The organism is Cribrihabitans neustonicus, assembly GCF_048820895.1.
GTDB classification, from domain to species: domain Bacteria; phylum Pseudomonadota; class Alphaproteobacteria; order Rhodobacterales; family Rhodobacteraceae; genus Cribrihabitans_A; species Cribrihabitans_A neustonicus.
Map to the genome: position 1 here is coordinate 1 of NZ_JBMERQ010000001.1, position 446760 is coordinate 446760.

Here is a 446760-nt window from a genome sequence, read left to right on the forward strand (position 1 = left end):
AGTGGCGCAGGCGCAGCAGTCGGTCTCGGAACTGACCAAGCGGCTGCGCGCGAAAGGCAAGGAGGTGCGTTTTGCCATCCACCCGGTGGCGGGCCGCCTGCCCGGGCACATGAACGTGCTGCTGGCCGAGGCGAAAGTTCCTTATGACATCGTGCTGGAGATGGACGAGATCAACGGCGACTTCGGCGGCACCGACGTGGCCATCGTGATCGGCTCCAACGACATCGTGAACCCGGCCGCCCAGGAGGACCCCAACTCCCCGATCGCGGGCATGCCGGTGCTGGAATGCTGGAAGGCGAAACAGGTCTTCGTCTCCAAACGCGGCCAGGGCACAGGGTATTCGGGCATCGAGAACCCGCTGTTCTTCAAGGAAAACACCCGCATGTTCTACGGCGACGCAAAACAGTCGCTGGATACGCTGCTGGGGCTGATCCAGTAAATTGAACTGTCAAGGCAATAGAAAGGCGCCCCCAGGGGCGCCTTTTTGGTGTTCGCCTTCCTCTTGCCAGCAAATATCCCGGGGGAGGCCGAAGGCCGGGGGCAGAGCCCCATCAACGGTGGGACTGTATACCGTCGCATTCCTCTAACTCACTGAAATGAAACGCTTCTGTACATGCCCGGCTGAGGCGGCTATCGTCGCCAGCATTGCCGACCGGAGACCGAAATGCCGCCGATCCACGACCATCCGCTGCGTTATCCCCTAACCAACGAGCTGCATGCGCGCCCGTTTCCCACCATGAACTGCCCCTGTTCGGTGGCGTATCTGGCAGTGAAACAGCCGAAAGAGGCCGTCCATAGGGACCGGCAGCAGGATCTGAAGCACCTGATTGCGCTGCTGGACCGCCACGGCGCACCGCATCCGCAGCCGGGCGCCACTCATCACGCGGCGGCAATCGGGCGGCATATGCTGAAGTGGGAGCAGCACACCGAATTCGTGAGCTACACAGTCTATTGCGACGGGGCCGGGGTGCGCGCGTTCGATCCGGCGGAATTCGATGTCTTTCCGGAAGAATGGCTGGCCGCGGCGCCAGGGCAGCGGATCACCTCGGCCTTGATCCGGGTGGTGCCGCGGCCGGAGGAGGACGCGCTGAAGCCTATGCTGCAGGATTGGTTCGTGCCCGAAAGCCTGGCTGTGTCGCGGGTGCTGGACGACAGCGCTCTGGTGGCCGGGGATTTCCGGATCGACCCGGCGGGCCACATGCGTTTTGCCGTCTTCCCGGACGCCGACACCGGCAGCCAGCGTATTGGCCGGGTGGTGCAGCGGCTCTGCGAGATCGAGACCTACCGGGCAATGGCGATGCTGGGGTTCTCCCGCGCGCGCGGGCTGGCGCCCGCGATTGGTGCACTGGACAGCCATCTGAGCGGTATCATGCAGGAGATGACCGGAGGGCGGCAGCCTGCCGACCAGATTCTGTCGCAGCTTCTGACCGTGGCGGCGGAGCTGGAAGCGATGGCTGCGCAATCCGCGTTCCGCTTCGGGGCGACCGGCGCCTACGATGCGCTGGTCAATCAGCGTATCGCGCTGCTGCGGGAGCAGCGCATTCAAGGCTTCCAGTCTCTGGCGGAGTTCATGCTGCGCCGCTTCGAGCCCGCAATGCGAACCGTGACCTCGACCGAGAAGCGCGTGGAGACGCTGGCGGACCGGGCGCGCAGGGCAGGGGAGCTGTTGCGGACGCGGGTGGATGTGGAGCGTTCGGCGCAGAACCAGGAGCTGCTGGCCAGCATGGACCGCCGTGCCGATTTGGCGCTGAGGCTGCAGCACACTGTCGAGGGGCTTTCTGTCGTGGCGATCAGCTATTATGCGGTGTCGCTGGCGGGTTATGCGCTCTATCCGCTCGCATCTCTCATGCACCTCAGCAAGGGGAATCTGATCGCTCTGATTACCCTGCCTGTTGTGGCTCTGGTTTGGCTGGGCGTGCGGCGGATCCGGAAGAAGCTGCATTGAGGGCCGCCCGCGCCGCTACGCCGCCGAGGGCGATGAAGCCAAGGGCAAGAAGCGCGGCCAGGCTCAGCGTGGGAATACCGGCCAGACCGGCGCCGACGGTGCAGCCGCCGGCCAGCACTCCGCCCACACCCATGAGTGCCGCTCCGGCAAGGTAGCGGCCGGTTTGCCGGGGGCTTTCGAAGCTTTGCCAGCGGAAGCCGCCGTTCAGCAGGGCTGCTGCGAGAGCGCCGAGCATCACGCCGCCCACCAGCCCCGTGCCAAAGCCGGCCGGAATAGAACTGGAGGCTACGGCGAAAAACAGTGTTTCGGCCGCGGGGGCGGTGAAGGAGAGGCTCTCCATCGCGATCGGGTCGAAGTCGTCGAATAACAGAAAGCCGGTTCCGGCCCAGGCCGCGGGCACCAAGAGGCCGATAAGGGCAGCTGCGCCCAGGATGGAGCCCCGGTTTCCGGAGCGCAGAGCGGCCAGAGCCGCGGTCACTGCGATCAGCGCACTCCATGCCGCCGGGCCGCCCGGCAGCGCTGCCAGCGAGGCATACTCGCCGGCGGGTAGGGTGAAGGAACCAAGCGTGGTCCTTACCGGTGCCAAAACGCCCTTGAGCGTGGCGTGGGCAGTGATGGCGAAGACGGTGACGACCAAAAGCGCCCGCAGGTTGCCGCTGCCTGCCAGCACGAAGAGCCGGGATGCGCAGCCTCGGGTCAGAATCATCCCGCCTCCGAACATCAGCCCGCCGGTGGCAATGGCCAGCACCGGCAGGTCAGCGGCCAGCAGTCGGTGATCCGCGAAGCCGATCCAGCCGGCCGCAACTGCCGCCTGGGTGCCGATGACGGCTGCTGCCAGCGCCATCGCCCAGACGCCCGCAGCCTGACGGCGGTCTTCGCCCGCGAGTGCGCGGCGGAAGCAGAAACGGGTGACTTGCGCCAGAGCGCCGAACAGAATGCCGATACCAAGGGCAAACAGCACCGAAGCCTCCCAGGCGGAAGTCTCTTCAAAGCCAAGTGTTTCGAACATCACGGTCTCCAGAAGAAGGCGGAATTTTTTCCCGGAATGGCCGGAAAACAGCGGCCCGGCAAGTCTTTGCGCCGGCCTGTATCGGACTGTTCCAGGGAACATGTCCCTACCGGTCTTCGCGCACCGCGCGGTTTTTCTGTGGTTCCGGTGTGCCGGAAAACAAACTGGCCGCCCGGAAGGGGCAGCCAGAAAGTATATTCTTATTCGAATGTGTCGGCGTGCTGGTCCTCAGCGGCCACGGATGCGCGGGTCCAGAGCGTCGCGCAAGCCATCGCCGAGGTAGTTCACGCTCAGCACCGTCAGCGAAATCGCCAAACCGGGCCAGAACACCCGCTCGGGGTATTGCTGCAGGTAGTCGGTGGCATCGAACAGGAGCCGCCCCCAGGTCGGGAAGTCCGGCGGGAAGCCGAGGCCGAGGAAAGAGAGCGAGGACTCTGTGATGATCGCCGTGGCGATGCCCAGCGTGGCCGAGACCATGATCGGCGACAGCACGTTGGGCAGGATGTGCCGGGTGATCAGCTTGCGGTTCGTGGTGCCGATCGAACGTGCTGCCATCACGAACTCGCGCTCCTTCAGTGCCAGCACGTCGCCGCGAACGATCCGCGCGGTTGGCATCCAGCTGGTGATGCCGATGGAAGCCACGATCAGGATGAAGATCCCCTGTTCCGGCCCGAAGGCGGCGTTCAGCGGCTCGCGGAACAAGAGCATCATCACCAGCAGCAGCGGCAAGAGCGGCAGCGCCAGGAACAGGTCAGTGAGGCGCATCAGCGGCCCGTCGAGCTTTTTGAAGAAGCCCGCGAGCACGCCGATCAGCGAGCCGAGCAGCAGCGCAAGCAGCATTGCGGTCAGGCCGACCGACACCGAGGTCGCGCCGCCGGCCATCATCCGGGCCAGCATGTCGCGGCCAAGCTGGTCGGTGCCGAAGGGATGCGCCCAGCTCGGGCCCTGGTTGCGGGCGCGGATGTCGATCTGGGTGGCGTCGATGTCCCAGAAGAACGGCCCCAGATAGACCGCGAGGATGATGAAGAGAAACAGCGCCCCGCCCATCATCGCGCCGCGGTGCGACTTGAACTGGTCCCAGACGTTCAGCCACTGGCTGCGCGGCGGGCGGTGGAGCTCCTCCAGCGGACCGGCGCCGGGCACCGCGGTCGAGGCGGGCGCCATGCCTTCGTCGGGCACGAAGCGTTCCTTGTCAGTCATAGCGGATCCTCGGGTCAAGAATGCCGTACAGAACGTCGGCGATCAGGTTGAACAGCACGATCAGCACCGCGAAGATGAAGGTCAGCGTCTGCACCATCGGCAGGTCGTTGGCCTGGATTGCGCCGATCAGGAGCTGGCCGATGCCGTTCACCTTGAACACCTGCTCGGTGATGATGGCACCGCCGAAGATCGCCGGAATCCCCAGCGCGATCACGGTGACCACCGGGATCATGGAGTTTCTGAGCACGTGCACCATCACCACGACGTATTCGCTCAGCCCCTTGGCGCGGGCGGTGCGGACGTAGTCCTGGTTGAGGTTGTCGAGCATCGAGGCCCGCATGAAGCGGCTAAGCTGCGCGGTGATCTGCAGCGCCAGCACCATCACCGGCATGATCATCTGCTTCAGCTGGTAGACGAAACTGTCCCAGCTGTCGACGACATGGGTCGTGTCATAGATCGAGGGGAACCAGCCCAGCTGCACCGAGAAGATCACGATAACCAGCACGCCCGAAAAGAACGGCGGCACCGAGAAGCCCACCATCGAAATGAAGGTGCCGAGCTGGTCGAACCAGCTGTACTGGCGGTAGGCAGAGTAGATCCCGATCGGCAGCGCGATAACGATGGCCACCAGATAAGCGGTGCCCACGACCCAGAGGGTCTGCGGCAGACGCTGGATCACAATGTCCATCACCGGCGAGCGGGTCTGCCAGGAAATCACCCGCAGGTCCCCGGCCGAGAAGGAGGTGCCGAAGTAGTGGTCGATCAGAACCTGCGGTTCGATCCAGAAGAATTGCACCAGCCACTTCCAGAAGCGGATGTGCATGGGCTGGCCCAGGCCGAGCGCCTCGCGCATCTTTTCTTTGACTTCGGGAGGGACGGTGAGGGGGACCTGCGCCATCGGGTCGCCGGGGGCGAGCTCCAGCAGCAGGAAGATCACGAGGCTGATGAACAGCAGTGTGGGCACTGCCAGGATCAGCCGCCGGATTGTAAAAGTCAGCATCAGCTAAGCGCCTTTACAACGGGGTTTTGAGTTTGGAAGCAAGGCGGGCTCTGCCTGGCGTCCGTTTTGTGCGCAGGCCGTAAAGCGTAACCACCCGAAAATGGCAAGAGGCCCCGGTGTAACACCGGGGCCCCCGCTGAGCCTGACGCGGCTTACTTAATGCGATGCCAGTCTGCCACGTTCCACAGTTCGCTGTCCCAGACGTTCAGATCGACGCCGCCCAGGGTGTTGGAATGTGCCGACAGGCGGCCGCGGTGCACCAGCGGGATCATCCCGCCCTTTTCGATGATGATATCGTTCAGGCGCTTGGCGATCTCGGCGCGGGCTTCCAGACCGGCGGTCTTGGTCAGCTCGGCGTGCAGCTTGTCGTATTCCTCGTCGCAGAAGCGCGAGATGTTCTCGCCCTGCCACTGGGTCGCCGGGGCCGGTGCCTTGTCGCACAGGCCGTTGCCCAGATAGGACTGCGGGTCGGTGCCGTTGAAGGTGTTGGCGTACATCTCCACATCGGCATAGAACTTCTGGAAGGTGTCGGGCGAGCCCGGGTCACCGCCGAAGAATACGCTGGCGTTGATGTTGCGCAGCTCGGACTCGATGCCGATCTGGCTCCACCACTCCTTGATCAGCGCCTGGAAATCCTGACGGACGGCGTTGGTCGATGTCTGGTACAGGATCTTCATCGGCTTGCCGTCCGGGGTCTCCCGCACACCGTCGCCGTTGGTGTCCTTGTAGCCGGCTTCCTCCAGCATCGCTTTGGCGCCCTCGATGTCCTGGGTGGAGCAGTCGAAGGTGTCGGAAGCGAAGGCCTCGGGCGCGGGCACCCAGTTGCAGCCGATCTTGCCGGCCTTGCCGTAGCCGATTTCCACCAGCAGCGGGCGGTCGATGGCCATCGACATTGCCTTGTAGACCGCCGGATCACCCAGGAACGGGTGCGGGCGGACCACCGAACGCTCGTCCGGGCCAAGCGCCGGGTCGGGGTTGGTGTTGTTGAGCATGATGCGCTCGACCAGCGGGCCGAAGCCTGCCACCGGCTTGCCCTTGCCGCCGGCTTCCATCTGGGCGATCACTTCAGGCGCCAGCTGCAGGTTCCAGGCGTAGTCAAACTCGCCGGTCTCCATCACGGCACGGCCTGCCGCGGTGGCGTCGCCGCCGCCCTTGAACAGCACCTTGGCAAAGGCGGGTTTGTTCGGGTCACGGTAGTTGTCATTGGCCGACAGCGTGATCACGTCATTGGGCTTGAACTCGTCCACAACGAAGGGGCCGGTGCCGATCGGGGCGAAGTTCGCCTCGGTGCACTCGGGGGCCTTGGCGCCCATGCAGTTCTCGAACTGGGCTTTCTGGATGATCGGGCTCTCGCCGCCAACGAAGGGGCCGTAGGGGAAGGGGGTGGGTTCCGCGAAGGTCACCTTCACGGTCAGATCGTCCACCGCCTCCACGTTGGTTACGCCTTCGAACTTGGTTACCTGGGCGCAGCCGCCTTCAGGGTCCATGCAGTAGTTGGCGGTGAACACCACGTCATGCGCGGTGAAGTCGCTGCCGTCCGACCACTTGATGCCGGGCGCGATTTTCCAGGTGATCGTCTTCAGGTCTTCGCTGACGCCGCCATTGTCCACGGTCGGGATCTCGGCCGCCAGGAAGGGCACCATGTTGCCCTTGGTGTCGTAGCGGGCCAGCGGCTCGATCACCAGCGAGGCGGCTTCGACGTCCTTGGTGCCGCCCGACAGGAACGGGTTCATGATCGACGGCGCCTGCCAGTAGATAATGTTGACCTGGCCATCCGATCCCCGTTCGGCATATGCCGCGGAAGCCACGGAGGCTGCGGCAGCAGCCCCCATCAAAAGGGATTTGATTTTCATCACACTCTCCTTGCCGGACACGTTATGTGTCTTTTTTATTTTAAGCGGGCCTCGGGGCCCGGAGTTTTGCCGCATCACTGCGGAGTTGCAGCAGCTTTGCCTGCTGTCGCCCGTGAAACCCATCAGCAATCTACAGCCGGCCGGCAGCGGACTGGCGGCAAAACCGGGCGCGGGCGGGCCGCGCAAAGCGCGCAGCAGGCGGCGGCTGCCGTCATCGAAACAGAGTTTGGGAAAATTGCAAGCCTTGGCGTCGGGTAATTCCCGGCCCGGGTTTGACGCGCCCGGCGCGATCGGCTTACATCGCGGCAACAATGAGCGGCCGATGCCGCCGGGAATATCTTGTGGCCAAGGCCTGCGGGCCGCCTGGCCGGGTAGAAGGGGATCAAGGGTGCTGGATCAGCCAATCGCACAGATCAAGGGCTTGCGCGTCGAGTTTCAGACCAAGGACGGGTCGGTGGTGGGCGTCGAAAACGTCTCTTTCGATGTCAATCCGGGCGAAACCGTCTGCATCGTGGGCGAATCCGGGTCCGGCAAGTCGGTCTCCTCGCTGTCGCTGATGCGTCTGGTGGAATTCGGCGGCGGCGAGATTGCCGGCGGCGAATTGATGTTCGACCGGCGCAAGGGCGGCCGGACCGATCTCGCCAAGGCCGAGCAGGACATGATGAAGCAGATCCGCGGCAATGAGATCGGGATGATCTTCCAGGAGCCGATGACCGCGCTGAACCCGGTGTTCACCGTCGGCCGCCAGCTCACGGAGGGGCTGCGCATCCACAAGAACATGTCCAAGGCAAAAGCCGAGGAACGCGCGCTGGAGCTTCTGCGTCAGGTTCGCATCCCCGAGCCGGAGCGGCGCCTGCGGCAGTACCCGCACGAGCTGTCGGGCGGCATGCGGCAGCGGGTGGTGATCGCGATGGCGATGGCCTGCGAGCCGCGCCTGCTGATCGCGGACGAGCCCACAACCGCGCTGGATGTTACCATCCAGGCCGAGATCCTCGCTCTGATGGACCGCTTGAAGCGCGAGACCGGCACCGCGGTGATGTTTATCACCCACGACATGGCGGTGGTGGCGCAGATGGCCGACCGCGTGGTGGTGATGTATCGCGGCAACAAGGTCGAGGAAGGACCGGTCGCGCAGATCTTCGAGAACCCGCAGCACGAATACACCAAGGCGCTCCTCGCCGCGGTGCCTAAGCTGGGGGAGATGCGCGGCAAGCAGTACCCCGAGCCAATGAAGCTGATGGGGGTTGCGGATCAGAAGATCGAGCCGATCGTGGGCACTGACGAGGTGCTTCTTGACGTGCAGAACCTGACCACCCGTTTCCCGGTCAAGGGCGGCATCCTGCGCCGCACCGTGGCCAATGTGCACGCGGTGGAGGATGTGTCCTTCAAGGTGTTCAAAGGCCAGACGCTGTCGCTGGTGGGCGAATCCGGCTGCGGCAAGTCCTCTGCGGGCCGCTCTATCCTGCGGCTGGTGGAGCCGCTGTCCGGCAAGGTGAATTTCGAGGGCCGCGACGTTCTGCAATTCAGCTCCTCCCAGATGCACAAGGCGCGCCAGGACATGCAGATGATCTTCCAGGATCCCTTTGCATCCCTGAACCCGCAGATGCAGCTTCTGGACCAGGTGGCGGAGCCGCTGCGCAACTATGGCCTCGCGTCAGGTTCCGAGTTGCAAGACCGCGTCGCCAGCCTGTTCGACCGCGTCCACCTGCCGCGCAGCTTCATGCGCCGCTACCCGCACGAGATGTCGGGCGGCCAGCGCCAGCGGATTGCGATTGCCCGCGCTCTGGCCCTGAACCCCAAGCTGATCGTCGCGGACGAGGCGGTCTCGGCGCTCGACGTGTCGGTGCAGGCGCAGGTCTTGAACCTGATGATGGAGCTGCAAGCGGAACTCGGCCTGTCGTTCCTCTTTATCAGCCACGACATGGCGGTGGTGGAGCGGGTCTCCCACCAGGTCGGCGTGATGTATTTGGGCCGCATCGTGGAGCTCGGTCCCCGCGAGCGCGTCTTTGAGAATCCGCAGCACCCCTATACCCAGGCGCTGATGAAGGCGGTTCCGGTGGCCGACCCGCACCGCCGCAAGTCCGAGCATGAGCTGAACTTCAAGCCGATCCCCTCGCCGATCCACGGGCTCGACTACGAGCCTGCGCCGTCGCAATACAACGAGGTCGAGCCGGGCCACTTCGTGCTCACCACCGACAGCGGCTACTGAAGATGGCGTCCCGGCTCACCCCGCTGGAGATCATGACCAAACTGATCTCCTTCCCGACGGTCAGCCGCGACAGCAACCTGCCGCTGGTGGACTGGGTGCAGGATTACCTCTCCGAGCAGGGCATCGAAAGCCACCGCTGGGTTGATCCTGACCAGCCGCACAAGGCTGCCGTCTTTGCCCATGTGGGGCCTTGGGAAGAGGGCGCGGTGGTGCTTTCGGGCCATACCGATGTGGTGCCGGTCGATGGTCAGGCCTGGGACAGCGACCCGTTCACGGTGGTGGAGCGGGACGGCAGGTATTACGGCCGTGGCACCTGCGACATGAAGGGCTTCGACGCGCTTGCCATCTGGGCGCTGGTGGAGGCGCATGCGCGGGGTGTCAGGCGCCCCTTGCAGCTCGCGCTCAGCTTTGACGAGGAAATCGGCTGCACCGGCGCGCCGCCGATGATTGCGGCGATGCAGGAAAAGCTGCCCAAGGGGGCTGCCGTGCTGGTGGGGGAGCCCTCGATGATGCAGGTGGTGACTGGCCACAAGGGCGGTTACGGCTATTCCACTCATCTTCACGGCTTCGAAGTGCACAGCTCGCTCGTCCACACCGGCGTCAGTGCGATCATGCATGCGGCACCCCTGATCGAGTGGGTGAACTCCATGAATACAGAAAACCAGGCGGCCCAGCCCGATGCCGCCGCCAGCCTGTTCGAGCCGCCTTTCACCACACTGCATGTCGGCGTGATCCAGGGCGGCACCGCCCAGAACATCACCGCCAAGGACTGCACCTTCAGCCTCGACATGCGCATCCTGCCGCAGGAAAGCGCGGCGGAGTGGCGGGAGCGCTACATGGGACAGGTGCGCAGCGTCGAGGCGCGGATGCAGGCGACCCAGCCGGACACCCGAATCGAGGTCACCCAGACCTTCGATGTGCCCTCCCTGGCACCGGAACAGGACGGCGCTGCCGAAACCCTGGCCCGCGCGCTTACCGGCGACAACGGCAGCCATGTGGTGAGCTACGGCACCGAGGCCGGGCAGTTCCAGGCCGCGGGCTACTCCGCCGTGGTCTGCGGGCCCGGAGACATCGCCCAGGCGCATCAGCCCAACGAATACATTACCGTGGCGCAGTTCGAGGCCGGCCACGGCTTCATGCAGCGGCTGGTGGATCGGCTGGCCGCATGAGCCTGCACATCCGGACGGGGGTGCCGCGATGAGCCGGCCGGGCGGGGAGATTCCGGGCGGCGTCTATGAAGACGTGGATTTCGCCGTGCTCCTGCAGATCGCAGGGCGGATGATCGCCCAGTATGTGGAGGCGATCGGCAAGGAAACCGGCCTCGCGGCGGGCCACCTGAGCCTCCTCGGCATGATCCACCGCAAACCGGGATTGGTGCAGAACGCCTATGGCGGTATTCTGGCGATCAACACCGCGACGCTTGCGCGCTATGTCGACAAGCTGGCCAAGCGCGGGCTGCTGGAACGCGAACGTTCGGAAACCGACCGCCGCACCGTGCATCTGCGCCTGACGCCCGAAGGCCGGGAGTATATCGAGGACGTGGCCGAACGGCTTTCCGGTGTGCGTGAGGAGATGCGCGCCCGCTTGCCGGCCGCGCAGATCGAAGAGCTGCAGGCCAGCCTGGTTGCCTTCCTGACCGCCGAAGGCCCGGGTGCGGAATAGGCCTGCGCCTGTTGGCGAAAGGGGACGGCGCGGCCCGCTGCCCCTACGCCGGGGGGGCATGGACAAGAGCGGGTGAGTTTTGTACCAATCGTCTCAGATGAGAGGAGTTAGCGCGATGCCGGCCAAGAACAGATTTGCCGAGATGCATGGTGAGATCACCGCCTGGCGCCGGCACCTGCATGAGCACCCCGAGCTGATGTATGAGGTCCACGAGACCGCCGCCTTTGTTGCCGCGCGGCTCCGGGAGTTCGGCATCACCGACATCGCCGAAGGCGTTGGCCGCACCGGCGTGGTGGCGGTGATCGAGGGCAAGACCAATACCTCCGGCCGCACCATAGGCCTGCGCGCCGATATGGACGCGCTGCCGATCCCCGAGGCCTCCGGGGTGGACTATGCCTCCAAAACGCCGGGCGTGATGCATGCCTGCGGCCATGACGGCCACACGGCGATTCTGCTGGGGGCAGCGAAATATCTGGCCGAAACCCGCAACTTCGACGGCAAGGCGGTGCTGATCTTCCAGCCAGCCGAGGAGGGCGGCGCCGGCGGCAAGGCGATGTGCGATGACGGGCTGATGGAGCGCTGGGGCATCCAGGAGGTCTACGGCCTGCACAACATGCCGGGCCTGCCGGTGGGCGAGTTCGCCACCCGGCCCGGCGCGCTGATGGCGTCCTCGGACGAGTTCGAGATCGTCGTGACCGGCAAGGGCGGCCACGCAGCGACCCCGCATGAGGCGATCGACACCACGCTGGTGGCCTCGCAGATCGTGGTCTCGCTGCATTCCATCGTGTCGCGCAACATCGACCCGCTGAAACGCGTGGTGCTGACCGTCGGCACTTTCGAGACCGACAGCACCGCCTCGAACGTGATCGCCCATACCGCGCGCCTGCAGGGCACCGTGCGCACACTCGATCCGGAATGCCGCGGATTGGCCGAGGCGCGCGTGCGCCGGGTGGCCGAAGATACCGCCTCGGCCTATGGTGCCAGCGCGGAAGTCACCTGGACACCGGGCTACCCGGTCACCATCAATTCCGAAGAACAGACCGCCTTTGCGGTGGAATCAGCGCGCGCCGTTGCCGCCAAGGTCGACGACAACACGCCGCCGATCACCCCGTCCGAGGATTTCTCCTACATGCTGGAGGAACGCCCGGGCGCCTACATGTTCCTTGGCAACGGCGATACTGCGATGTGCCATCACCCGGCCTATGTGTTTGACGACGAGGCCATCCCGCTCGGCTGCAGCTGGTTTGCCGAGCTGGTCGAACGGCGTATGCCAGCAGCCTGAGGAGGACCCGAATGCCCGTCAAGAACCGCTTTGCCGAACTCAGCGATGAAGTGGCCGCCTGGCGGCGGGACATCCACCGGCATCCGGAAATTCTCTATGAGACCCACCGCACCAGCGCGCTGGTGGCGGAGAAGCTGGCGGAGTTCGGCTGCGACGAGGTGGTGACCGGCATTGGCCGCACTGGCGTGGTCGGCGTGATCCGGGGCAGGGCGGATACCGCGGGCCGCGTGATTGGCCTGCGCGCTGACATGGATGCGCTGCCGATGCAGGAGCAGGGCAAGCGCCCGCACGCCTCCGCCATCCCCGGCGCCATGCACGCCTGCGGCCATGACGGCCACACCGCGATGCTCCTGGGCGCAGCCAAGTACCTCGCCGAGACCCGCAACTTCGACGGTTGTGCAGTGGTGATCTTCCAGCCCGCCGAGGAGGGTGGCAACGGCGCGGAGGCGATGTGCAAGGACGGGCTGATGGAGCGTTTCGGCATCCAGGAGGTCTACGCCATCCACAACGCTCCGGGGCTGGAGGCGGGCGCGTTTGCAATCCGCTCCGGGCCGATCCTCGCTTCGGTCGACGAGTTCACTGTCAAGCTTCAGGGCCGCGGCGGCCATGCTGCCAAGCCGCACGAAACGGTGGATACCATACTGGTGATGGCGCATCTGATCTGCGCGCTGCAGACCGTTGTGGCCCGCAACGTCGACCCGGTGCGCGAAGGCGTGCTCTCCATCACCTCGGCCGAGACGTCCTCCAAGGCGTTCAACGTGATCCCCGACCAGGCCGAGCTGCGCGGCACCATCCGCACTCATTCGCCGGAGGTGCGTTCGCAGATCCTCCAGCGGGTGGAGGAGATCGCCCTTAGCGCGGCGGCGGTCTTCGGCGGCAGCGCGGAGGTGGCCTTCACCCTCGGCGTGCCGGTCACCATCAACGACGCGGACGCCGCCGCCCACGCCCGCGACGCCGCCGAAGCGGTGGCTGGCCAGACAGTGGAGCCGCCGCTGGGCATGGGGGGCGAGGATTTCTCCTTCATGCTGGAAGAGCGTCCCGGCGCGATGATCCGCCTGGGCAACGGTTTCGGCCCCGGGCTGCATCACCCGGAGTACGACTTCAACGATACGATTATCCCGCAAGGCTGCAGCTGGTTCGCCGAGATCGTCGAACGCCGCATGCCCGCGGCTTGAGCTAACCCGAACACCCCGGGCAGGCCGCCGGCCTGCCGGGCAGATCTGACAAAAGGAGTGCATATCATGCCGGTCAAGAACCGCTTTGCCGAACTTCAGGACGAAATCACATCTTGGCGCCGCGACATCCACGAGAACCCTGAAATCCTCTTCGACACCCACCGCACCAGCGCGCTGGTCGCGGAGAAACTGAAGGAATTCGGCTGTGACGAGGTGGTAACCGGCATCGGCCGCACCGGCGTTGTCGGCGTGATCAAGGGCAAGTCGGACACCGCGGGCAAAGTGATCGGCCTGCGTGCCGACATGGATGCGCTGCCGATTCACGAGCAGACCGGGGTTGAGTACGCGTCGAAAACCCCCGGTGCCATGCACGCCTGCGGTCATGACGGCCACACCGCGATGCTTCTGGGTGCCGCGAAGTACCTTTCCGAGACCCGCAATTTCGACGGCACCGTGGTGGTGATCTTCCAGCCGGCCGAAGAAGGCGGCGGCGGCGGCAAGGAAATGTGCGACGACGGCATGATGGCGCGCTGGAACATCCAGGAGGTCTACGGCATGCACAACTGGCCGGGCCGCCCCGTGGGCAGCTTCTCGATCCGCCCGGGCGCCTTCTTTGCCGCGACCGACCAGTTCGACATCACCTTCGAGGGCCGCGGCGGCCACGCAGCCAAGCCGCAGGAGACCATCGACACTACGGTGATGGCCGCGCAGGCGGTGCTGGCGCTGCAGACCATCGCGTCGCGCAATGCCGACCCGGTGCACCAGATCGTGGTCTCGGTGACGTCGTTCGAGACTTCCTCGAAGGCGTTCAACGTGATCCCGCAGAAGGTGCAGCTCAAGGGCACCGTGCGCACCATGTCTGGCGAGATGCGCGACCTCGCGGAAAAGCGCATCAAGGAGATCTGCGCAGGCATCGCCGCCACCTTCGGCGGCACTGCCGATGTCACCTACCACCGCGGCTATCCGGTGATGGTGAACCACGAGGAGCAGACTGAGTTCGCCGCCAAGGTCGCGGCCGACATCTCCGGCAACTGCGACGAGGCACCGCTGGTCATGGGCGGCGAGGACTTCGCCTTCATGCTGGAGGAACGTCCGGGCGCCTACATCCTGGTCGGCAACGGCGACACCGCCGCGGTGCACCACCCGGAGTACAACTTCAACGACGAGGCCATTCCGGCCGGCTGCAGCTGGTGGGCGGAGATCGTCGAGCAGCGGATGCCGGCGGCCTGATCTGCGCGGGGGAGGGGGCTGGCTGCCCCCTCTTGCCCCAGGCGGACCCGGGGCGATTCACCCCCGAGGATATTTCTGGCAGGAAGAAGAGGCCGGGCGGCGCAGAGCGCCGGCCCGGCTTTTTGCGCCGCGGCCCAGGAGGCGCGGCGCAAGGGGAACGTGCAGCCCTAGTGCTCGAGCATCTCGCGGTAGATCGATACCAGCGTGTCCGCTTCTTTCTCGAGCGCGAAATTGGTGACCGTGTGTTTGCGGGCGGCTCTTGACCAGGCCTCCAGCCGGCCTTCGGTGGAGAGTACCTTGCTGATAGCCTCTACCATCTGCCCGGTCTCGCCCGGGTCGATCAGCAGGCCGGTCTCATTCGGCGCGATCAGCTCCTCGAAGGCGCCGGCGCGGGTGGCGACCACCGGCACACCGCAGGCCATGGCTTCGAGCGGGGTGAGGCCGAAGCCTTCCCAGCGCTGCGGCGCCACGTAAAGATCAAGCGCCTGATACCAGCGAGCAACTTCCCAAACGGGCACCTCAGGCGGGAACAGCAGGCGGTCCTGCATTCCGGCCGCCTTCACCTTCGCGCGCAGGTCCTGTTCGAATTGCGCGTGTTTCTCGGTTGCGCGGCCCATCACCACGCCCGCCGCTTCCGGGTGCTCTTTCAGCACTTCGAGCATGGCATCGACAAAGACATCCGTGCCCTTCTGCGCCCGGATGCGGCCGTAGCAGCCGATCAGGAGGGCGTCTTCGGGCAGGCCCAGCTCGCGGCGCAGCGCCGCTTTGTCCGCGGGTGGTGCAAAGGTGGCGGTGTCGATTCCGTGGTGCACCACCTGGGCAGGCTTTTCCAGGTAGGCTGCGCCCTTGGCCGAGGTGGCGATGACCCGGTCCATCTGCGAGATCAGCCACTTGGTATAGTCCGAATGGTTCCGCTGCGAGGCGGAGGTGAACAGAAGCTTCAGCCGCTTGCCCAAGAGGTACTTCAGCGCCAGCCCGGCCAGCATTTCAGTATTGCGCCGGGCGTGCCAGACGCGGGCGCCCGCCGGGCCGTTGCGCGGCATCAGGAGGAGCTCACCGGCCTCCAGATGCGGCAGGTCGTCCGGCAGGCCCGCGCCTGCGGTGGCAATGGCAATCTGCTTGCGCTGAAGGGGCACCAGCCGCACGATGGTGGAGGTAACGCCCGACAGGCGGCGCTTGAAGTTCGGCGCAATAACTTCGACCGTGCGCGGATCAACCTTGGTCATCTGCGCCTCCCTTCGCGCTGGCGGGCAGCAGCGTGAGCAGCGCCTCCACCGTCTTGTTCAATTGATCCGTCTGGCGCGATATGAAGGCGGCGGCCGCGCGGCGCGCGGCGCCAAGCGCCTGCGGCTCCGCCAGCCAGCGGCCGATTGCACGCGCAAGCCCCTCGGCATCCTCCACCTCTACCGCGGCGCCCTCACGGGTCAGCTCGGCGTAGGTCTCGGCAAAATTGTAGTGCCCCGGCCCGGTGATCACGGCGGCCCCGGCCTGCATTACCTCGAACGGGTTGTGGCCGCCGATCTCGCGCAGCGAGCCGCCGAGGAAGACAAGCGGCGCCAGCGCATACCAGGTACCGACTTCGCCCAGCGTGTCAGCGAGGTAGACATGCGCATCCGGCGTCAGAGGCTCGCCCTTGCTGCGGCGGGCCCATGTGAGGCCTGCCTCGGCAATCAGCGTTTCCACCTCGCTGCCGCGTTCCGGGTGGCGGGGGGCGAGCAGCAGGCAGAGGTCCGGGTGTTCTTCCAGCAGCGCCTTGTGGGCAGCGAGCACCACCTCCTCTTCGCCCGCGTGGGTGGAGGAGGCGACCCACACCGGCCGCGCCGCCAGCGCGCCCCGGATTCCCGCCAGTGCATCCCTGTCCACCGGCAGCGGGGCCGAGACCGCCTTGAGGTTGCTGCCCGGGCGGATGCGGTCCTTGGCGGCGCCCATCTTGCGCAGGTTGCCTGCAGTCTTGCGGTTCTGGGTGAGAAACAGGTCGAACTGGTCGAGGATGAAGCGCGCGGTGGCCGGACGTTTCTGCCAGCCAGCAACCGAGCGGTCCGAAAGGCGCGCGTTCAGCAGCGCCAGCGGGCAGCCTGCCTTGCGTGCGCGCACCAGCATCTGCGGCCAAAGCTCGCTTTCGACGAACACGCCGAGATCGGGCTGCCAATGCGCAAGGAAGCGCTCCACCGCGGCGGCGGTGTCGAGCGGCGGGAACTGGTGGCGGCTGCGCGGCGGCATCCGCTTGGCGACCAGCTCGGCCGAGGTAGGCGTGCCGGAGGTGATGAGGAATTCCGCATCCGGCGCCAGCTCGCCCATCCGGCGGATCAGGGTGAGCACGGAGAGGCTTTCGCCGACCGAGGCCGCATGGAACCAGATCAGCCGCCCGGCGGGGCGGGGCAGGGAAGCATGGCCGAGGCGTTCGCGCACCCGCGCTTCGGGCAGGCCATAGGCACGCAGGCGGCCCGACACCTTGCGCCAGGCAAGGGGTGCGATCAATGCGCTGGCACCACGGTAAAGGGAGTAGAGCAGCGTCGGCTGCGCGCCACCGGGCCGGGTCATGTCAGCCGCCTGTGTGGCTCATGTGGCGGCTCATCTGGCCGCCGACCTGCTGCCGCGAGTAGTCAAAATCATGGCCCTTGGGCTTGAGCGTGATCGCCTTGCGGATGGCCTCTTCCAGAGGCGTTTCGCTGTCCGGATGGTCACGCAGGGGCGCGCGCAGGTCAGCCATGTCCTCCTGGCCCAGGCACATGTACAGCTCGCCGGTGCAGGTCAGCCGCACCCGGTTGCAGCTTTCGCAGAAATTGTGGCTGAGCGGCGTGATGAAGCCGATCTTCTGGCCGGTCTCCTCCAGCCGCACGTAGCGGGCCGGTCCGCCGCTGCGCTCGGCCAGGTCGGTGACGGTGTAGTGGTTCTCGTACTCGCGCCGCACGTCTTTCAGCGACCAGTACTGGTCCAGCCGGTCCTCATTGCCGAGATCGCCCATCGGCATCACCTCGATCCAGGTGAGGTCCATGCCGCGTTCGGCGCACCAGCGGGTGATGGCAGGCAGCTCGGGTTCGTTGAAGCCCTTGAGCGCCACAGCATTGATCTTGACCCTGAGTCCCGCTTTTTGCGCCGCGTCGATGCCGCGCAGCACTTGAGGCAGGCGGCCCCAGCGGGTCACATCTGCGAACTTTTGCTCGTCCAGCGTGTCGAGCGAGACATTCACGCGCCGCACGCCCGCGTCAAACAGCGCCTGAGCGTGTTTCTCCAATTGCGAACCATTGGTCGTCAGCGTCAGTTCCTTGAGCGCGCCGCTGTCCAGGTGCCGGGTCATCGAACGGAAGAACGTCAGGATATCGCGGCGCACCAGCGGTTCGCCCCCGGTGATGCGCAGCTTCTCCACCCCCAGCCGGATGAAGGTCGAACACATCCGGTCCAGCTCCTCCAGCGTCAGCAGGTCCTTCTTGGGCAGGAAGGTCATGTTTTCCGACATGCAATAGACGCAGCGGAAGTCGCAGCGGTCGGTGACCGAGACGCGCAGGTAGGTAATCGCGCGGGCGAAGGGATCGATGAGCGGAGCTGTCATGCTTCCTAGGTAAAGCGGCCCACCGCCGGCGGCAAGAGGTGATGGCTTTTGCGTCTGGCAAACAGTTTCGCGCAGAGCTAGGGTCACCGCATGCGTATGACACTCATAGCCCTTTCTGCGGCATCGCTGCTGGCAGCCTGTAACGGCATCCAGCTCAACTCCTCGGTCCTGAGCGGCGGGTCTTCCGCCCCAAAGGCCCGGCCGCAGCCGCAGGCGGCCGCGCAGGAGGCAGGAAAGGAGGACGGCGCAGACAGTTCCGCGCCTTCCTTTAGTGGTTCGGCCAGCACGGTGGCCTCGCTTGGCGACCCTTCGGCGCCGGGCATGTGGATGGAGACACCGCTGGTCAAGACCGAACAGCAGGCCCGTGTGCGCTCTGCCCGCGGCAGTGAGGCGGTGGTGACGCTGAAGCCCGCCGAGGGCGCGGTAACGGCCGGCAGCCGCCTTTCGATCGAGGCGATGCGGGCGCTTGGCTTGCCGCTGACCGAGCTGGCGAAGGTTCAGGTGATACCAATCGGCTGAAGCCGCTGAAAACAGACCACCCCGCCCCTTGTCCGCAAGGGGCGGGCGTTTTGAAAGCGCCGTCAGGAGTCCTTGAGGTATCTCGCCGCATCCTTGCGGGCAAAACCCTTCATCGCCGCGCCGTGCTCGGCCAGGAAGGTGCTTGTGCGGGCGGCGTCATGCTTGCTCAGATCGCGCAGCCACCAGGCGACGGCTTTCTGGATGAACCAGTCCCGGTCCGGCACGTAGGCCGCGGCCCATCCGAGGATGCGCTCGCGCCGGGCCTGATCGGCGGGTTTGAGATTGTTCATTTTGGCCCAGGGCAGAGTGGCAACCAGCGCCGCGCGTCGGGTCCACATGTGCGGCGCCTGCGTCCATTCCTCGGCTGTATCAAGCCTTTCCGGGTCTGCCAGCAGGCGCTTCTGCAACGCCGTAGCGGCGTGATCGGCAATCGCCCAGCCGTCGAACTGCGGCACCCAGGAGCACAGCAGGTTCCAGACCGCCGCATCGTCCTTAATTCTCGCCTGGGTCAGCAGCTTGGCAGCGGCAATGCGGGCTTCGAAAATGTCTGTCTCCCACAACTGCTGGGCCAGAGCGCAGCGTGCGCCCGTGTCCAGCGCCTGCCGCCACTCTTTTGCCAATTCGTTCAGCGCCGGGTTGGGGGTGCCCAGCACTTCGCGTTCCTGCTTGTGATAAGCCGCCATTTGTTCAGCGCGGCCGGGCTCCGCCCGGGCGCGGAGCGCAGCCAGCGCGTCTTCCAGCGTGATCCGGCTCACTCCACCGTCACCGATTTGGCAAGATTGCGCGGCTGGTCGACGTCGGTGCCCTTCGCGACGGCAGTGTGATAGGCCAGCAGCTGCGCGGGAATGGCATAGAGGATTGGCGTCAGTGCCGCCTTCAGCCGCGGCATCTCCACCGTGCACCAGACGTCATCGCCCGCATCGGTGATACCATCGCGGTCCGAGATCATCAGCACTTTGCCCTTGCGCGCCAGCACCTCCTGCATGTTGGAAACCGACTTGTCAAAAAGCGCGTCCTTTGGTGCCATCACCACCACGGGCATGTTCTTGTCGATCAGAGCGATGGGGCCGTGCTTCAACTCGCCGGAGGCATAGGCTTCGGCGTGGATGTAGCTGATTTCCTTCAGCTTGAGCGCGCCCTCCAGTGCCAGCGGGAACATCAGTCCGCGGCCCAGGAACAACACATCACGCGCCTCGCTCACCTTCAGTGCGGCCTGGCGGATCGCCTCATTCTGCTCCAGCGCCGACGACATCACGTTCGGAAGGCCCCGGATCGCGGTGGCGTAGTCCGCCATCTCCTGCGGCTCCAGCAACCCGCGGTCCGACGCCGCCTTCAGTGCGAGCAGCAGGAGCACGGTGAGCTGGCAGGTGAAGGCTTTGGTGGAAGCCACGCCGATTTCGGGACCGGCAAAGATCGGCAGCGCCAGGTCGCTTTCCCGCGCAATTGAGCTTTCCGGCACGTTCACCACCGACAGGATCCGGTCAGCCTTCTCCCGGCAGTAGCGCAGTGCTGCCAGCGTGTCGGCGGTCTCCCCCGACTGCGACACGAAAAGGGCCATCGTGTTGGCGGGCACCGGCGGCTCGCGGTAGCGGAACTCGGAGGCGATATCGACCTCCACCGGCAGGCGGGCGATCTGCTCGAACCAGTACTTCGCGGTGAGACAGGCGTAATAAGCCGTCCCGCAGGCTACCATCGTCAGCCGCTCAACCGCGGAGAAGTCGGCACCCTCGCCGGGCAGGCGGACAACGTCCTCTTCCACCGGCAGGTAAGAGCGGATCGCTTCGGCGATGACAAAGGGCTGTTCGGCGATTTCCTTCGCCATGAAGTGTTTGTGGCCGCCCTTGTCGACCTGGGCCGCGTCGATCTGGATGGTCTTGGTCTCACGGTTGACAAGGGCGCCGTCCGGGCTGCGCAGTTCCACGCCCGCGCGGGTCACTACGGCGCGGTCGCCTTCCTCGAGATACGTGACGCGGTCGGTAAGCGGCGCGAGTGCGATGGCGTCCGAGCCCACGAACATTTCGCCATCACCGTGGCCGATGGCCAGCGGCGAGCCCTTGCGGGCGGCCACGATCAGATCTTCCTCGCCGTCGAACAGGAAGGCCAGCGCAAAGGCGCCCTCCAGCCGGTCCAGCGTCTTGAAGGCGGCCGCGGCGGGCGACAGCCCTTCCTGCAGGTAGCGCTCGGCCATCAGGGCGACGGTTTCGGTATCGGTCTCGGTGCGGAATTCCATGCCGCAGTCCAGAAGCTCCGCGCGCAGGTCCTTATAGTTCTCGATGATGCCATTGTGCACCACCGCCACTGCGCCCGCCCTGTGCGGGTGCGCATTGCTCACCGTGGGCGCGCCATGGGTGGCCCAGCGGGTGTGGCCAATCCCCGCCTTGCCGCGCAACGGCTCGTGCACCAGGAGGTCGGAAAGATTCACCAGTTTGCCTACCGCGCGGCGGCGTTCCAGTTTGCCGCCGTGGACGGTGGCGATGCCGGCGCTGTCATAGCCCCGGTATTCCAGCCGCTTCAGCGCCTCCACCAGAATCGGGGCCGCCTCGTGATTTCCCAGAACGCCTACAATGCCGCACATCACTCACTTCCCTTCGCCAGGCGGGCCTTCCTTGCGTGCAGCATCTCCATCAGCTTGCGCGCGCGGCCCGGTTTGTTGGTTTGTTCGGCACGGCCGATTGCCAGGTCGCCGTCTGCCACATCCTTGGTGATCACCGCACCGGTGGCCGTCATTGCCTCGTTCCCCACCTTCACCGGCGCCACCAGCATGGTATTGGAGCCGATGAAGCTGCGGGCGCCGATCTCGGTGCGGTGCTTCATCACCCCGTCATAGTTGCAGGTAATCGTTCCTGCGCCAATATTGCTCGCCTTACCGACAGTGGCATCGCCGATGTAGCTCAGATGGTTCACCTTGGCGCCTTCGGCAATCTCGGCGTTCTTGATTTCGACAAAATTGCCGATGTGGGTGTCTTCGGCCAGTTCGGCACCCGGGCGCAGCCGGGCGTAGGGGCCAACCTTGGCACCGCGGCTCACGTGGCAGCCTTCCAGATGCGAGAACGCCCGGATCAGCGCGCCGCTTTCCACTGTCACGCCGGGGCCGAAGACGACGTTGGGTTCGATCACCGTGTCGCGGCCGATCACCGTGTCAAAGGCGAGGTAGACGGTCTCCGGCGCCATCAGCGTAACGCCAATGTCCAAAAGCTCCGCCCGCGCGCGGGCCTGGAACACCGCATCCGCGCGGGCAAGGTCTGCGCGCGAGTTGATGCCCAGCGTTTCGCTTTCGTCGCAGGCAACTGCGGTCACGCTGCGGCCTTCCCGGCGGGCCAGCGCCACCAGGTCGGTGAGGTAGTATTCGCCCGAAGCGTTGCCGTTGCCGACCTCGGCGATCAGGTCGAACATCATCTTGGCATCGCAGGCCATCAGACCCGAGTTGCAGAAGGAGATCGCGCGTTCTTCCTCGTTGGCGTCCTTGAACTCGACAATGCGCTCCAGGCTTCCGCCCTGCATCACCAGGCGGCCATAGCGGCCGGGGTCGGCGGCCTCGAAGCCAAGGATCACCAGATCGGCCTGGCGGCGTGCCTCTGCCAGACGCTCGAGCGTCCCGGGGCTGACAAAGGGCGTGTCTCCGAACAGCACCACTACGTCGCCGTCAAAGCCCTCCAGTGCAGCGCGTGCCTGTTCCACCGCGTGGGCGGTGCCGAGCTGCTCCTCCTGGATTACCACCTCGGCGGTCTCGTCGATTTCAGCTACCGCTGCGCGCACCGCCTCTGCGCCATGGCCAGCCACCACGATGGTGCGTTCGGGCTCCAGGGCGCGGCCTGCCGCCATCGCATGCGCCAGCATCGGCGCCTGGGCAACCGGGTGCAGGACTTTGGGCAAATCGGAGTGCATCCGGGTGCCTTTCCCGGCCGCGAGAATGACGAGGGCAATGCTCATAATGGCTTTTCTCTTTGTCTTTTTGATGCTTCCGTTTTATCCGCTGGGGGGCGGGGCGCAAGGCATGGCGCCATCACACAAGGTTGCGGGTTGCAATACGGCATGGCGGAAACACGCCGAAATGGGAGCGGAACATGCGCACGGTCATCTTCGATCTGGACGGCACCCTGGCGGATACGTCGGGCGATCTTCTGGCCGCAGCGAATACCTGCTTCCGGCAGATGGGGCTTGGCGATGTGCTGTGCCACCCGGACGATGCGGGCGTCGCGCTGCGCGGCGGCCGGATGATGCTGGACCATGGGCTGAAGCGGGCGGGCCGCCATGACCCGCGCATCGTGGACGAGTTCTACCCGGTGCTCCTGGAGGCCTACCGCGCGGACATCCACCGCCACACCACGCTTTACCCCGGCGCGATGGCAGCGGTGGAGGCGCTCAGGGCAGCCGGGTTTGCCGTCGGCATCTGCACCAACAAGCCGGAGGCGCTGGCCCATCAGCTGCTGCGCAGTCTCGGCGTGCGCGATGCCTTTGCGTCGCTCGTGGGCGCCGACACGCTGCCGGTGCGCAAGCCCGACCCGGAGCCGCTGCGCGAGGCGGCGCGCCGGGCGGGCGGCGATCCGGCGCGGACGATCCTGGTCGGCGACAGCGACACCGACCGCAAGACCTCGGCTGCGGCCAACGTGCCTTCGGTCCTGGTTACCTTCGGGCCTTCGGGCGAGGATATGGCGGCGCTCAAGCCCGAGGCGCTCTTGCACCGCTACGAGGACCTGCCGGAGGTCGCCGCACGGCTGATTGCCTGATTTCGCAAACTTGTTCCGGAAATTTTGCGAACCCCGCTTGTCTCTTGACCCGGCCCTCGGCGCGGCTCAGAAATGCGCCATGAGCGAGATTTTCACCGGGTCCTTCACCCAGCAGGAAGCCATTCCCGAAGACGCAATCGAGGCGGCCCTCGCGGTGCTGCGCCACGGGCGGCTGCACCGTTACAACGTCGCGGGCGATGAGGCGGGGGAGACCGCGCTTCTTGAGCAGGAGTTTGCTGCTCGGATGGGGGCAAAATACTGTCTCGCCGTGGCCTCGGGCGGCTACGCGCTGGCAACCGCCCTGCGCGCGGTTGGGGTGAAGCCCGGCGACAGGGTTCTCACCAACGCTTTCACCCTCGCGCCAGTGCCGGGGTCCATCGCCTCGGTTGGGGCGGAGCCGGTATACGTGGAGGTGAACGAGGCGCTCACCATCGACCTCGGCGACTTGGCCGCAAAGGCCGACGAGGCCCGGGTGCTGCTGCTGTCCCACATGCGCGGGCATCTCTGCGACATGGACCGGCTGATGGAAATCTGTGATGCGGCCGGAATCACCGTGATCGAGGATTGCGCCCACACCATGGGCGCGGCCTGGAACGGGGTGCCCTCAGGCCGGCATGGCGCGGTGGGCTGCTATTCCTGCCAGACCTACAAGCACGTGAACGCGGGCGAGGGCGGGCTGCTGGTCACCGATGACGAGGAGCTCGCGGCGCGGGCTATCATGCTGTCGGGCTCCTACATGCTCTATGGCCGCCACCTTGCGGCGCCGGGGCCGGAGGTCTTCGAGCGGGTGAAATACGACACCCCCAACGTCTCCGGCCGCATGGATAACCTGCGCGCCGCCATCCTGCGCCCCCAGCTGCGCGATCTGGATACACAGGTGGCGCGGTGGAACGAACGCTACCGCACGGTGGAGGAGGGCTTGCGCGGCACGCCGGGCCTCACTGTGGTGGAACGGCCTGCCGAGGAATTTTTCGTGGGCTCCTCAATCCAGTTCCTGCTGCTCGGCTGGAGCGCCGATGCGGTACAGGAGGTCTTGCGCCGCTGTGCCGCCCGAGGGGTTGAGCTGAAGTGGTTCGGCACCCCGGAGCCGGTTGCCTTCACCTCCCGCTACGACAGCTGGCGCTATGCGGACACGCCGCGCCTGCCCCGGAGCGACCGCATCCTTGCAGGCATAATCGACATGCGGGTGCCGCTGACCTTCAGTGTTGAGGACTGCGCCCTGATCGCCCGCATCATCCGGGCCGAGGTCGCGGCCGTCCATCAGTCAGAACGATAAAGCGGCACGGTCGAGATCGACACCTTGGCGGAGCCGTCCGTCAGCTCGGCCGCGTGGGCGACATAGATCAGGGTCCGGTTGGCTTCGTCGAACAGGCGTTTCACCCGCAGCGACTTGAGGATGATGGACCGGGATTCGCGGAACACGTCCTCGCCGTCCCTGCTCCGGTCGATGTCACCGAGCGTGATCGGGCCGGTCTGCCGGCACGCCAGCGACGCGTTGGAGGGGTCTTCGAACCAGTTGCCCTTGGACAGCCGGTCGATCAGGCCGCGCTCGAAATAGGCGATATGGCAGGTGACGCCTGCCACTTTGGGATCGGCGATGGCCTCGATGATAATGTCGTTGCCCACCCAGTCGACGCCGATCTCTCCGATTTCCTCGGCGGCGGCGGGCAGGCCCGCAAGGCAGATGGCCGCGGCCAAGGCGCATTTCAGTTGTCTCATCAGCATCTCCTGTTTTCCGTTCGGAACGGGGTCTGTCCCCGTTTATGCAGCATTGCGCGCCGCAGCGGAACTTGCGTTCCGGGAACATTCCCGCCGGGGAAGGGGGCAGTCCTTCCCGCCGCTCATCGCAATTGACGCGAATCGTGCGGTCGTCTATTGAATTGAACAAGTGTTCATATAACCATCCGTATTCGGGAGGACCCGCGAGATGTTCAACGCAAGCATGACCTTCGACCTGGGCGAGGACGTGAACGCCCTGCGCGACATGGTGCACCGCTGGGCGCAGGACCGTATCAAGCCGATGGCGCAGGAGATCGACCAGAAAAACGAGTTCCCGGCCGAGCTGTGGCAGGAGATGGGCGAGCTGGGCCTGCTGGGAATTACGGTTCCGGAGGAGTTCGGCGGCGCTGGAATGTCCTACCTCGCCCATACCGTCGCGGTGGAAGAGATCGCCCGCGCCAGTGCCTCGGTCGCGCTGTCCTACGGCGCGCATTCCAACCTCTGCGTCAATCAGATCAAGCTGAACGGCAACGCCGAGCAGAAGGCAAAATACCTGCCGCGGCTGATTTCCGGCGAGCATGTCGGTGCGCTGGCAATGTCCGAGGCGGGCGCGGGCTCCGACGTGGTCTCGATGAGCTTGCGCGCCGAGAAGCGCAACGACCACTTCCGCCTGAACGGCAACAAGTACTGGATCACCAACGGCCCCGACGCCGACACGCTGGTGGTCTATGCCAAGACCGATCCGGAGGCGGGCTCCAAGGGCATCACCGCCTTCCTGATCGAGAAGGAGATGAAGGGGTTCTCCACCTCCAAGCACTTCGACAAGCTGGGCATGCGCGGCTCCAACACTGCCGAGCTGGTGTTCGAGGACGTGGAAGTGCCCTTCGAGAACATCCTCGGCGAAGAGGGCAAGGGCGTGCGCGTGCTGATGTCCGGTCTCGACTACGAGCGCGTGGTGCTCGCGGGCATCGGCACCGGCATTATGGCCTCCTGCATGGACGAGATGATGCCCTACATGAAAGAGCGCAAGCAGTTCGGCCAGCCGATCGGGAACTTCCAGCTGATGCAGGGCAAGATCGCCGACATGTATACCGCGATGAACTCGGCGCGGGCCTATGTCTACGAGGTCGCCAAGGCCTGCGACAAGGGCACGGTAACGCGCCAGGACGCGGCGGCCTGCTGCCTTTATGCCTCCGAAGTGGCGATGACCCAGGCGCATCAGGCGGTGCAGGCCTTTGGCGGGGCGGGCTACCTGTCCGACAACCCGGTGGGCCGGATCTTCCGCGACGCCAAGCTGATGGAGATCGGCGCCGGCACTTCGGAAATCCGCCGCATGCTGATCGGCCGCGAGCTGATGGGCACCATGTAAACCGAGTCAGGCCCGCGCAATCCCGGAAAGGGACGCGGGCCTGGTGTTCTTGAGACGCAGCGGGCCTTTGGCGGCCCGGCTGCAATCGGACCAGGGGGATCAGAAACGGTGCACGTAAGCGAGGTTCACCACGACCGGATCTATTTCGGCGGTGCCGATGTCCGCGCCGTTGAGCGTCGCATCGGTATCGATGTCCATGTAGCGGAGGTTGAACCGCAGCGCGCCCGTACCGGTGATCTGGTAGTCGGCGCCGGCGTTCAGCGCGAGGCCGAAGCTGTCGTCCAGCTCCAAGGTGCCAAGCGCGGTCTCCTCCTCGAAGAAGGTGGTGTAGTTCACGCCAAGGCCGAGGAACGGCTTCACCTTGCCTGCGGCGGGGAAGTGGTAGTTCACCGACAGCGTCGGCGGCAGCTGCTTGGCCGAGGCGGCAAAGGCGCCGTTCAGCTTGACATCATGCTCGAACGGCGAGGCCACCAGCAGCTCGACGCCCCAGTTGTCGCGGAAGAAGTACTCGGCGGTCAGCGACAGCGCAGTGCCGTCGTCAATATCGGCCGCAGCGCCGGCAAGCGTGCCGTTGCCGGACTTGGGGTTCACGTTGGCAATGCCGGCGCCGAGGGTCCAGTCGCCCTGCGACTGCGCCTGCGCGGGAATGGCCAGGGCGGTGAGGGCGGAGGCCAGTGCCAGTGCGGAAACCATGCGTTTCATGGGGTGCGTCCCTTTTATTATGTTTGCCCCGCCGTGGTGCACTCTGATACCGCGCAGCACTCTGATCTGGATCAAGCGGGGGTGCTGGTTTCCCTTGAAAACGCAAAGAAAAAGCGCATGTCTGCCATGCGCTGCGGGAATAGCCGATGATGCAGGATACGCATGTAATTCCCGGGCTCCGGCCGGATGGCAGCTGGGACCTGCCGGAGCGGCTGAACATGGCCGCGCAATGCCTGATGCATCCCGAAGGCGGCACCGCACTCATCGACATGACCGGAGCGGCGCGCCGCGACATCTCCTATGGCGAACTTGGCGCGATGGTGGACGGGCTGGCCCGTTACTTGCTGACGCGAATCCGGCCGGGCGACCGGGTCGGGGTGCTGCTCAGCCAGTCGCCCTGGTGTGCCGCGGCGCATCTGGCGGTCTGGAAGGCGGGCGGCATCTCGGTGCCGCTGTTCAAGCTGTTCAAGCGCGACGCGCTGGCTTCCCGCGCGGGTGATGCCGGGGTGAGTTTTGTCTTCACCGACGCCGAGGGCGCCAAGCTGCTCGGGGATCTGGCCGAGGCGGTGATGGTGGATGATGCCGGGCTCGAAGGCGCGCCCGTGCCTTTCGCGGAGACCACGCCTGAAACGCCCGCGGTGCTGATCTACACCTCCGGCACCACCGGCAGTCCCAAGGGCGCGCTGCATAGCCACCGGGTGCTGACCGGGCATCTGCCGGGCGTTGCGATGAGCCACGACCACCTCGGCCAGACGGGCGATGTCCTCTGGACGCCTGCGGACTGGGCCTGGATCGGCGGGCTGTTCGACGTGCTGATGCCGGGCCTCGCGCTGGGCGTGCCGGTGGTGGCCGCCCGGCTCGACAAGTTCACCCCGGAAGCCTGCGCCGATCTGATCGCGGGGGCCGGTGTGCGCAACATCTTCTTCCCGCCCACCGCGCTTAGGATGCTGAAGGCAGCGGGGCAGGGGCTCGGCGGCCTGCGCTCGGTTGCCTCTGGCGGAGAGCCCCTGGGCGCGGAGATGCTCGCTTGGGGCCGGCGGCGCCTGGGCGTGACCATCAACGAATTTTACGGCCAGACCGAGTGCAATATGGTGGCTTCCTCCTGCGCCGCGGATTTCGAGCCGCGCCCGGGCTGCATCGGCAAATCGGTGCCGGGGCATGAGCTTGCGGTGATCGATGAGGGCGGTATCCCGACGGACGGCGAAGGCGACGTCGCGATCCGGCGCGGCTCGGCCTCGATGCTGCTGGAATACTGGAACCGGCCGGAGGAAACTGCCGCTAAGTTCCGCGGGGACTGGCTCGTTACCGGCGACCGTGGCGTTTGGGAAGGCGGCTACCTGCGCTTTGTCGGCCGCGAGGACGACGTGATCACCTCGGCCGGCTACCGCATCGGCCCGGCCGAGATCGAGGACTGCCTGCTCACTCACCCCGCGGTGGCAACCGTGGGCGTGGTCGGCAAGCCCGATCCGCTCAGGACCGAGATCGTCAAGGCCTACGTGGTGCTGAAGGCAGGGGCCGCGGCCTCGCAGAAAGAGCTGCAGGACTACGTGAAGGAGCGCCTCGCCCATTATTCCTACCCGCGCGAGGTCGAATTCCTCGACGCGCTGCCGATGACGGTGACCGGCAAGGTGATCCGCAAGGAGCTTAAGGCGCGGGCTGCGGGGGAGGCCTCCGCATGATCCGGTTCACCGAAAGACCGGCACAGGCCGCAAGTTATGAAATGACAGACCTCAACCCTCGAACGGGAGAGTGGACATGAAACTCAATTCCAAGGCGATGCCCTCCTCGGACGGCTTCAAGCAGAACCGCGAGGCGCATCTCGCGGCACTCGCGCAGATCAGCGAGGCGGCGGAGGCCGCACGTATGGGCGGCGGCGAGAAATCCCGCGCCCGGCATGAAAGCCGCGGCAAGATGCTGCCGCGCCGCCGGGTGGCGAACCTTTTGGACCCGGGCTCCCCGTTCCTGGAAATCGGCGCCACCGCGGCGCATGGCATGTACGGCGGCGATGCGCCTTGCGCAGGCGTGATCGCGGGTATCGGCCGGGTGCACGGGCAGGAGGTCATGGTGGTCTGCAACGACGCCACCGTGAAGGGCGGCACCTACTACCCGATGACGGTGAAGAAACACCTGCGCGCGCAGGAGATTGCCGAGGAAAACCGCCTCCCCTGCATCTACCTGGTGGACTCGGGCGGCGCCAACCTGCCGAACCAGGACGAGGTCTTCCCCGACCGCGACCATTTCGGCCGCATCTTCTACAATCAGGCACGGATGTCAGCCAAGGGCATCCCGCAGATCGCGGTGGTGATGGGGTCCTGCACCGCGGGCGGCGCCTATGTGCCCGCGATGTCGGACGTCACCATCATCGTGAAGGAGCAGGGCACCATCTTCCTTGCAGGACCGCCGCTGGTGAAGGCCGCTACGGGCGAGGTCGTCAGCGCCGAGGACCTGGGCGGCGGCGATGTGCACACGCGCCTGTCCGGCGTGGCCGACTACCTGGCCGAGGATGATGCCCACGCGCTGGCACTGGCCCGCCGCGCGGTGCAGTCGCTGAACATCACCAAGCCGCTCACCGTGAACTGGGCCAGCCCCGAGGAGCCCGCCTATGACCCGGAGGAAATCCTCGGCGTCGTGCCGGGCGACCTGCGCACGCCCTACGACATCCGCGAGGTGATCGCGCGGCTGGTCGACGGCTCGCGCTTCGACGAGTTCAAGCCGCGCTTCGGGGAGACGCTGGTCACCGGCTTTGCCCACCTCAAGGGCTGCCCCATCGGCATCATCGCCAACAACGGCGTGCTGTTCTCGGAAGCCGCCCAGAAAGGCGCGCATTTCGTCGAGTTGTGCTCGCAGCGCAAGATCCCGCTGGTGTTCCTGCAGAACATCACCGGTTTCATGGTCGGCCGCAAATACGAGAACGAGGGCATCGCCCGCCACGGCGCCAAGATGGTGACTGCGGTGGCCACCACCAACGTGCCCAAGATCACCATGCTGGTCGGCGGCTCCTTTGGTGCCGGCAACTACGGCATGTCGGGCCGCGCCTACCAGCCGCGGTTCCTCTGGACCTGGCCGAACTCCCGCATCTCGGTGATGGGCGGCGAGCAGGCGGCGGGCGTGCTGGCCACCGTCAAACGCGACGCCATCGAACGTCAGGGCGGCAGCTGGAGCGCCGAGGAAGAAGCCGAGTTCAAGCGCCCCACCATCGAGATGTTCGAGGAGCAGAGCCACCCGCTTTACGCCTCGGCGCGCCTCTGGGATGACGGCATCATTGACCCGCGCAAGAGCCGGGACGTGCTGGCGCTGTCGCTCAGCGCAGCCCTCAACGCTCCGATTGAAGAGACCAAGTTCGGCGTCTTCCGGATGTAAGCCCCGCCGCTTTCATCTTTCGCAAATACTCCGGGGGTCCGGGGGCAGCGCCCCCGGTCCGGCGATCCAGACAAAGGACCAACCCCATGTTTGACAAAATCCTGATTGCCAACCGCGGCGAAATCGCCTGCCGCGTGATGGAGACCGCCCGCGCCATGGGCGTGCGTACGGTGGCGGTCTATTCCGATGCCGATGCGGCGGCGAAACACGTGGCGCTGGCGGACGAGGCGGTGCACATCGGCGGCCCCGCGCCCAAGGACAGCTACCTGAAAGGCGACGAGATCATCCGTGCCGCCCAGGCCACCGGCGCCCAGGCGATCCACCCGGGCTACGGCTTCCTGTCGGAAAACCCCGGTTTCGTGGACGCGGTGGAGGCGGCGGGGCTCGTCTTCATCGGCCCCTCGGCGGATGCGATCCGCAAGATGGGCCTGAAGGATGCCGCCAAGGCGCTAATGGAGGAAGCGGGCGTGCCGGTGGTGCCGGGCTACCATGGCGCCGAGCAGGATGCGGCATTCCTTGCGGAAAGGGCCGCGGAGATCGGCTACCCGGTGCTGATCAAGGCGGTTGCCGGCGGCGGCGGCAAGGGCATGCGGCTGGTGGAGAAGGCAGGTGATTTCGCGGCAGCACTCGAAAGCGCGCAGGGCGAGGCGGCCACCGCCTTTGGCAACCCCGATGTCCTGATCGAGAAATACATCCAGCAGCCCCGCCACATCGAGGTGCAGGTCTTCGGCGACGGCACCCATGCGGTGCACCTCTTCGAGCGCGATTGCTCGCTGCAGCGCCGCCACCAGAAAGTGATCGAGGAAGCCCCCGCGCCGGGCATGACGGACGAGATGCGCGCTGCCATGGGCGAGGCGGGCGTGCGCGCGGCCGAGGCGATCGGCTACAAGGGCGCGGGCACGGTGGAATTCATCGTCGACGGGTCGAACGGGCTGCGTCCCGATGGCTTCTGGTTCATGGAGATGAACACCCGCCTGCAGGTGGAGCACCCGGTCACCGAGCTGATCACCGGCGTCGATCTGGTCGAATGGCAGCTGCGCGTCGCCGCGGGCGAAAGCCTTCCCGCGCGGCAGGAGGACCTGACCATCACCGGCCACGCGTTTGAGGCGCGGCTTTATGCCGAGGACGTGCCCGCGGGCTTCCTGCCCGCAACCGGCACGCTCACCCACCTGGCCTTTCCGTGCGAATGCCGCGCCGACAGCGGCGTGCGTGCGGGCGATACCATCAGCCCCTGGTACGATCCGATGATCTCCAAGGTGATCGTGCATGGCTCCACCCGCAAGGTGGCTCTGTCGCGGCTGGCCCGGGCGCTGGAGGACACGCAAGTCGGCGGCACCGTCACCAACCTCGCTTTCCTTGGCGCGCTGGCGGCGCATGAGGGCTTTGCCGCGGGCGAGGTCGACACCGGGCTGATTGCCCGCGATCTGGACGCGCTGACCGCGGCGCCGGAGGTGGAGCTGCGCCACAGGGCAGCCGCCGGCATGGTGGCGCTGGACCTCGTGGAAGCCGCGCCTGAAACCGGTTTCACTCTCTGGGCGCCGCTGCACCGGGCCGTGACCCTCAGCCACCGCGGCGAGGTCTTCGAGGCCGATGTTCAGGTGGACGGGCCGGACCGGCAGCTCTGGACCGTGGATGGCAAAACCGTAGTGGCCGAGCGCAGTCAGGGCCAGTGGCGTATCGGAGAACGGCGGATGCCCGCGGTTTCGCAGTCTGGCGCGCTCATCACCGTGCATGACGCCTATGGCCTGGAGTTCACAGTGATCGACCCGCTGGAGCGTGATGCGGCCGCCGGGGGCGATTTGAACGTGATCGAGGCACCGATGCCCGGCCTGGTGAAAGCAGTCTTCACCGAGGCGGGGCAATCCGTGAAGGAAGGCGACCGGCTGGCGGTTCTGGAAGCGATGAAGATGGAGCATTCGCTGCTGGCCGCGCGCGATGGTGTGGTGGCCGAGGTGCTCGCCAGCGCGGGTGATCAGGTCGAAGCCGGGGCGGCACTCGTGCGGCTCGAAGAGGAGATGGGCTGACCGCGCACCTGCGGTCAGCTTCGGGTTATCGGGTAATTGAGGTCAGAAAGTGACAGGAGGCATGGCGATGGCTGAACACGTCGAGATATTCGAGGTGGGCCCGCGCGACGGGCTGCAGAACGAGAAACGCGCCATTCCGGTGGCCGAGAAGGTGGCGCTGACCGATTGCCTCAGCCGCGCCGGGTTCCGCCGGATCGAGGTGGCGAGCTTTGTCTCTCCCAAGTGGGTGCCGCAGATGGCGGGGTCAGCCGAGGTGCTGGCGGGTATCCGCCGCGCACCCGGCGTGCGCTACGCCGCGCTCACCCCGAACATGCGCGGCTACGAGGATGCAGTGGCGGCCAATGCCGATGAGATTGCGGTGTTTGCCTCCGCCTCGGAAGGGTTTTCCAAGGCCAATATCAACGCCACGATCGAAGAAAGCATCACCCGCTTCCTGCCGATCCTGGAAGCGGCGCGCGAAATCGGCCTGCCAGTGCGCGGCTATGTCTCCTGCGTGACCGATTGCCCCTTTGACGGGCCGACCGCGCCGGAGCAGGCGGCGGCAGTGGCGGCGCGGCTGTTCGAGCTGGGCTGCTACGAGATTTCGCTTGGCGATACCGTGGGGCAGGGCACGCCGGAGAGCATCAGCACGATGCTGAAGGCGGTGACGGCACAGGTGCCGGCGGAGAAGCTGGCAGGCCACTATCATGACACCTCGGGACGTGCGCTTGATAATATCGACGCGTCGCTTGCCCAGGGCGTGCGGGTGTTCGATGCCGCCGTCGGCGGACTCGGCGGTTGTCCATATGCGCCGGGCGCTGCGGGCAACGTCGCGACCGAGGCGGTCAATGCGCATCTGGTGGCAAAGGGCTATGAAACCGGGCTCGATGCGGCGGTGCTGGACGAGGCGGCAGAGATGGCGCGCGCCATGCGCCGCGGCCCGGCCCAGAGCAAAAACGGAGAGTGAGCGATGTTCGAGACTATCACCCTGGAAACTGACGCTCGGGGCGTCTGCACCCTGACGCTGAACCGGGCGGAGAAGCACAACGCCCTGTCCGGGCAGATGCTGCAGGAACTGACGCTGGCCGCCAAGCGCCTGGCGGAGGACGAAACCGTGCGGGTGGTGGTGCTGACCGGCGCGGGCAAGAGCTTCTGTGCGGGCGGAGACCTCAACTGGATGCGCCAGCAGATGGACGCCGACGCGGAAACCCGCGGCCGTGAAGCGCGGGTGCTGGCGGAAATGCTGATGGCGCTCAACACGCTGCCCAAGCCGCTGATCGGGGCGGTCCAGGGCAATGCCTTTGGCGGCGGGGTCGGCATGGCCTCGGTCTGCGATGTGGCCATTGGTGCCGATCATCTGAAGATGGGGCTGACAGAGACCAAATTGGGGCTGATCCCCGCCACCATTGGCCCCTACGTCGTTGCGCGAATGGGCGAGGCCAAGGCGCGCCGCGTTTTCATGTCCGCCCGCCTGTTCGGCGCCGCGGAGGCGGTGGAGCTGGGGCTCCTGGCCAAGGCGGTGCCCGCGGAGCAGCTCGCCGAGGCGGTGGAGGCGGAGGTGACCCCTTACCTCAACTGTGCGCCCGGCGCGGTTGCCGCAGCCAAGCAGCTCGCCCGCGACCTCGGCCCGCGGCTCGATGATGCGGTGATCGACCATACCATCGCGGCCCTGGTCGAGCGCTGGGAAGGGGCCGAGGCCAAGGAGGGCATCAGCGCCTTTTTCGACAAGCGCCGGCCTACCTGGCAGGGCTGAGATACCGGCATTTCAGATGTTGAATCAGGACAGCGGCGGGCGGGTTACCCTCCTGCCGCTTTTCCTATGTAAACAGTAAGATATACCGCGCCTCAAAGCGCCGTTTTTCCCCCATAAAGCGGCCGTGTTTAACCTTGCCTTAGTTGACGCTTACCGGGCGGGGGAGTAGACACGGTCAAAATCAACACGCCAATTGACGTCGCGCGGGAAACCGCCGGGGAAAGGAGCTGCTCTTGGAAGAGATGTTGAGGGAATATCTGCCGATCCTGGTCTTCTTGGCAGTTGCCGCGGGCCTCGGCATCGTGCTGATCCTGGCCGCCGTCGTCCTCGCCGTGCGCAATCCGGATCCCGAGAAGGTGAGCGCCTACGAATGCGGTTTCAACGCCTTTGACGATGCGCGGATGAAATTCGACGTGCGCTTCTATCTGGTGTCTATCCTGTTCATCATCTTCGACCTGGAAATCGCCTTCCTGTTTCCCTGGGCGGTCGGTTTCAAAGAGATGAGCGACCTCGGCTTCTGGTCAATGATGGTGTTCCTCGGCGTGCTGACGATTGGCTTTGCCTACGAGTGGAAGAAGGGGGCTCTGGAATGGGAGTGATGACCGGAGCCAATACCGCGGGGGCTGACCGCGAAACCGCGACCCAGGCGCTGAATGCGGAACTGCAGGACAAGGGCTTCCTGCTCACTTCGGCCGAGGACATCATCAACTGGGCCCGCACCGGCTCGCTGCACTGGATGACCTTCGGGCTCGCCTGCTGCGCAGTTGAGATGATGCACACCTCGATGCCGCGCTACGACGCCGAGCGGTTCGGCATCGCGCCGCGCGCCTCCCCGCGCCAGTCGGACGTGATGATCGTGGCGGGCACGCTCACCAACAAGATGGCACCGGCGCTGCGCAAGGTCTACGACCAGATGCCCGAGCCGCGCTATGTGATCTCCATGGGGTCCTGCGCCAACGGCGGCGGCTATTACCATTATTCCTATTCCGTGGTGCGCGGCTGTGACCGCATCGTGCCGGTGGACATCTACGTGCCGGGCTGCCCGCCGACGGCGGAGGCGCTGCTCTACGGCCTCTTGCAGCTGCAGCGCAAGATCCGCCGCACCGGCACCCTGGTGCGCTGAGGAGAGCGGCAGAGATGAGCACGATTGAAGCATTGAAAGAGCTGGGCGCCCAGATCGAGGCACGCCGCCCGGAATGCGTGCTGTCCTGGGACGTGACCCATGGCGAGCTGAACATGGACGTAGCACCCGCCAACATCACAGGGCTGGCTGACTTCCTGAAGGGCGATGCGAACTGCAAGTTCTCCACCCTCGTCGACATTACCGCGGTGGACTATCCCGACCGGCCCAAGCGGTTCGACGTGGTCTACCACTTCCTGTCGATGTACCGGAACCAGCGCATCCGTCTGCGCGCCGCGGTGCGCGAGGATGAGATGGTACCCTCGATTGTCAAAGTCCACCCCTCGGCCAACTGGTTTGAGCGGGAGGTCTTCGACATGTTCGGCATCCTCTTCACCGGCCACCCGGACTTGCGCCGCCTGCTCACCGACTACGGCTTCCGCGGCTACCCGCTTCGCAAGGATTTCCCGACCACTGGCTACACCGAGGTCCGCTATGACGAGGCGCAGAAGCGCGTGGTCTACGAGCCGGTGAAGCTTGTGCAGGAATACCGCCAGTTCGACTTCATGAGCCCGTGGGAAGGGGCCGAGTACATCCTGCCCGGCGACGAGAAGGAGGGCGCGAAATGATGGACGGTTCCAAATTTGACGCCAAGTATGACGACGGCAGCGTTGACGCGTTGAGCGGCGAGCAGAAGATCCGCAACTTCAACATCAACTTCGGCCCGCAGCATCCCGCGGCGCACGGCGTGCTGCGCCTGGTGCTGGAACTCGACGGCGAGATCGTGGAGCGCTGCGACCCGCATATCGGCCTCTTGCACCGCGGCACCGAGAAGCTGATGGAGAGCCGCACCTACCTGCAGAACCTGCCCTATTTCGACCGGCTCGACTACGTGGCGCCGATGAACCAGGAACACGCCTGGTGCCTCGCTATCGAGAAGCTCACCGGCGTAGAGGTTCCGCGCCGCGCACAGCTGATCCGGGTGCTCTATTCGGAAATCGGCCGGGTGCTGAACCACCTCCTCAACGTGACCACGCAGGCAATGGACGTGGGCGCGCTGACCCCGCCGCTGTGGGGCTTCGAAGAGCGCGAGAAGCTGATGGTCTTCTACGAGCGGGCCTGCGGCGCCCGCCTGCACGCGGCCTATTTCCGCCCCGGCGGCGTGCACCAGGACCTGCCGGACGAGCTCCTGGACGATATCGAGGAATGGGCAATCGAATTCCCCAAGGTGCTCGACGACATCGACGGCCTGCTCACCGAGAACCGCATCTTCAAGCAGCGCAACTGCGACATCGGCGTGGTGACCGAGGATGATATCCAGAAATACGGCTTCTCCGGCGTCATGGTGCGCGGCTCGGGCCTTGCCTGGGACCTGCGCCGCGCGCAGCCCTACGAGTGCTACGACGAGTTCGAGTTCCAGGTGCCGATCGGCAAGAACGGCGACTGCTACGACCGCTACCTCTGCCGGATGGAGGAAATGCGCCAGTCCACCTCGATCATCCGCCAGGCAATCCACAAGCTGCGCGAGGCCACCGGCGACATTCTGGCCCGCGGCAAGATCACCCCGCCCAGCCGCGCCGACATGAAGACCTCGATGGAGAGCCTGATCCACCACTTCAAGCTCTACACCGAAGGCTTCCACGTCCCCGCGGGCGAGGTCTACGCCGCAGTGGAGGCGCCCAAGGGCGAATTCGGTGTCTACCTGGTGGCGGATGGCACCAACAAACCCTACCGCGCCAAGCTGCGCGCGCCTGGCTTCCTGCATCTGCAGGCGATGGATCACGTCGCCAAGGGCCACCAGCTCGCCGACGTCGCCGCCATCATCGGCACCATGGACGTTGTGTTCGGGGAGATCGACCGTTGATTCTGACCGCCCCGTTTCATCTTTCCAGAAATACTCCCGCCGGAGGCATCCGCCCGGGCAATACGCGCCAGGAGGCGATCTGATGCTGCGCCGTCTGCACCACGAACAACCCGCGAGCTTTGCCTTTACCCCGGCCAACCAGGCCTGGGCCGAGGCCCAGATCACCAAGTACCCCGAAGGCCGCCAGGCCTCGGCCATCATCCCGCTGCTGTGGCGCGCCCAGGAGCAGGAGGGCTGGCTGACCAAGCCGGCAATCGAATATGTCGCCGACATGCTGGGCATGGCCTATATCCGGGCGCTGGAGGTTGCGACTTTCTACTTCATGTTCCAGCTGCAGCCCACCGGGTCGGTTGCGCATGTCCAGATCTGCGGCACCACGTCCTGCATGATTTGCGGGGCGGAGGACCTGATTGCGGTCTGCCGGGAAAAGATCGCCAACAAGCCGCACACCCTGTCGGCGGATGGCAAATTCTCCTGGGAAGAAGTCGAATGCCTCGGCGCCTGCACCAACGCCCCGATGGCGCAGATCGGCAAGGACTACTACGAGGATCTGACCGCGGAAGGCTTTGCCAAGCTGCTGGATGATCTGGCTGTAGGCAAGGCGGTTGCGCCCGGGCCGCAGAACGGCCGCTATGCCGCGGAGCCGAAGCCCGGCCTCACCTCGCTGACCGAGTTCGACAGCGGCAAGCAGCAGTACAACGCCTCGGTGCAGCTGGCAGTGGACCTCAGCGATGGCGTGAAGCGCATCCAGGGTGACGAGGTGCCGCTGCTGACGCCGTGGATCGGCAAGGATGGCGAGGTCGCAGGCCGCGCCGCCGCCGAGCGCCCGCCGGAGCCGCCCAAGGATCCGGTTCCTGCCGCCCGCCAAGCCGAGGCAGTGAAGGAAGCGCCGCCCAAGAAGTCGGACGTGTCCGAGCCGTCCTCCCCCGAAGGCGGCGCTGCCGAAGCGACCGAGGAAACCGGGAACGGCGGGACGGCTGGTTCGGCCGGGGAAAGCGCGCCGGAAACCCTGAAGGAAGCCCGCGGCGGCCAGGCCGACGATCTGAAGCAGCTAAAGGGTGTCGGCCCCAAGCTGGAAGCGCAGCTCAACGAGCTGGGCATCTACCACTTCGGCCAGATCGCCGAATGGGGCGAGGCTGAAGCGGCCTGGATTGATGCGCGCCTGTCCTTCAAAGGCCGGATCGAACGGGACGGCTGGATTGAACAGGCCAAGCGCCTGGCCGCGGGTGACGGCACCAAAGACGACGACTGAATCCGCCGCGGCACCCCCCGCCGCGGCCCGGAGAATTGGAACGGATGCGTAAAGAGCAGGAACAGGCCATCGCAGCGAAGGGCCGGCATATCGCCTTGGTGATTGCCGGGACGATCACGCTGTGGGTGCTGCTGTCGCTGTTCGTGGGCCCGGTGCTGGGCCTGCCGGGGCGCTATGCGCTCTTGTTCGATTTCCTGGCGCTGGCGGGCATGATCTATGCCCTGGTCAACATCTATCAACTCTGGCGCATGCGCCAGGACAGCCAAAGGTAGGCACACATGCTGAAGGATCAGGACCGGATCTTTACCAACCTGTACGGGATGCACGAGCGCACGCTGGCTGGCGCCAAGGCGCGCGGCCATTGGGACGGGACCGCCGGGCTCATCGAAAAGGGCCGCGACTGGATCATCCAGACAATGAAGGATTCCGGTCTGCGCGGCCGCGGCGGCGCGGGCTTCCCCACGGGTCTGAAATGGTCCTTCATGCCCAAGGAAAGCGACGGCCGCCCGGCGTATCTGGTGGTGAATGCGGATGAATCCGAGCCCGGCACCTGCAAGGACCGGGAGATCATGCGCCACGATCCGCACACGCTGATCGAAGGCTGCCTGATCGCCTCCTTCGCGATGAATGCGCATACCTGCTACATTTATCTCCGCGGCGAATACATCCGCGAGCGCGAGGCGCTGCAGGCGGCGATCGACGAAGCCTATGACCAGGGCCTTCTGGGCAGGAACGCCGCCGGCTCTGGGTGGGATTTCGACGTCTTCCTGCACCACGGGGCAGGGGCCTATATCTGCGGCGAGGAAACCGCCCTGATCGAAAGCCTCGAAGGCAAGAAGGGCATGCCCCGGATGAAGCCGCCGTTCCCGGCAGGCGCGGGGCTTTATGGCTGCCCGACCACGGTGAACAACGTGGAATCCATCGCCGTCGTGCCGACCATCCTGCGCCGCGGCGCCGACTGGTTTGCAGGCTTCGGCCGCCAGAACAATGCGGGCACCAAGCTGTTCGCCATATCTGGCCACGTCAACAACCCGTGTGTCGTCGAAGAGGCAATGTCGATCTCCTTCGAGGAGCTGATCGAGAAGCACTGCGGCGGCATCCGCGGCGGCTGGGACAACCTCCTTGCGGTGATCCCCGGCGGCTCTTCGGTGCCGTGCGTGCGCGGTGAGAACATGCGCGACGCGATCATGGATTTCGACTACCTGCGCGGCGAGCTGGGCTCCGGCCTTGGCACCGCCGCGGTGATCGTGATGAACAAGCAGACCGACATCATCAAGGCGATCTGGCGGCTGTCCAAGTTCTACAAGCACGAAAGCTGCGGCCAGTGCACACCCTGCCGCGAAGGCACCGGCTGGATGATGCGGGTAATGGAGCGCTTTGTCAGGGGCGAGGCCGAGCTTGAAGAGATCGACATGCTGTGGGACGTGACCAAGCAGGTCGAGGGCCACACCATCTGCGCGCTGGGGGATGCGGCGGCGTGGCCGATCCAGGGCCTGATCCGCAATTTCCGTGAGGAGATTGAGGATCGTATCAAGGCACAGAAGTCGGGCCGCATGGGCGCGATGGCAGCGGAGTGAGCAAGATGGAAGCCTTTACCGCATATTCCCACGCGCTGGCCTCGCTGATCGGCTTTGCCCTGGTTGTGCTGGCATTGTCGCCGTTTTCGGCGCTGGCCAAGCAGAAACGCGGCATGGCCCCGGGAGCCACACCAGCCGAGGATTATTCCGACCGCGCCTACCGTCTGAACCGCGCCTATCTCAACGGCTGCGAGACGCTGCCCGCCTTCCTGGCCGTCACCGTGGCGGCGATGCTGGCGGGCGCCGCGCCGTTCTGGGTGAACCTGCTGGCCGCGCTGGTGCTGCTGACGCGGCTGGCAATGCTCGCGGTGCATCTGAGCGGCGCGGGCAAGCCGCACAATGGGATGCGCACGATGTTCTACGTGGCGGGCTGGGGCTGCATGGTCGTGCTGGCCGTCCTGGCCCTTGTGGCGGTGTTTTGACCATGCGCCGCGCATTCTCCCCTCTGAGCCCGGCCTGCGCGCGGCGGCTTTTGCCCGCGTTCTGTCTGGCTGCCGCGGCGGCTCTCACCGCCTGCGGCGCCGCCACCGAGGGGCGGGCCACCTATGACGGCGTCGCTTTCCGTGCCAAGGCCAAGCCGGTGGACAAGAAGGTATCGCGCGCGGCGTTCCAGGTGACCATCAAGAACGCTGGCCGCTCGCTCAAGGGCGCGCGGCTGGCGGCGGCCCATGCGGGCACGAGCTACTGCGTGATGAACTACGGCTCTTCCCGCATCGACTGGCAGGCCGACCCCTGGGATGAGGGCGCGCCGCTGGCGCTCAGCGGCAGCGATGCCATCTTCTGGGGCACCTGCGACCCGTGATCCGGATTTCGGCATATCCTTGCCGTCCGGCGCAGCCGCTATTGCATAGCGGTGCGGGGGCTGCGCGCTATCGGGACTTCTTTCAGAAGGAGACCCCGATAATGCGTACGCTGATTGCTGCCGCCGTGACCGCCATTCTGGCGCTGCCTGCCGCTGCCTCCGATGCCAAGGCAGCGGCGCCTGCCGGCAAGCCGTCCCTGCGCGACGTGCAGGAGATCGAGGACCCGCTGTTCGCTGTGGCCGTTGCCAAGGAGGTTGCGGACCATTGCGGCAGCCTGGCACCGCGCTACTTCCGCGGGCTGGTCGAACTGCGCCGCCTGCGGGCGCGCGCTAACGAGCTTGGCTACACCGACGCGGAAATCCGCGCCTACATCGAATCCGATGCCGAAAAGGCCCGCATGCGCGCCAAGGGCGAAAAGCTTCTGGCCCAGAACGGGGTCTCTTACGGCGAGCCGGAAACCTTCTGCGCCTATGGCCGCGCGGAGATTGAGAAAAACAGCGCGATCGGCGTTTTACTGAGGGCGAAGTAGACCATGTCTGACCTCCGCAAGATCAACATTGACGGAACCGAGATCGAAGTGGACGGGGCGATGACCCTGATCCAGGCCTGTGAGGAGGCCGGCGTCGAGATCCCGCGCTTCTGCTACCATGAGCGTTTGTCCATCGCGGGCAACTGCCGCATGTGCCTGGTCGAAGTGGTCGGCGGCCCGCCGAAACCCGCCGCCTCTTGCGCCATGCAGGTGCGCGACCTGCGCCCGGGCCCCGAAGGCCAGGCGCCGCAGGTGCGCACCAACTCGCCGATGGTCAAGAAGGCCCGCGAAGGGGTGATGGAGTTCCTGCTCATCAACCACCCGCTCGACTGTCCGATCTGCGACCAGGGCGGCGAATGCGACCTGCAGGACCAGGCGATGGCCTATGGCGTGGACTTCTCCCGCTTCCGCGAGCCCAAGCGTGCGGTGGAGGATCTGGACCTCGGCCCGCTCGTTGATACCGCAATGACCCGCTGCATCTCCTGCACCCGCTGCGTGCGCTTCACCACCGAGGTCGCGGGCATCACCCAGATGGGCCAGACCGGCCGCGGCGAGGATGCGGAGATCACCACCTACCTGAACCAGACGCTGCAATCGAACCTGCAGGGCAATATCATCGACCTGTGCCCGGTGGGGGCGCTGACCTCAAAGCCCTATGCTTTCACCGCACGGCCCTGGGAGCTGACCAAGACGGAAACCATCGACGTGATGGATGCGCTTGGCTCCAACATCCGGGTCGACACCAAGGGCCGCGAAGTGATGCGCATCCTGCCGCGCAACCATGACGGCGTGAACGAGGAATGGATATCCGACAAGACCCGCTTTGTCTGGGATGGCCTGCGCCGCCAGCGCCTCGACCGGCCCTACGTGCGCGTCGACGGCAAGCTGGAGCCCGCCACCTGGGGCGAGGCGCTGTCGGTTGCCGCAAGTGCGATGAAGGGCCGGAAGGTCGCGGGCCTGATCGGCGATCTGGTCCCGGTCGAGGCTGCCTTTGCGCTCAAGCAGCTGGTCGAGGGGCTGGGCGGCACGGTCGAGTGCCGCACCGACAACGCCCGCCTGCCGATCGGCAACCGTGCGGGCTATGCCGGCACCGCCACGATCGAAGATATCGACAGTGCCAAGTTCATCCAGCTGATCGGCACTAACCCGCGCGACGAAGCGCCGGTGCTGAACGCCCGGATCCGAAAAGCCTGGCTGAACGGTGCCCAAGTGGGGCTGGTCGGCCAGCCCGCCGATCTGACCTATGACTACGCCCACGCGGGCACCGGGCGCGACGCGCTGCAAAGCCTGCTGGACAAGGACTACGGTGCCGTCAAGGATGCGCCTTCCGTGGTCATTGTGGGGCAAGGCGCCCTGCGCGAAGCCGACGGGCTGGCGGTGCTGGCCGCGGCTCAGAAGCTGGCCGCAGATACCAATTCTAAATTGCTGGTACTGCACTTGGCTGCCTCCCGCGTTGGGGCGATGGACATCGGTGCCGTGACCGAAGGCGGTATGGACGCGGCACTCGACGGGGCGGAGGTGATCTACAATCTCGGCGCCGACGAGGTGGTAATCACGCCCGGCGCCTTTGTGATCTACCAGGGCAGCCACGGCGACCGAGGCGCGCATCGCGCCGACGTGATCTTGCCCGGCGCCGCCTATACCGAGGAAAACGGCTTGTTCGTCAACACCGAGGGCCGGCCGCAGCTCGCCCTGCGCGCCGCTTTTGCACCCGGGGAGGCCAAAGAAAACTGGGCCATCCTGCGCGCTCTCAGCGCCGAGGTGGACGCCAAGCTGCCCTACGACTCGCTCGCCCAGCTGCGCACAGCGCTGGTGGCGGAAGCCCCCTATCTGGCCCGCATTGACGAGATCACTGCGAAGGACGGCGAGCCGCTTGAGCAGGGCCCCCTGGGCAGTGCCGGGTTCCTGACTGCGGTCCGCGACTTCTACCTGACCAACCCGATCGCCCGCGCCTCCGAGCTGATGGCCGAGCTGTCGGCGGGGGCAAAGGCGCGCGCAAACGGGAAGCTTGCCGCCGAATGATCCGTTTCGCCCTCATAACGCCCCTGCTGCTGGCAGCCTGCGCGATGGCGCCGGGCACCGGCACAGGTTCAGGCGGCGAGCGGCCCGCCCCCGTCTACGAGGGGGTGGAGACCAGCCTGCTTGAGGGCGATCTGGTGCAGTTCCGCGTCTTCATGCGCGGGCCGGAGGCGCCGGGCGATCTGGACGATTATGCCCAATGCGCTGCTGCCCAGTATGCGCTGATCCGGGGCTACGGCTTTGCGCGCCACGTGCGCACAACAACCAAACAGTCGGGGGGCAGCCGCAGCGCAGATGCGGTCTATCTGATTTCGCCCTCCCTGCCGCGCGGGCTGCGCACCATCGACGCCGAAGTCGTGGTCGCCGACTGCGAGGCCAACGGAATACCTACGGTGTGAGGACCCATGGCTGAATTCTTTGTAACTCCGGGCGGCATCGCTGTTCTGATCCTGGCGCAGGTGCTGGCCGTTGTCGCGTTCGTGATGATCTCGCTCCTGTTCCTCGTCTACGGCGACCGCAAGATCTGGGCCGCCGTCCAGATGCGCCGCGGCCCCAATGTGGTGGGCGTCTTCGGCCTGCTCCAATCGGTGGCGGATGCGCTGAAATACGTGGTGAAGGAGGTGGTAATCCCCGCGGGCGCCGACCGTACCGTCTTTATTCTCGCGCCGATGACCTCCTTCGTGCTGGCGATGATCGCCTGGGCGGTGATCCCTTTCAACGACGGCTGGGTGCTCTCGGACATCAACGTCGCCATCCTCTACGTCTTCGCGGTCTCCTCGCTCGAGGTTTACGGCGTGATCATGGGCGGCTGGGCGTCGAACTCGAAATACCCGTTCCTTGGCTCGCTGCGCTCCGCAGCACAGATGATCTCCTACGAGGTCTCTCTGGGCCTCATCATCATCGGCATCATCATCTCCACCGGATCGATGAATTTCGGCGATATCGTGCGGGCGCAGGACGGCGACTTGGGCCTGCTGAACTGGTACTGGATCCCGCATTTCCCGATGGTTTTCCTGTTCTTCATCTCGGCGCTGGCGGAAACCAACCGCCCGCCCTTCGACCTGCCGGAAGCGGAATCGGAACTGGTGGCAGGCTACCAGGTGGAATACTCGGCAACGCCGTTCCTCTTGTTCATGGCTGGTGAATACATCGCCATCTTCCTGATGTGCGCGCTCACTTCGCTCCTGTTCTTCGGCGGCTGGCTGTCGCCGATTCCGGGGCTGCCGGATGGCGTGTTCTGGATGGTGCTGAAGATGGCGTTCTTCTTCTTCCTCTTCGCGATGGTGAAGGCGATCACCCCGCGCTACCGCTATGACCAGCTGATGCGGCTGGGCTGGAAAGTGTTCCTGCCGTTCTCTCTGGTCTGGGTGGTCTTCGTGTCCTTTGCCGCAAAATTTGATTGGTTCTGGGGCATCTTCGCCCGCTGGACCGTGGGAGGCTGACCGTTGTCTGACAGTAAGTCGAAAGCGTTTGCCGAACTCGTCCTCTCGATGACTGAAGGGCAACGAACGGCAATGGCAGCAGATCTTCTGTCTGCCATCAGCGAAGACAAGGATGTTCGTGGGATGTTGGTTTCAATGTCCGAAGCAATCCGGGTTGGTACTGCGCTTAGGGACTTTGCTCACGAAATCGAAACCTATCATCCTGGGGGGCATAACTGGTGACCCAAATCGACTACACCCGCGCCGCCAAATACTTCCTGCTGCAGGATTTCTGGGTCGGCTTCAAATTGGGGCTGAAGTATTTCTTCGCCCCCAAGGCGACCCTGAACTACCCGCATGAGAAGGGCCCGCTGAGCCCCCGCTTCCGCGGCGAGCACGCGCTGCGCCGCTATCCGAACGGCGAGGAGCGCTGCATTGCGTGCAAGCTCTGCGAGGCGATCTGCCCGGCGCAGGCGATCACCATCGACGCCGAACCGCGCGAGGACGGCAGCCGCCGCACCACGCGTTATGACATCGACATGACCAAATGCATCTACTGCGGCTTCTGCCAGGAAGCCTGCCCGGTGGATGCCATCGTCGAGGGCCCCAACTTCGAGTTCGCGACTGAGACCCGCGAGGAGCTGTTCTACAACAAGGAGAAACTCCTGGAGAACGGCGAACGCTGGGAAGCCGAGATCGCCCGCAACCTCGAAATCGACGCGCCGTACCGATGAGCGCCACCCGCAAAACTTTTGCCAAGACTTCAAGAAAGAGTCTTGGCCGGAGGACATGACGTGACCAAGACGCCGCCCAACCCCTTCGAGGCCATGATGGCCCAGGCCCAGCAGATGGCCAAGGCAATGAACCCGAACCTGGAGAGCTTTTCGCCCGCGGAAGCCTTCAAGGGGTTCGAGGCGCTCTGGCCCACCATGCCGAAAGAGGTCATGGAGATGATGTTCGGCAATACCGTCAACAAGGACGGGCTGGATGCCAAGACCCGGCTGCTGCTCACGCTGGCCGGGCTCACGATGCACGGCGCCCAGGCCGAGACCGCGGTGCGCCAGACGGTGCGCCACGCCCTCGAAGCGGGCGCCAGAAAACAAGAGATTGTCGAGACGATCGGACAGATGTCGGTCTTCGCCGGCATTCCGGCCATGACCCGGGCGCTGGAGCTGGCGCAGGAGGTCCTGGACGACAAAAAGGACGACGAGACATGAGCGTATTTGCTTTCTACCTCTTCGCCATCAGCGCCATCACCGGCGGGCTGTTCACGGTGGTCAGCCGCCAGCCGGTGCATTCGGTGCTGTGGCTGATCCTGGCCTTTCTTTCCTCGGCCGGGCTGTTTGTGCTTCTGGGGGCGGAATTTGTCGCGATGCTGCTGGTCATCGTCTACGTGGGGGCGGTCGCAGTGCTGTTCCTCTTCGTGGTGATGATGCTGGACGTGGATTTTGCCGAGCTGAAGGCGGAGATGGCGAAATACATGCCGCTGGCGCTGCTCATCGGGCTGGTGATCCTGATGCAGTTCGTGATGGCTTTCGGGGTCTGGGAAAGCGCACCAATGGCATCGGACCTGCTGGCCCAGCCGGTGCCGGCGGACCGCCACAACACTGAGGCGCTCGGTCTCATTCTTTATGATCAATACTTCCTTCTGTTCCAGCTGGCAGGCCTGATCCTGCTGGTGGCGATGATCGGTGCCATCGTGCTGACCCTGCGCCACCGCCAGGACATCAAGCGCCAGAACGTGGTTGCCCAGATGATGCGCGACCCGGCCGCCGCGATGGAGCTCAAGGATATTAAACCGGGGCAGGGGCTGTGAGCACATGATCGGACTTGAACATTATCTGACTGTCGCGGCGACGCTGTTTGTCATCGGCATCTTCGGGCTCTTCCTGAACCGCAAGAACGTGATCATCCTCCTGATGAGCATCGAGCTGATGCTTCTGGCGGTGAACATCAATCTGGTCGCCTTCTCCTCCTTCCTGGGCGATCTCGTGGGGCAGGTCTTCACCCTTTTCGTGCTGACCGTGGCCGCCGCCGAGGCCGCCATCGGCCTTGCGATCCTGGTCTGCTTCTTCCGCAACCGCGGCACCATCGCCGTCGAAGACGTCAACGTGATGAAGGGCTAAGCCGATATGGAAACCATCCTTCTCTTCGCCCCGCTGGCGGGGGCCGTGATCTGCGGCTTCGGCTGGAAATTCATTGGCGAGCAGGCCGCCACCGTCACCGCGACAGCGCTTCTGTTCCTGTCGGCGCTGCTCAGCTGGATCGTCTTTTTGAGCTTCGATGGCACCACGGAAACCATCCAGATCCTGCGCTGGATCGAAAGCGGCTCGCTCGCGACCGACTGGGCCATCCGGCTCGACCGGCTGACCGCGATCATGCTGATCGTGATCACCACCGTGTCCTCCCTCGTGCACCTCTATTCCTTCGGCTACATGGATCATGACCCGCAGTGGAAAGAGGGCGAGAGCTACAAGCCGCGCTTCTTTGCCTACCTGTCCTTCTTCACCTTCGCGATGCTGATGCTGGTGACCTCGGACAACCTGGTGCAGATGTTCTTCGGCTGGGAGGGCGTGGGTGTCGCCTCCTACCTGCTGATCGGTTTCTACTACCGCAAGCCCTCGGCCAACGCGGCGGCGATTAAGGCTTTCATTGTGAACCGGGTCGGCGATTTCGGCTTTGCGCTGGGGATCTTTGGGCTGTTCTTCCTGACCGACAGCATCAACCTGGCCGACATCTTTGCAGCAGCGCCGGAACTGGCCGAGACCCAGGTTTCCTTCTTGTGGACCGAGTGGAATGCCGCGAACCTTATTGCCTTCCTGCTGTTCGTGGGCGCGATGGGCAAATCGGCGCAGCTTTTGCTGCACACCTGGCTGCCGGACGCGATGGAGGGCCCGACCCCGGTGTCGGCGCTGATCCACGCCGCGACAATGGTGACCGCGGGCGTTTTCCTGGTCTGCCGGATGTCGCCGCTGATGGAGTTTGCACCCGAAGCCACCGCATTCATCACCGTGATCGGCGCGGCGACGGCGTTCTTCGCGGCGACCGTGGGGCTGGTGCAGAACGACATCAAGCGGGTGATCGCCTATTCGACCTGTTCGCAGCTCGGCTACATGTTCGTAGCGGCTGGCGTCGGCATGTATTCCGCCGCCATGTTCCACCTGTTCACCCACGCTTTCTTCAAGGCGATGCTGTTCCTTGGCGCCGGTTCGGTGATCCACGCGATGCACCACGAGCAGGACATGCGCAACTACGGCAACCTGCGCAAGAAGATCCCCTATACCTTCTGGGCGATGATGATCGGCACGCTGGCGATCACCGGCGTCGGCATTCCGCTGACGGGGTGGATCGGCTTTGCCGGCTTCGTCTCCAAGGACGCGATCATCGAGAGCGCTTATGCCGGCGGGTCGATGTTCGGCTTCTGGGCACTGGTGCTCGCTGCCTTCATGACCTCTTTCTACTCCTGGCGGCTGATGTTCATGACTTTCTACGGCGAGGCGCGCGGCGACAAGCACGCCCATGAACACGCGCATGAAAGCCCCTGGACCATGCTGGCTCCCCTCGGCGTGCTGGCGGTGGGGTCGGTTACCGCGGGCATGATCTGGTACTCGAGCTTCTTCGGCCACGCCGATCAGGTCGGCAAGTTCTACGGGATCCCGGTGGCCGAAGCCGCGGCTGACGGCGAACTCAAGCTTGGTCCCGATCCCTATGGCGGGATGCTGCATGACGCAGACGAGGGCGAGGAAAACCTCGCCGCTGCTGAGGGGCATGGCGATGAGGCCGATCACGGTGACGAACATCACTATGTGTTTGCGGGCCAGCCGGGGGAGGGCGCCTTGTACATCGCGCCTGACAACCACGTGCTGGAGGATGCCCATGCCGCGCCGGTCTGGGTCAAGGTTTCGCCTTTCGCGGCCATGCTGGGCGGGCTGCTCTTGGCGCTGTGGTTCTACATCTGGAACCCGTCGCTGCCCAAACGGCTGGCCGAGCAGCAGCGCCCCCTGTACCTGTTCCTGCTCAACAAGTGGTATTTTGACGAGCTCTACGACGTGATCTTCGTGAAACCGGCCCTCGCTATCGGGCGCTTCTTCTGGAAGAAGGGCGACGGGGGAACCATCGACGGTTTCCTGAACGGCGTCGCCATGGGCATTGTGCCCTTCTTTACCCGCCTCGCGGGCCGGGCGCAGTCCGGTTACATCTTTACTTATGCCTTCTGGATGGTGCTCGGCATTGCTGCCCTCGTCACCTGGATGTCGATCGGCGGAGGAGCGCACTGATGGACAATCTCCTTTCAATCGTCACCTTCATCCCGGCGCTCGCGGCAGGCATCCTGGCCCTCTTCCTGCGCGGCGATGACGCGGCGGCGCAGCGCAACGCCAAGATGGTGGCGCTGTTTGCCACCACCATCACCTTCCTGGTGAGCCTGGCGATCTATTCCGGCTTCGACCCCGCCGACACCGGCTTCCAATTCGTGGAAGAGCGCGCGTGGGTGTTCGGCCTGAAGTACAAGATGGGCATTGACGGCATCTCGGTGCTGTTCGTGCTGCTCACCACCTTCATCATGCCGCTGACCATCCTGGCAAGCTGGAACGTCACCTCCCGCGTCAAGGAATACATGGTGGCCTTCCTGCTGCTGGAGACGCTGATGCTGGGCGTCTTTATGGCGCTCGACCTGGTGCTGTTCTACCTGTTCTTCGAGGCGGGGCTGATCCCGATGTTCCTGATCATCGGCATCTGGGGCGGCAGGGACAGGATCTATGCCTCCTTCAAGTTCTTCCTTTACACCTTCTTCGGCTCGGTGCTGATGCTGGTGGCAATGGTGTTCATGTATGTCGACGCCGGCACCACCGATATCGAGGCGTTGCTCACGCACAGCTTCTCTGCCGCGTCGTTCGAGTTCCTCGGCCTGCATATCGTGGGCGGCGCGCAGACGCTGATGTTCCTGGCGTTCTTTGCCTCCTTCGCGGTGAAGATGCCGATGTGGCCGGTGCACACCTGGCTGCCGGATGCGCACGTGCAGGCGCCAACTGCGGGTTCCGTGGTGCTGGCGGCGATCCTGCTGAAGATGGGCGGCTACGGTTTCCTGCGCTTCAGCCTGCCGATGTTCCCGGTGGGCGCCGACGTGATGACCGACGTGGTGCTGTGGATGTCGGCGATTGCCGTGGTCTACACCTCGCTGGTGGCGCTGGTGCAGGAGGACATGAAGAAGCTGATCGCCTATTCTTCGGTCGCGCATATGGGCTTTGTCACCATGGGCATCTTTGCGGCCAACCAGCAAGGGGTCGATGGCGCGATCTTCCAGATGCTGAGCCACGGCTTCATCTCCGCCGCGCTCTTCCTTTGCGTCGGCGTGATCTATGACCGCATGCACACCCGCGAGATCGACGCCTATGGCGGGCTGGTGATCCGGATGCCGGCCTATGCGCTGGTCTTTATGTTCTTCACCATGGGCAACGTTGGCCTGCCGGGCACCTCCGGCTTCATTGGCGAGTTCCTGACCCTGATGGGCGCCTTCCAGAAGAACACCTGGGTGACCGCAGTGGCCGCGACCGGGGTGATCTTCTCGGCTGGCTATGCGCTGTGGCTCTACCGCCGGGTGGTGTTTGGCGACCTGATCAAGGGCAGCCTGAAGACCATCCAGGACATGTCCGCGCGCGAACGCGTCATCTTTGCGCCGCTGGTGGCGATGACCCTGATTCTCGGCGTCTATCCGGCCCTGGTCACCGATATCATCGGCCCCTCGACCGAGGCGCTGGTGGCAAACTTCAACCAATCTCTGGCTGCTGCGGACACCGCGCCCGCGGCAACCCGGATTGCTTCGCACTAAGGGAGCACAAGGCAGATGATCGAAGCAGATCTTGCTGTAATCCTGCCAGAGATCGTTCTGGCGCTCTATGCCATGGCGGCGCTGATGCTGGCGGTCTACACCACCAAGGACAAGCTGGCGGATGCGCTGGTCTGGGCCACCGCGGCGCTGATGGCGGTGCTGGCGCTGTGGATCGCGACCAGCGGCGCGGGCACCCGGATCGCCTTCGACGGCATGTTCATCAACGACGGCTTTGCCCGCTTCGCCAAGGTGGCGCTGCTGCTGGGCGCGGCCGCCGTGCTGCTGGTCGGCCGCGAGTACATGGGGCGCCGCGGGCTGCTGCGGTTCGAATACCCGCTCCTGGTGGCGCTCAGCGCAGTCGGCATGATGATGATGGTCTCGGCGGGCGATCTGATGTCGCTCTACATGGGGCTCGAGCTGCAGTCGCTGGCGCTCTACGTGGTGGCGGCATTGCGCCGCGACAGCGTGAAGTCGACAGAGGCGGGGCTCAAGTATTTCGTGCTCGGGGCGCTGTCGTCGGGCCTGCTGCTTTATGGCGCGTCGCTGGTCTACGGCTTTGCCGGCACCACCCTGTTTGCGGGCATCATCCAGGTGGCCGGTCAGGGCGAGATGTCGCTTGGCATGCTGTTCGGTCTCGTCTTCATGATTTCCGGCATGGCCTTCAAGGTCTCCGCGGTGCCCTTCCACATGTGGACCCCGGACGTCTACGAAGGTTCGCCCACGCCGGTCACCGCCTTTTTCGCGACCGCCCCCAAGGTCGCAGCGATGGGCCTGTTTGCCCGCGTGCTGCATGACGCCTTTGGCGGCGCCGTGGCGGACTGGCAGCAGATCGTGGTGGTGCTGTCGGTGCTGTCGATGTTCCTCGGCGCCTTTGCCGCCATCGGCCAGCGCGACATCAAGCGGCTGATGGCGTTCTCCTCGATTGCCCACATGGGCTACGCGATGATCGGTCTGGCGGCGGGCACCGAGGCGGGCGTCTCGGCGATGCTGGTTTACCTCGCGATCTACGTCACCATGAACATCGGCACCTTCTCCTTCATCCTGATGATGGAGAAGGACGGCAAGCCGGTCACTGACATCCTGGCGCTGAACCAGTTCGCCGCCCGCCATCCGGGCAAGGCCCTGGCGGTGCTTGTGCTGATGTTCTCGCTTGCGGGCGTGCCGCCGATGCTTGGCTTCTTTGCCAAGTTCGGCGTGTGGAAGGCGGGTGTGGACGCCGGGCTCACCGGGCTCGTGGTGGCCTCCGCCATCGCCTCGGTGATCGGCGCCTATTATTACTTGCGGATCGTATTCTACATGTACTTCGGCACTTCCGAGGAAGAGATCGACGTCCGCAGTACACCGGTGCTGAGCACGGCGCTGATGATTTCCGCGGCGATGATGCTGGTCGGCGTGGTCTACCAGTTCGGCGTGGCCGACGCCGCCGCCGCCGCCGCCGCGACGCTTGTAAAGTGATCTGCTTTTCAGGCAGGCTGCAAAGAAGGCCCGGTCGGAGGACCGGGCCTTTTCGCGCATAAGGAGCACGCATGAGCTGGCCAGCTGGATACGGAAAACGGGTGCTGCCTGAGGTGGACAGCACCCTCAACGAGGCCGCCCGCATCGCGGATGAGCTGGCAGGCCCGGAGTGGATCCTGGCGCTGCGGCAGACGCAAGGAAGAGGCCGCCGCGGGCGCGAGTGGAAAGACCCCAAGGGCAACTTCGCTGCCACCCTCGTGATGCGTCCTGAAGGTGCCCCCAATAGGGCGGCGCTGCGGAGTTTTGTGGCGGCGCTTGCGGTCTATGACGCCTGCGTCGCGGTCACCGGCCGCAGCGAGGGGCTGTCGCTGAAATGGCCCAACGATGTGCTGCTGAAGGGCGGCAAGCTGGCGGGCATCCTTTTGGAGAGCGCGGGCCGCGGCAAGGGTGTGAACCACCTCTTCATCGGTATCGGCGTGAACCTGGTGGAAACCCCGATGAAGGAATGGCTGGAACCCGGCGCGGTCTGGCCGGTATCCCTCCTGTCCGAGACCGGCGTTCAGGTCAGCCCGGAGACCTTCCTGGAGGCCGTGGCCGAGGCCTTTGACCGCTACGAGACGCAGTTCGCTGCCTACGGTTTTGAGCCGATCCGCACCGAATGGCTTGCACGTGCGGCCAAACTGGGCGAGGTGATCACAGCGCGCACCGCGACTGCCGAAACCGAAGGCACGTTCGAGACGGTGGACGCCAGTGGCAACCTTGTCCTAAACACCGCCAAGGGCCGCGTCAGCATCCCGGCGGCGGATATCTACTTCTAGGAAGGGGCAGCAATGCTTCTGGCAGTCGACTGCGGCAACACCAATACCGTCTTCTCGATCTACGACGGGGAAGAGTTCATCGCCATGTGGCGCACCGCCACCGACTGGCGGCGCACGGCGGACCAGTATTACGTCTGGCTCAACACCCTGATGCGGCTGCAGGGGATCGAGGCGGACATCACCGACATGATCATCTCCTCCACCGTGCCGCGGGTGGTGTTCAACCTGCGCGTCCTGGCCGACCGCTACTTCCACACCCGGCCCTTTGTCGTCGGCAAGCCCGATTGCCTGCTGCCCGTCGCCGTGCGGGTGGACGAGGGCACCCAGGTTGGCCCCGACCGGCTGGTCAACACGGTTGCGGGCTTCGACCAGCACGGCGGCAATCTCATCATCGTCGACTTCGGCACCGCTACCACCTTCGACGTGGTGGCCGAGGACGGCGCCTATACCGGCGGCGTGATCGCACCCGGCGTGAACCTGAGCCTCGAAGCGCTGCATCAGGCCGCTGCTGCACTGCCGCATGTCGACATCACCAAACCACAGAACGTGATCGGCACCAACACGGTGGCCTGCATCCAGTCTGGCGTGTTCTGGGGTTACGTCGGGCTCGTCCGCGAGATCTGCAGCCGCATCAAGGCGGAACGCGGGGTCGCGATGAAAGTTATCTCTACAGGCGGGCTGGCGCCTTTGTTCCAGCAAACCGCGGATCTGTTCGACGCATATGAGGATGATCTCACCATGCATGGGCTGCAGATCATCCACAAATACAACAAGGATAATGGTACTGACGCATGAGCAGTGAACGACTGATCTACCTGCCCCTCGGCGGGGCGGGTGAAATTGGCATGAACGCCTATGTCTACGGCTATGGCAAACCGGACCAGGAGCGTCTGGTGCTGGTCGATCTGGGCGTAACCTTCCCCGACATGGATGGCACCCCGGGCGTGGATCTGATCATGCCTGACATGACCTGGCTGAAGGAGCGCGTGGACCGGCTGGAGGGGATATTCATAACCCACGGCCACGAGGATCATATTGGCGCCATCGCGCATATGTACCGTGATCTGCAGGTGCCGATCTACGCCCGTGCCTTCACCGCGAACCTCGCCCGGCGAAAGATGGAAGAGGCGGGCCACGACCCGGCCGCGATCACCACCGTCTCGGCCTGGCCCGAGGTGACCGAGCTGGGGCCGTTCTCGATCGGGGTCGCGCCGATGAGCCACTCGATCCCCGAAAGCGGCGGCCTGGTGATCGACAGCCCGGCGGGCCGGGTGGTGCATACCGGCGACTTCAAGCTCGACCCGGAGCCGCTGGTCGGCGAGCCCTTCGATCCGCAAATGTGGGGAGAGATCGCGGGCAACGGCATTCAGGCACTGGTCTGCGATTCCACCAACGTCTTCTCCACCCACCCGGGCCGCTCGGAATCGGATCTGCCGGGGGAGATCACCCGGCTGATCTCCGAGGCGAAGGGCATGGTCGCAGCTACCACCTTTGCCTCCAACGTGGCGCGGGTGAAGACGCTGGCGCAGGCAGGCGAACGGGCAGGGCGCTCTGTCGTGCTGCTGGGCCGCGCAATGCGCCGGATGATCGAGGCTGCAGTGGAAACCGGGGTGCTGGTGGACTTCCCCAAGGTGATCAGCCCCGAGGATGCGGGCGACCTCCCGCGCGAGAACCTGATGCTGATCACCACCGGCAGCCAGGGCGAACGCCGCGCCGCCACCGCGCAGCTTGCGCGCGGCAAGTACCGCGGACTGGAGCTGAAGGAGGGCGACCTGTTCCTGTTCTCCTCCAAAACGATCCCAGGCAACGAGAAAGGCGTGATCCGGATTATCAACCAGTTCTCGGAGAAGGGTGTTGACGTGGTCGACGACAGCTCCGGCCTCTATCACGTTTCGGGCCACGCCAACCGGCCGGACCTGGAGCAGGTGCACGCGCTCCTGAAGCCGAAAATCCTGATCCCGATGCACGGCGAGCACCGCCATCTGCGCGCGCACGCGCGCCTGGGCGAGCAGAAGGGCATCGCCTCGGCGGTGGCGGTCAACGGCATGATGATGGACCTCACCGGCGACGCGCCGGTGGTGGCGGATTACATCGAGACCGGCCGCACCTACCTGGACGGCAGCGTCAAGATCGGCGCGCTCGACGGGGTGGTGCGCGACCGGATGCGGATGGCGCTCAATGGCCATGTGGTGGTGACCGCGATCCTCGACGAGGACGACGAGCCGCTGGGCGAGCCCTGGTGCGACATCAAGGGGCTGCCGGAAACCGGCACCTCGCGCGCGGCGCTGGTCGAAGTGATGGAAGAGGATCTGGCCCAGTTCCTGATGCGTGCAGGCGCCAAGACACTGCGCGACGAGGACAAGCTGGAGCAGGAACTGCGCCGCATCGCCCGCCAGACCGCGCAAAGCGAAATTGGCAAGAAGCCGGAAGTCACGGTGATCGTCAGCCGCATGCGCTGAGCCTCCGGGCCAGGGTGGTGCTCCCGCCCGGCCCAAGCCGCATCAAAGATGCAGCAGGCCCCGTTGGGCCGGGCGCCGCGGACCCTGACGGGCCCGCGGCGCTGTTGCGTCCTGCAGCGCCCGGGGGCCGTTGGAGCCGGGATGCCGGGACATTGAAACAGCAAACGCCGCGGCCCTTTCGGGTGCGCGGCGATTTCCTGATCGTGTTGCGGCCGGAACCCGGCGGAGCCTCAGCCGCGCAGCGGGCGGGCGCAGGTCGGGCAGGAGACCATCTTGCGCGGCGCACTGAAGATGGCGCGGAACAAGGCGCGCAGCATGCTGTTGAAGGCTTCTGCGCGCAGCTGGTGGGCGCGGGCCTCGATCTCGCGGAGATTGAGGGGAGGGATGGTGCTGGTTTCGATCGTGTTCATCGTGGTGCTCAATGTGTTGCGCCATTTCGATGGCGCGTTTCTCATCTGCCACGGTATTTACGCCTCTCTGCCGGGGGTTACGCCGGCCAAGTTCGAAAAGCCGCCATGCTGCAACTGCAAAGCTTGACGCGCGGGGCATGCGGTTGTGGCATAAGGGGACGGCGGCGTTGGCAGGCTGCACCAACGAAAAGGGCCGCTCCCGGCGGGAACGGCCCTTGATCACGTCTGGAGCGCAGGATCAGCTGGCGCGGCGTTCGGCGAAGCTGAGCGCAATGAAGCTGGGCAAGTGATCGCCCATGCCGACCACAGTCTTGTCGTCCCTGCCGCCCTTGCCACGGCGGGCGGACTTCGGCGCGGGACGCTCGGAAGGCTTGCGCTCCGGCTTGGGCGCGGCCTCCGTCTCGGGGGCGGCCTCGGTACGGGGCTCGGCCTGAACGGCCGCTTGATCGTCCTTCTTGGAGGGGCGGCGCTCGCGGCGGGCCGGCTTTTCGCGGCTTTCGTCCTTCTCCGGCTTGGGCGCGGCCTTCACCGGGTTCTCCAGGCGCGGGATTTCCTTCTGGATCAGCTTCTCCACCGCATCCAGCGCCTTTTCGTCTTTGGGCACGCAGATCGTCATCGCCTTGCCTTCGCGGCCGGCGCGGCCGGTGCGGCCGATGCGGTGCACGTAGTCCTCCGGGTGGCCGGGCACGTCGAAGTTGATCACGTGGCTCACGCTCGGCACATCCAGCCCGCGGGCCGCGACGTCGGAGGCGACGAGGATGCGCAAGGAGCCGTCGCGGAAGCCGTCCAGCGTCTTCGTGCGCTGGCTCTGGTCCAGGTCGCCGTGGATCGGTGCCGCGTCATAGCCGTATTTCTTCAGCGATTTCGCGACGATATCCACGTCCGTCTTGCGGTTGCAGAAGATGATGGCGTTGGTGAGCTTCTCGCCCTCGGCGTCGATCAGCGCGCGCAGCACGCGGCGCTTCTCGCTGGCCTCGCGGTCGCGGCGGGAGCCCTTGAACAGGACCACACCCTGCGCGATGGTCTCCGACGCGGTGGCCTGGCGGGCCACTTCAACGCGCTCAGGCGCCGAGAGGAAGGTGTTGGTGATGCGCTCGATCTCCGGCGCCATGGTGGCGGAGAAGAACAGCGTCTGACGGGTGAAGGGGGTGAGCGAGAAGATCCGCTCGATATCCGGGATGAAGCCCATGTCGAGCATCCGGTCGGCTTCGTCCACCACCATGACCTGCACGCCAGTAAGCAGCAGCTTGCCGCGCTCGAAATGGTCGAGCAGGCGGCCGGGGGTGGCGATCAGCACGTCGACGCCCTTGTCGATCAGCGCGTCCTGCTCCTTGAAGGAGACGCCGCCAATGAGCAGGGCCTTGGTGAGCTTCACGTGCTTGGCGTAGGTGTCGAAGTTTTCCGCCACCTGGGCGGCGAGTTCCCGCGTCGGGCAGAGCACCAGGCTGCGCGGCATCCGGGCGCGGGCGCGGCCGCGGGCCAGCAGCGTGATCATCGGCAGCGTGAAGGAGGCGGTTTTGCCGGTGCCGGTTTGCGCAATCCCCAAAACGTCGCGGCCTTCCAGGGCAGGCGGAATCGCGCCCGCCTGAATCGGCGTGGGGGTTTCGTATCCGGCTTCCTCAATAGCTTTGAGGACTTTCGGGTTCAGATTCAGATCGGTGAATTTTGTCATATGTGTCCGTCATTGCGGACACTGACCTGGCCCGCGCGTGTCTGGTTCGTCCCGGCCCCGCAGGGTCATGCGAGCTGGCAGTTTCCGGTTCCTGCGGGGGCATAACAAAATCCGGCAGCGTCGTCAATTAAAGGCAGATTCGGCGGCATTTACCTTGTGCCGGCGTGGCAAATGGCGAAGGCGAGGGGCAGGGACCGGCCGAAACGGCGGAAGGAGGCAGGGCAATAAAAATGGTGCAGGCGCCTCTGGTGCAGTTTCCCGGCGACTTCCGCGAGCTGATACGGCGTGAGACGGAGAAGGCGCTTCCCCACACAGTCGATTCGGCGCCCGCCGCCGCCCGGTTAAACCTTGCGGCTGCGCCCCTTGTAGCGCTGGATGCGGCCAAAGATGGTCTGGGGATCGCTCATCACCTTCCGCAGCATCCGCATCCCCAAGGGCGCAAAGACCGGGTCGGATTCGGCCAGACGCCAGAGCCGGGCCAGCATGTTCATGTCGAGGTCGCCGCCGGCCAGCATGTAGGGCGTAAGCCCGAGCCCCAAAGGGGGCAGCTCCCGGCTGGCCTGCCACGGAAAGCCGTCCCTGTTGCTGCGCCCGGAAAGCCTGCGCTCGCTGTCGTGCAGCTTGATCAGGTCGAACAGCATCGACAGCCCCTGTCCGCCCAGCCTCTGTTCCACCGTCGCCCCGTGGTCCCCGAAGGTGGTTGCGGCAGAAATCAGCCAGCGCATGGGCAGCACTTCGGCCATGCGCCCGCCATGCTCGCCCCAAATCCTTAGGAACAGCGCCTGCGCCTCGGGCGGAGGGTCGCGGCGGCGCAGGATGGCGATGCAGATAGCATGCAAAGGCAAGACCTCCGGCTGGCCTGCGAACTCCTCGCGGATCGAGGCCAGTTTGGCCAGCACGTGGCCCTCCTGTACGCCTGCGGGTTCCGGTCGCGCCGGTACTGTGGCGTCCCACAGCGCCGCCAGATCGCAGTCCGCCGGGGGCAGGGCGGCATGCGGCTCGATGAAGGGGGTTTCCTTGCGTTCCAGCCGGCGCATGAGCCGGTAAAACCCGCCGGGGTAGTTTTCTTCGGTGAGATCCATGGCGGGTATCCGAGGCCTTGAGAGAAACGCGCGTTACGCCATCATTTCCTTGGTCGCGGTGAGTTGCAAATCGGGATAGTCGCGCACTACACGGTCGATATCCCACTGCAGCCGGGTCAGGTAGACGATGTCGCCATCGTGGTCATGGGCGATGTGCTGCTTGTTGGCGTTGGTGAACTTCTCCACTGCGGCCTTGTCGCCGCTGACCCAGCGGGCCGAGGTGAACTGGCTCGCCTCGAAGCGTACCGGCAGCCCATATTCCATCTCGATCCGGCTCGCCAGAACTTCGAACTGCAGCGCTCCGACAACGCCGACGATGAAGCCGGAGCCGATCGAAGGCTTGAACACCTTGGCCGCGCCTTCCTCGGCAAACTGCATCAGCGCCTTTTCCAGGTGCTTGGCCTTCATCGGATCGCCCGCGCGCACACCCTGCAGCAGCTCCGGTGCAAAAGAGGGGATGCCGGTCACGCGGATCGCCTCGCCTTCGGTCAGCGTGTCGCCGATGCGCAGCTGTCCGTGGTTCGGAATGCCGATGATGTCGCCGGCCCAGGCCTCCTCCGCCAGCTCGCGGTCGGAGGCAAGGAACAGTACGGGGTTGCTGACCGCCATCGGCTTCTTGGTGCGCACATGCGTCAGCTTCATGCCGCGTTTGAAATGGCCGGAGGCCATGCGCACGAAGGCCACCCGGTCGCGGTGCTTGGGGTCCATATTGGCCTGCACCTTGAAGACGAAGCCTGCGACCTTCTTCTCCTCAGGGCTCACCTGGCGCGGCTCGGCCGACTGCGGCTGCGGCTCAGGGCCATATTTTCCGATGCCGTCCATCAGCTCCTTCACGCCGAAGGAGTTGATCGCGGAGCCGAACCAGATCGGGGTCATGTGGCCCTCGAGCACGGATTGCGGGTCGAGCGCGGGCAGCAGCTCGCGCGCCATCTCGACCTCTTCCAAGAGCTTCTCCAGCAGATGGGCGGGCACGTGTTCGGCCAGTTTGGGATCGTCCAGTCCGTTGATCTGGATGCTTTCGGCCACCTTGTTGCGGTCGGCGCGGTCCATGAGTTCCAGGCGGTCGCGCAGCATGTCGTAGCAGCCGATAAAGTCGCGCCCCACGCCGATCGGCCAGCTCGCAGGCGTCACGTCGATCGCCAGCATCTCCTGGATTTCGTCGATGATTTCAAAAGTGTCCCGGCTTTCCCGGTCCATTTTGTTACAGAATGTCAGGATCGGCAGGTCGCGCAGGCGGCAGACCTCGAACAGCTTCTGGGTCTGGCTCTCCACACCCTTGGCGCCGTCGATCACCATCACCGCCGCATCCACCGCGGTAAGCGTGCGGTAGGTATCCTCGGAGAAGTCCGAGTGGCCCGGCGTATCGACCAGGTTGAAGCGGAAGCCATTGAAATCGAACGACATGGCGGACGCCGACACGGAGATGCCCCGGTCCTTTTCCATCTGCATGAAGTCCGACCGCGTGCGCCGCGCCTCGCCCTTGGCGCGCACCTGGCCGGCCATCTGGATCGCGCCGCCGTAGAGCAGGAATTTCTCGGTCAGCGTGGTCTTGCCCGCATCCGGGTGCGAGATGATCGCAAAGGTGCGGCGCCGCGCGATCTCGGGCGGCAGGTCGGGGCGGTTTGTGACGGTATCCAGCATGTGCGCGCGTATAGCAGGAATGCGGGCCGAGGCAAGAAAAACAGGGGCTATGGGGCGCGGGCTGCCGGGCGGGCTTGCCGCCGCCCGGCTCAACGCCCGGGGGTGAGCGGCCAGATGATGCAGATTGCTGCGATTGCCGCCGCGCCGGCCACCACGTTCATTGGCAGGCCGACTTTCAGGAAGTCGGAAAACCGGTAGCCGCCCGCGTTATAGACCATCGTGTTGGTCTGGTATCCGATGGGGGTCGCGAAGCTGGAAGAGGCCCCGAACATGACCGCTACGATGAACGGCCGGGGATCTGCACCTATGCTGGCAGCCAGCCCTGCCGCCAGAGGCACCATCAGGACCGCAACCGCATTGTTGGTGACCAGCTCGGTCAGAGCCGAGGTCAGAACGTAAACGATAATCAGCGCCAGAAGCGGTCCTGAGACCAGCATGAGCGGTTTCATGGCATCCACAAGGAGGACCAGCGCGCCGGAGCGGTCAAGCGCGGTACCGAGCACCAGCATCGACACGATAAGCAGCAGCAGGCTGCCGTCAATTGCGGCCAGGGCTTCGTCAAGTTCCACGCAGCGGGTCACGAGAACCACGGCCATGCCGAGCAGGGCCAGCGGCAGAATCGGGGCCGCGTTCAGGGCGGCCAGAAGAACCACGAGCGCAAGCACGCCGATGGCGACAGGCGCCTTGCCGCGGCGGTAGGCGCGCGCCTGCAGCGGGCCCAGCGACACCAGCGACAGCTCCTCTAGCATCCGGGAGAGGCCCTCTTCCGGGCCATCAACCAGCAGAACGTCTCCGGTTTCGAGTGCGGTATCCTCGAGGCGCCCGTCGAACTGTTCCCCGGCCCGGTGCAGCGCGACCGCGTAGGTGCCATACCGTCTGCGCAGCGCCAGGCTGCGCAGGGTGTGCCCCTTCGCCGGGCTGCGGTCAGGGATCAGAACCTCCGATAGCACCGCCCGCTTCCGCGGCCCCGGCTGAACGCCTCCGAGCTGAATTTCTTCCTCCAGGCCTTCGAGAAGACCGGCGATTTCGGTGTCGCGCGTGCGCAGAACGATGCGGTCACCGGCTTCCAGCGTCAGGCAGGCGAGATTGTCGCGCATTGAGGCGTCATTGCGGAGCACATCAATCACGCGGCTGCCACGCGCGGGCGGCAGCCCGGCCGCTGGCAGGGACTTCCCGATGAAGGGGGAGCCGGCCGGCACGAACAGCTCCGTCAGCCAGGCGCGGGACGCACGGCCGAGACCAGCCGCGCCGGGCCCGTGATCCGGCAGCAGCCGGGCGCCAATGGTTGCCAGGTACAGAGATCCCGCCGCCAGCACCGCCAGCCCCACCGGGGTGATCTCGAACAGGCTGAAGGGGGCCATGCCCAGATCGCGGGCCACCCCGTCGACCAGCAGGTTGGTGGAGGTGCCGATCATCGTGCAGGTGCCGCCCATGATGACCGCAAACGACAGCGGCATGAGGATCTTCGACGAGGCTATCGCCGCCTGCCGCGCCACGCCCATCGCCACCGGTATCAGCACAGCCATCACCGGCGTGTTGTTCATGATCGCCGAAGACGCGGCCGCGAAGAGAAAGAAGGCAAAGATGCCTGCGGCGGGCCGGGCGTCCACCAGCCGGCCAAGCCCCGAAACCGCGGCCTCTAGCGCGCCGACCCGGACCAGCGCTGCGCTGATCACGAACATCGCTGCAATGGTGGCCGGGGCGGGGTTGGCAGCCGCGCGCAGAACGTCATCGGTGGTTACGAGGCCGAGCGCCAGCGCCGCCGCAGCTCCGCAGAAGGCGACCGCCGCCGCAGGCAGCCGCTCGGTCAGGAAGACCGCGAAGACGCCGGCGATCAGCGCCAGCGCGGCGTAAGGCGCATAAGCTTCAGGCAGCCAAGCAAACATCCCGAACGAAGGGCGGTTTCCGCGCCCGTCTCCACCTGGCGGAGGCACCCCCGGGTGCCCCAACTGCGCCAATCCGGCTTTACCACAGCCGCGGCGGATTTCAACGGGATTTGCAGGAGGGAACGTTCCCCAGGGGAGGCGGGCCCGGACTTTAGATGCCGCATTACCGCGGCGGGCGTGTGGGGAAGATTCAGGCGCGTCTATTGATCCGCTTTCTATCCAGGGTCGGGACCCATTGATTTCGGGCTGGAGTCGCGACTCATCGGTCCAAAATCTTTCATCGGCGGCTTTCCTGGGCCTACCTTAAAGACGCCCTCCGAAGCACCTCCACCGCATCCGCCCCCTGCAGCAGCGCCCGCCCCACGTCCAGCCCGTGGGCGCCGCTCTTCGGCGTTGCGGGCAGGGGGCCGTGGTGGGTGCTCAGGAAGTCCTCCGGCAGAGCCGGGGTGGTGACGGGGTCGAGGAAGGTGCTCTCGGCGGCGATGCCCTCGGCGTAGACGATGTGGTGGCGGTCGAACAGGAGCTGGACGTAATCCACGAAGCCTCCGTCGAGCGCCACCACGCTCCTGCCGTTCACCAGGTCGCGGGCGCGCACCAGCACTTCGGGCGCGCCGGTGCCGAGCAGGTCGCGGCGCTGGTAGACCATCAGCCGGTGCGCCGGGCTCACGATCAGGTCGCGGGCATTGTTGAGCGCGCCCTTGCGGATCAGGATCGGGGCGAGCGGGCCTGTGGCACGCAGGGTGGACTGGCCGCTCCAGCGCAAGGGCTGGACGCCGTCGTCGCGGGTGAGGATGCGGTCGCCGGGGCTTAAGGATTCGATCGGGCGCTGTTCGCCGGTCGCGAGCGTGATGCGGGTGCCACGTGTGAAGGCGGCGCAGGCGGATTGCGCAAGCGCGCGGCGGGCTGGCGCGCGGGCGGCCTCGATCAGCGTATAGAGCGTGCCGGGGCGCAGGGGGGCGAGCGGCATCAGGTAGCTGGCGGCGATCAGCCCCTCGGCGTCGGCTTCGACCATGAGCAGCATCCCGCAGGCGTTGCCGCTGTCTGGCTGCAGTGTGAGGAGCGCGTCGAGGTGCAGCGCCGCGCCGGGTGTGCCGAGCGCACTGCCGTCAGCGATGCGGAAACTGCCGTCGTGGCGGGCCTCGACGGTGAGCCGTGCGGGCGGGGCTTTGCCGTCGAGCGCGTAGATGTCGCCGGGCACCAGATCCTCCAGCACGCCCGGCGCATCGCCTGCGTTGGCGCCGTATTCGGCTGGGAAGCGCGCGGCCGGGTAGGCCTGGACGGAGGCGAGGCTGGCGGTCAATGTCTGTCCCATGCGTCTGGTGCACCTGTCTTCTTATTGGCTCCCGGGGCGGGGCGCGTCCAGACATAGTGGCGGGGGAATGTGGCGGAAAGGGGCCGCGGCGGGGCAGATTTTCCGGCGCTCTTACGGCAGGAGGCTGGAGGCCCGGCCAAAACCGGGGTGGTCAATCCAGGAGCGCCGGTGCAAGGTCTGCGCCGGAACGAAACGCGCAAGGGAGTACTCTGATGGATCTGGGAATCGCGGGCAAGCGGGCGCTGGTTTGTGCCAGCAGCAAGGGCCTGGGGCTGGGCTGCGCGGAAGCGCTGGCGGCGGCTGGGGTGAACCTGGTGATGAACGCGCGCGGCGCGGAGGCGCTGGAGGCCTCGGCTCAGGCGATCCGCGACGCGCATGGCGTCGATGTGGTTACGGTGGCGGCGGATGTCTCCACCGAGGAAGGCCAGAAGAAGGTGATCGACGAGGCGCAGGGCGTGGACATCCTCGTCAGCAACGCGGGCGGCCCGCCGCCGGGCATGTGGACCGACTGGGACCGCGAGGATTTCATCCAGGCGCTGGACGCCAACATGCTGGCGCCGATCGCGCTGATCAAGGCGCTGGTGCCGGGCATGATGGAGCGCGGCTGGGGCCGGGTGGTCAACATCACTTCGATGTCGGTGAAGGCGCCGATCCCGGTGCTGGGCCTGTCGAACTCGGCGCGAGCGGGCCTCACCGGCTATGTCGCGGGCACCTCGCGCCAGGTGGCGGGCAAGGGCGTCACCATCAACAACCTGCTGCCCGGCATCCATGCCACCGACCGTGCGGTTGCGCTCGACAAGGGCGTGGCGGATCAGCAGGGGATCTCGATGGACGAGGCCAAGGCGCAGCGCGCGGCCACCATCCCGGCGGGCCGCTATGGCACAGCGGAGGAATTCGGCGCCACCTGCGCGTTCCTGTGTTCGCAGCACGCGGGCTTCATCGTCGGGCAGAACATCCTGCTCGATGGCGGCGCCGTTGCTTCGGTGATGTAAGAAGGGGCGGTCCGGATGGCGAGCGGATTTTCCCTGAAGGACCAGCTCTTCAACCGTGAAAAGGTCCGCTATCTGGCGGGCCTTTTTGCTAACGCGGAGCCGGGGTTTCAGGCAGAGACCTTCGAGGCGCAGGTGATGGCGAGGCTGCCGGCGCTGGAGCTGAAGCAGCGCATCGCCTGGATCGCGGAGGTGCTGGCCGGGCATCTGTCAGAGGACCTGCCGGAGGCCGCGCCGGTGATCCTGCGCGCCCTGCCGCCGCCGCTGGACCCAAGCTTGAGCGACGATGACTTCGGCGATTTCATCTTTGCCCCCTTGGGCGAATACGTGGCCGCCAATGGGGCGGAGACGCATCCGGGCCTCGCGCTCGACCTGATGGAGGCGCTGACGCAGCGCTTCTCCATGGAGTGGGCGGTGCGGCCGCTCCTGAACCGGCACCCGGAGCTGGTGCTGGAGCGGATGCTGAGCTGGACGGATCACGCAAGCTACCACGTGCGGCGGCTGGTGAGCGAGGGCACCCGGCCGCGGCTCCCCTGGGGGCAGGCGGTTGGCCTGGGGCTGGCCGAGCCGCTGCCGCTCCTCGACCGGCTGCACGGGGATGCCACACGCTATGTCACCCGCTCGGTCGCCAATCACCTGAATGACATCGCCAAGAAGGACCCGGATCTGGCGATGGAGCGCCTGGCAGGCTGGCGCGAGGCGGGGGCGCAGGAGGGCCGGGAGCTCGACTGGATGACCGCCCACGCCTTGCGCGGTCTGGTGAAGGCCGGCCATCCGCGCGCGATGGAGATGCTGGGGTACGACCCGGAGCTGCGGCTTGAGGCGCGGCTGGACGTGCCGCCGGAGGCGCGGATCGGCGGGGCGCTGGAAATTGCCTGCCATCTGGATGGTCCCGAGGGCGCGCCGGTGCTTGTGGACTACGTGCTGTATTTCCGCCGGCCCGGCGGCAAGACCTCGGCCAAGGTGTTCAAGCTGAAGCAGGCGCGGATTGCGGGCGGAGTTTTGGAGCTCGCCAAACGCCACAAGCTGAAGGGCGATGCGACGACCTTCAAGCTGGTGCCGGGGCCGCACAGGATCGGGCTGATGGTGAACGGCCGCCTGCGGGCAGAGGCGGAGTTCGAGCTGTTGCCGGAGGGGTAGTTTAACTTTCCTTCGCCCGGCCAAAGGCCGGGCAGCGCCCGTCCGCCGCCATGGGCGGGCGCTTCGCTTCCGCCCGCGGACGGGCACTGCCCTCACCGTGTTTTTGCCTCCCCACACCCCATCACACTTGCGTCAGCACACCCGCCGCCCCGATTGCCGCTCCGCCCGCGCGCCGCTATCCCCATCCACCGGAACCAACAGGAAGGGCCGCATCATGAACCATCAGAACGTGCAGACCTACTACGGCGAGGTGCTGCAGGGCGGCGCGGATTTGCAGACCAACGCCTGCTGTACGCCCGATGACATGCCGGACCACGTGAAGGCGGTGCTGTCGAAGATCCACGACGAGGTGCTGACCCGCTACTACGGCTGCGGCCTGATCGCGCCGGAGGCGCTGGAAGGCTCGAAGATCCTCGACCTCGGCTGCGGCGCGGGCCGCGACGTCTATGCGCTGTCGGCGCTTGTGGGTGAGACGGGCAAGGTCGTCGGCGTTGACATGACACCCGCGCAGCTTGAGGTCGCCCGCCGCCACCAGGACTTCCACGCCGAAGCCTTCGGCTATGCGCATTCCAACGTCGAATTCCACCACGGCTATATCGAGCGACTTGAAGAGATGGACCTGGAGGCGGGCTCCTTCGACATCATCGTCTCCAATTGCGTGATCAACCTTGCCACCGACAAAGGGGCAGTGCTGCGCGGGGCGCATCACTTGCTGAAGGAAGGCGGGGAGATGTATTTCTCCGACGTGTACGCCGACCGCCGGGTGCCGCGGGCGATGGCGGAGGACGAGGTGCTTTATGGCGAATGCCTGTCCGGTGCGCTCTACTGGAACGACTTCCTGTCACTCGCGCGCGAGGCGGGCTTCAACGATCCCCGCATGGTCACCGCACGGCCCCTGACCGTCGAGAACTCCGAACTCGAACGCCGGGTTGCGCCGCTCAAGTTCCTTTCCGCCACCTACCGGCTGTTCAAACTGCCCGCCTTGGAGCCCGATTGCGAGGATTACGGACAGGCGGTGATTTACAAGGGCACCATCCCGCACGCGCCGCACGCCTTCGCGCTTGACGATCACCACGTGATCGAGACCGGCAAGGTCTTCCCGGTCTGCGGCAACACCTGGATGATGCTGAAAGACTCCCGCTTTGCCCCGCATTTCGAGTTCATCGGCAGCTTCGATACCCACTACGGCATCTTCGCAGGCTGCGGCGGCGCCTCGCCGTTCAACGCCTTTGACGGGTATGACGCGGGCCTGAGCTGCTGCTGAGCGCTTGCAGGGGCCGGGCGGGGTTGCTATCCCGGCTGGTGACCGAGCGTTTTGATCGGATACCGCCCGAGGCCCCATGAACCAAGCCCTGTCCCAGCCCCTCGCTACCAAGCCCGCGCCGCGGCTGGAGATCCGCAATCTCCGGCGCGCCTTCGAAGGGCAGGTCGTCGTGGACGATGTCTCGCTCAAAATCGAAGCCGGGCAGGTGACCTGCCTTCTGGGCCCCTCCGGCTGCGGCAAGTCCACAACGCTCCGGATGATCGCGGGCGTGGAGATGCAGGATTCGGGCGAGATCTTCGTCGACGGCAAGCTAATCTGCGACACTGTCTTCCGGGTGCCGCCGGAACGGCGCAGCATCGGGCTGATATTCCAGGACTTCGCGCTGTTCCCTCACTTAAGCGTCGCTGACAATGTGGGCTTCGGGCTGAAGGGCAGCAAGGAGGAAAAGCGCGCGCGGGTGGAAGAGCTGCTCGAACGGGTCTCACTCAAACGCCACATCGACGGCTACCCGCATGAGCTGTCGGGCGGCGAGCAGCAGCGGGTGGCGCTGGCGCGCGCGATTGCCCCTAGGCCCCGTATTATGCTGATGGACGAACCGTTCTCCGGGCTTGACAACCGGCTGCGCGACGGCATCCGCGACGAGACGCTGAGCCTTCTGAAGGAAGAGGATGCAGCGGTGCTGCTGGTAACGCATGAGCCGGAAGAGGCGATGCGTATGGCCGACGAGATCGCGCTGATGCGGGGCGGGCGGATCGTGCAGCAGGGAGCGCCCTACAACGTCTACACCCACCCGGTGGACAAGGCCGCGGTGGCGTTTTTCAGCGACGTGAACGTGCTGCACGCCAAGGTGCAGGGCGCGCTGGCCGAAACTGCCTTTGGCGAATTTCTGGCGCCCGGCGTGCCCGATGGCACCGAAGTGGAGATCGTCTTCCGCCCGCAGCATCTGCGTATCGACTTCGACCGCGCAGGCCAAGGCCCGCTGCCCACAGCCAGCGACGGCGTCGCGGCCCGCGCGGTGGTGGAGCGGGCGCGGTTCCTCGGCAGCGAAAGCCTGGTGGAGTTCCGCCTGGATTTCGACGGCTCGATGCTGAAGGCCACGGTGCCCAATGTGTTCCTGCCGGAGAAGGGCCGGGTGATGTGGCTCACAGTCCGCCGCAACCGATGCTTTGTTTTTCCCGCCTGATTTCTGAAGCTGCACGCGCGTTTTCTGGGCGGAGCGCGGAGGATCCGGTTCAGGTTTTCCGCTGCACTCCGGTCAGCAGCGTTTGGTCGAGCGTATCGCCATGCAGCACCGAAATGCTGCCGGTTGTCTCCAGTACGACCGCCCGCACTTTTTCAAGGGACAGGACATTCGCGTCTCGCAGTTTGCCGCGCAGGTCGGCTTCGGTGACGCGCGTCTCTGCCAGCGCCTGGGGAATGAACTTCCCATCGCGCATCAGCAGAACCGGCCGGTTTTGAACCGCAGCCTCAACCCTGTCGTAGCGGAGCTTCAGGCGTTCGGCGGCATATTGGGCGCCCATCAAGGCGGTTATCGCGATCACGGATTGCAGGAAGGCAGACCAGGTTTCGGCCTGGCTGGCACCGGCCAGCAGCGAGCCCACGGCAATCGTGACCACGAAGTCGAAGGCGGTCAGCTTGGAGAAGGCGCGCAGTCCCACGATGCGGACCAGGAAAACGATCCACGCCGCAGCTGCCGTCGAGAGCATAGCGCCCCTTAAAATCGTGTCTAGCGGTTCGGCGGCGGAGAACATCCTGATTAATCCTTTGGTGACTGGGGGCGGAAGCGGCGGCGCCGGGCTAGCGCAATGCGCGGCCGTAGCGCAGGAACAGGTGCGCCAGCGTGCAGACCGCGAGGATTGCCAGCAGACCCAGGCCGCGCTCGTAGATGCCGTCGATTCCCGTTGGCAAGAAGAAGAAAACCGGCGCCGTAAGGGTCCATAACACCGCGATCGCCCTGAGCGCCCGGGCATAGCCCTGCCCCATCTGCCCGGCCGACCGCGCCATCGCCCAAGGGGTAACCGCCATCAGCACCCCCAGCGCATAGACAAGGTAGATGTGGATCACCACGCCCTCATTATCACGGTCGCCATATTCGTTGCGCGCCCCTACCAGGAAGACGATCAGCCCCATCAAGGCGAATGCGACGATCCCGAAGCTCCAGCCGCGCCCGCCGAGGTGCACATGGGCGGCCAGGACAGCGATGCAGACGAGGGCGCCCGAGAAGGCATAGAGGCCCGAATCGACGATGAACTCGTATCGTCCCGCGCCAAGGTCGCTGATCGTGTCGGCTACCCAGTCGTAGTCCGGTACGATGAAACCGGCCACAATCACGGTACCCGCCAGCAGCAGGCAGCCAAGGATCGCATAAACGGCAAGGGCGGTGACCAGCGTCGGCGCGCTGTGCAGGGCGGGCGGGAGCGGGGTATCGGACATGGGCCGTCTCCTGTGGCTGTCAGGAAACCAACGCGCGGAGAACGCGCGGCGTTCCGCATGCCGGGAGTGGAACCGCCCCGTCCGGCCCCGTGAGGCAGAGGCAAACGGGCGAACCGGCGGGTGCCCCGGCGCGGCAAGCGGCTCCCCCGGGATATTTGCGTCAGGGGGAAGACGTGTGTATCAGCTGCTGTACGGGTCGTAGTCCCGGAGACGCTTGCCTGGCTCGTCGACGAAGAGTTCGGGCAGGGCGGTGGCCTCCTCGATAAGGTCGACGCGGAAGACGCGGAAAGCGTCACGGGTCTCGCACCACGCGGTGAGCGTCCAGACGCGGCCCCAGTATTCCATGTGCAGCGGCCTGATCTTGCGTTCGGTCAGGGTGCCGTCGATGCGGCGGTAGCTAATGTGCAGTTTCTGGCGCGCCTTGATGGCGGCGCGCAGAGCCGGCATCTGGGCAAAACCGCGCGCCGCATCGGCGAAAGGGAAGACCGCAAATTTCCATGCATCCGCCTCGGCGATGGTCTGCTCCGGCAACACTGCGTCCACCTTGGCCGCCAGCGACTGGGCGGCGGCCTTGAGATCCGGGTCGGCTGCCTCCGCCACGATCGCCATGCCGAGGTTCAGCGCCTCCAGCTCTTCCGGAGTGAGGGTCAGCGGCGGCAGACTGATTTGCTCGCGGACCATATAGCCGACGCCGCGTTCGCCCTCCACCGGCACGCCGGAGGCGGTGAGCGTGTCCATGTCGCGGTAGATGGTGCGGGTCGAAACCTCGAGCCGTTCGGCGATGTCCTGCGCGCGGTGCAGCTTGCCGTCGCGCAGGATCTGGATGATTTCGAAAAGGCGGTCAGTGCGGCGCATCGCTTAGCCTTTGCGCGGGGCAGGGGCGAGGTCAAGAGCCCCTGCCTGCCGGGGGCGGGCAGCGCCGATCCGCAGACGGGCGCTGCCCCCTTGGTTTAAGACGCCATGTCCCACTGCACCTCTTCATGGCGCATTTTGGCGCTGTCCGGCGCAATCGCCGCCATCACCTCTGGCGCGAATTCCTGCTGCATGAACTCCTGTGCCACCCGTTCGGCCGTGGCCATGTCCTTCCACAGCACATAGTCGGTCCAGCTGCCGTCCGCGCCCTGGCTGAGCTGGCGGTGCAGGAAGCCGTCCTGGGCCCGCACAAAAGCTTCGGTGCGCTGCATCAAAGCAGTAAACGCTTGGGGCGTCACGCCGTCCGCCAGTTTGAAGGTCACAATTTCGGCTACATGGTTGCTCATCACGTTTCTCCTTGTTTGCTGTGATGGGCTGGATTTACCGCGCCGCAACTGACATATACCTGTCAGTTGGATGTGCGGCCCGGGCGGAAAGTGCAGAAAAACCGGTTGGCGGCTGCTTCGCTGCATCCAAGCCGCTTCCGCAGAGCGGCACACGCGCGCTACACCGTTAACAAATGCCGGCGCTGCCAATCTGCGCCGGAGCAAAAAAGGAGACACAGTCATGCTCAACAACATCGGCCTGCCTGGCCTGCTGCTCATCGCCGTCGTGGTTCTGGTCCTGTTCGGCCGCGGCAAGATTTCCTCGCTGATGGGCGAGGTCGGCAAGGGCATCACGTCTTTCAAGAAGGGCATCAGCGAAGGCAGCAAGGAGCTGGAGGACGACAGCGCCGAGTCTGCCCGCGACGTGACCCCGGACCGCGAAAAAGACAAGGTGTAACCCCCCATGTTCGATCTCGGGTGGACCGAGCTGCTGGTGATCGGCATCGTTGCGCTGATCGTCGTCGGCCCCAAAGACCTGCCGGTGCTGTTCCGCAATGTCGGGCGGTTCGTTGGCAAGGCGAGGGGCATGGCGCGCGAGTTCAGCCGCGCGATGCACGATGCCGCGGATGAAGCCGGTGTGAGCGAAGTGGCGAAGGGTCTGAAAGCCGCATCCAATCCTCTGGGCACAGCGATGGACGGGGTGAAGGAGGCGGCCCGGGACATGGCCAAGTCGATCGACCCCACGAAGTTCGACCCGGACAGCGAGACCGGCAAGCTGGCAGCGGAGCGCGCCGCGGAGGCGGAGAAGATCCGTGCCGCTACAGCAGAGGCGGCGAGCAAGCGGCAGGAAGCCGAAGCCAAGGCCGCCACTGACGCGCCCGCGGGCAATCCCGGCCCCAAACCCGGCGATGAGGCCAACACATGAGCACCCCGGACGACATCGACGACAGCGCCGCGCCGCTCATCGAGCATCTGGCCGAGCTGCGCACGCGTCTCATCCATTCCGCTGTGGCCTTCCTGATCGGCATGGTGATCTGCTTCACGGTGGCAACTCCGGTATTTAACTTCCTGACCGCGCCGCTCTGCGAGGTGCTGGCGGAGCGCGGCCAGGACTGCGACCTGATCTTCATCTCGCCCCAGGAAGGCTTCTTCGTGGCGATCAAGATCTCGCTGCTGGGCGGCTTCATCCTGGCCTTCCCCTATATCGGCCTGCAGATGTGGCGTTTTGTGGCCCCAGGACTGTACAAGAGCGAGAAGGGGGCGTTTCTGCCCTTTCTGATCGCGTCGCCCTTCATGTTCCTGCTCGGGGCGAGCTTTGCCTTCTATGTGGTGACGCCGCTGGCCTATGACTTCTTCCTGGGCTTCCAGCAGTTCGGGGCGACCGGCGAGGCAGTTGTCGGCGAAGAGGTGAACCAGGGTCTGAGCGTGGTGTTCCAGGGCTCGGCGCAGGAGTACCTGAACCTCACCATCAAGTTCATCGTCGCCTTCGGAATGTGCTTCCAGCTGCCGGTGCTGCTGACGCTGATGGGCAAGGCGGGGCTGGTGAGCGCCGAAGGTCTGGGCTCGGTCCGCAAATACGCGGTGGTGGCGATCCTGGTCCTGGCCGCGCTGGTGACGCCGCCGGATGTGATCACCCAGATCATCCTGTTTGTCGTGGTTTACGGGCTCTATGAGATCTCGATCTTCCTTGTGCGCCGGGTGGAGGCCAAGCGTGAGGCCAAGCTGCGCGCCGAAGGCTACTACGACGGCGAGGACGAGATGGAAATGCATCCCGACGATCCGGAACGCCAGGAGTAGATAGGCCCGCCATTGGGTTGAAACGCAGAAGGCGCGCCGATGATGGCGCGCCTTTTTTCAAGGCCGGCGGTTATGAAGATCAGACCCCCGCAGGTTACCTGCTGGCCTAGTGGGACCGGACCGCGATCAGAACAACGCCAAGCTCGTCTTCCAGCTCCTGCAGTTTCTTCAGCTGGTCCTCCGGCAAGGCGGCGGTCTCGGCATCCACTTCGGAAAAGGCCACCAACGGCGCGCCGATTTCCTTTTCGAGATCCCGGATTGCGTTCAGTTTGTCGCTTTCAAGCGAGGCGAGCGGATAGAGCATGCTGGTCTCCTGACTGTTGCCAAAACCAAGTGTAGCAGATTTCCCGGCATCCGTATCGCTGGCTTGCCCGCGCACCCCCTCTTGCCGCCCCTGCCGGAACATGCTTTGAAATCCGGCGACTGACGGAGGGAGGCACGTAATGGACGAGAACGCATTGACCCGCATCGCCGAGGCGCTGGAGCGGATGTCTCCCGCGCCTTTGGAAACCCCGGATTTTGAAGCGGCCTCTGCTTTCGTCTGGCACGTGGCGCCGGACCGGCTGGAGCCAGTGCCGGAGGTGAACCGGATCGATCTCAAGCTGCTGGTCGGCATCGACCGCGCCCGCGACACGTTTTTGGAGAACACCCGCCGTTTTGCCGAGGGCTTCGCTGCCAACAACGCGCTTCTGTGGGGCGCGCGCGGCATGGGCAAGTCGAGCTTGGTGAAGGCGGTGCATGGAGCGCTGGCGGATGATTATGCAGACCTGAAGCTGGTGGAGCTGCAACGCGAGGACCTGCCGTCGGTCGCACGGCTCCTGAACCATCTGCGCGGCTCGGAGCACCGCTTCATCCTTTATTGCGATGACCTGTCGTTCAGCCATGACGACCAGCACTACAAGAGCCTGAAGGCGGTACTGGACGGCGGCATCGAGGGACGGCCGGCCAATGTGGTGTTCTATGCCACCTCGAACCGGCGCCACCTGATGCCGCGCGACATGATCGAGAACGAGCGCTCCAGCGCCATCAACCCCTCGGAAGCGGTGGAAGAGAAGGTCTCGCTGTCGGATCGTTTCGGTCTGTGGCTTGGCTTCCACCCCTGCGGGCAGGACGAGTACCTGGCGATGATCGCGGGTTACTGCGCGGCCTATGGGGTCGAGGTTGCGCCCGATGAACTGCGGGCTGAAGCGATCGAGTGGCAGGCCACCCGCGGCGCGCGCTCGGGCCGGGTGGCCTGGCAGTTCTTCACAGATCTTGCCGGCCGGCACGGGGTGAGCCTGCGCTGAGGCGAGGGCTCGGCACCGCTGGGCCGACCGGGCTCACCTTGCACCGGTCCTGAACTTCCCCAGCGCGGGACAAGGCCGCAAGGCCGCCGCGCATCGCCGCCGCGCCCCCTCGCGGCGGCGATTTGGCTGAGGCTGGGCGGTCCCTCGAAAGGGTCTACGAACCTGGCCGGGATAAACTGCCAGTCACGACGGTCCGGACCGCCGCCGCGTGACGCCGATGCGCGGCATCCGGTAGTCTTCTGTCCCTCCATACAAGAAACGCGGCCGCACGGCCGCGTTTTCTGGTCACGCGGAGCGCGGGCTCAGTTCAGGTAATCCAGCGGGTCGGAGCTTTCGAAACCGTCGCGGACCTCGAAATGCACATAGGCGTCGTCCTCGGACTGGCGCAGCGCGGCGATCTTCTGGCCGCGGGCCACCTTGTCACCCTTCTGCACCTCGATCGCGTCGACATTGGCATAGACCGTCAACAGCTTCGCGTCGTGGCGGATCACGATGATCGGGACGTTGTTGGAATCCTTGGTGATGGCGGCGACGGTGCCACCTTCCGCGGCCTTCACCGGCGCGCCGGGGGCGGCGGCGATGTCGATGCCGTCGTTGCGGCCCTTGGAATAGGTGCGGGTGATCCGGCCCTGCACCGGGTAGGCCATCGCGGCGCCGCTGGCGGCGCTGGCGCTGGGCGCGGCCAGCTCCGGTTTCGGCAATGGCTCGGAGGGTTTGGCGGCGGCCGGTTCGACCCTCTCGGCGGGCAGCGGCTTGCTGGCGCTGGGCGGCACCGGGGTGGCGCTGCCGGTGCCGGGTTCGGTCACCGCGGGAGTGGCGGCGGCTGCGGCAGCGGCGGCGCTGGCTTCGCGCCGCGGTTCGGCGCCGTCTTTCAGCGGGATCAAGAGGTACTGGCCCTCGCGCACGCTGAAGTCGCTGCCGAGCCCGTTCCATTCGGCCAGGGATTTCACCGGCACTTGATACAGCCGGGAGATCGTGTAGGCGGTCTCGCCGCGCTTGACCTTATGCCGCACCGGTTCTGGGCCTTTCTGCACCTGGGCAGCCTGCGGTTTCGACACCGGCTGCAGCGTGGTGGTGGTGACCGAGCCGGGGTTGCGGGCAGTAGCCGGGGCATTGTCGATCGCTTGGCCTGCGAGCGAAGCGATATCTACCGAACCCGGGGTGGTGCTGCCACCGGCGGCAGGGGCCGAGGGCGCGCGGCGCGGCAGAGCCAGAATTTCGCCCTGGCGCATGGTGTCACCGGGGCGCACGCCGTTGTAGCGGGCGACTTCATCGGCGGGCAGGCCGACGCGTGCTGCGAGATCGGCTACAGTATCGCCGCGCCGTGCCACTGCGACCTGGTATGAGGGGTAGGTGATCAGACCGCGGGAGTCCGGGGCCGGCCGGTCCGAGGTGGCGGATTGCGCGGCGGAGGCGGTGTTGAAGGCACCGACCTGGCCCCGCAGGTCATAATCCAGCGGCGTCTGGCAGGCGGCGAGCAGCCCCGCCAGGGGCAGCGCCGCCAGCAGCCGGGTGCGGCGGCGCGGTTCGGGCTGGATATGCGCGGGCCTGGCGCCCGCAGCGCCACTGCCGGCGTCAAGCAGGGGGGGAAGGGTCCGGTGGGGGGAGGTCCGGGTCATCTTGCTCTCCTCAAAACACGCCCCCTTTTCCGCGGGGGTTCTGTCGCGTCAATCATCATGCCCGGACACTGCCGCAGGCAGGCCGGTTTCCGCCGCAGGCGGGCCGCAACCGTCATCCCGCGCCGCGGATCCCAGCGGGCAGGGGGCGGTTTGGCGGCCCTCAGCTGTCCTGGCCGAGGCCTTCGAGCAGCGGCACAAAGCGCACCGGGCGCAGTTCGTCATAATGCAGCCCGTCTTCGGCCTTGCGCACGCGGATCAGGGTCTGCACCGTATCTGACTGGCCAACCGGCAGCACCATGATACCGCCAACCTTCAGCTGGGCCAAGAGCGGGCCGGGGGGATCTTCGGCGGCAGCGGTGACAAGGATGCGGTCGAAAGGGGCTTGCTCGGGCAGCCCGTGGCTGCCATCGCCTACCAGAGAGGTGACATTGCTGAGCGACAGCTCCTCGAACACCTGGCGCGCTTCGCGCACCAGCCGGGGGTGGCGGTCGATGGTGTAGACGCGGCGCGCGAGCCTGGCGAGGACCGCGGCCTGGTAGCCGGAGCCGGTGCCCACCTCCAGAACCTTGGCGCGCGGCGGCACGTCCAGCGCCTGCGTCATCATGCCGACCACCGAGGGCTGCGAGATGGTCTGGCCGCAGGCGATGGGCAGCGGCACGTCCTCATAGGCGCGCGCCGCGAAGATGCCGCGCAGGAAGGCGCCGCGGTCGATCTCCTCCATCGCCTCCAGCACGCGCTGGTCGGTCACACCGCGCGAGCGCAGGGCGAAGAGGAACTGCATCTTGGTTTCCGGATCCGGTCCGCTCATTCGATCGCCTTCAGCGCGTCCAATGCGTCATGCGCGGTGAGGTCGGCGCGCATCGGGGTGACGGAGATATAGCCGTCGAGATTGGCTTCCGCATCCGAGCCCGGCGTGGCGGGCACATGCTGGTTGCCGCCGCTGATCCAGAGGTAGCGGCGGCCGTTCGGCGAAAGCTGCTCCTCGGCGGAGAAATGGCAGCCCGGACGCAGGCCTTGCACCGTGGCGCGGGCGCCTTTCACATCGGCGGCGGCTACCGGCGGGAAGTTAATGTTGTAAAACAGCCGGTAGCTTGCGCTGGCCGGGCGGTTCTCTGCGGCGGCGGCGGCCTCGGGCGGCATCGTTTCCAGCACCCGGCGCACCAGATCCGCGCCGTGAACGGCGGCGGCCTCGAAAGGGCTTTCCAGATCGCGGTTGCCGGGGCCGTAATATTGCGACAGTGCCATCGCGGGGATACCCTGGAGCGCCGCCTCCATCGCCCCGCCGAGAGTGCCGGAATAAAGCGCATTCTCGGCCGAGTTGTTACCGCGGTTCACGCCGGACAGCACGAGATCCGGCTTGCGGTCGTGCATCGCCACGTGGATGCCCGCGAGCACACAGTCGGCGGGCGAGCCTTCGGCGGCAAAGCGGCGCGGGCCGAGGCGGCTGAGCATGGTGGGGCGGGTGTAGCTGATGCAATGGCCGACGCCGGACTGCTCGAAGGCGGGGGCTACGGTCCAGACTTCTCCGCCGGGGCCCGCGACCTCGGCGGCGATGGTTTCCAGGACAGCGAGGCCCTCGGCGCTGATGCCGTCGTCATTGGTGATCAGGATGCGCATCTCTTCCCCCTGTATTCGCCCTCTTTGCGGCCCCCGACCGCCGCAGATGACCGCGTGGGGCTTGAATAGGACTTGGGGCCGGAGGGGGCAAGCCTTTCGCCGCCGCGCGCCGGATCGCCTCGGCAGGCGGGCAGGGAAGCAACAGGGGGCGTGAAGGGCAGGCAGGCCGGGAAGGGGGACTCTAACCCTCCTGTTGCGCGCATCACGGATGCGCGCAACAGATGCCCGCGAGCGTCAGTCCGTCAGGATCAACGGCAAAAGGCGGGCGGCCTCGTCCTTGACCGGGATGAGCCCGGCGCGGTCCTCGCCGGGGTGGAAGCGGGCGCGCAAGGCAGTGGGCATCGGGCGCGGCTCCAGAATACGCACCGCCGGGCCGGTGCGTTCGCTTTCGGCCTGCCAGCTGCGCGCCAGCGCCATCTGCGCCGCCTTGGTGGCGCCATAGGCGCCGTAGAACTTCTCTCCCCCCTTCGGATCGTCGAAGAAGACTGCGCGCCCCGTCTGGCCCAGGAGCGGCGCGACATAGGGGATCAGCACCGAGGTGGCGGTGGCATTGACGGCCACCGACTTCGCCCAGTCCTTGGGGGCCACCGAGGGCGCAGGCGCCAGCGGAGCGGCGTGGATTGCGGTGTGCAGCCACAGGTCCAGCTTGCCCCAGCGGTCATGGATGCCGCGGCAGAGCGTCGCCATCGCCTCGGGCAGGGTGATGTCCATCGGCGCCAGCGTGGCCGAGCCCCCCGCCGCCTTGATGGCGTCGTCGAGTTCTTCCAGAGCGCCGGTGGTGCGGCCCACGGCCACGATGTGGTGGGTCGGGGCAAGCGCTTCGGCCAGAGCCCGGCCCAGGCCCCGCGACGCACCGGTGATGAGAGCGAGTTTTTCTGTCATAGCCGCCTTGTGGGGCGGCGGGCCGGCCAGGTCAAGAGGCAGCACCGTATCAGCTGCCTGGCATCGCCACGCGCTTGGTGGTGCCGTTCTCGCTCAGCACCAGGCCTTCGGCATCGATGGCCACCACCTGGGCGCCGGAGATGCGGGTGCCGCGGGTCACCGTGCGGGTGCGGCCGCTGGGCAGACGCACCAGCGCGGTGAGGTTGTCCTCTGGCCCGTAAAGCCCCAGCAGGCTGAGGTTGCGGCGGTTCATGGCGTTGCTCTGGGTGGCGAGCCCTGCCACTTTCGCGGAAGTTTGTTCACCCGTGTTTGCCATGTCGTGCCTCCTGTGTCCGCTGACATAAGGTCGGTTCGGATGCTAATTGGCGATCCGTGCAGAAGCTTGCAAGAAGGCCGCGCGGCTATCGGCGGGATGCCGCGGGTGCGGGGCGGCGGGACCGGTGCCGAAGCGCCGGTTCCGGCGGCAGCCAGGCCCCCGCCGGCGCGGCGGGCCGTCACCTTCGCGGTCAGGCGTCGAAGACCAGCGAGGGCAGGTCGTGGCCGTAGGAATAGAGCAGCTCGAGCAGTTCCTCCAGCTCGGCGCCGTTCTTCTGCAGCGCATAAAGCGGGTGTGCGGTCTCACTTACCATCAGCTCGGGATACTGGCCCTCGGGGCGCATCTCCAGCATGCAGGCGGCGGGCTGCGCCATGTCGGGAGGGATTGCATTGGCAAGCCAGGCCGGGCGGCTGCCCAGGTCTTCGGTCTCGCGCAGCTCGAAATGGTCAAGATAGGCTTCGAAATCGGCGCGGCTCAGGCTCGCCCAGGTGCCGAGCAGAAATTCCTCGCCGCGGCTGTCAGCCAGAGGTATCGCCAGAACCGCGCGCACGAAGCGCAATTCGCCGAGGCGGCAGAAGTCTTCGGTCAGGATATCGCCGTGAGCGGCGAGGAGGGCGGAGTTGTCTTCCGCTTCCATATCCTCGGGGCAGATATCGGGCCGGTCGCAGGTCAGGCTGAGCAGCTGCGCAAAGGTGGCACCGCAGCAGCGGCACTGGCGCGGGGAGGTCAGCATTCGGGCAAGATGGGCGTCCAAAAGGCGGCCTTTCACGTGTTCGGGTCAAAGGAAAAGGCGCCAGCCCGCCCGGGCCGGCGCCTCCCCCCTGAATTGTTCGCGAGCTTCTTACTCTGCCGCGGCCTTCATTTCAAACCCTTGATCGATCATATCGCTGGGGATGACCGGATATTCGCCGGAGAAGCAGGCATCGCAGTACTGCGGGCAGGTCTTGTTGCGGCCCTTTCGCTCACCCACCGCACGGTAGAGACCGTCGAGCGAGATGAACTTGAGGCTGTCGACTGAAAGGTGCTTGGCCATCTGGTCCTCGGTCATCGTCGCCGCCAGCAGCTTGTCCCGCTCGGGCGTGTCGACACCATAGAAACAGGGCCAGGCGGTGGGCGGCGAAGCGATGCGGAAATGCACCTCGCGGGCGCCGGCATCCAGGATCATCTCCTTGATCTTGCGGGAGGTTGTGCCGCGCACCACCGAGTCGTCGACCAGGATCACCCGCTTGCCCTTGATCAGCGCGCGGTTCACGTTGAGCTTCAGGCGCACCCCCATGTTTCGGATCTGCTCTGTCGGCTCGATGAAGGTCCGGCCCATGTAGGAATTGCGGATGATTCCCATGGCAAAGGGGATGCCGCTTTGCAGCGAGTAGCCGATCGCCGCGGGCGTGCCGCTGTCCGGCACCGGGCAGACCAGATCGGCCTCCACCGGGTTTTCCTTGGCAAGTTCCCGCCCGATCGCCTCGCGGGTCTCATAGACCGAGCGGCCGCCGAGAATCGAATCGGGGCGGGAGAAATAGACGTGCTCGAAGATGCAGAACTTCGAAGGCTGGCGGCGGAAGGGGAAGATGCTCTCAACGCCCTTGTCGGTGATCACCACCATCTCGCCCGGCTCGATCTCGCGCAGGAACTCGGCGCCGATGATGTCGAGCGCGCAGGTTTCGGAACTCAGCGCATAGCCGTCGCCAATCCTGCCCAGCACCAGCGGCCGCACGCCGCGCGGGTCGCGGACGCCGATCAGCTTGGTTCGGGTCATCGCCACCACCGAGAAGGCGCCCTCTACGCGGCGCAGCGCGTCTTCCATCCGCTCGGGGATGTTGCGCTGCAGCGAACGCGCCATCAGGTGGATAATGCATTCGCTGTCCGACGAGCTCTGGAAGATCGAGCCGCGCTCGATCAGCTCGCGGCGCAGCGCGTTGGCGTTGGTGATGTTGCCATTGTGGGCAATCGCCGCGCCGCCCATGGCGAACTCGCCGAAAAAGGGCTGCACGTCTCGGATGGCGGCATGTTTGGTCCCGGCGGTGGAATAGCGCACATGGCCGATGGCCAGCGGGCCGGGCAGGGTGGCCATCACGTCCTCGGAGGTGAAGTTGTCGCGCACGTAGCCGAAGCGGCGGGCGCTGTTGAAGCCCTGGGCCGGGTCGTGGGCAACGATACCCCCGGCTTCCTGGCCGCGGTGCTGCAGCGCGTGCAGGCCGAGCGCCACGAAATTGGCCGCGTCCTGGACGCCGATGACGCCAAAAACGCCGCATTCCTCACGCAGCTTGTCATCATCGAAAGGGTGGGCGGGGGGCATTTGCGGCATCGGCAAGGCGGGTGGCTCCGAATCCGTTTCCTGTGTTGCCCCTCACATAGTGCCTAAGGGCCCGGCTGTCATCAAAGGATGATGATTCCCGCGCCGCGCTGCGGCAGATGCGGCCCATGGCCGCGCCCGGAAGCTGCCCCTGGGGCAGTCTGAAACGCAAAAGGCCCGCCGGAGGCAGGCCATCTTGCATCAGGACGGGCTGGGCGGAAGCGTTCAGGCCGCCATCGGCGCGAGGATGCTGTCGAGCAGGCTGAACCGGCGGGCGTCGTGATCGCCCATGCCAGTGCGGGCCAGCGCGCGGCCGTCTTCGCTGGCAAGAACCTGGCGGGTTTCGGTCAGCGACAGCTGGTGGAAGGCGCCGTCTTCGCCCGCGTCCTCGCCGTTGCCCGCGGGCAGCAGCATGCCGCTTTCGGCCCAGATCAGCTCTTCCTCTTCGAACTCCACGTGGATGCGGCCAAGACGCTCGGGGGCTGCGGGAGTGATGCCCTTGTAACCCGCCAGCGCGATCAGCTTGACCACCACTACCGGCAGGCCGAACAGGCGCTCGGCAGTCTCCATCTCCAGCGCCACCTTCTGATCCGAGGGCAGCATCAGGTCGCTGTCGTTGCCAAGCGCGCCCGCGGGCACATGCATCAGCGTGGTGAGCCGCGGTACTGCGTGTTTCACAGCTTTCACCGGCTGGGCGCCGCCATCGAGAGTGTAGACCATGTCGCCGGGCTTGAGGTCGCGGGCCTGCTTGAAGCCTTCCTCGGTTTCCACCAGCGTTGCGGGCAGAAAGCCGCCGCTGCGCGGGCGGGCGCGGCGGACTGCCGGGGACTGGGGCATCGGAAGGGGGGTGTCCAGCAGCAGGTCAACCGGCGCAAAGTCAGCGAAAGTTGTGAAGTGATCCAGCAGCATGGTGTCGTCCCTTCTGAGCCATCCGTCCCGGCGTTTTGCCGATGAGGCCAATTGGCCAGCGAATTGGGCCGAAATTGGGGCAAGCTTGGGCCGATTGCGGGACGGGGCGTTTTTTCGGGGACAAACCGGCGTTTCTCACGGTGATTGTTAACCTTTGCCCCAGGCTGGGAGAGGTTTTGTTAACATTTGGCGCCGCTCGTTCCATGGGCCCCGCCGGTGGGCCGAATCTGATTCCGCTAGGGTTAACGATGCCTTGACCGTTTGGGCCGGACTCTAACCTTTGCTCCGGCCCGGCGGGGAGGCTGGATCCAAGCCCTTGAAATCATGGAGTGCGGGCACGGAAAAGGGCGCCCGAAAGCGCCCCTGCCGCGTCTTTGCTTTGGCTGAGCGGTGCAGGTTACTGCTCGCAGGCCCCGATCAGCTCCTCATACTGCTGGGTTACCCAGCCAAGCGCTTGCTCAGGGTTGCGGTCCTCAATCTGGCCGATCATCCGCTCGAAGACCACCGCCGAGCGGCTTTCGTCAACAATGGTAAACGACTGGCCGGTCATCACCACATTGTAGAGGAAGAAGGCAATTGCCACGAGCAGGATGCCGCGCAGCACCCCGAAGAAGAAGCCCGCCCCCTGGTCGATCCCGCCAAGCGCAGAGCGCTGCACCATGGTGGAGAACAGAGGTGTGAAGAAGGAGACCACGATCAGCGCCAGCGCAAAGACCGCGGCAAAGGCGGCGATGATCGACAGTTCGCAGCTGCCCGCGATGAATTCTCCGATGACCGGGACCTCAGCCATCAGCGGCTCCACCTGCGGTGCAAAGATGAAGGCGAGGATGCCGGCCGCGATCCAGCCCGCAATCGCCATCGCCTCGCGCACGAAACCCCGCGAATAGGCCAGCAAGGCCGAAACGACTATGACCAGGGCGACAACCCCGTCGATGATGGTAAATCCGTCCATGTCCCTCGCCCGTTAACCTGCGATTTGAAATTTTTGCGACCTTAGCCGGCCCCGAAGAATTCGCCAACAAACCCCGCGAGATCGGTGGTCTGGCGCAGGGTCAGACCGCGAATGGCCGCGGATTTGCCGCCGCTGGGGGCGATGGCAGCGGTGAAACCAAGTTTTTGCGCCTCTTTCAACCGGTTTTCGGTTTGCGGCGCAGGGCGCAGGGCGCCCGATAGCGAGATTTCTCCGAAAATTGCCGTATCCGCGGGCAGGGCGGTGTCTTCGCGGGCACTGAGCAGGGCCGCTGCCACCGCAAGGTCCGCCGCGGGTTCGGAAATCTTGATGCCGCCCGCGACGTTCAGATACACGTCGAGCCCGGCAAAGGGAATGCCGCAGCGCGCTTCCAGAACGGCGAGGATCATCGCCAGCCGCGACGAGTCCCAGCCCACTACAGCGCGGCGCGGCTGCGAATGCGGCGAAGGCGCAATCAGCGCCTGCATCTCCACCAGCACCGGCCTTGTGCCTTCGATGCCCGCAAAGACCACCGAGCCGGGAGAGGGCGCGCCGCGTTCCGAAAGGAACAGGGCGGAGGGGTTCACTACTTCTGCAAGCCCGCCGCCGGTCATCTCGAAGACGCCGATCTCATCCGCCGGGCCGAAGCGGTTCTTGACCGCGCGCAGAATGCGGAACTGGTGGCCGCGCTCGCCCTCGAAGTACAGAACGGTATCGACCATATGCTCCACCACGCGCGGGCCTGCGATCTGGCCTTCCTTGGTGACATGGCCCACCATGATGACGGAAATCCCGTTCCGCTTGGCAAAGGTGGTGAGCTCATGCGCCGCCGCGCGCACCTGGCTGACCGAGCCTGGGGCGCTGTCGACGTGGTCGGCCCACATGGTCTGGATCGAGTCGATGATGGCAAGCTGCGGCTTCTCGGCCTCCAGCGTGGTGAGGATGTCGCGCAAGTTGGTCTCTGCCGCGAGCTGCACCGGCGCATCAGCCAGCCCCAGCCGTTGCGCCCGCATCCGCACCTGGGCGGAGGCTTCCTCGCCGCTGACATAGACCGTCTTCAGCCCGGCATGGGCAAAACGCGCCGCCGCCTGCAGAAGAAGGGTGGATTTGCCAATTCCGGGGTCGCCGCCGACCAGGATGGCCGAGGCGGGCACCAGTCCGCCGCCCAGAACGCGGTCCAGTTCCGCCACACCGCAGCAAGTACGGGGGGGCGGCGTTTCGCGCGCGGAAAGATCCGTTAGTTGGATGGTGCGCCCGCGGCGCACGCCGAGCGACTTCTTGGCCGGGCCTGAGCTCAGCCCCTGGTCCTCGGTGATGGTGTTCCAATCGCCGCAGCCTTCGCAGCGGCCGGACCATTTGGAAAAGCTGGCTCCGCAGGCGGAGCAGGAGAAGGTTGTTTTAGCCATCCCCGGTTACTGCCCGGGTTTGGCGCCCGCCTCAAGCCCCGCCGTTACACACGGCCTCAATCGGCGCGGCGCGGCGGCTGCATCGGCACGACGCTGCTGCCGGTGCCGGCGCCGGGGTCAGTGCCGTCCGGTGTGCCGTGCAGCTGTGCCGACAGTTCCGGCATCAGTTCGAAGACTTCCTCCCGCAAGCGGCTGAGCTGCGATTTTGCCAGCGATTCCTCGATTTCCACATCCCGCGTCCATTGGCGCAGTTCGGCCACCACTGCCTTGATATCCTCCAGCCGGCCCTGGAAGGCTTCGACCTCCTCCTGGCGCTGCTTCAGGAAGGTCCGGGCGCGCTGGACATTGGCATCAGAGTAGGTTTTTGCCAGGTCCTGACTGATCTGGCTCATCTGCGCCGCCACTTCCAGGACTTCCGGTTCCAAGTTGCCCAGGTCCGGATGGCTGCGCATGAAGGCCAGCCGCTCCTTGACGGCATCGAACTCCGAGGCGGTGTTGAACAGGCCCTTGCGGTCCGCGGCATGGGCAGCGTGATAAGCGCGGGCCACATCTTCCATCTGCAGGGAGAACTTCCGGTGCGAGGTCTCCAGCGCCAGCATCCGGCCGTTAGACGGCAGGTAGAAGGCCAGCATAACCGCCAGCGCCGTGAGAGCGATCTGCGCCACCATGCCGGCCTGCGGATACAGCGTTCCATCCAGCCCCGCCTGCAGCGTGAGCCAGGGCCAGACCCCGGCCGCGGACAGCGCGGTCGCCACGACCGCGCCGACTGCGGCGGCGCAGATCAGGGCAAAGGTCAGGCGCAGGAACAGCGTCTGAGCTTTGGTCAGGACATCGTGAAAAGCAGTCATGCGTACCCCTCCAGTAAATCATTACCCCCCGCGGGCTGGCGGCGGGCTGGGTGGCCTCGCAGGCCCTCCGCGGCAGCGTCCTCGGAACATGTCAACGCGGCGGACCGGCAAAATGTTGCACAAGATTCAAACTTTTGGCAATTTTTTGCCTCGGGCAGAGCCGGGGGCTTGCAGCCGTTTCCAGTCCTCGCGTGCGGCGGGACATACAGGCCCGGCAGATACAGCCGCCCTGCGGCCGCATTTGCGGTCCGTGCGGTGATGAGATGTGGCGGCATTCCGGCCATCGGCCCCCTTCCGGCAGCAACAAGTGGATCTCCGGGGGCCAGCACGCCAGGGGGGAGCCCAGTCAGGGCGCAGCGCACAGACCCAGGTGCGGGATCCCGGGTGTTTCATCTTATTCAATTGGGGCGGTTTACCCGAGGATCAAGAAGTTATAGCGGCAGAACGCAGCAAGCACCGCCGGCGGGCGTCAGAATGGGCAACTGCCCCTCGCACGCACCTGGCAAAGCGGGAGGGAGGGCGCTGCTGCCCGCCGCGATGATTCGCGGCCGCCTTGTGAAACTTCTGGAAAAAGCCGCCCCGGGCGGAGCCAGCTGGGGGCGTGGCTCTAGCGCACCGCCTCGATCGGTCCTTCGGCGCGGCCGTGGATGAACTGTTCCACGTAAAGATCGCCGGAGGCGTCCATTTCGGCAACCGGGCCGGTCCACTGGATCACCCCGCCGTGCAGCATCGCCACATTATCGGCAATTGCGCGCACCGACGTCATGTCGTGGGTGATGGTCATTGCGGTGGCGCCCATTTCCACCACGATCTCGCGGATCAGGTCGTTGATCACGCCCGACATGATCGGATCGAGCCCGGTCGTGGGCTCGTCGAAGAAAATGATCTCGGGCTCGGCAGCGATGGCGCGCGCCAGGCCGACGCGTTTCTGCATGCCGCCGGACAGTTCGGCCGGCAGCAGGTCGGCAACGGCTGATTTGAGGCCGACCCGGCGCAGTTTCTCGATGGCGATCTCCCGGGCTTCCTCCACCGGGCGCTTGAGCGCCCCGCGCAACAGGCGAAAGGCCACATTCTGCCAGACCGGCAGCGAGTCGAACAGCGCACCGCCCTGGAACAGCATCCCGAACCGGGCGAGGAAGGCATCGCGGTCGCCCGCGCCAGCCGGCTTGCCATCGACCAGGATCTGGCCGGAATCGGGCTGGATCAGGCCGAGGATGCACTTCAGCGCCACTGACTTTCCGGTGCCGGAGCCGCCGATGATCACCATCGAGCTGCCCTTTGCGATTTCCAGATTCATGCCATTGAGCACGTGATTGCCGCCAAAGGCCTTGTGCACGTTTTCCATTCTAATCATTGATCACCTCAAAGTCCGAGGGGCGAGGGCTGCGGTGCCATGGCACCTTTCCGCGTTCCCAGCGCAAATCTGCGCCGATGTCTTCAAGGTCTTGAACGGGATCGTTGAGAACTTGAACCTGGTATGTGATTTTGGAAGCGAACCGGTCATCAAGCACTTTCTCTTCAGGCGGGACGAGGCCGAACCAGATGTCCCCAGTGCTGCGCTTTTCAAAGGCAGCAAATTGAAGGCTTGCGTCGTTCACTCCTGCAGGAGCCTTTGAGTTGAAAGAGCCTCCGCGCACGATTCTGAGTTCCGGCTGGGCGCAGCCCGCCACGAAGACTGCTGCAAGGAGTGTCCCGCATGCCCGGCTCATAGCGAGAAGAACACACCGGTCAGGATGAAGTTGGCGGCCAGGATCAGCACCGCGGCGGCTTCGACCGAACCCTTGGTGGCCCGGCCAACGCCCTGCGCGCCGCGGCCCGATGTCATGCCGTAATAGCAGCCCATCATTGCCGCGATGGTGCCGAAGGCGGCGCCCTTGGTTAGCGAGGACAGGATATCCAGCGCCTCCAGGAAGTTGACCGTGTTCTTGAGGTAGGCGGCGGCATTGAAGCCGAGGTTCTGGGTTGCCACGGTGTAGCCGCCGGCGATGCCGATGATGTCGCCCACGCCAACCAGCAGCGGAACGGTGATCAGCGCCGCCAGCACCCGCGGGGCGACCAGGTATTTCATCGGGTGCGTCGAAAGCGTCACCAGCGCGTCGATCTGCTCCGTCACCTTCATGGTGGCGATCTCGGCGGCAATTGAAGAGGTGACGCGCGCGGCGATCATCAGCCCCACCAGCACCGGGCCCAGCTCGCGCACCATGCCGATGGCGACGATCTGCGGCACCACGGCTTCGGCGTTGAAGCGGGCGCCTCCGGCATAGATTTGCAGTGCCAGCGCGCCGCCGGTGAAGATCGCGGTAAGGCCCACCACCGGCAGCGACAGCCAGCCGATGTTCATCAGTGCGTGCAGGAACTCGCGCGGGTAGAAAGGCGGGCGCAGCATGTGGCTGAAGGCGCTGAGTGCAAAGATCGCTGCGCGCCCAACCGCCGCCAGCGCCGCGAGCGACGTGCCGCCGAGGCGGGCGAGGAGGGCGAGCGGGTTCATCCCTGGTAGGTCCGCGCGTAACGGTGCCCGAGACCGGTCAGAATCTCGTAGCCGATGGTGCCCGCGGCATCGGCCAGAGTGTCGACCGTCTGCTGCTCGTTGAGGATGGCAAGCGCGGCCGGCGGCTCCTCCAGATCGGTCACATCCACCGTGATCAGATCCATCGAAATGCGGCCCACCACCGGGCAGGGGATGTCCCCGGCATAGACCATGAGGCCGGTGCCGCTCATTGCGCGGTGCAGCCCGTCGGCATAGCCCGCCGCGACGGTGGCGATGCGGCTGGGGCGGCGCGCGGTCCAGGTATTTCCGTAGCCCGCGGTTTCGCCCGGCTCCAGGTCGCGGACCTGGATCACCGGCAGATCCAGATGCACCACGGGCAGCGCATCGGTGAAGGGCCGGCCGCCATAAAGGCCGATGCCGGGGCGGCAGAGGTCAAAGTGGTAGTCGGGACCCAGCATCATGCCGCCGGTCGCCGCCAGCGAGCGCGGGATTTCCAGCCCGTCGGTCATCTCGCGGAAGGCGCGCAGCTGGTGCGGGTTCATCGGGTGGCCGGGCTCGTCGGCGCAGGCGAGGTGCGACATCAGAAGCACCGGGTTCTGGCCGAGTGCGATATCGCGCACCGCACCCCATTCGGCGGGCTCCATGCCGAGCCGGTTCATGCCGCTGTCGAGCTGCACGCCGAAGGGATGGCCTGGCAGGTTCTCGAAATGGCGCAGCATCTGGTCGAGCGAATTCAGCATCGGGGTGAGCTGAAAATCCTTCAGAAGCTTGGTGTCACCGTCCATGTGGCCGGAGAAGACCGAGATCCCCACTCCGGGCCCCAGCGCGCGGCGCAGCGCGCCGCCTTCCTCGGCGGCGGCAACGAAGAAGTTGCGCACCCCCGCCTTGGCCAGCGCCTGGCCGACGCGGCCGGCGTCGAGGCCATAGCCATTGGCCTTGACCACCGCTGCGGTTTCGCAGCGGGTCAGGGCGTCCAGGTTCCGCCAGTTGGCCACCAGCGCATCCAGGTTGATTGTCAGTCTTGCCGTGCTCATGCGCCGTTCATGACATGGGCGGCTGGCAGGTCAAGGGGAAAGGCGGCGCGGGCGGCCTTTCGCCGGGCGGAGGCTGCGGGAAATCGCCGGTTTACCGTGCCGCGGCAGCTGGTTAGCCTCGCCTTCAATCATCTGAGGAATTGATCGGCCAACGCGGGCCGGAGGGACGGGCGGTGGAGACAAAGCTTATGATTGCGGTGATCGGTCCGACGCTGGGGTTCTTCCTGTGGTTCGGCAAGCGGCTGTTCGATGACTGGCGCGCGGCGCGGCGGGCCCGGCACGACAAGCGGAACCTGATCCGCGCGCTTTATGCGGAGATCGATTTCAACACCCGCGACATGGAGCGTTTCCTGGCAAAATCGGTCTCTCCCGAAAAGCTGCGCGCGACACTGGAAGCCTATCCCATGCTGATCCCGCATATCACCGACGCGCGCCATACGGAGATCTACCGCACGCGGATCGCCGAGGTGCATAACGTGGCTGACGGCGCGCTGTTTGCGCTGGTGGATTTCTACGGCACGCTGGAGCGCATCCGGGTGCAGGTGGAGGGGGTGAACCTGCCGAGCTACGGCACGCTGACGCTGGAGGGGCGGATCAACGCGGTCGAGGTGATCCGGCGCACGGCAGAGACGGCGCAGGCGGGCGGCGCGTCACTCTTGCAGAGGTTCGAGCGGGATTTCCCGGATCTTGGGCTGCAGAGGCAGCGGACGGACTGAGCGGCGAGCGGCCCCGTTGAAGTGAAGAGCCGCGCGTCGGCGGAGCGCGCGGCGGCGAGCCGAACGGTCATGACTGGCAGTTTATCCCGGCCAAGTCCGTACGCCCTCGCGAGGAACCGCCCAGCGGCAGCCAAATCGCCGCCGCGTGGGCGCGCGACGGCGATGCGCGGCGGCCTATCGGCCTTGTTCCGCGCTTGGGTACAAATGGAACCGGTTCAATTCCGTGAGAGAGGCGTGCAACTCGCGCGAAAAGCGGGCGCGCTTGGGGGAAGTCGGGGAATGGGGCACAATGCAAACAGCCCGCCCGGCGGCAAGCCGCCCCTCGAAGGGGGCGGCTTTGCAGTTTGGGTCATACGATGATCGGATCGGGTCCAGTCATAATTCACCTTCCTCTTGCTGCTCTCGTGCAGCGGACACCAGTTCTACCAAGTCATGCGCGGAAAATCAATCCGCAGGCCTATCCATGGTGCGGGCGAACAGGTGCTGCACACAAGTGAAACTTAGACGGCAAATTGCCTAATTTCAAGAAAACGCGCCGTTTCGCCACATCATGTAGCAGGTGCCGAAGGCCGGACCCCAAGATACCGTGTCAGTAGCCGTCCTGCTGCTGCTGCCAGGGCTTCGCGAGGTTGCCAAAGCGGGTGAACTGCGCCTCAAACGACAGCTCCACCGTGCCGATGGGGCCGTGACGCTGCTTGCCGACGATGACCTCAGCCTTGGCATGCAGGCGCTCCATCGCCTGCTTCCACTCTTCCATCTTGTCCAGCTCGTGATCACCGGGCTTCTCGCGTTCCTTGTAGTATTCCTCGCGGAACACGAACATCACCACGTCGGCGTCCTGTTCGATCGAGCCCGATTCACGCAGGTCCGAAAGCTGCGGGCGCTTGTCGTCGCGGTTTTCCACCTGGCGGGAAAGCTGTGACAGGGCGATCACCGGGATGTTCAGCTCTTTGGCGATGGCTTTCATCCCCATTGAAATCTCGGCGATCTCGTTGACCCGGTTGTCGGCCATGCCGCGGCAGAGCTGCAGGTAGTCGATCACCAGAAGGTCGAGCCCATGCGTCCGCTTCAGCCGCCGCGCGCGCGCCGCCAGCTGGGAGATCGGGATCGCGGGGGTATCGTCGATGAACAGCGGGCAGCTTTCCAGGTCCTTTGCCGCCTGCACGAAACGGCGGAACTCGGCCTCGGTCATGTCGCCCTGGCGGATCTTGTGCGAGGAGATTTCCGAGGCTTCCGCCAGAATCCGCCCCGCCAGCTGCTCGGCCGACATCTCGAGCGAGAAGAAGCCCACCACGCCGCCGTCAATGGCGCCTTCGGTGCCGTCCGGCTTTACCCCGCGCTTGTAAGCCTTGGCGACGTTGAAGGCGATGTTGGTCGCGAGCGAAGTTTTCCCCATCGAGGGGCGCCCGGCAAGGATCAGAAGGTCCGAGGGGTGCAACCCGCCAAGCTGCTTGTCGAGGTCATCGAGCCCGGTGGAGATACCGGCCATGCCGCCGCCGCGCTGGTAGGCCTCGTTGGTGACGTTGACCGCCTCGGTCACCGCTTTCAGGAAGGATTTGAAGCCGCTTTCGGTCTGGCCCTGCTCGGCCAGCTGGTAAAGCGACTGTTCCGCTTCCACGATCTGCTCGCGCGGCTCGGAGGCGACATCGACGCGGCGCGCCTTCTCCGAGATGCTCTGCCCCAGCGCGATCAGCTCGCGCCGGATCGCCAGATCATAGATCATCTGCGCGTAGTCGCGCACGGCAAAGGCCGAGATCGAGGCGCCCGCGAGCTTGGCCAGATAGGCCGGGCCGCCCAGTTCCTTCAGACCCTCGTGGTCTTCCAGGAAGGCCTTCAGCGTCACCGGCGAGGCCAGCGCGTTCTTGGAGATCCGCGCGGCCGCGACCTCGTAGATGCGGGCGTGGACCGGGTCGTAGAAGTGGCTGGAATTGATGATCGAGGCGACCTTGTCGTAGACCTCGTTGTTGGTCAGGATCGCGCCCAGAAGCTGCTGCTCCGCCTCCACCGAGTGCGGAAGCTCGTTGTCCGGCATCGCCGCGCCGCTGGCGGGCTGATCGGGCATCGGGGCGGGCGGAACATTGCCGTCGAAAGGGGTAATCTCGTTCATCACTGCTCTCGTCGTTTGGCCGCTCTCATTAGGCGGTTTGCCCGCAGCTGGCTATCTGGAAATCCCTGGGGATGGGGTGTGGATATCCGCTGCTGTGCCTGTGGGCAAAATGTGCCGGCTTCCGCCCGCTATTGGTGTTCAGCCTACATTATGGGGTCTGCACTGCATAGTCCCCCAGATATCTGCCCGGGCACGATTCGCGGGCGGGCTTGTCCACAGGCCGCCCGCGTGAGGTCCCGCTACGTCAGGCGGGTTTATGCGCGTCCTGCCAGGCACGCGGGTCCTTCAGGAACCGCTCGACTTCGTCCAGCGTCTCAGCGCCAAAGACACCCTGCGCGCGCGCCTCGGCCAGGACGTCCCACCAAGTGCAGAGATAGTGAAGCTCCACCCCGTGATCGCCCAGCGTCTTCTTAGTTTCCGGGAAAATATCGTAGTAGAAGATCACCGCGGTATGGCCGCAGGTTGCCCCGGTCTCGCGGATCGCATCCACGAAGGACAGTTTCGAGCCGCCGTCTGTGGTCAGATCCTCCACCAGCAGCACCCGCTCGCCCTCGCTCATCGCGCCTTCGATGCGGGCATTCTTGCCGTAGCCCTTGGGTTTTTTGCGCACATAGGTCATCGGCAGTGCCAGCCGCTCCGCCACCAGCGCAGCGAACGGGATGCCCGCAGTCTCGCCGCCGGCGATGTTGTCAAAAGCTTCGAAACCTGCATTGCGCATCACGGTGACGGCCATGAAGTCCATCAGGGTGGAGCGGATGCGCGGGAAGGAGATCAGCTTGCGGCAGTCGATGTAGCTGGGCGAGGGCAGGCCGGAGGCGAGCGTGTAGGGCGTTTCGGTGTTGAAGTTCACCGCGCCGATTTCCAGCAGCATCCGGGCCGAGAGACGGGCGATTTCCTCTTTCGAGGGGTAGGAGGTGGGGATCATGGGCGCATCCTTTCCGGCATGGGTCTGCCCGTCCTTAGACCGGATGCCCGCCGGTTTGAAGCCCTGGCCTGCGCAAACGCAAAGCGCCGGGCCGCCCGGGGCCCGGCGCTGCTATTGCAAAGTGATAACCCGGTCTCAGAACAGGAAGTCGTTGCCCGAGAGGTCGGACATTGCGACGTCTTCCAGGGTAATGCTGTTGCCCCGGTTGTCGCTGATCACCGCGTCGCCGTCTGCGTTCTCGCTCAGGTGGTTGTTCTTCAGGTCGCGGAAGCTCTTGATCGGGCTGACATCGGAGAGATCGATCTTTTCCTTGCGCCCGGCGGTATGGAAATCGCTCACGGTGTCGTTCCCAAAGGCGCCGCGGAACACGAAGCAGTCATAGCCGCCGTCACCGTTCAGCACGTCGTCGCCGCCGCCGCCGTCCAGCTTGTCCTTGCCGCCGCCGCCGGAGAGCGTGTCGTTGCCGTTCAGGCCAAAAAGCCTGTCGTTGCCGTTTTCGCCCTCGAGCGCGTTGCGGCCGCCGCTGCCGGTAATGCTGTCGCGGTGATCCGAACCGCGGACGTCCTCGATGTGGCGCAGGCTGTCGCGGTCGCCAAAGCCATCAATGGCAAAGCCCTTGTGGAGCTTGACGGTCACCCCCTCATCGCCGCCGTAGCGGTCGTCGCGGTCATAGCGGACCTGATCGCGGCCCCCGGCGCCGTCCATCATGTCCTCGCCCGCCAGCCCGCGGAAGATGTTGCGCCCGCCGTTTCCGGTAAAGCCGTCGTCATGCGCCGAGCCGCGCAGCATCTCGATCGAGTTCAATGTGTCGGTCTTCCCCCAGCCATCGGTGGCCTCGCCGGTCTTGAGGTTGACGGTGACACCGTTCGGGTCCTCATTGAAGGTGACCTGATCGATGCCCTGGCCACCGTCGTAAGTGTCGCGCCCGTCCGAGCTGCGGAAATAGTCATCCCCGATCCCGCCATGAAAAACGTCGCGGCCTTCGGAGCCGTGGAACTCATCATCCTCGCTGACGCTGTAGTGATCGAATTCGGTCCAGGCGATGTCCTGGCCGGGGGCGAAGGCGCCTGTGGGCGTGCCGAACCCGGTGATCGAATTGTCAAACGCCTCCCATGCCGAAATCGAACTGAAGTCCGGCACGGGGCCGTCGAGCACGAAATAGATGTCGGAATCGGTGAAGTCGCCGGTGCTGAAGTTCACCCCGATGATGGTGGTGGTGCCTTCGCTCCAGGTGACGCTGGCGGCAAAGGTCGTCATATGGCCCGACTCGTCAAGCTCATGCGTGCTATGGCCGTCCAGCATCACGTGATAGGATTCATCCTCGATTTCGATGGAGGGCACGCCTTCGTCCTCTTCGCCGGTCAGCGAATAGGAGAAGGTGGTGGCGGAGTCGGGCACGGTGATGACCGCCTCCGCAGTGCCGATCTCGTGGGGGTCTCCATTCACAAAGTCCAGCCGGATGCCTTGCAGGGTAATCGTTGTCATATCTGGCTCATCTCTTAACAAATTACGGCGTCAGCACCGGCTGACGCTTCAATATTGGCGATCTGAGCCCTGCGAATCGATTCCCTTCAACTGTTATGCTTTACCGGAGGTAAAGATGGCGGCAGCTGTGGCTATTTCACGTCCCAGAACACCGGAAAGCCCGGGTCGAACACGGTGACAGGGCCGTCGCCGGTCCCGATCTTTTCCGGGAAGGCTGCTGCCTCATCGCTCTTTCGTAAGGTCAGCGTGTCTTCATTGACCGGCAGGCCATAGAAAGCCGGGCCGTTTTCTGATGCAAAGCCCGCGAGCCTGTCGAGCGCGCCTTCTTCCTCGAACACATGGGCGAGGAGCGCCATCGTGTTGGGCGCGGTGAAACAGCCCGCACAGCCGCAGGCGCTTTCCTTGTTGGCGTCGGTATGCGGAGCGGAGTCGGTGCCGAGGAAAAACCGCGCATCGCCCGAAGTAGCCGCCGCGCGCAGGGCGAGCCGGTGTTCTTCACGCTTGGCCACCGGCAGGCAGTAGTAATGCGGTTTGATACCGCCTGCGAGGATATGGTTGCGGTTGATGATCAGGTGATGCGTGGTGATGGTGGCGCCCAGGTCCAGGTCATGCGCGCGCACGTAGTCGGCGCCGTTCTTTGTGGTGATATGCTCCATCACCACCCGCAGGCCCGGCGTCGCCTTGCGGATCGGGTCCAGCACCCGGTCGATGAACACCGCCTCGCGGTCGAAGATGTCGACCTCGCTGTCCGTCACCTCGCCGTGCACGCAGAGCGGCAGGCCGATCTCGGCCATCTTTTCCAAGACACCGCGCACCTTGCTGAAATCGCTGACGCCGGAAGCCGAGTTGGTGGTGGCGCCCGCCGGGTAGAGCTTCACCGCCTGCACCAGCCCGCTGGCATGGGCGGCGGCGACGTCTTCCGGGTCGGTATCCTCGGTGAGGTAGAGCGTCATCAGCGGCGCAAACGACATGCCTTCGGGCAGTGCGGCGAGAATGCGGTCGCGGTAGGCGGCGGCCTGCGCCCCGGTCACCACCGGCGGCACCAGGTTGGGCATGATGATCGCCCGGGCGAAATGGCGGGCGGTTTCGGGCAGGACGGCCTCCAGCACCGCGCCGTCGCGCAGATGCAGGTGCCAGTCGTCGGGCCGGGGGATGGTCAGCTCACGGGTCATGCCGTGGCGTTAGCACAGGCGCCGGCCAAAAAGAAGCGCTTCGATGCAGGATCGCGGGACCGTTTTGCGCTGCTTCCGGGCGGGGGGTCAGCGCTTCGGCGGCAGGGTGAACTCGCCGGCTGCGGCGCGTTTCTCCAGTCCCTGCAGGCGGCGGCGGAAGCGCGGCGCGCGCAGCCGCTCGGCCACGTTGCGGCACAGGAGCGTTACCAGGTAGGGCCGGTCGTTCTCGTCCAGCCGCGCCATCAGGCTGCGCAGGTAGGCGGAGTTGTTGCGCCGGTTGCGGTAGAGCTTGTGGAAGGCCCGCGCGCTCAGCCGTCCCCCGCCCGCCAGCGACAGGATGTGGTAAAGCACCTCCATCTCGATCAGCCGGGTCTGCACCGTGGCGCCGAGGTTCGGGGTGCGCAGCCGGGTGACGTTCGGGCGCTGGAACAGCGCCGCGTGCATCGCGTCGAGCCGCTCCATCGGGTCGTAGATTACGAAAGCGTGCTCCGCCGCGTCCAGCATGTCCGGCGCATAGCCGTAGCGGTCGGTGAAAGAGGTGCGGCGCATCTCGACAAAGCGGTCGTCCCACTCGGTCATGCGCGGATCCAGCGTCGCCTGCGGCTGCACCGCCACCACCGCGGCGCCCGGCGAGGCGACCGAGAAGGCCGCCGCCGCATAGCCGCAAGGCCCGGCGCCGTAGAACACCACCCGCTCGAATTCGTCGAAGAAGCCGTCGTCGATCAGCTGGTCGAAGAACTCATAGATCATCTCCTCGCGGAACCAGGTGTCGCCGTCGGAAATCACGCACATATGCGACCAGCCCAGGTTCTTGACCAGATCAAAGCCCAAGGGCTGTGCGAGGTCCGAGAGATTGTGGATGCCCTGAATGGTTTCGAAGGTGACCAGCAGCGTGTTGCCCTGGTCGATGAAGGTCGCGAAGTGCCTCGGGCCAAGGGGCTGCTGCATGCCATTCTGCTCGGCCAGCGCGGCAAGCCGCTCCTTCCACTCGGCCGGCTTCAGCCCGGAGAGGTCTTCGTCCAGATTTTCCAGTCCGTCCTGCATGACGATTGTCCCTGTGCCCGATCCCCTGTGCCCGGCGCCGGTTCCGGCCCTGCGGCCGTGCCCCCGGGATGCCGTTTAACGTTCTCGCTACCCCTGAAATAAGGCTAAAATTGGAAAAACTCAGGCCGCTTTGCGGATTGCCGCCTATCGGAACAAAAGCGCTCGCGTGCCGGGCTCAGGTGGTGCCGCTGCCGCCAGCGTGATTGCGGGCGGCGCGCTCCAGTACGGCAAAGCTGGTCAGCGTGCGCGCGGTGGCGGCATTGACCGGGCGCGAGGGTGGCGTCATCAGCAAGCGCGCAAACAGCGCGCGGCTCGGCTCCTGCCGCATCAGCTCGAGAAAGCGCGCCTGGCGCCACTCCACCGCACGGGCGTGCAGGCGGGCAAGCTTCTGGTCCTGCATCAGTTCCTCCAGGAGCGCGGCGCGGGCCTCGGAGTAGCGGGCGATGGAAGTATCTTCGGCAGTGTTGAAATTGCGCTCCACCCAGTAGTCCATGCCAAGCTGGTCGTCTGCGTGCACGGCGCGGCCGCGGTCGGCTTTCAGGACAAAGCTCTCCATCGCGCCCAGCGCATAGTGGTTGAGCTGCGCCAGCCGGTAGTTGGGCCGGCCGAAATCGGAAAACAGCCGCTTGGTCTTGAATTGGTGGCCCAGCTCGCGGCCCTCGCAGTCGAACCAGCGGAACGCCTCCAGCCGCTCCGCATCCTTGCTGCCGCGCGGGCGGTGGATACCAACTTTGGGGTAGGTGCCGTCATTGCGGTAGAGCGTCTTGAACATCGAGGCGCGCCAGGGCCAGTGCATCACCTCCGGCGCGCAGCGGGTGAAGGTTTCGGTCACCGGCCGGTCGGCATAACGCACCACGCCCGCGTTGCCGAACAGCCGCCAGGTGAGTGTGATGGCATCGGCCCCGGGAAGCGCCTGCAAGAGGTCCGCAAGTGTGCCGCCGCCGGTCTTGATGTTGACGAACTCGTCGATATCCAGCGCCAGGATCCAGTCCGCCTGTTTCACCAGCGGGTGCTTGGAGGCGAGCTTCATCGCGGTGAACTGCACGCCCGCCTTGTCATAAGGCCCTACGTTGCGCACATGGGTGAGCTGGCCCATCGCCTCCAGCCGGTCGAGCATCTTGTCCGTGCCGTCCTGGCAATCGTTGGAGAATATCAGGAAGTCGGTGAAGCCTGCGGCGCGGTGGTGGGCAAGCCATTCCAAGAGGAAGGCCGCCTCGTTCCGCACGCAGAGGATGGCGAGCGCGCGCAAGGTGCTCACCAATCGGACCGGAACACGGCAACCTTGCCGTGCGACCAGCGCGGGAAGAACACGAGCCCCGCAGCGTCCAAGCAGGCAAAGACCTTGCGGATGCCCGCCTTGCCAATCCATTGCGGATGCGTCTCGATCACCGCGGCGCGAAAGCCCGACAGGTCCATCTGCGGCAGCAGGTCGGCTTCCGCACCTTCGATGTCGCAGACCAGAACGGTGGGGCGGATGCGGGCAATCTCGGCGTTCATGTCGAGCATCGGTACCTGCACCGCCTCCGCCGGGCCTGCGTCCGCATCGGGGGTAAGGGAGGAGGCCAGAAGGTTCTCGCGCACGTGGAAGGTGGCCTCGCCCGCCTGGGGGCCAAGCACGCCGTGGTGGACCTGCGCGCACTCTGCGCCGTTCAGTTCATGCACCCGGCGGATATAGGGGATCAGGCCCGGGTTGGCCTCAAACGCATGCACTGCCGCCGCCGGTGTCCGGGTCGCGGCCAGCGTCGACATGTAGCCGATGCCGCCGCCCAGCTCCATCACCACATCGCCCTTGCGCACCAGCTTGCGCAGGGCGGTGGCTTCCTTGGCCTCGTACTTGCCTTCGCGCAGCAGCACCCGCACCCGGCGCGGCAGCACGGATTTGTCGAGCGGGAAATTCACCCCGCCGCAGGTCAGCACCTTGGCGGTCTTCTCAGGGCCGGGCGTGGTCCCGGTGGCGTCGGGCATCTCTCAGCTCTCCATGTCGAGGGCAAGCGCATATGCCGCACGTTCGGTGGCATTGAGCTCCACCCGCAGCGCCTGCGCGTAAAGTTCGGCAAATTCCGGTACCTTGCGCAGCTCCTCCGCTTTGGCGCGGTGCCAGGCGAGGCCCTCCTCGTGCAGGCGGCGCAGGGTGCCGTCCTGCATCAGGCGGCGGTATTCGGCCTGCATCCGCGGCAGGTTGCGCTGAATGGTGCGGTCCCTGTGGTCGTTCCAGTCCATCCTAATCCAGTAGTTAAGCCCGATCGAGCGGTCGACGTGCAGGGCGCGCCCGCGCTGGCGCTTGACGAGGAAGCTCTCGGCCGAGCGCAGGGCGTAGTGGTTGAGCTGCAACAGGTCATAGCCCACCGAAGCGCGCGAGTTTCGCCAGCCGCGCTCCGCCGCCTCCGCCGTCATGTCGCGGCCCGCGCCGTTGACCCAGCGCACGTCGCCCTTGCGGTCCTCCGCCAGCTTGTTCGGCCGGTGGCAGCTCAGCTTTCCGTAGGCGCCGATGTTCTTCACCATCGTCTTGAAGCCCCAGGCGGTGTGCGGCTTGGGGCAATAGGCGGGCGCGCAGGCGTCGAACTGGCGGATCACGAAATCATCGGCGAGCCGGGTGACGCCATTGTGCCCGAACAGCCGCCAGGTCATCGCCACGTTTGTGGCATCGGGCACGCGGTCAAGGAAGTCCTGCAGCGTGCCATTGCCGCAGCGCACGTTGATGAACTCGTCGACGTCGATATGGATGATCCAGTCCGCGTTCTGCAGCAGCGGCTCCTTCAGGGCTGAGTTCAGCGCGTGCTGCTGGGGAGAATTCCCTTTCCAGTCGTCGTTGTTGCGGTGCACGAGCACGCCCATGGTCTGAAGGCGGCCGAGGATTTCCGCCGTGCCATCCTCGCAGCCGTTGGTGTAGATCAGGAAATTATCGATGCCGATGGCGCGGTGATACGCGACCCATTCGGCGATATAGGGCGCCTCGTTCTTCATGCAGCCGACGATCACGTTGCCGCTGCGGCCCTCGGGCAGGTGGCGCGGAAGCACTTCGGTGTAGGGCTCCGGCTCGGCCGCTTCCTGCTGAAGCGCGATGCGGTTGTGCGGCGCATAAGGTCCGCCTTTCAGGTTCTTCAGCAGCGCGCGGGCCTTGGGCGGCAGCCGCGATGGCGTGCCGACGGGGGCAGGGTCCGGTGCGGCGATCTGCTTCAGCGCCTCGGTCTTGGCGGCGCTCTGCTCCTTGGTGGCGGCCTCGATGCGGGGCAGGAAGGCGAGCAGGTATTGCGTCGCTCGGAAGCCCCGCGCGGGGTCCGCCTCCCGCCACGCTCCGGCGGCCTCGCCCTGCAGCGCAAGCGCGGTGCCAAGCGCGGGGTGCTGCGCGGCCAGCGCCGCGTTGGCCTCCGCAAACCGGTGGTCGAGTGCCGCGAGGCTCCCGGGCGCAACCGGTTCGCCCGCCACCTCCAGCTCCCCGATCAGCGCACGCCACAGCGGCCGCGGCAGCACCAGCTCCTTGCGGGCCAGCACCTGCAGCAAGAGCGCGTTGAACTGCCGCCCGCGGGCCAGTGTCGCCGCCGAGGGCGGCGCAGGCACGGGCACCGGTTTGCAGCGGCCAGGGAGGCGCTCCAGCCCGAAGGCCGCGCAGATCTCCCCCGCCGCATCGCTGCTGTAGAACAGGTCCTCGTCATAGGGCCGCAAGCTGACCGAGCCCGCGCCAAAGACCGCCTCCCACTGCGCCTGCAGGGCGGCGAAGTCGAGCCAGAAGGCGGGGCCTTGGGTTTCCTCGAACAGCCCCGCCTGCGGGTCGATCAGGGGCATCGCCTCGAGACAGGCCTGCCGCCAATCGGGCGCCGCGGCCAGCTCCAGCTCACGCGACAGCGGCAGTGCGCGTCCCTCGAAGACCTGCCCCGCATAGGCCCGCGCCATCAGCGCCGAGGGCCGGTCCACATGAGCGACGACCCGGATGTCCTCCGACAGCGGCAAAAGCAGGTCCCGCAGCCGCTCCAGCTCGGAGCGGCGGTGAAGCCGGGTGCCGAGCTGGCAGGCCGACAGGATCAGCACGTCCGGCCTGGCCTCCGCCACCTCCTTTGCTAACGCGGCGGTGAGGTTCCGGCGCAGGGTCTCCTGCTTCTCTGCGGTGATATGGCCGCGGTTGAAGCGCAAAGGGTCGATATGGCCGGGGCCGGTCACCGCCATGAACAGCCGGGTGTGGTTGCCATTGCCGGGCGCGCGCGGAAACAGCACGGCCTCGCGGCGCAGCCCGTCGCGCTGGGCGGCCAGAAGTTTCTGCAGCCGGTCCGAACCGGTATGCTCGAGCCCGATGTGAAGACAGATCCGCATCAGCTTCCTTCTTTCGTGCGGCTCACGTTGGCGCGGCCCCACCACGGCAGTTCGCAGCCGAGGAACGCGGCCAGCCTGCCTTGCGCGTCCTCTGCGGCGACGTCCAGCTCCAGGTAGTCATCACTGCCGCGGAACCACTGCGCAAGCGCGGTGTAATGCCCGTCGATCCAGATCATCTGCTCGTCCGCGCTCTTGCCATAGCCGATCGGCATCCCCGGCACGGTGCTGGCGGGCAGCCGCGTGGTGCCGAGGTTGTTCCACCCCATGATCGAGCGCGCGTGTGCCTCGGTATCGCGGCGGCTGGCGACGAATTTCACCTCCGGATACAGCGTCTTCAGTGCGTGCAGCAGGGCAAAGTCGAACTGCGGCCAGACCGAGTGCTTGCCGTGCAGGAAACTGATCTCGGAAAGCGCGTCATAGCCTTGCAGGTAGGCCATCGGGTCGCCGCGCTCGTAAAGCCCCTTGTAGAGCCGGCTGCCGACGAAAATCCGCCGCTTGCCGGGACGGTCCTCCTCCTCGGCGCGCAGCCGGTGGTCGGCCACGCGGAAGCCCGCGCGCCTCAGCGCCTTGCCCAGCGTTGTGGTGCCGGATTTCGGCAGGCCGAGGTTCACCACCTTGAGGCTCATGGGCGCAGCTCCAGCCGCGCGATCAGCGCCTCTTCCGCTGGCGGCAGGGCGGGGGCGGCCAGCAGCTCCGCCCGCAGCGCCTGATAGGCGGGCTGCGCCATCAGCGCATCGCGGCGTTCCCGGTGCAGGCGCACGCAGGCCGCGTGCAGTGCGGCGATCTCCGGATCGGCCTTCAGCTCCGCCAACGCGTCCTCCAGCGCGGGCAGATGCCGCAGGATCGAGCGGTCCTGCCAGGCCGCATCGTTGCGCTCGCGCCAGTAGGTGTGGCCGAAGGCGCGGTGCTCGCGGTTCACGTCGCCGCGGTCGTTCTTCACCAGATAGCTGTCCAGCGAACGCAGCGCGTAGTGATTGAGCGTCGCCAGTGCGCGCGTGCCGCGGGCAGGCAGCTTGCGCTTGTGCTCATTGCCTTCAGCCAGCACGAAGGCCTGCGGCACCGCCCGCCCGCCGCCGTCGGTCCAGGCCGGGTACTTCCGCCGCGGCAGCCCCTTGCGCAGGAACGGCCGGTGCGCGCCGTAGTACTGCAAGGGAAAGTCCCTCCGCACCAGCGTCTTCACCTCGATCGCAGTCTCGCCGCACCACAGGTCCGGGTTGTGGGTGCGGGTGAACTGGGCAATCACCGGCCGGTCGGCAAAGTCCGCAACACCGCCATTGGCGAAGAACTGGAAGCTGAGCGAGACCGCCTGCGGGCTGCCGCAGGCCTCAATCAATGCGGGGAAACTGTGGCCGGGGGCGTGGATGTTGGCAAACTCGTCCACATCGGCGACCCAGACGTAGTCCGCCTCCGCCGCCACGGCCCGGTGCCGGGCATCCTTCAGCGCCTCCATCTGGTAGTGGCGCCCCTGGGCCGGGTTCGGCAGATGCGTGACCATCCCGCGCCGCGCCAGCGCGTCCAGAAGCTCCGCGGTGCCATCGCTGCAGTCGTTGGAATAGAACAGGAAATCCGTAACTCCGATCAACCGGTGGAAGGCGATCCACTCCAGCAGGAACGGGCCCTCGTTCTTGACGCAGGTAACGGCGGTGATGCGCATCCGGGTTCAGGTCCCTTTCTCCGCTGCCCCTCAGCGGTCCCGGTCCCGTCATCGCATCCGGAGGGTTAACGGTCAATTGCCGCCGCCGGGCTTTGCCCCGGGGCTGTGGCGCGAAGTACGCCCGTGGCGGCTGCGGGTTGACCGCAGCGCTTGCCCGTGGCCTCTTGAGCCCAGGATAGGGGAGGAGCCGGCCATGACGCAGGCGCAATCGATTGCTCAGGTCCAGGAGATGCTGGGGGCCGAGGGCTATGTCTGCGGCCGCGCGCTCGCCACTGTGGTGTTCCTGTCGCTCAGGCTGGGCCGCCCGCTGTTTCTCGAAGGCGAAGCCGGCGTCGGCAAGACCGAGATCGCCAAGGCGCTGGCCAAAAGCCTGGGCCGCCGCCTGATCCGGCTGCAATGCTACGAGGGGCTGGATGCGGCCAGCGCGGTCTACGAATGGAACTTCGCGGCACAGATGGTTGCCATCCGCACCGCCGAGGCCGCGGGCGCCAAGGACCGCGCCGCGCTCCAGGCCGAGCTGTTCTCCGAGGAGTACCTCACCGAGCGCCCGCTTTTGCAGGCGATGCGCCCCGATGCTGCCGGTCCGCCGGTCCTGCTGATTGATGAACTCGACCGCACAGATGAGCCGTTCGAGGCCTTCCTGCTCGAAGCTCTCTCCGATTTCCAGGTCACCATCCCCGAGCTCGGCACCATAAAGGCGCCGGAGCCGCCTATCGTCGTCCTCACCTCCAACCGCACCCGCGAGGTGCATGACGCGCTGAAGCGCCGCTGCCTCTACCACTGGGTCGACTACCCGGATTTCGAGCGCGAGCTGGAAATCCTCAAGGCCCGCGCCCCCGAGGCAGGCGCGCAACTCTCCCGCGAGGTGGTGGCTTTTGTCCAGGCCCTGCGCACCGAGGACCTGTTCAAGAAGCCTGGCGTGGCCGAAACTATCGACTGGGCCAATTGCCTGCTGGCGCTCGATGCGGTGAGCCTCAGCCCGGAGGTGATCGCCGACACGCTCGGCGCGGTGCTGAAATACCAGGACGACATCGCCCGCCTGCAAGGCTCCGAAGCCAAGCGCATCCTCGATCAGGCCCGCGCCAGCCTCGAACCCGCCTGATGCTTCCTCTTGCCGCAAATATCCCGGGGGTGCGGGGGCAGAGCCCCCGCCATCGCTGATGCCCGAATACCCGCCGCTGCCGCTCCCCGAGCATCCGAAACTGGTCGAGAACCTCACGCATTTCGCCCGCGCCCTGCGGCGCGCAGGCCTGCCGGTGGGGCCGGGGCGGGTGGTGCACGCGGTGGAGGCGGTGGCCGCCGCGGGCTTCACCAGCCGGAGCGATTTCTACTGGGCGCTGCATGCCTGTTTCGTCTCCCGCCCCGAGCACCGCGCGGTCTTTGCCCAGGTCTTCCGCCTGTTCTGGCGCGACCCGCGGTACCTCGAGCACATGATGGCGGCGATGCTCCCCGCAATCCGCGGCGTGCAGGAGGAACAGCCCGCCCGGCCCGGCGCCAAGCGCGCGGCGGGGGCGCTGCTGGACGGCGCCGAAAACCTGCTTGAGGCGCCGGAGGCCCCGGACGAGGGCAGCGAGATTGAACTGGACGCCTCCCTCACCATGTCCTCCGAAGAACGGCTGCGCACGCTCGATTTCGAGCAGATGAGTGGGGCCGAGGCGGCAGAGGCCAGGCGAGTCCTGGCCCGGCTGTCGCTGCCGGTGACGCCCCTGCAATCGCGCCGGCTGATGGCCGCGCCGCGCGGCGACCGGCCCGATTGGCGGCGTTCCCTGCGCGAAGCCGCCCGCCGCGGCGGCGACATCCAGCAGATCGCCCGCTCCAGGCGCCGCATCCGCTGGCCCAATCTGGTTGTGCTCTGCGACATCTCCGGCTCGATGAGCCAGTACAGCCGCCTGATCCTGCACTTCCTGCATGCAGCTGCCAACGCGAAAGGCCAGGCCAGCAGCCAGGGCTGGGCCAAGGTCCATGGCTTCACCTTCGGCACCCGCCTCACCAACATCACCCGCCACCTCGCGCAGCGCGACGTGGACACGGCCCTGGCCGCCGCGGGGGCGGAGGCGCAGGACTGGGAGGGCGGCACCCGCATCGGCGAGTGCCTGCATGCTTTCAACCGCGACTGGTCGCGCCGGGTTATGGGGCAGGGCGCGGTGGTGCTGCTGATCACCGACGGGCTCGACCGGGGCGATGCGGAAGCGCTGGGCCGCGAGATGCAGCGGCTGCGGCTTTCGGCGCGCCGCCTGATTTGGCTCAACCCGCTTTTGCGGTGGGAGGGGTTTGCACCGAAAGCGCAAGGAATCCGCGCAATGCTGCCGCATGTGGACAGTTTCCGGGCCGGCCACTCCATCGCCTCGCTGGAGGACCTGGCCAAGGTGATTTCCGCCCCCGGCGACACGGGCGAGAAGGAGCGGCTGCTGGCGCTCATCTAGGCGCGAAGGCTGCCAGCAGTTGGCCGCGGCACAGTTCCCGCTTGAAACCCGGGCGCCTTGCTCCGATCCTTGAAAAACGGATACCGCAGCGCATGCGCGCAAAAGGAGTGCCCTATGCAGCCCCTGACCTTGGCCGACCACGCCCCCGAAAGCGCGCTTGCGTGGCACCAAAGCGGCGCCCGCGCCGCGCTTGCCACGGTCGTGGAGACCTGGGGTTCCGCCCCGCGCCGTGCCGGTGCCCAGCTGGCAGTCAGCGGTGATGGCCGGATCGAGGGATCGGTCTCCGGCGGCTGCGTCGAGGGCGCGGTGGTGGCCGAGGCGCTGGCGGCGCTGGACGACGGTGAGCACCGGCTGTTGGAGTTCGGCGTCAGCGATGACGACGCCTTTGCCGTCGGACTGGCCTGCGGCGGCACCATCAAGGTCCTGGTGGAACCGGTCGGCGGCGCGCTGCCCGCAGAGATGCTCGAGGAAGTGGTGGCCGCCCGCGCCGCCCGGCAGGCGCTGGCCTATGAAGTGAATCTGGAAAGCGGCGCCCGGCGGCTGGTGCGGCAGGGCTACCCGGACCGGATGCGCATGGACCGCTCCGGGCTGGAGGAGGACGGCAAGACCTTCGTGACCGTCCACAACCCGCCCCTGCGGCTCATCGTGGTGGGCGCGGTGCATATTGCCCAGGCGCTGGTGCCGATGGCGCGGCTCGCGGGCTACGACCCGGTGATCATCGACCCGCGCGCGGCCTTTGCCTCCCCCGAGCGCTTCCCGGGGGAGGAGCTGCTCGACGACTGGCCGGACGAAGCGGTGGCGCGGCTGGGCCTCGATGCCCGCAGCGCGCTGGTGCTCCTGACCCACGACCCCAAGCTCGACGACCCGGCGCTGCATGCGGGGCTCCAGGGCGACGTTTTCTACATCGGTGCACTGGGCTCCAAACGCACCCATGCCCAGCGGCGGGAGCGGCTGGAAGCGGCAGGCTTCACCGCGGATCAGATGGCGCGCATTCACGGGCCCATCGGGCTCGACATCGGCGCAGCGGGGCCTGCCGAGATTGCGGTCTCCATCCTCGCCGAGATGACCGCGGTGCTGCGCGGCAAGTCCAGATGAAATTCGGCCCCGTCTCTCTGCCCGATGCCAAGGGCGCGATCCTTGCGCATTCGCTTCAAGGCGGCAGCCGCCGCATCGCCAAGGGCCGTAGATTGGACGAGGATGACCTCGCCGAACTCGCCGCCGCCGGGCAGACCGAAGTGACCGTGGCGCGGCTTGAAGACGGCGATGTGCACGAGGACGCCGCCGCCAAGGCGCTGGCGCAGGCGCTGGTGCCGGACCCCTCGGCGCAGGGCATCCGGATCTCGGGCGCAGGCGCCGGGCGGGTGAACCTCTATGCCCAGGGCTGCGGGCTCTTGCGGCTCGACCGGGACAAGCTGGAAGCTGCCAACGCGGTGGACCCGATGATCACCGTGGCGACGGTGCCGGATTTCCACCGCGTCGATGCGGGCACCATGGTGGCGACGATCAAGATCATCTCCTACGCGGTGCCGGAGCGCGCGCTGGCCAAGGCGGGCCGCGCCGCGCAAGGCGCCCTGCGGGTGCTGGCGCCGGTCTTTGGCACCGCAACGCTGATCGAGACCCGGGTGAGCGAGGCCACGCCGCCGGAGAAGGGCCGCGCCGCCATGGCCGGGCGGCTGCAGCGGCTGGGCATGTCGCTCGCCCCGCGCGAGGTGGTGGCGCATGAGACAGATGCGCTGGCCGCGGCGCTGGCCTCGGCACAGGGCGATCTGCTGCTGGTGCTGACCGGCTCCGCCACCTCCGATCCCGCCGACGTCGCCCCCGCCGCGCTGCGGCAGGCGGGCGGGGAGGTCATCCGCTTCGGTATGCCGGTCGATCCCGGCAACCTGCTGTTTCTCGGCACGCTTGGCGCCAAGCCGGTGATCGGCCTGCCAGGCTGCGCCCGCTCGCCCGCCCTGAACGGGGCCGACTGGGTGCTGGAACGGGTGGCCTGCGGCATGCCGGTCACCTCGGAAGACATCGCGGCCATGGGCGTCGGCGGCCTGCTGAAGGAAATCCCCGCCCGACCGCGCCCCCGCCGCGAAGGGCACGGCTGATCCGGGAAAGCGGCGCTCTCCCGCCCGTCGCCCGGGTATGAAACATGCCCGGCTCCCGTTGGGCCGGGCGCGGCCTCTGGCCGCGCCAGCGCCGCGCGTGCGCGCGGCGCCGTGCCCAAGGCCGCACGGAAGGCGTCCGGCGCAGCCGGGGGCCTGCGGGCGCGGGAGCCGCTCCCTGTCCTGCAGCGGACGGGCCTCGCAACCCTAAGTGTGCGCCTGCAGCAAGAAAATTACCCCTGCGAGAGACCCAAAACCCCTTCGCAGAGCGCCCGGCCCGTGTTTAACTCTGCCCAGCCAGACAAGAACAAGCCAAACAGGGAGGACAACATGGCCAAGGTCTCAATGACCGTGAACGGCAAGGCGGCCAGCGGGGAAGTGGAGGGGCGCACGCTGCTGTCGTCCTTCCTGCGCGACCAGCTCGGGCTGACCGGCACCCACATCGGCTGCGATACCAGCCAATGCGGTGCTTGCGTCGTGCATGTGGATGGCAGGGCGGTGAAGGCCTGCACAATGCTCGCTTGGGAGGCCGAGGGCGCCGACGTGGCCACTATCGAGGGCCAGGCCGCACCGGATGGCACGCTCAACACCATCCAGCAGGCGTTCCAGGACCACCACGGGCTGCAATGCGGCTTCTGCACGCCGGGCATGGTAATGTCGGCGGCAGCGCTGCTGAAGGAGAACCCCAAGCCCAGCGAGGCGGAGATCCGGGAATACCTGGAAGGCAACCTCTGCCGCTGCACCGGCTACCACAACATCGTGAAGGCGATCATGGCGGCATCCGGCCAGGAGGTGAGCGGCATCGCTGCCGAGTAACGCGGAAGGACCCGGCGGCCGCGGGGAGGACGCGGGCGCGGGGACGAGCACTGGACCCAAGACATGCGGAAACCAAGGCAGGCGCCACCGGCGCCTTGCCCAGGGAGGAGAGGCAACACATGCCCAAGGACAGCGGCATCGGCGCCAGCAGCAAGCGGCGCGAGGACGTGCGGTTCCTGACCGGGACCGGCAATTACACCGACGACATCAATCTCAACGGCCAGGCCTATGTGCACTTCCTGCGCTCGGACGTGGCGCATGGGCGGATTACCAGCCTGGACACTTCGGCGGCGGCGGAGATGCCCGGCGTCATCCGCATCTTCACCGGCGCGGATTTCGAGGGCGTGGGCGGTCTGCCCTGCGGCTGGCAGGTGACCGACCGCGAAGGCAACCCCATGCAGGAGCCCGCGCACCCGGTGCTGGCCCAGGGCAAGGTGCGCCACGTGGGCGACCCGATCGCCGCCGTGGTGGCGGAGACCGCGGAACAGGCCCGCGACGCGGCCGAGGCCATCGAGGTGGAGATCGAGGACCTGCCCGCGGTGATCGACATGAAGGCCGCGCTGAAGGAGGGCGCGCCCAAGGTGCATGACGATCTGACCTCAAACCTCTGCTACGACTGGGGCTTCGTCGAGGACAACCGCGAGGCAGTGGACAAGGCCATCAAGGAGGCCGCCCATGTGACCACGCTGGAGCTGGTCAACAACCGCCTGGTCGCGAACCCGATGGAGCCGCGCGTGGCCGTGGGGGACTTCAACCGTGCCACGGGCGAGTCGACGCTCTACACCACTTCGCAGAACCCGCATGTGATCCGCCTGCTGATGGGCGCCTTCGTGCTGGGCATCCCCGAGCATAAGCTGCGCGTGGTGGCGCCGGACGTGGGCGGCGGCTTTGGCTCCAAGATCTTCCACTACGCCGAGGAAGCCTTCTGCACCTTTGCCGCCAAGGCGCTGAACCGGCCGGTGAAATGGACCTCGAGCCGCTCGGAAGCCTTCATCACCGACGCCCATGGCCGCGACCACGTGACCAAGATCGAACTGGCACTGGACGCGGACAACAACTTCACCGCGATCCGCACCGAAACACACGCCAACATGGGCGCGTACCTCTCGACCTTCGCGCCCTCGGTGCCGACCTGGCTGCATGGCACGCTGATGGCGGGCAACTACAAGACCCCGCTGATCTACGTGAACGTCAAGGCGGTGTTCACCAACACGGTGCCAGTCGATGCCTACCGCGGCGCGGGCCGGCCGGAGGCAACCTTCCAGCTCGAGCGCGTCATCGACAAGGCCGCGCGCGAACTCGGCGTGGACCCGATTGCACTGCGCCGACAGAACTTCATCACCGAGTTCCCCTATGCCACGCCGGTCGCGGTGGAATATGACACCGGCGACTACGTGGCGACGATGGACAAGCTGGAGGAGATCGCCGACATCAAGGGCTTTGCCGCCCGCCGGTCCGAGAGCGAGGCGAAGGGCAAGCTGCGCGGCCTTGGCGTCAACTGCTATATCGAGGCCTGCGGTATCGCGCCCTCGAACCTGGTGGGCCAGCTCGGCGCCCGCGCGGGGCTCTATGAAAGCGCCACGGTGCGCGTGAACGCGACCGGCGGCATTGTGGTGATGACCGGCAGCCACAGCCACGGCCAGGGGCATGAGACCTCCTTTGCCCAGGTGGTCGCCGACATGATCGGCATCGACGAAAACATGGTCGAGATCGAGCACGGCGACACCGCCAACACGCCGATGGGCATGGGCACCTACGGGTCTCGCTCCATCGCGGTGGGCGGCTCGGCGATGGTGCGCGCGACGGAGAAGATCATCTCCAAGGCGAAGAAGATTGCGGCGCACCTGATGGAGGCCTCGGACGCCGATATCGAGCTGAAGGACGGTAAGTTCAGCGTTGCGGGCACCGACAAGTCGGTAGCTTGGGGCGACGTGACGCTCGCCGCCTATGTGCCGCACAACTACCCGCTGGAGGACATCGAGCCGGGGCTGGAGGAGACCGCTTTCTACGATCCGGCCAACTTCACCTACCCCTCGGGTGCCTATGCCTGCGAGGTGGAGGTGGACCCCGACACCGGCAAGGTCACCATCGAGCGTTTCGCGGCGGCGGATGATTTCGGCAATATCGTGAACCCGATGATCGTCGATGGCCAGGTGCACGGCGGGCTCGGGCAGGGCATCGGCCAGGCGCTGCTGGAGAACGCCGTCTACGACAGCGACGGGCAGCTTCTGTCCGCGTCCTTCATGGACTACGCGATGCCGCGCGCCGATGACGTGCCGTTCTACCGGGTGGATCATTCCTGCCAGACGCCCTGCACCCACAACCCGCTGGGCGTGAAGGGCTGCGGCGAGGCCGGCGCCATCGGCTCGCCCCCTGCGGTGGTGAACGCGGTGGTGGATGCGCTGCAATCGGGCGGCAGGAACGTCACCCATATCGACATGCCGCTGAGCCCCGCGCGGGTCTGGGCGGCAATGAACCAGGCTTGAGGAGACGCGGGGGCTCTGCCCCCGCACCCCCGGGATATTTTCAGCAAGAGGAAGCAGGGCGGGGACGCCCGGCATCCTCGGGAAGGAAGAACGGAATGTATAATTTCGAGTTTGAGAAACCCTCGACCGTTGCCGAGGCCGTGGCGGCCCTGGCAGAGGAGGATGCACAGGCGCTGGGCGGCGGGCAGACGCTGATCCCGACGCTGAAGCAGCGCCTGGCGATGCCGTCGAAACTGGTGAGCCTCAGCGGCATCGCCGAGATGAAGGGCGTGAGCGACGGCAGTGACGGCGTGCTGGTGGCAGGCGGCGGCGCCACCCATGCCGAGGTCGCGGAGGCTGCGGCTTCCCGCTACCCGGCACTGGCCAAGCTCGCCAGCCACATCGGCGACCCCGCAGTGCGCAACCGGGGCACCATCGGCGGCTCGCTCGCCAACAACGACCCCGCCGCCTGCTATCCGGCGGCAGCGCTGGCCAGCGGCGCCACCATCGTCACCAATGCGCGGGAAATCGCTGCGGACGACTTCTTCCAGGGGCTGTTCACCACCGCGCTCGACGAAGGCGAGATCATCACCGCGGTGCGCTTCCCGGTGCCGCAGAAGGCGGATTACCAGAAGTTCGTACAGCCCGCCTCGCGCTTTGCCCTGGTGGGGGTGTTCGTCGCGCAGCATGCCGATGGCGTGCGGGTGGCGGTAACCGGCGCGTCGGAGGACGGCGTTTTCCGCTGGAGCGAGGCCGAGGCGGCGCTGTCGGGTGAGTTCACTGCCAATGCGGTGGCGGGCCTGAGCATCGACCCCGCGGGCATGATGGCGGATCTGCACGGCAGCAAGGAGTACCGGGCGCATCTGGTGAAGGTGCTGACCCAGCGGGCGGTGAAGGCTGCAGGCTGAGGCGCGCGGGCGGACAGGGAGGCGTCCGTGCGGCGCGGCCCCCTCTGCGGGGACGGCAATCGCTCCGCTGCGCGTCGGCCTCAGTTCCTTGATGTCTGCACTTCCTGAAGGGCGCAGGGTTGGACCCGACATTTCTGCCCCTCCGAAGCGCAATCCTGGGTTGCCGCTCTATGACGCCTTGCCGGGGCAAGATCGTCAAACCGGCTCCCTGGGCTTTTGACTGGGTAACTCGGCTCCTAGCCATCTTCAGTTTGATCTGAATGCAGCCGCCGGTCTGCCGGCGGCCGCATTTTTTCGGTAACTGGCGGGAAAGGATCAAAGGCCCGCCCCAATCCGTTCCGGAAGTTTAGAAAACGGCCCGCGCGATGCGGAGCATCTGAAGCAGCTCGTATCCCTCGTCGTCCAACACCACGATTTGCCCGTTCAGCACGGCGTAGTTTTCGCCGGCGCCCGGTTGCGGAAGTTTGTACAGGCTGACGAGTTCATCCTGCGTGAGGGCTGCCGAAGGAGCAACCGGCACACCAGCCGCGAGATTTGGCACCCGGGCCATCTGGTTCACCAGAAGCAGAGACTTGTAGTCCTCCTCTTCGAGCAGCACGGGCATGCCATCGATCAGGGCATACCGCTTCCCTTCCGGCGCGGGACCGAGACCGAAAAGTGCCGCGATCTGATCCGATTGCAGCAGCAGTAGGCCGGGGTCCGGGTCGGCGAGGGTATCGTCTTCTGAGCTGAGCAACTGGTTGCGGCGCTCAACCCAAATTGCGCCGTACTGGTCCTGGTCGTAGGACGCCCATTCGCTGTAGGTCACGCCCTTCCTGGCCAGACCGGGCGGCACGCAGGGCGGATCTTTCTTGGCCAGTCCCGGCGGGCAATTGCGGTAGGCGATCAGCTCATCCTCAGGAATATCGGACACGATGAGCTGCGGTGTGACCAGGGCGAGGGCCGCTGCGCTCAGAACTCGTGTCATATCGCGGCCTGCTGGGACTGGCGCGGAGGCAATGCGGCTCACTGCGTCATCGCGCTCTGCCTTGGTGAAGGTCCGGCGGCCGTGGGCACCCTTGCCATTCCCGCTTGACGCGGGCCCGGTATCTTTGTCATCCGCCTTCGGCTTTGGTCCGCCGGCATGGCCGGGCTTGCCGTTACCGTTGCCGTTGCCGTTGCCGTTGCCGGGGTCGCCATTGCCGGCGTGGCCATGGCCTTTCTTGGCCGGCTTTTTCTTGCCGCTCCCGTGACCGTTGCCATGGCCCTTGCCGTTGTTGCCCTTGGCGAGCCAGATTTGTTCGCCGGCTGCCGTACCGAAGCCAGGCATGCTGCCCTGCGCTTGAAGCGGGGCTGCAGACAGGGATGTTGAAGCCAGAGAGAGCGCCACGGCGGTGCCGATCAATAACTTGGTCATGCCAAACTCCTTTCATTCGGGGAAGCAACGCGGCAATCCCGCATCGCGTTCCCCCCTTCCCCTGCCGCCGCCGGGAGGTCCCGGAGCTGAGCCGGATGCCGGGCATGGGCTGCCGAGGGGAATAGGGGCCTGCTGCGCTCCGCTGGCGGGCCAGGCGGCCCGGCCCTTTCCCCGCGGGAGCCTGGTTCCTCCACGCCGTACCTTCCGTAAGCGGCAAACACGAAAAAGCCCCGTCCGGGCAATCGGACGGGGCTTGGAATTCCTGCGCTGAAACGCGGCTTACTTGTTGGGCAGCGGGCCGATCATCATGATCATCTGGCGGCCTTCCATCTTCGGCATGTTCTCGATCTTGCCGATGTCCTTCACGTCCTCGGCGACGCGCTGCAGAAGCTCGCGGCCGAGGTTCTGGTGCGCCATCTCGCGGCCCCGGAAACGCAAGGTGATCTTCACCTTGTCGCCATGCTCCAGGAACTTGAACACGTTGCGCATCTTGACGTCATAGTCGTGCGTGTCGGTGTTCGGGCGGAACTTGACCTCTTTGACCTCGATGGTCTTCTGCTTCTTGCGGGCCTCGCTCTCGCGCTTTTGCTGTTCGTACTTGAACTTGCCGTAGTCCATGATCTTGCAGACCGGCGGCATGGCATTGGGCGAAATCTCGACCAGGTCCAGGCCCGCCTCGGCGGCCAGTTCCATCGCCTTGGCCGGATGGACAACGCCGACATTCTCGCCATCTGCACCGATCAGGCGGATTTCGGGGGCGCGGATTTTTTCGTTGGTGCGCGGGCCGGTGTCACGGGTCGGCGGCGCGTTGTGAGGTCTGCGGGCTATGACTGCGATCCTTCTGTCATTGCAAAAAGTGCGGGAAAGCTACTGCCCCCGCGCGTGTGATTCAAGGCTTACGGCCGGTATGGCGGCAGGAAAGCTGCATTTCAAGGCCGCATGTTGCGCAAGGGCGCGGAAATACCGGGGCAAAGCGCCGGCAGGGACCCGGGATGCAAAACGGGAGGCGTAAGACCTCCCGCCGCAATCTCTGTGATATCCGCGGGATCAGTCGAGAAAGGCCTTTTCCACCACAAAGTGCGCTGGCTTGGAGTTGGCGCCCTCTTCCAGCCCGTAGGTGTTCTCGAACAGGTCCTTGAGTTCGAGGTTGAAGGCGAGGTTGCCGCAGATCATCGCGCGGTCGCTGTCCGGGTTCAGGGGCGGCACGCCGAGGTCCGCAAACGCCTCGCCCGAGCGCATCAGGTCGGTGATGCGGCCCATCTTTGCGCTCTCTTCGCGGGTGGTGGTCGGGTAGTACTTGATCTTTTTCCAGAAGCCTTCGCCGATCACCTCGTTGAGGAGCTCGTCCTCCTTCAGGCTCTCGATCAGCTCGCGGCCATAGGTGAGCTCGCCCGCCTCGCGGCAGGTGTGGGTGATGATGACCTCGTCGTAGTCGTGATAGGTCTGCGGCTCGCGCAGGAGGGAGGCGAAGGGCGCAAAGCCGGTGCCGGTGGCAAAGAACCAGATCCGCTTGCCGGGCAGCAGCGCGTCATGCACCAGGGTGCCGACGGGCTTGGGGCGCAGGATGATCTCGTCGCCTTCCTTGATGTGCTGCAGGCGCGAGGTCAGCGGGCCGTCCTGCACCTTGATCGAGTAGAACTCCATTTCCTCGTCCCACGACGGCGAAGCGATGGAGTAGGCGCGCAGCAGGGGCTTTACCTTGCCGGTCTTGGGGTCCGGGTCGCCCATCAGGCCGATCATCACGAACTCGCCCGAGCGGAAGCGCAGGGAGGCCGGGCGGGTCACCTTGAAGGAGAACAGCCGGTCGGTCCAGTGCGTCACCTGCGTTACGGTCTGCGCGTCGGGCAGGGCGGGCACGGCCTTGGCCGGCTTGGGATCGGTTGCGGTGTCAGTCACGGGCGTCATCTCGTTCATCGGTTGCTCTGCCGGGAGGAGCCGGCACCTCTGATTAGTCGTTGATTGAGGTCAGGGAAAGCCCCGGGTCCGCAAATTCGGGTGCCTGCGTGGCGCAATGCACCCGGCTGCGGGGGATTTCCCTGCGCTAAGGGCTGCTTCAGCGGGCGGCGGTGCTGCCGCGGAGGCGGGCCTGATAGCTATGCGCCTGCCAGTTGGCGCGGGCAAGCCACTGGTCCTCGGGCTGGCGGGCGGCGAGCTCGTCGCTGATCTCCACCTCGTCAAAACCGGAGCGGCGCGCCATTGCATACTGGTCGGCCAGCACATGGCCGAAGGCGCGCAGGCGGCCCTCAAAGCCCTTCAGCCGCAGCTTGCGCGCCAAGGTGAAGCCGCGCCCGTCGGCGAAGCTGGGGAATTGCACCCGCACCAGTTCGACGCCGTCTAGCGCCACATCATCAACGCTGGCATCCGAGGCCAGCTCCAGCACGTCGGCGCGCTCGAAGCCGCCGGTCCAGTCATCCGGGGCAAAGCCCGTGTCCGTCACGATAACGCTCATCGTTCAAGCTCCTGTTCGCACGAATTTGCCATCCACCACGTGGATGCCGCATTCTTCTTTGTTTTCGCCGCGCCAGCGCCCGGCCCGCGGATCCTCGCCTTCCTTGACCGGGCTTGTGCAGGGGGCGCAGCCGATCGACGGGTAGCCCTTGGCCACCAAGGGATGCCGGGGCAGGCGGTTCTCGACCATATAGGCGCGCACATCCTCCGGCGCCCAATGCGCCAGCGGGTTGATCTTCAGCCGCCCGGTGCCGTCCTCCACCTCGAAGAACTCGAGCGCGGCGCGGCTGCCGGACTGGAAGCGCTTGCGGCCGGTGATCCAGCCCTCAAAGCCCGTGAGGGCATTCTGCAAGGGCGCGGTCTTGCGCAGGGCGCAGCAGGCGTCCTTGTCGCTGAAGCGCAGGGCGCCATAGGGGTCCTTCTCCGCGATATCTTCAGCGCGGATAATCTGCACGTTGCGCAGCCCCAGGCGCTCGCTCACCTCCTGCTGGTAGACCAGCGTTTCGGTGAACAGCAGCTCGGTGTCGACAAACAGCACCGGCGTCATCGGGTCGATGATTGCGGCCATGTGCAGGAGCACCACCGATTCCGCTCCGAATGAGGACACCAGGGCGATCTCGCCCGCCTCGCGCAGCGCGCCTTCCATCACCGAGGTGGCCGAATGGTGGCGGAAGCGCGCGTTGAGCGCTTCCGCCTTGGCGGCCAGCTCCCGGGCGTGGGCGGCATCAGCCTCCCCGGATCCGCCGGGAGGCGTATTTCCGGTTGCTTGGAACATGGGGTCAGGCGACCTTTTTCTGTGTCTCGGGGTACAGCGCGGCCTTGAAGGGGGCCATGCCGATGCGGTTGTAGGTCTCAATGAAGGTCTCCTCGGCGCTCTCGCGCTGCTCAAGGTAGGTCTCCACGATGCGCTCCACCGCCGGTACGATCTCGTCATAGGCGAAACCGGGGCCGGTGCGGGTGCCGATGGCAGCCGTCTCTGTGGCGTCGCCGCCCAGGGTGATCTGGTAGTTCTCCACGCCCGCACGGTCCAGCCCGAGGATGCCGATATGGCCCACGTGGTGGTGGCCGCAGGCGTTGATGCAGCCCGAGATCTTGATCTGCAGATGGCCGATGTCGTGCTCCAGCTTCAGCTCGTCGAAACGGGTCGCGATCTCCTGCGCCACGGGGATCGAGCGGGCGGTTGCGAGCGCGCAGTAATCCATGCCCGGGCAGGCGATGATGTCCGAGATCAGCCCAGCATTGGCGGTGGCCAGACCGTGCGCCTTCAGCTTGGCGTGGATTGCGGGCAGGTCCGACTTGTGGACATGCGGCAGGATCACGTTCTGCTGGTGGCTGATGCGCAGCTCGTCATAGGCGTATTCCTCCGCCAGATCCGCCATCACCCGCATCTGCTCGGCGGTGGCATCGCCCGGGGTTGCGCCATGCGCCTTGACCGAGATGGTGACGATGGCGTGGTCCGCCTCGCGGTGGGCGTCGAGATTGGTGTCAGCCCAGGCGCGGAACACCGGGTCGGCGGCGTAAGCCGCATCAAAGGCATCCACCGGCCCCTTGCGGAAGGCAGGCGCGGTGAACTGCGTCTTGATCTCTTCGAGCAGCGCCTGGTCGGTGCCGTCGAACTCGCCGCGCCGGGCCATGAAGGCTTCCTCCACCATCGCACGGAAGGTGTCGATCCCGTTTTCCTGCACGGTGATCTTGATGCGCGCCTTGTACTTGTTGTCGCGGCGCCCCAGCACGTTGTAGGTGCTGAGCACGGCTTCCAGGTAGGGCAGCAGATCCGCCTGCGGCAGGAACTCGCGGAGCACCTTGCCCACCATCGGCGTGCGGCCCAGGCCTCCGCCGACGACAACCTCGAAACCGGTCTCGCCGTTTCTTTCCACCATGCGTAGGCCGACGTCATGCGCCTTGGTCACCGCGCGGTCGTTGGGGCTGCCGGTGATGGCGATCTTGAACTTGCGGCCCAGGAACTGGAATTCCGGGTGATCGGTCGACCACTGGCGGATCAGCTCGGCATAGGGGCGCGGGTCCACCAGCTCGTCCGCGGCGGCGCCGGCGAAATGGTCGGCGGTGGTGTTGCGGATGGTGTTGCCCGAGGTCTGGATCGCGTGCAGGCCAACCTCGCCAAGCGCGTCCAGCATGTCCGGAATGTCGCGCAGCTTGGGCCAGTTGTACTGGATGTTCTGGCGGGTGGTGAAATGGCCGTAGCCCTTGTCCCACTTCTCGGCCAGGAGCGCGAGCGCGCGCATCTGGTTCGAGTTCAGCGTGCCATAGGGGATCGCCACCCGCAGCATGTAGGCATGCAGCTGCAGGTAAACGCCGTTCATCAGGCGCAGCGGCTTGAATTCATCCTCGGTGAGGCTGCCGTCGATGCGGCGCTCGACCTGGGCGCGGAACTGGGCGTTGCGCTCCGCGAGGAAGGCTGTGTCGAACTCATTGTACTTATACATTGGCTTCAGCCTCCTGCTTGCCGTGGAAGTAGTTGGAGGGGCCGGTGCGGCGGAATTCCTCGCGGAAATGGGTTGGTTCGGGGCCGTTCGGGCCTGCCTTGGCATCGGCCAGATAGGCGCCGACGATCTTCAGCGCCTGCTGCTCGGCCTCCAGAAGGCGTAGCTGGGCGTCGGCCTCGTCGGTGATCAGCTCGGCTTCGGACATGTCCCGGGTCCAGCTGTTGTCGGCCTTGAGGTAAATCACATCGCCTTCGAGCAGGTCATTGGCGGTGACAACTTTGGGCGTAAAGGGGCGTGGCATCAGGCAAGCTCCGTCTTGAGGTCGGTCAGGGCCGCCGCCGCCTTGCGCGGGGCGAGACCCAGGAAGGTCAGGGCCGGACCTTCCAGCCCGGCCGCGTCGAGGTCGGCGGGCAGGCGGTCCAGCGTGGTTTCCAGCACCCGCTGATCGGGGCGCGAGGCATTCTCGACAAGGGTCACCGGCGTTGCACGGTCCGCGCCATGCATGATCAGGCGGCCTTGTATGAAGCGGGCCGATTTCTTGCCCATGTAGATCGCGGCCACCTCGCCCGGGCGCGCCAGCGCTGCCCAGTCGTGATCGGCAAAGCCGCGCATCACGTGGCCGGTCAGGAAGCGCACAGCGGCATTGCGGCCGCGCTGGGTCAGGCTCTGCCCGATGCCCGCGGCCGCGGCCGAGGCGGCAGTGATGCCGGGGATGATGCTGTAGGCGACGCCCGCAGCCTCGCAGGCGGCCAGCTCCTCGTCGAGGCGCGCAAAGATGGCCGGATCGCCGCCCTTGAGCCGCAGCACCTTGGCGCCCGCGCGGGCATGCGCGATCAGGCGGGCGCAGATCTCCTCCTGGCTCATCGAGGGGCCGAAGCCCTCCTTGCCGACATCCTCCAGCACCGCCTGCGGGCCTGCGAGCGCGAGGATCTCCGCGCTGACCAGACGGTCGTGCAGCACCACATCAGCCTTCTGCAGCGCCTTCAGCGCCTTCACGGTCAGCAGGTCCGGATCGCCCGGCCCGGAGCCGGCAATCACCACTTCGCCCGGAACCGGCGCGCCCAGGGGCGCTGCGGGATCGGCTGCTGTGGGACGGGATGGCATCGCTTGGCTCTCCGGGGTGGGTTTGACTTGCCCTCAGATATAGGAAATATTCCCGCCATGACGCCATATGGGCGGGGAAATAAGAACATGGGTTCCGACAGGGCCGAACGACAGGCCGAATGGTCCTCGCAGAAGGAGAAAACAGGAATGACGGTGCGGATCGACGCCACAGACCGGAAAATTCTGGCCGAGCTGCAGCGGGATGCCAGCCAGTCGCTGGACGAAATCGCCCGCCGGGTGGGCTCTTCCAAGACCCCGGTGTGGAATCGCATCCGCAAGCTGCGCGAGGCCGGGGTGATTGGCCAGCAGACCGTGCTCCTGGACCCCGAAGCACTAGGGTTCGAGGCCTGCTTCTTCGTGCTGATCCGCACCTCGGAGCATGAATCCGACTGGCAGGCAAAGTTCCTCAAGGCGCTGAAGGAACGCCCCGAGGTGCAGGAGGCGCACCGGCTCGCGGGGGAAATCGACTACATCCTAAAGGTGCGGGTGCAGAATGCGCGCGCCTACGACAAGTTCTACCAGGCGCTGATCTCCGAGGTGCGGGTGCACAATGTCACCGCGCTCCTCTCGATGGAGGAGATCAAGTCGACCACCATGCTCCCCCTGCAGGAGTAGCTCTTTGGGTATTTGAGGTCAGAAAGTGGGGGCAAAAGTCTGCGGCTGCTTTCTGACTGTAAATACCCATAGCGCCGAGGCCGGCCTAGGGCGCGGTGCTTCAGACCTGCACCATCAGCCGCTTCAGCCCGTGGAAGTGATAGGTGTTGGAGTATTCCGGCGGCTCGGCAAGGCGCAGGTTCGGGCAGCGCTCGAACAGCGCGGGCAGGGCGATCTTCATCTCCAGCCGCGCAAGCGGCGCGCCAACGCAGAAGTGCAGGCCGCCGCCGAAGGACTTGTTGACTTTGGGCGGGCGCGCCGGGTCGAAGCGCTCGGGATCGTCGAGCGCCGCCGGGTCGCGGTTGGCGGCGGCCAGCAGCAGTGCCACCTGGTCGCCGCGCTGGAAGGTATGGCCGAAGACCTCGGCCTCCTCGTAGGCGTAGCGGGTGAACATGTGCAGCGGCGGGTCGTAGCGCAGGATCTCCTCGACCAGCCCGTCGATGCCTTCGGGTGCAAGCCACTCCGGCTGCCAGCCCTTTTGCAGCATCGTCTTCACCCCGTTGCCGAGCCCGTGCACCGTCGCCTCGTGGCCCGCGTTCAGCAGAAGGATGCAGGTGCCGATCAGCTCGTCGGAGGAGAGCTTGTCGCCTTCTTCCTCGGCCGCGATCAGGCGGGTGATCAGGTCGTCTCCGGGCTGGCTGCGGCGCTCCTCGACGTAGCCGCGCAGGAAATCCGCAAAAGCCTGGGAGGCCGCGGCGGCGGCGTGTTCGGTCTCTTCGGTGCGCGAGGCCTGGTACATCGCCACCATCTTGTGCGACCAGTCGAGAAGCTGCGGCGCCATTTCCGCGGGCACGCCCAGCAGGCGGCAGATCGCCAGTACCGGCACCTGGGTGCAATAGGCCTCCAGGAGGTCGAAGGGTTCGGCCGGGAAACGATCGATCAGCTCGTTGCAGAGCTCCTCCAGCCAGGGCTCCAGCGCCGCGATCTCGCGCGAGGTGAAGGCGCGCAGCACCAGGCGGCGCAGGCGGGTGTGGCGCGGCGGCTCGGCGTCGAGCATCGAATGCGCCTCCACCGCCAGGAAGGGCGCGAGGTGCTGCGGCCCGGGCTTCTGCAGTTCCTCCGGCACCTCGCGGCCGAAGCGGCGGTCGCGCAGCAGCATGTGCACGGCGTCGTGGCGGAAGGCGGCCACCATGCCATAGTCCTGCCAGTAGTGCAGCGGGCCGTCGCGGCGGGCCGCGGCATAAAACGGATAGGGGTCCTGCGCAAAGGCCGGATCGGCGGGGAGTTGGGTCAAGCTCTTCATGGGGAGCGATTTTGCCGGCGGCGCTGGCCAATGCAAGCGCTGCTTTGCTAGTCTGCGGCAATGATATCACGCAGCTTCACCCGCTGGCGCCTGCCGCTGGCCTTTGCCCTTGCCGTGGCAGCCCTCACCGCCGGGGTCTGGTCCTATGGCTACCGCCAGGCGCTGGACGCGCTGGCTGAGCGCAGTGCTGCCGATCTGGCACTCGCTTCGGACCGGGTCAGCACGCAGTTGCAGGTCTACCAGGAGCTTGCCGTTCTGACCGCGGCGCATCCCGGGCTGGCGGGTCTGGCTGCGGCGCGGGAAGAGCCGCTGCGCGGGGAGGCTGCAGCACTGCTGCGTTCGGTCGCGGACAAGACCGCGGCGCTGGATGTATTCTTTGCTGCCCCCGGTGGCCGGGTGCTGGCCGCGGCCGAAGAAGTCGCTGGGCCCAGCGTGGCAGAGGCACCCTATTTCCGCCGCGCCATGCAGGGTGCGCTCGGCACTGGCCATGGCGTGCTGCAGCCCGGCGGACAGCGGGCATATTTTTACGCGGCCCCGGTCTTTGCGCCGGAAGGCGGCGTGCGCGGCGCGCTGGTGGTGGTGGCTGATGTGGCAGAGGTGGAGCAGACCTGGCGCGGCTCTCTGCCCGCGGTCTTCTTCACCGGCAGGAGTGGTGAGGTCTTTATCTCCAACCGCTCCGAGCTGCTGTTCTGGCAGCGCTTCCGACCCGGGCGCGGCGGCTCGGAAAACCGGCCGCAAGACATCCCCCGCATCACCGGCCGCAGCGAGCATGGCGGGCACGAGATCTGGACTCTGGCGGCCGGCCCCTACTTGCCGGAGCGCGCTTTGCATCTGAGCGTCGATCTGCCGGTGATCGGCATGCTGGGAGAGATCCTCGTCGACGTGGCCCCGGCGCAGCGGCTGGCGGGGCTGCAGGCGGCGACGCTGGCGGCGCTGTGCCTGGCATTCGGTGCGCTGTTGTTTGTCGCGACCGAGCGCCGCCGCACCCTGGCCGAGGCCAACGCTGTATTGGAAACCCGGGTCGCGGCGCGCACCAGGGCGCTCCTGGCCGCCAACACCCGCCTCCGGCGCGAGGTGGGCGAGCGCGAGGAGGCCGAGGCCGCGCTGAAACGCGCGCAGCAGGAACTGGTGCAGGCCGGCAAGCTCTCCGCGCTTGGGCAGATGTCGGCCGGGATCAGCCATGAACTGAACCAGCCGCTGATGGCGATCCAGCAATATGCCGAGAACGGCGCCGCTTTCCTCGCCCGCGGCAACACGGAGCGTACGGGCGAGAACCTCGGCCGGATTGCCGGCATGGCGGCGCGGATGGCGCGGATCATCCGCAACCTGCGCGCCTTTGCCCGCAACGAAAGCGAGCCGATGGCGCGGGTCGACCTGGTCCAGGTGCTGAACACCGCCGTGGAACTCACCGCGCCGCGGCTGCGCAACGACAATGTGCAGCTCACCTGGCGGCCGGAGGCGCATCCGGCGCCAATCCATGCCTGGGGCGGCGAGGTGCGGCTGACGCAGGTCTTCGTCAACCTCATCAACAACGCAGCCGACGCGATGCTGGCGCAGGAGGCGCGCGAAATCACCCTGGCCCTGCACGCCAGCACCCCCGAAGGCGCGCCGATCCGCGTCACCGTCCAGGACAACGGCCCCGGCATCAAGGAGCCGGAGAAGATGTTCGAGCCCTTCTACTCCACCAAGGCCGTGGGCAGTTCCGAGGGCATGGGGCTGGGGCTGTCGATCTCCTACGGGCTGGTGCAGAGCTTTGGCGGCAACATCCGCGGCGTGAACACGGAGCGCGGCGCGATGTTCACGGTGGAGCTGGAGCCCTGGGCGGGTGCTGAAACCGCGCCCGCGAAGAAGGAAGATGCGGCATGACGCGCAAGGTTCTCCTGGTCGATGACGATGCCGCGGTGCGCGAGGCGCTGTCGCAGACGCTCGAGCTCAACGATCTCGACGCGGTGACGGCAGGGTCTTTCGTCGCGGCCAAGGACCTGATCACGCCGGAGTTCGACGGCATCATCGTTTCCGATATCCGGATGCCGGGGCGGGACGGGTTTCACCTCTTGGACTATGCCCGCGGCGTCGACGCCGAGCTGCCGGTGATCCTGCTCACCGGCGAGGGCGACATTCCGATGGCGGTGAAAGCCATGTCCGAAGGCGCCTTCGGCTTTCTGGAGAAACCCTGCGCGGCCGCCGATTTCCTGCCGGTGCTGCAGCGCGCGCTGAAGACAAGAGGCCTGGTGCTGGAGAACCGCCGGCTCAAGCGCCAGTTGGAAGACGGCGACCCGGCCGCACGGCTGCTCTATGGCAGCTCCCCCCAGGCCGAGGACCTGCGGCACCGGGTGCGGGCGGTGGCGTCTTCCGGAGTGGAGGTGCTGGTTCTGGGCGCCCCTGGAAGCGGTATTTCCAAGGTGGCGGAGGTGATCCACCTGATGTCGCCGGCCGGCCAGGGGGCCTTCGTGAAGCGGGCTGCCGCCGGGCTGACCCCCGCGGCCTTTGCGGAGCTCTGGGAGCAGGCCGCGGGTGGATCGCTGTTCCTTGACGAGGTGCAGGCGCTGCCGGAGCCGGCCCAGTTTGCGCTGCTGGAACAGCTCGAACAGGGCGTCCGGGCGCGGGTGATCGCAGGCTCCAGCGCGGATCTGGCGGGCCGGGTGGCCGAGGGGCGCTTCAGCGCGGATCTGTTCTACCGGCTCGACGTGATGCGGGTGCGCATCCCGGCCTTGTCGGAGCGGCCGGGTGACATCCCGGTGCTGTTCCGCCACTACGTTGCGCAGGCCGCCGAGCAGGCCGGAATCGAACCGCCGGAGATCACCCAGGAGCATCTCGCCGCGCTGATGGCGCAGGACTGGCCGGGCAACGCGCGCTCGCTGATGTCCGCAGCGATGCGCTTTGTCCTGGGCATGCCCGAGGAAGCTTCCGCCGCGTCCGGCCTGGGGCTTGTGGAGCAGCTGGCACAGGTGGAGCGCTCGCTGCTGATCGCGGCGCTCGGCCGCCAGAACGGCCGCGCCGCCGCCGCCGCCGAAGCGCTGAAGCTGCCGCGCAAGACCTTCTACGATAAGCTCGCCCGCTACGGCATCCGCCCCGAGGATTACCGCCGCTGAGGGGGGGCGGGCTTCGCACTGTTTCGATTTCCCGTGCTGCTCTGCCTACGTCCGCGCCGCCGCGAGCCTCTCTTGTTTCGCGATCCGTGGCCGGGCCGCTTGCGGCCCGGCCTGCGCCTGCCTGCCCCCCGGCAGGCGCATTCGCGCCAGCCCAGGCAGGCGCAGGCCTAACGTTTCTGCGCAACATCGAGCCGAGGCGTCTGCTGCACGGCTTTATTCAAGGTGCGGTGCCAGTCATTTGGGAGCAGACAAAGGCATGATTCTGCTCACTTTTGCGGGCGCTAACATCTGTGCGGTTTTCCGCACAGTGCCGCCGCCAGCCTGTGCGGCATTCCGCACACTTCGCTCGGCATGGAGGGTCCAGGGAAGCAGGAGTGCAAACAAGGTGCTGAAAAGAGGCGAAAATTCCTGGCCCATCCGAATCGCGACTCACGTCTTGAGCGCACCTCCGCCATCCGCGATCCTTGCCGCCGAAGACACCCATGCGCCCAACGCATGTCTGAAAACCGGGAGGAAACCAATGAAATTCATGACCGCCGCCGCCACCGCCATGGCACTCACCGTGACCGCGGGCGTTGCCAACGCGGCCTGCGACGAAGGCGAGATCGTCGTCAAGTTCAGCCACGTCACCAACACCGACAAGCACCCCAAGGGGATCGCCGCCTCGCTGCTGGAAAAGCGCGTGAACGAGGAAATGGACGGCAAGATGTGCATGGAGGTCTACCCGAACTCCACGCTCTACAATGACAACAAGGTGCTGGAAGCGATGCTGCAGGGCGACGTCCAGCTGGCCGCACCGAGCCTCTCGAAATTCGAGAAGTTCACCAAGCAGTTCCGCCTCTTCGATCTGCCCTTCATGTTCAAGAGCATCGAGGCCGTCGATGCCTTCCAAGGTTCGGAAACCGGCCAGGGCATGCTCGATTCCATGCAGCGCCGCGGCCTGCAGGGCCTGGCCTTCTGGCATAACGGCATGAAGCAGATGTCGGCCAACAAGCCGCTGATTGCGCCGGAAGACGCCAACGGCTTGAAGTTCCGCGTGCAGTCCTCCGACGTGCTGGTCGCGCAGATGGAAGCGATCGGCGGCAGCCCGCAGAAAATGGCCTTCTCCGAGGTCTACGGCGCGCTGCAACAGGGCGTGGTCGACGGCCAGGAGAACACCTGGTCCAACATCTACGGCAAGAAGTTCTTCGAGGTGCAGGACGGCATCACCGAGACCAACCACGGCGTGCTCGACTACCTGGTGGTGACCTCGGTCGACTGGCTCGACAGCCTGGAGCCGGAGGTGCGCGACCAGTTTCTCACCATCCTCGAGGAAGTGACCGCCACCCGCAACTCGGAATCCGCCAAGGTCAACGCTGAGGCGAAGCAGGCGATCATCGACGCGGGCGGCGTGGTGCGTGAACTCACGCCCGAGCAGCGCCAGGCCTGGGTCGAGGCGATGAAGCCGGTCTGGGAGCAGTTCTCCGGCGACGTCGGCCAGGACAAGATTGACGCGGCACAGTCCGTCAACGCCGGCCTTTAAGAAAGCAGGCCTGGAAAGCAGGCCGCACCCCGGGGCGCGCACGTATCAGCGCAGCGCGCTCCGGTCTTGCAGGCGGCGCGGGGATCCGCCGCCTGACCTTTTTTCCGAACATTAGCAGGAGAGACCTATGTCGGGGGCAAGACCTGGCCCGTCCGGGCTGATCAATGCACTGGAAGAAACCCTGATCGCCCTGCTCTTGGGGCTGATGACCATCATCACCTTTGCCAACGTGGTCGCGCGTTTCGTCTTCAATTCCAACATCCTGTGGGCGCTGGAACTCACCGTCTTCCTGTTTGCCTGGCTGGTACTGCTGGGAGCGGCCTATGCGGTGAAGAGCCATGCCCACCTGGGGGTGGACGCCATCATCAACATGCTGAGCCCCGGCGCACGCAGGGCCGTGGGCCTTTTTGCCGCCGCCTGCTGCATCGTCTTCTCGCTGCTGCTGCTGAAGGGCGCTTATGACTACTGGGCGGTGTTTGCCGATCTGCCGCCAACCTCGGGGCGCTGGTTCCCCACCGGCTTTGACACCTCGGCGCGCTCGCAGAGCTTCTACGAGGTGCAGGACGTGCCGATGGTCAGCGCGCTGCGCTTCCTCGAAGACCTGATCAACTACGGCGACTCCTACGAGAAGCTGCCGAAGGTCGTGCCGTATATCGTGCTGCCGCTTTCCATGCTTCTGCTGGTGGCCCGCTTCATCCAGGCCGCGGTGCAGATTGCCCGGGGCGACGCCGACCGGCTGGTGGCCAGCCACGAAGTCGAAGACGAAATCGCCGAAGTGCGCGCGCAATCCGGAGACCATGACTGATGGAAGTTGTCCTGCTCTTTGCCATGGTGATCGGACTCCTGCTCATCGGCGTGCCGATTGCCGTCTCGCTCGGGCTCTCCTCGACGCTGTTCCTGCTGTTCTATTCCGACAGTTCACTGGCCTCGGTTGCCGGCACGCTGTTCGAGGCCTTCGAGGGCCATTTCACCCTTCTGGCGATCCCCTTCTTCATCCTCGCCTCCAGCTTCATGACCACGGGCGGCGTGGCGCGGCGGATCATCCGCTTCTCCATCGCCTGCGTCGGCCACCTGCCGGGCGGACTGGCGATTGCGGGCGTCTTTGCCTGCATGCTGTTTGCCGCGCTCTCCGGCTCCTCGCCCGCCACTGTGGTGGCGATCGGCTCCATCGTGATCGCGGGCATGCGCCAGGTCGGCTACTCCAAGGAGTTCGCCGCAGGCGTAATCTGTAACGCAGGCACGCTCGGCATCCTGATCCCGCCGTCGATCGTAATGGTGGTCTATGCCGCCGCGGTCGAGGTTTCGGTGGGCCGGATGTTCCTCGCAGGCGTGATTCCGGGGCTGCTGGCGGGCCTGATGCTGATGGTAACCATCTATGTGATGGCCAAGGTCAAGAACCTGCCCAAGGGCGAGTGGCGCGGCTGGGGCGAAGTGTTTCAGTCCGCGCGCGAGGCCGGCTGGGGCCTGTTCCTGATCGTGATCATCCTGGGCGGCATCTACGGCGGCATCTTCACCCCGACCGAGGCCGCGGCAGTGGCGGCGATCTATGCCTTCCTGATCGCCAGTTTCGTCTACAAGGATATGGGGCCGCTCTCCAACGGCGCCGATGCCCCCAGCACACCGCTGTTCCGCAAGCCCTACGCGCTGGCCACCGCCTTCTTCCACAGCGACACCAGGCACACGCTGTTCGAGGCAGGCAAGCTGACAGTGACGCTGCTGTTCGTGATCGCCAACGCGCTGATCCTGAAGCACGTGCTGACCGATGAGCAGGTGCCGCAGCAGATCGCCAACGCGATGCTTTCGGCCGGCTTCGGCCCGGTGATGTTCCTGATCGTGGTGAATGTGATCCTGCTGATCGGCGGCCAGTTCATGGAGCCCTCGGGCCTCCTGGTGATCGTCGCGCCCCTGGTGTTCCCGATCGCCATCGAGCTCGGCATCGACCCGATCCACCTCGGCATCATCATGGTGGTGAACATGGAGATTGGCATGATCACCCCGCCGGTGGGCCTGAACCTCTTCGTGACCTCCGGCGTCGCGGGCATGCCGATGATGGGCGTGGTGCGCGCAGCGCTGCCGTTCCTGGCCGTGCTCTTCGTCTTCCTGATCCTGATCACCTATGTGCCGTGGCTGTCGACAGTGGTGCCAAACGCGGTGATGGGACCGGAGATCATCACCAACTAGGCGCCTTCACCTTGTCAGGTCTGCCAAAATGGAAAACGCCCCGGCAGTGCCGGGGCGTTTCTTTGCCGGTTCAGGGCAGGGGCGCTGCCCCTCTTGGCCTCCGGCCAATTCACCCCGGAGTATTTGAGGGAAGGTGAAAGCTTCCATGGTTTCATCTTTCCCCGGAATACTCCCGCCGGAGGCCCGCGCCGGAAGGCACGTTCAGCTTGCCTCAAGCGCCGCGATGATCGGGGCGAAGTCCGCAGCCCTGAGGCTGGCACCGCCGACCAGGGCGCCATCGACGTTGGAGACGGCAAAGATTTCCGTTGCGTTGGCGGGCTTTACCGAACCGCCGTAGAGCAGCCGGATGGCATCCGCGGTCTCTTGCCCGAAACGCTGCGCCAGGGCGGCGCGCAAGGCGTCGTGCACCTCGGTAATTTCTTCCAGCGAAGCCACCTTGCCGGTGCCGATGGCCCAGACCGGTTCGTAGGCGATCACCAGGTTGCCGCCGGTGATGCCCTCGGGCACCGAGCCCGCGAGCTGGCCTGTCACCACTGCGAGGGTGTTGCCCGCTTCGCGCTGCTCCAAAGTCTCCCCGAGGCAGACGATGGCGGTCAGCCCCGCGGCAATCGCCGTCCCGGCCTTGGCACACACCACCGCGTCGCTTTCGCCATGATCCGCGCGGCGCTCGGAGTGGCCGAGGATCACCGCGGCGGCGCCCGCTTCCTTCAGCATAGCTGCGCTGATGTCGCCGGTGTGGGCGCCGGAGGGTTTGGCGTGGCAATCCTGTCCGCCAAAGCGGAGCGCGCTGCCTTCGGCGGCGGCCGCCGCGCGGGACAGGAGCGTGGCGGGCGGGCACAGCAGCACCTCCACGGAGGGATCGGGGTGCCGCTCCGCCAGCGCCTTCAGTTCGGCGAGCGCCTCGCCGGTGCCGTTCATCTTCCAGTTGCCTGCCGCCAGTTTCCGCCGCATCGCCGCCTCCGCTTGTTGTGTCTGGGGAGGTGGTAGCACCGCGCGGGCGCTCGCGCAATTCGCCGCGGCCTGCGGGGCACGGAGGGGCTCGGCATGAAAAAAGGCGGGGTGATCCCCGCCCTTGTCTCTGCTTCGCCCCCGGGGGTGCCCGCTCAGCTGCCCGGCACCTCCTTGAAGGAGATGGACTCGCCGCAGCCGCAGGCCTCGGCCACGTTGGGATTGTTGAACTTGAAGCCGCTTTCGAGGAGCGAGACCTCATAATCGATCTCGGTGCCGAAGAGGAACATCTGCGCCATCGGCGCAATCAGCACGCGTGCGCCGTCCTGCTCCACCACCTCGTCGTTGGGCGCGGGCTGGTCGACATATTCCATGGTGTATTCCATGCCTGCGCAGCCGCCTTTTTTGACGCCGATGCGCAGGCCGGCATGGCCGTCTTTCTGCATCAGCTTGGCGATCTGCGCCGCCGCCCTGGGCGTTATGGTCACAGCCTGTTTGCCGGGAATTCCAAACATCCGGGTCTCCAAAAATTCGCGCGTTACATTCAATCTAGGCGCGTCCCGCCCGTCTCTCAAGGGCGCCCCAGCACGAAAGCAGCGCGCGGGAGTTTCCCGCCGCGCCGGTTCCGCAGTGCGGCAGGGCTTCACATGAAGCCAAGTTCCAGCCGCGCCTCGTCCGACATCATCTCCATGCCCCAGGGCGGCTCCCAGGTAAGCTGCACGTCGACGCTCTTCACGCCGGGCACCGGCGAGACCGCATCGACGATCCAGCCCGGCATGTCACCCGCTACCGGGCAGCCCGGCGCGGTCAGCGTCATGATGATCTTCACGTCGTTCTCGTCACTGATGTCGATCGTGTAGATCAGGCCGAGCTCGTAGATATTGACCGGGATTTCAGGGTCGTACACAGAGCGGCAGGCATCGGCCACCGCCTCGTAGAGCGGATGGTGGACGGTGGAGGGCGCAATCAGCGGCGTCCCTTCGAGCGGTTCGGAGGCGTTGGTCATATCGGTCCCAGTCTGGTTTCCCGACGGTTTATATAGGGAATCGCCAGGGCGGCGTCCAGTGGGGGCAGGGCAGTAGGGGGCGCGCGCGGAATGTAGGGGGCGCGCGCGGAATATTGCGGCGTTAATCACTTTGGCGTGAAGACTTCGCCCGCCGCCGCCCCGCGGGCTAGATATTATACTCCCCCTGCCGCGGCACCAAACTTCCCGCGGTATCAAGTGTTTGAGGCCGCGGGGCCGACCGCCGCGGCCGGACGGGGGGAGGTCCATGCCCGCATTTTCTGCCTGTTTCTGCGCCTTTGCCTGGTTCGCGCTGGCCTTGGCCGCGGGCTGCCCGGCGCAGGCCCAGAGCCTCTGGGAGTTCCAAGTCACGCCGATGCTGGTGGCGCCTTCGGTGGAAGGGCGGACCGAACTGGGCTGGGTTGGGGGTGGCCTGTCGCTCCGCGCCGCCAATCCGTTAAGCGAGCTTGATGCGGGCGGTATGCTCCAGTTCGAGGCCCGGCATGCCGGCGGCGCGGGGGTTCTGCTGCGGTATGCGGTGCTGGATGCCGAACAGGATGCGGACAGCACCGCCGGGCGGCTGCCGGTCGCTTACGAACAGCGCATCGCAGAGGCGGCGGCCACCTACCGCTTTGGAACGGGCCGGGACCGGTTCGACGCCTATGCCGGACTGCGTCATTGGGATGTCGGGGTGGAGGCGGGCCCGGCGCGGCAGGCGGCCTCCTGGACCGAGCCGATGGCCGGGCTGCGCTGGCAGCGGCGGCTGTCGCAGGACTACAGCCTTTTGCTGGAGGGCGACGCAGGCGGCTTCGGAGCCGGGTCGGACCTGAGCTGGTCGGTGATGGGCGGGCTGATCTACCACCGCTGGAAGCGCGCTTCGATCTATGTGATGTACCGCGGGCTGGGGGTGGATTTCGAGCGCGGCAGCCCGGGCAGCGCCACTTACTTCCGCCACGACGCCACCACCCACAGCCTGCTGGCCGGGATCGGTTTCCGCTTCTGACCCTGCCGCGGAAGGGGAGGCGGCGGAAGGCGAGGCGAAGGACGGGAGGTGCCGCATTGCGGACAGCCGCACGGCGCCAGTCGTTGATATCAGTCGTTGATGTCGCGGTCGAAGGTCTTCACCTGGCCCTTGGGGCCTTTGAACAGGCGGCGCAGCACCAGCCAGGCCGCCAGCGACAGCGCCGCGAAGATCAGCAGCAGCGCCGGCAGGCTCCAGCCGGCGGTGAAAACCAGCAGAAGCCCGGTTCCGGCGGCGCCGATGGCAAAGCCGAGGAAGATGAACCCCGGCACCAGCACCTCCAGGATCGCAAGGAGCAGGGCGGCAGCGCACCACACCCACCACAGCGCCCAAATCGGCACCGTGCTCATCCCTTCACGCCCTTCAGCAGTTTGAATGCATCACCGAAGGCCTCCAGCGCATGGGCGGGCACCAGGATGGTCTGCCTGCCCTCACCGGCGCCAAGCGCGTTCAGCGCCTCCACCTGCTTCAGGGCGACCTGGTACTGCGCCGCCTCCAGACCGTTTTCGCGGATCGCTTCGGCGACCACGCGGGTGGCGAAAGCCTCCGCCTCGGCCTCGATGCGGCGGGCCTTGGCGGTCTGCTCGGCGGCGTAAAGCTCGGCGTCGGCGGCCAGTTCCACCGCGCGCTTCTGGCCTTCCGCTTTGGTCACCTCGGCGCGGCGCGCGCGTTCGGCATTCAGCTGCTGAAGCATCGCATCCCGCGTTGCCTGGTCGAGGTTCACGTCGAGAATCTCGGCCCGCGTCACCTCGATCCCCCAATCATCAACCGCGCTTTCAACGCTGGCCTGGATCTGCCCGATGAGCTGCGAACGGTTCGATTGCACCTCGTCGAGGTCCATCTTGCCGATCTCGGCCCGCACAATACCGGCCACCGTGGTGGCAATGGCGCCGTCCACGTCACGGATGCGGTAGACGGTCTTTTCCGGCTCCAGGATGCGGTAGAACACCGACGTGTCGATCTGCACCAGCACGTTGTCGCGGGTGATCGCATCCTGGGTGGCATTCGGCAGCTGGCGCTCCAGGATCGAGATGCGGTGTGCCACCTGGTCAAGGAAAGGGACGATGAAGTTGATGCCCGGCCCAAGTACCGAATGCAGCCGCCCGAAGCGCTCGACCACGAATTTCTGCGATTGCGGCACGATGCGGATGCCCTTCAGCACCACAATTATCAGAAATATGGCGGCAAGCAGGTAGAGCAGATTGCCGGCCAGCGCTTCCAGGATGTCCTCTTGGGTCATGAATGTTCTTTCCTGCCAGATCCTTCGCCGCAGGATCATCCGCGGCGTGCGGCAGGTCAAGTGCCGCCGGAGAGCGGGCAGCGCGCGTCAGGTTGGAGCGCGCCTCAGCCGCGGGGCGGTTTGCGCCGCAGGGGGGTGGGGCGGACGCGGTCCTCTATCTCGTCGTAAATCAGCCCGGCGATGTTCTTGCCGACGGTCTTCTCGATCCCTTCCAGACCAGGGGACGAGTTCACTTCCAGCACCTTGGGCCCGGTGTCCGAGCGCAACAAGTCCACCCCCGCGACGCCAAGGCCGAAGGCCCTGGCAGCCCGCACCGCGGCAGAGCGCTCCTCCTTGGTGATGCGCACCACCTCGGCGCTGCCGCCCAGGTGCAGGTTGGAGCGGAAATCGCCCTCCGCACCCGACCGCTTCATTGCCGCCACCACTTTGGAGCCGACCACCAGGCAGCGGATGTCCTCGCCCGCGGCCTCCTTCACGAATTGCTGCACCAGGAAGTTCGCCTTCAGCCCGCGGAAGGCGGTGATCACCGATTCCGCCGCTTTGCGGGTCTCGGCCAGCACCACGCCCTTGCCTTGCGTGCTTTCCAGCAGCTTCACGATCAAGGGCGCGCCGCCCACGATATCGATCAGGCTGCGGGTGTCCTTGGGGGAGGCGGCAAAGGCTGTGGCAGGCATGCCGATCTTCTGCCGCGCCAGCAGCTGATGCGCATGCAGCTTGTCGCGGCTCGCGGTGATGCCGGCGCTGCCGTTGACGCAGTAGGTGTGCAGCGCTTCGAACTGGCGCAGAAGCGCGGTGCCATATTGCGTGACTGAGGCGCCAATGCGCGGGATCACCGCGTCATAACGGGGCAGGCGCTTGCCGTCATAGTGGATCTCCGGCGCCAGCGCATTGATCGACATGTAGCAGCGGGTGGTGTCGATCACCTCTACCGTATGGCCGCGCTTCTCGCCTTCCTCGACCAGGCGGCGGGTTGAATGGTTTCTCTCCCGGCTGAGCACCGCGATGCGCAGCGCCCGCTTCGGCGCTACCCGGCGGATGTCGGCGGAGGCGTAGACGGAATAGTCCAGCTCTGGCTGGCACATGCGTTCGGCCGGCGCCACGGTCACGTTCTCGGCCAGCGCCTGGCGGCCCAGCAGCATGTGCTTGGCCATGCCGCGCCGGTCGGTCAGCGTCACCTCCACCGGCCAGGACTGTCCGGCCACCTCCAACGCCGTCTTGATGACAAAGCGCAGCTCGCTTTCGCCGTTCGACGAGGTCACCTCGCGCCGGTCCGCGATCAGCGCCGAGCAGGGGATTTCCACGTCGTACTGTCCGGGGATCGGGTGCACCATGAAGCGCACCCGCGGCGCGCTTGCTGGGCCGAAGGTTTCTATCTCGGTCGCATGCAGCGCCGAGGTGCGCGCGCCGGTATCGACCTTGGCGCGCAGCGCGGGCAGGCCGAGCTCGGGCAGACTGATCCATTCCTCCCAGCCGAGAGTCAACTGAGGTGTCAGCTGCGGCGGCTGGTCATCTGTGGACATGCGCATGGCTCCTTGGCATTAGGGGGGAATCACGCCCCCCGAGGGTACAGAAGAAACGCAGGAACACGAGATGGCAGAGCTTTTCAACTTTGAAATGAAGGCCCGGGACGGCAAAGCGCGCACCGGAGTCATCCATTCTCCGCGCGGCGATATCCGTACTCCTGCCTTCATGCCCGTGGGTACAGCCGCTACCGTGAAGGCAATGATGCCGGAAAGCGTGCGCGCCACGGGGGCGGACATCCTTCTGGGCAATACCTACCACCTGATGCTGCGCCCCACGGCCGAGCGCATCGGCCGGCTGGGCGGCCTCCACAAGTTCATGAACTGGGAGCGGCCGATCCTCACCGATAGCGGCGGCTTCCAGGTGATGTCGCTCGCAGGCCTCAGGAACCTCACCGAGAAGGGCGTGACTTTCAAGAGCCACATCGACGGCTCGCGTCACGAGCTCACCCCCGAACGCTCGATGGAGATCCAGCGGCTTCTGGGCTCCGACATTGTGATGTGTTTCGACGAGTGCCCGGCGCTGCCCGCCGACCGCGGCCGCATCGCCAGCTCCATGCGCCTATCGATGCGCTGGGCGGAGCGGAGCCGCGAGGCTTTCGGCGACCGGCCGGGCCATGCGCTCTTTGGCATCCAGCAGGGCGGGCTGGAAAAGGACTTCCGCGAGGAAAGCGCCGAGGCGCTGAAGAACATCGGCTTCGACGGCTACGCCGTCGGCGGCCTCGCGGTGGGCGAGGGGCAGGAAGCAATGTTCGGCTGCCTCGACTTCGCGCCGGACATGCTGCCCGAGGACAAGCCGCGCTACCTGATGGGGGTGGGCAAGCCCGACGACATCGTCGGCGCCGTCGCGCGCGGCATCGACATGATGGACTGCGTGCTGCCGTCGCGCTCGGGGCGCACCGGCCAGGCGTTTACCCGCTACGGCGTCGTCAACATCAAGAACGCCCGCCACCAGGACGACCCGCGCCCGCTGGACGAGCATTGCTCCTGCCCGGCCTGCTCGAACTACTCCCGCGCCTACCTGCACCACGTGTTCCGCTCGAACGAGATGATCTCCGGCATGCTGCTCACCTGGCACAACCTGCATTACTTCCAGGAAATCATGCAGGGCATGCGCGAGGCGATCGCCGCAGGCACCTTCGAGGCATGGCAGAAGGAGTTCCACGACACCCGCGCGCAGGGCGATATCGAGCGGTTGTAAGTGGGGCTACTTGAAGCCTGCTCCTATGGTGTCAGGGAAGATCCGGTCTGGGGCAGTACCGTCAGAGACTTCTGCAAGACGCGGCTGCACGAAACGCTGAGATGTCTGCACCGCAGGGCCGATCGCGGCCCTGCACTCAAGGCCGATTTCCTGCTGGGCACCAGCGTGAATGGGAATCCGCACCCGGTGCGGCGTTTTCAGGCGGGTGGACGCGCCGTTGTAGGTCAAGACGCAATCCGCCTCGTTGATTTCCGCAACGGCCCCCCCGGATTGGAATGCCGTCCTGACGGTGGCCACTTCATAGCCGACAACGGCCGCACGGCTGCCGGAAGCGACCGTCACGGCCTCCTCCGGCGGTTCGTAAACCGGGCCGCAGGCGGTAATAGCTATAGGCAGCAGGAGCGCCCAGCGGGCGGCAGTATTCATTGGCCGGTCGCAAGCGTCAGCGCAATCGAATCACGATAGGCGTAAATGTCTTTCGACGGATCGCGCGCGGATTTCATAATGCCCTTCGTCACCGCCACGGCCAGGACTCCAACCAGCCCGCCGCCTGACGCCTGTGCGCTCTTAATGTTGGCAAGGGTCAGGTTGTAGGGTTTGACCGTTTCCGCCGCACTCATGGCGCCAGCGGTACATGTGACCTGCACGGGATCGGTCTTGCCAAGATAGGTGGGAAGCTCGACCATGGCGGGGGTGATGACGCGCGCGGAGTAGCCGGTGCCGCGGAGCGTACAGGCGGCCCCTTTGACCTCGGCCTTTTTGGAACCTTCTCCTTTTATTGTTCTGATGGCGACGGAGGAAAAGTCGTGCACGTTGTCCCGGGCTGTTTCGCTCGCAAATGCAACCCGCTGGGGCGGCGTGTCAATCGGCGCGTAGGACATGCAGCCCGATACGGAAAGAACGAGCAAGCCTGAAAGCGTTTTTGTCTTCATTGGTGGTTTTCCTTTCTGCAACGCGAAATCGAAAATTCGGGGCTCGAAGTCAATCGGTAGGCGAATCTGATGCCGCTTCAGAAATGGGCTGTGATCCAAATGCAATTTACTCCACGGCACGTATTCATGAGGTGGAATTCCGCCGGAGCAGGAAGCGCGCGCCGCTCTCCCTCCATCAGCGGTGTTAGCGCTTCGCTCACCCTTTGCCGAATTGCCGCTTGTGGCCGCGGCCTGCTGCGGGCAAGGTGGCACCCAGCCTTGAAGAGCAGCGGTTGAAATGCTGCCGCTGCTGCACCAAGTAAAGACAGCTAATGAGGAGACGGGCCAAAGCTGCCGGAAGCCGGGGCCGGGCCGTCTTGCCTAACCAAAGGACCGAGCATGCAAGAGCCACTCAATTCCTCCTACCCCGTACTGCCGCTGCGCGACATCGTGGTCTTCCCCCACATGATCGTGCCGCTGTTCGTGGGCCGGGACAAATCGGTGCGCGCCTTGGAAGAGGTGATGGCCGATGACAAGCAGATCCTCTTGTCGAGCCAGATCGACCCGTCGGAGGACGATCCCGAAACCGATGGCATCTACCGCACCGGCGTGCTGGCCAATGTGCTGCAGCTGCTGAAACTGCCCGACGGCACCGTGAAGGTGCTGGTCGAGGGCCACGTGCGCGTCAAGATCACCGAATTCCTTGAAAACGACAGCTTCTTCGAGGCCCGCGCCGAGCACCTTGCGGAAATGCCGGGCGACGTCACCACCACGGAGGCGCTGGTGCGCACCGTCGGCGACGAGTTCGAGCGTTACGCCAAGGTGCGCAAGAACATCCCCGAGGAGGCGCTTGCCGCCGCCGGCGAGACCACCGAACCCGCGAAGCTTGCGGACCTGGTCGCAGGCCATCTCGGCATCGAGGTCGACCGCAAGCAGGAACTGCTTGAGACGCTCTCGGTCAGCGAGCGGCTGGAGAAGGTCTATGCCCTGATGCAGGGCGAGATGTCGGTCCTGCAGGTCGAGAAGAAGATCAAGACCCGCGTCAAGTCGCAGATGGAGAAGACCCAGCGCGAGTACTACCTGAATGAGCAGATGAAGGCCATTCAGAAGGAGCTGGGCGACGGCGAGGAAGGCGCAGGCGAAATCGCCGAGCTGGAAGAGAAGATCGCCGAGACCAAACTCTCCAAGGAAGCGCGCGAGAAGGCCGAGGCCGAGCTGAAGAAGCTCAAGAACATGTCGCCGATGTCGGCGGAGGCCACCGTGGTGCGCAACTACCTCGACTGGATCCTGTCGATCCCGTGGGGCACCAAGTCGCGCGTCAAGAAGGACCTCAACAAGGCGCAGGAAATCCTCGACGCCGACCACTACGGTCTGGAGAAGGTCAAGGAGCGCATCGTCGAGTATCTCGCCGTGCAGCAGCGCTCGGCCAAGCTGAAGGGGCCGATCCTCTGCCTCGTCGGCCCTCCGGGCGTGGGTAAGACCTCGCTGGGCAAATCGGTCGCCAAGGCCACGGGGCGCGAGTTCATCCGCATCTCGCTCGGCGGCGTGCGCGACGAGTCCGAGATCCGCGGCCACCGCCGCACCTACATCGGCTCGATGCCCGGCAAGATCATCCAGGCGCTGAAGAAGGCGAAGACAACCAACCCGCTGATCCTGCTTGATGAGATCGACAAGATGGGCCAGGATTTCCGCGGCGACCCGGCCTCGGCAATGCTGGAGGTGCTCGATCCGGAACAGAACAACACCTTCATGGACCACTATCTTGAGGTGGAATACGACCTCTCGAACGTGATGTTCCTGACCACGTCGAACAGCTACAACATGCCGGGCCCGCTGCTGGACCGGATGGAGATCATCCCGCTGTCGGGCTACACCGAGGACGAAAAGCGCGAGATCGCACGCCGTCACCTGGTTGCCAAGCAGGTCAAAAACCACGGGCTGAAATCCAAGGAGTTCGAGCTCACCGACGAGGCGCTGACCGCAATGATCCGCACCTACACCCGCGAGGCGGGCGTGCGGAACCTGGAGCGCGAGATTGCCAAGGTGGCGCGTAAATCGCTGACGAAGATCGTCAAGAAGGAAACTGATCATGTCACTGTGACATCCGGCAACCTCGACGATTTCCTCGGCGTGCCCAAGTTCCGCTTCGGCCTGGCCGAGAAGGAGGATCAGGTCGGCGTGGTCACGGGCCTTGCCTATACCTCGGTCGGCGGCGAGCTTCTGTCGATCGAAGCCCTGCGCCTGCCCGGCAAGGGCCGGATGAAGACCACCGGCAAGCTCGGCGACGTGATGAAGGAATCGATCGAGGCGGCGAGCTCCTACGTGCGCTCGGTCTCGCCGAAGCTCGGCATCAAGCCGCCGCGCTTTGACCGCTGGGACATCCACGTCCACGTACCCGAGGGCGCAACACCCAAGGATGGCCCCTCGGCCGGCCTTGCGATGGTGACCTCCATCGTATCGGTGCTGACCCAGATCCCGGTCCGCAAGGACATCGCCATGACCGGCGAGGTCACCCTGCGCGGCAACGCGCTGGCGATCGGCGGGCTGAAGGAGAAGCTATTGGCCGCGCTCCGCGGCGGCATCAAGACGGTGCTGATCCCGCAGGAGAACGAAAAGGACCTGCCGGACATCCCGGACAACGTGAAGGAAGGGCTGGAAATCATCCCCGTCTCGCACGTCTCCGAGGTGCTGAAACTGGCGCTTGTCTCCGCGCCCGAGCCCATCGAGTGGGACGAGGAAGCGGAAGAGGCCGAAGCGGCCAGGAAAGCTGCTCTGGAAACGCCCGAAAAGGGTGCAAGCGCCACCGCGCACTGATCCCAAGCCGCCCGCCATTGGCGGGCAGCCGGCGGCGCATAAGCGAGCTGAAAAAAAGGGCGGTCCCTCGCGGGCCGCCCCCATTTTTTTTATCTTTATCTTCCGTTCTGGCCCTTCTTGCGGGGCATATCCTTGGGATCATGCCCGGGCGCGATTGCCGCGCCCCGGCGCTCCCTGTGGATCCGGTGTGGCTCAGGCCGCCCTGTCAGCCATCTTGGCCCGCACGGTCTTGATCGCGGCCGCGTCGGGGCTCACGTCCTCCGCTTTCGCCTGGCGCAGGATTGCGCCCATGGTGGCGTCCAGCGCCGCCAGCTTGTCGGCGACAAAGCCTTCGCGGTCCGCGATCTTCAGGATCTCGGTTGCCACGTTGATAATGCCGCCGCCGTTGGCCACGAAATCGGGCGCATAGAGGATGCCGCGCTCATGCAGCGTCGCGCCGTCTTCTGCCGTCGCCAACTGGTTGTTGGCGCCGCCCGCGACGATGCTGACCTTGAGCTGCGGAATGGTCTTTGCGTTCAGGATGCCCCCGATCGCGCAAGGCGCAAAGATGTCGGCCTGAACACCGTAGATCTCGTCCAGTCCAACCGGGCGCGCGCCGAATTCGGCCACCGCCTGCTCGACGCGGCCCGCGTCGATGTCGGTCACCACCAGCTTGGCGCCGGCTTCATGCAGGAACTGGCTCAGATACCAGCCGACATGGCCCAGGCCCTGCACCGCGACGGTCACACCGTTCAGATCGGCGCTGCCGTGCTTAAAGGCTTGCGCGGTGCGGATCGCGTTGAAGATGCCGCGCGCGGTGATCGGGGAGGGGTCGCCGCTGGCAAACTCGCCATCCGCAAGACCGGCCACAAACCGGGTCTCTTCCGCCAGGATCGCCATGTCGGCGGGGCTCATGCCCATGTCCTCGGCGGTGATGTACCGGCCGTCGAGGCTCTCGATCGCCCGCGCGAAGGCGCGCAGCAGCTCCGGCGTTTTCAGCGCTGCCGGATCACCGATGATCACGGCCTTGCCGCCGCCCAGCGGCAGGCCAGCTGCCGCGTTCTTGTAGGTCATCCCTTCGCTCAGCCGCTTGACGTCAGTCAGCGCGGCGTCTTCGCTCTCGTAGGGGCGCATCCGCAGCCCGCCGGCCGCCGGGCCAAGCAGGGTCGAATGCACGGCGATGAAACCGGTCAGCCCCACCTCGGGGTCTTCGACACGGTAGATTTCTTCGTGGCTGGTGGAAGGCACAGCAGAGATTTTCATCGGAAAAAACATCCTCCTCATTTGATTGCATCATAGCGTCCCGCCGACGCGGGTTTTCACCAAATGCGGCCCCAGCGCGTGACAGTTTTGGAGCTATCGCGTAAATTGGGAGCGCCTTTTGGAGGAAATCCCTATGGATGCCATCGACCGCAAGATCGTGGCTGCATTGCAGCGCAACGGGCGGCTGAAGATATCGGAGCTCTCCGAGCAGGTGGGCCTCTCGCCGACGCCCTGCGCCCGCCGGGTCGCCAACCTCGAGGACAGCGGCGTGATCAGCGGCTATTCTGCACGGGTGGACCAGGCCAAGCTGGGGCTGCCGGTGACGATCTTCGTCGCGGTGGAGCTGGAGCGCCAGTCTTCCGAGGCGATCATCAGCTTCGAGCAGGCGGTGCGCCAGTTCGACCAGGTGATGGAGTGCTACCTGATGACCGGCACCCGCGACATCCTCCTGCGGGTGGTGGCCGCGGACCTGACCGATTTCGACCGCTTCCTGGAACAGCGGCTGATGCGGGTGCCCGGGATTCGCAACACCCGCTCCAGCTTCACACTGCGCACCATGATCCGCCGCGACGCACTGCCCGCAAGCTGAGGCAGAAGCCCCAAGCCGCGCATCGCAGGCGCGCGCGGTGGCGATCCAAACAGCGGTGGCTGGCAGTTTATCCCCGCCAAATCCGTACGCCTTATCGAGGGACCGCCCAGCCTCACCAAATCGCCGCCGCGTGGGTGCGCGCCGACGATGCGCGGCGGCCTCGCGGCCTTGTCCCGCGCTTGGGAGTACACGGCATCTTGAGCGCACAGCCCCTCCCGCGCGCGCCCCAAACCCCCGCGAAAAAAATCCGCCGAAGCCGCAGTTTTCTTCCCGCACCCCTCTTGCAGAGCCGAAACACTCGCTGTAAACACCGGCCTCACGGGTGATTAGCTCAGTGGTAGAGCGCTTCGTTCACATCGAAGATGTCAGGAGTTCAAATCTCTTATCACCCACCATGATCTGAAGGGCGCTCCCCGCAAGGGTCGAGCGCCCTTTGCTTTTCGTGACTTCGCCGGTGTTTGGCCTTCCGCTGGCTGCCTGCAGCCGCTACCACTTGTGCGGGCAGGGCGCGGCAGGGGAGGCCACATGCAATTTCCGAAAATCTGGCTGCTCAGGCACGGGCAGACCAAGTGGAACGCCGAGCGGCGCATTCAGGGGCAGCTGGAATCACCGCTGAACGAACCCGGCATCGCACAGGCCCGGCATCAGGCCAGGCTGATGGCAGCTGTAATGCAGGACGGTCCGCCCTGTTTCGCCTCGCCTCTGGGGCGGGCGCAACAGACCGCAGACATCGCGCTTGGCGGGGCACCGTTCGAAACCGACGTCCGTCTGGCGGAGGCATATGCCGGCGATTTCCAGGGGCTTACCCTGGAGGAGGTGGCTGCGGCCTACCCGCAGATCCACGCCGCCAACCCGCGGCACCTCGATCTGTTTTGCGCCGCGCCGGGAGGAGAGGGGTTTGCCAGCTTCCACGCCCGGATCCTTGATTTCATGACGTCGCTCGGCGGCCCCTCCGTCGTGGTCGCGCATGGCCTCCTCGGCCAGGTGATGCGCGGCATCGCTTGCGGGCTGGACCGGGCGCAGATGGCGGAACTGCCAAACGGACAGGGCTGCGTCTACGTGCTGGAGGGCGGCGTGGAAACGGTGTTGCGCTGAACCCTAAGGGCGGGGTGCAAAAACCTGCGCTTTGACCCTTGCACAAAGCCCGGGCTTTCGCTAAATCCGCCGTCACCGGGTGATTAGCTCAGTTGGTAGAGCGCTTCGTTTACACCGAAGATGTCGGGAGTTCGAGTCTCTCATCACCCACCACCTTCTCCAAGTTTCATGACATGTGCAGTGATCTTCATGGGTGCAGTGCGTCTTGGGTTTTGCCATGAATTTCAGAGACTTGAAGGCCGGAGCGGATTTTTTTCAGGGAAAGTCCGCAAAAAGGGAAAACACCGCTTGACGATGCCCCGGGCCTGAGAATATTACAGCCCAACATTCAGCGGCGACGCTGGATGGGCAGCAAGCGGTTGTAGCTCAGTTGGTTAGAGTACCGGCCTGTCACGCCGGGGGTCGCGGGTTCGAGCCCCGTCAACCGCGCCACTGCTCCACCCCGTCCTGGGGTCAACAGGATCCGCCCCGGAGGGGAATTGGGCCGGAAACGGTCCGCCGCAAGGCGAAAATGCGGTTGTAGCTCAGTTGGTTAGAGTACCGGCCTGTCACGCCGGGGGTCGCGGGTTCGAGCCCCGTCAACCGCGCCACTTTCGCCCGCTGCCCTGACGTTCAGGGTCCGCCCCGGAGGGGGATCATAGACCTTCCAGGACCCCTGGAACGGTTCGCCGAAAGGCCCATGCGCGGTTGTAGCTCAGTTGGTTAGAGTACCGGCCTGTCACGCCGGGGGTCGCGGGTTCGAGCCCCGTCAACCGCGCCACTTCCCCCCGATCAAGAGCGTTAATCCCACGTTGCCCTCTGCCCAGCCCATCGTGCGGGCGGATTGCGCGCCGCCAAGGTCTCGTGTGCGCCAGGCTGTACTCTCAGGGGACGGGAACGTCCCGCCCGAATATCCGCCCGGCGCCCTAGGCCAGCGGCGTGTCCTGGCTGAAGCTGTTGATCCAGCCGCGGCTCCGGCGCTCCCAGAGGGAGGAAATCAGCATCGCCTTCCATCCGGAGCTGCCCGCGGGCCGGTAGTCTGCGCGGTAGCTCAACAGCACTGCGTCCCCGCTGATGCAGCGCAGCTGCGCGGCGCTCAGGCGGTACTCCGCCATTACCGGCCCCTGTTTCAACTGATCGCAATGGCTTGCCTTGCCGGAGAATCCGCTGGGATAGACGCCCAGAAAATCCTCGGACAGCATCTGCGCGTCGGCTTTGGGGTCGCCTTCGATCAGCGCCTGCCAAACCTTTTTCTCCAGCGCCAGAATGTCATCCAGCACAGGGCCGTCTGTCAGTATCTCTGTCTTCATGCCGCAAGCGTGCCGCAGCGCGGCCGCCCATGCAAGCCGCGCCGGCAGCAGGTGCGCGGTTCACCGGCTGCGCGGGCCGCAGCCGCGCAAGCCACGGCGCCCCGGGCCGCGGGGATCACGGGGCAGGCGGTACCGGCTCTGCCTGGGTGTCGTGGCGCCAGCCGCCCAGGTCGGTTTCGATCCAGGCGCGGGCGCCGTCGTAATCCGGATCCGGGCTCGCTTCCAGGAACCGCAGCAGGGTTCGGGCGCCGTGCTGGTAACCGGCGCGGTAGCTTTCTTCTGGGTCGGTCTGAATGCCTTCGAAACCGGGCGGGCGTTTGAACTTGCTGTGCGGCATGTTCTGTCTCCGTAGGTGTGGGCTGGCTGCAAAGATCGCTTCCAGTATCGGAAAGCCAGCCTAACCAATGGTTAATTCCGCCCCGGGGCCAGCGGCCCGGCGCTGCCGCCGGGCCTCCATACTCGCGATTTTATGCCCGTTTAGCGGTCACTGCCGGCTCAGGGCATCCAGCACGCGCGCCCAGGAGCGGATGCCCTTGTGGAAGCTTTTCAGATCATACTTCTCGTTCGGCGAATGGATTGCGTCATCGTCGTTGGCAAAGCCGATGAGCATCGCATCCATGTCCAGGATCGACTTGAAATAGCCTGCGATCGGGATCGAGCCGCCCATGCCGCAGAACACCGCCTCGCGCTGCCATTCGTCCGAGAGCGCGCCGCGGGCGGCCTCGAACTCGGGGCGGGCGGTGTTCATCACTGCCGCGGGCGAACCCTCCAGATCATTGTCCCAGCGCACCTTTGCGTCGGGCGACAGCCGGTCTTCCACGTGCCTGCGGATCTTGCCGCGCAGCGCGTCCGGGTCCATGTCGCCGACCAGGCGGCAGGTGATCTTGCAATGTGCCTCCGACGGGATCACGGTCTTGGACCCGGCGCCATTGTAGCCGCCCCAGAGCCCGTTCACCTCCAGCGTCGGCCGCGCCCATTGCTGCTCCAGCGTGGAATAGGCCTTCTCGCCATGCGGCCGGGTGTAGCCCACCGAGTTCAGGTAGTCCGCCTCGTCAAAGCCGCAGTTCTGCCATTGCCGCAACTGGTCTTCCGGCACCTCGTGGACACCGTCATAGAACCCCTCCACCGCAACCCGGCCGGTTTCCTCGTCGTAGAACGAGGCGACGATCCGCGAAATTTCCCGCAGGGGATTCAGCCCGGGGCCGCCGTAGTGGCCGGAGTGCAGGTCGATACGGGGGCCGATGATGGTGAATTCGTCCTTCAGCATGCCGCGCAGCTGGGAGGAGATCGACGGCACCCCGCGCGACACCATCGAGGTGTCGCAGATCAGCGCGAGGTCCGCCTTCAGTTCTTCGGCATTGGCTTGCATGAACGGGATCAGCGAGGGCGATCCGGATTCCTCCTCGCCCTCGAAGAAGAACGTGATGCGGCAGGGCAGGGCGCCATTCACCGCCTTCCAGGCCCGGCAGGCCTCGACAAAGGTCATCAGCTGGCCCTTGTCGTCCGAGGCGCCGCGGCCGCGGATCACGAAGCCGTTCCCGGTCTCCTCGAGCTGCGGCTCGAAAGGCGGCGTGTTCCACAGTTCCAGCGGGTCGACAGGCTGCACATCGTAGTGGCCGTAAAACAGCACATGCGGCACGTCCGCGCCGTCCTCGCCGATATGGCCCACGACCATCGGGTGGCCCGGGGTGGCGCGCTTTTCGGCCTTGATGCCGATCGCGTTCAGATCCGCCACCAGCCAGCCGGCCGCGCGGTCGCACTCGGCCTTGTAGGCGGGGTCGGTGGAGATAGAGGGGATGCGCAGGAACTCCATCAGCCGCTCCGTCGCGGCGGTAAGATCGGCGTCGATCCGGTCCAGAACGTCATTCAGTGCCATCTAAAGTGTCTCCTGCTGTTGGGGTGCCGCGCCCGGGCCGCTGCCTGCGGCGCGCGCTTTCGCCCGGACCCTAGCAGCGGCCGGCGGCCGGGGCCAGTGCGGCCGGAAGAGCCGGCAAACGCGGTTCACGCGCGGCCTCTCATGCACTATGCTTTCCCTGAGACCTTGGCTGCGGGGCAGGCATGCGGAGTTTGCATGGCTGCGGCGGGAAGATCCATTTGACCTGCATCAAAGTCGCGCACCGGCGCTGCCGCGTATGCAGTTGAAGAAAACCGGCGTCTGCGATATTCATTCGCCGAAGTGAATGTGGCCGCATCCGTCGCGATCAGGCCGTGCCCTTTACACAGCCCCTGCGCCTTCGGGCCGGACCTAGCTATGGAGAAGCCGGTGGACTATACCGCGAAACTGGACGCTGCGATCGACCGTCTGCACGAGGAAGGCCGCTACCGCACCTTTATCGACATCGAGCGCAGGAAAGGCCAGTTCCCGCACGCGGTCTGGACCCGTCCCGACGGCAGCCAGCAGGACATCACGGTCTGGTGCGGCAACGACTACCTCGGCATGGGCCAGCACCCGGTGGTGCTGCAGGCGATGCACGAGGCAATCGACGCCACCGGCGCAGGCTCCGGCGGCACCCGCAACATCTCCGGCACCACGGTCTACCACAAGCGTCTGGAAGCGGAGCTTGCCGATCTGCACGGCAAGGAGGCGGCGCTTCTGTTCACCTCCGCTTATATCGCCAATGACGCGACGCTCTCGACGCTGCCCAAGCTGTTCCCCGGGCTCATCATCTATTCCGATGCGCTGAACCATGCCTCGATGATCGAGGGCGTGCGCCGCAACGGCGGGGCCAAGCGCATCTTCCGCCATAACGACGTGGGCCACCTGCGCGAGCTGCTGGAGGCGGACGATCCGGCCGCGCCCAAACTCATCGCCTTTGAATCGGTTTACTCCATGGACGGCGATTTCGGCCCCATCGCCGAGATCTGCGACCTGGCTGATGAATTCGGCGCGCTCACCTATATCGACGAGGTGCACGCGGTCGGCATGTACGGCCCGCGCGGCGGCGGCGTCACCGAGCGCGACCGTCTCGCCCACCGCATAGACATCATCAACGGCACGCTCGCCAAGGCCTATGGCGTGATGGGCGGCTACATTGCCGCTTCGGCGAAGATGGTGGATGCGATCCGTTCCTATGCGCCGGGCTTCATCTTCACCACCTCGCTGGCGCCTGCAGTGGCGGCGGGGGCCGCGGCTTCCGTGGCCTACCTCAAGCACGCGCAGGAGCTGCGCGACAAGCACCAGGACCAGGCCAAGGTGCTGAAACTGCGCCTCAAGGGGCTGGGCCTGCCAATCATTGATCACGGCAGCCACATCGTGCCGGTGATTGTCGGCAACCCGGTGCATACCAAGGTGCTTTCGGACCATCTGCTAGCGGATTATGGCGTCTATGTGCAGCCGATCAACTTCCCCACCGTGCCGCGCGGCACCGAGCGCCTGCGCTTTACGCCCTCACCGGTGCACGGGCCCAAGGAAATTGACCATCTGGTCAAGGCAATGGACTCATTGTGGTCGCATTGTGCGCTGAATCGCGCCGAATTGGCCGGCTAACTTACTGATCGGTGTAAATTTCTGGTGAGTATGCTATTCTGCTGTCAATGAAAGAGTGCATTTGAGTCGGTATTGTGATTCTCGTGACACTCCCGGGCAGTGGCAGGCATTGATGGGACAGCAGGCATGATCGGGCGCCTCACTCAGCGCAGACAAAAGGGCGATGGCGACCTGCCAGAGCCTAAAGGTTTCGACGACTTCGAACTCAGGCTGGGCGACGTGATGCGCGGGGAACGGGCGACGATGGGCAAGTCGCTGCTCGATGTGCAGCGCGAATTGCGCATCAAGGCCTCCTATGTCGCTGCCATCGAAAATTGCGATCCCTCCGCCTTTGATACTCCCGGGTTTATTGCAGGCTACGTGCGCTCTTACGCGCGCTACCTCGGTATGGATCCAGAGCAGGCCTTTGCCGCCTTCTGCCGCGAAAGCGGCTTCTCCGTCGCCCACGGCATGTCCGCCGAAGCCTCGGGGCGCAAGCAGGGCCCGGCGCGTGCCGCCGGCGGCCGCGGCCTAGGCGGGGAGGCCTTCACCGCGCCCAACACCCCTTTCGTGCCCGTACCCAGCGGCCTTTTCAGCCAGGTTGAGCCGCGCGCCGTCGGATCGCTGATGGTGCTGGCGGCGCTGATCGGCGGCATCGGCTATGGCGGCTGGGCGGTGCTGAAGGAAGTGCAGCAGGTACAGTTCGCGCCCGTCGAACAGACCCCCGCGGTGCTTGCCGATCTCGACCCGCTGGCCGGCGCCGCGCCCGGCGCCGAAGGTGCAGACGCGCAGGACCCGGCGGCCGAGGCGCTGGACCGGCTCTACCGCCCGCAGGCGCTTGAAGTGCCAGTGCTTGCCGCCCGCGATGCGCCGATTGCCACCATCGATCCGGCCTCGCTCGGCAATTTCGTCGCCCCCGCCGCACCCAGCGTTCTGCTGGCCGAAGCCAGCCTGCCGCATGAGGCTGGCCCGGAGACGGCCGCAGAGCAGGGCCCGCCGATGCCGCAAGTTGTGGCTGACGTGGCCCCCAGCATCGAAATGGTGGCGGTGCGCCCCTCCTGGGTGCAAGTCACCGCGGTAGACGGCAGTGTGATCTATGAGACGATTATGGACGCGGGCCAGCGCTTCACCATCCCTCTATCCGAGGGCGCGCCCAAGCTGCGCACCGGCGAAAGCAGCGCGATCTATTTCGCGGTCAATGGCGAGCATTTCGGACCCGTGGGCAAACGCGGCGCGGTCACCAAGAACATCGAGCTGTCGCAGGAGGCCATCACCGAGCGCTTCCAGCTTGCCGACCTGACGGACAGCCGCAACGAGGCGCTCGCCACGCTGGTTGCCCAGCTGCAGACAGAAGCCCCTTCCGAGTGATTTCCGGCGGATTTGCCGCTGCGTTCGGTCCCGCGCCATTGCAGGTGCGGGCCGCAGCACGTATCTAGCGGGCAACGAGGATCAGCCGGGACACCCAATCCGATGAACCATATCCGCCCCTGGCGCCATATCGAGCGCCGCAAGAGCCGCCAGATCCACGTCGGCAGCGTGCCGGTCGGCGGCGATGCACCGATTGCGGTGCAGACCATGACCAACACGCCCACCACCGACGTCGCCGCCACCGTCGCCCAGGTCCAGGCCGCGGCGGAGGCGGGTGCCGACCTGGTCCGCGTCTCGGTCCCGGACGAGGCCTCGGCCAAGGCGCTGAAGGAGATCGTGCGCGAAAGCCCGGTGCCGATCGTCGCCGACATCCACTTCCACTACAAGCGCGGCATCGAGGCCGCCGAGGCGGGCGCCGCCTGCCTGCGCATCAACCCCGGCAACATCGGCGACGAGAAGCGTGTGGCGGAGGTGATCAGGGCGGCGCGCGACCACAATTGCTCGATCCGCATCGGCGTGAATGCGGGCAGCCTTGAAAAGCACCTGCTGGAAAAATACGGCGAGCCCTGCCCGGAAGCGATGGTGGAGTCGGGCCTCGACCACATCCGCATCCTGCAGGATCACGACTTCCACGAGTTCAAGATCTCGGTGAAGGCGTCGGATGTCTTCATGTCCGCCGCCGCCTACCAGCAGCTCGCCGAGGCCACCGACGCGCCGATCCACCTCGGCATCACAGAGGCGGGCGGGCTGATGTCCGGCACCATCAAATCCGCCATCGGCCTGGGTCAGCTCCTGTGGATGGGCATTGGCGACACATTGCGCGTCAGCCTCTCCGCCGATCCGGTGGAGGAGGTGAAGGTGGGCTTCGAGATCCTCAAGTCCCTCGGCCTGCGCCACCGCGGCGTCAACATCATCTCCTGTCCCTCCTGCGCGCGGCAGGGCTTTGACGTGATCAGGACGGTGGAAGCGCTGGAAGACCGGCTGGCGCATATTCACACGCCGATGAGCCTCTCGATCATCGGCTGCGTGGTGAACGGCCCGGGCGAGGCACTGATGACCGACATCGGCTTCACCGGCGGCGGCGCGGGCTCCGGCATGGTCTACCTGGCGGGCAAGGCCAGCCACAAGATGTCTAACGAGCAGATGATCGACCACATCGTCGAGGAAGTGGAAAAGAAAGCCGCCGAAATCGACGCCGCCGAGGCCGCCAAGGCAGCGGAATAGCCTCCGGCCTCCGGGCAACCTCCCGGGCCAGTCGTCTGCAAGCGCGGAACAAGGCCGAAGGCCGCCGCGCATCGCCGCCGCGCCCCCACGCGGCGGCGGTTTGGCTGAGGCTTGGCGGTCCCTCGGTAGGGCCTACGGACGTGGCCGGGATAAACTGCCAAATACTTCCGTTCAGATCGCCCCCGCGCGCGCCGGCAATGCGCGGCTTGTCTCTGCTGGGCAACCGTCCCGCGGCCCGCTGCGGCGCGGCCCGCTCACCGCAAACACCCTTGATCATTCACCTTGCGAAAAATACTCCGGGGTCCGGGGCAGAGCCCCGGTTCCGCCAGCCGCTGCGCAACGCCGGACCCCGCACCGGGAACGCCGAAACAGGCGCCGGTCCTCCGGCGCCTGTTTCGGTGCAGCGGCTGCTCCAGCGTCCAGTCCCGTACCGCGGCGCTCAGCTCTGCCGGTCGCGGAGCTCTTCCACGATGCTTTCCATCTGCGCTGCCGGCAGGTAGCCGCGCAGCAGCTCGCCGCCCAGCACGAAGGTCGGGGTGCCGGAGATCGACAGTTCCTGAGCCAGCGCCCGGGTTTGGCGCAGTTCGCGGGTTACCTTGTCGCTGTCCATCCGCGCAAAAATCGCTTCGGCGTCCAGCTCCAGCCCGTCGGCCAGCCGCTTCAGCGCCACCTCGCTGGGCTCGCCGTCCATAGAGATCAGCGCATCATGCACATGCTTGTAGGCCTCATCGCCCGCGACCTGCTTGGTGGCCACGGCAAAGCGCGAGGACAGCACCGATGCCTCGCCCAGGATCGGGAATTCCTTGATCACCAGGCGGATGTTGCCATCGGATTCCAGAAGCTTCTCCACTTCCGGAGCCGCACGGCGGCAGTAGCCGCAGCGGTAGTCCATGAATTCGACCAGGGTGATGTCGCCTTCGGGGTTGCCGCCGACCCAGGAATAGCCGTCGTTCTCCAGCGCCTCCAGATGTTCTGCCACCAGCGCCTCGTCGCGGGCGGCCTCGGCCTCGGCCTGCTGCTGCTCCAGAAGGTTCACTGCCTCCAGGATCACCGCGGGGTTTTCCATCAGGTACTGGCGTACCTCGGCCCCGAAGGCAGCGCGCTCCTCGGCGGTCAGCGCGGTGAGGTCCAAGGCCTGCGCGGGGGCCGCGCCAATCGCCAAAGCGGCCGCACAGGCCGCAGCGCGAAGATAGGGGGTCATCTGGTCTTCCTCTTTTCAACGTGTTCGTAAGCCGCCAGCACGTCCTGCGCGCGCCGCCACCCGGGCGAGCCTGCAGGCAGCAGAGCGCTGGCGCGTTTGGCATGATGGCCGGCGTCTTCCAGCCGTCCCATAAGGGCATAGCGTTCCGCCGTCACCAGCGCGGCGTGGCCGGTCTGTCCGGTCCGGGCATAGGCAAGCGACATATCGCGCAAGAGCAGCGGGTTGCGGAAATCGATGGCGCGGGCGCGTTCCAGCGTCTTCAGCGCCGCGGCGGGGTTGCCAGCGGCGAGCTGCACCCGGCCCAGACCTGTGAGGATCAAGGGATCGCGCGGCGCCAGCCGGGCGGCCTGGCCATAGGCACTGGCCGCGGCCTGCCAGCGGCGGTTCTCCATCAGAATCTGGCCCTTCAGATCGTGGTAGAACGCATCGCCCGGCCGCGCCGCAATTGCCGCATCAATGGATTTCAGTGCCCGGTCCAGCCGGTTCTGCCGGTGATGCGCCACCGCCTCACGCATCAGCCGCACGTCGGCGTATTGCTCGCCTTCCGCCCGCCGCCGGGTCCAGTCCGGCGCGCGCACAAAGGCCGAGAGCTTGCCGCGCAGCCGGGCGAACCAGTACTCGGCCTCCGGGTCCGCCCGCTCCGCCCCGCCATGCGCCGCGGCATAGGCTTCGGCTGCGCGCAGACGGTCGCGGCTCAGTGGATGCGAGCGCATGTAGGGGTCCTGGCTTGCGGCACTCAAATGCTCCTGTCCGGCAAAGATCCGGTGCAGCTCGGCCAGCCCCTCGGGGCTGATGCCCGCACGCCGCAGGTAATCCGCGGCGGATACATCGGCGGAGGCCTCCTCGGCCCGCGTATGGGCCAGGAAACCGCGCAGGGCGGAAGACTGCGTGCCCGCGGCAATGCCGATGGCGGCTTCCCCGCCGCCCGCCGCCGCTGCCAGTACCGACAGCGCGAGCCCAAGCCCGGCCGCGCCCCGCGCCGAGCGCAGGTTCTCCAGCCGCCGCCCGATGTGGCCATTGGCGATATGCGCCGCCTCATGGGCGATCACCGCCTGCAGCATCCGCGCGCGGTCAACCTTCAGGACCAGCCCGTAATGGATGAAGATGGTCTGGCTGTCGGTGACAAAGGCATTGAAGGAGCGGTCATTGACCAGAAGCACCCGCACCCGCTGCGGGTTGAGCCCCGCGGCGCGCAGCACCGGCGCCGCCAGCCGGTTCAGCCCGTGTTCGATATCCGCATCGCGCAGCAGCGCCACCGATCCCGCCTGCACGGCCGGGGCAAGGCAGATCAGCACTGCGCAAACCGCAAGCGCCGGGATTGACGCCAGCCGGGAGAAACGGTCAAAGATCATGCGCGCACCATGGGAGATCAGCATGCGAAACTCAACCCGGTCCGGGGTCGATCCCTTCATCGTGATGGACGTGATGGAAGCCGCCCGCAAGGCCGAGGAAGCGGGCCGTCATATCATCCACATGGAGGTCGGCCAACCCTCGACCGGGGCACCCGCGGGGGCGTTGAAAGCACTGCAGAAAGCGGCTGAGAGCGACGCGCTCGGCTACACCGTTGCGCTGGGTCTGCCTGCCTTGCGCAAGCGCATCGCGCAGATGTACGGCGAGTGGTACAACGTCGATCTGAATCCGGAACGCGTGGTGGTCACACCGGGCTCGTCGGGCGCCTTCATCCTCAGCTTCACGGCGCTGTTTGACAGCGGCGACAGGGTCGGCATCGGCGCGCCGGGCTACCCCTCCTACCGGCAGATCCTGAAGGCGCTTGGCATGACGCCCGTGGATATCGAAACCGCTCCCGAACACCGCTACCAGCCGGTTGCGGAGGACCTCGCAGGGCAGGGGCTCGCCGGGCTGATGGTCGCCTCGCCTGCCAACCCCACCGGCACCATGCTGGACCGCGACGCGTTGGGCGCGCTGATCGCGGCGACGCAGGAGACGGGCACCAGCTTCATCTCCGACGAGATCTACCACGGGCTCGAGTACGAGGCGAAGGCGGTCACTGCGCTGGAGATCACCGACAAATGTTACGTCATCAACTCCTTCTCCAAGTTCTTCTCGATGACCGGCTGGCGCGCGGGCTGGATGGTGGTGCCCGAGGATCACGTCCGCGTGGTCGAACGCATCGCCCAGAACATGTTCATCTGCGCCCCGCACGTGAGCCAGGTGGCCGCGCTTGCGGCGATGGACTGCGAGGACGAGCTGCGCGAAAACCTCGCGGTCTATGCGAAAAACCGCGCGCTGATGCTCGATGGCCTGCCCAAGGCGGGTTTTGCCAATATCGCGCCGCCGGATGGTGCCTTCTACGTCTACGCCGATGTCTCCGACCTCACCCAGGACAGCCGCAGCTTCGCCGCCGAGATTCTTGAAAAGGCAGGCGTTGCGGTGACCCCGGGGCTGGACTTCGACCCGGTCCGCGGCGCCACCACGCTGCGCTTCTCCTATGCGCGCTCCACCGCCGACATCGAGGAGGGTTTGGCCCGCCTCAAGGCCTTCATGGCAGCCCGCGGCTGAGGCCACCCGCTTTGCAAGCAGGCGGAACTTGCCTATCCTTCGGGCCAAGGAACAACCGGGCCAAACCAAACCGTCCCGGACGAGGATGCAGATGAGCAGACTATACATGGCCGCCGCGCTGATCTGGGCGCTGGCGCTTCAGGGCGCCGCGGCGCAGGGCTTCAGCGGGCTCGCCCGGATTGACACCAAGACCAGCCAGGTCCGCGATGCCGGCGAGGGCGCCTCGGTGGAGCTGGGGCTGAGCCAGGGTGTTCCTTACCGCCTCTTCACCCTCGACAGCCCGCCGCGGCTGGTGCTCGACTTCCAGGAGGTCGACTGGAGCGGGTTGAAGCAAGACACCCTCCTGCAAGGCAGCCGGATCACCGCCGCGCAATTCGGCACCTATGTGCCCGGCTGGTCGCGGCTGGTGCTGCAGCTCGCGGAGCCCCTGCAGGTCGCCAGCGCCGCGATGTCGGTGGATCCGGTGACCGCTGCTGCGCGCCTTTCGCTGTCCCTTTCGCCGGTGGACGCCGAGGACTTCGCCGCCGCCGCGGGCGCGCCGCAGGATGCCCGCTGGGACCTCCCTGCGCCCGCGCCGCTGAAGCCGCACGCGCCCAGGGACGGCGACGCCCCCGTGCGCGTGGTGCTCGACCCGGGCCACGGCGGAATCGACCCCGGTGCCGAGACCGGCGGCGTGGTCGAGAAGGACCTGATGCTGCAATTCGCCAAGGAGCTGGCCGAGGTGCTGCTGCGCTCCGGCCAGTTCGAGGTGCAGCTCACCCGCGACGGTGACTACTTCGTCTCGCTTGAGCGGCGCATTGCGCTGGCGCATCAGGCGGGTGCGGATCTGTTCATCTCGCTGCACGCCGATACCATTTCCGAAGGCCGCGCGCATGGCTCCACCGTCTACACGCTCTCGCGCGAGGCATCCGACGCGGCGTCCTCGAAATTGGCTGAACGGCACATGCGCGCCGATCTCCTCTCCGGCACCGACCTCACCGGCGCCGATGACGAGGTGACCGGCGTGCTCCTTGACCTCGCCCGGCAGGAAACCCACCCGCGCAGCCGGGGGCTTGCCCGCGCGCTGATCGACGGGCTGCGCGGGCAGGGCAGACCGGTCAACAACCGTCCGCTGCGCTCAGCCGGGTTTTCGGTGCTGAAATCGGCCGACATCCCTTCGGTTCTGCTGGAGATCGGCTTCCTCTCCAGCCGCCGCGACCTCGGCAATCTCACCGACCCGGCCTGGCGCGCAGAGGCCGCCCGCGGCATTCTCAGCGGGCTGATCGCCTGGCGCGCCCAGGATGATGCCCGCAGGGCGCTCCTGCGCAAGTAGCGGAGGGCGCGGAACTTTCCCGCCGCACCAGGCGTTCCCCACCGGGGACCGCAGCCCGCGGCAGGGGCCTGTGCCAGGATTGCAGCGCACAGCCCGGCATAGATCCGCTGTTTCCCGTTTTGACCCGGGCTCAAGCGCCCCCTATATAGGCGGAACCCCGCGAGAAAGGCCAATATCAGTGCTCAGGTTCATCTTTTCCTTTTTTGGCGCTATTTTCAGCACCATCACCCTTGGTGTGGCAGCGGTTGCGCTGACCATCGGGGCGGTGTTCTGGATCTATGGCCGCGACCTGCCCAGCCATGAGTCGCTCGCCCAGTACCAGCCGCCCACCATCAGCCGGATCTATTCGGGCGAGGGGCAGCTGATCGACGAGTTCGCCAAGGAGCGGCGGCTTTTCACGCCGTCGGAGGAAATCCCCGACCTGGTGAAACAGGCCTTTATCTCGGCCGAGGACAAGAACTTCTACACCCACAACGGCTATGACGCCCGCGGTATCCTCGCCGCCGCGGTTGAGGCGGTGCGCTCGCGCGGGCAGAACGTGCGCGGCGCATCGACGATCACGCAGCAGGTGATGAAGAACTTCCTGCTTGATGGCGACCGCAAGGCCGAGCGCAAAGTGAAAGAGATCATCCTCGCCACCCGGCTGGAGGAGACTCTCGACAAGGAGCAGATCCTGGAGCTGTACCTCAACGAGATCTTCCTCGGCCAGAACTCCTACGGTGTGACCGCCGCGGCGCAGACCTATTTCAATAAGACGCTGTCAGAGCTCGCCCCGCATGAGGCCGCAACGCTCGCCGCCATGCCCAAGGCGCCCTCAGACTACCACCCGGTCCGCCAGAAGGACCGCCTGCTGGCGCGGCGTGACTACGTGCTGCGCGAGATGCGCGAGAACGGCCATATCTCGAAAGAGGTCTATGAGCACGAGGTCGCCCAGCCCCTGCGCTCGGTGCAGAACGGCGACTTCGAAAGCTTCCGCACCGCGCTGCCCCCGCGCGACTACTTCACCGACGAAATCCGCCGCCAGCTGACCGAAGATTTCGGCGAGGGCGAGTTCTTCACCGGCGGCTTCTCGGTGCGCGCCACCATCGACCCGGAAATGCAGGCCGAAGCCGCGCTGGCCCTGCGCGAGGGGCTGGAGGAATACGACCGCTCCCGCGGCAAGTGGCGCGGCACCGGCGTCACGCTGGAGGAGGCCCAGCTCGCGGATGAGGACAGCTGGCGCGGCGCGCTGGCGCGGGCCGATGTGCCGCGCGACATCAGGCTGGGCGGCGAATGGCTGCCCGCGGTGGTGCTGGAGGTTGGCAGCGAAGCGCTGACCGTGGGCGTTGAGAAGCAGGAAGGCACCGGTACAGTGCCGCGCTCGGACATCAAGTGGATGCAGGGCAGCTTCGGGGACAACTTCAAGCGCGGCGACGTGGTGCTGGTGCGCGCGGAGCAAAGTGACGGCGCCTTCAGCCACTGGTCGCTGCGGCAGGTGCCGGAAGTGCAGGGCGGCTTTGTCGCGATGGATGTGAACTCCGGCCGCGTGCTCGCGATGCAGGGCGGCTTCTCCTACCAGCACTCGGTGTTCAACCGCGCCACCCAGGCGCTGCGCCAGCCCGGCTCCAGCTTCAAGCCCTTCGTCTACGCCGCCGCGCTCGACAGCGGCTACAGCCCGGCCACCATCGTCGTCGACGCTCCGATCGAGATCAACACGCCGCAGGGTCTGTGGCGGCCCAAGAACTCCTCCAATAAATTCTACGGCCCCACACCCCTGCGCACCGGCATCGAAATGAGCCGGAACCTGATGACCATCCGCCTCGCCCAGGAGGTCGGCATGCCGGTGGTCGCGGGTTATGCAGAACGGTTTGGGGTCTACGACAACATGGGCACTTTCCTCGCCAACTCTCTGGGGTCTGAGGAAACCACGCTCTACAAGATGGTTGCGGCCTACGCGATGTTTGCCAACGGCGGCGAGCGCGTGAAACCGACGCTGGTGGACCGTGTGCAGGACCGCTTCGGCCGCACCATCTACCGCCACGACGACCGCGAATGCGTCGACTGCGCCGTTCCGGATCTGCCTCCCGGCAAGGCGCCCACCATCGTCGCAGACCGCGAACGCGTGATGGATCCGGTCACCGCCTACCAGCTCACCTCGATGATGAAGGGTGTGGTTGACCGCGGCACGGCGTCGAGCGTCATCAACCTGCCGGTGCCAACCGCGGGCAAGACCGGCACCACCAACGATTCCCGGGATGTCTGGTTCGTCGGCTTCACCTCCAACATCGTGGCGGGCTGCTACATGGGCTACGACCAGCCCCGGCCGATGGGCCGCGGCGCCTATGGCGGCACCATGTGCGGCCCGGTGTTCCAGAAATTCATGGAAAAGGCGGTGGAGAAGTTCGGCGGCGGCCCGTTCGAGGTGCCGGAAGGCGGCCACTTCATCAAGATCGACCGCTTCACCGGCGCCCGCCTGCCGGATGACGCCTCGGGCGACTATGTGGTGGCGGAATACTTCCGGGACGGCGCCGAGCCGATGTTCGGCATGGCTTATGACGGCGGCTTCGCGATGGGTTCCAACCTGCCGCTGGTCGAGGAGGTGGAGCAATCCGGCCGCCGTGTCACCACCTCCAGCGGCGGTACCGCGGTGCTGGGGCCGAAGGCCAATTTCGGCACTATCAGCTCCGGCGGGCTCTACTAGGCCAGCCCTCGCCGCGGCAGGTCCGCCGCCCGTCATGCCGTCCCGCAGCGCCGCTTGCCCGCGGCGCTGCAGTGGTTTATCACCCCCTGCAAAGCAGTGAATGCAAGGAACCGCCATGCGCGCCGAGACCCAGAACATCGTGGCAGAAATCGAGAAGTCGCTGGAGCTGCTCGCCCAGCGGCTGAACTGGGAGACGGCGGAATACCGGCTTGAGGAGTTCAATGCCCGCGTCGAGGACCCCAACCTCTGGGACGACCCGGAAGCGGCGCAGAAACTGATGCGCGACCGCCAGTCTCTGGTCGATGCCATCGACACCTACAAGGGCATCAAGCAGGAGCTCTCCGACAACATCGAGCTAATCGAGCTGGGCGAGATGGAAGAAGACGCCGAGGTGGTGAAAGACGCCGAGGAGTCGCTGAAGGCGCTGCAGGTGAAGGCCGCCGAGAAGGAGCTCGAAGCGCTGCTCGACGGCGAGGCCGACGCTAACGACACCTTCCTGGAGATCAACGCGGGCGCCGGTGGCACGGAAAGCTGCGATTGGGCCTCGATGCTGGCGCGGATGTATGTCCGCTGGGCCGAAAAGAAGGGCTACAAGGTCGAGCTGCAGTCGGAAAGCGCAGGCGAAGAGGCGGGCATCAAGTCCGCCGCCTACAAGATCAGTGGCCACAACGCCTATGGCTGGCTGAAATCGGAATCCGGCGTGCACCGGCTGGTGCGCATCTCGCCCTACGACTCCGCGGCCAAACGGCATACCTCCTTCAGCTCGGTCTGGGTCTACCCGGTGGTCGACGACAACATCGAGATCGAAGTGAACCCCGCCGACATCCGCGTCGATACCTACCGCTCCTCGGGTGCGGGCGGCCAGCACGTCAACACAACCGACTCGGCAGTGCGGATCACCCACATCCCCACCGGCATCGTGGTGACCTCGTCGGAGAAATCCCAGCACCAGAACCGCGACATCGCCATGAAGGCGCTGAAATCGCGCCTCTACCAGCAGGAACTCGACCGCCGCAACGCCGAGATCAACGCCGCCCATGAGGCCAAGGGCGACGCCGGCTGGGGCAACCAGATCCGCTCCTACGTGCTGCAGCCCTACCAGATGGTGAAGGACCTGCGCACCGGGCACGAGACCTCTGACACCAAGGGCGTCCTGGACGGCGACCTTGACGGCTTCATGGCCGCAACGCTGGCGCTGAAGGTCTCCGGCAAGAGCCGCTCCGAGGCACAGGGCGACGACTGAGCGGCCGCCCGCGCCGCAGCTGCCATCCGGGGTGAATTGATACATTCCGCATGCATTTGAACTCCGGCCCGCCCCGTCTACTCTGGGCGGGCCGTATGCGTTTCCGACTCGCCTGACCGCCTGCCGGTACGCCCCGGCAGCCGCAAGGTAGGGGAGGACCAGCGATGACCACCATGCAGAAACCCTTTGGTGTGCCACCGCTGCACGCAGCCAGGCTTTCAATGCTGCCCGAAGCGCTGCGCCGCGGCTGGGCCGATTTCCGCGCCAAGCCCGCCTACGGGCTGTTCTTCGCCGCGGTCTACGTGCTTGCGGGCTGGGCGATGGCCTGGATCACGCTCGAGACCGGCACCACCTTCTGGCTGGTGCTCGCCGTCATCGGCTTTCCGCTCGCCGGTCCCTTCCTCGCGGTCGGCCTGTACGAGGTCTCGCACCGTCTCGAAAAGGGGCAACCTGTGCGCTTCGGCGACATTCTCGGCGTGGTGCTGCAGCAAAGCCGCCGCCAGCTGCCGTCGCTCTGCGCCATCATCCTGGTGGTGTTCCTGTTCTGGTTCTTCCTCGGTCACATGATCTTTGCGCTTTTCCTCGGCACTTCGGTAATGACCAACATATCCTCGTCGCTGGAGGTCTTCTTCACTGCGCAGGGGCTGATGATGCTGGCCTTCGGCACCGTGGCGGGCGCGCTGTTTGCGCTGCTGCTGTTCATGATCACCGTGATCGCCCTGCCGCTGCTCCTTGACCGGGAGGTGGATTTTGTCACCGCCATGATCACCAGCTTCCAGTATGTGCAGCAGAACTTTGCGGTGATGATGGTCTGGGCGGTGCTGATTGCGGGTGTGACCTTTGCAGCGCTGCTGCCCGGCTTCCTCGGCCTGTTTCTGGTGCTGCCGCTGCTCGGCCACGCGGCCTGGCACATCTACCGGCTGGCGGCGGAGGGCCGCGGTTAGCGGAACGGCTCGCCGGTGCGCAGCTGGCGGCGGTGGAAGGGCAGGAGATCTTCCTCTGTCGCGAAACCCGAGCTGCGGGCGGCCTGCAGCACCAGCTGCCGGTCGCGGCCCAGGTGCTCGTAGACCATCCGCGTCACCCGCTCGCCGACAGCGCCGTCGCGCACGGTGCGCGCCACATAACCGGACCAGAAGTTGTTCTCTAAAGAGGCCACGCGGGCCAGGTAGTTGAAGGAATAGGTCATCGCCTTGCGCCGCGCGATCACGAAGGCGACGCCATCTTCATGGGCGCTGACAAAGCCGCGGAACTCGCGTGCCTGGGGGCTGGCTGGCAGACCCTGGCTTGCCATTGCCTCCTTTGCCTCGAACCCGCGGATATAGGTCACCTCGCCTTCGCGGAAGACGTAGACCAAGCCGATAACGAATTTCTGCTCATTTATGAAACTGCGGCGGGAAAAACGGTAAAATCCCGACGGGAAGAAGGATTCGGAGAGATGCCTCACCCCGTGACCCAGAAAATCCGAAAGAAACGGCCCGTTGACCACTTGCCCGCCGTGAGACAACGTATCCACCGGATGCAGCAGAATTCGCGCATCGACATTGAAGAAGCTGCAAATACGGTCCAGCACATCCGGCCGGGGAAAGCTCTCGCCGGAGAGATAGCGGTTGAATTGCGTCCGGTTGACGCCAAGCCGCCGCGACAATTCGGAAATCGACGGGTAGTCCCGGGCCAGCTGGCGCAGATTGGCGCCAAACATATTTCTCAGTTCGGCCGGAGACCGGGGTGGATTTGCCATAACCGTGCGGTTTCCCAGACAAAATGCGGGCGCGCCCGCCAGTTTTAGGTTCAATAGCGCCACAGGTGAGCAGCAGAAAGCGGAAATTTGCCTCTGTTTGGCGTCAGGCTTGCTGCCAATGGACGTCAGAAGCCTATCGAAACTGACACAAATTGCAATAGACCGGAACATAAATAGCCATGTTGGACGGGTTCTGTTTGTTCCAGAATTGATATGCCGCAATGCGAGGAATGATATGATTGGAGTCGTGCTCTGGAGTGACGCAACCCTGAACAAGGCCGTTATATGGTGTGAAGATCAGGGGGATCTGGCTTTTTTCCGGCGGGCGCCGGATCTGTGCCAGTCTCAGCTCAGCGCCGGGGACTGGGTTGAATTTGACCTGGTTTTGCAGGGAAATATCAGACTTGCGGAAAACCCGGTGGTGCTGGCGGAACCCGCAAGCCCGGAAATTGCGGAGCAGCTGACCGCGGCGGCAACTATGGCGGATGCGGCGGGGCAGCAGCCCGGAGCAGCGGAGCCGGTCCCCGGTCTGCCCCATGCCCTTACCGGCGCGGTGATCCCCTTTCCCGGCCCGCGCAGCAGCTCTGCCGCCGCGCCGGAGCGTCTGAGGCTCGGCCGCTACTGAGCTTCCGGCGCGCGCAGACGGGAATCGTCGGCGGGCCCCGGCCGCGCATTGCCGGGGTGCCCATATTGACCGTGTTCCGGTGCAGCCAGCCGCAGCAGCCGCGCAGCCGCGCGGCTTTCTGATGCTAGGGGAGACAGCAGGCGGGCGCAGCGCCCCGCCGCGGCCGCGTCTCAGCCATTGCCGCGCAGCAGTGCTGCCACTCCGGTGCGGGCCACTTCCACCAGCCCCAGGGGACGCATCAAGTCGGCGAAAGCGTCGATCTTGTCGGGCGCGCCGGTAATCTCGAAGACGAAGCTGTTCAGCGTGCTGTCGACCACATTGGCGCGGAAGATGTCCGCCAGCCGCAGTGCTTCGACGCGCTTGTCGCCTTCTCCCGCCACCTTCAGGATCGCCAGCTCCCGCTCCACCGCGACGCCTTCGACGGTGAGGTCATGCACGTCGCGCACCGAAACGATGCGCCCCAGCTGCGCCTTGATCTGCTCGATCACCTGCGGCGTGCCGGTGGTGACCACGGTGATGCGGCTGAGGTGCCCGGTGTGGTCGACCTCCGCCACGGTGAGGCTCTCGATGTTGTAGCCGCGGCCGGAAAACAGGCCGATCACCCGGGCCAGCACGCCCGGTTCGTTCTCCACCAGTACCGCGATGGTGTGGCGCTCCTGCACGTCCGAAAACGTCGGACGCAGGTTGTAGGCGGAATGGCGGGTGGAGCCTTTTTTGATATGCAGGGCAGACATTTTAGGTCTCTCTCTCATCTCTCGCTGCCAGAAACTTCAGAAATTTCCGGCAAATTCCTTCGAAGCATTTTGCGGCGCCGCCGCGTTACACCAGCACCGCGCCGCCGGCCTGAATGACGCCCTGCGTCTCGGCCTCGCCCAGCAGCATCTCATTGTGCGCCTTGCCGCTCGGGATCATCGGGAAGCAGTTCTCGTGCTTTTCCACCAAGCAGTCGAAGATCACCGGCCCGTCGTAGTCGATCATCTCCATGATCGCGTCATCCAGGTCCTTGGGATCGCTTACGCAGATGCCCTTGGCGCCAAACGCCTCGGCGAGCTTCACGAAGTCGGGCAGAGCTTCGGACCAGGAGTGCGAGTAGCGCTCGCCGTGCAGCAGTTCCTGCCACTGGCGGACCATGCCCAGGCGCTCGTTGTTGAGGATGAACTGCTTCACCGGAAGGCGGTACTGCACCGCGGTGCCCATCTCCTGCATGTTCATCAGCCAGGAAGCTTCGCCCGCCACGTTGATGACCAGCGCATCCGGATGCGCCATTTGCGCGCCGATCGAGGCCGGGAAGCCATAGCCCATGGTGCCAAGCCCGCCCGAGGTCATCCAGCGGTTCGGATCCTCGAAGCCCAAGTACTGCGCCGCCCACATCTGGTGCTGGCCGACCTCGGTGGCGATGTACCGGTCGCGGTCCTTGGTCAGCGCTTCCAGCCGCTGCAGCGCGTATTGCGGCTTGATCGTGGTCTCCGAGTTCTTGAACGACAGACAGTTGACCGCGCGCCATTCGGCGATCTGCTTCTGCCACTTGGCGAGTGCTTCGCGGTTCACCTTGCGGCCGCGAGCCTTCCAGACCTTCAGAAGGTCCTCCAGCACATGGCCGACATCGCCGACGATCGGGATATCGACCCGGATCACCTTGTTGATCGACGAGGGGTCGATGTCGATATGCGCCTTCTTCGAGCGCGGGCTGAATGCGTCGATGCGTCCCGTAATCCGGTCGTCGAACCGCGCCCCGATGTTGATCATCAGGTCGCAGCCATGCATCGCCATGTTGGCCTCGTAGAGCCCGTGCATACCCAGCATGCCCAGCCAGTTCCCGCCCGAGGCCGGGTAGGCGCCCAGCCCCATCAGGGTGGATGTAACGGGTATGCCGGTGGCATCGACCAGCTCGCGCAGCAGCTGGCTGGCGGCGGGGCCCGAGTTGATGACGCCGCCGCCGGTATAGAACACTGGGCGCTTGGCTGTCTCGATTGCTTCCACCAGTTCGGTGATTGCCTCCATATCGCCTTTCAACAGCGGCTGGTAATGCGAGGCCGCAGGCTTCGGGCCCTGGTAGGCGCCGGTGGCAAACTGAACGTCCTTCGGGATGTCGACAAGCACCGGGCCGGGGCGGCCGGCCATCGCGACATGGAAGGCTTCATGCAGGGTGGAGGCCAGCGTGTCGGTGTCCTTCACCAGCCAGTTATGCTTGGTGCAGGGGCGCGTGATGCCGACGGTATCAGCCTCCTGGAACGCATCCGAGCCGATCATGAAAGTCGGCACCTGGCCGGTCAGCACAACGATCGGGATCGAATCCAGCAGCGCATCGGTGAGCCCGGTGACCGCATTGGTCGCCCCGGGACCGGAAGTGACCAGCACCACGCCCGGCTTGCCGGTGGAGCGGGCATAGCCCTCGGCAGCATGAACCGCGCCCTGCTCGTGACGGACCAGCACGTGCCTGATGTCGTTCTGCTGGAATATCTCGTCATAGATCGGCAGTACGGCGCCGCCGGGATACCCGAACACCACGTCCACGCCCTGATCCTTCAGGGCCTGAACCACCATCCTCGCGCCGGTCATTTCACGTGTCATCTGCTTTCTGCTCCAATTGGCGGCATCGTCCGTTACGCATAAAAAAAGCCCCCGATGTCAGGTCGGAGGCGCATGGGTTCGAGTATGGTCAACCGTTACCGGCCCATGCGCTTGGTTCCTACGATTACGACTAGGGTGGTCACGGCCACTGGCTCCTCGTTGCGTTGCAGCGGACCTTAGGCGCGGGGGGCAGGGGCGTCAACCGGGGAGGACAACAAAAATACCCCGGCCAGGGACATTTTCTTGCGCCCAAAGGGCTGCGCCGGGACATTATTGGGAAATGGGGCCCTGACAGCCAGCGCGATGTTGCGCGCGGGGCCGCAAATTGCTGCCCCGCGGCATGCTTTCCCGGTGCGGCCGGGGCAGGGGGTCAGCTGCTGCCGGAGCCGCCGCTTCCGCCGGCCGCGCTCCCCCCGCCGCCGCCGTTGTTTCCGCCACCGCCGTTACCCGCACCGCCTCCTCCGCCTGCCGCCAGCCGGTCAACGCCGCTGCTGAAGAGGTAAAAGGCAGCGAGGCCGCTCAGCCCGGCGGTGACATAGATCAGCCCGATCAGTGCAGGCGTTTCAGTGGTGGCGTTGAGGACCAGCCAGACCGTCACAGCCACCATCAGCACCAGCAGAGGCAGCATCACCTTCCAGCCGTTTGCCGGCGGCCAGGCGAAGGACAGGCCATAGCCAACCCCTGCGCCAATCAGCATGGCAACCAGCCCCTGCGGCCAGAGGTATCCGGGCAGGAAGAACAGGCAGCCAAGGGTGCAGATCACCCCGATGCCGAGCAGATGCCCCAGCCTGTTTTCGAGAAGGAACTTTGCCAAGACTTCCATCTTATATGCCTCACTGCTGCGGCAGCCAAACCCAAGCGTCGAACCGGGCCATCATCCGGCCGTCCTCTGCCAGGATTACCGGCGCATTCACCAGCGCCGCGGATTCCGCCTTGAGGTCGAGGAAGAGCGGCAGCTGCGCCTCCTCGCCCAGACTTAGCACCAGCGCCTGCAAAGTTTCACCTTCGCCCGCAATCTCCGCCGCCAGATCCGCTTCGATCAGCGTGTCCAGTGCGGCCACTTCGGCGCTGCCGCCCAGCTCCCGCATCGCGGCGCCGATCTGTTCAACATTGGCGCTCTCCACTTGGCCGTCAGCCAGCCCGATTGCAATGATGATCCGGCGCGGGCTGTAGTGGATGAACAGCCGCACGTCGCCGCCCTCGGTGGCATTGGAGGCGACCTCCGCCTCGAAATGCTCTGGCGGGCAGTCGCCGTCACGGCCAAAGACGGCCCAGAATTCGGACGCCAGCCAGCCGCCCCGGGCGCCGAAGCCATCCGGCGGCGCGGGGTCGGGCAGGGGCAGGCTAACGGTGGGCGTCACCGTGCCGTAACGCATCTGCCAGTAGTCTAGCGTCGTTTCCAAGGGACGCACGCCAAAGGGCGCGCGGCGCTTGAGCATGCCGCATTGCTCCGCCGCGAGCGGGCACGTCTGCCCCGAGGCCATGCCTGGCTCGCGCCATTTGAATTGCAGCGGCATCGAGCCATGCCCGTTGCAGATGATGTAGCGCATGAACTGCGCGCCATCGCCCCGGGTGTCCGCATTGGCGGCATAGTGGAAATTGGCCTGATCGTTGCGCACGCTGTCGGCGTAGATGCCATCGGACTGCTGCGCGGGTGCCGCGGCGCCGGACAATACCGGGAATGCACCGCAAAGGAGCAATACCAAGGCGCGCATCTGCACCCTCCGGACTCGTTAATGAACAGGTGAATAGCGTCTCACGAGTCCAGCCCGTCTGTCAATTCTACCATAAAATGAGTAAAGGCTGCGGCCCGGTGCGCCGCCCTCAAAGCCCCGCGCCGGTGCCCTGCAGCACGCCATGCTCCAGCGCATAGCGGGTCAGCCCGGCGGTGGAGGAGATGCCCAGCTTGCGCTTGATGTTCTTGCGGTGGGTCTCCACCGTGCGCACCGAGATATCCAGCGCCAGCGCCACTTCCTTATTGGACTTGCCTTGTGCGAGTTCCAGCAGGATGGTCTGCTCGCGCCCGGTCAGCGCCTCGCGCGCGCCGCCTTCCTTGGGTTTGAGCGAGCCCGCGGCGCCGGTGCAAAGGTAGGTCTCCCCCTGCATCACCGCGTCGATCGCCTGCTTGATTTCCTCGGTGGGGACGTCCTTCAGCACGTAGCCCATGGCGCCGTGGCTCAGCGCGCTGGAGATGTACTCGGCGCTGTCGTGCATGGTGAGGATCAGGATGCGCACGCCGGGCGTCCGCTCCAGGATCATCTCGGTCGCGCTCAGCCCGCCGATCTGCGGCATATTGAGGTCCATCAGGATCACGTCCGGCGCCAGCTCCGCCGCCTGCGCCACCGCCTCGCGCCCGTCGGTAAGCGAGCCCACCACCTCGATATCTTCATAGCTTTCCAGGATCGATTGGATGCCCTCGGCCACCATCGGGTGGTCGTCGACGATCAGAACCTTTACCGGTTGCGCCATGATATCCCCTCCCGCGTCACGGAAGCCGCGCGGGCGCCGCTTCGTCGCCGGGCGGCAGCAGGTGGCTCAGAGGCAGGCTTGCCTCGATCACCGTGCCGCTCTGGCCGCCACGTGATGACAGAATGCGCAAGGTGCCGTCAAGCTGCTCCATCCGTTCCTGCATGTTGCGCAGGCCAATCCCGGTGCTGCCGCGGCCGTCCTGCGGCGGCAGCCCGCGGCCGTTGTCGGTGATGCGCATGGTGGCGCCCTTGGTATGGCCGCGCAGGTCGATGCGCACCTTGGTGGCGCCGGAGTGGCGCTCGATATTGGTAAGCGCCTCCTGCGCGATCCGGTAAAGCGCGATCTTGGCTTCCTGGTCCAGCCGGTTGCGGAACACCACCGTAGTGAACTCGGTCTCGATGCCGGTGCGGGCGGCAAAATCATCCGTCAGCGCCTTCAGCGCGGGGCCGAGGCCGAGATCGTCGAGCACCCCGGGGCGCAGGTCGCGGCTGATACGGCGCACTTCGGTGATGGCGGTAAGCAGGCTGGTGATGCCCTTGTGGAGCGGCGCCTCGGCGCCCGCGCTGTCGCCGCGGCCCAGTCTGCGGCGGGCGTTGTCCAGCGCATAGCGCACCCCCACCAGCAGCTGGCTTATCCCGTCGTGCAGTTCCCGCGCCACCCGGCCGCGCTCTTCCTCCTGGGCATCGAACACCCGCTGCGTGAGCTCTTTCAGCTTGGCATCGGCCAGCCGCCGCTCGCGGATGTTCAAAAGCATCCCGGAGGCAAAAACCAGGATCAGCGACACCAGCGTGATCGCCCCGATGTAGAGGAACGTCCGCCGCACCCGCGCCTCCACCTCCGCCCGCGAGGCTGCGACCGAGGCCAGCACATCGTCGATGAACACCCCCGTGCCCACCGCCCATTGCCAGTCCTGCAAGCCCACCACATAGGCGATCATCTGCGCCTCCTCGCCGGTGGAAGGCTTCTGCCAGGTAAAGCTGTGCCAGCCCGCGCCCTCGCGGGCGAGGCGGATGAACTCGTCCACCACCGGCACTCCGCGGCTGTCAGTGAGCCCCGCCCAGTTGCGGTTGATGAACTCGGTCTGGCGCGGGCTTACCAGGTTGGTGCCGTCGTAGTCATAAACAAAGAAGAACCCGTCCTTGCCGTAGATCATCGCGCTCAGCATCTGGGTGACCTGTTCCTTGGCCTCGGAGTCGTCGGGGCTGGCAAGCCCGTAGATATGGCCGAAGGCATTGCGCGCCTGGGTCACGTAGTTGCGCAATTCGTCCTTCTTGGTGCGGATCAGCTGCCGCTCCAGCGCCTGGATCTCGCGCTCGGCAAGCGCGCGCGACTGGTAGCCGACCACCAGCGCAATCGCCAAACCCGCCACCAGCAGCGGCAAGGTCGTCAGAAGCGAGAGTTTCTGCGCGTAGTTGGGGCGCAGAAGGGAGCTGAGCAGACGCATCTTGGCGGGCCTCCGGAAGCCGGGCCGGAATCAGGCCGGAAACGCGGCGAATCGTTACGCAAACTTTCGGAAGAATCAAAGAGCAGCGCAGGCTGTGCCTCCGCCGCAGGTCCCGAAACATCCCGGAAACCGGCGCTTTTCAACCTTGGATTGCGCCATGCGCCTCCCCGGTATGCGAAAAACGCGCGCTTCTACGTAGTACTTGGTATTCACATAAATTTCCCCGGCGGTAGGCTTGCCGCACCCGAACCGATCCGCCCGGAGTGCGCTCCGGGCATCCGTATAAAATGGGAGGAACATTTGATGGATCGCCGTTCTTTTTTGAAAACGTCCGCACTGGGCGGCACCGCCGCCGCCGCCACCGGCCTGGCCGCCCCGGCCTATGCCCAGGGCAAGCGCACCCTGACCATGGTGACCACCTGGGGCCGCGGCCTGGCCGGCGTGCATGACTCTGCACAGCGCGTTGCCGACAACATCACTGCCATGTCCGGCGGCGACCTGACCGTCGATCTGAAAGCGGCAGGCGAGCTGGTCGGCGCGTTCGAAGTCTTCGACGCCGTCACCTCCGGCCAGGCCGACATGTACCACGGCGCCGATTATTACTTCGTCGGCCAGCATCCGGGTTACGCCTTCTTTACCGCGGTGCCCTTCGGCATGACCGCCCAGGAGCTGACCAACTGGTACTACCACGCCGGCGGCCACGAGCTGCACGACGAGCTGGGCCAGATCTTCAACCTGAAGTCCTTCCTCGGCGGCAACACCGGCGCCCAGGCAGGCGGCTGGTTCTCCAAGGAGATCAAAGCGCCGGAAGACTTCAACGGCCTCAAGTTCCGGATGCCGGGCCTGGGCGGCAAGGCGCTGGGCAAGCTGGGCGCCTCGGTGCAGAACATCCCCGGCTCCGAAGTCTACCAGGCGCTGTCCTCCGGCGCCATCGACGGCACCGAGTGGATCGGCCCCTGGGCGGACGAGAAGGCGGGCTTCCAGGAGATCACCAAGACCTATTACACCGCGGGCTTCCATGAGCCGGGTGCGGGCCTGTCGGTGGCAACCAACCGCGAAGTCTTCGAAAGCCTGTCGCCCGCGCACCAGAAGATCATCGAGATCGCCTCGGCCGAGTGCCACCAGTGGAACCTGGCCCAGTTCCTGACCAACAACGGCGACGCGCTGCAGCGCCTGCAGGCCGGCGGCGTCAAGGTCATGGAATTCCCCGACACCGTCTGGGATGCCTTCGGCAAGGCCAGCCAGGAGGTGCACGAGGAGAACATGGGCGACGAGCTGTACAAGAAGATCTACGACAGCGCGATGAAGTCGATGAAATCCTCCTCGGCCTGGCAGAACCTGTCGTCCGGCGTCTACACCGCACAGCGCGACCGCGTTCTGGGCTAACCGGACCGCGCCGCCTTCATCGGATCCCCCGCCTTGCGCGGGGGATCCCTTTGCAGTTGCCTAAGACGGGACCGCAGGCGCCCCGCGCGCGCCCAGCCCGCAGCAGCAATCTTCCGGGGGAAACATGCAGGAAGAGACTGGCATCTCCTTCTTCGGCGCCATCTGGGGCGGCCTCGTGTGGCTGATCCAGAACATCGCCGGCGCCTTCTACAATTTCGGCTACGCCGTCACCCATCCGCAGCTCTGGCTCGACTGGTCGGACAAGGCCTCGATCATGCGCTTTGTCTACTACGGCGGGTCGGTGGAGTTCTTTTTCGTCGTCTTCACCGCCTTCCTGCTGCTGACCGCCGCCGGGCTCTACTACCGGCCGCTGATGTGGGCCGTGGTGCGCGGGCTTGAAGCCTTCGCCAACACCACCGGGCGCTTCTTTGCCTGGGCGGGCCTCCTGATGGTGATCCAGCAGATCGTCATCGTCTTCATGCAGCGGGTCTTTGCCCGCCCCGACATGAGCTTCGGCTTCGGCATCCCGTTCAGCCAGGACATCAGCTGGTTTGCCGAGGAGCTGAAGCTCTACAACGCGCTGGTGGTCTGCCTCTGCGTCACCTACACCTTCGTGCAGAGCGGCCATGTGCGTGTCGACCTGATCTATTCCGGCATCAGCTTCCGCGCCAAGCGTGTGGTCGACATGTTCGGCTCCCTGATCTTCATGATGCCCGCGGCGGTGCTCACCTGGATGTACGGCTGGTACTTCCTGTGGCGCCATCTGATCGTGCCGAAACCCTCGGCCTCGGACACGCTGGACCGTCTGGTGATGAAATCCCGCGCCCTGCGCTGGAACGTGGAAACCATCGGCTTCAGCCCGAACGGATTCAATGCCTACTTCCTGTTCAAGATCCTGCTGGTCCTGTTCGCCGCCATGGTGTTCCTGCATGCGATCGCCTTCTTCTACCGCTCCTTCCTGGAGTTCTCGGAAGGCCCGGAAAGCGAAGACAAATACCTCGACAAGGACAGCCTTGGAGAGGGTGAAGAAGCCTACGAAGGCACGCATTAAGTAAGAGGCAGCAGTTATGCTATTTGGACTAGATGGCGTCGAAATCGGCCTGATCATCGTGTTTTTCTGCCTCTTCGGGGGCATCCTATCCGGCTTCCCGGTGGCCTTTGCCATCGGCGGCGCCGGGATCATCTCCTTCGGGATCATCGCCGCGCTCGACAGCGCGGGAATCCTGGTGCACCAGGCCATCGACACCTCGTCGCAGCTCTACCGCGACCTGGTCGCAACGGGGGTGAAACCGGACGCGGTCTCGGTGTTCCGGTACCCGGACCTGCCGCGCATCGCCGAGCCGGTGTTCCCGCAGGGCTGGGAAGTGGCGATGGACCGCAACGTCTCCTTCATCGTGAACCGGATGAACGAGCGGGTGCTGGCGGGCGCGTCGATCGAGACGCTGCTGGCGGTGCTGATGTTCGTGCTGATGGGCATCACTCTGGAGCGCTCGAAGATCGCCAATGACCTCCTGACCACCATGGCCCGGGTCTTCGGCCCGCTGCCGGGCGGCCTTGCGGTCTCCATCGTTGTGGTGGGCGCCTTCCTGGCCGCCTCCACCGGCATCGTCGGCGCCACCGTGGTGACCATGGGCCTGCTGGCCCTGCCCACCATGCTGCGCAACAACTACTCGCCCGAGCTCGCCACCGGCGTGATCGCGGCGAGCGGCACGCTGGGGCAGATCATCCCGCCCTCCATCGTGATCGTTCTGCTGGGCACGCTCGCCGGCGATCTCTACTCCACCGCGCAGGAAGCCCGCGCGCGGGAGGCCGGCTGTTCCGATGCGCTCACCTTCCTCGGCGAACCGGCGGTGGTCTCGGTCGGCACCCTGTTCCAGGCGGCGCTGCTGCCGGGTATCCTGCTGGCCATTCTCTATGCCGCCTATGCCTTCGGCTATGCGCTGCTGAACCCGCACAAGGCCCCGGCGGTGAACCTGGAAACCGGCACCGGCACGGTAATCACCCGCGGCGAAGGCCTGACCTGGTTCCTCGCGGTTCCGGCGGCGCTGATCGGCGGCACCATGCTGCTCGGCAGCCTGGGCCTGGTGGGCAGCCAGAACACCACCGTCTCGGCTTTTTCCGACGCGGGCCAGACCGCCTCGCTGCGCACCAATGTGGGGCCTGAGTGCAAGGCCTCGATGATCGAGCTGCACGGGCAGGAAGCCTGGGACACCGCGGTGGAAGAGCAGAAGGCGATCCGCGCCGCAGGCGGCGTCACCGAAGCCCAGCGGCTGAGCCCGGAAGAGATCGCCGCCGCGCGCGAAGCCAAGATCGCAAACGCCGCTCCGATCGGCACCGGGCTCGCGGTGCTGATGGTGATCGCGGGCCTGGTGCTGGCTTTCGGCCGCGGTGTGGCGCCCTCACGCGATGCCAAGCCGCTGATCCTCGGCGCCATCGGCGTGCTGCTGATCGCGCTGGTGGACCTTGTGGCCATCGGGCCCACCACCTCGGCGGGGGCAACGGTGCTGCTGATCGCGCTGCCGCTGCTGCTCGCGCTCTACGGCTGTGCCGAGGCCGCGAAGCGCTGCGCCGGCAATGATCTGATCCGGGTGGTCTTTCCGCCCTTGGTGCTGATTGTCGCAGTGCTCGGCTCGATCCTGGGCGGCATCACCAATCCGACACCGGCTGCTGCGCTGGGGGCGGGCGGGGCCATCATGCTGGCGGCCTACCGCAAGCTGCATGACCAGGGCCGGTCGGGCAAGATCATCATCTGGTCGACCTTCGCGGTGGCGATCTGCATCCTTGTCGGCATTAACTTCGACCTGCGGGTGAACCAGGGCGGCGTGAGCGCCGAGAGCTGGATTGCCTTCATCGTCGCCTATGGCGCCTACCTCTTCGCGCTGTTCGGACTGCTGTTCGCCTGCTGGGTGCTGTTCAAGGCCGGGGTGCTGACACCGGTGGTACGGGAAACCGCCAAGGTGACCTCGATGGTCTTCACCATTCTGATCGGCTCGCAGCTGCTGAACCTTGTGGTGATCTCCTTTGGCGGCGAGCATTACATCCAGCAGTTCCTGAAGAGCTTCGACAATGAGATGACGGTCTTCCTGATCGTGATGCTGGTCTTGTTCTTCCTGGGTTTCGTGCTGGACTTCCTGGAGATCATCTACATCGTGATCCCGATCGTCGGGCCGGTGATCTATGGCGGGTCGTTCGACCCCAAGTGGGTGACCATTATGGTGGCGGTGAACCTGCAGACGTCGTTCCTGACCCCGCCCTTCGGCTTTGCGCTGTTCTACCTGCGCGGGGTGGCGCCGAAGGAGGTGACCACCGGCCACATCTACCGCGGTATCCTGCCCTTCGTGGTGATCCAGGTGGTGGGCCTTGGCATCCTGTGGCTGTTCCCGGCCATCGTGACCATCGTCCCGGCACTGATCCCAAGCTGATCGGAGACCGGAAAAGACACCTGAAAGGGGCCCGGCTGGGCCCCTTTCTGCTGGCCGGGGCACGGTGCCGGGTTTCCTGTTCCGCGCCAGCGATGCGCGGCCGGCAGGACAGGGGCGCTGCCCCTTTGCGCCCGGCGGGCGCATTCACCCCGGGGTATTCTCAGTCAGAAAGGAACGGGAGGCGCGCGGGCGGGCGACCGGCAGGAGGGCGCGGATGCGCGGGGGATCAAGTGAACTGGATCAGGTCCCAGCGGTTGCCGAAGGGATCGCGCCAGACGGCCACGGTGCCGTAGGGCTCGTGGCGCGGGTCTTCCTCGAATTCCACGCCCTGCGCCAGCATCGCCGCGTGATCGCGGGCGAAGTCGTCGCTGGCGAGGAACAGCCCGACGCGGCCGCCGAACTGGTGTCCGATGGCGGCCTCCTGCGCCGCGCCTTCCGCGCGGGCGAGTATCAGGCTGCCATGTTCCGCCCCCGGCGGCAGGATACGCACCCAGCGCTTGCGGCCCTGATCGATGTCTTCGGCGAGCTGCCAGCCGAGGCGGCCGCAGTAGAAGGATATCGCCGCATCGTAATCCGGCACCACAAGGCTCACGGCATGGAGGTATTGCATCAGCGGTTCCGGTGCACCGGCTGCTCCGGCAGCTGGATGTTGGCGACCTGCTCCGCGATGGGATCGGTGGAGAGGGGATGGTCTGCCCCGGAGTAGGCGTCCGGGTTGGTCATCACCTTCCAGCGGCTCTCGTGGTAGATCTGCAGGCCGGAGAACTTCGCCTTGTAGCCCATCTTGGCGCTGCCCGGCACCCAGTAGCCGAGGTAGACATAAGGCAGCCCTGCTTCCCGGGCGATCTCGATATGGTCGAGGATCATGTAGGTGCCGAGGGAGTTCTGCGGCTGGTCGGGGGCGTAGAACGAATAGACCATGCTCAGCCCGTCCTCCAGCACATCGGTGAGCGAGACCGCGGTGAGCGCGTTGGTGCCGGGTTCGGAATATTCCACCACCCGGCTCCGCACCGGGGTTTCTTCCACCATCGCGGCGTACTCGAACACATCCATGTCGGCCATGCCGCCATCGGCATGGCGGCTGTCGAGATAACGCCGGAACAGGGCGAACTGGTCCTCGGTCGCCCAGGGCGAGGTGGCGCGGCGCACCAGGTGCCGGTTGCGCCGCAAGGTACGTTTCTGGCTGCGGCTGGGGCGGAAGGCGGCAACGTCGATGCGCGCCGACAGGCAGGCCGAGCACTCCGAACAGGAGGGCCGGTAGAGCACGTTCTGCGAGCGCCGGAAGCCCTGCTGGCTGAGACTGTTGTTGAGCTGCTCCACCCCGTCGCCCTGCAGCGCGGTGAACAGCTTGCGCTCCATCCGGCCGTCCAGATAGGGGCAGGGCTGCGGCGCCGTCACGTAGAATTGCGGGGCAATCGGAAGGGTGTGGCGCATCGGGGAAACGGCAGCTTTCGTGGCGGCAGGAACAGGCGGTTTCCAAGATGATAGCAACGGCCCCCTGATGCGCCAAGGGGCCACGTTGAAATTGGTTTAACCCGCTACCGCGCGGCGGTTCAGCATCGCGGTGCCAAGCGCCAGATCGCTCAGCCCCTGGCCGCGGGCGCCGGTCAGCATCAGCACCACCGAGATCACCTGCAGCGGCGCGAAAGCCATCGACAGCGAATAGCCCGCGGTGTGCAGTGCCGCCTCGCCGGCGTTGAGCGGGGTGCCTGCGGCGGTGCGCAGCTCGATCCCAGCCAGCCGCATCCCCCAGGTGGCCGAGCCCGAGGCGATGGTGAGCGTCCGGTAGGCCAGCCCCACCGCCAGGTAGAGCATCGGCCAGATCAGCAGCCCGGTGAACGCGGTGAGCACCACCGCCACCGCGCTGAGGCAAAGGATCACGATACTGTCCGCGATCCAGGCAAAGAGCCGTTTGGCCACAACACCGCTGTAGGCCTCGGGCCGCTCGAGCGGGTCGGGCAGGCCGGGGCCGGCGGGATCCGGACGGAACGCGGAACGGGGCTGGGGGGAGTGGTCATGCATGGCGGTCCTCTTCAAACGCGGGGCGGGGAGGGCGGGCAGCAGGCCCTTAGTGCAGGTTCCGCCGCACCCCGGCAGGGCACGGCGGCATCGTCATCGTCATCGTCCGGCAGCGGGTGCCATCAGCGGCGGTCATCGCCGCGCGGGTCATCGTCTTCCTCATCGCCGTGGTCGGCCTGGCGGGCGCGCTCGTCCATGAACTGGTCGAACTCGGCCTTGTCCTTGGCTTCGCGCAGGCGCTGCAGGAAGGCTTCGAAGTCGTGCTGCTCCTGCTCCAGCCGGCGCAGTGTGTCGGCCTTGTAGGCGTCAAAGGCGCTGTTGCCCGAGGATTTCATTGCCGAATACCCCGAGGACATCCAGCTGGTGCTGCGGCGGCAGGCAGATTTGCTGAACATGCGCTTGCTCCAGATCATGTAGAACAGAAGGGCGAGGCCTACAGGCCAGAAGAACACGAAGCCCAGCACCATGACGGCGATCCAGGCGCCTTTGCCCTTGCTGTCCAGCCAGGCTTCGCTGCGGGAAAACCAGCCCTGGCCGGAAAACTGCGGGGCGGGTTGGGTGTAACTCGTCATCGGGTGTCTCCAGGTTGCGCGTGAATGTAAATCCGTTTCACATGACTGCATATCGGAAGCCCGATGCCCCACTTCAAGGCTTCATGTGAACGTTTTTTACATTAGGAGCGCAAGGCACTGGCACAGCTGGATATTATCCGGGGGAGGGGCAGCGGAGAAGGGGTTGCCGCAGCGCGGCGCCAGTTGACGCGCCTGCAGCAGAGTCTCGTGCGGCCGCATTCCGTTGTCCGGTGCTTGCTCACCGGTGCCTGCCGGCAGCGGCCAACGGAGCACAGGCTTGCCAGGAGGCGGCGGACACTGCCGCACATCCTTTACCGGGCATCCCAGGCACCTAAGGTCACTCGTAAACACTGCAAAAATGCTCCGCGCCGTGGAACACGGCCGCAGCTGCAAGTTTAGCAAGGAAGATGCGTTCTGGCGATGCGGGTATTCCTGACCCTACGTAAGCAGTACACCTGCGGTGGTAGGCCCGCGCAGCACGCTGCGGGCGGAGGCTTTGCCCATTGACGCCCCCCCGCCGGGCGTCACAGTCTCGGCCAATGAGCAACGCATTAAAGATCACGCGCCTGCCGCGCGCTTTTGACGAGTCCCTGGGGCAGGAGGCGCGCGCGCTGGTGCCCGGTCTGAGCGGGGACGAGGCCGATCTGGTTGCAGGCGCCTGCGGCTCCAGCCCTTATCTCAACGAGCTGACCGCGCGCGAGGCGGACTGGCTGCCGCAGGCGCTGGCCGATCCCGGCGCGGCGCTGAAACAGGTGCTGGCGGACTGCCGCGCGCTGGCGCCCGATCAGCTCAAACCGGGCCTGCGCCAGGGCAAGCGGCGGCTGGCGCTTCTTACGGCGCTCTGCGACTTGTCCGGGGGCTGGACGCTGGAACAGGTAACCGGGGCGCTCACCGATTTCGGCGCACTCTCAGCCGATGTGGCCATCAAGGCGGAGATCGCCACCCTGATCCGCCGCGGCAAGCTGCCGGGTATGGCCGAAGACGACATCGAGACCGCCGCGGGCCTCACCATCCTCGCAATGGGCAAGATGGGCGCGCATGAGCTGAACTACAGCTCCGACATCGACCTGATTTGCCTGTTTGACGAAACCCGCTACGACCCGGACGATTTTCACGAGGCGCGCCAGGGCATGGTGCGCGCCACCCGCAACATGTGCGCCGCTCTCAGCGACCGCACTGGCGACGGTTATGTCTTCCGTACCGACCTGCGGCTGCGCCCGGACCCTTCGGTCACCCCCGTCTGCCTCGCGATGGAGGCGGCGGAGCGCTACTACGAAAGCCTCGGGCGCAGCTGGGAGCGCGCCGCCTACATCAAGGCGCGCCCGTGCGCGGGCGACATCGCGGCGGGAAAGCGGTTCCTCAATACCCTGCGCCCCTTCGTCTGGCGGCGGCACCTGGATTTTGCCGCCATCCAGGATGCCCACGATATCCGCTTGCGCATCCGCGAGAACAAGGGCACCGGCGGCGCCCTGAAGGTGCCCGGCCACGACATGAAGCTCGGCCGCGGCGGTATCCGCGAGATCGAGTTCTTCACCCAGACCCGCCAGCTTATTGCCGGCGGGCGCGACGACAGCCTGCGGGTGCGCGGCACCGTCGAAGGCCTGGCGGCCTTGGCCGCGAAGGGCTGGGTGCCGCAGAAGGTGGCCGAAACGCTGACCCGCCACTACCGCGCCCACCGCGAGGTGGAACACCGCATCCAGATGGTGCACGACGCCCAGACCCACAAGGTGCCCACTTCCGGGGACGGCATCGCCCGCATTGCCTGCCTGATGGACACGGCGCCCGGCGATCTGCTGAAGACCCTGGAAGAGCGCCTCTGCGAGGTGCACGAGCTGACCGAAGGCTTCTTTGCCCCCGGCAGCGGCGCGGCCAAAACCGCGCCGCCTCCCGAACTGCCGCCCGAGGCCGCGGCCGAGCTCGACGGCGCCGTCATCGCCCGCTGGCCCACCTATCCGGCCCTGCGCAGCTCGCGCGGCGCGCAGATCTTCGAACGGCTGAAGCCCGAGCTCCTCGCCCGCGTTGCCCGAACTGCGCAGCCCTCGGAAACGCTGCTGGCGCTCGACGGCTTCCTCGCCGGTCTGCCTGCCGGGGTGCAGCTGTTTTCCCTGTTCCGCGCCAACCCGCAGCTTATCGACCTGCTGATCGACATCGCGGGCACATCGCATGGGCTCGCAAGCTTCCTGTCGCGCAACTCCGGTGTCTTTGATGCGGTGATCGGCGGCTCCTTCTTTGACCCCTGGCCGGACCGGGAGGCACTGAGCGCCGAACTGGCGGCGCTCCTGACCCGCGAAGGCGACTATGAGGCCAAGCTCGACGCCACCCGCCGCTGGAGCAAGGAACTGCACTTCCGCATCGGCGTCCACCACCTGCGCGGGCTGATCGGCGCCGCGGAAGCGGGCGCGCAATATGCCGAGCTGGCGGAGACGGTGATCGCGGGCCTTGCTCCCGAGGTGGCGGCGCATTTTGCCGAAAAGCACGGGCCCGCCCCGGGCCGCGGCGCGGCGGTGCTGGCAATGGGTTCGCTCGGCGCCGGGCGAATCAATGCCCGGTCCGACCTCGACCTCATCCTGATCTACGATCCCGCCGGCGCCGACATGTCGGAGGGCCGGCGCCCGCTCGCCACGCGCCCCTATTTCGCCCGCTTCACCCAGGCGCTGGTCACCGCCCTCACTGCGCCGATGGCGCAGGGCAAGCTCTATGACGTGGACATGCGCCTGCGCCCCTCGGGCAACCAGGGGCCGGTGGCGGCAAGCCTCGCGAGCTTCACGCTCTATCAGCAGAACGAGGCCTGGGTCTGGGAGCACCTCGCGCTCACCCGCGCCAAGGTGGTGGCGGGCGAGCCAGGCCTCGCGGAGGAGATCGAGGATTTCCGCTCCGGCTTCCTCAGCCAGCCGCGCGACCGCACCAAGGTGCTGCAGGAGGTCGCCGCCATGCGCGCGCGCCTGGAAGCCGCCAAGTCCCCGTCCAGCACCTGGGACGCCAAGACCGGCCCGGGCCGGATGATGGATATCGAGCTGATCTCCCAAGCCGGCTCGCTGCTCTCCGGCTCCGCCACCCGCGGCGTCGCCGAAGGATTGCGCGGCGCTGTCGCTGGCGGCTGGCTGGAGGACGCGGATGCGCAATACCTCGACGCCGCCTACGAGCTATTCTGGTCGGTGCAGACCGCCGCGCGGCTGCTCTCCGGCAAGGCCATCACCGGGGCCGCGATCGGGGAGGGCGGGGCCCGCTTCCTCTGCCAGACCACCGGCTATGCCCGGCTGGAGGCGCTTGAGCAGGAGCTGGAGGCCCGCTATGGCAGATGCGCGGCGATCATCGCGGAAGCCTTGGCCAGGGAGGGCGCAGTTGCAGGGCAGGATTGAACAGGACCCCCGCGGGCTGATTTACGAATGCTACCGGATCGAGGGCATCACCGAGGCCCAATGCCGCAGCATCTTCTTTGACTGGGCGCTCGGGGCAGCCGCGGACCGTGACGCCCGGGCCGACATCCGCAGTCTCTTGGAGATCTACGGCGGCCGCCACCCGGACCACCCGATGACCGCGGTGCTGCAGGAGGGGCTGGATCAGCAGGCTGCGCCCCGCCGGCGGGGCGGCTGGCGCGCGCGCCAGCGCTGATCCCGTTCCCCGCCGTCTGACCGCCGCCAGCGCCGCGCGCGGCCTGCGGATCTCCTGAGGCGCGGCCTCTTTCCCTGCCCGCGGCTTAGGGCTAAGAGAAGCCCATGACAGCCCCCATCCCCGCGCCCGAGCGCGCCCGCGTGAAAATGAAGCCCAAGTCGAACGCCCGCGCCATCCGGCACGGCTTCCCCTGGGTCTATGCCAACGAGCTGGTGACCGACCGGCGCACCCGCAAGCTTGCGCCCGGCAGCCTCGCCATTCTGGAAGACGAGGCGCAGCGCCCGCTGGGCCTGGTGGCGGTGAACCCGGAAAGCAAGATCATCGCCCGCATGCTCGACCGCGACCCGGAAGCGGTGATCGGTCAGGCCTGGTTCGCGGCCCGCATCACCCGCGCGCTGGAGCTGCGCGAGCGGCTTTACGACGCGCCGTTCTACCGCCTCGTCCATGCCGAGGCCGATGGGCTGCCCGGCGTGGTGATCGACCGCTTCGGGGCGGCGCTTGTGGTGCAGCCCAACGCCGCCTGGGCTGAGGCGCATCTGGACGCGCTCACCGCTGCGCTGGCCGAAGTGACCGGCGCCGAGGTGATCCTCAAGAACGCCTCCGGCCGCACCCGCTCGCTCGAAGGGCTCGACGACGTAAGCCAGACGCTCCTGGGCGCGGCTCCCGCCGCGCCGGTGCCGGTTCAGATGAACGGTGCCACCTACATGGCCGACCTGACCGGGGGCCAGAAGACCGGCCTGTTCTTCGACCAGCGCGAAAACCACGCCTTTGCCGCACGCCTCACCGCGCCCGGCGCCCGCGTGCTGGATGTCTTCTCCCATGTCGGCGGCTTCGGCCTTGCGATGCTGGCAGGCGGTGCCGGTCATGCCACCTGTGTCGACGGCTCCGCCGCGGCGCTGGAGCTGGCCGGTGAAGGCGCCAGGGCCAGCGGGCATCAGGACCGCTTCACCGCGCGCCAGGGTGATGCCTTCGAGGTGCTCGCAGCCCTCGGCGAAGAGGGCGAAACCTTCGACGTGGTGATCTGCGATCCGCCCGCCTTTGCGCCCTCGAAACAGGCGCTGGACGCCGGCCTGCGCGCCTATGAGCGGGTGGCGAAACTGGCGGCGCCGCTGGTGAAACCGGGGGGCTATCTCGGCCTCTGCTCCTGCTCCCACGCAGCGGACCTTGCAAGTTTCCGCAACGCCTCCGCCCGCGGCATCGGCCGCGCCGGGCGGCGCGGCCAGCTCCTGCACACGGGCTATGCCGGCCCCGACCACCCGCAGCTGCCGCAGTTGGCCGAAAGCGGCTATCTGAAGGCCGTGTTCTTCCGCCTGGACTGAGGCCGGTGAAGCTCCTGCTCGACACCTGCGTGCTCTACCCCACGGTGATGCGCGAGATGCTGCTGGGGGCGGCACGCCTTGGCCATTTCACACCGCTGTGGTCGGCGCGAATCTTGGGCGAATGGGCGCGCGCGGCGCAGAAGCTGGGGCCGGAAGGCGTGGCCCAGGCCGAGGGGGAGATTGCCCTGATCCGCGCCGCCTGGCCGCAGGCCGAGGTCGCGCCTGCGCTGGGGATCGAAGCCCGCCTCTGGCTGCCGGACAGCGCCGACATCCACGTGCTCGCCGCCGCCATCGCGGGCCATGCCGACGCGATCGTTACGCTCAACAACAAGGACTTCCCGCGCCACACCTTGGCTGAGGAAGGGCTGGAGCGGATCGGCCCGGATCAGCTTCTGCACGATCTGTGGCTGAAGGATGCCGCCGGGCTCGAAACCCTCGGCGCTGAGGTGCTAGGAGAAGCCAACCGCCTCTCCGGCGGCGGCTGGCAGATGCGGCCGCTATTGAAGAAAGCCCGCCTGCCGCGGCTTGCCAAGGCGCTGGCGTCCGCGTCCGGGTAAGAGGCGTTCCGCGGGCAGCCGCCCTCATCAGCCCCGCCGCACGCTCCTTCATCTTTCGGAAAATACTCCGGGGAGATTGAGGGGCCGGCCCCTCAGGATTCCCACCCGAATGAAAGCCGCCGGCCCTATAACGCGAAGCCGCCGCGCAGCGCTGACGCCGCGGACGGATACGGCTCAGGGAAGTCTCATCCCTTGGCCCATTTCGCCTCCAGCCGCTCAAGTGCGGCGATGCGCTCCTCGGTTTTCGGATGGCTCATCAGCCAGGCCGGCGCCATGCCTGCGCGCGCCTGCGTCAGCTCTTCCAGCTTGCGGAACAGGCTCTTCTGCGGGCCAACCCCGATGCCTGCCTTGGTCAAGAGCGCCGCGGCATATTCATCGGCCTCATACTCATCCGCCCGCGACAGCCGCGCCGCCAGCAGCGAGGTCAGCACCCCGGCAATCCAGGGCCCCACGAAGGGCACAAATCGGCCCAGGATGATCATCAGCGCGGTGCGGAGCGCGTTCTGCCCGGAGAAGTCGATGATCCGCCGCCGCGCATGCCCCAGCGCCACATGGCCCAGCTCATGCGCGATGACCGTGGCCATCTCCTCGGCGCTCACCTCGCCGTTCTGGTACTTGCGGTAGAAGCCGCGGGTGATGAAGATCCGCCCGTCCGGTGCGGCCAGACCGTTCACCGGGTCGATCTCGTAGATGTGCACCTTGATGCGGGCAAGGTTCAGCGCCGCTGCCAGCCGGTCGGTGATCCGCTTCAGGCGCGGATCGGCCAGTTCGGTCGAGCGCCGGTCCAGCTCTTTCTGGGTGCGCCAGACCGAGATCCGGTACATCACCAGCCCGTAGAGCACTGCCAGCAGGATGGGGGTCAGCTTCAGCATGTCTCAGATATGGGCGGAAACCGGCCCCGCGGCAAGCGGAGACCGTTGATTTTCACGGCCGGGCAGAGCGCTTCCCGTGGTACGCTGCGGCGACGGAAACAGGGGAGGGAGCGCGATGGAAAGCGCAGTTACGGTGCTTCTGGGCACCACCAAAGGCGCGTTCCTGCTGGAGGGCGGCGCGGCGCGCGCGGGCTGGAAAATGCGCGGGCCGTTCTGCGGCGGCTGGGTGATCAACCATGTGAAGGGCGATCCGGAGAGCGGGCGCCTTTATGCGGGCGGCGGCAGCGAATGGAACGGCGCCGGGGTCTGGCGCTCGGCGGATGGCGGCGCAAGCTGGCAGCTCACCCGGCTCACCCGCGGCATGAGCGACGACTGGGCGGAGAAGGATCCCGAGTTCGCGGCGATGATCAGCTACGAGCCGGTCGACTTGCCGTTCGGGTCGGAGTTCCAGCAGATCTGGTCGCTGGGCCTCGGCCGGGATCGGATCTATGCGGGCACCAAGCCTGCGTCGCTCTTGCAGAGCCTCGACGGCGGCGAAAGCTGGTCCCGCGTCGAGGGGCTGACCGATCACCCCTCGGCGGAAAGCTGGCAGCCCGGCGCGGCGGGGCTGGTGCTGCATACGATCCTGACCGACCCGGAGCGGCCAGCCCGTATGTGGTGCGGTATCTCCGCCGCCGGAGTCTTTGCCAGCGAGGACGGCGGAGAGACCTGGGAGCGCCGCAACCGGCTTGCCAATGCGGAAGCCTGCGCCGGCCACGACCACCCTGCCGCGCCGCGCGACGGGGAGACCGGGCATTGCGTGCATAACATGGCGCTGGCCCCGGGCGGCGGGTCGCTGCTTTACCAGCAGAACCACCACGGCGTCTGGCGCTCGGGTGACGGCGGGCGCAGCTGGGAGGACATTACGGAAGGGCTGCCCTCCACTTTCGGATTCCCGATCCTGGTGCATCCGCGTGATGCGCATACGCTCTGGACCCTGCCGCTCAATGGCGACAGCGTCGGCCGCTACCCGCCGGACGCGGCGGCTGCTGTCTGGCGCTCGCGCGATGGCGGCGGGAGCTGGCACGCCTGCCGTGAGGGACTGCCGCAGGAGGCCTGTTTCTTCACCGTGCTGCGCCAGGCGATGGCGGGGGATACGCGCGATCCGGCCGGTGTGTACTTCGGCACCAACTCGGGCTCGGTCTTTGCCAGCCTGGACGAGGGCGACAGCTGGCAGGAGATCGCCCGGCACTTGCCTACTATCCTGTCGGTGGAGGTGCTGGAGCGCTGAAGCGCGGGCGTGCGGTGAGCCTGACGGCCGGAGGTTTTGCGCTTTGCTCCGCAAATCGCGGGGAGGCGGGGGCCGCGCCTGCGGCGCGGCCCCCGCCCGGCCCAAACGCTTTCGGGAGAGGCGCTGCCTCAGCCGGAAAGGGGCGGGAGGGCTTCGGGCATTGTGAATGCGGAGTGAAGGGACAGGCAGGCTGACCCGTTGTTTCGCGCGCGAAACATTGGGGCAGGAGGGCTGATACGTCTTGTCGTGGATTGCGGCACCGGAGGAGCCAGATGCGGGTTGCGCGGGCTGCGGGCGGGGCGGTGGTACGATTTTGAGGTTTTGGCGGAGGCCGGGAGGTTCGAGGCCGTTGGGAGGATGCGGGCGTGATCCGGCGCCGGGTTCGCTGCAGGGCGCTTTTCTACCGGTCCTGAGTGCCGCCAAGCGCGGGACAAGGCTGACAGGCCGCCGTGCATCGCCGGCGCGCGCCCACGCGGCGGCGATTTGGTTGAGGCTTGGGGTGCCCTCGGTAGGGTCTACGGACTTGGCTGAGATAAATTGCCAGTCACAGATGTCAGGGTCGCCACCGCGCGCGCCGGTGATGCGCGGCTCTCGGTCTGGAGGGCCGCATGCAATACTTGAAAGCGCCTGCGCGTCTCACGGTCGCTTATTGCGCTGCGCCCGAGAAGGTTGTCCGTTTCTTGCTCTTCCCAGCGCGGGACAAGGCCGTGAGGCCGCCGCGCATCGCCGGCGCGCTCCCTCGCGGCGGCGATTTGGCTGCGGCTGGGTGGTCTCTCGGAAGGGTGTTCGGACTAGGCTGGGATAAAATGCCATTCAGGACCGGCCGGATCGCCTCCGCGCGCGCCGGTGATGCGCGGCTCTTCGCGTGGCTGCGAGAGGGCCGATCGAGGGGCGCGGTCCACCGTCAGCGCGTTGCAAGTCGCGTATGTGCAGACGGCCTCCTTGACCCCGTACCGCCAAACCCGCTCAGCGCGAGAGTTCCTTCATGCCGCGTTCCAGGCCATCGAGTGTCATCGGCACCATGCGGTTCTCGAAGATCTCGCGGATCATGCCGATGGAATGGGTGTAATCCCAGTATTTCTCCGGCACCGGGTTGATCCAGAGGTTCGAGGTCCAGGCCTCGCGCGCGCGCTGCAGCCAGACCTGGCCGGGCTCCTCGTTCCAGTGCTCGTTGGCGCCGCCGGCGTAGGCGATCTCGTAAGGCGACATCGCGGCGTCGCCGACGAAGATGCACTTGTAGTCCGCCCCGTAAGTGCGCAGCACCTCATGGGTGGGGATCTTCTCGCTCCAGCGGCGGCGGTTGTCGCGCCAGACACCTTCGTAAAGGCAATTGTGGAAGTAGTAATATTCCAGGTGCTTGAATTCGGCGCGGGCGGCGGAGAAGAGCTCCTCCACCACCTTGATATGCGGGTCCATCGAGCCGCCCACATCCAGGAACAGAAGCACCTTTACAGCATTGTGCCGCTCCGGCCTTGTCTTTACGTCGAGATAGCCGTGCTCGGCGGTGGAGCGGATGGTGTTGTCCAGATCCAGCTCCTCACGCGCGCCCTCGCGGACCCAGCGGCGCAGGCGTTTGAGCGCCACCTTGATGTTGCGGGTGCCGAGCTCGACATCGCCGTCGAGGTTCCTGAACTCGCGCTTGTCCCAGACCTTGACCGCGCGCTGGTGGCGGCTTTCCTTCTGGCCGATGCGCACGCCCTCGGGGTTGTAGCCATAGGCGCCGAAGGGGGAGGTTCCGGCGGTGCCGATCCATTTGCTGCCGCCCTGGTGGCGGCCCTGCTGCTCCTTCAGCCGCTCCTTCAGCGTTTCCATCAGCTTGTCGAAGCCGCCGAGCGCCTCGATCTCGGCCTTTTCCTCCGCGCTGAGGTGCTTTTCGGCCATCTTGCGCAGCCAGTCCTCGGGGATGTCGACGGCCTCCATCACCGCGGCGGCGGGGATCTGTTCCAGGCCTTCGAAGGTGGCGGCGAAGGCCCGGTCGAACTTGTCGATGTTGCGCTCGTCCTTCACCATGGCGGCGCGGGCGAGGTAGTAGAAGGCCTCCACGTCATAGGTGGCGAGCCCCGCCTTCATTGCTTCCAGGAAGCTGAGGTATTCGCGCAGGGAAACCGGCACCGCGGCCTTGCGCAGATTTTCGAAGAAGGGCTGAAACATCGGGGCCTCCGCTTGCGTCTCGTCTGTCGGGCCGGGGCGTCCGGCGGGCGCATCGGGACCGGGCCCGTACTCAAGCCTGATGTCAGGCGAGGAACCTGTGCGCCAGGATGGTTGCGAGCAGGCCGACAATACCAAAGATCATCGCGTAGACAGCCCCGTATTGCAGCATGTCGGCCGTATTGCCGCCGCGTTTGCGCGCCTGTGCCGCGCCGAGAAGGGCACCCAGAAGAACTCCGCCAATAACAATCATGATCTGTCCGCCTCACTGCCTGCCCGCGCCGGGGGCGCGGTGTCCTGTCATCGGGACTTATCGGGACGGGGGCCGCAGGGAGGCGATCTCCCGCACCCGTGCTGCCACCGCCCAGTCCGGGCCAAACCCGTACCGCGCCCATCCGAGGCTGTCCAGCCTGACCCTGCGCGCCGCCACGGCTTCACCCTCCAGCTCCAGGGCCTCCGCCTGAAGCATCAGCAGTGTGGCGAGCAGGGCGGCGTTCTCATGCGCTTCGGCGAGCCGCGCGGCGGGCTCAAGGAGAGTGAGCGCCGAGGCACCGTCGCCATGGGCGATGGCGTAAGCGGCAAGCGGCACGCTCACCCGGGCCCGGTGCATCGCGGTCTCCGGGCCGCTGCCAAGGTAGGCGAGGGCGCTCTGGAAATGGCGCAGGGCAAGGGCGGGATCCTGGAATTGCAGCATCCGGCCGAGGAGATAGTGGCTGTGGGCGCGGCGGTGGTCCTGCCACCCGAGGTTACCCGCAATCGCCGCCGCCTCGGCCGCGGCGCGGCTGCGCTCGCGCAGGGAGGACTTGGCTCCAAGCGCCTCTTCAAAGGCATCGGCCCAGGCAGGCGCGGTTTCGGGCAGAAACTGCGGGGGGCGGCGCTCGCCCGCGGGGTTGAGGCGCGCAAGGATTGCGGGCAGGCGGGCCGCCACCTGCTCCCTTGTCATGCCGGTATGCAGGTCGGGCGCGTAGGTGGCGCGCAGCACCAGCATGTCGAAGCCGGTGAGCACGACGTGGATATTGTCGTCGTTGAAGACGGAATCCGGCAGCCGGTAAAGGTCGTTCAAGGGGCCGATGGCCTGGGCCAGCTCCTCATGCAGGCAGTCGCGTGCCTCCTGCGGGCTGGCGTCGCTGGGGAGGAATATGGCGAGCCGGCGGCGCTCGCGCAGGAGCGACCAGCTGCTGCGGGGGTGGCGGCGGGCGCGGCGGTACTCGGCCAGGGAGGCGGCGTTCGGCACCACGAAACAGGCAGCATTGGGCAGCGCGCGGCGGATTTCGCTGCGGGGCACCAGTTCGACGGTGATGCTGGCGCCGGGGCTGGTGGTGCGGCGGACCGCGATGCCGGCCTCGCGCTCCAGCCGGGCCAGCAGCGCCGCGAGGTCGCGCGAGAAGCCGGGCGGCGGGTGGCCGGTGACGCGCAGGGTGATCGGGGTCTCGAAACGGGTGAACACAGGCAGCGGGCTGCCGCCTTCGAGCTGGAAGTGCAGGTCGAGGAAATCGCGCGCGATATCGGCATTGGCGCGCTGCGGCGGCTGCGGATTTGAGCGGGTGAACACCTTGACCGGCGGCAGCTGCACAGGGGCGGCCGCGGCGCGGCTGGGCGGGGTGCTGCGGGGCCCGGCGGCGCAGCCCGCCAGTGCCAGCGCGGCGAGGCCAAGGGCGGCGGCGCGCAGCCCCCGGCGCAGGCGGGCCCGCATGCGCGGGCGCAGCGGCGGCGCCGCGGGCTGGGGCCGCAGAATGCGCAGGGCAGAGGGGCGGAGGGGCTTCACGGGCGTTTCACCGGCATATCACGGGCACGTCACGGGCTCGCGTCTGGCGCACCATGGGCACATAACGGTCACTTGGGCGCGGTCTCCTGTCTTTGCCGGTATTGCGCCGGAGCTTCTGCCGGGCGGGCGCTCCCGTACCGGCTCCGGCTCCAGCCTACTGCGGCGCCCGCGGGAAGGAAAGCCGCAGCCGCCCGCGGGCGCGCCGCAGGCGCAGGTGTCAGCGCCGTGCTCACGGCCGCTGGTACTTGATGAAGGGCGTCTGCACGCCGATGCGGTCATAAAGTGTGCGGGCGGTGTGGTTGAACTCCTGGGTGAGCCAGTAAACCGCAGGCGCGCCGGCGGCATCGGCCTCGGCATAGACCGCCTCGATCAGCTTGCGGCCGATGCCCTGCCCGCGCAGATCGGCCACGGCAAAAAGATCCTGAAGGTAGCAGACCTCTTCCTGCTTCCAGCCGTGGCGGTGGAAGAGGAAATGGGCAAGGCCCACGAGCCGGCCGTCCGCCTCGGCCACCAGGGCGCTGAAATCACGCGGGTCATCGCCGAGCAGGCGCGCGAAGGTGCTGTCGTAGATGTGCGGCGGCAGCTCGGTCTCGTAAAAGGCGAGGTAGTCCCGCCAGAGCGCCTGCCACTGGTCCCGGTCTTCGGGCCGCAGGGGGCGGATGGAGAGGGTGGTCCCCGGGTCTTTGCTGGTCATGGCCGTGCCGCTCGTTCTGCTTCCGCGCCCGGCGGGTCAGAGGCTCCGGTCAGGCGTCACTGCCACTATAGACTCAAGCGGCGGAACGCTAAGCGGGATTTCCGGCGGGGGGCCTGCGCGGCGGGAAACCGTTGCGCCCCGGTCTCAGGCGAGGCCGGACCGGGGCGTACAGGGTCTTTGCAGCGGCTCAGCGTTTGCCGCGCGCCATGAAGGCGAGGCGTTCGAACAGATGCACGTCCTGCTCGTTCTTCAGCAGCGCGCCATGCAGCTTCGGCAGCGCATCGGCGCCCTTGCTGGCGAGATCCTCCGGCGAGAGGTCCTCGGCCAGCAGCAGCTTCAGCCAGTCCAGCACCTCGGAGGTGGAGGGTTTCTTCTTCAGACCCGGAGTCTCGCGGATCTGGTAAAACTGGGTGAGCGCGGTGGTGAGCAGCGATTCCTTCAGCCCCGGATGATGCACCGCGACGATCTTCTTCATCGTCTCTGCGTCGGGAAAGCGGATGTAGTGGAAGAAGCAGCGGCGCAGGAAAGCGTCCGGCAGCTCCTTTTCGTTGTTGGAAGTAATGATCATGATCGGGCGGTGCTTGGCCCGGATGGTCTCGCCGGTCTCGTAGACGTGGAACTCCATCTTGTCGAGTTCCTGCAGAAGGTCATTGGGAAACTCGATATCGGCCTTGTCGATCTCGTCGATCAGCAGCACGACCTTCTCGTCCGCCTCGAAGGCCTCCCAGAGCTTGCCTTTCCTGATGTAGTTCTTCACGTCATGCACGCGCTCGTCGCCAAGCTGGCTGTCGCGCAGACGGCTGACGGCGTCGTACTCGTACAGTCCTTGCTGGGCGCGGGTGGTGGATTTGACGTTCCACTCGATCATCCTGAGCCCCAGGGCCCCGGCGACCTGCTTTGCCAGCTCGGTCTTGCCGGTGCCGGGCTCGCCTTTCACCAGCAAGGGCCGCTCCAGCGTCACCGCGGCGTTCACCGCGACTTTCAGGTCATCCGTGGCAACATAGTCTTCAGTGCCCTGAAATTGCATGTCTTTCCCAATCTGTTTGTGGCATTCTGTGGCCCTGTTCCGCCACTTGCGGTCTTAGCCTGCTTTTAACCAGACGCACTTACTATTGTGTAGTGACAATCGCGGCGGTTGGGGATAAACGCTGCGGCATGGGGGAGCCACAATGTTTGGAAAGAAATTTGAGACCAGCATTATGGGCCAGACCGAAGGAGCCGAAATGAAGCAAGAAGTGTTTCTGCCGGACGACTACCGCCCGGCCGAAGATGAGCCTTTCATGAACGAGAGGCAGACTGAATATTTCCGCCGCAAGCTCTTGAACTGGAAACAGGAACTTCTGGCAGGCAGCCGCGACACGATCGAGGGGCTGCAGGACAGCACCCGCAACATTCCCGACGTGGCCGACCGCGCCAGCGAGGAGACCGACCGCGCCCTGGAACTGCGCACCCGGGACCGCCAGCGCAAACTGGTTGCCAAGATCGACGCGGCCCTGCGCCGCATCGACGAAGGCGAATACGGCTACTGCGAAGTGACCGGAGAGCCGATTTCGCTCAAGCGTCTGGACGCGCGTCCAATTGCCACCATGAGCCTGGAGGCGCAGGAGCGCCATGAGCGGCGCGAGAAAGTGCACCGCGACGACTGATCTTTTCAGCCGTTTGCAGGAAAATCCGGCCTTTGCCGGACGCCGGGGTCTTTTGCTCCGGCGTTTTTTGTTTCATTTGGGGCAGGCTGAATCCTTGCAGGACCCCAATGAAACTCACCGGACTGAAAATCACCATCATCGGCGCGGGCATCGGCGGGCTGACCGCGGCGCTGGCGCTGTGCCGGGCGGGCGCGCGGGTCACCATCCTCGAGCAGGCCGGCGCTATCTCCGAGGTGGGCGCCGGGCTGCAGGTGACGCCGAACGGGGTTGCGGTGCTGCGGGCGCTGGGGCTGGAGGATGACCTCGCCTGGGGCGCGCAGCGCGCCCGCGCGGTGGTGCTGCGCAGCCACGCGAAGGGCCGCGAGGTGCTGCGGCTGGACCTTGACCAATATGCTGCGGGGGTGGGGTATTACTTCGTCCACCGCTCCGATCTGATCTCGCTTCTGGCCGGTGCGGTGCGCCGCGAGGGCGTGCAGGTGCGGCTGCTGCAGAAGGCCGAGCGGGTTGAACCCGGGTCCCGGCCAATAGTGCACCTGGGGCAGGGCGCGCAATGCGGCGGCGATCTGGTGATCGGCGCCGACGGGCTGCATTCGCGCGCCCGGGTGGCGCTGAATGGCGAGGACAATGCCTTCTTCACCGGCCAGGTGGCGTGGCGTGCCACCGTGCCGAACCATCTGAATCTGCCCGCGGAGGCGCAGCTGTTCATGGGGCCGGGGCGGCATCTGGTGGCCTATCCGCTGCGCGACGGGCGGCTGGTGAATCTGGTGGCGGTGCAGGCGCGCAAGGCCTGGGCCGGGGAGGGCTGGCATACCACCGACAGCCCGGACAACCTGCGTGCCGCCTTTGCGGGTTTCGGCGGCACCGCGGCGGCGCTGCTGGAGGCAGTGGAGCAGGTGGCGCTTTGGGGACTGTTCCGGCACCCGGTGGCAGCGAAGTGGCATGGCGGCCATGTGGCGCTTTTGGGCGATGCGGCGCATCCGACGCTGCCATTCATGGCGCAGGGGGCCAATCTGGCGCTGGAAGACGCCTGGGTGCTGTGCCGCGCCCTCCAGGACGCGCCGGACATTGCTTCGGGTCTCGCGCTTTATCAGCAGCGGCGCCGCGCCCGGGCCGAACGGGTGGTGCGGGCGGCCAGCCGCAATGCCTGGAAATACCACCTGCGCCGCCCGCTGAACTGGCCCGCGCATCTGGTGCTGCGCACCATGGGCCAGCTGGCGCCGGAGCGCATGGTGCGCCAGTTCGACTGGATCTACCGCCACGATGTGACTGCCTGAGACGCAGGCTGCCGCTGCGCGGCGGACCGCTGCTGCGGAACCTCGCGCCGGGGAACCCGCGATGTATTGCCGATTCGGCCCGCTTGCCGCGGGAGGCTCCCGCCCGGCGTGCGGCGCGGGCCGCACTGCCCGCGCGTGCTGCGCTCAGAGGTCCAGTTCGGCCCAGACCGGCACGTGGTCCGAGGGTTTCTCGCGGCCGCGCACCTCGCGGTCGATCTGGCAGTCGATCAGCAAGTCGGCGGCCTGCGGCGTGAGCAGGATATGGTCGATGCGGATGCCATCGTCGCGGTTCCAGGCGCCGGCCTGGTAGTCCCAAAAGCTGTAATGGCCGCCGCCGCTGCCGTGGCGGGCGCGGAAGGCATCGGTGAACCCGAGGTTCAGGATGCGGCGGAAGGCGGCGCGGCTTTCCGGGCGGAACAGCGCATCCTCCGCCCAGGCCTCGGGGCGTTTGGCGTCCTCGGCCTGCGGGATGATGTTGTAGTCGCCCGCCATCAGCGCGGGCATCTCGGACGCGAGCAGCGCCTCGGCGCGGGCCTTGAGCCGCTCCATCCAGGCCAGCTTGTAGGCGTATTTGCCGCCTGCCACGGGCTGGCCCCCGCTGTCGAGCTCGACCGGGTTGCCGTTCGGCAGGTAGAGGCCGCAAACCCGGAGCGCCTGCTTGCCCACAACGGTAGCCTCGATCCAGCGCGCCTGTTCGTCGCTGTCATCGCCGGGCAACCCGCGGCTCACGTCCTCAAGCGGCAGCTTTGACAGGATGGCGACGCCGTTGAAGCTTTTCTGGCCGTGGGTTTCGACATTGTAGCCGCGTTCCTCCAGCATTCCGCGCGGGAAGGCCTCGTCCACCGATTTGATCTCCTGCAGCACCACCACATCAGGCTGGGCTTCGTCCAGCCAGGCCGGCAGGGCCTCGGCGCGGGCCTTGATGCCATTGATATTGAACGTGGCGATTTTCATGCCGTGCCTCCCGGGCGGACTGAGGTCAATGGTCCGTTCTATCGCCGAAACACGGGGCTGGGGCAACCCGCCGCGCGGCGGCCGGCGAATCGCCGGAGCGGGGAGCTGACGGGCTCATAACTGGCCATTTTGCAGGAATGAAATACATCGTATAGATTGTGTAAAACGGCTTTGCATGTCTCAACTTGTGTGTAAACCGGTGTATATCCTGTGGGTAATTTGCACTAATTTTTGCCGATCAAAAATTAAGGTGAATAAGTTAATCCTGTGGATAACTGTAATGCAATGCATAATTGCAAATAATTGTTGATCGCCGATGAAATGCTGGCAGCTTGGAGGGGCGTTAAGACAACAAGAAATGGGGTACAAGATGACCGCTCAGAAAAAGATCCAGGACTTCCGGGAAATGCACACCGCTGGCGCCAGCCTGTTCGGGGGCGCCGACACAGGGCTGTTTTCCTCCGGCTCCGCGCCCATGGGCGGAGCGTCGATGGCAGCGGGCGAGGGCGCTGAGATGTTCTCCTCCGGCTCGGCCCCGGCCGCCCAAAGCGCGGCGGCGGGTGACCTGACCGGGCTGTTCTCCTCCGGCTCCGCGCCGGCGGCTGAAGCCGCAGCCGCTGCCGGTGACCTGGTGGAAATGTTCTCTTCCGGCTCCGCCCCCGCTGCGCGGGCAGAGGCCGCAGCGGGCGACCGGGTGGAAATGTTCTCGTCCGGCTCGTCCCCTGCGGCGCGGGCGGAAACCGCATCCGGCGATGAGGCCGGGCTGTTCTCCTCGGGTTCGGCGCCGCAGGCCCGGGCAGCCGCCCATGCGGGCGAGGCCACGCGGCTGTTTTCCTCGGGCAGCTGAGCGTCCCGGCCCCATGTCCTGCGGCCTGATTGGCGGCGGGGCGGACTGATCCCGGCGGCGGCCACATGTGGCCGCCGCAGAGCCGCCTGATAACCGGAGAACCACTTCATGGCCCAGATCCTGCCTTTCAAGACCCCGCTGCACCGCCAGCCTCGGGACGAGTCGCGGGCGGCGCTGATCGAGAGCTTCGCCAGCCACCGCCGGGGCCCGGAGGATGTGTTCTGGCTGAAGGAAAATGCGGAGCTGCTCAATATCCTGGAATGCACCGGAACTGCGCTCCGGCCCGGCGCGCTGGCGCCTCTGGCGGAGTTCTATGGCGGCGCGGCGCGGCATGTGAGCTTCTTCCGGCAATATTACAGGTTCATCCTGTCGATCTGTCTCGACCTCGAGGATCTCGGGCTGGAAGGCGCCGGGAGCGGGCAGGGCGCGCAGATTGCCGAGTGGGTGGCGGCGCGGGGTCTGCCGGGGGCCGAGCTGTCGGATCTGCAGCGCGCTGAGGCCCGCCGCCTGCTGGCGCGGCGGGGCGTTGCCTTCCGCGACGCAGGACTCGACGACCGGCTGCGGGACTTTATCGCCCGGCCGCAAACCTTTGCGGTTCCGAACAAAAAGGCCGCTTACGAGCTTACCCATATCGTCTTCTACCTGTCGGAATACGGGCGCCGGTGCCCGGACCTGCCGCCGGAGGCCCTGACCAGTTTGGAGTTCACCGGCCTGATTGCTTTCCTGGATCAGGACGCCGATCTGCTGGCCGAAGTCTGTATTGCGCTGCGCTATGCCGCGGCCCGTCCGCCCGCCGCGTGGGAAGACTGGCTCAAGCGGCGGCTTTCTGCTTATACTATCGTTAAGGGAGAATTGTCTGGACTTCATGATACGTATCACGAGTATTTCGTGGTGAACTGGCTGGCAGCGGTTGCGGGAGGCGTACCGTTTGCACAGCCGGTCCCGGGTGGTCCTGTACGGATTCCGCCCTGGCAGGGAGGAAGTATTTTGAGGCCACTGTCGCAGGCTCTTTTCCAGGCAGACGGACCGCCGCGCAGCCTTGCTGCGCTGAAGGCCCGGGTTGAGGCCGCGCTGGACCCCGCGGAGAGCAGCCTGCTGGAGGCGGCCGAGCGCAGCTGTTCAAGCTTTGGCCGCTTCTTCGAAGGCTTCGCGCGCGCCGGGACGGCCGCCATGGACGGCGCGGCGTGAGCGGCACGGGCGTTAAAGCGCACGGGGCGCGCAGCGCAGCGCTGGGAGGCGCGCTGCTCGCGGTGATCTACACCGGTCTCATCGCCTCGGCTGATGGCATCACCAAGCTGCTGGCGGGGCAGTACGCGGCGGCGCAGCTTTATGCGCTGTCGGGCATGATGGTGGCGGCGCTGTGCCTGATTGCGGACCGCCACCGGTCGCAGCGGGCCGGACTGCGCACCACCTGCCCGCGGGCGATGGCGCTGCGGGCGGTGGCGGGGCTGCTTGCTGCGGTGTGCTTCTTCTATGCTTTCCGCCTGCTGCCCTTTGCCGAGGTTTTTGTCTTCATCGGGCTGATGCCGCTTTTGGCGGGCGCAATGTCCGGACTCGTGCTGAAGGAGCCGGTGCGCCCTGCCGCCTGGGCCGCGCTGGCGCTGGGGTTCTGCGGTGTACTTGTACTGCTGCCGCAGGGGCTGAGCGGGCTTGCGGGCGGCCATCTGGTCGCGCTGGCAGCCGCGGTCTTCGGCACGTTTTCGATGACAATGGCGCGCTTTATCGGCCGCTTTGAAACCAATGCGCTGGCGCAGGTGTTCTATCCGAACCTGCTCTTGGGCGCAGTGATGCTGGTGGCACTGCCGTTTGTCTGGCTGCCGATGCCGGCCGCTGATGCCGCCTGGGCCGCAGCTTATGCGGTGCTGCTATTCGGCGCCCGCTGGGTGCTGGTGGTGGCGCTGCGGCTGCTCGCGTCCTACGCGGTGACGCCGCTGATGAACTTGCAGTTCATCTGGATGGCCCTGATCGGGGCGGCCGCCTTTGGCGAGGTGCCTCCGCTCAGCACGGTTCTGGGCAGCGCGATCGTGATGGCCTCGGGGCTGTATCTGGTCTGGGACCAGTTTGCCCCGCGCACACCCCGGGTGCCGTTCATCAACAACCCGCAGACCGACCCGTAAGCCGTCCTGCAAGGCTGCTTGTGCTGAGCCGCGCATCGGCGGCGCGCGCGGGGGCGATCTTGAGGGTCGTGACTGGCAGTTTATATCTGCCAAATCCGTAGAACTTATCGAGGGCACTCCCAGCCGAAGCCAAATCGCCGCCGCGTGGGGGCGCGCCGGCGATGCGCGGCGGGATTCGCCCTTGCTCCGCGTTGGTCAGTTATCAGTATCGGAAGGCAGGGCGGCCATTCTGCTGAAAAGGCGCCAAATTTCTCCGCAATCTGGCGGCGGTTACATCGAGAACGACGTGCCGCAGCCGCAGTTGGAGGAGGCGTTCGGGTTCTCGATGGTGAACCGCGCGCCGATCAGCTCCTCGGTGAAATCAATCACTGCGTTTTCCAGGAACGGCAGCGAAACCTCGTCCACCACCACCTTCTCCCCTTGGCCTTCCAGCACCAGATCCTCTGCCTTGGGCTCGTCCAGGGCGATCTCGTACTGAAAGCCGGAGCAGCCGCCGCCTTCGACCGCCACGCGCAGCGCCTTGCCCTGCTCGGCGGCGCCGATCTCGGCCAGCCGGGCGAAGGCACGGTCTGTCACTTTCGGGGGCAATTGCATCGCGTCTCTCCAAAGCTCATGTTGCAGCGCAAGCCATTATATAGAAAGCTGCAATTCAGGCGGCAAGATTTGCAGGGGAAAAGATTTAACATGCATGCGCCTTATGCCACTCTGCCGGACCGCAGCCGCGGCCGGCTGGTCGCCGAGGAGGAGAGCTCTTTCCGCTCGCCCTACCAGCGTGATCGCGACCGTATCATCCACGCCAGCGCCTTCCGGCGGCTCAAGCACAAGACGCAGGTGTTCGTCGAGCACGAGGGCGACAACTACCGCACGCGGCTTACCCATTCGATCGAGGTGGCGCAGGTGGCGCGCACCATCGCGGGCGCGCTCGGGCTCAACCAGGAGCTGACCGAGGGTGTGGCGCTGGCGCATGACCTGGGCCACACGCCCTTCGGCCACACGGGCGAGGACGCGCTGCATGCGCTGATGGCGCCTTATGGCGGCTTTGACCACAACGCCCAGGCGATCCGCATTGTGACCCATCTGGAGCGCCATTATGCCGAATTCGACGGGTTGAACCTCACCTGGGAAACCCTTGAAGCGATTGCCAAACACAATGGCCCGGTGGTGGGTGAGCTGCCCTGGGCGCTGGCCGAGTGCAACGCCGCGATGGATCTGGAGCTGCACACCCATGCCAGCGCCGAGGCGCAGGTGGCGGCGATTGCCGATGACATCGCCTACAACAACCACGACCTGCATGATGCGCTGCGCGCCGGGTTGTTCTCCGACGATGACCTGGCCGGGCTGCCGCTGTTGGGGCCTGCCTATCACGAGGTCGACCGGCGCTATCCCGGGCTCGACATCAGCCGCCGCCGCCACGAGGCGCTGCGCCGCTTCTTCGGGGTGATGGTGGAGGATGTGATCGCCACCGCGCGGCAGCGGCTGGCCGGCAGCGGCGCGGACAGCGTCGAGGCAGTGCGGGCGCTCGGGTACCCGGTGGTGCAGTTCTCTCCGGACCTTTGGGCCGGGCTGAAGGAGATCCGCGCCTTCCTCTTCACCCGTATGTACCGTGCGCCCTCGGTGATGCAGAAACGCGCCGAGGTCGCCAAGGTGGTGGAAGCGCTGTTCCCCTATTTCCTCGACCATCCGGAGGAGATGCCAGGCTCCTGGCAGGCCGACATCGAGGCCGCCGGAGACCGAACCTCGCTGGCGCGTATCGTTTCGGATTACATAGCCGGAATGACCGACCGTTTCGCCCTGCAGCAATACGAGCGGATTTTCGGCGTTAAACCCAAAGTTTGATTCTCAGGCCCCTGGATTGGAATTCCGAGGCTGGATAATTGGATGATGGCATTGAACTTGTCCCCGCCGCTCGCGGAATTGCGGGGTGGGGATAAGTCACCTGATGTCCCCCGGGGAGAGCGCCCGTTTGTGCAAGGCGCAAGCGGCTTTCAATATTATGCTATTTTAAGGGTCACTAATATTGTCACGCATATTGATGCGCCGTTGCGGAAGGTCCTGCGCCCTGCGTTTTTGCAAAGCCCCTCATGTGCGCCCCCGTCTGGCGCTATTCGGCCATAGAAACTGGCTCTATGCTGGGCGGAGGAGCGCGCCCTATCGCTGGGCCTGATTGGGAAGGACGAAGGGCACTTATGAAACGCTGGACCGTCACTTTCTGCGATGCGCCGGGCATGGCGCGGATCCGGGGCTGCAAGGCGCGGCGGGCGGCGCATATCGCCTTTGTGCGCGCCAGCCCGGGCCTGCAGATCGGCGGGCCGCTGGCGATGCGGCCGATGCAGGACTTCCCGGGCGCGATCTGGACCATCACGTGCGAGACCCGCGCCGATGCGGAGCGGCTTATCCGGCAGGACCCCTATTTTGTCCCGGCGCTGCGCCGCTACCGGATAACGTCACTGGGGACGGAAACGAGGGTGCCGGGTCTGTTGCCCTGACTGGCCGCGCTGCCGTTGCCGCTCGGGGGCGAAAATGTGCCATTTTCCGGTGCCTGCCGGCGCCGTCGCGCAGGGCGCGGCCCGCGCGCAGCGGTTGACCCTCCGCGCGCCCGCCGCTATCCGCTTGGGCGAACCAATGGGACGCCAGAGATGAACCTTTTTACCGATATCCGCTCGCTAGTGATTGACAGCCTCGCCGCCCTGACCGCCGAGGGCACGCTGCCCGAAGGGCTCGATTTCGGCAATGTCGCGGTGGAGCCGCCGCGCGATGCCGCCCATGGCGACATGGCAACCAATGCGGCGATGGTGCTGGCGAAACCCGCGAAGATGAAACCGCGCGACATCGCCGAGGCGCTGGCGGCGCGGCTGGCAGGCGATGAGCGCGTCACTTCGGCCGAGGTGGCGGGCCCTGGTTTCCTTAACCTGCGGCTGGCGCCCGGCGTCTGGCAGGGCACGCTGAAGGCGATCCTGGATGAAGGCACCGATTACGGCCGCGCGGACATCGGCGCAGGCCAGAAGGTGAACGTGGAATACGTCTCCGCCAACCCCACCGGCCCGCTGCACGTGGGCCACACCCGCGGCGCCGTCTTCGGGGATGCGCTGGCCTCGCTGCTGGACTTCGCGGGCTACGAGGTGACTCGCGAATATTATATCAACGACGGCGGCGCCCAGGTCGACGTGCTCGCGCGCTCGGCCTACCTCCGCTACCTGGAAGCGCATGGGAAGGAAGTTGCCTTTGCCGATGGCACCTATCCCGGCGATTACCTGATCCCGGTGGGCGCGGCGCTGAAGGAGAAGTACGGCGACCGCTTCGTCGGGCAGCCGGAAGAAGTCTGGCTGGAGGAAGTCCGCAGTTTCGCAACCGAAGCGATGATGGAGCTGATCCGCGAGGATCTGGCCTCGCTCGGCGTTGTGATGGACAACTTCTATTCCGAGAAGTCGCTCTACGGCACCGGCCGCATTGAGGCAGCGCTGGAGGCGCTGGAGCAGGGCGGGCTGATCTATGAAGGCGTGCTGGAGCCGCCGAAGGGCAAGAAGCCGGAAGACTGGGAGCCGCGCAAGCAGACCCTGTTCAAGTCCACCGAACACGGCGATGACGTCGACCGCCCGGTTAAGAAATCCGATGGCTCCTGGACCTATTTCGCCCCTGACATCGCCTATCACTACGACAAGGTAAGCCGCGGTTTCGATCTGCTGATCGACGTCTTCGGCTCCGACCACGGCGGTTATGTCAAGCGGATGAAGGCGGCGGTTTCGGCGCTGTCGGGCGGCAAGGTGCCCTTGGAGGTGAAGCTCTGCCAGCTTGTCAAGCTGTTTAAGGACGGGCAGGAGTTCAAGATGTCCAAGCGGGCAGGGACCTTTGTCACCCTGCGCGACGTGGTCGATGCGGTGGGCCCGGACGTGACCCGCTTTATGCTGCTCACCCGCAAGAACGACCAGGGCTTGGACTTCGACCTCGACAAGGCGCTGGAGCAGTCCAAGGACAATCCGGTGTTCTACGTCCAATACGCCAATGCGCGGATCTGCTCGACTCTGCGCAAGGCGCAGGAGCAGGGTACTGCCACCGATGACGCCACGCTTGCGGCAGCGGATCTGTCGCTGGTCTCGGATCCCGCGCAGCTGGCGGTGGCGCGCAAGCTTGCGGAATGGCCGCGGCAGGTGGAAATTGCCGCCCGCACCAGCGAGCCGCACCGGATCGCCTTTTACCTCTACGACCTCGCGTCGGAGCTGCACGGGCTTTACCACCTCGGCAAGAGCCAGGAAGGTTTACGCTTTGTTAACGAGAGCAGCCAATCGGCAACACATGCGAATTTGGCCCTCGCGCGGGCCGTTTCCGTTGTCATTTCTGCTGGCCTTGGTATTCTGGGCGTCAAACCGGCAGAGGAAATGCGCTAATAAAAACCGCAGCTTCCGCCGGGCTGAGGCAGATCAGGAAACCGGAGCAGGCGGCGCTGCGCGCGCCGCCGCTTGATCCGGGCAGTGAGGCGGACAATGGCGTATTTTGCGCAGGCTGGCAGCGGCCGGCCCAACATGCAGGGCGGTGACCGGGAGCGGGACACCGCCTTTGGCGTCCCGGACGGGCCGCAGTACACTGGCCCCGGCGCTGAACCAAACTACGGCTATGACGGCGCCGGCTTCCAGGGCGGCAGCTATGGTTACCATCCCGAAGGCCAGGCCGGGGACGCTGCCGGGGAGGCCTGCGATTCTCACGTTTCCTATGGCGATGGCTATGACGGTTACGAGGGCGGCTACCCGCCGCCGCCGGGCTTTCGCGCACGCGCGGCGCGCATCCTGAGCCTGTTCGGCGCCGCCGCGTCCATTGCGCTGGTCGCCGGCGTCGGCGTCTGGGGTTACAAGCTGGTGATGCGCGACGTGAGCGGCGTGCCGGTGGTGCGCGCTGTGGAAGGGCCGATGCGGGTGCAGCCGGACAACCCAGGCGGGGCCCAGGCCGACCACCAGGGGCTGGCGGTGAACGCGGTGGCTGCCCAGGGCAGCGCGGCACCTCCGGCCGAGCGGCTGACGCTGGCGCCGCCTTCGATCAAGCTCACCGATGACGACAAGCCGCTGCCGGAACTGGCGGCGGAAGCCGCGCCGAAACCGGCAGCTTTCGTGGAGGAACGCGAGGCCGAGGACAGTGGCGCCGAGGATGGCGAGCTGGTGATTGCCGCCTATCAGGACGGCGGCATCGATGCGCTGGTGGCGGAACTCACCCGCGATGCCGAGCCGCTGTCGCCGCAGAACGCCGCGGCCAATGCAGCCGATCTGGGGCGCGTGGAACCGGCCGCCGCGCCATCGCCCGCGCTCCTGAAGGCGCCGGGGCTGAAGCAGTCGCTGCGTCCGGCAACACGGCCTGCACGGCTCGGCACACCGCCTTCCACGCCGGTCAACGTGACCCCGGTCTCGGCCCCTGCAGCCAAGGAAGTGGACGCCGAAAGCCTGGCCCCTGGCACCCGCCTGGCGCAGCTTGGCGCCTATGAAAGCGCGGAGGTCGCGCGCGCCGAATGGGACCGTATCGCCGCCCGCTTTCCGGGTTACCTCGACAGCCGGCCGCGGGTGATCCAGCGCGCCACGAGTGGCGGGCGCACCTTCTACCGCCTGCGGGTGATGGGCTTTGACGGGCTGTCGGATGCACGCCGCTTCTGCTCGGCGCTGGTGGCTGGCAATGCCGATTGCATTCCTGTAACCACGCGCTGACCCGCTGGACCATGTTCTGAACTGCCCGGCGGATGCGCCGGGTTGCGCCCGTCTGCCCCCGGGGCGGGCGCCTGGCCCGTGACCAGGGGGCAGGAGGGCATAGCCTATGACATTCGGAGCCACCATTCTTGATGCGGACGGGCTGCGCCTCAGCGCGGACGAGAAGGCGCTGTTCCGCGAGGCGGATCCGTTCGGCTTCATCCTCTTTGCCCGCAATATCGAGAGCGCCGACCAGATCCGTGCGCTCTGCGGGGATTTCCGCGAGGCGGTGGGCCGCGATTGCCCGATCACCATCGACCAGGAGGGCGGACGGGTGCAGCGGCTGGTGCCGCCGCTCGCGCGGCAGTGGCTGCCGCCGATGGAGCATGTGGCGCGGGCGGGCGAGGGTGCTGCGCGCGCGATGTACCTGCGTTACCGGCTGATCGCGCATGAACTGCTGGGGCTTGGCATCGACAGCAACTGCGCGCCGCTTGCCGATATCGCCTTCGCCGAAACCCACCCCTTCCTGAAGAACCGCTGCCACGGCGGGGATGCGGAGACCGTGGCGGAAATCGCCCGCGCGGTGGCCGAGGGGCACCTGGATGGCGGCGTGCTGCCGGTGGTGAAGCACATCCCCGGCCACGGCCGCGCGGTGGCCGACAGCCACTACGGCCTGCCGCGCGTCTCCGCCTCCGCCGAGGAGCTGAGCCGTACCGATTTCGCGGCCTTCAAGGCGCTGAACGACCTGCCGCTGGGGATGACGGCGCATCTGGTCTATGAGGCGCTGGACGCGCTGCCCGCCACCACCTCTCCCAAGGTGATGCGCGTGATCCGGGAGGAGATCGGCTTTGACGGGCTGATCATGACCGACGACATTTCGATGAAGGCCATGAGCGGCAGCCCGGCGGATAACGCGCGCGCCTCGCTTGAGGCCGGGTGCGACGTGGTCCTGCTGTGCAATGCCTCGCTGGCGGACCGTGCTGCGGTCGCGGAGGCGTCCGGCCGCATGACAGAGGCGGCGCAAACCCGCGCAGAGGCCGCGCTGGCGATGCGCAAACCGCCCCGCGGCCTTGACATTCAGGCCGCTGAAGACGAACTTGCCGCGCTCATGGGCGGACAGGTGTATGGCTGAGCAGGCGCGCAATACGGCACAGGAAACCGAGCTGGAACAGCGCCTTGCAGCCGAGGCGCTGATCATCGATGTGGACGGCTTCGAAGGCCCGCTCGACCTTCTGCTGACGCTGTCGCGCACCCAGAAGGTAGACCTGCGCCGGATTTCCGTGCTGGAGCTCGCGCGCCAGTACCTCGCCTTTGTCGAACGCGCCAAGGCGCTGCGGATCGAGCTTGCCGCCGACTACCTGGTGATGGCGGCCTGGCTTGCCTATCTGAAATCGCGCCTGCTCTTGCCGCCGGACCCGGCCGAGGAAGGCCCCTCGGGGCAGGAGCTGGCCGCGCATCTGGCCTTCCAGCTTGAACGCCTGCAGGCGATGCGGGATGCCGCAGCGCAGCTGATGGCGCGCGACCGGCTGGGCCGCAACACCTTTGCCCGCGGCGCGATAGAGACCGTCGACCGTGTGAAATCGGTGACCTATACCGCGAACCTCCTGGACCTGATGCAGGCCTATGCGCGCCTGCGCACCAAGGAGGAGTTCCGCCCCTTCGTGATGGATCGCGAGTCGGTCTACACGATGGAGGAGGCTCTGGAGCGGATGCGCACGCTGATCGGCTTTACCGGCAGCTGGACCGACATGCTGAGCCTGCTGCCGGAGGGCTGGGACAGCGACCCGGTCAGGCGCCGTTCGGCCACTGCCGCCACTTTTGCCGCTTCGCTGCAGCTCGCCAAGGAGGGCAAGCTGGCCCTGCGCCAGAGCGAGACCTTCGCGCCGATCGAGCTGCGCGCCACGAGTAGGGACAGATAATGGAAGACCACAGCGCAGCGCTTGACGACGAGACCGACAGCCTGTTCGACGCGCCTCCGATGGCGGAGCAGGAGCGCATGGCCGAGGCAGTGCTGTTTGCCAGCGCCGAGCCGGTGAGCCTGCGCGAGCTGGCCGCGCGGATGCCGCATGGCTGCAATCCGGAAGCGGCGGTGGCGCATCTGGCGCGGCGCTACGAGGGCCGCGGCGTGCGGGTGGTCCGGGTGGGCGACGCTTGGGCGTTCCGCACCGCGCCGGACTTGGCCTACCTGATGCAGAAGGAAACCGTGGAGCTGCGCAAGCTGAGCCGCGCCGCGACCGAGACGCTGGCGATCATCGCCTACCACCAGCCGGTTACCCGGGCCGAGATCGAGGAGATCCGCGGCGTGTCGGTCTCGCGCGGGACCATCGACCAGCTGATGGAGATGGATTGGATCCGCCTTGGCCGCCGCCGGATGAGCCCGGGCCGGCCGGTGACCTTTGTGGTGACGCAGGCGTTCCTAGACCACTTCAGCCTGGAAAGCGCGCGCGACCTGCCGGGGCTGAAGGAGCTGCGCGCGGCCGGGCTGCTCGACAACCGCCCGCCGCCGGGCGCGATTAGTCTTGGCGCCAGCGAGGAGCCGGAGGCCGAAGACAGCGGCGAAAGCCAAGCCGAGCTGTTCGAGGAATAGGGCCGGTCTCGACCGCGTGCCGTGAAAGCGGCGCAATCTGCTGTTATGCTGATCGCGCAAGAGACGCGGGGGAAGCACCCATGAACGCCAATTGGATTGTCAACATGCTGATGCGCCGCCTGATCGGGCGGGGCACGCGCATGGCCGTGGACGCGGGCCTGCGCTGGCTGTCGCGGCGCAGCGGGCCGCTATCTGGTTCAAAGCACCAGCCGGGGCAGGGCGGCTCGAAGCCGGTGCAGACGCAGGCGCAGAAGAAAGCCGACCGCGCCCGTATCCGCGCGCTCAGGCAGGCGCGCCGGGCGATGCGGGGCCCGAAGGTCTGACCCGGCGCAGGCCCAGGGCCTCGACCGCCTCGGCGCCTGTCAGCAGAGCGGAGATCGCAAGGCAGCCGGCCAGCCCCCAAGCCGCATAGGCCGCAGCCCCCGCCACCGGGGCGGCAAAGACGCAGAGGTAAGTCACGGTGCTGAACAGCCCCATGATGGCGCCGCGCTGGCCGGGGTCCAGTGCCGTCACCCGCGCCACCACCAGGTTCAGCCCGAGGTGCTGCCCGATGCCCCAGAACAGCGACAGTACCAGCAGCATGACGTAGGAGTCGACGGCCGCCAGCAGCGCGAGGTAGCTGGCAGCCACGCCAAGGAACACCCAAGGCGTCGCCCGCGCCAGCCCGAGCCGGTCGAGCAGGGGGGCGATCAGCACTGCGAGGCCAAAGCCGATGCCGTAGGTGAGCGGCAGCAGCCCCGCCTGGCCGGTGCTGAGCCCGAGCTGCCCGGTGATATGCGCGCCGGTGAAGAAATAGCTGATGTAGAAACCCATCATCATGAGGGTGGTGGCCAGGAGCCCGCGCTTCAGCCCCGGAACACGCAGGGCGCTCAAGGGCGAGCTGGCTTTGCCGCTGGGCGCGCCCGCGGTGCGCAGGAGCGCCGCCGCCGCCCAGAGCAGGAGGGACGCCAGCGCAAGTGCCGCATAGACCGCGCGCCAGCCGAACACCCCGGTGGCCCAGGCGCTGACGCTCACCCCCAGCACCATCGACACGGTCCAGCCCGACAGCACCAGCCCCAGCACCCGCGATTCGCGCCCCTTCGGCGCGATCACCACCGCCAGCGTGTAGATCGAGGGCAGCGCTGCACCGGCCGCCAGCCCGCAGAGCGCCTGTGCCGCGCACAAGGCCCAGAGCCCCGGTGCCATGGCACTGCCTGCCAGCCCCAGCGCCAGCACTGCGAGGGCCGCGCGCAGCACCCGGCCCGCGCCAATCCGGTCGCCCAGCGGCGCCAGCAGCAGCGCCGCCGCGGCCACCCCAAGCCCGTAGGCGCTGGCCGCCCGCATGACCTCACCCGCGGAGGCCCCGAGACTTGCGCCAACCGTATTCACCACCGGCGCCAGCAGCAGGGAGTTTGCGCCAATCACGCCAATCGCGCTCATCAGAATCAGAATAGGGGCCAGCATTGTCTTGCTCTCGAAAATTGTTCAGAGCATCCTGCTATCGGCTGAATGAAATTCTGGAAACTGCGGAAAGATGCGATGAATGAAAAAACAGAAAACCTTCGGAAAGACGGCCCTGCACCGCGGCCTCTGGACCAGTTGGACCGAAGAATATTAGGCGCGCTGAGCCGCGATGCGACGCTGTCCTATGCGGCGATCGGCAAACTGGCCGGTCTGTCGGCGCCGGCCGTGCACGAGCGGGTGAAGCGGCTGCGCGCGTCGGGCGCGATCCGGGCGACAGTGGCGCATCTGGACGGGGCGGCGGCGGGCAAGCCTCTGCTCGCATTCATCCACGTCGACACCGAGGGCTGGGGGGTGACTTCGGGGCTTCTGGCGCTGCAGGAACTGCCGGAACTGGAGGAGATCCATTCCTCGGCGGGCGATGCGAATCTGATCCTGAAGGTCCGGGTTGCCTCGCCGCGGGCGCTGGAAGGGCTTCTGGCGCGGGTTTATGAGGCCGAGGGCGTGCGCGCCACCCGCACCTATGTGGCGCTCTCCACCCATCTGGAGCGCCCGGTGCAGGCGGGCACCACCGAGGCGCTGGCGGCAGGCGGGCCGGTGAAGTAGGGGCGGGGCGCTGGTCATGACCGTTCAGCCCGGCCGCAGGCCGGGCAGCGCCCGACCCTCCCCACGGGAGGGCGCTTCGCACCCACCCAGGGTCGGGCGCCGCCCTCTGCTATAGATGGACAACTTGCTGTCTTAAGCTGCTTTCAGAGGGGACGCGATTGCGCCCGCCCCGGGGGCCTGGCGGAAGGGTCCTAAGCGGGCGTCCGGAAATGCTTCGACAGCTTCAGTCCCTGGCCCTGGTAGTTCGACGCGATCCCCGCGCCGTAGAGCTGCTGCGGCACGTCCGCCATCTTCTCGTAGACCAGCCGCCCCACCACCTGGCCGTGCTCCAGCACGAAGGGGGCTTCGTGGCAGCGCACCTCCAGCACCCCGCGCGAACCGGTGCCGCCCGCCGCGTCATGGCCGAAGCCGGGGTCGAAGAAGCCCGCGTAATGCACCCTGAACTCGCCCACCATGGCGAGATAGGGCGCCATCTCGGCGGCAAAGCCGGGCGGAATGTGCACCGCCTCGCGGCTCACCAGGATGTAGAAGGCGCCGGGGTCGAGGATGATGCGGCCGTCGCGGCTGCGCACCTCTTCCCAATAATCCTGCGGGTCATAATGGCCGATCCGGTCGAGGTCGATCACCCCGGCATGCGGCTTGGCGCGGTATCCGACCAGATCGGTGCCCTCGGGGCGCAGATCGACCGAAAAGCCGAGCCCGTCCTCGATCACCGCCGGGCCGTCCACAAGCGGCGTGCCCGCGTGCAGCATCTTCAGCTCGGCATCCGACAGCACCGCCTGGCCGGAGCGGAAGCGGATCTGGTTGAGCCGCATCCCGGGCCGTACCAGAACCGAGAACGAACGCGGGCAGATCTCAGCATAAAGCGGGCCCTTGTAGCCCGGCTTGATGCGGTCGAACTCCTCGCCGCCGTCAGTGATGGTGCGGGTCAGCAGGTCGAGGCGGCCTGTCGAGCTCTTGGCATTGGCAACGGCCGAAACCGAGGCGGGCAGGGCGAGCCCCTCCATGAGCGGCACCACGTAGACGCAGCCCTTTTCCAGCACAGCCCCGCCCTCAAGTCCGATCCGGTGCATCTCGAACTCGCTCAGCCGGTCCGAGACACTGCTGCCCTGGCCGGCAAGGAAGGACGCGCGCACCCGGTAGGCAACCTGGCCCAGCCTGAGATCGAGGCTCGCGGGCTGCACCTGGCCTTCCACCAGCGGTGCGCTCAGGGTGATTTCCTTGCGGGACAGCATGGTTTCAATGGCTTGGCTGGGCAATACGCCGGTCATGATCAAATTCCTGTTTGCGGGCCGCTGGCGGTGATGCTGGCCGATACCGCCGTTTGGCGCAATGCGCAAATGGCTTTGAAAAGGCAGGGGAATGATCCAGGAAGAATGTCTCCGAACGGTCCCTGTCTGCCGGCATCGCCACTGTGCGCGGCGGCCTTCGGCCTGGTTCCGCGCTGGAAGGGAACCAATTGCGCAAGTCCGGAGTCTCGATGCGCGGAGGTCTAAAAAAACAAACCGCCCGGCTGCCGAAGCAACCGGGCGGTTTTGTATGGTCGGGCTAGCAGGACTCGAACCTGCGACCTTCCGTCCCCCAGACGGACGCGCTACCAGGCTGCGCCATAGCCCGCTGAGAAGCCTTCTACCTGTTTTCCCGGCGGGGGCAAGAGGGGCGGGCTGATTTTTTTCCGCCTATCCGCAAAATTCAGCCGGCAGAAGGGGTTAGCATCAGGGCCTAGCCGCGCTGCGCAAACTCCTTAAGGGCTTCGGCGCAGGCAGCGGCTTCGGCCAGCGCCTGCGGCGGCAGGCGGCGCACCGCGGCGAGATGCGCAAGCACACCGGGGCGCCGCGCGGCGTGCGCGGCCGGTTCCGGCGCGGCCTCCGCCAGGATTTCCGCAGTGGCGGGGCTTTCCGGGGCCGTGTCCGGCTTGGCTGCAGCAGTCTCATCGCCGGCCTCGGGCGCTGCATCGGCCATGCTCACCGGCGCGGGGTCCTCTGCGAGGGGGGCGTCCACGGTTTCCTGCACGGGCTGGCCAGTCTGCCCGGCCCCGGCAGGCGCAGGCGCGTCCTCGTCTGCGCCGCCGTCTTCGAAGCCGGCGGCAAAATGGAGCGCATCCACATGTTTGGCCGCAAGGTCGAGATCGTGCGCCGGGAAGCCCGCCGCGGGATCGGAGTCCGGCGAGGAGTCCGCTGGACGCTCCACTGCAGGGCTGGAGCCGGGGGGGCCGAAGGCCAGGGGCTCCTCGGCGAGCAGTCCGGCAGCCGCGGCCAGCGCGGCGTCATCGGGAGCAGCTTCGCTGCCAGTATTCTGTTCCGCCGCCGGGGCCTCGGTCTCCGCGCCGGCGAAGGGCAGGTCTGCCTGGGTCTCTTCCGGCTGCTGCGGCATTGCCGGTTCGGGCTGCGCCGTTTCGGCCGGAGCCGGCGCACGGCCGTCCTGATCGGACGCGGGCTGCGCGGCAGGTGAACCGGACGCTGCAGGCGGTTGTGCCGGGGCTGGCTGAGAGGCCGCAGGGGCCGGGGGCGCGCTTGCCGCGGGCTGGTCAGCGGCACTGCCTGCGGCTTCCGCGGACCAGGGCGAGCCGCTGTCCGCGGCCGTTTCAGCCGGGACGGCGGGAGACGGCGCAGGCGGAGCGGCGCTTGCAGCCGGCGCTTCCTCCGGGAAGGCGCCGGTACCGGCTGACGCTGACTCCGCAGTATATGCAGCAGGAACCGAAGCTGCGGGCGCTTCTTCAGGGCCCGGGGGCGCTTGCGGGCGCGATTGCGCCGCGGCGGAGCCTTCCGGGCCGGCGGCTTCACGGCCAGTTGCTGCGGACGTGCGGGGGCCGGGCGCGGGAATTTCCGGGCCGGGCGCATCGGGCGCAGGGATTTCGGGCTCCGGAGCGGCAGGCCCCGGTGTTTCGGGCCCGGGTGTGTCCGGGGGCGGTGCTTCAGGTCCGGGAGGGGCCGGCTCCGGATCGTGCGGAGCGGGGATCCGGGGGCCAGGCGTCTCCGGTCCGGGCACATCAGGCATAGGGATTTCGGGGCCCGGCGGGACTGGCGCGGGTGCATCGGGACCGGGCGTTCCGGGCGATGGTACTTCCGGCCCGGGGGCGTCGGGCTCTGGAGCGTCCGGGGCGGGTACCTCGGGCGCCGGCGTTTCGGGGGCGGGCGTATCGGGCGCAGGCGTTTCCGGGGCAGAGGGGCCGTCTCCGGGAGGCTCCTGCGCCGGCCCGCCGGGGGCGGTGGCGGCGGATACAGCCGGGCGCGTCTCATCGGCCGGCGCGGCGCCGACAAAGGGCAGGACTTCGGCTCCGGACGCGTCAGGGCTGCTTTGCACCGCCCACGGCTCATCCGCGGCCGCGGCCATGGGCGGCGCGTCCGTGCTCTCTTGGGCGGTCCCGTCGAGCGGCGCGGAAAACTCCGCGACATGGGCGGTGCCGGACTCGCGCAGCAGCGCCTGCACCTCCTTGATCGACATGCCGTCCTCGTGCAGCAGCTTCTTGATGCCGCCGAGAAGCTGCATGTCGGCGGGGCGGTAGTAGCGCCGCCCGCCCGCGCGTTTCACGGGTTTGATCTGGGTGAACTTGCTTTCCCAGAAGCGCAGAACATGCGCCTGCACCCCCAGCCAGTCCGCAACTTCGCTGATGGTGCGGAAGGCGTCCGGTGATTTAGACATGGCCTATTGGTCCCGTTACTTACGGTTGCCGTCTGCCACGCGGTCTTTCATCAGGTGGGACGGCCGGAAGGTCAGCACCCGGCGCGGCTGAATCGGTACCTCCTCGCCGGTTTTCGGGTTGCGCCCGACCCGGGCCGATTTGTCCCGCACGCTGAAAGTTCCGAACGAGGAGATTTTCACCTGTTCACCGCGCACCAGGGCGTCCGACATGTGTTGCAGCATGCTTTCCACGAGCTGGGCGCTTTCGTTGCGCGACAGGCCCACTTCCCGGAAAACTGCTTCGCTCAAATCCATTCGCGTCAGTGTTTTTTCGCCCATGCCAATCCCCGCTGTTTGCCAAAGCATAGGGCGGGTGGAATTTCCCTGTCAATATCAATGAATTGCAGGCGGGAATTCAGCGTGCGGTTGCTACCAGCGCAGCACCACGGCGCCCCAGGCCAGGCCGCCGCCAATGGCTTCGGTCACGATCAGGTCGCCTTCCTTGATCTGGCCGCGGGCCTTGCCGACCGACAGCGCCAGCGGAATGGAGGCCGCTGAGGTGTTGCCGTGATCCTGAACCGTCACGACCACGTTGTCCATGCTCAGGCCCATTTTCTTCGCAGTGCCCTGGATGATGCGGATATTGGCCTGGTGCGGCACGATCCAGTCCACATCCGAAGCGTCCAGCCCGGCCCGCTCCAGCGCGGTGTTCGCGGTAGAGGCGAGCTTTTCCACCGCGTGGCGGAACACCTGGTTGCCCTGCATGCGCAGAAAACCCGAACTGCCGGTGGAGACACCGCCATCGACATAGAGCAGGTCCTTGTAGCGGCCATCGGAATTGAGGTCGGTCGCGAGGATGCCGCGGTCCTTGTTGGTGCCGGAAAGCTCCTGCGCCTCCAGCACCAGCGCGCCGGCGCCGTCGCCGAACAGCACGCAGGTGGAGCGGTCGCTCCAGTCCATGATACGGGAGAAGGATTCCGCCCCGATCACCAGCACCCGGCGGGCCTGGCCCGCAGCGATCAGCGCGTTGGCATTGGTGAGCGCATAGACGAAGCCCGCACAGACCGCCTGCACGTCGAAGGCAAAACCCTTGGTCATGCCCAGCTGCGCCTGCACCATGGTAGCGGCGGAAGGGAAGGTCAGGTCGGCAGTGGAGGTCGCCACAACGATGGCGTCGATGTCATCGGCGGCAAGACCGGCATCAGCAAGCGCGGCCCCGGCGGCCTTGGTGGCCATGTCCGAGGTGGTCTCCCCTTCGGCGGCAAAATGGCGGCGTTCGATGCCAGAACGGCTGCGGATCCATTCATCCGATGTGTCGAGCGTGGCTTCGAATTCCGCGTTTTCAACCACCCGTTCGGGGAGATAGTGGCCTGTGCCTACAACTACCGCACGTAGCGTCATTCGCGTGCCTGCCTTTTCAGTCTTTTTCGCTGGCCGTCCGCAGGGTGCGGGGGGCCGTTTTGTCTATATTATCTTGAGTAAGCCCGCCGGCAGATGCAACCCGTGCCGCCAGTTTTTCGGCGAATCCGTGCTGTGCGAGGCGGTAGGCAAGCTTCACCGCGGCGGAGACCCCGGTCGCATCGGCGCTGCCATGCGATTTCACCACGGTGCCATTGAGGCCGAGGAAAACGCCGCCGTTCACCCGGCGCGGATCCATCCGCTTGGACAGCCGCTTGAGCGAGGTCATGGCCAGAACCGCTGCGATCTTCGACAGGAAGGAATACTGGAACGCCTCCCGCAGCGCCGTGCGCATCACCCGCGCTGTACCCTCGCCGGTCTTGATCGCCACATTGCCGGTGAACCCGTCAGTGACAATCACATCCACCGCATTGCCGGGGATATCGCTGCCTTCGACGAAGCCCACAAACTCGAAGTTCGCGGTTTCGGCGTAGTCCGTGATCAGCCCGTGGGCTTCCTTCAGCTCGGCGCGGCCCTTGTGTTCCTCGGTGCCGACGTTCAGCAAGCCCACACGGGGACGGGCAATGTCCATGGAGTTGCGGACATAAGAGGTACCCATCAGGGCAAACTGCAGCAGGTCTTCGGCATCCGCCTTCACATCGGCGCCGACATCCAGCATCACGTTGAAGCCCTGCGGGTTCAGCGAGGGCCAGAGGATCGCGATCGCCGGCCGGTTCACGCCGGGCAGCTTGCGCAAGCGCAGCATCGACAGTGCCATCAGCGCGCCGGTGTTGCCGCAGGAGACGGCACCCGCGGCCTCGCCGCTCTTCACCGCGTCAAGCGCCGACCACATTGAGGTGCCCTTGCCGTTGCGCATCACCTGGCTGGGCTTGTCCTCCATGGTCACCACCTTGTCCGCATCGCGGATCTCGACGCGGCCTTTCAGCTCGCGGCGTTTGGCAACCAGGGGCTCCAGTTCGGCGGCCGGCCCATGCAGAATGAAGCCGATATCCGGGTTTCTTTCGGCGGACATGGCTATGCCGGCCACCACAACCGCGGGGCCGGCATCTCCGCCCATGGCGTCAACCGAAATGATGATGCGGCCGGCTTCAGCCTGATTGTTCGCGGGTTTACCCGTCATGCGAAAGCCTGCCTGGCATCAAGGGGGAGGGTGCGGGGCTTACGCCGCGTCCTCGTCAATCTCGATCTCGTCTGCGGCTGCGATGATTTCCTTGTCATCGTAGTGGCCGCAGGAGGGGCACACGTGGTGCGGGCGCTTCAGCTCGCCGCAGTTGCCGCATTCGTTGGGGTTGGCAGCAACCAGTGCATCGTGCGCGCGGCGGTTGTTGCGGCGCGATTTGGATACTTTATTCTGTTGGACGGCCATGTCTCAACCTTTGTCTGCTGGGGCCTTGGGGCCATCCCCCGCGGCGCGGTTAGTTTTGGTGTTCGATCGGTCGTGACGCGCGTTTAGGCATAGGCCCAAGCATTGTCCAACCAAAAATCCCGATGAGCGCGCGAAAATACTGCGAATCTCCGGCGGCGCAAGCGGTTTTTTAGGGCAGTGCGGCCCCCGGCGCCACAGAAGATTTACGCTATGTGCGGATTTTACGGGTCAGGCGCTGCCGCCGGACCCGCCTTCGCCGTTTTCACCGCTGCCTTTGAGCTGGCCGCGCAACGCCGCGAGACCCGCAAAGGGTTTGGTGTCTTCGTCGCGGATCGGGGTGACGCCCGGCTCGGCATAGACCGCCTCGCCCAGTTCGGCGCCCGCCTTGCGGGGGTAGGCGGGGATATGCAGCGCCAGCGCTTCCGCCATCACCGCGGCCGGGTCGATATGGGTGCCCAGCGGCTCGGTGGTGTCGTCCTCGGGCATTTCCGCCTCGCTTTCCTCCGGCATCTCGAAGCGGGCGAGGTAGACGCGCTGAACCTCTTCCTCGATCCGGGTGGTCACCGGCTCCAGCGTCACCACGCAGTCCTGCACCACAGTGGCGCCGAGATGCGCCTTCAGCTGCCAGTCGCGCTTGCCGCGGGCGCGCAGCTCGCCAGTGAACCGGAGTTTGCGCAGGGCATTGACGCCAAGTTCGCGTGCCAGCGCCGCCAGCTCTTCGTTGCCGGGCTGGATGTCGAAGGCGGTCGCGGCGTTCTGCGGCAGATCCGCGACGCGCAGGGCGGTGCTGTCAGACATGATCTTAAGTCTTTCGTTTCTTGAACCGGAAGCGGTCATTAGGTAATCGGGTTCAATGACGTATTCAAGCCGCGCGATGGCGCGGCCGTTCGGGGGGCAGGATATTGGCAAAGGCATTTTTCACCAAACCGGTGCTGCGCGGCGTGGTGATGGCAGCCGCAGCGCTGGCACTTGCGGGCTGCGCGGCGGTCTACCGCAAGCACGGCTATGTGCCTGCGCCCGAGCTGCTGGACGAGGTGGTGGTCGGTGTCGACACCCGCGATTCCGTGGCCGAAAGCATCGGTGTGCCGTCCTCCACAGGCGTGCTGAATGACAGCGGCTATTATTATGTGGCGACGCGCTTCCGCCACTATGGCGCGGCCGAGCCCAGGCCGGTGGCGCGCGACCTGGTGGCGATCAGCTTTGACACCGCGGGTGTGGTGCAGGCGGTGGAGCGTTACAGCCTCGAAGACGGCCGCGTGGTGCCGCTGGAGCGCCGGGTGACCAGTTCGAGCGTGCAGGACAACACCTTCCTGCGCCAGCTTCTGGGCAACCTCGGCAACTTCGGCGCGGGGCAGGTGCTGGCCGACGACTAGGGCCTGCCTCCTCATAGGATAGGCGCAGCATGGCCGACCCCGCGATCTTTCTTGAAAAAGGCCGCCTGCGCGCCCGGCTTGCCTGCGGGGGCGCGGACCTGGCCGCGGCGGAAGAACTGCGGCTCCGCTGTTTCCAAAGCCGCGCGGCGGCGCTCGACCGTTTTGACGAGGCCGCGTCCCACCTGCTGATCGAGGACCTGCACGGCGCGCTCCTCTGCTGCTTCCGGGTGCTGCTGCTGCCAAGCGGTGCGGAGATGGCCCGCAGCTATTCCGCGCAGTTCTACGACCTGTCCGCCCTTCAAGCCTATGCCGCGCCGGTGGCGGAAATCGGACGCTTCTGCATCGGCCCCGGGCAGCGCGATGCGGACATCCTGCGGCTGGCCTGGGGCGCGCTCACCCGGCTGGTGGACCGGGCCGGGGCCGGGCTGCTGTTCGGATGCACCTCCTTTCCCGGCACATCGCCTGCGGTTTATGCCGATGCCTTTGCCTGGCTGCGCCAGCGCCACCTGGCGCCCGCGCACCTGGCGCCGCGGGAGAAAGCCGCGGAGCTGCACCGGTTCGCGGCAGTGGAGGGCGCGCCTGATGCCGCCGTCGCCCTGCGCCGCCTGCCGCCGCTTCTGCGCAGCTATCTCGCGATGGGCGGCTGGGTCAGCGATCACGCGGTGGTGGACCGGGCGATGAACACACTGCATGTGTTCACCGGCCTCGAGGTCGCCGCCATCCCCGCCGCCCGCAAGCGCCTGCTGCGCGCAATGGCGGGCTGAGGTCTGTTATGAGCAGCCGTGCATTGCCGGCGCGCGCGGGGGCGATGCGTCGGAAGTGACTGGCAGTTTATTCCCGCCAAATCCGCAGACCCTCTCAAGGGCACGCCAAGCCTCAGCCAAATCGCCGCCGCGTGGGCGCGCGCCGGCGATGCGCGGCGGCCTAGCGGCCCTGTCCCGCGCAGTGGTCGCTGTGCGGCCCGCTTGACAGCCGTTGACGCGCCCCGCGGCCCGGTTTAGCTGGCATCCATGGCACGTATTCCTCTTTTGCAGATGTCCGGCATTTCCCTCACCTTCGGGGGCGAGCCGGTCTTCGCCGATCTCGATCTGGTGGTGCAGCCCGGCGACCGGGTAGCGCTCGTGGGCCGCAACGGCTCGGGCAAATCCACGCTGATGAAGGTGATGGCCGGGCTGGTCGAGCCCGACCAGGGCTCCATCGTGGTGCCGCCGGGTAAATCCGTGGGCTACATGGAGCAGGACCCCGGGATGGACGGCTTCGCCACGCTTGGCGATTTTGCCGCAAGCGAGCTGGATCCGGGCGAGATGTACAAGGTGGAGCGGGCAGGCGAAGGGCTGAAGTTCGATCCGGCACGGCCCGTCGGGACCGCCTCGGGCGGGGAGCGGCGGCGCGCGGCGCTGGCCAAGCTGATGGCCGAGGCGCCGGACCTGATGCTGCTCGATGAGCCGACCAACCATCTGGATATCGAGGCGATCACCTGGCTCGAGGAAGAACTGAAAGCCACCCGCGCCGCTTTCGTGCTGATCTCCCACGACCGTGCCTTCCTGCGCGCGCTGACCCGCGCCACGCTCTGGATCGACCGCGGCCAGGTGCGCCGCCAGGAGAAGGGATTTGAACATTTCGAAGCCTGGCGCGACAAGCTCTGGGAAGAGGAAGACCAGCAGCGCCACAAGCTGAACCGGCTGATCAAGTCGGAAAGCCGCTGGGCGGTGGAGGGCATCTCGGCCCGGCGCAAGCGCAACATGGGCCGCGTCCGCGCCTTGCAGGACCTGAAGGAGGAGCGCGCCGCTCAGATCAAGCGCCAGGGCACGGCGGAGATGGCGCTGGACGCCGGCCCCAAGTCCGGCCGCATGGTGATCGAGGCCGCAGGCCTTGGCAAGGCGTTCGACGGCAAGGACATCGTTCGCGATTTCTCTATCAAGGTGCAGCGCGGCGACCGGGTCGCCTTTGTTGGCCCCAATGGCGCGGGCAAGACGACGCTGTTGAAGATGCTGCTGGGAATGGAAGAGCCGGATGCAGGCGAAGTGCGGCTTGGAACCAACCTGGAGATCGCGTTCTTCGACCAGACCCGCGACCAGCTCGACGGCGATGCCAGCCTCTGGGAGAATCTGACTGCTGACCCCTTGCTGGGGATATCCGGCAAGGCAGACCAGGTGATGGTGCGCGGCCAGCCGAAGCATGTAGTGGGCTATCTCAAGGAATTCCTGTTCGACGAGCGCCAGGCCCGCGCGCCGGTGCGCTCGCTCTCGGGCGGGGAGAAGGCGCGGCTCTTGCTGGCGCGGCTGATGGCGCGGCCCTCGAACCTGCTGGTGCTGGACGAGCCGACCAACGATCTCGACGTGGAGACGCTGGACCTCTTGCAGGAGCTGCTCGACGCCTATGACGGCACCGTGCTGCTGGTGAGCCACGACCGCGACTTCCTCGACCGGGTCGCCACCACCACGATCGCTATGGAAGGCGGCGGGCGGGCCACGGCCTTTGCCGGCGGCTGGAGCGACTACATCGCGCAGCGCGCGCCCGCAGAGGGGGCCGGGAAGGCGGAGAAGGCCGGCAATCCGAAGGCGGCCAAGCCCAGGCCGCAACAGGCGAGCCAGCCCAAGGACGGCTTAAGCTTCAAGGAAAAACACCGGCTGGAGGCCCTGCCGGACGAGATCGCGCGGCTGGAGGCGGAGATCGCCAAGCTGCAGGAACTGATGGCGGACACCGAGCTGTTCACCCGCGAGCCGGTGAAGTTCAAGAAGGCGACCGAAGCGCTGGTAGAGCGGCAGGAAAAGCTCTCCGCCGCCGAGGAGGAATGGCTGCTGCTGGAAGAAAAGGCGGAAGGGGCATAGGGTCGGGTGCGGTCAAGGATCATCTTGCTGAATGGGGCATCAAGCAGCGGGAAATCCACCCTGGCCCGTGCCTTGCAGGCCCGGATCGAAGCGCCGTTCTGGCATGTTTCGATTGACCATCTGCGCGACAGCGGCGTTCTGCCCATGGACCGGTTCCGCAGCGGTGAATTCCAGTGGGGGCGCTGCCGCAAGAAGATTTTCGATGGCTTTCATGCGTCGCTTGCGGCCTATGCCGGTGCCGGCAACAACCTGATTGTTGAACATATTCTGGATGAAGGCGGCTGGGCGGCGGATCTGATCGGGAAATTGAGGCCGCATGACGTGTTTTTTGCCGGGGTGCACTGCGGCCTGCGGGAGCTGCAGGCGCGGGAAGCTGCCCGCGGCGGCCGTCCCATCGGCAGCGCGGCAAGGGACTTTGAAATGGTTCACGCAGGCCGGTGCTATGATCTTGAGCTGGATGGAACGGCACCTGTTTCGCAGAATGTGACAGAATTGCTTTCTGTCTGGCGCAGCGGCCGGCGCCGGTCCGAGTTTGCGGCAGCGCCGGTCTAGTTCCGGACGCCCGCAGGACTTCCTGCCACGATCGCGCCGGCCGGGACGTCCCGGGTGACGACACTGCCGGCACCCACGATGGCCCCGTCGCCAATGGTGACACCCGGCAGCAGAATTGCGCCGCCGCCGATCCAAACATCCGCGCCAAGGGAGACGGGCAAGGCGATTTCCAGTCCTTGCGCGCGCTTTTCCCGGTTCTTGTGGTGCTGAGCGCAGTAGATTTGCACGTTGGGACCCAGCATGGTGCCGTTGCCTATGGTCACCGGAGCAGTGTCAAGAATGGTGCAGCCGGCGTTCAGATAGACGTTATCGCCCAGCGTGATGTTGATGCCGTAGGCGCAATGAAAAGGCGCTTCTATGAAACAGCCCCCGCCGTGGCCGGCAAAGAGCGCCGCCAGGGCCGGGCTGAGCGGGCAGGCGGGATCGGGCGGGGCGGTGTTGTGCTGGTGCACCGCCAGCCGCGCCTGATGCCGCAGTGCCGCGAGCTCGCTGTCGATGCAGCTGTACCACGCGCCGGCCTGCATTTTCTCCCGTTCCGTCTGCATCATCTGCGCCTCCTTGCGGGCAGTTGAGACGGGATGGCGGAGGATTGTCAATTGGCGGAGGGCTCCCGCGCCCGCAGATGCAATGGCTGCGCCATTGCATCTTTGTGCGGCCTTGGGCCGGGCACCGCTGACGCGGTGCGGCGGCGGGGGACAGGGCAGGCGGCCCGCGTCAGCCCCTGACGGATGGGGCAGACCGGGCATTTTCCGCTGCGAAGTGCTTGAGGGGCCAATGCTGCCCCTCAAGAGGCCAAGGCAAGTCCGTGGTCGGCCGGGCCCGCCTCGAGGGCGAACGGCATAAGCGCCGCCGCCGGCGCGGTCCTTGACCCGGTCCCGGCCGGGGGCCTCAGCGCATGCGCAGCGCGCCGTCGATGCGGATGACCTCGCCATTGAGATAGCCCATCTCGACGATGAAGCCGGCAAGCCGCCCGTATTCGCGCGGATCGCCCAGGCGCGGCGGGTTCGGCACGTCGGCGGCGAGCTGCTGCTGCACCTCCTCCGGCAGACCCGCCAGCATCGGCGTCATGAAAATGCCGGGCGCGATGGTCATTACCCGGATCCCGGAGGAGGCGAGGTCGCGCGCCATCGGCAGGCACATGCCGGCGACGCCGCCCTTGGAGGCGGCATAGGCGGCCTGGCCTTTCTGTCCGTCAAACGCCGCGATCGAGGCGGTGTTGATGATCACGCCGCGGGCGCCGTCCTCTGCGGGCTCGTTCTTGGCAATCTCCACCGCGGCGAGCCGCGCCACGTTGAAGGTGCCGGTAAGATTGATGTCCAGCGTGCGCTTAAAAGCATCGAGCGGGTGCGGGCCGTCTTTGCCCACGGTCTTGATTCCGTAGGCGATGCCTGCACAGTTCACGCAGGCGGTGATCTTGCCCATCTTGCCGGCGGCAAAGGCGATGGCGCGGGCCACCGAGACCTCGTCAGTCACGTCGGTTTCCGCGAAATAGGCGCCGGTCTCCCCGGCCACCGCCTTACCGCGCTCGCCGTCGCGGTCGAGGATCGTCACCTGCGCGCCCGCTTCCCTGAAATAGCGCGCGGTGGCTTCGCCGAGACCGGAGGCGCCGCCGGTGATCACGGCGGCAGTGTCTGCAAGTTTCATGAGCCGGGCTCCTCCCGTTATTTGAACATGTGTTCATATAAAGGGGGCTGGGGGCTTCTGTCCAGCGGCATGGGCCAGGGGTTCGGGCCCGCGGGCGGGACCCCGCGGGAAGCGGAGCTGGCCAGTTTGCCGGTGAATGCCGGTGAATGCATTGTCCGGCGAAAATGGCGGCGGGCCGCATGGGGGGAAATGCGTGCGGCGGAGATCATCCAAGCGGGCCGCTCGGCAGTTGTGGCGGCGGGGCCGCGCGAAGGCGGCCGCCTCTCATCAAATGCCCATCAGTCCCCGGTCCAGCCATGCGAGCGGGCGCAGCAGGCGGCGCAGCGGCGGCCAGTAGGCCCAGGTGCCGCCCAGCCTCTGCGCCCGCGCCCCGGTTCCGAGCTTGAAACGGGCGAGCCCGGGCGCGTCCTCGGTATTGATCACGCCCAGATCCAGCTGCCTGCAGCCGCGGGCCGCCAGCCAGGACATCGCCTCCCATAACAGAAGGTTCGGCGCGCAAAGCGCCTTGCCCTGGCCGGTAGCCTGCGCGAGGTGGTAGGTGGCACCGCTGCCGTGGGTGAGGATCAGCACCGCGGCCACCGCTTTGCCGCCATCGTGGGCCTGGAACAGCTTGGCCTGGCCCTTGTTCTCCCGCGCGTAAGCCAGGGTCAGGGCGATGGGCCAGCTGCGGTAGCCCCGCGCGGCCTGCCGCGCGCTGTCGGCCGCGAACAGCCAGTGGCGCGGGTCGAGCGGCAGGTTCTGACGGGTGAGCCGCAGGCCCTGAGATTCGCCGCGCTTCAGCCGGTTGCGCCACTTCTGATGCAGCGCGGCACGGCGGCGCTCCGGGTCGGGGTCGAGCGCAAGAACCGCGGCGTGCGCCGGGCTCATCAGCGGCACCGCGCCCAGCCGGGCAAGCTCCGGCGCCGGTGCTTCGGGCGACAGGATCACCGGGGTGCGGCGCAGGCCTTCTTCCTGCAGCATGTCCAGCAGATGCGCCGGCCTTTCGATGCGGGCGCGCGCAACCATTGCCGCGCCGATCCCGCCGGAAAGGCGGCGGCGCAGCACGACCGTGCCGTCCAGCTGGCCGAGCACCAGCGGCTGCTGCCCGCAAGCGCGAAGGGCGCGAATGAACTCGGGCGTTTGCTGCAAAGCGCGCGGCGCGCTGTCGGGCGGGGTCTGGCGGGACATGGCGCCCGCGTTCTGGAAATCGAGCATAGGCCTATTTACCGCTCAGAAACCTAAATGCGGGTTAATGGTGTCATGAAAAAAACGACTCACATCATGGGGCAAGCGGCGCCGGCGCCGCGAATGACCAAGGCCGCTGCCACCCTCCTCGCCACGGCACTGTCAGTGCCGGTGTTCCTGCTTCTGACGCTGCTGCAGGCCCTGCTGTCCTGAACCGGCCGGGCGGCAGGAGGGACCGGGCGGCGCAGCCGGAAGGCGGCCGCGGCTGAGTGGCCCGGCAAGAAAAAAGGGAGCGCAGGGCTCCCTTTTTCCAATGGCTTGTACACCCCCGCGGCAGGACGGCCGCACCGGCCGCCCGGGGCGCGGGAGGCTCAGCCTGCCAGCTGCACCAGCGCGTGGCGCTTCTTGCCGGCGGAGAGCTTGATCGGCGCGGCCAGCGCGCCTGCGTCGATCATCAGCCCGGCGTCTGTCAGCGGCTTGTCGTCGAGCCGGGCGCCGTTTTCGGCAATCAGCCGCTTGGCTTCCTTGCCGGATTTCGCCAGGCCAGATTTCACGATCAGCTGCACGATCGACATGCCGTCGCCCAGGTCGGAGGCGCTGAGCGTCAGCGTGGGCAGGTCTTCCCCGATGCCGCCCTTCTCGAAGACCTCGCGCGAGGTTGCTTCCGCCGCCTTGGCCGCCTCGGCCCCGTGCAGGAGCTTGGTCACCTCGTTCGCGAGGATCACCTTGGCTTCGTTGATCTCGGAGCCCTGCAGTGCGCCGAGGCGCTTGCACTCCTCCACCGGCAGCTCGGTATAAAGCTTGAGGAACCGGCCCACGTCGGCGTCGGTGGTGTTGCGCCAGAACTGCCAGAACTCATACGGGGAGCGCATGTCGGCGTTGAGCCAGATCGCGCCTTCGGCGGTCTTGCCCATCTTCTTGCCGTCCGAAGTGGTCAGCAGCGGCGAGGTCAGGCCATAGACCTCGTGATCGATCACCCGGCGGGTGAGATCGATGCCGTTGACGATATTGCCCCACTGATCCGAGCCGCCCATTTGCAGGATGCAGCCGTAACGGCGGTTCAGCTCCATGAAGTCATAGGCCTGCAGGATCATGTAGTTGAACTCGAGGAAGCTCAGGCTCTGCTCGCGGTCGAGACGCGATTTCACGCTTTCGAACGACAGCATCCGGTTCACCGAGAAATGTCGGCCGATGTCGCGCAGGAATTCCAGGTAGTTCAAGCCATCCAGCCATTCGGCGTTGTTCAGCATCAGCGCCTTGTTGGGGGCGTCGCTGTCATAGTCGATGTAGGCGGAGAACACCTTCTTGATGCCCGCGATATTCTCGTCGATCTGCGTTTCGGTCAGCAGCGGGCGTTCGTCGGCGCGGAAGGAGGGATCGCCCACCTTTGTGGTGCCGCCGCCCATCAGGGTGATCGGCTGGTGTCCGGTCTTCTGGAACCAGCGCAGCATCATGATCTGAATGAGCGAGCCGACGTGCAGCGACTGGGCCGTTGCGTCAAAGCCGATATAGGCCGGGCGCACACCATTCAGGAGGGCTTCATCCAGCCCCTGATAATCGGTGCAGTCCGCGAGGAACCCGCGTTCCATCATGACTGCGATGAAGTCCGATTTGGGAGTGTAGGTCATGGTATGCCTCGGCTCGTGTTCATGCGACGGGCTGTATAAAACGCATTGGCGCGGGTGGGAACCTGTTTTCCCGGCAAAATATGCAGGCTAGAAGAGGCGGAAGGCCCGTTCGGGACGCGCCGGGGCAGGCGGGGCAGACGGGCGGTGCGGGCAGAGGCAGGGTTGAGCGGGGCTGGTGATGGGCAGGGCAATTGCAAAACAGGGCGCGGTCTGGGCGCTGGGCGCAATGAGCGGCACCTCGCTCGATGGGGTCGACGCGGCGATGGTGCTGACTGATGGCGAGCGCATCCACGGCTTCGGCGCCAGCAGTTACCGCCCCTACAGCGCTGAGGAGCGCGCGGTGCTGCGCGCCGGGCTCGGCAAATGGACGGGCTCCGGGGTCGAGGCCGCTGCGGAGATCACCACCCGCGCCCATGCCGAGGCGCTGGCGGTTTATTCGGATGCGGCGATTGTGGGCTTCCACGGCCAGACGCTCGCCCATGCGCCGCGGCTGCGGGGCACGCTGCAGGTGGGCGACGGTGCCGCGCTGGCAGAGCACTTGGGCAAGCCGGTGGTCTGGGACTTCCGCTCGGACGACGTGGCAATGGGCGGTGAGGGCGCGCCGCTGGCGCCCTTCTTCCACTTCGCCTGCGCCAAATACATCGGCGCCACCCGGCCCCTGTGCTTCCTGAACCTCGGCGGTGTCGGCAATCTCACCTATGTGGACCCGCGCCATAACCGTCCCGAAGAGCCGGGCGCGCTGATTGCTTTTGATACCGGGCCAGCCAATGCGCCGCTCAACGACCTGATGCAGGAGCGGCTGGACCTGCCATGGGACGAGGACGGCAAGGTTGCCCGCAGGGGGCAGGTCGAAACGGGCGCGCTGGAGCTGTTCCTGGCCGAACCCTTCTTTGCAAAGATGCCGCCCAAGTCGCTGGACCGCAACGATTTTGCCGAGATGGTCGGGCTGGTGCGCGAGCTCAGCGATGCCGACGCCGCAGCCACGCTCACCGCGATGTGCGCGGCCTCGGTGGCGCAGGGCATGGAGCATTGCCCGGAGCCGCCCGAAGCGGTGCTGGTCACCGGCGGCGGCCGCCGCAACCCGGTGCTGATGGAGATGCTGAAGGTCTCGCTCGACTGTCCGGTGAAGCCGGTTGAAGACGCAGGGCTGGACGGCGACATGCTGGAGGCGCAGGCCTTTGCCCATCTCGCGGTGCGGGTGGCGCGCGGCCTGCCGACTTCGGCCCCCGGCACCACCGGCGTCAGCGCCTGTGTCGGCGGCGGGGTGGTGAGCCGGCCGGGGACCTGAAGCTTGGCGGTGCAAGGATCTTGAAAAAGATCCTTGCCAAATTTCTTTGAGAAAGAAATTTGCGCCGCCCGGCCTGCGGCCAAGGCGGCAAAGCGGACCCGCCGCGTCAGCCGCGCGGGATGTCGAAGCCGGGGTCTGCCAGCTCGAACCCCTCGAAATGAAATCCCGGCGACACCGCACAGCTCACCAGTGTGAAATCTCCGGTACTGCGCGCCGCCTGCCAAAAGCCCGCGGGCACGATCAGCTGCGGCGCCCCCGCGGTAAGGTCCGGGCTCAGCACATGGTCCCGCGCAGGCCCGTCCTCGCTCTCCGCCATCGACAGCACCAGAGGCGCGCCCGCGTGGTAGAGCCAGATCTCTGCCGCATCGACGCGGTGCCAATGGCTGCGCTCTCCGGCCTGCAGCAGGAAATAGATGCAGGTCGCGGTGGGCCTGCCGGCGTTCTCCGCCCGCCAGGTCTCCCGGTACCAGCCGCCTTCCGGATGGGGCTCCAGCCCGAGCCGTTCGATGATCCCGGTTGCGTGCATGTCGGTGCTCCCTCTTTTGCGGCCGGCAAACCGTTCCGGCAAATCCTACTGGTAAATCCCCATGGCGCGCATATCTTTGCGCCATGACATTCAGCATTCCCTTCGACAACTCATACGCCGCCCTGCCGGAGGCCTTCTACAGCAAACTGCCGCCCGTACCGGTGCAGGCGCCGAAGCTCTTGGCCTTCAACGCGGAGCTCGCGCAGATTCTTGGCATCACCCCTGGCGACGCCGATGAGATGGCCGCGGTCTTTGCCGGCAATACCGTGCCCGAGGGCGCGGAGCCGCTGGCCCAGCTTTATTCCGGCCACCAGTTCGGTACCTACAACCCGCAGCTCGGCGACGGCCGCGCGATCCTTCTGGGCGAGACCGTGGGCGCCGACGGCAAGCGGCGCGACATCCAGCTCAAGGGCTCCGGCCCGACGCCCTATTCGCGCGGCGGCGACGGCCGCGCTTGGCTGGGGCCGGTGCTGCGCGAATACGTTGTCTCGGAAGCAATGCATGCGCTCGGCATCCCCACCACCCGTGCGCTGGCAGCGGTCCAAACCGGCGAGACCGTCTGGCGCGAAGCAGGCCTGCCCGGCGCGGTGCTGACCCGGGTTGCGGCCAGCCACCTGCGGGTCGGCAGCTTCCAGGTCTTCGCCGCGCGCGGCGATACGGCCAGCCTCAAGCGGCTGACGGATTATGCCATTGCCCGCCACTATCCGGGCGCTGAGGGGCCGATGGGGCTTCTGCGGGCGGTGCGCGATGCCCAGGCCGAATTGATCCCAGCGTGGATGGCGGTGGGCTTCATCCACGGGGTGATGAACACCGACAACTGCGCGATCTCGGGCGAAACCATCGACTACGGGCCATGCGCCTTCATGGATGTCTACCACCCCGATACGGTGTTCTCCTCGATCGACCGCGGCGGGCGCTACGCCTATTCCAACCAGCCGGGCATTGCGGTCTGGAACCTGGCGCAGCTGGCGACCGCGCTGATCCAGCAGCTCGATGACCCGCAGGCGGGTGTGGAGGAGGCGACGGAGATCGTGCATGCGATGCCGGCTTTGATGGAGGCCAGCTGGCTGCGCCGCTTCCGCGCCAAGCTGGGGCTGACGACAGAGCAGGAGGGCGACATGGCGCTGATCACCCGCCTGCTGCAGCTGATGGCGGCGCAGCGCTGCGACTTCACCAACAGCTTCCGCGCGCTGGCTGAGGACCGCGCCGCGGACGTCTTCGAACAGGACGAGGCATTCCGGGCGTGGGCCGCGGACTGGCAGGCAAGGCTCGAGGGGGAGCCTGACCCGCATTCGGTGATGCGCGCCGCCAGTCCGGCCTTCATCCCGCGCAACCACCGGGTGGAGGAAATGATCGCCGCCGCCGCCGCCGGTGACCTCGCGCCTTTCGAACGGCTGATGCAGGTGCTCGCGCGCCCCTATGAGAGCCAGCCGGACCACGCAGACCTGCAGCGTCCGCCCGCCCCGGGCGAGGAGGTGCAGGCCACTTTCTGCGGCACGTGAAGGGGCAGAAGGCGCCGGTGCCGCCACTTTCTGGCCCGAAATACCCTCGGGGGTGAATAGCGCCAAAGGCCCAAGAGGGGGCGGACAGCCCCCTCCAGGCTCCAAACTGGGGACGGGAAGCCCCCTCCCTGTTTCAGACCTGCCCGAAAAACGCGCATCCTAAGCGGACGGAACCCCCTTCCCACCCTCCCGCAGCTGCGCCAGACTGAGAGAAGCCAGAGGGAAGCGGATGCCCAAGACCAGACAGCCGGACACGCTGCGCATCGCCAGTTACAATATCCAGAAATGCGTTGGGCTTGACCTGCGCAGGCGGCCTGAGCGGACGCTGCAGGTGATCTCCGGCCTTGGCGCGGAGATCGTGGTGCTGCAGGAGGCGGACAAACGGCTGCCGCCGCGGCCCGCGGCGCTGCCGCATTTCCTTATCGAGGAGACCGGCTGGGAGGCCGCCGACCTGGGCGGCGCGGGCTCGCTCGGCTGGCACGGCAATGCGGTGCTGTTCCGCGGGCCGGTGGCGCTGGAGGCCAAGGGCCATCTGCCGCTGCCGGGGCTGGAGCCGCGCGGCGCTGTGTGGGTACGCTTCGGCACCGAGCTGGGGCCGGTGCGGGTGATCGGCGCCCATCTGGGCCTCACGGGGCGTGCGCGGCGCGAGCAGATGCACCACCTGGCGCAAGCCGCTGCGGAGCAGGAGGAAAACGGCGAAGCGGTGGTTCTGGCGGGCGATTTCAACGAGTGGTCGCGCGGCGGCGTGCTCGAGCACATCGCGCCCAGATTGCGCTTCGTGCCGCCCAAGCCCAGCTTTCCCGCGCTGCGTCCGGTCGGGGCGCTGGACCGGATTGCCCATTGCCAGCGGCTGAAGACCGTGGCGCACGGGGTGCATGCCGTCCGCCCGGCGCCTATTGCCTCGGATCACCTGCCGGTTTGGGTCGACCTCGCCGCCCGCTGAGGCGCCTGCGGCTGCGCAGAGGAGTTGGCCCCCAGGCCCTCACAATGCGAACGGCGCGCCCGTCTGCGGCTGCAGGCAAAACCTCCCGCGCCCGCGGGTGCCTTTAAGGGCCCCCTGGCGGCCTTGGGCCGGGCGCCGCTTGCACGGCGCGGGGCAGGGCGGCGCGGCAGGGGCTTCCCGGCACGATCATCATCCCGATCCCCGGTTCCGAACATTCCAAACGCGGAACGAGGCCGAGTGGCCGCCGCTTATCGCCTGTATCAAGAGCGGGGACGGCTGCACGGGGAGCACCGGAGTTGGCTGATGCCGCAATGAAAAAGGCGGGACGCAACCGTCCCGCCTTCTTTCCTGCCAGTATGGCGCCGCCTCAGCGCGCGCGCTGTTTCTGGCCGCGGCCGGCGCCGCTGCGGGCGCCGCCGGGGGCTTGACCCTGCGAGCGGGGCTTGCCTCCGCCACCATTGCCGCCGCGGCCGCCGCCGCCCCGGCGGCGCGGGCCGCCGCGGCGGCCGGAGGGCTTGCCCTCGGGCGCATCCGGATCCGGCATGGCCTCCCAGGGGCGGCCCGAGGCGATCGGGATCTTCAGCTTCATCACCTTCTGGATCGCCTTCAGCTCGTCCATCTCATCCGGTGCGCAGAGCGCCACCGCGGCGCCGTCCTTGCCCGCGCGCGCGGTGCGGCCGATGCGGTGCACGTAGGCGTCCGGCACGTTGGGCAGCTCGAAGTTGTAGACGTGCTTCACATCCGGGATGTCGAGCCCGCGCGCCGCCACGTCGGTAGCGACCAGCACCTTGATGTCGCCGGTCTTGAAGGCGGCCAGAGCGCGCTCGCGCTGGCCCTGGCTCTTGTTGCCGTGGATCGCGGCGGCGGCAAAGCCTGCCTTGTCCAGCGTCTTCATCAGCTTTTCCATGCCCCACTTGGTGCGCCCGAAGACCAGCGCGCGCTCGTCGCGGTGGCCGTCCAGCAGCTCCTTCAGCAGGTTCAGCTTTTCCGCCTTGGCAATGAAATGCACCGACTGGGTGATCTTGTCGGCGGCCTTGCCCGGGGGCGAGACCTCGACCCGGACCGGGCTTTGCAGATAGCTGGCCGCAATTTCGTTCATCTGCTTCGGCATGGTTGCCGAGAACAGCATGGTCTGGCGTTCCGCGGGCAGCAGCGCCGCGATCTTGCGCAGGGTGTGGATGAATCCGAGGTCCAGCATCTGGTCGGCCTCGTCCAGCACCAGGAAGTCGCAGGAGCCGAGATCCAGCGCGCCGCGGTCGAGGATGTCGATCAGGCGGCCCGGGGTGGCCACCAGAATGTCGGTGCCTTTGGCGATGCGGGAAATCTGCGGGTTGATGGAGACGCCGCCGACCACCAGACCGACCTTCATCGGGGTGCCTTCGGTCAGGCCCTTGAGGGTGTCGGCGATCTGGTTGGCCAATTCGCGGGTCGGCGCCAGCACCAGGCCGCGCACGGTGTTGGCTGCGGGCTTGCGGCCGTATTGCATCATCTGTGCGATCAGCGGCACGCCAAAGGCCGCGGTCTTGCCGGTGCCGGTCTGCGCCAGCCCCAGCACGTCCTTGCCGTTCAGCGCATGCGGAATCGCATGCGACTGGATCGGGGTGGGGTCGTTAAGGCCCATTTCTGCGAGCCGGGTGAGGAGCTTTTCGGGAAGCCCCATGGTCGAAAATTCAGTCACGTATGTCCTTTCGCGGCCCTGCTCTGTGCACGGGCCGGTGTCCGCTGCGTATCAGCGGTATCTTGCGGGGCAGGGACCTCGGGCAGGCGCTGGCCGGATGCCAGGCCGCTGGCCTCTGCAGATCCCCACGCGTGATTTTGGGAATGGCGGCATATCACTAGACCCCGGAAATGTCGTGCCGCGCCTGGCGCGGCTCCGGTCCGGTCTCTGCTCACGCAGCAGGGAGGGATGCCTGAGAGCCCAAATGGCGGTGCGGCGCGCGTTTGTCAAGCGCCCGGCACGTGCAGCGGCAGGGGAAAACGCGGTTTGCGCGGCCCGCCACATCCGATAAAGAGGGAGCCCAGAAAAGCGAAAGGACCACAATGGGCGAGTCGATCATCTCCCGCTGCGAGGACAAGGGTCTGCGGATGACCGGCCAGCGCCGGGTGATCGCCCGGGTGCTGCAGGACAGCGACGACCACCCGGACGTGGAGGAGCTCTATGCCCGCGCCAGCGCGCTGGATGCGGCGATCTCGATTGCCACGGTGTACCGGACGGTAAAGCTGTTCGAAGAGGCCGGCATCCTGGAGCGGCTGGAATTCGGTGACGGGCGCGCCCGCTACGAGGATGCCGACCGCGAGCATCACGACCACCTGATCGACATGAACTCGGGCGAGGTGATCGAATTCTGCGACCCGGAGATCGAGGAGCTGCAGGAAAAGATCGCCCGCAAGCTGGGCTACGAGCTGCGCGGCCACAAGCTGGAGCTCTACGGCGTGCCGCGCAAGGCGGACTGAAGCGTCAGCAGACCGTTTTCATGCAGAAAAATTCCGGCTGCCCTGCCAGCTGGAGCCTCACGGTCCATCACGGTCGCTGATGGCCGGGGGCACGGAATATCGCCGGCCGGTGCCGCAAAGGCAGTTGCCCGTGACTGCGCTTCTATGCTCCTTGACCGCAGGGTTCCGCCGGCAAAGGACACAGGCCATGAACAATCTCAACGGCATTCTGATGGTGATCGCCGCCATGGCCTTCTTCACGCTGGAGGACATGTTCATCAAGCAACTGTCGGGCGCGCTGCCGGTGGGGCAGATCCTGATCTGCCTCGGGACCGGCAGCGCCCTTGTGTTTGCGCTGCTGGCACGGGTGCAGGGGCACCGGCTGCTGGCGCCGCGTGCCTGGCGGATGAATCCGGTGCTGCGGGCAAGTACCGAGGCGGTCTCGGCCGTGGCCTTTGCCTCGGCGCTGTCGATGGTCGACATCTCTGTGGTGGCGGCGGTGTTCCAGGCGACGCCGCTGGTGATCACCATGGGGGCGGCGCTGTTCCTGGGCGAGCAGGTCGGCTGGCGGCGCTGGCTGGCGATCTGCGTGGGCTTTGCGGGGGTTCTGCTGATCATCCGGCCCGGGCTCGACAGCTTCGAGCCGGCAGCGCTCCTTGTGGTGGTGGCGGTGCTGGGCGTGGCCGCCCGTGACTTGATGACCCGGGTGATGGACAGCGCTGTGCCCTCTGCTGTGGTCAGCTTCCAGGCGTTCCTCTCGGTGATTCCGGCGGGCGCGCTGCTCCTCTGGCTGGCACCGGGGGAGGCGCAGATGCTGTCGGGCGGGCAATGGGCGATGATCGCGGGCGGGGTGCTGTTCGGAGTCATGGGCTACTACGGCATCGTCACTGCGATGCGCATCGGCGATGCCGCTGCGGTGACGCCGTTCCGCTACTCGCGCCTGCTCTTCTCCATTCTCGCGGGCGTCATCGTCTTTGGCGAGCGGCCCGACGCGCTGACGCTGGCGGGATCGGCGCTGATCATCGGCTCGGGGCTCTATACCTTCCTGCGCGAACGCCGTCTGGCGCGGGCGGGACGGCACGCGTCCGCGGCCCCGGCGTAAGCCGGAAGCGCCCGCACGGGCGCGCGGGCATCTGCCGCATGTTGGCGCAAACAGATTTTTGTTAGCCCTAACCTGCCGGATTCTGGCGAGTTAGCGGTAACGGCCGGAGTTTACATTTTGCCCGGCGCTGCTATGACGCTGGCACGCCAATGCGCCACTTTCCCAAGCGCCACCACATGGCCAGAACCAAGGACGGACAGATGAGCACCATTATCGACATTCACGCCCGCGAAATCCTCGACAGCCGGGGCAACCCGACGGTCGAGGTCGACGTGATCCTGGAAGACGGCACCATGGGCCGCGCTGCGGTGCCTTCGGGCGCCTCGACCGGCGCCTACGAGGCGGTGGAAAAGCGGGACGGCGACAAGTCGCGCTACATGGGCAAGGGCGTGCTGGAGGCGGTTGCCGCCGTCAACGGCGAGATCGCCGAAGAACTGGTCGGCTTTGACGCCACCGAGCAGGTCGCCGTGGACCGCGCGATGATCGAGCTCGACGGCACCGAGAACAAGGGCCGCCTGGGCGCCAATGCGATCCTCGGCGTGTCGATGGCAGTGGCCAAGGCCGCGGCCGATTTCACCACACAGCCGCTCTACCGCTACATCGGCGGCACCTCCGCCCGCGTCCTGCCGGTGCCGATGATGAACATCATCAACGGCGGCGAACATGCCGACAACCCGATCGACATCCAGGAATTCATGATCATGCCGGTGGCTGCGGAAAACATCCGCGACGCGGTGCGCATGGGCTCGGAAGTGTTCCACACTTTGAAGAAAGAGCTGTCGGCAGCGGGCCTCAGCACCGGGATCGGTGACGAGGGCGGCTTTGCGCCCAACATTGCCTCCACCCGCGAAGCGCTGGATTTTGTTCTGAAATCCATTGAAAAAGCAGGCTACAAGCCGGGCGAGGAGATCTATCTGGCGCTCGATTGCGCGGCGACCGAATACTACAAGGACGGCAAATACGTGCTGTCGGGCGAGGGCAAGAGTCTGACCTCCGAGGAGAATGTGGCTTACCTCGCGGCGCTGGTGAAGGATTACCCGATCATCTCCATCGAAGACGGCATGGGCGAGGATGACTGGGACGGCTGGAAGGCGCTGACCGACGCGCTGGGCGGCAAGGTGCAGCTTGTGGGCGACGACCTCTTCGTGACCAACCCCGCGCGTCTGGCCGATGGCATCCAGCGCGGCTGCGCCAACTCGATGCTGGTGAAGGTGAACCAGATCGGCACCCTGACCGAGACCCTGCAGGCCGTGGATATGGCGCACCGCGCGCGCTACACCAACGTGATGTCGCACCGCTCGGGCGAGACCGAGGATGCCACCATTGCCGATCTCGCGGTCGCCACCAACTGCGGCCAGATCAAGACCGGATCGCTGGCGCGCTCGGACCGGCTGGCGAAATACAACCAGCTGATCCGTATCGAGGAGATGCTGGGCGAAGTTGCGGAATACGCGGGCCGCTCGATCCTGAAGGGCTGAGCCCGGGCGGGAGTCCCCCGAGTCTGATTGCCCATGCCCTCCGGCCCTGCGGCCGGGGGCTTTTTTCGGGGCGGCCCGAGGGTGTGTTGCTGACGGCGCCGTTCCCGCTCCGCGCAGTACGCTGCGCACCGGCGCCGCGCGCCCCGGCAGCGTCCGCTCGCTCGCCCGTTGCACGAGGAAAGCCCTCTGCCCGGAGGTCCCCAATGTGGAGCGGTTCACAGACGGGTGATGGCCATTGTGATACCCTAAAGCACGCGGCGCAGAACCAGCCGCGGGAAAGGGGAGACGGCCATGACACCGCAGTACATGCGCCGGATGGTCCGGACATTCACTCTCTGCACAGTTCTTGCAATCTTGTCGGCATGCAGCACGGGATTTTATCCCGTTACCCAGCATCCGGTGGGGCCGGATGATCCGGTGGCGCAGCTTTCCTACATGGGGTTTTCGCATCCGCCTGGCATATAAAGCCTAGCACGGGTTCAGTGCCGGAACGGACGGCGCCCTGACCGGGGCAGGGCGCCGTTTCTAAGTCTCACGTAACGGGCGGGGCGATCCCCGCACGGCCTCAGCAGGCGGCGGTGTAATAGGTGCCGTCGCCGCGCGCATAGGCGCAGCGGTTGGTCTGGTTGTTCTGGGCCACCATGGTGCCGGCTGCAGCGCCGCCGAGAGCGGCGATCAGGCGCCAGTCGTCGTCGGCTTCCAGTACGTCGGCGGCAATCAGGCCAGCGGCGGCCCCGCCTGCCACACCGGCCACGGTGCGCTGTTCGGGGGTGAGGTTGGTGCAGGCGCCCAGACCCAGGATGGCGCTGCAGGCGATTGCGGGGATCGAACGGATGGTCATAGGTGTTCTCCTTTTTATCACTGTCCGGGCGGCGGCCGGGGACCGCGGCCGCGGCTGATGGGAGAACGCGAGGGAAGCGGCGAAGGTTCCCGTCAAAAAATCGAGAGCATCAAAACTGCGCAGAAACCTGCCAGGGCCGCGGGTTGCTGTGGCCGCGAGCGCGCAGATCAGAGGCGCTTGGTCATCAGCACGTGGTCTTCGCGCATGTCAAAACGGGTGCGGGCATAGAGCCGCTGCACGCTTTCGTTCCTGTTGTCCGCCTCCGCATGCAGCGCCCGCACCCCGGCGCCCGCGAGGGATTTCGGCAGGGTGGTCAGAACCTCGGTGGCAATGCCGCGGCCGCGCACGGCGGGGCGGATGAACAGCTCGTCGATAAAGCCGTCGAGCCCGCCGAAGGCCACCGACCAGCCGAAGGTCACCGCAATATAGCCGATCGGCGCACGGGTCGGGCCAATCAGATAGATCGCGCCGTAGGGGTGGCCATTGAGCAGCGGCTCGACCCCTGCGCGGCGGTCTTCGTCGCTGCTGGCAATGCCGGTTTCGGTGTGGAAGGCGGCGACCAGCGCCAGCACCTTGTCCAGATGCTCGGGCCGGGCCAGATGCAAGGAGGCGCTCATAGCCGGGCCAGCCGTTCTGTCAGCAGCGCAAAGAACCCGTCCGCGTCGGCATCGCCTATGAACAGCGCATTGGGCGCGCGGTCCGTCACGCCCCACCAGTCGGCAACGGTCATGCCGAGGGTCAGCTGGGAACTGGTTTCGATTTCCACGTTGATATGGCGGCCGCTGAACAGCTCGGGCCGGATCAGATAGGCGATGGTGCAGGGATCATGCAGCGGCCCGCCGGCGCTGCCGTACTTGGCGACGTCGAAACGCTCGAAGAAGTCGAGCATGTCGGCGGTGAAATTGCCGACGCGGGTGCCAAGCGCCCGGATCGCCGCTACGCGCTCGCGGGTGGCCAGCACCTTGTGGGTCACGTCGAGCGGCATCACGGTCAGCGGCACCCCGGATTTGAACACGGTCTCGGCCGCTTCCGGGTCGACGTAGATGTTGAACTCCGCGGCCGGCGTGATGTTGCCGACCTCGAAATAGGCGCCGCCCATCATCACAATCTCCTGCATCCGCCCGATGATGTCCGGGGCGCGGTTGAAGGCGGCGGCAATGTTGGTCAGCGGGCCGATCGGGCAGAGGGTGACGCTGCCGACAGGCTCGGCGCGCAGCGTGTCGATGATGAAGTCAACGCCATGCCCGTCGGCCAGCGGCATCGCGGGCTCCCAGAGCTCCGGCCCGTCAAGCCCGGTCTTGCCATGCACATGCTCGGCGGTGACCAGCGGGCGTGCCAGAGGCGCCTTGCAGCCTGCGAAGACCTTCACGTCCGTGCGCCCCGCGGCCTCGAGCACCAGCCGCGCGTTGATCGTGGTGCGCTCCAGCGGCACGTTGCCAGCAACGCAGGTGATGCCGAGAAGGTCGATCTCCTCCGGGCTTGCCAGCGCCAGCAGGATGGCGACGGCGTCGTCCTGGCCGGGGTCGGTGTCGATGATGATCTTGCGTGGGCTCATGGTGTTAATCCGGCTGCTCGTGCGCCGGACAGTCGCAGCCGGGAGCGCGAATGTCCAGCCGCAGCGCGCTGGGGCAGCGGCGGGTTTTTGAGTATTTAGGGAAAGATGAAGGGGCAGGCGCTGAACCGAAACGCCGGTTTGCGGCGCGCGCGGCGGGTTTTGAGTATTTGAGCAAAGAAAAAGGGGCAGGGAGGGAGCCGGGGCGGCGGTGCTGCGCCGCTGCGGCCGGGTTTTTCGAGTATTTGGGGCAAGATGACGGGGACCGGCCGTGCGGGGCGCCTCGGCGTTTTGGGACGGAAAGGGGAGAGCGCCTCAGCGGCGCTCGTCTGCCTTCACCGCGTCCCAGAGCGCGTCCATCTCGGCGAGGTCGCTGTCCTTCGGGGTCTTGCCGCGGGCGGCGAGCCTGGCCTCCACGCCCTCGAAGCGGCGGGTGAACTTGGCGTTGGCGCGGCGCAGCGCCGCTTCCGGCTCGACGCCGAGGTGGCGGCCGAGGTTGGCCATCACGAAGAGGAGATCGCCAAACTCCTCCTCCACCTTGTCGTGGGTGAGCGTGTCGCGCGCCTCCACCAGCTCGGCGCATTCCTCGCATATCTTGGCGATCACGTTGTCCGCCGAGGGCCAGTCGAAGCCGACGCGGGCGGCGCGCCTTTGCAGCTTGTAGGCGCGCAGGAGCGCGGGCAGCCCGAGGGCAACGCCGTCAAGCGTGCCTTGCTGCGCCTGGCCTGCGCGCTCGGCCGCCTTGATCGCTTCCCAGTCATGACTCTGCTGTTCGGCGGACTTGTCCCGGCTTTCCGTGCCGAAGACATGCGGGTGGCGGGAGACCATCTTGTCCGACATGGTGCGCACCACGTCCTGGAAGGTGAAATGCCCGGCCTCCGCCGCCATCTGCGCGTGAAAGACCGACTGGAACAGCAGATCGCCGAGCTCGCCCTTCAGCTCGTCCCAGGCCTCCCGCTCGATTGCGTCGGCAACTTCATAGGCTTCTTCAATGGTATAGGGCGCGATGCTGGCGAAATCCTGCTCCACGTCCCAGGGGCAGCCATTGTCCGGATCGCGCAGCCGCCGCATGATCTCCAATAGCCGTTCGATGCCCGCGGTTTCGTCGTGGATCAGGTCTGTTTCTTGCATTGCGGCCCTGCCTGCTTCGGTGTCACATGCATCATCGCGAGTCTTGAACAGGAGTCCAGCCCATGCCGGTCGTGAACCGAATTGCCGATTATGCCGAAGAGATGAAGGCCTGGCGGCGGCATCTGCACCAGATCCCCGAGCTGGCGCTGGAGCTGCCCAAGACCGCCGCCTTCGTCGCCGAGCGGCTGCGCGAATTCGGTGTCGACGAGCTGCACGAGGGGATTGCGACCTCCGGCATGGTGGCGATCATCAACGGGCAGGGAGAGGGGCCGACCATCGGGCTGCGCGCCGACATGGATGCGCTGCCGATGAGCGAGGCGACTGGCGTCGAGTATGCCTCGCAGCACGAGGGCAGGATGCACGCCTGCGGCCACGACGGCCACACCACCATGCTCCTGGGCGCCGCCAAGTACCTGGCCGAGACGCGCAACTTCAAGGGCCGCGCGGCGCTGATCTTCCAGCCCGCCGAAGAGGCCATCGGCGGCGCGCGCATCATGGTCGAGGAAGGCATCATGGAGCGCTTCGGCATCGGCGAGGTCTACGCGCTGCACAACGCGCCGGGCATGGCCGAGGGCAGCTTCCTCACCACGCCGGGGGCGCTGATGGCGGCGGTCGATACCTTTCACATCCATATCCAGGGCAAGGGCGGCCACGGCGCCATGCCACATGAGACCCGCGATCCGGTGATGGCGGCCTGCGGCATGGCGCAGGCGATCCAGACCATCGTCAGCCGCAACCACCACACGCTGGAGGACCTGGTGGTCTCGGTCACCCAGATCCACACCGGCACCGTCGACAACGTGATCCCCGACACCGCCTACATCAACGGCACCGTGCGCACCTTCAACCCGCAGGTGCAGCAAATGGTGATGCGCCGGATGAAGGAGATCGTCGCGGGGCAGGCAGCGAGCTACGGCGTCGAGGCGGAGCTGGACTACGAGGTTGGCTACCCGGCGACCATCAACGATGCGGGCAAGACCTCCTTTGCGGTGGAGGTCGCGCGCGAGATCGCGGGTGAGGCCAATGTGGAGCCCGAGGGCGGCCGCGAGATGGGGGCGGAGGATTTCGCCTACATGCTAGAGGCGCGCCCCGGGGCCTACCTGTTCCTCGGCCAGGGCGAAAGCGCCGGGCTGCACCATCCGAAATACGACTTCAACGACGCGATTGCGCCGGTCGGGGCGTCCTTCTTTGCCCGGCTGGTGGAGCGCGCGCAGCCGACGGGCTGAGCCCCCGCAGACGCCCGGGCCGGCGCCACTGCCGGGGCCCGGGCGTGGCGGCCACAGGCGCGCCCGATGCAAGCGGTGGGAGAGGTGACAAGCTGCCCTGCGCCGGCTATTCGAAATCTGAAGCATCATCCAATAACACAACAGGGGCGGACGCCGCATGGCACTGGAAGACGCCAAGACCCAGGTCGATCAGGCCTTTACCCGCGAAGACCTCAAGGGTCTGAGCTTTGAGAACACCTTCGGGGGCGCGGCCTCCTTTGCGCGCCGCCGCTACACCAAGGATCTGTCTGCCGCTGATATCGCGGTGACCGGCGTGCCCTTCGACCAGGCGGTGACCAACCGCCCCGGCACGCGGCTCGGTCCGCGCGCGATCCGCGAGGCCTCGCTGCTGCAGAGCCCGGATGCGCCCTATGGCTGGGGCTATGACCCCTTGAGCGAGCTGGCAATTGCCGATTACGGCGACCTCGCCTTTGACTACGCCGATATTCCAGCCTTCCCGGAGGCGCTCACCGAGCATATCCGCGGTATTCTGAAGAGTGACACGGCGTCGGTCACGCTGGGCGGCGATCACTACATCAGCTTCCCGATCCTGAAGGCCTATGCCGAGAAATACGGGCCGATCTCGCTGGTGCAGTTCGATGCCCATACCGACACCTGGGCGGATGACGATTTCACCCGCGTCGATCACGGCACCATGTTCTACAAGGCGGTGAAATCGGGGATCGTCGATCCGAAGACCTCGGTTCAGGTGGGCATCCGCACCACCAACGAGGACACGCTGGGCGTTACCGTGATCGACGCGCCGGAGGTGCATGAGATCGGCGCGGCCGAGACCGCGCAGCGCATCCGCGGGATTGTCGGGGACCGTCCGGCCTACCTCACCTTCGATATCGATTGCCTCGACCCGGCCTTTGCGCCAGGCACCGGCACGCCGGTCTGGGGCGGGCTGACCTCGGCGCAGGCGGCGCGGATCCTGCGTGATCTGGCCGGGCTCGACTTTAAGGGCGGCGATGTGGTCGAGGTCTCGCCCCCCTTCGACACGACCGGCGCCACCGCGATTGCCGGCGCCCATGTGGCGATGAGCATCATCTGCCTGCTGGGCTGGAACATGAGACACGATGACTGAATTCAACCAGCCGATCAGCGGCAACGACCTGGCGCGGTTCTCCGGCCCGAACACCTTCATGCGGCTGCCGCAGGCGATGTCGCTCGAAGGACTGGACGTGGCGGTGCTGGGCATTCCGATGGATATCGGCACCTCCTGGCGCTCGGGCACGCGCTTCGGCCCCAAGCAGATCCGCGCCGAGAGCGCGATGCTCAGGCCCTACAACATGGCCTCGGGGGCGGCGCCCTTCGACAGCCTGAACGTGGCCGATATCGGCGATCTGGCGATCAACACCTTCTCGCTGAAGGACTCGCTGCGCATTATCGAGGAGAGCTACGACGCCATCCTCGAAGGCGATGCGGTCCCGATGGCGATGGGCGGCGATCACTCGATCACCCTGCCGATCCTGCGCGCGATTGCCCGCAAGTACGGCCCCGTGGCGCTGGTGCATGTGGACGCCCATGCCGACGTCAACGACGAGATGTTCGGAGAGAAGGAGACCCACGGCACCGTCTTCCGCCGCGCCTATGAGGAGGGGCTGATCGTCCCCGACAAGACCTACCAGATCGGCATCCGCGGCACCGGCTATGCTGCCACCGACTTCACCGAGGCGCAGGGCTGGGGCTTCCAGCACTTCCCGGTGCAGGAACTGTGGAACCGCTCGCTCAGCGGCATGGGTGCGGAAATTCGCCGCGATATCGGCAATAGGCCGGTCTATGTGACCTATGATATCGATAGTCTCGACCCGGCCTTTGCGCCGGGAACCGGCACGCCGGAGATCGGCGGGCTGACCACGCCGCAGGCGCTGGAGCTGATCCGGGCGCTCCGGGGGGTGAACATCGTGGGTTGTGACCTGGTCGAGGTCTCGCCGCCCTACGATCCCTCGGGCAACACCGCCCTGGTGGCGGCCAATCTGCTCTACGAGCTGCTGTGCGTGCTGCCGGGGGTGAAGACACGATAAGCGGGAAAGCCGCCCGGGCAGGGGGCTGCGCCTGCGCAGGGAGGAGGCAAGGGTGACCTTGAGACGGCAATGGGGCGGCTGATGCTGCTGGCCTGGCTGCTGGTGGCGGCCTTGGTAGTGGGTCTTGGCTTCGTGCGGCTTGCGCCGAGCGATCCGCTGGATTGGAACACCCAGCCCGAATTCAGCGAGGACAAGGAGTTCCGCGGCGGCGTGTTCCGGGTGGTGCGCACCGGGCCGGACGGGCTGGAGCGGTTCCACCGCATTGCTGCTTCGGCGCCGCGCACCAGCGTGCTGGCGGGCGGCCCGCAGGACGGCATGGCGACCTATATCACCCGCACCCAGGTGCTGGGGCTGCCCGATTACACCACCGCGAGACAGGACGGCGACCTCTTGAAGGTCTACGCCCGGCTGCGCTTCGGCCGCTCGGACCTCGGCACCAACAAGGCGCGCATCAACCGCTGGCTGGACCGGATGGAGCGCGCTGAGGCCCAGGCGGGCGCGCCGGACTGATCCCCGGGTATCAGGGCTGGCCGGCCCGGTTCCGCCGCAGATGAACCATCTGGGGGAAGGGCGGGGGCTCCCGCCCGCTTCAAGGCATTTCGATGAAATTCCCTGCGCCGTTGGGCCGGGCGCCGCGCCAAAGGCGCGGCGGAACGCCGCTAGCTACAAAGCGGCCTGGCGGCCTGCGGCGGGGGGCGCTGTATGGCCGTACCGGCCGGATAGGTCAGAGCGGCGCCAGAACCTGCGGCGCGTTGACGGTCTGCGGCAGCGCCAGTGACGCCGACAGGCAGCTGTCGCGCACCTCGCGCCACATCGGCACGTTAAGCGACATCTGGCACTGGGCAAGGAATTGGCGCCCGTCCACCGACAGGCAGCGGGTTTCACCGAGCTCTACCCGGGCGCCGGTCTTGTCGGTGCAGTAGCAATCGACGGTCTTGCGGCCCTGCGCGGTCACATCGGCTCCCGCGCTGCCCGCGCACGCCAGCAGCGCCGCGGTCAGGAGAGCGGCGGCAGGGCGGGCTCCGCCCCCGCGGCCCGCCGTCCGCCGCAGGGGCGAAAGCAGGCGCGGAAGATGGGCACTGGCATGTTGCATGGCACTAGCATATCACAGGACTGCATATCGCCAAACTTGCAACGGATAAGCCAACGCATGGTTCCCGAAGAACGCCTCGAACAGATCCTGCAGCGGTTTCAGTACCTGGAAGCCGCAATGGCGGATGGTGCCGGGGATTTCGCAGCCCTTGCGCGGGAATATGCCGAGCTGCGCCCGGTGGCCGAACAGATCACCGCCTACCGCCGCCTCTGCGCCGATATCGAGGACGCGAAGGCGATGCTTGGCGATCCCGATATGAAGGCCCTCGCCGAGGAGGAGATCCCGGCGCTGAAGGCGGCCCTCCCGGTAGCCGAACACGCGCTGCAGCTCGCGCTGCTGCCGCGGGACGAGGCCGACAGCCGCCCGGCGATGCTGGAGATCCGCCCCGGCACGGGCGGCGACGAGGCCGCATTGTTTGCCGCCGACCTCCTGCGCATGTACCAGCGCTATGCCGAGACCCAAGGCTGGTCCTTCGGCATCATCGAGGAGCAGGCGACCGAGCTCGGCGGCATCAAGGAGGTGGTCGCCCATATCAAGGGCAATAACGTCTTTGCCCGGCTGAAGTATGAATCCGGCGTCCACCGGGTGCAGCGCGTGCCCGCGACCGAAAGCGGCGGCCGCATCCATACCTCGGCCGCCACCGTCGCGGTGCTGCCCGAGGCCGAGGACGTCGACATCCAGATCGACCCGAACGATCTGCGCATCGACACCATGCGCGCCTCGGGTGCCGGCGGGCAGCACGTGAACACCACCGACTCGGCGGTGCGCATCACCCATATTCCTTCGGGCATTGTCGTCACTTCGTCCGAGAAGTCCCAGCACCGCAACCGCGAGATCGCGATGCAGGTGCTGAAGACCCGGCTCTACGACCTGGAACGCCAGCGCATCGACAGCGAACGCTCCGCCAGCCGGGCCAGCCAGGTCGGCAGCGGCGACCGCTCGGAACGGATCCGCACCTACAACTTCCCGCAAGGCCGGATGACCGACCACCGCATCAACCTCACGCTCTACAAGCTGGAGCAGGTGATGGGCGGCGAGCTGGACGAGATCATCGACGCGCTGACCGCCGACCACCAGGCGCGGCTGCTGGCCGAGATGGGCCAATGAACGGGCCCGCGACCGCCGCCCAGGCCATGGCCGCCGCCGCCGCCCGCCTGCGTGCCGCCGGCGTGCCGGACCCGGCCCGCGACGCCCGCGTGCTGCTCGCCCATGCCGCCCGCATCGAGGCGAGCCGCGTCACCTTGATCGCGCCCGAGGATCTGGCTCCCGAGGTGGCTGAGCGCTACGAGCAGCTGATTTCTTTGCGCGCGGTGCGCGTCCCGGTCTCGCATCTGATCGGCGAGCGCGAATTCTACGGCCGCCGCTTCAAGGTCTCCCGCGAGGTGCTGGACCCGCGCCCCGAGACAGAAACCCTGATCGAGGCGGCGCTGGCCGAGCCTTATAGCCGGGTTCTGGACCTCGGGCTTGGCTCCGGCTGCATCCTGGTCACTTTGCTCGCGGAGCGGGCGGAGTCCACCGGCCTCGGCGTCGACCTGAGCGAGGCCGCATGCCTGCAGGCCAGCGCCAACGCGGTGATGCACCGGGTCGCCGAGCGCGCCGATATCTGCCTGTCGGACTGGTTCGAACAGGTCACCGGAAAATTCGACCTCATCGTCTCGAACCCGCCCTACATCGCGCTAGATGAAATGGCGGAGCTGTCGGAGGAGGTGCGCGGCCACGAGCCGGACATGGCGCTGACCGATGGCGGTGACGGGCTGGGCGCCTACCGGCAGATCGCCGCGGGGCTCTCCCGCCATCTGGCACCGGGGGGGCGGGTGCTGTTGGAAATCGGCCCCGCGCAGGGCGCGGCGGTGAGTGATCTGCTGCGCGCAGCAGGGCTGGCCGGCATCGCGGTGCTGCCCGATCTTGACGGCCGCGACCGCGTGGTGCGGGCGCATCTGGCCGCAAGCGGCGGCCGTGGCGGCGATGGCGGCGAAGAGAGCCGGGATTCCAGAGGCAAATCCGGGGATTCCGACGCAAACTGACGCGAAATTTTGCGTTTTAGAAAGAAAAATCATGGAAAACCGCATTGTGCCTCTTGTGCGGGGCTTCGTAAAATGGTTACTCGGAGGGGCCGCACGAAGAGAGAGCTCTGCAGCCTCCCGGCGGCACCAAGCCCAAATAAAGTCGATGATCCGGCGCTGAGGCGCGCAGATTTGGGTCTACGGCGCATGAAACCAAGGCTGACGTTAGTTAGATGAGATCATCCAAATCACGTTCACGTTCCAAGTCGAACCGGAACCGCCCGAATGGCGCCAATGTTGTCAACCGCGTGTTTGACAGCTCTGGCCCGGAAGGCAAGGTGCGCGGAACGCCGCAGCAGATCATTGACAAATACAACCAGCTTGCCCGCGACGCGCAGCTGGGCAACGACCGTGTTGCGACCGAGAATTTTCAGCAGCACGCCGAGCACTATCTGCGGATGCTGAACGAGGCGCAGCGCGAGATCGAGGCCCGCCGCGAGGAGCAGGAGCGCCAGAACCGCGAGCGTCAGGCTGAACGCGACCGGGAGCGCAGCGAGCGGCTGGAGCGCCAGGAACGCGAGGCCGCCCAGGCCAAGCCGGCGCAGCCGTCCGCTGACGCCGCCTCGGAGCCCGCTCCGGCGCCTGCCGCCGACCCCAAGGAGCCAGACGTGCTGGATCTGCGGGACGGCAACGGCAATGGCGACAGCGGCCTGGTGGAGACCCCCGAAAGCCAGGCGACCGGGGCGGACGAGCCGCCCGCGCGAAAAGCGCCCGCCCGCAAACCGCGCACCCGCAAACCGGCCGCCGAAAAGCAGGACGGCGGGAAAGCGGAGCCGGACAGCGAAGCCAGCGGTGGCGGGGCCAAGGCTGACGCCAGCGCGGAGCAGCCCGGCGCCGAAGCCGGACCCGCTGCCGAGCCCAAGCCGAAAAAGACCACCCGCAGCCGCGCCAAGCCCAAGCCGAAACCTACCGAAGGCGCCGAAGCCGCAGAGTAACCGCTGAGCTCCCGGCCACCGATTGGCGGATGGTCCTGGATCACGGAACAAAAACCCCCGAAGCCGGAAGCGGCCCGGGGGTTTTCTATTCCGTGCTTCCGCAGTTGGAAAACTGGCTCGCCTCCGCCCGCGCCGGGAATGCGCGGCTCAGCGCTGCCATGCCGTGGAAGCTATCCGGGGGGCCGGTCTGCCCGGTTTCCGGCCGCTGCCGATTGCCGCGGACTGTGCCGGAAGCAGGCTAGGAACGGCGGGGCACTGGCCCTCAGCCTGCGCCCTTCAGCGTGCGGGCGAGGGCGCAGAAGGCTTCCAGGTCCACTTGCTCGGCGCGTTCGGTGGCAGGGATGCCTGCGGCGGCGAGATGCGCCTCAATGTCCGGGGAGAGGCCCTTCAGCGCCGCGCGCAGCATCTTGCGGCGCTGGTTGAAGGCGGCGCCCACCACCCGGCTCAGCACCGCCGGATCGGCGGGGTAGCGCGGTTCGGGCAAAGCCTCCAGATGCACTACGGCGCTCGACACTTTTGGCGGCGGGGTGAAGGCGCCGGGGGGCAGCGACATGACGATCCGCGCCTCCGCCCGCCACTGTGCCAGGATCGCAAGCCGTCCGTAGGCCTTGGAACCGGGCTGCGCCACGATGCGCTCGGCTACCTCGCGCTGGAACATCAGCGTGAGGCTCTGCCAGAACGGCGGCCACTCCTGCGGCGTGAGCCACCGCACGAGGAGCTCGGTGCCAACGTTGTAGGGCAGGTTCGCAGCGATGCGCACCGGCGGCGTCAGATGAGCGAGCGGGTCGATCTCCAGAGCGTCGCCGTTGATGACCTCCAGACGGCCTGGGTAGGCCTCGGCGATCTCCTGCAGCGCGGGCAGGCAACGGCTGTCCTTCTCCACCGCCAGCACCCGGCGGGCGCCCTCGGCCAGCAGCCCGCGGGTGAGACCGCCGGGGCCGGGGCCGATCTCCAGCACGTCGCAGCCGGTGAGGTCGCCTGCCTGCCGCGCGATCTTGGCGGTGAGGTTCAGATCCAGCAGGAAGTTCTGCCCCAGCGACTTGCGCGCCGACAGCTGATGCGCCGCGATAACCTCGCGCAGGGGGGGCAGGGAGTCGATGGCGCTCATGTCAGAGATACCTCGGGGCAGGGCGCGGGCGGCGCGCCAGAGAATTCAGGCCTCCGGCGGGGATATTTCCGGCAAGAGGAAGAATCAAGGGCTGGCGGCCATGCCTTCCGCAAGCTTCAGCGCTTCGATCAGACTGGTTGGATTGGCCCGGCCGGTGCCTGCGATATCAAAGGCGGTGCCGTGGTCGGGCGAGGTGCGGATGAAGGGCAGGCCCAGCGTCACGTTCACGCCGCGGTCGAAATCCAGCGTCTTGATCGGGATCAGCGCCTGGTCGTGATACATGCAGACCGCGGCATCATACCTGGCGCGGGCGGCGGCGTGGAACAGCGTGTCTGCCGGATGCGGGCCGGTGAGGCCATGGCCTTCGCCTTGCATTTCCGCGATCAGGCCGGCGATCCAGTCCTGCTCCTCGCGCCCCATGGCGCCGCCTTCGCCCGCGTGGGGGTTGAGGCCCGCCACCGCGATGCGCGGCTTGGCGATGCCGAATTGCCGGCGCAGGCCGGACGCGGTAATTTCGATGGTCTCGCGCAGCAGGGCCGGGGTCAGCACCCTGGGCACGTCCTTCAGCGGGATATGGATGGTGGCGGGCACCACCCGGAGCTGCTGGCTTGCCAGCATCATCACCACCCGCGCGCCGCCCGCGAGATGGGCGAGGAACTCGGTATGGCCGGGAAAGGCAAAGCCCGCGCCGTCGATCAGCGCTTTCTTGTGGATCGGCGCGGTGCAGAGCGCCGAGGCCTCTCCTGCCTGAACCAGCTGCACGCCGGTTTCGATCGCACGGATCACGCCCGGGGCGTTCTTCGGGTCGGCCGTGCCCTTGGCGGTGCCGCCCTCGAACTGCAGCGGCAGCACCGGCAGGGCGGTGGCGCAGGCGGACATTGCTTCGCTTGGGACGGCGATTTCCTTCACGGCCGTGCCCGCAGGCAGGTGGCGCGGGTCGCCGATCCAGAAGAACGGCAGATCACCCTTGAGCGCCGCCCAGGCCTTGGCCGCGATTTCGGGGCCGATGCCGCCCGGCTCGCCGCAGCTCAGCGCAACCGGCGCGGCGCGGCTCATTTCACCACGATCCGCGCATCGGCTTTCAGCTGCTCCAGATAGCTGTCGGTAAAGGCGGCCATGCGCTGCTGGGTGAGCGCGTTGGCGACGTTCTCCCGCGTGCCGCCTTCGCCCAGCTCGGCGGTGCGGCCGCAGAGCATCAGAAACACCAGGGTCTGGCCGTCGTTGCGGGTCAGAGTGACGGAACTCTCGCCCGGATCGAGCTTGGCGAGCTCCAGCGCGACATCCTGCGGGATCTCCGCGGGCGGCAGGCTCTGAATCTCCAGCACCGAAGGGTCCTGGCCCTTGGCGATGCCGTAGAGGTCCCCGCACTGGTCGGCACGGGCCGCGACCTGTGCAGCAGCGGCAAGCGCCTCCGGGGTGCGCCCGCCGGGAATGTAGTAGGTGGCGTATTCGATCGCCGAATAGCGCGGGGGCCCGCCCGCCGCCTCGCGGACGCCGCGCATCTGGAACAGCGCCACCGCGCCCTGCAGCGGCACCGGCTCGGAAATCTCGCCCGGGTCCAGCGCCAGCACTACCTCCTGCAGCTGCGGCGGCAGCTTGGCGAGCGGCATCCAGGGCAGGCGGCCGCCGTTCTCACGGCTGCCGGCGGCGCTGTACTGCGTGGCGGCGGCAGAGAAGCGCTCGTAGCTCTTCAGCTTGGCCACCTGTTCGATCAGTTCCTCAACCTGCGCCGCGTTTTGCTGAGTGAGCGGCACGATGAACTCGCTCAGCAGCACCTCGACGCTGCCGCGTCCTGCGGAGCCCATGGCGCGGTCGATTTCCTCGGGCGTGGGGCGGGCGCGCGACAGAAACCGGGAGCGGGCGAACTCGCGCCAGCCGATCCCGACCTTGGCAAAGTCGCGCAGGGTCTCGCGGGCGACCCCATTCCGCTGCAGCACCGCCACGAACTCATCGAGCGTAAGGTTGGCGCGGCCAGCAAGCTCCTCCATGCCGGCCACGATTTCCTCCTCGGTCGGGATAATGCCCGCCTGTTCCATCGCCATCAGCTTGAGCCGGTCGTTGATCAGCTCCTCGCGGGCGGTCTCCAGCGGGTCGCCGGGCACCCGCAGCACTGACTGGAAGCGCGCGCGCTGTTCCAGCTCATAGCGGGTGATCACCTCCTCGTTGACGGTCACCGCCGGGGCAAAGAGGTTCTGTGCGGCTGCGGGCAGAGCGGTCCAGGCGAGGCCGGCGGCCAGCACCAGCGCAGCGCAGCCGTTCAGCGCGCGAAGGAGCGCGCGGGGCAGAACACGGGGAAACACACGGGCCGGGTTCGGGGATTTCACGTCTTGCTGCATGTCCGCCTGTATTGTTTGCTGCCGCTTTTCACGGAAAAACCGTTGAGTGAGATGGTAAAGCCGAAATCCGTTGCCGGCTCAATACTTGTTGTGGAGGTATAGCGGCGGTTGACCGAAAGGTCGACCGTCACGCATTCGGTGCTGTAGGCCACGCCCACCCCGGCCCGGGTCGCGCGCCCGTCGGAGATGTCATAGCGCAGCCGGGCGCTGGCGGACCAGCTGGGGTTGATGTCGTAGCTGCCGTCGAACCACATCTCGGAGGCCTCTTCGCTGCGGTCCTCCTGCGGGTCGGTGCCGAGCCAGAGGTAGCTGCCGGTAAGGTTCACGCGGTCGGTGCGCCAGTCGCCGCGGAACTCGGCCTTGGAGAAATTGGCCGAACCGCTCAGCAGGCCGCGCGCGGTAAGCGCCAGGTCCTGGCCGTAGCGCAGCTGGCCAGCCAGGAGGATATCCGAGGAGGTGCCGCCGAGGCCGGAGCTCTTGGTGAAGCGGCCGTCGCCATTGTGCCGCAGCACTTGGCCGGCAGTGGCAAAGGCCTGCCAGCCGCGGGTGGCATAGCGCGCCCAATTGGCGCCATAGACCAGCGTGAGCCCTTCTTCCCGGGCGTCGGTGGCCGGGAAACGCGACAGCGACAGCAGGTTGCCCTGGTCGTACTCGACAAATCTGCTCTCCTCGCTCGGCACCGTGTCGCCGCCGCTGCCGCGCCAGGCGATCTGGGCGATCGGCTCCAGGTATTGCACCGCGCCGCCACCCTCCAGCCGCCGCATCGGCAGGCGCAGGGTCAGGGCGGTGCGCGGCGTGAGGCGGCTTTCCTTGCCGGTGAAGACATCATCGTCATAGGTATTGAAGGCATCGGCGGCGAGGCCGGTTTCCCATTCCGCCAGTACGCCGCCTTCGATCTGCCAGGTCCGGTGCCAGCCCACATCGGCGGAGAGCCGGGCAAGGTCGCGGCCGTTGCTGGCATTTGCGGTGGCATTGAGCCCGGATTCGCGGCGGTGGCCGTGGACTTGCAGTGTTGTCCGCAGCTCGCCGCCGCCGCGCAGGTAGCGCCGCTGCAGAAAGGCATCGGCGATGGCCGAGGGGATCAGGCCCTGTTCCTCGCTGTCGCGCAGAGTCTTGAAATGGTTGAGCGAAACACGGAACAGCTGGTCCCGGTCTGCCTTGGCCAGCACCGCCTCCGAACGCACCCGGTCGAGGTCGGGCAGACCGTAATCGGCCAGGTAGGCGTCGTCGGAAACGGCCCTGAGGTCGAGGTCGAGGCTGTAGCCGCGCCGCAGCGCAAAGGCGCCGCCGGCAAACAGGTAGCCGCGGGCCTGATCCGGCTGCAGGTCGTCGCGTGTATAGGCGCCGTTCACCTCGATGCGGCCATTGCGGAAGGCCTGGCGGTACCGGGCGCCCAAGGTCCGGGTCTTGGACGACAGGTAGGGTTCCAGCGTCAGGTCGCGGTGCGGGCCGAGGGTGAAGAAGTAGGGCACCTTCAGCCCGGTCGCGAGGTTCGAGGTGGTGCGCAGCGAGGGGATCAGGAAGCCGCTGGCCCGGTCCAGCGAAGGGTCGGGCAGGCGGATCGCCGGGAAGTAGAACACCGGCACGTCGAGCACCCTGAGCTGGGCGTTCTCGAAATAGAGCTGCTTCTCCTGCTGGTCGTGCGTCACCCGTTCGGCCCGGATCTGCCAGAGCGGCGGGCGGCCGTCCTCACAGACATGGCAGGAGGTGACGGCGGTTTTGTAGAGCTGGGTATAGCGCCCGCCCACACGGGTCATCTGCAGCGAGGCAAGCTGAACCTGCTGCTGGAACACCATCCGGGCTCCCGACAAAATACCGTCGCGCAGGGTGCGGTCCAGCTCGGCGGCGCTGGCGAGGATGGTGAATTCGCCGCCCTGGTCGATGCGGATCGGGCCCTCGATCTCCAGCGCCCCGCTGGCCTGGTCGAAGGTGATCCGCCCGGCGCGCAGGCGGATGTCGCCCTGGAAGGCCTCGACGTTGCCCTCGGCCACCAGCCGGCGCTCGGGCGTGATAAAGACCTGGTCGGCGACCAGCGTGGCCGGGCCGCTCTCGGCCTGCGGCGCGGCCTGAGCTTGTGCCCGCGCTGGAGCAGGGGCATTGGTGAGCGCCATCCAGGGCAGCACGGCGGAAAGGAGCAGCGCGCGGCGCAGATTACCCGTCTTCGGCATGAAGCAGCAGTCCCAAAGTCAATAGAATGGCAGAGATCGGCGGTGCCCAGGCGGCCAGCGCCACCGGGATCTGCCCGTTTTCCCCGAGGATCTGCGCGAAATTGCGGATGAAATACAGCCCGAAGCCCAGAAGCACCGCCATCAGCACTGCAAGCCCCGTGCCTCCGAAGCGGGTGTGCCGCATGGTGAAAGCCGCACCCACCAGCACCATGGCGATCAGGAACAGCGGCCGGGCAAGCTCAGCCTGATACCAGACCTCGTAGCGTTTGGTGGTGAAGCCCGCATCGGACAACTCGCGGATGGTATCGGGCAGGTCGTAGATTGAAATGCCCCGCGCGGTGCCCAGCGTGTCGCGGATGCGGTCGGTGGTGAGCGTTGTCGGCAGGCGCAGCTCGTCATGCTGCGCGGCACCGCTTTCGGGGTTGATGCCCGCGGCCAGCGGCCAGGTTTTGGCGCTTCCAAGCACCCAGACCGCGCCATCCAACCGCGCGCTTTCGGCAAAGATCCGGCGCACCGGGCCTGCGGATTGCGTATAGCTGTGGATGGTCACGCGGTGCAGGGTGATGTTGGCGGCCTCGCCGCTGTAGCCCTCGGCGTGGATCACCGACTGCCCGCGCGCCCCTCCCTGGCGCAGCCACAGGCCCTCGCCGCTCAGCGAAAGCGCCGAGGCGCCCCCGTTGCGGTAGGTCTCCGACAGGTCCTGAAACCGGTTCGAGGTCGCCGCGACAATCGGGTTCAGCATCGCCACCGCAAGCCCGCCGATCAGCCCCGCCACCAGGACCGGCGCCGCCAGCACCCGGATGCCGGAGCGGCCGATGGCACGGGTCACCACCAGTTCGCTGCTGCGGGCCAGCCCCACGAACAGCACGATGGTGGTTAGGATCATGATCAGCGGCAGGAACTCGCTCAGCGCCGCGGGGGTATTGAGCAGGGTAAGGCCGATGAGCTGGCCTGCGCTCAGATCCTGGCTTTCGAAGCGGCGGATCTGCTCGTTGAGGTCGATGAGGATCACCAGCGTCATCAGGACGCCGCAGATCACCAGGAACCACTGCAGGAAGCGGCGCGCATAATAGAGATCGAGCTTCATGCTGCGGCCTCCTCCGCTGCCGCCGCGCGGAAGCGCCGCGGCCGGGACGCAAGATGCAGGAACACCAGCGCCACCCCGATGCCGAGGAGCGTCGGCACATAGATCAGCGGCCAGAGGCCCGGGTCCTTCAGCACCGGTTCGGAGACCACCCCGCGCATGCCCTCAATGAAGATCAGCACCACAAAGGCCAGCATGGCTTGCCGCCAGACGCCGAACCGCGAGAACGTTCCCAGCATCAGGGCGGAAAACCCGATCAGTGCTACCGCAACGCAGACCAGCGCCCGGGCAAAGCGCAGATGCAGCTCCTCGGCCTGGGCGCCTGGACTGTGGCCGTCGCTTTTGGAAACTGCCTCCGGGGCCAGCAGCAGCTCATGACTGGGAATGGCGCGGATGTTGCGGGCGCCCGCGCCTTTGTCTTTTGCCAGCGTGCTGATGTCATAGGAAAAGTCGGAAAAGAAAGTGGTCGACAGACGCTGCGTTGCGGTGTCGAGCCGCTGCGCCATGCCGTCAACCATGATCAGATGCGCCTTGCTGCCGTCGCGCACCAGAAAGGCGCGGGCACCGGTATAGGTGGTGACCGTCGCCGGGTCGCGCCGGTCCGACAGGAAGACATCGCGCATGGTGCCGTCGGGATCGATCTGGCGGATATAGAAGGTGACGCCTTTCGCCGGATGCAGGAAGTCGCCCTCGCTCAACAGCTGCGCGGTCACGTTGCGGGCCACTTCGCTCTCGCGGGCCTCAAGCTGGTTGATCGAGGCGGGCAGCAGGTAGTGCGTAAGGGCCGACATCATCAGGGCCGCGATCACACCGAAGACCAGCGCCGGGCGCGCCATCTGCCAGGGGCTGGTGCCGGTCGCGCGCAGCACTGTGAGTTCGCTTTCGCCATTGAGCCGGTTGGTCACCCAGACCGCGGCGCCGAACACCGCGATCGGCAGCACCATGCGGATCAGGTTGGGCAGCGCCAGCGCGCTGAACTCCAGGAACACCAGCGCCGACTGGCCGTTTCCGATCAGCCGGTCGAACAGCACCACCGCCCGGTTGACCCAGAACACGGCCACCAGAATCAGTGCAAAGAAGCTGAAGAACAGCAGATACTGGGACAGCACATATCTGTCGTAGCGTGACACCCGATCCCCCGGACCCTGCCGTTAGCGATTGCGCCGGACCTTAGTGGATTTGCCGGACGGGGAAAACTGCAATCTCCGCCGCGCCTTGGGCGCCGGCGGCGGGCCGCGCTGGGACTGGTCAAGCGCCGCCGCAGCCGCTACCACTTCGGCCAGAATAAACGTGACCCCGACAGGAGCGCCCAGAATGAGCAGTCTTATCCCGATCCGCTTTGCCGATTTCGATGTGAAGGCCATGGCAGAGATGACCGGCCGCGTCGCGGTGACGGTCACCCCCGACGGCACCCTCGGCCAGGCCGCCCGCAGCGCCAACCGGATGGCCAAGGGCGGCATCGCCCGGCTGGTCGAATCGCAGGCTTTCGCAAAGGCAAAGGCCGGCGACGTTTTCTCGCTCGCCTGGCCCGCGGGAATGCAGGCGGAGGCGCTGGACGTGGTGGTGCTGCCGAACAAGCTGACCCCGGTGGAGGCCCGCAAGGCGGGTGCTAAGCTGATGAGCCAGGCAGGCGGCAAGCCGGTCACGGTGATGGCGGGCGGCATGGCGCGCGCCGCGGACTTTGCAATGGGCATGGCCCTGCGCGCTTACAGCTTCGACGGCCACAAGACCCCCGCAGAGGATGCTTCGGATCCCGAGGTGGTGATTGCCTGCAAGGCGCCGAATGATCAGGAGGCGGCATGCGCGCCACTCCTGGCCGTCGCCGAGGGCGTGCTCATGACCCGCGATCTGGTGAACGAGCCCGCCAACGTGCTCACCACCACGGAATTCGCGTCCCGCATTGAAGCCATGCGCGGGATTGGTCTGGAGGTGGAGATCCTCGAGGAAGCCGATCTGGAAGAGCTGGGCATGCGCACGCTGCTGAGCGTGGGGCAGGGCTCCGACAGCCCCTCCAAGGTCGCCGTGATGCAGTGGAAGGGCGGCGAGGCGGATGCAGCGCCGCTGGCGCTGGTCGGCAAGGGCGTGGTGTTTGACACCGGCGGCATCTCGCTGAAGCCCGCCGCGGGCATGGAAGACATGACCATGGACATGGGCGGCGCCGGGGTGGTCGCGGGCACCATGAAGGCGCTGGCGCTGCGCAAGGCGAAAGCCAACGTGGTTGGCCTCGTCGGCCTGGTGGAAAACATGCCCTCCGGCAACGCGATCCGCCCGGGCGACGTGGTGAAGTCGATGAAGGGCGACACGGTGGAGATCATCAACACCGACGCCGAGGGCCGGCTCGTGCTCTGCGACGTGCTGTGGTACGCGCAGGAGCGTTTCAACCCCGCAGGCGTCATTGACCTCGCCACCCTGACCGGCGCCATCATCATCGGCCTGGGCCACGAGAACGCGGGCGTCTTCTCGAACGACGACACGCTGTGCAGCGCCTTCCTCAAGGCTGCCGCGGCAGAGGACGAGGGCGCCTGGCGGATGCCCTTGGGCAAGGCCTACGATGAGCAGCTGAAGTCGCGCGTTGCCGATATGAAGAACGTGGGCGGCCGTCCCGCGGGCTCGATCACCGCGGCGCAGTTCCTCCAGCGCTTCATCAAGGACGGCACGCCCTGGATCCACCTCGACATCGCTGGCGTCGCCTCGGTCAAGTCGGACACCGATTATGCCCCGAAAGGCGCCACCGGCTGGGGCGTTATGGCGCTGAACCGGCTGGTCGCGGACGCGTTCGAGGCAGGTTGATCCGGCAATGGGGGCTGCCTACTTCTACCACCTGACCCGCCGCCCGCTGGAGGAGACCCTGCCGGTGCTCCTCGAAAAGGCGCGCGGGGCGGGCTGGCGCATCGCCGTGCGCGGCCAGAGCGAAGAGCGCATGGCCTGGCTGGACCAGCGCCTGTGGCAGGGCCCTGCGGACAGCTTTCTGCCGCACGGGCTTGCGGGCGGCCCCCATGATGCCGAGCAGCCGGTGCTGCTCACCACCGCGCCGGAGGCCGCCAACGCGCCCGATTGCGTGATGGCAGTGGACGGCGCCGCCGTGACCGCCGAAGAGGTGCAGGCGCTGGAGCGGGTCTGCATCCTGTTCGACGGCACCGACCCGCAGGCGGTGGACCATGCCCGCGCCCAGTGGAAGGCGCTGACCGGCGCTGGCTGCGCGGCGCAATACTGGTCCGAGGAATCCGGCCGCTGGGAGAAGAAGGCCGAGAAATGACCTCCGCCGCGGCCCCTGTGCCGCGGCGGCATCCGGTTCTGCCCGCTCTTGCCTGTCCGATCGCCCCGCGCCGGTCTCAGTACCCGTAGCGGTAGGGCTTGCCGTAGTAATAGCCGTCATAACGGAACGGCCGCCGCTGGTGGCTCAGGTGGCGGTGGTGGTGCCGCCGGGTGCCCGCGTGATGGCGGTGGCCGTAGTGGTGATAGTAGACCTTCGGCTTTTGATGATGCCGGTAGGCGCGGTGCTCGTGCCGGTTGTCGCTGATGCCCTTGGCGATGATGCCAAGTGCCACGATGCCCGCCAGCGCCCGGGCGAAGTCGCGGCCTGAATCATGCGCAGCAGCGGGCGCCGGCACCATCAGGCCCGCGGCCAATGCGAAAGCTGCGGCAGTGGAGGTAAGGAATCCAAGGCGGAACATGCGGCCTCCTTTCCGGTTGCGGCCCTCGTGGGCGCGCGCCGGCAGGAGATGCCTGGCAATGGATCTTGGATGGGATCGCAGGCGGTCTCCTGCCTGTGCAGCCCCGAAAGGCCGTCCCCATGATGCGGCAGCAAAGCGCGCAACACCATCCCCCGGGCGGTGAACTCTGCTCACAGCTGCGGGAGGGCAGCGGAGGTCCGCAGCGCCTCACGGCAGGCCGCGGCAGCACGGCCGGCACGGCCTCAGCGGGTCAGCAGCAAGGCGCCGCCGGTGATCTCGATGCTGCTCCAGCGCTGCAGATAGCCCATGCCCAGCAGCGACTGCTCCAGCGCGCCCTGGTTGACCCAGACCCGCACGTCGCGGTCAGTGATGCCGCCGAGCGAGATCTCTTCAATCCAGACCGACGCGGTGCGCACCTCGCCATTGGCGGTCTGGGCGCGGCCGAGATAGGCGAGGCTTTCGGTGTCGATCCCCGCCCGCTCCGCATCCGCCCCGTTCAGAACCACTTCGCTGGCGCCGGTATCGACAAGGAACTCCACCGGTGTGCCGTTCACCTGCAAGGTCAGGTAATAATGCCCGTCCCGCGCCCGCGGCACCTCGACCCGGCCCGCCTCCGTCAGCACCGATTGCTGCGGCCGCACGGTCTGGCGGATGTCCTCCCACAGCCCATAGGCCGCGATCACGCCAAGAAAGATCAGCGCCCAGACCGCGAGCATCTGGAAGGTCTTGCCCAGGCTCTGCCGGTTCTGCACGAAGACCCAGCCCCCGATCACCGCCAGCAGCAGGCCGAGATAGACCAGCCGCCCAATGTCATGTTCGCCCATCCGCATACCTCCTGCTCTTGATGTAGGCAGGACGCGCGCGGATGCTAGGAGGCAAAGCCGAAGGCGCGCAGCCCGTCGAGCACGAATTGCACCGACAGGGCCGCCAGCAGCATCCCCAGGAGCCTGGTCACCACGGTGATGCCGGTCTTGCCCAGCATCCGCTCCAGCACGCCGGAGAACAGGCACATCACCAGCAGGATCGCCAGCACAGCCAGCACCACGCCCATCACCGTGGCAAAGCCGGTGAAGCCCGGCTGCTGGCCCGCCAGCAGGATCACGGTGGCAATCGAGCCCGGCCCGCCGATCAGCGGGATCGCCAGCGGGAACACCGAAGGATCGTCGAACTCCTCCTCTTCGCTGCGGTCTTCGCGGCGCTTGTTGCGGCGCTCGAACAGCATGTCGAGCGCGGTGAGGAACAACAAGACCCCGCCCGCGATGCGGAAGGCGGGCATGGAAATGCCGATGAAGCCCAGCACCGCCTCGCCGAAGGCGGTGAACAGCGCCAGCACGAAAGCCGAGGTCACGATGGCGCGGACTGCGACGCTGCGCCGCTGCGCGGGCGCCATGCCTTGCGTCAGGGCGAGGAAGATCGGGGTAAGGCCGATCGGGTCGATGATCACGAAGAGCGTGACGAAGGAGGTGATCAGGAATGCGGTGTCGATCATTGCGCCTCGGCCTGCTCCAGTTTCTCCAGCGCCGCCATCCACAGCCCCTCGGCCCGCTCCAGCGCCTCGAGGCACTCCGCGTGCTTCTTCTGCCAGACCTCGATATCGGCGGCCTTGCCCGGCTCGTAAAGGCTAGGGTCGGCGAGCTTTTCGTCAAGCTTTTCACGCATTTCGCTGAGCTTTTCCACCCGTGCCTCGGATTTGCGCACGTCCGCGCGCAAGGTGGTGAGCACATCGCGGGAGGCCCGCTTGGGCTTTGCCGGCTTGGCGGCCTCGGCCTTGGCTGCGGGCTTCTCGCGCGCCAGCAAGAGCTCGCGGTAGCTCTCCAGGTCGCCCTCGTATGGCGTGACCGTGCCCCCCGCCACAAGCCACAGCCGGTCGGCGGCAAGGCTCAAAAGGTGCATGTCGTGGCTCACCAGGATCACCGCGCCGGAATAGGCGGTGAGCGCCTCCACCAGCGCCTCGCGGCTTTCGATGTCGAGGTGGTTGGTCGGCTCGTCGAGGATCAGGAGGTGCGGCGCGTCGATGGTGGCGATGAGCAGCGACAGACGCGCCTTCTGGCCGCCCGAAAGCCTGCCCACCTCGGTCTCCGCCTGCGCCGCGCCAAGGCCGAAGCCCGCCAGCCGCGCGCGCCATTTCGCGGGCGCCTCCTCGGGCCGCAGGCGGCGCAGGTGGTCGAGCGGGGTTTCATCCACGTGCAGCTCATCGACCTGGTGCTGCGCAAAATAGCCGATCCTGAGCTTCGAGGACCGGGTCATCTTGCCCGCCATCAGCGGCAGCCGGTCCGACAGCAGCTTCGACAGCGTCGACTTGCCCTGGCCGTTCTTGCCCAGCAGTGCGATGCGGTCGTCCTGGTCGATCCTTAGGTTCAGCCGCTTCAGCACCTCAGTCTCGCCATAGCCGGTGGTGCCGCCCTCGATATGGATGATCGGCGGCGACAGCTCCTCCGGCTCGGGGAAGGTGAAGGCGCGCAAGGCGGCTTCCTGCGGCGTGGTGATCGGCTTCATCTTGGCGATCATCTTCAGCCGCGACTGAGCCTGCACCGCCTTCGACGCCTTGGCGCGGAACCTGTCGACGAAGCTTTGCAGATGCGCGCGCCGCGCCTCCTGCTTGCGGGCCTCGGACTGCGCCGCGAGAATGCGCGCCGCACGGGTCTCCGCGAAGGTGTCATAGGGGCCCTGGTAGAAGGTGAGCTTGCGGTCCTCCAGATGCAGGATCGCTCCCACCGCGCGGTTCAGAAGCCCGCGGTCATGGCTCACGATCAGCACGGTGTGCGGGTATTTCGCCAGGTAACTCTCCAGCCACAAGGCACCTTCGAGGTCGAGGTAGTTGGTCGGCTCGTCCAGCAGCAGGAGGTCAGGCTGCGCAAAGAGGACGGCGGCCAGCGCCACCCGCATCCGCCAGCCGCCCGAAAAATCCGAACAGGGCCGCTTCTGCTCCTCGTCGTCAAAGCCGAGGCCCTTCAGGATCGATGATGCCCGCGCCTCCGCCGACCAGGCGTCGATATCGGCAAGCCGGGTCTGCACTTCGGCAATGCGCGCCGCGTCACTTGCGGTTTCCGCCTCCGCCATCAATGCCGCGCGTTCGGTATCGGCGGCCAGCACCGTGTCGATCAGCGAGACATTGGACGAGGGCACCTCCTGCGCGACCCCGCCGATGCGCGCCTTCGACGGCAGCGAGATGCTGCCGCCCTCCAGCGCCAGCTCGCCCCGGATCAGCCGGAACAGCGTGGTCTTGCCGGTGCCGTTGCGCCCCACAAGGCCCACCTTGTGGCCGGTGGGAATGGTGGCCGAGGCACCCTCGATCAGGGGGCGGCCTTCGACGGAATATGTGATGTCCTGAATGCGTAGCATGGCAGCGCTCTTAGCAGAGCGTCCCTGCCGCCGCTACGGGGAAAAACGCGGGCGGGGCAGGGGAGCTTGAGGGCCGCGGCATTAGGACGGGGCCGGGACGGAGCGGCATTCTGGTAAGCCCGCTCACCATGTGGTAGCACCGCCCGGGCAGCCCCTGTCCGAGGATCCCCAAATGCCCGCCGCGCCGACCCCGCCGCATATCGCCACGCTGATCTTCGTCACGGCCCTCGCTGTGCTGTCGCTCAACATGTTCCTGCCGTCTCTGGCCCGCATCGGCGAGGACTTCGAGGCGCCTTATGCGCTGGTGAACCTGTCGATTGCCGCCTACCTCGCGGTGTCCGCCGTGCTGCAGCTGGTGATGGGACCCCTGTCGGACCGGTACGGGCGCCGCGTGGTGATGCTGGTGTCGCTGGCCATTTTTGTGGTGGCCTCCATTGGCTGCGCGCTGGCGGAGAACATCTGGGTCTTCCTCGGCTTCCGCCTCTTGCAGGCCACAGTGGTGGCGGGGCAGGTGATCAGCCGCGCCGCAGTGCGTGATATGCACTCCACCAGCGAGGCCGCGGCCAAGCTTGGCCATATTTCCATGGCGATGGCGCTGGCGCCGATGCTGGGCCCGATGCTCGGAGGCTTTCTCGAGATGGCGTTCGGGTGGCGCGCGGGCTTTATTCTTTATACCGCGCTGGGTGCGGGTTTGCTGCTCTTTGCCTGGCGCGACTGGGGCGAGACCAACCGCCACCCGTCGGCCACCTTCGGCGCCCAGATGCGCACCTATCCGCAGCTTTTCACCTCGCGGCGCTTCTGGGGCTACAGCTTCTGCGCCGCCTTCTCCATCGGCGGCTTCTTCGCCTTTATCACCGGCGCGCCACGGGCGGCCGAAGCCGCTTTCGACCTCAGCCCGGCGATGCTGGGCCTTGGCATCGGCATTATTACCTGGGGCTTCATGGCGGGCAATTTCGTGACTGGCAGGCTTGCTGTGAGGGTGCCGCTCCTGAGCCTCATCATCGCGGGCCGGCTGTTCGCGGTGGCGGGGCCGGTGACGGGGCTTTTGCTGTTCCTCTCCGGGCAGGGCAGCGTCTGGGTGTTCTTCGGGGCCGCGATCCTCGTGGGCTTCGGCAACGGGCTCACCCTTGCCAATGCGCAGGCCAGGCTGATGTCGGTGCGCCCGCATCTCGCGGGCAGCGCCTCGGGGCTGTCGGGCGCGATGACCGTGGCGCTGGGCGCGGTGCTCACCTCCGCCACCGGCGCGCTCACCACGGCCGAAAACGCGCCGCGGATGGTGCTGGGGATCATCCTTGCCTCGAACGTGCTCGCCCTCCTGTCGGCGCTCTATACCCGCTGGGTCGACCGGCGCGAGCCGCTGCCGGACCTGACCTGAGGCTGGCCGCAAGCCGTGCCCGATACCGCGTCCGAAACCCCGTACGCACGCCAATCTCCCCCTTCCCAAGCCGCTGCAGCCATGCTACCCGGCGCGCGGTATTTACGGGCCGGGGGCCAATCCCCGGCCCGCTCAATAAGGAGAACGCCAAATGGCTCTGGAACGCACCTTCTCGATCATCAAGCCCGACGCAACCCGCCGCAACCTGACCGGCAAGATCAACGCCAAGTTCGAGGAAGCGGGCCTGCGCATCGTCGCGCAGAAGCGCATCCACATGACCAAGGAACAGGCCGGCAAGTTCTACGAAGTGCACGCCGAGCGCCCGTTCTATGACGAACTGTGCGAGTTCATGTCCTCCGCTCCGGTCGTGGTGCAGGTGCTGGAAGGCGAAAACGCCATTGCCAAGAACCGCGAAGTGATGGGCGCCACCAACCCGGCCGACGCCGCACCCGGCACCATCCGCGCCGAGTTCGCTGAATCGGTTGGCGAGAACTCCGTGCACGGCTCCGACGCGCCGGAGACCGCCGCCGCAGAGATCGCCTATTTCTTCTCGGGCACTGAACTGGTCGGCTGATCCGCCGCTGCCGGGAGCAAAATGCCAGGGCCGCATCGGATATCCCGGTGCGGCCCTGTTCGTGCCCGTCGCCTGTATTCTTGCCCGCCCCGACGGTTGTGCTGTCACTGTCTGGCACGCAGACCCTTGCAGGCAGCTCAGTGCATCCGCATTTGCGGGTCTTCCGCGGCGCCTTGCCCCTGACGGGGCGGCGAGTGGTGATGGTTGCGGCCAGACCCCGGGCGTGCGCTGCGGGCCATGCGCTTGGCGAGTGGCTCGCGCGTCGCCGCCTCGCGCTCCAAATGGCGGCGCAGCAGTGCAACATTGCGGCTGTTTGCCTTCCAGCCGATATCGAAGATGTCACCCACCAGCGGAATTGAGCCGATCAGCGCATCGATGCCTGTATTTACGGCCATTCGCGCCAGTACAGGCTTGGGCGCGCCCATCCGGTGCGCGGACATGATGATGTAGCCTGCCGGCAGCAGCGTCAGCGCATCGCCGATACCCGGGACCAGGCCGAGGATGCTGTCCCAGCCGACCCGCGTGCCGATCACCGGCAGGCGGAATGCCTTGTCCATGCGCCCCGCCAGCCGCTCCAGCTGAGACAGGCGCTCCTGATGCAACAGCGGGGTGTCAGGCATGGTCCGGCGTCCTTGCGATGATCCAGACTGCATGCACGATGCCGGGGATGTAGCCAAGAAGGGTGAGCAGGATGTTGAGCCAGAAGTGCTTGCCAAAGCCGACCTGCAGGAACACACCCAGAGGCGGCAGAAGAATGGCGAAGATGATGCGGATCAGGTCCATACCGGATCTCCCTGTTTGATTACGGCTGTTGCCGGACTAACCCGCAGGAAGTGGTTATGGTTCCGCTTCAGCTGTTCTCCCGGGAACCCGGCCGCTGATGAAACGGCGCTTGGCATGCAGCCGGCGCCGAGACTGCGGCGGCAATCTGCGTCCGGACAAAGCGCGGCCAGCCCGGCAATCACGGGCGGCGCCACGGGAACACTTGCGCGGGCTGTGCGCTGACACTCGCCTGCCGGCTGCGGGCCATTTGGCTATCATCCCGCAACGGTCAGCCAAACGCCCCGCCGCCGCCAAGCTCACCTCCCGAAACTGGGCCGCTCAGCCGGCGTTCGGGGCTCGCGCCGCAGGCCGTGTGGCCAGCGGGCCTGGCCGCGAAGAGGGCGGGCTGTACTTGCGCGCTATTTATCCGGCGCCCGGCTCGTCCTCTTCTCAGAACCTGGAGGACGGGCGCCCGGCCGGGAAATCACCCCGATCATGTCCAGTGCCGCTTCCAGCTCGGCGCGGCCGCGGTCGAAAGCGCATGCCTTGATGTCGTCGAACCGCTTGCGCAGCTCCTGTTTCTCCGCCCCCTTGCAATCGTTCCAGGGGCGCCCCTGCAGCGCCATCACCAGCACATAATAGCCGATAAAATGCGGCCGCGTCCCGCTTTGCAGCAGCCGCGCATAGGCCGCATCCGCCCCGAGCGCACGCAGTTCCTCAGCCGAGGCGATGCCCGCGCGGGCACAGGCCTCCTCATAGGCGGGGCCGAGGTTGCGGATCGAAGAAACCGGCGTGTTCATGCTTTGTTTCTACATGTCACGGGCACCCCTGTCACCTGCCAAAACCGCGGCCGGAGCGCTTTTGCCGGGGAATTGACGATTGACAGTCGCAAAGCGTGCAGAAAGCCTGCGCCGACGGCCGCCAGTCGATGCGGCGGGCATCCGGGGGGAGAGATGAACGGAAGCGGGCAGGGTATTCAGCAGATTCGGAACTTCGACCTCTTCAACCCGCCGCAGGGGTTCATCGAAGACCCGTTTCCCTTCTATGACGCTCTCCTGCGCGAAGCTCCTGTGCTGCGGCAACCCGACGGCTCCGTGCTGCTCTGCCGCCACGGCGATCTGGACCGCATCTACCGCGACACCACGCTGTTCTCCTCGGACAAGAAGGCGGCCTTCGCGCCCAAGTTCGGCCCCGGTTCGCCGCTGTTTCAGCACCACACCACTTCGCTCGTCTTCTCCGATCCGCCGCTGCACACGCGCGTACGCAGGATCATGACCTCCGCGCTTACCCCGCGCGCCATCGCCCGGATGGAGCCCGGGCTGATCGCGGCCGTGGATGCGCTGCTTGACCGGATGGCGGGGCGGGAGAAGGTGGATCTGATTGCGGATTTCGCCGCTGCGATCCCGGTGCAGATCATCGGCAATCTGCTCGATGTGCCGATGGCGGAGCGCGGGCCGCTCAGGGACTGGTCGCTGGCCATCCTCGGCGCGCTGGAGCCCGCGGTGACCCCGGCGCAGCTGGACGCTGGAAACCGGGCGGTGGAGGTGTTCTCGGCCTATCTCGGCACCCTGATCGCCCGCCGCCGTGCTGCACCGGGCGATCCCGGAACCGATGTGCTCACCCGGCTGATCCGGGGTGAGGGGGCGGATGCGGAGCTGAGCCCCGCCGAGCTGATCCAGAATTGCATCTTCATCCTGAACGCGGGCCATGAAACCACTACAAACCTGATCGGAAACGGTCTGGCTCTGCTGCATGATTACCCCGAGCAGAAGCGTTTGCTGCTGCACCAGCCCGGGCTGATCAAGCCTGCGGTGGAGGAGATGCTGCGCTTCCGCTCGCCCAACCAGCTCGGCAACCGCATCACCACCGCGCCGGTGGAGATCGGCGGGCAAGAGCTGCCCGCGGGCACCAATCTGCATCTGGTGATCGGCGCCGCCAACCGTGACCCGGCGGCGTTCGAGGCGCCGGAGGTCTTCGATATCACCCGTAAACCGAACCGGCACCTGGCCTTTGCGGGCGGCCCGCATGTCTGCGTCGGGCTGAGCCTTGCGCGGCTCGAGGCGCAGGTGGCGGTTTCCCGTTTGCTTGACCGCTTCCAGGAGTACCGGCTCCTGCCGGGGCGGGTACCGGGAGGGCGGATCCGCTTCCGCGGCTATGCGGCGCTCCCCGCGGTGCTGGGCTGAGCCGCGCAATCGGCCCCGCGCCTATCCCTTTGCGCTTCCTGCGCCGCTTTTGCCCGGCGCGGGCCACCCCCCGGATAGCAGACCTGAGGAAAGCCTCCGCCTATTCTGACTTCCGCAAAGACAGGGTGCAAAAGGAGGTTCGCGATGATTTACCCGATTGTTCTGGCAAGCGGCGGTGCCGGGGAAACTGCCACGCAGGCCGAAGGCCTGCCAGCTCATTTCGCCGCCGGACCGGGGATCGAGAGCCGCTTTCAGGCGCATTTGAGTGCACTTGCCGCGACCCGCTGCGCAGCGCCTGTCGTGATCACCGGCACCGGCTGCCGCCTTGCCGCTGCCGCACAGGCCGCCGCTGTTCAAGGCGCTGCGGCCGCCGGGCCCGAGCTTTTGCTGGAGCCTGGGGCCAGCAAGCCCGCCGCGGCGGCGGCGGTGGCCGCGCTGCGCTTCCAGGACCGTCCCGAAGCGCTGCTGCTGTTCACGCCGGCCAGTCATCTGTTCGGCGATGCCGGGGCGCTGGACAAACTGCTTCTGGAGGCGGTTCCGGCCGCAGCGCAGGGGCGCATCGTGGCATTTGGTGCGGCGCCGGGCAGCGCGGCGCTGGGGTTTGGGGTACTTGACTGCCGCAGTGCGCGGCCTGGCCGCAGCCCGCAGCCCGCGGTTCTGCTGCCTTCTGGCTGCAAGCTGACCGAAGCCGGGCCCGGCGCGCTGCACAACACCGGAATCTATCTGCTACGGGCGGGCACCTTGCTGGCGGTGCTGAAGCGCTGCGCACCGCGCATCCTCCAGGCGGCCAAGGCTGCGCTGGCCGGCGCACGGCGCTCCTGTGGCGCCTTGCAGCTCGGCACCGCGGGCTGGCAGCGGGCGCGCCCGTCCAGTTTCGAAGATGCCATCGCCAGCCGCGCGGGCTCACTGGTGGCGCTTGCCAGCGGGCCAGCGGCGGATGTCTTCGCGCATTGGGAGGCCGATCGCTGCGCCCCGTCTTTTGCGGCTCCTGCCGCGCCGGCAGCGGCCGAGTGCACCGTGGCGACGCTAGCATCTGCGCCATGGCCCGGCGCCGGTACCCCCGGCAACGCCGACGCTCCTCCGCCGCTGTCTCTTGCCGCGGCGGGCGGGCAGCAGGTCACCGGCGGAACCGGCCGTTATCCGGCGCCCGAATTGCAGCTGTCCGGCCCGGGAGACTGGGAGCGTGCGGTCCGGGTGAAGCGGCTGGAGCTGCTGCCGGGAGAGCGTGCGCATGTGCCCGCGGGCACGGGGCCCGGCCACCTGGCGGTGCTGCAGGGCTGCGCTCTCCTTTCCGGCCGCGGCCGCAGCCGTCTGCTCTGGGAGGATCAAAGCGCGGTTGTGCCGGCAGGCGGTCTGGAGATCGAAAATCCCGCCGGGGCACCGCTGCACGCTGTGCTGGTGGAAGTCGGCCCGGACCGCACGCCTGGGCTGGCGCCTGCAGAAGTCCGTCCGGACCCGGCAGCGGCGATCATTTCACTGCGTTTCCGGGGCGGCGAAGAAAAGGCAGCCCGCCCGCGCCCCTGCTGAAACCGGGCCGGAAGCCCGGCCGATCCTGGGGTTCGCGGTGCGGCCGGAACTGCCAGGGCCGCCAGGCGCGGGGCGGGCCGCAGGCCGCGGCCATGCTGCGCCAGGTTTGCCCAGTCCGGCGCTGCAGCGCGTTATTCCGGCACGGCCGCGCCATCGCAATCAACCGGTGCTGAAACTCCTGCGATATCAAGCGGTACGGAAATCAGAACGGGGAACCGGCCGGGTGCCGGGGCCGGGCGCATCATGCTGCAGCCGGCTCTGCGTCAGAGCAGCGCCGCATCAGAGCAGCTCCGCGTCAGAACAGCCCCGCCTCCTTCGCGGTCAGCGCCGCCTGGGTGCGGTTCTTCGCCTCCAGCTTGCGGCAGAGCGTGCGCACATGCAGCTTGATGGTCACCTCCTGCAGCTCCAGCTCGCGTGCGATCTCCTTGTTCGACAAGCCGCGGCACAGCCCGTTCAGCACTTCCAGTTCCCGCGGGCTGAGCCGTTCCGCAAGGGGATGCGCCGGGGCCGCGGCCTCCTCCCGCATCAGGTTCACCGGCACGTAGATTTCGCCCGCGCTCATGAAGCGCACCGCGTTCAATAGCGACTGGGCGCCCATCGTCTTGGGCAGGAAGCCGACCGCGCCGCTGTCCAGCGCCTCCTGGGCGGTGCGGGTGGGGGCGCTGCCGGAGAGGATCGCAACCCCCTTGCCGCCATTGGCCTGGAGCGCCTTCCCGAGCCCGTCGAGCCCCATCATCCCCGGCATGTTGTAGTCCAGCAGCACCAGGTCGAACGGTCCTTCGTCATCGATCTGCGACAATGCTCCGGCCAGGTCCACCGCCAGGCTCACTTCGGCGCCGCCTTCGGACTTCAGGTAGGCGGAGATGGTTTCCCGGACCATGTCGTGGTCGTCTGCCAGCAAAATGCGCATGAATTCTCGGACCTGTTGTGGCTGTACCGGGCCAAAGTGTCACGGAAAGGTTGCCAAACGGTCAATTTGAAGGGGAGCCCGGCGCGGGCAGCCGGTAAGCCCGTGTTAGGAAGCTTGCGCTATGATCAGCGGCGTCCGGTCCGGCCTATACGGAAGGTCAGGACGCTATACGCCGTAACCTGTGCCCTGCCGCTGACCTTGTGGCAGGCTGCACGCAGCAGGACTGTAAGACGAAGACCCAGGCCCGAAGACCGCCTTGCGGGGACCGAACCGCAAAGGCCACATCAGGAGCAATACAGCCGTGTGCACACGGCTGCCTCAGAAAAGGACATCCACATGAAAGCTTGGATCACCCGGTTTGCGGCCGCCGCCGCGTTCGCCTTCACCGCCCTGACAACCGCCGCCGCTGCCGGCGGGGCCCCGGTGCTCACCCTGCGGCTCGAGGGCAGCGCCGCCGCGCAGCAGCTGAGCCTCGATGACCTGCGGGCGATGGATACCGTCACCTTCGAAACCGAAACGATCTGGACCACCGGCCCGCAGCGCTTCACCGGCGTGCCGCTGGCCGATCTGGCAGCGCGCCTCGATGCCCAGGGCCGCACGGTGCTGGCCCAGGCGGTGAACGACTATGCGGTGGAAATCCCGCTGCCGGCCCCCGGCGAGGCGGGCCCCGTCGTTGCTTTCGAGCGCAACGGCGCGGAAATGCCGCTGCGCGGCAAGGGGCCGCTCTGGGTGGTCTATAATTATGACAGCGATCCCGCCTTCCGCACGGAGGAGGTCTATTCCCGCAGCATCTGGCAGCTCGACCGCATCGAGCTGCGCAACTAAGGCCGTCCCGGCGATGCGCAAAACCGCCCTCCGCTTCCCCGAATTGCCGGGCTGGGTTCTGGTCCTGGCACTCGCGGCAGCGGTGGGGCTGGTGGCGCAATCACTGCGCCTCGGCTACCAGGTGGTGCATCGGCTCGACAACCTTTCGACCGCGGCGACGGACAACATGCAATGGAGCCTGTCGCAGGCCGAGGTGGAGCATCTGAAACTGGTGCAGGCGGCTGAAGCGGCAGAGGAACTTCCGGCTCTGGCGCATCTCAGGCGCCAGTTCGACCTCTACTACAGCCGCATCGCCACCTTCCGCGACAGTCCGCTGTTCGCCGATCTGCGCGGCACCGGGCCGGGCGCTGCGCTTCTGGACCGGCTGCAAGGGCGGCTTGACGCGATGACCGGCTGGATCGACGGCCCCGATGCAGCGCTGCTGGCTGCGGTGCCGCAGATCCGGGGGGTGCTGGAAGAGAACAGCGGCGACGTGCGCGAACTGGCGCTCTTGGGTGTGGTGCTGCAAAGCGACATGCAGCTCAGCAAGCGCCTGGAACTGATGGCACTGCTGTCGCGGCTGGGCTGGGTGGTGCTGGCGCTGGTGCTGGCGCTGGCGCTCACGGCTCTGACACTGGGCGGCCTTTACCGCGCGGGCCGGCGGCTGGCGGCGGCGCGCACCCGCACCGCCAAACGGATGGAGGCAATGGTGGCCTCTTCGCTCGATGCGGTACTGCTGGCCGGCGCCGACGGCCGCATCCGCGAGTTCAACGGGGCGGCCGAGGCTATCTTCGGCTATACCAGCGCCGAGGCCAAGGGCCGGGCACTGGCTGATCTGATCGTGCCCGACCACCTGCGCGACGCACACCTGGAGGGGCTGCGCCGCTTCGCCCGCAGCGGCAAGTCCCGGGTGGCGGGCAAGGGGCGGATCCGCCTGGAAGCGCGGCGCAAGTCGGGCGAGGTGTTTCCGGTGGAAATGTCGCTCGCCATCAGCCGCTCGGAGCGCGACACCGTCTTCATCAGCTTCCTGCGCGACATCTCCGACCGCATCGCTGCCGAGGAAGAACTTCGCCGCGCCCGCGACGACGCGCTGGCGGGGGAGCGGGCAAAGGCAAATCTGCTTACCGTAATGAGCCACGAAATGCGCACTCCGCTGACTGGCGTGCTGGGCGCGATCGACCTGCTGGAGGCCACCGGCCCCAGCGCGGACCAGCAGCGCTACCTGCAGGCCATGCGGGTCTCGGGCGAGCTTCTGCTGCACCATGTGAACGACGTTCTGGAGCTCTCCCGGCTGGAGGCGGGCCGGGATGCGGAGACGCCGCGCGTTTTTGACCTGGCCGCTTTGGTCAGTGATCTGGTGGAAAGCCAGCAGGCCACAGCGAAGATCAACGGCAATACGCTCTCGCTGCATTGCAGCCTCGGGGGCACTCCTTATGTCTCCGGGCAGCCGCGGGCGGTGCAGCAGGCGCTTTTGAACCTGATTGGCAATGCGCTGAAATTCACCCGCGAGGGTGCGGTCAGCGTCGATGTGGAGCGGCTCCCGGGGTCCGATATGGTGGAACTGCATGTCGCAGACACCGGCAAAGGCATTCCGGCGGCCGATCTCGAGCGTATTTTCGAGGATTTCACCATGCTGGATGCGAGCTACCGCCGCGGCAGCGAGGGCACCGGTCTGGGACTCGCCATCACCCGCCGCCTGGTGCAAGCGATGGGCGGTGAAATCCGCTGCGAAAGCGAGGTCGGCGAGGGCAGCCTGTTCACCATCACCCTGCCGATACCCGCCGCCGATGCCGATCTGGCCGCCCCGCAGGAGGAGGAGACCAGCGCGGCGGAGCAGGGGGCGGGCCCCCGGCGTCTGCTGATCGCGGAGGACAACGACATCAATCGCGAACTGCTCGCGCAGATGCTGAGCGGGCAGGGACACACCGTGACCGCGGTGCCCGGCGGCGCCGAAGCGGTGGAGGCGGCTTCCAAGGAAGCCTTCGATCTGATCATAACGGACATCAGCATGCCCGGTGTCGACGGCATCGAGGCGCTGCGCCGCATCCGCACCAGGAACCTGGCGGAGGGCATCGAGGTTGTCGCGCTCACTGCCCACGCCGCCGCCGAGGATCACGCCCGCATCCTGGAGGCGGGCTTTGCCGAGGTGCTGACGAAGCCGGTGAGCCCTGCCGCCCTGGCCGATCTGGTGGCCCGCCGCGCCCGCAAGAGTTCCGCCGCCCCGCCGCCCGCTCCGGCTGCCGCGGCGGCAAAGCAGGAGGCCGAAGCGCAGCAGTCCGATATCCACCAGTTCTTCGACGCGCTGGGCCGCGACCGCGCCCGCGGGTTCCTGATCGATTTCTGCGAGGATGTGCGCCGCCTCAGCGGAGGCTTGCAGGAGGCGGACCGGCTCAGCGACGGCCAGCGCAAGGAGGCGCACCGGCTGGCGGGTTCGGCAGCGGTCCTGGGGCTCACGGGGCTGCGGGCCGCAATGCTGGACATCGAAACTGCCGAGGAAGGCAGCACGCCGCCGCAGGACGTGCTGGCACAGTCCTGGCGCGAAGCGGAGCAGGTGCTCGCCCCGCACCTGCGCGGCTGACATGCGGCGCCATCCAGGGCATCAGCGGGGCGCTGTCTGGGATTGCATTTGGACCGCATGACCCGGCATATCGTGCTGACCGTGCTGACCGTGGTGCCGTTGTGCCGTTGTGCCCTGAAGGGCGGAGCAGCCACGCAAACCAGTGCAACATCCGCGCAGTGCCACCCCGCGTAACGCAAGCTTCATGTTCGCATCAAGATTGCGGGGCGTGAGACCGTCATGGCGCATGGCAATTGATCTGTCTCAACAGGAGCCGCCGGCGTTCCTGCACCCTGCGGGGGTGACATCTGGCCTGGCGCTAAGATCGCGCGCCGCGCCGGCAGAGAAGTCTTTCAGCCCTGCCGCCTTATTCCCCGCCGTTATGACTGCAGCGCTAATTCAGCAGCATGGTGCCACTTCCTGCCCATCTGCCCCCGCCCATCGGCCTCCCGGCCATGCCAGAAGATCAGCGTGGAAATCTGACAAGGGCCGGGGGCGTTTCCAGGCCTCACACCGAGAAGAGGAAGTCGTCTGCAGCGGAAAGCTGGCTGACGGTCACCCCGATAAGAGTGGTCGTCCCGCCCGCGTAGGAAAAGACGGTGCTGCCGCCGATCTCGGAGGCGTTGTCCAATGCCTCTTGAGCGGTGGCATAGACGCCCCCAAAAACCAGCGCGTCTTCGGCTCCGCCGGCGGAGAAGTCAAAGATGAGGTCATCGCCGGGGCCCAGGACAAAAAGGTCGTTGCCGGCACCGCCGCAAAGCTCGTCGTCGCCGCCGCCGCCATCCAGCACATCGTCGCCGCCAGCCGCGTCCGTCAGGTCGGTGGAATCGCCATAGAGCTTGTCGTTGCCATCGCCGCCCCACAGCGTGTCATTGCCGGCAGTGACACCGGCGCCAAGATCGGAGGCATCGCCGACCAGCGTGTCGTTTCCCGACGCGCCCCGCAGCCTGTCATTGCCGGCGGTGGCGGAAGTATCAAAGCCCGTCACGGTGATTTCGCCACGGGCATCACCAAAGATCAGGTCATGGCCGCCCTGGCCCAGCAGCAGATCGTCACCGCAGAGGATGCTGGCAGTGGAGCCCGCGGCGATGTTGCCGCCTGCATCCCCGGCCAGGATATCGCCGCCTTGACCGCCAAGCAGGGTATCGCTGCCGCAGACGGCGACGCTGCCGCCGGAGTCCCCCGGGATGCTCTCGCCGCTTATCACGTCGCCCCCCGCGTCGCCATACAGCTCATCCATGCCGGAGCCGCCACTCATCAGGTCATCGCCGAGGGTAACGCTGGAAAAGTCGCTGAAGGACAGCACGTCGTTCTGGGCGTCCCCGAACAGGCTGTCATTGCCGTGACCGCCGTGGATTTCGTCGGAGCCTACGAACATGGGCGCGTCGCTCTGCAAGGAGCGCACGTCATTGCCGGCATCGCCGGCAATCACATCATGGCCATTGCCGCCGCCCAGCAGGTCATCGCCGCTGTTGGCCCCTGCGTCCAAGTTCTCATCAACGAAATCCGCGGCCGCGTCACCGAATATGCTGTCGTTGCCGAACCCGCCCCAGATGGTGTCGGCGCCGGTGACCAGGAACGATAGGTCTGCGAAGTCGGTCCTCGCATCGCCGCCGGCATCCCCGGCAAGGAAATCATCACCGCCGCCGCCTTCGATCGAGTCGTCTCCGCCGAAGCCGCCAAAGGTGCCGCTCAGCAGATCGGTTCCGGCGTCGCCGAAGATACTGTCGTCACCGCTGCCGCCCCGCAAGGTGTCGTGTCCGGCGCTGGCACTGTCGAACCCCCTGAAGACGCCGCCGGCATCGCCGAAGATCCAGTCGTTGCCGCCACCGCCCTCGATCAGGTCGTCTCCTCCCGCCTGTTCCGGGGGGAATGCGTTATCGCCCCTGGCCCGGATATCGCCGCCGGCGTCCCCAAACAGGTGGTCGTTGCCGGTCCCGCCAAAGATCGTGTCATTGCCGCCCCTCGCATCGCCAAAGTCGGGGTCGGGTCCCTCCTCCTGCTCCCTGATGTCCCCGATGGCGTCGCCATAGATCCAGTCGTTGCCCGAATGGCCGTTCAGAAGGTCATCACCGCCGACGATTTCGACTGGAAAGTCGAACCCTGCACCCAGCACATGGAAGCTGCCGCCGATGTCGCCGGTCAGGGTATCATGGCCGCTGCCGCCCAGCAGCGTGTCGTCGCCTGCCTCGGCCGTGGCATCGCCGTCACCGTTGAAATCGCCGCCGGCATCGCCAAATAGCTGGTCGTCGCCGAACCCGCCGTGCAGCCGGTCATCCCCGGTGGCAAAGATCACAGAGGACACCCCGAAGGCGTTCAGATCGTTCCCGGCATCACCGAACAGGCTGTCGTTGCCCGACCCGCCCTCGATCCTGTCGCTGCCCGCGCGCAGGATTCCGTCCGTGCTGCGCTGCGAGATGTCCATACCGGCGTCGCCGGCAATCAGGTCATCGCCATCGCCTCCGGTCAGGGTATCGTCACCGCCGAACGCAAAGGCATCGCCCACCTCGGACGTTTGCAGGTGCTGGTAGGCGTCGCCGAAGATGCTGTCATTGCCGGAGCGGCCCAGGATCCGGTCATCGCCGCCCCTGACCTGGTCGTCCGAGGAGCCCCCGGCGGCCAGCCCCGCAGTCATACCGCCTCCGGCATCTCCGGCCAGAAGGTCGTTCCCGCGCCCGCCGTCGATCCTGTCATCGCCGCCTTCGGCCCCCAGGAAACCGCCTTCGAGATCGCCGCCGGAGTCCCCGAAAATCTGATCGTGGCCGTTGCCGCCGAGCAGCGTGTCGTCACCGCCGCCGATCCCGTCTTCGCCGCTAATCCGCAGGCCCGCATCGCCGTGGAGCGTATCGTTGCCTTCGCCGCCCACCAGCAGATCGTCGCCCCCCGTCAGGCCATGGCCTTCCAGGTTTCCGGCGGCATCGCCCGACAGCACGTCATTGCCCGATTGGCCGAAAAGCGAGTCATTGCCGGCCAGGAGGGATGCGCCGGGACCGGCGATGATATCGCCGCCCGCGTCGCCTGCGAGCGTGTCGTTGCCATACCCCCCGGCCAGGTAATCAGCCCCTGCAGTGACCGCCCCGCCCGGACCGGTCTCCGCAACGATGTCTGCGCCGGCATCGCCAGCCAGCAGATCGTTGCCGCTGCCGCCGGTGAGGGTGTCGGCGCCCGCCACGACGCTGCCGTCCCCGGCGGTGCGGATGCTCTGGACGGTGTCCCCGAACAGATCGTCGTCGCCGCCGCGGCCACGGATGTCGTCGTCATTCAAAACGATATCCGGTATCGCAGGGGACGGCGCGATGTCATTCGCGCTGTCGCCGAAAAGCGTATCGTTGTTCGGGGTGCCGGGGATAAGTGCCATTTCTGCATCTCCTTGTTCAGCTGTTCTGGCCCCGGCCCCGCCTGCCTGGAGGGGAGCGGTCCGGCATTACGCCGCAGCGGCGGGCACTGGCGTGCCGGATGCAGGATTGCTGCCGCCGGGAAACCAGCTCTGCCGCAGCACGGTGTTTGCAGTCATTGGAGAGTTGTACCGCCGGGTCCCGGTTTCAAAGCGCGGGCCTCTGGGAATCCGGCCTGGCGCGTATCCAGGCCGGTTCAGTGCAATCCACGCGTCAGCACCATGCAACATCCACAACTTTAACCGCACACCAGAAATACCCGCCAAACCGGATTTCAGCAAGTTGCGTGGCCGTAGTCATTTGGAGCTACGAACTTCGGAAATTACATTGCCGCCTCGAGTTGCATCCCCGCATTCAGGGAAGCCGGCTTGCCAATGATCTGCTCTTCGCTGGACCGGCTCGTCCACATAGTCTGTCTTCCCATCCGGAGAACAGGCTAGCGTCAAATTGCGGATTTTTCAGGAGAGAGGGGCAAGAGCTATTCTTCCAGGCGCCAGGAGTTCACGAGCGAAAGAGCCTTTGCTGATGGCAACAGCCAGCTCAGCTCGGACCAGATGAGATGCTCAGGAAATGTGAGGTAAAGGATGGTGCCAGTGTCCGCATCACTTACCTCACCGTCACAGATTGGCTGTATACCTCGCCGGTTCAGGGTCTCATCCATTACATTGCATCGGAAAATGGCTGTCAGGCCGTCGGCTTGTTCGTAAATTTTGTAATCCACGCTGGAATGGCCGGGGGGCAACGGCTGATATCCGGCGGGCGGCAGGCCGTTCAGCGAGAGCCATGTAAGATGCCCTTGCCGCAGGCTTGGGGGCTTACCGCGGCTGGCCTGATACCGGTCAAACCTTCTGGTGACGTCCGGAGGCGCCTTGGGAGCATCGCCTCCTGCCCACACTAGTTTGAATTTGACAACGTCTGAGTCACCCGGGTTTTCCGGATCACCTGTAATATCGGCATCAAAGAACAGGTTCCGGCCCACCGGCTCCAAAGTATCCAACTTGAAGGCAAATCCGCCCACTGCTTCCGTATCGCTCACCAGGTTTCTGTCGTACCGGCCATCCCCTGCAAAACCAGTCCGGTTCTGAGCGCGCTTCATGCCCTCCGCCACGCGTGAGCGGTCTTGTATGATCCTGGTCACTTCCTTGCCGAGGTAAGGGTTGCGATATCCGGTCGGAAAGGCGAACCAAACGCCTTGCTGCCAATGGTAGGCAACCGGTTCGGCGGAGGCATCCCCTTTGGCAGGTTCAATTGGGGATGCGGCCAAACTGGGCGCGTCTACCGCGCCCCAGCCAACAAAGGCAGCGGCCGAAAGTGCTATCGGAAGACGGGAGGCTGTTGTTTTTGCGCCGGGTAACGGTTTCATGTCCTGAGGAACAGCCGGAGTAAACCCGGTCGTCATGGAAGTCAGATTCCAGACTTACTGAATTTAACCGTCAGAAGATAACCAATTCCACAGTGCTGTATGGGGCCGTATCTGCCGCATCCAGTCCATGCCTCTATTCTCAAGGCCTTAAGTGGTGATTTTGGCTCCGGCGGTAGGGATCGAACCTACGACCAATTGATTAACAGTCAACTGCTCTACCGCTGAGCTACGCCGGAACACGAGGGGGTGTATAGGGGGAGCGGCGGCTGGCGTCCATAGGAAATTTGCGTCTTCCGGCAATTTTTTTCCCACGGGCCGGAACAGACGCAAGCGATTGTTTAGGCTGGTGTAATTGCGTGCACAGCTACCGCCCGGGCAAGGGCGCGCGCAGCTTGGCCGCAGCACAGCCGGTCCGCCGCCGGGGGCGGCATATCCTTTGTTCCAGCGGAGCAAACCAGGCTCCGCCGCCGGTCCCCCGGTAGCCCGGTCCCCCGCGCCGCGGCCGGGGGTCTGATGGCAGCACCCGCCACAGGGCCCGAAGCCGGCGCTGTCCAAGCCGGCGGACGGCAGAAATGCAGCCAGACCCTGCCGCCTGCCCGTGGGCAGGCATCTCAAATTTCGGGGGGGAGGGGATTGGCTCCGGCGGTAGGGATCGAACCTACGACCAATTGATTAACAGTATGAAGTTGCGAGCAAATCATGGCTCATTCTGGTCAATTCGGGGCGTACGGTGCCTTGAAAACATGACAACTTTTTCCCGGTAGCACCATCCAGGTTCATCTGGATCAACAGCAAACACTGTACTCGGGACTGTACTTTCCATGGCCATCTTCAAATTCACCGAGGCCCGCCTCAGGGACCTCCCGCTCGGCTCGGGCATCCACCGCGACACCGAAGTCAAGGGCCTCATGTGCATCTCCCACAAGACCACCAAGACGTTCGCCGTGCAGGGCGACGTCCGCAGGGACAAGCGCCTGGTCCGCTCAGTTCGCGTCAAGATCGGCCGCGTGGACCTGGTGCGACTGGCCGAGGCCAGGAACGAGGCCCGCAGGCTCATGGCGACGATCCAGTCGGGCATCGACCCCACCGCTGGTCCAGAGTCCACCGGCATCACGTTGGAGCAGGCGTTGAAGGAGCACCTGAGCGAGCGGGACCTCTCCGCCGCCACGGAGCGGAACTACCGATATCACATGGACAACTACCTCGGGCGTCTTCGGCGCCGCGCGGTGGCTGACATCACGCGCCAGGACTGCCGGGAGCTCATGGAGCAGCTCACGAGGCGCCACGGCAAGACCACGGGTGCGTCGGTGATGCGCACCGTCCGAGCGCTCGTGAACACCGCTCGGAGGCACGACGAGACGATAGGGGCCAACCCGGTGGACGCCATCCGCGTGCCCGCCACGCCGAAGCGGGAGGTCGGCGAGTTGGACGTGGCGGGCTTCTGGTCCACGACCGGGGCCATGTCACCGCTCATGCGTGACCTACAGCGGGCGTTCCTGCTGACCGGGGCGAGGCGGACCTCGTTGCTGGGCGTAAGGCGCGCCGACTTCGACGCCGAACGGGGCGTGTTGACCCTCACCCACATGAAGACGGGCGGGTCGTGGTCGTTCCCAACCGGGCGCTGGCTCACCGCGACGCTGGCCGCACGGATGGAGGAGGACGGGCCGCTGAACTCACCCTGGCTCTGGCCCTCGCCGGGCGCCGCCTCCGGTCACGTGGCCGAGCCGAAGCGGGGCGGCGTCCCGTCTCCCCACGCCCTTCGCCACCACTGCCGCACCATGATGATCGCGGCGGGCGTCCCCTACGCCGAGGGTGCGCTCCTTTTGGGCCAGAGGCTCCCCGGTGCCAGTGGCGGCTACGTCCACCAGACGCACTTAATCGAGGCACTGCGTCCGCACGCTCAGGCGCTGGAGGACCTGGTGATCGGGAGGGAGGGCGTTGCGTGAACGATGGTGCGCACGGGTAAGACGCTGGTAACCATTTTGGTCCACATTCGATAATCTGAAATCAGAAAAACGCCCGTGCATCGGGTCACAGGCCCTGTCGGTTCCAACGCTGCCGCCGGCGAGCGCGCCCTATATGACGCAAAGTTAACGGCACACCCCCCTAACGGACGCACTGCGTCCGAATGAGGAGATGTGCCATGGACGCCCAGGCAGAACTGCAGACCTTCACCAGCCCCTGGCTGACCACCGATCAAGCCGCCGCATACCTCAGCGTCTCGAGCGGGACCCTCGCCAACTGGCGCAGCAAGGGCAACGGACCCCGCTACCGTGCCGTGGGCCGGATGGTGCGATACCACCGCGACGACCTCGACGCCTTCATGATGGAGGGGGCGGCATGAGCGTACCATCACCCGCCGACGCGCAGGACTGGGCGCAGGTCGACTACGTGATGACCCTGACGCTGTTCATCATGGAAAAAAACGAGGGACACCACTTCGTGGAGCTGCTGGTCAGTCTGCTGAAAAGCCGACTGCTCTGGGAACAGTCCGATCCGTGTACGCTGGCCGCTGTGGCCGTCTACGCCGACCGCTTCCCGAGGGCCGTCAACGGGGATGGCAGCGTGTTCTTCGACACGCCCGAGACTGTGCTGGCACTCTCCAAGGACCCGATCTTCTGGGACGACCCGTACCTGGTGGGCATGGCCAAGAGACGCGCCGCGCGCCCAAACCGCCAAAGGGCGAAGGACGGCGAGCCCTACATGGACCGGGGCGTCTGAGGCCCGCCAACGTTGGAGCCCACCTGTGCCCACGCAGGCTTACGACGACAGACCGTCGCGACAGTGTTCGTTGAGAGCAAGCCGGCCGCAAGGACCGCCTCCCGCGGCCGGCTCCGTGATCCACCCTCTTGGAAAGGAAGACCCTTTGACTGATCCTGAATATGTCGCGCCGACGGCCCCCTCCATACCCTCGTTCGCCGACCTCCTGACGCCGAAGCAGGCGAGCGAGATGACCGGCCATCCGGAGACGGTTCTGGCCGTCTATCGCTCCCGCCGCAACACCGGCCAATCGCCCGACGCGGGCCCCGAGTTCGTGAAGGTAGGCCGCGAGGTGTTCTACACCCGCGAGGCCGTCCGGGCGTACCTCGCTGGCAAGCGGGGCTGAGCCATGACCGGACAACCGACGACACAACCGGCGGAGCTGGGCCCGCTGATCGAGGCGGGCTACCAACTGATCCCGCTGCACAACTTCGCCTACGAGGACGAGCACAAGGGCATGCGGCGCAAGCGCGGTAAGAGCCCAATCCACGGCAACTGGACCAAGCGCTCCTACCGTTCCGTTGACCAGGTCACGCATATGGAGACCGGCGAAAACGTTGGCGTCAGGCTCACGGCGACCGACCTGATCTTGGACGTGGACCCGCGGAACTTCCCGGAAGGCGAGGGCCTCTATACACCGGGCAGCCCTTACGTCGAGCTCGTCCTGTGGACCGGCATCGACCCCGACCTCTACCCGACCGTCATCACGGGCAGCGGCGGACTGCACGTCTACATGACCAAGCCAGAGGGCGTGTCCACAAGGGACAGCCTGGGCGAGGACAAGTTCCCCGGCATCGAGTTCAAGTCTTTCGGTCGCCAGGTAGTGGCACCCGGTTCGATCCACCCCGACACGCGGAGGCCATACCTCTGGGACCCCGACAGGCCCGTGCTCGACGCGTTCGGCGCCGATCCGGTGCCCGACAGCCTGCTCGAACTGGTCCGAAGGCCTCAGGGGGCGGCACCGACCGGTGGCGGAGAGCACGACCAGGAGGAGCTGACCGAGATGCTCGAAGCCCTGGATCCCGAGGACTTCCAGGACCACGCCGACTGGCTGACGCTCATGCAGGCCTGCCACCACGCCACCGCAGGCGACGGTCGCCAGGAGTTCATCGAGTGGTGCACCCGCGACCCCGAGTACGCCGACCAAGGCACGATTGTCGGTCTGCGCTGGGACAGCCTCCACGCCGACAACAAGGGAGCCCGCGTCACCTACCGCACGCTGCACAAGCTGCTGCGCGACACCGGGGCCGAGGAGGCCATCCCGCGCCCGCCCGCATCCGACGACTTCGACGATCTGGACGAGGAGACCCTTTCGGCGCTGGCCCAGCGGGAGCGCAAGGAGGACCGCAAGATCGGTGAAACCAGCGTGCGCGAAAGGCTGAGCGTGCGCCGCATTGACCTGAAGGGAGCGAAGCGCGACCTGGTGTACGTCAGCCTCGCAGGCGGTGTCGTGGACCTGAGGAGCGGCCGAGCATGGCGCACGGTAGAACTTGCCGCCACCCACTTCGCCGGCAGCCGCATGACCGTGGAGCCCGAGAAACCCAAGGACGACGGGGACGGGCCGAAGCGCGGGCGCCCGCCGCAGCCGAAGGAAATGCGGGTGGTCAACGTTTGGGTCGGCGACCGGAACGGAGACCGCAAGACCGTGGACGTGATGACCTGGGCGCCGGGCCGCCCGGCGATCTGCGCGCCGCCGGAGGGCCGCGGCGAGGCCGTGAACACCTGGAGCGATCTGTCCTTTAAGGATGCACCCGACGACTGGAGGGACCGGGCGGCGAAGTTCGTGGACCACGTCAAGTGGCTCCTGCCGGACGGCGACGACGCCGACGACTTCCTCGACTGGATCGCCCACATCGTCCAGCAACCGGGGGTACTGCCCCACACGGCGTGGCTGATGATTACCTCGAAGCGCGGCGTCGGTCGGAACTGGGTGGCCTCGGTCCTGGCGCGTGTCCTGGCCGGCCACGCGGCGCTCGGTGTCGACCTCGGTGACGTCCTGGGCAGCAGCTTCAACGAGCGGCTATCCGAGAAGCTTCTGCTCGTCGTCGACGAGACCAGGGAGGGCGCCGGGGCCGACCGGCACCGCAAGGCGAACAAGCTGCAGAAGGTCATCACCGAGGAGCACCGAGAGATCAATCCGAAGTTCGGCCTGAAGTCGGTGCAGTACAACTGCTGCCGGTTCCTGATGTTCTCCAACTTCATGGACGCCCTGCCCATCGACGACCGGGACCGGCGCATCCGCGTGGCCTACAACCCCGAGAGCGTTCGGGAGCCCTCCTACTACCGGGACCTGTACGAGACGCGCAGGGACCCACGGTTCGTGGCGTCGGTGGCGAAGTTCCTGAGGGAGCGTGACCTGTCCGCCTTCAACCCAGGCCTGCCGGCGCCGATGACGGACGCCAAGCGGTCGGTGGTCGAATTCCTGGAGACCGACGAGCATCGTGAGCTCAAGGCGCTGTTCGAGGCTTGGCCGGCCGACCTGATCGGCCTGTCCGACGTGATGGACCATCTGGAGGCCACCTGCGACGGCTTCCCGTCCAACCTCAAGTTCATCGTGGACGAGGCCGGCGGTTCGGTCACGCAGAGGCGCTTCAATAAGAGGGGTTCAGGCGGCAACGAGAAGGACCGGGTCGTAATCGCCCGGCGGGGAGAGTGGGACGCTCTGCGTGTCAAGCGCGAGAGACCGGCGGTCATGGCGAAGATCATTGACGCCGCGAGGGCGGAATGGCGAGCGGGGGAGAAGGCGGCAAAGGACGGTTGAGCCTGTTCGACCATATCGAACATGCCGCACTAGACGACCCCACGGACAAACGGACAAGGGCGGACAGCCTGCCGGACTCATAGGGTATAATAAATAGACACACTAACAAAAGGATACTGAATTAAGTTTCGCGTATAATGCCAAAAGCGCGTCCGCCCTTGTCCGTTTGTCCGTGGGCAGGCGCTTTCAAGCTTGAAGGCGGCACGGTCCCACCCTGGAAGACGGGGAAAGCAGGGGGCCGTCACCGAAATCGGCGGAGGGGACGCCTCACGCCAGTGAGAGGTAGGCTCGCTCACACGTGAATTCGCTGGCGTACGTCGCCGACGGGACGTGGCATCCTGACCTCGAACAGTGAGGAGCGAGCCGCCCGGAAAACCTCGACGCCCGGCAGCCTGCCCACCGAAGTGCGCCCCTCCGATCCTGGATCAGGGGGCCTCGCGAAAGGAAGGGCAATCGCGTCAGGGGCTTGCCCGGGCAACGCCCCTCCAAGCACAGCCACGAGCACCGCAGACGGCTCGCACGGTGGCCCCCTCGGCCCCCTAGATAACGTGATGCGAGGAGCTCCATCAGGTCGAACAGGAGTTACCAGCGTGAGCATCATGCGGATGAACAGGATCAGGCCCGCGCCCGACCCTCATATGCCGAGCCAACTCGCCCCGGTCGTGGCCCAGGTGTACGGCGAGAAGGGGGATGAGTTCCTCGGCTACCTTCGCCAGTTCGGGCACGTCACCTATGCTGCCAACATGACCGGCCTGACCCGGCGCACCTTCTACGACCGGCGGGCCAAGAACCCCGACTTCGCGGAGGCGTGGGACGACGCGGTGACCGCCTTCGAGGAGGAGCTCACCCAGCGCGTGGTCCAGACGGCCCTGGAGATGGGCACGGGCAGGTGGGTGCCGGTGATCGACCCGAAGACCGGCAGGCCCGAGCTGGACGACGACTTCGAGTTGGTCCACCGCTTCGAGACCAGCCATGTGGACCCGCGTGTGCTGACCAAGCTCCTGGCCCTGCGCATGAGCTCCGTTGACGGCCCGGCCCAGACCAACGTCCAGATCAACAACCAGACCAACGTGCACAACGAGCTTCCGACCCGGAAGCCTAAGCTCGTCGGCGGCACCACCGGGTCCATACGGAGACCCCTGGGCGACCCCGACGCATCGGGGGCACGTCCGGGCGTCGAGGACGCCGAGGTGATCCAGGGGACGACACACGAGCCCGACGGAGACGACGATGCCTGACCCCTATCCACACGTCACCCTGGTGTCGCCGGGCGGCGTGCTCACGAAGCCATTCTCGGACGGCTCGCACCTCACGATGCGCGTCACCCTCGGCTACCTGTTCGGCGAGGAGGGCGTCCTGACCGAGATGCGGGAGCGGCGTGAGCCGGTGCCCTGGGAAAACGAGGAGGCCAGAGATACAGCCTTGGCGTCCATCCGAACGCGTATCGACATCGAGGACGACGTGAGGGCCGACCTGCTGGAGTGGGTGGGTGCCTCCCCGTTCTACGAGGACTGACAGGGCCCCCGAAGCGGCCGGGCCCTGTGCCCGGCGCTGTGCTCGTCCTGGTCGAACTGCCCTAAGCCCCTGATCCGGCTGGGTCTGTCGCCTCCGGTCCCCCTGATCGTCAGTCAGGCGCGCGCCCTCACTGGCTTACGCGGAGCAGCCCGCGCGGCATCATGCGTCGTAAACCCTCACGAGGAGACCGACGATGGACCAGACGCCGACCAGGATCATCACGCGCGAGAAGCAACAGCTCGCCGAGATGGAACGCAAGTTCGCCGAGGTGGAGCTACAACAAGAGGAACGTTTCAACCTCATGGAAAGGAAGCGCTGCCTATCTCGGTGAGTTTAAGAAATTCTGTGAGCGTCTAGCTCAAGACGAATTCTTTATCAGCCACAGAGTATTCAGTGCGCTTGATATCCGACGAATGAAGGACGTTTCCTTCGTGGCATCCCTAACCGCCACCATGATGAGCGACTACTTCCATCGCGATGATGAAGTTGAAGAGTACCTCGAGAGGTACAACGAGGAGTTTGAAGAAGCCGGAGGTTTGGAAGAACGCTACAGAGCGGTGTTTGATGCGATGAACCAAATGGGCTTTGACAGAGGTAGTCGTGCTTGGAAAAAGGCTGATTTCTACACTCTGTTTATTGAACTTGACAGGGCTATAAACAGGGAAGGTCAGCAACTGGATTTCGATGCTGTGGGCAGCCGATTGAGCGACTTTTTTGTTGAGGTGGACGCTGTTAGAAACGCGGAGGCTACGCCTGAAGGCATTGTCGGCGAATACTTCACGGCAACGCTGCAGTCTACCAATGATCGGAGCGCGCGGGTGAAACGTGGTCGCGCAATTCGATCCATATTGGCGCCGGAATAATTTGATAGAGACTTCCTACTGACCGTCCCAGGTTCGTCCGGCACCCAAGATTGGCTGCTTCTCAGCCGCATCTCACTTTGTGGAGGCATCTTCTTGCGGGCAAGTTACAAGGTTCCCCAGAGCACTTGGGAACGGGATGCCACCTTCTGTATTCGGAGGACGGTCGACGCAACGTAACCCAATGGATTGCCTCAAGAAAATCTGTGTAGTTTTCGCTGTACTTATTCTGTGCTCAGAAAGAAAAAGGACTTAGCGGATAATCGCTAAGTCCTTGAAATCTTTGGCTCCGGCGGTAGGGATCGAACCTACGACCAATTGATTAACAGTCAACTGCTCTACCGCTGAGCTACGCCGGAACGGTGCGTGCCATATAGCGCCCCCCGCCGGGAGCGTCCAGAGGGGGCAGCAGGTTTTTTTGGAAAAACCGCCCGCAGGTCTGGCGGCGCGTGCAGGGCGCGGAGCAGCGGGCGTCGGAACACGCGGAACACGCAACAGCCGCAAAAACCACTGCATTGTGCCGCAGCCCCGTGCGGCTTAGGGCCATTTAATGCAATGCGGGCGGCTAGGGCTTCCCTCCGCCCAGGTCATGCCGCACGGCGCTCGCACGCCCCTCAGGTCTCCTTCAGGGCAAAGACCGCCGATGCCGTCAGCGCTCCTTCGGGCGCTACGCGGCCCCGGCCGGTGAGGTCGAGGAGATGCGCAAAGACGTTGCGCTCGGCTGCCCCGAGGAGGGCGGCGGGGGTGCCCACGTAGATCTCCTCTGCCAGTGCGCGGGCGGTGGCGGGGCCATGCGCGAGGCGCGCGAGAATCGCTGCCTCGCGGCCCTCGCGGTGCGCGATCAGCCAGTCGAGCCGCGCAGCCGGGTTCTCCACCGGGGCGCCGTGGCCGGGATAAAAGCGGCGCCACTCCCGCTGCCGCAGCGCCCGGCAGGAGGCCATGAAGTCGGTGAGATCGCCATCGGGCGGAGAGACCAGCGAACTGGCCCAGCCCATCACGTGATCTGCGGTGAAACAGGCGCCATTCCAGGCCAGCGCGATATGGTTGCCGAGGTGGCCCGGCGTGTGCAGCACTTCCAGCTCCCAGCCGCTGCCCGCAATCACGCTGCCGTGCTCCACCGTCTCATCCGGGTGAAAGCCGTGGTCGATGCCCTCGCCGCCGCCCGCAAGCCCGCCCGCGGCGAGCTGCTGCATCACTGCGCTTCGGCCCGCCTCCGGCCCGCCAAAAGCGAGGACCGGCGCCCCGGTTGCCGCCGCCAGCGGCCGCGCCAGCGGCGAATGGTCGAGGTGGCTGTGGGTAACGATGACATGGCTCACCGTCTGGCCCGGTCCCACCGCCGCGAGAATCGCTTCCAGATGTGCCTCCGATGCCGGCCCCGGGTCGATCACGGCCAGATCCCTGGTGCCCAGCACATAGGTGTTGGTGCCGCGGTAGGTCATCGGCGAGGGGTTCGGCGCAAGAATCCGCCGCAGCCCCGGCTCAAGCTCTTCGGCCTGGCCGGGGAGGGGGTTGAAATCATCTGGTGCCTGCATTGTGCCGTCCTGTCTCCGCTTGCCGGGAAAAACCGCCGCTGCCGGGCCCCGCGCGGGCCGGGCCGTCTTCCCTCTTCCTGTTGCGCCCGCTAGGTTTACCGCATGTTCTTCCAATGGCTCAAACGCTATGTGCCGCGCAGCCTCTATGCCCGCGCGGCCCTGATCCTCGCGGTGCCGATTCTGGCGCTGCAGATCGTCGTCTCCGTTGTTTTCATCAAGCGCGACCTGGAGGACATCACAGTGCAGATGACCACCACGGTCCAGCGCGAGCTGCGGCTCCTGCAGATCGCCGCCGAAGGCGGCCGCAGCCAGACTGAGGCGATGCAGCGGATGGCGCCGTTGCTCGGGCCTTTGAACATGCGCGCGCGGTTCCTCGGCCACGCGGTGCCCAGTCCGGAGGACCACTTTACCTGGATCGAATTCTCAGGCCGGGTGGTCCGCGCCGAACTGGAGAAAACCCTGCCCAGTTTTCTCGCAGCGCGCTTCCCCGGCGACCGCACGGTGCAAATCTACCTCGCCACCGCGCATGGGCCGCTTGAGCTGAGCTTTGACCGCCGCCGCCTCACCGCCGCGGCGCCGCATCAGCTCATCGTCACCATGCTGGCCTTCGGCTTTCTGATGATGCTGATCGCCTACCTCTACCTGCGCAACCAGCTGCGCCCGATCAAGCGGCTCGCCGATGCGGCACAGGCCTTCGGGCGCGGCCGGGTGGTGCCCTATTCGCCAAGCGGTGCGACCGAGGTACGGGCCGCGGGCAGTGCCTTTCTCGACATGCGCGCGCGTATCGAACGCCAGATCGAGCAGCGCACCCTGATGCTTTCGGGCGTGAGCCACGACCTGCGCACGCCGCTCACACGGCTGAAGCTCGAACTCGCACTGCTGGACGAGGAGGAGGCCGCCCCGATGCTCCGCGACGTGGACGAGATGCAGGCGCTTCTGGATGCCTTCCTCGATTTCTCCCGCGGCGCCGCGGTCAGCGAGGTGGAGCCGGTCGACCCCCAGGCGCTGGCCGCCATGGTGGTCGAGGGCTGGCGCCGCCAGGGCAAGGACGTGATGCTGGGAGAGATGAGCGGCAGCGGCGAGGTGATGCTGCGCCGCCAGCCGATGCGCCGGGCGCTGGAGAACCTCATCTCCAATGCGGTGCGCTACGGTACGCGGGCGCGGGTCTCGGTCACGCTCACGGAGCGGTCGATGCGCATCCGGGTGGAGGACGACGGTCCCGGCATCCCTGAAGGCCGGCGCGGCGAAGCCCTGCGCCCCTTTACCCGGCTCGACCCCGCCCGCAACCAGAACCTCGGCTCCGGCGTCGGCCTGGGGCTGGCGATTGTGGCGGACACCGCCCGGGTGCATGGCGGCACCCTTCGGCTGGGGGAGAGCAAGGCGCTCGGCGGGCTGCAGGCTGATATCGTGGTTGCGCGCTGACGCCCGCCCGCCTGTATCAGAGGCGCCCGGCAGGCAGCAGGGGCCAAACCTTTGGCCTTCGCGCCGGTGCCGCCGGGAAGCCGGGCAGCCGGTCTGCCCGCGCTCCGTACCCTCCCGGCCGCCTTCCGGCGTGGCGGGCCGGGCTGCGGTCCCGGCGGGCGTCCCCTGGTTTGGCCGGCGCTGCTCTTGCGCCACCTTCCGGCGGCGGCGCCCCGGCAGTGCGTCGCCGCGGTGATCCCTGCGGTTGTGCGCGGGCGGCCGAATGCAGACTCTCTTTATTGAAAAATCATTACATGCCGGCTAATGTGCACGCGTCCAGCGCGGCATTCCTTTGAACGAAAGTCCGAAACGGGCAACTGGTGGCTTTTAGATGCCTCAGTTGCATGCCGCTGCCGTTCGCCTTGCAATAGCATTCGATCAGGGATGGGAAAAATGGTTAGTAGGTTGTTAAAAGCTGCGCCTTTCGCCAGCATGGTTCTCTTGGTACTTCTAATTGCCGCCGCGGAGGCGTTTCCGCATACCCTCATCGCACTGACTGCCGAAGACGGATTCGTTGAAAACCTGACGGCACTGTTGTTCTTGTTTTCAGGGTTGGTGTTTTTTTGGTGCGCGTACAAAGCGCATACCAGCCCGAGACGCAAAGGGCCCCTGCTGGTCTTTTGTCTGGCGGCTTGGGGCGTCTTGCTCGTCGTCTTCGCGGGCGAGGAGATCAGCTGGGGTCAGCGGATATTCGACTTTGCCACCCCGGAAGCAATTGACCGCGCCAACAAGCAGAATGAATTCAACATTCACAACCTGTCTTTCTTCGACTCGTTCGGAGGCACCGGCGCCTATGTATCCATGCTGATGCTGACGGTCGGATTGGTTCTGCCAATTCTGGATAGGTACCTACCCATAATAGGTAAGATCGGTATTCCCGTTCCCTCGCTCGCGTGCAGCATTTTATTTGTCGGTGCCTATATGTACGGCATCTACTTCAAGCTGATCCCGGCCAAGTTCGAGGCGGAATTGCAATTCGTGTACTTCTTCCGGGCTATAGAAATACGCGAGCTTATCCTGTCCCTGGCAACAGTCTGCTTCGCGCATGAGTTTCTCTGGCGGATTACAAGCGCCCCGGGTCAGCCCGGCCAGCCTGGCCATGGTGCTGCCAGAACCGGATAGGACTAATCATATCAGTTTAAACTGCGAATTCCCCGCCCCCGGGTATTGGGCGGGGAATTTTCCGAAAGCTGCGCCGCGGCGTCCTGGGAATTCCGCGCGCGGATTACCGAGACGGGCGGGGAAGCGATCCTGTGTCCTTCTGGCGTCAGGAGAAAACAGGCCCGGGCCGCGTCCCGATGCTCCTGGCAGCTGCATTCTCGGCGCATCAGATCATGCCGGAGTCAGGCGCGCTCTTCGAACGCTTTTGTCTGCAGTTATACAACCTTGCGTGTACGGCAGCGATCGCCGGGCAGCGCTGCCGGGTTCCGCCTTGTCCAAGGCCCGATCCCGGCCTGCCGCTGCGATTGCAAGCATCGCCGCCGCGGCACGGGACCCGGCGGTGCCTTCCGGGCCCGGTTTCACCGGCGGACAGGAGCAAGCCGAGCCTGCGCGGGCGCACCGGCGAATCCGGATACCGCCGGTTACCCGATCCTGCTCCGGCGCAGGTTCTCCGGTCCCGCTTCCAGCCCCCCGGCGCACTGCCCGCGCTGGACAGCGCGCGGCCCGGTGCGCTTGATGCTTCAAGACAGGGTGCACCGCAGCGGGAAAACCCGAGAACCGGGCAGTCACTGCTGCTGTGGCGGCTTATTTTGTATCAATGCCTGTTGGCGGCACTGCATTTCGTGCCTCTTCAATGTCTGCTTGGCATGATATTTGACTGGGCGGACTAGTTTGAGGTGCCCCAAGTGACAAAATCGCGTGAGGAAATGTGGAGATATGCACGCCTAAGCGTGGCGCCGATGATGGATTGGACCGACCGTCACTGCCGCTACCTGCATCGGCTGCTGAGCCGTGAGGCGCTGCTCTACACCGAGATGGTGACCGCGCCGGCGCTGGTGCGGGGCGGGGCGCTGCATTTGCTGGATTTCAACGCCGAGGAGCACCCGGTGGCGTTGCAGCTGGGCGGCTCGGACCCCGCGGAGCTTGCGCAGGCGGCGCGGCTCGGGGCGGAGGCCGGCTATGACGAGATCAACCTCAACTGCGGCTGCCCCAGCGACCGGGTGCAGTCAGGCGCTTTTGGCGCCGTGCTGATGCAGACGCCGGAGCTGGTGGCTGACTGCGTCGCCGCGATGCGGGCGGCCTGCGATGTCGAGGTCACCGTGAAATGCCGCATCGGCGTCGACGATCAGGAGCCGGAGGAGGTGCTGCCGCGCTTTCTCGAGCAGATCCGCGCCGCGGGCTGCAAACGCGTCACCATCCACGCCCGCAAAGCCTGGCTGCAGGGACTGAGCCCCAAGGAAAACCGCGACATCCCGCCGCTCGACTACGATCTGGTGCACCGGATGAAGGCAGCCTTTCCCGGTCTGCACATCTCGATCAACGGCGGCATCGCCACGCTCGCGGAAGCCAGGGACCACCTCGCGCGCGGGCTCGACGGGGTGATGATCGGCCGCGCCGCGTATCACCAGCCGGCCGATATCCTCTGCGCCGCCGACCCCGAGATCTACGGCACCGGCAGCGAAAGCGACCCGGCGGAGGCGGTGCGCGCGATGCTGCCCTATATCGAGGCGCGGCTTTCCGAGGGCACCAAGCTTGCCCAGGTTACCCGCCACATGCTGGGGCTCTTTGCTGGCCGGCCAGGCGCGCGGCAGTGGCGGCGGATGCTGTCTGAGGGCGCCTGCCGAAAAGGTGCCGGCCCCGAACTGGTGGAGGAGGCGCTTGCGCAGGTGACCGCGCAGGCCGCACCCCAATCCGAAGACCGCGCGGCCCGGCAGCAGGCCATGTGAAGAAACGCGGCGGCGCGGGCGCTAATCCCTTGTGAAAACGGGCACAACGCGGCTAAGCCTTTGCGGGTGACTAGCTACCCGAGGTGCGCCCCATGCCCGATCCCGCCCTGACTGCTGCCATCCTGCCCGCACCCGCGCTGCTTGCCCAGATGGGCGTGCTGCTGGCGGTGACGGGCGCTTTTGCGGGTGTCCTCGCGGGGCTTCTGGGGGTCGGCGGCGGCATCGTGCTGGTGCCTGCGTTCTTTTATATTTTCCAGGCGCTTGGCTATGGCAGCAGCCAGCTGATGCAGATCTGCTTGGCCACTTCGCTGGCCACCATCATTGTGACCTCGCTGCGTTCTGTTCTGAGCCACAACAAGAAGGGCGCGGTGGATTGGGATATCCTGCGCGGCTGGGGCATCGGTATCGCCGTGGGCGCGGTGCTGGGGGTGATCGCCGCCTCGGCGCTGCGCTCGGCGGTGCTGCAAGGGGTGTTCGGCGGTCTGGCTCTGGTGGTCGGCGTCTACATGGGCCTGGGCCGGTCGGACTGGCGCCTGGGCACGGCAATGCCCGCGGGCGGCAAGCGGCTGGTGCTGTCGCCCGCGGTGGGGTTCCTGTCGGTCTTGATGGGGATCGGCGGCGGCAGCTTTGGTGTGCCATTGATGACGCTGCATAACGTGGCGGTGCACCGCGCTGTCGCCACCGCGGCGGGCTTTGGCGTGATCATCGCGGTTCCTTCTGTTGCGGGCTTTCTGCTCCTGGAGATCGACCCGGCCAACCGTCCGCCCTTCACTATCGGAGCCGTCAACCTGGTGGCCTTCTTCATCGTGATCGCGATGACGCTGATCACCGCGCCCTGGGGGGTGAAGCTTGCCCATGCGATGGACCCGAAACCGCTGAAACGGGTATTCGGAGCCTTCCTGGTGCTGGTGGCGCTCAATATGCTGCGCAAGGCGGCGGGGTACTGAAAGGGGTACTGAAGGTATGGAGGCACTGGAGCACTACCGCAGCATGGGCTGGGTGCGCTTCGCTTTCGATGCGCAGATTGCGGCCTGGGCCAAGGCGGCGCTGCCGCATGGCATCGCGGCGCTGCACGATCCCGTCAATGCCGGGTGGCTGCAATGCGAGGGCACCTGGTTCATCGGAGTCGATGCGCTGCCCAATGACGCCGAAGGCCGGCTGCCGGAAGGCCCGGCGCTTGCCGGTGCGCCTGTCGGGTTCATCACCCGCCACATCGGACCGCTGCCCGGTCTCCATCGGGCGCAGGTGTCCTCCGTGTTTCCCGGCTACCCGCGGCCGCGCCCCGGCGAGGGCGAGGCCGCCTTCCGCTACCGGCTGAAGCGCGATGCGGCGCATGTGGACGGGGTGACGATGTATGGCGCCCGCCGCCGCCGCCGGGTCACCGAGCCGCACGCCTGGGTGCTGGGCCTGCCGCTCAATGAAAGCTCTGCCGGTGCGGCTCCGCTGGTGATCTGGGAGGGCAGCCACCACGTCATGCGCCGCGCCTTCCTGGCGGCCTTCGCGGGCGTGCCCCAGGCCGATTGGGCAACGGTCGATGTGACCGATACCTACACCGAGGCCCGCGCCGAGGTCTTCGACACCTGCGAGCGCATCGAGGTCATGGCAAAGCCCGGCCAATCCTACCTGATGCACCGGCTCTGCCTGCATGGGGTCGCGCCCTGGGGCGACGGGGCATCCGCGCCGGAAGAGGGCCGCATGATCGCCTATTTCCGCCCGGAGATTCCGGACTGGACCGCGGGCTGGCTGGCTGAGGACTGATGCCGCTCGCGCCGGCGGACAGGCTGCGGGCGCGCGCCCGCCCGTCAGGTCAGCGCTTCTGCCCGAATGTTTCGCGCGCGAAACATCAGGTCAGCAGGGGTTCCGCATGGTGTGCAGGCGGTTAAGAAGACGCGCGCCGCGTTACCGGCGGCTGAGGCGGGCGGCGCGGCCGCCGCGGCGCTTGGTCAATTGGCTCGCGCGGGCGGGCAGGGCTTCCATCACCGCGGCGCGTTCGTCATTGCTCATCCGGGACCAGTCGCGGATCTCGTCCAGCGAGCGGTAGCAGCCTGTGCAGATGCGCGCCTCCGGGTGGACGACGCAGATCTTCACGCATGGGGATTGGATTTCGTCGCGTTTCCAAACGTCGCCGTTCATTTCTCACCCGTTCCTGATATGCCGCATCCGGTCCAATGCGCCTTGGAGAATATACGAGGCGGCGACATGGTCGATAACCTCGGCGCGGCGTTTTCGTGTCGTATCCGCCTCCAAAAGCGCGCGTTCGGCAGCCACGGTGCTGAGGCGCTCGTCCCAGAAACCGATCGGCAGCTCGGTCAGTTTCGAGAGATTGCGGGCAAAGGCGCGGGTCGACTGGCAGCGCGGGCCTTCGGAGCCGTCCATGTTGCGGGGCAGGCCGAGGAGAATGCCGCCCAGCCCGCGGGCGGCGGCGATCTCCAGCAGGCGGGCGCTGTCGAGGGTGAATTTCTTGCGCTTTACCGTCTCAAGCGGCGTGGCTACGGTGGCAAGCCCGTCCGAAACTGCGACACCGATGGTCTTGGTGCCGAGGTCGAGCCCCATCAGCGCGGACATCGGCGGCAGGGCAGCGGCGAAGTCTTCGAAGGCGTCGTGGATCATTCCGCCACTCCTGCGGCTTGCGCGGCGGCGGCAAGCTGCGCCAGCGCGGTGTCGTTGCCGGCAAAGGCGGTCTGCGCCTCGCCGTAGATTGCGCGGGCGCGGTCTGCCTCGCCCAGCACGCCGAGCGCGGTGATGAGCCGGGCCCATTCCTCCGCCGCGCCGCCTTCGGAGGCAAGACGGTCTGAGAGGCGCGAGACCATGCCGCGGATCATCTCCTGCTGCGCTTCGGGTTCCATTTCAGCGGCATTGGCGATGTCCTCGGCGCTGGGGCCGGGCAGGGCAGTGCCGTCCGCCGCGGCGGGGGGCGGGGTGACCGGGCGGTATTCGACGCCGGCGCGGGCGGCCATGTCCTCGATCTGAGCTTCGATGCCCTGGACCCACGGCGCCCCGGCCGGGCCGTCGCGCAGGGTCTCGGCCCAGATCCGGAAGGCGGCGTCGGGGCGGCCGGCTTGGCCCAGCATCACGCCCATGTAATAGCGCGCAGGACCGGAGCGGGGATTGCGTGCAAGTGCCTGGTTCAGCGCCTCTTCCGCCTCGGGCGAGACATAGCCGCCGGCGGCGAGGATCATCAGTTCGGCCAGCTCGCCGTAGTCCCGCGCGGTGGCGGCTTCGCCTTTCAGGCGGATCACGTTCTGCTTCGCGGCATAGGCGTCGCGGAAGTTTCCGAGGTTCGCTTCGTGCTGTGCCAGAAGCGCCTGGCCCTGAGGATCGTCCGGGCGTTTGCCTGCGGTTTCGCGGAGCTGAGCGACCAGGTTGGCGTAGCTTTCCTCCACTTCGGGTGCTGGCTGGGCCGGCAGGCGCGCCTCGGCCTCGGCCTGGCCGGGGCGGTTGGCCGCGCGTTCCTGCGCCAGGCTGATGCGGTGCTTGAGGCCCAGGTCGCCGTAGCCGGGCGCGCCGAGCTGGCGGTAGAGAACCAGAGTGCCGCCGATCACCAGAGCCGCGGCCAGCAGGGCGGCAGCGCGGGTGAGCGCTTTCGGCTGCGGGCTGCCGCTGCGGTGCTTCTGCAGCTGCGCGTCGGCGGCGAGGATGCGGCGGGAGATCTCGGTGCGGGTGCGCTCGGCGTCGGCTTCCCCGATCACGCCGCGGGCGAGGTCCTTGTCGACGTCGCGCAGCTGCTGCCGGTAGAGGCGCAGGTCATAGGCCGCGGCCGGTTCGCCCAACTGGCGGCCGCGCAGCAGCGCCAGCGCGATCAGCAGCGCCGCCGAGGCCGCGATGAGGGCGGATACAATCCAGAATGCCATACCGTCTCCGATCTTTGCTGCTCATCTATAGTCCGGAGGGCCTGAGAAAAAGGGCCAATCTGACGCGGGCCGCCCCGTGTCGCCGGCGCGGAACAATGCCGAAGGCCGCCGCGCATCGCCGGCGCGCCCCCACGCGGCGGCGATTTGGCTGCGGCCGGGCGGTCCCTCGTGAGGGCGCAGGGGTTTGGCTGGGATAAACTGCCAGCCACGGCGGTTCGGATCGCCGCTGCGCCCGCCGGCAATGCGCGGCTTGTTTCCATCGTTTTGGAGCGTCCCTGTCGCTCTTTCATCATACCCGCAAACCTGTGTCGCAAATACGCGCAAAGGGGACGATAAACGGCGCGGGTCTTTGGGCGTCCTCGGGCATACCAATCGGCAGACACGAACCATCGGATTCGCTCATGAAACGCTATTCAGCCTTTGCCGTGGTGCGGGAAGCCCTGCGCTATCACACCGGATGGGAACGCGCCTGGCGCTCGCCCGAACCGAAACGCCATTACGATGTCATCATCGTCGGGGCCGGCGGGCACGGGCTCGCCACCGCCTACTACCTGGGCAAGAACTACGGCATCACCAATGTAGCGGTGCTGGAGAAGGGCTGGCTGGGCGGCGGCAACACCGGGCGCAACACCACCATCATCCGCTCGAACTATCTGCAAGACCCCTCGGCCGCGATCTATGAGAAGGCGCGCAGCCTTTACGAGACGATGAGCCAGGACCTGAACTACAACGTCATGTTCTCGCCCCGCGGTGTCATCATGCTGGCGCAGACCGAGCATGAGGTGCGCGGCTACAAGCGCACCGCGCATGCCAACGCGCTGCAAGGCGTTCAGACCGAGTGGATCGAGCCTGCGCGTGTGAAGGAGCTGGTGCCGATCATCAACCTGGAAGGGCCGCGCTATCCGGTGCTGGGCGGCCTCTGGCAGGAGCGCGGCGGCACCGCGCGCCACGATGCGGTGGCCTGGGGCTATGCGCGGGCGTGCTCGGCGATGGGCATGGACATCATCCAGCAGTGCGAGGTCACCGGCGTTCGGGTGGAGAACGGCCGCATCGCGGGCGTCGACACCTCCAGAGGGGCGATTGACTGCGACAAGCTGGGCATGGTGGTTGCGGGCAACTGCTCGGTGCTGTCCGAGAAGGCGGGCTTCCGCCTGCCGGTGGAAAGCGTGGCGCTGCAGGCGCTGGTTTCCGAGCCGATCAAGCCCTGCATGGACGTGGTGGTGATGGCCAACACCGTGCATGGCTACATGTCCCAGTCCGACAAGGGCGAGATGGTGATCGGCGGCGGCACCGACGGGTTCAACAACTATACCCAGCGCGGCAGCTTCCACCATATCGAGGAGACCGTGCGCGCGCTGGTCGAGACCTTCCCGATGGTCTCGCGCCTCAAGATGCTGCGGCAGTGGGGCGGCATCGTCGACGTCACCGGCGACCGCTCGCCGATCCTGTCAAAGACCCCGGTGCAGAACTGCTTTGTCAACGCAGGCTGGGGCACCGGCGGCTTCAAGGCGATCCCGGGCTCCGGCTGGGCGATGGCGGAGCTGATGGCGACCGGCCATTCGCCCTTGACCGAGGAGTTCTCGATGAACCGCTTCCGCGAAGGCAAGTTCATCGACGAAAGCGTCGCCGCCGGGGTGGCCCACTGATGGAGTGGTTTACCTTAGAAACCACGCAGCGCGTTGGCGAACCCGCCTGCAAGACTACGGTGCTGAACGTTCAAGCTCGGCTGCAGGCTTCTGATCAAATCCTCCTCGATATGACGCCTGCGCAGGTCATTCCCTTCGAAGTAAATGCCAACCGAGTTTGCTCCAAGTCGTCGTGCATCGGCCCATTTCTCATGGTCGGAAAAGCGCTTCGAAAATTCACCCGCAATACCCACGTAGAGCACCTCGTAGTTGCGGAGGAGGGGTCTCCAAACCATGAAGGTGTACACGCCGCCAGCGTTGCCGATGAATTGGCCGAGACCGCTGTCCAATTCCTTGGCACTGAACGGATAGGAAGTTCCCGATACGCCGGGAAGGTTCACGAAGTTACAACTGCTCATCTGTATCGCCTCTTTGAGTTCTCGATACGTTCCATTCTCCCGGTGGGTGAGCGAGTTGTCAACAGCTTGTTGTCAACAGGTTTTAGCGGACGAAATATGGTGGAGAGACAATGCTGATCCTGGAATGCCCCTGCTGCGGCATCAAAGCCGAAGAAACCGAACTGCACGCGGGCGGGGAGGCGCATCTGAAGCGCTTTGGCCCCGGCTCCTCGGACGACGAGTTCCACGACTACCTGTTCATGCGCGAAAACCCCAAGGGCGTGCATTTCGAACGCTGGCGCCATGCCAATGGCTGCGGCAAGTGGTTCCATGCCGCGCGCTGCACCCAGACGCTGGAGGTCTTCGGCACCTATTCCGCCCAGACCACCGAGCCGCCGCAGGAGATCCTCGACAAGATCTCCGCCAAGCGGCCGGGCTGGCGCTGGCGCGAGCTGGCGGATGCGCGCAAATCCTCCGCTGCCTGACCCCCGGCTGACTGAAACACCTGCATTCTTTCCGAAAGGTCTGCACCCATGAGCACGCGTCTTGCCAAGCACGGCCGGCTGATCGACCGCTCCAAACAGATCGACTTTTCCTTCAACGGCAAGCGCATGAAAGGCTTTGCCGGGGACACTCTGGCCTCTGCCCTCCTGGCAAACGGCCAGGTGATGATGGGGCGGTCCTTCAAGTATCACCGTCCGCGCGGCGTCGTGGCCTCGGGGCCCGAAGAGCCCAATGCGCTGATGCAGCTCGGCACCGGCGACCGTTACGAGCCGAACCAGCGGGCGACCACCACCGAGCTCTACTCTGGCCTCACTGCGCAGTCGCAGAACCACTGGCCGAACCTGGAGTTCGACGTCCTGGCGATCAACAACAAGCTGGGCCGGTTCCTGACCGCTGGTTTCTACTACAAGATGTTCATCCACCCGCGTCCGCTGTGGAAACACCTTTACGAGCCGATCATCCGCCGCTCCGCCGGTCTGGGCCGGGCGCCGGACAAGGAGCTGAAGGACGCCGACACCTACGAGCACTTCTACTTCTTTGCCGATGTGCTGGTGATGGGCGGCGGAGTTGCGGGGCTGCAGGCCGCCAAGGCTGCGGCGGCGACCGGCGCCAAGGTGCTGGTGCTGGAGCAGAACGCCTATTGGGGCGGCCGTGCGCCGGTTGATGGCGGCACCATTGACGGCGAGGCGCCGGAGGTGTGGATCGAGAAGACTCTTGGCGAACTGCGTGCGATGGAGAACGTCACCCTGCGCAGCCGCTGCATGGGGGCGGGTGTCTATGACCACGGCTATGCGCTCGGCTACGAGCGGCTCACCGACCATGCGCCGGGGCAGGGCGGTCCGCGCCACCGGCTGTGGCGGATCCGCGCGAAGCAGATCGTCTCCGCCACCGGTGCGATCGAGCGGCCGCTCTCCTTTGCCGGCAACGATGTGCCGGGGGTGATGCTCGCGGCCTCGATGCGGGATTACGTGGTGAACTGGGGCGTGACCCCGGGCAAGAAGGTGGTGATCGCCACCAACAACGACGACGCCTACCGCACCGCGCTGGTGCTGCATGAGGCGGGCGTGGAAGTGGTGCGCCTGCTCGACACCCGGGACACGGGCGGCGGCGCGCTGATGGATGCGGTGCGCGAAAAGGGCATCCGGGTCGAATGCGGCCGCGCGATTGCCAGGGTGAAGGACGGCAAATGCGTCACCAAAGTGTCGATCTGCGCGCAGAACGGCGAGGGCGGCGCGCGCGAGGAGGTCGAGGCCGATGCGGTGGCGATGTCCGGCGGCTGGTCTCCGGTGGTGCACATGTGGTCGCACTGCGGCGGCAAGCTGATCTGGGATGACGTGAACGCGCATTTCCGCCCCGACCCGGACCGCCCGCCGCTGGGCGCCGATGGGACCGGCTTCGTGGTAAGCGCGGGCTCCGCCAGCGGGCCGCTGGCTCTGGGCGCGGTGCTGGAAGACGCTGCCGCTGCCGGCGCGCGCGCGGCCGAGGCTGCGGGCTTCCCGGCCAAGAGTGTGGAGGCCGCCAAGGGCGAAAGCGAGGCCGAGGCGCCGATGCAGCCGGTCTGGCTGATGCCTGCCAAGGCCGACATCAAGCTGCGCATGAAGTCCTGGCTCGACTACCAGAACGACGTGAAGGTCTCCGACGTGCAGCTTGCGGCGCGCGAGGGCTACGAGAGCGTCGAGCACACCAAGCGCTACACCACGCTGGGGATGGCGACCGATCAGGGGAAGCTCTCGAACATCAACGGCTTGGCGATCCTCGCCGACAGTTTGAACGCGGAGATCCCGAAGGTCGGCACCACCACCTTCCGCCCGCCCTATCACCCGATTTCCATGGGTGCGATCGGCGGCGAGGCGCGGGGCGAGATCTTCCAGCCGGTGCGCAAGACGCCGATCTACGACTGGAACCAGAAGAACGGCGCCGATTGGGAGCCGGTGGGCCAGTGGCGCCGCCCCTTCGCCTATCTGCGCGCCGGAGAGGACCGTCACAAGGCGGTGAACCGCGAGGTGAAGAACACCCGCGAGAAGCTGGGCCTGCTGGACGCCTCCACCCTGGGCAAGCTGGTGGTGAAGGGCCCGGATGCGGGGCGCTTCCTTGACATGCTGTACACCAACATGATGTCGACGCTGAAACCCGGCAAATGCCGCTACGGGCTGATGTGTTCGGAGAACGGGTTCCTGATCGACGACGGCGTGGTTGCGCGGATCGACGAGGACACCTGGCTCTGCCACACCACCACCGGCGGCGCCGAGCGCATCCACGGCCACATGGAAGAGTGGCTGCAGACCGAGTGGTGGGACTGGAAGGTCTATGTCGCCAACGTGACCGAGCAATACGCCCAGATCGCCGTGGTCGGCCCCAACGCCCGCAAGGTGCTGGAGAAGCTGAACGCTCAGGCCGGCGGGGGCATGGACGTGAGCAAGGACGCGCTGCCCTTCATGGAGTGGCGCGACGGCGAGATCGGCGGCTTCAAGGCGCGCGCCTACCGGATCTCCTTCTCGGGCGAATTGTCCTACGAGATCGCGGTGGCGGCATCGGAGGGCCAGGCGTTCTGGGATGCCCTGATGGAAGCGGGCAAGGAGTTCGGAGTGATGCCCTATGGCACCGAATGCCTGCACATCCTGCGTGCCGAGAAGGGCTTCATCATGATCGGGGACGAGACCGACGGGACCGTGATCCCGCAGGATCTTGGCCTGCACTGGGCGATCTCGAAAAAGAAGGAAGACTTCCTCGGCAAGCGCGCGCACACGCGGTCGCACATGGCGGACCCGGAGCGCTGGCAGCTTGTGGGCCTGGAGACCGTCGACGGCTCGGTGCTGCCCGATGGCGCCTATGCCCTGGGCGAGGGCGTCAATGCCAACGGCCAGCGCAACATGATCGGCCGGGTGACCTCGACCTACTACTCGGCCAACCTGGACCGCGGCATCGCCATGGGCCTGGTCAAGCACGGCCCCAAGCGGATGGGCGAGGTGATCGAGTTCCCGGGCACCGACGGCACCGTCTACAAGGCCAAGATCGTCGACCCGGTGTTTTACGACAAGGAAGGGGAAAAGCAGAATGTCTAAGGCTGTTTCCGCATTGAATGGCGCCCAGTTCTCCGGCCTGGCCAAGGTCGCGGATGCCGGTCTCCAGGGCATGATCACCCTGCGCGGCGATTTCGCCGCGCCGGCGCTGAAGGCGGCGGTTGAGGCGGCCACCGGCGCGGGCGTGCCGGAGCGCGGCCGCATCGCGCGGTCCGAAAGCGGCGCCGCGGCCTGGATGTCGCCGGACGAGCTCTTGCTTCTGGTGCCCTATGCCGAGGCCGACGCCAAGGTGGCGGCGCTGGCAGAGGCGCTGTCGGGCGAGCATGCGCTGGCGGTCAACGTCTCCGACGCGCGTGCCTTTATCAGCGTGGCGGGCGAGGGCGCACGGGAAGTGCTGGCCAAGGTGAGCCCGGTCGACTTCGACGCCGCGGAGTTCCAGCCTGGCCAGTTCCGCCGCTCGCGCTTGGCGCAGGTGGCGGGGGCCTTCTGGATGGAGGACGATGGCAGCTTCAAGGTGATCTGCTTCCGTTCGGTCGGCGAGTATGTCTTCAAGCTGCTGAGCAGCGCCGCGCACCCGCAGGCAAAGGTGGGTGTTTACTAAAATTTTCCCGGCTTTTTCAGTTGTGACGCGAAAGGGCGTCATTTACGATGCTCCCAGGGAATTCCCGGGAGCATCTTTTCTTGTTCTGCCAAGTTTAACCCGTTCCATTTCGATCTCCCGGGCCGAGCAGTTTGCAAAACTGGATTTAGTTTTAAAGGTACCGCCCCGCCTGTTTTCTGCGGGCATGGCGGCTGTGGGGGAGTATTTCATGCACCTTTTGAAGAATGGCATCGCGGCGGCGCTGGTCACTTTCGGTACCAGCGCGGCCGGGGCCGGGGAGGCGTATTACTGCAGCGCCTATCCGCTGTCGGGCACGGGCTGGATTCCGGCCGAGTTTGTGATCGAATTCATGGAACACCGCAACGCGGCGCGGGTATCGGATACGGCCTTTTCAGCGACCGTGCCGGGCCGGGTGATCCGGCGCAGCGAAACTTCGCTGGAAGTATCCTGGAGCGCAGCGCATGCGCCCGTCGGCAGCGAACCGGGGGCGGTGCGGCGGTTCCGGGCGCTTTTGAACATGGCGAACATGAAGATGACGATCAAGGCGATGCGCGAAGAGGGCATGATCCGGCTGTCGCGCGGCGCCGGGCGCTGTGTGCCCGCGGTGGCGCAAAGCCTGCTGGCGCAGCGATCGGTGAACTGAGCGTGCCGGGCTGCCCTCGCGCTGCGGTTGCGAAAGCGCGCGGGGGCTGGTAGCACATCGGCATACTAAACAAAGAGAAGTTTCCGATGACGATCATTGCGCCGCTCGCCAGCCTTGCCGCCCGGGCCCATATCACGAAGAAGGCAAAGAACGAGAAGACTAAATTGCTGATGGCAGCCGTGGTGGCCATGTCTGTGGGCGGCAGCGCTCAGGCTGCGGTGCAATCCTTTGACTGCGCGGTCGACAGTGTCGAGGAAAGCGGCTGGATCCCCGAACGGGTGCTGCTTTCCTTGGACGCAGAGGCGAACAAGGCGCGGGCCTATGACGGCTATATTCACCACGCGCACGAAAAACCGATCGACGTGAAGTTCAAGGAAGTGCGCGGCAAGTACCGGATGAGCTGGAAGCTGCCGGTGCCAAGCCGGGCGTCCGGCAGCGTGCGGGTGAGCTACACGGCGACACTGACGCCAGGCACCAATGACTTTCGGATCAAGGCGTCATTTCCGCTGAGAAACTTTGCCAACCTGCCGCGCGGTGTGGGCAGCTGCAAACTGGTCGAGGGCGACTCGCTTTACTGACGCACAGGTGCCGATGACTTGCGCAGGTACAGGAATCCGCATTCGCACCCTTGACCTGCCCAAGGCCGCGCAGCATGTATCGGCACAGGAACGCAACATTTTTTGACAGGGGGCCCAAAATGGCTTTTGAACTTCCCGATCTTCCTTACGCCCATGACGCGCTGGCATCCAAGGGCATGTCCGCGGAAACCCTGGAATACCACCACGACCTGCACCACAAGGCCTATGTCGACAACGGCAACAAGCTGATCGCCGGCACCGAGTGGGAAGGCAAGTCGCTGGAAGAGATCATCAAGGGCACCTATGACGCCAGCGCGGTGGCCCAGAACGGTATCTTCAACAACATTTCGCAGCTGTGGAATCACAACCAGTTCTGGGAAATGATGGGCCCGGGCGAGAGCAAGATGCCGGGTGAGCTGGAAAAGGCGCTGACCGAGAACTTCGGTTCGGTTGACAAGTTCAAGGAAGAGTTCTCCGCCGCGGGTGCGGGCCAGTTCGGCTCGGGCTGGGCTTGGCTGGTGCAGGAGCAGGACGGCAGCCTGAAGGTCACCAAGACCGAAAACGGCGTGAACCCCGTGTGCTTCAACCAGACCGCTCTGCTGGGCTGCGACGTGTGGGAGCATTCCTACTACATCGATTTCCGCAACAAGCGCCCGGCCTATCTGTCGAACTTCCTCGACAAACTGGTGAACTGGGAAAACGTCGCCTCGCGCATGGGTTGAACCCCGCCGCAGATGTGAGGCGCCGCCCCGCCGGGGCGGCCCGGACAGCCCCCGTGCAGCCTTGCTGCGCGGGGGTTTTTGCGTCGCGGCGCAGGAACCTTGCCCCGCCGCCATGCGTTAAATCCAGACAATACGAAGCAACGGAGGATGCCATGGCTGAGCGCAAGAGATCCAAGGACGGACACCGCGAAACGGATGATCTGCTCGGGGCCGAGGGCACCGTGTCTCATCAGGGCCGCACGGGCGGCAATCTGCAGCGCGACATCGCTACGGAGGACGAGGAGAAGCGGGCCAAGTCGCGCCCTGCCGGCGCCACCCGCGTGACCAAATCGAAAGAGCAGGAAAACACCGATGACTAAACTTTCCAAAGGCACCTGGGTGCTGGTTGCCGATAGCGAAAAGGCTCTGTTTCTGGAGAACGTGACCGACGCCGAGGACCCCTATCTGGAGGTGCGCAGCAAGGACGAGCAGGAGAACCCCTCGGACCGGGAGCAATCGGCCAACCGGCCCGGCCGCTTCAACGACGGGCCGAGCGTGCACCGCTCGGCAGTGGATGATACCGACTGGCATGAGCTGGCGAAAGAACGCTTTGCCTCGGATCTCGCCGATAAGCTCTACAAGATGGCGCACAAGGGCAAGTTCGAAAAACTGGTGCTGGTGGCGGCCCCGGACGTGCTGGGCGAGCTGCGCCGGAACCTGCACACGGAGGTTGAGGACCGCGTCGCCGGCGAGATCGCCAAGAACCTCACCAACCACCCGCTCGACAAGATCGAGCAGATGGTCCGCGACGAGCTGGAGGCCGGCTGACGCCGCCTCTGAGGGTTGAACCCCCGAAACCCGGGACCGGGGGTTGACGCGGGTCCCGCCCCGGTGTCTGGAAGCCTGTGGCAACGGTTTGCTGACGGACACGGGAAGGGGCGGGGCCCGCAATGAGCGAAGCACATAAGGGCGTGGCCGCGATCCTTGCAGCCTGCACCATATGGGGGCTCTCGGGCCTCCTGTACAAGGCACTCTCCAACGTGGCCCCGGTCGAAGTGCTGGCGCACCGGGTGCTGTGGTCCTTTGTCTTCTTTGCCGCGGTGCTGCTGGTGCAGGGCCGCTTTGGCCTGACCGTGTCGGCGCTGAAAGACCGGGGCCGGGCGCTGCGGGTTCTGGCGGCAACTGCGATGATTTCCTTCAACTGGTTCCTGTTCATCTCCTCGGTGCAAACCGGCAAGGCGGTTGAAGCGTCTCTTGGTTATTACATCTTCCCGCTTTTGAGCGTTCTGATGGGCCGCTTCCTGTTTGCCGAACTGCTTCTGCCTGCCCAGAAACTGGCGGCGCTGCTGGCGGCCGCTGCGGTGCTGGTTCTGACGCTGGGGCTTGGGGTCGCCCCCTGGGTGTCGCTGCTGCTGGCGGGAAGTTTTGCGGCCTATGGCGCGCTGAAGAAGGGTCTGGATCTGGGGCCAGTGGTCTCTGTCACCACCGAGGTTCTGATGCTTCTGCCGCTGGCGCTGGCGGTGATCTGGGCCAGCGGCGGCGGCGGATTTCAGGCGGGCGGACGCGACGCGCTTCTTCTGATGCTTTCCGGGCCGCTGACCGGGCTGCCGTTGATCCTGTTCAGCTATGCCGCCCGCCGGGTGCGGCTGGGAACCGTCGGCGTGCTGCAGTACCTGAACCCGACCCTGCAATTCATGGTTGCGGTACTGATCTTCGGCGAACTGTTCACGCCCTTGCACGGTATTGCCTTTGCGCTGATCTGGGCGGGGGTGTTCCTGTTCTGCGCTGCCGCTCTGAAGCAGGAGCGCCGCGCGGCGCGGGTCTAACGCCCCCCGTGGCCGTGATGCCTTTCTGTGAGGTTTTTCAAGGCCAAAGCGCTTTCGTGTTTTGACCGCTGCCGGCGGGGTTGCTAGGTTTGCGCATCAAGCGGGAGAGCACATCCCGCAGCACGGGACGGACATGAAGGACGAAGATGGCTGAGAGAACTGGACGCGGGGGCCCTGCGGCCCTGATGTTGGGCGGCGCCGCCGCAGTGGCCGTGGTGCTGGGCGGCTATGCGCTGGTTCAGATCAGCGGCTTCGGCAGCGGACCGGGCGGGCCTGACGATGGCGCCGGGAACGCTGGCGGGTCAGGGGACAGCACCGCGGTGGAAGTGGCCCCGGCCGGGCGGGAGTCAAACCAGCCGCTGACCGATATCCTGCTGCGTGAGGCAGAGCAGGCGGCTGCGGCGGAGGACGGTCCCCTGCAGACCCAGCCGGCAGCGGCGGAAGACGCACCCGGGGCGGAGCGGTCCGAGGAGCAGATCGCCGTGCCCGCCCCTGAGGCAGTGGCGGAGCCGGACCCGGCGGTGGAAGCGGAAGTTCCGGTGGAGCCGGAGGCGGCAGAGGAGGACGCGGTTGCCTTCACAGATCCCGCGGATCCTGCACAGCCCGGGACAAAAGCCATGGTTGAAACGGAGCCCGATGCGGCAATGACGGGTCTTCCGGTAATGGAAGCGCCGGAGCTCAGCCTGGTCCGGGTCGACCGCGACGGCGATGTTGTGATCGCCGGACGGGCGCAGCCCGGAGCGCGGGTCGCGGTGCTGCTCGACGGCGAAGTGCTGGCGGAGATCCAGGTGGCGCAAGACGGGGAGTTCGTCTCGCTTGCCTCGATTGAGCCATCCGGCAGCCCCCGGGTGATCTCGCTTCTTGCCGAGCATGAGGGGCAGGAAAGCGTCTCGGACAATTCCTTCATTCTCGCACCGGTGACGGTCGCTCTTGCCGAGGCAGCGGAAGGTTCGCAGGAGGAGAACGGGGCCGGAGCGCCCGAAGCGGCGGCCGCGGCGGATGCGGCCGTAGACCCCGAAGCGGCGGCCATGGCGGATGCGGCCGTAGACCCCGAAGCGGCGGCCATGGCGGATGCGGCCGTAGAGCCCGAAAGGGCGGCCGCGGCAGATACGTCCGGCGAGGAGGAACAGGTGGCGGCTGCCCCGAGGGAGGACATTGCGGAGCCTGCGCTGGACGGCGCTGCTGTGCCGCAAGAGACCGCTGAGAGGGTTGCGGAGGCGGAGGCCGGCCGGCCGGCACCCGCTGACGCGGCGGCCCCTGAGACCGCCGCGCCGCCGGAACCCGCTGCGGAAACCGGCACCGCGGTCGCCGTGCTCCGCGCGGGCGCCGATGGGGTCGAGGTGGTGCAGCCCGCACCGCTGTCCGACCCGGCTCTGATCGGCGAGGTGGCGCTCGATGCAATCAGTTACTCCGAAGCCGGCAGCGTGGAGCTGGCAGGCCGGGCAAGACCGCAGTCTCTGGTCCGTATCTACATCGACAATGCCCCGGTGGCCGAGGCTTCGGCTGAAGGCTCGGGCCGCTGGAGCGGCAGCCTTGCCGGGGTGGCGCCGGGGCTCTACACCCTGCGCGTCGATGAGGTGGAGGCGGACACCGGTGCGGTTCTGAGCCGCATGGAGACCCCGTTCAAGCGCGAAGCGCCCGGGGATCTGGCGCTGCCTGCCGCGGAGGATGCGCCTGCCGGGCACGAGCCGCTGGTGCAGGCGGTCACGGTGCAGAAGGGCGATACGCTCTGGGCGATCTCGCGGAAAAACTACGGCAGCGGACTGCTTTATGTGCGCCTGTTCGAAGCAAACCGGGATGCGATCCGCGACCCCGACCTGATCTACCCGGGGCAGGTTTTCGCCATCCCCGACTGACACCCGGTAAATCCGCGCCGCCGCAGGCGCGTTCTTCCTCCCCCCGCGCAAGCCCGGCCTTCGCTGCCTATTTCGCAAGGTCCAGCAAGGAAAAGCGATGACCCAGACCGAGACCCCCACCGCGCAGGACGAACGCCGCTCCGGCCTGCGCACGATGCGCAAGGTTGGCCCCTACCTCTGGCCCAAGGGGCACCGCAGCATCAAGGCCCGTGTGGTGATCGCGCTGGCGGTGCTGGTTGCCGCCAAGCTGATCGCTGTCTACACCCCGATCCTCTACAAGGGCGCGGTGGACGGCCTGGCGGGGGAGGGCGTGCCGCCCCTGGCGCTGGGGGCCATCGGGCTGACCGTCGCCTATGGCATGTCGCGCATTCTCACTACCGGCTTCCAGCAGCTGCGCGATGCGGTCTTTGCGCCGGTAGGGCAGCGGGCGCTGCGGCGGCTGGCGCTGGAGACCTTCACCCACATCCACCGCCTGTCGATGCGCTATCACATCACCCGCAAGACCGGCGGGCTCAGCCGGATCATCGAGCGCGGGGTGAAGGGGGTGGAGTTCCTTCTGCGCTTCATGCTGTTCTCCATCGCCCCCCTGATCCTGGAGCTCACGCTGGTCGCGGTGATCCTCACCGTGATGTTCGATGCGCGCTATCTGCTGGTGGTTGCCGTCACGATCGCGCTCTACGTCGCCTTTACCTTTGCCGTCACCGAATGGCGGGTGAAGCTGCGGCGGGAGATGAACGCACAGGACACCGACGCGAACCAGAAGGCGATCGACAGCCTGTTGAACTTCGAGACGGTGAAGTATTTCGTCGCCGAGGAGCGCGAGGCGGCGCGCTATGATGGCGCCATGCGCGGCTATGCCCGTGCCGCGCTGAAGACCGCCTATTCTCTGGCCTTCCTGAACTTCGGCCAGAGCGTGATAATCACCGTGGGGCTGGTGGGCGTGATGGTGATGGCCGCGGCAGGCGTGCAGGACGGCAGCATGACCGTCGGCGATTTTGTGATGGTTAACGCCTACATGATCCAGATCACCGTGCCGCTCAATTTCCTCGGCACCGTTTACCGCGAAATCCGCCAGAGCCTTGTGGACATGGGGGAGATGTTCGACCTCTTGGAGCAGCCCGCCGATGTGACCGACCGCGCGGGCGCAAAACCTTTGCGGGTGAACGGCGGACGCATCACGCTGGAGGATGTGCGGTTCTCCTACGACAGCGGCCGGGAGATCCTGAAAGGCATCAGCCTGGAGGTGCAGCCGGGCCAGACCGTCGCCATCGTCGGCTCCACCGGCTCGGGCAAGTCCACCATCGGGCGTCTCCTGTTCCGCTTCTACGACGTCACCGGCGGCGCGCTGAAGATTGACGGGCAGGACGTGCGCGACGTGACCCAGAAGAGCCTGCATCAGGCGATCGGGGTGGTGCCGCAGGATACGGTGCTGTTCAACGACACCATCCGCTACAATATCGCCTATGGCCGCGAGGGCGCCACCCAGGAAGAGGTGGAGCAGGCCGCGCGCGACGCGCAGATCCACGACTTCATCGCGGCGCTGCCCGAGGGCTATGACACCCCGGTGGGCGAGCGCGGGCTGAAGCTGTCGGGCGGGGAGAAGCAGCGGGTGGGGATCGCGCGGACGCTTCTGAAAAACCCGCCGATCCTGCTGCTGGACGAGGCGACCTCGGCGCTCGATACCGGCACCGAGCAGGAGATCCAGGAAGCGCTGGCACGCGCCGGGCAGGGGCGCACGGTGATTACCATCGCGCATCGGCTGTCCACGATTGCCGAGGCCGACCGGATTGTTGTGCTGGAGCAGGGCGAGATCGCCGAGACCGGCACCCACGCCGAGCTTCTGGCCCGCGACGGGCGCTATGCTGTGCTCTGGCGGCGTCAGCAGGCGGGCGAGCAGGCCGCATAGCGCGGCCCGCCTGATGCGGCTTGCGGGGGCCTAGCCGCCGACGTAGACGCCGCGTTTGGGATAGTAGAAGACCTTCTGATTGTGCAGCCGGCCGAGCAGCTCATGGATGCGCCGCAGCTGCGCGTCGGCATCGGGACCTGAAGCCTCCCCGCCTGCGGGCGCATCGGCCAGCTCATCCCGCCGGCGCATCAGCGCGGCTTCTATCAGATCCATGTCCTCAACCGACAGGGCAAACATCTCGTTGAACTCGGGCATCTTCGCCTCCCAGCACTGGCTTCCGGAGCTGCAACAGGGGGCGCCGCGGGCCCGCCAGGGCGCGGCGCCATAACAACAGGATGCGGGAGCATCGGGCGTTTGGCTAGGGGGGAACGTCCGGGGCGGTGTGGGAGGGCGCGGCCCGGCCCGGCGCTTCGGACGGTCAGCGTTTCTCTGCCGCTGCCACCACCGAGGGCAGCATGCTGTCGACGCAAAGCGGAATCGAGAAACTGGCGACCACGCCCGGGGTGTGCGTCGCGTCCGGCTTTTCGGCGGTCGATACGACTATTGTCGGGATTTTCTTCGCGGTGAGCCAGTCCAGAGCCTGGCGCGACTGTGTATCCCAGAATCTCAGGTCCACAATTGCCGCATCGAAGCTGTGGGCGTCCGCTGTCTTCAGTTTTTTCAGGTCATAGCCGTAGTGGTAAAACGCGGCATAGCCGATTGAGCTCAGTGCCTCCTCGATATCGATTGCGAGCACTGCATTGCCGGTGAGAAGAACGATTATTTTATCGCTGTGAGGCGCTGTCTTGGTCATATCAGCCTCCTTATCCCATCATAGCACAAGATTGCAATAAACATATAATTTTCAATTACTTATGTTGACATCCTTTAGGCTTATCGACAGCTTGCGCGACCAGTGCAGGCGCCCTTGACGGCTGAAGCTGGCCAGTTTGGATCACTTGAACACCCGGCGCAGGCGGCGTAGGCTGAGTAAGTAAGTGACCACGTGGGGTTGACGCATGGCGAATGCGAAGAGAATGGAGCGGCTTCAGATCATGGTCTCTGATGAAGAGCTTCGCGCGCTGGACGACTTCCGCTTCGCTGCACGCATGCCGAGCCGGGCGTCCGCAGTCCGTGAGCTGCTCCGGCGTGGCCTCGCTGCCGAGGGTTACTTCGATCAGACCACCGGCGGGGAGGCTTCGGGCAGCTTCGGTATCCTGGGGTCCGAGGAGTAGGGGGCTTAGGTCCCGCGCGCGGATTCATCGCGACCGGCCGTTCCTGCGGCTCCTCGGCGTGGTCCTGTTACGGGGGGGCGTTTCGGCCGCAGAGGAGGGACGGTTTCGCGCGGCCGGCGGCGGAGTGCCGCCAGAAGCTTCCCTAATACCAATCGCGCAAAACGTTCACGCGCGCCGCGGCCGGCTGGCGCGGGATCTTGCAGAAGAGGGCTGCCGCAACCGGCTGTGCGGCCGGAACAGCCAAGCAGCGAAAGCGTCTTAATTGCCATCGGAAGGGGGCGGCAAACGGCGCCGTCAGCAGCGTTTGCGCTTTGCCATTATGCATGCGGCCAAAGGTTACCGCGCAGCGGGATCATCTATGACCAGATGATCCGCGTTCCACAGGGCCGGGCAAACTTCTGCCTCGGCATGGCCGTTGCGGAGTCTGCGGCACGCCCCAACTGGAATATCTTGAGCGATCAGCACGTAATCCGTCATCATTGCGGCGGTTTGCGGCGCTAGGGCCGCGTGGATGCCGTCCAGGGCTACCCCTGTATCGCAGGGAAGGAATACGCTCGCGCCGCCGACGCCAGTATCTGTCAGCGGTTGCCCGAAGGGCACCCCGACGGCGCCCAGAACGCACACGGCTGTCTGCAGTTCGATGGCGCGCGCCCGCGCGCAGCTGAAGACCCTGTTGTAGCCGGTTATCATGTCGGTCTTTGCCGGGATGATAACCAGGTCCAGATCGAGCTCTCCCAGACGGGACCACAAGGCGGTGAATTCGCTGTCCAGACAGATAATCACGGCAACTCTCAGCCCGTTCCACGTAATCACGTTGATGGTATCGCCATGCACGGTGATGCCGCCGGCTCCCTGAGCTTCGAGCGGGGTCAGGCTCAGCTTGTCCTGGCTGTGGCGCGCGCCGCCGGGGGTGAGCAGCCAGGCGCGGTTCAGATAGGCCGGGACGCCATTCACCGGAGCGGCGGCGAACGGGATCGTGCCGGGGAGAATGGAAATGCCCTGCCGCGCGGACATTGCTGCGATGGCATCCAGCGCGGACTCTCCCTGTTCGGCAAGCCATCCAAGGATTTCATTCGGGGGAAGGCCGGCAGGGGCAAAGCTCAGCCATTGGGCGCAGGCGAATTCGGGAAGCACCAGCATGTGTGCACCGCGCGCCGCTGTCTGGGCGGCCCGCGCTTCCAGCTGGGCAAGCCACACGCCCAGGTCCGGTACCGCGGGCTCAAGATTGGAAGCCCACAAGTCAATCGAAACGTGCTCCACTGATCGCTCCCTTTGAAATCGACTAATGGGAGATAGGGCCGCAAGGCGCAAAGACAACTGCGGCTTTAGGCTGCCCGGGGCGCATATTCCGGGGCGGACGGCGCCCCTCCGCAGGGCTGCAGGCCCAAAAGCCCCGCCGGTCCGGCGGGGCTTCTGTTGATGTGCTCGCGCGCATCCCTTGCCGGGCGCAATTGCTTGCGCCGAACGCCCTCCTGCGCCGCCTTGCCTGCGCGGGCAGCCGCGCTCCTAGGGCGCGATGTTCTGGTTGACCCGGAAGAGGTTGTCCGGGTCGTAGCGGCGCTTGACCTCCAGCAGCCGGTCGTAGTTGCCGCCGAAGTTGTCGCGCACACGGCCGGCATCATCCTCGTCCATGAAGTTGATGTATCCGCCCGGTTCGGAATGCGGCGCCACAGCGTCGGAGTAGCCGCGCACCCACTTCTTGTGCGCAGCGTCGTCTGCCGGATCGTCCGATGCCGCCAGAATAACCATCGAGAAATTCGCATCCCGGTGCCCGAAGGCCGTCGCGCCGGCATCGACGTCATGGCACGCTCCGTTGATCGGGTAGAGGTGCATGCCCGAGCTTACGGTAGGCGCATCCGGACCGTGCCGGACGTGGGCGGCAATGGCCTCGTCGGTCAGCTCCTTCACGAAGTTGCCCTTCCAGTATTGCCGGATACCTGGAGGGAAAAGCCCGTCGAAAGCCGTGTTGATGGCGGGATAGGGAACCGGCCCGACCATCTCGGCCTTTACCTCTGCGACCTCGTGAAATGGCTTGAACTGCCGCTCGCCCTCGGCGGGGTCGCCGGACCAGCAGGCAACGATGGCGCAGAACATGTCGCCGTGCCGGTCTTCGGGAATGAACGGCAGCGGCGGCGCGATTTGGAAGGCCGGGAAGGCGCCCATTTCCCGGGGGGCATCCTTGATGTAGTCGCGGAAAAACCTGAAGACCGTCTCTGTCTCGCCGGGCTCGTAGAACATCGGCCCCCAGTAGACCGTATCCACCGGCTGAAGCTTGTACTCGAAGGAGGTGACGACACCGAAATTCCCGCTTCCGCCCCGGATCGCCCAGAAGAGGTCGGCATTCTGGTTTTCGTCCGCGACGAGCATTTTGCCGTCGGCGGTCACGATATCCGCAGAAATCAGGTTGTCGAGCGACAGGCCGTGCCCGCGCGCCAGGTAGCCGATGCCGCCGCCGAGGGTCAGCCCGGCAATGCCGGTGGTGGAAATTATGCCGCCCGTGGTGGCGAGGCCGAACGCATGTGTCGCCGCGTTGAAGTCCCCCCAGGTGGCGCCGCCTTCAGCCCGGGCTGTCCGGGTATCGGGATCGACGCGGACACCGCGCATCCGCGACAGATCCAGGACCACCCCGCCATCGTTCGTGCCAAAACCAGGTCCGCTGTGACCGCCGCCGCGCACCGACAGGTCGTGACCGTTGTCGCGGGCGTAATTGACGGCCGCCATGACGTCCCCGGCATTCGCCGCCCGCACGATAATAGCGGGCCGCTTGTCGATCATGCCGTTGTGGACCTTGCGCGCCTCTTCATAGCCGGCGTCGTTTTCCGAGATCACATCTCCATGGATCAGGCCGCCGAGCTCGCTTGGTGAATTGGCCATCATAGTACCCTCCCTGAATGGCCCGCCTCTGGGAGAAGCGGGCTGGTTTCGGAGGCGGCCAGCGGGATCACCGGACTACGAGAAACAGTCGCAGGCGGGGAAGGCACCGGCCGGCTCATGATTCTGTGACCAGCTGCAATTATACCATAGGCCACGCCCAGGGCCGAGTTCGCTCCGCCTGCCACGCGGCTTTCTTCCGGCTTCTTCCTGCCTGCGCAGCGGCCGCATCTGCGGCAGTTCCGGGCGCTGGCAGGGACCGCCGCGGACCGCGCCCCTGCAAACAAAAAGCCCCGCCGGTGCGGCGGGGCTTTGGCCTATTCGGCGGCCCTCAGGCGGTTGGGGTCTGGTGTAGCTTCCCCGCTCACCGTCTCATCCGTGCCGGGGGCGGGCCAGAGGATTTCTGTGGTGGGCAGGCGGCGGGCCTTCTTGAACAGACGCGAGTCCTGCGCAATGCGGCTGCTGCGGCCGCGGGTGATGCGTGACAGCACCCGCCCCAGCGCCCGCATGTAGGTGGCGAACCAGACCCGGATCGCCAGAAGCGAAGGCGTCACCACCAGCGTCAGCACCGTGGCGATGCCCAGCCCGAAGACCACTGCCGTTGCCAGCTGTTTCCACCACAGCGCGGTCGGGCTGTCGATCGAGTAGCCCCCGTTGATGAAGTCGAGGCTGATACCGAACATCATCGGCGCCAAGCCGGCCATGGTGGTGATGGTGGTGAGCAGCACCGGGCGGATACGGGCCTCGGCGGTGCGGATGATCGCCTCCAGCCGCGGCATCTTCTGGCTGAACTCCTGATAAGTGTCGATCAGAACGATGTTGTTGTTCACCACGATGCCTGCCAGCGCGACGATGCCGGTGCCGGTCATGATGATCGAGAACGGCTGCTGCATCACCATCATGCCGATAAGCACGCCGGTGGTGGAGAGCACCACGGCCAGGAGCACCAGCACCGCGTTGTAGAAGCTGTTGAACTGCGCCAGAAGGATCACAAACATCAGCCCCAGCGCGCCGGCGAAGGCCTTGGACAGGAAGGCGCCGGATTCCTCCTGCTCCTCTTGGTCGCCGGTCCATTCCCAGGAGATACTGCGAGGCAGCGGGTCGGTTTCCAGCCATTCGGTGAGCTTCTGAATGCGCTCGTTTGCATTCATCTGAACGAGTTTGACCGTCGCCTTCCCCGTTTCGATCTGCTGGCGCACTTCATCCAGCGTGATAACGGAGGCGACCTCGGGCACGTTGAAGTATTGACGGGGTTCGCCAAAGAGCCAAGTCCGAAGAATACCGGTCTCTCCGATCAGCGTCACGTTGTATGGGTCGCCCCGGTCAACTTCTTCTTGGCTGACTTCGTACCCGAAGCCAACGTCCAATTTGCCGTCTTCCACGGGGTCGCCATCTTCATTTAGCGGAATGAGCTGCAAAATCTGAAGGCCCGGCTCCACGTCGGCCTTCACGTCATAATAGCGCTCTTGTTCGATGCGGTTGATCTCGGCGAGTTTCGGCACCGGCTTGCGGGTGATGAAGTTGGAGAGCGGCACCAGCCCGTCCGCAGTGCGGACCTTCAAATTGTCGAGGGTGGAGAGGACCCGGTCTTCCTCGGGCAGGCGGACGCGGATCTCGATCTCCTCGTCGGAGGAGTCGACGCGCATGGTGTCCAAGAGGATGCCGCGGGTCACCAGCTGCACCATCGCGCCCACGGTGGCCACATCGGCGCCGTAGCGGCCCGCTTCCTCCACGTCGACGTCGATCTGCCAGTCGATGCCCGGCAGCGGCAGGCTGTCTTCGATCAGGGTGAGGCCTGGAGTGTTCTCGAACCGCTCCCGCGCGGCGTTGGTGGCGGCGTTGAGATCCTCCCAGCTGTCGCCGCGCAGGCGCAGGTGCACCGGCTTGCCGGTGGCAGGCCCCTGTGCAAGCGCGCGCACCTCCACTTCGAAACCGGGCAGCTGGGCGAGCGCGGCATTGAGCTGATCGATCACGTAATCGCCGTCGAACTCGGTCGCGGTGACCTGGCGCGTGACCAGCCCGCCGAGCCAGTCCTCGTCCTGGGTCGGGCGGTCCTCCCAGGGGATGATCTCGAATTGGACCTGGCCGATGGTGTCGGGCGGCAGCTGGGCGCCGGAGGCATCGGTATTGAGCCCGCCGTCGCCTGCAAAGGCAAAGACGTTGATGACGGCCGGGTGCGAAAGGATGACTTCCTCGGCCTCCTGCACCATCTGGTCCTTCTCGGTGAGCGAGAGGTTGCCGCGGGCGCGGACATAGGCGGTGGCCTGCTCCGGCTCGGATTCGACGAAGAACTCAACGCCGTAGTTGTTCTCGCCGAAGGTCTTGAACACCGTCATGATGGCAAAGGCGACAACCGCGATGGTCACCACCGGCATTACCGGGTTGCCCGCGATGAACTTGATGACATGGCCGAAGGGCGTGTGGTGGTAGCCGGGGGCGACCTCCTTCGGAGTGCGGGTGATCTTCGCCGAGCTGAGGGTGATGGAGGTGGCGAAGGCCGACAGGATGAAGACCATCCCGCCCGCCAGCACGCCTGCAATGGGCGGGGTGCCTTCAGGCATCAGGTAGGCCGGGTTCAGCATCTGCATTGCGCCTGCAAACATGCCCCACATCGCCAGCGGTACCAGCGCCGCGCGCAGCCACCACGGCGCGACCATGCGCAGCGTGCGGGAGGCGCCGTCGAACAGGCGGCTGATGCGGCCGGTGACGCCGCCCATCACGGGCAGGTAGATCAGCGCCACCACCAGCGAGGCCGACAGAACGAAGATCAGCGTGACCGGCAGCATGCCCATGAACTCGCCCGGCACCCCCGGCCAGAACAGCATCGGCAGGAAGGCGCAGAGCGTCGTCGCGGTGGAGGAGACGATGGGCCAGAACATGCGCTGCGCCGCCTCCACGTAGGCGTGCATCGGGCCGGTGCCCTCCTTGATGCGCTTGTCGGCGTATTCCACCACCACGATGGCACCGTCGACCAGCATGCCGACAGCGAGGATCAGGCCGAACATCACGATGTTGGAGATCGAGATGCCCATCACGGCGAGGAAAGCGAAACAGAGGAGGAAGGAGGTGGGGATGGCAAAGCCGACCAGAAGCGCGGCCCGGCTGCCGAGCGCCGACAGCACCACGATCATCACCAGCGCAATCGCGGTCAGCACCGAGCCTTCGAGCTGGCTCACCATCGAGCCGACCACGCGGCTCTGGTCGTTGGAGGTGCCGACGGTGACCGCGGCCTGCAGTTCGGGCGGCCACTTGGCTTTCGATGCTTCCAGCGTCTGCTTGACCAGCTCCACCGTGTCGATGAGGTTGTAGCCCTTGCGTTTGACCACCTGCAGCGCCACCGTGTCCTCGCCATTGAAGCGGGCGGTGCCCTCGCGGTCTTCGAAGGTGAAGTTGATCTGCGCCAGCTCGCCGAGCGTCACAACGCGGCTGCCGTTGGTCTTCACCGGCAGCTGGTAGATGTCCTGGACGTCGTCGAAGGAGGAGGGGATCTTGACCGCGAAAGTGCCCTGATCGGTCTCCACCTCACCGGCGGCGATCAGCTGGTTGTTGTTCTGCACCACATTGATGAGCTCGAGCGCGGTGACGTTGTAGGCTTCGAGTCTCAGCGGGTCGATCAGCACCTCGACCATCTCGTCGCGGTTGCCCGCGATGCCCGCCTCCAGCACTGCATCAAGTGCCTCAAGATCGTCCTGCAAATCCTTGGCAATGCGGGCCATCGTGCGTTCCGGCACGGCGCCGGTGAGGTTCACGATGACAATCGGGAATTCGGAGAAGTTGATCTCGTTGATGGTGTATTTTTCGGCGCCCTCGGGGAACTCGGCCTCGGCCTTGTCCATCGCGTCGCGCACGTCCGCCATCACCGCGGTCTTGTCCCAGCCGAACTCGAACTCCAGCGCGACGCCGGCATAGCCCTCCGCGGCGGTGGAGGTCATCTTGTCCAGCCCGTCGAGATCGGCGAGCTCGGTTTCCATCACCTTGACCAGCAGCGTCTCCGAATCTTCCGCGGAGATGCCGGGGAAGGGGACGGAAATGAACAGCGCGGGGATTTCGATGTCCGGCTCGCCCTCCTTGGGCAGGCTCGAATAGGCAAAACCGCCGACAAGAAGCGAGATCATGATGAATGCGATCACCATGCGAGCCCGGTTGGCGGCCCAGCTGACGATGCCGGTCATTGGTTGATCTCCCCTGCGAGGCTCGCGTCAAGCGGCCGGTAGGTGGCTGCGACGGCGACGCCCTCGGTCACGAAATCCTGGCCCACGACGATCACGTTTGCGCGCTCCGGCAGTCCGCCGAGCCAGACGCCATCGGCAGAGTCGCGCAGGATGGTGACCGGGACAAAGCCGACGGTATTGTCCTCGCGCACGGTGCGCACGCCCAGGCGGCCCTCGTTGTTCAGCGTGAGCGCGGATTGCGGCAGCCGGTGCGCCAGCGTGCCTTCGGAGGAGACTGCGATGTCGGCGGTCTGCCCGTCGCGGATGCGGCTGCCGGGGTTGGGCACGGTGATCTCCACCTCGAACGTGCGGGTGGCGGGATCGGCGGCGCGGCTGATGAAGGTAACCTGGCCTTCGATCAGCTGGCCGGTGGACAGTTCAGCGCGGGCGGCAGCGCCGAGTTCGACCTTGTTCACTTCGGCTTCCGGCACAAAGCCCACCAGCTTGATGGTGTCGAGCTGAATCACCGTGGCGCAAAGGCTGCCGGGCAGCATCAGGCTGCCAAGTTCGGCAGCGTCACTTTCCAGAAGGCCTGCAAAAGGTGCCTTAACGGTGAGCCGCTCGATCTCGCGCTCGGCGGCGGCAACGGCGGCCTGGGCGGCGCGCTCGGCCGCCTCGGCAGCTGCGAGGCGGGTTTCGGAAGCATAGCCGCCCTTGGAGAGTTTGGAGGCTGCGGTGAAGTTGATCTCGGCCTCCTTCAGCCTTGCTTGCGCTTCCAGCAGGGTGGCGTTGCGGGTGCCGGGGTCGAGCCTGCACAGCACATCGCCCGCGGCGACCTCCGCACCCTTCCGCAGCGGCTCGGAGATCACGGTGGAGGTGGTCTCGGCCCGGACTTCCACCTGGCGCAGGGCCTCGGTTTCGCCACGCAGGATCACCGCGCTGCCGATGGTGCGGGCCTTGCTTTCGATGGCGACGACACCGATGCGGCCGGTATCTCCGGTGTCTTCTCCGGGAACGGGCTGGGCCGCCTGAGGGGCGGGTTCCGCGGCCGCGGCCTCGCCGCGGGCAAAGGCCAGCAGGCTGTCGCGCTCGATTACCAGGAGATAAAGCGCTCCGGTCACCACGGCGGCGGTCAGCAACGGTACGATACGCATGTCGGGCCTTTCCTTACGTCTTGCCCGCATCCCGGCGGGGCAGCCTGGGGTCATTCGCGGCCCGGTGGCGTGCGGCTGCGGGCGTCGCGCGAATGTGATAGGAGTGATATAGGCGATGTCCAGACTAAACTAAGTAGTTTAGATCACATTTCTCCCCCTTTCCCGCTCCGGCGGCGCGATTTGCCGCACAAGGGGCGCAAAACCGGCCGTTCTGCCGCTCCGCAACGGGCCACTTGGCTTGTCCGGGCGGGCAGGGTATGAGGGGCGCAACCTATTCAATACCCGGCACTTGCCGCGCAGACGCAGAGGCCCCGCATGAGCGACACCGACAGCTTTATCGATGAGGTGACCGAAGAGGTCCGCCGCGACCGGCTCTTCCTGATGCTGAAGCGCTACGGCTGGATCGGCGGCGTGGCGGTGGCGCTGATTGTCGGCGGCGCGGCCTACCGCGAGTATTCCAAAGCCCAGGAGACCGCGGCAGCGCAGGCGCTGGGGGATGCAGTGTCGGCGGCACTGGAAACCGAAGACAGCGCCGCGCAGGCCGAAGCGCTTGCGGCGGTTGCCGCCGAAGGCGAGGGCGGGGCGGCAATTGTCGCGATGCTGAGAGCGGGCGCGCTGGCCGAGGCCGGGCAGACCGGGGAGGCGGTGGCAGCGCTGGAGGCGGTTGCAAGCAACGGCGATCTGCCGCTGATTTACCGCCATGTCGCAAGTTTCAAGGCGCTGAACCTGCAGGCCGAAACCTTGAGCCCCGAGGACCTGCGCCTGCAATACGAGGCGCTGGCCCAGCCCGGCGCGCCGCTCGCGCCGCTGGCTTCGGAACAGCTGGCGCTGCTGGACATCCGGGCGGGTGAAACCGACGCCGCAATCGAGCGCCTGCGCGCCATTGCCGGTGATGCCGCCGCCGGTGCGGACTTGAAAGAGCGCGCAACTCAGGTAATCGTTGCGCTCGGCGGCGCGGCCGATGCGGACGCGGCGCCCGGGGGATAACAGTCAGCGCAGCGGCATTTCCGGCTTCGCAACAAAAAAAGGCAACAAGGGCAGGGCAATGACAGCAGCGAAACGTTTTCCGAAGGCCAGGGCCTTTCTGCTCGGCTCAGCCGTGGCCGCGTTGCTGGCGGCCTGCGCGGAAGAAGAGGTCATCCTGCAGGGCAAGCGCGAGGACATCCGTCCCGAAGCTGCCCAGGAAGTGGTGAACCAGGCGCGCCCGATTTCCTTGCCGCAGCAGACAGCCAATACCGCCTGGCCGCAGGGCCATGGCGCCGAAACGGCCCGCACTGCGCATCCGGCGCTGGGAACGGCGGTGCAGCGGATCTGGTCGGCCTCGATCGGCGACGGCGACAGCCGCCGCCAGCGCATCACCGCAACCCCCGTGGTGGGCGGGGGGCGCATCTTCACCCTGGACAGCGGCGCGCGGGTTTCGGCGGTGTCGCCGCAAGGGCAGCTTCTGTGGCAGCGCGAGCTGATTCCCCCGGCCGACGAGGAAGGCCAGGCCACCGGCGGCGGGCTCGCCTATGATGATGGGGTGATCTATGTCTCCTCCGGCTATGGTGTGCTGACAGCGCTCAACGCCGAAAGCGGCCAGGTGATCTGGCGGCAGGAGCTGGACGCCACCGGCTCCGGCCAGCCGCGGGTCAGCGGCGATCTGGTCTACCTGGTGGCGGGCGACGACACCGGCTGGGCGGTCAGCAAGGGAACCGGCCGCATTGCCTGGCAAGTGGAGGCGGTGCCGTCGGAGGCTAACATCCTCGGGGCTCCGGCACCCGTGGTGACGCGGGACCTTGCGGTCTTTGCCTTCGGCTCGGGCGACCTGATCGCCACCTTCCGCCAGGGCGGGCTGCGCCGCTGGAGCGCTTCGGTCGCGGGCAAGCGCACCGGCTTTACGCTGGCGCGGATCAGCGACGTGACCGGCGCGCCGGTGGTCGATGGCGGCCGGCTTTATGCGGGCAACCACGCGGGCCGCACCGTCGCCTTTGACCTCGAGAACGGCGAACGTCTTTGGACCGCGCGCGAGGGCGCGGCGGGCACCGCCTGGCCTGCGGGCGGCAGCCTGTTCCAAGTGAGCGACCAGAGCCAGCTCCTGCGGCTGGATGCCGCCACGGGCGAGGTGATCTGGGCGGTGGACCTGCCCGGTTTCGTCAAGGACAGGCCCGGAAAGCGCGGCAGGATCTACACCCACTACGGGCCGGTTCTGGCTGGCGGGCAGCTGGTGCTGGCCTCGGGCGACGGGCTCTTGCGCTTCTTCGATCCGGTCAGCGGGAGGCTCACGCGCACCGCGGAGCTGCCTGGCGGCGCCAGCACCGCGCCGGTGGTTGCGGGGCGCACCCTTTACGTGGTTTCCTCGGACGGCGATTTGCACGCCTACCGCTAGCGGCATTTGCGGACTGGCGGTTTCCGGGCAGATGCGTTATGGGGCGCGTCTGAAACGCTGAAAGTTGGTCCGATGTCCTTTACCCTCGCAATCGTGGGCCGTCCGAATGTGGGCAAGTCCACCCTGTTCAACCGTCTAGTCGGCAAGAAGCTGGCGCTGGTGGATGACCAGCCCGGCGTCACCCGCGACCTGCGCGAGGGCGAGGCGCGGCTGGGGGATCTGCGGTTTACGGTGATCGATACCGCGGGGCTGGAGGATGCCACCGACAACTCGCTTGAGGGCCGGATGCGGCGCCTGACCGAGCGCGCGGTGGAGATGGCCGACATCTGCCTGTTCATGATCGACGCCCGCGCAGGTGTGACGCCGACGGATGAGCTGTTCGCGGAAATCCTGCGCAAGAAGTCCGCCCATGTGATCCTTGCCGCCAACAAGGCCGAGGGCAACGCCGCCGAGGCGGGCGTGCTGGAAGCCTACGGGCTGGGCCTGGGCGAGCCGCTGCGGCTTTCGGGCGAGCACGGCGAGGGGATGCCGGATCTTTACGGCATCCTGCAGCCGCTGGCGGAGAAGTTCGAGCAGGTGGCCGAGGACAACGCGCCGGTGATGGACGTCGAGCTCGACGAGGATGGCGAGTTCGAGGACGGAGACGCGGTGCCGCAGCCGACCGCCGCCAAGCCCCTGCAGGTTGCGGTGGTGGGCCGCCCGAACGCGGGCAAGTCCACGCTGATCAACAAGATCCTTGGGGAGGAACGCCTGCTGACCGGACCCGAGGCGGGCATCACCCGCGATGCGATCTCGCTGCGGATGGAGTGGCAGGGCACGCCGATGCGGGTCTTTGACACCGCCGGCATGCGCAAGAAGGCCAAGGTGCAGGAGAAGCTGGAGAAGCTCTCCGTCTCCGACGGGTTGCGCGCGGTCAAGTTCGCCGAGGTGGTGGTGGTGCTGCTGGACGCGAGCATCCCCTTCGAGCAGCAGGACCTGCGCATCGCCGACCTCGCCGAGCGCGAGGGCCGTGCCGTGGTGGTTGCCGTCAACAAGTGGGACGCCGAGGACGAGAAGCAGGAGAAGCTGCGTGACCTCAAGGAAGCCTTCGCCCGGCTGCTGCCGCAGCTTAGGGGCGCGCCGCTGGTCACGGTCTCGGCCAAAACCGGCAAGGGGCTCGACCGGCTGCATGCCGCGATCCTGCGCGCCTACGAGGTCTGGAACCGCCGGGTGCCGACCGCGGCGTTGAACCGCTGGCTTACTGGGATGCTGGAGCAGCACCCGCCCCCGGCTCCGCAGGGCAAGCGCATCAAGCTGCGCTACATGACCCAGGCCCGCACCCGGCCGCCCGCATTTGTGGTGATGTGCTCGCATCCCGACAAGCTGCCCGACAGCTATTCGCGCTATCTGGTCAACGGCCTGCGCGAGGATTTCGACATGCCGGGCTCGCCGATCCGCCTGTTCATGCGCGGGCAGGGCGACAAGAACCCCTACAAGGGCCGCCGCAAGAAGAACGCAGGCGCGCTCACCAAGCATCTGAAGGACCGGCAGCGCTGAAGCCCGGCTGATCCGGGCAAAGGGGGAGTGCTCCCGCCCGGCCTGCAGCCTTTCGAAGAAAGACCTGGCCCTGCCCAAGCCGCGCGCCGCCCGTTCCGGGCGGCGCTTTTGCGTTCGGGGCCGGCCGTGCTGCGGAAATCTCCCCAGGCTGCGTGGAGGTGCCCAAATTGCTCTAAAGGCTGACTTTTCCGTCCCCGCCGGGTCTTGTCATGACGCCGGGACAGATTACCTCTGGAAAAGCCTTGGACGGGGCCGCGGTACTTCATGCGGTTTTCACAGAGTGATTTTTTACGGATGACGCCATGGATCTGAGGGCACATACGCGCAAATACTGCGCCAAGGATAACAGGCTGGCCGCGCTCAGCTATTTCGGCACATTTGCGGTCTATTTCACGGCTCTCTACCTCGCCATCACCCAGGTGGAGCGCTGGTATATCCTGCTGCCCGCGGGCGTCGTCTTTGCCTTTGCGGCGGTGCGGCTTTACGTGCTGCAGCATGACACCGGGCATCATTCACTGTTCGAGACACGGGCACAGAACGAGATCGCAGGCCATGTGCTGTCACCCTTCACCTTTGCGCCGTTCGAGGTGATGAAGCAGAACCACAACCTGCATCACGCCAATATCGGCAACCTCGAACACCGGGAGACCGGCGAGATCCACACGATGACGCTCACGGAATGGCAGCAGGCGGGCTTCTGGCAGCGGCTGGCCTACCGGCTGTACCGCAACCCCTTCGTGCTGGTGCCGGTGGGCGCGGCGTTCACCTATTTCATCCGCTACCGCTGGCCCAAGAACACGCTGCGCTTCGGCGTGCTGGGCGTGGTGCTGCACAACCTGGTGATCATTGCGATGCTGTCGCTTCTGTACTGGGCGGCGGGCTGGACCGGGGTGCTGGTGTGGCTGGTGTTCTCCTTCCTAGGCGGCATGATCGGAGTGTTCCTGGTCTACCTGCAGCACAACTTCGAGGACACATACTGGGACCGCCGGCCGGAGCTGAATCCGCAGGTGGCGGCTTTGCAGGGGTCTTCCTGCCTGGATTTCGGCTGGTTTTTCGACTTTGCGGTCGCCAATATCACCCTGCATGACATTCACCATTACAACGCCCGCATCCCCTCCTACCGCTTGCGGCAATGCCACTACAGCCTGCCGCCGGAAGCCGGGCTGCGCCGGATCGGCTTTATTGAGGCCCTGCGCGCGCTGTCGCTGAAGCTTTGGGACGAGGAGCAGGAGCGGCTGGTGCCCTTCCCGGCCTGATTTTGGGGCGGGGCAGGACGGCCGCCGGGGGCGGGCAGGCACAGGGATTCAGCATGGAACGTGCAAACGGGGCGGGGCCGGGAAACCGGGGGCTGGCAACCGCAGAACACCAGGGGAAGGATTCGGCGGCGAATGGCGAGGAGGCCAGCCGGGCGGACTACGACGCTGCACTGGCGGAGGCAGAGGCGGCGCGGGTGGCGGCCGAAGAAAAGGCAGCCCGCGCCAAGGCCAAGGCCCGCAAGGCCAAGCGCAAAGCGGCGCTGCTGGCCCAGGAGATTGCCGAGGCCCGCATCAAGGCCAGAAAGAAGGCGAAAAAGCTGAAGGCAAAAGCCAAGAAGGAAATCGCCAAGGAAAAGGCCAAGGCCCGTGCAATCCTGGGGGAAAAGGAGCGCGCCAAGGCAGGGATGCAGCCGAAGGCCAAGGGCTGAGGGTCTGGCGGTCGGTGCCGGGAGCGTTTTTCCCAGTCCGGAGAAACAGGCCAGCCGTGCGGCAAGCACGGCGCCGCGCGTCACCGGCGCGCGCGGGGGCGATTCAAACGGGAGTGGCTGGCAGTTTATCCCCGCCAAGTTCGTACTCCTTCTCAAGGACATATCCAGCCTCAGCAAAATCGCAACCGCGAGGGGGTGGGCCGGCGATGCGCGGCGGCCTTCGGCCCTGTTCCGCGCCGGGGGCAGTAGGTATGCGCTGCAAACGCTTGTCAGTAAACAAAAACCGGCGCTGAGGCAGCGCCGGTTTTCTTGTCCCGCCTTGCCCTGAGGCCCGGTGGTTCAGACCAGCCGGCCCTCAGCCGTGAGCGTCAGCTTGCCGCCAAGGTAGGGCGCGAGCACCTCAGGCAGCTGCACTGACCCGTCGGCCTGCTGGCCGTTCTCCAGAACCGCGATCAGGCACCGGCCCACCGCGAGGCCGGAGCCGTTCAGCGTGTGCAGGAACTGCGGCTTGCCGCCACCCTCGGGTTTGAAGCGGGCGTTCATCCGGCGGGCCTGGAAGTCGCCACAGTTGGAGACCGAGGAAATCTCGCGGTAAGTATTCTGCCCGGGCAGCCAGACCTCGATGTCATGAGTCTTGCGGGCGCCGAAACCCATGTCGCCGGTGCAGAGCACCACGGTGCGGTAGGGCAGGCCGAGGCGCTCCAGGATGCCCTGGGCGCAGGCGGTCATGCGCTCGTGCTCCTCGCCGCTCTTGTCCGGGCGGGTGACGGAGACCATCTCCACCTTCTCGAACTGGTGCTGGCGCAGCATGCCGGAGGTGTCCTTGCCGGCCGAGCCTGCCTCGGAGCGGAAGCACTGGGTGTGCGCGACGTAGCGGCGCGGCAGGTAGCCTTCCTCCACCACTATGCCATTGACGATATTGGTCAGCGTCACCTCGGCAGTGGGCACGAGCCACCAGCCGTTGGTGGTCTGGTAGCTGTCCTCGCCGAACTTGGGCAGCTGGCCGGTGCCGTAAAGCATCTCTTCACGCACCAGAACCGGGGTCCAGGTTTCGGTCAGGCCGTTCTCATCGACGTGGGTGTTGACCATGAACTGCGCCAGCGCCCGGTGGATTCGCGCGACTGCGCCGGAGAGCACCACGAACCGGCTGCCGGAGAGCTTGGCGGCCGTTTCGAAGTCCATGCCATCCTTTACGCCTTCGATTTCGAAATGCTCCTTCGGCTCGAAGTCGAGCGCCCTGGGCTCGCCCCAGCGGTGGATTTCGACATTGTCGTTTTCGTCCTCGCCCTGCGGCACGTCGTCGAACGGCAGGTTGGGGATGGTCATCAGCATGTCGGTGAGCCGCTGGTCGAGCTCTTTGGCTTCGGCGTTCATCGCCGCGACCTCGGCCTTCTTCTCGGCCACCAGCGCGCGCAGGCGCTCGAACTCGGCCTCGTCGCCGCGGGCCTTGGCGGCGCCGACTTCTTTGGAGGCCTTGTTCTGCTCGGCCTGGGCGGTCTCGGCGGCGAGGATCTTGGCGCGGCGGGCCTCGTCCAGGGCCAGGATCTCAGACGACACGCCCGCATCCCCGCGGCGCGCCACGGCGGCGTCGAATGCGGCAGGGTTTTCGCGGATGGCGCGGATGTCATGCATGAGGGTCACTCCTGGCTTGCAATGCGGGTGTTGAATCACTGCCCCATCCTATGCCGCAGTGATGAACAAAGGGGAAGGGGGCAGGGGGTGGCGGAGGCGCAGCGCCGAGCGGAACTGGGCCGCAAGGCGGCCGCTTACCGCCCCGTGCGCGCCGGCGCTGCGCGGCTCGTCTCCGCTGCAGGGCCCGCGCGCGGCCGGGCTTTTGCATTTGCCGACCCGAACCGCCCGGTGAGCCTTGCAACCCAAGTGGCCAGCGCATAGGTTCCGCTGCAAAATTCCGGCGCGTATCGTGCCGCTTTCACAGAAGGAATATCCCATGGACGTTGGCGCAATCGGCCAGTTTCTCCCGCTTATCCTGATCTTCGCGATCATGTACTTCCTGCTGATCCGCCCGCAGCAGAAAAAGATGAAGCAGCATCAGGCGATGGTGGACGGCCTGCGCCGCGGGGACCAGGTGGTGACCCAGGGCGGCGTGATCGGCAAGGTCTCCAAAGTCAAGGAAGACGGCGAGATCGAAGTGGAAATCGCCGAAGGCGTCAAGGTGCGCGTGGTCAAGGCGACCATCGCCCAAGTGCTGAGCAAGACCGAGCCGGCAGCGTAAACCGCCCACTCCAACCCATTGATAAGGCAGGGCAATGCTGCAAATTGATCTCTGGAAAAGGGTTCTCATCTGGCTGGCCTGCGCGGCCGGCCTTTTGCTTGCCCTGCCCAATGCATTCTATACCCGCGTCGAGCAGGCCAATGACGCCGCGGCGGAAATCATCGCCCGCGGCGAAACCCCGGAGCGGCTGGAGACGGCTGCGCAGTGGCCCGATTTCCTGCCTTCGGGGCTGGTGAACCTCGGTCTCGATCTGCGTGGCGGCGCGCATCTCCTGGCCGAAGTGCAAGTCGAGGACGTTTATGAAGCGCGGATGGATGCGCTGTGGCCGGAAGTGCGCGATGCGCTGCGGCCCGAACGCGCCGCCATCGGCACCTTCCGCCGCCAGCCCGGCCCGGCGGACCAGATTCGCCTGAAGATCTCCAAACCCGAAGGCATGGCCCGGGCGCTGGAAGTGGTGCGCGGTCTCGCAAACCCGATCGCCACGCTGACCGGCGCGGGCGCGAACGACATTGAGGTTTCGGCTGAGGGCGACATCCTGGTGGTGCGCCTGTCTGAGGCCGAGAAGCTGGCCTCAGACGACCGCACCGTGCGCCAGTCGCTGGAAATCGTGCGCCGCCGCATCGACGAGGTCGGCACCCGCGAGCCGACGATCCAGCGCCAGGGCGCCGACCGCATCCTGATCCAGGTGCCGGGCATCGGCTCGGCTTCCGAGCTGAAGGAGATCATTGGCACCACGGCGCAGCTGACCTTCAATCCGGTCGTGGGCCGCGGCAGCGATCCCGATGCCGCGCCCGGCGTGGGCAACAAGGTGATCCCGTCGCTGGACGAGGAGGGCGTCTACTACACGGTGGAGGCCGCCGCGGTGGTGACCGGCGAGCAGCTGGTCGATGCGCAGCCGTCTTTCGATCAGAACGGCCAGCCCGCGGTGACCTTCCGCTTCAACACCTCCGGCGCGCGCAAGTTCGGCGACTACACGGCGGAAAACATCGGCTCGCCCTTTGCGATCGTGCTGGATGACGAGGTGGTCTCCGCCCCGGTGATCCAGTCCCACATCCCCGGCGGCTCCGGCATCATCACCGGCAATTTCACCATCGAGGACAGCACCAACCTCGCGATCCTGCTGCGTGCGGGCGCGCTGCCTGCGGGGCTCGAGTTCCTCGAAGAGCGCACCATCGGCCCCGAGCTGGGCCAGGACAGCATCGACGCGGGCAAGGTTGCAACTGCCGTGGCCTTTGCCGGCGTGCTGATCTTCATGGCGTTGAGCTTCGGTCTGTTCGGCCTCTTTGCCAATGTGGCGCTGGTTCTCAACATTGCGCTGATTTTCGGCGCGCTCAGCCTCATCGGCGGCACGCTGACGCTGCCGGGCATCGCGGGCATCGTGCTGACGGTCGGCATGGCGGTGGACGCCAATGTGCTGATCTTCGAGCGCATCCGCGAGGAACTGAAAGCGGGCCGGGGTCCTGCGCGGGCCATCGACGAAGGCTATTCCAAGGCGCTGAGCGCCATTCTCGACGCCAATATCACCACTTTCATCACCGCAGTGATCCTGTTCGCGATGGGCTCCGGCCCGGTGCGCGGATTTGCAATCACCCTGGGGCTAGGCATCCTGACCTCGGTGTTCACCGCGATCTTCGTGACCCGGCTGATGATCGTGATGTGGTTCGAACGGCGCCGTCCTAAAACGATCGAGGTGTAAGATGCGGCTGAAACTGGTACCCACGGAGACCTCCTTCGATTTCTTCAAGCGCGCCCGGCTTTGGCTGGGGATCTCGGCCGTGATGATGGTGGTTGGCTTTGCCTCCTTCCTGTTTCAGGGGCTGAATTTCGGCATCGACTTCCGCGGCGGCACGACGATCCGCACCGAGGCTGCGCAGCCTGTTGATGTCGGCGCTTACCGGGATGCGGTCCAGACACTGAAGCTGGGCGATATTTCGATCACCGAGGTCTTCGACCCCACCTTCGGCCCCGAGCAGAACGTGGCGATGATCCGCATCGAGGCGCAGGACGACGGCGAGGCAGTCTCGGCCGAGGTCATCGCCAGTCTTCAGGCGGCGCTCGACAAGGTGGCGCCCGGCATCAAGTTCGTCTCGGTCGAATCGGTGGGCCCGAAAGTCTCGGGCGAGCTGGTGCAGACCGCGGTGATCGCGGTCGCGCTCGCCATCGCAGCGGTGCTGGTCTACATCTGGCTCCGGTTCGAGTGGCAATTCGCGCTCGGCGCCGTGGCCGCACTGGTGCATGACGTGATCCTGACCATCGGCGTCTTCTCCGAGCTGCAGATCAAGTTCGACCTCGCCATCATCGCGGCGCTGCTGACTATCGTCGGCTATTCGCTGAACGACACCGTGGTCGTCTTTGACCGGGTGCGCGAAAACCTGCGGCGGTACAAGCAGAAGCCGCTGGAGGAGGTGCTGAACATTTCGATCAACGAAACGCTGAGCCGGACCATGATGACCTCGGTCACCACGCTGATCGCGCTGATCGCGCTTTATGTGCTGGGCGGCGACGTGATCCGCGGCTTTGTCTTTGCGATGATCTGGGGCGTCGTGGTGGGGACCTATTCCTCGGTCTTCGTGGCCTCCACGATCCTGCTGAAGCTGGGCGTGAAGCGCGACTGGAACAAGCCGAGTGCGCCGACCGGCAACCAGTTCGCCAATATCGACGCCTGAACGGGCGAAACGCTGAACAGGGGAGGCCGCGGGGATACCTGCGGCCTTTTTTGTGTCACCCAGCGCGGAACAGAGCCGGCGGGCCGCCCCGCATGCGCCGGCACTATGCGGCTCCCCGCTTCACGGCCGCGACTATTTCCCGCGCCGCCCGAGCGTGTTATTCCGGGCCCGACCCGGAGCTTGAGAAGGACCCAGCCGATGCGCCTGAACGAAGTGAGCTACAGCGACGCCGAACCGGTGGACGGCTACGGCCCCGGCTTCTTCCGCATCGGCGGCAAGGTGCAGACCGGCGCGGTGCTGACCTCGGGCGCGGGCACCGCCGCCTGGGGCGGCTATAATGACGCTGCACCGCTTCTGGCGCTGGCAGGCTCCATCGACGTGCTGTTCGTCGGCACGGGTGCAGAGATTGCCCATATACCGGCGGGCTTGCGCCAGCAGCTGGAAGGCGCGGGGATCGGGGTTGAGACCATGAACTCCCCCGCCGCCTGCCGCACCTACAACGTGCTCCTGTCGGAAGGCCGCCGCATCGCGCTTGCCGCTCTGCCGGTCTGAGCGGCCCTGAAAGATCCGGCCCCGACGATCGGCCCCCGGTTTGACCTGGCGCAAGGCGCAAGGCCCCCGATTGAGGCTTTTCATGCGCCGGGGCAATGGGATATGAAAAATTCATGACATTGAATGTGAGTGATCTGAGCGTGGCGCGCGGCGGCCTTCCGGTGCTGGAAGGCGTGAGCTTCACGCTCGATCCCGGGCGGGCGCTGATCCTGCGCGGGCCGAACGGCAGCGGCAAAACCACACTCCTGCGCACCATTGCGGGGCTGCAGCCGCCGCTCAAAGGCCGCATCGACGGCGCCGAGGACCGCATTGCCTACGCCGCGCATTCAGACGGGCTGAAACCGGCACTGACGGTGGCAGAGAATCTTTCCTTTTGGGCCAGCGTCTTTGGCAGGAACGGGATAGGCCAGGCGCTGGCAGCGTTTGACCTCGAAGCCCTGCGCAGCCGGCAGGCGGGGATGCTCTCGGCCGGGCAGAAACGGCGCTTGGGCCTGAGCCGGCTGCTGGTCACCGGGCGGCCCATCTGGGTGATGGACGAGCCGACGGTGAGCCTTGACCGCGCCTCGGTGGCGCTCTTTGCCGATGCCGTGCGGGCGCATCTGACCGCCGGGGGGGCTGCGCTGATCGCCACCCACATCGACCTCGGCCTGGAGGGCGAGGTGCTGGACGTGACCCCCTTCAAGGCGGCACCGCCGGCGATCGACGACTTCGACGGAGGCTTCCTGTGATCGCGCTTCTGCTGAGGGACCTGAAGCTGGCGTTCCGCGCGGGCGGCGGCTTTGGTCTGGGGCTGGCCTTCTTCCTGATCGTCACCGTGATGGTGCCGTTTTCGGTCGGCCCGCAGTCCGAGCTTTTGGCGCGGATTGCGCCCGGCGTGTTGTGGCTCGGGGCTCTGCTCGCGTGCCTGCTGTCGCTCGACCGGCTTCTGGCGCTCGACTGGGAGGACGGCTCGCTCGACCTCCTGGCCACTGCGCCGCTGCCGCTGGAGGCCACGGTCAGCATCAAGGCACTGGCGCACTGGCTGACCACCGGGCTGCCGCTGGTGCTGGCGGCGCCGGTTCTTGGCGTGCTCTTGAGCCTGCCCGAGGCGGGCTTTGGCTGGCTCTTGATCTCGTTGCTGCTGGGCACGCCCGCGCTGAGCGTGATCGGCACCTTCGGCGCGGCGCTGACGGTGGGGCTGAAGCGCGGCGGGCTGCTGCTGTCGCTCCTGGTGATGCCGCTTTACGTGCCGACGCTGATCTTCGGCGCCGAGGTGGCGCGGCGCGGGGCCGAGGGGCTGGCGGTGCAGACGCCGCTGCTGCTGCTCGCGGGCATTTCCGCTGCCTGCATCGGGCTGCTGCCCTTTGCCAGCGCCGCCGTGCTGCGCGTCAATTTGCGCTAGCCCGCATGCCGTCACCGTGAATTGAGAAACCCTGAAGCAAGAGCTAAATAGCCACCATGTCGATCTGGGAATACGCCAATCCGAAGAAGTTCCTCGCCACCACCGAACGGGTGATGCCGGCGCTGTGGACGCTCTCTGCCGTGCTGGTCGGGGCGGGGCTGATCTGGGGCTTTTTCTTCACGCCGGATGATTACCGGCAGGGCTCCACCGTGAAGATCATCTTCCTGCATGTGCCTGCCGCGCTGATGGCGATCAACGCCTGGTTCATGATGCTGGTCGCGTCGCTGATCTGGGTGATCCGCCGCCACCATGTGAGCGCGCTGGCGGCGCGTGCCGCCGCGCCCGTGGGCGTAGTGATGACTCTGATCGCGCTGGTCACCGGCGCGATCTGGGGCGAGCCGATGTGGGGCACCTGGTGGGCGTGGGACCCGCGCTTGACGTCGTTTCTGGTGCTGTTCCTGTTCTACCTCGGCTATATCGCGCTGTGGGAGGCGATCGACAACCCCGACACCGCGGCCGACCTGACCGCGATCCTCTGCCTCGTCGGCACCGTCTTTGCCGTGCTCAGCCGTTATGCGGTGAACTTCTGGAACCAGGGGCTGCACCAGGGCGCGTCGCTGTCGCTCGACAAGGAGGAGAACGTCGCGGATGTCTTCTCCACCCCGCTTTACATCTGTATGGCGGGCTTTGCTCTGCTGTTCATCGCGCTGGTGTTCTACCGCACCGGAACCGAAATCCGCGCCCGCCGCATCAAGGCGCTGCTGGCGCGCGAACGTCTGGAGGCCTGATGGCTGATCTGATGCCCGACCTTGGGAAATACGCCGATACCGTGCTGTCGGCCTATGCCGCGTCGCTGCTGCTCCTCGCGGTTCTGGTGGTGCTGACGCTGTGGCGCGGCCGCCGGGTGCGCCGCGACATGGAGGAGCTGGAAGGAAGGGTGAAGCGCAATGGCTAAGGTATCGCCTCTGATGGCTGTTCCGGGTCTGGTCTTTGCCGGGTTCGTCGGCCTCGCGCTTGTTGGCATGTTCCGCGAAGACCCCGAGAGCCTGCCCTCGGCCCGCGAAGGCCAGCCCGCGCCGCCGGTGGTGCTGGAGGAATTCCCGGGCAAGGAGATGTTCAGCGATGCCGACTTGCGCGCAGATGGCGTGAAACTGGTGAACTACTGGGCCAGCTGGTGCGCGCCCTGCCGGGTGGAGCATCCCAATCTGGAGGCACTGGCAGCCGAGGGCATCCCGATTTACGGGGTGAACTACAAGGACCGGCTGGATCAGGCCGAGGGCTTTCTGGAGGAGCTGGGCGATCCCTACACCGGGATCGGCCGCGACGAGAAGGGCCGGATGGCGCTTGACTGGGGGCTGTACGGCGTGCCCGAAACATATGTGATCGACGGCGAGGGCAAGATCGTCCTGCGCTTTGCCGGGCCGCTGACGCAGCGCGCGATCGAGAAGACCCTGCGCCCGGCGATCGAGAGGGCGCGCGGCGGCTAAGCGGGCGCGCGCCCGCTTGCCCCTGCTGCAACCGCGCGGGACAGGGCCGGGAGGGCGCAGAGGGCGGGAGAAGACCGGGAAGTCGCACAGCGCGGAACAAGGCCGATAGGCCGCCGCGCATCGCCGGCGCGCCCCCACGCGGCGGCGGTTTGGCTGCCGCTTGGTGTTCCCCCTAGAGGGTCTACGGACTTTGCCGGGATAAACTGCCAGTCATACCCGTTTGGATCGCCTCCGCGCGCGCCGGAGATGCGCGGCTTGGTGCTTTAACTTGGGAGGACAACCCCGCCTGCGGCGAGCTTTTTGTACAGCAGAGAAGGGGAACTCACAAAAGCAGCAGCTCCGGGTCCCTCGACGCCAGACCCCTGCCTGCCAGACGCCTGCACCCCCGGCAAGCGCAACAGCCGTTTCCCCGCCGCGGGCGGGGCCCCTCGGCGATTACGCTGGCCCGGGATGCCTGCGCCCGGCTGGCCGGTCTTAGGCGAGGACCGAGAGGTCGAGTTCCAGGCCGGTGCCGAGCCAGATGCCGTGATCCTGGTGATCCGCCAGCGCGTCGCCGGTTTCGGGATGCGCAAAGACAATGAGCCCGTCCCGGTTCAGCGCGAGCCAGGGCAGCAGACGTGCGAATTGCTCCGGGCTCGCGGTGAGCTGGCACGACCACATCGGATGCGGGCCGACGCATTTTTCGTGCATGCGGCCCATCTCGACTCCGAAGGTGGCCGCGGCGTCCTTGCAGAGACTGCGGGCTTTCTCCACGGTCGCCTCGTCGAAGTAGACATGGGCGTGAAAGCCGGTGATGCTGTCTAACTGTTTCATGGGGTCATTCTGGACCAAGATGCGGACGCGGGCAATTGTCCCGGCTACAGGCGGTAGCCGGCCGAGACGGTCAGAACTTCGCCAGTGATCGAGCGCGCGGCATCTGATGCCAGAAAGAAGACTGCTTGAGCAATGTCCTCGGCGCTGGCAAGGCGGCCAAGCGCGGTTTCATCCGTGAACAATTTGGTCAATGCGGCATCCCGGGGCGATTCTGGCACATTGACAGCGCCCGGTGCCACTGCATTGACGCGGATGCCCCGGGGTCCCAGCTCCTTTGCCATGGCCCGGGTCCAGAGGTTCAGCGCGGCTTTGCTGGCGCCGTAGGTGGCCGCACCCCGCGGCGGCAGCACCGCATTGACCGAGGAGATGCTGACCACGGACGCGCCCGGCTGCAGATGCGGCAGGGCGGCGCTGAGCAGCGCTTGCGGAGCCAGGAGGTTGAGGTCGAGTATGGCGCGCTGGGCCTCCGCGTCAAAGGCATCGGGCGGGCTTTGCGCCACAGCGCCTGCGTTGTTCACGATCACATCGAGCCGCCCGAAGCGCGCCATGGTGTCTTCCACTACGGCCTGAGCCGCGCCGGGCTGGGTCAGGTCGGCCCGCATTGCCAGCACGTCCGGCTGCTCACCCCGCGCCGGGTCCGGCGGCGTGTTGCACCAGGTCAGGGCCAGCGCGTGACTGCCCAGAAACCGCGCGCAGATTGCCCGGCCAATGCCATAGGCGCCGCCGGTTACCAGAACGGTCTTTCTCATGCGGTTTGCCCTCCTGTGGAAACTTGACCTGCCGGAACAAGAAGGACACCCCGAAGGGTGCCCGTCAAGGTTGAAGGCTGTGGGCCTGGCTTACGACTTCGCCAGGTTGCGCAGCACGTAGTGCAGCACGCCGCCGTGTTCGATGTATTCCTTCTCCGGCGCGGTATCGATCCGGCACTTCAGAGTGATGGTCTTGGTAGTGCCATCCGCGAAGGTGATGTCGCAGGGCACCTCCTTCTGCGGGGTGACATCGTCCAGCCCGCGGATCGAGACGGTTTCCTCACCCGTGAGGCCCAGGGTCTTGCGGGTGTCGCCGCCGGTGAACTCGAAGGGGATCACCCCCATGCCCACGAGGTTGGAGCGGTGGATGCGCTCGAAGCTTTCCGCGATCACCGCCTTCACGCCCAGAAGCGCCGTGCCCTTGGCCGCCCAGTCGCGCGAAGAGCCGGCGCCGTATTGCTCGCCGCCGAACACCACCAGCGGGGTGCCCTGCTCCTGGTAGGCCATCGCGGCCTCGTAGACTGAAGTTTGCTTGCCGTCCGGCCCTTTGGTGTAGCCGCCTTCGACGCCGTCGAGCATCTCGTTCCTGATGCGGATGTTGGCGAAGGTGCCGCGCATCATGATCTCGTGGTTGCCGCGGCGCGAGCCGTAGGAGTTGAACTCGCGCGGCTGCACCTGGCGTTCGAGCAGGTACTTGCCTGCGGGCGTGGTGCTGGCGAAGGAGCCTGCGGGCGAGATGTGGTCGGTGGTCACCATATCGCCCAGCATCAGCAGCACCTTGGCGCCCTCGATGTTCTGGATGGTGCCCGGCTCCGGCCCCATGTCCTGGAAGTAGGGCGGGTTCTGGATGTAGGTGGAGGTCGCGGGCCAGTCGTAGGTCTCCGCATCGGTGGTCTCTACCGCCTGCCACTTCTCGTCGCCCTTGAAGACATCGGCGTATTTCGACTTGAAAGCCTCGCGGGTGACGGTCTGCTCGACCAAATCGGCAATTTCCTTCTGGGTCGGCCAGAGGTCCTTCAGGTAGACGTCCTTGCCGTCCTTGTCCTGGCCTAGCGGCGCGGTGGTGATGTCGATGTTCATGTCACCGGCAAGCGCATAGGCCACCACCAGGGGCGGCGAAGCCAGGTAATTGGCCCGCACATCGGGGGAGATGCGGCCCTCGAAGTTGCGGTTGCCCGAGAGCACCGAGACGCCGATCAGGTCGTTCTCGTTGATGCACTTGGAAATTTCCTCGGCCAGCGGGCCGGAATTGCCGATGCAGGTGGTGCAGCCGTAGCCCACGAGGTTGAAGCCGATAGCGTCCAGATGCTTCTGCAGCCCGGCGGCCTCAAGATACTCCGACACCACTTGCGAGCCCGGCGCCAGCGAGGTCTTGACCCAGGGCTTGCGGGTCAGGCCGCGCTCATGCGCCTTTTTCGCAACCAGCCCGGCGCCGATCATCACATAGGGGTTCGAGGTATTGGTGCAGGAGGTGATCGAGGCGATCACGATGGAGCCGTCGTGCAGCTGGTAGTTATGCTCGTCCGTGCTCACGAAGCCCAGTTTGTGGTGGCCTTCGTTGCCGGGAATGTCCTGCGGTTCGGGCTGGCCGCCTTCGCCTTCCCAGCGGCCTTCGGCCTGCTCGCTCGCGTCCTTGGCGTTGCGCTGGCCCTCGATATACTTGTGGAAGGTGGTGGCCGCTTCATCCAGCGCGATATAGTCCTGCGGCCGTTTGGGGCCGGAGATCGCGGGCACGATGGTGCCCATGTCGAGATGCAGCGTGTCGGTGTAGACCGGGTTGTAGTCCGCGCCGCGCCAGAAGCCGTTTTCCTTGGCGTAAGCCTCCACCAGCGCGAGGCGGTCCTCATCGCGGCCGGTATTGCGCAGATAGCGGATGGTTTCGCCGTCGATCGGGAAGAAGCCGCAGGTGGCACCGTATTCGGGCGCCATGTTGGCGATTGTGGCTCGGTCCGCAAGCGGCAGCCGGTCCAGGCCCTCGCCGTAGAATTCCACGAACTTGCCGACCACGCCCTTGGCGCGCAGCATCTCCACAACCTTGAGCACCAGGTCGGTGCCGGTGGTGCCCTCGGTCATCTCGCCGGTGAGCTCGAAGCCGACCACTTCGGGGATCAGCATGGAGATCGGCTGGCCCAGCATCGCCGCTTCGGCTTCGATGCCGCCGACGCCCCAGCCCAGAACGGCGGCGCCGTTCACCATGGTGGTGTGGCTGTCGGTGCCGACAAGGGTGTCGGGGTAGGCGACTTCTTCGCCGTTCTGGTCGGTGTCGGTCCAAACGGTCTGCGCCAGGTACTCGAGGTTGACCTGGTGGCAGATGCCGGTGCCCGGAGGCACCACGCGGAAGTTGTTGAAGGCGCCCTGGCCCCACTTCAGGAACTGGTAGCGCTCCATGTTGCGCTCGTACTCGCGGTCCACGTTCATCTGGAAGGCGCGCGGGTTGCCGAATTCGTCGATCATCACCGAGTGGTCGATGACCAGATCGACCGGGTTCAGCGGGTTGATCTTCTGGGCATCGCCGCCAAGCGCCTTGATGCCGTCCCGCATCGCCGCGAGGTCAACCACGGCCGGCACGCCGGTGAAATCCTGCATCAGCACCCGGGCCGGGCGGTAGGCGATCTCGCGCGGGTTCTTGCCGCCCTTTTCCGCCCATTCGCCGAATGCCTTGATGTCGTCGGTGGAGACCGAGAATCCGCCGTCCTCGAACCGGAGCATGTTCTCCAGCACCACCTTCAGTGCGGCCGGCAGTCTGGAGAAATCGCCAAGCCCGGCCTCGGTGGCGGCGGGGATCGAATAGTAGGAGATCGTCTTTCCGCCTGCGGTCAACTGCTTGCGCGTGCTGGCGGTGTCCTGTCCGACATTGATAGGCATGATTGGCCTCCCTCTGAAATTTTGAGTGCAGGGAATTCGCTACTTGCGAACTTGGAGCAGTGCGGGCGCGCTTTCAATAGCTGGCAGCGGAAAGAGGTGTATTTTTTGTATGCGATGGTACACAGAAAAAGCCGGGAAATTACTGGGGGCTGCGTGGCTGGCATCGTGTCAAATTACTTTGATTGGCCATGGGCGCGGCATCCGGTTAAGCCAGCAGAGGAAGAAGCAGCGGAGATGGACGCATGAGACGGCTTGCGGCGCTGGCGGCGGTACTTTCGATGGCTCTGCCGGTCTGTGTGCGGGCGCAGGAGGCGGTCCCGCCGGTGCCGGATGCACCGCAGCCGCCGGTTCTGGTCGAGCTGTTCACCTCTCAGGGCTGTGCGGCCTGCCCGCCGGCTGATGCGCTGCTGCACCGGCTCGCCGGACGCGAGGGCGTGCTGCCGCTCGCGCTGCACGTGGACTACTGGGACTACATCGGCTGGAAAGACCGCTTTGCTGACCCTGCCCATACCAAGCGGCAGAAGGGCTATGCCCAGGCGGCCGGGCGGCGGATGATCTACACGCCGCAGATGATAGTAATGGGAATCGATGACGTGATGGGCTCCGATGCGGTGCAGGTGGCAGAGGCCATTGCCCGGCACAAGGACGCGCCGCGCCTGGTCTCTCTGGGGCTCGAGCGCGCGGGGGAAAGCCTGCTTATTCGCCTGGAACCGCGCGGCAGCAGGCTGGAGGGGATTGCGCACACCGGGAGGGAGGCAGCTCAGCTGATAGTGCAGCTGGTGCGCTATGCGCCGCTGAAGACGGTGCGCATCACCCGCGGCGAACTGGCCGGGCGCACCCTCAGCTATGCCAATGTGGTGGAGGACTGGCAACTGGTGGCGGAATGGGACGGCCGCGCGCCTTTGGATCTCGTGGTGCCGCTGCCCGGCCCCAACCGCGCCGCGGTGGTGGTGCAGCAGGGGGCCTATGGGCCGGTGCTGGCAGCTGCCGCAGCTGATTAGCCGGTTCGGGTGCCGCGGGCGGATCAATCCGCCGCTGCCGCCCTGCGCTGCTTTGCAACCGGCACGAAGGGTTTCCAGCGCCGGTGAATCCAGAACCATTGGCCGGGATGGCGGCGCACCACCGCTTCAAGGTCAGCGGTCAGCGCGCGGGTCATGGCGGAGGCGTCGCTGGGAGGGATCTCCTCATGCATCAGGATCTCGAAGTCGAGACCGTTGTCCTGGCGCACCGCGTAGACGGGGATCAGCGCGGCGCCGTACTTCAGCGCCATTTCGGCCGGCACGGTGGAGGTGACGGCGGGCTTGCCGAAGAACTCGATCGGCTCGCCGCCCTGGGCGTGCAGGTCGGTGACGATGGCGATGATGCCGCCCTTCTTGAGGTGGCGCACCATCTCGACCATGCCGCGTTTGCCCTGTTCGAACATCAGCTCGCCCGTGGCCTTCATCGCGGCGACATAATGCTCGTTGAAATAGGGGTTTGCCATGCGCCGGTAGAGTGCGCCGATCTCATGCCCGCGGGCCATCAGCGCGGCGCGGGCGGCATCGTAATTGCCAAAATGCGCGGTGGCTAAGATCACCGGACGGCCTTCGGCGCGGGCACGGTCCAGCGCGGCGAGCCCGGGACCCGTTACCGGCGCGGCGCAGGCGCGGCGGCGGAAGGCCTCGCCTGCGTAAAGCTCGGTGATCATCCGGCCGGCGTTGTCGCTCACCTGGCGGTAGAGCGTACCGGCATCGGTGTCCGCCAGCTCGGGCCGGATCAGCGCGAGATTGTCGCGCACCCGCTTGTCGAACCGCGCCAGCCGCCCCATCGCGGTGACCAGCCGGCCCATCAGCGGCACCCGCCAGCGGTAGGGCACCACGCGGCCCGCCAGCAGGAGCCCGCGCAGGAACAGGTTGCTGGCGTAATACTTGACGTGGCTCGACGTGGAGAGTTCGGAAGGGTCAACTGGCATGGGGTCTGGAATGCTGCGGCGCAGGAATGCGGATCAAGATGCGCATCTTACTGGCGCCCAGCGGCGGGCACAAGCCGGGTGGCGGGATTGCGCATACGGGCCCGGCCGGCATCGCCCGAAAGACACTGGGTCAACGGATGAGCGGCAAGCGCGGCGGCGGCCCGGGGGAAGCGCGTGCGCCGGCCGCCGCACCGGCCCGGCAGCAGGTCCCGGACGGGCCAGGCCGCGGGCCGACCTGGTACAGGCCGTGCCGGGGATCCGGCCCGTTCCGGCAGGTTCCAGCGCGGACGGGGCTGTTCCTTGGCGCCGGTCAATGGCGCCGGGAAAACTTGTGAAATCCGCCTCCGGGGCGGCGCGGGCTCCCGGGCCAGCGGGCCGGCGCCGTGCAGGGCCGGGCCGGCGGTCAGCGGCGGAGGGGCGGGCAGCCCTAGCCCTCCTCATCCTCCTCGGATTTCAGCTCGATTTCGCCGGTGGCAATCAGGTCGCGCATGGCGCCGATGATCAGGCTGATCGCGGCCTCGCCGTCGCTGCGTTTGACCTTGCCGCGCTCGGCCACCTCTTCGCGGATATTCGCGGCCATCCGGGTCGACATGTTTTTCAGGAGGAACTCGTTGGTGGCGACGTCCTCCTCGTCGCTGGCATAGGCCATGGCGGTCACCAGATCGGGCTGGGGCACTACCCGCATCAGCTTGGGCACGTCCAGCGCCTGCAGCCGATCGCCGATCAGCGCGTATGTGAAGATCGCCCTGCGGACCTTCGTGGCGAATTCCTCGTCCTCCTCGTCCAGCGCGGTCAGCACCTCCTCGCGCTTGGCGGCGGCGGCTTCGGTCAGGATCGCGCCCATGCGCTGGCCCGGCGAGTCGTTGAAGGCGAGGTCGGGGCGCGCTTCCACTTGGGCGGCGAGCGACAGGCCGATGCGGTCCACGGTCTCGGGCGTCACATTTGCGGTCTGGCTCACCGCATAGGTGATGCGCCGCGCCACCGGCCCGGGCAGATGCACCAGCATCTGCGCCGCCTTGTTGGTATCCAGCTTGGAGAGCAGCACTGCTGCGACCTCGGTGCTTTCGGCCTGGGCGAGCTCCGCCAGGTCCTCGGGGGAGAGTTTCTTGAGCCGCTCCCACGGGTCGCCGAACTGCCGCACCCCGGCCTCCTTGCGGAGGCGGTTGTGGGTGTAGCGGCTGATCTTGCCCTCCATCGCGGTGAGCGCGCCGGCCAGGCCGTTGGGAAAGGAGAGGCCGACATTGTCCAGCATCTCGGCAAATTCGCTGGCCACCGCGTGCAGCGTGTCGCGGTCGACGATGCGCATCTTGCCCATCTGCTGGGTGAGCTCCAGCTGCAGGTCGTCCGGCAGCTCTTCCAGCGGGACATCCGCGCCCTCGTTCAGCAATAGCCGCACGATGATCGCGGCCTTGGCCTTGCCGCTGAGGCCGGCCGCCCCGCCGCCGCTGGCGGGCGCGCCGCCGCCGAAATTACCCAGATCCATCCCCGGGGAAGCCGATGGCAGCGCCAGCATGTTGTCTTGAGGCATTCTCGCACCTTAGCCAAAAAGATTCTCTTTTGTCCGGGCTCAGGGTACGGCTGAAGCGGTAAAGAAAGCCTGAAGCTCAGTAGCCGTAAGAAGCGCCTGTTTCCAAGGCCCTGCGCAGCGAAACCTCGGCCCATTTGCCCGTGCCGCCGCGCGCCCGGATTTCCCGCCACTGTAGCAGCGCCGCGCCAAACTTGCCCTGGTCCACAAGGCCCTGGCCCATATACGAACGGGCAAGGAGGTTATCCGGATCGCGCAGGAGCGCCTGTTCGTAAGCGGCCGCGGCCTCACCGGAATTGCCCAGTTTGCGGTGCGTGAATCCCCAGTAGGTAAGCACCAGCGAATCCTGCTGATCGGCCATCACGGACAGCACCGCCTGCGCATCCTTGAACCGGCCCGCATAGGCGAGTTCGCGCGCGGCGCCGAGGAGCTGCTGCTGGTTCAGCGAGGACTTGCGCGGCCGCACGCAGCGCTTCTTCTTTTCGTCCCAGACCTTCTTGCCCTTGCAGACCCTGGTGGTCTCCGTGGGTTTTGGCGGGTTCCAGTCATTCCCGCTGGCAGCATAAGCGGCGGGGGATGTCATGGCCAGAGAGAGGGCCAGGACGGGGACAAAGCGCATGGGGCATCTCCGCGAGGGTAAACTCCGGCGCAGGATAGCAAGGGCCCGCCGCGATGGCCCGGTGAAAGTGCATCACGATTGCGGGATATGGCCCCCCCGGCGCGGTGCGGTTGCGATCAATGTTGTGTGGGGGCACCGGAGCGGCTGCGGCCGAAGGCACGGGCAATACGCTCCCGGATGGTTGCCAGCCGCCTGCCGGCGCGCGTGTCTGCCTCCGGCGCGCGGGCGGACAGTTTTGCCCATTCGGTCAGCAGTTTGGCGCGCAGGCTGAAGTCCAGCAAGTCCGGCGGCACCGGATGGCGGTAGGTGCGCAGGAACATCTCCACATGATGCTGGCAAATGCCGCCCGCGCCCAGCTCTCCCGGGGGGACGGGCCGACGCAGGTCCAGCATCAGGAAGTCCACAACGTCGTACAGGCCCAGTTTTCGATGGGCATAGGCCAGGTCCAGCCCGCAGGCGGTGCCCTTGCCAAAGATAAGGTTGCCGCCGTGAAAATCACCATGGGCAAACAGGCTGAGGGCGGTCGACCCTTGCAGGGCTGCGGCTTGCTCTGCCAGCGCATCAACACACGCCAGAGCCGCGCCGTCCCGTGCCGCACCGCCCGGCATCAGCGCCAGAGCGGCGTCGATTTCGGCAAAAATCCAGCCGGTATGAAACTGATCCTCGCTTGCTGGCTCCAAGTTGTGCAGCTTGTTCAGCCAGGCGCCGGCGCGGCGGAAGACCTGTGCTGCCTGCGCGGCAGAGGAGGCGTGCCTGAACATGCCCGTCGCCGTCTGGCCGGCTGCGAAACGGGTCACATGAAAGGTCCCGTCGCGGCCGAGATAAACAGGTCCGGTCACCGACAGCCGAGGATCGCCGTCAAAATGCGCCTGCAGCCGCAGCAGTTTGTCGTACTCGGCGCTCAGCCAGCCGGGCTCTTCCTGCAAGTCGTATTTCAGGGCAAAGCTCTGGCCATTTTCATGCACGACGCTGAACACCATCTGCGGCCGCTTGCCAAAGCCGGATTTGTGAATGCAGTTATGAGCGGTCTCGCCAGGCAGATCGCAGGCGGATTGAAACTCCGCGATCCTTTGCTGCACGGCGGCGTCGTCGTATTCGGAAAACAAACCCAAGCTGCAAATCCGTCGTCAAAAAAAGGGGGGCGGCCCGGCGCCGGTGCTGGCCATGGTGTTGAGAAAACAGGTGGAATATGCCCCCGGCAGGTCAAAATTGCGACAAAAAAGCGCCCCGTCGCGGGAACGGGGCGCTGGCAGATCCGGGCGGAGGCGGGCAGGCTTATTCGCCGAAGACCCGCTTGAAGATCGTGTCGACATGTTTGGTGTGGTAGCCCATGTCGAACTTCTCGTTGATCGCCTCTTCGCCGAGCGCCGCCACAACTTCTGCATCGGCCAGCAGCAGCTCGCGGAAATCTACGCGCTCCTCCCAGACCTTGAGCGCGTTGCGCTGCACCATCGCATAGGCGTCCTCGCGGCTGACACCGGCCTGGGTCAGCGCCAGCAGCACCCGCTGCGACATCACGAGGCCGGGGAACTTGTTCATGTTCTCCAGCATGTTCTCCGGGAAGACCAGCATCTTGGAGATGACGCCCGCCAGCCGGTGCAGGGCGAAGTCCAGGGTCACGGTGGCATCGGGGGCAATGCCGCGCTCGACCGAGGAATGCGAGATATCGCGCTCGTGCCAGAGGGCGACGTTTTCCATCGCCGGGATCACCGCCATGCGCACGAGGCGGGCAAGGCCGGTGAGGTTCTCGGTCAGGACCGGGTTCTTCTTGTGCGGCATCGCCGAGGAGCCCTTCTGCCCCATCGAGAAGAACTCGGCGCCTTCCAGCACTTCGGTGCGCTGCATGTGGCGAATCTCAACGGCGATGTTCTCGATCGAAGACGCGATGACGCCGAGGGTGGCAAAGAACATCGCGTGGCGGTCGCGCGGGATCACCTGGGTCGAGATCGGCTCGGGACGCAGGCCGAGCTGCTCGCAGACGTGCTCCTCGACGGCCGGGTCGATGTTGGCAAAGGTGCCGACCGCGCCGGAGATCGCGCCGGTGGCGACTTCCTCGCGCGCGGCGATCAGGCGCTGCTTGTTGCGGTCCATCTCGGCATAGAAGCGGGCAAAGGTGAGGCCCATGGTGGTGGGCTCGGCGTGGATGCCGTGGCTGCGGCCGACGCGCACGGTGTGCTTGTGCTCCATGGCGCGGGTCTTGAGCGCGTCGAGAAGCTTGTCCATGCCAACAAGCAGCAGGTCGGCGGCACGCACCAGCTGCACGTTGAGGCAGGTGTCGAGCACGTCGGAGGAGGTCATCCCCTGGTGCACGAAACGGGCTTCCTCGCTCCCTACATGTTCGGCCAGGTGGGTGAGGAAGGCGATCACGTCATGCTTGGTCACCGCTTCGATCTCGTCGATGCGGGCGACGTCGAATTCCACGTCCTTGGCCTTCCACACCGCGTCGGCGTTTTCGCGCGGAATGACGCCGAGGTTGGCCATCGCCTCGCAGGCATGAGCCTCGATCTCGTACCAGATCTTGAACTTGGTCTCGGGGGACCAGATGGCGACCATCTCGGGGCGGGCATAGCGGGGGATCATGGGCGGAGGCACCTCTTGCAAGTTGGGCTGCAGATGCCGCGCGTCTTAGAGGAGGCGGCGGCAGACAGCAAGGCTGGGCAGCCGGTGTGAGGCAGTTTGCCCGGGGCCGCTGCTTGATGCCATGGCCCGACAAGTGCCGCGGCGGCAGCCGCAGGAGCGGGGCGCCGTGCGCGCACGGCGCGCGGCCCAAGGCCGCTGCCGCTGCATCTGCGATGCAGGGGCCGGGCGCGGGAGGGGCCCGCTGCGCGTTCTGGCGCTGAGGGGAGGGCGTTGCCCGCCGTTCGCCCTGCGGGGCTCAGTCCTGTGTTTCGTCAAGTTCCGTGATGACCTTGGCGCCGCTTTCCAGCGTGCGGTGCACCGGGCATTTGCCGGCGATCTCCAGCAGTTTTTCGCGCTGGGCGGCAGTCAAATCCCCTCGCAGGCGGATCACCCGGGTGAACTGGTCGATCTTGGCAGGCCCCGTGGGCTGGGCGTCCTGCGCGTGCACCTTGTCGTGGCTGATATCGACGCTGATGCCCTCGAGCGGCCAGCCCTTGCGGCGGGCGTACATCCGCAGCGTCATCGAGGTGCAGGCGCCAAGCCCTGCGGAGATGAAACCGTAAGGCGTCATCCCGCGGTTGCTGCCGCTATAGGCCAGCGGCTCGTCCGCGTAGGTGTGGTGCGCAGGGCCCCATTGCACGTCCTGCAGGAAGCCGTCGGGATCGGCTTCGCTCACCCTGAGGATGCCTTCCGGCGCGCCGGGGGGCGGGGCAGGGGGCGTCATTTCCACGTATCGCGCGGCCCAGGCGGCAATCACTTCGGCGGCATATTCGGCATCCCGCGCGCGGCTGATCAGGTGGTCGGCGTCATCGAGGGTGACAAAGCTCTTCGGATGTTTGGCGGCCGCGAATATGGCGGCGGCATTGTCGATGCCGACGGTCTCATCCCGCGGCGCGTGCAGCACCAGCAGTGCCGCCTTGAGCCCGGCAACCGCCTCTGCCAGGTTGGCGGCGGAGATATCCTCGACAAACTCGCGGCCAATCGTGAAGGGCCGTCCGCCGAGACAGACCTCGGCGCGGCCCTTTTCGCGGATTTCCGGCAGGGCGGCTTCGAAGTGGTGCGTGACGTGGCCGGGATCAAAAGGCGCAGCCAGCGTCACCACGGCCTTGACCGAGGGAATGCCCGCCCGTGCGCGCAGCACCGCCGCGCCGCCAAGCGAATGGCCGATCAGGAGGTCAGGCGCCATGCCGCGGCCTGCGAGATACTGCGCGGCCGCCACAAGGTCGGCGACGTTGGAGGTGAAGGAGGTGTTTTCGAACTCGCCCTCGGAATGGCCAAGCCCGGTGAAATCGAAGCGCAGCACCGCAATCCCCATCGCCGCCAGCCGCCCGGCAATGCGCCGCGCGGCGGGGATATCCTTGGAGCAGGTGAAGCAATGGGCAAAGAGTGCCGTGGCCAGAACCGGCCCCTCGGGCAGGTCCAGCCGCGCCGCGAGCGAAGTGCCGCCGCGGCCGGGAAAGGTGATGCGTTCTGCGGGCATGACTGTCGCCTTTGTTATCGTCCTCCCCGCTAGAGTGAGGGCGCGGGCGGGCGCGAACAAGGCAGGCCATGCCAGCGTCACGGGAGTGTGAAAACGGGCGAGGCGCCGCAGGATGTCCCGGAGCCTCCCCCATTGGAGGCCCCGGCGGGCCTCAGCCCGCGCCGCTCAGGGCCGCATCGAACGGGTAGCGCGTGAGGTTCTCGTAACCGTCCTCGGTTATCAGCACCTGATCCTCGAGCTTTATGGAGAAATCGCCGCCCTCGGGGCTTACCAGCGCCTCGACGCAAAGCACCATGCCCGGCTCCAGGTCGTAGTCGAAGGCGCCCTCGACCATGCGGTCGGGGTATGCGACCAGCGGCCACTCGTCGCACAAGCCCACGCCATGCATCATGCAGCCATACTTCTGCGCCTGGAACTGCGTGTCGAGCTGATGGCACCGGCGCGACAGCTCCTCGATGTTCACGCCCGGGCGCAGCATCTCCATGTTGTGGCGGATGTGCTCCAGCCCGTGCTGCATGGCATAGACCATGTCGGCGCGCGGCGCGGCATCGCCGATCCACCAGCTGCGCGAGATGTCGATGCATATGCCGTAGGCGCCGACCAGATCTGTGTCGAAGCTGATGATCTCGTTGTTCTGGATGATGCGGGGGCCGCACTCCTGGAACCAGGGGTTGGTGCGCGGGCCGGAGGCCAGCAGGCGGGTCTCGATCCACTCGCCGCCGCGGCGGATGTTCTCGGCATGGAGCACCGCCCAGACGTCATCTTCGGAGATGCCGCCGCCGGGGATGTTTTCGCGCGCAAACCGCTCCATCGCTGCCACCGCGGTTTCGCAGGCGTGGTGGGCGCAGCGCATGGCCAGGATCTCGTCCGGGCCTTTGACGGCGCGGCATTTCTCGGTCAGCTCCTCGCCCGGGTGGATCTCGAAACCCTGCGCTTCAAGCGCGCGCAGACCGTGCAGCATCACCTTGTCGACCGCGAGGCGTTTGTTGGTGCCGCTGTGCTCCTCCAGCAGCACGCGCACCTCGTTGGAGAACGTGTCGGCGGCCACGCTGATTTTGTCGCCGCGGTCGAAGTAGAACAGATCGGCGCCCGCGCGCTGCTCGCGGACCAAGGGGTTGAAGGTGCTGAGGAAGGGCGACTGCTTGTAATCCCAGAGCACCATGTAGCCGTCGGCGCAGATAAGGAGCGCGCGGAACGGGTTGTGGGTGTTCCAGAGCTGCATGTTGGTGGAATCGGTAGCGTAGCGGATGTTGAGCGGATCAAAGAGCAGGAGGCCCGCATAACCCCGGTCATTGATGAAGCGGGTAAGCCGCTGCCAGCGGTACTGCCGCATTGCCTGCAGGTCCGGCAGTGCAAGACCCGCGGCCTCCCATTCGCGGAAGGCCAGCTGGGTCGGGCCGATCTCGATCCGGTTATTGTCGTTCGGGGTGTTGTCGCCGAGACGCGCGCCCCGGGCGGGGTCGATCTTGCGGGTATCCCGGTAATGCTCGTTCATGGCACGCCTCCCTCGCTGCACAGTCCTGTCCAGACTGGCTTGCGGTTGTGGCGCCTGCGCGGCTGGATGCGACCCCCCAAGCGGTCGTTTCCGGGCTTTTCGGGCCCGGATGCATCTGGCGGGCTGGATTTTGCGGGGACGGCTGTTATGCCGGAGGGATGACGCCGATTCTTCAGAAACGCCTGCCCTACGATCCGCTTCAGGTTCGGAAGCTGCCAGGAATCCAGCCGCTTGCGCCCGAGATCTGGCTTGTGCCTGATGACGCTTTTGCCGGTCAGATGGCCGAACGCGAGCGGCTGCTGGCCGGCGCACGCGGCGATGTTCTGCGGCTGGACGCGGACGCGATGGCGGCGGCGCAGGAACTGCTGGAGATGGCGGCGGAGGCGGTCGATCCCGGCTCGACGGCGGAAGGGCGGGTGACGCGGGCGGATGGCGTTGAGGTCACGCTCGACCGCGAAGACCCGCTGGGCAGCCTGGGGCGGATCACCCAGCAGGATTTCTGCATCCTGCAAAAGCCCGAGGGCGCCGCCGAACACGTGCTTACCGGCGCGGTGCTGTGTTTCCCGGCAAGCTGGACGCTGGCGGAAAAATTCATGCGTCCGCTCACCGCTATTCACATTCCGGTGGAGAGCTACGACGCGGGGCTGGCGGCGCGGGTGCAGCGGCTGTTCGACGGGGTGCAGCCGGGGCGGCCGCTGTGGCGGTTCAACGCGCTCTGGTATCACGACCCCACGCTGCACCAGCCGCGCAGCGAGCATGCGCCGCGCGCGCAGCCGCCCGAGGGGCAGGCGCAATATCTGCGCAGCGAGAAGCAGGCGATCCACCGGCTGCCGCGGACCCGGGCGGTGGTGTTTTCGATCCACACTTCCGTGGTGGCGCGGCAGGATCTGCCCGCGGCGACGGCGGGCTGACGGCAGCAGGCGCAGCCGGGCTGCGCCTACGGCAGAAGCGGCAGCGCGGCCTGTACCACGCCGGTTGTCTCGACGAAGAAGACGAGGAACGCCAGCATCAGCACCTGGCCTGCAAAGCGCATGTGGCCCGCAGGGGCAGAGCCGGTGGCGGGGCCGCGCAGCAGGGTACCCAGGCGCGGCAGCAGGGTGGAAAGGCGCATAAACGGCAGGGCCTTGCCAGACGCCGGGATGTGCGCGGGCTTTGCCGCTGTGTCAGGGCCAGCGTCCGGGCTGGCCGCCTGCAGCTGCCGCAGCACCTGCTCGCATTGCGCATCGATGCGCTGGGCGGCGAGTTCCACCGGCGCGAAACAGGCGCGGCCGCGCGGCCGGTTGCCGGAGGCTGCGTGCGGGGCGGAGGCGCACTCGGGCTTGGGCGGGACACGGGCAGGCTGGACGCGGGACGGCCGCCGCATGCGCCGGGCGGGCCGCGCAGAAAGCTGACCGCTGGCCTCGAGAAACTGTTCACCGGTTAGCAGCACTCCGGTTCCGAGCCATTCGACAGAGGTTGCCTCAAGCTCTGGCACCAGCTGGCGCAGCAGCCCGGCCAGCACCGTCTGAGCGTCCTCACGGGCCTGCGGCGTACCGCTTTCGGGCAGCACCGAGAGGTCGAGCAGCGCTGCGGGCTGCAACAGGTCGGACCTCTGCTGGCGGCTGGGGGTGAGGGCGGGCCTGCGCAGGCGCATCTGCACTTCGAAGCCCGTACAGAGCAGGCGCATTCCGGGGGCTGCCCCTTCAGCATCGGGCACCGCAGTGATTCCGGCGCCTTCCAGAGCTTTGGCAACAGCATCGATCGCCTGGACGAAAGTGGCGCTGCCGCCGTCTTCCAGCCCCAGTCGGCCCGTGGCACCACCGGCCGACTCGGCCTCCGGCTTGCCCGTGCCGCTGGATACCCGGCTGCCACTCTGGCTGCCCGGCTGCTTGATGTCTTCTGCCACTGCTGCACCTGTTGCCACTGTCCGGATCCTCCATTCAGCTGTCTTCCTAACGAAAGCTTAAATGGGGAAATGGCTGAAAGTGAGGCGGGGGGCGGCGCCTGCTTGGCAGCGAGGTGCGAACCACGAGGCTGCATCAAATTTTAAGAAAAGCTGCGCCATTTCAACATCCTGGCTGGAGCGGTTGCGGCGGAGCCGGGGCAAATGGGGCGCAAGCGTGGCGGCGCAGGGCCATATTGCTGCCCAGAACCGGTTCCCGCACCCGCCCTGCCGGGAATCGCGCGCCGTCCGGCCTTACCGGCTGATCTGCGCGCCCATGATCGCAAGGGACTGCTGGTAGACGCTGGCGGCGTTCCACTCCTTCAGGACCGGGTAGTTCGGCTCGCCCGGCTGATAGCCCTTGCCCGGCTGCCAGCCCTTCTGGCGCAGGTAATTCGCGGTGGAGGCCAGCGCATCGCCCTTGTTGTAGAAATCCACCCGGCCGTTGCCGTCCCAGTCGACGCCGTACTTCAGCGCATTGCCGGGCAGGAACTGTGTGTGGCCCAGCTCGCCATGCTTGGCGCCCAGCGTCGCCCCGGTAAGGGCGCCCTGGTCCACCAGCTTCAGCGCGCCGAGCGCATGGGGGCGGAAAAAGTCCGAGCGGCGGCAGTCATAGGTCAGTGTCACGATCGCCGAGACCACACGGCTGTCGCCCATGAAGTTGCCAAAGGCGGTCTCCATCCCGTGAATGGCGATCAGCACGCCAGCGGGCACCCCAAAGCGGCGCTCCAGCGCGGCAAAGAAATCCCGGTTGCGCGCCAAGTGCTTGCGGCCCTGCGCCACGATGGTGGCGGAGCCGCGGATCTGCATGAACTTCTCCAGCGAGTACTTGAAGCTCTTCTGGTTGCGGTCGGCTGAGATGGTGCGGCTGGCGTAGCGCGCCTCGGCCAGCGCCTGCAGGCCGCGGGCGCCGACACCGGCGCGCTGTGCCTCCTGCGCGAAGCGCTGCTTCCAGGCGTCGAACCCGGCGGCGGAGTTGCCGCAGGCGGCGGCCAGCGCGGGCGCGGCGGCGAGCGTGGAGATCAGGCAGGACAGCAGGGCAGGGGCCAGCAGGCGGCGCATCGGAAACCTCATGTGCAGCGACTCGTCATCTGCCACCGACCCTACCGCGGTGGGCGCGGCTGTCGACCGGGAATTGCCGCAATCCGGTCCCAGCGCTCAAGCAAAGGCGGCATCAGCCGACAGGGCCAGCCCGTCCGCCACCGCCGTCATCGCGTTTTCCGTGTCAATCCGGGCAGTTGCGCAGAGATCCTGCAGTTCCGCCTGTAGCGGCAGCAAAAGCGAAGAGCCGCCGGCCATCACGATCCGGTCCACTGCGCCGGCGGAAATCCCCGCCATCTTCAGCGTCTCGAGCGCGCAGGCGCGGATCGCGGCGGTCTGCTCGGCAAGGGTTTCGCGCAGTGCCGCGCCGTCAAGCGGCCGCGACAGCCCGCGCTGCAGGAGACCCAGCGCAATGGCGCCTGCGCCGCCACCCTCGCGGTTGGCGGCAATCTTGCCGCGCTCCACCGCAAAGGCGAGATCGTGGCCCAGCTCCTCCTCCAGCACAGCGACCAGCCGCGCGAGCTTCTCCGGCTCCTCCGCATGGGCGGCGAGATCGCGGGCGGCGCGGCGGCTTTCGGGGCTGTAGAGAAAGGGGATCATCTGCCAGGTGGCGAGATCGTTGAAGATGCGGTTCGGCGCGGGCAGGCTGCCGCCGCCGAAAGTATTGCGGATCTGACTTCCGCGGCCCAGAAGCGGCATCACGTGCGCAATGCTGAGCTGGCGGTCGAAATCAGTGCCGCCCAGCGGCAGACCGTGGGAGGCGAGGATGCGGAAGCGGCCCTCGGCGTCCTGCTCAAACGCAGTGAAGTCCGAGGTGCCGCCGCCGATGTCGGCCACCAGGCCCAGGCTGGTGCCAGTGGCGGCCGCAGGGGCCGCCGCCCGCAGTGCCGCTTCGGGCTCAAACATGAAGGCCACATCCTGAAACCCCGCCTCCAGGTAGCAGGCGCGCAGGTCAGCTTCGGCCCGGGCGTCGCGCCCGGCATCGGCAGAGTGGAAATGCACCGGCCGGCCGGAGAGTGCATGGGTGAACTCCGTGTGCGCCGCGGTTTCGGCCCGCGCTTTCAGCTCCGCCAGGAAGCGTGCGATGATCTTTGCAAAGCTCAGCCGCTCGCCGTTGATGCGGCGCTCCTCGTGCAGGAGGGATGTGCCGAGCAGGCTTTTCAGCGCCCGCATGAAACGGCCTTCCTCGCCTTCGGTCAGCGCGCGGGTGGCACTGTGGCCGATGCGCATGGCGCGCGGGCTTTCAGCAAAAAACACCGCGGTAGGCAGGGTGGGCTCCCCCGGCTCCATTTCCACCAGCCAGGGGCGGCCCGCCACCGCCACGCCCGCTGCGGAGTTGGAGGTGCCGAAATCGATGCCGAGGGTGCGGGGGGCGGTCATGGTCTGCTCCTGTGGGACGTGCGGAAGCCGGCCTGCGTACAGCGGTGCCGCAGGCGGATCAAGCCCTTCTGCGGTGCACGGCAGCGCTGGCGGCAGGTTGGTCTTGCCAAGCCCGGCCCGCTTCGCATACTGCGGGGTTTACCATTGGCACCGGGGGCTTGCGGCTCCCGGCGCTGCCTTCCCCTCCAGCGACGAACGGACTGGTGACAGCCATGGCCCAAGCCACGAAATCCCCCCTTCTAGCAGTGCTGATCGACGCCGATAACATCTCTGCCAAATTCGCCGAGGCGATGTTCGAGGAGATTGCCTCCTTCGGCGAGGCCAGCATCCGCCGCATCTACGGCGACTTTGCCGGCGGCGGGCCGCAGGGCTGGAACAAGGACAAGCTGGCCTCGCTCGCCATCGTGCCGCACCAGCAGTTTGCCCATACAACCGGCAAAAACGCGTCGGACATCGCGCTGGTGATCGACGCCATGGACATCCTGCATTCGGGCCGCTTCGACGGTTTCGTGCTGATCTCCTCGGACAGCGATTTCACCCGTCTAGCCAGCCGCATCCGCGAGCAGGGGCTGGATGTCTACGGCATGGGCATGCGCAAGACGCCCGCGGCCTTCGTGAAAGCCTGCAAGCGGTTCATCTATGTAGAGAACCTGGTGGAGGAAGCAGGCAAGCCGAAACCGAAGGCGGCGAAGGCCGATGCGCCCGGGGCCGCTGCCGAGCCGGTGCTGAAGGACCCCGCCAAGCTGGTGATCCGCGCGATGGATGCGATCGACCAGGAGGACGAATGGTATCCGCTGGGCCAGATCGGCCAGTACATCACCAAGGCGGCGCCGGATTTCGACACCCGCAGCTATGGCAAGCGCAAGCTGAGCGACCTGATCAATTCGCTGAAGATTTTCGAGACCCGCAAGGGCGAGGGCAACCAGCTCCTGGTGCGCCGCCTGGACTGAATCGCGGAGGGCTTCCCGCCGGCCCGGCCGCAAGCCGCGCCGCTCCCCCAATAGCGCTGCGGCCTTGTTCCGCGCTCGGCGTCAGCCGCAATCGGGCGTTTGGCGCAGTTACGCCGGGAATGGCCCGGCGCGCCGTTTTCCAGTGCGGGGAAGCCAGCCGGGAGAATATCCGGCCAGCGCATAAAAAAACACGGGGCGCGCAAACGCCCCGTGCCGGATACCGCCCGGAGCGCTAGGGCGCCCCGGCAGGACTGGCTTACGCCAGTTCCAGGTTTGTCGCGGATTCGCGGCCGTCGCGGCCGGCTTCGATTTCGAAGGTGACGGCCTGGCCGTCCTTCAGGTCACGCAGGCCTGCGCGCTCAACCGCGGAGATGTGCACGAACACGTCGTTCGAGCGGCCGTCCGCCTCGATGAAGCCGAAGCCTTTGGTTGCGTTGAACCATTTCACTTTGCCAGTGGCCATGGAGAAGTTCCTTTTCCTTTGTATCGCCCGCGGGATGCGGCGATCCGGTAGCCCAACGTCGAATGCTGAGCCGTAAGGAACAGGAGTCGAGAGATAGAATACAGAGCCCATATGCCTGCGCGCGGCGGGTTTGGCAAGGAAAATCGCTGGCCTGCAACCGGCAGCAAAGAAAGGGCGCCCGTGCGGGGCGCCCTGTGAACTTGCTGCTGCGGCCGGGATCAGCAGCTGTAGTACATGCCGAATTCGACCGGGTGCGGGGTGTGCTCGAACAGCTGCACCTCTTCCATCTTCAGCGCGATGTAGCCGTCGATCTGGTCCTTGGTGAAGACGTCGCCCTGCAGAAGGAAGTCGTGGTCCGCCGCCAGCGCGTCCAGCGCTTCGCGCAAGCTGCCGCAGACAGTGGGGATGCCTTCCAGCTCCTCGGCCGGCAGGTCGTAGAGGTTCTTGTCCATCGCCTCGCCCGGGTCGATCTTGTTGCGGATGCCGTCGATACCGGCCATCAGCAGCGCGGCGAACGCCAGGTAAGGGTTTGCGGACGGGTCGGGGAAGCGGGCCTCGACGCGCTTGGCCTTCGGGCTTTCGGTCCACGGGATGCGGACGCAGCCGGAGCGGTTGCGGGCGGAGTAGGCGCGCAGAACCGGCGCCTCGAAGCCCGGGATCAGGCGCTTGTAAGAGTTGGTCGAGGGGTTGGTGAACGCGTTCAGGGTCTTCGCGTGCTTCAGGATGCCGCCGATGAACCACAGTGCCTCGTCCGACAGGTCAGCGTATTTGTCGCCTGCAAACAGCGGCTTGCCCTCTTTCCAGATCGACATGTTCACGTGCATGCCGGTGCCGTTGTCGCCATAGATCGGCTTCGGCATGAAGGTCGCGGTTTTGCCGTAGGCGTGGGCCACGTTGTGGATCACGTATTTGTACTTCTGCAGCTCGTCGGCCTGCTTGGTCAGCGTGTCGAAGATCAAGCCCAGTTCGTGCTGGCAGGAGGCGACCTCGTGGTGGTGCTTGTCCACCTTCATGCCCAGCCGCTTCATGGTCGACAGCATTTCCGAGCGCAGGTCCTGCGCTTCGTCGGTCGGGTTCACCGGGAAGTAGCCGCCCTTCAGGCCCGGGCGGTGGCCCATGTTGCCCATTTCATATTCGGTGTCGGTGTTCCAGGAGGCGTCGGTGGCGTCGACCTCGTAGGAGACCTTGTTGATCGAGTTCGAGAAGCGCACGTCGTCGAACAGGAAAAACTCCGCTTCCGGGCCCATGTAGGCCGCGTCGCCGATGCCGGAGGCCTTCAGGTAGGCTTCCGCCTTCTGGGCGGTGCCGCGGGGGTCGCGCTCGTAGGATTCGCCGGTGTCGGGCTCGACGATGGAGCAGTGCAGGCACAGGGTCTTTTCCGCATAGAACGGATCGATGTAGGCGGACTCGGTGTCCGGGATCAGCTTCATGTCGGAGTTTTCAATCGACTTCCAGCCCGCGATCGAGGAGCCGTCGAACATGAAGCCCTCTTCCAGGAAATCCTCGTCAACCAGATCGACATCGACGGTCACGTGCTGCAGCTTGCCGCGCACATCGGTGAAACGGATGTCGACGTAGGCGACGTCCTCGTCCTTGAGTGTCTTGAGAACTGCGTCTGCGCTCATTCCCTCTGTCCTTCTTGATAAGTTGTCTTGCGTGTTTTTTGCGGTCTCAGCGGCTTACAGCGCGTCCGGGCCGGTCTCGCCGGTGCGGATGCGGATCGCCTGCTCGACGGGCGAGACGAAGATTTTGCCGTCGCCGATCTTGTTGGTCTTGGCGGCATCGATGATCGCCTCAATGGCCGGCTCGACCTGGTCGTCGTCCAGCACGACCTCGACCTTCACCTTGGGCAGGAAATCAACGACGTACTCGGCGCCGCGGTAGAGTTCGGTATGGCCCTTCTGGCGGCCGAAGCCCTTGACTTCGATGACCGAGAGACCCTGAACGCCGACGTCCTGCAACGCTTCCTTCACCTCGTCCAGTTTGAATGGCTTGATGATGGCTTCGATCTTTTTCATGGTGCGGGGCTCCTCACGACCTTGTTGCAGGTGTCATTTCACTTCTAAATGAAGCCAGCAATGCGCAGCGGCGGAGTTGCCGCGCCCGCGGCCAGTTTTTCGGCGCGGCTGCCTAAAAAATAATCAAAGCGCCCAGAAACTGCGCAGAATTGAATCGGGGAAGGGCACGACATGACCGAACTGCTGACCGCAGCCCAGATGCGGGCCATCGAACAGGCCGCCATAGACTCCGGCGAGGTGACCGGGCTGGAGCTGATGGAGCGCGCCGGGCAGGGGGTGGTCGAGGCTATCTTCGAGGAATGGCCGGAACTGGCGGATCAGCGGGGGCCGGCCCCCGCACCCCCGGAGTATTTGGAGAAAGATGAAAAGCCGCGCCCTGCGGTGGTTCTGTGCGGGCCGGGTAACAACGGCGGCGACGGCTTTGTGGTGGCGCGGCTGCTGAAGGTGCGCGGCTGGGAGCTGGAGGTGTTTCTGTATGGAGACCCGGACAAGCTGCCGCCGGATGCGAAGGTGAATTGTGAGCGGTGGTTGGCGAAAGGTGCGGTGTCGCAGTTGAGCGATAGGGCGGAACCGTCACTACTGAAGCCAGATGTGATTGTCGACGCGTTATTCGGAACTGGCCTCACTCGCCCTATTGAGAGTTTGGGGCTGTTGTTGCTTGATTTGCACGACTGCCGTGACGCAGGTGGGGGTCTGTCGGCGGAAGAACGCCCCGATTGGCTTCCGCGAACTGTTTCTGTCGATCTTCCGAGCGGGCTTTGCAGCGATAGCGGCCAAATTCTCTGGCCTGACAATTTTTCCGGCCTTCCGCAAAAGTTGGAAGCGGGTTCAGCTGCATGCGAATTGACAGTGACATTCCACAGCACCAAGGCCGGACATTTTCTAGGTGACGGCCCAACGGTCTGTGGGAAGCTTGTTGTAAAGGATATTGGCCTGAAATCAGGCCAAACCGCTGAACCGGGCGGCGTTGCCAAACTGACAGAGCCGCACCTGATCGGGAAGCGTGGCGGTCAGCACAAATACACCCACGGCCACGCGCTGGTCCTCTCCGGCGGCGCGGGCAAAACCGGGGCGGCGCGGATGGCGGCGCGCGGGGCGCTGCGGATCGGGGCCGGGCTGGTCACCGTCGGCTCGCCGCGGTCGGCGATGTTTGAAAATGCCGCCAATCTGACCGCCATCATGCTGCGGCAGATCGACGGCGCGCATGGGGTCAGCGAACTCTTGGAGGACAAGCGGTTCAACGCGGTCTGCCTCGGCCCCGGCCTCGGGCGCGGGGCGGATACCCAAGCGCTGGTGATGGCGGTGCTGAAGGAGAAGCGCGCCACCGTGCTGGATGCCGACGCGCTCACCCGGTTCGAGCTCAAGCCCGAGGCGCTGTTCGAGCTGCTGCACGAAAACTGCGTGCTCACCCCGCATGGCGGCGAATTTGCCAAGCTGTTCCCGGATCTGTCGGAGAAACTGAAGGCGCCCGCCACCAAAGGCCCCGCCTATTCCAAGGTCGACGCCACGCGCGAGGCCGCGAAGCGCGCAGGTTGCGTGGTGCTGTTCAAGGGGGCGGACACGGTGATTGCCGCGCCGGACGGGCGCTGCTCGGTCAACTCCGCGCATTACGAGCGCTCCGCCCCTTGGCTGGCAACCGCCGGGGCGGGCGACGTGTTGGCGGGCTTCATTGCCGGGCTGCTGGCGCGCGGGCTCAAGCCGATGCAGGCGGCCGAGACCGCCGCTTGGCTGCATGTGGAATGCGCTCTGGAATTCGGCCCCGGCCTGATCGCCGAGGATCTGCCGGAGCAGATCCCCGCGGTGCTGCGCAGGCTGGGGGTCTCTTGACAATTTTCTTTGGGCGGCAGATCAGCGCCTTGCCCGGAAAAGGAATATTAAATTGGCGTTTTGCTTCATTTCGATTGGCAGCTTCACTGGCGGGCCCTTGGCGCTGCATCAGGCCGCCCGCACGATGAACGACCTCGGCGGAGATGCCAAGATGATGTATCTCGGTCTCCCTGAAATGGCGCGGGGGACGGCAAAGCTGACACGTGACGGGGATACGGTCCGTGTGGCCCGGAAGCTGCAGCTGGGGCATGTGCTGAAGCGCCGGCTGGCCGGGCGGCCTTTGGGACCGAGGGTGGATGCCAGGCTCCGGAGATTTGGCGTCGGGCAGGTCACGGAAATGCCGGCTGACAGCCATTTCGTGGTGCCTGAAATCTGGCCGGAGCTTGCCGACACGCTGGTGCGGCTCGGCTGTCCGAACGTCTACTTTTGGTGGCTGAGCGTGGATAATTTTCCCCTCACCCAGCTGCATCAGCTGTACGCCCAGCGGGTGATCCGGGACTGCCGGCATCTTTGCCAGTCGGAATATGCGGCGCAGTTTGTCCGCGGGCAGGGTGCCGCCTCGGTATCGATGCTCTCGGACTATATCGAACTGGACGAGATCCCGGACCCGAAGCCGCTGGCGGCGCGCTCTTATGATATTGCCTACCTTCCGAACAAGGCCACAGGCGCTGAACCGCTGATCCACCACCTGAAGGAGCGGTTCAACGTGATAGCGCTGCAGAACATGGCGCGCGAAAAAGTTGTTTCGGTATTGGCCGATACCAAGATCTTTTTAGATTTCGGGCCGCATCCAGGCAAGGACCGGGTGCCGCGCGAGGCGGCACTGTGCGGCTGCATTCCTGTGGTGCGGAAGGCCGGGGCAGCCAATTTTCCCGAAGATGTGCCGCTGCCCGAAAGTCTGCTGGTCGGCACTGCCCTTTTCTTTGAACCGGAAGCGCTGACGCAGAGAATTCAAGCTATTCTTGGCCAGGAGCAGGGATACGCAGATTCGCTGCGGGATTACCGGACTGGGATCCGCAATGAGAAAACCGTGTTTGAAGGTGAGCTGCGCGCTTTGCTTGACCGGGATACAGGCCAGTAAGGCGCTGCCACCCCAATACTTCCCGCCGCGCCGCACGCGCAGCCTGTTATTCAGTGCGCCCCGGCTCTTGCCTCATCAGGCCGCCGGCCGCATCCCGTCGTTCGCTTGCGCCGCGGCCAGCTCCATTCCGCCGGCATAGATCACATGCGGGCGGTCGAACTCGAGGATATGGAGCGTCAGCATCTGCAAGCCCAAATCGCGCGCGCCCTCGGCATCAGCGAGCTCGTAGGCGGGCACCACCGCTTGCGGCTGGCCGAACAGCGCCTGGGCCCGCCGTCCGTGAATCAGGAGCTTCTGGTCCCAGGGCACAATCAGTGCGGGGGCGCCGCTGTCTTCACCGGCCGCGAATTCCACCGCCTGCAACAGTGCCTGACGGCAGCGCACCGCCGCAATCCGGGCCTCCCCGCGGCGGCTTGCAACCAGGCTGCCGGGGCGCAGATCCTCCACCGGGCAGCTGCCGGCGCGGCCCTCCACCAGCGTACCCGCCGGCAGGCTGACGCTTTGGGCGCCAAGAAACTGGCGCAGGAAAGGCGGCGGCGAAGGAAGCGTGCGCTGGGGCGCGGATGCAAATGATTTCATCTAGGATCTCGCTTTTGATGCCTCAGATTTCTTCGCTTTTGCCTAAAATACCGTGAATCCCGGGTCGGTTCCCAGAAATTTCGGCGAAATTCCGCGCAAGGAGCCGGTTTAGTGAGAAGGTTGTTGCCGGATTGCACTGGTGCCGCGCAGCTGCGTTTTAGGCTCGCATCCGCCGCCGGGCTTTGCTATTGAGCGCGTCACGCGGGCGCGCCAGCGCTTGCGGAACAGTGCGGGTGTGGCGGAATTGGTAGACGCACCAGATTTAGGTTCTGGCGCCGCAAGGCGTGGGGGTTCAAGTCCCTTCACCCGCACCACCTTTCCCGACAGCGGACCGGCAAACGGCAAACGCAAGAAACGGCGGGCGCAGAAGCGCGGCGCGCGTGTGCCTGCTTCGGCGGTGCGGGGGGAGGAGGCGGCTGGTAGGCCCGGCAGGATTCGAACCTGCAACCAAAGCGTTATGAGCGCTCTGCTCTAACCGTTGAGCTACAGGCCCGCCATGGCACCGTGGTTAGAAGAAACCGGCGCCGGAGGTCAAGCCAAGAATGCGCCTCATCGCCGCGGCGCAGCAGGGCTGCCGCGGCGGCAGCAATCGCATGTTCCCTTCGCGCCTGCCTTGCGCTAAAGCCTGCCGCAACGTTGTGGAAGGAGTCTGAGGATGACCAGCGGCAAGAACGGCCTGACCTATGCGGACGCAGGTGTGGACATTGATGCGGGCAACGCTTTGGTGGACCGCATCAAGCCGGCCGCCAAGCGCACCAACCGCTCCGGTGTGATGAGCGGGCTGGGCGGTTTCGGGGCGCTGTTCGACCTCAAGGACGCAGGCTACAGGGATCCGATCCTGGTGGGCGCGACCGACGGCGTCGGCACCAAGCTGCGCATCGCGATCGACACCGGCCACGTCGATGGCGTCGGCATCGACTTGGTCGCCATGTGCGTCAACGACCTGGTCTGCCAGGGCGCCGAGCCCTTGTTCTTCCTCGACTATTTCGCCACCGGCAAGCTGGAGACCGGCACCGCCGCGCGCATCATCGAGGGCATCGCCGAGGGCTGTGTGCGGGCAGGCTGCGCGCTGATCGGCGGCGAGACCGCGGAGATGCCGGGCATGTACCCGGCGGGCGACTTCGACCTTGCGGGGTTTGCAGTTGGCGCGATGGAGCGCGGCACCGCGCTGCCCGAGGGCGTGCGCGAGGGCGACGTTCTGCTGGGGCTCGCCTCGGACGGGGTGCATTCCAACGGTTATTCTCTGGTGCGCAAGCTGGTCGAGGTCTCGGGCCTTGGCTGGGAAGCCGACAGCCCCTTCGGCGAAGGCCCGCTCGGGGCAGCGCTGCTGACTCCGACCCGGCTTTATGTCAAGCAGTGCCTTGCTGCGGTGCGTGCAGGCGGCGTGCATGCGCTGGCCCATATCACCGGCGGCGGCCTGACCGAGAACCTGCCGCGGGTGCTGCCCGAGGGGCTGGGCGCGGACATCGATCTGGATACCTGGGAACTCCCCGGCGTATTCCGCTGGATGGCGGAGACCGGCAGCATTTCCGAGGCCGAGATGCTCAAGACCTTCAACTGTGGTATCGGCATGATCCTTGCAGTAGAGGCAGAGCGTGCTGAGGCGCTGGTTGCGCTGCTTGAGGGCGAGGGAGAAAAGGTCAGCCGCATCGGCACCGTCACCGCCGGCACCGGCATGCGCTACGCAGGCAGCCTGCTGTGAGCCACAAGCGGGTCGCGATCCTGATTTCCGGCGGCGGCTCCAACATGGTGTCGCTTCTGGAGAGCATGACCGGCGATCACCCGGCGCGGCCGTGCCTGGTGCTGGCCAACAGTGCCGATGCGGGCGGGCTGGCCAAGGCCGAAGCCGCAGGCGTGCCCACGGCGGTGGTGGATCACCGCCCCTACGGCAGCGACCGTGCCGCGTTTGAGGCCGAGCTGGTGAAGCCGATCCTGAAGGCGGAGGCCGATATCGTCTGCCTTGCGGGCTTCATGCGGGTGCTGACCGCCGGTTTCGTCGGGCAGTTCGAGGGGCGGATGCTGAACATCCACCCCTCGCTTTTGCCGAAATACAAGGGTTTGCACACCCATGCCCGCGCGCTTGAAGCAGGCGACACCGAGCATGGCTGCACCGTGCATGAGGTGACGCCGCGGCTCGACGACGGGCCCGTGCTGGGGCAGGCGCGGGTGCCGGTGCTGCCCGGCGACACGCCCGAAACCCTCGCCGCGCGGGTGCTGGAGCAGGAGCACCAGCTCTACCCGGCGGTGCTGCGCCGTTTTGCGCAAGGCGACCGCCGGCTGGTGGCGCTGCCCTGAGGTCAGCGTGGGCCGGCCGAGTTGCCGCGCCATTCAAGCGGCGTCTCCGCGGTGCTGTCCGCCGGCGGCGGCGCCATCAGGGCCGGAACCCCCATGAGCAATACGAGGGCCAGCCCGGCGGCAACGGCGCGGAAAGTCGAGCTCCTACGGCGGGCCGCCAGCTTAGGGAATGCGGGGCGTCCGGAGTGGCCGGGGCAGGGGCTGTGCAGGTCGGATACGGTCATGGCTCTGGTCTCCGCATGAGGCGTTGGAACAATGCAGGGCCAATATACGCCCAGGCCGCACATTCCGAAAATGAATGTTTGACGACATTTTCATCACGGATTGAAATGTAATCCGCCCCGCTTGGGTGCCGCCGTTCTGCGCCGGCCGTGCCGCTTGATCCATACTTGCGGGAAACCCGCAGGGGCGTGCGCCTCCTGTTTGCATTGCCCCCGCCTTCCGCGTATCACCTCGGGATCAACTTCTTCACCAGAACAAAGCCGCTATTGATGAAAACCCTGACAACCACCAAAGACCTGGAAGCCTTCTGCGCGGATGCAGCGCAGCACGCCTATGTCACGGTGGACACCGAATTTCTGCGCGAGCGCACCTATTACTCCAAGCTCTGCCTGGTCCAGCTTGCCTATCCCGGCGATGGCGAATCCGATGCCGTGCTGGTCGATCCGCTGGCTGAGGGCATCTCGCTGGAACCCCTGTTTGAACTGTTCCGCAATCAAGACGTGATGAAGGTCTTTCACGCTGCGCGGCAGGATCTGGAGATCTTCTGGGTCGAAGCAGGCGTGTTTCCGATGCCGCTGTTCGATACCCAAGTGGCGGCGATGGTCTGCGGCTTTGGCGAGCAGGCGGGCTACGAGACGCTGGTGCGCAAGATCGCGCGGCAGGGGCTGGACAAGAGCTCGCGCTTCACCGACTGGTCGCGCCGCCCGCTGAGCGAGGCACAGAAGGCCTATGCGCTGGCAGATGTGACCCATCTGCGGCAGATTTACGAATTCCTCTCTGCCGAGCTGGAGAAAAGCGGGCGCTCGCATTGGGTTGCGGAAGAACTTCAAGTGCTGACCGATCCCGCCACCTACGACATCCGTCCCGAGGAAGCCTGGCGCCGGGTGAAGACCCGCACCAACTCGGGCAAGTTCCTTGCCGTGGTGCGCGAACTGGCGGCCTTCCGCGAGGAATACGCCCAGAAGAACAACGTGCCGCGCAACCGGGTGTTCAAGGACGACGCGCTGGTGGAGCTGGCCTCGACCAAGCCGCGCACCGCGGCGGACCTTGGCGGCTCGCGTCTTTTGCTGCGCGAGGCCCGCAAGGGCGCCATTGCAGAGGGCATTCTGGAGGCCGTCGCCCGTGGCGTCAGCTGCCCGCCGGAAATGATGCCCCAGCCAGACCGCAGCAAGGAAAAGCTGCAGGTGAACCCGGCGCTGGCCGATCTCCTGCGGGTGCTCCTGAAGGCCAAGACCGAGGCCGAGGGTGTGGCGGCCAAGCTTATCGCCCCCAGCGCCGATCTTGACGCGATTGCCGCGGGCCAGCGCGACGTGCCTGCGCTCACCGGCTGGCGCCGCGAGGTATTTGGCGCCGACGCCTTGCGCCTCTGCGAGGGGCAGATCGGGCTGGCTGCGAAGGGCCAGGCGGTGAAAGTGGTGGAGCTCTGAACTTTTTCCGATTGCTCCCAGCGTAGCCGCGCGTCGGCGGCACGCGGGGGGCGCCCCGGTCTTCGGCCTTCTCCAGCGCTCGGTGCGGCGATAACCCGATCCCGCAGAAAACAAACGCCCGCGTATTGGCGGGCGTTTTCTATTTCCGGCTCAAGTGCCCGCGATCAGTTCCTGCGGCTCTCGCGGGCGTTGGCGGCGGCGGTCACGCGGATTGTGCCGATGCCAGCGAGCGTCTCGGCCGAGACCGTCCGGGCGGCACGCAGGGTGCGGGTGGCGGGCGGACCCACGCGGGTCTGCCACTCCGGCATCACAGCGCGGAACTCATAGGCCAGAACGCCCTCCGGAGCGCCCTCCACCCGGCGCAGCTCGACGTCATGCGCGCCCTGGCGGCTGGCGAGCCCGGTGGCCTGGACGATCGCACCCGAGGGCGTGCGCTCGACGCTGAGCCCGGTGATCTCGGCCACCAGCTGGGAGTTGTCCTCCGGGTCAGGCCGGCTGAACAGGCCGGAGCGCTCGCGCTCCACCGGGATCAGCGGGTTGCCTGCGGCGTCCTGCAGCTGAGGAGCGGGCTGCGAGCCGCCGAACCAATTGGCCGGGTTGACCCGCGAGTCGCGAAACCCGCAGCCCGAAGCCACCAGCGCGGCCGCCAAAGTCAAAGCAATCGGTCTAATCATACGTTCCCGCCTGTCCCCACCGGTTTGAAATGTCCCCGCAAGTGGTTACCCGATCACCGGGCACTTGAAAAGCTGTTGAAATGCCCCCCTTCGCGCCTTAGGTGCATCAATAAGCGAAGTGCAGACGACCCGGGAAGACACGAGACATGGCCACCGAAGCCTTTGAAGAGATTGTCGAGGATTTCGAGTTCCTTGAGGACTGGGAAGACCGCTACCGCCATGTCATCGAAGCGGGCAAGGCGATGGAGCCGCTGGATGACGCCCTGAAGGTCCCCGCCACCAAGGTCGAGGGCTGCGCCAGCCAGGTCTGGCTGCACGCCACTATCGAGGCCGGGAGGTTCCATTTCGACGGCGACAGCGACGCGCTGATCGTGCGCGGGCTGATCGCGGTGCTGCGCAAGCTCTACAACGGGCTCACCCTGCCGGAAGTGGCGGCGGTGGACGCCAAGGCGGAACTCGGGCGGCTGGGCCTGCACGAGCATCTCTCGGCGCAGCGCTCGAACGGGTTGCGGGCAATGATCGGCCGGATCCGCGAAACCGCGATGGCGCACGCCTGAGGCCGGCAGGCGAGGGGCCGGCCCTTCGCGCTCCCCGGAGTGTATTCAGTCAGTAGGAGGCAGCGGGTCCGGGCACCCGCGGCTTCGGCAAGGGTCAGCGGGCCCAGGTCTGCAGCGCGGTGTCCAGGTCGCCATAGCCAGTGTGGCGGTGCTCGAAGGCAAGCCCCATGCGCTCCGCGCAGCGGCGTGCCTTCTCGACAAGCGCCGGGTCACTGGTTTGCGACTGGTAGACCAGCGTTGTGTAGTTGCCGAAGAGGGTGTCCCGCAGTTCCGGGTGCCTGTCGAGTCCCATCGGCTTCCAGATAAAAGCGTCGAATTGCTTGACCAGGAAATCGGTCAGGTAGAAGGCGGTGATCTCGCCCGCTTCCGTGCGGGCCGCGAAGGTGTCGTTGCCTTCAAAGAAGGAGTAGCAGTGCGGGCCTGCCACCATCTCCACCCCAAGCTCCGCGCATTTGCGCTCCAGCGCGCCGCCAGTGCCGCAATCGGCGTAGACCACGCAGATCTTGTCATATGAGGCGGAATGATGCGCCACCGCCTGTTCCACCGCTGTCACGATCTGATCCGGGTAAAGGTGCAGCTTGGCAGGCAGGCAGGTGAGATCAAGGTGGGAGAGGCCGTTCAATTCCTTGATTGCCAGGATCTCGCGCGCCAGCGCGCCGCAGGCGATCAGCAGGATGCGGCCGGACTTCTTCTCCGGAGCCGCCAGGCCCCGTTCGGTAAGGGAGCGCTCTTCCAGGCTCTGCCCGCCGGGCGGGCGGAAGGCAGCCCGCTCGCTCAAGCGGGCTGCACGTCCCTTGCGGGCCAAATCAGGCGCTCAACGCATTGTGCTTGCGCGCGATGAAGGATTTGGCGGTCTCCACCGCGACCGCCGCATCGCGGCAATAAGCATCGGCGCCGATCGCCTTGCCGAATTCCTCGTTCAGCGGCGCACCGCCCACGAGCACGATGTAGTCGTCGCGCTTGCCCTGTTCGATCATCGTGTCGATCACCACCTTCATGTAGGGCATGGTGGTGGTCAGCAGCGCCGACATGCCGAGGATGTCCGGCTTGTGCTCCTCCAGCGCTTCCAGGTAGTTCTCGACCGGGTTGTTAATGCCGATGTCGACCACCTCGAAGCCCGCGCCTTCCATCATCATCGACACCAGGTTCTTGCCGATGTCGTGGATATCGCCCTTCACGGTGCCGATCACCATCGAGCCCATGCGCGGCGCGCCGGTTTCCGCAAGAAGCGGCTTCAGGATTGCCATGCCGCCCTTCATCGCATTGGCGGCCAAGAGCACTTCCGGCACGAACAGGATGCCGTCTCGGAAATCGGCGCCGACGATAGTCATGCCGCCGACCAGAGCCTTGGTCAGAATGTCATAGGGCTGCCAGCCGCGTTCGAGCAGGATATTGACCCCTTCCTCGATCTCCTCCCTGAGACCGTCGTAGAGGTCATCAAACATCTGCTGGACAAGTTCCTCGTCGTCGAGTTCCGAGAGGATGATGTCTTCTTCGTCCGACATGCGCCTATTCCTTGCTGGCGGGGATTCCCCGGTGTTGGCCTGAGTTGGGGACTTTTGTGACAGAATGCCGCCCCGGGACTGCATTATTTGCGACATAGCCGCTCTCCGAACCGACCTATAGGGGCAAATGGCGCCCATTGATAATGAAGATTCTGCATGGAAATTTTCGATTCCTTGCGTATGTTCTTTATTTGTTCCTGTATTTGCCCCAGAGTGACGCCATGACAGTCCTTGACGCCCAAGCCAGGATGCGCCGCAAAGCGCGCGCCAGCCTCAGCAATGCGGCAGGCCGCTTCGATCTCGCCCGCACGGCAGAGGATGACGGCTGGGAACAGGAGCCCGCGCCGGAGGTGATTCCCACCGAAGTGCGGGAGGAGGCGGCGCGCACGATCATCTCCTACAACCGCTCGCCCGATCTGCCCTTCGACCGATCGATCAATCCCTACCGCGGCTGCGAGCATGGCTGCATCTACTGTTTTGCGCGGCCCAGCCACGCCTATCTGGGGCTGTCGCCGGGGATGGATTTCGAAACCCGGCTGGTGGCCCGGCCGAATGCGCCGGAGGTTCTGGCGCGCGAGCTCTCGGCGCGGCGCTACCGGGTGGCGCCGATCGCCATTGGCACCGATACCGACCCCTACCAGCCATGCGAGCGGGAGCGCGGCATCACCCGCGCCTGTCTCGAGGTGCTGCGCGATTTCTCGCATCCGGTGGCGATCGTCACCAAGGGCACGCTGGTGGAGCGCGATCTCGACCTCCTCGCGCCAATGGCGGCGCGCGGGCTGGTGAGGGTGGGGATTTCCGTCACCACGCTGGATGCCGAACTGTCACGCAAGATGGAGCCGCGGGCGCCGTCGCCTGCACGCAGGCTTGCCACCATCCGGCGGCTGTCCGGGTCGGGCGTGCCGGTCCGCATCATGACCTCTCCCCTGGTGCCGGGGCTCACTGATCACGAGCTGGAGGCGCTCTTGGCCGCCGGGGCAGAGGCGGGGGCCGATGCCGCGAGCTGGATCATGCTGCGGCTGCCGCGCGAAGTGTCCGAGCTATGGCAGGAATGGCTCGCCGCGCACTACCCCGGCCGCGCCGCCAAGGTGATGGCGCGGCTGCGCGAGATGCACGGCGGGCGCGACTACGACCCGCGCTGGGGCCACCGGATGCGGGGCGAAGGCCGCTATGCCGAGATCATCGCGCAGCGTTTCAGAGCCGCCTGTAAACGGCTGGGACTGGCGGAGAAATCACCAGGGCTGCGCTGTGACCTCTTCGCGGTGCCGCCGCAGCCGGGGGACCAGCTGGCGCTGTTCTGAGCTGGTCGGAGCGGGTGCTGCCGGCTGCGCGGCGCAGCGTTTTGTGCTATGCTGTGGGCCTCTGGTGAGAAGGATGGATTGCTGATGACTTCTGTAGCTGTGAAGGCACGGGTCACTGGCCGCGTGCAAGGTGTGGCCTTCCGGGCCTGGACCCGGGCCGAGGCGCTGCGCCATGGGCTCACCGGCTGGGTGCGCAACGAGCCGGACGGCTCGGTGCGGGCGCTGCTGATGGGCCCCGCCCCCGACGTCGCCGACATGCTGCGCCGCATGGGGAGAGGGCCCGGAGCCGCCTGCGTGACACAGGTGATCTCGGAGCGCTCGGAGCCCGAATACGATTGCGAAGGGTTCCGGATCCTGCACTAGCCGGGCTGCGCGGCCGATGCGGGGTGGGACCGAAATCCCGGGGTGGGACCGAAATCCGCTGCGTATCTCCGGCAATCTGGCGCGGCGGCGATCTGGCCAGGAATGTGAATGGGTTGCGCCGGAACAGCGCGCAAGCCGGGTTCTTTTGCGTGTCAGCAGAGCACTGTCTTCTATCCCGCACGCCGGCTTGGCCGCTTGGCGACTGCGCACCGGCGCGGAACAAGGCCGAATGCCGCCGCGCATTGCCGGCGCGCGACCGCGCGGCGGCGATCTGGCCAGGGCTGAGCGCTTCGCCGAGAGGGATCAAGGGCTTGGCCGGGATAAACTGCAGGTCACTCCGGGCAGGATCGCCCCCGCGGGCGCCTGCAGCGCGCGGCTGTTCACATCTCCGATAAGGTTTCCAAGCCCCTAACGCGCAAAGGGCGCCGCTACCGCGCCGCCCCTCGTGTGCAGGTCTGAATGGCATCATCCGGCGGAGCCGGCCGCTGACCGCCTGGCGCTCAGCCGCGGCGGCGGCGGCCGCGGCGCTCGCGGGCGGGGCCGCCTGCGTCGTCACCGGTGCCGTCGCTTTCCGAAGTGAAGGGGCCGATCTTCGCAACGATCTCCTCCAGTTCCGGACGGCTGCCGCGCGGGCGGCTGTCGAGGGCGCCGCGCATGTGGCGCAGGTGTTCCGGAGTGGTGCCGCAGCAGCCGCCGATAATCTTGGCGCCCGCATCGCGCGCCAGCACCGCATATTCGGCCATCAGTTCCGGCGTGCCGTCATAATGGATATGACCATCGACGTATTTCGGGATGCCCGCATTGCCCTTGGAAATGATCGCCCGCTCCGTGCCCTGCGCCGCAAAGCCCAGCACGGTGCGCAGGATGTCCGAGGCGCCGGTGCCGCAATTGGCGCCGAAGGCGAGCGGCGGATTGTCGAATTCCTCCACCAGCTGCGCGAGATCTGCGGAGGTGACCCCCATCATGGTGCGGCCTGCGGTGTCAAAACTCATGGTGCCGCACCAGGGCATATCTGCCAGCCGGAAGGCCTCGGCGGCGGCCCGGAATTCCTCCGGCGCCGAGATGGTCTCGAGCCACAGCACGTCGGCGCCGCCTTCCTTCAGCGCGTCGGCCTGCTCGTGGAACATTTCCACCGCCAGCTCGTGGCTCAGTTCGCCGACCGGCTGCAGGATCTCGCCCGTCGGGCCGACCGAACCCGCGACCGCGATCTTGCGGTCCGCCTTGTCGGCGACCTCGCGCCCCAGTTCTGCGGCGGCGCGGTTCAGCTCGCGCACGCGGTTCTGCGCGCCGTGCAGTTTCAGCCGTGCGGCGGTGCCGCCGAAGCTGTTGGTCAGGAACAGGTCGCTGCCAGCATCCACCGAGCCCTGGTAGAGCGCGCGGATCTTGACCGGGGCCTCGGTGTTCCACAGCTCGGGCGCGTCGCCCGATTGCAGTCCCATGTTGAACAGTGTGGTGCCGGTGGCGCCGTCGGCCAGCAGCACATCCTTGCGCTGGAGCAGGTCGGTGAAGGTGTTTGTCATCGGAAGATTCCCGTCGATAGGCCGCATGGCCGCATGCCGCCGCGGCAGCGCAGCCGCGGGCCGGTGGTGTCTCTTTCCCCTCTGTCACGCCGTGCGCGCGAGGGCAATTTCATTTTCTTCAACTTCATTATGAGCCGAAGCGCTGTCTTGGGGCAGCGGCGCGAGCTGCGGCGGGCTGTGCACAAGGCGCGCGAGATCCGCGAGCGCCAGCGCCAGCGCGGGCCAGCTGGGGGCGGCGGCATAGCGCGGTTCCCAGCGCGGCGCAAAGCAAGTCTTGAAGCGGCGCAGGCCCCGGTCCATGCCGCGGGTCAGCCGGTGCCCCGGCACAGCTGCCAGTGACAGCCGCGCCACTCCGGCTTCCGCAGCAGCGGCGATGCCCGCCCGGACCAGCGCGTGGCCGGTGCCGTCCGGCGCGCCGGGGCGGACACGGATCAGGTCCAGGCACCACTCGCCCTCCGCCCGGTGAAAGCTGGCAAAACCCTCCAGCCTCGGGCCGCGGAAGGCCAGGAATACCGTCTGGCCGGAAACATAGCCCGGCTCGAAGCGGCCCATGGTGCCGCCGCGGGCGGGGCCGTGGGTGAACTGCCATGCGCTGTCGAGTGCCGCCATCTGGCGGACCGGCAGCACCGCCCCGGCGGGCCCGGCGCGCAGCCCGGCCTTTTCCGCGTGGCGCAGCTTGCGGCGCAGCTGCCGCCGGGCAGAGCCCGCTTCGCAGAAGACCCGCGGGTCCAGCGCGGCTTCCTCGGCGATGCGCAGCACCCGCCAGCCGTGCTCCCGCGCGGCGAGTGCAACCCGCGGCGAGCATTTGTAGAGGCAGGCGGCGGCGTTGCGGGCGTTTGCGTGGGTGGCCAGCGGGGCCAGCACCTCACCGGCCAGGCCCGAAACCGGATCGAACAGCGCAACCGAGGCCTGCGGCGTGTCCAGGAGCACGAGCTGGTTCAGCCCGAAGGCCCGCAGGTGGCCGCCGTTCTGGGCGATTACCGCGGCTTCGGCGCAGGGCCGGTCCGCGGGCAGGGCCGAGACCGGGCGGCGCAGGCTGCCGAGCAGGTCCGCGTCCGCAGGCGGGGCCGCCGCGCGCGGCTGCAGCAGCCGCGGCCAGGCCAGCAGCACACCCGCGAGTGCTGCGGGCAGAGCATAATAAACCAGGCGGAAGGCGAGCAGCCCTGCCAGCAGCGCCGCCTCGGGCGCTGCCGGCAGCAGGGCGAGGAGGGTCAGCTCCAGCGGGCCGGCACCGGCCGGGGCGGAGGAGAGGATCGCCGCTCCCAGCGCCAGCGCATAGGCCGTCAGCAGCGCGGGCCAGGCAACACCCGCGCCCTCCGGCAGCAGCAGCCAGAGCGCTGTCCCGGCCGCTGCCACATCCGCCAGCGCCCAGAGGGAGAGGGCTGCGGCGGCGGGCAGCGAGGGCCAGCGCAGGCGCAGCTGCCCGATCCGCAGGTCCGGGCGCAGGAAACTGTAGGCCGCAAGCAGCCCGCAAAGCAGCAGGAGCAGCGCTCCGGTCAGCCGCAATCCGGGCATGGCAGGCGGGGGCGCGGCCAGCAGGGCGAGGCCGCAGATCGCTGCCAGCGCATAGAGGAATGTCGCCGCGACGAGGGCGGTGAGCCGGGCGGCCATGGCCGGGCGCAGCCGCGGCAGCAGGCGCCAGCGGGCATAGCCGCCGGTCAGCATGCCAAAGCCCGCTGTCTGCGAAAACGCGATTGCCGCCATGCCGGCGCGGCGTGCCGCAGGCCCGTCCAGCCCGGTGCCAAGGTGGCGGTGCGCCACGGAATCGTAGCGCCCGAGCGCGGCAAAGCTTGCCGCCGTAGCCAGCAGGGCCCCGGCCCATTGCCACGCCGTGAGGCTGCCCAGGGCGCCGGTAAGCTCGGCCAGGGCGGGCAGGGCAGCGCGCATGTGCAGCAGCCAGAAACAGGCCGCCATCACCGCCAGCGGCAGGGAAAGGCGCAGCAGCCGGGCGGCGGGCCGCAGGGCGGATCGGGAATATAACGGCATGGCGGTCTCTGCACGGCGCCCGGGCGGGCATTGCTGAAAGCCTAGCCGATGCGGTTTGCAGAGAGGTTAACCGCTCAGGGGCCTCCCTGCAGGGCAGGCCGGGCAGGCAGAGCGTGCAGGGCAGGCAGGTTGCCGGGGGGGGCGGCGGCGCAAACGCGCGGCCGGGGGTCACGGCACGCCGCTCAATGAGGCCGGGGGCAGGCGGGCGCTGCGTTCAGGGCCGTTCGCTCAGCACCTGGGCGGTGGCCAGCGGCAGAAACTCGGCCAGCTTGGCGCGGATCTCGTCTTCGGTGTAGCGGCCGTGGAAGTCCTCCGCGACCTTGCGCACCACCTGGCGGTACCCCGGCTCCGCCAGATCGAGGGAGATCAGGCCGGTGGCGTATTCCTCAGCCGCGGTGCCGGACTTGCCAAGCTGCTCCGCCGCCCAGCGGCCAAGCATCCGGGTGCAGAGGGCGCGGGCGTTGAACCGCTTTGCCTCGTCATGGGCGAAACGGTCTTCGAAGGCTTTCTCCCGCTCGTTGAATAGCGTCATCGGGGCTCCTCTTTCGTGTCTGTCTGCGTCAAGGGCTATCCAATAGATATGTAGCGGTTTTGCGCAGCCTCAAGCGCAGCGGAGACGGGTGCCAGGCGGAGGTCCTCCAGGGCGCCGGCCGCCAGCGCTGCCCCGCGCGCCACGGGCCGCGCTTGCGGCGATGCCACCCTTGCACTATGAGAGCGGCATGGACCCGCGCCGGATTCCCGGCCTGCACCCCGAAAGGCATTTCATGGCACGTCGCAAGAAGATCTACGAAGGCAAGGCCAAGACCCTCTATGAAGGCCCGGAGCCCGGCACCATCGTCCAGTATTTCAAGGACGACGCCACTGCCTTCAACGCCGAGAAGCGCGACGTGATCGAGGGCAAGGGGGTGCTGAACAACCTGCTGAGCGAGTTCTTCATGCTGGGGCTGGGCCAGGTCGGCGTGCCCACGCATTTCCTGAAGCGGCTCAACATGCGCGAGCAGCTGGTGCGCAGCTGCGAGATCATCCCGCTCGAGGTCATCGTGCGCAACTACGCGGCGGGCAGCATCTCCAAGCGGCTCGGCCTCGAGGAGGGCACCCAGCTGCCTCGGCCGATCGTGGAATACTGCTACAAGGACGACGCGCTTGGCGATCCGCTGGTGACCGAAGAGCATATCGCCGCCTTCGGCTGGGCCAGCCAGCAGGACATGGACGACATCCTGAGCCTGGCGCTGCGGGTCAATGATTTCCTCTCCGGCGTGATGCTGGCGGTGGGCATCCGCCTGGTCGACTTCAAGATCGAGATCGGCCGCATCTACGACGGCGACTTCCAGCGCCTGGTGGTGGCGGATGAGATCAGCCCCGACAGCTGCCGCCTGTGGGACATCAAGACCGGCCAGAAGCTCGACAAGGACGTGTTCCGCCGCGATCTCGGCAGCCTGACCGATGCCTACTCCGAGGTGGCGCGGCGGCTGGGCGTGATGCCGAACAACCCGCCCGCGCCGGGCAAGCCGACGCTGGTGAACTGACATAGGGACCCGCCCGCCTGACCGCGGCGCGGGTCCTTGAGTATTTTTGCAAAGAAGAAGCCCGGACGGGGCTTTGCCATCGAAACCTGAGGGAAGACGCGATGAAGGCACGGGTGCATGTGATGCTGAAGAACGGGGTTCTGGATCCGCAGGGCGAGGCGGTGCGCCACGCGCTTGGCGCCCTGGGCTTCGACAAGGTCGATGGCGTGCGCCAGGGCAAGGTGATCGACCTGCAGCTGGCCGCGGGCGCGACCGAGGCAGATGTGACCGAGATGTGCGAGAAGCTGCTCGCCAACACCGTGATCGAATCCTACAGCATCGAGATGCAGGGATGAAGGCGGCGGTTGTAGTCTTTCCGGGCTCGAACTGCGACCGCGACCTGGCGGTCGCCTTCGAGCAGGCCGGTTTCGACGTCTCCATGGTCTGGCACAAGGACAGCGCGCTGCCCGAGGGCATCGATATCGTCGGCGTGCCGGGCGGCTTCTCCTATGGCGACTACCTGCGCTGCGGCGCCATCGCGGCGCAATCGCCGATCTGCAAGGCGGTGGTGGAGCACACCGGCCGCGGCGGCTATGCCATCGGCATCTGCAACGGTTTCCAGATCCTGACCGAAACCGGCGTGCTGCCAGGGGCGCTGCTGCGAAATGCCGGGATCAAGTACATCTGCCGCACGGTGGATCTTGAGGTCGCGACCGCGGACAGCGTTTTCACTTCCGGCTACGGGAAGGGCCAGGTGATCGGCGTGCCGATCGCGCATCACGACGGCAACTACTACGCCGATGCGGAAACCGTGGCCGCGCTGCAGGACCAGGACCGCGTCGCCTTCACCTACGCCGGGAACCCCAACGGATCGGTTGCGGATATCGCCGGGATCCTTTCGGAAAACCGCCGTGTGCTGGGCATGATGCCGCATCCCGAACGGGCGGCGGATGATGGCCACGGCGGCACCGACGGGGCGGCAGTGTTCCGCGCATTGGCTGGAATCGTCACTGCGGCATGACTTGAGACTGCGGGGCGGCCGCAATAGGTATAGTCCCATGACCGCCCCGCGAACCGACCCGCCGAAATCCGGCCCGTCCAAATCCGGACCGAAGGCGCGTTCGCGTACGATTTCGTGGCGGGCGCGGCTGGCGCTTGCGCTGTTCCTGCTGATCGCCGCGGTTACTGTCTGGACCACCAACCGCGCGCTCACCCACCGCTTCACCGAAAGCACCCGCAACCGGGCTGAGCTGCGGCTGGCGCTCTACTCCGGGAACCTGCTGAGCGAGCTGCGCCGCCACGCCATCGTGCCGCAGCTGCTCGCGCGCGACCAGACTCTGATCTCGGCGCTGCAATCCAACGATTTCTCGCTGTCGACCCAGCGCCTGATCTCCTTTGTCGACGAGATCGGCGCAGCCTCGATCATGCTGCTGGCCAGCGACGGCCGCACTGTCGCCGCCACCGACCGCAACCGGCTGGGCGAAAGCCACCGCAACGCCGCCTATTTCGTCGACGCGGTGCGCGCCAAGTCCACCGTCTTCTCGGTGATCCCGCGCGAGGTCGGCGGCTACCGCTTCACCTATTCCCGCCGGGTGGTGGATGGCTCCGGCGTTCTGGGGGCGATCGTAGTGGAGGTCGACCTGCAGAAGTTCGAACGCGCCTGGGCCGGCATTTCGGACGCGGTGATGGTGAGTGACAGCACAGGCACCATCATCCTTGCCACCGAGGCGCGCTGGCGCGGCCGTTCGGAAGCGGCGGCGCTGCGCCAGCAGACCCCGGAGGGCGCGATTCAGCGCGCGATCCGCGCCACCACCGACTGGACCGCGCTGCCCGCCGATGCATACCTGCAGGGCGAGGCGGTGATGCGGCTGGAAACCCGCATTCCCTTCCAGGGCTGGCGCATGGCCTCCTTCACCACCTATGCTTCGATCCGCGAGAAGGTGAATGGGGTGCTGGCGCTGGAAATCATGGGATTCGCCATCCTTCTGGCGCTCGCCTTCTATGCTCTGAGCCGCAAGACGGCGCTGCGGATGGCGCTGTTCCAGCGCGAGTCGGCGGAGCTTCGCGTATTGAATGCCCGCTTGCAGCGGGAAATTGCCGAGCGCGAGCGCATGCAGAAGACCCTCGCGGTGGCCGAGCAGAGCCTGGCGCAGAGCTCGAAACTCGCCGCCCTGGGCGAGATGTCGGCGGCGGTCAGCCACGAGCTGAACCAGCCCCTTGCGGCGATGAAAACCTACCTTGCAGGCGCCCGCCTGCTGCTCAACCGCAACCGCCCGGAGGAGGCGCTCGCGTCCTTTGGCCGGATTGACGACCTGATCGAGCGCATGGGCGCGATCACCCGGCAGCTGAAGTCCTACGCGCGCAAGGGCGGCGACACGTTCAAGCCTGTAAACCTTGGCGATGCGCTTGCTTCGAGCCTGTCGATGATGGAGCCGCAGCTGCGCCAGCGGCACGTGAAAATTACCCGCATCCTGCCGGAAGAACCTGTTATGGTGATGGGCGACCGGATGCGGCTGGAACAGGTGATGGTCAACCTCTTGCGCAATGCGCTCGACGCCACCAAATCTGTCGCGGATCCCGAAGTGGAGATCCTGCTCGCAGCCGGTGAGACGGCAACGCTGTCGGTACGCGACAACGGCGACGGGATCGAGGATTTCGACAATCTGTTCGAGCCTTTCTACACCACCAAGCAGCCCGGCGACGGGGTCGGCTTGGGGCTTGCCATCTCCTCGGGGATCGTTAACGACCTCGGGGGACGGCTGACCGCCCGCAACGGCCAGAACGGCGGCGCGGTCTTCGAGATGCAATTGCCGATCCTTGCGGATGGTATCGAGGCTGCGGAATGACGCGGTATGAAGTTTAGGAGTGAGCGCGCATGGCACAGGCTATGAAAATCGCGATCGTTGATGATGAACAGGACATGCGCCAGTCGATCAGCCAGTGGCTGGCGCTGTCGGGCTATGACACTGAAACCTTCGCCAGCGCCGAGGACGCGCTGAAGGTTCTGGGGCCGGATTACCCGGGCATCGTGATTTCCGACATCAAGATGCCGGGCATGGACGGCATGCAGTTCCTGAAGAAGCTGATGGGCACCGACTCCGCGCTGCCGGTGATCATGATCACCGGCCACGGCGATGTGCCGATGGCGGTGGAAGCGATGCGCATGGGTGCTTTCGACTTCCTGGAAAAGCCCTTCAACCCCGATCGCATGTCGGAGCTCGCCAAACGCGCCGCCGCGACCCGGCGGCTGACGCTCGACAACCGGGCGCTCCGGCGCGAGCTCTCGGACGGCGGCCAGATCATGAAGAAGCTCATCGGCCAGAGCCCGGTGATGGAGCGCCTGCGGGAGGATATCCTCGACCTCGGCCAGGCCGACGGCCACGTGCTGATCGATGGCGAAACCGGCACCGGCAAGACACTGGTCGCCCATGCGCTGCACGCGGTCGGCAGCCGCGCGGGCAAGAAGTTCGTGCTGATCTCCTGTGCCGCGATGGAGGAGGATGCCCTCTCCAAGCGCCTGTTCGGGCCGGTGATGCCGGAGGACAGCATGCTGCCCGCGGTGGAAGAGGCGCGCGGCGGCACTCTCGTGCTCGAGGATATCGAAGCGCTGAGCGAAACGCTGCAGGCCAAGCTGCTGAACGTGATCAACGAGCAGGGCATGCCCGGCGAAACCCGCATCATCGCGATCTCCAACCTGCAGGAGGCGGGCAAGACCTGCGAGGATGTGCTGCGTCCGGACCTGTTTTACCGCCTCGCGGCGCTGCGCATCACCGTGCCGCCGCTGCGCCAGCGCGGCGAGGACATTCTGACGCTGTTCACCCGCCTGAGCGAGCAGTTCGCCGATGAATACGGCTGCGAAACCCCGCAGGTGAGCGCCCAGGAGGCGGCGCAGCTCCTGCAGGCGCCCTGGCCGGGCAATGTCCGCCAGCTCATCAACATCGCCGAACGCGCGGTCCTGCAGTCGCGCCGCGGGTCGGGCACCATTGCCTCGCTGCTGATGTCAGATCACGAGGAGATGCAGCCGGTGATGACCACCGAAGGCAAGCCGCTGAAAGAATATGTGGAAGCTTTCGAGCGCATGCTGATCGACAACACCATGCGGCGCCACAAGGGCTCGATCGCCAGCGTGATGGACGAGCTCTGCTTGCCGCGCCGCACCTTGAACGAGAAGATGGCCAAATACGGCCTGCAGCGTTCGGACTACCTCGGCTGAACGGCTCCGCCCGGCTCCTGCGCCCGTTTGCCGGCGCGGGAAACGGGCCGGAAATCACCCATTTTGCGAGCCGGAATTCACGCGGAGTTCCGGCCATTTCCGCACGCGGCGGACTGACCCTGCGCCGAACCGGTTCGGGGCAGGGGGCTTCAGGTATAATTTACCTTTCTTCCGCCGGCTCCCGGCGCGCAGCAAATTCGCCGCTACTGGGCACGAATGGCCATTGTCATTACATGTCCACAGGCTTTATGCTGGCCGGCAGGCAGGCAGCCGCCCCGCGGTCCGCCTGACCCGAAGAGTTTCGCTGGCGTTGGCTTTTGCCCGGCACAATCCGAGAAAGTCCAAGGCCAGACCGATAGGCCCCGCACCGCGGGGCAGTTTAGCGCCCGGGCCGGTTTGCCGGCTCAGGGATAACAGGGCAGGTATCGGGGGCAGCCCCGCCTGCCGGAGAAGAACCGCGATGACGCGCGCGAGAGCGAACAGCATTGAGGCAGGAAGGCCGGGCATGGACCCCGGGACCACCCGCTGCAACGCGCCGTCACTTATCGCCCGGACAAGACACCTCGCCTCACGCGCGCGGCCGCCTGGCAACAGCCGGGCTGCGGGCGTTCAGGTCAGGTGCATCAAGGACTCATGGCCAAGAAAATGCTTATCGATGCCACCCACGCGGAAGAGACCCGCGTTGTGGTGGTCGATGGAAACAAGGTTGAGGAATTCGACTTTGAATCCGACAACAAACGCCAGCTGGCTGGCAACATCTACCTCGCAAAGGTAACCCGGGTCGAACCCTCGCTGCAGGCGGCCTTCGTCGACTACGGCGGCAACCGCCACGGCTTCCTGGCGTTCTCGGAGATCCATCCCGACTATTACCAGATTCCGGTCGCTGACCGCGAAGCGCTGATGGAAGAGGAGCGCGCCTACGCCGAGGCGATGCGCGCCCGCGATGAGGAGGAAGAGACTCCGAAACCGGCGAAGTCCGGCCGCAGCCGCACGCGTTCGAAGCCGCGCAGCACCGCCAAGGCGGAGAAACTCGCGAGCGAGGACGCGGTGGAAACCCTTGAGATTGAGGGCGGCGCGGAGGCAGAAGCCGGCCAGCCCGCCGAGATCGCGGGCATGGAGACCATCGACCTCGACACGGACGGCACCGCTGCCGAAGAGCCCGCCGCACTGGCCGAAGTGCCGGAAGAGGGCAGCTCGCCGATGGAGAGCGTCGCAGAAACCCCGGTCGAGGAACCGCTGGGTGACGACGCAGCCGGAGCGGCTGAGGACGGCACGGACGTGGTTGAAGCCGCAGCTCCGGAAGAGAGCGCTGATGCAGACGCAGGCAAAGACGGCAACGGCTCCGAGGATAACGGGGACGAGACCGGCCGCGCCGATGCCGCCGACAAGGATGAGACCATCGAATCCGTCGCCGACGAGGACGACAGCGAGGACATCCGCCCGCCCCGCAAACCGCGTCCGCGCCGCTACAAGATCCAGGAAGTGATCAAGGTGCGCCAGGTTCTGCTGGTGCAGGTCGTGAAGGAAGAGCGCGGCAACAAGGGTGCCGCTCTCACCACCTACCTGTCGCTGGCGGGCCGCTACTGTGTGCTGATGCCCAACACCGCCCGCGGCGGCGGCATCTCCCGCAAGATCACCAATGCCGTGGACCGCAAGAAGCTCAAGGACATCGCCGCCGAGCTCGACGTGCCCAAGGGCGCGGGCCTGATCGTGCGCACCGCCGGTGCCAAGCGCACCAAATCCGAGATCAAACGCGACTATGAATACCTGCAGCGGCTCTGGGAGCAGATCCGCGAGCTCACGCTGCAATCCATCGCGCCCGCCAAGATCTACGAGGAAGGCGACCTCATCAAGCGCTCGATCCGCGACCTCTACAGCCGCGAGATCGACGAGGTTCTGGTGGAAGGCGAACGCGGCTACCGCATCGCCAAGGACTTCATGAAAATGATCATGCCGTCCCACGCCAAAAACGTGAAGCACTACCAGGACCCGCTGCCGCTGTTCGCCCGGTTCCAGGTGGAAAGCTACCTCGGCGGCATGTTCAACCCGACCGTGCAGCTGAAATCCGGCGGCTATATCGTGATCGGCGTGACCGAAGCGCTGGTGGCGATCGACGTGAACTCCGGACGGGCCACAAAGGAAGGCTCGATCGAGGAAACCGCGCTCAAGACCAACCTGGAAGCCGCCGAAGAGGTGGCCCGCCAGCTGCGCCTGCGCGACCTTGCCGGGCTGATCGTGATCGACTTCATCGACATGGACGAGCGCAAGAACAACGCTGCTGTCGAAAAACGCATGAAGGACAAGCTGAAGACCGACCGCGCCCGCATCCAGGTGGGCCGGATCTCGGGTTTCGGCCTGATGGAAATGTCGCGCCAGCGTCTGCGCCCCGGCATGATCGAGGCCACCACCGCACCGTGCCCGCATTGCCACGGCACCGGCCTGATTCGCTCCGACGACTCGATGGCGCTGTCGATCCTGCGCCAGATCGAGGAAGAGGGCACCCGCCGCCGCTCGCGCGAAGTGCTGGTGCGCTGCCCCGTCTCGATTGCCAACTACCTGATGAACCAGAAGCGCGAACACATCGCCCAGATCGAGGCGCGTTACGGCCTGTCCGTGCGCATCGAGGGTGACGCGCATCTGGTGAGCCCCGACTTCACGCTGGAGAAGTTCAAGACCGCCTCCCGCATAGTGCCGGTGGCCACGGCGCCGGTGGTCTCGGTCGACATGTCGATCATGGACCAGGTCGATGCCGAGGAAGACATCGCCGCCGAAGCGGAGGAGGAGGCAGTCCCCGCCGCCAAGCCGGAGGAGACCGCCGCCGAGCCGGATCAGGACGAGACCAAACCGAAGCGCAAGCGCCGCCGCCGCCGCCGCAAGAAGTCCGGAGCGGGTGAGCAGGAGCAGACGCAGGACCAGGACGAGAGCCAGCAGGAGACAGCTGACGCCGCCGCGCCTGCGGATGCTGCCGCCGAAGCCGAGGCCGGGGAGACTGCTCAGCACGCCGCTGCGGAGAATGCCGGCGGCGAGGCGGAAACGCCCGCCAAGCCCGAGAAGAAGACCCGCACCCGGACCCGCAGCCGCTCGCGCAAGCCCAAGGAGGAGCCGGCCGGGGCAGCCGCAGAGGAGGCCGCTCCCGCAGACGCGGCAGAGGACGCTCCGGCCGCAGACGCGGCCGTGCCCGCGGCAGAGGCTGAGACCCCGGCGGACTCCGAAGCCGGGCCCGCCGCCGCCGGGACCGCCGTGGAACCCGCGGCGGAACCCGTGGCGGAAGCTGGACCGGCTGCGGACCCGGTGGCGAATGCCGCTTCGGCAGAGGAACGGAAAGCGGCTGAAACTCCCGCGGAAGAATCTGTCGCCGCTGAGGCGCAGCCTGCCGAGGCGGAGGCAGACCAGCCGGAACAGGCAGCCGAACCGGTGGCAGAAGCGGCTGAGGAAGCAGAGCCGGACGCGGAGCAGCAACCGGAACCTGAACCCGCCCTGGCTGAAGCGGAGGCTGCGCCGGAACCGGCATCTCCTGCCAAGCCGAAGCGCCGCGGCTGGTGGTCGGCCAGCTGAGCCAGGCTGACAGATAGCGTACAAAAGGCAGGCCATCCGGCCTGCCTTTTTCGTTCTGAACTGCAGCCGCTGCGCCTGGTGCCCGTTTCCCGGCGCGGGAAACGGCCCGGAAAACACGCGTTTTCCGAGCCGGAATTCCGGCGGAATTCCGGGGCTCCTGGCTGCCGGTAAAGGAAGTTCAGCGGCCTCAGCCGCCTTTGCGGATCAGATAGATCTGGTGGCCTTCGGCCTCCCGGTGGCCAAGAAACTCGTGGCCTGCCTCATTACAGAAGTGGGGCACGTCCACCACCGCTGCCGGATCATCCGCCAGCAGTTCCAGCACCGCCCCCGGCGCCAGGGATTTCAGCCGCTTGCGGGCCTTCAGCACCGGCAGCGGGCAGAGCAGGCCGATGGCATCCAAAGTCTCGTTGATCTCGCTCATAACCCGCAGATATGACGGATATTTCATCCTGTCCACAAGGATGTGACCACAGGGCCCAGTGACCTTGTGCGCGGGGTGGCTTATGGCTGGGGCATGTTTGGAATCGAGATCATCGACGCAGGGCTGCTCCCTGCCATGTTCGTGGCGCTGATCGGCGGGCTGATCAGCTTCCTGTCGCCCTGCGTGCTGCCCATCGTGCCGCCTTACCTGGCCTATATGAGCGGTGTTTCCATCAACGAGATCCAGGGAACCACGGCGGCCCGGCGCAAGGCGGTGCTGGCGGCGCTGTTCTTTGTCCTGGGGCTTTCCACCGTGTTCCTGCTGCTCGGCTTCACCGCTTCCGCCTTCGGTGCCTTCGTGCTGCAGAACCAGGAGCTGTTTGCTCAGGTCTCGGGCGTGGTGGTGATTGTCTTCGGCCTGCATTTCCTCTCGGTCTTCCGCATTCCGCTCCTGGACCGCGAGGCGCGGATGGAGGCGGGACAGTCGGGCGGCTCGGCGCTTGGCGCCTATGTGCTGGGGCTGGCCTTCGCCTTCGGCTGGACCCCCTGCATCGGCCCGCAGCTGGGCGCGATCCTGTCGCTTGCCGCCTCCGAGGCCTCGGTCAGCCGCGGCACCGTGCTCTTGGGCGTCTATGCCGCGGGGCTGGGCGTGCCCTTCCTGCTGGCGGCGATGTTCCTCAACCGCTCGATGGCCTTGATGAACCGGATGAAGCGGCACATGGGCACCATCGAGAAGGTGATGGGCGGGCTTCTGGTGGTGGTCGGCGTCGCGCTCGTCACCGGGCTGTTCACCAGCTTCTCCTGGTGGCTCCTCGAAACCTTCCCGGCGCTCGCCCTGCTGGGCTGATCTGAAAGGGGCCAGCGGGCCCCTTTTTCATGCGGCGGTGGTTGTTCCTCAGCGCGGAACAAGGCCGCCAGGCCGCCGCGCATCGCAGCCGCGCCCCCACGCGGCGGCGATTTGACCGAGGCTGGGCGGTTCCTCGAGAGGGTCTACGGATTTGGCCGGGATAAACTGCCAGCTTGGACTCTTCGGGTCGCCCCCGCGCGCGCCGGCGATGCGCGGCTCCGCGCTTGGTTCCGCCGAGCCTTCTTAACCCCGGGTTGACCGCATCTCCCTTACCCTCGAGCCATCGCGCTGCTAGTCTGGCGCGGCAGGCAGAGGGCAGGGCAGGACGTGGAGCAGCAAACGGGCCGGATCGATCAGGTGCGGAGGCGCCGGGTGTTCTATATCCCGGGTTACGATCCCTTTCATCCGCGCCGCTACCGGGAGCTCTACCGCAAGGAATGCGCCGCGCAGGCCGCGGTCTCCGGCTACCGGATCGCGGTTGCCGGCAAGCCCGGTGCAGGCGGCCACGGCTGGCAGGTTGCGGCTGAGATTGAGGACGCGCCGGTGGAGGCGCAGGTCGAGGTGCTGGTCTGGTCCGACCTCGTGCGCGGCAGCATGGCGGCCTCGATCGCGGGCACCTATCTGCAACTGGCCCGCACCGCCTGGATCTATATCTCCACCGGCACGCTTAGGCAGCTGATGCGGCTGCGCAAGGGGCCGGTGATCGCGGCGCTCTACCCCTTGGCGATGCTGCTGGCGCAGGCGCTGCTGGCGCTGTTGCTGGCTTGGGGCGTCGCGCGCGGGACCGGCGCGCTGGCGGCGCTGGGTGGGGCAGGCGGCGGGATCGTGACGGCCGCAGGCTGGGCGCTGGGTCTCGCCGGCGGCTATGCGCTGTTGCGCTGGTTCAAGGCGCGCGACGGTGTTTTATTCGCCTACTACCTGATGCACGACTACGCCCATACCGCGGCCGCCCGCGGCGCCTACCCGGAGGACCTCCAGACCCGGCTGGGGGAGTTCCGCGCCGCCATCACCGCGGCGCTGGAAGACCCGGAACTGGACGAGGTGCTTGTGGTGGGCCATTCCTCCGGTGCGCATTTGGGGGTGTCGGTGCTGGCCGGGATGCTGCGCGCGGGCCTGCCCGCGGACCGCCCGGCGCTGGGGTTTCTGACGCTGGGGCAGGTGGTGCCGATGGTCTCCTTTCTGCCCGGCGCGGCGCAGCTGCGCGCGGACCTGCGGCTGCTGTCGCAGAACGCCGAGATCGCGTGGGTCGACGTCACCGCACCCGGCGACGGCTGCGCCTTCGCGCTCTGCGATCCGGTTGCGGTGAGCGGGGTTGCCACGGACGCCAAGCGCTGGCCGCTGGTGATCTCCGCCGCCTTCACCCAGACGCTCTCCCCGGCCCGCTGGAAGGCGCTGCGCTGGCGCTTTTTCCGGCTGCATTTCCAGTACCTCTGCGCCTTTGATCAGCCCGGCGATTACGACTATTTCCGTATCACCGCGGGCCCGCAGACGCTGGCCGCGCGCTTCCGCGGCCGCCAGCCCTCGAAGTCGCGCATCGACGTGCCGGTTTCGAAGTTCACATCCGTGACCGCGGAGGTGGCCGCCGAATGACAGATACCCTGCCGCCAAAACCCGCCGCGCGGCCCGGCCGCGTGCCGCTATGGCGGTATGCAAAGCTGTTCCGGCAGGACATCCTCTCGGCCCAGCCTGCGCGGCTCTACCGCGCCTGGATGGCGGAGTTCCGCACGCCCTTCTTCCGCTCCTTCCTGCTCAACCAGCCCGATCTGGTGCAGGAGGTGCTAAGGGCGCGGCCCCAGGATTTCCCGAAGTCTGACCGCATCGCCGAAGGCTTGCGGCCGCTGCTTGGCAAGTCGGTCTTCCTCACCAACGGCGCGGAGTGGCAGCGCCAGCGGCGCATCATCGACCCGGCGTTCGAAGGCGGGCGGTTGAAGCACAGCTACCCCGCGATGCGCGCTGCGGCCGACGCCGCGGTGGCGCGGCTCAGCGCCGCAAATGGCCCGGTGGAGATCGAGGCGGAGGCCTCCCACGCCGCGGCGGACGTCATCTTCCGCACGCTGTTCTCGATCCCGATCGAGCACGCGGTTGCGGCCGAGGTCTTCACCCGCTTCCGCGCCTACCAGACCAGCCAGCCGCTCCTGAACCTTGGCGCCCTGGTGCCGCTGCCGCGCTGGATCCCGCGCCTGTTCCGCCGCGGCACCCGCGCCAGCGCCGCCCGCATCCGCGCGCTGATCCAAGGCCTGGTGGCGGAGCGGCAGGCAGCCATCGCGGCAGGGGAGGCGCCGCCGGATCTTGCAACCAAGATCATGACCACCCCTGATCCGGAAACCGGCGCGCGTTTCAGCGCGGAGGAGATGGTGGATCAAGTCGCGATCTTCTTCCTCGCCGGGCACGAGACCAGCGCCTCGGCGCTGGCCTGGGCGCTCTACCTGCTGGCGCTGCACCCGGAGTGGCAGGAGCAGGTGGCGGCGGAGGCTGAGGCGCTCTCGGACGAACGCTTCGCGGCGCTGTCCCGGCTGAAGGTGAGCCGCGACGTCTTCCGCGAGGCGCTGCGGCTCTACCCGCCGGTGCCGATGATGGTGCGCGAGGCCCGCTGCCCGGAACGCTTCCGCGACCGGGAAGTGCCGAAGGGCGCGCAGCTGGTGCTCAGCCCCTGGCACCTGCACCGGCACGAGCGGCTGTGGGAAAACCCGGACGGCTTCGACCCCGCCCGCTGGGCAACGGAGAACGGCAAGCGCTGCGCGCGCGAAGCCTACATCCCGTTCTCTGCCGGCGCCCGCGTCTGCCCGGGTGCGGGATTTGCTATGGTGGAGGGGCCGCTGCTGCTGTCGATGATCCTGCGCCGGTTCCGGGTGACACCGGTAGAGGGGAAGACGCCGATTCCGGCCGCGCATCTGACCGTGCGGTCGCGAAACGGGATCTGGCTGGACCTGGCGCAGCGGGGACCCAAACTTTTCTGAAAAAAGTTTGGGCCAAAGTTTTTTTGGAAAACTTTGGCCTCAGCCCAGGCTTCAGTACCGGCCTCAGCACAGCGGCTGGATCGGCTCGTTGTTGCAGAAGATGACGACCTGATCGCCGTTGATCACCGCGTGATACCCGCGGCGCTGCAATTCCTTCTGCAGGCGGGCGAGTCCGACGTTGCGCTCCACATCGCGCAGCTTGCGCCGCACCACGCCGCCCTGGCGCGCGGCTTTCACGTCGAAAATCTGGTGCATCCAAAACTCGGGCGAAACCGGGCGAACCACATGAGCCATCCCCGCATGCTGCGGCAAACTGGTTAACGCGCCCTTAAGCGGCGCAGCACGAAGAGCCGTATGGCCGAGGCCAGCCCGCAGTCCTCGCCGCGCGCCTCGTCGATTTCTGCGGCGAGGTCGTTGATCGCGCGGCCGTCCTCGGCGGCAATCTCGCGGAAGGCCTGCCAGAAGTCCTCCTCCAGCGAAACCGAGGTGCGGTGGCCCCGCAGGGTCAGCGAATGCTTGCGCGGGCGGCTGTTCATTCGTCCTCGCGCTTGTGGCCGTCGAGGCGCCGGGTCTCCTGCGACCGCTTCGCCTTCTCCAGCTCCTTCTCCGCCTTGCTCCGGCCAAAGGCCACGGCGTTCTGGTCAGCGCGGGCCTTCTTCGCGGCCCGCGCCTTTTCCTTCCGGTACCGGTTAAGGTTGACCGGCTTGGACATCAGCCCTTGGGGCCGATCATCTGCTCGGGCCGCACCACCTTGTCGAAGGTGTCTTCGTCCACGAAGCCGAGACGGATCGCCTCTTCCTTCAGCGTGGTGCCGTTCTTGTGTGCGGTCTTGGCAACGGTGGTGGCGTTGTCATAGCCGATGGTCGGCGCCAAAGCGGTCACCAGCATCAGGCTTTCCTGCATCAGCTTCTGGATGCGCGGCTTGTTGGCCTCGATCCCGAGCAGCATGCGCTCGGTGAAGCTGTCCGCCGCATCGCCCAGGAGCTGGATCGACTGCAGCAGGTTGTAGGACATCATCGGGTTGTAGACGTTCAGCTCGAAGTGGCCCTGGCTGCCTGCAAACTTGATGGCAGCATCGTTGCCCATCACGTGCGCGGCGACCTGGGTCAGCGCCTCGGCCTGGGTCGGGTTCACCTTGCCCGGCATGATCGAGGAGCCCGGCTCATTCTCCGGCAGGATCAGCTCACCGAGGCCCGAGCGCGGGCCGGAGCCCAGGAAGCGGATGTCGTTGGCTATCTTGTAGCAGCTGCCCGCGATGGTCGCGAGCGCGCCGGAAAGGAACACCATGGCGTCATGTGCCGCAAGTGCTTCGAACTTGTTGGGCGCGGTGACGAAAGGCAGGCCGGTGATCTCCGCCATGTTGGCCGCCACGGTCTCGCCCCAGCCCGCCTGCGTGTTGAGCCCGGTGCCCACTGCGGTGCCGCCCTGCGCGAGCTCATAGATGCCGGGCATCGCCGCCTCCACCCGCGCCAGGCCCTGGCGGATCTGATGCGCGTAGCCGCCGAACTCCTGGCCCAGGGTCAGCGGGGTCGCATCCTGGGTGTGCGTGCGGCCGATCTTGATGATGTCCTTGAATTCTTCCGCCTTGGCTTCCAGTCCTTCGGCCAGCTTGGTCAGGCCGGGAACCAGCACGTCGCGCACGCTCATTGCGGTGGCGATATGCATCGCGGTCGGAAAGGTGTCGTTGGAGGACTGGCCCATGTTGCAGTGATCGTTCGGGTGCACCGGGTCCTTTGAGCCGATCTCGCCGCCGAGGATCTCGATCGCGCGGTTGGCGATCACCTCGTTCGAGTTCATGTTCGATTGGGTGCCGGAGCCGGTCTGCCATACGACCAGCGGGAAGTTGTCGTCGAACTTGCCCGCGACGACTTCGCTTGCCGCCTGGATGATCGCGTCGGCGATCTTCGCATCCAGCTTGCCCGAGGCCTTGTTTGCCATGGCACAGGCCTGCTTGATCACACCGAGCGCGCGCACGATGGCCACCGGCTGTTTTTCCCAGCCGATCGGGAAGTTCATGATCGAGCGCTGGGTCTGGGCGCCCCAGTACTTGTCAGAGGGGACCTCGAGCGGGCCGAAGCTGTCAGTTTCGGTGCGGGTAGCGGACATTCGTCTTCTCTCCGTTGAGTATGCTTTCGTATGCCGTTTAGCCTGCGCCCCGGGCCGGGACAACTGGCCAGTTGCGCGCAGCATAGTGTTTCCCTCTGCGAGGTATAGGCCGAATTCACCCAGCGGTTTTGATGCACCGGCGGAGGGGGTGCCATTGCATGCGGGTGGGCTATCTGTACCATGCGCGGGCACGGGATCGCGCAGCGGCGCGGAAGAGGAGGAGAAGGTGCTGACCCATCTATCTGCCGGCCGCCTGCCGGCCGCCGGAATGGTCCGGGCGGGCGGAATCCGCAGGGCTGCCGTTATGGCGCTGGCCCTGCTGGCTCTGCTGTTCTTGGCTCCGGTGGTGCGGGCCGATATTTCCGCCTTTGCCGGCGAGTACAGCGGCAGTGCCGAGGTGGTCAAACCCGGCGGCAAGACCGAGCCGCGGGACATGAGCGTGGTGATCCGTGAGAGCAAGGACGGCTTCACCCTGCGCTGGACCTCGGTCACGATCAAAAGCGACGGCCGCCGCAAGGCCAAGACCTACGAGATTACCTTCCAACCCAGTGGCCGCGGCGATGTCTACGCGGCAGCGATGACGCGCAATGTCTTTGGCCATGCGGTGCAGCTGGACCCGATGAAGGGTGAGCCCTATGTCTGGGCGCGCATTGCGGGCGATACGCTCACCGTCTTTTCGCTCTTCGTAGCGGATAACGGCGACTATGAAATGCAGCAATACGACCGCACACTGGCCCCGGGAGGGCTGGAACTGGTCTATTCCTCGCACCGCAACGGTATTCCGATGCGGGTCCTGCAGACCTTCCTGAAACGGAACTGACGGGCCGGTACCGTCACGCTGTCACCTGGGCCCAAGCCCGGCCGCAGTCTGCGCCGGCTGCACAAATGGCGCGGTGGAGCTCACTGCTTTGATCGCTGTGCCGGCGGCGAGGCGGTTCGGAAAGAAGGAGAAAAGCCGTTCATCGCCGCCGCGCCGGCGGCGCGTATCTGCCTTCGTGTTTCTTCCGCAGCGGCGGCACGCATAGCGGCGTCGCAGCAATGATTTGCGGCCGGCGGAAGCCTGTGCCACATTGCGCTGCAGCCTTGAAAAAAGGCAGCCCTGCGGCTGCCTTCCCTGCTGAAACGCGGCCTATCTCCGGCGCCCGGCCGGGCGCCCGCCTTACTTGCGGAAACTGTCGAGCGAGACCACGTCTGCGTCCTTCTTGGGCGCAGGCTGTGCCTCGGCACTCTCGGGCCCGTCCTCCAGCTCGAACTCCTCGTCAGAGTCGTCGTCGTCCTCATCAGCGGACTCAAAGCGCAGCCCGAACTCCACCGACGGGTCCACGAAAGTGCGGATGGCATCGTAAGGGATATAGAGCGGCTCCGGCGAATCGCCGAAGTTCAGGGTGACGGCAAAACCGTCCTCGTCCACCGTCAGGTTGTCGAACCAATGCTGCATCACCACCGTCATTTCGCCCGGGTAGCGGTCGGACAGCCAGTCGGCCAGCTCCACGTCCGGATGGCCGGTGTCGAAGGTGATGAAGAAGTGATGGGTGCCGGGCAGGCCGTTCTCGGCCACGTCCTGCAGCACGGTGCGGATCAGGCCGCGCATGGCGGCATGCATCAGGTTGCCGTAATCAATTTCGCGGGACATCCAGTTACCCTTTGTTCCTTTGGTCTCAGCATAGGGTGTTTTGCCGGAAACTAAAGGGCGGCGAAATGGCATTTGAAATTATTTTTGCCCGCATGCCCAAGTCCGCCACCCCTGCGCCGCACGGCTGAACGTCGCGCCGCAGTTAGCTGATCGCAAAGGGAAATTCCCCCAGTGCAAGGCCCGCACCCGCCATCAGGGGCAGCAGAAGCAGCAGGTTGCCGCGCACCAGAAGGGCTGCCAGCGGCGCCAGCAGCACGAGGACCAGCGCCTGCCAGTCCAGGCTGGGCCAGACCGGCACCGGCATGTGCAGCGGACCCGCGCCGGCAATCGCGGTTTCGCCAAAGACCACATGCAGAGCGAACCAGACGGAGAGGTTCAGGATCACTCCCGCAACCGCCGCGGTCACCGCCTTCAGCGCGGCGCCGAGCCGCGGGTGGGAGGCGATGCGCTCGACGTAAGGTGCCGCGGTGAAGATCCAGAGGAAGCAGGGCACAAACGTGGCCCAGAGCGCCACCGCTCCGGCGGCGAGGAACATCCCCGTGCCGCCGTTCTGCAGCCCGGCCAGCATGGCAACGAACTGGGTGACCAGGATCAGCGGCCCCGGCGTGGTCTCGGCCAGCCCCAGCGCGTCGATCATCTGCCCGGCGCTGATCCAGCCGTACTGGCTCACAACCGTCTGGCTGACGTAGGCAAGCACCGCGTAGGCGCCGCCGAAGGTGACCACCGCCAGCTTGGCAAAGAACCAGCCGATGCTGGCAAGGAAACTCTGTCCGGCAGCGCTGAGTCCAATCAGCGGCAGCAGCCACAGCCCGCCCCAGAGCGCGATGGTGGCAAGCGTCTGCCGGAGCCGGAAGGGCGCGGCCCCGGCAGGCTCCGGCACGGCGGCACCGCCGCGGATCAGCCCCGCCAGCGCCGCCGCTGCCACCACCAGCGGGAAGGGCAGGTTGAACAGGAACAGAGCCGCAAAGCCGAAGCCCGCCAGCGCCCAGGCCATCCGACCGTGCAGCGCCTTGCCCGCCAGCCGCCTGAGCGCCTGAAGGATGATCAGCACCACCGCCGCCTTGATCCCGAGGAAGGCCGATTGTACCGCGGGCAGCGTGCCGTAGGCGGCGTAAAGCCAGACCAGAACGGCAATTACCGCCGCGCCCGGCAGCACGAAAAGAAGCCCCGCCAGCAGCCCGCCCGGCACGCCGCGCATCCGCCAGCCGGCATAAGCTGCCAGCTGCATCGCCTCCGGCCCCGGCAGCAGCATGCAGAAAGATAGCCCGCGCAGGAAACCGTCCTCGCTGAGCCAGCGGCGGTCTTCGGTCAGCTCGCGGTGCATTACCGCGATCTGCGCCGCCGGGCCGCCGAAGCTGAGGATCCCGATGCGGCCGAAAACCCGCAGCATCTCGCCCCAGGCGGGACGCGGCGGCGCGCCCGCTCCGGCTGCGGAAGGGCCTTCGGGCCCTGCGGATTGAGTGTTTCCCATCGTGGCCTCCTGCTTGCGGGCGCGGGGTGAGCAGAGCAGCCATAGGCCAGACGTTTGCGGGGGTCAAACCCGCGGCCTGCAAGAGGTCAGGCCCAGTCGAGCCGCTGCCCGGTCAGGCAGATGGGCAGGGCGTCGGCGGGAAGCTGGCCGAGCTGTTCGAACAGGGTGAAGTAGTCGAGCTGGCCGTAGGTCGCCGCGATCTTGCCGCCGCGAAACTGCAGCATCACCTGGCCCGTGGCGGACACCGGCACGCCCGTTCCGGCGCTCTCTCCGCTGAGCAGAAGCCGCGCTGCCAGCCAGTCACCCTGTTCCATCGACTGCACGATGGTGACCTTGATATTGCGCATAAGGTTGCGCAGCGCATCGAGGAAGGCCTCAAAGTCGGCCCGGCTCAGCTGCAGGGAAGGGACAACGCCGGAGGCGCTGGTTCCGGGCAGAAAGGTTTCGTCGATGGCGCTGAGATCGCCATCCCGCCAGGCCCGGTCGTACCAGTTTTGCAGCAGTTCCGCTTTAGAGTTGGTCACTTATGCTCCCTTTGGCTCTTTCCTGACCTGACCGCGCTGCCGGTCCCGGTTCACCGGCCTCTGCTGCGCCGGGCGCGGGCTCCACTTGCATTCCTGAAATCTGTTACGGGAAAAGGAAATAGCCCGGTTTGGCAGCGGTGCGCCACTGATGCGGTGCGGCCACACGCGCGGCAAAGCGGCGCAGGCCGGACACGAAGCGGCGGAACATCCGGATTGGAGAGGGCGGCTGAATGGCCGGGGGAGGGAAGTGCAGGTTTCTGTTGCCAGGTACCTGCGAACCCCGCCTTACGCGGCTAGGCGCAAGGGCTTAAAGTTCGGTTTTCCGGACTGCTTACGCAGCCAGGGCAACCGGAGCACGATTGTCGTTGGCAATTATGCTTAGCGGACCGATAACGGTGGTACCCCGCCGGGACAAAGCTAACCCTTTTACACGTTCGTCGATCCTGTTTCGGCCCCAAGTTCCCCCAACGAAGGTATCTGGTGGAGCCGCCGGGTACCGCCCCCGGGTCCGATCCGCTTATTATGAGCGCGTTTATGTCCATAGTTCCACGAGGGAACAGCCCTGATATAGGACAGGTTTTCCGGTTTGCAAAGGGGGGATGCCTGAATCCAGCGAGGATTCCGGGCTGTTATCCGGCGCGGAAAACAGGCGCTGCGCGGCAGGCGGTTTGCCAAGGGCCGAACCTGAAATCCGCGCCGGATTCCAGGCGGTCTTCCGCGCCGGAAAACAGCTGCCTCAGACCAGCCGGCGCAAGGGCGCGCTGTTGCAGAAGGTCACCACCTGCCCTCGGTTCTGAACCGCCTGGAAGCCGCGGGCGCTGACCTCGGCCAGGAAAGCCTCCATGCCGGCGTAGCGTTCGATGTCGCGGATCTTGCGGCGGATCACCTGGCCGTTCTGCACCGCCTTGCACTGAAAGACGCCGCGCATCCAGATTTCCGGAGAGAGGGGTGAGCCGGGGGTGCCCATACGGCAGATGCTGCCGCATCAGGGTTAGCAAAGCGTTGCTGCGCTCAAGCCCCGGTCCGCGCCGCGCGGGCGGCAAAGACGTCCGCCGCCAGCTTGCGGGTTTCGCGCTCCAGCTCCTGCAGCCCCTCGACCGCGGCAGCGCCGCTGCCTGCCTCGATCGCGTCGGCAATTTTCTGGTGCAGTGCGACGATGGCCTGCCGGTCGCGGGCGGTGAAGGTGATCATGTTCATCAAGGGCTGCATTGCCTCCACTGCGCCCGCAAGCTGATAGGACAGCACGGGGTTGCCCGCACCATCGACCAGCGCCCGGTGAAAGGCCACGTCCGAGGCGCAGAAGGCTTCGTCGGTCAGCCCCGGCTGCGACTGCCGGAAGATCTCCGTGCGCATCGTCGCCAGGTGGTCGGCGCTGCGCCGCTCGGCCGACAGGGGCGCGCAGGCCCGCTCCAGCGCATAGCGCGCCTCGCAGGCGGTGTCGAAACTCACTTCGTTCATCGACAGCAAGAGGGTCGAAGTGGTGATCTGCTGCGAATAGGCATCCTCGAAGCTGAGGCGGTTCACGAAAGCCCCGCCCGAGGCCCCGCGCTGGGTGCGGATCAGCGCCTGCGCCGCCAGCCGTTTCAGTGCCTCCCGCACCGTCGGCCGCGAGACCTGGAAGTGATCGGCCAGTTCCGCCTCCGACGGCAGCCGCTCGTCAACGTCCAGCTCGCCCGAGACGATCGCCTCGCGGATCGCCTGCGCTATCTGCACCGATAGCCCGGCAGAGCTGTTGGGGTCGATCTTCATGGGCCATTCCCGTTGCGGCGGCGCGGCGCCATCCGGGGCGCGGGGCACGATTTCATTTGTCTGACATTTAAAAGTCTGACATTTAAAACGCAAGCACCGAGTCGCGCCGGAGGCACCGGAGGGAGACCGGGGCGGCGCAGAGGGCGCACAGGGAGGGAAGCGGCATGAAGGCCATCGTGGCACAACAGATCCGCAGCATGGGCGGCTGGCACTGGCTGGCGCTGTTTGCGCTGATCCTCGGCGCCTGGGGACTGCTTTACGCGATGTCCGTGCCAGCCGATCTGCGCGCGGCGGGGGCCATCTACGGCGCCGATTTCTGGCGCGACTTCTGCACCCTCACACCGGATGCTGCCGGATACCTGCGCATCCTGGCGATGTGGGCGCTGATGTCGGCGGCGATGATGGCACCCACGGCGCTGCCCGCCTTTGCTACCTACGAGGACCTGTCGCACACCGCCGCGGAGACCAGCTTTGCCCGGCTCGCGGGCGGCTACCTCGCGGTCTGGCTCGGGTTTTCCGTGCTGGCGGCGGCGCTGCAGCTGGCGTTTTACCAGGCCGGGCTGCTGAACGCCTTCGGCGATGCCACTTCGCGGCTGCTGCCTGCGGCGGTTCTGATCGTGGCGGGGGCCTACCAGTTCTCGGGCGCGAAGGAGGCCTGCCTCAGCAAATGCCGCCGCCCGCTGACCTTCTTCATGCAGCACTGGGACGAAGGCCCGCTGCGCAACGGGCTGCGGCTGGGCCTTGTTTGCCTCGGCTGCTGCTGGGCGCTGATGCTGCTGGCCTTTGCGGGCGGCGTGATGAACCTCGCCTTCATGGGGCTCGCAACGCTGATCATGGTAATCGAGAAACTGCCTGAAATCGGCCGCTACGTGACCCGGCCGCTGGGCGCCGCGCTGCTGCTCTGGGCGGCGGGGCTGATCTTCAACATAGTCTGACCAAGGGAGAGAGTATCAATGGCACTTGACGCAGAAGTGGGCACCGTGCCCTGGACCATCAAAGGGGAGCTGATCCTCAACTGCAACTGCACCGTCTTCTGCCCCTGCGTGGTGTCGCTGGGCAAGCACCCGCCAACCGAAGGCCACTGCCAGGCCTGGGCCGGGGTGCGCATCGACGAGGGCGAGTACGGCGGCGAAGACCTGTCGGGCCTGAACGTCGGCCTGTTCCTGGAGATTCCCGGCAACATGGGCCGCGGCAACTGGAAGGCGGCGGCCTATATCGACGAGCGCGCCTCCGAAGAAGCCTATGACGCGCTGGTCAACATCTTCTCGGGTGCGGCCCGCGGCACGACCGGCCTGTTCTCCATGCTGGTGGGCGAGTTCCTCGGCGCCGAGCGCGCGCCGGTCACCTTCGAGACCGAAGGCAAGGAGCGCCGCCTGATGGTCGGCAAGAAAATCCAGGGTGCCGTGGTGCCGGTCGAGGGCAAGGACGGCAAGGACATCGTCGTGACCAACACCGAATACTGGATGGGCCCCGACATCACCGTCGCCACCGCCACCAAGGGCCGCGTGCGCGCCTTCGGCCGGGTCTGGGACTTCGACGGCCGTTCGGCCGAGATCTGCCAGATCGACTGGCACGGTCCCAAGTAGGCGGAGGGCAGGGCATGGCTAGCATTTTCCCCTCGCGCCGCGTCCGGCGCACGCCGTTTTCCCCCGGCGTCGAGGCCGCAGGCATGAAAGTCTGCACCGTCTACAACCGGATGATCCTGCCTTCGGTCTTTGCCAGCCAGGAGGAGGACTACCGCCATCTGAAGACCCATGTGCAGGTCTGGGACGTGGCCTGTGAGCGGCAGGTCGCGGTGCAGGGGAGGGACGCGCGCGAGCTGCTCGACCTGATCAGCCCGCGCGACCTCGACGGCATGGCGGCCGACCAGTGCTACTACATGCCCGCCATCGACCGCGACGGCGGCATGCTGAACGATCCCGTGCTGGTGAAACTGGCCGAGGACCACTACTGGATCTCGGTCGCCGACAGCGACTACCTGCACTACGTGCTTGGCATCGCCGATGCGCTGGCGCTGGACGTGCGGGTGTGGGAGCCGGACGTGAGCCCGCTGGCCGTCCAGGGGCCCAAGGCCGATGAGCTGATGGCCCGCGTCTTCGGCGAGGAGGCGAAGAGCATCCGCTTCTTCCGATACAAGCGGCTGCCGTTCCAGGATACCAGCTTCGTGGTGGCGCGCTCGGGCTACTCCAGGCAGGGCGGTTTCGAGATCTACGTCGAAGGCAGTCAATACGGCATGCCGCTTTGGGACGCGCTGTTTGCGGCGGGGGCGGACCTTGAGGTGCGGGCGGGCTGCCCCTCCACCATGGAACGGGTCGAAGGCGGGCTGCTCAGCTACGGCAACGACATGACGCGCGAGAACACCCCGTTCGAATGCGGCCTGGGCAAGTTCGTCAATTCGCCGCGTGATTACATCGGCAAGGCCGGGCTGATGGCGCGGGCCGAGCCCCAGCAGCAGATCCGCCCGGTGGAGATCAGCGGGGAGATCCCGCCGATCACCGCGCCCTGGCCGCTGCTGGCGGACGGCAGGCAGGTGGGTCAGGTCACCACCGCCACCTGGTCGCCGGACTTTGCCACCAACGTGTCGATCGCCATGGTTGCGCGCTCGCACTGGGACGCGGGCACCGTGCTGGAGGTGGAGACGCCCTTGGGCATGCGCCGGGCCGAGGTAAAGCCCGGCTTCTGGATTTGACGGCGCCCCGGGCGCCAATCGGAAATGCGGGCCAGCCCCGCGGAAAGGAGACAGGATGAAAGCTCTGATCGTACGCAAGGAGGGCGACGAGAAGCCCGTTGCCGCCGTCGAGGACATCACCGAGGACATGCTGCCCGAGGCAGAGGTCACCGTGGCGGTGGATTATTCCACCGTGAACTACAAGGACGGGCTCTGCATCGGCCCGGGCGGCGGTCTGGTGCGCAAGTACCCGCATGTGCCGGGCATCGACTTCGCGGGCACCGTGGAGGCCTCCTCGGATGACCGCTACAAGCCCGGCGACAAGGTGGTGCTCACCGGCTGGCGCGTGGGTGAGGCGCATTGGGGCGGCTATGCCCAGAAGGCGCGGGTGAAGGCCGACTGGCTGGTGCCGCTGCCCGCAGGCCTGGACACCCGGCAGGCAATGGCCGTGGGCACCGCGGGGCTGACCGCAATGCTCGCCGTGATGGCTCTGGAAGATCAGGGCATGGAAAAGGACCACGGTCCGGTGCTGGTGACCGGCGCTGCCGGCGGTGTCGGCTCGGTTGCGACCGCGATCCTTGCCAACCTGGGCTACGAGGTCGCCGCCGTCACCGGCCGCCCGGAGCAGGCCGACTATCTCAAGTCGCTCGGCGCCACTGAGATCGTCAACCGCCACGAGCTGACCGAGGTGACCCGCAAGCCGCTGGAAAGCGAGCGCTGGGCGGGCTGTGTCGATGCGGTCGGCGGCGCCATGCTGGGCCGGGTGCTGAAGCAGATGAAATACGGCACCTCGGTCGCCGCAATCGGCCTCGCGGGCGGCGCCGCCATCGAGGGCGCGCTGGTCACCCCGTTCATCCTGCGCGGCGTGAACCTCCTCGGCATCGACTCGGTGATGCAGCCGTTCGAGAACCGCCAGCGCGCCTGGCAGCGCATCGCGAAGGACCTGCCAATGGACAAGCTCGAGGCAATGGTGCAGCCCGCCACGCTTGCGGATCTGCCGGAGCTTGGAAAAGGCATCCTCAAGGGCCAGGTCAAGGGCCGCGTCGTGGTCGATGTGAACGCCTGAGCCCCCTGCATGATGGCGCCGGCCGGCCACTTGGTGGACGTCCGCGCCTGATGTGCTAGGTCTAGCGGTCCGGACGCGCGTCCGGGACCAGTATGTGTCGGAAAACGCGCGGCAATCGCCGCGCGTTATTTGTTAAAAGGTGCCAGTTGGAGTTACCCTAGGTCATCTCAATGCAGTTGCCGGGACCCGCAACAGGGGCCGCGGCAGGCTGACAGGGCGGGCCTGCGGCGCAACCGCGCCCCTGCCCGCATCGTATAACAGAGGGGAGGAAATCCGTGTTTTCAAAGATCATGGTGCCCGTCGACCTGGCCCATGCCAGCCGCCTGGACAAGGCGCTGCAGGCGGCCGCCGACATTGCGCACCGCAACAACCAGGCCGGCCTCGTGCTGGTCGGCGTGACCTCGGCGCTGCCTGGGTCTCTTGCGCATAACCCGAAGGAATACGGCGAGAAGCTCGACGCCTTTGCGTCAGACGTGGCCGGCCGCCACGGCCTCACGGTCAGCGGCCACACCTGCGTCAGCCACGACCCCGCCGTCGATCTCGACGTAACCCTGCTGCAGGCAGCCAAGGACATTGGCGCCGATCTGATCGTGATGGCCAGCCATATTCCGGGCATCAGCGACTACCTGTTCCACGCCCATGGCGGCCGCATCGCGGCGCAGGCGGACATCTCTGTACTGGTGGTGCGCGGCAGCTGACGCGCCGGCTGCCCGCTCAACCCTGCACAAGACCAAGAAAAAAAGGAGGCCTCGATGGCCGACGAAACCACAAATCAAGGCATCCCCGCCCCGGAGGGCGAATCCGATGTCATCGACACCGAATATGAAATCGGCCAGGACAATATCGAAACGAAGATCGGCCCGTTCGGGGTCGACATCCACAATCCCGTCTTCCTGATTTCGGGTGTGGCCATTGTCCTCTTCGTGTTCTACGCGCTGGCCCTTCCGGAGCAGGCCGCAAGCGTCTTCGGCTGGCTGCGCCCGGCGGTCACCAGCAGCTTCGACTGGTTCTTCCTCGGCGCTGCCGACATCTTCGTCCTGTTCTGCCTGTTTCTGATCGTCTCCCCCTGGGGCAGCGTGCGCATCGGCGGCAAGGAGGCGGCGCCCGACTACAGCTACCTCGGCTGGTTCGCGATGCTGTTTGCCGCGGGCATGGGCATCGGGCTGATGTTCTACGGCGTGAGCGAGCCCTTGAGCCACTACTCCACCGCGATGGGCGGCACCGCCGTGCCCGAAAGCGGCGGCGCGCGCACCGACTGGGCACCGCTGGGTGCCGCGGCGGGCGACCAGGCAGAGGCCGTGCGCCTCGGCATGGCGGCCACCATCTACCACTGGGCGCTGCATCCCTGGGCGATCTACGCCATCGTGGCGCTGGCGCTGGCGCTGTTCACCTACAACAAGGGCCTGCCGCTCACCATCCGCTCTGCCTTCTACCCGATCTTCGGCGAGCGGGTCTGGGGCTGGACCGGCCATGTGATCGACATCCTGGCGGTGTTCGCCACCCTGTTCGGCCTGGCCACCTCGCTCGGCTTCGGCGCGACCCAGGCCAATGCGGGCCTGTTCGAGCTGTTCGGGGTCCCCACCGGGGCCACTACCGAGGTGATCCTGATCTCCGCCATTACCGCCATTGCGCTGATCTCGGTGCTGCGCGGCCTCGACGGCGGCGTGAAGGTGCTGTCGGAGTTCAACATGGGGCTGGCGTTCCTGCTGATGATCTTCGTGCTGCTGGCCGGCCCGACGCTGCAGATCCTCTGGGGGTTCCTGTCCAGCCTCGGCGCCTATCTGGAGTATCTGCCCGCGCTCGCCAATCCGGTCGGCCGTGAGGACGTGAACTTCAGCCAGGGCTGGACCGCCTTCTACTGGGCCTGGTGGATCAGCTGGTCGCCCTTCGTTGGCATGTTTATCGCCCGCGTCAGCCGCGGCCGCACGGTGCGCGAGTTCATCATCTGCGTGCTGCTGATCCCCAGCCTCGTCTGCGTGCTGTGGATGAGCGTCTTTGGCGGCACCGCGATCCAGCAGGTGGTTTCCGACGGCTACACCGGGGCGCAGGACGCGGCCCTGGAGCTGCAGCTGTTCCGGATGCTGGGTGAGCTGCCGCTGGCCTCGATCACCTCCTTCATCGGCATCGTGCTGGTGATCGTCTTCTTCGTCACCTCCTCGGACTCCGGCTCGCTGGTGATCGACACCATCACCGCGGGCGGCAAGGTTGACGCGCCGGTGCCGCAGCGGGTGTTCTGGTGCATCTTCGAAGGTGCGGTCGCCATCGCGCTTCTGCTCGGCGGCGGGCTTGCGGCACTGCAGGCGATGGTGATCTCCACCGGTCTGCCCTTTACAATCGTGCTTTTGCTGATGTGCTGGGCGATTTTCAAAGGCCTGCGCACCGAAGCGCGCTGAAGCCTGCCTGACGAGACCCGAAAACGCCCCGGCCTTCCGCCGGGGCGTTTTTCCGTGCAGGGGACTGCGCGGAACAAGGCCGAAGGCCGCCGCGCATCGCCGGCGCGCGCCCAGGCGGCGGCGATTTGGCTGAGGCTTGGAGTGCCCTCGAACAGTCGTACGGACTTGGCGGCCATAAACTGCCAGCCACGATCCTCAGGATCGCCCCCGCGCGCGTCGGCAGCGCGCGGCTCCGCGCTTCCGTGCTGGCGGCGGGGCAGGGCGCTTGACCGCGCCTGCCGCCCTCCTTTACACATCTCTCTGTCCGGACTGCGCAAGCGGTTCCGGGCTGCCTGCGCTCCCTCCGACCACTCACGGGACCGCGGCTCGGCTGGAAGACCTGCCATGTTCCGGGGACCGTCCTCGTGCATGTGCGGGCAGATCCCCACCCGTGGCGCGCAAGTAGAGGAGACAGACGCGATGACCACCCTTGATCTGGACTTTGTCCGGGCCCAGTTCCCGGCCTTCTCGCAACCCTGCCTGGAGGGCCAGGCGTTTTTTGAGAACGCCGGCGGCTCCTACACCTGCCGTCAGGTGATCGATCGGCTTACCCGGTTCTACACCCAGCGCAAGGTGCAGCCCTATGCGCCCTACGAGGCCTCCCGCCTTGCGGGCGCCGAGATGGACGAAGCCCGCAGCCGCCTGGCCGCGCTGATGGGGGTGGAGACGGACGAGCTGAGCTTCGGCCCCTCGACCACGCAGAACACCTACGTCCTCGCGCAGGCCTTCCGCCAGCACCTGAACTCCGGCGATGCCATCATCGTTACCAATCAGGACCACGAGGCCAATTCCGGCCCCTGGCGGCGCCTGGCGGAATCGGGGATCGAGGTGCGGGAATGGCAGATCGACCCGCAGACCGGGCACCTCGACCCGGCCAGGCTGGAAGCGCTGCTGGATCCCAAGGTGCGGCTGGTCTGCTTCCCGCACTGCTCCAACGTGGTGGGGGAGATCAACCCGGTCGCCGAGATCACCGCCATCGCCCATGCTGCGGGGGCTTATGTCTGCGTCGATGGTGTCTCCTATGCGCCACACGGGCTGCCCGATGTGGGCGCGCTGGGGGCCGACATCTACATGTTCTCCGCCTACAAGACCTACGGGCCGCATCAGGGCGTGATGGTGATCCGCCGCGGGCTGGGAGAGGTGCTTCCGAACCAGGCGCATTTCTTCAACGCCGGAACACTCTACAAGCGCTTCACGCCGGCAGGCCCGGACCACGCCCAGGTCGCGGCCTCGGCGGGCATGGCGGACTATTTTGACGCGCTTGCCGCCCATCACGGCTGCACCGATACCGCCCCTTCCGCGCGCGGCGCCTTTGTGCACGACCTGATGCGCAAGCAGGAGGTCTCCCTGCTGCAGCCTCTGCTGGATGCGGTGAAAACCCGCAACGGCCTGCGCCTCCTCGGCCCCGGTGAGGCCAGCTGCCGCGCCCCCACCGTGGCACTGGCCCTCAATCGCCCGGCCGAGCCGGTTGCCGCCCAGCTCGCCGAACACGGCATCATGGCGGGCGGCGGCGATTTCTACGCGGTGCGCGCGCTTCATGCGATGGGCATTGATCCGGGCGAGGGCGTCCTGCGTGTCAGCTTCACCCATTACACCGCGCCCCAGGAGGTCGCGCGGCTGATCGAGGCGCTGGACCGGGTCCTCTAGCGCCGCAGCAACAAGGAGCCCGCATCGTGAGCAGCCAAGCCCCGAGGATCTGGTGGATCCGCCGCGACCTGCGGCTCGCCGACAACCCGGCGCTCACCGCGGCGGCGAAGGACGGCGCGCCGGTGATCCCGGTCTATATCCTTGACGATCAGGAGGAGGACCTTGGTGCTGCGCCCAAGTTCCGCCTCGGCCTCGGGCTTGGCCATCTTGGCAAGACGCTGGAGAAGGCGGGCTCCCGCCTGATCCTGCGCCGCGGACCCGCGCTGGAGGTGCTGCGCAAGCTGGTGCAGGAGACCGGCGCACGCGCCATCCACTGGGAGCGGCTTTATGACCCGCAGGCGATTACCCGCGACAAGGATGTCAAGGCTGCACTGACGCAGGACGGGCTGGAGGCCGCCTCCCACGGCGGCCGCCTGATGTTCGAACCCTGGACGGTGGAGACCAAGACCGGCGGGATGTACAAGGTCTACACGCCCTTCTGGAAGGCAGTGCGGGCCCGCGAGGTGGCCGAGCTGCTGCCTGCGCCGCGGCTCAATACCCCCGAAGACTGGCCCGCAAGCGATAACCTGCAAGACTGGGACATGGGCGCCGCCATGCGCCGCGGCGCCGATGTGGTCGCCGCCCATTGCTGCGTCGGCGAAGAGGCCGCGCGCGGCCGTCTGGAGGAGTTCCGCAGCGAACGGCTCAGTGACTACAAGGAAAAGCGCGATCTGCCGGGCACCAGCGGCACCTCGAACCTGTCGGAAAACCTCGCCTGGGGCGAAATCAGCCCGCACCGCATGTGGCACGCCGGCCGGGACGCGATGCAGCACGGCAGCAAGGGGGCGGAGACCTTCCTCAAGGAAATTGTCTGGCGCGAGTTCGCCTACCACCTGATGTTCCACTCCCCGCATATCCTCGACCAGTCTTGGCGCGAAGAATGGCAGAGGTTCCCCTGGCGCGGGAATGAGGACGGGAACGTCACCGCCTGGCAGCGCGGCCAGACCGGCTACGACTTTGTCGATGCTGCGATGCGCGAGCTCTACACCACCGGCCGGATGCACAACCGGGCCCGGATGATCGCCGCGAGTTTCCTCACCAAGCACTTGATGGTGCACTGGAAAATCGGGCTCAAGTGGTTCGGGGACTGCCTGGTGGACTGGGACCCTGCTTCAAACGCGATGGGCTGGCAATGGGTGGCTGGCTCCGGCCCCGACGCCAGCCCCTTCTTCCGCATCTTCAACCCGGAGGGCCAGCTCGGGAAATTCGACCCCAAGGGCGCCTACGTCCGCCGCTGGATCGCCGAAGGCCAGGAGGAGCCTCCCGAAACCGCCCGGGCTTTTTTCGACGCGATCCCGCTCAGTTGGGACCTCTCCCCGGACATGCAGCGCGCCCAGCCCATCATCGGCCTCCAGGAGGGGCGCGAACGCGCGCTCGAAGCCTACCACGGCAACAGAAACACAAGCTGACAAACAGTTTTCTTGCCAGACCCCCGCCTGCGTCCTAGCATTTTTACCAGAGGTTGCAGGAGATACGGGATGATTTTGACCGATACCCAGGGCCAGAAGGATCTGCCGCGCTACTTCCCGCAGGTCTTTGCCAAGGTGCAGCAGATGCAAGGCGGCCAGCTCGACATTCACCTGCCGGACGGGCGCATCTTCCGCGCCAAGGGCAGAGGGCCCGGCCCGGTGGCGGACCTGCACATCCACCACCCGGACTGCTTCGCCCGGCTGATCCGCGAAGGCGACCTCGGCTTCTCCGATGCCTATCTGGAAGGCTGGTGGAGCAGCACCGACCTGCAGGCCTTCATGGATCTTGTGCATATCGAGGCCGAGACCGCCTATGACGATTTCCGCGGCCAGGCGCTTTTGCGCGCTTACGAGCGCTTCCGCTTCTGGCTGCACCGCAACCACCGCAGCCAGGCAAAGAAGAACATCTCTTATCACTATGATCTTGGGAACGAATTCTACGGTCTCTGGCTCGATGACACGATGACCTATTCCAGCGCCCTGTTCCGGGACGGACAAGACAGCCTGGAGGCAGCACAGCGCGCCAAATACGCCTCACTGGTGGACCAGATGGGGGTGAAACCGGGTGACCACGTGCTGGAGATCGGCTGCGGCTGGGGCGGTTTTGCCGAATATGCCGCGAAGGAGCGCGGCCTGCGCGTCACCGGGCTCACTATCAGCCAAGAACAGTTGAAGTACGCCCAGCAGCGCATTGAAAAGGCAGGGCTATCCGGCCGGGTCGAGTTGCGCATGCAGGACTACCGGGACTGCAGGGGCACCTTTGACGGCATCGCCTCGATCGAGATGTTCGAGGCCGTGGGAGAGAAATACTGGCCTGCCTATTTCAACACCATCCGCGACCGGCTGAAGCCCGGCGGCAGGGCGACGCTGCAGATCATCACCGTTGCCGACAAGCGCTGGGAGGTCTACCGCAAGGGTGTCGACTTCATCCAGAAGCACATCTTCCCCGGCGGCATGCTGCCCTCGCCGAAAGTGCTGCGCGAGCAGGTGGAGAAGGCCGGCCTCGGCGTCGTCCGCTCGATCGAGTTCGGCGACAGCTACGACCAGACCCTGCGGCGCTGGCACGATACCTTCAACAGCCATTGGGAGCAGATCGCCAGCCTGGGTTTTGACGACCGCTTCCGCAAGATGTGGAACTTTTACCTCACCTCTTGCGCTGGCGCCTTCAAATCGGGAAATTGCGACGTGACGCAGATCACCATCGCGCGCCGCTGATCCCAAGTCCGGGGCAGGGACGCGCCCGCAAGGAGCCGACCTGATGCCAAACGGAGCCCGAGCCACCGCCGCACTGTCGCTGGCGCTTCTGGGTTTTGCCGTCTCCTTTCTGGTGATGCCCCTGATGCCGGAAGGCACCGACTTCGGTTATTTCGTGCATGTGAACACCGCCCTGGGCCTGGTATGCGGCTGGGTTGTGATGGGCAAGCGCGCGGGCCGCGGCCTGGTGCCCGCCATTAACAACGGGCTCACCGGCATGGCGGTGATGGTGCTCTGGGCGCTGTTCATCCAAGGCGCCTGGGAGATGTTCCGCCTCGCCATGCGCCACCGCTACGATGGCCCGTTCGAAGCGCTGTCGCAGATCTTCGTGATCGCACTCGACTACTTTTTCGTCATCGCCGTGCCGGCTGTGCTGCTGACGCTGGTCATCGGCGGAGTCATGGCGGGGCTTGCGACCGAAAACGCCTCCCGCCGCTGGCGCTAGGCAAGTTCACTTTTAAATAACAGGTTATATCCCGTGGCTGATCTCTTTCTCTATGGCACCCTGCGCCATCTTCCCTTGCTTGAACTGGTGCTGGGCCGCGCAGGCCAGGCGCTGAATGCCGAAGCCGCCCGGCTGCCGGGCTTCGGCGTCTTCCAAGTGAAGGGCCAGCCCTTCCCGTCAATCGAGGAGTGCGCAGGCATGGAGGCCGAGGGCATCCTGGTGCGGGACCTTTCCGCGGACGATCTCGATGCGCTCAATTTCTACGAAGGCGGGTTCGACTACGCGCTGAAGCCTGTCTCCGTGCTCTGCGCGGACGGACGGGAGGCCCGGGCCGAGGTCTACTTTCCCGAGCCGGGCCAGTGGGAAACCGCCGGGCCGTGGGACCTCGCCGCCTGGGTGCGCGATTGGGGGGCGCTCTCCCTGCGCGCCGCCGAGGAGGTGATGGCCTACCGCGGGCGGATGACGGCCGCCGAAGTGGCGGAGGTATTCCCGTCGGTGCGCCGCCGCGCCGCGGCCTGGCTTGCGGCCCGGGCACGGCCTTCGGACCCGGCGCATGACCTCGCGCAGGACGTCATCGTGCACGAGCACCGCCGCGCCTACATGAACTTCTTCGCGATGGAAGAGATGGACCTCCAGTTCCGCCGCTATGATGGCAGCATGAGTCCGGTTCTGACCCGCTGCGCCCCGATGGCCGGACACGCCGCGGTGGTGCTGCCCTATGACCCCGTGCGCGACGAGGTGCTGCTGGTCGAACAGTTCCGCACGCCGCCTTTCATGATGGGCGAAGCCAGCCCCTGGATGTGGGAGCCGGTGGCGGGCGTCATCGACCCGGGCGAGACCCCGGAGCAGACCGCCATCCGCGAGGCGCAGGAAGAAGCGGGCGTTACCATCACCAGGCTTGAGCCGGTCACCCGCGCCTATCCCTCCAGCGGCGCCCTGGCCGAGGTGATCTTCATCTTTGTCGGCCTCACCGACCTCCGCGATATCAACGGCGGCGGCGGCGTCGCGGGGGAGGGCGAGGATCTGCGCAGCCAGCGCCTCAGCTTCGGCGAGCTGATGGTGGGAATCGACACGCAGATCTATCAGGACCTGCCGCTGGTCACCGCGGCGCTGTACCTCGCGCGTCACCGTGAAAGGCTGCGCTCAGCCGCGCCTTGATCCGCTTCGCGCCTTGTGAAGCGGCACACCCTTGGCTACATCTTCGAATGAACGATCGAAAGGGATACCATGCGCATTGCACGCGATCTGGCTGACGCCATCGGCCACACGCCTCTTATCCGCCTCAACCGGGTCAGCGACGAAACCGGCTGCGAGATCCTCGGCAAGGCGGAGTTCATGAACCCCGGCCAGTCGGTGAAGGACCGCGCCGCGCTCTACATAATCAAGGACGCCGTCGCCCGCGGCGAGCTGAAGCCCGGCGGCACCATCGTCGAAGGCACCGCCGGCAACACCGGCATCGGCCTTGCGCTGGTCGGCGCCTCAATGGGTTTCAAAACGGTGATCGTGATCCCGGAAACCCAGTCCGAGGAAAAGAAGGACATGCTGCGGCTGGCGGGCGCGCAGCTGGTGCAAGTGCCGGCGGCCCCTTACAAGAACCCCAACAACTACGTGCGCTATTCCCAGCGCCTCGCCGAGAAGCTCGCTAAGACCGAGCCGAACGGCGCGATCTGGGCCAACCAGTTCGACAACGTGGCAAACCGCCAGGCCCATGCGGAAACCACCGGCCCGGAGATCTGGGAGCAGACCGGCGGCAAGGTCGATGGCTTCGTCTGCGCCGTGGGCTCCGGCGGTACCCTCGCGGGCGTGGCCGAGGCGCTGCAGCCCAAGGGCGTGAAGATCGGCCTCGCCGACCCGATGGGCGCCGCGCTCTATTCCTACTACACCGAGGGCGAGCTGAAGTCCGAAGGCACCTCCATTACCGAGGGCATCGGCCAGGGCCGCATCACCAAGAACCTCGAAGGCTTCACCCCCGATTTCAGCTACCAGGTGCCGGACGACGAGGCGCTGCCTTATGTCTTTGACCTGCTGCACGAGGAAGGCCTTGTGCTGGGCGGCTCCTCCGGCATCAACGTGGCGGGCGCGGTGCGCCTGGCCAGGGATCTGGGCAAGGGCAAGACCATCGTCACCGTCCTCTGCGACTATGGCACCCGCTACCAGTCCAAGCTGTTCAATCCCGAGTTCCTGCGCGAGAAGAACCTGCCGGTGCCGGAGTGGATGACCCACACGCCGGCCTCCATTCCCGGTGTTTTCGAGGACGTATGACACCCATATTTTCCGCTCTCCGGAGCCTGATTTTGGGGCTGGCCGTGATGGCCAGTCTCGTTTTGCCCGCATTTGCCCAGCTGAATTCGCAAGACCGCGCCTATTTCGAGCGCTGGATCCGCACCGCAGAACGTGCCGAGGAAGTGATCGACGCCCGCCGCGCCTCCAATGCCGCGATGGAGCAGCTGCGCACGGAACTCACCGATTTCCGCCAGACGTTCCTCAATGCCCGCGCGGAGAATGCGGACCGCATCCAGACCGTTCAGGCCCAGCTCGACGCCCTTGGCGATCCGCCCGGGGAAGGAGACAGCGAGCCGGAGGATATTGCGGCCCTGCGTGCGGCGCTGAACACCCAGCTCGACCACCTGAAGGTGCCGCGCACGGTGTCCCAGGTTGCCTACAACCGTGCCGACGGGCTGATCGGCGAGATCGACAAGATCATCCGCGAGCGCCGCACCGAAAGGCTGCTGGAGCGCGGGCCCTCTCCGCTCAATCCGGAGAACTGGGGTACCGCCTTCCGCACGCTGGCCCGCGCGGCCCAGGGCCTCTGGAATGAGACCCTGACCCAGGCCACCAGCGACACCACGCGCGAGAAGGCCCGCAAGAACCTGCCGGCGATCATCTTCCTGCTGGTGATGGCCGCGCTCCTTATCTTCCGCGGCCGCCCCTGGGCGCATTCCGCGGGCGACTACCTGCGCCAGTTCGGCAGCAGCGGCCGCGGTGTCTGGGGCTTCATCGTCTCGCTCTTGCAGGTCGGCCTGCCGCTCTTGGGCATCATCTTTGCCGTCGGCGCGGTGAACCTCGCAGGTCTCACTGGTGCGCGCGGCTCGTTCCTCCTGGACTTCGTGCCGGGCTGGGCCTTCCTGATCCTGTCCTTTCACTGGCTCGGAAACCAGCTCTTTACCAGCAGGATCGACAACGACCTGATCCCGGTGCAGGAGGGGCGGCGCAACATCACCCAGCTGATGGTCGACGTGCTCGCCATTGTACTGGTGCTGCAGGATGCGCTCTCCAAGATGGCCGAGCTGGAAAACGTCGCCGAGCCTGCCCATGCCGTGCTCAGCTTCCCGCTGATCCTGGCCGCGGCGCTGGTGCTTCTGCGGCTGCACCGGATCGGCGCAAAGCGGCGCAAGCAGCAGGAAGGCGAAGAGGATGACGGCGACGACGGCGCCATCGCCACCGGTGCAGGCCACCTGTTCTCGCTGGTGCGCCGCGCGATCTACTTTCTGGGCTTCCTCTCGCCGGTGCTGGCCGCGGCAGGCTACGTGAACGCGGCCGAAGCGCTGATCTACCCGGCGGTATTGACGCTGGCGCTGCTGGCCACGCTCCTGGTGCTGCACCGCTTCTTCGGCGACATCTACGGCTGGCTCTCGGGCAAGGGGCAGGCGGCGCAGGATTCGCTGTTTTCGGTGCTGATCGGCTTTGTGCTCGCGCTCCTCGCGCTGCCGCCGCTGGCGCTGATCTGGGGCGCGCGGGTCGCGGACCTGACCGAATTGTGGTCGCAGTTCCTCGAAGGCTTCCAGTTCGGCGAGACCCGCATCTCGCCCACCGCCTTCCTCACCTTTGCCGTGGTCTTCGCCACCGGTTATGCACTGACCCGGCTGCTGCAAAGCTCGTTGCGCAGCTCGCTGCTGCCCAAGACCAAGATCGACCCCGGCGGGCAGAACGCGATTGCCGCGGGCCTTGGCTATGTCGGCATCTTCCTCGCCGCGGTGGTGGCGATCTCCATGGCCGGGCTCGACCTCTCCTCGCTTGCCATCGTCGCCGGTGCGCTTTCGGTTGGCATCGGCTTCGGCCTGCAGACGATTGTGTCGAACTTCGTCTCCGGCATTATCCTTTTGATCGAACGCCCGATTTCCAAGGGCGACTGGATCGAGGTGGGCGGGCTGATGGGTTATGTGCGCGACATCTCGGTGCGCTCGACCCGGATCGAAACCTTCGACCGCACCGACGTGATCGTGCCGAACTCCGACCTGATCTCCGGCACCGTCACCAACTACACCCGCGGCAACACCGTGGGCCGGGTGATCGTGCCGGTGGGCGTGGCCTATGGCACCGACCCGCGCAAGGTTGAAAAGATCCTGGGCGAGGTCGCCAAGGGCCACCCGATGGTGCTGATGAACCCGGCGCCGACCGTTGTGTTCCAGGGTTTCGGGGCGGATTCGCTCAACTTCGAGATCCGCGCCATCCTGCGGGACGTGAACTGGGTGCTCTCGGTGAAATCCGACATGAATTACGAGATCGCCAAACGCTTGGATGAGGCCGGGATCGAGATCCCCTTCGCACAGCGCGACATCTGGCTGCGCAACCCCGAAACCCTGTATCAGCCGCCGCAGGGCAGCCGCTCTTTCGGCGGCGGCGCCAGCGCGGAAGAAACGCCCCGTCCGGGCCGGGAGCCGGCTTCCGGCCCGCCGCCCAAGCCGGATGTGAGTGACCTGCAGAGCGACAGCACGGAAGGAGACGCCGATGGCGAAAAGTGAGCCCCTCTATCTCAGCGGCACCTATGACCGCTCGGCGGAGACCTGCGTCGCGGAGATCACCGGGCAGGGCGGGGTGGTGCTGGAGGAAACCCTCTTCTACCCGAAAGGCGGCGGCCAGCCCGGCGACAGCGGGCGGCTCGAATGGGAGGGCGGCGCCTGCGCCATTGCCACCACGGTGAAGGACAAGGACGGCCACGCGGTGCTGTTCCCGGCGGAGGGCGAAACCCTGCCGCCCGAGGGCGCGCAGGTTTGCCAGATCCTGGATTGGGAGCGCCGCTACGGCCACATGCGCGTGCACACCGCGCTGCATCTTCTGTCGGTGGTGCTGCCCTTCGGGGTCACCGGCGGCTCGATTGGCGAAACCAAGGGCCGCCTCGACTTCGACATGGAAGAAGCGCCTGCCGACAAGGAAGGCCTGCAGGAGCATCTTCAGACCCTCATCGACCGCGACCTGGAAGTCACCCAGAAGTGGATCACCGAGGAAGAGCTCGACGACAACCCGCAGCTGGTGAAGACCATGTCCGTTGCCCCGCCGCGCGGCGCCGGCCGGGTGCGGCTGGTGCGGATCGGCACCGGGGACGAGCAGGTGGACCTGCAGCCCTGCGGCGGCACCCACGTCAAGAAGACCGGCGAAATCGGCCGCATCCGGATCGGCAAGATCGAGAAGAAGGGCCAGCACAACCGCCGCGTCTATCTGCATCTGGAGACCTGAAAAAAACTTTGCGGGGGCGGCGCATTTTTTGCCGTTCGGGCTCTTGCAATTCCCCCGCCGATCCGTCAAAAGCCCCCTCAACGGAGAGGTGGCCGAGTGGTCGAAGGCGCACGCCTGGAAAGTGTGTAGGCGGGAAACCGTCTCCAGGGTTCGAATCCCTGTCTCTCCGCCATAATTCCCTCGACATCATGAGCATGCATGCCCGTTGTGGCTGAATCGCCCGCGGCAAATCAAGGGCGCTTTGCCGGTCGGGCCCGGGGTGATTCGCCGGCCGCTCCGCGCTGCCCGGGGAGCCGGAAACAAAATCCGCGTTTTCAAGCGATTGGCCCCGGGTTTTGGCGTAAACCGCCAGTAAATTTGTGCGGGTCAATCAAAAATACCGGCGTTTGCAGCTGCCACGGGATTTGTTGCCCCAATGGAAACATTCCGGCATGCGGCTTGCGGCCGATAGCGGCTCTTTACCGGCTGTTACCACTCCTGCCGCAAAATCGCCGCAAGATAGGGAAACAATCGCTGCTGTCCGCCTCCGGAGCAGCGGCGCTTCCGGAGCCTAAGTCCCGTGGCAAGAGGGTTTTTAGATGGTTTTTTAGCTTTGTGCCGGAAATTCGCTCCGGTAAGGATTGGAGGCCCATTGGGGGTGCCTCCTGCCGATGTCCCGGGGGCCGCTGCGCGTGCGTCCGCTCAGCGCGATGCTTGCAGGGATGCGGCGGGCCGGCAGCTGCCACCGGGCTCCCCGGAGTATTTCCGTCAGCGCTGGGGGCGCGTGCAGCCGGATCCGCGGCACGGAATTTGATTGGGGGTGTGGTGCGCCGCCGGGCTTGAGGGCCGGGCGGCATGCCGGGGGAAAGGGAACAGGTAATGGCAACTAATTTCGACAATCCGTATTCGGCAAATCTGGTCGGCCTTTGGGATTTCCGCGAAGGCTACGAGACCCGCGATACCGGGCTGGACGACGGCATCGCGCAGGATGGCGCGGCCGCGGGCCACGCCGGCTTTGGCGGCGGCTGGCTGGTCAACGGCGGCAACCGGAGCGGTTTTGTCGTCGGCGGCAGCCAGGACGCGCCCTTTGACCTCGACCAAGGCAGCATCATCACCTCCTTCCAGCCCGCCGCCCTGCCGGACTCGGGTGTCCAGACCCTGCTCAGCCGCGGGCTTGCCTCCACGGGCGGCAGTGACGCCTCGCACCTGGAAATCCGCATCACCAGCGACGGCGCGGTGGAGATCTCCCATGCCAGCGGCGGCCAAGCCGTGCTGCTCAGCACCGGCCCCGGCTTCTACACCGGCGGCGATCTGCTCAAGGTCACCTACGGCTGGACTGACGGCGGCGTCACTATGCAGGCCGAAAACCTGACGCAGGGCACGAGCACCAGCGCGGGCGAGGATGTCTCCGGCATGACGCTGGACGTGACCGGCGCGGATGAAAGCAGCTTCGTGATCGGGGCGGCCGGCAATGGCGCGCAGACCTTCCAGGGCGCGGTCGACTATGTTGCGGTGCTGGATGGCGATGTCACCAAGGAAGGGCTCGACGGCATCGTCGAAGGCACCGCTGGCGATGACGTGATTGACACCGCCTACACCGGCGATCCGGACGGCGACCGCATCGACAACGGCGATGCCATCGACCCCGCGGCAGGGCCGGACGACGATCTGGTTCACGCAGGCGGCGGGGACGACACCGTGATTGCCGGCGCGGGCAGCGATACCGTGCACGGCGGCTCCGGATCCGACGTGATTCAGGGCGGCGCGGGCAATGACGTGCTCGAAGGCGACAGCGACGCGCCTGGTGCAGGCAGCAGCAGCCGCGAGGTGTTCCAGTGGGATCTCGCGCCCGATCCGGATGACGGCGGGCAGGTCGACGATGGTGACGATCTAAGTGGCGGTTTCAGCCAGGACACCGGCAATGTCACCGTCACATACAGCCAGACCGGCGCCAGCACCGGCGTGGTGAACCGGTTCTCCGACACCTTGCAGTATACCGGCAACATCGACACCGGCGGCGGCGCGGCCGACAGCCGCTCGGGACTTGCCTCGGTTACCAACGGGCAGGACAACCGCGCCACGCACCAGCTCGAGTTCTCCGATCCGGTGGAAAATGTCTCCTTCCGGATCAACGACATCGACGGCGGCGGTGCAGTGCGGGTTACTGCGCTCGACAGCGCGGGCCAGCCGATCACCGTGAATCTCTCCGGCGGCCCAGCCGTCAGCACGCGGGATACCGACGGGGTTCCGGGGGATGACACCGGCGTTTCGGATGGCAGCTACGCCGATGACGATAACCCCAACTACTCCCTCCTGGTGACGATCCCGGGGCCGGTTTCCGCCATCGTGATCGAACATGGACAACCCGGCAGCGGCAACTCCGGCATCCATGTGACCGACATCTACTACGACGCGCTGGACCCGGCCGGCCCGGTGATGCCCGGCAACGACACCATCGAAGGCGGCGATGGAGACGACGTGATCCTGGGCCAGGAGGGCGACGATTCGCTCATGGGCGGCGACGGCTCCGATTCCATCGAGGGCGGCGCCGGCGATGATGTGATCACCGGCGGCCACGGCAGCGACAGCCTGTCGGGCGGCGACGGGCGCGATGTGTTCCTGGGCGGCAACGCGGGCGATATTGTGGATGGCGGCTCGGGCGGTGATGATTTCGACACGCTCGACCTCCAGGGAACGCGTTTCGAGATCGCAGACCGCACGCTGGATGCCGATGGCAACAGTTTTTCCGGCACCATCAACTTCCTCGGCGACGATGGCGCAGTCACCGGTTCGATGCAGTTCCGCGAGATCGAGCGCATCGTGCCCTGTTTCACCCCCGGCACACTGATCGCCACGCCGGAGGGCGAGCGTCCGGTGCAGGGCCTGCAGGCAGGCGACCGGGTGATCACGCGGGACAATGGTATCCAGGCAATCCGCTGGATCGGCGCGCGCACGCTGAATGCGGCGGAGCTCGCCGGTGCTCCGCATCTGCTGCCGGTGCGCATCCGCCGTGGCGCGCTCGGCAACGGGCTGCCGGAACGCGACATGCTGGTAAGCCCCAACCACCGGGTGCTGATCGCCAATGACAAGACCGCGCTGTATTTCGAGGACCGCGAAGTTTTGGTCGCCGCGAAGCACTTGACCGGCTTGCCGGGGGTGGAGCAGGTGGAGAGCCTGGAGACGGTCACTTACATTCACTTCATGTTCGATCAGCACGAGGTCGTGCTCTCGGACAGCGCCTGGACCGAGAGCTTCCAGCCCGGCGACCAGACCCTGCGCGGGCTGGACAGCGCGCAGCGCAACGAGGTGTTCGAACTGTTCCCGGAACTGAAATCGGAACAGGGCCGCGCGGACTATGCCGCGGCGCGGCGGGCGCTGAAGAAACATGAGGCGCAGCTGCTGGTGCATTGACTGCCCGGGTCCGCACCGCGCGGGAGGAGGCGGCGCGGACCGCAGCAGACACCGGAGGGCGGGGCCAAGCATGCCCCGCCTTTTTTCGTGCATGCAACCGGGAGAGCAGCGCTGGTCACAGTATCATTTTCCGGATCATTTTCCGGTTTGTGCCTTGAAGTCAGGGAGCTGCCCGGCTCTCCCGCCACTTGGCCCAGGCCTCTGGCGTGTCGAGATCGGTGAGCGCGCGGTTGCCGGGGAGGGGGATCTTCAAGACCTCCTCTCCAGCGAGAATGGAGCGGCCGCCCTGATCACCCTCGAGCGCCTGCAACGCGGCAAAGCAGCGGCGCGGAAATAGCACGGGATGGCCCGGCGTGCCGTCCTGCGCAGAGGCGCGCAGAATTGGGCTCTGCGGCCCGCCCTGCCGGGCGGCAAGCTGCATCATGTCCTGCGTGGTGATCTCCGGCATGTCGGCGGGCAGGATCATGACCGCATCGGTTTCACCCGGCAGCGCCGTGACGCCGCGGCGGATCGAGGCGGCCATGCCTTCGGCCGCGTCCGGAACGGCAACCGGCGTGGCACCGCGGATCGCTGCGGCGCGCGGGTGGGAGAGGCCGGGCAAGGTGACGAAGACCGGCAACCCGGTCAGCGCGGCGCGGCGGCACATCCGGGTGATCAGGGGCTGGCCGTCTACATCTTCCATCAGTTTGTCCGCACCGCGCATCCTGGAGGAGGCGCCGGCGGCGAGGAGGAGGATGGCGGTCCTGGTCATGACGAAATGCCTGTTCGAGGGGAGGAGGCGGGAGCCTCCGGCGGGGATATTTTTAGCAAGAGGAAGGGCGGGGTCCAGAGGCTCGCGGCAGGTCAAAACTTCTGACCTGTTGTTTCGCGCGCGAAACATCGGGGCAGGCAGGCTGCCGCATCCGTTGCGGGCTTCCCGCGCTGAAACCGCGCGGCGCCGCGGCAACGGCAGAGAGACAGGTCAGGCGCGCTGACCTGTCCAAGGGGTTTTCAGCCGCGCATGCGGGCGCCGTCGGCGTCGAACAGCGGCGTGGTGATGAGGCGGGCCTTGTGCATCTTGCCGAGGATCTCGATCTCCACTTCCAGCCCGTCGCGGGCGTTTTCCGCCGGCACGAAACCGAGAGCGACGGATTGCTGCGCGTGGTGCGAGTAGCCGCCGGAAGTGCAGAAACCCGCCACCGCGCCGCCGAGCCAGATCGGCTCGTAGGCGGTCACATCGGCGTCGCCGGCCTCCACAGCGAAGGCGCAGAGCTTGCGGGCGGGGCCTGCCTTGCGTTCGGCCTCGGCGGCGGCGCGGCCGATGAAATCGGCATCCTTCCCCCAGGCGATGAACCGGTCGAGGCCGGTTTCGGCCGCAGTATAGTCCGGCGAGAATTCCCGCAGCCAGGAGCCGAAGAACTTGTCGAGCCGGAGCGACATCATCGCGCGCATGCCGAAGGGTTTCATGCCGTGCGGCTGGCCGGCCTCCCAAAGCGTGTTCCAGAGCGCGCGCTGGCTGGGGAGATCGCAGAAGATCTCGAAGCCGAGGTCGCCGGTGTAGCTCACCCGCTGCACGATGCAATCGGCCATGCCGACGGTGAGGCGGCGCACGTCCATGAAGCGCATGTCCGAGATGTCTTGCCGCGTGCAGGATTGCAGGACCTCCCTGGCGCGGGGGCCTGCGATCTGGAAGCCGGTACGGGTGTCGGAGATGTTTTCGACCCGGACGCCCTCCGTCCCGTTCTGCTGGAACCAGCGCATGTGGTAGGCTTGGCTGCCGTAAGAAGCGGTGAGCTGGAATTCATCCTCGCTGAGGCAGGAGATGGTGAAGTCGCCGATCAGCCGGCCTTTGGGGGAGAGCATCGGGGTGAGCGACAGGCGGCCCGGCTGCGGCACACGGCCGGCCATGATGCGGTCGAGCCAGGCGCGGGCGCCGGAGCCGGTGACGCGGTATTTGCCGAAGTTGTGGGTCTCGTTGATGCCGACGGATTCGCGCACCGCCTTCACCTCGCGCGCGGTGGCGGCAAAGGCGTTGGAGCGGCGGAAGGAGGGGGTCTCAAACCGGGGTTCGCCGGCTTCGGCGAAGTAGTTCGGCACTTCCAGCCCGTATTGCGCGCCCCAGACCGCGCCCATCTTGTCGAAGATGTCATACATCGGTGTGGTGCGGAACGGGCGGGCGGCGGGCAGCTCCTCGTTCGGGTAGGCGATGGAGAAGCGTTTCTGATAGTTTTCCACGACTTTGGGGCGGGTATAGCCGGGAGTGATCCAGTCGCCGAAGCGGGCGCAGTCCATCGCGAAAGTGTCGCGCTCGCATTCGCCCTCGACCATCCATTGGGCCAGCATCAGGCCGACGCCGCCGCCCTGGCTGAAGCCCGCCATCACCGCGCAGGCGGACCAGTAATTGCGCATGCCGGGCACCGGGCCGACCAGCGGGTTGCCGTCGGGGGCGAAGGTGAAGGGGCCGTGGATCACCGATTTGACGCCCGCGGCTTCAAGCGCCGGGAAGCGCTTGTAAGCAAAGGCGATGGAGTCCTCGATCTTGTCGAAGTCGTCTGGCAGCAGCTCGTGGCCAAAATTCCAAGGCGTGCCGTCCACCGCCCAGGGTTTGCAGGGCTGTTCGTAGAAGCCGATGCAGAGTCCGCGGCCCTCCTGCCTCAGATAGCTTTCGCCGGCCGGGTCCATCACATGGGGGTGTTCCTTGCCGTCGGCCATCATCTGCTGGATCAGCGGCACCTCGTCGGTGACGATATACTGGTGCTCCATCGGGTGCAGCGGGAAGTAGACGCCTGCCATGGCGCCGACCTCGCGCGCCCAGAGACCGCCGGCATTGACCACATGTTCGGCGTGGATGGTGCCCTTTTCCGTTACCACGTCCCAGGTGCCATCGGGGCGCTGGTTGGTCTCGATGACTTTGCAGTGGGTCTCGATGGTGGCGCCGCCCATGCGTGCGGCCTTGGCGTAGGCGTGGGTGGTGCCGGAGGGGTCGAGGTGGCCGTCGAGCGGGTCGTAGAGCCCGCCGACAATGCCTTCGGTATTGGTGACGGGGGCGATGTTGGCGATTTCCCCGGGGCTTACGATCTCTGTTTCAAGTCCCATGAAGCGGTGCTTGGCGCGCTCCGCCTTCAGCATGTCAAAGCGCTCCTGGGTGTCGGCGAGGGTGACGCCGCCGACGTGGTGCAGGCCGCAGGACATGCCGGTGAGAGCTTCGAGTTCCTTGTACAGCTTGATGGTGTAGCCCTGCAGGGCGGCCATGTTGGTGTCGCCGTTGAGCGTATGGAAGCCGCCTGCCGCGTGCCAGGTGGAGCCGGAGGTGAGCTCGGAGCGTTCGATCAGCATGACGTCGGACCAGCCGAGCTTGGTCAGATGGTAGAGAACGGAGCAGCCGACAACGCCGCCGCCGATCACTGCCACGCGGGTGGTGGTTTTCATGGCGCCTCTCCCTGGTTTGGTGCTGCCCTGCATTCTGGACAGAAGTGAACAGTAGTCCAGCACAAAAGCGGCGCAGGGTGTCGTTTCCGTTTCTGGGAGGGTCAGTCCGTGGTGCGGAAGCGGCTGTGCTGGATCACGAAGATCGCCGTCAGAGGCGCCGCGAGGGTGAGGACGGCGACGGTGACCAGGAGAAGCCCAAGCTGGCTGTAATCGGCGGGGGTGGTGATGGTGCCGGCGGCATCGGTGACCTCGCGGGTGACCACGAAGATCTGGTTGAGATACTTGGTGCCAAGGCTCGATGCGGAAAGCGCAAGGTTGGTGAAGGAGGCCATCACGGCGAAGAACGTTGCCTTGAGCCCCATGGGCGCATTGCGGGCGATCCATGCCAGCATCGGGATCATCGCGATCTGGCCCAGAGGCGACTCGACCGCCGTGTCCACCAGCGCGATGAAACGCGCGTCCACCACGCCGCCGGTGAGCGCGGCGGTCCAGTGGTGCAGCCCGTAGTAGAGCGCGATGTTGGGCAGGTTCAGCGCGGCCTCGGTGATGGCGAGGAAGGCGATGAGCCAGACAATGGGGCGGTTGGCCATCATCGGGCGCAGCGCCAGCATGCCTGCAAGCGTGAGCAGCGCGGTGATGAGCGAGAGGACAGAGAGGAACTGCTGGTCAAAGCCTAGGACGTCAATTTCGAACCAGGTGGCGCCGGGGCCGCGCAGCGGGGTGGCGCGGTAGACAAAGATGATGATGGCGGTGCCGATCAGGGCGCGGGCCTGGGCGGCGGGCAGTACGGCGATGAGCTGGCGCATCATGAAGAGCACGATGGCCATGGAGCCGGCAAAGACGGTTTCCTGCGAGAAGGGCAGATCGGCGAGCCCGGCGGCAAGCGAAAGCGCGACAAAGGCGCCGCCGCCAATGAAGTACCAGGAGTTGGGCTTCACCGGTTCGCGCGGGGGCTCGAACCGGGTGCGGATCTCGTCTCCGGTGAAACCCGCGCGGCGGAGGCTGGCGGCCTTCAGCCGTTTTTGCACAAGAGCCAGTCCGACGCCGGAAAGGGAGATTACCGGGATCAGCAGAGCGAGGGTGAAGATCAGCCCGTAAAGCGCTGACTTTTCGGGCTGCGGCAGGGATTCAGCACCTTCGAACAGGGCCACGTTCAGAGCGGCTGCGATGCTGGAGCCGCCGATGACCGCGATGCGGCCCAAGGTCTGCATGGTGGTGTGCAGAGATTTGGTCTCCGCCTCGGGCAGGGGGCGGCCCTGGCTGTCGGTATGGGGCACCGCTTCCACCGACATGGCATCGGCTACCGCGTCCTGCAGCACGAAGCCGCAAGGCGCAAGCAGGACGGAGGCGACGTACCAGGCCCCAAGCGGCATCGCCGCCTGCATCGTCTCCGGTGCGAGAACCATCGCGGCGAGGATACCGTAGCTTGCCGCGAGCAACGCCGCACCCAAGAGGATTAGCAGGTATTTCCAGCGCCAGATCAGATCTACCAGATGGCCGATGGGCATCTTCAACGCCCAGGGCAGCCCGGCCCAGAAGGCCAGCCCCGCGAGGAAGGCGGCGGAAAGGGCCAGCTCCTCCTTCACGTAGAAGGCCGCCGCAACCGAGGTGATGCCCTGGGCGCCAAAGGCGAAATAGACCAGCAGCGGCGGCAGGAAGGACCAGCGCAGCTGGCGGATGAGGTCCAGCACGATGGCGTCGAACCAGTCCCGCGCCTGCTGCGCCGCTTTAATCATGCCGGTTTCATGCCCTCGTGATGCCGCATCATGCCCCTATCACGCTGCCGCCTGTGCTGCCGTCACGACAGAGGCCGGATCTTCAGCCCGGTAATCCGGTTGCCCTCGCGCGAGGTGACCTCGAAACGGAAGCCGTGGAAGGAAAACACCTGGCCCGCGGTGGGGATCATCTGCGCCTCGTGGATGACCAGGCCGGCGATAGTGTTGGCCTCGTTGTCGGGCAGGTTCCACTCGGTGGCGCGGTTGAGGTCGCGGATGGTGGTTGCGCCCTCGACCAGAAAGGCGCCGTCCTGGGTTTTCTTCACCACGTGCTCTTCGTCCGGGTCGAATTCGTCGGTGATCTCGCCGACGATCTCTTCGAGGATGTCCTCAAGCGTTATCAGCCCCTGCAGCGCGCCGTATTCATCGACCACCAGCGCAAAATGCGAGCGCATCCGCAGGAACTGGCGCATCTGCTCATCGAGCGTGGTGGTCTCGGGCACGAAGTAAGGCGGTTTGGCGACCTGGGTGATCTCGAAGTCCTTGATCTGGCTGGCATCGCCATCGGCGCCGCCGATCTGGGCGTACATCTGCCGCAGAAGGTCCTTGGCGTGGATCACGCCGATGATGTTCTCGGGCTCGTCGCGGAACACTGGCAGACGGGTGTGCGGCGAGGTCAGACACTGCTCCAGGATCGCTTCCGGGTCGGCGCTGGCGTCGATCATTTCGATATTGGAGCGGTGCAACATGATCTCCTCGACGAAGCGGTCGGAGAGGTCGAGCGCGCCCAGGATGCGGTCGCGGTCCTCCTTTTCGACTACGCCTTCGGAATGGCCGAGGTGCAGGGCGCCGGCGATTTCCTCACGCACCGCCATGATGTGGCTGTCGGGGTCGATGCGCACGCCGAAGACGCGCAGCACGCCGCGCACGAAAAGGCGCACCGCGCCCACCACCGGGGCCAGCACCGTGATCAGGATGCCGATCGGCCGGGAGACCGCGGAGGCGGCCTTTTCGGCGTTGGAGATGGCGTAGGTCTTGGGCAGCACTTCAGCAAAGACCAGCACCAGGAGCGTCATCACCAGCGTAGCCAGCGCCACGCCGCTTTCACCGAAAGCACGGGTGAAGAGAGAGGTCGCAAGCGAGGCGGCGAGGATGTTGACCAGGTTGTTGCCCAGAAGGACCGAGCCGATCAGCCGTTCGTTGTCTTCAGTGATCACGAGCGCGCGCCTGGCCCCTGCCGAGCCCTTGTCGGCCTGGCTGCGCAGCTTGCCCCGGGAGGCGGCGGTCAGTGCAGTTTCGGACCCGGAGAAGAAGCCGGAGCAGACCAGCAGGAACACGATCGAGCCGGCGGTGATCCAGAAGGCACTGTCGAAAACGGAAGTTGCGGGGTCCATGAGGGTTCCGGATTGTTGAGGTTGTGTACACAGTTATGGGGCCTGGCCCGCGCTGCTTCAAGCGTCAGGCCTGATCCTGCGCCAGCGGATGATGCTCGAGCACCAGTTCCTGCAACCGCGCATCCAGCACATGGGTGTAGATCTCGGTCGTGGCAATGTCCGCGTGGCCCAAAAGCGCCTGGATCGCGCGCAGGTCAGCGCCATTGGCGAGCAGATGGGTGGCAAAGGCGTGGCGCAGCGTGTGCGGGGTCACCTTGTCCGGGGAGACGCCGCCGCTCGCCGCAAGCTCTTTGATCAAGAGGTAGAAGCGGTGCCGGGTCAGGTGGCCGGATTTGCCGCGCGATGGGAACAGGTAGCGCGAGGGCGGATGGCCTTTGGCCACGGCCAGTTCCTCGTCACGGTCGCGCCGGGCGAGCCAGGCGGCCAGCGCCTCGCGGGCAGGGGGCGAGAGCGGCACCATGCGCTCCTTGCTGCCCTTGCCGAGGATCAAGAGCATGCGCGGATCGCCCCGCGCCGCGGCGACGGGCAGGGAGACCAGCTCGCTCACCCGCATGCCGGTGGCGTAGAGCAGCTCCATCAGGCAGGTGTTGCGCAGCCGCGCGGTATCGTTGCGCCCGGCGCTGCGGGCGGCGTCGAGCAGGCGGTCGACTTCCACCACCTCCAGCGTCGCGGGCAGTTTCTTCTCGCGCCCCGGGCCGCGGATCTGCACCGCGGGGTTGCCGGTCCGCCAGCCCTCCTCAAAGGCGAAACGGTAGATCTGTTTCGCCGCAGACAGCCGCCGGGCGCGGGTGGCGCGGGCCAGTCCTTGCGCATCGCAGTGGATCAGATACGCCTCCAGATCGGCCTGCGCGGCGGTGCCGAACGAGAGGGTTCTGTGCGCGAGCCAGGCGGCGAGGTCCTTGAGATCGCGGCCATAAGCGAGGAGCGTGTTCTGCGAGGCGCCGGCCTCGGCCGCTTGGGCTTCAAGGAAAGTGGAAATCCATTGCAGATCGTCGCGCGGGGCAGTCATCTCAGCGCCGCTCCAGAAGCATCAGCTGCAGGGCGGCGCGGCGGGCGGTGTCTTCCAGCCCGACCGCACGGAAGGCGGCAAGCGCGGTGCTGAGTTCGTCGAGGTTGCCATCGGCGCCGTGGGCAAATTGCACCATGCTGCGCAGGATCGCCTCGCCCAGCTGGCCGTTGTCGAGCAGCTTTTGCAGGCTGTAAGGCACCGGCGTGCCCGGTTGGAAACCTTCTGCGATGGCACCCGCAAGGGCGGAGGGCGCGGTGGCATCGCCCGGCCGGCCGCGGGCGAGGGCGGCGAGGAAGCGGGATTCGGCGCCATCGTCCGGCACGCCGTGGGCGGCAAGCTCGTAGCTGGGTGACAGGAGGCGAATACGCCAGGCCAGCGCCGCGGACGGGCCCTCCAGCCCGGCCCGGGCCAGGCGGTCGGCAAAAAGCTCGGCAAAGGCGGTTTCCAGCCCCGCCGCCTGCATTGCTTCCCAGGCGCGGGGCAGGGCGCGGTCCAGCGCCTCGCGGTCCTTGCGCTCCAGCGCGGCCTCGAAGGTCTGAAGGGCAGAGACCCGGTCCCAGACGCCGCCCGAGGCTGCGGGCTTGCGGGTGCTGAACAGGCCCAGCAGCTGGTTCGGCGGCAGCGCGCCGTTTCGTGTCAGGCGTTCGGCAGCTTCGAGCTGCGCCTTCCAGCCTGCAAGATCGCGCAGATCGGCGGCGGCAAAAGCGGGCGGCAGCGGGGCGGTGGGCAGCGGCTCGCCGATCGATTCGTAGAGCCGGAACGTCAACGGGTCCGGCGCCGCGGGCGGCGCGAGCGGCGGTGCCTGCTCATAGAAGTCAGGGTTCAGGAAACGGTCGAGCAGCTCGAGCTGGGCTTGCGGCAGCACCTCCAGCGTGGCGGCTGTCTCAAGCAGCAGCGCCGCGGTGGACCAGTCGCCGCCGCGCATGGCACAGAAGATCCGGGCCGGGTAGCCCGGCGCCAGATGCGGCGCATCGGCAAGCGCCTTGCAGGAACGCTCCTCGCTGCCGGTCAGCAGTGTGGTGTCGAACCAGCGCGCGAACCTCTCGCGGCTGGCGGCAGCGCCGGCATGTTCCAGCAGCGCCTGCGCCGGGTCGGTTGCCCCCAGGGCGATCAGCCGGTTGATCCGCGCTAGCAGGATGCGGTCCCCGCCCTCCGCGGGGGCGCGGGTTTCCGACAGCAGGAGCGTGAACAAGAGCGCCTGCATCGCCGGGCTGCGGCGCACCGGCACGGTTTCGATCAGCTGCGCCACTTCATTCGGCGCGCTGCCGCGCCACAGGCCGACCGGCAACCCGGTCGCCGAGGGCGGCACCAGGCCGATGGGCGCGGGCAGGTTTTCCAGCGGTGTCACCGTCACCGGCGGCGTGGCGGCAGAACCCGTGACCGGCGGCTCCAGCAGCACGGTGCCGGGCAAGGCGGAACGCTGCGGCTTCTCCTTCAGCCAGCCGATTGCCGAAAGCGGCTCTTCCGCTGGTGCCTGGGCGAGGGCCTGGCCTGCCATCATGGCGCAGGCCAGAGCGGCCTTAATCCGCATTCAGCACCACCGGCTTGCGCACCTCGCTGGTGGGGGCACCGAAATCAGCCCCGAACCAGGGCCCGACATAGGCATAGCCAACCAGCCCGATGCCTGCCAGCACCACAATGTAGACAAGGTATTTGATCAAACGACCCATGGGGAATCCGCTGCCTGCTTCCTGCTCTTTTGACCAACTTATATATTCCCTTTTCGGCAAGATCACGTCATTCACTGAAGAATGAGCGAAAATGAGCACGGCGGCCTCAGGACGGCCGCGGCCCTGAAACCTGGGGCGTTGAAGAAGACCATCGTGATGGTGGGAATGATGGGCGCGGGCAAGACCGCGGTGGGCCGGGCACTGGCGGCGCGGCTGGGCGTGCCGTTCCTGGACAGCGACCACGAAATCGAGAACGCCGCCAACATGTCGATTCCCGAGATCTTTGCCCGCGACGGCGAGGCGTTTTTCCGCCAGAAGGAGCGCCAGGTAATCGCGCGCCTGCTGGCAGAGGAGCGCGGGGTGCTGTCAACGGGCGGCGGCGCCTTTCTCGCTGAGGAAAACCGTGAGATCGTGCGGGCGGCGGGCGTGTCGGTCTGGCTGAAGGCCGATCTGGAGGTGCTGTGGAACCGGGTGCGCCACCGCGATACACGGCCCCTGCTGCGCACCGCGGATCCGAAGGCGACGCTGGAGGCGCTGTACCGCGCCCGGGTGCCGCTATATGCAAAGGCGGATCTGGCGGTGGTCTCGGACGGGCAGGCCTCGATTGAAACAATGGTCGACCGGGTGCTGGAGGCGCTGACGGCGCGGCCCGACGTTCTGGAGTGGCAGTGATGGAACAGCGGATACATGTGGATCTGGGCGCGCGCGCCTATGACGTGCTGGTGGGCCCCGGGCTGCTGGCGGAGGCGGGTGCGCACATCGCGCCGCTCCTGAGCCGGCCGCGGGTGGCGGTGCTGACCGATGAGACGGTGGCGGCGGCGCACCTGGATGGCCTGCGCGCCGGGCTTGCGGCCGAGGGCATCGAGATGGTGGCGCTGGCGCTGCCGCCGGGGGAGGCGACCAAGGGCTGGGCGCAGTTCAGCCGTGCGGTCGAATGGCTGCTGGAGCAGAAGGTCGAGCGCAATGACGTGGTGGTGGCGCTTGGCGGCGGGGTGATTGGCGATCTCGCAGGTTTTGCCGCCGCTGTGCTGCGCCGCGGCGTGCGCTTTGTGCAGATCCCGACTTCGCTGCTCGCCCAGGTCGACAGCTCGGTCGGCGGCAAGACCGGTATTAACGCGCCGCAGGGCAAGAACCTGATTGGCGCCTTCCACCAGCCCTCGCTGGTGCTGGCCGACACCCGCGTGCTGGAGACGCTGCCGGAGCGCGATTTCCTCGCAGGCTATGGCGAGGTGGTGAAATACGGCCTCCTGGGCGATGCTGAGTTCTTTGCCTGGCTGGAAGAGCATGGGCCTCAATTGGCGCGCGGCGACATGGCGGCGCGGGTCGAGGCGGTGGCGCATTCGGTGCGGATGAAGGCCGGTATCGTGGTGCGTGACGAGACCGAGCAGGGCGATCGTGCGCTGTTGAACCTCGGCCATACCTTCTGCCACGCGCTGGAGGCGGCGACCGGCTATTCGGACCGGCTTTTGCATGGCGAGGGGGTGGCAATCGGCTGCGCGCTGGCGTTCGAGCTGTCGGCGCGGCTGGGGATGTGTTCCCAGGAAGAGCCCAGCCGGGTCCGCTCCCATCTGAAGGCAATGGGAATGAAGGCGGATCTGTCGGATATTCCGGGCGAACTGCCGGGGGCGGAGGCGCTGCTGGAGCTGATGGGCCAGGACAAGAAGGTGGTTGCCGGCCAGCTGCGCTTTGTTCTCGCGCGCGGCATCGGCCAGGCCTTCGTGACCGCGGACGTACCGGGTGCAGCAGTGCTCTCGGTGCTGCGCGGCGCCGGTGCCTGATGCCGCCGGCCGGCAGGATGGTCTGACAGCAGCACGGCCGCGCATGGCCCGGAGCCCGGCGAATAAATGAAAGAGCGGCCGTTCCGGCCGCTCTTTTTTGCGTTGCAGGCACCTGCGCAGGGGGCGCGTCTTCAGGCGGCGCGGTTGCCCTGGCCGGTATTCTCCGCCGGGCGGCCAGCTGCGGGAGCAGCAAGGGCGGGTGCGGCGGCGGCCGTGAGCGTGGCCTCGCCGATGGTGAACTGCGCCACCAGCTCGCGCAGCTCCTGCGCCTGCTCCGACAGCGAGGTTGTGGCCGCGGTGGTTTCCTCGGCCATGGCGGCGTTCTGCTGGGTCACCACCTCCAGCTCGCCGACGGCGGCGTTGATGTCGCTCATCTGCGCCGACTGCACCTTGATGTTGCCCGCAATCTCGATCACCAGGTCGGAAATCTCGCTCACCTGCTCGTTGACTGCGGCCATGGCCTGGCCCGCCTGATCCACCAGATTCGCGCCATCCTTCACCTGCTCCGAACTGCGTGCGGTGAGCTGGTCGATCTGCTGCACCGCATCGGCGCAGCGCTGCGCCAGCATCCGCACCTCGCTGGCCACCACCGCAAATCCGCGGCCGGCTTCGCCCGCGCGGGCGGCCTCCACCCCTGCGTTCAGCGCCAGCAGGTTGGTCTGGAAGGCGATGTCCTGGATGACCTTGGTGATCTGGGAGATCTCCTGCGAGGACTCCTGCAGCTTGTCCATGGCACTGATGGTGTTCTGCACCACTTCGTCGCAGGAGCGCACGCCGTCACGGGCACTGCCGGCCAGCCGCTCGGCGCGGTCGGCGTTTGCGGCCGACTGCTGCACGCTGCCGGTCAGCTCGCGCATTGCGTAGGTGGTTTTCTCCAGTGTGGCCGACTGCGCCTCCGTGCGGTGCGCCAGATCCATCGAGGCTTCGGCGATCGAGACGGTGCTTTCATCGACGCCGCTCGACAGCTCGCCGATGGAGGAGATCGCCCCGCTCAGCGCATCCAGCGACTGGTTGAAGTCCATGCGGATGGATTTGAACTCTACCGGGAACCATTCGACGATCGGATTGTTGAGGCGCTTGTTCTGCAGGTCCATCAGGGCGCTGCCGATCCGGCGCGCGACGTCCAGAATTTCCTCGCGGCGCTTGGCTTCGATCTCGGCCTCTTCCTTCTGGCGCTGCTGCGAGACGGTGCGCAGGTCCACCACATTGCGCGCCACGGTGCCGATCTCGTCGCGGCGGTCGGCGCCCGGGACCTCCACGTCGGTTTCGCCGCTCCCCAGCTGGCGCAGCGCGCCGTTCAGGACCGCGAGTCCCTTGGTCATGTCACGGGCGACCATCAGGCAGAGCAGCGTGACCGCGGCCAGCAGGCTGCCCAGCAGCACCAGCATCTCGGTGAAGGCGGCCTGGTTGGCGGCGTCATAAGCCGCCATCTCGCCGCGCAGGCGGGAAACCAGGGTCCTTTCGCCCTCGCGCAGCGCGCCCAGCATGGCGGTGGCATCGGCAAACCAGCCTTTTGCGGTGGTGCCGGAGACATCCTGGCCGGAGAGCACCGCGGTGCTAAGCGCGGCGGCCTTTTCCACCGCCGGGTCCTTCTGCAGCGCCGCCAGAGTCTTGCGGTCTTCCGTCCCCGCGAAATCCACAAAACGTTCCAGCCGTTCGGTGTAGCGGGCCTTGATCGCGGCAAAGCGCTGCAGGTCCGCGGGCTGCCAGCCGTTGGTGAAACCGACCGCCCCGAGGGCGCGCACGATACCGGCCGCATCCTTGGCGCGGAGGTAGAGCGACAAGGCTACAGCCTTGCCGGCAATCGCGGGCTCCTCGACCAGCCCGGTGACGGAGAGGCCGGTCTGGATCAGCGCGGTGTTGAGCGCGGTATAATAGCCGACTGCGCCGCTGACCGGCAGCTGGCGGGCGGCGATCTGCGCCCGCACTTCTGCCTTGCGGGAAAGTTCAGAGCGCGCGAATTGCAGCGCCTGCACGGCCTCTGGCGGCAAGGCGTCCGCATCGACCCGGGACAGCGTGTCCAGATAGGTCTTCATCGCCTTGTCGTTGGTTTCGCGCAGTTCCACCAGCGCGTCCGGCAGGCGGGGGCTTTCACCCGCGAGGAAAGCCGCGCTCATCCCGCGTTCGGCCTGCAATGTGTGGACCAGGCTGCCCATGTCCTCCATCAATTCGCCCGCGAGTTCGGTGTTGACCTGGGCGCGCTGGTAAAGGTCAAGGAGCCGCTGCCCCATGAACCAGAGGCTGAGGGCCATCGGCCCGGCCATCAGAAGCGCGATTTTAATACTAATTGGAAGATGCTTGAGGAAGCGCAGTCTCATCCTGGATACCCTGACACGAAATAAATAATAGACTGCGACCACCATAAGGCGGATGCGTTAACATTGTCCTATGGCCCCCGGAACATCCGGCCTGCCCGCGGAGGCGTGTTTGTATCTGACGGTAAGAGAAAAGGAGAGTGCACCCAAACCGTGTCGGGAAGCTTGCTTTCATGTCCGGCGCGGGAGGCGAGCGAAGACCGTACCGGGAGCAGGCCCCGAACGGTGCGGCCGTTTGGCAAGGCGACGCGTTCCCCCGAGCGGGAGAATGGATCCGGCGGGTTTAATATGCCAGGCACGCCGCTAGAGGATCGCTTCGCCGCGCCGGGAAGCACGGTTTGCTGCTGGCCGCCCGGAGTGCGGCAGATTTCTCTGCCGCGGCCCGCTGCTGGCTGAGGAAACCATTACGAAAAACCCCCGCCTGGGGGCGGGGGCTGTCTGGCGCCGCGGCGGCGCGTATCAGAACGGGATTTCGTCGTCGTCGATGTTGTGCGAGGCACCACCGCCACCGCCACCGCCGCCGCCGCCGTAGCCGCCGCCCTGCGGGCCGCTGTCGTAACCGCCGCCATAGCCGCCGCCCTGGCTGCCACCGCCGTAATCGCCGCCCTGGCCGCCGCCGTAGCCGCCACCGCCACCGCCTTCACCGCGGCCGTCCAGCATGGTGAGGGTGGAGCCGAAGCCCTGCAGCACGACTTCGGTCGAGTAGCGGTCCTGGCCGCTCTGGTCCTGCCATTTGCGGGTCTGCAGCTGGCCTTCGATATAGACCTTGGAGCCCTTGCGCAGGTATTGCTCGGCGACCCGCACCAGGCCCTCATTGAAGATCGCGACCGAGTGCCATTCGGTGCGTTCCTTGCGCTCGCCCGTGTTGCGGTCTTTCCAGGTTTCTGAGGTGGCGATGCGCAGGTTGCACACCTTGCCGCCGTTCTGGAAAGTCCGCACCTCGGGGTCGCGGCCCAGGTTGCCGATGAGGATGACTTTGTTGACTGAGCCGGCCATGGGTTCCGTCCTTTTGTATCTGTCTTCGTCGTGTTCTTGCATGCGCCTCCGCAGAGGCCCGGGAAACCCCGAGAGCCCGGTCGGGCCGGAGGGGCAGAAGAGGCGGGCGCGAATCCGGCGCGCCGCGTTCCGGCCACAGTATAGGCCCCGGTCCGGTGAGGGAAGCAGGCTTCTGTGGACAGCTTTGCCCGGCGGGGCGGCCCGGCGGTCGGCAGGCGGCTGGCGGGGCAGGGCGGAGTTCTTCCAATTTTATCGAACCGCCTTATAGTGGGGGAAGTGGGACAGACGGGACAGTGATGATGCGCAAGCTGATTGCGGCATGTGTGATGGCCGCCTGTGTGCCGGACCAGCCGGTGCTGGCGGATATGTTCGGCAGCAAGAACCGGAGGGCGCTGTTTGCCGCCCATACCAAGCTTCTGGATACGCGCGCGGCCTCGCAATACCGGAACTCGGTGCGCCTGCAGCCGCCAGCGGCCCGGGTGCCGGAAGCAGGCGGGAGACTGGCCTACAGCGGCTCTTACCGCGGGCGCTTTCTGGAAATGGCGCGCAAGGCGGCCCGCAAGCATGGGGTGCCGGAAGAGCTGTTCCTGCGGCTTGTGCAGCAGGAGAGCAACTGGAACCCGCGGGCGAAATCGCACAAGGGGGCGCTGGGGCTGGCGCAGCTGATGCCGGGCACGGCGCGGGCGCTGGGAGTGGATCCGGCGGTGCCGCAGCAGAATCTGGAGGGCGGCGCGCGCTATCTTGCGCGCCAGTTCCGCGCCTTTGGTTCCTGGCGGCTGGCGCTTGCAGCCTATAACGCGGGACCAGAGGCAGTGCGGCGCTACAGCGGCGTGCCGCCCTACAAGGAAACCCAGACCTATGTGCGGCGGATCTGGGGCAGCTGAATCCGGGCCGGCCTGCCGCGCCGGGCACTGCCAGCAGCCTGCGTTAACCCCGCGGTAAATTTCCTTGCTGCCGCGTTAAGATCCCGGCAGTGCCATGGGCTTGCCTCAATTTTTCATAAAACTGCCGTCAGTTTCAGGAGGAGCTGCCGTGCAGAGCAGAAGTTTCGACCAGCGGCTGGCCCGTATGGGCTGGCAGCCCGGCCCGGTGCCGAGCCGGGAAATTATCGAGAATCTGATCGGGCGCGCTCAGGCGCGCCCTGGAGCGCGGACCGCGTGCAGCGCCGTGATCTCGCTCGCAGGGGCGGTTTCGGGCCTGGTGATCGGGGTGGGGCTGAAGGGGATGGTGCTGCCGGACTCGCCCTGGGGGCCGGGCACCGGGCTCGCCGGAGCGGTGGGCGGCGGGCTGGCACTGGCCGGGCTCGCGCTATCGCTGGTACTGGCGCTCTATGCGGGGCTGCGCAGCCGCCGCCGACCCAAGCTGATGCAGTTTGCCTCGATGAACCTGCTGATGATCGTGGTGCTGCTGTTGAGCTGAGCCAGCGGTGTCTGCGCCGAGAGGGCAGGTCTAAGGAGAAGTTTTTGCGTCGCCGGCCCTTTACCAAAACCTGCCTGCCGGTCCCGCCAGGACAAAAGGCAAAGCGGTTGACCATAGGCTGCGCGTCAGGCTGCTCGTCGAGTCCATCACCGCGTCCGCCTCGCCCGGCTTGAGCGGCACTCCGTGCGGCCGACTCCGCCGGGACCGTCCTGCTCATGGACAACTTGGGTGCAAGCCGGTCCGGTGCGGCGGGCTCCCGCCATTTGGTGCGGGAGCGGATTTCCAGCTGCGGCTATTCCGCGGCGATCTTGATCACCGGCTTCATCCGGTTGAGGATTTCCTCGCTCAGGTGGCACTTGATCTGATGGCCGTGCCCCATGTCGCGCATCGGCGGCACCTCCTTTTCGCAGAGGTTGCCCGGCACCTGTGACTTCCAGCGGCAGCGGGTCTGGAACGGGCAGCCCGGCGGCGGGTTCATTGCCGAGGGGATATCGCCTTCAAGCACGATATGCTCCTTCTGGACCGATGTATCGGCAATCGGCACCGCGCTTAGCAGCGCCTCGGTATAGGGATGGTAGGGCGGCGAGAACACCTCATCGGTATCGCCCAGTTCAACCACATGGCCGAGGTACATCACCATTACCCGGTCGCTCAGGTAGCGCACGATCGACAAATCATGGGAGATGAACAGCAGCGTGGTCTTTTCCTTGCGCTGGATCTCCATCAGCAGATCGGTCACCGCCGCTTGCACAGAGACATCCAGCGCCGAAACCGGCTCGTCCGCCACCACGATGCGGGCGCCGCCGGCAAAGGCGCGGGCGATGCCGACGCGCTGTTTCTGCCCGCCCGACAGCTGCCGCGGCATCCGGTCGGCAAAGGCGCGCGGCAGTTTCACCAGATCCAGAAGTTCAAGCATCCGCTGCTTGCGGTCCTTTTCCGAGTTGCCGATGCCGAAGATTTCCAGCGCCCGGATGATCTGGCGGCCCACCGTCATCGAGGGGTTCAGCGTGTCGAACGGGTTCTGGAACACCATCTGCACGTCGGAGACGGTCTTGGTGTCGCGCTCTTCGATCGGGACTTGCTCGATGTTGCGGTTGTCGAGCAGGATTTGCCCGTCCGTCGCCGTCTCCAGCCCCATCAGCACCTTGGCGAAGGTGGACTTGCCGCAGCCGGATTCGCCCACGATGGCGAGGGTTTCGGATTCGCGGGCCTCAAAACTGAGGGTTTCGTTGGCCTTCACCACCTTGGTCTCGCCGCCGCCGAAGAGCGCGTTCGCGGCGACCCGGTAGTATTTCTTCAGCTTGTCGATCTTCAGCACCACCTGGCCCGGCTCGGTCTTTGCCTTCTGACCGCTTACCTGAGGCGGTGCGTCCCAGTCGATTTCCTCGAACCGCAGGCAGCGGGTCTCATGCCGGTCATTGCCGGGGACCGGGCGCATCGGGATCACCTGGTCGCGGTCGCAGCGGCCGGCCTCGAAATAGTCGCAGCGGGGGCCGAAGTTGCAGCCCGGCGGACGCTCGTGCGGCAGCGGGAAGTTGCCGGGGATCGCCACCAGCGGGCGGGCGTTCTTGTCGGCGCCAGGCAGCGGGATCGAGCGGAACAGCGCCTGGGTGTAGGGGTGCTGCATCTCGTCGAAGACGTCGTGGATCGAGCCGCGCTCCACTGCCTCGCCGGAATACATCACGCAGATCCGGTCGCAGGTCTCCAGCACCAGGCCGAGATTGTGGGAAATGAACAGCATCGAGGTGCCGTATTTCTTGCCCAGGTCCTTGACCAGTTCGACCACCGCGGCCTCCACCGTCACGTCGAGCGCGGTGGTGGGCTCATCCAGGATCAGCAGCGAGGGTTTCGACATCAGCGCCATGGCGATCACGATGCGCTGCTGCTGGCCGCCGGAGAGCTGATGCGGGAAGGCGTTCAGCATCCGCTCCGGGTCCGGCAGGCGCACGTCCCTTACCACTTCCAGCGCGCGCTTGCGGGCTTCTTCCTTGCTGACGCCCTCATGGATCATCGGGACTTCCATCAGCTGCTGGCCGATCCGCATCGCCGGGTTCAGGGAGGCCATCGGCTCCTGGTAGATCATCGCGATCTCGTTGCCGCGGATGTCACGCAGCTCTTCGGCGCTCATCTCGCTCAGGTCGCGGCCCTTGAACCTGATGCTGCCGCCAACAATGCGGCCGTTCTTGCCCAGATCCTGCATCACCCCCAGCGCCACGGTGGATTTGCCGCAGCCGGATTCCCCGACCAAGCCCACCGCCTCGCCGGGCTGTACCCTCACGGAAAAATCCATCACTGCGGGGATCTCGCGCAGGCGGGTGAAGAAGGAGATCGACAGCTTATCGATCTCCAGGATCGGGCCGTCGTGCTCTGCCAGTTTGTTCATGTTCTTATCTCCCTGTTGGAGCGGGAAGCGCTTCGCTTCCTCTTGCTCCAAATATCCCGGGGGTCCGGGGGCTGGCCCCCGGCCGCTCAGCTCCGGATCAATCCTTCAGGCTCTCTTCGCGCAGCCCGTCTGCAAGCAGGTTCAGCCCCAGCACCAGCGTCAGCAGGGCAAAGGCGGGCGGCAGCGCGGGGTGCAGGTAGATCGACAGCAGCTTGCGGCCGTCATTGATGGTCGAACCCCAGTCCGGGCTTTCCGGCGGCAGGCCGAGACCGAAGAAGCCGAGGGTTCCCAGGAGGATCGTGGTGTAGCCGATGCGCAGGCAGAAATCGACGATCAGCGGCCCGCGGGCGTTGGGCAGGATCTCCCACAGCATGATGTACCAGGGCCCCTCGCCGCGGGTCTGGGCGGCGGCGACGTAGTCGCGCGTCTTGATGTCCATCGTGAGGCCGCGGACGATACGGAATACGGTGGGCGAGTTGACAAACACCACCGAGACGAAGACCACCAGAATGCCGCCGGGCACATCGAAGAGGTCGAGGTCCGCGGGCAGCCCCCAGATCGCGTAGTCCTTGGTGCGGATCAGGTCGCCGCCGGTGGAGACCAGCGACAGGTAGAGCCAGAGGGCGATCCCCAGCACCACGATCAGCAGCGGCGTGCGGACCTTCGGCGTAGTGTAATAGCGCGAGTTCAGAAGCACGGCGAGAAATATGATCGGGAACAGGAACAGCACGATCGCCATGTAGTTCGGCACGCCGGTGGCAACGATTTCTGGGGTGACCAGCAGGTAGAACAGCAGGATCACCGGGAAGGCGAGGATCAGATTGGCGAGGAAGGACAGGAAGGTGTCGAGCCGGCCGCCGTAGTAGCCCGCGGGCAGGCCCAGGGTGATGCCGACCATGAAGGCGAACATTGCCGCGAGGGGCGCGATCTTGATCACCTCCCAGGCGCCCTTCACCAGGCGGCTGAAGACGTCACGGGCAAGGTTGTCGCCGCCCAGCAGATACCACTGGAATTCGCCTTCGGGGGCGCCGGGCAGCGGGGTTCCCGGCAGCTTGTTCTTCATGCCGGAGACCTGGTCCAGCGGGTTGTGGGTGATGATCAGGTCCATGGCGCCGAAGACGCCGGTGAACACCCAGAACATCACCAGCGCAAAGCCGATCATCCCGATGGGGCTGTCGAACAGCTTGCCGTAGAGCCCGAGCCGCCGCTTGAAGGCGATCGACGCGGCAAACAGCGCGGCCAGCGCCAGCCAGACCGGCAGGAAGCGCTGGCTGATGGCCCCGACGATGCCGGCACCGGTGCCCATTGCCACGCCGAGCACCAGGTAGGCGGCGGCCACGGCCACGCTCAGCAGGAACAGCAGCCGCACCGCCGAGCCCGCCATTGTGAGCGGCCCGGCGGCGAGGCTGACGGTGCCGTCGGGGTTGGTGGTGGCGGCAGGTTCCGGCACCACCACGCTGAGGATCATCCAGGTGAGGATGGCGAGCGCGAGGGCGGCGAGCGAAAACATCAGGATCGGGTTAAGGAAGGCGATGGCGCCGGTCCAGCTCAGGGGTTCCATGGTCCAGTTCCTCCCTTACGAAATCCGGATGCGCGGGTTCAGGTAAACGTAGCCGATGTCGGAGATCAGCTGCGTGAGCAGCACAACAAAGACCGACACGACCGAGACCGCGAGCAGGAGCTCGATGTCGTTGTTGCCTGCGGCCTCCACCAGGATCCAGCCGAAGCCCTTGTAGTTGAAAAGGGTTTCCACGATGACCACGCCGTTCAGAAGCCATGGGAACTGCAGCATGATAACGGTAAAGGGGGCGATCAGCGCGTTGCGGAGCGCGTGTTTCAGCACGATGTTGCGGAAGCTCACCCCTTTGAGCCGCGCGGTGCGGATATATTGCGCCGTCATCACCTCGGTCATCGAGGCGCGGGTCATGCGGGCGATGTAGCCCATGCCGTAAAGCGCGATGGTGAGGACCGGCAGGAAGAAGTTCTCGAATGTCGGGTTGTCGGTGGCAGCGGTGGCGGTGCCCTTGAACCACTTGAGCCCGACGGTGGAGGAGGTGAAGACCGCGATAAAGACCACGCCTGAAACATACTCGGGCGTGGCGGTGGTCAGGATCGAAACGGTGGAGAAGGAGCGGTCGGTGACCGAGCCCTCGCGCATCCCCGCCAGCACCCCGATCAGCAGCGCCGAGGGCACCATCAGCAGGAGCACCCATCCCATCAGCCGTCCGGTGTTGGCGAGCCGCTCGGCAACGATGGTGGAGACCTCATCCTTGAAACGGGTCGAATAGCCCCAGTCGCCTTGCAGGATGCCGCAGAAATCGGGGGCTTCGTCAGCAACTTCCTGCGGCACGGTGCCGATGATACAGCGCCCGCGCACGCCCTCCGCGGTCTCCATCGTCCAGCCGGGCAGCACGCCAAGCCATTGCCCGTAGCGGCTGATCATCCAGCCGCCGTGGCCGTTGTTGACCAGCCAGCTGTCCACCGCCTCATCCGACATCCGGAAGTTGCCTTGCGTCTTGGCCAGTTTTTCCAGGTTCGGATAGAGGTTGGTCAGGAAGAACACGATGAAGGTCAGGCACAGGGCCGTCAGCAGCATCACGCCCGAGCGGCGCAGAATGAATAGTCCCATTTGGGGTCCCTGTCGGTCTGGCGGGCCAGTAGCGGCGTCTGCTGCGGATCCGGGCGGGCAGTTCCTGACTCTGGACCTGGCTTGCGGATCGGGGTGGCGCGGGTCCGCTGCGGAAAGTGCTGCGGCGGAGCGGGGGCGCGGGGCACAGGCGCGGGCGGCGGCCGTCGTCGCTGGAGCGCACCGCCCCGGGCGGGGGCGGTGCAGGGGTCATATCAGGGCCGGGCGGCTCAGGCCGCGAAGCCCCACTTGTAGTGGTGATGCTCGAAGGCGATATGCATGTCCGCCCCCATCACGTTGTCGCGCATGTGGCGGTAGAGCGAGCGCCAGTAGGGCTGGATGGTGACGCCTTCTTCCTGGATCAGCGCCTCGCCCTTGGCGGCGACCTCGCGGCGCTTTTCCGCATCGGCGATCGACAGCGCCTCGGTCAGGAGCGCGTCGAACTCGGGGTTCGACCAGCCGAACTCGTTCCAGGCCTCGCCCGACTTGTAGGCCAGCGACCAGATCTGCACGCCAAGCGGGCGGTGGTTCCAGTTGGTGGAGCTGAACGGGTATTTCACCCAGTCGTTCCAAAAGGTGGAGCCGGGCAGCACGGTGCGCTTCACCTTGAAGCCGGCATCGCGCAGCTGGGCGGCGACGGCATCGGTGGTATTGCGGCGCCAGTCGTCGTCGATCGAGATGATCTCGTGCTCGAAGTCCATCATGCCGGCCTCTTCCATCAGGGCGCGGGCGGCGTCGGGATCCGGTTCCTGCCTGGGCAGCTCGGCATATTCCGGGTGAATCGGGCCGATGTGATGGTTTTCGGCCAGCTCGCCGCGGCCGCCGTAGCCGAGTTCCAGGCAGACGGAATTGTCGACCGCCATCTGGATCGCCTTGCGCACGCGCTTGTCGGCATAGGGAGTCTTCCCGTCGACCTCGGCCAGCTGGTTGGGGCGGATCACGATAGTGGACATGGTGACCACTTCGGATTTCTTGTAACCGAGCCCGTCCATCACGTCGATAAATTCGCCCACAGATTCATAGAGCATATCGACCTCTTCCGACTCCAGCGCCGCGAGCCAGGAGGAGGGGTCGGTGCCGAAGTCGATGTATTCGATACGATCGAGCGCCGGGCGGCCGAAGACCTCCTCGCCCCACCAGGTGTGGTCCTCGCTGCGCTCCAGAACCGCCTTCACGCCGACGTCGAGCTGGGTGAGCTTGTAGGGGCCGGTGCCGACGTTCTGGGTGAAGTCGTCGGTCTGGAAGGAGGAATGCACGATGGCGGCGGGGTAATCCGACATATTGGCAATCAGCGAGATATCGGAGGCGGGCAGGTTGAGGCGGACGGTGTGGCTGTCCGCGACTTCGATCACGCCTTCGCCGGCCTTGCCGGTGTCCGCGTCGATCAAAGTAGCGAAACGGCCCGCCATGGAGTTGCCTTCCATCGCCTTGTCGCACCAGCGCTCGATGTTGCGGGCGACATCCTCGGCGGTGAAGTCGTCGCCGTTGTTCCACTTCACGCCCTTGCGGACGTTCAGGGTGTAGACGGTCGCGTCCTCGTTGATCTCCCAGCTTTCCAGGAGCATCGGGCTGAAGGAGCCATCATTGTTGTATTCAACCAGGTATTCCAGGGTGCCGCGGGATTCATTGCCCATTTCGGACCAGTCGTAGGTGCGCGGGTCCTTCAGTGGCTTCACCAGCATCTGCACCCGCAGCGTGCCGCCGTCCTGCATGGGCGCGCCTGCCGCGCGGGCGGGCGCGTCGAGGCCGATCATGCCGTAGGCAGCAGCCGAGGTGACGCCAAGGGCGGTGGCGCGGGTCAGGAACTCGCGGCGGTCCAGCTTGCCTTCGAGCACCTCCCGCGCATGCATCTTCGCGGCCCAGTGGACGGGGGCGCCGTTGATGGTGTCTTTCGTCATGTCGATCTCCCTGTTGCACCGCTCTGGTGTCATTTCTTGCAGACAATGGCACGGCCGAGCGGCCGGCTCTGGATTTCTAACTGTCTGACTGGATTAAACCTTCCCCATGCCGGTATTCCGCATCACTTGGCGGGGTTCGTCAATGCACAGTTTCGGCAAACAGAGGCAAAAAAGCGACATTTCCGGGGTCGCTACTGTAAAATCCGGCGGTGCTGTGCCGATGGACTGGGCAGAACTGCCCAGTTTGCGGCCGAACGGGCGTCCGGGCGCAGGCGCGCCGGGACGGTGCCGGGGAAAGCACCGGGGTCACAGCCTGTTAGGCGGTGGTGCGGGCGCTGCGGCGAAGCTCGCTCGGGGTGCGGCCAGTGTGCTGGGAGATGAAGCGGGTGAAATAGGCCGCGCTGCCGAAGCCGAGCTGGCCTGCTATGTCGCGGATCGGCAGGTCGGAGCCGATCAGCAGGCTGCGGGCCGCGTGCAGCTGGTGTTCGGTCAGCAGCGCGGCGGCGGTCTTGCCGGTCTCCTGCTTGCAGACCCGGGTAAGATGCGTCGGCGTCACCTTCAGCGCTGCCGCGTGGCCTGCCATGTTGCTATGGGCAGAACGGTATTCGGCAATGCGGGCGCAATACGCGCGGCACAGCCGTTCGGCGGCCGGCGGGCGCTGCTCCAGCGGACCCGCCGGCAGCAGCCGCTGCAGCAGGATGCCCGCGAGATCGCAATAGGCGTGCAGGGCCCGCTGCCAGAGCGCGGCGCCGCCTTGCTGTTCGCCCTGCATGGCGTCAAACAGCGTGCCGATACCGGCCTGGTGTTCCGGGTCTGCAACCCGCAGGCAAAGCGGTGCCGGGGGCAGTGCCGCGGGCTCCGCGGCGGCGGCGAGGATGCGGGCCTCGGCATCTGCGGAGAAAGCCGCCGACCAGAGCGTGCCGGCCGGAATGTTCAACAGGCTGTACGGCCCCGCGTCGTGGCATTTGCCCGCAAGCATCAGCTTGGCCGATCCCTTGGTGAGCCAGATCAGCAGGTGGCTGCGGCGGGCATGCGCCAGCGCGGTCTGCCAGGCACCGTCCGGGGCCAGCTGGGCTAGGGTGGCAATTCGGCAGTCGTCGGCGGGGCTCGGATCAAACGGCATAATTTCGCTCGGTATCTTAAAAATTAATTTTTGTAACGCCAAGAGGGCATGAAAAGCCGATTCGGGCAAGGATGCTTAAATATTGAAGGAATTTGTCTGAGGCCGGGCCGCGGGGGCGGCCGGGCAAGAGCCGGCGCGGCGCCGGGGGCGGCTCAGGTCGGGGTCAGGCGGTGCCAGGCCTGCATGCGGGCGCGGAACCAGCTGCGCTGGCGCTTGGCGAACTGGCGGGTGGCAATGGCGGCGCGCTCTCGGGCCTGGCCGAGGGAGAGCTCGCCAGTGACATGTGCCATCAGCTCGGGCACGCCGATCGCCTTGCAGGAAGGCAGCGCCGGGTCGTAGCGGTCCTGCATCGCGCGGACTTCCTCCAGCGCGCCCGCTTCCAGCATTCCGGCAAAGCGCTGGCGGATGCGGGCTTCGAGCCAGTCCTTGGGCGTATCCAGAACCAGCGGGGCGCACGCGGAGAGCGGCAGCGCTGGGGGCGGGGTGTCGTCCTGCCAGTCCGCAAGCGGCCGGCCGGTGGCGCGCAGCACCTCCCAGGCGCGCTGCACCCTGGCGCGGTTCTGGCGGTCGATGCGGGCGGCAGTGCCCGCGTCGAGCCCGTGGAGCAGCGTTTCGAGATCGAGCGCGTCGGCTTCCTTGCGGACCTCTGCCGGGGTGGCGGGGATTTCGGCCAGGCCCTCGGTCAGTGCGGTGAAATAAAGTCCGGTGCCGCCGACGATGATTGGGCGTTCGGGGCCGTCGAGCAGCGGCAGCACCTCGCGCAGCCAGTGGCCCGCGGAATAGGGCGCGTCATAGGGCAGGTGCCCATAGAGCGCATGCGGCGCCCGGGCTTCCTCGCCGGGCGACGGGCGCGCGGTTACCACCCGCCAGCAGTCATAGACCTGGCTGGCATCGGCGTTGACGATGACCCCGCCCTGCGTTTCGGCAATCTCCAGCGCCAGCGCCGATTTGCCCGAAGCAGTGGGGCCGGCAATCAGCACCGGTTTGCCGGGGTCGATATCGGGCAGGTTCATGGCGGCTCCCTCTGGGCGGTTCGAAAAGAGCGGATTTCCGGGAGGTTGCGCCGGGCGCTGCCGCCAGCGGCGGAAACGGGCCGGCGCGCATTGAAACCGGCCGCGATTTGCTCCATTTTGCGCGCAAATTAACCCAGCCATTCTCTGGAGCGCAACATGCCTCAAACCGAAGTACAGCCGGAAGACCGTCCGGCCACAACCTACAAACGTGTCATGCTGAAAATTTCCGGCGAGGCGCTGATGGGGGACCAGGGATATGGCCTGCATCCGCCCACCGTGCAGCGCATCGCCCGCGAGGTGAAATCGGTGCGCGACATGGGCGTCGAGATCTGCATGGTGATCGGCGGCGGCAACATCTTCCGCGGGCTCTCCGGCTCGGCACAGGGGATGGAACGCACCACTGCCGATTACATGGGAATGCTCGCCACGGTGATGAACGCGCTGGCGATGCAGTCGGCGCTGGAAGGCATGGGGGTCTTCACCCGGGTAATCTCGGCGATCCGCATGGATGAGGTGGCCGAGCCCTACATCCGCCGCCGCGCCGTGCGGCACCTGGAGAAGAAGCGGGTCTGCATCTTTGCCGCTGGTACCGGCAACCCCTATTTCACCACTGACACCGCGGCGACGCTGCGCGCCAATGAAATGGCCTGCGAGGCGATCTTTATGGGCAAGAACGGGGTCGATGGCGTCTATGACAAGGACCCGGCCATCCACGCCGACGCGGTGCGCTATGACGAGATCAGCTATGACGACGTTCTCGCCAAGCGGCTGCGGGTGATGGACGCCTCTGCGATTGCGCTGGCGCGGGACAACAACCTGCCGCTGATCGTTTTCCCGCTGGACGAGCCTGGCGGCTTCCGTGGCATTCTTGCAGGCGAAGGCACCTATACCAAGGTGCAGGACTGAGGCCGGGCTTCCGGCACGGTGTGAGTACAGGACGGGCTGTGCGGCCCGTCCGCCGGTCTGCCGCCGCCGCCTGACCCTGCAGAGGAGGCGGATGGCCGCTGGCGGAGGCGAAGCTGGCGGGCCTTGCGCCGCAAAAGCGGCAATGAAACCTGCGGCGGATCGCTATACAATGACCTCCCAATGGCTTAAGAGCCTCATGAAGACCGCCTCACACAAGGGGAGAGAGCAGCATGTCTGACGAATTTGAACTGGATACCGACGCCCTGAAACGCCGTATGGACGGCGCGATGGCCAATTTGCGAACCGAATTTGCATCCCTGCGCACCGGCCGGGCCTCGGCTTCGATGCTGGAGCCGGTGATGGTGGATGCCTACGGCTCGATGACGCCGATCAACCAGGTCGGCACTGTGAACGTGCCGGAGCCGCGCATGGTTACCGTCAACGTCTGGGACAAGGGCCTGGTCGGCAAAGTGGAAAAGGCGATTCGCGAATCCGGGCTTGGCATCAACCCGCAGCTCAATGGCACCATCATCATGCTGCCGATCCCCGAGCTGAACGAGGAGCGCCGCCGCGAGCTGACCAAGGTTGCGGGCCAGTATGCTGAACACGCCCGCGTTGCCATCCGCAACGTGCGCCGCGACGGCATGGACCAGATCAAGAAGGCCAAGGCCGACGGCATGTCCGAGGACGACCAGAAGTTCTGGGAAGCCGAGGTGCAGGAACTGACCGACAAGATGATCAAATCGGTTGATGATGCGCTTGAGCACAAGCAAGCTGAGATCATGCAGGTCTGACCGCGGATCATGCCGGGAGCCTCCGATACGCACGCCCAGGCCGCCGCTGACGCGGCCAGGGACACGGCGGCGGCCGGGCCGGGCCCGCGCCACGTCGCCATCATCATGGACGGCAACGGGCGCTGGGCCCAGGCCCGCGGCCGGCCCCGGCTGTTCGGCCACCACGCGGGCGCCAAACGGGTGCGCGAGGTGGTGGAATGCTGCCCGGCTCTGGGCATTAAGTACCTGACGATATTTGCCTTTTCGACCGAGAACTGGAAGCGCACCCAGACCGAGGTTGCAGGGCTGATGAGTCTGTTCCGGCGGTATATCTCCAAGGAGATGAAGGCGCTGGCCGCCAAGAACGTGCGGGTGCGCTTCATCGGCGACCGGCTGCGGCTCGATGCCAAGCTGACCGGGCTGATGGACAAACTGGAGCGCGAGACCGAAGGCAACGACGGCACTCACCTGACCATCGCGCTGAACTATGGCGGCCGGGATGAGGTGGCGCGCGCCACCAAACGGCTGGCGCGCGATGTCGCGGCGGGCAAGCTCAGTCCCGAGGACGTCGATCTGGAAACCTTGCCGCGCTACCTCGACACCCATGTTCTGCCGGATCCTGACCTTGTGATCCGGACCAGCGGGGAGGCGCGGATCTCGAACTTCCTGCTCTGGCAGTCGGCCTATGCCGAGTACGAGTTCATCGACACGCTATGGCCGGATTTCACCTCCGATGAGCTGGCGCGGCTGTGCAAGAGCTTCGGCAGCCGCGACCGCCGTTTCGGGGCGGTGAAAACATGAGCGGCGGCACAGCAGGCGGAACCGGCGGCAAGGGCCGCTGGGCGGATCTGGCACCGCGGGCGGCTTCGGCGCTGGTGATGATTCTGGTCGCGGGCTTTGCGGTTTGGGCCGGCGGCATGGTGTTTGCCGCGATGGTCGCGGCGCTGGCGGGCGGCATGGTCTGGGAGCTGGTCCGGATGCTGGACCAGGGCCGCGGCACTAGTGCGCTGCTTTTGGGGGGCTTGTGTTTTGCCGCGGTGCTGGCGGCGGCGCTGCTGCCGCCGATCTGGGCACTGCCGATTCTGGCGGCACCGGCACTGGCGGGGGCAGGGCAGCTGTCGCGCAACCGGGGCTATTTCATCGGCTTCACGCTTTGGGTGATGTTTGCCGCCTTCGGCTTCATCTGGCTGCGCAACGTGCTGGGCGCGCCCTGGATGCTGTGGCTGATCGGCCTGGTGGTGGCGACGGACGTGGCGGGCTACTTCGCGGGCAAGACTTTTGGCGGGCCCAAGCTCTGGCCGCGTGTCAGCCCCAAGAAAACTTGGAGCGGCGCGTCGGCCGGCTGGCTGGCGGCGGCGCTGACGGGAGCGGGCTTTGCCGCCGCGGCGGGGCTGGGCATCGGCATCGTGGCACTATCGGTGCTGCTCTCGATGGCGAGCCAGGCCGGCGACATCGCCGAGAGCGCGCTCAAACGCAAGATGGGCGTGAAGGACTCGAGTGCGCTGATCCCGGGCCACGGCGGTCTCCTGGACCGCTTCGACGGCATGCTGGGCGCGGCGGCCATGTTCCTGGCGGCGCTGCCCTTCCTGGGATAACCAGAACGGAAGAAACATGCGGAAGATTTCCATATTCGGGGCCACCGGGTCGATTGGGCAGAACACGCTCGACCTGATCCGGCGCGCTCCCGGCAGCTATGACGTGGTGGCGCTGACCGGCGGCGCCAATATCGCGCAGCTGGCCGCGGATGCGCGGGAGTTCAGCGCGGATGTGGCCGTCACCGCTCATGCGGACCGGCTGGAGGAACTGCGCGCGGCGCTGGCGGGGTCCGGCGTGGAGGCGGCGGCGGGGCAGGCGGCGCTCATGGAGGCCGCAGCACGGCCTGCGGACTGGATCATGTCCGCGATCGTCGGCGCGGCCGGGCTGGCACCGGGGCTGGAGGCCGCAAAGCACGGCACCACGCTGGCGCTTGCCAACAAGGAATCGCTGGTCTGTGCAGGCCCGCTCCTGATGCAGACGGCGGCGGAGCACGGCGCCCGGGTTCTGCCGGTCGACAGCGAGCATTCGGCGGTGTTCCAGGCGCTGGCGGGCGAGGACACCTCGGCGGTAGAGCGGGTGGTGATCACCGCTTCCGGCGGGGCGTTCCGCGACTGGCCGCTGGAGAAGCTCGCAGACGCCACCCTGGCAGAGGCGTCCTCGCACCCGAACTGGGACATGGGCCAGCGGATCACCATCGACAGCGCGTCAATGTTCAACAAGGCGCTGGAAGTCATTGAGACACGGGAATATTTCGGCATCGCGCCTGAGCGGATCGAGGTGCTGGTGCATCCGGAATCTCTGGTGCACGCGCTGGTCGGTTTTTCCGACGGCGCGCTGATGGCGCATCTCGGCGCACCCGACATGCGCCATGCCATCGGTTACGCGCTGCACTGGCCCGAACGCCGCCCGCTGCCGGTGGAACGGCTGGATCTGGCCCGCATCGGGCAGCTCAGCTTCCGCGCGCCGGATCCGGCCCGCTACCCGGCGCTCCGGCTTGCCTATGAGGTGATGAAGGCGGGCGGGCTGATGGGAGCGGCCTTCAACGCCGCGAAGGAACAGGCGCTCGACGACTTCATTGCGGGCCGCATCCGCTTCACCGATATGGCCGCCGTCGCAGAGACTGTACTGGAGCGCCTGGCGGCGGAGCCGGGCCTCATCAATGCCGCAATGACGCTTGATAACGTGATGCAGGTTGACCACATATCCCGGAAAGAGGCCGCAAAAGCCGCCGCAGAACGCATAGGGTAGACCATTGGACGCACTCTCTTTCGTCCCGCAGTTCGGCGGGTTTCTCTATACCGTTGCCAGTTTCGTGGTGGCGCTGTCGGTGATCGTGGCGGTGCATGAGTATGGCCACTACATCGTCGGCCGCTGGTCGGGCATCCATGCCGAGGTGTTCTCCATCGGCTTTGGCCCGGTGCTGTGGAGCCGCGCCGACAAGCGCGGCACCCGCTGGCAGATCGCGCTCTTGCCCTTTGGCGGCTATGTGAAGTTCCTGGGCGATGCCGATGCGGCGTCGGGCAAGGATGCCAAGACCATGGCTGCCGCTGCAGGCGATGCTGCGGCGCTGCGCCGGACCATGCATGGCGCGCCGCTCTGGGCGCGCTCGGCCACGGTGGCGGCGGGGCCCGTCTTCAACTTCGTGATGTCGGCGGCGATCTTTGCCGCCATCGCGCTGACGCAGGGCGTGCTGCGCGACCCGCCTGCCGTGGGCACGCTGGCGCCGCTGCCGGGGTTCGAGAACGGGTTGCAGGAGGGTGACGAGCTGTTGACCGCAGGCGGCCTGCCGGTGCCGGATTTTGCTGACACCGCTGCCTGGGCCGCGTTCCGTTCCGGGCTGCCGCAGGAGCATCCGCTGGACTACACCGTCCGCCGCGATGGCAGCGAGATCGCGGTGAGCGGCCCTTACCTCTACCCGCCCTATGTGCGCGGCGTGGTGCCGCGCAGCGCGGCGGCGGATGCCGGGCTGATGCCCGGTGACGTGATCACCGCGGTGGATGGCAGCCCCGTCGTCTCTTTTGACCAGTTGAAGACCCATGTGGAGGCGGCGGACGGCAAGCCGCTGCTGCTCTCTGTCTGGCGGGATGGAGAAGAGGTGGAGATGGCGCTGGCGCCGCGGCGCACCGACGAGCCGCAGGCGGATGGCGGTTTCGCCACCCGCTGGCGCATCGGCATCATCGGCGGGCTGGCCTTTGAGCCTGCAACCGAGCCTGCCGGGCTGGGCGCATCTCTTGTGGCCGGCGCGGCGCAGGTCTGGGCGGTGGTGGAGACCTCGCTGTCGGGGCTGAAGCACATGATCACCGGCGCGATCAGCACCTGCAACCTCTCCGGTCCCATCGGCATTGCCGAGACCTCGGGCGCGATGGCGAGCCAGGGGGCAGAGAGCTTTATCCGGTTCATCGCGGTGCTGTCGACCGCGGTGGGTCTCTTGAACCTGTTCCCGGTGCCTGCGCTCGATGGCGGCCACCTGATGTTCTACGCCTATGAGGCGGTGGCGGGCCGTCCGCCGAGCGACCGGGCTGTGCGGGTGCTGATGTCCCTGGGCGTGGCGATCGTGCTGGGGCTGATGCTGTTTGCGCTTGGCAACGACCTGTTCTGCTGATCCGGCCTGAAGCTGGTTGAGGCTGGCCATTCCCGGCCTTCGCGGCAGTTGGGCCGCATTCCTGCCCAACTGCCGCCACATTCCCCCGTTAACGATTTTCTAATCGGAAACAGGCTGCCGCCCGCCCGGGTGTGGAGTGCGGCGGCTGCACAAGCACAAACTGGGGGTAGCCATGCAAGACGCTCTTACGCAATCCTGCCGCGGGCTTGGGCTGTTGATGCGGCTCAACTGGGACCGCGCACTCACCGCCTTCACCATCGTGGCGGCGCTGGCGGCGGCGGGCTGGGCGGTGCCTGCCTGATTCCGCGCGTTCCCCGCCGTGATTCGGCGGCGGGACCAACCCCCCAAATGCGGCCTTGTTGGTTTTGACAACCGCATGCAAACCCGCTACGCACGTGCCAAAGCGGCTACTATAAGCGGGTTATAAAGAATGGTTTGGGGGAAAGTCGCAGGTAAATCCTGTGGGCAAAAGAAATCGGGCATCAACATCTTGTACCGGAAAGTGTCGGCAATTTCTCTGGCCGTTGCCTTGGGTTACGCCTTGGCACCGCTGCCTGCCGGCGCGCAATCCTACCGCTTCACCGCGGTGGAAGTCGAAGGCAACCAGCGCATCCAGTCCTCGACCGTCGTGGCCTATACCGGCATCGGGCGCGGCGAGGCGGTGAGCGCCGGCGAGCTCAACGACGCCTACCAGCGCATCGTTGACAGTGGTGTATTTGAGACAGTCGAGCTGGAGCCGCGCGGCAACACGCTGGTCATCAAGGTCACCGAATTCCCGACCATCAGCCAGATCAGCTATGAGGGCAACCGCCGCATCAAGGACGAGACGCTGGAGGAGGTGGTGGAATCCGCCCCGCGCCGGGTCTTCAACCCGGCCCAGGCCGAGCGCGACGCCGCGGCCATCGCCGATGTCTACAGCGTGCAGGGCCGCCTGGCTTCGCGGGTGACGCCGCGCATCATCCGGCGCAGCAACAACCGAGTCGATCTGGTGTTCGAGATTTCCGAAGGCGACACCATTGAGGTTGAGCGTGTTTCCTTCACTGGTAACCGTGTCTTTTCCGACCGCCGGCTGCGCCGGGTGCTGGAAACCAAGCAGGCGGGCATCCTGCGCGCTTTCATCCGGGCCGATACACTGATCGAGGACCGCCTGGAGTTCGACCGTCAGGTCCTGCGCGATTTCTACCAGTCGCGCGGCTATGTTGATTTCCGCATCAACAGCACCAACGCCGAAGTGACCCGTGCCCGCGATGCGGTCTTCCTCGTGGTGGATGTGACCGAAGGCCAGCAGTTCCGCTTTGGCGAGATCTCGGTCACCAGCGAGATCCCCGAGGCGCGTTCGGCCGAGTTCTTCCGGGCGCTGAAGATCAAGCCCGGTGTGGTCTATTCGCCGACGCTGGTGGAGAATTCGATCGACCGGATGGAAGGGCTGGCGGTCAAAAAGGAAATCGACTTCCTGCGCGTCGAGCCCCGCGTAACCCGCAACGACCGCGACTTGACGCTGGACGTGGAGTTCGTGCTGACCCGCGGCCCGCGCGTGTTTGTCGAGCGCATCGACATCGAGGGCAACACCACCACGCTGGACCGGGTGATCCGGCAGCAGTTCCGGGTGGTGGAGGGCGACCCCTTCAACCCGCGCGAGATCCGCAACAGCGCCGAACGCATCCGCGCGCTGGGGTACTTTGCCGAGGCTGAGGTGGACGTGCGCGAGGGCAGCTCGCCCAGCCAGGTGGTGGTCGACGTGGACGTCGAAGAGCAGCCCACGGGCTCGCTCAACCTCGGCGGCTCCTATTCGGTGACCGACGGTTTCGGGCTGAATGTCGGCGTGACCGAGAACAACTTCCTGGGCCGCGGCCAGCGGCTGTCGTTCTCGGTTTCGACCGCGACCGAGGCGGAGCAGTATGTGCTGGGCTTCACCGAGCCCTTCCTGCTTGGCCGCGAGCTGCGCCTGGATCTGGACCTCGGCCTGACCGAAACCGACTCCAGCTTCTCGCAATATGACACCAGCCGGGCGTTCTTCAGCCCGGCGCTGACCTTCAAGACCGGCGAAAACTCGAGCGTCCGGCTGGGCTACACCTGGAAGCAGGACGAAATGCTGCGCCGCGACGACGACCCGAGCGGGCTGGACCTGGGTCCGGTGGTGCGCAGCGAGACCGCACAGGGCGAGCGGTCGACCAGTTCGATCGGTGTTGCCTACCGCTATGATACCCGCTTGACCGGCCTGGACCCGAATGCGGGCTTCCTGGTCGAGATCGGCGCCGACTACGCGGGTCTTGGCGGGGACAATGAATACCTGAAGACCAGCTCCAAAATCGTGGCGCAGCGCACGGTCCTGAACGAGGAGGTCACCCTGCGGGCGACGCTGGAATCCGGAGCCCTGCAGTGGAAGAGCGACGGTTTCAGCCGTTCGATCGACCGCTACGTTCTGACGCCCTCGATCATGCGCGGCTTCGAGCCGGGCGGCATTGGTCCGCGCGATGTCTCGGCGATGGCGGGCGGCGGCAACTACAACGACTTCCTGGGCGGCAACTACTATGCGGTGGCGCGGTTCGACGCGGAATTCCCGCTTGGCCTGCCCGAGGAAATCGGCATGCGCGGCGGTCTGTTCTACGATGTCGGCAACCTTTGGGGGCTGGAAGACGTGAACACCTCCGGTGCGGACATCGAGGGCCGCAACGGCTCCTACCGGCATGTGGTGGGCGTGTCGCTGCTGTGGACCACGGGCATCGGCCCCCTGCGGTTCAACTTCTCCAAAGCTTTGAAGAAAGAGAGCTTTGACGAAGAGCAGAACTTCGACCTCACGCTGCAGGCGAAGTTCTGAGGCGATGCGCGGCGGCGGGCTGAAGCTTGCGGCCGCGCTGGCCTGCCTCGCGGCGGCGCCGGTGCTGGCCCAGACGCCGGGATCGGAGCCCGGAGCGGCGGCTCCCGGCACGTCTCCCCGCGGCAGCTTTCTGCAAGGCTATAACGGCGGTGCGGGCTTCCGGCTTGGCACACCGCAGAGCGGCATCCTGACCATCCAGCCCGAACGGCTGTTCTCCGAAAGTGCCTATGGCAAGCGGGTTGCGCGCGAAATCGAGGCGGAAGGTGCGGTTCTCACCGCTGAAAACCGCCGCATCGAGGCCGAGCTGCGCGCCGAGGAGCTGGAACTGGCCGAGCGGCGTGCAGAAATGGAGCCGGAAGCTTTCCGGGCGCTTGCCGATGCTTTCGACGAGAAGGTGCAGGAGACGCGGCGCGCGCAGGATCAGAAACTGCGCGAGATCAGCCAAATGGGCGAGAGCGCGCGGCGCGAGTTCATGACTGCCTCGCTGCCGGTTCTGCAGGAGATCATGCGGGAGACCGGCGCGGGGGCAATCCTTGAGCATTCCTCGGTGTTCCTGAGTGCCGATTCCGCCGATATCACCAGTCTCGCCATTGCCCGCATCGACGCGGTGCTGGGCGACGGCAGCACCTCCCGCAGCCGCGCGCCCTAGGTGCAGCCAACTGTCCGGATCCGCCGCCAGCTTGCCGAAACCGCCGCCGCTTGCTAGGGACGGCGCAACACTTCTGAAATCCTTTCCGCAATCCATGGGAAAAGCACGCATGACCACCGAGCTGCAAAGCGCCGATATTCAACTGATCCAGCGGATCCTGCCGCACCGCTACCCGTTCCTGCTGGTGGACAAGGTGGTTGATATCGACAGCTACAAATCGGCGCGCGGCATCAAGAACGTGACCATGAACGAGCCGCATTTCCAGGGCCACTTCCCGGGCACGCCGATCATGCCGGGCGTCACCATCATCGAGGCGATGGCGCAGACCGCGGGGGTGATGCTGGGCGTTGGCATGGATATCGTCGACACCGATCTGCTGATCTACTTCATGAACATCGACAAGTGCAAATTCCGCCGCAAGGTGGTGCCGGGCGATGTGCTGGAGATGCATGTGGAGACCCTGCGGGGCAAGCCGGGCGGCAAGATCTTCAAGTTCTCCGGCCGTGCCACGGTGGATGGCGAAGTGGCGGCCGAGGCCGAGTTCTCGGCCATGGTGGACGTGCAGAAGGACGCATGAGCATGAGCCGGATTCACCCCAGCGCCGTGATCGAAGAAGGTGCCAGGATTGGCGAGGACTGCGAGATCGGCCCGTTCTGCGTGGTCGGCCCCGATGCGGTACTGGGGGACCGGGTGGTTCTGAAATCCCATGTCGTTGTCACCGGCGATACCGAGATCGGCGATGAGACGGTGGTCTTCCCGTTTGCGGTCCTTGGCGAAATCCCGCAGGATCTGAAGTTCAAGGGCGAGAAAGCCCGCACGGTGATTGGCAAGCGCAACCGCATCCGCGAGCATGTGACCGTGAACGCGGGCACCGAGGGCGGCGGCGGGATCACCCGCATCGGCGATGACGGGCTGTTCATGGCGGGCTGCCATATCGCCCATGACGCCCAGGTCGGCGACCGGGTGATCGTGGTGAACTCCGCCGCGGTGGCCGGGCACTGCGTGCTTGAGGATGATGTCATTATCGGCGGTCTGTCGGGCATTCACCAGTGGGTGCGCATCGGCAAGGGCGCCATCATCGGCGCGGTCACCATGGTGACAAACGACGTGATCCCCTATGGCCTCGTGCAGGCGCCGCGCGGCGAGCTGGACGGTCTGAACCTGGTCGGGCTCAAACGCCGCGGCGTGGCCCGCAGCGACATCACCGCTCTGCGGGCGGCCTTTCAGATGCTGGCGCAGGGGGAAGGCACTTTCCAGGAGCGCGCCAAGCGGCTGGGGGACGAAACCGACAGCGACTACGTGCAGGAAATCGTTGCCTTCATCACCGGCGGCAGTGACCGTTCCTTCCTGACCCCGGGGGGCTGAGCCATGCTGGCTGTGATCGCGGGTTCCGGGCAGCTGCCTGCCGAAGTCGCCGCCCGCGCCCCGGGGCGGCCGCTGGTCTGCGCGATGGAAGGGTCGCTTCCGGACTCGGTGGACCCGGAGATTGTCTTCCGGCTCGAGCAGCTCGGCAGCTTTCTTGAGCGGCTGAAGGCGGCGGAAGTCACCGAGATCTGTATGGCGGGCGCGGTGCGCCGGCCGAATATCGACCCTGCCGCAATCGATGCGGCCACCCTGCCGCTGGTGCCTGCGCTGCAAGGCGCGTTGGCTTCCGGCGATGACGGCGCACTGCGGGCAGTCATCGGGATCTTCGAACAGGCAGGCTTTGCCGTGCGCGCCGCGCATGAGGTGGCGCCGGACCTGCTGATGGCCGCAGGCGTGCCGACCCGCGTGCAGCCGGGTGAGCTGGACAAGGCGGATGCGGAACGCGGGGCGGAGATCGTCGCTGCGATGAGTGCCGCCGACATCGGCCAGTCCTGCGCCGTGCGCGGCCGCCAGGCGATTGCGGTCGAGAACATCTTCGGCACCGACTGGATGCTCGCGGTGCTCTCCCAGCGGCCGGACGGGCAGGGCGGGCTCATGTTTAAGGCGCCCAAACCAGGCCAGGACCGCCGCGCCGATCTTCCCGCCATCGGTGCTGCGACGGTAGAAGCGGCGGCCAGGGCCGGGCTCTCCGGCATCGTGCTGGAGGCGGGCGGCGTCATCGTGCTGGATCAGGCGGCGGTGATCGAAGCCTGCGACCGTCTGGGGTTGTTCCTCTGGCTGCGTGAGGCATGAGCCTCAAGGTCTTCATCCTCGCGGGCGAGCCTTCGGGCGACCGGCTTGGCGGGGCTCTGATGCGGGGGCTCAAGGAATTGGAGCCCGGTGTCTCCTTTGAGGGTATCGGCGGGCCGGTGATGGCCGCGCAGGGGCTCAGCTCGCGCTTCCCGATGGAGGAGCTGTCGGTCATGGGGCTTGCCGAGGTGCTGCCCAAATACCGCCATCTCAAGCGCCGTATCCGCGAGACCGCCGAGGCGGTGCTCGCGATGCAGCCGGACGTGCTCATTACCATCGACAGTCCGGATTTCTCTCTGCGGGTGGCGAAGCTGGTGAAAGCTGCGAGCACCATCCGCACCGTGCACTACGTGGCGCCCTCGGTCTGGGCCTGGCGGCCTGGCCGGGCGGCGAAGATGGCGGGGGTCATTGACCACGTGCTGGCGCTGCTGCCGTTCGAGCCGCCCTATATGGAAGCCGCCGGGATGGAGTGCGATTTTGTCGGCCACCCGGTGGTGTCGGAGCCGCAGGCCACGCCGCAGGAGATCGCCCGGTTCCGCGCCGATTTCGGCCTTGCCGATGCGCCGTACTTGCTGGTGCTGCCGGGCTCGCGCCGCTCGGAAGTGGCGCGGCTGGCGCCGGTTTTTGGCGAGTCGGTGAAGCCGTTCCTGGAGGCGCACCCGGACTACAAGGTGGTTGTGCCCGCCGCGGAACCGGTGGCTGACCTTGTGCAGCAGCACCTGGGCCTCTGGCCGGGCAAGCCGATCATGCTGGACCCGCGCGCGCTGACACCGGAGCTTGCCGCGGCCCGCAAGCGCGCGACTTTTGCCGGGGCGGAGCTGGCGCTGGCGGCCTCTGGCACGGTGTCACTGGAGCTGGCCGCAGCGGCGACGCCGATGGTGATCGCTTATGACTTCCAGTGGCTGACCTGGCAGATCATGAAACGTATGGCGCTGATCGACACGGTGACACTTGTGAACCTGGTGAGCGACACCCGCGTGGTGCCGGAATGCCTCGGCCCCGCCTGCACGCCGGAACGCATCGCCGCCAAGCTCGGCGAGGTGGCACGGGCGCCCGGGGCGCAGAAAGCGGCTATGGCGCTTACCATGGAGCGGCTGGGCCGGGGTGGCGAAGCTCCCGGTCTGCGCGCGGCGCGGGCGGTGCTGGAGCGGCTCGGCTGACGGGCATAAGCGACCCGGTTTCCGGACAACTGGAGTAAAGCAGGGCGCTGAGCCTGCGTTTATCTTTCGGATTGAAGGATTTGGCTGAGACGCGCCCAGGGGCAGGTCTGACCTTGCGCGCCGGTTTGATTCTTCCGGGTGCCGGGCCGCGCCGTGGTGCCGCCTGAATGAAGACAAGGCCGCTTTTCGCAGGCGGGCAGGCTGCCGCTTGAAACCAAGTGGATCTCGAAAGGGATGCTCAGCGCGGAGCAAGGCTGCTAGGACGCCGCGCCCCCACGCGGCGGCGATTTGGCTGAGGCTGGGCTCTCGCTCGAGAGGGTCTACGGGCCTGGCCGGGATAGACTGCCAGTCAGGCCCGTTCGGATCGCCTCCGCGCGCGCCGGAGATGCGCGGCTATTCGGCGGAAGCAGCCGCATTCATTGGGGGCGCAAAGACGTCTGCGGCGATCTCCGTATCGGTGAGGATCGCCGCCCTAAGCGGCATTCGAGCTGTCGGGGGCTGCCTCAGTATCCGCGCCAGATCCAGCCGCCGCCGAAGATGCGGCTGCCCTCGTTTGCGTAAAATACGCAGGCCTGGCCGGGGGAGACGCCCTCTTCCGGGGTCAAGAGCTCCACCTCGGCCTCGGTCTCCGACAGCGGCCGGATGATCGCCTCGCGCGGGGGGCGGGTGGAGCGGACCTTGACCTTCAGGTGCCATTCCTCGCGGCTGGTGAAGGGCGCATCGCCGAGCCAGTTGATCTCACGCACCGGAATCTTGCGGGTAGCCAGCATCTCCTTGGGGCCAACCACCACCTGCTTGGTGTCGACATCGAGCTTCACCACGTAGAGCGGTTCGTTCAGCCCGCCGATGCCGAGGCCGCGGCGCTGGCCGATGGTGTAGTGGATCACGCCTTCATGCGTGCCCAGCACCCGGCCGTCGGCATGCACGATCTTGCCCGGCTCCGCAGCACCCGGTCGCAGCTTCTCGATTACGGAGGCATAGTTGCCGTCGGGCACGAAGCAGATGTCCTGGCTGTCCGGCTTGTCCGCCACCGCCAGCCCGTATTGCGCGGCCAGTTCACGGGTGGCGGCCTTGGAGGGCAGATGACCCAGCGGGAAGCGCAGGTAGTCGAGCTGCTCCGGCGTGGTGGAGAACAGGAAATAGCTCTGATCGCGATTCGCATCCTCGGCCGAGTGCAGCTCGGGGCCATCGGGACCCATCTTGCGCTGGATGTAGTGGCCGGTTGCCATGCAGTCTGCCTCGAGATCCTTGGCGGTCTCCAGCAGGTCCTTGAACTTCACCCGTTCGTTGCAGCGGATGCAGGGCACCGGCGTGGCGCCGCCGAGGTAACTGTCGGCAAATTCGTCGATTACCGCATCCTTGAAGATGTTTTCATAGTCCAGCACGTAGTGCGGGAAACCGCGCTCTTCCGCGACGCGACGGGCGTCGTGAATGTCGATGCCCGCGCAGCAGGCGCCCTTCTTGGCGAGCGCCGCGCCGTGATCGTAGAGCTGCAGCGTCACCCCCACCACGTCATAGCCTTCCTCGGCCAGATGCGCGGCCACCACCGAGCTGTCGACGCCGCCGGACATGGCGACCACCACCCGGGTCTCCGAGGGCGGTTTGGCAAAGCCGAGCGAGTTGAGTGCGGTGTCTTGGTCCAGCGCCATTTGGCAGCTCCTAAGGCAGGGGGGCAGGCGCCGCAGAATATAGGAAAATCCTAAGAACTCTCAAGGGGCGTGGTTCACGCGCCGTTAAGCCAGATCGGCGAAACCTGTGGGGGCAAACGAAAAGAAGACGATCCGTAAAAGGATGACACTATGTTCTTGAAGAAAGTTGACGGCCCCCGGGCGGTCACGCTGCCCGATGGCTCGATCATGACACGCGCCGATCTGCCGCCGGAAACCACGAAGCGCTGGGTCGCCTCGCGCAAGGCGGCCGTGGTGCGCGGGGTGCTCTACGGGCTGATCCCGCAGACCGAGGCGCTGCGCCGCTACAGCCTGAGCGAGGAGGAGTTCCGCAGCTGGGTATCCGCGGTTGCCGACCACGGCGAGGAAGCGCTGAAAACAACACGTCTCAAGGAATTCCGGCAGCCATAGTGCTTTTAACGGTGACGACCCTGAGTTGAATATGCGAATTAACCATTATGGTAACGGGCCATTAACTTTTTTCCAGCAGGGTTAACAGGACCTGAGGGAAACAGTGTACAGGCGGAGACAATAATTATGCGCATTCTTCTGGTTGAGGATGATCCCACCACGGCGAAAAGCATCGAGCTGATGCTGACCCATGCCAACCTGAACGTCTACACCACGGACCTGGGGGAGGAAGGGATCGATCTGGCCAAGCTTTACGACTACGACCTGATCCTCCTGGATCTGGGGCTGCCGGATATGAACGGCCATGAAGTGCTGCGCCAGCTGCGCATGTCGCGGATCGAGACGCCGATTCTGATCCTGTCCGGTGCTGATGATACCGACAACAAGATCAAGGGCTTCGGCTTCGGGGCCGACGATTACCTGACCAAACCCTTCCACCGGGAGGAACTGGTGGCGCGCATCCACGCGATCATCCGCCGCTCCAAAGGGCATTCGCAGTCGATCATCAAGACCGGCAAGATTGCGGTCAACCTTGACGCCAAAACGGTGGAAGCCGAGGGCAAGGCGGTGCATCTGACCGGTAAGGAATATCAGATGCTGGAGCTCCTGTCTCTGCGCAAGGGCACCACGCTGACCAAGGAGATGTTCCTCAACCACCTCTACGGCGGCATGGACGAGCCCGAACTGAAGATTATCGACGTTTTCATCTGCAAGTTGCGCAAGAAGCTCAGCACCGCGACAAACGGCGAGAATTACATCGAAACCGTTTGGGGCCGTGGCTATGTGCTGCGCGACCCGCAGGAAGATCAGCTGCCGGACGGCCAGCGGCTCGCCGTCGGCGCCTGACCCGCGCCCTCTTCGCCACCAGAACAGCGGGGCTATGGCGCCCCGCGTCCCGGGTGCGGCTGCCAGGCACGCTGGAACGATAGGACTGCGGGTTGCGCCCGCTGCAAAGACCCGCTTGCGCGGGTCTTTTTCGTTTCTCCGCCGCTGGACGCGCCGGACGCGGCGGCTTATCACCGTGCCAGGAACGAAAGGGGGCCGCGGGTGGCAGAAACATCGGACAACAGCGCCGGGGGCGGCGCGAACGCGGCGCTGCGCGCCGAATTTCTGGACCTCGAGAAGCGGCTGCGCGCGGCGGATACCGCCTATCACCGCGACGACAGCCCGGAAATAAGCGACGCCGAGTATGATTCGCTGAAGCGGCGCTACCAGGCGCTGGCCGAGGCGCATCCCGAACTGCGTGCCATCGCCAGCCAGCTGGACAGTGTCGGCGCACCGGTGGCGGCGGGCTTCGGCAAAGTCCCCCACGCGGTGCGGATGATGTCGCTCGGCAATGCTTTCGAGGACGCGGATGTCGCCGATTTCGACCGCAGCATCCGTAAATACCTTGGCCTGGAGGCGAGCGCTCCGCTTGACTACACTGCTGAGCCCAAAATCGACGGGCTGTCGCTCTCCCTGCGCTATGAGCGGGGCAGGCTGGTGCAGGCCGCGACACGCGGCGATGGCAGCACGGGCGAGAATGTCACCGCCAACGCCCGCACCATCGCGAGCATTCCGCAGAGGCTTGATGGTGCGCCGGAAGTCCTGGAGGTACGCGGCGAGGTCTACATGAGCCATGCCGATTTCGAGGCGCTGAATGCGCGCCAAGCAGAGCGCGGCGGCAAGACCTTCGCCAATCCTCGCAATGCCGCAGCCGGCTCGCTGCGGCAGTTGGACGCCGAAATCACCCGATCCCGCCCTTTGCACTTTTTTGCCTACAGCTGGGGAGAATTGAGCGCGCCACTTGCCGGCACGCAAATGTCGGCCATTGCACGGCTGCGGGAGCTGGGGTTCGAGACCAACCCGCTCACTGAACTCTGTACCTCTGTAGAGGACATGATCCGCCATTACCGCAGCATCGAGTCGCAGCGCGCGACGCTTGGCTATGACATTGACGGCGTGGTCTACAAGGTGAACGATCTGGGGTTGCAGGAACGGCTCGGCTTCCGCTCCACCACGCCCCGCTGGGCGATTGCGCACAAGTTCCCGGCGGAGTTGGCCTGGACCCGGCTGGAGGCGATCGACATCCAGGTGGGCCGCACCGGCGCGCTCTCTCCGGTGGCGCGGCTAACACCGGTGACGGTGGGCGGCGTCGTGGTCTCCAATGCGACGCTGCACAACGAAGACTATATTGCGGGCCGCGACTCCAAGGGCGCGGAGATCCGCGGCGGCAAGGATATCCGCATCGGCGACTGGGTGCAGATCTACCGCGCGGGCGACGTGATCCCGAAGGTGGCCGATGTCGACCTCTCGCAGCGCCCCGAAGGTGCCACGCCGTATGACTTCCCGGAGACCTGCCCGGAGTGCGGCAGCCCCGCGGTGCGGGAAGAAGGCGACGCGGTGCGGCGCTGCTCCGGCGGGATGATCTGCCCGGCACAAGCGGTGGAGAAACTGAAGCATTTCGTTTCCCGCGCGGCTTTTGACATCGAAGGGCTTGGCGCCAAGCAGGTGGAGCAGTTTCACCAAGACGGCTGGATCAAGGAGCCAGCGGATATCTTTGATTTGGCACGCAATTACGGCTCTGGCATTCAGCAGCTCAAGAACCGCGAAGGCTGGGGGGAGAAATCTGCCTCGAGCCTGTTTGCCGCCATCGCGGAAAAGCGGCGGATTGAGTTTGCGCGGCTGATCTTCGCGCTTGGCATCCGCCACGTGGGCGAGGTCGGCGCACGCGATCTGGCGCTTCATTACCGCTCGTGGGAGGCGCTGGCCGAGGCGATGGACCGGGCCCGCCCGGCCGCACTGGCGCACCGCGCCGCAGATGAGGCAGAGGAGCAGGAGCGCAAGGCCGCTGCCGATGAGGGCCGCCGCGCCCGGATCACCGACACCCGGGCAGCCGCCGTCGCCGCCTGCAAGGTGCCGGCGGAGGCGGCCGCCGCCTGGGCCGATCTGATCGGCGTCGATGGCATTGGTGCGGTGCTGGGGCTGTCGCTTTCGGATGCCTTTGCCAACCCGGAGGAACGCGCGGCCTTCGACCGGCTGGTCGAGCGGCTGGAGGAGATCGTGCCGCCGGATGCTCCTGCCGAGGGCAGCCCGGTGGCGGGTCTCACCGTGGTCTTCACCGGCACATTGGAGAAAATGACCCGCGCCGAGGCCAAGGCGCGCGCGGAATCGCTGGGGGCCAAGGTCTCCGGCTCGGTCTCCAAGAAGACCGATATCCTGGTGGCCGGGCCGGGCGCGGGTTCCAAGGCGGCGAAGGCGGCGGAGCTTGGTATCCGTACCCTCGACGAGGACGAATGGCTGGAGTTGATCAGCGCGTCATGAGCGGCCGTCCGGAAATCCTGTTTCCGCTGTTTGCCGGGGCCGAGACCCTGCCGGGGATCGGCCCCAAGACCGTGCCCAACCTCGCGCAACTGGATATAGAAACCCCGCGTGACCTGTTGTTTTCCCTGCCTTATTCCGTTGTGGACAGGCGGCGGCGCGGGACAATCCGGGGCGCGGAGCTGCCCGGCGTTTTGACGGTTGAGGTCACCATCGGACGCCACCGGCCTGCGCGCAGCCGCGGCGGTGCCTACCGCATCCAAGTGGAGGACGCGGAGGAGGCGTTCCAGCTGGTCTTCTTCCACGGCCGCAGCCGCTATCTTGAGGCGCAGCTGCCGGAAGGGTCGCGCCGCGTGGTCTCGGGCAAGGTGGAACTGTTCGACGGGATCGCGCAGATGGTGCATCCCGACCACATGCTGCCGTTGGCCGAGGCCGATGACATTCCGCCGTTCGAGCCGGTCTACAGGCTGACCAGCGGCGTCACGCAGAAGACGATGTACAAGGCCGCCCAGGGCGCGCTGGCACGGGTGCCGGAGCTGCCGGAGTGGAACGACCCGGCGCTCACCGCGCGGGAAGGCTGGCCGCGCTGGCATGAGGCGATCCAGGCCGCGCATCACCCTCAGGGCGCGGAGGATCTGGCGGCGGAGACTCCGGCGCGGGCGCGGCTGGCCTATGACGAGCTGTTTGCCCATCAGCTCACCCTGGCGCTGGCGCGGCAGACCGAGCGCAAGAGCCGAGGCATCCAGAGCCGTGCCACCGGCCAGCTGCAGGCGCGGGTGCTGGAAGCGCTGCCGTACCGGCCGACCAATGCCCAGGCCCGCGCGATCGAGGAGATCAGCGCCGACATGGCCGCCCCCAAGCGCATGAACCGGCTCTTGCAGGGCGACGTGGGCGCGGGGAAAACCCTGGTTGCTTTCATGGCCTTGCTGGTTGCCGTTGAAGCAGGCGGGCAGGGGGTGATGATGGCCCCGACCGAGATCCTCGCGCGGCAGCACCTGGAAGGGCTGAGGCCTTTGGCCGAGGATGCGGGCGTGGTGCTGGAGCTGCTCACGGGCCGCGACAAGGGTGCTGAGCGCAAGGCGAAGCTCGCGGCGCTGGAACGCGGCGACATCCAGGTGCTGGTCGGCACCCATGCGGTGTTCCAGCAGGATGTGGCTTTCCGCGACCTGCGGCTGGCGATCGTGGACGAACAGCACCGCTTCGGCGTGCGCCAGCGCATGGAACTGGCGGAGAAGGGCAAGGGCGCGGATGTTCTGGTGATGACCGCAACGCCGATCCCACGCTCGCTGGCGCTGGCACAATATGGCGACATGGACGTCTCGGTGCTGGATGAAAAGCCGCCGGGGCGAAAGCCGGTAAAGACCGCCGTGGTCAGCACCGAGCGGGTGCAGGAGGTGGTGGAGCACCTGCGCAAGGCCATTACCGAGGGGCGGCAGTGTTACTGGGTCTGCCCGCTGGTCGAGGAATCCGAGGTCATGGACCTCACCGCTGCGGGTGAGCGCTTCAAGCATCTGCGTGCGGCCTTGGGCGAGGGCACGGTGGGGCTGGTGCACGGCCAGATGCCGCCCGCCGAGAAGGATGCCGCGATGGCCGCCTTCCAGGCGGGCGAGACCAAGGTGCTGGTGGCGACCACGGTTATCGAGGTGGGGGTGAACGTGCCCAATGCCTCGATCATGGTGATCGAGCGGGCAGAGATCTTCGGGCTCGCGCAGCTGCACCAGCTCCGGGGCCGGGTCGGGCGCGGCAGCGCCGACTCCACCTGCCTTCTGATGTATCAGCCGCCGCTCACCGAGGGCGGGCGCAAGCGGCTGGAGGTTTTGCGCGAAACCGAGGACGGTTTCCGGATTTCCGAGACCGATTTGCAGATGCGCGGGGCGGGCGACATGATCGGCACCGCGCAATCAGGGCTCCCGCGGTTCCAGATTGCCGATTTGGAGCGCCAGGCCGGGCTGATGGCTACGGCGCAGAGCGACGCGCGGGCCTTGCTTGCGGCGGATCCGGCGCTGGAAAGCGCGCGCGGCAAGTCGGCGCGGGTGCTGCTGTGGCTGATGAAGCAGGACCGGGCAATTCGTTTGATTTCAGTAGGGTAGCGGTGGTTCGGTCCCGGTCCGGCCCCGTGTTCTCATCCGTGTTCGCAAATGTTCTCAAAAAGTTCTTTACAGGCGGGGCGTAAAGTGAGAACAAAGGGGCAACAAAACAGCCAAAGAGCACACACCCTGACAGACTGGAGGCCCGAGCCATGATGATGCAGATTAAGACCGCCCTTCAAAATGCCGAAGCGACCCTGCTGGAGGACGCCGTTGGCGCCGCAGCGCTGATGGTGATGCTGGTGGCGGCCCTGCATCTGCCCGGGTTGTTCTGAACCCCGAAGTTTTCCGAATTGCGCTCTGGCGTGCCGGGCCGGTTTCTTCCTGTCCCGGAATGCCTCAAGGGATCATCCGCCTGTCCCGATCCCGCTTTGGATTGACCCAAGATCCAAGCAGCCGGTCCGGGTCCCGCACGCCAGGCGCATGACTGCCGCCGCCATCCCTGCCCGGATGCGCGGCGGTTTTTTCTGCAAGGCGTACTGCCGTGCGAGACGCAGCAAGAGGCGCTGGCGGCGAAGCGTAGAGCCGCGCATCGGCGGCGCGTGCGGAAGCGATCCGGAAGGGATGCTGCTGGCAGTTTATGTCCGCCAAGTCCGTAGAACTCACTAAGGGACCGCCCAGCATTGGCCAAATCGCCGCCGCATAGGGGCGCGCCGACGATGCGCGGCGGCCTGCGGCCTTGTTCCGCGCGGGTGCAGTTCGAAGGGCTTTCTAGAGCGGTAGGTTCAGGCGCATTTTGCCTTGGCTGCGGCCTGCATCGCTTCCAGCGTTGCTTCCAGCGCCAGCATGATCGAGGCGTGGCGGTTCTTGAAGTCCGCCGCGGGCTGCAGCACCTCGAGCCCTTCGAAAGGCGCCTGCGGCGCCGGGCCGCCCTGCGTCAGCATTGCCTTCAGCTCATCGCGCGCGGTCTCGACCTCTGCCAGTGTGCGGCCGATCACATTGGCACCGACCACCGCGGCGGAGGCCTGGCCCAGAGCGCAGGCCTTCACGTCCTGTCCAAACTCCGCGATGCGCCCGTCTTCCACGGATACATCAACGGTCACGGTGGAGCCGCAGAGCGGCGAGCGTTTCTTCACCGTGGCGTCGGGATCGGAAAGCCGGTTCTGATGCGGAATGTCGGCCGCCAGCGCAAGGATGCGGGTGGAATAGAGCTTGATGAGATCAGTTTCGCCAGACATGGCTCCCCCGGGCTTTCCCTGCTGCGTGGTTCCCCATACATAGGGAGCCTAGTTCCAGATGCAAAAGGTTTTTGCCATGTCCTTCGATCCCGCCAGCCTGAAATTTGACGCGGCCGGCCTCATCCCCTGTATCGCCCAGGACGAGGCCTCGGGCGAGGTGCTGATGATGGCCTGGATGAACGCCGATGCGGTGGCGCGCACGCTGGCGAGCGGCCGCGTCACCTATTGGTCGCGCTCGCGCCAGGCGTTCTGGGTGAAGGGCGAGAGCTCGGGCCATGTGCAGGAACTGGTGGACCTGCGGGTGGATTGCGACCGCGACTGCCTGCTCGCGGTGGTGCGCCAGTCTGGGCCCGCCTGCCACACCAACCGGCGCAGCTGTTTTTACACCTCGGTGCGCGACGGGGAAGAGATCGAGCTGATGCAGCCGATGGCCTGATTCTTTGCGCAAGGAGACGGCCCTGGCGGGCCGTGCCTCCGGCGGGGGTATTATTGGTCAGAAAGTGGCGGCGGGGAGCGGCCGGGGAGCCGGCGGTTCAGCTCGGCGCAAGCGGCAGGTCGAGGCTTTGACGGATATCCTGCGGGGTGGCGCCCTCGGCGCGGTATTTGGCGATGGCGCGGGCGTCGTCGCGTTTGGCGAGGCGCTTGCCGGTCTCGTCCCGGATCAGCCGGTGGTGGTGGTAGACGGGCGCGGGCAGCTTCAGCAGCGCTTGCAGCAGCACGTGTATCTGCGTTGCCACGAACAGGTCGGCGCCGCGCACCACATGGGTGATGCCCTGGTCGGCGTCATCCACCACCACCGAGAGGTGGTAGGAGCTGCCCATGTTGCGGCGCACGAGGATGATGTCTCCGACGGTTTCGATGAGCTGGGCGGGGTCCGGCGCGTGTTCGCCGGCATAGGCGCTGCCGGTCTCGGTGAAGCTGCGCAGCCTGGCGGTTTTCACTGCCTTTGCCATGTCGAGGCGGATGACGTCGCGCTCCGTGGCATTTGCCATGGGGCGGCTGCGGCAGGTCCCGGGGTAGATGCGGCCGTCGGGGCCGAATTGAGGCACGCCCTCCTGCGGGGCGCCGGCCGCTGCTTCGATATCTGTGCGGTTGCAGCGGCAGGGGTAGGTGAGGCCCATCTCCGTCAGCTGGCCCAGCGCGGCGCGGTAGCGCGGCAGGCGGTCTGACTGGCGCATCACCGGTTTCGGCCAGGAAAGGCCGAGCCAGGCGAGGTCCTCGTAGATCTGCGTCTCCCATTCCGGCCGCGCGCGGGACTGGTCGATATCTTCGATGCGCAAGAGGAACCGGCCGCCCGCCTGGGCGGCCATGTCCTGCGCAAGCAGCGCGGAATAAGCATGCCCCAGATGCAGCGGTCCGGTTGGAGATGGCGCGAAACGGGTGGTGAATGTCACGCTTTCTCAATCACGTAGACGGTGGACTTCAGGTTAATTCCGGGCAGGTGGTCGCCGTGTGCGCGGAACAGCAGCCGCGCGGCGGAGCAATCGAGCCAGTCGTTGAGCTTGCCGGTGTAGGCGCGGTCCTCGAGCGCGTGATCATTGTAGGAGAAGGCAAACAGGCCCT

At 66.3% G+C, this 446760-nt stretch carries 413 protein-coding genes, 11 tRNA genes, 1 other RNA gene and 1 pseudogene (1 of these 426 only partly in view); 231 read left to right on the forward strand and 195 right to left on the reverse strand.

Going from position 1 to position 446760, the window contains the following annotated elements; translation table 11 throughout:
- A partial coding sequence (locus ACOHWE_RS00005) for an NAD(P)(+) transhydrogenase (Re/Si-specific) subunit beta (protein ID WP_420663334.1) occupies positions 1–439 on the forward strand: 439 nt, incomplete at its 5' end.
- Between the two features lie 225 nt (positions 440–664).
- A complete protein-coding gene (locus ACOHWE_RS00010) occupies positions 665–1945 on the forward strand; it encodes a DUF3422 family protein (RefSeq protein WP_420663336.1) in 1281 nt (426 codons plus the stop codon).
- Here the strand turns inward: ACOHWE_RS00010 and ACOHWE_RS00015 are convergent.
- From ACOHWE_RS00015 to ACOHWE_RS00030, 4 genes are all read right to left on the reverse strand, one after another.
- The gene (locus ACOHWE_RS00015; RefSeq protein WP_420663337.1) at positions 1881–2954 is read right to left on the reverse strand and encodes a YeeE/YedE family protein; all 1074 of its coding nucleotides are present in this window, start codon (positions 2952–2954) and stop codon (positions 1881–1883) included. The genes ACOHWE_RS00010 and ACOHWE_RS00015 overlap by 65 nt on opposite strands.
- 228 nt (positions 2955–3182) lie before the next feature.
- On the reverse strand, positions 3183–4154 hold the full coding sequence (locus tag ACOHWE_RS00020) for an ABC transporter permease (RefSeq protein WP_420663338.1): 972 nt from the start codon (positions 4152–4154) through the stop codon (positions 3183–3185).
- On the reverse strand, positions 4147–5154 hold the full coding sequence (locus ACOHWE_RS00025; RefSeq protein WP_420663339.1) for an ABC transporter permease: 1008 nt from the start codon (positions 5152–5154) through the stop codon (positions 4147–4149). The genes ACOHWE_RS00020 and ACOHWE_RS00025 overlap by 8 nt, the downstream gene beginning before the upstream one ends.
- Positions 5155–5306: 152 nt before the next feature.
- Entirely contained in the window at positions 5307–7007 is a 1701-nt protein-coding gene (locus ACOHWE_RS00030) for a peptide ABC transporter substrate-binding protein (protein WP_420663340.1), read from the reverse strand.
- Positions 7008–7395: 388 nt separating this feature from the next.
- Here ACOHWE_RS00030 and ACOHWE_RS00035 point away from each other — a divergent pair, with 388 nt between their 5' ends.
- From ACOHWE_RS00035 to ACOHWE_RS00060, 6 genes are all read left to right on the forward strand, one after another.
- On the forward strand, positions 7396–9216 hold the full coding sequence (locus ACOHWE_RS00035; RefSeq protein ID WP_420663341.1) for an ABC transporter ATP-binding protein: 1821 nt from the start codon (positions 7396–7398) through the stop codon (positions 9214–9216).
- 2 nt (positions 9217–9218) lie between these two features.
- Entirely contained in the window at positions 9219–10385 is a 1167-nt protein-coding gene (gene argE / locus ACOHWE_RS00040) for an acetylornithine deacetylase (RefSeq protein WP_420663342.1), read from the forward strand.
- 28 nt (positions 10386–10413) lie between these two features.
- On the forward strand, positions 10414–10878 hold the full coding sequence (locus ACOHWE_RS00045) for a MarR family winged helix-turn-helix transcriptional regulator (RefSeq protein WP_420663343.1): 465 nt from the start codon (positions 10414–10416) through the stop codon (positions 10876–10878).
- A gap of 115 nt (positions 10879–10993) precedes the next feature.
- Positions 10994–12160, forward strand: a complete 1167-nt coding sequence (locus ACOHWE_RS00050; protein WP_420663344.1) for a M20 aminoacylase family protein — start codon at positions 10994–10996, stop codon at positions 12158–12160.
- Between the two features lie 11 nt (positions 12161–12171).
- Positions 12172–13335 carry a M20 aminoacylase family protein gene (locus ACOHWE_RS00055; RefSeq protein ID WP_420663345.1) on the forward strand — a complete coding sequence of 388 codons (1164 nt, stop codon included), beginning with the start codon at positions 12172–12174 and terminating at the stop codon, positions 13333–13335.
- A gap of 66 nt (positions 13336–13401) precedes the next feature.
- Positions 13402–14565, forward strand: coding sequence for a M20 aminoacylase family protein (locus ACOHWE_RS00060; protein WP_420663346.1), 1164 nt, complete (start codon positions 13402–13404; stop codon positions 14563–14565).
- Between the two features lie 167 nt (positions 14566–14732).
- On the opposite strand, the gene ACOHWE_RS00065 is transcribed toward ACOHWE_RS00060, so the two are convergent.
- The 3 genes from ACOHWE_RS00065 to moaA are packed head-to-tail and all read right to left on the reverse strand — an operon-like array spanning position 14733 to position 18115.
- Positions 14733–15791 carry a glycosyltransferase family 4 protein gene (locus ACOHWE_RS00065; protein ID WP_420663347.1) on the reverse strand — a complete coding sequence of 353 codons (1059 nt, stop codon included), beginning with the start codon at positions 15789–15791 and terminating at the stop codon, positions 14733–14735.
- The gene (locus tag ACOHWE_RS00070) at positions 15778–17106 is read right to left on the reverse strand and encodes a 3-deoxy-D-manno-octulosonic acid transferase (RefSeq protein ID WP_420663348.1); all 1329 of its coding nucleotides are present in this window, start codon (positions 17104–17106) and stop codon (positions 15778–15780) included. Before ACOHWE_RS00070 ends, ACOHWE_RS00065 begins: the two co-directional genes overlap by 14 nt.
- Before the next feature lies 1 nt (position 17107).
- Complete coding sequence (gene moaA / locus ACOHWE_RS00075; protein WP_420663349.1) at positions 17108–18115, reverse strand: GTP 3',8-cyclase MoaA; 1008 nt, start codon at positions 18113–18115, stop codon at positions 17108–17110.
- Positions 18116–18205: 90 nt separating this feature from the next.
- Between moaA and ACOHWE_RS00080 the strand changes: the two genes are divergently transcribed.
- Positions 18206–18634, forward strand: a complete 429-nt coding sequence (locus ACOHWE_RS00080) for a hypothetical protein (protein WP_420663350.1) — start codon at positions 18206–18208, stop codon at positions 18632–18634.
- 62 nt (positions 18635–18696) lie between these two features.
- On the opposite strand, the gene ACOHWE_RS00085 is transcribed toward ACOHWE_RS00080, so the two are convergent.
- From ACOHWE_RS00085 to glmU, 3 genes are read right to left on the reverse strand one after another with little or no spacing between them, the layout of a single operon-like run.
- Positions 18697–19380 (reverse strand): DNA alkylation repair protein, encoded by a 684-nt coding sequence (locus tag ACOHWE_RS00085; protein ID WP_420664632.1) that lies wholly within the window; start codon positions 19378–19380, stop codon positions 18697–18699.
- Between the two features lie 5 nt (positions 19381–19385).
- Positions 19386–21209, reverse strand: coding sequence for a glutamine--fructose-6-phosphate transaminase (isomerizing) (glmS, locus tag ACOHWE_RS00090; protein WP_420663351.1), 1824 nt, complete (start codon positions 21207–21209; stop codon positions 19386–19388).
- Entirely contained in the window at positions 21209–22564 is a 1356-nt protein-coding gene (glmU, locus tag ACOHWE_RS00095; protein ID WP_420663352.1) for a bifunctional UDP-N-acetylglucosamine diphosphorylase/glucosamine-1-phosphate N-acetyltransferase GlmU, read from the reverse strand. Before glmU ends, glmS begins: the two co-directional genes overlap by 1 nt.
- Before the next feature lie 134 nt (positions 22565–22698).
- On the opposite strand from glmU, the gene ACOHWE_RS00100 reads away from it, so the two are divergent.
- Positions 22699–23361, forward strand: a complete 663-nt coding sequence (locus tag ACOHWE_RS00100) for an HAD-IA family hydrolase (protein ID WP_420663353.1) — start codon at positions 22699–22701, stop codon at positions 23359–23361.
- A gap of 79 nt (positions 23362–23440) precedes the next feature.
- Positions 23441–24637, forward strand: a complete 1197-nt coding sequence (locus ACOHWE_RS00105; protein ID WP_420663354.1) for a DegT/DnrJ/EryC1/StrS family aminotransferase — start codon at positions 23441–23443, stop codon at positions 24635–24637.
- Here ACOHWE_RS00105 and ACOHWE_RS00110 read toward each other — a convergent pair.
- Positions 24622–25080 carry a CreA family protein gene (locus ACOHWE_RS00110; RefSeq protein ID WP_420663355.1) on the reverse strand — a complete coding sequence of 153 codons (459 nt, stop codon included), beginning with the start codon at positions 25078–25080 and terminating at the stop codon, positions 24622–24624. The two genes, ACOHWE_RS00105 and ACOHWE_RS00110, sit on opposite strands and share 16 nt — an antisense overlap.
- A gap of 208 nt (positions 25081–25288) precedes the next feature.
- On the opposite strand from ACOHWE_RS00110, the gene ACOHWE_RS00115 reads away from it, so the two are divergent.
- Entirely contained in the window at positions 25289–26449 is a 1161-nt protein-coding gene (locus tag ACOHWE_RS00115) for an isovaleryl-CoA dehydrogenase (protein WP_420663356.1), read from the forward strand.
- 99 nt (positions 26450–26548) lie between these two features.
- On the opposite strand, the gene ACOHWE_RS00120 is transcribed toward ACOHWE_RS00115, so the two are convergent.
- Positions 26549–27151, reverse strand: coding sequence for an OmpW/AlkL family protein (locus ACOHWE_RS00120; RefSeq protein WP_420663357.1), 603 nt, complete (start codon positions 27149–27151; stop codon positions 26549–26551).
- A gap of 149 nt (positions 27152–27300) precedes the next feature.
- On the opposite strand from ACOHWE_RS00120, the gene ACOHWE_RS00125 reads away from it, so the two are divergent.
- From ACOHWE_RS00125 to ACOHWE_RS00265, 29 genes are all read left to right on the forward strand, one after another.
- A complete protein-coding gene (locus tag ACOHWE_RS00125; protein ID WP_420663358.1) occupies positions 27301–28830 on the forward strand; it encodes an AMP-binding protein in 1530 nt (509 codons plus the stop codon).
- 76 nt (positions 28831–28906) lie between these two features.
- Positions 28907–30511: a carboxyl transferase domain-containing protein gene (locus ACOHWE_RS00130; protein WP_420663359.1), complete on the forward strand. Its 1605-nt coding sequence runs from the start codon at positions 28907–28909 to the stop codon at positions 30509–30511.
- 86 nt (positions 30512–30597) lie between these two features.
- A complete protein-coding gene (locus ACOHWE_RS00135; RefSeq protein WP_420663360.1) occupies positions 30598–32535 on the forward strand; it encodes an ATP-binding protein in 1938 nt (645 codons plus the stop codon).
- Between the two features lie 67 nt (positions 32536–32602).
- Positions 32603–33481, forward strand: coding sequence for a hydroxymethylglutaryl-CoA lyase (locus ACOHWE_RS00140; RefSeq protein ID WP_420663361.1), 879 nt, complete (start codon positions 32603–32605; stop codon positions 33479–33481).
- Positions 33482–33484: 3 nt separating this feature from the next.
- Positions 33485–34267 (forward strand): crotonase/enoyl-CoA hydratase family protein, encoded by a 783-nt coding sequence (locus ACOHWE_RS00145; protein WP_420663362.1) that lies wholly within the window; start codon positions 33485–33487, stop codon positions 34265–34267.
- Positions 34268–34500: 233 nt separating this feature from the next.
- Positions 34501–34866, forward strand: coding sequence for an NADH-quinone oxidoreductase subunit A (locus ACOHWE_RS00150; RefSeq protein ID WP_420663363.1), 366 nt, complete (start codon positions 34501–34503; stop codon positions 34864–34866).
- A complete protein-coding gene (locus tag ACOHWE_RS00155; RefSeq protein ID WP_420663364.1) occupies positions 34857–35390 on the forward strand; it encodes a NuoB/complex I 20 kDa subunit family protein in 534 nt (177 codons plus the stop codon). The genes ACOHWE_RS00150 and ACOHWE_RS00155 overlap by 10 nt, the downstream gene beginning before the upstream one ends.
- Before the next feature lie 14 nt (positions 35391–35404).
- Positions 35405–36016: an NADH-quinone oxidoreductase subunit C gene (locus tag ACOHWE_RS00160; protein WP_420663365.1), complete on the forward strand. Its 612-nt coding sequence runs from the start codon at positions 35405–35407 to the stop codon at positions 36014–36016.
- Positions 36016–37251: an NADH-quinone oxidoreductase subunit D gene (locus ACOHWE_RS00165; protein ID WP_420663366.1), complete on the forward strand. Its 1236-nt coding sequence runs from the start codon at positions 36016–36018 to the stop codon at positions 37249–37251. The genes ACOHWE_RS00160 and ACOHWE_RS00165 overlap by 1 nt, the downstream gene beginning before the upstream one ends.
- A gap of 82 nt (positions 37252–37333) precedes the next feature.
- The gene (locus ACOHWE_RS00170; protein ID WP_420663367.1) at positions 37334–38503 is read left to right on the forward strand and encodes an NADH-quinone oxidoreductase subunit E; all 1170 of its coding nucleotides are present in this window, start codon (positions 37334–37336) and stop codon (positions 38501–38503) included.
- Positions 38504–38547: 44 nt separating this feature from the next.
- Positions 38548–38775 (forward strand): DUF5337 domain-containing protein, encoded by a 228-nt coding sequence (locus ACOHWE_RS00175; protein ID WP_420663368.1) that lies wholly within the window; start codon positions 38548–38550, stop codon positions 38773–38775.
- A 6-nt stretch (positions 38776–38781) separates the two neighbouring features.
- Complete coding sequence (nuoF, locus tag ACOHWE_RS00180; RefSeq protein WP_420663369.1) at positions 38782–40080, forward strand: NADH-quinone oxidoreductase subunit NuoF; 1299 nt, start codon at positions 38782–38784, stop codon at positions 40078–40080.
- Between the two features lie 5 nt (positions 40081–40085).
- On the forward strand, positions 40086–40502 hold the full coding sequence (locus tag ACOHWE_RS00185) for an MAPEG family protein (protein WP_420664634.1): 417 nt from the start codon (positions 40086–40088) through the stop codon (positions 40500–40502).
- 2 nt (positions 40503–40504) lie between these two features.
- Complete coding sequence (locus ACOHWE_RS00190) at positions 40505–40882, forward strand: hypothetical protein (protein WP_420663370.1); 378 nt, start codon at positions 40505–40507, stop codon at positions 40880–40882.
- 101 nt (positions 40883–40983) lie between these two features.
- A complete protein-coding gene (locus ACOHWE_RS00195; RefSeq protein ID WP_420663371.1) occupies positions 40984–41412 on the forward strand; it encodes a DUF5333 domain-containing protein in 429 nt (142 codons plus the stop codon).
- 3 nt (positions 41413–41415) lie between these two features.
- Positions 41416–43434, forward strand: coding sequence for an NADH-quinone oxidoreductase subunit NuoG (nuoG, locus tag ACOHWE_RS00200; protein ID WP_420663372.1), 2019 nt, complete (start codon positions 41416–41418; stop codon positions 43432–43434).
- Positions 43431–43829 (forward strand): hypothetical protein, encoded by a 399-nt coding sequence (locus tag ACOHWE_RS00205; RefSeq protein ID WP_420663373.1) that lies wholly within the window; start codon positions 43431–43433, stop codon positions 43827–43829. Before nuoG ends, ACOHWE_RS00205 begins: the two co-directional genes overlap by 4 nt.
- A gap of 6 nt (positions 43830–43835) precedes the next feature.
- The gene (gene nuoH / locus ACOHWE_RS00210) at positions 43836–44873 is read left to right on the forward strand and encodes an NADH-quinone oxidoreductase subunit NuoH (protein ID WP_420663374.1); all 1038 of its coding nucleotides are present in this window, start codon (positions 43836–43838) and stop codon (positions 44871–44873) included.
- A gap of 3 nt (positions 44874–44876) precedes the next feature.
- Positions 44877–45095 (forward strand): hypothetical protein, encoded by a 219-nt coding sequence (locus tag ACOHWE_RS00215; protein WP_420663375.1) that lies wholly within the window; start codon positions 44877–44879, stop codon positions 45093–45095.
- Positions 45092–45586, forward strand: coding sequence for an NADH-quinone oxidoreductase subunit NuoI (nuoI, locus tag ACOHWE_RS00220; RefSeq protein WP_420663376.1), 495 nt, complete (start codon positions 45092–45094; stop codon positions 45584–45586). Before ACOHWE_RS00215 ends, nuoI begins: the two co-directional genes overlap by 4 nt.
- Before the next feature lie 96 nt (positions 45587–45682).
- Positions 45683–46069 (forward strand): carboxymuconolactone decarboxylase family protein, encoded by a 387-nt coding sequence (locus tag ACOHWE_RS00225; RefSeq protein WP_420664636.1) that lies wholly within the window; start codon positions 45683–45685, stop codon positions 46067–46069.
- Entirely contained in the window at positions 46066–46668 is a 603-nt protein-coding gene (locus tag ACOHWE_RS00230) for an NADH-quinone oxidoreductase subunit J (protein WP_420663377.1), read from the forward strand. Before ACOHWE_RS00225 ends, ACOHWE_RS00230 begins: the two co-directional genes overlap by 4 nt.
- A 4-nt stretch (positions 46669–46672) precedes the next feature.
- On the forward strand, positions 46673–46978 hold the full coding sequence (nuoK, locus tag ACOHWE_RS00235; RefSeq protein ID WP_008553673.1) for an NADH-quinone oxidoreductase subunit NuoK: 306 nt from the start codon (positions 46673–46675) through the stop codon (positions 46976–46978).
- A 6-nt stretch (positions 46979–46984) separates the two neighbouring features.
- Positions 46985–49129, forward strand: coding sequence for an NADH-quinone oxidoreductase subunit L (gene nuoL, locus ACOHWE_RS00240; RefSeq protein ID WP_420663378.1), 2145 nt, complete (start codon positions 46985–46987; stop codon positions 49127–49129).
- Positions 49129–50679: an NADH-quinone oxidoreductase subunit M gene (locus ACOHWE_RS00245; RefSeq protein ID WP_420663379.1), complete on the forward strand. Its 1551-nt coding sequence runs from the start codon at positions 49129–49131 to the stop codon at positions 50677–50679. Before nuoL ends, ACOHWE_RS00245 begins: the two co-directional genes overlap by 1 nt.
- 15 nt (positions 50680–50694) lie before the next feature.
- On the forward strand, positions 50695–52134 hold the full coding sequence (gene nuoN / locus ACOHWE_RS00250; protein ID WP_420663380.1) for an NADH-quinone oxidoreductase subunit NuoN: 1440 nt from the start codon (positions 50695–50697) through the stop codon (positions 52132–52134).
- 71 nt (positions 52135–52205) lie between these two features.
- Positions 52206–52952: a biotin--[acetyl-CoA-carboxylase] ligase gene (locus tag ACOHWE_RS00255; protein WP_420663381.1), complete on the forward strand. Its 747-nt coding sequence runs from the start codon at positions 52206–52208 to the stop codon at positions 52950–52952.
- 12 nt (positions 52953–52964) lie between these two features.
- The gene (locus ACOHWE_RS00260; RefSeq protein ID WP_420663382.1) at positions 52965–53747 is read left to right on the forward strand and encodes a type III pantothenate kinase; all 783 of its coding nucleotides are present in this window, start codon (positions 52965–52967) and stop codon (positions 53745–53747) included.
- Positions 53744–55411 carry a ribonuclease J gene (locus ACOHWE_RS00265; RefSeq protein ID WP_420663383.1) on the forward strand — a complete coding sequence of 556 codons (1668 nt, stop codon included), beginning with the start codon at positions 53744–53746 and terminating at the stop codon, positions 55409–55411. The genes ACOHWE_RS00260 and ACOHWE_RS00265 overlap by 4 nt, the downstream gene beginning before the upstream one ends.
- A gap of 230 nt (positions 55412–55641) precedes the next feature.
- Here the strand turns inward: ACOHWE_RS00265 and ACOHWE_RS00270 are convergent, their stop codons facing one another.
- From ACOHWE_RS00270 to ACOHWE_RS00295, 6 genes are all read right to left on the reverse strand, one after another.
- The gene (locus ACOHWE_RS00270; RefSeq protein ID WP_420663384.1) at positions 55642–55866 is read right to left on the reverse strand and encodes an RSP_7527 family protein; all 225 of its coding nucleotides are present in this window, start codon (positions 55864–55866) and stop codon (positions 55642–55644) included.
- Between the two features lie 193 nt (positions 55867–56059).
- The gene (locus tag ACOHWE_RS00275; protein WP_420663385.1) at positions 56060–57493 is read right to left on the reverse strand and encodes a DEAD/DEAH box helicase; all 1434 of its coding nucleotides are present in this window, start codon (positions 57491–57493) and stop codon (positions 56060–56062) included.
- A gap of 341 nt (positions 57494–57834) precedes the next feature.
- Entirely contained in the window at positions 57835–58575 is a 741-nt protein-coding gene (locus ACOHWE_RS00280) for a hypothetical protein (RefSeq protein WP_420663386.1), read from the reverse strand.
- Between the two features lie 33 nt (positions 58576–58608).
- A complete protein-coding gene (locus tag ACOHWE_RS00285) occupies positions 58609–60216 on the reverse strand; it encodes a peptide chain release factor 3 (protein WP_420663387.1) in 1608 nt (535 codons plus the stop codon).
- Between the two features lie 89 nt (positions 60217–60305).
- Complete coding sequence (locus ACOHWE_RS00290; protein ID WP_420663388.1) at positions 60306–62102, reverse strand: sodium:proton antiporter; 1797 nt, start codon at positions 62100–62102, stop codon at positions 60306–60308.
- Positions 62103–62400: 298 nt separating this feature from the next.
- On the reverse strand, positions 62401–63414 hold the full coding sequence (locus ACOHWE_RS00295) for a Hint domain-containing protein (protein WP_420663389.1): 1014 nt from the start codon (positions 63412–63414) through the stop codon (positions 62401–62403).
- Positions 63415–63626: 212 nt separating this feature from the next.
- Here ACOHWE_RS00295 and ACOHWE_RS00300 point away from each other — a divergent pair, with 212 nt between their 5' ends.
- The 4 genes from ACOHWE_RS00300 to ACOHWE_RS00315 all read left to right on the forward strand — a co-directional run bounded on the left by ACOHWE_RS00300 (position 63627) and on the right by ACOHWE_RS00315 (position 67990).
- Positions 63627–64406, forward strand: a complete 780-nt coding sequence (locus ACOHWE_RS00300) for an SDR family oxidoreductase (protein ID WP_420663390.1) — start codon at positions 63627–63629, stop codon at positions 64404–64406.
- Between the two features lie 15 nt (positions 64407–64421).
- Positions 64422–65543, forward strand: coding sequence for a hypothetical protein (locus tag ACOHWE_RS00305; RefSeq protein WP_420663391.1), 1122 nt, complete (start codon positions 64422–64424; stop codon positions 65541–65543).
- Positions 65544–65757: 214 nt separating this feature from the next.
- Positions 65758–66807 carry a methyltransferase domain-containing protein gene (locus ACOHWE_RS00310; protein WP_420663392.1) on the forward strand — a complete coding sequence of 350 codons (1050 nt, stop codon included), beginning with the start codon at positions 65758–65760 and terminating at the stop codon, positions 66805–66807.
- A gap of 76 nt (positions 66808–66883) precedes the next feature.
- Complete coding sequence (locus tag ACOHWE_RS00315) at positions 66884–67990, forward strand: ABC transporter ATP-binding protein (RefSeq protein WP_420663393.1); 1107 nt, start codon at positions 66884–66886, stop codon at positions 67988–67990.
- A gap of 49 nt (positions 67991–68039) precedes the next feature.
- On the opposite strand, the gene ACOHWE_RS00320 is transcribed toward ACOHWE_RS00315, so the two are convergent.
- The 4 genes from ACOHWE_RS00320 to ACOHWE_RS00335 all read right to left on the reverse strand — a co-directional run bounded on the left by ACOHWE_RS00320 (position 68040) and on the right by ACOHWE_RS00335 (position 70499).
- Positions 68040–68558, reverse strand: coding sequence for a DUF421 domain-containing protein (locus tag ACOHWE_RS00320; RefSeq protein ID WP_420663394.1), 519 nt, complete (start codon positions 68556–68558; stop codon positions 68040–68042).
- Between the two features lie 46 nt (positions 68559–68604).
- The gene (locus ACOHWE_RS00325; RefSeq protein WP_420663395.1) at positions 68605–69240 is read right to left on the reverse strand and encodes a DUF998 domain-containing protein; all 636 of its coding nucleotides are present in this window, start codon (positions 69238–69240) and stop codon (positions 68605–68607) included.
- Positions 69241–69420: 180 nt separating this feature from the next.
- Positions 69421–70095, reverse strand: a complete 675-nt coding sequence (locus tag ACOHWE_RS00330; RefSeq protein WP_420663396.1) for a helix-turn-helix transcriptional regulator — start codon at positions 70093–70095, stop codon at positions 69421–69423.
- A 95-nt stretch (positions 70096–70190) separates the two neighbouring features.
- Entirely contained in the window at positions 70191–70499 is a 309-nt protein-coding gene (locus ACOHWE_RS00335; protein WP_420663397.1) for a hypothetical protein, read from the reverse strand.
- A gap of 220 nt (positions 70500–70719) precedes the next feature.
- On the opposite strand from ACOHWE_RS00335, the gene ACOHWE_RS00340 reads away from it, so the two are divergent.
- The 3 genes from ACOHWE_RS00340 to tatC are packed head-to-tail and all read left to right on the forward strand — an operon-like array spanning position 70720 to position 72275.
- Positions 70720–70935 carry a twin-arginine translocase TatA/TatE family subunit gene (locus tag ACOHWE_RS00340; protein WP_420663398.1) on the forward strand — a complete coding sequence of 72 codons (216 nt, stop codon included), beginning with the start codon at positions 70720–70722 and terminating at the stop codon, positions 70933–70935.
- A 6-nt stretch (positions 70936–70941) separates the two neighbouring features.
- Positions 70942–71403 carry a Sec-independent protein translocase protein TatB gene (tatB, locus tag ACOHWE_RS00345; RefSeq protein ID WP_420663399.1) on the forward strand — a complete coding sequence of 154 codons (462 nt, stop codon included), beginning with the start codon at positions 70942–70944 and terminating at the stop codon, positions 71401–71403.
- Positions 71400–72275 (forward strand): twin-arginine translocase subunit TatC, encoded by an 876-nt coding sequence (tatC, locus tag ACOHWE_RS00350; RefSeq protein WP_420663400.1) that lies wholly within the window; start codon positions 71400–71402, stop codon positions 72273–72275. The genes tatB and tatC overlap by 4 nt, the downstream gene beginning before the upstream one ends.
- A 106-nt stretch (positions 72276–72381) precedes the next feature.
- On the opposite strand, the gene ACOHWE_RS00355 is transcribed toward tatC, so the two are convergent.
- A complete protein-coding gene (locus ACOHWE_RS00355) occupies positions 72382–72579 on the reverse strand; it encodes a hypothetical protein (protein ID WP_420663401.1) in 198 nt (65 codons plus the stop codon).
- A gap of 139 nt (positions 72580–72718) precedes the next feature.
- On the opposite strand from ACOHWE_RS00355, the gene ACOHWE_RS00360 reads away from it, so the two are divergent.
- Complete coding sequence (locus ACOHWE_RS00360; protein ID WP_420663402.1) at positions 72719–73561, forward strand: ATP-binding protein; 843 nt, start codon at positions 72719–72721, stop codon at positions 73559–73561.
- A 302-nt stretch (positions 73562–73863) separates the two neighbouring features.
- Here ACOHWE_RS00360 and ACOHWE_RS00365 read toward each other — a convergent pair whose 3' ends face one another.
- The 15 genes from ACOHWE_RS00365 to alr form a co-directional block, all read right to left on the reverse strand.
- Positions 73864–75180 (reverse strand): peptidoglycan DD-metalloendopeptidase family protein, encoded by a 1317-nt coding sequence (locus ACOHWE_RS00365; RefSeq protein ID WP_420663403.1) that lies wholly within the window; start codon positions 75178–75180, stop codon positions 73864–73866.
- 160 nt (positions 75181–75340) lie between these two features.
- Positions 75341–75988, reverse strand: coding sequence for a protein-L-isoaspartate(D-aspartate) O-methyltransferase (locus ACOHWE_RS00370; protein ID WP_420663404.1), 648 nt, complete (start codon positions 75986–75988; stop codon positions 75341–75343).
- On the reverse strand, positions 75985–76797 hold the full coding sequence (gene surE / locus ACOHWE_RS00375; protein ID WP_420663405.1) for a 5'/3'-nucleotidase SurE: 813 nt from the start codon (positions 76795–76797) through the stop codon (positions 75985–75987). The genes ACOHWE_RS00370 and surE overlap by 4 nt, the downstream gene beginning before the upstream one ends.
- A 234-nt stretch (positions 76798–77031) precedes the next feature.
- Positions 77032–77679 (reverse strand): SDR family NAD(P)-dependent oxidoreductase, encoded by a 648-nt coding sequence (locus ACOHWE_RS00380; protein WP_420663406.1) that lies wholly within the window; start codon positions 77677–77679, stop codon positions 77032–77034.
- A gap of 49 nt (positions 77680–77728) precedes the next feature.
- Positions 77729–77995, reverse strand: a complete 267-nt coding sequence (locus ACOHWE_RS00385; RefSeq protein WP_420663407.1) for a hypothetical protein — start codon at positions 77993–77995, stop codon at positions 77729–77731.
- Between the two features lie 190 nt (positions 77996–78185).
- Positions 78186–78728, reverse strand: a complete 543-nt coding sequence (locus ACOHWE_RS00390) for a DUF2199 domain-containing protein (protein WP_420663408.1) — start codon at positions 78726–78728, stop codon at positions 78186–78188.
- A gap of 108 nt (positions 78729–78836) precedes the next feature.
- Entirely contained in the window at positions 78837–80291 is a 1455-nt protein-coding gene (purF, locus tag ACOHWE_RS00395; RefSeq protein WP_420664637.1) for an amidophosphoribosyltransferase, read from the reverse strand.
- 222 nt (positions 80292–80513) lie between these two features.
- Positions 80514–81197, reverse strand: coding sequence for a Hint domain-containing protein (locus ACOHWE_RS00400; protein WP_420663409.1), 684 nt, complete (start codon positions 81195–81197; stop codon positions 80514–80516).
- A 397-nt stretch (positions 81198–81594) separates the two neighbouring features.
- Positions 81595–82149, reverse strand: coding sequence for a CvpA family protein (locus ACOHWE_RS00405; protein WP_420663410.1), 555 nt, complete (start codon positions 82147–82149; stop codon positions 81595–81597).
- A gap of 41 nt (positions 82150–82190) precedes the next feature.
- Positions 82191–83552 carry a DNA repair protein RadA gene (radA, locus tag ACOHWE_RS00410; RefSeq protein WP_420663411.1) on the reverse strand — a complete coding sequence of 454 codons (1362 nt, stop codon included), beginning with the start codon at positions 83550–83552 and terminating at the stop codon, positions 82191–82193.
- Positions 83553–83608: 56 nt separating this feature from the next.
- Entirely contained in the window at positions 83609–84400 is a 792-nt protein-coding gene (locus tag ACOHWE_RS00415) for a DNA repair protein (protein WP_420663412.1), read from the reverse strand.
- Positions 84401–85007: 607 nt separating this feature from the next.
- Positions 85008–85754 carry an ABC transporter ATP-binding protein gene (locus tag ACOHWE_RS00420; protein ID WP_420663413.1) on the reverse strand — a complete coding sequence of 249 codons (747 nt, stop codon included), beginning with the start codon at positions 85752–85754 and terminating at the stop codon, positions 85008–85010.
- Positions 85747–85998: a hypothetical protein gene (locus tag ACOHWE_RS00425; RefSeq protein ID WP_420663414.1), complete on the reverse strand. Its 252-nt coding sequence runs from the start codon at positions 85996–85998 to the stop codon at positions 85747–85749. The genes ACOHWE_RS00420 and ACOHWE_RS00425 overlap by 8 nt, the downstream gene beginning before the upstream one ends.
- A gap of 107 nt (positions 85999–86105) precedes the next feature.
- Positions 86106–86888, reverse strand: a complete 783-nt coding sequence (locus ACOHWE_RS00430; protein ID WP_420663415.1) for an MlaE family ABC transporter permease — start codon at positions 86886–86888, stop codon at positions 86106–86108.
- Positions 86885–87922, reverse strand: coding sequence for an alanine racemase (gene alr, locus ACOHWE_RS00435; RefSeq protein WP_420663416.1), 1038 nt, complete (start codon positions 87920–87922; stop codon positions 86885–86887). The genes ACOHWE_RS00430 and alr overlap by 4 nt, the downstream gene beginning before the upstream one ends.
- A gap of 173 nt (positions 87923–88095) precedes the next feature.
- Here alr and ACOHWE_RS00440 point away from each other — a divergent pair, with 173 nt between their 5' ends.
- On the forward strand, positions 88096–88638 hold the full coding sequence (locus ACOHWE_RS00440) for a hypothetical protein (RefSeq protein ID WP_420663417.1): 543 nt from the start codon (positions 88096–88098) through the stop codon (positions 88636–88638).
- A gap of 589 nt (positions 88639–89227) precedes the next feature.
- Here the strand turns inward: ACOHWE_RS00440 and ACOHWE_RS00445 are convergent.
- From ACOHWE_RS00445 to ACOHWE_RS00490, 10 genes are all read right to left on the reverse strand, one after another.
- Entirely contained in the window at positions 89228–90745 is a 1518-nt protein-coding gene (locus ACOHWE_RS00445) for a replicative DNA helicase (RefSeq protein WP_420663419.1), read from the reverse strand.
- A 244-nt stretch (positions 90746–90989) separates the two neighbouring features.
- Entirely contained in the window at positions 90990–91670 is a 681-nt protein-coding gene (locus ACOHWE_RS00450) for an orotate phosphoribosyltransferase (RefSeq protein ID WP_420663420.1), read from the reverse strand.
- A gap of 135 nt (positions 91671–91805) precedes the next feature.
- Entirely contained in the window at positions 91806–93155 is a 1350-nt protein-coding gene (locus tag ACOHWE_RS00455) for a hypothetical protein (protein WP_420663421.1), read from the reverse strand.
- Between the two features lie 131 nt (positions 93156–93286).
- The gene (gene pyrC, locus ACOHWE_RS00460) at positions 93287–94327 is read right to left on the reverse strand and encodes a dihydroorotase (RefSeq protein WP_420663422.1); all 1041 of its coding nucleotides are present in this window, start codon (positions 94325–94327) and stop codon (positions 93287–93289) included.
- Between the two features lie 87 nt (positions 94328–94414).
- A complete protein-coding gene (locus ACOHWE_RS00465; protein ID WP_420663423.1) occupies positions 94415–95371 on the reverse strand; it encodes a phosphoadenosine phosphosulfate reductase in 957 nt (318 codons plus the stop codon).
- A 175-nt stretch (positions 95372–95546) separates the two neighbouring features.
- A complete protein-coding gene (locus tag ACOHWE_RS00470) occupies positions 95547–96620 on the reverse strand; it encodes a glycosyltransferase family 2 protein (protein WP_420664638.1) in 1074 nt (357 codons plus the stop codon).
- Between the two features lie 5 nt (positions 96621–96625).
- Positions 96626–97336, reverse strand: a complete 711-nt coding sequence (locus ACOHWE_RS00475) for an FkbM family methyltransferase (RefSeq protein ID WP_420663424.1) — start codon at positions 97334–97336, stop codon at positions 96626–96628.
- Positions 97337–97339: 3 nt separating this feature from the next.
- Positions 97340–99676, reverse strand: a complete 2337-nt coding sequence (locus ACOHWE_RS00480; RefSeq protein ID WP_420663425.1) for a glycosyltransferase family 2 protein — start codon at positions 99674–99676, stop codon at positions 97340–97342.
- Positions 99676–100302 carry a sulfotransferase gene (locus ACOHWE_RS00485; RefSeq protein ID WP_420663426.1) on the reverse strand — a complete coding sequence of 209 codons (627 nt, stop codon included), beginning with the start codon at positions 100300–100302 and terminating at the stop codon, positions 99676–99678. Before ACOHWE_RS00485 ends, ACOHWE_RS00480 begins: the two co-directional genes overlap by 1 nt.
- Complete coding sequence (locus ACOHWE_RS00490) at positions 100299–101330, reverse strand: glycosyltransferase family 2 protein (protein WP_420663427.1); 1032 nt, start codon at positions 101328–101330, stop codon at positions 100299–100301. The genes ACOHWE_RS00485 and ACOHWE_RS00490 overlap by 4 nt, the downstream gene beginning before the upstream one ends.
- Before the next feature lie 193 nt (positions 101331–101523).
- Here ACOHWE_RS00490 and ACOHWE_RS00495 point away from each other — a divergent pair, with 193 nt between their 5' ends.
- The 7 genes from ACOHWE_RS00495 to ACOHWE_RS00525 all read left to right on the forward strand — a co-directional run bounded on the left by ACOHWE_RS00495 (position 101524) and on the right by ACOHWE_RS00525 (position 110032).
- Positions 101524–102432 carry an AAA family ATPase gene (locus tag ACOHWE_RS00495; RefSeq protein WP_420663428.1) on the forward strand — a complete coding sequence of 303 codons (909 nt, stop codon included), beginning with the start codon at positions 101524–101526 and terminating at the stop codon, positions 102430–102432.
- Between the two features lie 58 nt (positions 102433–102490).
- On the forward strand, positions 102491–103753 hold the full coding sequence (locus ACOHWE_RS00500) for a vWA domain-containing protein (protein WP_420663429.1): 1263 nt from the start codon (positions 102491–102493) through the stop codon (positions 103751–103753).
- Positions 103754–103867: 114 nt separating this feature from the next.
- Entirely contained in the window at positions 103868–104848 is a 981-nt protein-coding gene (locus tag ACOHWE_RS00505) for an XdhC family protein (protein WP_420663430.1), read from the forward strand.
- On the forward strand, positions 104845–105846 hold the full coding sequence (locus ACOHWE_RS00510; RefSeq protein WP_420663431.1) for a molybdopterin-binding protein: 1002 nt from the start codon (positions 104845–104847) through the stop codon (positions 105844–105846). The genes ACOHWE_RS00505 and ACOHWE_RS00510 overlap by 4 nt, the downstream gene beginning before the upstream one ends.
- A gap of 327 nt (positions 105847–106173) precedes the next feature.
- Positions 106174–106659 (forward strand): (2Fe-2S)-binding protein, encoded by a 486-nt coding sequence (locus ACOHWE_RS00515; RefSeq protein WP_420663432.1) that lies wholly within the window; start codon positions 106174–106176, stop codon positions 106657–106659.
- A gap of 119 nt (positions 106660–106778) precedes the next feature.
- Positions 106779–109145, forward strand: a complete 2367-nt coding sequence (locus tag ACOHWE_RS00520) for a xanthine dehydrogenase family protein molybdopterin-binding subunit (protein ID WP_420663433.1) — start codon at positions 106779–106781, stop codon at positions 109143–109145.
- A 95-nt stretch (positions 109146–109240) separates the two neighbouring features.
- A complete protein-coding gene (locus tag ACOHWE_RS00525; RefSeq protein WP_420663434.1) occupies positions 109241–110032 on the forward strand; it encodes an FAD binding domain-containing protein in 792 nt (263 codons plus the stop codon).
- A gap of 346 nt (positions 110033–110378) precedes the next feature.
- Here ACOHWE_RS00525 and ACOHWE_RS00530 read toward each other — a convergent pair whose 3' ends face one another.
- The 8 genes from ACOHWE_RS00530 to cobA all read right to left on the reverse strand — a co-directional run bounded on the left by ACOHWE_RS00530 (position 110379) and on the right by cobA (position 117424).
- Positions 110379–111428: a hypothetical protein gene (locus ACOHWE_RS00530; RefSeq protein ID WP_420663435.1), complete on the reverse strand. Its 1050-nt coding sequence runs from the start codon at positions 111426–111428 to the stop codon at positions 110379–110381.
- Positions 111429–111707: 279 nt separating this feature from the next.
- Positions 111708–112265, reverse strand: coding sequence for a translation initiation factor IF-3 (gene infC, locus ACOHWE_RS00535; protein ID WP_475682155.1), 558 nt, complete (start codon positions 112263–112265; stop codon positions 111708–111710).
- A 210-nt stretch (positions 112266–112475) separates the two neighbouring features.
- Positions 112476–113342: a ferredoxin--NADP reductase gene (locus ACOHWE_RS00540; protein WP_420663436.1), complete on the reverse strand. Its 867-nt coding sequence runs from the start codon at positions 113340–113342 to the stop codon at positions 112476–112478.
- A gap of 139 nt (positions 113343–113481) precedes the next feature.
- Positions 113482–113877, reverse strand: coding sequence for a DUF934 domain-containing protein (locus tag ACOHWE_RS00545; protein WP_420663437.1), 396 nt, complete (start codon positions 113875–113877; stop codon positions 113482–113484).
- Between the two features lie 3 nt (positions 113878–113880).
- The gene (locus tag ACOHWE_RS00550; protein WP_420663438.1) at positions 113881–114651 is read right to left on the reverse strand and encodes a phosphoadenylyl-sulfate reductase; all 771 of its coding nucleotides are present in this window, start codon (positions 114649–114651) and stop codon (positions 113881–113883) included.
- 4 nt (positions 114652–114655) lie between these two features.
- Entirely contained in the window at positions 114656–116320 is a 1665-nt protein-coding gene (locus tag ACOHWE_RS00555; protein ID WP_420663439.1) for a nitrite/sulfite reductase, read from the reverse strand.
- Positions 116313–116621: a DUF2849 domain-containing protein gene (locus tag ACOHWE_RS00560; protein WP_420663440.1), complete on the reverse strand. Its 309-nt coding sequence runs from the start codon at positions 116619–116621 to the stop codon at positions 116313–116315. Before ACOHWE_RS00560 ends, ACOHWE_RS00555 begins: the two co-directional genes overlap by 8 nt.
- Positions 116621–117424 carry a uroporphyrinogen-III C-methyltransferase gene (gene cobA / locus ACOHWE_RS00565; RefSeq protein ID WP_420663441.1) on the reverse strand — a complete coding sequence of 268 codons (804 nt, stop codon included), beginning with the start codon at positions 117422–117424 and terminating at the stop codon, positions 116621–116623. Before cobA ends, ACOHWE_RS00560 begins: the two co-directional genes overlap by 1 nt.
- 147 nt (positions 117425–117571) lie before the next feature.
- Here cobA and ACOHWE_RS00570 point away from each other — a divergent pair, with 147 nt between their 5' ends.
- Positions 117572–118039 carry an Lrp/AsnC family transcriptional regulator gene (locus tag ACOHWE_RS00570; protein ID WP_420664642.1) on the forward strand — a complete coding sequence of 156 codons (468 nt, stop codon included), beginning with the start codon at positions 117572–117574 and terminating at the stop codon, positions 118037–118039.
- Between the two features lie 100 nt (positions 118040–118139).
- On the opposite strand, the gene ACOHWE_RS00575 is transcribed toward ACOHWE_RS00570, so the two are convergent.
- Positions 118140–119321: a cytochrome P450 gene (locus ACOHWE_RS00575; RefSeq protein WP_420663442.1), complete on the reverse strand. Its 1182-nt coding sequence runs from the start codon at positions 119319–119321 to the stop codon at positions 118140–118142.
- Positions 119322–119381: 60 nt separating this feature from the next.
- Between ACOHWE_RS00575 and ACOHWE_RS00580 the strand changes: the two genes are divergently transcribed.
- From ACOHWE_RS00580 to ACOHWE_RS00600, 5 genes are all read left to right on the forward strand, one after another.
- Positions 119382–121187 (forward strand): sensor histidine kinase, encoded by a 1806-nt coding sequence (locus tag ACOHWE_RS00580; RefSeq protein WP_420663443.1) that lies wholly within the window; start codon positions 119382–119384, stop codon positions 121185–121187.
- Positions 121184–122413, forward strand: a complete 1230-nt coding sequence (locus tag ACOHWE_RS00585; protein ID WP_420663444.1) for a sigma-54-dependent transcriptional regulator — start codon at positions 121184–121186, stop codon at positions 122411–122413. The genes ACOHWE_RS00580 and ACOHWE_RS00585 overlap by 4 nt, the downstream gene beginning before the upstream one ends.
- Positions 122414–122933: 520 nt before the next feature.
- Entirely contained in the window at positions 122934–123935 is a 1002-nt protein-coding gene (locus tag ACOHWE_RS00590) for a DctP family TRAP transporter solute-binding subunit (RefSeq protein ID WP_420663445.1), read from the forward strand.
- A gap of 127 nt (positions 123936–124062) precedes the next feature.
- On the forward strand, positions 124063–124740 hold the full coding sequence (locus tag ACOHWE_RS00595; protein WP_420663446.1) for a TRAP transporter small permease: 678 nt from the start codon (positions 124063–124065) through the stop codon (positions 124738–124740).
- Positions 124740–126116 (forward strand): TRAP transporter large permease, encoded by a 1377-nt coding sequence (locus ACOHWE_RS00600; RefSeq protein WP_420663447.1) that lies wholly within the window; start codon positions 124740–124742, stop codon positions 126114–126116. Before ACOHWE_RS00595 ends, ACOHWE_RS00600 begins: the two co-directional genes overlap by 1 nt.
- A gap of 201 nt (positions 126117–126317) precedes the next feature.
- Here the strand turns inward: ACOHWE_RS00600 and tpiA are convergent, their stop codons facing one another.
- The 3 genes from tpiA to ACOHWE_RS00615 form a co-directional block, all read right to left on the reverse strand.
- Positions 126318–127067 carry a triose-phosphate isomerase gene (tpiA, locus tag ACOHWE_RS00605; protein WP_420663448.1) on the reverse strand — a complete coding sequence of 250 codons (750 nt, stop codon included), beginning with the start codon at positions 127065–127067 and terminating at the stop codon, positions 126318–126320.
- 152 nt (positions 127068–127219) lie between these two features.
- Entirely contained in the window at positions 127220–127579 is a 360-nt protein-coding gene (locus ACOHWE_RS00610; RefSeq protein ID WP_420663449.1) for a HesB/IscA family protein, read from the reverse strand.
- Positions 127580–127707: 128 nt separating this feature from the next.
- Positions 127708–128070, reverse strand: coding sequence for an SUF system Fe-S cluster assembly protein (locus ACOHWE_RS00615; RefSeq protein WP_420663450.1), 363 nt, complete (start codon positions 128068–128070; stop codon positions 127708–127710).
- A gap of 265 nt (positions 128071–128335) precedes the next feature.
- On the opposite strand from ACOHWE_RS00615, the gene ACOHWE_RS00620 reads away from it, so the two are divergent.
- On the forward strand, positions 128336–129070 hold the full coding sequence (locus ACOHWE_RS00620; protein ID WP_420663451.1) for a hypothetical protein: 735 nt from the start codon (positions 128336–128338) through the stop codon (positions 129068–129070).
- An 89-nt stretch (positions 129071–129159) separates the two neighbouring features.
- On the opposite strand, the gene ACOHWE_RS00625 is transcribed toward ACOHWE_RS00620, so the two are convergent.
- The 3 genes from ACOHWE_RS00625 to rimK form a co-directional block, all read right to left on the reverse strand.
- The gene (locus ACOHWE_RS00625) at positions 129160–129438 is read right to left on the reverse strand and encodes an NfeD family protein (RefSeq protein ID WP_420663452.1); all 279 of its coding nucleotides are present in this window, start codon (positions 129436–129438) and stop codon (positions 129160–129162) included.
- Entirely contained in the window at positions 129435–130328 is an 894-nt protein-coding gene (locus ACOHWE_RS00630; protein WP_420663453.1) for an SPFH domain-containing protein, read from the reverse strand. Before ACOHWE_RS00630 ends, ACOHWE_RS00625 begins: the two co-directional genes overlap by 4 nt.
- Before the next feature lie 104 nt (positions 130329–130432).
- Positions 130433–131848 carry a 30S ribosomal protein S6--L-glutamate ligase gene (gene rimK, locus ACOHWE_RS00635; RefSeq protein WP_420663454.1) on the reverse strand — a complete coding sequence of 472 codons (1416 nt, stop codon included), beginning with the start codon at positions 131846–131848 and terminating at the stop codon, positions 130433–130435.
- Positions 131849–131918: 70 nt separating this feature from the next.
- Here rimK and tgt point away from each other — a divergent pair, with 70 nt between their 5' ends.
- On the forward strand, positions 131919–133049 hold the full coding sequence (tgt, locus tag ACOHWE_RS00640; protein WP_420663455.1) for a tRNA guanosine(34) transglycosylase Tgt: 1131 nt from the start codon (positions 131919–131921) through the stop codon (positions 133047–133049).
- Between the two features lie 6 nt (positions 133050–133055).
- Here the strand turns inward: tgt and ACOHWE_RS00645 are convergent, their stop codons facing one another.
- Positions 133056–133391 carry a hypothetical protein gene (locus ACOHWE_RS00645; protein WP_420663456.1) on the reverse strand — a complete coding sequence of 112 codons (336 nt, stop codon included), beginning with the start codon at positions 133389–133391 and terminating at the stop codon, positions 133056–133058.
- Positions 133392–133471: 80 nt separating this feature from the next.
- Positions 133472–133981: a hypothetical protein gene (locus ACOHWE_RS00650; protein ID WP_420663457.1), complete on the reverse strand. Its 510-nt coding sequence runs from the start codon at positions 133979–133981 to the stop codon at positions 133472–133474.
- A 378-nt stretch (positions 133982–134359) separates the two neighbouring features.
- On the opposite strand from ACOHWE_RS00650, the gene lon reads away from it, so the two are divergent.
- Positions 134360–136774 (forward strand): endopeptidase La, encoded by a 2415-nt coding sequence (gene lon / locus ACOHWE_RS00655; RefSeq protein ID WP_420663458.1) that lies wholly within the window; start codon positions 134360–134362, stop codon positions 136772–136774.
- A 192-nt stretch (positions 136775–136966) separates the two neighbouring features.
- Here the strand turns inward: lon and ACOHWE_RS00660 are convergent, their stop codons facing one another.
- Complete coding sequence (locus ACOHWE_RS00660) at positions 136967–138016, reverse strand: Glu/Leu/Phe/Val family dehydrogenase (protein ID WP_420663459.1); 1050 nt, start codon at positions 138014–138016, stop codon at positions 136967–136969.
- Positions 138017–138149: 133 nt separating this feature from the next.
- On the opposite strand from ACOHWE_RS00660, the gene ACOHWE_RS00665 reads away from it, so the two are divergent.
- The 7 genes from ACOHWE_RS00665 to ACOHWE_RS00695 all read left to right on the forward strand — a co-directional run bounded on the left by ACOHWE_RS00665 (position 138150) and on the right by ACOHWE_RS00695 (position 140460).
- On the forward strand, positions 138150–138605 hold the full coding sequence (locus ACOHWE_RS00665) for an Lrp/AsnC family transcriptional regulator (RefSeq protein WP_420663460.1): 456 nt from the start codon (positions 138150–138152) through the stop codon (positions 138603–138605).
- Between the two features lie 320 nt (positions 138606–138925).
- Positions 138926–139000, forward strand: a tRNA-Val gene (locus tag ACOHWE_RS00670).
- Between the two features lie 130 nt (positions 139001–139130).
- Positions 139131–139700, forward strand: coding sequence for a histidine phosphatase family protein (locus ACOHWE_RS00675; protein WP_420663461.1), 570 nt, complete (start codon positions 139131–139133; stop codon positions 139698–139700).
- A 77-nt stretch (positions 139701–139777) separates the two neighbouring features.
- A tRNA-Val gene (locus tag ACOHWE_RS00680) sits at positions 139778–139853 on the forward strand.
- 202 nt (positions 139854–140055) lie between these two features.
- Positions 140056–140132: transfer RNA gene (locus ACOHWE_RS00685), tRNA-Asp, on the forward strand.
- An 81-nt stretch (positions 140133–140213) separates the two neighbouring features.
- A tRNA-Asp gene (locus ACOHWE_RS00690) sits at positions 140214–140290 on the forward strand.
- A 93-nt stretch (positions 140291–140383) separates the two neighbouring features.
- Positions 140384–140460: transfer RNA gene (locus tag ACOHWE_RS00695), tRNA-Asp, on the forward strand.
- Positions 140461–140605: 145 nt separating this feature from the next.
- Here ACOHWE_RS00695 and ACOHWE_RS00700 read toward each other — a convergent pair.
- The 3 genes from ACOHWE_RS00700 to ACOHWE_RS00710 all read right to left on the reverse strand — a co-directional run bounded on the left by ACOHWE_RS00700 (position 140606) and on the right by ACOHWE_RS00710 (position 142865).
- Positions 140606–140989, reverse strand: a complete 384-nt coding sequence (locus ACOHWE_RS00700; protein ID WP_420663462.1) for a DUF4440 domain-containing protein — start codon at positions 140987–140989, stop codon at positions 140606–140608.
- Positions 140990–141104: 115 nt separating this feature from the next.
- Positions 141105–141326 (reverse strand): hypothetical protein, encoded by a 222-nt coding sequence (locus ACOHWE_RS00705; protein ID WP_420663463.1) that lies wholly within the window; start codon positions 141324–141326, stop codon positions 141105–141107.
- A gap of 147 nt (positions 141327–141473) precedes the next feature.
- The gene (locus tag ACOHWE_RS00710) at positions 141474–142865 is read right to left on the reverse strand and encodes a M20/M25/M40 family metallo-hydrolase (RefSeq protein ID WP_420663464.1); all 1392 of its coding nucleotides are present in this window, start codon (positions 142863–142865) and stop codon (positions 141474–141476) included.
- 387 nt (positions 142866–143252) lie between these two features.
- On the opposite strand from ACOHWE_RS00710, the gene hemA reads away from it, so the two are divergent.
- The 3 genes from hemA to ispG all read left to right on the forward strand — a co-directional run bounded on the left by hemA (position 143253) and on the right by ispG (position 147047).
- Positions 143253–144476, forward strand: a complete 1224-nt coding sequence (gene hemA / locus ACOHWE_RS00715; protein ID WP_420664644.1) for a 5-aminolevulinate synthase — start codon at positions 143253–143255, stop codon at positions 144474–144476.
- 126 nt (positions 144477–144602) lie between these two features.
- On the forward strand, positions 144603–145823 hold the full coding sequence (locus tag ACOHWE_RS00720; RefSeq protein ID WP_420663465.1) for a helix-turn-helix domain-containing protein: 1221 nt from the start codon (positions 144603–144605) through the stop codon (positions 145821–145823).
- 102 nt (positions 145824–145925) lie between these two features.
- Positions 145926–147047, forward strand: a complete 1122-nt coding sequence (gene ispG / locus ACOHWE_RS00725) for a flavodoxin-dependent (E)-4-hydroxy-3-methylbut-2-enyl-diphosphate synthase (RefSeq protein WP_420663466.1) — start codon at positions 145926–145928, stop codon at positions 147045–147047.
- 439 nt (positions 147048–147486) lie between these two features.
- Here ispG and ACOHWE_RS00730 read toward each other — a convergent pair whose 3' ends face one another.
- Together ACOHWE_RS00730 and ACOHWE_RS00735 are read right to left on the reverse strand one after the other, a co-directional pair.
- Complete coding sequence (locus ACOHWE_RS00730) at positions 147487–148248, reverse strand: DsbA family protein (RefSeq protein ID WP_420663467.1); 762 nt, start codon at positions 148246–148248, stop codon at positions 147487–147489.
- Entirely contained in the window at positions 148245–149624 is a 1380-nt protein-coding gene (locus tag ACOHWE_RS00735) for a M48 family metalloprotease (protein WP_420663468.1), read from the reverse strand. Before ACOHWE_RS00735 ends, ACOHWE_RS00730 begins: the two co-directional genes overlap by 4 nt.
- On the opposite strand from ACOHWE_RS00735, the gene ACOHWE_RS00740 reads away from it, so the two are divergent.
- The 5 genes from ACOHWE_RS00740 (at position 149623) to ACOHWE_RS00760 (ending at position 156947) form a co-directional block, all read left to right on the forward strand.
- Entirely contained in the window at positions 149623–150768 is a 1146-nt protein-coding gene (locus ACOHWE_RS00740) for a pyridoxal phosphate-dependent aminotransferase (protein WP_420663469.1), read from the forward strand. The genes ACOHWE_RS00735 and ACOHWE_RS00740 overlap by 2 nt on opposite strands.
- A 91-nt stretch (positions 150769–150859) precedes the next feature.
- On the forward strand, positions 150860–152080 hold the full coding sequence (locus ACOHWE_RS00745; protein ID WP_420663470.1) for an N-acetylmuramoyl-L-alanine amidase: 1221 nt from the start codon (positions 150860–150862) through the stop codon (positions 152078–152080).
- A gap of 178 nt (positions 152081–152258) precedes the next feature.
- Complete coding sequence (locus tag ACOHWE_RS00750; protein ID WP_420663471.1) at positions 152259–154760, forward strand: penicillin-binding protein 1A; 2502 nt, start codon at positions 152259–152261, stop codon at positions 154758–154760.
- A gap of 115 nt (positions 154761–154875) precedes the next feature.
- Positions 154876–156003 carry a peptide chain release factor 2 gene (gene prfB / locus ACOHWE_RS00755; protein WP_420664646.1) on the forward strand — a complete coding sequence of 376 codons (1128 nt, stop codon included), beginning with the start codon at positions 154876–154878 and terminating at the stop codon, positions 156001–156003.
- A gap of 173 nt (positions 156004–156176) precedes the next feature.
- On the forward strand, positions 156177–156947 hold the full coding sequence (locus tag ACOHWE_RS00760; protein ID WP_420664647.1) for a DUF2189 domain-containing protein: 771 nt from the start codon (positions 156177–156179) through the stop codon (positions 156945–156947).
- Here ACOHWE_RS00760 and ACOHWE_RS00765 read toward each other — a convergent pair.
- Entirely contained in the window at positions 156944–157702 is a 759-nt protein-coding gene (locus ACOHWE_RS00765) for a helix-turn-helix domain-containing protein (RefSeq protein WP_420663472.1), read from the reverse strand. The two genes, ACOHWE_RS00760 and ACOHWE_RS00765, sit on opposite strands and share 4 nt — an antisense overlap.
- A gap of 157 nt (positions 157703–157859) precedes the next feature.
- On the opposite strand from ACOHWE_RS00765, the gene ACOHWE_RS00770 reads away from it, so the two are divergent.
- The gene (locus tag ACOHWE_RS00770; RefSeq protein WP_420663473.1) at positions 157860–158366 is read left to right on the forward strand and encodes a hypothetical protein; all 507 of its coding nucleotides are present in this window, start codon (positions 157860–157862) and stop codon (positions 158364–158366) included.
- Positions 158367–158536: 170 nt separating this feature from the next.
- Here ACOHWE_RS00770 and ilvN read toward each other — a convergent pair whose 3' ends face one another.
- The 6 genes from ilvN to ACOHWE_RS00800 all read right to left on the reverse strand — a co-directional run bounded on the left by ilvN (position 158537) and on the right by ACOHWE_RS00800 (position 164850).
- Positions 158537–159100: an acetolactate synthase small subunit gene (gene ilvN / locus ACOHWE_RS00775; protein ID WP_420663474.1), complete on the reverse strand. Its 564-nt coding sequence runs from the start codon at positions 159098–159100 to the stop codon at positions 158537–158539.
- Positions 159101–159185: 85 nt separating this feature from the next.
- Positions 159186–160937 (reverse strand): acetolactate synthase 3 large subunit, encoded by a 1752-nt coding sequence (locus ACOHWE_RS00780; RefSeq protein WP_420663475.1) that lies wholly within the window; start codon positions 160935–160937, stop codon positions 159186–159188.
- Positions 160938–161307: 370 nt separating this feature from the next.
- On the reverse strand, positions 161308–161760 hold the full coding sequence (locus tag ACOHWE_RS00785; RefSeq protein ID WP_420663476.1) for a hypothetical protein: 453 nt from the start codon (positions 161758–161760) through the stop codon (positions 161308–161310).
- A gap of 10 nt (positions 161761–161770) precedes the next feature.
- Complete coding sequence (locus ACOHWE_RS00790) at positions 161771–162652, reverse strand: hypothetical protein (RefSeq protein ID WP_420663477.1); 882 nt, start codon at positions 162650–162652, stop codon at positions 161771–161773.
- Between the two features lie 109 nt (positions 162653–162761).
- Positions 162762–163406 (reverse strand): response regulator transcription factor, encoded by a 645-nt coding sequence (locus ACOHWE_RS00795; RefSeq protein WP_420663478.1) that lies wholly within the window; start codon positions 163404–163406, stop codon positions 162762–162764.
- Positions 163407–163422: 16 nt separating this feature from the next.
- The gene (locus ACOHWE_RS00800) at positions 163423–164850 is read right to left on the reverse strand and encodes a cache domain-containing protein (protein ID WP_420663479.1); all 1428 of its coding nucleotides are present in this window, start codon (positions 164848–164850) and stop codon (positions 163423–163425) included.
- 303 nt (positions 164851–165153) lie between these two features.
- On the opposite strand from ACOHWE_RS00800, the gene ACOHWE_RS00805 reads away from it, so the two are divergent.
- The 3 genes from ACOHWE_RS00805 (at position 165154) to ACOHWE_RS00815 (ending at position 169658) form a co-directional block, all read left to right on the forward strand.
- Complete coding sequence (locus ACOHWE_RS00805) at positions 165154–166236, forward strand: TRAP transporter substrate-binding protein (RefSeq protein ID WP_420663480.1); 1083 nt, start codon at positions 165154–165156, stop codon at positions 166234–166236.
- A gap of 124 nt (positions 166237–166360) precedes the next feature.
- A complete protein-coding gene (locus tag ACOHWE_RS00810) occupies positions 166361–167287 on the forward strand; it encodes a TRAP transporter small permease subunit (RefSeq protein WP_420663481.1) in 927 nt (308 codons plus the stop codon).
- Between the two features lie 16 nt (positions 167288–167303).
- The gene (locus ACOHWE_RS00815; protein WP_420663482.1) at positions 167304–169658 is read left to right on the forward strand and encodes a TRAP transporter large permease; all 2355 of its coding nucleotides are present in this window, start codon (positions 167304–167306) and stop codon (positions 169656–169658) included.
- A gap of 226 nt (positions 169659–169884) precedes the next feature.
- Here the strand turns inward: ACOHWE_RS00815 and ACOHWE_RS00820 are convergent, their stop codons facing one another.
- From ACOHWE_RS00820 to ACOHWE_RS00835, 4 genes are all read right to left on the reverse strand, one after another.
- Positions 169885–170268 (reverse strand): VOC family protein, encoded by a 384-nt coding sequence (locus ACOHWE_RS00820; RefSeq protein ID WP_420663483.1) that lies wholly within the window; start codon positions 170266–170268, stop codon positions 169885–169887.
- The gene (locus tag ACOHWE_RS00825; RefSeq protein ID WP_420663485.1) at positions 170268–171092 is read right to left on the reverse strand and encodes an arginyltransferase; all 825 of its coding nucleotides are present in this window, start codon (positions 171090–171092) and stop codon (positions 170268–170270) included. The genes ACOHWE_RS00820 and ACOHWE_RS00825 overlap by 1 nt, the downstream gene beginning before the upstream one ends.
- A 96-nt stretch (positions 171093–171188) precedes the next feature.
- Positions 171189–171680 carry an RDD family protein gene (locus tag ACOHWE_RS00830; RefSeq protein WP_420663486.1) on the reverse strand — a complete coding sequence of 164 codons (492 nt, stop codon included), beginning with the start codon at positions 171678–171680 and terminating at the stop codon, positions 171189–171191.
- A gap of 119 nt (positions 171681–171799) precedes the next feature.
- Entirely contained in the window at positions 171800–172249 is a 450-nt protein-coding gene (locus ACOHWE_RS00835; RefSeq protein ID WP_420663488.1) for a DUF2852 domain-containing protein, read from the reverse strand.
- A 539-nt stretch (positions 172250–172788) separates the two neighbouring features.
- Here ACOHWE_RS00835 and ACOHWE_RS00840 point away from each other — a divergent pair.
- From ACOHWE_RS00840 to ACOHWE_RS00855, 4 genes are all read left to right on the forward strand, one after another.
- Positions 172789–175608, forward strand: coding sequence for a [protein-PII] uridylyltransferase family protein (locus ACOHWE_RS00840; protein ID WP_420663489.1), 2820 nt, complete (start codon positions 172789–172791; stop codon positions 175606–175608).
- Positions 175592–175861, forward strand: coding sequence for a hypothetical protein (locus ACOHWE_RS00845; RefSeq protein WP_420663490.1), 270 nt, complete (start codon positions 175592–175594; stop codon positions 175859–175861). Before ACOHWE_RS00840 ends, ACOHWE_RS00845 begins: the two co-directional genes overlap by 17 nt.
- Before the next feature lie 104 nt (positions 175862–175965).
- A complete protein-coding gene (locus ACOHWE_RS00850) occupies positions 175966–177180 on the forward strand; it encodes an RSP_2647 family RNA methyltransferase (protein WP_420663491.1) in 1215 nt (404 codons plus the stop codon).
- Positions 177181–177185: 5 nt separating this feature from the next.
- Positions 177186–177737 carry an RSP_2648 family PIN domain-containing protein gene (locus tag ACOHWE_RS00855; protein ID WP_420663492.1) on the forward strand — a complete coding sequence of 184 codons (552 nt, stop codon included), beginning with the start codon at positions 177186–177188 and terminating at the stop codon, positions 177735–177737.
- A 185-nt stretch (positions 177738–177922) separates the two neighbouring features.
- Here the strand turns inward: ACOHWE_RS00855 and ACOHWE_RS00860 are convergent, their stop codons facing one another.
- Positions 177923–178609 (reverse strand): M48 family metallopeptidase, encoded by a 687-nt coding sequence (locus tag ACOHWE_RS00860; RefSeq protein WP_420663493.1) that lies wholly within the window; start codon positions 178607–178609, stop codon positions 177923–177925.
- 115 nt (positions 178610–178724) lie between these two features.
- Here ACOHWE_RS00860 and ACOHWE_RS00865 point away from each other — a divergent pair, with 115 nt between their 5' ends.
- Positions 178725–179879, forward strand: a complete 1155-nt coding sequence (locus tag ACOHWE_RS00865; RefSeq protein ID WP_420663494.1) for a WD40/YVTN/BNR-like repeat-containing protein — start codon at positions 178725–178727, stop codon at positions 179877–179879.
- Between the two features lie 966 nt (positions 179880–180845).
- On the opposite strand, the gene ACOHWE_RS00870 is transcribed toward ACOHWE_RS00865, so the two are convergent.
- The 5 genes from ACOHWE_RS00870 to ACOHWE_RS00890 all read right to left on the reverse strand — a co-directional run bounded on the left by ACOHWE_RS00870 (position 180846) and on the right by ACOHWE_RS00890 (position 185513).
- Positions 180846–182030 carry a vWA domain-containing protein gene (locus tag ACOHWE_RS00870; protein ID WP_420663495.1) on the reverse strand — a complete coding sequence of 395 codons (1185 nt, stop codon included), beginning with the start codon at positions 182028–182030 and terminating at the stop codon, positions 180846–180848.
- Positions 182031–182112: 82 nt separating this feature from the next.
- Positions 182113–182280: a hypothetical protein gene (locus ACOHWE_RS00875; protein ID WP_420663496.1), complete on the reverse strand. Its 168-nt coding sequence runs from the start codon at positions 182278–182280 to the stop codon at positions 182113–182115.
- Positions 182281–182337: 57 nt separating this feature from the next.
- The gene (locus ACOHWE_RS00880) at positions 182338–183720 is read right to left on the reverse strand and encodes a DUF2927 domain-containing protein (protein ID WP_420663497.1); all 1383 of its coding nucleotides are present in this window, start codon (positions 183718–183720) and stop codon (positions 182338–182340) included.
- A 301-nt stretch (positions 183721–184021) separates the two neighbouring features.
- Positions 184022–184486 (reverse strand): GNAT family N-acetyltransferase, encoded by a 465-nt coding sequence (locus ACOHWE_RS00885; protein ID WP_420663498.1) that lies wholly within the window; start codon positions 184484–184486, stop codon positions 184022–184024.
- 187 nt (positions 184487–184673) lie between these two features.
- The gene (locus ACOHWE_RS00890; protein WP_420663499.1) at positions 184674–185513 is read right to left on the reverse strand and encodes an AAA family ATPase; all 840 of its coding nucleotides are present in this window, start codon (positions 185511–185513) and stop codon (positions 184674–184676) included.
- Between the two features lie 196 nt (positions 185514–185709).
- Between ACOHWE_RS00890 and dksA the strand changes: the two genes are divergently transcribed.
- Both dksA and ACOHWE_RS00900 read left to right on the forward strand, forming a co-directional pair.
- On the forward strand, positions 185710–186132 hold the full coding sequence (gene dksA, locus ACOHWE_RS00895) for an RNA polymerase-binding protein DksA (protein ID WP_420664649.1): 423 nt from the start codon (positions 185710–185712) through the stop codon (positions 186130–186132).
- A gap of 107 nt (positions 186133–186239) precedes the next feature.
- On the forward strand, positions 186240–187406 hold the full coding sequence (locus ACOHWE_RS00900; protein ID WP_420663500.1) for an FAD-dependent monooxygenase: 1167 nt from the start codon (positions 186240–186242) through the stop codon (positions 187404–187406).
- Positions 187407–187550: 144 nt separating this feature from the next.
- Here the strand turns inward: ACOHWE_RS00900 and xth are convergent, their stop codons facing one another.
- Positions 187551–188360 (reverse strand): exodeoxyribonuclease III, encoded by an 810-nt coding sequence (xth, locus tag ACOHWE_RS00905; protein ID WP_420663501.1) that lies wholly within the window; start codon positions 188358–188360, stop codon positions 187551–187553.
- Positions 188361–188730: 370 nt separating this feature from the next.
- On the opposite strand from xth, the gene ACOHWE_RS00910 reads away from it, so the two are divergent.
- From ACOHWE_RS00910 to ACOHWE_RS00920, 3 genes are all read left to right on the forward strand, one after another.
- Positions 188731–189207: a hypothetical protein gene (locus tag ACOHWE_RS00910; protein WP_420663502.1), complete on the forward strand. Its 477-nt coding sequence runs from the start codon at positions 188731–188733 to the stop codon at positions 189205–189207.
- Between the two features lie 108 nt (positions 189208–189315).
- A complete protein-coding gene (locus ACOHWE_RS00915) occupies positions 189316–190395 on the forward strand; it encodes a DUF6902 family protein (RefSeq protein WP_420663503.1) in 1080 nt (359 codons plus the stop codon).
- The gene (locus ACOHWE_RS00920) at positions 190392–191324 is read left to right on the forward strand and encodes a DMT family transporter (protein ID WP_420663504.1); all 933 of its coding nucleotides are present in this window, start codon (positions 190392–190394) and stop codon (positions 191322–191324) included. Before ACOHWE_RS00915 ends, ACOHWE_RS00920 begins: the two co-directional genes overlap by 4 nt.
- Positions 191325–191594: 270 nt before the next feature.
- Here the strand turns inward: ACOHWE_RS00920 and ACOHWE_RS00925 are convergent, their stop codons facing one another.
- Positions 191595–191918 (reverse strand): HesB/IscA family protein, encoded by a 324-nt coding sequence (locus tag ACOHWE_RS00925; RefSeq protein WP_420663505.1) that lies wholly within the window; start codon positions 191916–191918, stop codon positions 191595–191597.
- Between the two features lie 90 nt (positions 191919–192008).
- Here ACOHWE_RS00925 and ACOHWE_RS00930 point away from each other — a divergent pair, with 90 nt between their 5' ends.
- The 8 genes from ACOHWE_RS00930 to ACOHWE_RS00965 all read left to right on the forward strand — a co-directional run bounded on the left by ACOHWE_RS00930 (position 192009) and on the right by ACOHWE_RS00965 (position 199894).
- Positions 192009–193160 (forward strand): deoxyguanosinetriphosphate triphosphohydrolase, encoded by a 1152-nt coding sequence (locus ACOHWE_RS00930; protein WP_420663506.1) that lies wholly within the window; start codon positions 192009–192011, stop codon positions 193158–193160.
- A gap of 350 nt (positions 193161–193510) precedes the next feature.
- Positions 193511–193810: a YciI family protein gene (locus ACOHWE_RS00935; RefSeq protein WP_420663507.1), complete on the forward strand. Its 300-nt coding sequence runs from the start codon at positions 193511–193513 to the stop codon at positions 193808–193810.
- 150 nt (positions 193811–193960) lie between these two features.
- Positions 193961–195706, forward strand: coding sequence for an arginine--tRNA ligase (argS, locus tag ACOHWE_RS00940; RefSeq protein ID WP_420663508.1), 1746 nt, complete (start codon positions 193961–193963; stop codon positions 195704–195706).
- Positions 195707–195802: 96 nt separating this feature from the next.
- Entirely contained in the window at positions 195803–197005 is a 1203-nt protein-coding gene (locus tag ACOHWE_RS00945) for an SPOR domain-containing protein (protein WP_420663509.1), read from the forward strand.
- A 106-nt stretch (positions 197006–197111) separates the two neighbouring features.
- A complete protein-coding gene (gene nagZ / locus ACOHWE_RS00950) occupies positions 197112–198116 on the forward strand; it encodes a beta-N-acetylhexosaminidase (RefSeq protein WP_420663510.1) in 1005 nt (334 codons plus the stop codon).
- Positions 198109–198903, forward strand: a complete 795-nt coding sequence (locus ACOHWE_RS00955; protein ID WP_420663511.1) for a segregation and condensation protein A — start codon at positions 198109–198111, stop codon at positions 198901–198903. Before nagZ ends, ACOHWE_RS00955 begins: the two co-directional genes overlap by 8 nt.
- Positions 198903–199571, forward strand: a complete 669-nt coding sequence (scpB, locus tag ACOHWE_RS00960) for an SMC-Scp complex subunit ScpB (RefSeq protein WP_420663512.1) — start codon at positions 198903–198905, stop codon at positions 199569–199571. The genes ACOHWE_RS00955 and scpB overlap by 1 nt, the downstream gene beginning before the upstream one ends.
- A gap of 80 nt (positions 199572–199651) precedes the next feature.
- Complete coding sequence (locus ACOHWE_RS00965) at positions 199652–199894, forward strand: hypothetical protein (protein ID WP_420663514.1); 243 nt, start codon at positions 199652–199654, stop codon at positions 199892–199894.
- Here the strand turns inward: ACOHWE_RS00965 and ACOHWE_RS00970 are convergent.
- Positions 199854–201014 (reverse strand): MFS transporter, encoded by a 1161-nt coding sequence (locus ACOHWE_RS00970; RefSeq protein ID WP_420663515.1) that lies wholly within the window; start codon positions 201012–201014, stop codon positions 199854–199856. The genes ACOHWE_RS00965 and ACOHWE_RS00970 overlap by 41 nt on opposite strands.
- A gap of 135 nt (positions 201015–201149) precedes the next feature.
- Between ACOHWE_RS00970 and ACOHWE_RS00975 the strand changes: the two genes are divergently transcribed.
- A complete protein-coding gene (locus ACOHWE_RS00975) occupies positions 201150–201617 on the forward strand; it encodes an Lrp/AsnC family transcriptional regulator (RefSeq protein ID WP_420663516.1) in 468 nt (155 codons plus the stop codon).
- A gap of 191 nt (positions 201618–201808) precedes the next feature.
- On the opposite strand, the gene ACOHWE_RS00980 is transcribed toward ACOHWE_RS00975, so the two are convergent.
- From ACOHWE_RS00980 to ACOHWE_RS01020, 9 genes and pseudogenes are all read right to left on the reverse strand, one after another.
- The gene (locus tag ACOHWE_RS00980) at positions 201809–202888 is read right to left on the reverse strand and encodes a 2'-deoxycytidine 5'-triphosphate deaminase (protein WP_420663517.1); all 1080 of its coding nucleotides are present in this window, start codon (positions 202886–202888) and stop codon (positions 201809–201811) included.
- 269 nt (positions 202889–203157) lie between these two features.
- A tRNA-Pro gene (locus ACOHWE_RS00985) sits at positions 203158–203234 on the reverse strand.
- A 105-nt stretch (positions 203235–203339) separates the two neighbouring features.
- Positions 203340–203990, reverse strand: a complete 651-nt coding sequence (locus ACOHWE_RS00990) for a hypothetical protein (RefSeq protein ID WP_420664690.1) — start codon at positions 203988–203990, stop codon at positions 203340–203342.
- Positions 203991–205085: 1095 nt separating this feature from the next.
- A pseudogene (locus tag ACOHWE_RS00995) lies at positions 205086–205259 on the reverse strand (MerR family transcriptional regulator); the annotation flags it as partial.
- Between the two features lie 15 nt (positions 205260–205274).
- On the reverse strand, positions 205275–205577 hold the full coding sequence (gene ihfA, locus ACOHWE_RS01000) for an integration host factor subunit alpha (RefSeq protein ID WP_008207184.1): 303 nt from the start codon (positions 205575–205577) through the stop codon (positions 205275–205277).
- A gap of 90 nt (positions 205578–205667) precedes the next feature.
- A complete protein-coding gene (locus tag ACOHWE_RS01005) occupies positions 205668–206639 on the reverse strand; it encodes a beta-ketoacyl-ACP synthase III (protein WP_420663518.1) in 972 nt (323 codons plus the stop codon).
- A gap of 16 nt (positions 206640–206655) precedes the next feature.
- The gene (gene plsX, locus ACOHWE_RS01010) at positions 206656–207777 is read right to left on the reverse strand and encodes a phosphate acyltransferase PlsX (protein WP_420663519.1); all 1122 of its coding nucleotides are present in this window, start codon (positions 207775–207777) and stop codon (positions 206656–206658) included.
- A 39-nt stretch (positions 207778–207816) separates the two neighbouring features.
- On the reverse strand, positions 207817–208023 hold the full coding sequence (gene rpmF / locus ACOHWE_RS01015) for a 50S ribosomal protein L32 (protein WP_420663520.1): 207 nt from the start codon (positions 208021–208023) through the stop codon (positions 207817–207819).
- A 228-nt stretch (positions 208024–208251) separates the two neighbouring features.
- Positions 208252–208821 (reverse strand): YceD family protein, encoded by a 570-nt coding sequence (locus ACOHWE_RS01020; RefSeq protein WP_420663521.1) that lies wholly within the window; start codon positions 208819–208821, stop codon positions 208252–208254.
- Between the two features lie 101 nt (positions 208822–208922).
- Between ACOHWE_RS01020 and ACOHWE_RS01025 the strand changes: the two genes are divergently transcribed.
- From ACOHWE_RS01025 to ACOHWE_RS01040, 4 genes are all read left to right on the forward strand, one after another.
- Positions 208923–209396 (forward strand): outer membrane protein assembly factor BamE, encoded by a 474-nt coding sequence (locus ACOHWE_RS01025; protein ID WP_420664651.1) that lies wholly within the window; start codon positions 208923–208925, stop codon positions 209394–209396.
- A gap of 29 nt (positions 209397–209425) precedes the next feature.
- Positions 209426–210160 (forward strand): GNAT family N-acetyltransferase, encoded by a 735-nt coding sequence (locus tag ACOHWE_RS01030; RefSeq protein ID WP_420663522.1) that lies wholly within the window; start codon positions 209426–209428, stop codon positions 210158–210160.
- Between the two features lie 246 nt (positions 210161–210406).
- Positions 210407–212227, forward strand: a complete 1821-nt coding sequence (locus tag ACOHWE_RS01035) for an ABC-F family ATP-binding cassette domain-containing protein (protein ID WP_420663523.1) — start codon at positions 210407–210409, stop codon at positions 212225–212227.
- A 6-nt stretch (positions 212228–212233) separates the two neighbouring features.
- Entirely contained in the window at positions 212234–212779 is a 546-nt protein-coding gene (locus ACOHWE_RS01040) for a chloramphenicol phosphotransferase CPT family protein (protein ID WP_420663524.1), read from the forward strand.
- Here ACOHWE_RS01040 and ACOHWE_RS01045 read toward each other — a convergent pair.
- The 4 genes from ACOHWE_RS01045 to tyrS all read right to left on the reverse strand — a co-directional run bounded on the left by ACOHWE_RS01045 (position 212776) and on the right by tyrS (position 217215).
- On the reverse strand, positions 212776–213327 hold the full coding sequence (locus tag ACOHWE_RS01045; RefSeq protein ID WP_420663525.1) for a sugar O-acetyltransferase: 552 nt from the start codon (positions 213325–213327) through the stop codon (positions 212776–212778). The genes ACOHWE_RS01040 and ACOHWE_RS01045 overlap by 4 nt on opposite strands.
- A gap of 340 nt (positions 213328–213667) precedes the next feature.
- The gene (locus tag ACOHWE_RS01050; protein ID WP_420663526.1) at positions 213668–214423 is read right to left on the reverse strand and encodes an SDR family NAD(P)-dependent oxidoreductase; all 756 of its coding nucleotides are present in this window, start codon (positions 214421–214423) and stop codon (positions 213668–213670) included.
- 267 nt (positions 214424–214690) lie between these two features.
- Complete coding sequence (locus tag ACOHWE_RS01055) at positions 214691–215617, reverse strand: GNAT family N-acetyltransferase (protein WP_420663527.1); 927 nt, start codon at positions 215615–215617, stop codon at positions 214691–214693.
- Between the two features lie 341 nt (positions 215618–215958).
- Positions 215959–217215 (reverse strand): tyrosine--tRNA ligase, encoded by a 1257-nt coding sequence (gene tyrS, locus ACOHWE_RS01060; RefSeq protein ID WP_420663528.1) that lies wholly within the window; start codon positions 217213–217215, stop codon positions 215959–215961.
- Between the two features lie 178 nt (positions 217216–217393).
- Here tyrS and ACOHWE_RS01065 point away from each other — a divergent pair, with 178 nt between their 5' ends.
- A complete protein-coding gene (locus tag ACOHWE_RS01065) occupies positions 217394–218503 on the forward strand; it encodes an anhydro-N-acetylmuramic acid kinase (protein WP_420663529.1) in 1110 nt (369 codons plus the stop codon).
- 106 nt (positions 218504–218609) lie between these two features.
- On the opposite strand, the gene ACOHWE_RS01070 is transcribed toward ACOHWE_RS01065, so the two are convergent.
- On the reverse strand, positions 218610–219029 hold the full coding sequence (locus ACOHWE_RS01070; RefSeq protein WP_420663530.1) for a cupin domain-containing protein: 420 nt from the start codon (positions 219027–219029) through the stop codon (positions 218610–218612).
- 83 nt (positions 219030–219112) lie between these two features.
- Here ACOHWE_RS01070 and ACOHWE_RS01075 point away from each other — a divergent pair, with 83 nt between their 5' ends.
- On the forward strand, positions 219113–220531 hold the full coding sequence (locus ACOHWE_RS01075; protein WP_420663531.1) for a protein adenylyltransferase SelO: 1419 nt from the start codon (positions 219113–219115) through the stop codon (positions 220529–220531).
- 229 nt (positions 220532–220760) lie between these two features.
- Entirely contained in the window at positions 220761–221474 is a 714-nt protein-coding gene (locus ACOHWE_RS01080; RefSeq protein WP_420663532.1) for an endonuclease/exonuclease/phosphatase family protein, read from the forward strand.
- Between the two features lie 367 nt (positions 221475–221841).
- On the opposite strand, the gene ACOHWE_RS01085 is transcribed toward ACOHWE_RS01080, so the two are convergent.
- Positions 221842–223152 (reverse strand): DEAD/DEAH box helicase, encoded by a 1311-nt coding sequence (locus ACOHWE_RS01085; RefSeq protein WP_420663533.1) that lies wholly within the window; start codon positions 223150–223152, stop codon positions 221842–221844.
- A 362-nt stretch (positions 223153–223514) separates the two neighbouring features.
- Here ACOHWE_RS01085 and ACOHWE_RS01090 point away from each other — a divergent pair, with 362 nt between their 5' ends.
- The 3 genes from ACOHWE_RS01090 to eno all read left to right on the forward strand — a co-directional run bounded on the left by ACOHWE_RS01090 (position 223515) and on the right by eno (position 226487).
- A complete protein-coding gene (locus ACOHWE_RS01090; RefSeq protein ID WP_420663534.1) occupies positions 223515–223928 on the forward strand; it encodes a Fur family transcriptional regulator in 414 nt (137 codons plus the stop codon).
- 187 nt (positions 223929–224115) lie between these two features.
- Entirely contained in the window at positions 224116–225009 is an 894-nt protein-coding gene (locus tag ACOHWE_RS01095; protein WP_420663535.1) for a DMT family transporter, read from the forward strand.
- A gap of 200 nt (positions 225010–225209) precedes the next feature.
- Positions 225210–226487, forward strand: a complete 1278-nt coding sequence (gene eno / locus ACOHWE_RS01100; protein WP_420663536.1) for a phosphopyruvate hydratase — start codon at positions 225210–225212, stop codon at positions 226485–226487.
- A gap of 565 nt (positions 226488–227052) precedes the next feature.
- Here eno and ACOHWE_RS01105 read toward each other — a convergent pair.
- The 4 genes from ACOHWE_RS01105 to mazG all read right to left on the reverse strand — a co-directional run bounded on the left by ACOHWE_RS01105 (position 227053) and on the right by mazG (position 230011).
- Positions 227053–227328, reverse strand: coding sequence for a glycine zipper 2TM domain-containing protein (locus tag ACOHWE_RS01105; RefSeq protein WP_420663537.1), 276 nt, complete (start codon positions 227326–227328; stop codon positions 227053–227055).
- A gap of 167 nt (positions 227329–227495) precedes the next feature.
- The gene (locus tag ACOHWE_RS01110; protein WP_420663538.1) at positions 227496–227945 is read right to left on the reverse strand and encodes a GNAT family N-acetyltransferase; all 450 of its coding nucleotides are present in this window, start codon (positions 227943–227945) and stop codon (positions 227496–227498) included.
- The gene (locus ACOHWE_RS01115; protein ID WP_420663539.1) at positions 227942–228883 is read right to left on the reverse strand and encodes a nucleoside hydrolase; all 942 of its coding nucleotides are present in this window, start codon (positions 228881–228883) and stop codon (positions 227942–227944) included. Before ACOHWE_RS01115 ends, ACOHWE_RS01110 begins: the two co-directional genes overlap by 4 nt.
- Positions 228884–229195: 312 nt before the next feature.
- Positions 229196–230011, reverse strand: a complete 816-nt coding sequence (mazG, locus tag ACOHWE_RS01120) for a nucleoside triphosphate pyrophosphohydrolase (protein ID WP_420663540.1) — start codon at positions 230009–230011, stop codon at positions 229196–229198.
- Positions 230012–230073: 62 nt separating this feature from the next.
- Here mazG and ACOHWE_RS01125 point away from each other — a divergent pair, with 62 nt between their 5' ends.
- The 4 genes from ACOHWE_RS01125 (at position 230074) to ACOHWE_RS01140 (ending at position 233813) form a co-directional block, all read left to right on the forward strand.
- On the forward strand, positions 230074–231237 hold the full coding sequence (locus ACOHWE_RS01125; protein WP_420663541.1) for a M20 aminoacylase family protein: 1164 nt from the start codon (positions 230074–230076) through the stop codon (positions 231235–231237).
- Positions 231238–231394: 157 nt separating this feature from the next.
- Complete coding sequence (gene speB / locus ACOHWE_RS01130; RefSeq protein ID WP_420663542.1) at positions 231395–232363, forward strand: agmatinase; 969 nt, start codon at positions 231395–231397, stop codon at positions 232361–232363.
- Positions 232356–233303, forward strand: coding sequence for an agmatinase (gene speB / locus ACOHWE_RS01135; protein WP_420663543.1), 948 nt, complete (start codon positions 232356–232358; stop codon positions 233301–233303). Before speB (ACOHWE_RS01130) ends, speB (ACOHWE_RS01135) begins: the two co-directional genes overlap by 8 nt.
- A 69-nt stretch (positions 233304–233372) precedes the next feature.
- Positions 233373–233813, forward strand: a complete 441-nt coding sequence (locus ACOHWE_RS01140) for a DUF1499 domain-containing protein (protein WP_420663544.1) — start codon at positions 233373–233375, stop codon at positions 233811–233813.
- A gap of 214 nt (positions 233814–234027) precedes the next feature.
- On the opposite strand, the gene ACOHWE_RS01145 is transcribed toward ACOHWE_RS01140, so the two are convergent.
- Complete coding sequence (locus ACOHWE_RS01145; RefSeq protein ID WP_420663545.1) at positions 234028–234396, reverse strand: hypothetical protein; 369 nt, start codon at positions 234394–234396, stop codon at positions 234028–234030.
- 57 nt (positions 234397–234453) lie between these two features.
- Between ACOHWE_RS01145 and prfA the strand changes: the two genes are divergently transcribed.
- The 3 genes from prfA to ACOHWE_RS01160 all read left to right on the forward strand — a co-directional run bounded on the left by prfA (position 234454) and on the right by ACOHWE_RS01160 (position 237394).
- Positions 234454–235503 (forward strand): peptide chain release factor 1, encoded by a 1050-nt coding sequence (gene prfA, locus ACOHWE_RS01150; RefSeq protein ID WP_420663546.1) that lies wholly within the window; start codon positions 234454–234456, stop codon positions 235501–235503.
- Entirely contained in the window at positions 235500–236420 is a 921-nt protein-coding gene (gene prmC / locus ACOHWE_RS01155) for a peptide chain release factor N(5)-glutamine methyltransferase (protein ID WP_420663547.1), read from the forward strand. Before prfA ends, prmC begins: the two co-directional genes overlap by 4 nt.
- A 212-nt stretch (positions 236421–236632) precedes the next feature.
- Positions 236633–237394 carry a DUF4167 domain-containing protein gene (locus ACOHWE_RS01160; RefSeq protein WP_420663548.1) on the forward strand — a complete coding sequence of 254 codons (762 nt, stop codon included), beginning with the start codon at positions 236633–236635 and terminating at the stop codon, positions 237392–237394.
- A 262-nt stretch (positions 237395–237656) separates the two neighbouring features.
- On the opposite strand, the gene rsmA is transcribed toward ACOHWE_RS01160, so the two are convergent.
- The 6 genes from rsmA to lptF form a co-directional block, all read right to left on the reverse strand.
- Positions 237657–238502, reverse strand: coding sequence for a 16S rRNA (adenine(1518)-N(6)/adenine(1519)-N(6))-dimethyltransferase RsmA (rsmA, locus tag ACOHWE_RS01165; protein ID WP_420663549.1), 846 nt, complete (start codon positions 238500–238502; stop codon positions 237657–237659).
- An 84-nt stretch (positions 238503–238586) separates the two neighbouring features.
- Positions 238587–239558: a 4-hydroxythreonine-4-phosphate dehydrogenase PdxA gene (pdxA, locus tag ACOHWE_RS01170; protein ID WP_420663550.1), complete on the reverse strand. Its 972-nt coding sequence runs from the start codon at positions 239556–239558 to the stop codon at positions 238587–238589.
- Entirely contained in the window at positions 239555–240838 is a 1284-nt protein-coding gene (locus ACOHWE_RS01175) for a peptidylprolyl isomerase (protein WP_420663551.1), read from the reverse strand. Before ACOHWE_RS01175 ends, pdxA begins: the two co-directional genes overlap by 4 nt.
- A complete protein-coding gene (locus tag ACOHWE_RS01180) occupies positions 240823–243006 on the reverse strand; it encodes an LPS-assembly protein LptD (RefSeq protein WP_420663552.1) in 2184 nt (727 codons plus the stop codon). The genes ACOHWE_RS01175 and ACOHWE_RS01180 overlap by 16 nt, the downstream gene beginning before the upstream one ends.
- On the reverse strand, positions 242990–244093 hold the full coding sequence (gene lptG / locus ACOHWE_RS01185) for an LPS export ABC transporter permease LptG (RefSeq protein WP_420663553.1): 1104 nt from the start codon (positions 244091–244093) through the stop codon (positions 242990–242992). Before lptG ends, ACOHWE_RS01180 begins: the two co-directional genes overlap by 17 nt.
- Positions 244090–245220 carry an LPS export ABC transporter permease LptF gene (lptF, locus tag ACOHWE_RS01190; RefSeq protein WP_420663554.1) on the reverse strand — a complete coding sequence of 377 codons (1131 nt, stop codon included), beginning with the start codon at positions 245218–245220 and terminating at the stop codon, positions 244090–244092. The genes lptG and lptF overlap by 4 nt, the downstream gene beginning before the upstream one ends.
- A gap of 184 nt (positions 245221–245404) precedes the next feature.
- On the opposite strand from lptF, the gene ACOHWE_RS01195 reads away from it, so the two are divergent.
- Positions 245405–246880, forward strand: coding sequence for a leucyl aminopeptidase (locus tag ACOHWE_RS01195; protein ID WP_420663555.1), 1476 nt, complete (start codon positions 245405–245407; stop codon positions 246878–246880).
- 7 nt (positions 246881–246887) lie between these two features.
- Entirely contained in the window at positions 246888–247346 is a 459-nt protein-coding gene (locus ACOHWE_RS01200; RefSeq protein WP_420663556.1) for a DNA polymerase III subunit chi, read from the forward strand.
- A gap of 76 nt (positions 247347–247422) precedes the next feature.
- On the opposite strand, the gene ACOHWE_RS01205 is transcribed toward ACOHWE_RS01200, so the two are convergent.
- From ACOHWE_RS01205 to abc-f, 4 genes are all read right to left on the reverse strand, one after another.
- Positions 247423–247764: a hypothetical protein gene (locus tag ACOHWE_RS01205; RefSeq protein WP_420663557.1), complete on the reverse strand. Its 342-nt coding sequence runs from the start codon at positions 247762–247764 to the stop codon at positions 247423–247425.
- A gap of 242 nt (positions 247765–248006) precedes the next feature.
- Positions 248007–248588, reverse strand: coding sequence for a retropepsin-like aspartic protease family protein (locus tag ACOHWE_RS01210; protein WP_420663558.1), 582 nt, complete (start codon positions 248586–248588; stop codon positions 248007–248009).
- 44 nt (positions 248589–248632) lie between these two features.
- Positions 248633–249253, reverse strand: coding sequence for a MarC family protein (locus tag ACOHWE_RS01215; RefSeq protein WP_420663559.1), 621 nt, complete (start codon positions 249251–249253; stop codon positions 248633–248635).
- Positions 249250–251106, reverse strand: coding sequence for a ribosomal protection-like ABC-F family protein (gene abc-f, locus ACOHWE_RS01220; protein WP_420663560.1), 1857 nt, complete (start codon positions 251104–251106; stop codon positions 249250–249252). Before abc-f ends, ACOHWE_RS01215 begins: the two co-directional genes overlap by 4 nt.
- Before the next feature lie 172 nt (positions 251107–251278).
- Between abc-f and ACOHWE_RS01225 the strand changes: the two genes are divergently transcribed.
- A complete protein-coding gene (locus ACOHWE_RS01225) occupies positions 251279–252481 on the forward strand; it encodes a multidrug effflux MFS transporter (protein ID WP_420663561.1) in 1203 nt (400 codons plus the stop codon).
- A gap of 151 nt (positions 252482–252632) precedes the next feature.
- Entirely contained in the window at positions 252633–253055 is a 423-nt protein-coding gene (ndk, locus tag ACOHWE_RS01230; protein WP_420663562.1) for a nucleoside-diphosphate kinase, read from the forward strand.
- Between the two features lie 137 nt (positions 253056–253192).
- Here ndk and ACOHWE_RS01235 read toward each other — a convergent pair whose 3' ends face one another.
- The 3 genes from ACOHWE_RS01235 to ACOHWE_RS01245 all read right to left on the reverse strand — a co-directional run bounded on the left by ACOHWE_RS01235 (position 253193) and on the right by ACOHWE_RS01245 (position 254617).
- Positions 253193–253675 (reverse strand): DUF4112 domain-containing protein, encoded by a 483-nt coding sequence (locus ACOHWE_RS01235; protein WP_420663563.1) that lies wholly within the window; start codon positions 253673–253675, stop codon positions 253193–253195.
- Positions 253668–253838, reverse strand: a complete 171-nt coding sequence (locus ACOHWE_RS01240; protein ID WP_420663564.1) for a YqaE/Pmp3 family membrane protein — start codon at positions 253836–253838, stop codon at positions 253668–253670. Before ACOHWE_RS01240 ends, ACOHWE_RS01235 begins: the two co-directional genes overlap by 8 nt.
- A gap of 398 nt (positions 253839–254236) precedes the next feature.
- A complete protein-coding gene (locus tag ACOHWE_RS01245; RefSeq protein WP_420663565.1) occupies positions 254237–254617 on the reverse strand; it encodes a TfoX/Sxy family protein in 381 nt (126 codons plus the stop codon).
- Between the two features lie 153 nt (positions 254618–254770).
- On the opposite strand from ACOHWE_RS01245, the gene ACOHWE_RS01250 reads away from it, so the two are divergent.
- Positions 254771–256000 (forward strand): cytochrome P450, encoded by a 1230-nt coding sequence (locus ACOHWE_RS01250; RefSeq protein ID WP_420663566.1) that lies wholly within the window; start codon positions 254771–254773, stop codon positions 255998–256000.
- A 144-nt stretch (positions 256001–256144) separates the two neighbouring features.
- On the forward strand, positions 256145–257527 hold the full coding sequence (locus tag ACOHWE_RS01255; protein ID WP_420663567.1) for a hypothetical protein: 1383 nt from the start codon (positions 256145–256147) through the stop codon (positions 257525–257527).
- Positions 257528–257822: 295 nt separating this feature from the next.
- Here ACOHWE_RS01255 and ACOHWE_RS01260 read toward each other — a convergent pair whose 3' ends face one another.
- A complete protein-coding gene (locus ACOHWE_RS01260; protein ID WP_420663568.1) occupies positions 257823–258437 on the reverse strand; it encodes a response regulator transcription factor in 615 nt (204 codons plus the stop codon).
- 336 nt (positions 258438–258773) lie between these two features.
- On the opposite strand from ACOHWE_RS01260, the gene ACOHWE_RS01265 reads away from it, so the two are divergent.
- Positions 258774–259262, forward strand: a complete 489-nt coding sequence (locus tag ACOHWE_RS01265) for a putative pterin-binding protein (protein ID WP_420663569.1) — start codon at positions 258774–258776, stop codon at positions 259260–259262.
- Positions 259263–259275: 13 nt separating this feature from the next.
- Positions 259276–261819 carry a PAS domain-containing hybrid sensor histidine kinase/response regulator gene (locus ACOHWE_RS01270; protein WP_420663570.1) on the forward strand — a complete coding sequence of 848 codons (2544 nt, stop codon included), beginning with the start codon at positions 259276–259278 and terminating at the stop codon, positions 261817–261819.
- 487 nt (positions 261820–262306) lie between these two features.
- Here ACOHWE_RS01270 and ACOHWE_RS01275 read toward each other — a convergent pair whose 3' ends face one another.
- The 3 genes from ACOHWE_RS01275 to ACOHWE_RS01285 all read right to left on the reverse strand — a co-directional run bounded on the left by ACOHWE_RS01275 (position 262307) and on the right by ACOHWE_RS01285 (position 266792).
- The gene (locus ACOHWE_RS01275) at positions 262307–265156 is read right to left on the reverse strand and encodes a beta strand repeat-containing protein (protein WP_420663571.1); all 2850 of its coding nucleotides are present in this window, start codon (positions 265154–265156) and stop codon (positions 262307–262309) included.
- Between the two features lie 515 nt (positions 265157–265671).
- On the reverse strand, positions 265672–266592 hold the full coding sequence (locus tag ACOHWE_RS01280; RefSeq protein ID WP_420663572.1) for a hypothetical protein: 921 nt from the start codon (positions 266590–266592) through the stop codon (positions 265672–265674).
- A 125-nt stretch (positions 266593–266717) separates the two neighbouring features.
- A tRNA-Asn gene (locus tag ACOHWE_RS01285) sits at positions 266718–266792 on the reverse strand.
- 585 nt (positions 266793–267377) lie between these two features.
- Here ACOHWE_RS01285 and ACOHWE_RS01290 point away from each other — a divergent pair.
- The 9 genes from ACOHWE_RS01290 to ACOHWE_RS01330 all read left to right on the forward strand — a co-directional run bounded on the left by ACOHWE_RS01290 (position 267378) and on the right by ACOHWE_RS01330 (position 274455).
- Positions 267378–268502: an integrase arm-type DNA-binding domain-containing protein gene (locus ACOHWE_RS01290; RefSeq protein ID WP_420663573.1), complete on the forward strand. Its 1125-nt coding sequence runs from the start codon at positions 267378–267380 to the stop codon at positions 268500–268502.
- Positions 268503–268699: 197 nt separating this feature from the next.
- A complete protein-coding gene (locus ACOHWE_RS01295; RefSeq protein WP_420663574.1) occupies positions 268700–268900 on the forward strand; it encodes a helix-turn-helix domain-containing protein in 201 nt (66 codons plus the stop codon).
- Positions 268897–269277 (forward strand): hypothetical protein, encoded by a 381-nt coding sequence (locus ACOHWE_RS01300; protein ID WP_420663575.1) that lies wholly within the window; start codon positions 268897–268899, stop codon positions 269275–269277. The genes ACOHWE_RS01295 and ACOHWE_RS01300 overlap by 4 nt, the downstream gene beginning before the upstream one ends.
- 145 nt (positions 269278–269422) lie before the next feature.
- Positions 269423–269662, forward strand: coding sequence for a hypothetical protein (locus ACOHWE_RS01305; protein ID WP_420663576.1), 240 nt, complete (start codon positions 269423–269425; stop codon positions 269660–269662).
- Between the two features lie 3 nt (positions 269663–269665).
- A complete protein-coding gene (locus ACOHWE_RS01310; protein WP_420663577.1) occupies positions 269666–272077 on the forward strand; it encodes a bifunctional DNA primase/polymerase in 2412 nt (803 codons plus the stop codon).
- A 590-nt stretch (positions 272078–272667) separates the two neighbouring features.
- Positions 272668–273315: a hypothetical protein gene (locus tag ACOHWE_RS01315; protein ID WP_420663578.1), complete on the forward strand. Its 648-nt coding sequence runs from the start codon at positions 272668–272670 to the stop codon at positions 273313–273315.
- Complete coding sequence (locus ACOHWE_RS01320) at positions 273308–273592, forward strand: hypothetical protein (RefSeq protein WP_420663579.1); 285 nt, start codon at positions 273308–273310, stop codon at positions 273590–273592. Before ACOHWE_RS01315 ends, ACOHWE_RS01320 begins: the two co-directional genes overlap by 8 nt.
- A 193-nt stretch (positions 273593–273785) precedes the next feature.
- Positions 273786–273923, forward strand: a complete 138-nt coding sequence (locus ACOHWE_RS01325; protein WP_420663580.1) for a hypothetical protein — start codon at positions 273786–273788, stop codon at positions 273921–273923.
- An 82-nt stretch (positions 273924–274005) separates the two neighbouring features.
- Positions 274006–274455 carry a hypothetical protein gene (locus tag ACOHWE_RS01330; RefSeq protein WP_420663581.1) on the forward strand — a complete coding sequence of 150 codons (450 nt, stop codon included), beginning with the start codon at positions 274006–274008 and terminating at the stop codon, positions 274453–274455.
- Positions 274456–274736: 281 nt separating this feature from the next.
- Here the strand turns inward: ACOHWE_RS01330 and ACOHWE_RS01335 are convergent.
- A tRNA-Asn gene (locus ACOHWE_RS01335) sits at positions 274737–274811 on the reverse strand.
- A gap of 255 nt (positions 274812–275066) precedes the next feature.
- Positions 275067–275984 (reverse strand): MBL fold metallo-hydrolase, encoded by a 918-nt coding sequence (locus ACOHWE_RS01340; RefSeq protein ID WP_420663582.1) that lies wholly within the window; start codon positions 275982–275984, stop codon positions 275067–275069.
- Between the two features lie 102 nt (positions 275985–276086).
- Here ACOHWE_RS01340 and ACOHWE_RS01345 point away from each other — a divergent pair, with 102 nt between their 5' ends.
- From ACOHWE_RS01345 to ACOHWE_RS01365, 5 genes are all read left to right on the forward strand, one after another.
- Positions 276087–277406, forward strand: a complete 1320-nt coding sequence (locus ACOHWE_RS01345; RefSeq protein ID WP_420663583.1) for an ATP-binding protein — start codon at positions 276087–276089, stop codon at positions 277404–277406.
- A gap of 423 nt (positions 277407–277829) precedes the next feature.
- Positions 277830–278567, forward strand: coding sequence for a hypothetical protein (locus ACOHWE_RS01350; protein WP_420663585.1), 738 nt, complete (start codon positions 277830–277832; stop codon positions 278565–278567).
- Between the two features lie 746 nt (positions 278568–279313).
- Positions 279314–280333 carry a tRNA dihydrouridine(20/20a) synthase DusA gene (gene dusA / locus ACOHWE_RS01355; RefSeq protein WP_420663586.1) on the forward strand — a complete coding sequence of 340 codons (1020 nt, stop codon included), beginning with the start codon at positions 279314–279316 and terminating at the stop codon, positions 280331–280333.
- Between the two features lie 92 nt (positions 280334–280425).
- Positions 280426–281280: a sulfite exporter TauE/SafE family protein gene (locus ACOHWE_RS01360; RefSeq protein ID WP_420663587.1), complete on the forward strand. Its 855-nt coding sequence runs from the start codon at positions 280426–280428 to the stop codon at positions 281278–281280.
- Between the two features lie 16 nt (positions 281281–281296).
- A complete protein-coding gene (locus ACOHWE_RS01365; protein ID WP_420663588.1) occupies positions 281297–282091 on the forward strand; it encodes a hypothetical protein in 795 nt (264 codons plus the stop codon).
- A 141-nt stretch (positions 282092–282232) separates the two neighbouring features.
- On the opposite strand, the gene ACOHWE_RS01370 is transcribed toward ACOHWE_RS01365, so the two are convergent.
- The 3 genes from ACOHWE_RS01370 to ccmI are packed head-to-tail and all read right to left on the reverse strand — an operon-like array spanning position 282233 to position 284184.
- Positions 282233–282466 (reverse strand): DUF1289 domain-containing protein, encoded by a 234-nt coding sequence (locus ACOHWE_RS01370; RefSeq protein WP_420663589.1) that lies wholly within the window; start codon positions 282464–282466, stop codon positions 282233–282235.
- A 3-nt stretch (positions 282467–282469) separates the two neighbouring features.
- A complete protein-coding gene (ruvX, locus tag ACOHWE_RS01375; RefSeq protein WP_420663590.1) occupies positions 282470–282943 on the reverse strand; it encodes a Holliday junction resolvase RuvX in 474 nt (157 codons plus the stop codon).
- On the reverse strand, positions 282940–284184 hold the full coding sequence (ccmI, locus tag ACOHWE_RS01380; protein ID WP_420663591.1) for a c-type cytochrome biogenesis protein CcmI: 1245 nt from the start codon (positions 284182–284184) through the stop codon (positions 282940–282942). Before ccmI ends, ruvX begins: the two co-directional genes overlap by 4 nt.
- Positions 284185–284585: 401 nt before the next feature.
- On the opposite strand from ccmI, the gene ACOHWE_RS01385 reads away from it, so the two are divergent.
- Positions 284586–285830 carry a sarcosine oxidase subunit beta family protein gene (locus ACOHWE_RS01385; protein ID WP_420663592.1) on the forward strand — a complete coding sequence of 415 codons (1245 nt, stop codon included), beginning with the start codon at positions 284586–284588 and terminating at the stop codon, positions 285828–285830.
- Positions 285831–285844: 14 nt separating this feature from the next.
- Here the strand turns inward: ACOHWE_RS01385 and ACOHWE_RS01390 are convergent, their stop codons facing one another.
- The gene (locus ACOHWE_RS01390) at positions 285845–286228 is read right to left on the reverse strand and encodes a GIY-YIG nuclease family protein (protein WP_420663593.1); all 384 of its coding nucleotides are present in this window, start codon (positions 286226–286228) and stop codon (positions 285845–285847) included.
- A 110-nt stretch (positions 286229–286338) separates the two neighbouring features.
- Here ACOHWE_RS01390 and ACOHWE_RS01395 point away from each other — a divergent pair, with 110 nt between their 5' ends.
- The 11 genes from ACOHWE_RS01395 to ACOHWE_RS01445 all read left to right on the forward strand — a co-directional run bounded on the left by ACOHWE_RS01395 (position 286339) and on the right by ACOHWE_RS01445 (position 297842).
- On the forward strand, positions 286339–286692 hold the full coding sequence (locus tag ACOHWE_RS01395) for a sarcosine oxidase subunit delta (protein WP_420663594.1): 354 nt from the start codon (positions 286339–286341) through the stop codon (positions 286690–286692).
- 48 nt (positions 286693–286740) lie between these two features.
- Positions 286741–289773: a sarcosine oxidase subunit alpha family protein gene (locus ACOHWE_RS01400; RefSeq protein WP_420663595.1), complete on the forward strand. Its 3033-nt coding sequence runs from the start codon at positions 286741–286743 to the stop codon at positions 289771–289773.
- Positions 289766–290332, forward strand: coding sequence for a sarcosine oxidase subunit gamma (locus ACOHWE_RS01405; RefSeq protein WP_420663596.1), 567 nt, complete (start codon positions 289766–289768; stop codon positions 290330–290332). Before ACOHWE_RS01400 ends, ACOHWE_RS01405 begins: the two co-directional genes overlap by 8 nt.
- A complete protein-coding gene (locus ACOHWE_RS01410) occupies positions 290322–290975 on the forward strand; it encodes a hypothetical protein (protein ID WP_420663597.1) in 654 nt (217 codons plus the stop codon). The genes ACOHWE_RS01405 and ACOHWE_RS01410 overlap by 11 nt, the downstream gene beginning before the upstream one ends.
- A gap of 86 nt (positions 290976–291061) precedes the next feature.
- Complete coding sequence (locus tag ACOHWE_RS01415; RefSeq protein ID WP_420663598.1) at positions 291062–291553, forward strand: hypothetical protein; 492 nt, start codon at positions 291062–291064, stop codon at positions 291551–291553.
- A gap of 119 nt (positions 291554–291672) precedes the next feature.
- The gene (locus tag ACOHWE_RS01420) at positions 291673–292275 is read left to right on the forward strand and encodes a superoxide dismutase (protein ID WP_420663599.1); all 603 of its coding nucleotides are present in this window, start codon (positions 291673–291675) and stop codon (positions 292273–292275) included.
- A gap of 152 nt (positions 292276–292427) precedes the next feature.
- A complete protein-coding gene (locus ACOHWE_RS01425) occupies positions 292428–292634 on the forward strand; it encodes a hypothetical protein (protein WP_420663600.1) in 207 nt (68 codons plus the stop codon).
- Positions 292627–293082 (forward strand): host attachment family protein, encoded by a 456-nt coding sequence (locus ACOHWE_RS01430; RefSeq protein WP_420663601.1) that lies wholly within the window; start codon positions 292627–292629, stop codon positions 293080–293082. Before ACOHWE_RS01425 ends, ACOHWE_RS01430 begins: the two co-directional genes overlap by 8 nt.
- 122 nt (positions 293083–293204) lie before the next feature.
- The gene (rarD, locus tag ACOHWE_RS01435) at positions 293205–294080 is read left to right on the forward strand and encodes an EamA family transporter RarD (protein WP_420663602.1); all 876 of its coding nucleotides are present in this window, start codon (positions 293205–293207) and stop codon (positions 294078–294080) included.
- Positions 294081–294265: 185 nt separating this feature from the next.
- Entirely contained in the window at positions 294266–295936 is a 1671-nt protein-coding gene (locus ACOHWE_RS01440; protein WP_420663603.1) for a LysM peptidoglycan-binding domain-containing protein, read from the forward strand.
- A 97-nt stretch (positions 295937–296033) separates the two neighbouring features.
- Complete coding sequence (locus tag ACOHWE_RS01445) at positions 296034–297842, forward strand: ABCB family ABC transporter ATP-binding protein/permease (RefSeq protein ID WP_420663604.1); 1809 nt, start codon at positions 296034–296036, stop codon at positions 297840–297842.
- A gap of 30 nt (positions 297843–297872) precedes the next feature.
- On the opposite strand, the gene ACOHWE_RS01450 is transcribed toward ACOHWE_RS01445, so the two are convergent.
- Both ACOHWE_RS01450 and ACOHWE_RS01455 read right to left on the reverse strand, forming a co-directional pair.
- Positions 297873–298097, reverse strand: a complete 225-nt coding sequence (locus ACOHWE_RS01450; RefSeq protein WP_420663605.1) for a hypothetical protein — start codon at positions 298095–298097, stop codon at positions 297873–297875.
- Positions 298098–298260: 163 nt separating this feature from the next.
- Positions 298261–298635, reverse strand: a complete 375-nt coding sequence (locus tag ACOHWE_RS01455) for a response regulator (protein WP_420663606.1) — start codon at positions 298633–298635, stop codon at positions 298261–298263.
- Between the two features lie 241 nt (positions 298636–298876).
- On the opposite strand from ACOHWE_RS01455, the gene ACOHWE_RS01460 reads away from it, so the two are divergent.
- Positions 298877–299056 carry a hypothetical protein gene (locus ACOHWE_RS01460; protein ID WP_420663607.1) on the forward strand — a complete coding sequence of 60 codons (180 nt, stop codon included), beginning with the start codon at positions 298877–298879 and terminating at the stop codon, positions 299054–299056.
- A gap of 336 nt (positions 299057–299392) precedes the next feature.
- On the opposite strand, the gene ACOHWE_RS01465 is transcribed toward ACOHWE_RS01460, so the two are convergent.
- The 4 genes from ACOHWE_RS01465 to ACOHWE_RS01480 form a co-directional block, all read right to left on the reverse strand.
- Positions 299393–300316 carry a nitrilase-related carbon-nitrogen hydrolase gene (locus ACOHWE_RS01465; RefSeq protein ID WP_420663608.1) on the reverse strand — a complete coding sequence of 308 codons (924 nt, stop codon included), beginning with the start codon at positions 300314–300316 and terminating at the stop codon, positions 299393–299395.
- 246 nt (positions 300317–300562) lie between these two features.
- Positions 300563–301930 carry an FAD-binding oxidoreductase gene (locus ACOHWE_RS01470; protein ID WP_420663609.1) on the reverse strand — a complete coding sequence of 456 codons (1368 nt, stop codon included), beginning with the start codon at positions 301928–301930 and terminating at the stop codon, positions 300563–300565.
- 314 nt (positions 301931–302244) lie between these two features.
- Complete coding sequence (locus tag ACOHWE_RS01475) at positions 302245–306099, reverse strand: efflux RND transporter permease subunit (protein ID WP_420663610.1); 3855 nt, start codon at positions 306097–306099, stop codon at positions 302245–302247.
- A complete protein-coding gene (locus ACOHWE_RS01480) occupies positions 306096–307232 on the reverse strand; it encodes an efflux RND transporter periplasmic adaptor subunit (RefSeq protein ID WP_420663611.1) in 1137 nt (378 codons plus the stop codon). The genes ACOHWE_RS01475 and ACOHWE_RS01480 overlap by 4 nt, the downstream gene beginning before the upstream one ends.
- A 315-nt stretch (positions 307233–307547) precedes the next feature.
- Here ACOHWE_RS01480 and ACOHWE_RS01485 point away from each other — a divergent pair, with 315 nt between their 5' ends.
- The 5 genes from ACOHWE_RS01485 to ACOHWE_RS01505 all read left to right on the forward strand — a co-directional run bounded on the left by ACOHWE_RS01485 (position 307548) and on the right by ACOHWE_RS01505 (position 312820).
- The gene (locus ACOHWE_RS01485) at positions 307548–308219 is read left to right on the forward strand and encodes a hypothetical protein (protein ID WP_420663612.1); all 672 of its coding nucleotides are present in this window, start codon (positions 307548–307550) and stop codon (positions 308217–308219) included.
- A 58-nt stretch (positions 308220–308277) separates the two neighbouring features.
- On the forward strand, positions 308278–309600 hold the full coding sequence (locus tag ACOHWE_RS01490; protein WP_420663613.1) for a PQQ-like beta-propeller repeat protein: 1323 nt from the start codon (positions 308278–308280) through the stop codon (positions 309598–309600).
- 72 nt (positions 309601–309672) lie between these two features.
- Positions 309673–311136, forward strand: a complete 1464-nt coding sequence (gene der / locus ACOHWE_RS01495; RefSeq protein WP_420663614.1) for a ribosome biogenesis GTPase Der — start codon at positions 309673–309675, stop codon at positions 311134–311136.
- 302 nt (positions 311137–311438) lie between these two features.
- Positions 311439–312392: a fatty acid desaturase gene (locus ACOHWE_RS01500; RefSeq protein WP_420663615.1), complete on the forward strand. Its 954-nt coding sequence runs from the start codon at positions 311439–311441 to the stop codon at positions 312390–312392.
- A gap of 53 nt (positions 312393–312445) precedes the next feature.
- Positions 312446–312820, forward strand: a complete 375-nt coding sequence (locus ACOHWE_RS01505) for a hypothetical protein (RefSeq protein ID WP_420663616.1) — start codon at positions 312446–312448, stop codon at positions 312818–312820.
- Between the two features lie 339 nt (positions 312821–313159).
- On the opposite strand, the gene serS is transcribed toward ACOHWE_RS01505, so the two are convergent.
- A complete protein-coding gene (gene serS, locus ACOHWE_RS01510) occupies positions 313160–314452 on the reverse strand; it encodes a serine--tRNA ligase (protein WP_420663617.1) in 1293 nt (430 codons plus the stop codon).
- Between the two features lie 316 nt (positions 314453–314768).
- On the opposite strand from serS, the gene yajC reads away from it, so the two are divergent.
- From yajC to ACOHWE_RS01555, 9 genes are all read left to right on the forward strand, one after another.
- Positions 314769–315053 (forward strand): preprotein translocase subunit YajC, encoded by a 285-nt coding sequence (yajC, locus tag ACOHWE_RS01515; RefSeq protein ID WP_420663618.1) that lies wholly within the window; start codon positions 314769–314771, stop codon positions 315051–315053.
- Between the two features lie 34 nt (positions 315054–315087).
- A complete protein-coding gene (gene secD, locus ACOHWE_RS01520) occupies positions 315088–316749 on the forward strand; it encodes a protein translocase subunit SecD (RefSeq protein ID WP_420663619.1) in 1662 nt (553 codons plus the stop codon).
- A gap of 1 nt (position 316750) precedes the next feature.
- Complete coding sequence (gene secF, locus ACOHWE_RS01525) at positions 316751–317719, forward strand: protein translocase subunit SecF (protein WP_420663620.1); 969 nt, start codon at positions 316751–316753, stop codon at positions 317717–317719.
- Between the two features lie 198 nt (positions 317720–317917).
- Positions 317918–318271 carry an Mth938-like domain-containing protein gene (locus ACOHWE_RS01530; RefSeq protein WP_420663621.1) on the forward strand — a complete coding sequence of 118 codons (354 nt, stop codon included), beginning with the start codon at positions 317918–317920 and terminating at the stop codon, positions 318269–318271.
- 113 nt (positions 318272–318384) lie between these two features.
- Positions 318385–318999: a heme ABC exporter ATP-binding protein CcmA gene (ccmA, locus tag ACOHWE_RS01535; RefSeq protein ID WP_420663622.1), complete on the forward strand. Its 615-nt coding sequence runs from the start codon at positions 318385–318387 to the stop codon at positions 318997–318999.
- Complete coding sequence (gene ccmB / locus ACOHWE_RS01540; protein WP_420663623.1) at positions 318996–319652, forward strand: heme exporter protein CcmB; 657 nt, start codon at positions 318996–318998, stop codon at positions 319650–319652. The genes ccmA and ccmB overlap by 4 nt, the downstream gene beginning before the upstream one ends.
- 56 nt (positions 319653–319708) lie before the next feature.
- Positions 319709–320440, forward strand: coding sequence for a heme ABC transporter permease (locus ACOHWE_RS01545; protein ID WP_420663624.1), 732 nt, complete (start codon positions 319709–319711; stop codon positions 320438–320440).
- Between the two features lie 11 nt (positions 320441–320451).
- Positions 320452–320607, forward strand: coding sequence for a heme exporter protein CcmD (ccmD, locus tag ACOHWE_RS01550; protein WP_420664653.1), 156 nt, complete (start codon positions 320452–320454; stop codon positions 320605–320607).
- Positions 320600–321139, forward strand: a complete 540-nt coding sequence (locus ACOHWE_RS01555; protein WP_420663625.1) for a DsbE family thiol:disulfide interchange protein — start codon at positions 320600–320602, stop codon at positions 321137–321139. The genes ccmD and ACOHWE_RS01555 overlap by 8 nt, the downstream gene beginning before the upstream one ends.
- A 474-nt stretch (positions 321140–321613) precedes the next feature.
- On the opposite strand, the gene ACOHWE_RS01560 is transcribed toward ACOHWE_RS01555, so the two are convergent.
- The 3 genes from ACOHWE_RS01560 to acnA all read right to left on the reverse strand — a co-directional run bounded on the left by ACOHWE_RS01560 (position 321614) and on the right by acnA (position 325566).
- Positions 321614–321952, reverse strand: coding sequence for a DOPA 4,5-dioxygenase family protein (locus tag ACOHWE_RS01560; protein WP_420663626.1), 339 nt, complete (start codon positions 321950–321952; stop codon positions 321614–321616).
- A 44-nt stretch (positions 321953–321996) separates the two neighbouring features.
- A complete protein-coding gene (locus tag ACOHWE_RS01565) occupies positions 321997–322701 on the reverse strand; it encodes an SDR family NAD(P)-dependent oxidoreductase (protein ID WP_420663627.1) in 705 nt (234 codons plus the stop codon).
- A 90-nt stretch (positions 322702–322791) separates the two neighbouring features.
- Positions 322792–325566, reverse strand: coding sequence for an aconitate hydratase AcnA (gene acnA, locus ACOHWE_RS01570; protein WP_420663628.1), 2775 nt, complete (start codon positions 325564–325566; stop codon positions 322792–322794).
- A gap of 242 nt (positions 325567–325808) precedes the next feature.
- Here acnA and ACOHWE_RS01575 point away from each other — a divergent pair, with 242 nt between their 5' ends.
- Positions 325809–326567, forward strand: a complete 759-nt coding sequence (locus ACOHWE_RS01575; protein ID WP_420663629.1) for a DUF1223 domain-containing protein — start codon at positions 325809–325811, stop codon at positions 326565–326567.
- 23 nt (positions 326568–326590) lie between these two features.
- Here the strand turns inward: ACOHWE_RS01575 and ACOHWE_RS01580 are convergent, their stop codons facing one another.
- The 7 genes from ACOHWE_RS01580 to dddP form a co-directional block, all read right to left on the reverse strand.
- Complete coding sequence (locus tag ACOHWE_RS01580) at positions 326591–327517, reverse strand: lysophospholipid acyltransferase family protein (RefSeq protein ID WP_420663630.1); 927 nt, start codon at positions 327515–327517, stop codon at positions 326591–326593.
- Positions 327518–327944: 427 nt separating this feature from the next.
- A complete protein-coding gene (locus ACOHWE_RS01585) occupies positions 327945–329045 on the reverse strand; it encodes a flagellar motor switch protein FliG (protein WP_420663631.1) in 1101 nt (366 codons plus the stop codon).
- 76 nt (positions 329046–329121) lie between these two features.
- Positions 329122–329661: a tetratricopeptide repeat protein gene (locus tag ACOHWE_RS01590; RefSeq protein ID WP_420663632.1), complete on the reverse strand. Its 540-nt coding sequence runs from the start codon at positions 329659–329661 to the stop codon at positions 329122–329124.
- Positions 329662–329777: 116 nt separating this feature from the next.
- On the reverse strand, positions 329778–330773 hold the full coding sequence (locus ACOHWE_RS01595; protein ID WP_420663633.1) for a phosphotransferase: 996 nt from the start codon (positions 330771–330773) through the stop codon (positions 329778–329780).
- Positions 330774–330936: 163 nt separating this feature from the next.
- Complete coding sequence (gene purB / locus ACOHWE_RS01600) at positions 330937–332241, reverse strand: adenylosuccinate lyase (RefSeq protein WP_420663634.1); 1305 nt, start codon at positions 332239–332241, stop codon at positions 330937–330939.
- A gap of 295 nt (positions 332242–332536) precedes the next feature.
- A complete protein-coding gene (locus tag ACOHWE_RS01605) occupies positions 332537–333760 on the reverse strand; it encodes a bifunctional alpha/beta hydrolase/OsmC family protein (protein WP_420663635.1) in 1224 nt (407 codons plus the stop codon).
- A 151-nt stretch (positions 333761–333911) separates the two neighbouring features.
- Positions 333912–335255 (reverse strand): dimethylsulfonioproprionate lyase DddP, encoded by a 1344-nt coding sequence (dddP, locus tag ACOHWE_RS01610; protein WP_420663636.1) that lies wholly within the window; start codon positions 335253–335255, stop codon positions 333912–333914.
- Positions 335256–335413: 158 nt separating this feature from the next.
- Between dddP and ACOHWE_RS01615 the strand changes: the two genes are divergently transcribed.
- Entirely contained in the window at positions 335414–336166 is a 753-nt protein-coding gene (locus ACOHWE_RS01615; protein WP_420663637.1) for a heme-dependent oxidative N-demethylase family protein, read from the forward strand.
- Positions 336167–336192: 26 nt separating this feature from the next.
- Here the strand turns inward: ACOHWE_RS01615 and ACOHWE_RS01620 are convergent, their stop codons facing one another.
- The 3 genes from ACOHWE_RS01620 to ACOHWE_RS01630 all read right to left on the reverse strand — a co-directional run bounded on the left by ACOHWE_RS01620 (position 336193) and on the right by ACOHWE_RS01630 (position 339597).
- A complete protein-coding gene (locus tag ACOHWE_RS01620) occupies positions 336193–337140 on the reverse strand; it encodes a hypothetical protein (RefSeq protein ID WP_420663638.1) in 948 nt (315 codons plus the stop codon).
- Between the two features lie 291 nt (positions 337141–337431).
- Complete coding sequence (locus ACOHWE_RS01625; RefSeq protein WP_420663639.1) at positions 337432–338250, reverse strand: lytic murein transglycosylase; 819 nt, start codon at positions 338248–338250, stop codon at positions 337432–337434.
- An 84-nt stretch (positions 338251–338334) separates the two neighbouring features.
- Positions 338335–339597, reverse strand: a complete 1263-nt coding sequence (locus tag ACOHWE_RS01630) for an Hsp70 family protein (RefSeq protein ID WP_420663640.1) — start codon at positions 339595–339597, stop codon at positions 338335–338337.
- Between the two features lie 212 nt (positions 339598–339809).
- Between ACOHWE_RS01630 and ACOHWE_RS01635 the strand changes: the two genes are divergently transcribed.
- Positions 339810–340547: an NYN domain-containing protein gene (locus ACOHWE_RS01635; protein ID WP_420663641.1), complete on the forward strand. Its 738-nt coding sequence runs from the start codon at positions 339810–339812 to the stop codon at positions 340545–340547.
- Positions 340548–340803: 256 nt separating this feature from the next.
- Here the strand turns inward: ACOHWE_RS01635 and ACOHWE_RS01640 are convergent, their stop codons facing one another.
- The 3 genes from ACOHWE_RS01640 to ACOHWE_RS01650 form a co-directional block, all read right to left on the reverse strand.
- Complete coding sequence (locus tag ACOHWE_RS01640) at positions 340804–341010, reverse strand: cold-shock protein (protein ID WP_420663642.1); 207 nt, start codon at positions 341008–341010, stop codon at positions 340804–340806.
- Positions 341011–341228: 218 nt separating this feature from the next.
- The gene (gene glnA, locus ACOHWE_RS01645) at positions 341229–342635 is read right to left on the reverse strand and encodes a type I glutamate--ammonia ligase (protein WP_420663643.1); all 1407 of its coding nucleotides are present in this window, start codon (positions 342633–342635) and stop codon (positions 341229–341231) included.
- 54 nt (positions 342636–342689) lie between these two features.
- Positions 342690–343028: a P-II family nitrogen regulator gene (locus ACOHWE_RS01650; RefSeq protein ID WP_420663644.1), complete on the reverse strand. Its 339-nt coding sequence runs from the start codon at positions 343026–343028 to the stop codon at positions 342690–342692.
- A 171-nt stretch (positions 343029–343199) separates the two neighbouring features.
- Between ACOHWE_RS01650 and ACOHWE_RS01655 the strand changes: the two genes are divergently transcribed.
- Both ACOHWE_RS01655 and ACOHWE_RS01660 read left to right on the forward strand, forming a co-directional pair.
- Positions 343200–344855 (forward strand): NAD(P)H-hydrate dehydratase, encoded by a 1656-nt coding sequence (locus ACOHWE_RS01655; RefSeq protein ID WP_420663645.1) that lies wholly within the window; start codon positions 343200–343202, stop codon positions 344853–344855.
- A gap of 97 nt (positions 344856–344952) precedes the next feature.
- Entirely contained in the window at positions 344953–345936 is a 984-nt protein-coding gene (locus tag ACOHWE_RS01660) for a hypothetical protein (RefSeq protein ID WP_420663646.1), read from the forward strand.
- A 75-nt stretch (positions 345937–346011) separates the two neighbouring features.
- On the opposite strand, the gene ACOHWE_RS01665 is transcribed toward ACOHWE_RS01660, so the two are convergent.
- Entirely contained in the window at positions 346012–346515 is a 504-nt protein-coding gene (locus ACOHWE_RS01665) for a Hint domain-containing protein (RefSeq protein ID WP_420663647.1), read from the reverse strand.
- Positions 346516–346744: 229 nt separating this feature from the next.
- On the opposite strand from ACOHWE_RS01665, the gene ACOHWE_RS01670 reads away from it, so the two are divergent.
- Positions 346745–346829, forward strand: a tRNA-Leu gene (locus ACOHWE_RS01670).
- Between the two features lie 103 nt (positions 346830–346932).
- Here ACOHWE_RS01670 and ACOHWE_RS01675 read toward each other — a convergent pair.
- A tRNA-Ile gene (locus ACOHWE_RS01675) sits at positions 346933–347008 on the reverse strand.
- Positions 347009–347170: 162 nt separating this feature from the next.
- On the opposite strand from ACOHWE_RS01675, the gene purM reads away from it, so the two are divergent.
- From purM to rnd, 3 genes are all read left to right on the forward strand, one after another.
- Positions 347171–348217 (forward strand): phosphoribosylformylglycinamidine cyclo-ligase, encoded by a 1047-nt coding sequence (purM, locus tag ACOHWE_RS01680; RefSeq protein ID WP_420663648.1) that lies wholly within the window; start codon positions 347171–347173, stop codon positions 348215–348217.
- A complete protein-coding gene (purN, locus tag ACOHWE_RS01685; protein WP_420663649.1) occupies positions 348214–348810 on the forward strand; it encodes a phosphoribosylglycinamide formyltransferase in 597 nt (198 codons plus the stop codon). Before purM ends, purN begins: the two co-directional genes overlap by 4 nt.
- 491 nt (positions 348811–349301) lie before the next feature.
- Positions 349302–350459 (forward strand): ribonuclease D, encoded by a 1158-nt coding sequence (gene rnd / locus ACOHWE_RS01690; protein WP_420663650.1) that lies wholly within the window; start codon positions 349302–349304, stop codon positions 350457–350459.
- A 164-nt stretch (positions 350460–350623) separates the two neighbouring features.
- On the opposite strand, the gene ACOHWE_RS01695 is transcribed toward rnd, so the two are convergent.
- Positions 350624–351133, reverse strand: coding sequence for a hypothetical protein (locus ACOHWE_RS01695; RefSeq protein ID WP_420663651.1), 510 nt, complete (start codon positions 351131–351133; stop codon positions 350624–350626).
- A gap of 146 nt (positions 351134–351279) precedes the next feature.
- Here ACOHWE_RS01695 and ACOHWE_RS01700 point away from each other — a divergent pair, with 146 nt between their 5' ends.
- Complete coding sequence (locus ACOHWE_RS01700; RefSeq protein ID WP_420663652.1) at positions 351280–351690, forward strand: SufE family protein; 411 nt, start codon at positions 351280–351282, stop codon at positions 351688–351690.
- 94 nt (positions 351691–351784) lie between these two features.
- Here ACOHWE_RS01700 and ACOHWE_RS01705 read toward each other — a convergent pair whose 3' ends face one another.
- Positions 351785–352495 (reverse strand): DUF1638 domain-containing protein, encoded by a 711-nt coding sequence (locus tag ACOHWE_RS01705; protein ID WP_420663653.1) that lies wholly within the window; start codon positions 352493–352495, stop codon positions 351785–351787.
- A 1-nt stretch (position 352496) separates the two neighbouring features.
- On the reverse strand, positions 352497–353195 hold the full coding sequence (locus ACOHWE_RS01710; RefSeq protein WP_420663654.1) for a corrinoid protein: 699 nt from the start codon (positions 353193–353195) through the stop codon (positions 352497–352499).
- A gap of 221 nt (positions 353196–353416) precedes the next feature.
- On the opposite strand from ACOHWE_RS01710, the gene ACOHWE_RS01715 reads away from it, so the two are divergent.
- Both ACOHWE_RS01715 and ACOHWE_RS01720 read left to right on the forward strand, forming a co-directional pair.
- Positions 353417–354496 (forward strand): PA0069 family radical SAM protein, encoded by a 1080-nt coding sequence (locus tag ACOHWE_RS01715; RefSeq protein ID WP_420663655.1) that lies wholly within the window; start codon positions 353417–353419, stop codon positions 354494–354496.
- Positions 354497–354580: 84 nt separating this feature from the next.
- Entirely contained in the window at positions 354581–354859 is a 279-nt protein-coding gene (locus ACOHWE_RS01720; RefSeq protein WP_420663656.1) for an acylphosphatase, read from the forward strand.
- Between the two features lie 500 nt (positions 354860–355359).
- Here the strand turns inward: ACOHWE_RS01720 and bmt are convergent, their stop codons facing one another.
- The 3 genes from bmt to ACOHWE_RS01735 all read right to left on the reverse strand — a co-directional run bounded on the left by bmt (position 355360) and on the right by ACOHWE_RS01735 (position 358897).
- Positions 355360–356379, reverse strand: coding sequence for a betaine--homocysteine S-methyltransferase (gene bmt / locus ACOHWE_RS01725; protein WP_420663657.1), 1020 nt, complete (start codon positions 356377–356379; stop codon positions 355360–355362).
- A gap of 84 nt (positions 356380–356463) precedes the next feature.
- Positions 356464–358365, reverse strand: coding sequence for a phosphatidylglycerol lysyltransferase domain-containing protein (locus tag ACOHWE_RS01730; protein WP_420663658.1), 1902 nt, complete (start codon positions 358363–358365; stop codon positions 356464–356466).
- A 214-nt stretch (positions 358366–358579) separates the two neighbouring features.
- Complete coding sequence (locus ACOHWE_RS01735) at positions 358580–358897, reverse strand: DUF1476 domain-containing protein (RefSeq protein ID WP_420663659.1); 318 nt, start codon at positions 358895–358897, stop codon at positions 358580–358582.
- A gap of 232 nt (positions 358898–359129) precedes the next feature.
- Here ACOHWE_RS01735 and purC point away from each other — a divergent pair, with 232 nt between their 5' ends.
- From purC to ACOHWE_RS01765, 6 genes are all read left to right on the forward strand, one after another.
- The gene (gene purC / locus ACOHWE_RS01740) at positions 359130–359891 is read left to right on the forward strand and encodes a phosphoribosylaminoimidazolesuccinocarboxamide synthase (RefSeq protein WP_420663660.1); all 762 of its coding nucleotides are present in this window, start codon (positions 359130–359132) and stop codon (positions 359889–359891) included.
- 101 nt (positions 359892–359992) lie between these two features.
- Positions 359993–360226, forward strand: coding sequence for a phosphoribosylformylglycinamidine synthase subunit PurS (purS, locus tag ACOHWE_RS01745; RefSeq protein ID WP_420663661.1), 234 nt, complete (start codon positions 359993–359995; stop codon positions 360224–360226).
- Complete coding sequence (gene purQ, locus ACOHWE_RS01750) at positions 360223–360891, forward strand: phosphoribosylformylglycinamidine synthase subunit PurQ (protein ID WP_420663662.1); 669 nt, start codon at positions 360223–360225, stop codon at positions 360889–360891. The genes purS and purQ overlap by 4 nt, the downstream gene beginning before the upstream one ends.
- Positions 360892–360928: 37 nt before the next feature.
- A complete protein-coding gene (locus tag ACOHWE_RS01755) occupies positions 360929–362716 on the forward strand; it encodes an ATP-binding protein (RefSeq protein WP_420663663.1) in 1788 nt (595 codons plus the stop codon).
- A gap of 29 nt (positions 362717–362745) precedes the next feature.
- A complete protein-coding gene (locus tag ACOHWE_RS01760) occupies positions 362746–364083 on the forward strand; it encodes a sigma-54-dependent transcriptional regulator (protein ID WP_420663664.1) in 1338 nt (445 codons plus the stop codon).
- A 633-nt stretch (positions 364084–364716) separates the two neighbouring features.
- On the forward strand, positions 364717–367638 hold the full coding sequence (locus tag ACOHWE_RS01765) for an Rne/Rng family ribonuclease (RefSeq protein ID WP_420663665.1): 2922 nt from the start codon (positions 364717–364719) through the stop codon (positions 367636–367638).
- A 187-nt stretch (positions 367639–367825) separates the two neighbouring features.
- Here the strand turns inward: ACOHWE_RS01765 and ACOHWE_RS01770 are convergent, their stop codons facing one another.
- Positions 367826–368059, reverse strand: coding sequence for a sulfurtransferase TusA family protein (locus tag ACOHWE_RS01770; RefSeq protein ID WP_420663666.1), 234 nt, complete (start codon positions 368057–368059; stop codon positions 367826–367828).
- A gap of 93 nt (positions 368060–368152) precedes the next feature.
- Here ACOHWE_RS01770 and ACOHWE_RS01775 point away from each other — a divergent pair, with 93 nt between their 5' ends.
- The 3 genes from ACOHWE_RS01775 (at position 368153) to ACOHWE_RS01785 (ending at position 371862) form a co-directional block, all read left to right on the forward strand.
- Complete coding sequence (locus ACOHWE_RS01775) at positions 368153–368905, forward strand: cytochrome c biogenesis CcdA family protein (RefSeq protein WP_420664655.1); 753 nt, start codon at positions 368153–368155, stop codon at positions 368903–368905.
- Positions 368906–369277: 372 nt separating this feature from the next.
- Positions 369278–370495 (forward strand): hypothetical protein, encoded by a 1218-nt coding sequence (locus ACOHWE_RS01780; RefSeq protein ID WP_420663667.1) that lies wholly within the window; start codon positions 369278–369280, stop codon positions 370493–370495.
- Positions 370492–371862 (forward strand): cytochrome P450, encoded by a 1371-nt coding sequence (locus tag ACOHWE_RS01785; RefSeq protein WP_420663668.1) that lies wholly within the window; start codon positions 370492–370494, stop codon positions 371860–371862. The genes ACOHWE_RS01780 and ACOHWE_RS01785 overlap by 4 nt, the downstream gene beginning before the upstream one ends.
- A gap of 63 nt (positions 371863–371925) precedes the next feature.
- Here ACOHWE_RS01785 and ACOHWE_RS01790 read toward each other — a convergent pair whose 3' ends face one another.
- From ACOHWE_RS01790 to fumC, 4 genes are read right to left on the reverse strand one after another with little or no spacing between them, the layout of a single operon-like run.
- On the reverse strand, positions 371926–372156 hold the full coding sequence (locus tag ACOHWE_RS01790; RefSeq protein ID WP_420663669.1) for an N-(5'-phosphoribosyl)anthranilate isomerase: 231 nt from the start codon (positions 372154–372156) through the stop codon (positions 371926–371928).
- A 23-nt stretch (positions 372157–372179) separates the two neighbouring features.
- Complete coding sequence (locus ACOHWE_RS01795) at positions 372180–372398, reverse strand: ribbon-helix-helix domain-containing protein (RefSeq protein WP_420663670.1); 219 nt, start codon at positions 372396–372398, stop codon at positions 372180–372182.
- Positions 372395–372574: a DUF4169 family protein gene (locus tag ACOHWE_RS01800; protein ID WP_420663671.1), complete on the reverse strand. Its 180-nt coding sequence runs from the start codon at positions 372572–372574 to the stop codon at positions 372395–372397. Before ACOHWE_RS01800 ends, ACOHWE_RS01795 begins: the two co-directional genes overlap by 4 nt.
- The gene (fumC, locus tag ACOHWE_RS01805; RefSeq protein ID WP_420663672.1) at positions 372574–373968 is read right to left on the reverse strand and encodes a class II fumarate hydratase; all 1395 of its coding nucleotides are present in this window, start codon (positions 373966–373968) and stop codon (positions 372574–372576) included. Before fumC ends, ACOHWE_RS01800 begins: the two co-directional genes overlap by 1 nt.
- 304 nt (positions 373969–374272) lie before the next feature.
- Here fumC and ACOHWE_RS01810 point away from each other — a divergent pair, with 304 nt between their 5' ends.
- Positions 374273–374788 (forward strand): hypothetical protein, encoded by a 516-nt coding sequence (locus tag ACOHWE_RS01810; RefSeq protein WP_420663673.1) that lies wholly within the window; start codon positions 374273–374275, stop codon positions 374786–374788.
- Between the two features lie 339 nt (positions 374789–375127).
- On the opposite strand, the gene ACOHWE_RS01815 is transcribed toward ACOHWE_RS01810, so the two are convergent.
- The 6 genes from ACOHWE_RS01815 to ACOHWE_RS01840 all read right to left on the reverse strand — a co-directional run bounded on the left by ACOHWE_RS01815 (position 375128) and on the right by ACOHWE_RS01840 (position 379345).
- Positions 375128–375601: an SspB family protein gene (locus tag ACOHWE_RS01815; RefSeq protein ID WP_420663674.1), complete on the reverse strand. Its 474-nt coding sequence runs from the start codon at positions 375599–375601 to the stop codon at positions 375128–375130.
- 142 nt (positions 375602–375743) lie between these two features.
- A complete protein-coding gene (gene chrA, locus ACOHWE_RS01820) occupies positions 375744–376991 on the reverse strand; it encodes a chromate efflux transporter (RefSeq protein WP_420664657.1) in 1248 nt (415 codons plus the stop codon).
- 167 nt (positions 376992–377158) lie between these two features.
- Complete coding sequence (locus tag ACOHWE_RS01825; RefSeq protein WP_420663675.1) at positions 377159–377596, reverse strand: ester cyclase; 438 nt, start codon at positions 377594–377596, stop codon at positions 377159–377161.
- A 246-nt stretch (positions 377597–377842) separates the two neighbouring features.
- Positions 377843–378193, reverse strand: a transfer-messenger RNA (tmRNA) gene (gene ssrA, locus ACOHWE_RS01830).
- A 139-nt stretch (positions 378194–378332) separates the two neighbouring features.
- Entirely contained in the window at positions 378333–378524 is a 192-nt protein-coding gene (locus ACOHWE_RS01835; RefSeq protein ID WP_420663676.1) for an aspartate aminotransferase, read from the reverse strand.
- Between the two features lie 83 nt (positions 378525–378607).
- On the reverse strand, positions 378608–379345 hold the full coding sequence (locus ACOHWE_RS01840) for a FadR/GntR family transcriptional regulator (protein ID WP_420663677.1): 738 nt from the start codon (positions 379343–379345) through the stop codon (positions 378608–378610).
- A gap of 164 nt (positions 379346–379509) precedes the next feature.
- Here ACOHWE_RS01840 and ACOHWE_RS01845 point away from each other — a divergent pair, with 164 nt between their 5' ends.
- The 16 genes from ACOHWE_RS01845 to ACOHWE_RS01920 all read left to right on the forward strand — a co-directional run bounded on the left by ACOHWE_RS01845 (position 379510) and on the right by ACOHWE_RS01920 (position 399209).
- The gene (locus tag ACOHWE_RS01845) at positions 379510–380280 is read left to right on the forward strand and encodes a DUF2182 domain-containing protein (RefSeq protein WP_420663678.1); all 771 of its coding nucleotides are present in this window, start codon (positions 379510–379512) and stop codon (positions 380278–380280) included.
- Positions 380281–380298: 18 nt separating this feature from the next.
- Positions 380299–380931: a DUF1326 domain-containing protein gene (locus ACOHWE_RS01850; protein ID WP_420663679.1), complete on the forward strand. Its 633-nt coding sequence runs from the start codon at positions 380299–380301 to the stop codon at positions 380929–380931.
- Positions 380932–380945: 14 nt separating this feature from the next.
- Positions 380946–382034 carry a dimethylsulfoniopropionate demethylase gene (locus tag ACOHWE_RS01855; protein WP_420663680.1) on the forward strand — a complete coding sequence of 363 codons (1089 nt, stop codon included), beginning with the start codon at positions 380946–380948 and terminating at the stop codon, positions 382032–382034.
- 55 nt (positions 382035–382089) lie between these two features.
- Positions 382090–383079, forward strand: coding sequence for an MDR family oxidoreductase (locus ACOHWE_RS01860; protein WP_420663681.1), 990 nt, complete (start codon positions 382090–382092; stop codon positions 383077–383079).
- A gap of 275 nt (positions 383080–383354) precedes the next feature.
- Positions 383355–383777: a universal stress protein gene (locus ACOHWE_RS01865; protein ID WP_420663682.1), complete on the forward strand. Its 423-nt coding sequence runs from the start codon at positions 383355–383357 to the stop codon at positions 383775–383777.
- Between the two features lie 54 nt (positions 383778–383831).
- A complete protein-coding gene (locus tag ACOHWE_RS01870; protein WP_420663683.1) occupies positions 383832–385472 on the forward strand; it encodes a BCCT family transporter in 1641 nt (546 codons plus the stop codon).
- A 459-nt stretch (positions 385473–385931) separates the two neighbouring features.
- Complete coding sequence (locus ACOHWE_RS01875) at positions 385932–387158, forward strand: aminotransferase class V-fold PLP-dependent enzyme (RefSeq protein ID WP_420663684.1); 1227 nt, start codon at positions 385932–385934, stop codon at positions 387156–387158.
- Positions 387159–387184: 26 nt separating this feature from the next.
- Positions 387185–388606, forward strand: coding sequence for a cryptochrome/photolyase family protein (locus ACOHWE_RS01880; RefSeq protein WP_420663685.1), 1422 nt, complete (start codon positions 387185–387187; stop codon positions 388604–388606).
- 69 nt (positions 388607–388675) lie between these two features.
- Complete coding sequence (locus ACOHWE_RS01885) at positions 388676–389881, forward strand: class I SAM-dependent methyltransferase (protein WP_420663686.1); 1206 nt, start codon at positions 388676–388678, stop codon at positions 389879–389881.
- A gap of 43 nt (positions 389882–389924) precedes the next feature.
- Positions 389925–390365: a TrgA family protein gene (locus tag ACOHWE_RS01890; RefSeq protein ID WP_420663687.1), complete on the forward strand. Its 441-nt coding sequence runs from the start codon at positions 389925–389927 to the stop codon at positions 390363–390365.
- Between the two features lie 33 nt (positions 390366–390398).
- Complete coding sequence (locus tag ACOHWE_RS01895; RefSeq protein WP_420663688.1) at positions 390399–391523, forward strand: NUDIX domain-containing protein; 1125 nt, start codon at positions 390399–390401, stop codon at positions 391521–391523.
- A gap of 69 nt (positions 391524–391592) precedes the next feature.
- Positions 391593–392627 (forward strand): cysteine synthase A, encoded by a 1035-nt coding sequence (locus tag ACOHWE_RS01900; RefSeq protein ID WP_420663689.1) that lies wholly within the window; start codon positions 391593–391595, stop codon positions 392625–392627.
- Between the two features lie 47 nt (positions 392628–392674).
- Positions 392675–395107, forward strand: a complete 2433-nt coding sequence (locus ACOHWE_RS01905; protein WP_420663690.1) for a DUF3772 domain-containing protein — start codon at positions 392675–392677, stop codon at positions 395105–395107.
- A complete protein-coding gene (locus ACOHWE_RS01910) occupies positions 395094–395819 on the forward strand; it encodes an alanyl-tRNA editing protein (RefSeq protein ID WP_420663692.1) in 726 nt (241 codons plus the stop codon). Before ACOHWE_RS01905 ends, ACOHWE_RS01910 begins: the two co-directional genes overlap by 14 nt.
- 82 nt (positions 395820–395901) lie before the next feature.
- A tRNA-Ser gene (locus ACOHWE_RS01915) sits at positions 395902–395991 on the forward strand.
- 686 nt (positions 395992–396677) lie between these two features.
- A complete protein-coding gene (locus ACOHWE_RS01920; RefSeq protein WP_420663694.1) occupies positions 396678–399209 on the forward strand; it encodes a Hint domain-containing protein in 2532 nt (843 codons plus the stop codon).
- Positions 399210–399369: 160 nt separating this feature from the next.
- Here ACOHWE_RS01920 and ACOHWE_RS01925 read toward each other — a convergent pair whose 3' ends face one another.
- From ACOHWE_RS01925 to ACOHWE_RS01955, 7 genes are all read right to left on the reverse strand, one after another.
- Positions 399370–399960 (reverse strand): nucleotidyltransferase family protein, encoded by a 591-nt coding sequence (locus ACOHWE_RS01925; RefSeq protein WP_420663696.1) that lies wholly within the window; start codon positions 399958–399960, stop codon positions 399370–399372.
- Between the two features lie 239 nt (positions 399961–400199).
- Entirely contained in the window at positions 400200–402617 is a 2418-nt protein-coding gene (locus ACOHWE_RS01930; protein ID WP_420663697.1) for a GcvT family protein, read from the reverse strand.
- Positions 402618–402718: 101 nt separating this feature from the next.
- Positions 402719–404353, reverse strand: coding sequence for an MFS transporter (locus ACOHWE_RS01935; protein WP_420663699.1), 1635 nt, complete (start codon positions 404351–404353; stop codon positions 402719–402721).
- 62 nt (positions 404354–404415) lie between these two features.
- Complete coding sequence (locus ACOHWE_RS01940; protein WP_420663701.1) at positions 404416–405726, reverse strand: HlyC/CorC family transporter; 1311 nt, start codon at positions 405724–405726, stop codon at positions 404416–404418.
- Between the two features lie 64 nt (positions 405727–405790).
- The gene (locus ACOHWE_RS01945; RefSeq protein ID WP_420663703.1) at positions 405791–406735 is read right to left on the reverse strand and encodes a tyrosine recombinase; all 945 of its coding nucleotides are present in this window, start codon (positions 406733–406735) and stop codon (positions 405791–405793) included.
- A gap of 1 nt (position 406736) precedes the next feature.
- Positions 406737–408266 carry a hypothetical protein gene (locus tag ACOHWE_RS01950; protein ID WP_420663704.1) on the reverse strand — a complete coding sequence of 510 codons (1530 nt, stop codon included), beginning with the start codon at positions 408264–408266 and terminating at the stop codon, positions 406737–406739.
- Entirely contained in the window at positions 408256–408405 is a 150-nt protein-coding gene (locus tag ACOHWE_RS01955) for a hypothetical protein (RefSeq protein WP_420663706.1), read from the reverse strand. Before ACOHWE_RS01955 ends, ACOHWE_RS01950 begins: the two co-directional genes overlap by 11 nt.
- A gap of 81 nt (positions 408406–408486) precedes the next feature.
- Between ACOHWE_RS01955 and ACOHWE_RS01960 the strand changes: the two genes are divergently transcribed.
- Both ACOHWE_RS01960 and aroB read left to right on the forward strand, forming a co-directional pair.
- Positions 408487–409077: a shikimate kinase gene (locus ACOHWE_RS01960; RefSeq protein WP_420663707.1), complete on the forward strand. Its 591-nt coding sequence runs from the start codon at positions 408487–408489 to the stop codon at positions 409075–409077.
- Positions 409077–410183: a 3-dehydroquinate synthase gene (gene aroB, locus ACOHWE_RS01965; RefSeq protein WP_420663708.1), complete on the forward strand. Its 1107-nt coding sequence runs from the start codon at positions 409077–409079 to the stop codon at positions 410181–410183. The genes ACOHWE_RS01960 and aroB overlap by 1 nt, the downstream gene beginning before the upstream one ends.
- 131 nt (positions 410184–410314) lie before the next feature.
- Here the strand turns inward: aroB and ACOHWE_RS01970 are convergent, their stop codons facing one another.
- Positions 410315–412501, reverse strand: a complete 2187-nt coding sequence (locus tag ACOHWE_RS01970) for a methyl-accepting chemotaxis protein (protein WP_420663709.1) — start codon at positions 412499–412501, stop codon at positions 410315–410317.
- A 456-nt stretch (positions 412502–412957) separates the two neighbouring features.
- Entirely contained in the window at positions 412958–413494 is a 537-nt protein-coding gene (locus ACOHWE_RS01975; RefSeq protein WP_420663710.1) for a single-stranded DNA-binding protein, read from the reverse strand.
- A 299-nt stretch (positions 413495–413793) separates the two neighbouring features.
- On the opposite strand from ACOHWE_RS01975, the gene ACOHWE_RS01980 reads away from it, so the two are divergent.
- Both ACOHWE_RS01980 and ACOHWE_RS01985 read left to right on the forward strand, forming a co-directional pair.
- Positions 413794–414378 (forward strand): lytic transglycosylase domain-containing protein, encoded by a 585-nt coding sequence (locus ACOHWE_RS01980; protein ID WP_420663711.1) that lies wholly within the window; start codon positions 413794–413796, stop codon positions 414376–414378.
- 148 nt (positions 414379–414526) lie between these two features.
- Complete coding sequence (locus ACOHWE_RS01985) at positions 414527–414913, forward strand: hypothetical protein (RefSeq protein WP_420663713.1); 387 nt, start codon at positions 414527–414529, stop codon at positions 414911–414913.
- A gap of 292 nt (positions 414914–415205) precedes the next feature.
- Here ACOHWE_RS01985 and ACOHWE_RS01990 read toward each other — a convergent pair whose 3' ends face one another.
- From ACOHWE_RS01990 to miaA, 6 genes are all read right to left on the reverse strand, one after another.
- Positions 415206–417296, reverse strand: a complete 2091-nt coding sequence (locus ACOHWE_RS01990; RefSeq protein ID WP_420663714.1) for a dipeptide ABC transporter ATP-binding protein — start codon at positions 417294–417296, stop codon at positions 415206–415208.
- A 97-nt stretch (positions 417297–417393) separates the two neighbouring features.
- Entirely contained in the window at positions 417394–418857 is a 1464-nt protein-coding gene (locus ACOHWE_RS01995) for an ABC transporter permease (protein WP_420663716.1), read from the reverse strand.
- A gap of 15 nt (positions 418858–418872) precedes the next feature.
- Entirely contained in the window at positions 418873–419925 is a 1053-nt protein-coding gene (locus ACOHWE_RS02000; RefSeq protein ID WP_420663718.1) for an ABC transporter permease, read from the reverse strand.
- A 227-nt stretch (positions 419926–420152) separates the two neighbouring features.
- The gene (locus ACOHWE_RS02005; RefSeq protein ID WP_420663720.1) at positions 420153–421820 is read right to left on the reverse strand and encodes an ABC transporter substrate-binding protein; all 1668 of its coding nucleotides are present in this window, start codon (positions 421818–421820) and stop codon (positions 420153–420155) included.
- Positions 421821–422136: 316 nt separating this feature from the next.
- Positions 422137–422943, reverse strand: a complete 807-nt coding sequence (locus ACOHWE_RS02010) for an AraC family transcriptional regulator (RefSeq protein WP_420663721.1) — start codon at positions 422941–422943, stop codon at positions 422137–422139.
- Positions 422944–423095: 152 nt separating this feature from the next.
- The gene (gene miaA, locus ACOHWE_RS02015; protein ID WP_420663722.1) at positions 423096–423956 is read right to left on the reverse strand and encodes a tRNA (adenosine(37)-N6)-dimethylallyltransferase MiaA; all 861 of its coding nucleotides are present in this window, start codon (positions 423954–423956) and stop codon (positions 423096–423098) included.
- 156 nt (positions 423957–424112) lie between these two features.
- Between miaA and pyrH the strand changes: the two genes are divergently transcribed.
- The 13 genes from pyrH (at position 424113) to lpxB (ending at position 436554) form a co-directional block, all read left to right on the forward strand.
- Positions 424113–424862: a UMP kinase gene (gene pyrH / locus ACOHWE_RS02020; protein ID WP_420663724.1), complete on the forward strand. Its 750-nt coding sequence runs from the start codon at positions 424113–424115 to the stop codon at positions 424860–424862.
- 230 nt (positions 424863–425092) lie between these two features.
- Complete coding sequence (gene frr / locus ACOHWE_RS02025) at positions 425093–425656, forward strand: ribosome recycling factor (protein ID WP_420663726.1); 564 nt, start codon at positions 425093–425095, stop codon at positions 425654–425656.
- A gap of 9 nt (positions 425657–425665) precedes the next feature.
- Complete coding sequence (locus ACOHWE_RS02030) at positions 425666–426436, forward strand: isoprenyl transferase (protein WP_420663727.1); 771 nt, start codon at positions 425666–425668, stop codon at positions 426434–426436.
- Complete coding sequence (locus ACOHWE_RS02035) at positions 426433–427230, forward strand: phosphatidate cytidylyltransferase (RefSeq protein ID WP_420663728.1); 798 nt, start codon at positions 426433–426435, stop codon at positions 427228–427230. Before ACOHWE_RS02030 ends, ACOHWE_RS02035 begins: the two co-directional genes overlap by 4 nt.
- A 16-nt stretch (positions 427231–427246) precedes the next feature.
- Entirely contained in the window at positions 427247–428419 is a 1173-nt protein-coding gene (dxr, locus tag ACOHWE_RS02040; protein WP_420663730.1) for a 1-deoxy-D-xylulose-5-phosphate reductoisomerase, read from the forward strand.
- A gap of 4 nt (positions 428420–428423) precedes the next feature.
- A complete protein-coding gene (rseP, locus tag ACOHWE_RS02045; protein ID WP_420663731.1) occupies positions 428424–429773 on the forward strand; it encodes an RIP metalloprotease RseP in 1350 nt (449 codons plus the stop codon).
- Positions 429774–429945: 172 nt separating this feature from the next.
- Positions 429946–430074 carry a hypothetical protein gene (locus ACOHWE_RS02050; RefSeq protein ID WP_420663732.1) on the forward strand — a complete coding sequence of 43 codons (129 nt, stop codon included), beginning with the start codon at positions 429946–429948 and terminating at the stop codon, positions 430072–430074.
- Between the two features lie 129 nt (positions 430075–430203).
- Positions 430204–432591, forward strand: coding sequence for an outer membrane protein assembly factor BamA (bamA, locus tag ACOHWE_RS02055; RefSeq protein WP_420663733.1), 2388 nt, complete (start codon positions 430204–430206; stop codon positions 432589–432591).
- A gap of 4 nt (positions 432592–432595) precedes the next feature.
- Positions 432596–433240 carry an OmpH/Skp family outer membrane protein gene (locus ACOHWE_RS02060; RefSeq protein WP_420664659.1) on the forward strand — a complete coding sequence of 215 codons (645 nt, stop codon included), beginning with the start codon at positions 432596–432598 and terminating at the stop codon, positions 433238–433240.
- A 109-nt stretch (positions 433241–433349) separates the two neighbouring features.
- Positions 433350–433817 (forward strand): 3-hydroxyacyl-ACP dehydratase FabZ, encoded by a 468-nt coding sequence (gene fabZ, locus ACOHWE_RS02065; RefSeq protein ID WP_420664661.1) that lies wholly within the window; start codon positions 433350–433352, stop codon positions 433815–433817.
- 2 nt (positions 433818–433819) lie between these two features.
- A complete protein-coding gene (lpxA, locus tag ACOHWE_RS02070; protein ID WP_420663734.1) occupies positions 433820–434605 on the forward strand; it encodes an acyl-ACP--UDP-N-acetylglucosamine O-acyltransferase in 786 nt (261 codons plus the stop codon).
- Between the two features lie 3 nt (positions 434606–434608).
- On the forward strand, positions 434609–435397 hold the full coding sequence (locus ACOHWE_RS02075; RefSeq protein WP_420663736.1) for an LpxI family protein: 789 nt from the start codon (positions 434609–434611) through the stop codon (positions 435395–435397).
- Positions 435394–436554, forward strand: a complete 1161-nt coding sequence (gene lpxB / locus ACOHWE_RS02080) for a lipid-A-disaccharide synthase (protein WP_420663737.1) — start codon at positions 435394–435396, stop codon at positions 436552–436554. Before ACOHWE_RS02075 ends, lpxB begins: the two co-directional genes overlap by 4 nt.
- Positions 436555–437057: 503 nt before the next feature.
- On the opposite strand, the gene mnmA is transcribed toward lpxB, so the two are convergent.
- Positions 437058–438203: a tRNA 2-thiouridine(34) synthase MnmA gene (gene mnmA / locus ACOHWE_RS02085; RefSeq protein ID WP_420663739.1), complete on the reverse strand. Its 1146-nt coding sequence runs from the start codon at positions 438201–438203 to the stop codon at positions 437058–437060.
- 150 nt (positions 438204–438353) lie between these two features.
- On the opposite strand from mnmA, the gene sciP reads away from it, so the two are divergent.
- The 5 genes from sciP (at position 438354) to ACOHWE_RS02110 (ending at position 444294) form a co-directional block, all read left to right on the forward strand.
- Positions 438354–438632, forward strand: a complete 279-nt coding sequence (gene sciP, locus ACOHWE_RS02090; RefSeq protein WP_420663741.1) for a CtrA inhibitor SciP — start codon at positions 438354–438356, stop codon at positions 438630–438632.
- Between the two features lie 126 nt (positions 438633–438758).
- Positions 438759–439478, forward strand: a complete 720-nt coding sequence (gene ctrA / locus ACOHWE_RS02095) for a response regulator transcription factor CtrA (protein ID WP_420663742.1) — start codon at positions 438759–438761, stop codon at positions 439476–439478.
- 201 nt (positions 439479–439679) lie between these two features.
- Positions 439680–441935, forward strand: coding sequence for an NAD-dependent DNA ligase LigA (gene ligA / locus ACOHWE_RS02100; RefSeq protein ID WP_420663743.1), 2256 nt, complete (start codon positions 439680–439682; stop codon positions 441933–441935).
- Positions 441932–444022, forward strand: a complete 2091-nt coding sequence (gene recG / locus ACOHWE_RS02105; protein WP_420663744.1) for an ATP-dependent DNA helicase RecG — start codon at positions 441932–441934, stop codon at positions 444020–444022. The genes ligA and recG overlap by 4 nt, the downstream gene beginning before the upstream one ends.
- 149 nt (positions 444023–444171) lie before the next feature.
- Complete coding sequence (locus tag ACOHWE_RS02110; RefSeq protein WP_420663746.1) at positions 444172–444294, forward strand: hypothetical protein; 123 nt, start codon at positions 444172–444174, stop codon at positions 444292–444294.
- A 450-nt stretch (positions 444295–444744) separates the two neighbouring features.
- On the opposite strand, the gene ACOHWE_RS02115 is transcribed toward ACOHWE_RS02110, so the two are convergent.
- A complete protein-coding gene (locus ACOHWE_RS02115; RefSeq protein WP_420663747.1) occupies positions 444745–445197 on the reverse strand; it encodes an iron-sulfur cluster assembly scaffold protein in 453 nt (150 codons plus the stop codon).
- 58 nt (positions 445198–445255) lie between these two features.
- Here ACOHWE_RS02115 and hisI point away from each other — a divergent pair, with 58 nt between their 5' ends.
- Complete coding sequence (gene hisI / locus ACOHWE_RS02120; protein WP_420663749.1) at positions 445256–445633, forward strand: phosphoribosyl-AMP cyclohydrolase; 378 nt, start codon at positions 445256–445258, stop codon at positions 445631–445633.
- A 97-nt stretch (positions 445634–445730) separates the two neighbouring features.
- Here the strand turns inward: hisI and gluQRS are convergent, their stop codons facing one another.
- Together gluQRS and ACOHWE_RS02130 are read right to left on the reverse strand one after the other, a co-directional pair.
- Complete coding sequence (gene gluQRS / locus ACOHWE_RS02125) at positions 445731–446591, reverse strand: tRNA glutamyl-Q(34) synthetase GluQRS (RefSeq protein WP_420663751.1); 861 nt, start codon at positions 446589–446591, stop codon at positions 445731–445733.
- Positions 446588–446760 carry the final stretch of a class I SAM-dependent DNA methyltransferase gene (locus ACOHWE_RS02130; protein WP_420663753.1) on the reverse strand. 442 nt of this gene lie beyond the right edge of the window, so 173 of the gene's 615 nt are visible here — the last part of the coding sequence; the start codon falls outside the window, past its right edge — the gene reads right to left on this strand; the stop codon is at positions 446588–446590. The genes gluQRS and ACOHWE_RS02130 overlap by 4 nt, the downstream gene beginning before the upstream one ends.

Excerpts from the sequence above, each read along its gene's own strand:
- ACOHWE_RS00010 (WP_420663336.1), top strand. The coding sequence starts at position 665 with ATGCCGCCGATCCACGACCATCCGCTGCGTTATCCCCTAACCAACGAG.
- ACOHWE_RS00015 (WP_420663337.1), bottom strand. The coding sequence starts at position 2,954 with ATGTTCGAAACACTTGGCTTTGAAGAGACTTCCGCCTGGGAGGCTTCG.
- ACOHWE_RS00020 (WP_420663338.1), bottom strand. The coding sequence starts at position 4,154 with ATGACTGACAAGGAACGCTTCGTGCCCGACGAAGGCATGGCGCCCGCC.
- ACOHWE_RS00025 (WP_420663339.1), bottom strand. The coding sequence starts at position 5,154 with ATGCTGACTTTTACAATCCGGCGGCTGATCCTGGCAGTGCCCACACTG.
- ACOHWE_RS00030 (WP_420663340.1), bottom strand. The coding sequence starts at position 7,007 with ATGAAAATCAAATCCCTTTTGATGGGGGCTGCTGCCGCAGCCTCCGTG.
- argE (WP_420663342.1), top strand. The coding sequence starts at position 9,219 with ATGGCGTCCCGGCTCACCCCGCTGGAGATCATGACCAAACTGATCTCC.
- ACOHWE_RS00045 (WP_420663343.1), top strand. The coding sequence starts at position 10,414 with ATGAGCCGGCCGGGCGGGGAGATTCCGGGCGGCGTCTATGAAGACGTG.
- ACOHWE_RS00050 (WP_420663344.1), top strand. The coding sequence starts at position 10,994 with ATGCCGGCCAAGAACAGATTTGCCGAGATGCATGGTGAGATCACCGCC.
- ACOHWE_RS00055 (WP_420663345.1), top strand. The coding sequence starts at position 12,172 with ATGCCCGTCAAGAACCGCTTTGCCGAACTCAGCGATGAAGTGGCCGCC.
- ACOHWE_RS00060 (WP_420663346.1), top strand. The coding sequence starts at position 13,402 with ATGCCGGTCAAGAACCGCTTTGCCGAACTTCAGGACGAAATCACATCT.
- ACOHWE_RS00065 (WP_420663347.1), bottom strand. The coding sequence starts at position 15,791 with ATGACCAAGGTTGATCCGCGCACGGTCGAAGTTATTGCGCCGAACTTC.
- ACOHWE_RS00070 (WP_420663348.1), bottom strand. The coding sequence starts at position 17,106 with ATGACCCGGCCCGGTGGCGCGCAGCCGACGCTGCTCTACTCCCTTTAC.
- moaA (WP_420663349.1), bottom strand. The coding sequence starts at position 18,115 with ATGACAGCTCCGCTCATCGATCCCTTCGCCCGCGCGATTACCTACCTG.
- ACOHWE_RS00080 (WP_420663350.1), top strand. The coding sequence starts at position 18,206 with ATGCGTATGACACTCATAGCCCTTTCTGCGGCATCGCTGCTGGCAGCC.
- glmS (WP_420663351.1), bottom strand. The coding sequence starts at position 21,209 with ATGTGCGGCATTGTAGGCGTTCTGGGAAATCACGAGGCGGCCCCGATT.
- glmU (WP_420663352.1), bottom strand. The coding sequence starts at position 22,564 with ATGAGCATTGCCCTCGTCATTCTCGCGGCCGGGAAAGGCACCCGGATG.
- ACOHWE_RS00100 (WP_420663353.1), top strand. The coding sequence starts at position 22,699 with ATGCGCACGGTCATCTTCGATCTGGACGGCACCCTGGCGGATACGTCG.
- ACOHWE_RS00105 (WP_420663354.1), top strand. The coding sequence starts at position 23,441 with ATGAGCGAGATTTTCACCGGGTCCTTCACCCAGCAGGAAGCCATTCCC.
- ACOHWE_RS00110 (WP_420663355.1), bottom strand. The coding sequence starts at position 25,080 with ATGAGACAACTGAAATGCGCCTTGGCCGCGGCCATCTGCCTTGCGGGC.
- ACOHWE_RS00115 (WP_420663356.1), top strand. The coding sequence starts at position 25,289 with ATGTTCAACGCAAGCATGACCTTCGACCTGGGCGAGGACGTGAACGCC.
- ACOHWE_RS00120 (WP_420663357.1), bottom strand. The coding sequence starts at position 27,151 with ATGAAACGCATGGTTTCCGCACTGGCACTGGCCTCCGCCCTCACCGCC.
- ACOHWE_RS00125 (WP_420663358.1), top strand. The coding sequence starts at position 27,301 with ATGCAGGATACGCATGTAATTCCCGGGCTCCGGCCGGATGGCAGCTGG.
- ACOHWE_RS00130 (WP_420663359.1), top strand. The coding sequence starts at position 28,907 with ATGAAACTCAATTCCAAGGCGATGCCCTCCTCGGACGGCTTCAAGCAG.
- ACOHWE_RS00135 (WP_420663360.1), top strand. The coding sequence starts at position 30,598 with ATGTTTGACAAAATCCTGATTGCCAACCGCGGCGAAATCGCCTGCCGC.
- ACOHWE_RS00140 (WP_420663361.1), top strand. The coding sequence starts at position 32,603 with ATGGCTGAACACGTCGAGATATTCGAGGTGGGCCCGCGCGACGGGCTG.
- ACOHWE_RS00145 (WP_420663362.1), top strand. The coding sequence starts at position 33,485 with ATGTTCGAGACTATCACCCTGGAAACTGACGCTCGGGGCGTCTGCACC.
- ACOHWE_RS00155 (WP_420663364.1), top strand. The coding sequence starts at position 34,857 with ATGGGAGTGATGACCGGAGCCAATACCGCGGGGGCTGACCGCGAAACC.
- ACOHWE_RS00160 (WP_420663365.1), top strand. The coding sequence starts at position 35,405 with ATGAGCACGATTGAAGCATTGAAAGAGCTGGGCGCCCAGATCGAGGCA.
- ACOHWE_RS00165 (WP_420663366.1), top strand. The coding sequence starts at position 36,016 with ATGGACGGTTCCAAATTTGACGCCAAGTATGACGACGGCAGCGTTGAC.
- ACOHWE_RS00170 (WP_420663367.1), top strand. The coding sequence starts at position 37,334 with ATGCTGCGCCGTCTGCACCACGAACAACCCGCGAGCTTTGCCTTTACC.
- ACOHWE_RS00175 (WP_420663368.1), top strand. The coding sequence starts at position 38,548 with ATGCGTAAAGAGCAGGAACAGGCCATCGCAGCGAAGGGCCGGCATATC.
- nuoF (WP_420663369.1), top strand. The coding sequence starts at position 38,782 with ATGCTGAAGGATCAGGACCGGATCTTTACCAACCTGTACGGGATGCAC.
- ACOHWE_RS00185 (WP_420664634.1), top strand. The coding sequence starts at position 40,086 with ATGGAAGCCTTTACCGCATATTCCCACGCGCTGGCCTCGCTGATCGGC.
- ACOHWE_RS00190 (WP_420663370.1), top strand. The coding sequence starts at position 40,505 with ATGCGCCGCGCATTCTCCCCTCTGAGCCCGGCCTGCGCGCGGCGGCTT.
- ACOHWE_RS00195 (WP_420663371.1), top strand. The coding sequence starts at position 40,984 with ATGCGTACGCTGATTGCTGCCGCCGTGACCGCCATTCTGGCGCTGCCT.
- nuoG (WP_420663372.1), top strand. The coding sequence starts at position 41,416 with ATGTCTGACCTCCGCAAGATCAACATTGACGGAACCGAGATCGAAGTG.
- ACOHWE_RS00205 (WP_420663373.1), top strand. The coding sequence starts at position 43,431 with ATGATCCGTTTCGCCCTCATAACGCCCCTGCTGCTGGCAGCCTGCGCG.
- nuoH (WP_420663374.1), top strand. The coding sequence starts at position 43,836 with ATGGCTGAATTCTTTGTAACTCCGGGCGGCATCGCTGTTCTGATCCTG.
- ACOHWE_RS00225 (WP_420664636.1), top strand. The coding sequence starts at position 45,683 with ATGGCCCAGGCCCAGCAGATGGCCAAGGCAATGAACCCGAACCTGGAG.
- ACOHWE_RS00230 (WP_420663377.1), top strand. The coding sequence starts at position 46,066 with ATGAGCGTATTTGCTTTCTACCTCTTCGCCATCAGCGCCATCACCGGC.
- nuoK (WP_008553673.1), top strand. The coding sequence starts at position 46,673 with ATGATCGGACTTGAACATTATCTGACTGTCGCGGCGACGCTGTTTGTC.
- nuoL (WP_420663378.1), top strand. The coding sequence starts at position 46,985 with ATGGAAACCATCCTTCTCTTCGCCCCGCTGGCGGGGGCCGTGATCTGC.
- ACOHWE_RS00245 (WP_420663379.1), top strand. The coding sequence starts at position 49,129 with ATGGACAATCTCCTTTCAATCGTCACCTTCATCCCGGCGCTCGCGGCA.
- nuoN (WP_420663380.1), top strand. The coding sequence starts at position 50,695 with ATGATCGAAGCAGATCTTGCTGTAATCCTGCCAGAGATCGTTCTGGCG.
- ACOHWE_RS00255 (WP_420663381.1), top strand. The coding sequence starts at position 52,206 with ATGAGCTGGCCAGCTGGATACGGAAAACGGGTGCTGCCTGAGGTGGAC.
- ACOHWE_RS00260 (WP_420663382.1), top strand. The coding sequence starts at position 52,965 with ATGCTTCTGGCAGTCGACTGCGGCAACACCAATACCGTCTTCTCGATC.
- ACOHWE_RS00265 (WP_420663383.1), top strand. The coding sequence starts at position 53,744 with ATGAGCAGTGAACGACTGATCTACCTGCCCCTCGGCGGGGCGGGTGAA.
- ACOHWE_RS00270 (WP_420663384.1), bottom strand. The coding sequence starts at position 55,866 with ATGAGAAACGCGCCATCGAAATGGCGCAACACATTGAGCACCACGATG.
- ACOHWE_RS00275 (WP_420663385.1), bottom strand. The coding sequence starts at position 57,493 with ATGACAAAATTCACCGATCTGAATCTGAACCCGAAAGTCCTCAAAGCT.
- ACOHWE_RS00280 (WP_420663386.1), bottom strand. The coding sequence starts at position 58,575 with ATGGATCTCACCGAAGAAAACTACCCCGGCGGGTTTTACCGGCTCATG.
- ACOHWE_RS00285 (WP_420663387.1), bottom strand. The coding sequence starts at position 60,216 with ATGCTGGATACCGTCACAAACCGCCCCGACCTGCCGCCCGAGATCGCG.
- ACOHWE_RS00290 (WP_420663388.1), bottom strand. The coding sequence starts at position 62,102 with ATGTTTGCTTGGCTGCCTGAAGCTTATGCGCCTTACGCCGCGCTGGCG.
- ACOHWE_RS00295 (WP_420663389.1), bottom strand. The coding sequence starts at position 63,414 with ATGGGACAGACATTGACCGCCAGCCTCGCCTCCGTCCAGGCCTACCCG.
- ACOHWE_RS00300 (WP_420663390.1), top strand. The coding sequence starts at position 63,627 with ATGGATCTGGGAATCGCGGGCAAGCGGGCGCTGGTTTGTGCCAGCAGC.
- ACOHWE_RS00305 (WP_420663391.1), top strand. The coding sequence starts at position 64,422 with ATGGCGAGCGGATTTTCCCTGAAGGACCAGCTCTTCAACCGTGAAAAG.
- ACOHWE_RS00310 (WP_420663392.1), top strand. The coding sequence starts at position 65,758 with ATGAACCATCAGAACGTGCAGACCTACTACGGCGAGGTGCTGCAGGGC.
- ACOHWE_RS00315 (WP_420663393.1), top strand. The coding sequence starts at position 66,884 with ATGAACCAAGCCCTGTCCCAGCCCCTCGCTACCAAGCCCGCGCCGCGG.
- ACOHWE_RS00320 (WP_420663394.1), bottom strand. The coding sequence starts at position 68,558 with ATGTTCTCCGCCGCCGAACCGCTAGACACGATTTTAAGGGGCGCTATG.
- ACOHWE_RS00325 (WP_420663395.1), bottom strand. The coding sequence starts at position 69,240 with ATGTCCGATACCCCGCTCCCGCCCGCCCTGCACAGCGCGCCGACGCTG.
- ACOHWE_RS00330 (WP_420663396.1), bottom strand. The coding sequence starts at position 70,095 with ATGCGCCGCACTGACCGCCTTTTCGAAATCATCCAGATCCTGCGCGAC.
- ACOHWE_RS00335 (WP_420663397.1), bottom strand. The coding sequence starts at position 70,499 with ATGAGCAACCATGTAGCCGAAATTGTGACCTTCAAACTGGCGGACGGC.
- ACOHWE_RS00340 (WP_420663398.1), top strand. The coding sequence starts at position 70,720 with ATGCTCAACAACATCGGCCTGCCTGGCCTGCTGCTCATCGCCGTCGTG.
- tatB (WP_420663399.1), top strand. The coding sequence starts at position 70,942 with ATGTTCGATCTCGGGTGGACCGAGCTGCTGGTGATCGGCATCGTTGCG.
- tatC (WP_420663400.1), top strand. The coding sequence starts at position 71,400 with ATGAGCACCCCGGACGACATCGACGACAGCGCCGCGCCGCTCATCGAG.
- ACOHWE_RS00355 (WP_420663401.1), bottom strand. The coding sequence starts at position 72,579 with ATGCTCTATCCGCTCGCCTCGCTTGAAAGCGACAAACTGAACGCAATC.
- ACOHWE_RS00360 (WP_420663402.1), top strand. The coding sequence starts at position 72,719 with ATGGACGAGAACGCATTGACCCGCATCGCCGAGGCGCTGGAGCGGATG.
- ACOHWE_RS00365 (WP_420663403.1), bottom strand. The coding sequence starts at position 75,180 with ATGACCCGGACCTCCCCCCACCGGACCCTTCCCCCCCTGCTTGACGCC.
- ACOHWE_RS00370 (WP_420663404.1), bottom strand. The coding sequence starts at position 75,988 with ATGAGCGGACCGGATCCGGAAACCAAGATGCAGTTCCTCTTCGCCCTG.
- surE (WP_420663405.1), bottom strand. The coding sequence starts at position 76,797 with ATGCGCATCCTGATCACCAATGACGACGGCATCAGCGCCGAGGGCCTC.
- ACOHWE_RS00380 (WP_420663406.1), bottom strand. The coding sequence starts at position 77,679 with ATGACAGAAAAACTCGCTCTCATCACCGGTGCGTCGCGGGGCCTGGGC.
- ACOHWE_RS00385 (WP_420663407.1), bottom strand. The coding sequence starts at position 77,995 with ATGGCAAACACGGGTGAACAAACTTCCGCGAAAGTGGCAGGGCTCGCC.
- ACOHWE_RS00390 (WP_420663408.1), bottom strand. The coding sequence starts at position 78,728 with ATGCTGACCTCCCCGCGCCAGTGCCGCTGCTGCGGTGCCACCTTTGCG.
- purF (WP_420664637.1), bottom strand. The coding sequence starts at position 80,291 with ATGCCCCCCGCCCACCCTTTCGATGATGACAAGCTGCGTGAGGAATGC.
- ACOHWE_RS00400 (WP_420663409.1), bottom strand. The coding sequence starts at position 81,197 with ATGCTGCTGGATCACTTCACAACTTTCGCTGACTTTGCGCCGGTTGAC.
- ACOHWE_RS00405 (WP_420663410.1), bottom strand. The coding sequence starts at position 82,149 with ATGGACGGATTTACCATCATCGACGGGGTTGTCGCCCTGGTCATAGTC.
- radA (WP_420663411.1), bottom strand. The coding sequence starts at position 83,552 with ATGGCTAAAACAACCTTCTCCTGCTCCGCCTGCGGAGCCAGCTTTTCC.
- ACOHWE_RS00415 (WP_420663412.1), bottom strand. The coding sequence starts at position 84,400 with ATGACTGCTTTTCACGATGTCCTGACCAAAGCTCAGACGCTGTTCCTG.
- ACOHWE_RS00420 (WP_420663413.1), bottom strand. The coding sequence starts at position 85,754 with ATGATTAGAATGGAAAACGTGCACAAGGCCTTTGGCGGCAATCACGTG.
- ACOHWE_RS00430 (WP_420663415.1), bottom strand. The coding sequence starts at position 86,888 with ATGAACCCGCTCGCCCTCCTCGCCCGCCTCGGCGGCACGTCGCTCGCG.
- alr (WP_420663416.1), bottom strand. The coding sequence starts at position 87,922 with ATGAGCACGGCAAGACTGACAATCAACCTGGATGCGCTGGTGGCCAAC.
- ACOHWE_RS00445 (WP_420663419.1), bottom strand. The coding sequence starts at position 90,745 with ATGAACGAGATTACCCCTTTCGACGGCAATGTTCCGCCCGCCCCGATG.
- ACOHWE_RS00450 (WP_420663420.1), bottom strand. The coding sequence starts at position 91,670 with ATGATCCCCACCTCCTACCCCTCGAAAGAGGAAATCGCCCGTCTCTCG.
- ACOHWE_RS00455 (WP_420663421.1), bottom strand. The coding sequence starts at position 93,155 with ATGACAACGATTACCCTGCAAGGCATCCGGCTGGACTTTGTGAATGGA.
- pyrC (WP_420663422.1), bottom strand. The coding sequence starts at position 94,327 with ATGACCCGTGAGCTGACCATCCCCCGGCCCGACGACTGGCACCTGCAT.
- ACOHWE_RS00465 (WP_420663423.1), bottom strand. The coding sequence starts at position 95,371 with ATGCAGGACGGACTGGAAAATCTGGACGAAGACCTCTCCGGGCTGAAG.
- ACOHWE_RS00475 (WP_420663424.1), bottom strand. The coding sequence starts at position 97,336 with ATGCCCGACGCCACCGGGACCACGCCCGGCCCTGAGAAGACCGCCAAG.
- ACOHWE_RS00480 (WP_420663425.1), bottom strand. The coding sequence starts at position 99,676 with ATGCGGATCTGTCTTCACATCGGGCTCGAGCATACCGGTTCGGACCGG.
- ACOHWE_RS00485 (WP_420663426.1), bottom strand. The coding sequence starts at position 100,302 with ATGAGCCTCAAGGTGGTGAACCTCGGCCTGCCGAAATCCGGCACCACA.
- ACOHWE_RS00490 (WP_420663427.1), bottom strand. The coding sequence starts at position 101,330 with ATGCGCATCACCGCCGTTACCTGCGTCAAGAACGAGGGCCCGTTCCTG.
- ACOHWE_RS00495 (WP_420663428.1), top strand. The coding sequence starts at position 101,524 with ATGACGCAGGCGCAATCGATTGCTCAGGTCCAGGAGATGCTGGGGGCC.
- ACOHWE_RS00500 (WP_420663429.1), top strand. The coding sequence starts at position 102,491 with ATGCCCGAATACCCGCCGCTGCCGCTCCCCGAGCATCCGAAACTGGTC.
- ACOHWE_RS00505 (WP_420663430.1), top strand. The coding sequence starts at position 103,868 with ATGCAGCCCCTGACCTTGGCCGACCACGCCCCCGAAAGCGCGCTTGCG.
- ACOHWE_RS00510 (WP_420663431.1), top strand. The coding sequence starts at position 104,845 with ATGAAATTCGGCCCCGTCTCTCTGCCCGATGCCAAGGGCGCGATCCTT.
- ACOHWE_RS00515 (WP_420663432.1), top strand. The coding sequence starts at position 106,174 with ATGGCCAAGGTCTCAATGACCGTGAACGGCAAGGCGGCCAGCGGGGAA.
- ACOHWE_RS00520 (WP_420663433.1), top strand. The coding sequence starts at position 106,779 with ATGCCCAAGGACAGCGGCATCGGCGCCAGCAGCAAGCGGCGCGAGGAC.
- ACOHWE_RS00525 (WP_420663434.1), top strand. The coding sequence starts at position 109,241 with ATGTATAATTTCGAGTTTGAGAAACCCTCGACCGTTGCCGAGGCCGTG.
- ACOHWE_RS00530 (WP_420663435.1), bottom strand. The coding sequence starts at position 111,428 with ATGACCAAGTTATTGATCGGCACCGCCGTGGCGCTCTCTCTGGCTTCA.
- ACOHWE_RS00540 (WP_420663436.1), bottom strand. The coding sequence starts at position 113,342 with ATGAACGAGATGACGCCCGTGACTGACACCGCAACCGATCCCAAGCCG.
- ACOHWE_RS00545 (WP_420663437.1), bottom strand. The coding sequence starts at position 113,877 with ATGAGCGTTATCGTGACGGACACGGGCTTTGCCCCGGATGACTGGACC.
- ACOHWE_RS00550 (WP_420663438.1), bottom strand. The coding sequence starts at position 114,651 with ATGTTCCAAGCAACCGGAAATACGCCTCCCGGCGGATCCGGGGAGGCT.
- ACOHWE_RS00555 (WP_420663439.1), bottom strand. The coding sequence starts at position 116,320 with ATGTATAAGTACAATGAGTTCGACACAGCCTTCCTCGCGGAGCGCAAC.
- ACOHWE_RS00560 (WP_420663440.1), bottom strand. The coding sequence starts at position 116,621 with ATGCCACGCCCCTTTACGCCCAAAGTTGTCACCGCCAATGACCTGCTC.
- cobA (WP_420663441.1), bottom strand. The coding sequence starts at position 117,424 with ATGCCATCCCGTCCCACAGCAGCCGATCCCGCAGCGCCCCTGGGCGCG.
- ACOHWE_RS00570 (WP_420664642.1), top strand. The coding sequence starts at position 117,572 with ATGACGGTGCGGATCGACGCCACAGACCGGAAAATTCTGGCCGAGCTG.
- ACOHWE_RS00575 (WP_420663442.1), bottom strand. The coding sequence starts at position 119,321 with ATGAAGAGCTTGACCCAACTCCCCGCCGATCCGGCCTTTGCGCAGGAC.
- ACOHWE_RS00580 (WP_420663443.1), top strand. The coding sequence starts at position 119,382 with ATGATATCACGCAGCTTCACCCGCTGGCGCCTGCCGCTGGCCTTTGCC.
- ACOHWE_RS00585 (WP_420663444.1), top strand. The coding sequence starts at position 121,184 with ATGACGCGCAAGGTTCTCCTGGTCGATGACGATGCCGCGGTGCGCGAG.
- ACOHWE_RS00590 (WP_420663445.1), top strand. The coding sequence starts at position 122,934 with ATGAAATTCATGACCGCCGCCGCCACCGCCATGGCACTCACCGTGACC.
- ACOHWE_RS00595 (WP_420663446.1), top strand. The coding sequence starts at position 124,063 with ATGTCGGGGGCAAGACCTGGCCCGTCCGGGCTGATCAATGCACTGGAA.
- ACOHWE_RS00600 (WP_420663447.1), top strand. The coding sequence starts at position 124,740 with ATGGAAGTTGTCCTGCTCTTTGCCATGGTGATCGGACTCCTGCTCATC.
- tpiA (WP_420663448.1), bottom strand. The coding sequence starts at position 127,067 with ATGCGGCGGAAACTGGCGGCAGGCAACTGGAAGATGAACGGCACCGGC.
- ACOHWE_RS00610 (WP_420663449.1), bottom strand. The coding sequence starts at position 127,579 with ATGTTTGGAATTCCCGGCAAACAGGCTGTGACCATAACGCCCAGGGCG.
- ACOHWE_RS00615 (WP_420663450.1), bottom strand. The coding sequence starts at position 128,070 with ATGACCAACGCCTCCGAACCGCTCGAAGGGACGCCGCTGATTGCGCCC.
- ACOHWE_RS00620 (WP_420663451.1), top strand. The coding sequence starts at position 128,336 with ATGCCCGCATTTTCTGCCTGTTTCTGCGCCTTTGCCTGGTTCGCGCTG.
- ACOHWE_RS00625 (WP_420663452.1), bottom strand. The coding sequence starts at position 129,438 with ATGAGCACGGTGCCGATTTGGGCGCTGTGGTGGGTGTGGTGCGCTGCC.
- ACOHWE_RS00630 (WP_420663453.1), bottom strand. The coding sequence starts at position 130,328 with ATGACCCAAGAGGACATCCTGGAAGCGCTGGCCGGCAATCTGCTCTAC.
- rimK (WP_420663454.1), bottom strand. The coding sequence starts at position 131,848 with ATGTCCACAGATGACCAGCCGCCGCAGCTGACACCTCAGTTGACTCTC.
- tgt (WP_420663455.1), top strand. The coding sequence starts at position 131,919 with ATGGCAGAGCTTTTCAACTTTGAAATGAAGGCCCGGGACGGCAAAGCG.
- ACOHWE_RS00650 (WP_420663457.1), bottom strand. The coding sequence starts at position 133,981 with ATGAAGACAAAAACGCTTTCAGGCTTGCTCGTTCTTTCCGTATCGGGC.
- lon (WP_420663458.1), top strand. The coding sequence starts at position 134,360 with ATGCAAGAGCCACTCAATTCCTCCTACCCCGTACTGCCGCTGCGCGAC.
- ACOHWE_RS00660 (WP_420663459.1), bottom strand. The coding sequence starts at position 138,016 with ATGAAAATCTCTGCTGTGCCTTCCACCAGCCACGAAGAAATCTACCGT.
- ACOHWE_RS00665 (WP_420663460.1), top strand. The coding sequence starts at position 138,150 with ATGGATGCCATCGACCGCAAGATCGTGGCTGCATTGCAGCGCAACGGG.
- ACOHWE_RS00675 (WP_420663461.1), top strand. The coding sequence starts at position 139,131 with ATGCAATTTCCGAAAATCTGGCTGCTCAGGCACGGGCAGACCAAGTGG.
- ACOHWE_RS00700 (WP_420663462.1), bottom strand. The coding sequence starts at position 140,989 with ATGAAGACAGAGATACTGACAGACGGCCCTGTGCTGGATGACATTCTG.
- ACOHWE_RS00705 (WP_420663463.1), bottom strand. The coding sequence starts at position 141,326 with ATGCCGCACAGCAAGTTCAAACGCCCGCCCGGTTTCGAAGGCATTCAG.
- ACOHWE_RS00710 (WP_420663464.1), bottom strand. The coding sequence starts at position 142,865 with ATGGCACTGAATGACGTTCTGGACCGGATCGACGCCGATCTTACCGCC.
- ACOHWE_RS00720 (WP_420663465.1), top strand. The coding sequence starts at position 144,603 with ATGATCGGGCGCCTCACTCAGCGCAGACAAAAGGGCGATGGCGACCTG.
- ispG (WP_420663466.1), top strand. The coding sequence starts at position 145,926 with ATGAACCATATCCGCCCCTGGCGCCATATCGAGCGCCGCAAGAGCCGC.
- ACOHWE_RS00730 (WP_420663467.1), bottom strand. The coding sequence starts at position 148,248 with ATGACCCCCTATCTTCGCGCTGCGGCCTGTGCGGCCGCTTTGGCGATT.
- ACOHWE_RS00740 (WP_420663469.1), top strand. The coding sequence starts at position 149,623 with ATGCGAAACTCAACCCGGTCCGGGGTCGATCCCTTCATCGTGATGGAC.
- ACOHWE_RS00735 (WP_420663468.1), bottom strand. The coding sequence starts at position 149,624 with ATGCTGATCTCCCATGGTGCGCGCATGATCTTTGACCGTTTCTCCCGG.
- ACOHWE_RS00745 (WP_420663470.1), top strand. The coding sequence starts at position 150,860 with ATGAGCAGACTATACATGGCCGCCGCGCTGATCTGGGCGCTGGCGCTT.
- prfB (WP_420664646.1), top strand. The coding sequence starts at position 154,876 with ATGCGCGCCGAGACCCAGAACATCGTGGCAGAAATCGAGAAGTCGCTG.
- ACOHWE_RS00760 (WP_420664647.1), top strand. The coding sequence starts at position 156,177 with ATGCAGAAACCCTTTGGTGTGCCACCGCTGCACGCAGCCAGGCTTTCA.
- ACOHWE_RS00765 (WP_420663472.1), bottom strand. The coding sequence starts at position 157,702 with ATGTTTGGCGCCAATCTGCGCCAGCTGGCCCGGGACTACCCGTCGATT.
- ACOHWE_RS00770 (WP_420663473.1), top strand. The coding sequence starts at position 157,860 with ATGGACGTCAGAAGCCTATCGAAACTGACACAAATTGCAATAGACCGG.
- ilvN (WP_420663474.1), bottom strand. The coding sequence starts at position 159,100 with ATGTCTGCCCTGCATATCAAAAAAGGCTCCACCCGCCATTCCGCCTAC.
- ACOHWE_RS00780 (WP_420663475.1), bottom strand. The coding sequence starts at position 160,937 with ATGACACGTGAAATGACCGGCGCGAGGATGGTGGTTCAGGCCCTGAAG.
- ACOHWE_RS00785 (WP_420663476.1), bottom strand. The coding sequence starts at position 161,760 with ATGGAAGTCTTGGCAAAGTTCCTTCTCGAAAACAGGCTGGGGCATCTG.
- ACOHWE_RS00790 (WP_420663477.1), bottom strand. The coding sequence starts at position 162,652 with ATGCGCGCCTTGGTATTGCTCCTTTGCGGTGCATTCCCGGTATTGTCC.
- ACOHWE_RS00795 (WP_420663478.1), bottom strand. The coding sequence starts at position 163,406 with ATGGCGCAACCGGTAAAGGTTCTGATCGTCGACGACCACCCGATGGTG.
- ACOHWE_RS00800 (WP_420663479.1), bottom strand. The coding sequence starts at position 164,850 with ATGCGTCTGCTCAGCTCCCTTCTGCGCCCCAACTACGCGCAGAAACTC.
- ACOHWE_RS00805 (WP_420663480.1), top strand. The coding sequence starts at position 165,154 with ATGGATCGCCGTTCTTTTTTGAAAACGTCCGCACTGGGCGGCACCGCC.
- ACOHWE_RS00810 (WP_420663481.1), top strand. The coding sequence starts at position 166,361 with ATGCAGGAAGAGACTGGCATCTCCTTCTTCGGCGCCATCTGGGGCGGC.
- ACOHWE_RS00815 (WP_420663482.1), top strand. The coding sequence starts at position 167,304 with ATGCTATTTGGACTAGATGGCGTCGAAATCGGCCTGATCATCGTGTTT.
- ACOHWE_RS00820 (WP_420663483.1), bottom strand. The coding sequence starts at position 170,268 with ATGCAATACCTCCATGCCGTGAGCCTTGTGGTGCCGGATTACGATGCG.
- ACOHWE_RS00825 (WP_420663485.1), bottom strand. The coding sequence starts at position 171,092 with ATGCGCCACACCCTTCCGATTGCCCCGCAATTCTACGTGACGGCGCCG.
- ACOHWE_RS00830 (WP_420663486.1), bottom strand. The coding sequence starts at position 171,680 with ATGCATGACCACTCCCCCCAGCCCCGTTCCGCGTTCCGTCCGGATCCC.
- ACOHWE_RS00835 (WP_420663488.1), bottom strand. The coding sequence starts at position 172,249 with ATGACGAGTTACACCCAACCCGCCCCGCAGTTTTCCGGCCAGGGCTGG.
- ACOHWE_RS00840 (WP_420663489.1), top strand. The coding sequence starts at position 172,789 with ATGAGCAACGCATTAAAGATCACGCGCCTGCCGCGCGCTTTTGACGAG.
- ACOHWE_RS00850 (WP_420663491.1), top strand. The coding sequence starts at position 175,966 with ATGACAGCCCCCATCCCCGCGCCCGAGCGCGCCCGCGTGAAAATGAAG.
- ACOHWE_RS00860 (WP_420663493.1), bottom strand. The coding sequence starts at position 178,609 with ATGCTGAAGCTGACCCCCATCCTGCTGGCAGTGCTCTACGGGCTGGTG.
- ACOHWE_RS00865 (WP_420663494.1), top strand. The coding sequence starts at position 178,725 with ATGGAAAGCGCAGTTACGGTGCTTCTGGGCACCACCAAAGGCGCGTTC.
- ACOHWE_RS00870 (WP_420663495.1), bottom strand. The coding sequence starts at position 182,030 with ATGTTTCAGCCCTTCTTCGAAAATCTGCGCAAGGCCGCGGTGCCGGTT.
- ACOHWE_RS00875 (WP_420663496.1), bottom strand. The coding sequence starts at position 182,280 with ATGATTGTTATTGGCGGAGTTCTTCTGGGTGCCCTTCTCGGCGCGGCA.
- ACOHWE_RS00880 (WP_420663497.1), bottom strand. The coding sequence starts at position 183,720 with ATGCGGGCCCGCCTGCGCCGGGGGCTGCGCGCCGCCGCCCTTGGCCTC.
- ACOHWE_RS00885 (WP_420663498.1), bottom strand. The coding sequence starts at position 184,486 with ATGACCAGCAAAGACCCGGGGACCACCCTCTCCATCCGCCCCCTGCGG.
- ACOHWE_RS00890 (WP_420663499.1), bottom strand. The coding sequence starts at position 185,513 with ATGCAATTTCAGGGCACTGAAGACTATGTTGCCACGGATGACCTGAAA.
- dksA (WP_420664649.1), top strand. The coding sequence starts at position 185,710 with ATGAAGCAAGAAGTGTTTCTGCCGGACGACTACCGCCCGGCCGAAGAT.
- ACOHWE_RS00900 (WP_420663500.1), top strand. The coding sequence starts at position 186,240 with ATGAAACTCACCGGACTGAAAATCACCATCATCGGCGCGGGCATCGGC.
- xth (WP_420663501.1), bottom strand. The coding sequence starts at position 188,360 with ATGAAAATCGCCACGTTCAATATCAATGGCATCAAGGCCCGCGCCGAG.
- ACOHWE_RS00910 (WP_420663502.1), top strand. The coding sequence starts at position 188,731 with ATGACCGCTCAGAAAAAGATCCAGGACTTCCGGGAAATGCACACCGCT.
- ACOHWE_RS00915 (WP_420663503.1), top strand. The coding sequence starts at position 189,316 with ATGGCCCAGATCCTGCCTTTCAAGACCCCGCTGCACCGCCAGCCTCGG.
- ACOHWE_RS00925 (WP_420663505.1), bottom strand. The coding sequence starts at position 191,918 with ATGCAATTGCCCCCGAAAGTGACAGACCGTGCCTTCGCCCGGCTGGCC.
- ACOHWE_RS00930 (WP_420663506.1), top strand. The coding sequence starts at position 192,009 with ATGCATGCGCCTTATGCCACTCTGCCGGACCGCAGCCGCGGCCGGCTG.
- ACOHWE_RS00935 (WP_420663507.1), top strand. The coding sequence starts at position 193,511 with ATGAAACGCTGGACCGTCACTTTCTGCGATGCGCCGGGCATGGCGCGG.
- argS (WP_420663508.1), top strand. The coding sequence starts at position 193,961 with ATGAACCTTTTTACCGATATCCGCTCGCTAGTGATTGACAGCCTCGCC.
- ACOHWE_RS00945 (WP_420663509.1), top strand. The coding sequence starts at position 195,803 with ATGGCGTATTTTGCGCAGGCTGGCAGCGGCCGGCCCAACATGCAGGGC.
- nagZ (WP_420663510.1), top strand. The coding sequence starts at position 197,112 with ATGACATTCGGAGCCACCATTCTTGATGCGGACGGGCTGCGCCTCAGC.
- ACOHWE_RS00955 (WP_420663511.1), top strand. The coding sequence starts at position 198,109 with ATGGCTGAGCAGGCGCGCAATACGGCACAGGAAACCGAGCTGGAACAG.
- scpB (WP_420663512.1), top strand. The coding sequence starts at position 198,903 with ATGGAAGACCACAGCGCAGCGCTTGACGACGAGACCGACAGCCTGTTC.
- ACOHWE_RS00965 (WP_420663514.1), top strand. The coding sequence starts at position 199,652 with ATGAACGCCAATTGGATTGTCAACATGCTGATGCGCCGCCTGATCGGG.
- ACOHWE_RS00970 (WP_420663515.1), bottom strand. The coding sequence starts at position 201,014 with ATGCTGGCCCCTATTCTGATTCTGATGAGCGCGATTGGCGTGATTGGC.
- ACOHWE_RS00980 (WP_420663517.1), bottom strand. The coding sequence starts at position 202,888 with ATGACCGGCGTATTGCCCAGCCAAGCCATTGAAACCATGCTGTCCCGC.
- ACOHWE_RS00990 (WP_420664690.1), bottom strand. The coding sequence starts at position 203,990 with ATGCCGCAGCAGCCGGAAGAGACCCAGGCAGACCTGCCCTTCGCCGGC.
- ihfA (WP_008207184.1), bottom strand. The coding sequence starts at position 205,577 with ATGGGCGAAAAAACACTGACGCGAATGGATTTGAGCGAAGCAGTTTTC.
- ACOHWE_RS01005 (WP_420663518.1), bottom strand. The coding sequence starts at position 206,639 with ATGACGCTACGTGCGGTAGTTGTAGGCACAGGCCACTATCTCCCCGAA.
- plsX (WP_420663519.1), bottom strand. The coding sequence starts at position 207,777 with ATGACGGGTAAACCCGCGAACAATCAGGCTGAAGCCGGCCGCATCATC.
- rpmF (WP_420663520.1), bottom strand. The coding sequence starts at position 208,023 with ATGGCCGTCCAACAGAATAAAGTATCCAAATCGCGCCGCAACAACCGC.
- ACOHWE_RS01020 (WP_420663521.1), bottom strand. The coding sequence starts at position 208,821 with ATGTCTGACAGCACCGCCCTGCGCGTCGCGGATCTGCCGCAGAACGCC.
- ACOHWE_RS01030 (WP_420663522.1), top strand. The coding sequence starts at position 209,426 with ATGGCCGACCCCGCGATCTTTCTTGAAAAAGGCCGCCTGCGCGCCCGG.
- ACOHWE_RS01035 (WP_420663523.1), top strand. The coding sequence starts at position 210,407 with ATGGCACGTATTCCTCTTTTGCAGATGTCCGGCATTTCCCTCACCTTC.
- ACOHWE_RS01045 (WP_420663525.1), bottom strand. The coding sequence starts at position 213,327 with ATGATGCAGACGGAACGGGAGAAAATGCAGGCCGGCGCGTGGTACAGC.
- ACOHWE_RS01050 (WP_420663526.1), bottom strand. The coding sequence starts at position 214,423 with ATGAAACTTGCAGACACTGCCGCCGTGATCACCGGCGGCGCCTCCGGT.
- ACOHWE_RS01055 (WP_420663527.1), bottom strand. The coding sequence starts at position 215,617 with ATGCTCGATTTCCAGAACGCGGGCGCCATGTCCCGCCAGACCCCGCCC.
- tyrS (WP_420663528.1), bottom strand. The coding sequence starts at position 217,215 with ATGACCTACACTCCCAAATCGGACTTCATCGCAGTCATGATGGAACGC.
- ACOHWE_RS01065 (WP_420663529.1), top strand. The coding sequence starts at position 217,394 with ATGGGCAGGGCAATTGCAAAACAGGGCGCGGTCTGGGCGCTGGGCGCA.
- ACOHWE_RS01070 (WP_420663530.1), bottom strand. The coding sequence starts at position 219,029 with ATGCACGCAACCGGGATCATCGAACGGCTCGGGCTGGAGCCCCATCCG.
- ACOHWE_RS01075 (WP_420663531.1), top strand. The coding sequence starts at position 219,113 with ATGACATTCAGCATTCCCTTCGACAACTCATACGCCGCCCTGCCGGAG.
- ACOHWE_RS01080 (WP_420663532.1), top strand. The coding sequence starts at position 220,761 with ATGCCCAAGACCAGACAGCCGGACACGCTGCGCATCGCCAGTTACAAT.
- ACOHWE_RS01090 (WP_420663534.1), top strand. The coding sequence starts at position 223,515 with ATGGGCGAGTCGATCATCTCCCGCTGCGAGGACAAGGGTCTGCGGATG.
- ACOHWE_RS01095 (WP_420663535.1), top strand. The coding sequence starts at position 224,116 with ATGAACAATCTCAACGGCATTCTGATGGTGATCGCCGCCATGGCCTTC.
- eno (WP_420663536.1), top strand. The coding sequence starts at position 225,210 with ATGAGCACCATTATCGACATTCACGCCCGCGAAATCCTCGACAGCCGG.
- ACOHWE_RS01105 (WP_420663537.1), bottom strand. The coding sequence starts at position 227,328 with ATGACCATCCGTTCGATCCCCGCAATCGCCTGCAGCGCCATCCTGGGT.
- ACOHWE_RS01110 (WP_420663538.1), bottom strand. The coding sequence starts at position 227,945 with ATGAGCGCCTCCTTGCATCTGGCCCGGCCCGAGCATCTGGACAAGGTG.
- ACOHWE_RS01115 (WP_420663539.1), bottom strand. The coding sequence starts at position 228,883 with ATGAGCCCACGCAAGATCATCATCGACACCGACCCCGGCCAGGACGAC.
- mazG (WP_420663540.1), bottom strand. The coding sequence starts at position 230,011 with ATGCAAGAAACAGACCTGATCCACGACGAAACCGCGGGCATCGAACGG.
- ACOHWE_RS01125 (WP_420663541.1), top strand. The coding sequence starts at position 230,074 with ATGCCGGTCGTGAACCGAATTGCCGATTATGCCGAAGAGATGAAGGCC.
- speB (WP_420663542.1), top strand. The coding sequence starts at position 231,395 with ATGGCACTGGAAGACGCCAAGACCCAGGTCGATCAGGCCTTTACCCGC.
- speB (WP_420663543.1), top strand. The coding sequence starts at position 232,356 with ATGACTGAATTCAACCAGCCGATCAGCGGCAACGACCTGGCGCGGTTC.
- ACOHWE_RS01140 (WP_420663544.1), top strand. The coding sequence starts at position 233,373 with ATGGGGCGGCTGATGCTGCTGGCCTGGCTGCTGGTGGCGGCCTTGGTA.
- ACOHWE_RS01145 (WP_420663545.1), bottom strand. The coding sequence starts at position 234,396 with ATGCAACATGCCAGTGCCCATCTTCCGCGCCTGCTTTCGCCCCTGCGG.
- prfA (WP_420663546.1), top strand. The coding sequence starts at position 234,454 with ATGGTTCCCGAAGAACGCCTCGAACAGATCCTGCAGCGGTTTCAGTAC.
- prmC (WP_420663547.1), top strand. The coding sequence starts at position 235,500 with ATGAACGGGCCCGCGACCGCCGCCCAGGCCATGGCCGCCGCCGCCGCC.
- ACOHWE_RS01160 (WP_420663548.1), top strand. The coding sequence starts at position 236,633 with ATGAGATCATCCAAATCACGTTCACGTTCCAAGTCGAACCGGAACCGC.
- rsmA (WP_420663549.1), bottom strand. The coding sequence starts at position 238,502 with ATGAGCGCCATCGACTCCCTGCCCCCCCTGCGCGAGGTTATCGCGGCG.
- pdxA (WP_420663550.1), bottom strand. The coding sequence starts at position 239,558 with ATGAGCCGCGCCGCGCCGGTTGCGCTGAGCTGCGGCGAGCCGGGCGGC.
- ACOHWE_RS01175 (WP_420663551.1), bottom strand. The coding sequence starts at position 240,838 with ATGCAGCAAGACGTGAAATCCCCGAACCCGGCCCGTGTGTTTCCCCGT.
- ACOHWE_RS01180 (WP_420663552.1), bottom strand. The coding sequence starts at position 243,006 with ATGCCGAAGACGGGTAATCTGCGCCGCGCGCTGCTCCTTTCCGCCGTG.
- lptG (WP_420663553.1), bottom strand. The coding sequence starts at position 244,093 with ATGAAGCTCGATCTCTATTATGCGCGCCGCTTCCTGCAGTGGTTCCTG.
- ACOHWE_RS01195 (WP_420663555.1), top strand. The coding sequence starts at position 245,405 with ATGAGCAGTCTTATCCCGATCCGCTTTGCCGATTTCGATGTGAAGGCC.
- ACOHWE_RS01200 (WP_420663556.1), top strand. The coding sequence starts at position 246,888 with ATGGGGGCTGCCTACTTCTACCACCTGACCCGCCGCCCGCTGGAGGAG.
- ACOHWE_RS01205 (WP_420663557.1), bottom strand. The coding sequence starts at position 247,764 with ATGTTCCGCCTTGGATTCCTTACCTCCACTGCCGCAGCTTTCGCATTG.
- ACOHWE_RS01210 (WP_420663558.1), bottom strand. The coding sequence starts at position 248,588 with ATGGGCGAACATGACATTGGGCGGCTGGTCTATCTCGGCCTGCTGCTG.
- ACOHWE_RS01215 (WP_420663559.1), bottom strand. The coding sequence starts at position 249,253 with ATGATCGACACCGCATTCCTGATCACCTCCTTCGTCACGCTCTTCGTG.
- abc-f (WP_420663560.1), bottom strand. The coding sequence starts at position 251,106 with ATGCTACGCATTCAGGACATCACATATTCCGTCGAAGGCCGCCCCCTG.
- ACOHWE_RS01225 (WP_420663561.1), top strand. The coding sequence starts at position 251,279 with ATGCCCGCCGCGCCGACCCCGCCGCATATCGCCACGCTGATCTTCGTC.
- ndk (WP_420663562.1), top strand. The coding sequence starts at position 252,633 with ATGGCTCTGGAACGCACCTTCTCGATCATCAAGCCCGACGCAACCCGC.
- ACOHWE_RS01235 (WP_420663563.1), bottom strand. The coding sequence starts at position 253,675 with ATGCCTGACACCCCGCTGTTGCATCAGGAGCGCCTGTCTCAGCTGGAG.
- ACOHWE_RS01240 (WP_420663564.1), bottom strand. The coding sequence starts at position 253,838 with ATGGACCTGATCCGCATCATCTTCGCCATTCTTCTGCCGCCTCTGGGT.
- ACOHWE_RS01245 (WP_420663565.1), bottom strand. The coding sequence starts at position 254,617 with ATGAACACGCCGGTTTCTTCGATCCGCAACCTCGGCCCCGCCTATGAG.
- ACOHWE_RS01250 (WP_420663566.1), top strand. The coding sequence starts at position 254,771 with ATGAACGGAAGCGGGCAGGGTATTCAGCAGATTCGGAACTTCGACCTC.
- ACOHWE_RS01255 (WP_420663567.1), top strand. The coding sequence starts at position 256,145 with ATGATTTACCCGATTGTTCTGGCAAGCGGCGGTGCCGGGGAAACTGCC.
- ACOHWE_RS01260 (WP_420663568.1), bottom strand. The coding sequence starts at position 258,437 with ATGCGCATTTTGCTGGCAGACGACCACGACATGGTCCGGGAAACCATC.
- ACOHWE_RS01265 (WP_420663569.1), top strand. The coding sequence starts at position 258,774 with ATGAAAGCTTGGATCACCCGGTTTGCGGCCGCCGCCGCGTTCGCCTTC.
- ACOHWE_RS01270 (WP_420663570.1), top strand. The coding sequence starts at position 259,276 with ATGCGCAAAACCGCCCTCCGCTTCCCCGAATTGCCGGGCTGGGTTCTG.
- ACOHWE_RS01275 (WP_420663571.1), bottom strand. The coding sequence starts at position 265,156 with ATGGCACTTATCCCCGGCACCCCGAACAACGATACGCTTTTCGGCGAC.
- ACOHWE_RS01280 (WP_420663572.1), bottom strand. The coding sequence starts at position 266,592 with ATGACGACCGGGTTTACTCCGGCTGTTCCTCAGGACATGAAACCGTTA.
- ACOHWE_RS01290 (WP_420663573.1), top strand. The coding sequence starts at position 267,378 with ATGGCCATCTTCAAATTCACCGAGGCCCGCCTCAGGGACCTCCCGCTC.
- ACOHWE_RS01295 (WP_420663574.1), top strand. The coding sequence starts at position 268,700 with ATGGACGCCCAGGCAGAACTGCAGACCTTCACCAGCCCCTGGCTGACC.
- ACOHWE_RS01300 (WP_420663575.1), top strand. The coding sequence starts at position 268,897 with ATGAGCGTACCATCACCCGCCGACGCGCAGGACTGGGCGCAGGTCGAC.
- ACOHWE_RS01310 (WP_420663577.1), top strand. The coding sequence starts at position 269,666 with ATGACCGGACAACCGACGACACAACCGGCGGAGCTGGGCCCGCTGATC.
- ACOHWE_RS01320 (WP_420663579.1), top strand. The coding sequence starts at position 273,308 with ATGCCTGACCCCTATCCACACGTCACCCTGGTGTCGCCGGGCGGCGTG.
- ACOHWE_RS01325 (WP_420663580.1), top strand. The coding sequence starts at position 273,786 with ATGGACCAGACGCCGACCAGGATCATCACGCGCGAGAAGCAACAGCTC.
- ACOHWE_RS01330 (WP_420663581.1), top strand. The coding sequence starts at position 274,006 with ATGAAGGACGTTTCCTTCGTGGCATCCCTAACCGCCACCATGATGAGC.
- ACOHWE_RS01340 (WP_420663582.1), bottom strand. The coding sequence starts at position 275,984 with ATGCAGGCACCAGATGATTTCAACCCCCTCCCCGGCCAGGCCGAAGAG.
- ACOHWE_RS01345 (WP_420663583.1), top strand. The coding sequence starts at position 276,087 with ATGTTCTTCCAATGGCTCAAACGCTATGTGCCGCGCAGCCTCTATGCC.
- ACOHWE_RS01350 (WP_420663585.1), top strand. The coding sequence starts at position 277,830 with ATGGGAAAAATGGTTAGTAGGTTGTTAAAAGCTGCGCCTTTCGCCAGC.
- dusA (WP_420663586.1), top strand. The coding sequence starts at position 279,314 with ATGTGGAGATATGCACGCCTAAGCGTGGCGCCGATGATGGATTGGACC.
- ACOHWE_RS01360 (WP_420663587.1), top strand. The coding sequence starts at position 280,426 with ATGCCCGATCCCGCCCTGACTGCTGCCATCCTGCCCGCACCCGCGCTG.
- ACOHWE_RS01365 (WP_420663588.1), top strand. The coding sequence starts at position 281,297 with ATGGAGGCACTGGAGCACTACCGCAGCATGGGCTGGGTGCGCTTCGCT.
- ACOHWE_RS01370 (WP_420663589.1), bottom strand. The coding sequence starts at position 282,466 with ATGAACGGCGACGTTTGGAAACGCGACGAAATCCAATCCCCATGCGTG.
- ruvX (WP_420663590.1), bottom strand. The coding sequence starts at position 282,943 with ATGATCCACGACGCCTTCGAAGACTTCGCCGCTGCCCTGCCGCCGATG.
- ccmI (WP_420663591.1), bottom strand. The coding sequence starts at position 284,184 with ATGGCATTCTGGATTGTATCCGCCCTCATCGCGGCCTCGGCGGCGCTG.
- ACOHWE_RS01385 (WP_420663592.1), top strand. The coding sequence starts at position 284,586 with ATGAAACGCTATTCAGCCTTTGCCGTGGTGCGGGAAGCCCTGCGCTAT.
- ACOHWE_RS01390 (WP_420663593.1), bottom strand. The coding sequence starts at position 286,228 with ATGAGCAGTTGTAACTTCGTGAACCTTCCCGGCGTATCGGGAACTTCC.
- ACOHWE_RS01395 (WP_420663594.1), top strand. The coding sequence starts at position 286,339 with ATGCTGATCCTGGAATGCCCCTGCTGCGGCATCAAAGCCGAAGAAACC.
- ACOHWE_RS01400 (WP_420663595.1), top strand. The coding sequence starts at position 286,741 with ATGAGCACGCGTCTTGCCAAGCACGGCCGGCTGATCGACCGCTCCAAA.
- ACOHWE_RS01405 (WP_420663596.1), top strand. The coding sequence starts at position 289,766 with ATGTCTAAGGCTGTTTCCGCATTGAATGGCGCCCAGTTCTCCGGCCTG.
- ACOHWE_RS01415 (WP_420663598.1), top strand. The coding sequence starts at position 291,062 with ATGACGATCATTGCGCCGCTCGCCAGCCTTGCCGCCCGGGCCCATATC.
- ACOHWE_RS01420 (WP_420663599.1), top strand. The coding sequence starts at position 291,673 with ATGGCTTTTGAACTTCCCGATCTTCCTTACGCCCATGACGCGCTGGCA.
- ACOHWE_RS01425 (WP_420663600.1), top strand. The coding sequence starts at position 292,428 with ATGGCTGAGCGCAAGAGATCCAAGGACGGACACCGCGAAACGGATGAT.
- ACOHWE_RS01430 (WP_420663601.1), top strand. The coding sequence starts at position 292,627 with ATGACTAAACTTTCCAAAGGCACCTGGGTGCTGGTTGCCGATAGCGAA.
- rarD (WP_420663602.1), top strand. The coding sequence starts at position 293,205 with ATGAGCGAAGCACATAAGGGCGTGGCCGCGATCCTTGCAGCCTGCACC.
- ACOHWE_RS01440 (WP_420663603.1), top strand. The coding sequence starts at position 294,266 with ATGTTGGGCGGCGCCGCCGCAGTGGCCGTGGTGCTGGGCGGCTATGCG.
- ACOHWE_RS01445 (WP_420663604.1), top strand. The coding sequence starts at position 296,034 with ATGACCCAGACCGAGACCCCCACCGCGCAGGACGAACGCCGCTCCGGC.
- ACOHWE_RS01450 (WP_420663605.1), bottom strand. The coding sequence starts at position 298,097 with ATGCCCGAGTTCAACGAGATGTTTGCCCTGTCGGTTGAGGACATGGAT.
- ACOHWE_RS01455 (WP_420663606.1), bottom strand. The coding sequence starts at position 298,635 with ATGACCAAGACAGCGCCTCACAGCGATAAAATAATCGTTCTTCTCACC.
- ACOHWE_RS01460 (WP_420663607.1), top strand. The coding sequence starts at position 298,877 with ATGGTCTCTGATGAAGAGCTTCGCGCGCTGGACGACTTCCGCTTCGCT.
- ACOHWE_RS01470 (WP_420663609.1), bottom strand. The coding sequence starts at position 301,930 with ATGGCCAATTCACCAAGCGAGCTCGGCGGCCTGATCCATGGAGATGTG.
- ACOHWE_RS01475 (WP_420663610.1), bottom strand. The coding sequence starts at position 306,099 with ATGACCGGCATCGTCAGCTGGGCCGCCAACCGGGCTCGCATGGTGATC.
- ACOHWE_RS01480 (WP_420663611.1), bottom strand. The coding sequence starts at position 307,232 with ATGCGTATCGTACCGTTGCTGACCGCCGCCGTGGTGACCGGAGCGCTT.
- ACOHWE_RS01485 (WP_420663612.1), top strand. The coding sequence starts at position 307,548 with ATGAGCGACACCGACAGCTTTATCGATGAGGTGACCGAAGAGGTCCGC.
- ACOHWE_RS01490 (WP_420663613.1), top strand. The coding sequence starts at position 308,278 with ATGACAGCAGCGAAACGTTTTCCGAAGGCCAGGGCCTTTCTGCTCGGC.
- der (WP_420663614.1), top strand. The coding sequence starts at position 309,673 with ATGTCCTTTACCCTCGCAATCGTGGGCCGTCCGAATGTGGGCAAGTCC.
- ACOHWE_RS01500 (WP_420663615.1), top strand. The coding sequence starts at position 311,439 with ATGGATCTGAGGGCACATACGCGCAAATACTGCGCCAAGGATAACAGG.
- ACOHWE_RS01505 (WP_420663616.1), top strand. The coding sequence starts at position 312,446 with ATGGAACGTGCAAACGGGGCGGGGCCGGGAAACCGGGGGCTGGCAACC.
- serS (WP_420663617.1), bottom strand. The coding sequence starts at position 314,452 with ATGCATGACATCCGCGCCATCCGCGAAAACCCTGCCGCATTCGACGCC.
- yajC (WP_420663618.1), top strand. The coding sequence starts at position 314,769 with ATGGACGTTGGCGCAATCGGCCAGTTTCTCCCGCTTATCCTGATCTTC.
- secD (WP_420663619.1), top strand. The coding sequence starts at position 315,088 with ATGCTGCAAATTGATCTCTGGAAAAGGGTTCTCATCTGGCTGGCCTGC.
- secF (WP_420663620.1), top strand. The coding sequence starts at position 316,751 with ATGCGGCTGAAACTGGTACCCACGGAGACCTCCTTCGATTTCTTCAAG.
- ACOHWE_RS01530 (WP_420663621.1), top strand. The coding sequence starts at position 317,918 with ATGCGCCTGAACGAAGTGAGCTACAGCGACGCCGAACCGGTGGACGGC.
- ccmA (WP_420663622.1), top strand. The coding sequence starts at position 318,385 with ATGACATTGAATGTGAGTGATCTGAGCGTGGCGCGCGGCGGCCTTCCG.
- ACOHWE_RS01545 (WP_420663624.1), top strand. The coding sequence starts at position 319,709 with ATGTCGATCTGGGAATACGCCAATCCGAAGAAGTTCCTCGCCACCACC.
- ccmD (WP_420664653.1), top strand. The coding sequence starts at position 320,452 with ATGCCCGACCTTGGGAAATACGCCGATACCGTGCTGTCGGCCTATGCC.
- ACOHWE_RS01555 (WP_420663625.1), top strand. The coding sequence starts at position 320,600 with ATGGCTAAGGTATCGCCTCTGATGGCTGTTCCGGGTCTGGTCTTTGCC.
- ACOHWE_RS01560 (WP_420663626.1), bottom strand. The coding sequence starts at position 321,952 with ATGAAACAGTTAGACAGCATCACCGGCTTTCACGCCCATGTCTACTTC.
- ACOHWE_RS01565 (WP_420663627.1), bottom strand. The coding sequence starts at position 322,701 with ATGAGAAAGACCGTTCTGGTAACCGGCGGCGCCTATGGCATTGGCCGG.
- acnA (WP_420663628.1), bottom strand. The coding sequence starts at position 325,566 with ATGCCTATCAATGTCGGACAGGACACCGCCAGCACGCGCAAGCAGTTG.
- ACOHWE_RS01575 (WP_420663629.1), top strand. The coding sequence starts at position 325,809 with ATGAGACGGCTTGCGGCGCTGGCGGCGGTACTTTCGATGGCTCTGCCG.
- ACOHWE_RS01580 (WP_420663630.1), bottom strand. The coding sequence starts at position 327,517 with ATGCCAGTTGACCCTTCCGAACTCTCCACGTCGAGCCACGTCAAGTAT.
- ACOHWE_RS01585 (WP_420663631.1), bottom strand. The coding sequence starts at position 329,045 with ATGCCTCAAGACAACATGCTGGCGCTGCCATCGGCTTCCCCGGGGATG.
- ACOHWE_RS01590 (WP_420663632.1), bottom strand. The coding sequence starts at position 329,661 with ATGCGCTTTGTCCCCGTCCTGGCCCTCTCTCTGGCCATGACATCCCCC.
- purB (WP_420663634.1), bottom strand. The coding sequence starts at position 332,241 with ATGATCCCCCGCTATGCCCGCCCCGAGATGGTCGCCATCTGGTCCCCC.
- ACOHWE_RS01605 (WP_420663635.1), bottom strand. The coding sequence starts at position 333,760 with ATGCCCGCAGAACGCATCACCTTTCCCGGCCGCGGCGGCACTTCGCTC.
- dddP (WP_420663636.1), bottom strand. The coding sequence starts at position 335,255 with ATGAACGAGCATTACCGGGATACCCGCAAGATCGACCCCGCCCGGGGC.
- ACOHWE_RS01615 (WP_420663637.1), top strand. The coding sequence starts at position 335,414 with ATGACGCCGATTCTTCAGAAACGCCTGCCCTACGATCCGCTTCAGGTT.
- ACOHWE_RS01625 (WP_420663639.1), bottom strand. The coding sequence starts at position 338,250 with ATGAGGTTTCCGATGCGCCGCCTGCTGGCCCCTGCCCTGCTGTCCTGC.
- ACOHWE_RS01630 (WP_420663640.1), bottom strand. The coding sequence starts at position 339,597 with ATGACCGCCCCCCGCACCCTCGGCATCGATTTCGGCACCTCCAACTCC.
- ACOHWE_RS01635 (WP_420663641.1), top strand. The coding sequence starts at position 339,810 with ATGGCCCAAGCCACGAAATCCCCCCTTCTAGCAGTGCTGATCGACGCC.
- ACOHWE_RS01640 (WP_420663642.1), bottom strand. The coding sequence starts at position 341,010 with ATGGCCACTGGCAAAGTGAAATGGTTCAACGCAACCAAAGGCTTCGGC.
- glnA (WP_420663643.1), bottom strand. The coding sequence starts at position 342,635 with ATGAGCGCAGACGCAGTTCTCAAGACACTCAAGGACGAGGACGTCGCC.
- ACOHWE_RS01650 (WP_420663644.1), bottom strand. The coding sequence starts at position 343,028 with ATGAAAAAGATCGAAGCCATCATCAAGCCATTCAAACTGGACGAGGTG.
- ACOHWE_RS01655 (WP_420663645.1), top strand. The coding sequence starts at position 343,200 with ATGACCGAACTGCTGACCGCAGCCCAGATGCGGGCCATCGAACAGGCC.
- ACOHWE_RS01665 (WP_420663647.1), bottom strand. The coding sequence starts at position 346,515 with ATGAAATCATTTGCATCCGCGCCCCAGCGCACGCTTCCTTCGCCGCCG.
- purM (WP_420663648.1), top strand. The coding sequence starts at position 347,171 with ATGACCAGCGGCAAGAACGGCCTGACCTATGCGGACGCAGGTGTGGAC.
- rnd (WP_420663650.1), top strand. The coding sequence starts at position 349,302 with ATGAAAACCCTGACAACCACCAAAGACCTGGAAGCCTTCTGCGCGGAT.
- ACOHWE_RS01695 (WP_420663651.1), bottom strand. The coding sequence starts at position 351,133 with ATGATTAGACCGATTGCTTTGACTTTGGCGGCCGCGCTGGTGGCTTCG.
- ACOHWE_RS01700 (WP_420663652.1), top strand. The coding sequence starts at position 351,280 with ATGGCCACCGAAGCCTTTGAAGAGATTGTCGAGGATTTCGAGTTCCTT.
- ACOHWE_RS01710 (WP_420663654.1), bottom strand. The coding sequence starts at position 353,195 with ATGTCGGACGAAGAAGACATCATCCTCTCGGAACTCGACGACGAGGAA.
- ACOHWE_RS01715 (WP_420663655.1), top strand. The coding sequence starts at position 353,417 with ATGACAGTCCTTGACGCCCAAGCCAGGATGCGCCGCAAAGCGCGCGCC.
- ACOHWE_RS01720 (WP_420663656.1), top strand. The coding sequence starts at position 354,581 with ATGACTTCTGTAGCTGTGAAGGCACGGGTCACTGGCCGCGTGCAAGGT.
- bmt (WP_420663657.1), bottom strand. The coding sequence starts at position 356,379 with ATGACAAACACCTTCACCGACCTGCTCCAGCGCAAGGATGTGCTGCTG.
- ACOHWE_RS01730 (WP_420663658.1), bottom strand. The coding sequence starts at position 358,365 with ATGCCGTTATATTCCCGATCCGCCCTGCGGCCCGCCGCCCGGCTGCTG.
- ACOHWE_RS01735 (WP_420663659.1), bottom strand. The coding sequence starts at position 358,897 with ATGACGCTATTCAACGAGCGGGAGAAAGCCTTCGAAGACCGTTTCGCC.
- purC (WP_420663660.1), top strand. The coding sequence starts at position 359,130 with ATGGCACGTCGCAAGAAGATCTACGAAGGCAAGGCCAAGACCCTCTAT.
- purS (WP_420663661.1), top strand. The coding sequence starts at position 359,993 with ATGAAGGCACGGGTGCATGTGATGCTGAAGAACGGGGTTCTGGATCCG.
- purQ (WP_420663662.1), top strand. The coding sequence starts at position 360,223 with ATGAAGGCGGCGGTTGTAGTCTTTCCGGGCTCGAACTGCGACCGCGAC.
- ACOHWE_RS01755 (WP_420663663.1), top strand. The coding sequence starts at position 360,929 with ATGACCGCCCCGCGAACCGACCCGCCGAAATCCGGCCCGTCCAAATCC.
- ACOHWE_RS01760 (WP_420663664.1), top strand. The coding sequence starts at position 362,746 with ATGGCACAGGCTATGAAAATCGCGATCGTTGATGATGAACAGGACATG.
- ACOHWE_RS01765 (WP_420663665.1), top strand. The coding sequence starts at position 364,717 with ATGGCCAAGAAAATGCTTATCGATGCCACCCACGCGGAAGAGACCCGC.
- ACOHWE_RS01770 (WP_420663666.1), bottom strand. The coding sequence starts at position 368,059 with ATGAGCGAGATCAACGAGACTTTGGATGCCATCGGCCTGCTCTGCCCG.
- ACOHWE_RS01775 (WP_420664655.1), top strand. The coding sequence starts at position 368,153 with ATGTTTGGAATCGAGATCATCGACGCAGGGCTGCTCCCTGCCATGTTC.
- ACOHWE_RS01785 (WP_420663668.1), top strand. The coding sequence starts at position 370,492 with ATGACAGATACCCTGCCGCCAAAACCCGCCGCGCGGCCCGGCCGCGTG.
- ACOHWE_RS01790 (WP_420663669.1), bottom strand. The coding sequence starts at position 372,156 with ATGGCTCATGTGGTTCGCCCGGTTTCGCCCGAGTTTTGGATGCACCAG.
- ACOHWE_RS01795 (WP_420663670.1), bottom strand. The coding sequence starts at position 372,398 with ATGAACAGCCGCCCGCGCAAGCATTCGCTGACCCTGCGGGGCCACCGC.
- ACOHWE_RS01800 (WP_420663671.1), bottom strand. The coding sequence starts at position 372,574 with ATGTCCAAGCCGGTCAACCTTAACCGGTACCGGAAGGAAAAGGCGCGG.
- fumC (WP_420663672.1), bottom strand. The coding sequence starts at position 373,968 with ATGTCCGCTACCCGCACCGAAACTGACAGCTTCGGCCCGCTCGAGGTC.
- ACOHWE_RS01810 (WP_420663673.1), top strand. The coding sequence starts at position 374,273 with ATGGCGCTGGCCCTGCTGGCTCTGCTGTTCTTGGCTCCGGTGGTGCGG.
- ACOHWE_RS01815 (WP_420663674.1), bottom strand. The coding sequence starts at position 375,601 with ATGTCCCGCGAAATTGATTACGGCAACCTGATGCATGCCGCCATGCGC.
- chrA (WP_420664657.1), bottom strand. The coding sequence starts at position 376,991 with ATGCTGCGGGTTTTCGGCCGCATCGGGATCCTCAGCTTCGGCGGCCCG.
- ACOHWE_RS01835 (WP_420663676.1), bottom strand. The coding sequence starts at position 378,524 with ATGCGCGGCGTCTTTCAGTGCAAGGCGGTGCAGAACGGCCAGGTGATC.
- ACOHWE_RS01840 (WP_420663677.1), bottom strand. The coding sequence starts at position 379,345 with ATGAAGATCGACCCCAACAGCTCTGCCGGGCTATCGGTGCAGATAGCG.
- ACOHWE_RS01845 (WP_420663678.1), top strand. The coding sequence starts at position 379,510 with ATGAAGGCCATCGTGGCACAACAGATCCGCAGCATGGGCGGCTGGCAC.
- ACOHWE_RS01850 (WP_420663679.1), top strand. The coding sequence starts at position 380,299 with ATGGCACTTGACGCAGAAGTGGGCACCGTGCCCTGGACCATCAAAGGG.
- ACOHWE_RS01855 (WP_420663680.1), top strand. The coding sequence starts at position 380,946 with ATGGCTAGCATTTTCCCCTCGCGCCGCGTCCGGCGCACGCCGTTTTCC.
- ACOHWE_RS01860 (WP_420663681.1), top strand. The coding sequence starts at position 382,090 with ATGAAAGCTCTGATCGTACGCAAGGAGGGCGACGAGAAGCCCGTTGCC.
- ACOHWE_RS01870 (WP_420663683.1), top strand. The coding sequence starts at position 383,832 with ATGGCCGACGAAACCACAAATCAAGGCATCCCCGCCCCGGAGGGCGAA.
- ACOHWE_RS01875 (WP_420663684.1), top strand. The coding sequence starts at position 385,932 with ATGACCACCCTTGATCTGGACTTTGTCCGGGCCCAGTTCCCGGCCTTC.
- ACOHWE_RS01885 (WP_420663686.1), top strand. The coding sequence starts at position 388,676 with ATGATTTTGACCGATACCCAGGGCCAGAAGGATCTGCCGCGCTACTTC.
- ACOHWE_RS01890 (WP_420663687.1), top strand. The coding sequence starts at position 389,925 with ATGCCAAACGGAGCCCGAGCCACCGCCGCACTGTCGCTGGCGCTTCTG.
- ACOHWE_RS01900 (WP_420663689.1), top strand. The coding sequence starts at position 391,593 with ATGCGCATTGCACGCGATCTGGCTGACGCCATCGGCCACACGCCTCTT.
- ACOHWE_RS01905 (WP_420663690.1), top strand. The coding sequence starts at position 392,675 with ATGGCCAGTCTCGTTTTGCCCGCATTTGCCCAGCTGAATTCGCAAGAC.
- ACOHWE_RS01910 (WP_420663692.1), top strand. The coding sequence starts at position 395,094 with ATGGCGAAAAGTGAGCCCCTCTATCTCAGCGGCACCTATGACCGCTCG.
- ACOHWE_RS01920 (WP_420663694.1), top strand. The coding sequence starts at position 396,678 with ATGGCAACTAATTTCGACAATCCGTATTCGGCAAATCTGGTCGGCCTT.
- ACOHWE_RS01925 (WP_420663696.1), bottom strand. The coding sequence starts at position 399,960 with ATGACCAGGACCGCCATCCTCCTCCTCGCCGCCGGCGCCTCCTCCAGG.
- ACOHWE_RS01930 (WP_420663697.1), bottom strand. The coding sequence starts at position 402,617 with ATGAAAACCACCACCCGCGTGGCAGTGATCGGCGGCGGCGTTGTCGGC.
- ACOHWE_RS01935 (WP_420663699.1), bottom strand. The coding sequence starts at position 404,353 with ATGATTAAAGCGGCGCAGCAGGCGCGGGACTGGTTCGACGCCATCGTG.
- ACOHWE_RS01940 (WP_420663701.1), bottom strand. The coding sequence starts at position 405,726 with ATGGACCCCGCAACTTCCGTTTTCGACAGTGCCTTCTGGATCACCGCC.
- ACOHWE_RS01945 (WP_420663703.1), bottom strand. The coding sequence starts at position 406,735 with ATGACTGCCCCGCGCGACGATCTGCAATGGATTTCCACTTTCCTTGAA.
- ACOHWE_RS01950 (WP_420663704.1), bottom strand. The coding sequence starts at position 408,266 with ATGCGGATTAAGGCCGCTCTGGCCTGCGCCATGATGGCAGGCCAGGCC.
- ACOHWE_RS01955 (WP_420663706.1), bottom strand. The coding sequence starts at position 408,405 with ATGGGTCGTTTGATCAAATACCTTGTCTACATTGTGGTGCTGGCAGGC.
- ACOHWE_RS01960 (WP_420663707.1), top strand. The coding sequence starts at position 408,487 with ATGAGCGAAAATGAGCACGGCGGCCTCAGGACGGCCGCGGCCCTGAAA.
- aroB (WP_420663708.1), top strand. The coding sequence starts at position 409,077 with ATGGAACAGCGGATACATGTGGATCTGGGCGCGCGCGCCTATGACGTG.
- ACOHWE_RS01970 (WP_420663709.1), bottom strand. The coding sequence starts at position 412,501 with ATGAGACTGCGCTTCCTCAAGCATCTTCCAATTAGTATTAAAATCGCG.
- ACOHWE_RS01975 (WP_420663710.1), bottom strand. The coding sequence starts at position 413,494 with ATGGCCGGCTCAGTCAACAAAGTCATCCTCATCGGCAACCTGGGCCGC.
- ACOHWE_RS01980 (WP_420663711.1), top strand. The coding sequence starts at position 413,794 with ATGCGCAAGCTGATTGCGGCATGTGTGATGGCCGCCTGTGTGCCGGAC.
- ACOHWE_RS01990 (WP_420663714.1), bottom strand. The coding sequence starts at position 417,296 with ATGAACAAACTGGCAGAGCACGACGGCCCGATCCTGGAGATCGATAAG.
- ACOHWE_RS01995 (WP_420663716.1), bottom strand. The coding sequence starts at position 418,857 with ATGGAACCCCTGAGCTGGACCGGCGCCATCGCCTTCCTTAACCCGATC.
- ACOHWE_RS02000 (WP_420663718.1), bottom strand. The coding sequence starts at position 419,925 with ATGGGACTATTCATTCTGCGCCGCTCGGGCGTGATGCTGCTGACGGCC.
- ACOHWE_RS02005 (WP_420663720.1), bottom strand. The coding sequence starts at position 421,820 with ATGACGAAAGACACCATCAACGGCGCCCCCGTCCACTGGGCCGCGAAG.
- ACOHWE_RS02010 (WP_420663721.1), bottom strand. The coding sequence starts at position 422,943 with ATGCCGTTTGATCCGAGCCCCGCCGACGACTGCCGAATTGCCACCCTA.
- miaA (WP_420663722.1), bottom strand. The coding sequence starts at position 423,956 with ATGAACCTGCCCGATATCGACCCCGGCAAACCGGTGCTGATTGCCGGC.
- pyrH (WP_420663724.1), top strand. The coding sequence starts at position 424,113 with ATGCCTCAAACCGAAGTACAGCCGGAAGACCGTCCGGCCACAACCTAC.
- frr (WP_420663726.1), top strand. The coding sequence starts at position 425,093 with ATGTCTGACGAATTTGAACTGGATACCGACGCCCTGAAACGCCGTATG.
- ACOHWE_RS02030 (WP_420663727.1), top strand. The coding sequence starts at position 425,666 with ATGCCGGGAGCCTCCGATACGCACGCCCAGGCCGCCGCTGACGCGGCC.
- ACOHWE_RS02035 (WP_420663728.1), top strand. The coding sequence starts at position 426,433 with ATGAGCGGCGGCACAGCAGGCGGAACCGGCGGCAAGGGCCGCTGGGCG.
- dxr (WP_420663730.1), top strand. The coding sequence starts at position 427,247 with ATGCGGAAGATTTCCATATTCGGGGCCACCGGGTCGATTGGGCAGAAC.
- ACOHWE_RS02050 (WP_420663732.1), top strand. The coding sequence starts at position 429,946 with ATGCAAGACGCTCTTACGCAATCCTGCCGCGGGCTTGGGCTGTTGATG.
- bamA (WP_420663733.1), top strand. The coding sequence starts at position 430,204 with ATGGTTTGGGGGAAAGTCGCAGGTAAATCCTGTGGGCAAAAGAAATCG.
- ACOHWE_RS02060 (WP_420664659.1), top strand. The coding sequence starts at position 432,596 with ATGCGCGGCGGCGGGCTGAAGCTTGCGGCCGCGCTGGCCTGCCTCGCG.
- fabZ (WP_420664661.1), top strand. The coding sequence starts at position 433,350 with ATGACCACCGAGCTGCAAAGCGCCGATATTCAACTGATCCAGCGGATC.
- lpxA (WP_420663734.1), top strand. The coding sequence starts at position 433,820 with ATGAGCCGGATTCACCCCAGCGCCGTGATCGAAGAAGGTGCCAGGATT.
- ACOHWE_RS02075 (WP_420663736.1), top strand. The coding sequence starts at position 434,609 with ATGCTGGCTGTGATCGCGGGTTCCGGGCAGCTGCCTGCCGAAGTCGCC.
- lpxB (WP_420663737.1), top strand. The coding sequence starts at position 435,394 with ATGAGCCTCAAGGTCTTCATCCTCGCGGGCGAGCCTTCGGGCGACCGG.
- mnmA (WP_420663739.1), bottom strand. The coding sequence starts at position 438,203 with ATGGCGCTGGACCAAGACACCGCACTCAACTCGCTCGGCTTTGCCAAA.
- sciP (WP_420663741.1), top strand. The coding sequence starts at position 438,354 with ATGTTCTTGAAGAAAGTTGACGGCCCCCGGGCGGTCACGCTGCCCGAT.
- ctrA (WP_420663742.1), top strand. The coding sequence starts at position 438,759 with ATGCGCATTCTTCTGGTTGAGGATGATCCCACCACGGCGAAAAGCATC.
- recG (WP_420663744.1), top strand. The coding sequence starts at position 441,932 with ATGAGCGGCCGTCCGGAAATCCTGTTTCCGCTGTTTGCCGGGGCCGAG.
- ACOHWE_RS02110 (WP_420663746.1), top strand. The coding sequence starts at position 444,172 with ATGATGATGCAGATTAAGACCGCCCTTCAAAATGCCGAAGCGACCCTG.
- ACOHWE_RS02115 (WP_420663747.1), bottom strand. The coding sequence starts at position 445,197 with ATGTCTGGCGAAACTGATCTCATCAAGCTCTATTCCACCCGCATCCTT.
- hisI (WP_420663749.1), top strand. The coding sequence starts at position 445,256 with ATGCAAAAGGTTTTTGCCATGTCCTTCGATCCCGCCAGCCTGAAATTT.